Origin of the sequence: Tissierella pigra (assembly GCF_018917845.1) — a bacterium.
Taxonomy (GTDB): Bacteria; Bacillota; Clostridia; order Tissierellales; family Tissierellaceae; genus Tissierella; species Tissierella pigra.
Map to the genome: position 1 here is coordinate 1,785,132 of NZ_JAHLPJ010000001.1, position 461,373 is coordinate 2,246,504.

464 protein-coding genes, 1 pseudogene, 5 riboswitches and 2 other annotated features (2 of these 472 running past the window's edge) are annotated in these 461,373 nt (G+C 30.1%); of the genes and pseudogenes, 156 read left to right on the forward strand and 309 right to left on the reverse strand.

Features of this window, described 5'->3' with window-relative positions:
* Positions 1-5, forward strand: partial view of a bifunctional pyr operon transcriptional regulator/uracil phosphoribosyltransferase PyrR gene (gene pyrR / locus KQI41_RS08650; protein WP_154438276.1) — the end only. The gene continues 529 nt to the left of window position 1, outside the view; the window shows 5 of its 534 coding nt (coding positions 530-534); the start codon falls outside the window, past its left edge; it ends in the stop codon at positions 3-5.
* Between the two features lie 12 nt (positions 6-17).
* Here the strand turns inward: pyrR and KQI41_RS08655 are convergent, their stop codons facing one another.
* Entirely contained in the window at positions 18-1,793 is a 1,776-nt protein-coding gene (locus KQI41_RS08655; protein ID WP_154438274.1) for an Rqc2 family fibronectin-binding protein, read from the reverse strand.
* Between the two features lie 178 nt (positions 1,794-1,971).
* Here KQI41_RS08655 and KQI41_RS08660 point away from each other — a divergent pair, with 178 nt between their 5' ends.
* The 18 genes from KQI41_RS08660 (at position 1,972) to KQI41_RS08745 (ending at position 18,272) form a co-directional block, all read left to right on the forward strand.
* Positions 1,972-2,853, forward strand: coding sequence for a YicC/YloC family endoribonuclease (locus KQI41_RS08660; RefSeq protein ID WP_154438272.1), 882 nt, complete (start codon positions 1,972-1,974; stop codon positions 2,851-2,853).
* Between the two features lie 15 nt (positions 2,854-2,868).
* The gene (remA, locus tag KQI41_RS08665) at positions 2,869-3,126 is read left to right on the forward strand and encodes an extracellular matrix/biofilm regulator RemA (protein ID WP_154438270.1); all 258 of its coding nucleotides are present in this window, start codon (positions 2,869-2,871) and stop codon (positions 3,124-3,126) included.
* 20 nt (positions 3,127-3,146) lie between these two features.
* A complete protein-coding gene (gmk, locus tag KQI41_RS08670; RefSeq protein WP_154438268.1) occupies positions 3,147-3,761 on the forward strand; it encodes a guanylate kinase in 615 nt (204 codons plus the stop codon).
* Position 3,762: 1 nt separating this feature from the next.
* Complete coding sequence (rpoZ, locus tag KQI41_RS08675) at positions 3,763-3,972, forward strand: DNA-directed RNA polymerase subunit omega (protein WP_154438266.1); 210 nt, start codon at positions 3,763-3,765, stop codon at positions 3,970-3,972.
* A 10-nt stretch (positions 3,973-3,982) separates the two neighbouring features.
* Positions 3,983-5,188, forward strand: coding sequence for a bifunctional phosphopantothenoylcysteine decarboxylase/phosphopantothenate--cysteine ligase CoaBC (gene coaBC, locus KQI41_RS08680; RefSeq protein WP_154438264.1), 1,206 nt, complete (start codon positions 3,983-3,985; stop codon positions 5,186-5,188).
* Between the two features lie 39 nt (positions 5,189-5,227).
* Entirely contained in the window at positions 5,228-7,708 is a 2,481-nt protein-coding gene (gene priA / locus KQI41_RS08685; RefSeq protein WP_244971096.1) for a primosomal protein N', read from the forward strand.
* An 11-nt stretch (positions 7,709-7,719) separates the two neighbouring features.
* Entirely contained in the window at positions 7,720-8,202 is a 483-nt protein-coding gene (def, locus tag KQI41_RS08690; RefSeq protein WP_154438260.1) for a peptide deformylase, read from the forward strand.
* A 2-nt stretch (positions 8,203-8,204) separates the two neighbouring features.
* Positions 8,205-9,134, forward strand: coding sequence for a methionyl-tRNA formyltransferase (fmt, locus tag KQI41_RS08695; protein WP_154438258.1), 930 nt, complete (start codon positions 8,205-8,207; stop codon positions 9,132-9,134).
* 19 nt (positions 9,135-9,153) lie between these two features.
* Positions 9,154-9,852 (forward strand): zinc metallopeptidase, encoded by a 699-nt coding sequence (locus tag KQI41_RS08700; protein ID WP_154438256.1) that lies wholly within the window; start codon positions 9,154-9,156, stop codon positions 9,850-9,852.
* A 58-nt stretch (positions 9,853-9,910) separates the two neighbouring features.
* The gene (rsmB, locus tag KQI41_RS08705) at positions 9,911-11,257 is read left to right on the forward strand and encodes a 16S rRNA (cytosine(967)-C(5))-methyltransferase RsmB (RefSeq protein WP_154438254.1); all 1,347 of its coding nucleotides are present in this window, start codon (positions 9,911-9,913) and stop codon (positions 11,255-11,257) included.
* Positions 11,258-11,313: 56 nt separating this feature from the next.
* Positions 11,314-12,366 carry a dual-specificity RNA methyltransferase RlmN gene (gene rlmN / locus KQI41_RS08710; protein ID WP_154438252.1) on the forward strand — a complete coding sequence of 351 codons (1,053 nt, stop codon included), beginning with the start codon at positions 11,314-11,316 and terminating at the stop codon, positions 12,364-12,366.
* Positions 12,367-12,378: 12 nt separating this feature from the next.
* Entirely contained in the window at positions 12,379-13,110 is a 732-nt protein-coding gene (locus KQI41_RS08715) for a Stp1/IreP family PP2C-type Ser/Thr phosphatase (RefSeq protein WP_154438250.1), read from the forward strand.
* 13 nt (positions 13,111-13,123) lie between these two features.
* Positions 13,124-15,085 carry a Stk1 family PASTA domain-containing Ser/Thr kinase gene (pknB, locus tag KQI41_RS08720; RefSeq protein WP_154438249.1) on the forward strand — a complete coding sequence of 654 codons (1,962 nt, stop codon included), beginning with the start codon at positions 13,124-13,126 and terminating at the stop codon, positions 15,083-15,085.
* Between the two features lie 9 nt (positions 15,086-15,094).
* Positions 15,095-15,970, forward strand: a complete 876-nt coding sequence (rsgA, locus tag KQI41_RS08725; RefSeq protein WP_216585144.1) for a ribosome small subunit-dependent GTPase A — start codon at positions 15,095-15,097, stop codon at positions 15,968-15,970.
* A 1-nt stretch (position 15,971) separates the two neighbouring features.
* On the forward strand, positions 15,972-16,619 hold the full coding sequence (rpe, locus tag KQI41_RS08730) for a ribulose-phosphate 3-epimerase (protein ID WP_154438245.1): 648 nt from the start codon (positions 15,972-15,974) through the stop codon (positions 16,617-16,619).
* A 43-nt stretch (positions 16,620-16,662) separates the two neighbouring features.
* A riboswitch (TPP riboswitch) is annotated at positions 16,663-16,762 on the forward strand.
* Positions 16,763-16,818: 56 nt separating this feature from the next.
* The gene (gene thiT / locus KQI41_RS08735; protein WP_154438244.1) at positions 16,819-17,367 is read left to right on the forward strand and encodes an energy-coupled thiamine transporter ThiT; all 549 of its coding nucleotides are present in this window, start codon (positions 16,819-16,821) and stop codon (positions 17,365-17,367) included.
* 16 nt (positions 17,368-17,383) lie between these two features.
* Positions 17,384-18,019, forward strand: coding sequence for a thiamine diphosphokinase (locus KQI41_RS08740; protein WP_154438242.1), 636 nt, complete (start codon positions 17,384-17,386; stop codon positions 18,017-18,019).
* A gap of 82 nt (positions 18,020-18,101) precedes the next feature.
* Positions 18,102-18,272, forward strand: a complete 171-nt coding sequence (locus tag KQI41_RS08745) for a hypothetical protein (RefSeq protein ID WP_154438240.1) — start codon at positions 18,102-18,104, stop codon at positions 18,270-18,272.
* Between the two features lie 46 nt (positions 18,273-18,318).
* On the opposite strand, the gene rpmB is transcribed toward KQI41_RS08745, so the two are convergent.
* Entirely contained in the window at positions 18,319-18,510 is a 192-nt protein-coding gene (rpmB, locus tag KQI41_RS08750) for a 50S ribosomal protein L28 (RefSeq protein ID WP_094900042.1), read from the reverse strand.
* Between the two features lie 206 nt (positions 18,511-18,716).
* Between rpmB and KQI41_RS08755 the strand changes: the two genes are divergently transcribed.
* The 6 genes from KQI41_RS08755 (at position 18,717) to KQI41_RS08780 (ending at position 24,392) form a co-directional block, all read left to right on the forward strand.
* Complete coding sequence (locus KQI41_RS08755) at positions 18,717-19,073, forward strand: Asp23/Gls24 family envelope stress response protein (protein ID WP_154438238.1); 357 nt, start codon at positions 18,717-18,719, stop codon at positions 19,071-19,073.
* An 18-nt stretch (positions 19,074-19,091) separates the two neighbouring features.
* The gene (locus tag KQI41_RS08760; protein ID WP_154438236.1) at positions 19,092-20,711 is read left to right on the forward strand and encodes a DAK2 domain-containing protein; all 1,620 of its coding nucleotides are present in this window, start codon (positions 19,092-19,094) and stop codon (positions 20,709-20,711) included.
* 50 nt (positions 20,712-20,761) lie between these two features.
* Positions 20,762-22,822, forward strand: a complete 2,061-nt coding sequence (recG, locus tag KQI41_RS08765; protein WP_244971097.1) for an ATP-dependent DNA helicase RecG — start codon at positions 20,762-20,764, stop codon at positions 22,820-22,822.
* A gap of 66 nt (positions 22,823-22,888) precedes the next feature.
* A complete protein-coding gene (rsmD, locus tag KQI41_RS08770) occupies positions 22,889-23,446 on the forward strand; it encodes a 16S rRNA (guanine(966)-N(2))-methyltransferase RsmD (protein WP_154438234.1) in 558 nt (185 codons plus the stop codon).
* 11 nt (positions 23,447-23,457) lie between these two features.
* Positions 23,458-23,940 carry a pantetheine-phosphate adenylyltransferase gene (coaD, locus tag KQI41_RS08775; protein ID WP_154438232.1) on the forward strand — a complete coding sequence of 161 codons (483 nt, stop codon included), beginning with the start codon at positions 23,458-23,460 and terminating at the stop codon, positions 23,938-23,940.
* A 5-nt stretch (positions 23,941-23,945) separates the two neighbouring features.
* Positions 23,946-24,392, forward strand: a complete 447-nt coding sequence (locus KQI41_RS08780; protein WP_154438230.1) for an ATPase — start codon at positions 23,946-23,948, stop codon at positions 24,390-24,392.
* On the opposite strand, the gene ylbJ is transcribed toward KQI41_RS08780, so the two are convergent.
* Complete coding sequence (gene ylbJ, locus KQI41_RS08785; RefSeq protein ID WP_154438228.1) at positions 24,385-25,599, reverse strand: sporulation integral membrane protein YlbJ; 1,215 nt, start codon at positions 25,597-25,599, stop codon at positions 24,385-24,387. The genes KQI41_RS08780 and ylbJ overlap by 8 nt on opposite strands.
* A 53-nt stretch (positions 25,600-25,652) precedes the next feature.
* A complete protein-coding gene (locus tag KQI41_RS08790) occupies positions 25,653-26,897 on the reverse strand; it encodes a nucleotidyltransferase (protein ID WP_154438226.1) in 1,245 nt (414 codons plus the stop codon).
* 113 nt (positions 26,898-27,010) lie between these two features.
* Here KQI41_RS08790 and KQI41_RS08795 point away from each other — a divergent pair, with 113 nt between their 5' ends.
* From KQI41_RS08795 to KQI41_RS09305, 103 genes are all read left to right on the forward strand, one after another.
* Complete coding sequence (locus KQI41_RS08795) at positions 27,011-28,207, forward strand: acetate/propionate family kinase (RefSeq protein ID WP_154438224.1); 1,197 nt, start codon at positions 27,011-27,013, stop codon at positions 28,205-28,207.
* Positions 28,208-28,273: 66 nt separating this feature from the next.
* A complete protein-coding gene (locus KQI41_RS08800; RefSeq protein ID WP_154438223.1) occupies positions 28,274-28,792 on the forward strand; it encodes a YceD family protein in 519 nt (172 codons plus the stop codon).
* A 13-nt stretch (positions 28,793-28,805) separates the two neighbouring features.
* A complete protein-coding gene (rpmF, locus tag KQI41_RS08805) occupies positions 28,806-28,985 on the forward strand; it encodes a 50S ribosomal protein L32 (RefSeq protein ID WP_072972552.1) in 180 nt (59 codons plus the stop codon).
* A gap of 116 nt (positions 28,986-29,101) precedes the next feature.
* On the forward strand, positions 29,102-30,124 hold the full coding sequence (gene plsX, locus KQI41_RS08810) for a phosphate acyltransferase PlsX (protein ID WP_216585145.1): 1,023 nt from the start codon (positions 29,102-29,104) through the stop codon (positions 30,122-30,124).
* On the forward strand, positions 30,114-30,347 hold the full coding sequence (acpP, locus tag KQI41_RS08815; protein WP_154438219.1) for an acyl carrier protein: 234 nt from the start codon (positions 30,114-30,116) through the stop codon (positions 30,345-30,347). The genes plsX and acpP overlap by 11 nt, the downstream gene beginning before the upstream one ends.
* A gap of 48 nt (positions 30,348-30,395) precedes the next feature.
* A complete protein-coding gene (rnc, locus tag KQI41_RS08820) occupies positions 30,396-31,118 on the forward strand; it encodes a ribonuclease III (protein ID WP_326828274.1) in 723 nt (240 codons plus the stop codon).
* Positions 31,111-32,196 (forward strand): elongator complex protein 3, encoded by a 1,086-nt coding sequence (locus KQI41_RS08825; protein ID WP_154438217.1) that lies wholly within the window; start codon positions 31,111-31,113, stop codon positions 32,194-32,196. Before rnc ends, KQI41_RS08825 begins: the two co-directional genes overlap by 8 nt.
* Before the next feature lie 60 nt (positions 32,197-32,256).
* Positions 32,257-35,835: a chromosome segregation protein SMC gene (smc, locus tag KQI41_RS08830; RefSeq protein ID WP_154438215.1), complete on the forward strand. Its 3,579-nt coding sequence runs from the start codon at positions 32,257-32,259 to the stop codon at positions 35,833-35,835.
* A 10-nt stretch (positions 35,836-35,845) separates the two neighbouring features.
* The gene (gene ftsY, locus KQI41_RS08835) at positions 35,846-37,141 is read left to right on the forward strand and encodes a signal recognition particle-docking protein FtsY (protein WP_154438213.1); all 1,296 of its coding nucleotides are present in this window, start codon (positions 35,846-35,848) and stop codon (positions 37,139-37,141) included.
* Positions 37,142-37,224: 83 nt separating this feature from the next.
* Positions 37,225-37,608, forward strand: a complete 384-nt coding sequence (gene ylxM, locus KQI41_RS08840) for a YlxM family DNA-binding protein (protein WP_154438211.1) — start codon at positions 37,225-37,227, stop codon at positions 37,606-37,608.
* On the forward strand, positions 37,608-38,948 hold the full coding sequence (gene ffh / locus KQI41_RS08845) for a signal recognition particle protein (RefSeq protein ID WP_154438209.1): 1,341 nt from the start codon (positions 37,608-37,610) through the stop codon (positions 38,946-38,948). Before ylxM ends, ffh begins: the two co-directional genes overlap by 1 nt.
* A 33-nt stretch (positions 38,949-38,981) precedes the next feature.
* Positions 38,982-39,239 carry a 30S ribosomal protein S16 gene (rpsP, locus tag KQI41_RS08850; RefSeq protein WP_154438207.1) on the forward strand — a complete coding sequence of 86 codons (258 nt, stop codon included), beginning with the start codon at positions 38,982-38,984 and terminating at the stop codon, positions 39,237-39,239.
* A 33-nt stretch (positions 39,240-39,272) separates the two neighbouring features.
* Positions 39,273-39,503: a KH domain-containing protein gene (locus tag KQI41_RS08855; protein ID WP_154438205.1), complete on the forward strand. Its 231-nt coding sequence runs from the start codon at positions 39,273-39,275 to the stop codon at positions 39,501-39,503.
* 46 nt (positions 39,504-39,549) lie between these two features.
* A complete protein-coding gene (gene rimM, locus KQI41_RS08860; RefSeq protein WP_154438203.1) occupies positions 39,550-40,053 on the forward strand; it encodes a ribosome maturation factor RimM in 504 nt (167 codons plus the stop codon).
* Entirely contained in the window at positions 40,050-40,775 is a 726-nt protein-coding gene (gene trmD, locus KQI41_RS08865; protein ID WP_154438201.1) for a tRNA (guanosine(37)-N1)-methyltransferase TrmD, read from the forward strand. Before rimM ends, trmD begins: the two co-directional genes overlap by 4 nt.
* Positions 40,776-40,895: 120 nt before the next feature.
* Positions 40,896-41,243 carry a 50S ribosomal protein L19 gene (gene rplS / locus KQI41_RS08870; protein ID WP_154438199.1) on the forward strand — a complete coding sequence of 116 codons (348 nt, stop codon included), beginning with the start codon at positions 40,896-40,898 and terminating at the stop codon, positions 41,241-41,243.
* A gap of 45 nt (positions 41,244-41,288) precedes the next feature.
* Complete coding sequence (gene ylqF / locus KQI41_RS08875; RefSeq protein ID WP_154438198.1) at positions 41,289-42,137, forward strand: ribosome biogenesis GTPase YlqF; 849 nt, start codon at positions 41,289-41,291, stop codon at positions 42,135-42,137.
* Between the two features lie 11 nt (positions 42,138-42,148).
* Complete coding sequence (locus KQI41_RS08880; RefSeq protein ID WP_216585146.1) at positions 42,149-42,757, forward strand: ribonuclease HII; 609 nt, start codon at positions 42,149-42,151, stop codon at positions 42,755-42,757.
* A gap of 20 nt (positions 42,758-42,777) precedes the next feature.
* Positions 42,778-44,271 carry a hypothetical protein gene (locus KQI41_RS08885; RefSeq protein ID WP_154438196.1) on the forward strand — a complete coding sequence of 498 codons (1,494 nt, stop codon included), beginning with the start codon at positions 42,778-42,780 and terminating at the stop codon, positions 44,269-44,271.
* A 5-nt stretch (positions 44,272-44,276) separates the two neighbouring features.
* A complete protein-coding gene (locus KQI41_RS08890; RefSeq protein ID WP_154438194.1) occupies positions 44,277-44,573 on the forward strand; it encodes an EscU/YscU/HrcU family type III secretion system export apparatus switch protein in 297 nt (98 codons plus the stop codon).
* Complete coding sequence (locus KQI41_RS08895) at positions 44,554-44,907, forward strand: YraN family protein (RefSeq protein ID WP_154438192.1); 354 nt, start codon at positions 44,554-44,556, stop codon at positions 44,905-44,907. The genes KQI41_RS08890 and KQI41_RS08895 overlap by 20 nt, the downstream gene beginning before the upstream one ends.
* 77 nt (positions 44,908-44,984) lie before the next feature.
* Positions 44,985-46,514: a YifB family Mg chelatase-like AAA ATPase gene (locus KQI41_RS08900; protein ID WP_154438190.1), complete on the forward strand. Its 1,530-nt coding sequence runs from the start codon at positions 44,985-44,987 to the stop codon at positions 46,512-46,514.
* Between the two features lie 6 nt (positions 46,515-46,520).
* Positions 46,521-47,624: a DNA-processing protein DprA gene (gene dprA / locus KQI41_RS08905; RefSeq protein WP_154438188.1), complete on the forward strand. Its 1,104-nt coding sequence runs from the start codon at positions 46,521-46,523 to the stop codon at positions 47,622-47,624.
* 24 nt (positions 47,625-47,648) lie between these two features.
* Positions 47,649-49,733: a type I DNA topoisomerase gene (topA, locus tag KQI41_RS08910; protein WP_154438186.1), complete on the forward strand. Its 2,085-nt coding sequence runs from the start codon at positions 47,649-47,651 to the stop codon at positions 49,731-49,733.
* Between the two features lie 125 nt (positions 49,734-49,858).
* On the forward strand, positions 49,859-50,638 hold the full coding sequence (gene codY / locus KQI41_RS08915) for a GTP-sensing pleiotropic transcriptional regulator CodY (RefSeq protein ID WP_216585147.1): 780 nt from the start codon (positions 49,859-49,861) through the stop codon (positions 50,636-50,638).
* 216 nt (positions 50,639-50,854) lie between these two features.
* On the forward strand, positions 50,855-51,256 hold the full coding sequence (flgB, locus tag KQI41_RS08920; protein WP_154438184.1) for a flagellar basal body rod protein FlgB: 402 nt from the start codon (positions 50,855-50,857) through the stop codon (positions 51,254-51,256).
* Between the two features lie 2 nt (positions 51,257-51,258).
* Positions 51,259-51,699, forward strand: a complete 441-nt coding sequence (gene flgC / locus KQI41_RS08925) for a flagellar basal body rod protein FlgC (RefSeq protein WP_154438182.1) — start codon at positions 51,259-51,261, stop codon at positions 51,697-51,699.
* Between the two features lie 5 nt (positions 51,700-51,704).
* Positions 51,705-52,001 carry a flagellar hook-basal body complex protein FliE gene (gene fliE, locus KQI41_RS08930; RefSeq protein WP_154438180.1) on the forward strand — a complete coding sequence of 99 codons (297 nt, stop codon included), beginning with the start codon at positions 51,705-51,707 and terminating at the stop codon, positions 51,999-52,001.
* 23 nt (positions 52,002-52,024) lie between these two features.
* Positions 52,025-53,545, forward strand: coding sequence for a flagellar basal-body MS-ring/collar protein FliF (gene fliF, locus KQI41_RS08935; protein WP_195837877.1), 1,521 nt, complete (start codon positions 52,025-52,027; stop codon positions 53,543-53,545).
* Between the two features lie 11 nt (positions 53,546-53,556).
* Positions 53,557-54,561 carry a flagellar motor switch protein FliG gene (fliG, locus tag KQI41_RS08940; protein WP_154438176.1) on the forward strand — a complete coding sequence of 335 codons (1,005 nt, stop codon included), beginning with the start codon at positions 53,557-53,559 and terminating at the stop codon, positions 54,559-54,561.
* A complete protein-coding gene (locus KQI41_RS08945) occupies positions 54,554-55,327 on the forward strand; it encodes a FliH/SctL family protein (protein WP_154438174.1) in 774 nt (257 codons plus the stop codon). Before fliG ends, KQI41_RS08945 begins: the two co-directional genes overlap by 8 nt.
* Positions 55,328-55,331: 4 nt before the next feature.
* A complete protein-coding gene (gene fliI, locus KQI41_RS08950; protein ID WP_154438172.1) occupies positions 55,332-56,657 on the forward strand; it encodes a flagellar protein export ATPase FliI in 1,326 nt (441 codons plus the stop codon).
* 19 nt (positions 56,658-56,676) lie between these two features.
* Positions 56,677-57,111, forward strand: coding sequence for a flagellar export protein FliJ (gene fliJ / locus KQI41_RS08955; RefSeq protein WP_154438170.1), 435 nt, complete (start codon positions 56,677-56,679; stop codon positions 57,109-57,111).
* An 11-nt stretch (positions 57,112-57,122) separates the two neighbouring features.
* Positions 57,123-58,376: a MotE family protein gene (locus KQI41_RS08960; RefSeq protein WP_154438169.1), complete on the forward strand. Its 1,254-nt coding sequence runs from the start codon at positions 57,123-57,125 to the stop codon at positions 58,374-58,376.
* A 40-nt stretch (positions 58,377-58,416) separates the two neighbouring features.
* Positions 58,417-59,715: a flagellar hook-length control protein FliK gene (locus KQI41_RS19275; protein ID WP_154438167.1), complete on the forward strand. Its 1,299-nt coding sequence runs from the start codon at positions 58,417-58,419 to the stop codon at positions 59,713-59,715.
* A gap of 14 nt (positions 59,716-59,729) precedes the next feature.
* Entirely contained in the window at positions 59,730-60,194 is a 465-nt protein-coding gene (locus KQI41_RS08970; protein ID WP_216585149.1) for a flagellar hook assembly protein FlgD, read from the forward strand.
* A 15-nt stretch (positions 60,195-60,209) separates the two neighbouring features.
* Positions 60,210-60,590 (forward strand): TIGR02530 family flagellar biosynthesis protein, encoded by a 381-nt coding sequence (locus KQI41_RS08975; RefSeq protein WP_154438165.1) that lies wholly within the window; start codon positions 60,210-60,212, stop codon positions 60,588-60,590.
* Positions 60,591-60,665: 75 nt separating this feature from the next.
* Positions 60,666-62,030 carry a flagellar hook protein FlgE gene (locus KQI41_RS08980; protein ID WP_154438163.1) on the forward strand — a complete coding sequence of 455 codons (1,365 nt, stop codon included), beginning with the start codon at positions 60,666-60,668 and terminating at the stop codon, positions 62,028-62,030.
* Between the two features lie 59 nt (positions 62,031-62,089).
* On the forward strand, positions 62,090-62,284 hold the full coding sequence (locus KQI41_RS08985; RefSeq protein WP_154438161.1) for a flagellar FlbD family protein: 195 nt from the start codon (positions 62,090-62,092) through the stop codon (positions 62,282-62,284).
* A gap of 20 nt (positions 62,285-62,304) precedes the next feature.
* Positions 62,305-63,090: a motility protein A gene (locus tag KQI41_RS08990; RefSeq protein ID WP_154438159.1), complete on the forward strand. Its 786-nt coding sequence runs from the start codon at positions 62,305-62,307 to the stop codon at positions 63,088-63,090.
* A complete protein-coding gene (locus KQI41_RS19280; protein WP_216585151.1) occupies positions 63,090-63,809 on the forward strand; it encodes an OmpA family protein in 720 nt (239 codons plus the stop codon). Before KQI41_RS08990 ends, KQI41_RS19280 begins: the two co-directional genes overlap by 1 nt.
* Positions 63,810-63,828: 19 nt before the next feature.
* Positions 63,829-64,245, forward strand: coding sequence for a flagellar basal body-associated FliL family protein (locus KQI41_RS09000; protein ID WP_154438157.1), 417 nt, complete (start codon positions 63,829-63,831; stop codon positions 64,243-64,245).
* 13 nt (positions 64,246-64,258) lie between these two features.
* A complete protein-coding gene (gene fliM, locus KQI41_RS09005) occupies positions 64,259-65,257 on the forward strand; it encodes a flagellar motor switch protein FliM (protein WP_154438155.1) in 999 nt (332 codons plus the stop codon).
* Positions 65,247-66,437 (forward strand): flagellar motor switch phosphatase FliY, encoded by a 1,191-nt coding sequence (gene fliY / locus KQI41_RS09010; RefSeq protein WP_154438153.1) that lies wholly within the window; start codon positions 65,247-65,249, stop codon positions 66,435-66,437. Before fliM ends, fliY begins: the two co-directional genes overlap by 11 nt.
* A gap of 23 nt (positions 66,438-66,460) precedes the next feature.
* Complete coding sequence (locus KQI41_RS09015) at positions 66,461-66,823, forward strand: response regulator (RefSeq protein WP_154438151.1); 363 nt, start codon at positions 66,461-66,463, stop codon at positions 66,821-66,823.
* Positions 66,824-66,826: 3 nt separating this feature from the next.
* A complete protein-coding gene (locus KQI41_RS09020) occupies positions 66,827-67,258 on the forward strand; it encodes a hypothetical protein (RefSeq protein WP_154438149.1) in 432 nt (143 codons plus the stop codon).
* Positions 67,242-68,000, forward strand: coding sequence for a flagellar type III secretion system pore protein FliP (fliP, locus tag KQI41_RS09025; RefSeq protein ID WP_154438147.1), 759 nt, complete (start codon positions 67,242-67,244; stop codon positions 67,998-68,000). The genes KQI41_RS09020 and fliP overlap by 17 nt, the downstream gene beginning before the upstream one ends.
* Before the next feature lie 10 nt (positions 68,001-68,010).
* Complete coding sequence (fliQ, locus tag KQI41_RS09030) at positions 68,011-68,280, forward strand: flagellar biosynthesis protein FliQ (protein WP_154438145.1); 270 nt, start codon at positions 68,011-68,013, stop codon at positions 68,278-68,280.
* 11 nt (positions 68,281-68,291) lie between these two features.
* Positions 68,292-69,059 (forward strand): flagellar biosynthetic protein FliR, encoded by a 768-nt coding sequence (gene fliR / locus KQI41_RS09035; protein ID WP_154438144.1) that lies wholly within the window; start codon positions 68,292-68,294, stop codon positions 69,057-69,059.
* A 14-nt stretch (positions 69,060-69,073) separates the two neighbouring features.
* Positions 69,074-70,156, forward strand: a complete 1,083-nt coding sequence (gene flhB, locus KQI41_RS09040) for a flagellar biosynthesis protein FlhB (protein ID WP_154438142.1) — start codon at positions 69,074-69,076, stop codon at positions 70,154-70,156.
* Between the two features lie 11 nt (positions 70,157-70,167).
* Positions 70,168-72,195, forward strand: coding sequence for a flagellar biosynthesis protein FlhA (gene flhA / locus KQI41_RS09045; RefSeq protein WP_154438140.1), 2,028 nt, complete (start codon positions 70,168-70,170; stop codon positions 72,193-72,195).
* Positions 72,195-73,289, forward strand: a complete 1,095-nt coding sequence (gene flhF, locus KQI41_RS09050; RefSeq protein ID WP_154438138.1) for a flagellar biosynthesis GTPase FlhF — start codon at positions 72,195-72,197, stop codon at positions 73,287-73,289. Before flhA ends, flhF begins: the two co-directional genes overlap by 1 nt.
* Positions 73,282-74,175, forward strand: coding sequence for a MinD/ParA family protein (locus KQI41_RS09055; protein WP_195837876.1), 894 nt, complete (start codon positions 73,282-73,284; stop codon positions 74,173-74,175). Before flhF ends, KQI41_RS09055 begins: the two co-directional genes overlap by 8 nt.
* Positions 74,176-74,838 (forward strand): flagellar brake protein, encoded by a 663-nt coding sequence (locus KQI41_RS19285; protein ID WP_154438134.1) that lies wholly within the window; start codon positions 74,176-74,178, stop codon positions 74,836-74,838. It begins immediately after the preceding gene.
* Positions 74,839-75,885, forward strand: a complete 1,047-nt coding sequence (locus tag KQI41_RS09065; RefSeq protein ID WP_154438132.1) for a protein-glutamate methylesterase/protein-glutamine glutaminase — start codon at positions 74,839-74,841, stop codon at positions 75,883-75,885.
* 3 nt (positions 75,886-75,888) lie between these two features.
* The gene (locus KQI41_RS09070) at positions 75,889-77,874 is read left to right on the forward strand and encodes a chemotaxis protein CheA (RefSeq protein ID WP_216585152.1); all 1,986 of its coding nucleotides are present in this window, start codon (positions 75,889-75,891) and stop codon (positions 77,872-77,874) included.
* Positions 77,875-77,886: 12 nt separating this feature from the next.
* On the forward strand, positions 77,887-78,318 hold the full coding sequence (locus KQI41_RS09075; protein WP_154438130.1) for a chemotaxis protein CheW: 432 nt from the start codon (positions 77,887-77,889) through the stop codon (positions 78,316-78,318).
* A gap of 11 nt (positions 78,319-78,329) precedes the next feature.
* A complete protein-coding gene (locus KQI41_RS09080; protein ID WP_154438128.1) occupies positions 78,330-78,944 on the forward strand; it encodes a chemotaxis protein CheC in 615 nt (204 codons plus the stop codon).
* A 1-nt stretch (position 78,945) separates the two neighbouring features.
* Entirely contained in the window at positions 78,946-79,434 is a 489-nt protein-coding gene (locus KQI41_RS09085) for a chemotaxis protein CheD (protein WP_154438126.1), read from the forward strand.
* A gap of 20 nt (positions 79,435-79,454) precedes the next feature.
* Complete coding sequence (locus KQI41_RS09090) at positions 79,455-80,204, forward strand: sigma-70 family RNA polymerase sigma factor (protein WP_154438124.1); 750 nt, start codon at positions 79,455-79,457, stop codon at positions 80,202-80,204.
* A 10-nt stretch (positions 80,205-80,214) separates the two neighbouring features.
* Positions 80,215-81,594: a flagellar assembly protein A gene (locus KQI41_RS09095; protein WP_154438122.1), complete on the forward strand. Its 1,380-nt coding sequence runs from the start codon at positions 80,215-80,217 to the stop codon at positions 81,592-81,594.
* 11 nt (positions 81,595-81,605) lie between these two features.
* A complete protein-coding gene (locus KQI41_RS09100; RefSeq protein WP_154438120.1) occupies positions 81,606-81,932 on the forward strand; it encodes a hypothetical protein in 327 nt (108 codons plus the stop codon).
* A 12-nt stretch (positions 81,933-81,944) separates the two neighbouring features.
* Positions 81,945-82,379: a hypothetical protein gene (locus KQI41_RS09105; protein WP_154438118.1), complete on the forward strand. Its 435-nt coding sequence runs from the start codon at positions 81,945-81,947 to the stop codon at positions 82,377-82,379.
* A gap of 149 nt (positions 82,380-82,528) precedes the next feature.
* A complete protein-coding gene (rpsB, locus tag KQI41_RS09110; protein ID WP_154438116.1) occupies positions 82,529-83,236 on the forward strand; it encodes a 30S ribosomal protein S2 in 708 nt (235 codons plus the stop codon).
* A 72-nt stretch (positions 83,237-83,308) separates the two neighbouring features.
* On the forward strand, positions 83,309-83,956 hold the full coding sequence (tsf, locus tag KQI41_RS09115) for a translation elongation factor Ts (protein ID WP_154438114.1): 648 nt from the start codon (positions 83,309-83,311) through the stop codon (positions 83,954-83,956).
* 67 nt (positions 83,957-84,023) lie between these two features.
* Complete coding sequence (gene pyrH / locus KQI41_RS09120) at positions 84,024-84,737, forward strand: UMP kinase (RefSeq protein WP_154438112.1); 714 nt, start codon at positions 84,024-84,026, stop codon at positions 84,735-84,737.
* A 2-nt stretch (positions 84,738-84,739) separates the two neighbouring features.
* On the forward strand, positions 84,740-85,297 hold the full coding sequence (frr, locus tag KQI41_RS09125) for a ribosome recycling factor (RefSeq protein WP_154438110.1): 558 nt from the start codon (positions 84,740-84,742) through the stop codon (positions 85,295-85,297).
* A 50-nt stretch (positions 85,298-85,347) separates the two neighbouring features.
* The gene (locus KQI41_RS09130) at positions 85,348-86,097 is read left to right on the forward strand and encodes an undecaprenyl pyrophosphate synthase (RefSeq protein ID WP_154438108.1); all 750 of its coding nucleotides are present in this window, start codon (positions 85,348-85,350) and stop codon (positions 86,095-86,097) included.
* Entirely contained in the window at positions 86,098-86,874 is a 777-nt protein-coding gene (locus KQI41_RS09135; RefSeq protein ID WP_216585153.1) for a phosphatidate cytidylyltransferase, read from the forward strand. It begins immediately after the preceding gene.
* A gap of 16 nt (positions 86,875-86,890) precedes the next feature.
* Positions 86,891-87,895 carry an RIP metalloprotease RseP gene (gene rseP / locus KQI41_RS09140; RefSeq protein WP_154438106.1) on the forward strand — a complete coding sequence of 335 codons (1,005 nt, stop codon included), beginning with the start codon at positions 86,891-86,893 and terminating at the stop codon, positions 87,893-87,895.
* A 12-nt stretch (positions 87,896-87,907) separates the two neighbouring features.
* Positions 87,908-88,957, forward strand: a complete 1,050-nt coding sequence (gene ispG / locus KQI41_RS09145) for a flavodoxin-dependent (E)-4-hydroxy-3-methylbut-2-enyl-diphosphate synthase (protein ID WP_154438104.1) — start codon at positions 87,908-87,910, stop codon at positions 88,955-88,957.
* A gap of 42 nt (positions 88,958-88,999) precedes the next feature.
* Positions 89,000-93,274 carry a PolC-type DNA polymerase III gene (locus tag KQI41_RS09150; RefSeq protein WP_154438102.1) on the forward strand — a complete coding sequence of 1,425 codons (4,275 nt, stop codon included), beginning with the start codon at positions 89,000-89,002 and terminating at the stop codon, positions 93,272-93,274.
* 156 nt (positions 93,275-93,430) lie between these two features.
* Positions 93,431-93,895: a ribosome maturation factor RimP gene (rimP, locus tag KQI41_RS09155; RefSeq protein ID WP_154438100.1), complete on the forward strand. Its 465-nt coding sequence runs from the start codon at positions 93,431-93,433 to the stop codon at positions 93,893-93,895.
* Positions 93,896-93,909: 14 nt separating this feature from the next.
* Entirely contained in the window at positions 93,910-94,956 is a 1,047-nt protein-coding gene (gene nusA, locus KQI41_RS09160) for a transcription termination factor NusA (protein ID WP_154438098.1), read from the forward strand.
* Positions 94,957-94,967: 11 nt separating this feature from the next.
* Positions 94,968-95,231, forward strand: a complete 264-nt coding sequence (rnpM, locus tag KQI41_RS09165) for an RNase P modulator RnpM (RefSeq protein WP_154438096.1) — start codon at positions 94,968-94,970, stop codon at positions 95,229-95,231.
* A 47-nt stretch (positions 95,232-95,278) separates the two neighbouring features.
* A complete protein-coding gene (gene infB, locus KQI41_RS09170; RefSeq protein ID WP_154438094.1) occupies positions 95,279-97,375 on the forward strand; it encodes a translation initiation factor IF-2 in 2,097 nt (698 codons plus the stop codon).
* A 43-nt stretch (positions 97,376-97,418) separates the two neighbouring features.
* Positions 97,419-97,799 (forward strand): 30S ribosome-binding factor RbfA, encoded by a 381-nt coding sequence (gene rbfA, locus KQI41_RS09175; protein WP_154438092.1) that lies wholly within the window; start codon positions 97,419-97,421, stop codon positions 97,797-97,799.
* On the forward strand, positions 97,789-98,760 hold the full coding sequence (locus KQI41_RS09180) for a DHH family phosphoesterase (protein WP_154438090.1): 972 nt from the start codon (positions 97,789-97,791) through the stop codon (positions 98,758-98,760). The genes rbfA and KQI41_RS09180 overlap by 11 nt, the downstream gene beginning before the upstream one ends.
* Before the next feature lie 8 nt (positions 98,761-98,768).
* A complete protein-coding gene (gene truB / locus KQI41_RS09185) occupies positions 98,769-99,656 on the forward strand; it encodes a tRNA pseudouridine(55) synthase TruB (protein ID WP_154438088.1) in 888 nt (295 codons plus the stop codon).
* Positions 99,657-99,666: 10 nt separating this feature from the next.
* Complete coding sequence (locus KQI41_RS09190; RefSeq protein ID WP_154438086.1) at positions 99,667-100,581, forward strand: bifunctional riboflavin kinase/FAD synthetase; 915 nt, start codon at positions 99,667-99,669, stop codon at positions 100,579-100,581.
* A 124-nt stretch (positions 100,582-100,705) separates the two neighbouring features.
* Positions 100,706-100,972, forward strand: a complete 267-nt coding sequence (gene rpsO, locus KQI41_RS09195; RefSeq protein WP_154438084.1) for a 30S ribosomal protein S15 — start codon at positions 100,706-100,708, stop codon at positions 100,970-100,972.
* A 91-nt stretch (positions 100,973-101,063) separates the two neighbouring features.
* Complete coding sequence (locus tag KQI41_RS09200) at positions 101,064-103,160, forward strand: polyribonucleotide nucleotidyltransferase (RefSeq protein WP_154438082.1); 2,097 nt, start codon at positions 101,064-101,066, stop codon at positions 103,158-103,160.
* Between the two features lie 103 nt (positions 103,161-103,263).
* On the forward strand, positions 103,264-103,974 hold the full coding sequence (locus KQI41_RS09205) for a polysaccharide deacetylase family protein (protein WP_154438080.1): 711 nt from the start codon (positions 103,264-103,266) through the stop codon (positions 103,972-103,974).
* 17 nt (positions 103,975-103,991) lie between these two features.
* Positions 103,992-105,263 carry a M16 family metallopeptidase gene (locus KQI41_RS09210; protein WP_154438078.1) on the forward strand — a complete coding sequence of 424 codons (1,272 nt, stop codon included), beginning with the start codon at positions 103,992-103,994 and terminating at the stop codon, positions 105,261-105,263.
* A gap of 12 nt (positions 105,264-105,275) precedes the next feature.
* A complete protein-coding gene (gene dut / locus KQI41_RS09215; protein WP_154438076.1) occupies positions 105,276-105,707 on the forward strand; it encodes a dUTP diphosphatase in 432 nt (143 codons plus the stop codon).
* 153 nt (positions 105,708-105,860) lie between these two features.
* A complete protein-coding gene (locus tag KQI41_RS09220) occupies positions 105,861-106,100 on the forward strand; it encodes a YlmC/YmxH family sporulation protein (protein WP_154438074.1) in 240 nt (79 codons plus the stop codon).
* 123 nt (positions 106,101-106,223) lie between these two features.
* On the forward strand, positions 106,224-106,925 hold the full coding sequence (locus tag KQI41_RS09225) for a ClpP family protease (protein ID WP_154438072.1): 702 nt from the start codon (positions 106,224-106,226) through the stop codon (positions 106,923-106,925).
* 61 nt (positions 106,926-106,986) lie between these two features.
* On the forward strand, positions 106,987-109,194 hold the full coding sequence (locus tag KQI41_RS09230; RefSeq protein ID WP_154438071.1) for a DNA translocase FtsK: 2,208 nt from the start codon (positions 106,987-106,989) through the stop codon (positions 109,192-109,194).
* A 1-nt stretch (position 109,195) separates the two neighbouring features.
* Positions 109,196-110,524: a 30S ribosomal protein S12 methylthiotransferase RimO gene (rimO, locus tag KQI41_RS09235; protein WP_154438069.1), complete on the forward strand. Its 1,329-nt coding sequence runs from the start codon at positions 109,196-109,198 to the stop codon at positions 110,522-110,524.
* Positions 110,521-111,066, forward strand: a complete 546-nt coding sequence (pgsA, locus tag KQI41_RS09240; RefSeq protein WP_154438067.1) for a CDP-diacylglycerol--glycerol-3-phosphate 3-phosphatidyltransferase — start codon at positions 110,521-110,523, stop codon at positions 111,064-111,066. The genes rimO and pgsA overlap by 4 nt, the downstream gene beginning before the upstream one ends.
* A gap of 11 nt (positions 111,067-111,077) precedes the next feature.
* The gene (locus tag KQI41_RS09245) at positions 111,078-112,316 is read left to right on the forward strand and encodes a competence/damage-inducible protein A (RefSeq protein ID WP_154438065.1); all 1,239 of its coding nucleotides are present in this window, start codon (positions 111,078-111,080) and stop codon (positions 112,314-112,316) included.
* Positions 112,317-112,396: 80 nt separating this feature from the next.
* Entirely contained in the window at positions 112,397-113,455 is a 1,059-nt protein-coding gene (gene recA / locus KQI41_RS09250; RefSeq protein ID WP_154438063.1) for a recombinase RecA, read from the forward strand.
* A gap of 48 nt (positions 113,456-113,503) precedes the next feature.
* Complete coding sequence (locus tag KQI41_RS09255; RefSeq protein WP_154438061.1) at positions 113,504-114,487, forward strand: metallophosphoesterase family protein; 984 nt, start codon at positions 113,504-113,506, stop codon at positions 114,485-114,487.
* The gene (locus tag KQI41_RS09260) at positions 114,477-115,931 is read left to right on the forward strand and encodes an AAA family ATPase (protein WP_154438059.1); all 1,455 of its coding nucleotides are present in this window, start codon (positions 114,477-114,479) and stop codon (positions 115,929-115,931) included. Before KQI41_RS09255 ends, KQI41_RS09260 begins: the two co-directional genes overlap by 11 nt.
* A gap of 11 nt (positions 115,932-115,942) precedes the next feature.
* The gene (locus tag KQI41_RS09265) at positions 115,943-116,191 is read left to right on the forward strand and encodes a hypothetical protein (protein ID WP_154438057.1); all 249 of its coding nucleotides are present in this window, start codon (positions 115,943-115,945) and stop codon (positions 116,189-116,191) included.
* 4 nt (positions 116,192-116,195) lie between these two features.
* On the forward strand, positions 116,196-116,849 hold the full coding sequence (locus KQI41_RS09270; RefSeq protein WP_154438055.1) for an AAA family ATPase: 654 nt from the start codon (positions 116,196-116,198) through the stop codon (positions 116,847-116,849).
* Between the two features lie 163 nt (positions 116,850-117,012).
* Entirely contained in the window at positions 117,013-118,548 is a 1,536-nt protein-coding gene (gene rny, locus KQI41_RS09275) for a ribonuclease Y (RefSeq protein ID WP_154438053.1), read from the forward strand.
* Between the two features lie 76 nt (positions 118,549-118,624).
* On the forward strand, positions 118,625-118,885 hold the full coding sequence (locus tag KQI41_RS09280; RefSeq protein WP_154438051.1) for a stage V sporulation protein S: 261 nt from the start codon (positions 118,625-118,627) through the stop codon (positions 118,883-118,885).
* A gap of 65 nt (positions 118,886-118,950) precedes the next feature.
* Positions 118,951-119,766, forward strand: a complete 816-nt coding sequence (locus KQI41_RS09285) for a PHP domain-containing protein (RefSeq protein ID WP_154438049.1) — start codon at positions 118,951-118,953, stop codon at positions 119,764-119,766.
* A complete protein-coding gene (locus tag KQI41_RS09290) occupies positions 119,766-120,149 on the forward strand; it encodes a PadR family transcriptional regulator (protein WP_216585154.1) in 384 nt (127 codons plus the stop codon). The genes KQI41_RS09285 and KQI41_RS09290 overlap by 1 nt, the downstream gene beginning before the upstream one ends.
* A 26-nt stretch (positions 120,150-120,175) precedes the next feature.
* Positions 120,176-121,369, forward strand: a complete 1,194-nt coding sequence (locus KQI41_RS09295) for a pyridoxal phosphate-dependent aminotransferase (RefSeq protein WP_154438047.1) — start codon at positions 120,176-120,178, stop codon at positions 121,367-121,369.
* A gap of 326 nt (positions 121,370-121,695) precedes the next feature.
* Positions 121,696-122,385, forward strand: coding sequence for a WecB/TagA/CpsF family glycosyltransferase (locus KQI41_RS09300; protein ID WP_216585156.1), 690 nt, complete (start codon positions 121,696-121,698; stop codon positions 122,383-122,385).
* A gap of 615 nt (positions 122,386-123,000) precedes the next feature.
* Positions 123,001-123,972, forward strand: a complete 972-nt coding sequence (locus KQI41_RS09305) for a tyrosine recombinase XerC (protein WP_216585158.1) — start codon at positions 123,001-123,003, stop codon at positions 123,970-123,972.
* A 59-nt stretch (positions 123,973-124,031) separates the two neighbouring features.
* Here KQI41_RS09305 and ltrA (KQI41_RS09310) read toward each other — a convergent pair.
* Positions 124,032-125,069 (reverse strand): annotated as a pseudogene (ltrA, locus tag KQI41_RS09310) (group II intron reverse transcriptase/maturase); the annotation flags it as partial.
* A 112-nt stretch (positions 125,070-125,181) separates the two neighbouring features.
* Here ltrA (KQI41_RS09310) and istA (KQI41_RS09315) point away from each other — a divergent pair.
* On the forward strand, positions 125,182-126,768 hold the full coding sequence (istA, locus tag KQI41_RS09315; protein WP_216554205.1) for an IS21 family transposase: 1,587 nt from the start codon (positions 125,182-125,184) through the stop codon (positions 126,766-126,768).
* Positions 126,765-127,523 (forward strand): IS21-like element helper ATPase IstB, encoded by a 759-nt coding sequence (gene istB, locus KQI41_RS09320; protein ID WP_280634044.1) that lies wholly within the window; start codon positions 126,765-126,767, stop codon positions 127,521-127,523. The genes istA (KQI41_RS09315) and istB (KQI41_RS09320) overlap by 4 nt, the downstream gene beginning before the upstream one ends.
* Before the next feature lie 48 nt (positions 127,524-127,571).
* Here istB (KQI41_RS09320) and KQI41_RS09325 read toward each other — a convergent pair whose 3' ends face one another.
* Both KQI41_RS09325 and yneA read right to left on the reverse strand, forming a co-directional pair.
* Entirely contained in the window at positions 127,572-127,958 is a 387-nt protein-coding gene (locus tag KQI41_RS09325) for a reverse transcriptase family protein (RefSeq protein WP_216585160.1), read from the reverse strand.
* A gap of 453 nt (positions 127,959-128,411) precedes the next feature.
* Positions 128,412-128,717 (reverse strand): cell division suppressor protein YneA, encoded by a 306-nt coding sequence (gene yneA / locus KQI41_RS09330; protein WP_154438043.1) that lies wholly within the window; start codon positions 128,715-128,717, stop codon positions 128,412-128,414.
* 186 nt (positions 128,718-128,903) lie between these two features.
* Between yneA and lexA the strand changes: the two genes are divergently transcribed.
* On the forward strand, positions 128,904-129,521 hold the full coding sequence (gene lexA / locus KQI41_RS09335) for a transcriptional repressor LexA (RefSeq protein WP_154438041.1): 618 nt from the start codon (positions 128,904-128,906) through the stop codon (positions 129,519-129,521).
* Positions 129,522-129,551: 30 nt separating this feature from the next.
* Here lexA and KQI41_RS09340 read toward each other — a convergent pair whose 3' ends face one another.
* From KQI41_RS09340 to miaB, 6 genes are all read right to left on the reverse strand, one after another.
* On the reverse strand, positions 129,552-130,856 hold the full coding sequence (locus tag KQI41_RS09340; protein WP_154438039.1) for a methionine gamma-lyase family protein: 1,305 nt from the start codon (positions 130,854-130,856) through the stop codon (positions 129,552-129,554).
* 114 nt (positions 130,857-130,970) lie between these two features.
* The gene (hfq, locus tag KQI41_RS09345) at positions 130,971-131,192 is read right to left on the reverse strand and encodes an RNA chaperone Hfq (RefSeq protein ID WP_154438037.1); all 222 of its coding nucleotides are present in this window, start codon (positions 131,190-131,192) and stop codon (positions 130,971-130,973) included.
* 12 nt (positions 131,193-131,204) lie between these two features.
* The gene (gene miaA / locus KQI41_RS09350) at positions 131,205-132,152 is read right to left on the reverse strand and encodes a tRNA (adenosine(37)-N6)-dimethylallyltransferase MiaA (RefSeq protein WP_216585161.1); all 948 of its coding nucleotides are present in this window, start codon (positions 132,150-132,152) and stop codon (positions 131,205-131,207) included.
* A gap of 12 nt (positions 132,153-132,164) precedes the next feature.
* On the reverse strand, positions 132,165-133,994 hold the full coding sequence (gene mutL / locus KQI41_RS09355) for a DNA mismatch repair endonuclease MutL (RefSeq protein ID WP_216585164.1): 1,830 nt from the start codon (positions 133,992-133,994) through the stop codon (positions 132,165-132,167).
* A complete protein-coding gene (mutS, locus tag KQI41_RS09360; protein ID WP_216585165.1) occupies positions 133,987-136,608 on the reverse strand; it encodes a DNA mismatch repair protein MutS in 2,622 nt (873 codons plus the stop codon). Before mutS ends, mutL begins: the two co-directional genes overlap by 8 nt.
* A gap of 27 nt (positions 136,609-136,635) precedes the next feature.
* Positions 136,636-138,090 carry a tRNA (N6-isopentenyl adenosine(37)-C2)-methylthiotransferase MiaB gene (gene miaB, locus KQI41_RS09365; RefSeq protein WP_154438030.1) on the reverse strand — a complete coding sequence of 485 codons (1,455 nt, stop codon included), beginning with the start codon at positions 138,088-138,090 and terminating at the stop codon, positions 136,636-136,638.
* Between the two features lie 340 nt (positions 138,091-138,430).
* Between miaB and KQI41_RS09370 the strand changes: the two genes are divergently transcribed.
* On the forward strand, positions 138,431-138,637 hold the full coding sequence (locus KQI41_RS09370; protein WP_216585166.1) for a hypothetical protein: 207 nt from the start codon (positions 138,431-138,433) through the stop codon (positions 138,635-138,637).
* A gap of 138 nt (positions 138,638-138,775) precedes the next feature.
* Positions 138,776-140,092 carry a pyridoxal phosphate-dependent aminotransferase gene (locus KQI41_RS09375; protein ID WP_216585167.1) on the forward strand — a complete coding sequence of 439 codons (1,317 nt, stop codon included), beginning with the start codon at positions 138,776-138,778 and terminating at the stop codon, positions 140,090-140,092.
* Between the two features lie 35 nt (positions 140,093-140,127).
* On the opposite strand, the gene KQI41_RS09380 is transcribed toward KQI41_RS09375, so the two are convergent.
* From KQI41_RS09380 to aroE, 79 genes are all read right to left on the reverse strand, one after another.
* Positions 140,128-140,724 carry a MerR family transcriptional regulator gene (locus KQI41_RS09380; protein WP_216585168.1) on the reverse strand — a complete coding sequence of 199 codons (597 nt, stop codon included), beginning with the start codon at positions 140,722-140,724 and terminating at the stop codon, positions 140,128-140,130.
* Positions 140,725-140,949: 225 nt separating this feature from the next.
* A complete protein-coding gene (locus tag KQI41_RS09385) occupies positions 140,950-141,948 on the reverse strand; it encodes a M42 family metallopeptidase (RefSeq protein ID WP_216585169.1) in 999 nt (332 codons plus the stop codon).
* The gene (locus KQI41_RS09390; protein ID WP_154438020.1) at positions 141,948-142,967 is read right to left on the reverse strand and encodes a M42 family metallopeptidase; all 1,020 of its coding nucleotides are present in this window, start codon (positions 142,965-142,967) and stop codon (positions 141,948-141,950) included. Before KQI41_RS09390 ends, KQI41_RS09385 begins: the two co-directional genes overlap by 1 nt.
* Complete coding sequence (locus KQI41_RS09395) at positions 142,958-144,013, reverse strand: M42 family metallopeptidase (protein ID WP_216585170.1); 1,056 nt, start codon at positions 144,011-144,013, stop codon at positions 142,958-142,960. The genes KQI41_RS09390 and KQI41_RS09395 overlap by 10 nt, the downstream gene beginning before the upstream one ends.
* Before the next feature lie 34 nt (positions 144,014-144,047).
* Positions 144,048-144,824, reverse strand: coding sequence for a CheR family methyltransferase (locus KQI41_RS09400; RefSeq protein WP_154438016.1), 777 nt, complete (start codon positions 144,822-144,824; stop codon positions 144,048-144,050).
* 87 nt (positions 144,825-144,911) lie between these two features.
* A complete protein-coding gene (locus KQI41_RS09405; RefSeq protein WP_216585171.1) occupies positions 144,912-146,879 on the reverse strand; it encodes a bifunctional 4-hydroxy-3-methylbut-2-enyl diphosphate reductase/30S ribosomal protein S1 in 1,968 nt (655 codons plus the stop codon).
* Positions 146,860-147,474 carry a lysophospholipid acyltransferase family protein gene (locus tag KQI41_RS09410; RefSeq protein WP_216585172.1) on the reverse strand — a complete coding sequence of 205 codons (615 nt, stop codon included), beginning with the start codon at positions 147,472-147,474 and terminating at the stop codon, positions 146,860-146,862. The genes KQI41_RS09405 and KQI41_RS09410 overlap by 20 nt, the downstream gene beginning before the upstream one ends.
* 3 nt (positions 147,475-147,477) lie before the next feature.
* Positions 147,478-148,137: a (d)CMP kinase gene (gene cmk / locus KQI41_RS09415; protein ID WP_244971098.1), complete on the reverse strand. Its 660-nt coding sequence runs from the start codon at positions 148,135-148,137 to the stop codon at positions 147,478-147,480.
* Between the two features lie 48 nt (positions 148,138-148,185).
* A complete protein-coding gene (gene aroH / locus KQI41_RS09420) occupies positions 148,186-148,557 on the reverse strand; it encodes a chorismate mutase (RefSeq protein WP_342366213.1) in 372 nt (123 codons plus the stop codon).
* Between the two features lie 73 nt (positions 148,558-148,630).
* The gene (locus tag KQI41_RS09425; protein ID WP_216585174.1) at positions 148,631-149,857 is read right to left on the reverse strand and encodes a BaiN/RdsA family NAD(P)/FAD-dependent oxidoreductase; all 1,227 of its coding nucleotides are present in this window, start codon (positions 149,855-149,857) and stop codon (positions 148,631-148,633) included.
* Positions 149,858-150,472 (reverse strand): histidine phosphatase family protein, encoded by a 615-nt coding sequence (locus tag KQI41_RS09430; protein ID WP_216585175.1) that lies wholly within the window; start codon positions 150,470-150,472, stop codon positions 149,858-149,860.
* A 133-nt stretch (positions 150,473-150,605) separates the two neighbouring features.
* The gene (locus KQI41_RS09435; protein WP_216585176.1) at positions 150,606-151,484 is read right to left on the reverse strand and encodes a MurR/RpiR family transcriptional regulator; all 879 of its coding nucleotides are present in this window, start codon (positions 151,482-151,484) and stop codon (positions 150,606-150,608) included.
* The gene (locus KQI41_RS09440) at positions 151,468-152,031 is read right to left on the reverse strand and encodes a 2-oxoacid:acceptor oxidoreductase family protein (RefSeq protein ID WP_154438002.1); all 564 of its coding nucleotides are present in this window, start codon (positions 152,029-152,031) and stop codon (positions 151,468-151,470) included. The genes KQI41_RS09435 and KQI41_RS09440 overlap by 17 nt, the downstream gene beginning before the upstream one ends.
* Before the next feature lies 1 nt (position 152,032).
* On the reverse strand, positions 152,033-152,854 hold the full coding sequence (locus KQI41_RS09445; RefSeq protein WP_154438000.1) for a 2-oxoacid:ferredoxin oxidoreductase subunit beta: 822 nt from the start codon (positions 152,852-152,854) through the stop codon (positions 152,033-152,035).
* A gap of 1 nt (position 152,855) precedes the next feature.
* Complete coding sequence (locus tag KQI41_RS09450) at positions 152,856-153,992, reverse strand: 2-oxoacid:acceptor oxidoreductase subunit alpha (protein ID WP_154437998.1); 1,137 nt, start codon at positions 153,990-153,992, stop codon at positions 152,856-152,858.
* Between the two features lies 1 nt (position 153,993).
* Positions 153,994-154,194: a 4Fe-4S binding protein gene (locus KQI41_RS09455; RefSeq protein WP_244971099.1), complete on the reverse strand. Its 201-nt coding sequence runs from the start codon at positions 154,192-154,194 to the stop codon at positions 153,994-153,996.
* 270 nt (positions 154,195-154,464) lie between these two features.
* Entirely contained in the window at positions 154,465-155,865 is a 1,401-nt protein-coding gene (locus KQI41_RS09460; protein ID WP_216585178.1) for an oxaloacetate decarboxylase subunit alpha, read from the reverse strand.
* 1 nt (position 155,866) lies between these two features.
* Positions 155,867-156,451 (reverse strand): tRNA 5-(aminomethyl)-2-thiouridylate-methyltransferase MnmM, encoded by a 585-nt coding sequence (gene mnmM, locus KQI41_RS09465; protein WP_216585179.1) that lies wholly within the window; start codon positions 156,449-156,451, stop codon positions 155,867-155,869.
* The gene (locus KQI41_RS09470; RefSeq protein ID WP_216585180.1) at positions 156,438-156,845 is read right to left on the reverse strand and encodes a GNAT family N-acetyltransferase; all 408 of its coding nucleotides are present in this window, start codon (positions 156,843-156,845) and stop codon (positions 156,438-156,440) included. The genes mnmM and KQI41_RS09470 overlap by 14 nt, the downstream gene beginning before the upstream one ends.
* A 13-nt stretch (positions 156,846-156,858) precedes the next feature.
* Positions 156,859-157,566 carry a pseudouridine synthase gene (locus KQI41_RS09475; protein ID WP_216585181.1) on the reverse strand — a complete coding sequence of 236 codons (708 nt, stop codon included), beginning with the start codon at positions 157,564-157,566 and terminating at the stop codon, positions 156,859-156,861.
* A 69-nt stretch (positions 157,567-157,635) separates the two neighbouring features.
* Entirely contained in the window at positions 157,636-158,736 is a 1,101-nt protein-coding gene (locus KQI41_RS09480; protein WP_216585182.1) for a D-alanyl-D-alanine carboxypeptidase family protein, read from the reverse strand.
* Positions 158,737-158,816: 80 nt separating this feature from the next.
* Positions 158,817-159,245: a GerW family sporulation protein gene (gene ytfJ, locus KQI41_RS09485; protein WP_216585183.1), complete on the reverse strand. Its 429-nt coding sequence runs from the start codon at positions 159,243-159,245 to the stop codon at positions 158,817-158,819.
* Complete coding sequence (locus tag KQI41_RS09490; RefSeq protein WP_216585184.1) at positions 159,199-159,768, reverse strand: DUF2953 domain-containing protein; 570 nt, start codon at positions 159,766-159,768, stop codon at positions 159,199-159,201. The genes ytfJ and KQI41_RS09490 overlap by 47 nt, the downstream gene beginning before the upstream one ends.
* A gap of 69 nt (positions 159,769-159,837) precedes the next feature.
* A complete protein-coding gene (scpB, locus tag KQI41_RS09495) occupies positions 159,838-160,383 on the reverse strand; it encodes an SMC-Scp complex subunit ScpB (RefSeq protein WP_216585185.1) in 546 nt (181 codons plus the stop codon).
* Between the two features lie 5 nt (positions 160,384-160,388).
* Complete coding sequence (locus KQI41_RS09500) at positions 160,389-161,132, reverse strand: segregation and condensation protein A (protein ID WP_154437978.1); 744 nt, start codon at positions 161,130-161,132, stop codon at positions 160,389-160,391.
* A gap of 5 nt (positions 161,133-161,137) precedes the next feature.
* The gene (locus KQI41_RS09505) at positions 161,138-161,728 is read right to left on the reverse strand and encodes a site-2 protease family protein (protein ID WP_216585186.1); all 591 of its coding nucleotides are present in this window, start codon (positions 161,726-161,728) and stop codon (positions 161,138-161,140) included.
* A gap of 96 nt (positions 161,729-161,824) precedes the next feature.
* Positions 161,825-162,985 (reverse strand): D-alanyl-D-alanine carboxypeptidase family protein, encoded by a 1,161-nt coding sequence (locus tag KQI41_RS09510; protein WP_216585187.1) that lies wholly within the window; start codon positions 162,983-162,985, stop codon positions 161,825-161,827.
* 93 nt (positions 162,986-163,078) lie between these two features.
* Complete coding sequence (locus KQI41_RS09515) at positions 163,079-164,383, reverse strand: pyrimidine-nucleoside phosphorylase (protein ID WP_154437973.1); 1,305 nt, start codon at positions 164,381-164,383, stop codon at positions 163,079-163,081.
* Between the two features lie 14 nt (positions 164,384-164,397).
* Complete coding sequence (locus KQI41_RS09520; protein WP_154437971.1) at positions 164,398-165,216, reverse strand: purine-nucleoside phosphorylase; 819 nt, start codon at positions 165,214-165,216, stop codon at positions 164,398-164,400.
* A gap of 11 nt (positions 165,217-165,227) precedes the next feature.
* The gene (gene xerD, locus KQI41_RS09525; RefSeq protein ID WP_154437969.1) at positions 165,228-166,115 is read right to left on the reverse strand and encodes a site-specific tyrosine recombinase XerD; all 888 of its coding nucleotides are present in this window, start codon (positions 166,113-166,115) and stop codon (positions 165,228-165,230) included.
* Between the two features lie 30 nt (positions 166,116-166,145).
* Positions 166,146-166,766: a stage II sporulation protein M gene (gene spoIIM / locus KQI41_RS09530; protein WP_216585188.1), complete on the reverse strand. Its 621-nt coding sequence runs from the start codon at positions 166,764-166,766 to the stop codon at positions 166,146-166,148.
* A gap of 64 nt (positions 166,767-166,830) precedes the next feature.
* Complete coding sequence (locus KQI41_RS09535; RefSeq protein WP_154437965.1) at positions 166,831-167,373, reverse strand: NUDIX hydrolase; 543 nt, start codon at positions 167,371-167,373, stop codon at positions 166,831-166,833.
* A 15-nt stretch (positions 167,374-167,388) separates the two neighbouring features.
* Positions 167,389-168,459 carry a DUF3866 family protein gene (locus tag KQI41_RS09540; RefSeq protein WP_216585189.1) on the reverse strand — a complete coding sequence of 357 codons (1,071 nt, stop codon included), beginning with the start codon at positions 168,457-168,459 and terminating at the stop codon, positions 167,389-167,391.
* 9 nt (positions 168,460-168,468) lie between these two features.
* Positions 168,469-169,275 carry an MraY family glycosyltransferase gene (locus KQI41_RS09545; RefSeq protein ID WP_154437961.1) on the reverse strand — a complete coding sequence of 269 codons (807 nt, stop codon included), beginning with the start codon at positions 169,273-169,275 and terminating at the stop codon, positions 168,469-168,471.
* 4 nt (positions 169,276-169,279) lie between these two features.
* Complete coding sequence (locus KQI41_RS09550) at positions 169,280-169,972, reverse strand: glycosyltransferase family 2 protein (RefSeq protein ID WP_216585190.1); 693 nt, start codon at positions 169,970-169,972, stop codon at positions 169,280-169,282.
* A 14-nt stretch (positions 169,973-169,986) separates the two neighbouring features.
* On the reverse strand, positions 169,987-170,865 hold the full coding sequence (locus tag KQI41_RS09555; RefSeq protein WP_216585191.1) for a copper transporter: 879 nt from the start codon (positions 170,863-170,865) through the stop codon (positions 169,987-169,989).
* 11 nt (positions 170,866-170,876) lie between these two features.
* On the reverse strand, positions 170,877-171,998 hold the full coding sequence (gene steA / locus KQI41_RS09560; protein ID WP_154437956.1) for a putative cytokinetic ring protein SteA: 1,122 nt from the start codon (positions 171,996-171,998) through the stop codon (positions 170,877-170,879).
* A gap of 125 nt (positions 171,999-172,123) precedes the next feature.
* Positions 172,124-172,963, reverse strand: coding sequence for a sporulation transcription factor Spo0A (gene spo0A / locus KQI41_RS09565; RefSeq protein WP_216585192.1), 840 nt, complete (start codon positions 172,961-172,963; stop codon positions 172,124-172,126).
* Between the two features lie 105 nt (positions 172,964-173,068).
* The gene (gene spoIVB, locus KQI41_RS09570) at positions 173,069-174,349 is read right to left on the reverse strand and encodes a SpoIVB peptidase (RefSeq protein WP_154437952.1); all 1,281 of its coding nucleotides are present in this window, start codon (positions 174,347-174,349) and stop codon (positions 173,069-173,071) included.
* Positions 174,350-174,645: 296 nt separating this feature from the next.
* Complete coding sequence (recN, locus tag KQI41_RS09575; RefSeq protein WP_216585193.1) at positions 174,646-176,346, reverse strand: DNA repair protein RecN; 1,701 nt, start codon at positions 176,344-176,346, stop codon at positions 174,646-174,648.
* A gap of 30 nt (positions 176,347-176,376) precedes the next feature.
* Positions 176,377-177,174, reverse strand: coding sequence for a TlyA family RNA methyltransferase (locus KQI41_RS09580; RefSeq protein WP_216585194.1), 798 nt, complete (start codon positions 177,172-177,174; stop codon positions 176,377-176,379).
* 20 nt (positions 177,175-177,194) lie between these two features.
* On the reverse strand, positions 177,195-177,794 hold the full coding sequence (locus KQI41_RS09585; RefSeq protein ID WP_216585195.1) for a hypothetical protein: 600 nt from the start codon (positions 177,792-177,794) through the stop codon (positions 177,195-177,197).
* A gap of 688 nt (positions 177,795-178,482) precedes the next feature.
* Positions 178,483-179,352 (reverse strand): polyprenyl synthetase family protein, encoded by an 870-nt coding sequence (locus KQI41_RS09590; protein ID WP_154437946.1) that lies wholly within the window; start codon positions 179,350-179,352, stop codon positions 178,483-178,485.
* Positions 179,353-179,354: 2 nt separating this feature from the next.
* A complete protein-coding gene (xseB, locus tag KQI41_RS09595) occupies positions 179,355-179,588 on the reverse strand; it encodes an exodeoxyribonuclease VII small subunit (RefSeq protein ID WP_154437944.1) in 234 nt (77 codons plus the stop codon).
* Positions 179,578-180,795, reverse strand: a complete 1,218-nt coding sequence (gene xseA, locus KQI41_RS09600; protein WP_154437942.1) for an exodeoxyribonuclease VII large subunit — start codon at positions 180,793-180,795, stop codon at positions 179,578-179,580. The genes xseB and xseA overlap by 11 nt, the downstream gene beginning before the upstream one ends.
* Before the next feature lie 17 nt (positions 180,796-180,812).
* Positions 180,813-181,220, reverse strand: coding sequence for a transcription antitermination factor NusB (gene nusB, locus KQI41_RS09605; RefSeq protein WP_154437940.1), 408 nt, complete (start codon positions 181,218-181,220; stop codon positions 180,813-180,815).
* Positions 181,221-181,252: 32 nt separating this feature from the next.
* Positions 181,253-181,489, reverse strand: coding sequence for a DUF2273 domain-containing protein (locus KQI41_RS09610; RefSeq protein WP_154437938.1), 237 nt, complete (start codon positions 181,487-181,489; stop codon positions 181,253-181,255).
* A gap of 14 nt (positions 181,490-181,503) precedes the next feature.
* Positions 181,504-182,055 carry an alkaline shock response membrane anchor protein AmaP gene (amaP, locus tag KQI41_RS09615; RefSeq protein WP_154437936.1) on the reverse strand — a complete coding sequence of 184 codons (552 nt, stop codon included), beginning with the start codon at positions 182,053-182,055 and terminating at the stop codon, positions 181,504-181,506.
* 55 nt (positions 182,056-182,110) lie between these two features.
* A complete protein-coding gene (locus KQI41_RS09620; protein ID WP_229768442.1) occupies positions 182,111-182,506 on the reverse strand; it encodes an Asp23/Gls24 family envelope stress response protein in 396 nt (131 codons plus the stop codon).
* 73 nt (positions 182,507-182,579) lie between these two features.
* A complete protein-coding gene (locus KQI41_RS09625; RefSeq protein ID WP_154437932.1) occupies positions 182,580-183,245 on the reverse strand; it encodes a SpoIIIAH-like family protein in 666 nt (221 codons plus the stop codon).
* A 12-nt stretch (positions 183,246-183,257) separates the two neighbouring features.
* Positions 183,258-183,851, reverse strand: a complete 594-nt coding sequence (locus KQI41_RS09630; protein ID WP_229768441.1) for a sporulation stage III protein AG — start codon at positions 183,849-183,851, stop codon at positions 183,258-183,260.
* A complete protein-coding gene (spoIIIAF, locus tag KQI41_RS09635) occupies positions 183,844-184,458 on the reverse strand; it encodes a stage III sporulation protein AF (protein WP_154437928.1) in 615 nt (204 codons plus the stop codon). Before spoIIIAF ends, KQI41_RS09630 begins: the two co-directional genes overlap by 8 nt.
* An 8-nt stretch (positions 184,459-184,466) precedes the next feature.
* Entirely contained in the window at positions 184,467-185,624 is a 1,158-nt protein-coding gene (spoIIIAE, locus tag KQI41_RS09640) for a stage III sporulation protein AE (protein WP_154437926.1), read from the reverse strand.
* 12 nt (positions 185,625-185,636) lie between these two features.
* Complete coding sequence (gene spoIIIAD, locus KQI41_RS09645; RefSeq protein WP_154437924.1) at positions 185,637-186,023, reverse strand: stage III sporulation protein AD; 387 nt, start codon at positions 186,021-186,023, stop codon at positions 185,637-185,639.
* 14 nt (positions 186,024-186,037) lie between these two features.
* Complete coding sequence (gene spoIIIAC, locus KQI41_RS09650) at positions 186,038-186,232, reverse strand: stage III sporulation protein AC (RefSeq protein ID WP_154437922.1); 195 nt, start codon at positions 186,230-186,232, stop codon at positions 186,038-186,040.
* A gap of 12 nt (positions 186,233-186,244) precedes the next feature.
* On the reverse strand, positions 186,245-186,769 hold the full coding sequence (locus KQI41_RS09655; protein WP_154437920.1) for a stage III sporulation protein AB: 525 nt from the start codon (positions 186,767-186,769) through the stop codon (positions 186,245-186,247).
* Positions 186,756-187,754 carry a stage III sporulation protein AA gene (spoIIIAA, locus tag KQI41_RS09660; RefSeq protein WP_326828270.1) on the reverse strand — a complete coding sequence of 333 codons (999 nt, stop codon included), beginning with the start codon at positions 187,752-187,754 and terminating at the stop codon, positions 186,756-186,758. Before spoIIIAA ends, KQI41_RS09655 begins: the two co-directional genes overlap by 14 nt.
* A gap of 106 nt (positions 187,755-187,860) precedes the next feature.
* The gene (locus KQI41_RS09665) at positions 187,861-188,196 is read right to left on the reverse strand and encodes a CD1247 N-terminal domain-containing protein (RefSeq protein WP_154437918.1); all 336 of its coding nucleotides are present in this window, start codon (positions 188,194-188,196) and stop codon (positions 187,861-187,863) included.
* A 39-nt stretch (positions 188,197-188,235) separates the two neighbouring features.
* Positions 188,236-188,793 carry an elongation factor P gene (gene efp / locus KQI41_RS09670; RefSeq protein WP_154437917.1) on the reverse strand — a complete coding sequence of 186 codons (558 nt, stop codon included), beginning with the start codon at positions 188,791-188,793 and terminating at the stop codon, positions 188,236-188,238.
* 23 nt (positions 188,794-188,816) lie between these two features.
* The gene (aroQ, locus tag KQI41_RS09675; RefSeq protein ID WP_154437915.1) at positions 188,817-189,248 is read right to left on the reverse strand and encodes a type II 3-dehydroquinate dehydratase; all 432 of its coding nucleotides are present in this window, start codon (positions 189,246-189,248) and stop codon (positions 188,817-188,819) included.
* Between the two features lie 51 nt (positions 189,249-189,299).
* A complete protein-coding gene (locus KQI41_RS09680) occupies positions 189,300-189,818 on the reverse strand; it encodes a shikimate kinase (RefSeq protein WP_154437913.1) in 519 nt (172 codons plus the stop codon).
* 10 nt (positions 189,819-189,828) lie between these two features.
* A complete protein-coding gene (locus KQI41_RS09685) occupies positions 189,829-190,095 on the reverse strand; it encodes a late competence development ComFB family protein (RefSeq protein WP_154437911.1) in 267 nt (88 codons plus the stop codon).
* 20 nt (positions 190,096-190,115) lie between these two features.
* The gene (locus KQI41_RS09690) at positions 190,116-191,144 is read right to left on the reverse strand and encodes a hypothetical protein (protein ID WP_154437909.1); all 1,029 of its coding nucleotides are present in this window, start codon (positions 191,142-191,144) and stop codon (positions 190,116-190,118) included.
* A gap of 14 nt (positions 191,145-191,158) precedes the next feature.
* Positions 191,159-191,731: a prepilin-type N-terminal cleavage/methylation domain-containing protein gene (locus KQI41_RS09695; protein WP_154437907.1), complete on the reverse strand. Its 573-nt coding sequence runs from the start codon at positions 191,729-191,731 to the stop codon at positions 191,159-191,161.
* On the reverse strand, positions 191,697-192,122 hold the full coding sequence (locus KQI41_RS09700; protein ID WP_216585196.1) for a type IV pilus modification PilV family protein: 426 nt from the start codon (positions 192,120-192,122) through the stop codon (positions 191,697-191,699). The genes KQI41_RS09695 and KQI41_RS09700 overlap by 35 nt, the downstream gene beginning before the upstream one ends.
* A gap of 13 nt (positions 192,123-192,135) precedes the next feature.
* Complete coding sequence (locus KQI41_RS09705; protein WP_154437903.1) at positions 192,136-192,600, reverse strand: prepilin-type N-terminal cleavage/methylation domain-containing protein; 465 nt, start codon at positions 192,598-192,600, stop codon at positions 192,136-192,138.
* Complete coding sequence (locus KQI41_RS09710; RefSeq protein ID WP_216585197.1) at positions 192,584-194,629, reverse strand: S-layer homology domain-containing protein; 2,046 nt, start codon at positions 194,627-194,629, stop codon at positions 192,584-192,586. The genes KQI41_RS09705 and KQI41_RS09710 overlap by 17 nt, the downstream gene beginning before the upstream one ends.
* Positions 194,630-194,641: 12 nt before the next feature.
* Positions 194,642-196,039: a LysM peptidoglycan-binding domain-containing protein gene (locus tag KQI41_RS09715; protein WP_154437899.1), complete on the reverse strand. Its 1,398-nt coding sequence runs from the start codon at positions 196,037-196,039 to the stop codon at positions 194,642-194,644.
* Positions 196,005-196,586 carry a PilN domain-containing protein gene (locus KQI41_RS09720; protein WP_195837874.1) on the reverse strand — a complete coding sequence of 194 codons (582 nt, stop codon included), beginning with the start codon at positions 196,584-196,586 and terminating at the stop codon, positions 196,005-196,007. Before KQI41_RS09720 ends, KQI41_RS09715 begins: the two co-directional genes overlap by 35 nt.
* Before the next feature lies 1 nt (position 196,587).
* Positions 196,588-197,652, reverse strand: coding sequence for a pilus assembly protein PilM (gene pilM / locus KQI41_RS09725; RefSeq protein WP_195837873.1), 1,065 nt, complete (start codon positions 197,650-197,652; stop codon positions 196,588-196,590).
* A gap of 36 nt (positions 197,653-197,688) precedes the next feature.
* Complete coding sequence (locus KQI41_RS09730; RefSeq protein ID WP_154437893.1) at positions 197,689-198,225, reverse strand: PilW family protein; 537 nt, start codon at positions 198,223-198,225, stop codon at positions 197,689-197,691.
* Between the two features lie 10 nt (positions 198,226-198,235).
* Complete coding sequence (locus tag KQI41_RS09735) at positions 198,236-198,568, reverse strand: PulJ/GspJ family protein (protein ID WP_216585198.1); 333 nt, start codon at positions 198,566-198,568, stop codon at positions 198,236-198,238.
* A gap of 10 nt (positions 198,569-198,578) precedes the next feature.
* Entirely contained in the window at positions 198,579-199,862 is a 1,284-nt protein-coding gene (locus KQI41_RS09740) for a DUF7305 domain-containing protein (protein WP_216585199.1), read from the reverse strand.
* 56 nt (positions 199,863-199,918) lie between these two features.
* Positions 199,919-200,677 (reverse strand): prepilin peptidase, encoded by a 759-nt coding sequence (locus KQI41_RS09745; protein ID WP_154437887.1) that lies wholly within the window; start codon positions 200,675-200,677, stop codon positions 199,919-199,921.
* 69 nt (positions 200,678-200,746) lie between these two features.
* Positions 200,747-201,157 carry a type II secretion system protein gene (locus tag KQI41_RS19110; RefSeq protein ID WP_154437885.1) on the reverse strand — a complete coding sequence of 137 codons (411 nt, stop codon included), beginning with the start codon at positions 201,155-201,157 and terminating at the stop codon, positions 200,747-200,749.
* Positions 201,158-201,293: 136 nt separating this feature from the next.
* Positions 201,294-201,383: riboswitch (cyclic di-GMP riboswitch) on the reverse strand.
* A 116-nt stretch (positions 201,384-201,499) separates the two neighbouring features.
* The gene (locus tag KQI41_RS09755; RefSeq protein ID WP_154437883.1) at positions 201,500-202,702 is read right to left on the reverse strand and encodes a type II secretion system F family protein; all 1,203 of its coding nucleotides are present in this window, start codon (positions 202,700-202,702) and stop codon (positions 201,500-201,502) included.
* Positions 202,703-202,714: 12 nt separating this feature from the next.
* Positions 202,715-203,767: a type IV pilus twitching motility protein PilT gene (locus KQI41_RS09760; protein ID WP_154437881.1), complete on the reverse strand. Its 1,053-nt coding sequence runs from the start codon at positions 203,765-203,767 to the stop codon at positions 202,715-202,717.
* Positions 203,768-203,780: 13 nt separating this feature from the next.
* On the reverse strand, positions 203,781-205,463 hold the full coding sequence (locus tag KQI41_RS09765; protein ID WP_154437879.1) for a GspE/PulE family protein: 1,683 nt from the start codon (positions 205,461-205,463) through the stop codon (positions 203,781-203,783).
* 17 nt (positions 205,464-205,480) lie between these two features.
* Entirely contained in the window at positions 205,481-206,338 is an 858-nt protein-coding gene (gene aroE, locus KQI41_RS09770; protein WP_154437877.1) for a shikimate dehydrogenase, read from the reverse strand.
* A gap of 184 nt (positions 206,339-206,522) precedes the next feature.
* Between aroE and KQI41_RS09775 the strand changes: the two genes are divergently transcribed.
* A complete protein-coding gene (locus tag KQI41_RS09775) occupies positions 206,523-207,191 on the forward strand; it encodes a YhcN/YlaJ family sporulation lipoprotein (RefSeq protein ID WP_195837872.1) in 669 nt (222 codons plus the stop codon).
* A gap of 43 nt (positions 207,192-207,234) precedes the next feature.
* Here the strand turns inward: KQI41_RS09775 and sigK are convergent, their stop codons facing one another.
* The 21 genes from sigK to KQI41_RS09880 form a co-directional block, all read right to left on the reverse strand.
* Entirely contained in the window at positions 207,235-207,936 is a 702-nt protein-coding gene (gene sigK, locus KQI41_RS09780; protein WP_216585200.1) for an RNA polymerase sporulation sigma factor SigK, read from the reverse strand.
* A 59-nt stretch (positions 207,937-207,995) separates the two neighbouring features.
* Positions 207,996-209,648: a peptidoglycan D,D-transpeptidase FtsI family protein gene (locus KQI41_RS09785; protein ID WP_154437874.1), complete on the reverse strand. Its 1,653-nt coding sequence runs from the start codon at positions 209,646-209,648 to the stop codon at positions 207,996-207,998.
* A gap of 48 nt (positions 209,649-209,696) precedes the next feature.
* Entirely contained in the window at positions 209,697-210,317 is a 621-nt protein-coding gene (gene udk, locus KQI41_RS09790) for a uridine kinase (RefSeq protein ID WP_154437872.1), read from the reverse strand.
* A 4-nt stretch (positions 210,318-210,321) separates the two neighbouring features.
* On the reverse strand, positions 210,322-211,551 hold the full coding sequence (locus KQI41_RS09795; protein WP_154437870.1) for a peptidase U32 family protein: 1,230 nt from the start codon (positions 211,549-211,551) through the stop codon (positions 210,322-210,324).
* 4 nt (positions 211,552-211,555) lie between these two features.
* The gene (locus tag KQI41_RS09800; protein ID WP_229768440.1) at positions 211,556-212,212 is read right to left on the reverse strand and encodes an O-methyltransferase; all 657 of its coding nucleotides are present in this window, start codon (positions 212,210-212,212) and stop codon (positions 211,556-211,558) included.
* A gap of 6 nt (positions 212,213-212,218) precedes the next feature.
* Complete coding sequence (mltG, locus tag KQI41_RS09805) at positions 212,219-213,244, reverse strand: endolytic transglycosylase MltG (RefSeq protein WP_216585201.1); 1,026 nt, start codon at positions 213,242-213,244, stop codon at positions 212,219-212,221.
* Between the two features lie 89 nt (positions 213,245-213,333).
* Positions 213,334-213,825 carry a QueT transporter family protein gene (locus KQI41_RS09810; protein ID WP_154437864.1) on the reverse strand — a complete coding sequence of 164 codons (492 nt, stop codon included), beginning with the start codon at positions 213,823-213,825 and terminating at the stop codon, positions 213,334-213,336.
* A 155-nt stretch (positions 213,826-213,980) separates the two neighbouring features.
* Positions 213,981-215,642, reverse strand: coding sequence for a ribonuclease J (locus tag KQI41_RS09815; protein ID WP_216585202.1), 1,662 nt, complete (start codon positions 215,640-215,642; stop codon positions 213,981-213,983).
* Positions 215,643-215,726: 84 nt separating this feature from the next.
* On the reverse strand, positions 215,727-216,173 hold the full coding sequence (locus KQI41_RS09820; RefSeq protein ID WP_154437862.1) for a Fur family transcriptional regulator: 447 nt from the start codon (positions 216,171-216,173) through the stop codon (positions 215,727-215,729).
* A 58-nt stretch (positions 216,174-216,231) separates the two neighbouring features.
* On the reverse strand, positions 216,232-216,483 hold the full coding sequence (locus KQI41_RS09825) for a DUF1292 domain-containing protein (protein ID WP_216585203.1): 252 nt from the start codon (positions 216,481-216,483) through the stop codon (positions 216,232-216,234).
* Between the two features lies 1 nt (position 216,484).
* Positions 216,485-216,904 carry a Holliday junction resolvase RuvX gene (gene ruvX, locus KQI41_RS09830; RefSeq protein WP_154437858.1) on the reverse strand — a complete coding sequence of 140 codons (420 nt, stop codon included), beginning with the start codon at positions 216,902-216,904 and terminating at the stop codon, positions 216,485-216,487.
* Between the two features lie 14 nt (positions 216,905-216,918).
* Positions 216,919-217,866 (reverse strand): aldo/keto reductase, encoded by a 948-nt coding sequence (locus tag KQI41_RS09835; protein ID WP_216585204.1) that lies wholly within the window; start codon positions 217,864-217,866, stop codon positions 216,919-216,921.
* 10 nt (positions 217,867-217,876) lie between these two features.
* Positions 217,877-219,919 (reverse strand): alkaline phosphatase family protein, encoded by a 2,043-nt coding sequence (locus KQI41_RS09840; RefSeq protein WP_216585205.1) that lies wholly within the window; start codon positions 219,917-219,919, stop codon positions 217,877-217,879.
* Between the two features lie 22 nt (positions 219,920-219,941).
* Positions 219,942-220,196 carry an IreB family regulatory phosphoprotein gene (locus KQI41_RS09845; protein ID WP_326828268.1) on the reverse strand — a complete coding sequence of 85 codons (255 nt, stop codon included), beginning with the start codon at positions 220,194-220,196 and terminating at the stop codon, positions 219,942-219,944.
* A 163-nt stretch (positions 220,197-220,359) separates the two neighbouring features.
* Positions 220,360-222,993 (reverse strand): alanine--tRNA ligase, encoded by a 2,634-nt coding sequence (alaS, locus tag KQI41_RS09850; RefSeq protein WP_154437850.1) that lies wholly within the window; start codon positions 222,991-222,993, stop codon positions 220,360-220,362.
* A 139-nt stretch (positions 222,994-223,132) separates the two neighbouring features.
* Positions 223,133-224,332 (reverse strand): AI-2E family transporter, encoded by a 1,200-nt coding sequence (locus KQI41_RS09855; RefSeq protein WP_216585206.1) that lies wholly within the window; start codon positions 224,330-224,332, stop codon positions 223,133-223,135.
* Between the two features lie 41 nt (positions 224,333-224,373).
* Positions 224,374-224,550, reverse strand: coding sequence for a hypothetical protein (locus KQI41_RS09860; RefSeq protein ID WP_154437846.1), 177 nt, complete (start codon positions 224,548-224,550; stop codon positions 224,374-224,376).
* 86 nt (positions 224,551-224,636) lie between these two features.
* Complete coding sequence (nifU, locus tag KQI41_RS09865) at positions 224,637-225,074, reverse strand: Fe-S cluster assembly scaffold protein NifU (RefSeq protein WP_154437844.1); 438 nt, start codon at positions 225,072-225,074, stop codon at positions 224,637-224,639.
* On the reverse strand, positions 225,074-226,252 hold the full coding sequence (gene nifS, locus KQI41_RS09870) for a cysteine desulfurase NifS (protein ID WP_244971100.1): 1,179 nt from the start codon (positions 226,250-226,252) through the stop codon (positions 225,074-225,076). The genes nifU and nifS overlap by 1 nt, the downstream gene beginning before the upstream one ends.
* 17 nt (positions 226,253-226,269) lie before the next feature.
* The gene (locus KQI41_RS09875) at positions 226,270-226,698 is read right to left on the reverse strand and encodes an RrF2 family transcriptional regulator (RefSeq protein ID WP_154437840.1); all 429 of its coding nucleotides are present in this window, start codon (positions 226,696-226,698) and stop codon (positions 226,270-226,272) included.
* A gap of 125 nt (positions 226,699-226,823) precedes the next feature.
* Complete coding sequence (locus KQI41_RS09880; RefSeq protein ID WP_216585207.1) at positions 226,824-227,438, reverse strand: hypothetical protein; 615 nt, start codon at positions 227,436-227,438, stop codon at positions 226,824-226,826.
* Positions 227,439-227,534: 96 nt separating this feature from the next.
* Here KQI41_RS09880 and KQI41_RS09885 point away from each other — a divergent pair, with 96 nt between their 5' ends.
* Positions 227,535-228,851 carry a hypothetical protein gene (locus KQI41_RS09885; RefSeq protein WP_216585208.1) on the forward strand — a complete coding sequence of 439 codons (1,317 nt, stop codon included), beginning with the start codon at positions 227,535-227,537 and terminating at the stop codon, positions 228,849-228,851.
* Here the strand turns inward: KQI41_RS09885 and KQI41_RS09890 are convergent.
* The 4 genes from KQI41_RS09890 to KQI41_RS09905 all read right to left on the reverse strand — a co-directional run bounded on the left by KQI41_RS09890 (position 228,841) and on the right by KQI41_RS09905 (position 232,359).
* Complete coding sequence (locus KQI41_RS09890) at positions 228,841-229,119, reverse strand: putative Se/S carrier protein (protein ID WP_154441384.1); 279 nt, start codon at positions 229,117-229,119, stop codon at positions 228,841-228,843. The two genes, KQI41_RS09885 and KQI41_RS09890, sit on opposite strands and share 11 nt — an antisense overlap.
* 176 nt (positions 229,120-229,295) lie before the next feature.
* Entirely contained in the window at positions 229,296-230,252 is a 957-nt protein-coding gene (locus KQI41_RS09895; RefSeq protein ID WP_154441386.1) for an L-threonine 3-dehydrogenase, read from the reverse strand.
* A gap of 80 nt (positions 230,253-230,332) precedes the next feature.
* Positions 230,333-231,160 (reverse strand): DegV family protein, encoded by an 828-nt coding sequence (locus KQI41_RS09900; RefSeq protein ID WP_216585209.1) that lies wholly within the window; start codon positions 231,158-231,160, stop codon positions 230,333-230,335.
* Between the two features lie 260 nt (positions 231,161-231,420).
* On the reverse strand, positions 231,421-232,359 hold the full coding sequence (locus KQI41_RS09905; protein WP_216584566.1) for a DDE-type integrase/transposase/recombinase: 939 nt from the start codon (positions 232,357-232,359) through the stop codon (positions 231,421-231,423).
* Positions 232,360-232,788: 429 nt separating this feature from the next.
* Here KQI41_RS09905 and KQI41_RS09910 point away from each other — a divergent pair, with 429 nt between their 5' ends.
* The 3 genes from KQI41_RS09910 (at position 232,789) to KQI41_RS19115 (ending at position 234,019) form a co-directional block, all read left to right on the forward strand.
* Positions 232,789-233,019, forward strand: coding sequence for an AbrB/MazE/SpoVT family DNA-binding domain-containing protein (locus tag KQI41_RS09910; RefSeq protein WP_154441390.1), 231 nt, complete (start codon positions 232,789-232,791; stop codon positions 233,017-233,019).
* Entirely contained in the window at positions 233,009-233,665 is a 657-nt protein-coding gene (locus KQI41_RS09915; RefSeq protein WP_216585210.1) for a DUF998 domain-containing protein, read from the forward strand. Before KQI41_RS09910 ends, KQI41_RS09915 begins: the two co-directional genes overlap by 11 nt.
* A 231-nt stretch (positions 233,666-233,896) precedes the next feature.
* Positions 233,897-234,019 (forward strand): hypothetical protein, encoded by a 123-nt coding sequence (locus tag KQI41_RS19115; protein WP_268233527.1) that lies wholly within the window; start codon positions 233,897-233,899, stop codon positions 234,017-234,019.
* A gap of 43 nt (positions 234,020-234,062) precedes the next feature.
* Here KQI41_RS19115 and KQI41_RS09920 read toward each other — a convergent pair whose 3' ends face one another.
* From KQI41_RS09920 to KQI41_RS10040, 25 genes are all read right to left on the reverse strand, one after another.
* Positions 234,063-235,241, reverse strand: a complete 1,179-nt coding sequence (locus KQI41_RS09920; protein ID WP_216585211.1) for a cation:proton antiporter — start codon at positions 235,239-235,241, stop codon at positions 234,063-234,065.
* A gap of 58 nt (positions 235,242-235,299) precedes the next feature.
* Positions 235,300-235,358: riboswitch (Fluoride riboswitch) on the reverse strand.
* A 48-nt stretch (positions 235,359-235,406) separates the two neighbouring features.
* Positions 235,407-236,282: an SPL family radical SAM protein gene (locus tag KQI41_RS09925; protein WP_216585212.1), complete on the reverse strand. Its 876-nt coding sequence runs from the start codon at positions 236,280-236,282 to the stop codon at positions 235,407-235,409.
* 53 nt (positions 236,283-236,335) lie between these two features.
* Entirely contained in the window at positions 236,336-236,908 is a 573-nt protein-coding gene (locus KQI41_RS09930) for a DUF4269 domain-containing protein (RefSeq protein WP_216585213.1), read from the reverse strand.
* A 33-nt stretch (positions 236,909-236,941) separates the two neighbouring features.
* Positions 236,942-237,502, reverse strand: coding sequence for a GNAT family N-acetyltransferase (locus KQI41_RS09935; RefSeq protein WP_154441398.1), 561 nt, complete (start codon positions 237,500-237,502; stop codon positions 236,942-236,944).
* Between the two features lie 273 nt (positions 237,503-237,775).
* On the reverse strand, positions 237,776-238,786 hold the full coding sequence (gene splB, locus KQI41_RS09940) for a spore photoproduct lyase (RefSeq protein WP_216585214.1): 1,011 nt from the start codon (positions 238,784-238,786) through the stop codon (positions 237,776-237,778).
* A 51-nt stretch (positions 238,787-238,837) separates the two neighbouring features.
* Positions 238,838-239,365 carry a GNAT family N-acetyltransferase gene (locus tag KQI41_RS09945; protein ID WP_216585215.1) on the reverse strand — a complete coding sequence of 176 codons (528 nt, stop codon included), beginning with the start codon at positions 239,363-239,365 and terminating at the stop codon, positions 238,838-238,840.
* Positions 239,366-239,398: 33 nt separating this feature from the next.
* On the reverse strand, positions 239,399-240,190 hold the full coding sequence (locus KQI41_RS09950; RefSeq protein ID WP_244971151.1) for a class I SAM-dependent methyltransferase: 792 nt from the start codon (positions 240,188-240,190) through the stop codon (positions 239,399-239,401).
* A gap of 142 nt (positions 240,191-240,332) precedes the next feature.
* Positions 240,333-240,812: a hypothetical protein gene (locus KQI41_RS09955; RefSeq protein WP_216585217.1), complete on the reverse strand. Its 480-nt coding sequence runs from the start codon at positions 240,810-240,812 to the stop codon at positions 240,333-240,335.
* The gene (locus tag KQI41_RS09960; RefSeq protein WP_216585218.1) at positions 240,769-241,176 is read right to left on the reverse strand and encodes a hypothetical protein; all 408 of its coding nucleotides are present in this window, start codon (positions 241,174-241,176) and stop codon (positions 240,769-240,771) included. Before KQI41_RS09960 ends, KQI41_RS09955 begins: the two co-directional genes overlap by 44 nt.
* The gene (locus tag KQI41_RS09965) at positions 241,173-242,657 is read right to left on the reverse strand and encodes a stalk domain-containing protein (RefSeq protein WP_216585219.1); all 1,485 of its coding nucleotides are present in this window, start codon (positions 242,655-242,657) and stop codon (positions 241,173-241,175) included. Before KQI41_RS09965 ends, KQI41_RS09960 begins: the two co-directional genes overlap by 4 nt.
* Positions 242,658-242,796: 139 nt before the next feature.
* On the reverse strand, positions 242,797-243,765 hold the full coding sequence (locus tag KQI41_RS09970; protein ID WP_216585220.1) for an Rpn family recombination-promoting nuclease/putative transposase: 969 nt from the start codon (positions 243,763-243,765) through the stop codon (positions 242,797-242,799).
* Between the two features lie 603 nt (positions 243,766-244,368).
* Complete coding sequence (locus tag KQI41_RS09975) at positions 244,369-245,541, reverse strand: trans-sulfuration enzyme family protein (protein WP_216585221.1); 1,173 nt, start codon at positions 245,539-245,541, stop codon at positions 244,369-244,371.
* A 30-nt stretch (positions 245,542-245,571) separates the two neighbouring features.
* Positions 245,572-246,339, reverse strand: coding sequence for an S-methyl-5'-thioinosine phosphorylase (locus KQI41_RS09980; RefSeq protein WP_216585222.1), 768 nt, complete (start codon positions 246,337-246,339; stop codon positions 245,572-245,574).
* Between the two features lie 30 nt (positions 246,340-246,369).
* Complete coding sequence (mtnA, locus tag KQI41_RS09985) at positions 246,370-247,398, reverse strand: S-methyl-5-thioribose-1-phosphate isomerase (protein ID WP_244971101.1); 1,029 nt, start codon at positions 247,396-247,398, stop codon at positions 246,370-246,372.
* A gap of 26 nt (positions 247,399-247,424) precedes the next feature.
* Positions 247,425-248,075: an L-fuculose-phosphate aldolase gene (locus KQI41_RS09990; RefSeq protein ID WP_154441412.1), complete on the reverse strand. Its 651-nt coding sequence runs from the start codon at positions 248,073-248,075 to the stop codon at positions 247,425-247,427.
* Positions 248,076-248,093: 18 nt separating this feature from the next.
* Positions 248,094-248,603, reverse strand: coding sequence for a GNAT family N-acetyltransferase (locus KQI41_RS09995; RefSeq protein WP_216585223.1), 510 nt, complete (start codon positions 248,601-248,603; stop codon positions 248,094-248,096).
* Positions 248,604-248,731: 128 nt separating this feature from the next.
* The gene (locus KQI41_RS10000; RefSeq protein ID WP_195838008.1) at positions 248,732-249,316 is read right to left on the reverse strand and encodes a flavodoxin family protein; all 585 of its coding nucleotides are present in this window, start codon (positions 249,314-249,316) and stop codon (positions 248,732-248,734) included.
* 280 nt (positions 249,317-249,596) lie between these two features.
* Positions 249,597-249,812 carry a hypothetical protein gene (locus KQI41_RS10005; protein WP_154441418.1) on the reverse strand — a complete coding sequence of 72 codons (216 nt, stop codon included), beginning with the start codon at positions 249,810-249,812 and terminating at the stop codon, positions 249,597-249,599.
* A 203-nt stretch (positions 249,813-250,015) separates the two neighbouring features.
* The gene (locus KQI41_RS10010) at positions 250,016-250,306 is read right to left on the reverse strand and encodes a DUF2325 domain-containing protein (protein ID WP_216585224.1); all 291 of its coding nucleotides are present in this window, start codon (positions 250,304-250,306) and stop codon (positions 250,016-250,018) included.
* 299 nt (positions 250,307-250,605) lie between these two features.
* Complete coding sequence (locus tag KQI41_RS10015) at positions 250,606-251,553, reverse strand: SPFH domain-containing protein (RefSeq protein WP_216585225.1); 948 nt, start codon at positions 251,551-251,553, stop codon at positions 250,606-250,608.
* 32 nt (positions 251,554-251,585) lie between these two features.
* The gene (locus KQI41_RS10020) at positions 251,586-252,386 is read right to left on the reverse strand and encodes a TPM domain-containing protein (RefSeq protein WP_216585226.1); all 801 of its coding nucleotides are present in this window, start codon (positions 252,384-252,386) and stop codon (positions 251,586-251,588) included.
* Positions 252,383-253,411: a TFIIB-type zinc ribbon-containing protein gene (locus tag KQI41_RS10025; RefSeq protein ID WP_216585227.1), complete on the reverse strand. Its 1,029-nt coding sequence runs from the start codon at positions 253,409-253,411 to the stop codon at positions 252,383-252,385. The genes KQI41_RS10020 and KQI41_RS10025 overlap by 4 nt, the downstream gene beginning before the upstream one ends.
* Before the next feature lie 69 nt (positions 253,412-253,480).
* Positions 253,481-254,152: a PspA/IM30 family protein gene (locus KQI41_RS10030; protein ID WP_154441428.1), complete on the reverse strand. Its 672-nt coding sequence runs from the start codon at positions 254,150-254,152 to the stop codon at positions 253,481-253,483.
* A 90-nt stretch (positions 254,153-254,242) separates the two neighbouring features.
* Entirely contained in the window at positions 254,243-254,668 is a 426-nt protein-coding gene (locus KQI41_RS10035) for an N-acetyltransferase (RefSeq protein WP_216585228.1), read from the reverse strand.
* Positions 254,669-254,713: 45 nt separating this feature from the next.
* Positions 254,714-255,331 (reverse strand): DUF5052 family protein, encoded by a 618-nt coding sequence (locus KQI41_RS10040; protein ID WP_216585229.1) that lies wholly within the window; start codon positions 255,329-255,331, stop codon positions 254,714-254,716.
* A gap of 412 nt (positions 255,332-255,743) precedes the next feature.
* On the opposite strand from KQI41_RS10040, the gene KQI41_RS10045 reads away from it, so the two are divergent.
* Positions 255,744-256,805 carry an alanine/ornithine racemase family PLP-dependent enzyme gene (locus KQI41_RS10045; RefSeq protein ID WP_216585230.1) on the forward strand — a complete coding sequence of 354 codons (1,062 nt, stop codon included), beginning with the start codon at positions 255,744-255,746 and terminating at the stop codon, positions 256,803-256,805.
* Positions 256,806-256,836: 31 nt separating this feature from the next.
* On the opposite strand, the gene KQI41_RS10050 is transcribed toward KQI41_RS10045, so the two are convergent.
* From KQI41_RS10050 to KQI41_RS10070, 5 genes are all read right to left on the reverse strand, one after another.
* Positions 256,837-258,297 (reverse strand): Na+/H+ antiporter NhaC family protein, encoded by a 1,461-nt coding sequence (locus KQI41_RS10050; RefSeq protein ID WP_216585231.1) that lies wholly within the window; start codon positions 258,295-258,297, stop codon positions 256,837-256,839.
* Positions 258,298-258,421: 124 nt separating this feature from the next.
* Positions 258,422-259,540: an ATP-NAD kinase family protein gene (locus KQI41_RS10055; RefSeq protein ID WP_216585232.1), complete on the reverse strand. Its 1,119-nt coding sequence runs from the start codon at positions 259,538-259,540 to the stop codon at positions 258,422-258,424.
* A 15-nt stretch (positions 259,541-259,555) separates the two neighbouring features.
* Positions 259,556-261,118: an aminomethyl-transferring glycine dehydrogenase subunit GcvPB gene (gene gcvPB / locus KQI41_RS10060; protein WP_216585233.1), complete on the reverse strand. Its 1,563-nt coding sequence runs from the start codon at positions 261,116-261,118 to the stop codon at positions 259,556-259,558.
* Positions 261,119-261,142: 24 nt separating this feature from the next.
* Positions 261,143-262,543 (reverse strand): aminomethyl-transferring glycine dehydrogenase subunit GcvPA, encoded by a 1,401-nt coding sequence (gcvPA, locus tag KQI41_RS10065; RefSeq protein ID WP_216585234.1) that lies wholly within the window; start codon positions 262,541-262,543, stop codon positions 261,143-261,145.
* Positions 262,544-262,564: 21 nt separating this feature from the next.
* On the reverse strand, positions 262,565-263,344 hold the full coding sequence (locus KQI41_RS10070; protein WP_216585235.1) for an SDR family NAD(P)-dependent oxidoreductase: 780 nt from the start codon (positions 263,342-263,344) through the stop codon (positions 262,565-262,567).
* Between the two features lie 229 nt (positions 263,345-263,573).
* On the opposite strand from KQI41_RS10070, the gene KQI41_RS10075 reads away from it, so the two are divergent.
* Positions 263,574-265,286 carry a sigma-54 interaction domain-containing protein gene (locus KQI41_RS10075; protein ID WP_216585236.1) on the forward strand — a complete coding sequence of 571 codons (1,713 nt, stop codon included), beginning with the start codon at positions 263,574-263,576 and terminating at the stop codon, positions 265,284-265,286.
* A gap of 482 nt (positions 265,287-265,768) precedes the next feature.
* Here KQI41_RS10075 and KQI41_RS10080 read toward each other — a convergent pair whose 3' ends face one another.
* The 7 genes from KQI41_RS10080 to glpK all read right to left on the reverse strand — a co-directional run bounded on the left by KQI41_RS10080 (position 265,769) and on the right by glpK (position 275,979).
* The gene (locus KQI41_RS10080) at positions 265,769-265,909 is read right to left on the reverse strand and encodes a hypothetical protein (protein WP_154441448.1); all 141 of its coding nucleotides are present in this window, start codon (positions 265,907-265,909) and stop codon (positions 265,769-265,771) included.
* 376 nt (positions 265,910-266,285) lie between these two features.
* Positions 266,286-267,152: a CPBP family intramembrane glutamic endopeptidase gene (locus tag KQI41_RS10085; protein ID WP_216585237.1), complete on the reverse strand. Its 867-nt coding sequence runs from the start codon at positions 267,150-267,152 to the stop codon at positions 266,286-266,288.
* 177 nt (positions 267,153-267,329) lie between these two features.
* On the reverse strand, positions 267,330-268,046 hold the full coding sequence (locus KQI41_RS10090) for a DUF2786 domain-containing protein (RefSeq protein ID WP_216585238.1): 717 nt from the start codon (positions 268,044-268,046) through the stop codon (positions 267,330-267,332).
* A 330-nt stretch (positions 268,047-268,376) separates the two neighbouring features.
* Positions 268,377-269,509 (reverse strand): IS3 family transposase gene (locus KQI41_RS10095; protein ID WP_216584816.1). Its coding sequence is split into 2 segments (ribosomal slippage): positions 268,377-269,239 and positions 269,239-269,509, totalling 1,134 coding nucleotides; the frame shifts between segments, so codons are not numbered across the junction.
* Positions 269,510-269,571: 62 nt separating this feature from the next.
* Positions 269,572-270,216: a Type 1 glutamine amidotransferase-like domain-containing protein gene (locus KQI41_RS10100; protein ID WP_216585239.1), complete on the reverse strand. Its 645-nt coding sequence runs from the start codon at positions 270,214-270,216 to the stop codon at positions 269,572-269,574.
* 1,450 nt (positions 270,217-271,666) lie between these two features.
* Positions 271,667-274,078: a leucine--tRNA ligase gene (leuS, locus tag KQI41_RS10105; protein ID WP_216585240.1), complete on the reverse strand. Its 2,412-nt coding sequence runs from the start codon at positions 274,076-274,078 to the stop codon at positions 271,667-271,669.
* A 134-nt stretch (positions 274,079-274,212) separates the two neighbouring features.
* Positions 274,213-274,414 (reverse strand) — a binding site (T-box leader).
* A gap of 68 nt (positions 274,415-274,482) precedes the next feature.
* On the reverse strand, positions 274,483-275,979 hold the full coding sequence (gene glpK, locus KQI41_RS10110) for a glycerol kinase GlpK (RefSeq protein WP_154439774.1): 1,497 nt from the start codon (positions 275,977-275,979) through the stop codon (positions 274,483-274,485).
* Between the two features lie 97 nt (positions 275,980-276,076).
* Between glpK and KQI41_RS10115 the strand changes: the two genes are divergently transcribed.
* Positions 276,077-276,997 (forward strand): alpha/beta hydrolase, encoded by a 921-nt coding sequence (locus tag KQI41_RS10115; RefSeq protein WP_154439773.1) that lies wholly within the window; start codon positions 276,077-276,079, stop codon positions 276,995-276,997.
* Here the strand turns inward: KQI41_RS10115 and KQI41_RS10120 are convergent.
* The 53 genes from KQI41_RS10120 to KQI41_RS10380 all read right to left on the reverse strand — a co-directional run bounded on the left by KQI41_RS10120 (position 276,983) and on the right by KQI41_RS10380 (position 335,105).
* Positions 276,983-278,224, reverse strand: coding sequence for a hypothetical protein (locus tag KQI41_RS10120; RefSeq protein WP_216585242.1), 1,242 nt, complete (start codon positions 278,222-278,224; stop codon positions 276,983-276,985). The two genes, KQI41_RS10115 and KQI41_RS10120, sit on opposite strands and share 15 nt — an antisense overlap.
* Positions 278,221-279,672 (reverse strand): stalk domain-containing protein, encoded by a 1,452-nt coding sequence (locus tag KQI41_RS10125; RefSeq protein ID WP_154439771.1) that lies wholly within the window; start codon positions 279,670-279,672, stop codon positions 278,221-278,223. The genes KQI41_RS10120 and KQI41_RS10125 overlap by 4 nt, the downstream gene beginning before the upstream one ends.
* A 139-nt stretch (positions 279,673-279,811) precedes the next feature.
* Positions 279,812-280,792 carry an Rpn family recombination-promoting nuclease/putative transposase gene (locus tag KQI41_RS10130; protein WP_154439770.1) on the reverse strand — a complete coding sequence of 327 codons (981 nt, stop codon included), beginning with the start codon at positions 280,790-280,792 and terminating at the stop codon, positions 279,812-279,814.
* Between the two features lie 563 nt (positions 280,793-281,355).
* Positions 281,356-282,252, reverse strand: a complete 897-nt coding sequence (locus KQI41_RS10135; protein WP_216585243.1) for a DMT family transporter — start codon at positions 282,250-282,252, stop codon at positions 281,356-281,358.
* 140 nt (positions 282,253-282,392) lie between these two features.
* Positions 282,393-283,781, reverse strand: a complete 1,389-nt coding sequence (gene asnS, locus KQI41_RS10140) for an asparagine--tRNA ligase (RefSeq protein ID WP_154439768.1) — start codon at positions 283,779-283,781, stop codon at positions 282,393-282,395.
* Between the two features lie 108 nt (positions 283,782-283,889).
* Positions 283,890-284,122 (reverse strand) — a binding site (T-box leader).
* Between the two features lie 145 nt (positions 284,123-284,267).
* Positions 284,268-285,968: an Hsp70 family protein gene (locus KQI41_RS10145; protein WP_154439767.1), complete on the reverse strand. Its 1,701-nt coding sequence runs from the start codon at positions 285,966-285,968 to the stop codon at positions 284,268-284,270.
* Between the two features lie 12 nt (positions 285,969-285,980).
* Positions 285,981-289,322, reverse strand: coding sequence for a tetratricopeptide repeat protein (locus tag KQI41_RS10150; RefSeq protein ID WP_154439766.1), 3,342 nt, complete (start codon positions 289,320-289,322; stop codon positions 285,981-285,983).
* Positions 289,323-289,466: 144 nt separating this feature from the next.
* Entirely contained in the window at positions 289,467-290,789 is a 1,323-nt protein-coding gene (locus KQI41_RS10155) for a replication-associated recombination protein A (protein WP_154439765.1), read from the reverse strand.
* 111 nt (positions 290,790-290,900) lie between these two features.
* Positions 290,901-292,559 carry a M20/M25/M40 family metallo-hydrolase gene (locus KQI41_RS10160; protein ID WP_154439764.1) on the reverse strand — a complete coding sequence of 553 codons (1,659 nt, stop codon included), beginning with the start codon at positions 292,557-292,559 and terminating at the stop codon, positions 290,901-290,903.
* A gap of 63 nt (positions 292,560-292,622) precedes the next feature.
* The gene (gene orr / locus KQI41_RS10165; protein WP_154439763.1) at positions 292,623-293,687 is read right to left on the reverse strand and encodes an ornithine racemase Orr; all 1,065 of its coding nucleotides are present in this window, start codon (positions 293,685-293,687) and stop codon (positions 292,623-292,625) included.
* A 3-nt stretch (positions 293,688-293,690) separates the two neighbouring features.
* Complete coding sequence (locus KQI41_RS10170; RefSeq protein WP_154439762.1) at positions 293,691-295,055, reverse strand: GlmL-related ornithine degradation protein; 1,365 nt, start codon at positions 295,053-295,055, stop codon at positions 293,691-293,693.
* Positions 295,045-297,261: a D-ornithine 4,5-aminomutase subunit OraE gene (gene oraE / locus KQI41_RS10175; RefSeq protein ID WP_154439761.1), complete on the reverse strand. Its 2,217-nt coding sequence runs from the start codon at positions 297,259-297,261 to the stop codon at positions 295,045-295,047. Before oraE ends, KQI41_RS10170 begins: the two co-directional genes overlap by 11 nt.
* On the reverse strand, positions 297,245-297,625 hold the full coding sequence (locus KQI41_RS10180) for an ornithine aminomutase subunit alpha (RefSeq protein ID WP_154439760.1): 381 nt from the start codon (positions 297,623-297,625) through the stop codon (positions 297,245-297,247). Before KQI41_RS10180 ends, oraE begins: the two co-directional genes overlap by 17 nt.
* Before the next feature lie 13 nt (positions 297,626-297,638).
* Positions 297,639-299,057: a 2-amino-4-oxopentanoate thiolase subunit OrtB gene (gene ortB, locus KQI41_RS10185; protein ID WP_154439759.1), complete on the reverse strand. Its 1,419-nt coding sequence runs from the start codon at positions 299,055-299,057 to the stop codon at positions 297,639-297,641.
* Positions 299,057-299,365: a 2-amino-4-oxopentanoate thiolase subunit OrtA gene (ortA, locus tag KQI41_RS10190; RefSeq protein ID WP_154439758.1), complete on the reverse strand. Its 309-nt coding sequence runs from the start codon at positions 299,363-299,365 to the stop codon at positions 299,057-299,059. Before ortA ends, ortB begins: the two co-directional genes overlap by 1 nt.
* A gap of 163 nt (positions 299,366-299,528) precedes the next feature.
* Positions 299,529-300,584: a 2,4-diaminopentanoate dehydrogenase gene (gene ord, locus KQI41_RS10195; protein ID WP_154439757.1), complete on the reverse strand. Its 1,056-nt coding sequence runs from the start codon at positions 300,582-300,584 to the stop codon at positions 299,529-299,531.
* Between the two features lie 195 nt (positions 300,585-300,779).
* On the reverse strand, positions 300,780-302,192 hold the full coding sequence (locus tag KQI41_RS10200; protein WP_154439756.1) for a sigma-54 interaction domain-containing protein: 1,413 nt from the start codon (positions 302,190-302,192) through the stop codon (positions 300,780-300,782).
* 10 nt (positions 302,193-302,202) lie between these two features.
* The gene (gene pgeF, locus KQI41_RS10205; protein ID WP_154439755.1) at positions 302,203-302,937 is read right to left on the reverse strand and encodes a peptidoglycan editing factor PgeF; all 735 of its coding nucleotides are present in this window, start codon (positions 302,935-302,937) and stop codon (positions 302,203-302,205) included.
* 2 nt (positions 302,938-302,939) lie between these two features.
* Positions 302,940-303,410, reverse strand: coding sequence for a transcriptional regulator NrdR (nrdR, locus tag KQI41_RS10210; RefSeq protein WP_154439754.1), 471 nt, complete (start codon positions 303,408-303,410; stop codon positions 302,940-302,942).
* A 57-nt stretch (positions 303,411-303,467) separates the two neighbouring features.
* Complete coding sequence (locus KQI41_RS10215) at positions 303,468-303,716, reverse strand: YlmC/YmxH family sporulation protein (RefSeq protein ID WP_154439753.1); 249 nt, start codon at positions 303,714-303,716, stop codon at positions 303,468-303,470.
* A 96-nt stretch (positions 303,717-303,812) separates the two neighbouring features.
* Positions 303,813-304,586, reverse strand: coding sequence for an RNA polymerase sporulation sigma factor SigG (gene sigG / locus KQI41_RS10220; protein WP_154439752.1), 774 nt, complete (start codon positions 304,584-304,586; stop codon positions 303,813-303,815).
* Between the two features lie 97 nt (positions 304,587-304,683).
* A complete protein-coding gene (sigE, locus tag KQI41_RS10225; protein WP_216585244.1) occupies positions 304,684-305,406 on the reverse strand; it encodes an RNA polymerase sporulation sigma factor SigE in 723 nt (240 codons plus the stop codon).
* Complete coding sequence (locus tag KQI41_RS10230) at positions 305,390-306,313, reverse strand: sigma-E processing peptidase SpoIIGA (protein ID WP_154439751.1); 924 nt, start codon at positions 306,311-306,313, stop codon at positions 305,390-305,392. The genes sigE and KQI41_RS10230 overlap by 17 nt, the downstream gene beginning before the upstream one ends.
* A 326-nt stretch (positions 306,314-306,639) precedes the next feature.
* The gene (locus KQI41_RS10235; RefSeq protein WP_216585245.1) at positions 306,640-307,323 is read right to left on the reverse strand and encodes a cadmium resistance transporter; all 684 of its coding nucleotides are present in this window, start codon (positions 307,321-307,323) and stop codon (positions 306,640-306,642) included.
* A gap of 334 nt (positions 307,324-307,657) precedes the next feature.
* Positions 307,658-308,242 carry a hypothetical protein gene (locus KQI41_RS10240; RefSeq protein WP_154439750.1) on the reverse strand — a complete coding sequence of 195 codons (585 nt, stop codon included), beginning with the start codon at positions 308,240-308,242 and terminating at the stop codon, positions 307,658-307,660.
* A gap of 279 nt (positions 308,243-308,521) precedes the next feature.
* A complete protein-coding gene (ftsZ, locus tag KQI41_RS10245) occupies positions 308,522-309,619 on the reverse strand; it encodes a cell division protein FtsZ (protein ID WP_154439749.1) in 1,098 nt (365 codons plus the stop codon).
* 58 nt (positions 309,620-309,677) lie between these two features.
* Complete coding sequence (locus KQI41_RS10250; protein ID WP_326828318.1) at positions 309,678-310,031, reverse strand: small basic family protein; 354 nt, start codon at positions 310,029-310,031, stop codon at positions 309,678-309,680.
* The gene (locus KQI41_RS10255; protein ID WP_154439748.1) at positions 310,024-310,749 is read right to left on the reverse strand and encodes a DUF881 domain-containing protein; all 726 of its coding nucleotides are present in this window, start codon (positions 310,747-310,749) and stop codon (positions 310,024-310,026) included. The genes KQI41_RS10250 and KQI41_RS10255 overlap by 8 nt, the downstream gene beginning before the upstream one ends.
* Before the next feature lie 14 nt (positions 310,750-310,763).
* Positions 310,764-311,492 carry a DUF881 domain-containing protein gene (locus tag KQI41_RS10260; RefSeq protein ID WP_154439747.1) on the reverse strand — a complete coding sequence of 243 codons (729 nt, stop codon included), beginning with the start codon at positions 311,490-311,492 and terminating at the stop codon, positions 310,764-310,766.
* 12 nt (positions 311,493-311,504) lie between these two features.
* A complete protein-coding gene (locus KQI41_RS10265) occupies positions 311,505-312,254 on the reverse strand; it encodes a cell division protein FtsQ/DivIB (protein ID WP_195837949.1) in 750 nt (249 codons plus the stop codon).
* 47 nt (positions 312,255-312,301) lie between these two features.
* Positions 312,302-313,555, reverse strand: coding sequence for a UDP-N-acetylglucosamine 1-carboxyvinyltransferase (gene murA, locus KQI41_RS10270; RefSeq protein ID WP_216585246.1), 1,254 nt, complete (start codon positions 313,553-313,555; stop codon positions 312,302-312,304).
* A gap of 73 nt (positions 313,556-313,628) precedes the next feature.
* Positions 313,629-314,735 (reverse strand): undecaprenyldiphospho-muramoylpentapeptide beta-N-acetylglucosaminyltransferase, encoded by a 1,107-nt coding sequence (murG, locus tag KQI41_RS10275; protein WP_154439745.1) that lies wholly within the window; start codon positions 314,733-314,735, stop codon positions 313,629-313,631.
* Between the two features lie 5 nt (positions 314,736-314,740).
* Positions 314,741-315,868 (reverse strand): putative lipid II flippase FtsW, encoded by a 1,128-nt coding sequence (ftsW, locus tag KQI41_RS10280; protein ID WP_154439744.1) that lies wholly within the window; start codon positions 315,866-315,868, stop codon positions 314,741-314,743.
* Position 315,869: 1 nt separating this feature from the next.
* Positions 315,870-317,231, reverse strand: a complete 1,362-nt coding sequence (gene murD, locus KQI41_RS10285; protein ID WP_154439743.1) for a UDP-N-acetylmuramoyl-L-alanine--D-glutamate ligase — start codon at positions 317,229-317,231, stop codon at positions 315,870-315,872.
* Positions 317,232-317,249: 18 nt separating this feature from the next.
* On the reverse strand, positions 317,250-318,215 hold the full coding sequence (gene mraY / locus KQI41_RS10290; RefSeq protein ID WP_154439742.1) for a phospho-N-acetylmuramoyl-pentapeptide-transferase: 966 nt from the start codon (positions 318,213-318,215) through the stop codon (positions 317,250-317,252).
* 31 nt (positions 318,216-318,246) lie between these two features.
* Positions 318,247-319,707, reverse strand: a complete 1,461-nt coding sequence (locus tag KQI41_RS10295) for a UDP-N-acetylmuramoyl-L-alanyl-D-glutamate--2,6-diaminopimelate ligase (RefSeq protein ID WP_154439741.1) — start codon at positions 319,705-319,707, stop codon at positions 318,247-318,249.
* A 76-nt stretch (positions 319,708-319,783) separates the two neighbouring features.
* Positions 319,784-321,943, reverse strand: coding sequence for a PASTA domain-containing penicillin-binding protein (locus KQI41_RS10300; protein ID WP_154439740.1), 2,160 nt, complete (start codon positions 321,941-321,943; stop codon positions 319,784-319,786).
* A gap of 11 nt (positions 321,944-321,954) precedes the next feature.
* Positions 321,955-322,413 carry an FtsB/FtsL family cell division protein gene (locus KQI41_RS10305; RefSeq protein ID WP_154439739.1) on the reverse strand — a complete coding sequence of 153 codons (459 nt, stop codon included), beginning with the start codon at positions 322,411-322,413 and terminating at the stop codon, positions 321,955-321,957.
* Between the two features lies 1 nt (position 322,414).
* Entirely contained in the window at positions 322,415-323,374 is a 960-nt protein-coding gene (gene rsmH, locus KQI41_RS10310) for a 16S rRNA (cytosine(1402)-N(4))-methyltransferase RsmH (protein ID WP_154439738.1), read from the reverse strand.
* Between the two features lie 14 nt (positions 323,375-323,388).
* Positions 323,389-323,820 carry a division/cell wall cluster transcriptional repressor MraZ gene (gene mraZ / locus KQI41_RS10315; RefSeq protein WP_154439737.1) on the reverse strand — a complete coding sequence of 144 codons (432 nt, stop codon included), beginning with the start codon at positions 323,818-323,820 and terminating at the stop codon, positions 323,389-323,391.
* Positions 323,821-324,032: 212 nt separating this feature from the next.
* Positions 324,033-324,776: a prolipoprotein diacylglyceryl transferase gene (gene lgt / locus KQI41_RS10320; RefSeq protein ID WP_154439736.1), complete on the reverse strand. Its 744-nt coding sequence runs from the start codon at positions 324,774-324,776 to the stop codon at positions 324,033-324,035.
* A 63-nt stretch (positions 324,777-324,839) separates the two neighbouring features.
* Entirely contained in the window at positions 324,840-326,129 is a 1,290-nt protein-coding gene (gene yfmH / locus KQI41_RS10325) for an EF-P 5-aminopentanol modification-associated protein YfmH (RefSeq protein ID WP_216585247.1), read from the reverse strand.
* A gap of 40 nt (positions 326,130-326,169) precedes the next feature.
* Positions 326,170-327,444: an EF-P 5-aminopentanol modification-associated protein YfmF gene (gene yfmF, locus KQI41_RS10330; RefSeq protein WP_154439735.1), complete on the reverse strand. Its 1,275-nt coding sequence runs from the start codon at positions 327,442-327,444 to the stop codon at positions 326,170-326,172.
* A gap of 130 nt (positions 327,445-327,574) precedes the next feature.
* The gene (locus tag KQI41_RS10335) at positions 327,575-328,027 is read right to left on the reverse strand and encodes a YhcN/YlaJ family sporulation lipoprotein (protein WP_195837948.1); all 453 of its coding nucleotides are present in this window, start codon (positions 328,025-328,027) and stop codon (positions 327,575-327,577) included.
* 75 nt (positions 328,028-328,102) lie between these two features.
* Positions 328,103-328,753 (reverse strand): deoxyribose-phosphate aldolase, encoded by a 651-nt coding sequence (deoC, locus tag KQI41_RS10340; RefSeq protein WP_154439733.1) that lies wholly within the window; start codon positions 328,751-328,753, stop codon positions 328,103-328,105.
* Between the two features lie 12 nt (positions 328,754-328,765).
* The gene (gene pduL / locus KQI41_RS10345) at positions 328,766-329,338 is read right to left on the reverse strand and encodes a phosphate propanoyltransferase (RefSeq protein WP_154439732.1); all 573 of its coding nucleotides are present in this window, start codon (positions 329,336-329,338) and stop codon (positions 328,766-328,768) included.
* Positions 329,339-329,405: 67 nt separating this feature from the next.
* The gene (gene aroA, locus KQI41_RS10350; RefSeq protein ID WP_154439731.1) at positions 329,406-330,650 is read right to left on the reverse strand and encodes a 3-phosphoshikimate 1-carboxyvinyltransferase; all 1,245 of its coding nucleotides are present in this window, start codon (positions 330,648-330,650) and stop codon (positions 329,406-329,408) included.
* Positions 330,651-330,659: 9 nt separating this feature from the next.
* The gene (gene aroB / locus KQI41_RS10355) at positions 330,660-331,682 is read right to left on the reverse strand and encodes a 3-dehydroquinate synthase (RefSeq protein ID WP_216585248.1); all 1,023 of its coding nucleotides are present in this window, start codon (positions 331,680-331,682) and stop codon (positions 330,660-330,662) included.
* Between the two features lie 3 nt (positions 331,683-331,685).
* On the reverse strand, positions 331,686-332,807 hold the full coding sequence (gene aroC, locus KQI41_RS10360; protein ID WP_154439729.1) for a chorismate synthase: 1,122 nt from the start codon (positions 332,805-332,807) through the stop codon (positions 331,686-331,688).
* A 57-nt stretch (positions 332,808-332,864) separates the two neighbouring features.
* On the reverse strand, positions 332,865-333,401 hold the full coding sequence (locus tag KQI41_RS10365; protein WP_154439728.1) for a folate family ECF transporter S component: 537 nt from the start codon (positions 333,399-333,401) through the stop codon (positions 332,865-332,867).
* A gap of 69 nt (positions 333,402-333,470) precedes the next feature.
* Positions 333,471-333,564: riboswitch (THF riboswitch) on the reverse strand.
* 30 nt (positions 333,565-333,594) lie between these two features.
* The gene (locus tag KQI41_RS10370) at positions 333,595-334,197 is read right to left on the reverse strand and encodes a hypothetical protein (RefSeq protein ID WP_154439727.1); all 603 of its coding nucleotides are present in this window, start codon (positions 334,195-334,197) and stop codon (positions 333,595-333,597) included.
* Positions 334,181-334,840, reverse strand: coding sequence for a TIGR01906 family membrane protein (locus tag KQI41_RS10375; protein WP_154439726.1), 660 nt, complete (start codon positions 334,838-334,840; stop codon positions 334,181-334,183). The genes KQI41_RS10370 and KQI41_RS10375 overlap by 17 nt, the downstream gene beginning before the upstream one ends.
* 91 nt (positions 334,841-334,931) lie before the next feature.
* Positions 334,932-335,105, reverse strand: a complete 174-nt coding sequence (locus tag KQI41_RS10380) for a hypothetical protein (protein ID WP_195837947.1) — start codon at positions 335,103-335,105, stop codon at positions 334,932-334,934.
* 183 nt (positions 335,106-335,288) lie between these two features.
* Between KQI41_RS10380 and KQI41_RS10385 the strand changes: the two genes are divergently transcribed.
* From KQI41_RS10385 to KQI41_RS10395, 3 genes are read left to right on the forward strand one after another with little or no spacing between them, the layout of a single operon-like run.
* Positions 335,289-337,634, forward strand: a complete 2,346-nt coding sequence (locus KQI41_RS10385) for a xanthine dehydrogenase family protein molybdopterin-binding subunit (protein WP_216585249.1) — start codon at positions 335,289-335,291, stop codon at positions 337,632-337,634.
* A complete protein-coding gene (locus tag KQI41_RS10390) occupies positions 337,621-338,457 on the forward strand; it encodes an FAD binding domain-containing protein (protein ID WP_216585250.1) in 837 nt (278 codons plus the stop codon). The genes KQI41_RS10385 and KQI41_RS10390 overlap by 14 nt, the downstream gene beginning before the upstream one ends.
* Positions 338,458-338,928 (forward strand): (2Fe-2S)-binding protein, encoded by a 471-nt coding sequence (locus tag KQI41_RS10395; protein ID WP_154439723.1) that lies wholly within the window; start codon positions 338,458-338,460, stop codon positions 338,926-338,928.
* Positions 338,929-339,081: 153 nt separating this feature from the next.
* On the opposite strand, the gene KQI41_RS10400 is transcribed toward KQI41_RS10395, so the two are convergent.
* From KQI41_RS10400 to KQI41_RS10475, 16 genes are all read right to left on the reverse strand, one after another.
* The gene (locus KQI41_RS10400; RefSeq protein ID WP_154439722.1) at positions 339,082-339,516 is read right to left on the reverse strand and encodes a GNAT family N-acetyltransferase; all 435 of its coding nucleotides are present in this window, start codon (positions 339,514-339,516) and stop codon (positions 339,082-339,084) included.
* A 380-nt stretch (positions 339,517-339,896) separates the two neighbouring features.
* Entirely contained in the window at positions 339,897-340,508 is a 612-nt protein-coding gene (gene rbr / locus KQI41_RS10405) for a rubrerythrin (protein WP_154439721.1), read from the reverse strand.
* 136 nt (positions 340,509-340,644) lie between these two features.
* The gene (locus KQI41_RS10410) at positions 340,645-341,499 is read right to left on the reverse strand and encodes a GNAT family N-acetyltransferase (RefSeq protein ID WP_154439720.1); all 855 of its coding nucleotides are present in this window, start codon (positions 341,497-341,499) and stop codon (positions 340,645-340,647) included.
* A gap of 76 nt (positions 341,500-341,575) precedes the next feature.
* Entirely contained in the window at positions 341,576-342,337 is a 762-nt protein-coding gene (locus KQI41_RS10415) for a hypothetical protein (protein ID WP_154439719.1), read from the reverse strand.
* 202 nt (positions 342,338-342,539) lie between these two features.
* A complete protein-coding gene (locus tag KQI41_RS10420) occupies positions 342,540-343,418 on the reverse strand; it encodes an AraC family transcriptional regulator (protein ID WP_154439718.1) in 879 nt (292 codons plus the stop codon).
* Between the two features lie 156 nt (positions 343,419-343,574).
* Positions 343,575-344,306, reverse strand: a complete 732-nt coding sequence (locus KQI41_RS10425) for a class I SAM-dependent methyltransferase (protein ID WP_154439717.1) — start codon at positions 344,304-344,306, stop codon at positions 343,575-343,577.
* Positions 344,303-344,779 carry a flavodoxin gene (locus tag KQI41_RS10430; protein WP_154439716.1) on the reverse strand — a complete coding sequence of 159 codons (477 nt, stop codon included), beginning with the start codon at positions 344,777-344,779 and terminating at the stop codon, positions 344,303-344,305. The genes KQI41_RS10425 and KQI41_RS10430 overlap by 4 nt, the downstream gene beginning before the upstream one ends.
* A gap of 283 nt (positions 344,780-345,062) precedes the next feature.
* Complete coding sequence (locus KQI41_RS10435; protein WP_154439715.1) at positions 345,063-345,902, reverse strand: P-loop NTPase; 840 nt, start codon at positions 345,900-345,902, stop codon at positions 345,063-345,065.
* A 61-nt stretch (positions 345,903-345,963) separates the two neighbouring features.
* Positions 345,964-346,182: a hypothetical protein gene (locus tag KQI41_RS10440; protein ID WP_154439714.1), complete on the reverse strand. Its 219-nt coding sequence runs from the start codon at positions 346,180-346,182 to the stop codon at positions 345,964-345,966.
* Between the two features lie 169 nt (positions 346,183-346,351).
* Positions 346,352-346,699 carry a DUF134 domain-containing protein gene (locus KQI41_RS10445; RefSeq protein WP_154439713.1) on the reverse strand — a complete coding sequence of 116 codons (348 nt, stop codon included), beginning with the start codon at positions 346,697-346,699 and terminating at the stop codon, positions 346,352-346,354.
* A gap of 355 nt (positions 346,700-347,054) precedes the next feature.
* On the reverse strand, positions 347,055-347,780 hold the full coding sequence (locus KQI41_RS10450; RefSeq protein WP_154439712.1) for a TraX family protein: 726 nt from the start codon (positions 347,778-347,780) through the stop codon (positions 347,055-347,057).
* Between the two features lie 53 nt (positions 347,781-347,833).
* Positions 347,834-349,732, reverse strand: coding sequence for an ABC transporter permease (locus KQI41_RS10455; RefSeq protein WP_154439711.1), 1,899 nt, complete (start codon positions 349,730-349,732; stop codon positions 347,834-347,836).
* Positions 349,722-350,474: an ABC transporter ATP-binding protein gene (locus tag KQI41_RS10460; RefSeq protein WP_154439710.1), complete on the reverse strand. Its 753-nt coding sequence runs from the start codon at positions 350,472-350,474 to the stop codon at positions 349,722-349,724. The genes KQI41_RS10455 and KQI41_RS10460 overlap by 11 nt, the downstream gene beginning before the upstream one ends.
* Before the next feature lie 134 nt (positions 350,475-350,608).
* Positions 350,609-351,577, reverse strand: a complete 969-nt coding sequence (locus KQI41_RS10465; protein ID WP_154439709.1) for a sensor histidine kinase — start codon at positions 351,575-351,577, stop codon at positions 350,609-350,611.
* Positions 351,578-352,267, reverse strand: a complete 690-nt coding sequence (locus KQI41_RS10470) for a response regulator transcription factor (RefSeq protein WP_154439708.1) — start codon at positions 352,265-352,267, stop codon at positions 351,578-351,580.
* Between the two features lie 413 nt (positions 352,268-352,680).
* A complete protein-coding gene (locus KQI41_RS10475; RefSeq protein WP_154439707.1) occupies positions 352,681-353,154 on the reverse strand; it encodes a pyridoxamine 5'-phosphate oxidase family protein in 474 nt (157 codons plus the stop codon).
* Between the two features lie 202 nt (positions 353,155-353,356).
* Between KQI41_RS10475 and pdxR the strand changes: the two genes are divergently transcribed.
* Complete coding sequence (gene pdxR / locus KQI41_RS10480) at positions 353,357-354,754, forward strand: MocR-like pyridoxine biosynthesis transcription factor PdxR (protein WP_483414787.1); 1,398 nt, start codon at positions 353,357-353,359, stop codon at positions 354,752-354,754.
* 181 nt (positions 354,755-354,935) lie between these two features.
* On the opposite strand, the gene KQI41_RS19290 is transcribed toward pdxR, so the two are convergent.
* A complete protein-coding gene (locus KQI41_RS19290; RefSeq protein WP_216585960.1) occupies positions 354,936-355,097 on the reverse strand; it encodes an SDR family oxidoreductase in 162 nt (53 codons plus the stop codon).
* A gap of 713 nt (positions 355,098-355,810) precedes the next feature.
* Here KQI41_RS19290 and KQI41_RS10490 point away from each other — a divergent pair.
* From KQI41_RS10490 to KQI41_RS10505, 4 genes are all read left to right on the forward strand, one after another.
* Positions 355,811-356,977, forward strand: a complete 1,167-nt coding sequence (locus KQI41_RS10490; protein WP_154439706.1) for a bis-aminopropyl spermidine synthase family protein — start codon at positions 355,811-355,813, stop codon at positions 356,975-356,977.
* A 34-nt stretch (positions 356,978-357,011) separates the two neighbouring features.
* Entirely contained in the window at positions 357,012-357,401 is a 390-nt protein-coding gene (gene speD, locus KQI41_RS10495; protein ID WP_154439705.1) for an adenosylmethionine decarboxylase, read from the forward strand.
* A gap of 284 nt (positions 357,402-357,685) precedes the next feature.
* On the forward strand, positions 357,686-358,492 hold the full coding sequence (locus KQI41_RS10500; protein WP_154439704.1) for a DUF169 domain-containing protein: 807 nt from the start codon (positions 357,686-357,688) through the stop codon (positions 358,490-358,492).
* Positions 358,493-358,614: 122 nt separating this feature from the next.
* Positions 358,615-359,832, forward strand: a complete 1,218-nt coding sequence (locus KQI41_RS10505) for an IS256 family transposase (protein ID WP_216585251.1) — start codon at positions 358,615-358,617, stop codon at positions 359,830-359,832.
* A 411-nt stretch (positions 359,833-360,243) separates the two neighbouring features.
* On the opposite strand, the gene ribH is transcribed toward KQI41_RS10505, so the two are convergent.
* From ribH to KQI41_RS10550, 9 genes are all read right to left on the reverse strand, one after another.
* Entirely contained in the window at positions 360,244-360,705 is a 462-nt protein-coding gene (ribH, locus tag KQI41_RS10510; RefSeq protein WP_154442805.1) for a 6,7-dimethyl-8-ribityllumazine synthase, read from the reverse strand.
* A gap of 41 nt (positions 360,706-360,746) precedes the next feature.
* The gene (locus KQI41_RS10515) at positions 360,747-361,967 is read right to left on the reverse strand and encodes a bifunctional 3,4-dihydroxy-2-butanone-4-phosphate synthase/GTP cyclohydrolase II (protein WP_154442806.1); all 1,221 of its coding nucleotides are present in this window, start codon (positions 361,965-361,967) and stop codon (positions 360,747-360,749) included.
* A gap of 19 nt (positions 361,968-361,986) precedes the next feature.
* Positions 361,987-362,637, reverse strand: coding sequence for a riboflavin synthase (locus KQI41_RS10520; protein WP_154442807.1), 651 nt, complete (start codon positions 362,635-362,637; stop codon positions 361,987-361,989).
* A 6-nt stretch (positions 362,638-362,643) separates the two neighbouring features.
* Positions 362,644-363,747, reverse strand: coding sequence for a bifunctional diaminohydroxyphosphoribosylaminopyrimidine deaminase/5-amino-6-(5-phosphoribosylamino)uracil reductase RibD (gene ribD, locus KQI41_RS10525; RefSeq protein ID WP_154442808.1), 1,104 nt, complete (start codon positions 363,745-363,747; stop codon positions 362,644-362,646).
* 132 nt (positions 363,748-363,879) lie between these two features.
* Positions 363,880-363,993, reverse strand: a riboswitch (FMN riboswitch).
* Between the two features lie 360 nt (positions 363,994-364,353).
* Positions 364,354-364,821 (reverse strand): NUDIX hydrolase, encoded by a 468-nt coding sequence (locus KQI41_RS10530; protein WP_154442809.1) that lies wholly within the window; start codon positions 364,819-364,821, stop codon positions 364,354-364,356.
* A gap of 481 nt (positions 364,822-365,302) precedes the next feature.
* Positions 365,303-366,055: an iron ABC transporter ATP-binding protein gene (locus KQI41_RS10535; protein ID WP_154442810.1), complete on the reverse strand. Its 753-nt coding sequence runs from the start codon at positions 366,053-366,055 to the stop codon at positions 365,303-365,305.
* Entirely contained in the window at positions 366,052-367,116 is a 1,065-nt protein-coding gene (locus KQI41_RS10540) for an iron chelate uptake ABC transporter family permease subunit (protein ID WP_154442811.1), read from the reverse strand. The genes KQI41_RS10535 and KQI41_RS10540 overlap by 4 nt, the downstream gene beginning before the upstream one ends.
* On the reverse strand, positions 367,113-368,126 hold the full coding sequence (locus KQI41_RS10545) for an ABC transporter permease (RefSeq protein ID WP_216585252.1): 1,014 nt from the start codon (positions 368,124-368,126) through the stop codon (positions 367,113-367,115). The genes KQI41_RS10540 and KQI41_RS10545 overlap by 4 nt, the downstream gene beginning before the upstream one ends.
* A gap of 19 nt (positions 368,127-368,145) precedes the next feature.
* Complete coding sequence (locus KQI41_RS10550; RefSeq protein WP_244971103.1) at positions 368,146-369,132, reverse strand: siderophore ABC transporter substrate-binding protein; 987 nt, start codon at positions 369,130-369,132, stop codon at positions 368,146-368,148.
* 581 nt (positions 369,133-369,713) lie between these two features.
* Here KQI41_RS10550 and KQI41_RS10555 point away from each other — a divergent pair.
* On the forward strand, positions 369,714-370,691 hold the full coding sequence (locus KQI41_RS10555) for an AraC family transcriptional regulator (RefSeq protein ID WP_154442813.1): 978 nt from the start codon (positions 369,714-369,716) through the stop codon (positions 370,689-370,691).
* Between the two features lie 31 nt (positions 370,692-370,722).
* Here the strand turns inward: KQI41_RS10555 and KQI41_RS10560 are convergent, their stop codons facing one another.
* From KQI41_RS10560 to KQI41_RS10595, 8 genes are all read right to left on the reverse strand, one after another.
* Positions 370,723-372,345, reverse strand: coding sequence for an ABC transporter substrate-binding protein (locus KQI41_RS10560; RefSeq protein ID WP_154442814.1), 1,623 nt, complete (start codon positions 372,343-372,345; stop codon positions 370,723-370,725).
* Positions 372,342-373,064: an ATP-binding cassette domain-containing protein gene (locus KQI41_RS10565; RefSeq protein ID WP_154442815.1), complete on the reverse strand. Its 723-nt coding sequence runs from the start codon at positions 373,062-373,064 to the stop codon at positions 372,342-372,344. Before KQI41_RS10565 ends, KQI41_RS10560 begins: the two co-directional genes overlap by 4 nt.
* Positions 373,031-373,831, reverse strand: coding sequence for an ATP-binding cassette domain-containing protein (locus KQI41_RS10570; protein WP_154442816.1), 801 nt, complete (start codon positions 373,829-373,831; stop codon positions 373,031-373,033). The genes KQI41_RS10565 and KQI41_RS10570 overlap by 34 nt, the downstream gene beginning before the upstream one ends.
* Complete coding sequence (locus KQI41_RS10575) at positions 373,824-374,615, reverse strand: ABC transporter permease (protein ID WP_154442817.1); 792 nt, start codon at positions 374,613-374,615, stop codon at positions 373,824-373,826. The genes KQI41_RS10570 and KQI41_RS10575 overlap by 8 nt, the downstream gene beginning before the upstream one ends.
* Positions 374,616-374,617: 2 nt before the next feature.
* On the reverse strand, positions 374,618-375,553 hold the full coding sequence (locus KQI41_RS19125; protein WP_326828368.1) for an ABC transporter permease: 936 nt from the start codon (positions 375,551-375,553) through the stop codon (positions 374,618-374,620).
* 173 nt (positions 375,554-375,726) lie between these two features.
* Positions 375,727-376,074: an MATE family efflux transporter gene (locus KQI41_RS10585; protein ID WP_154442819.1), complete on the reverse strand. Its 348-nt coding sequence runs from the start codon at positions 376,072-376,074 to the stop codon at positions 375,727-375,729.
* 30 nt (positions 376,075-376,104) lie between these two features.
* Entirely contained in the window at positions 376,105-377,805 is a 1,701-nt protein-coding gene (locus tag KQI41_RS10590) for an ABC transporter ATP-binding protein (RefSeq protein WP_216585253.1), read from the reverse strand.
* Positions 377,795-379,555, reverse strand: a complete 1,761-nt coding sequence (locus tag KQI41_RS10595; RefSeq protein WP_154442820.1) for an ABC transporter ATP-binding protein — start codon at positions 379,553-379,555, stop codon at positions 377,795-377,797. The genes KQI41_RS10590 and KQI41_RS10595 overlap by 11 nt, the downstream gene beginning before the upstream one ends.
* Positions 379,556-379,702: 147 nt before the next feature.
* On the opposite strand from KQI41_RS10595, the gene KQI41_RS10600 reads away from it, so the two are divergent.
* Entirely contained in the window at positions 379,703-380,656 is a 954-nt protein-coding gene (locus KQI41_RS10600; RefSeq protein WP_154443065.1) for a helix-turn-helix transcriptional regulator, read from the forward strand.
* A gap of 252 nt (positions 380,657-380,908) precedes the next feature.
* On the opposite strand, the gene KQI41_RS10605 is transcribed toward KQI41_RS10600, so the two are convergent.
* From KQI41_RS10605 to KQI41_RS10615, 3 genes are all read right to left on the reverse strand, one after another.
* On the reverse strand, positions 380,909-381,136 hold the full coding sequence (locus KQI41_RS10605; protein WP_154443066.1) for a heavy-metal-associated domain-containing protein: 228 nt from the start codon (positions 381,134-381,136) through the stop codon (positions 380,909-380,911).
* Positions 381,137-381,253: 117 nt separating this feature from the next.
* Positions 381,254-383,110 (reverse strand): heavy metal translocating P-type ATPase, encoded by a 1,857-nt coding sequence (locus KQI41_RS10610; protein WP_154443067.1) that lies wholly within the window; start codon positions 383,108-383,110, stop codon positions 381,254-381,256.
* Between the two features lie 132 nt (positions 383,111-383,242).
* A complete protein-coding gene (locus tag KQI41_RS10615; protein ID WP_154443068.1) occupies positions 383,243-383,536 on the reverse strand; it encodes an iron-sulfur cluster repair di-iron protein, ric in 294 nt (97 codons plus the stop codon).
* Positions 383,537-383,907: 371 nt separating this feature from the next.
* Here KQI41_RS10615 and KQI41_RS10620 point away from each other — a divergent pair, with 371 nt between their 5' ends.
* On the forward strand, positions 383,908-384,117 hold the full coding sequence (locus KQI41_RS10620) for a DUF378 domain-containing protein (protein WP_154443069.1): 210 nt from the start codon (positions 383,908-383,910) through the stop codon (positions 384,115-384,117).
* Between the two features lie 247 nt (positions 384,118-384,364).
* On the opposite strand, the gene KQI41_RS10625 is transcribed toward KQI41_RS10620, so the two are convergent.
* The 8 genes from KQI41_RS10625 to KQI41_RS10660 form a co-directional block, all read right to left on the reverse strand.
* Complete coding sequence (locus KQI41_RS10625) at positions 384,365-385,801, reverse strand: AraC family transcriptional regulator (protein ID WP_195838069.1); 1,437 nt, start codon at positions 385,799-385,801, stop codon at positions 384,365-384,367.
* A 25-nt stretch (positions 385,802-385,826) separates the two neighbouring features.
* Entirely contained in the window at positions 385,827-386,579 is a 753-nt protein-coding gene (gene istB, locus KQI41_RS10630) for an IS21-like element helper ATPase IstB (RefSeq protein ID WP_154443131.1), read from the reverse strand.
* A complete protein-coding gene (gene istA, locus KQI41_RS10635) occupies positions 386,572-388,473 on the reverse strand; it encodes an IS21 family transposase (protein ID WP_216585254.1) in 1,902 nt (633 codons plus the stop codon). The genes istB (KQI41_RS10630) and istA (KQI41_RS10635) overlap by 8 nt, the downstream gene beginning before the upstream one ends.
* Positions 388,474-388,855: 382 nt before the next feature.
* Complete coding sequence (locus tag KQI41_RS10640) at positions 388,856-389,839, reverse strand: D-alanyl-D-alanine carboxypeptidase family protein (RefSeq protein WP_154442822.1); 984 nt, start codon at positions 389,837-389,839, stop codon at positions 388,856-388,858.
* Between the two features lie 207 nt (positions 389,840-390,046).
* Positions 390,047-391,195, reverse strand: coding sequence for a sensor histidine kinase (locus tag KQI41_RS10645; RefSeq protein WP_154442823.1), 1,149 nt, complete (start codon positions 391,193-391,195; stop codon positions 390,047-390,049).
* The gene (gene vanR / locus KQI41_RS10650) at positions 391,173-391,871 is read right to left on the reverse strand and encodes a VanR-ABDEGLN family response regulator transcription factor (protein WP_154442824.1); all 699 of its coding nucleotides are present in this window, start codon (positions 391,869-391,871) and stop codon (positions 391,173-391,175) included. The genes KQI41_RS10645 and vanR overlap by 23 nt, the downstream gene beginning before the upstream one ends.
* A gap of 410 nt (positions 391,872-392,281) precedes the next feature.
* On the reverse strand, positions 392,282-393,325 hold the full coding sequence (locus KQI41_RS10655) for a serine hydrolase domain-containing protein (RefSeq protein WP_154442825.1): 1,044 nt from the start codon (positions 393,323-393,325) through the stop codon (positions 392,282-392,284).
* A gap of 555 nt (positions 393,326-393,880) precedes the next feature.
* The gene (locus KQI41_RS10660) at positions 393,881-394,858 is read right to left on the reverse strand and encodes a collagen-like protein (RefSeq protein ID WP_195838048.1); all 978 of its coding nucleotides are present in this window, start codon (positions 394,856-394,858) and stop codon (positions 393,881-393,883) included.
* 1,264 nt (positions 394,859-396,122) lie between these two features.
* Between KQI41_RS10660 and KQI41_RS10665 the strand changes: the two genes are divergently transcribed.
* On the forward strand, positions 396,123-397,481 hold the full coding sequence (locus KQI41_RS10665; protein WP_154442826.1) for a catalase: 1,359 nt from the start codon (positions 396,123-396,125) through the stop codon (positions 397,479-397,481).
* A gap of 278 nt (positions 397,482-397,759) precedes the next feature.
* Here the strand turns inward: KQI41_RS10665 and KQI41_RS10670 are convergent, their stop codons facing one another.
* The 8 genes from KQI41_RS10670 to KQI41_RS10705 form a co-directional block, all read right to left on the reverse strand.
* Entirely contained in the window at positions 397,760-398,257 is a 498-nt protein-coding gene (locus tag KQI41_RS10670) for a DUF3795 domain-containing protein (RefSeq protein ID WP_229768641.1), read from the reverse strand.
* Positions 398,258-398,375: 118 nt separating this feature from the next.
* Positions 398,376-399,386 carry a GNAT family N-acetyltransferase gene (locus KQI41_RS10675; RefSeq protein ID WP_154442828.1) on the reverse strand — a complete coding sequence of 337 codons (1,011 nt, stop codon included), beginning with the start codon at positions 399,384-399,386 and terminating at the stop codon, positions 398,376-398,378.
* Positions 399,387-399,544: 158 nt separating this feature from the next.
* Complete coding sequence (locus KQI41_RS10680) at positions 399,545-400,084, reverse strand: methylated-DNA--[protein]-cysteine S-methyltransferase (RefSeq protein WP_154442829.1); 540 nt, start codon at positions 400,082-400,084, stop codon at positions 399,545-399,547.
* Positions 400,085-400,603: 519 nt separating this feature from the next.
* Entirely contained in the window at positions 400,604-401,116 is a 513-nt protein-coding gene (locus KQI41_RS10685) for a GNAT family N-acetyltransferase (protein WP_154442830.1), read from the reverse strand.
* 28 nt (positions 401,117-401,144) lie between these two features.
* Positions 401,145-402,068 (reverse strand): alpha/beta fold hydrolase, encoded by a 924-nt coding sequence (locus tag KQI41_RS10690; RefSeq protein ID WP_216585255.1) that lies wholly within the window; start codon positions 402,066-402,068, stop codon positions 401,145-401,147.
* Between the two features lie 185 nt (positions 402,069-402,253).
* Positions 402,254-404,014 carry a recombinase family protein gene (locus tag KQI41_RS10695; protein WP_154442831.1) on the reverse strand — a complete coding sequence of 587 codons (1,761 nt, stop codon included), beginning with the start codon at positions 404,012-404,014 and terminating at the stop codon, positions 402,254-402,256.
* Between the two features lie 222 nt (positions 404,015-404,236).
* Positions 404,237-404,491 carry a hypothetical protein gene (locus KQI41_RS10700; protein ID WP_154442832.1) on the reverse strand — a complete coding sequence of 85 codons (255 nt, stop codon included), beginning with the start codon at positions 404,489-404,491 and terminating at the stop codon, positions 404,237-404,239.
* A 507-nt stretch (positions 404,492-404,998) separates the two neighbouring features.
* Positions 404,999-406,003 carry an AAA family ATPase gene (locus KQI41_RS10705; protein ID WP_154442833.1) on the reverse strand — a complete coding sequence of 335 codons (1,005 nt, stop codon included), beginning with the start codon at positions 406,001-406,003 and terminating at the stop codon, positions 404,999-405,001.
* A 634-nt stretch (positions 406,004-406,637) separates the two neighbouring features.
* On the opposite strand from KQI41_RS10705, the gene KQI41_RS10710 reads away from it, so the two are divergent.
* The 3 genes from KQI41_RS10710 (at position 406,638) to KQI41_RS10720 (ending at position 408,148) form a co-directional block, all read left to right on the forward strand.
* On the forward strand, positions 406,638-407,177 hold the full coding sequence (locus tag KQI41_RS10710) for an RNA polymerase sigma factor (RefSeq protein ID WP_216585256.1): 540 nt from the start codon (positions 406,638-406,640) through the stop codon (positions 407,175-407,177).
* Positions 407,170-407,403: a BhlA/UviB family holin-like peptide gene (locus KQI41_RS10715; protein WP_154443045.1), complete on the forward strand. Its 234-nt coding sequence runs from the start codon at positions 407,170-407,172 to the stop codon at positions 407,401-407,403. Before KQI41_RS10710 ends, KQI41_RS10715 begins: the two co-directional genes overlap by 8 nt.
* A gap of 274 nt (positions 407,404-407,677) precedes the next feature.
* Positions 407,678-408,148 (forward strand): hypothetical protein, encoded by a 471-nt coding sequence (locus tag KQI41_RS10720; protein ID WP_154443044.1) that lies wholly within the window; start codon positions 407,678-407,680, stop codon positions 408,146-408,148.
* Positions 408,149-408,444: 296 nt separating this feature from the next.
* Here KQI41_RS10720 and KQI41_RS10725 read toward each other — a convergent pair whose 3' ends face one another.
* The 49 genes from KQI41_RS10725 to mobP3 form a co-directional block, all read right to left on the reverse strand.
* Positions 408,445-409,707, reverse strand: a complete 1,263-nt coding sequence (locus KQI41_RS10725; protein ID WP_195838068.1) for a leucine-rich repeat domain-containing protein — start codon at positions 409,705-409,707, stop codon at positions 408,445-408,447.
* A gap of 422 nt (positions 409,708-410,129) precedes the next feature.
* Positions 410,130-410,321, reverse strand: coding sequence for a hypothetical protein (locus tag KQI41_RS10730; protein WP_154443042.1), 192 nt, complete (start codon positions 410,319-410,321; stop codon positions 410,130-410,132).
* Between the two features lie 283 nt (positions 410,322-410,604).
* On the reverse strand, positions 410,605-410,991 hold the full coding sequence (locus KQI41_RS10735) for an LPD28 domain-containing protein (RefSeq protein ID WP_154443041.1): 387 nt from the start codon (positions 410,989-410,991) through the stop codon (positions 410,605-410,607).
* 160 nt (positions 410,992-411,151) lie between these two features.
* The gene (locus KQI41_RS10740) at positions 411,152-411,721 is read right to left on the reverse strand and encodes a hypothetical protein (RefSeq protein WP_154443040.1); all 570 of its coding nucleotides are present in this window, start codon (positions 411,719-411,721) and stop codon (positions 411,152-411,154) included.
* Positions 411,722-411,892: 171 nt separating this feature from the next.
* Positions 411,893-412,402, reverse strand: a complete 510-nt coding sequence (locus KQI41_RS10745) for a hypothetical protein (protein ID WP_154443039.1) — start codon at positions 412,400-412,402, stop codon at positions 411,893-411,895.
* Between the two features lie 121 nt (positions 412,403-412,523).
* Positions 412,524-412,736, reverse strand: coding sequence for a hypothetical protein (locus KQI41_RS10750; RefSeq protein WP_154443038.1), 213 nt, complete (start codon positions 412,734-412,736; stop codon positions 412,524-412,526).
* A 150-nt stretch (positions 412,737-412,886) separates the two neighbouring features.
* Positions 412,887-414,545: a recombinase family protein gene (locus tag KQI41_RS10755; protein ID WP_216585257.1), complete on the reverse strand. Its 1,659-nt coding sequence runs from the start codon at positions 414,543-414,545 to the stop codon at positions 412,887-412,889.
* A 2-nt stretch (positions 414,546-414,547) separates the two neighbouring features.
* Entirely contained in the window at positions 414,548-415,465 is a 918-nt protein-coding gene (locus KQI41_RS10760; protein ID WP_216585258.1) for a recombinase family protein, read from the reverse strand.
* 11 nt (positions 415,466-415,476) lie between these two features.
* A complete protein-coding gene (locus KQI41_RS10765) occupies positions 415,477-417,075 on the reverse strand; it encodes a recombinase family protein (RefSeq protein WP_216585259.1) in 1,599 nt (532 codons plus the stop codon).
* A 79-nt stretch (positions 417,076-417,154) separates the two neighbouring features.
* A complete protein-coding gene (locus KQI41_RS10770) occupies positions 417,155-417,316 on the reverse strand; it encodes an SHOCT domain-containing protein (RefSeq protein WP_216585260.1) in 162 nt (53 codons plus the stop codon).
* Between the two features lie 623 nt (positions 417,317-417,939).
* Positions 417,940-418,404, reverse strand: coding sequence for an RNA polymerase sigma factor (locus tag KQI41_RS10775; protein ID WP_216585261.1), 465 nt, complete (start codon positions 418,402-418,404; stop codon positions 417,940-417,942).
* A 751-nt stretch (positions 418,405-419,155) separates the two neighbouring features.
* Positions 419,156-420,184, reverse strand: a complete 1,029-nt coding sequence (locus KQI41_RS10780; RefSeq protein ID WP_216585262.1) for a DUF5050 domain-containing protein — start codon at positions 420,182-420,184, stop codon at positions 419,156-419,158.
* The gene (locus KQI41_RS10785; protein WP_154442852.1) at positions 420,181-421,353 is read right to left on the reverse strand and encodes a hypothetical protein; all 1,173 of its coding nucleotides are present in this window, start codon (positions 421,351-421,353) and stop codon (positions 420,181-420,183) included. Before KQI41_RS10785 ends, KQI41_RS10780 begins: the two co-directional genes overlap by 4 nt.
* Positions 421,354-422,550, reverse strand: a complete 1,197-nt coding sequence (locus KQI41_RS10790) for a hypothetical protein (RefSeq protein WP_216585263.1) — start codon at positions 422,548-422,550, stop codon at positions 421,354-421,356. It abuts the gene before it with no gap.
* Positions 422,547-423,419 carry an ABC transporter ATP-binding protein gene (locus tag KQI41_RS10795; RefSeq protein ID WP_154442850.1) on the reverse strand — a complete coding sequence of 291 codons (873 nt, stop codon included), beginning with the start codon at positions 423,417-423,419 and terminating at the stop codon, positions 422,547-422,549. Before KQI41_RS10795 ends, KQI41_RS10790 begins: the two co-directional genes overlap by 4 nt.
* Before the next feature lie 12 nt (positions 423,420-423,431).
* Positions 423,432-424,598, reverse strand: coding sequence for a hypothetical protein (locus KQI41_RS10800; RefSeq protein ID WP_216585264.1), 1,167 nt, complete (start codon positions 424,596-424,598; stop codon positions 423,432-423,434).
* A 30-nt stretch (positions 424,599-424,628) separates the two neighbouring features.
* Positions 424,629-425,669, reverse strand: a complete 1,041-nt coding sequence (locus tag KQI41_RS10805) for a hypothetical protein (RefSeq protein WP_154442848.1) — start codon at positions 425,667-425,669, stop codon at positions 424,629-424,631.
* 123 nt (positions 425,670-425,792) lie between these two features.
* Positions 425,793-426,170, reverse strand: coding sequence for a hypothetical protein (locus KQI41_RS10810; RefSeq protein ID WP_154442847.1), 378 nt, complete (start codon positions 426,168-426,170; stop codon positions 425,793-425,795).
* Positions 426,171-426,999: 829 nt separating this feature from the next.
* Positions 427,000-428,313, reverse strand: a complete 1,314-nt coding sequence (locus tag KQI41_RS10815; RefSeq protein ID WP_154442846.1) for a hypothetical protein — start codon at positions 428,311-428,313, stop codon at positions 427,000-427,002.
* Positions 428,306-428,818 (reverse strand): RNA polymerase sigma factor, encoded by a 513-nt coding sequence (locus KQI41_RS10820; protein ID WP_154442845.1) that lies wholly within the window; start codon positions 428,816-428,818, stop codon positions 428,306-428,308. The genes KQI41_RS10815 and KQI41_RS10820 overlap by 8 nt, the downstream gene beginning before the upstream one ends.
* A gap of 130 nt (positions 428,819-428,948) precedes the next feature.
* Positions 428,949-429,506 carry a hypothetical protein gene (locus KQI41_RS10825; RefSeq protein ID WP_154442844.1) on the reverse strand — a complete coding sequence of 186 codons (558 nt, stop codon included), beginning with the start codon at positions 429,504-429,506 and terminating at the stop codon, positions 428,949-428,951.
* Between the two features lie 979 nt (positions 429,507-430,485).
* The gene (locus tag KQI41_RS19295) at positions 430,486-431,769 is read right to left on the reverse strand and encodes a sensor histidine kinase (protein WP_216585265.1); all 1,284 of its coding nucleotides are present in this window, start codon (positions 431,767-431,769) and stop codon (positions 430,486-430,488) included.
* 3 nt (positions 431,770-431,772) lie between these two features.
* Positions 431,773-432,489, reverse strand: a complete 717-nt coding sequence (locus KQI41_RS10835; RefSeq protein ID WP_216585266.1) for a LytR/AlgR family response regulator transcription factor — start codon at positions 432,487-432,489, stop codon at positions 431,773-431,775.
* Positions 432,490-432,767: 278 nt separating this feature from the next.
* Positions 432,768-433,334 carry an accessory gene regulator ArgB-like protein gene (locus KQI41_RS10840; protein ID WP_216585267.1) on the reverse strand — a complete coding sequence of 189 codons (567 nt, stop codon included), beginning with the start codon at positions 433,332-433,334 and terminating at the stop codon, positions 432,768-432,770.
* A complete protein-coding gene (locus KQI41_RS10845; protein ID WP_216585268.1) occupies positions 433,334-433,486 on the reverse strand; it encodes a cyclic lactone autoinducer peptide in 153 nt (50 codons plus the stop codon). The genes KQI41_RS10840 and KQI41_RS10845 overlap by 1 nt, the downstream gene beginning before the upstream one ends.
* 151 nt (positions 433,487-433,637) lie before the next feature.
* Positions 433,638-433,877: a hypothetical protein gene (locus tag KQI41_RS10850; protein WP_216585269.1), complete on the reverse strand. Its 240-nt coding sequence runs from the start codon at positions 433,875-433,877 to the stop codon at positions 433,638-433,640.
* A gap of 267 nt (positions 433,878-434,144) precedes the next feature.
* Positions 434,145-434,666, reverse strand: coding sequence for a hypothetical protein (locus KQI41_RS10855; protein ID WP_216585270.1), 522 nt, complete (start codon positions 434,664-434,666; stop codon positions 434,145-434,147).
* A gap of 426 nt (positions 434,667-435,092) precedes the next feature.
* On the reverse strand, positions 435,093-436,382 hold the full coding sequence (locus KQI41_RS10860; RefSeq protein WP_154443134.1) for an IS110 family RNA-guided transposase: 1,290 nt from the start codon (positions 436,380-436,382) through the stop codon (positions 435,093-435,095).
* 348 nt (positions 436,383-436,730) lie between these two features.
* Positions 436,731-437,171: a hypothetical protein gene (locus tag KQI41_RS10865; protein WP_216585271.1), complete on the reverse strand. Its 441-nt coding sequence runs from the start codon at positions 437,169-437,171 to the stop codon at positions 436,731-436,733.
* 72 nt (positions 437,172-437,243) lie between these two features.
* Positions 437,244-438,389, reverse strand: coding sequence for an amidase domain-containing protein (locus tag KQI41_RS10870; RefSeq protein ID WP_216585272.1), 1,146 nt, complete (start codon positions 438,387-438,389; stop codon positions 437,244-437,246).
* A 1,642-nt stretch (positions 438,390-440,031) separates the two neighbouring features.
* Positions 440,032-440,727 (reverse strand): hypothetical protein, encoded by a 696-nt coding sequence (locus KQI41_RS10875; RefSeq protein ID WP_216585273.1) that lies wholly within the window; start codon positions 440,725-440,727, stop codon positions 440,032-440,034.
* Positions 440,728-441,452: 725 nt separating this feature from the next.
* Positions 441,453-441,695, reverse strand: coding sequence for a hypothetical protein (locus KQI41_RS10880; protein WP_216585274.1), 243 nt, complete (start codon positions 441,693-441,695; stop codon positions 441,453-441,455).
* Positions 441,696-442,515: 820 nt separating this feature from the next.
* Positions 442,516-443,778, reverse strand: a complete 1,263-nt coding sequence (locus KQI41_RS10885; RefSeq protein WP_216585275.1) for a stalk domain-containing protein — start codon at positions 443,776-443,778, stop codon at positions 442,516-442,518.
* 143 nt (positions 443,779-443,921) lie between these two features.
* Positions 443,922-444,728, reverse strand: a complete 807-nt coding sequence (locus KQI41_RS18935; RefSeq protein ID WP_216585276.1) for a M15 family metallopeptidase — start codon at positions 444,726-444,728, stop codon at positions 443,922-443,924.
* 62 nt (positions 444,729-444,790) lie between these two features.
* Positions 444,791-445,462 (reverse strand): ABC transporter ATP-binding protein, encoded by a 672-nt coding sequence (locus tag KQI41_RS10895; protein WP_154442794.1) that lies wholly within the window; start codon positions 445,460-445,462, stop codon positions 444,791-444,793.
* A gap of 9 nt (positions 445,463-445,471) precedes the next feature.
* Complete coding sequence (locus KQI41_RS10900) at positions 445,472-446,077, reverse strand: hypothetical protein (protein ID WP_216585277.1); 606 nt, start codon at positions 446,075-446,077, stop codon at positions 445,472-445,474.
* A 20-nt stretch (positions 446,078-446,097) separates the two neighbouring features.
* On the reverse strand, positions 446,098-447,306 hold the full coding sequence (locus KQI41_RS10905; RefSeq protein WP_216585278.1) for an ABC transporter permease: 1,209 nt from the start codon (positions 447,304-447,306) through the stop codon (positions 446,098-446,100).
* A 2-nt stretch (positions 447,307-447,308) separates the two neighbouring features.
* On the reverse strand, positions 447,309-448,151 hold the full coding sequence (locus KQI41_RS10910; protein ID WP_154442797.1) for an efflux RND transporter periplasmic adaptor subunit: 843 nt from the start codon (positions 448,149-448,151) through the stop codon (positions 447,309-447,311).
* A gap of 259 nt (positions 448,152-448,410) precedes the next feature.
* The gene (locus KQI41_RS10915) at positions 448,411-449,187 is read right to left on the reverse strand and encodes a hypothetical protein (RefSeq protein ID WP_154442798.1); all 777 of its coding nucleotides are present in this window, start codon (positions 449,185-449,187) and stop codon (positions 448,411-448,413) included.
* A 6-nt stretch (positions 449,188-449,193) separates the two neighbouring features.
* Positions 449,194-450,591, reverse strand: a complete 1,398-nt coding sequence (locus KQI41_RS10920; RefSeq protein WP_216585279.1) for a sensor histidine kinase — start codon at positions 450,589-450,591, stop codon at positions 449,194-449,196.
* The gene (locus KQI41_RS10925; protein WP_154442800.1) at positions 450,588-451,247 is read right to left on the reverse strand and encodes a response regulator transcription factor; all 660 of its coding nucleotides are present in this window, start codon (positions 451,245-451,247) and stop codon (positions 450,588-450,590) included. The genes KQI41_RS10920 and KQI41_RS10925 overlap by 4 nt, the downstream gene beginning before the upstream one ends.
* A 653-nt stretch (positions 451,248-451,900) precedes the next feature.
* Positions 451,901-453,142, reverse strand: coding sequence for a group II intron reverse transcriptase/maturase (gene ltrA / locus KQI41_RS10930; protein WP_216585280.1), 1,242 nt, complete (start codon positions 453,140-453,142; stop codon positions 451,901-451,903).
* Positions 453,143-453,686: 544 nt separating this feature from the next.
* Positions 453,687-454,253, reverse strand: coding sequence for a group II intron maturase-specific domain-containing protein (locus tag KQI41_RS10935; protein ID WP_216585281.1), 567 nt, complete (start codon positions 454,251-454,253; stop codon positions 453,687-453,689).
* A gap of 118 nt (positions 454,254-454,371) precedes the next feature.
* On the reverse strand, positions 454,372-455,616 hold the full coding sequence (gene ltrA, locus KQI41_RS10940) for a group II intron reverse transcriptase/maturase (protein WP_216585282.1): 1,245 nt from the start codon (positions 455,614-455,616) through the stop codon (positions 454,372-454,374).
* Between the two features lie 515 nt (positions 455,617-456,131).
* Positions 456,132-456,839 carry a group II intron reverse transcriptase/maturase gene (gene ltrA / locus KQI41_RS10945; protein ID WP_216585283.1) on the reverse strand — a complete coding sequence of 236 codons (708 nt, stop codon included), beginning with the start codon at positions 456,837-456,839 and terminating at the stop codon, positions 456,132-456,134.
* Between the two features lie 541 nt (positions 456,840-457,380).
* Positions 457,381-457,647, reverse strand: a complete 267-nt coding sequence (locus tag KQI41_RS10950; RefSeq protein ID WP_216585284.1) for a helix-turn-helix domain-containing protein — start codon at positions 457,645-457,647, stop codon at positions 457,381-457,383.
* Positions 457,648-457,659: 12 nt separating this feature from the next.
* Complete coding sequence (locus KQI41_RS10955) at positions 457,660-459,477, reverse strand: VirD4-like conjugal transfer protein, CD1115 family (RefSeq protein WP_216585285.1); 1,818 nt, start codon at positions 459,475-459,477, stop codon at positions 457,660-457,662.
* A gap of 61 nt (positions 459,478-459,538) precedes the next feature.
* The gene (locus KQI41_RS10960) at positions 459,539-460,951 is read right to left on the reverse strand and encodes a toprim domain-containing protein (RefSeq protein WP_216585286.1); all 1,413 of its coding nucleotides are present in this window, start codon (positions 460,949-460,951) and stop codon (positions 459,539-459,541) included.
* 19 nt (positions 460,952-460,970) lie between these two features.
* Positions 460,971-461,373 carry the 3' portion of a MobP3 family relaxase gene (mobP3, locus tag KQI41_RS10965; RefSeq protein WP_216585287.1) on the reverse strand. Its footprint extends 2,276 nt past the window's final position, so 403 of the gene's 2,679 nt are visible here — the last part of the coding sequence; its start codon lies beyond the right edge, outside the window — the gene reads right to left on this strand; the stop codon is at positions 460,971-460,973.

The following is a 461,373-nucleotide window of genomic DNA, read 5'->3' on the forward strand; positions in this document are numbered from 1 at the left end:
AATAAAAGGTAGAAAGTTTAACTTTCTACCTTTTTTATGTTGTCTACCAAGTTTTTAGAAGGATTGATAATTAAAGTTTTAAAGTTTTCATAAATTACCATTCCAGCCTTAGCGTTTTTAGGCTTTTTTACATTTTTTCTTTCAGTATAATCCACTGGAACATGATTAGAATTCTTTCCTTTACTAAAATATGCAGCTAGTATTCCAGCTTCTTCAAGTGTTGTTTCTGGAATATCCTGTCCACTTTTCTCTATGATGACATGACTACCTGGCATTTTTTGTACATGAAGCCATATATCATCCCTATTAGATAAACGTAAAGTAAGATAATCATTTTGCTTATTATTTTTTCCAACATAAATATTAAAACCATCTTGAGAAATATAATGAAGTGGCTTAGATAGGAGTTCATCTTTTTTCTTTTTCTTCTTTAATGACCCTTTAATATAGCCTTCACTAATTAATTCTTCTTTGATTTCATCTAGTTCTTGAACTTCTGTTGAATTTTCAATACTCATAAGAACATTTTCTAAATATCTTATTTCATTCTCAGTTTCAGGTATTTGTTCTTCTAATAATAAATGAGCATTTTTAAGTTTTGAATATTTTTTATAGTATTTTTGAGCATTGGCTACTGGAGATAGTTTAATATCTATAGGAATATTTAATTTATTCATATTCTCATCATAAAAGTTATCCAATTCCACATTATTTACTCCCCTAGGAATATTATGAAGATTTGCAGATATTAAGTCTCCATATACTTTATATTTTTCTCTATCTTGACTTTCCAGTAATTCTTCTTTTTGTTTTCCAAGTTTGTTTAAAGCCCTATCTAATTTTACTTGTATAGATTTTCTTATGGATTGTGATTTTTGCCCTATTCTATCTAGAATATCTTTTCTATGATAAAAGTTATCTAATAGTTTAGACACAGAATCTGTATAGACTCTGTTTTCCTTTCCAAATTGATTTAGTTCCAAAGCATGAAAGGCAATAATTTCTGTACCATTGTTAGATAAAATCGAAATAGGAGTAAATTCATTGTTTTTTATTTTCATAACTAATTTGTTAAATGAATTATATAAAGCATTTTTATCTTCTTCGTATAAGCTGCCAACAGTTCTATCTATGTCCAATACAGCATCAAAACAAATTTCTCTACTAATTAAAGGACTTAGTCCTAAATAGTTTAGATACAGAAATTTAAAACATGGTAAATTTTTATCCGATGACTCCATGAGATTAAAAAATGTTTCCTGTGTACCAATCAATGGGTTAACTTTATTTTGAACTGGGGGATATTCGTAGATTATACCAGGAAGGATTTGCCTTACTCTACTCATATCTTCATAGACTCTTTTAACAGAATCTATTATTTTAGATGAAGATTTATCTATTAATATAATATTACTGTGCTTTCCCATTATTTCAACTATCAGCCTTTTTTCAGTAGGCTGACCTAATTCATCTATGGCAGATATATCTATAAAAATAACTCTATCAAAACTAAACTGCTCAACATTTAAGATAATTCCTCCAATAAGATGTTTTCTAAGAAGCATACAAAAAACTGGTGGAGAAGAAGGATTAGTTTTAGAATGATTAGTTAGATATGCTCTTGGATTATTGCTGCTGGCAGATAGGATTAATTTATAGTTAGTGCCCTTACTATGAAGATGAATTAAGATTTCATCATTTTCTTGTTGATAAATTTTATCTACTCTGCCACCAATTAATTTTTCTTTCAACTCTTCGACAACTGATTTTGTTACTATACCATCAAATGACATATAAATTCCTCCAATAAAATATAACTATTAAAAGTATACCACTATATTTGAAAATAATAAACTAAAAGGAAATTTAAATAAAATATTAATAATTTGTAACATATAGTAGATTTACATTAATATAAGCTATATAATATTTTTCAAGTAGAAAGGACAAAATGAAAGAGAGGTGTCAATTATGGTTAAGAGTATGACTGGTTTTGGTAGGGGAGAATTTAATAATGAGCTGTATAACCTAAAAGTAGAAATAAAAGCTGTTAATCATAGATATAATGATATTATAATAAAAATGCCAAGACATATTTCCTATCTTGAAGAAAAAATAAAGAAAATCATAAAGTCAGAAATTCATAGGGGAAAAATAGATGTATATATTAACTTAGAGTATATAAATGAATCTGCAATAGAAATCAAAGTAGATGTTCCTTTGGCAAGAACTTATAAATCTGCTTTAGAGGAATTATCAACAGAATTAAATTTAACTGAAAATGTTAGATTATATAACTTGCTGGGATTATCCGATATAATTAAAACTGAGAGAAAAGAACTAGATGAAGATACGATATGGTTTTCCTTAAAAGAAGCTTTAAATATAGCACTTAATGATATTATGAGCATGAAGTCCGCAGAAGGAGAAGAACTAAAGGAAGATATATCATTAAAACTTCTTGCCATTCAAAATCTAGTATTAGATATTGAAGAAAGGTCTCCATTAGTAGTATTAGAATATAAAGATAAATTAAGAGAGAGAATTAGAGAATTATTAGATAAAGATATAAGTATAGATGAGGATAGGATTACTTCAGAGGTAGTTATGTTTGCAGATAAATGTAATATCAATGAAGAAATTGTTAGACTTAAATCTCATATAAAACAATTTGTTTCTATATTAAATGAAAGTAGTTCCATAGGTAAAAAGTTAGATTTCTTAATTCAAGAAATGAATAGAGAAATAAATACAATTGGTTCAAAGGCAAATGATGTATTAATTTCTCAAAGAGTAGTAGAAGCAAAGGCAGAGTTGGAGAAAATAAGAGAACAAGTCCAAAATGTTGAATAGTTAAGGAGGAAAATTATGTCAATAAAACTAATTAACATTGGTTTTGGAAATATTGTTTCAGCCAATAGAATAATTTCTGTAGTAAGTTCAGAATCAGCACCTATTAAAAGACTTATTCAAGAAGCAAGGGAGAAAGGATTACTAATAGATGCTACTTATGGTAGGAGAACTAGAGCAGTTATAATTACAGATAGTCAACATGTAATACTGACTCCAGTTCAACCAGAAACCGTGGCAAATAGATTCCACGATAAAGGAGAAAATATAGATTAATATGGAGAGATGGTGAAGAAATGGCAAAAGGTTTTTTATTAATTATTTCAGGTCCTGCTGGAACTGGAAAAGGAACAGTATGTAAATCACTTTTAGAAAGAAACAATGACATTATATATTCTATTTCAGCAACTACAAGAAAACCTAGAACTGGAGAGGCAAATGGGATAAACTATTTCTTTATAGAAGATGAAGAATTTAAAGAAAAAATATCTAAGGATGAATTTTTAGAATATGCTTATGTTCATACCAATTATTATGGAACACCTAAAGAGTTTGTTATGGATGAAGTAAAAAAAGGTGAAATAGTTTTATTGGAAATCGATGTGCAAGGTGCATTACAAATCAAGAAAAATTATTCTGAAGCAGTTTTTGTATTTTTATTACCTCCGACTATGGAAGAATTAAAAAATAGAATAGTTAAAAGAGGGACAGAAACTACAGAAGATATAAACAGAAGATTTGAAAATGCCTTTAAAGAATTAGATTTCGTAGGAGAATATGATTACTTTGTAGTAAATGAAAAAATAGAAGATGCAGTATCTGACATAGAATCAATAATAAGAGCTGAAAGATTAAGGGTAAAGAGACATTCAGATATTAAAGAAAAAGTTATTTCAAAGGGAGGTAAATAAAATGTTAAACCCATCTTTTAATGAATTGGCAGAAAGAGGAGATAGTAGATATACTTTAGTTATACTAACTGCTAAAAGAGCAAGACAAATTATTGATGGTGCTGAACCATTAATTGAAGGAACATCTAAAAAACCTGTTAGTATAGCCCTAGGTGAAGTTATAGAAGGAAAGATAACCTATACCAGACCAGCCATTAGTAGTATAAAATAGGAGGCATATTATGCTTAAAGGTAAAAATATTGTTTTAGGTGTTACAGGTGGAATTGCAGTATATAAAGCTTGTGAAGTTGTTAGTAGATTAAAAAAGCTTAATGCCAATGTAGATGTAATCATGACAGAAGGAGCAGAAGAATTTGTTACACCTCTAACTTTTCAAACTATGTCAAAAAATGTGGTTCATAGAAAGATGTTTAATGAAATTACAAGTTATGATGTAGAACATATATCCTTGGCACAAAAAGCAGATATTATTTTAATTGCTCCTGCTACTGCAAATACCATAGGTAAAATAGCCAATGGAATAGCAGACAATTTATTGACTACAGTTGTGATGGCATCAACAGCTAAGGTAATATTTGCCCCTGCAATGAATACCTTTATGTATCGTAACCCCATAGTAAAGTCTAATATAGATAAATTAAAAAACTTAGGATATGAGTTTATTAGTCCAGGAACAGGATTACTTGCTTGCGGAGATTATGGAGAAGGAAAAATGCCAGAACCATCTGATATTATAGAGTATGTATTGAATAGTTTTATAGAAAAGGATTTAGTAGGAAAGAAAATAGTAATAACTGCTGGTCCTACTATAGAACCTTTAGACCCAGTTAGATATATGACTAATCATTCCAGTGGTAAAATGGGATATAATATAGCAAAAGAGGCTGTTGAAAGAGGTGCTGAAGTAATACTAGTCAGTGGTCCTACATCTCTTGTACCACCTAAAGGAGTAAATCTTATTAATATAAAAACCACTGAAGATATGTTAAATGCTATTGATGCTCGTTTTGATACCTGTAATGTGTTGATTAAAGCTGCTGCACCAGCAGATTATAGGCCAGAGACAGTCAGTGAAGAAAAAATAAAGAAAAAAGACAATGATAATGAGTTGATTATAAAATATATAAAAAATCCAGATATAGTAGCTCACTTTGGCAATAAAAAGGAAGATCAAATTATAGTTGGATTTGCAGCTGAAACCAATAATATATATGAACATGCAGTAGAAAAAATAAAGAAAAAGAACTTGGATTTTATAGTTGCTAATGATGTGACAAAAGAAGGTGCAGGATTTAATGTAGATACTAATATTGTATCTATAATAGATAAGGAAGGTATAAAAACAGATTACCCTATAATGGATAAAAGACAAGTTGCAAAACTTATATTAGATAAGGTAAAATCTATATTAGAATATAAAAGCTAGATAATATAATCTAGCTTTTGATTTTCATCTATAAAAGGAATGATAAGTTTGAATATAAAATACGCACAAATAATAGTAAATAATAGGTCATCACAAGTAGACAGACCATATACATATATTATTGATGAAGAATTGAAAGATATTGTAAAAGAAGGTATGAGAGTTGTGATCCCTTTTGGAAGGGGAAACAAGCTAATAAAGGGTATAGTAATTAAAATTATAGGCAATACCCCTTATAAAAATGGATTAAAGAAAGTAGTAGATGTTTTAGATGATAAACCTTTAATATCAAAGAAATTAATTGATTTAAGTATTTGGATGAAGGAATACTATTTATCATCTTATTTAGATGCCTTTCAACCAGTTTTACCTCCGGGAGATTTTAAAGAAATAAATACCTTTATTGAATTAGTAGATAAAAAGAATCATGATAATGTAAATGAAGAAGAAGCTAAAATTATCTCTTATTTAGGAAATAAGGAAAAGACTCTTTTAGAGTATTGTAAAAAAGATTTGAGAATAAACAATATTAATAAAATATTAAATGATTTAGAATTTAAAGGTATTATAGAAACTACAATAGATGTGAAAACAACTGTAGAAAAAAGAACGGAAAAATGGATTCAAATATTGGATACGAATCTTTCTCTATTGGATATATATAATAATATTGGGACAAGAGCTACTAAACAAAGAGAAATAATGGAATATATTTTTGACACACAAGATATTTCATTTAAAGAACTTTCAAAAAAGCTGAATACCACTTTATCTACAGTAAGAGAAGTTGAAAAAAAAGGTTTGGTTAAAATATATGATAAAGAAATAAATAGAGAACCTATAAAAAAAGATATTAAATACTATAAAAAACATGATTTATCATTGTCTCAAAAAAATATATTTAATAAAATCATGAATTCTATTGAAAAGCAATCAGAAAGAAATAAATTTTTACTTCACGGAGTAACTGGAAGTGGCAAAACAGAAATTTATTTGCAGCTAGTGGAAGAAATGCTAAAATCAGGTAAAGATTCAATTATTCTTGTGCCGGAAATTTCTCTTACACCTCAAACCATTGATAGATTTGTAGGTAGATTTGGTGATTTAGTAGCAGTATTACATAGCAGATTATCCTATGGAGAGAGATTTGATGAATGGAGAAAAATAAGGGAAGGCAAGGTAAAAATAGTTGTAGGTGCTAGGTCCGCAGTATTTGCTCCTTTTAAAAATCTAGGAATTATAATTATTGATGAAGAGCATGAAGCAACTTATAAATCTTCCCAAAGTCCTAAGTATAATACTATTGAAGTTGCAGAAAAAAGAGTTGAATTAGAAAATGGTATTTTAGTTCTAGGATCAGCAACTCCTTCCTTAGAAACTTATTATGAAAGTTTAAATGGTAGGTTCACTCTTTTAGAATTAAATGAAAGGGTAAACAATTATAAACTACCAGAAGTAGTTGTAGTAGATATGAGAGATGAGTTAAATAAAGGAAACAAATCTATATTTAGTACAGAACTACATAACGCTATAGATGAAAACTTAAAAAAAGGAAAACAGACTATTCTTTTTTTAAATAGAAGAGGATTTTCCACCTTTATATCCTGTAGAAATTGCGGATATGTGGTTAAATGCAATAATTGTGATATATCAATGACATATCATAGAAATATTCACAAACTAAGATGTCATTATTGTGGTTTATCTATTAATCCACCTAATATTTGTCCTGTATGTAAAAGTGAGTATATTAGATATTTTGGAATAGGAACTGAAAAAGTAGAAGAAATTACCAGAGAATTTTTTCCACAAGCAAGAATAGAAAGAATGGATATGGATACTACAAGTAAAAAAGGAAGTCATGAGAAAATCTTAGGAAACATGAAAGATGGAAATATAGATATTTTAATAGGAACTCAAATGATTTCAAAAGGTTTAGATTTTAAAAATGTAACTTTAGTAGGTATAATAGCAGCAGATGTTACTTTAAATTTACCAGACTTTAGAGCCCCAGAAAAGACATTTCAACTGGTGACTCAAGTAGCAGGAAGAGCAGGAAGAGGAGAAGAAAGTGGAAAAGTCATACTTCAAACTTATGATCCAGAGCATTATAGTATAAACTTTTCAAAAGCCCATGATTATAAAAGATTTTATACTACTGAAATAAGTTTAAGGAAAGAATTTTTATATCCTCCTTTTCTAAGTCTTATTAGTTTACTAATATATGGAGAGAATAATAACAAAGTTGCAACTGCAGCAAATGAAGTATATAATTTAATTATTAAGGATATAAATTGGATTGAAAAAGACAATATAGATAAATATATTATTGGACCATATCCTGCACCATTAGAAAAAATAAAAAATAATTATAGATGGCAAATACTGATTAAATCTAAGGAAGAAAACTTAAATATTTTAAAATCTTTATTAAAAAGGGTGTGTATAGAAAATCAATATAAATTAAAAATAGATGATGTGAAAATTAGCATCGATATTGACCCAAATTCAATACTATAGGAGGAATATAAATGGCATTACGAGAAATAAGACTATCAGATGATCCAATCTTAAGGAAAAAATCAAAGGAAATAACAGAGATAACTGATAGAATAAAAATCTTATTAGATGATATGGTAGATACAATGAATGAAGCAGATGGAGTAGGACTTGCTGCACCACAGGTAGGTATCCTTAGACGTGCTGTAGTAATAGATATAGGTGAAGGACCTATTAAGCTAATAAATCCTGAGATATTAGATGTAGAAGGTGAAGTCATAGATATAGAAGGATGTTTATCAGTTCCGGGGAAATCAGGTACAGTATGTAGGCCAGAGTGGGTAAAAATAAAATATATAGATATAGATGGAGAAGAAAAAACTTTGGAAGGAAAAAATCTTTTAGCAAGAGCAATTTGTCATGAAATTGATCATCTTGACGGAATTTTATATACAGATAAGATGATCGAAGAAGTGGAATTAGAAGATGAAGAAGATATAAATAACGAGGTGTAATTATGAAGATAATTTTTATGGGAACTCCAGATTTTGCCATACCTTCATTAGAATCATTATATAAAAATGGACATTCTGTGGAGTTGGTTATAACTCAAAAAGATAGACCTAAAGGAAGAGGAAAAAAAGTTCAATATACTCCCGTTAAGGAAAAAGCATTGGAATTAGGAATAGAAGTTTTTCAGCCTGATTCAATTAATGATATAGAATCAGTTAATAAAATTAAAAACATAAACCCAGATTTTATTGTTGTAGTTGCCTATGGTCAAATATTAAAAAAAGATATACTTCAAATTCCTAAATATGGTTGTTATAATGTACACGCATCTTTATTGCCTAAATATAGGGGTGCGGCTCCCATAAATTGGTCTATAATAAATGGTGAGAAAGAAACAGGAGTTACTATTATGGAAATGGCAAAAGGATTAGATTCAGGAGATATGATAATGTGGGACTCTATTCCAATAAGCTTAGATGATGATGCCATCACTGTACATGACAAGTTATCTATACTAGGAGGAGAATTAATAGTAAAAGCATTAGATGATATTAAAAATGGAGTGGCAAATAAGATACCCCAAGACCATAATATTTCAACTTATGCAGCTATGTTAGATAAAAACTTAGGAAAAATTAACTGGAATGATAGTGGTGAAAATATAATAAACTTAATTAGAGGTTTAAAGCCATGGCCATCAGCTTATATACAATATAAAGATGATATTGTTAAAATACACAAAGCTACATTAATAGAAAAATTTAAAGAAGGAAATAATGGACAAATAATAAAAGTAGATAAACAAGGTATATATGTAAACTCTAAAGATAAAACTATTATATTGGAAGAAATACAGTTTCCAGGAAAGAAAAAACTTAAAGTAGAAGAATATTTAAGGGGTAATTCCATAGAGGAAAATATTATTTTAAATTAGAGTTGAGAGGAGAATAAAAATGTATGGAAATATTTATGGTGGTGGATACTATAGTTCATGGATGATATTTGTTCTTCCTGCTATGTTGTTTGCTTCCTATGCTCAATTAAAAATTAATTCCGCATTTAACAAATATTCAAGGGTATCTAGTGACACAGCATATACTGGCTCTCAAATAGCAAGAATGATTTTAGATAGAAATGGGCTTTATGATGTAAGAGTAGAACAAATAAGTGGAAAATTGACAGACCACTATGATCCTAGGGCAAAAGTTGTACGTTTATCAAGTGGCATTTATAGTGGAAATAGTATTGCATCTATGAGTGTGGCTGCCCATGAGGTAGGTCATGCTATACAACATGCAGAAGGATACTTCCCTCTTATTCTTAGGAACAATATAGCTCCAATAGCTAATTTCAGTTCAAGATTAGTATGGTTATTTATTATTATTGGGTTTGCTATTTCTCCGTTTTTCATTGAACTTGGTATTGCATTATTTTTATCTGTAGTGCTTTTTCAAATAATAACTTTACCAGTAGAATTTAATGCCAGCAGTAGGGCCTTAATTCAACTGGAAAATGGAATAATGGCAAGAGATAAGATTAAACCAGCAAAAGAAGTGTTAAGAGCTGCAGCATTGACTTATGTAGCTGCTACTTTAGTAGCTATTGGGGAGCTTCTTAGATTGTTGGCAATGACAAATAGAAGAAGAGATTAATATTATGGGGGACTTTCCCCCATTTTTTTGAATAATAATATAAACAAGAGGTGTTAATATGGGGTTATCAGCTAGAGAAGTGTCATTGAATATACTATATGATATTTTAATAAATGAGGCATTTTCAAATATATCTATAAAAAAATATTTAGATGAAGAAAATCTAATACATATGGAAGAAAACTTAGTTAGAGAAATTGTATATGGGGTGTTGGAAAATGATATATATATAGAATATATTATTTCAAAAGCATCTAAGATTAAATTAAAGAAAATTCATCCAAAGATTCTTATTATACTTAAAATGGGAATATACCAACTTATATTCATGGATAGAATACCAGAAAGTGCAGCAGTTAATGAATCAGTCAATCTAGCCAAAAAACATGGTCATAAAGGTACTATTAGCTTTGTAAATGGGATTTTAAGAAACATAATAAGAAACAAAGAGGAATTTATAAAAATTGAAAAGAAAAATAAAGCTGATTACATTTCAATTAAATATTCCCATCCAAAATGGATGGTAGAAAGATGGATAAAAGAATTTGGAGAAGATTTCACTGAAGATTTATGTAAGAAAAATAATGAATCACCAGAATTAAATATAAGAGTGAATACATTGAAAACCAATAAAGAGAAACTAAAGAATAGTTTAAATAATTATGGATTTAAAGTTAGAGATTCCATATATGCTTTTGATTCTTTGATTGTTGAAAATCCAACTAAAATAACTGAAGTTTTAGAGTTTAAACAAGGTCATTTCTTTATTCAAGATGAAAGCAGTACCTTAGTTGGACAAATTATGAATCCAAATCAAGGAAGTACTATTATAGATATTTGTAGTGCTCCAGGAGGAAAATCCACACATTTAGGGCAAATTATGAATAATAAAGGAAAAATTTTAAGTATGGACATATACCAACATAAATTAAGACTTGTTGAAGAAAATGCAGAAAGACTAGGAATTAATATTATTCAAACTGCCATATCTGATGGAACTAAAATGGAAGAATCCTTAATAAATGTAGGAGATTATGTATTGGTAGATGCTCCATGTTCTGGACTAGGACTAATTAGAAGGAAACCAGAAATTAAAAGAAATAGAAAAGAAGAAGATATAAAAGAGTTAGTAAATATTCAATATAAGATTTTAAGCAATGCAAAGGAATACCTTAAAGTAGGTGGGATTTTAATCTATAGCACTTGTACTATAGAGAAAGATGAGAACAGCAATATAATAAATAGATTTTTGGAGGAAAATAAAAATTTTAGATTAGTTAGTATTGAAAACAGACTTCATAATAAAGAAAATATTGAAACTTTAAAAGATGGATATATACAGTTGTTCTCTCATATTCATAATACAGATGGATTTTATATAGCAAAATTGACAAAAGAAAGATAGATATATATTAAGGAATTATGTATAATATTATATTAGGATAAGATTGAGGTGATTGCTTGGATAAAATTGAAATTAATAGTTTGACTTTAGATGAACTAAAGAACTATATGGTTAGTATAGGAGAAAGAGCATTTAGAGGAGAACAGATATTTTCATATTTTCATAGAAATAAAAAAATAAAAATTGAAGATTTAAATCTTTTACCAGAAAAACTTAGGAATTATCTTGAGACCAATGTAAAAGTCAATGAGTTAGAAATATATAAAAAATTTACTTCTCAGATTGATAATACTAAAAAATATTTATTTTTATTAGAAGATATGAATATAATAGAGTCAGTTGCTATGGAATATAACCATGGATTAACAGCTTGTATATCAACTCAAGTAGGCTGCAAAATGGGATGTGCATTTTGTGCATCTACTAAGGAAGGGTTAATAAGAAATTTAACACCAGCCGAAATGATAAATCAAATTTACATGATGGAAGAAGACTTGGGAAAAAATATTTCAAATATTGTATTAATGGGCAGTGGAGAGCCTTTGGATAATTATGAGAGTGTCATGAAGTTTTTAAATATTATTCATAGTGAGAAAGGGCATAATATCAGTCTTAGAAATATTACTCTATCAACTTGTGGAGTGGTTCCTAAAATATATGATCTTGCTAAGGAGGACATACCAATTACTTTATCTATATCATTACATTCTCCTTTTGATGAAGATAGAAAAAAGATTATGCCTATAGCTAAGAAGTATTCCATGGAGGAATTGATAAAAGCTTGCAGGGATTATTCAGAAACTACTAATAGAAGAATTACTTTTGAATATACATTGATTCAAAATATAAACGATAGAGATGAAGATATAAGTGAGTTAAAAAGAATTTTAAAAGGATTAAAATGTCATATTAATCTGATTCCTTTAAACCCAATTAAAGAGTTTAGAAAGGATAGATCAAATAGAGATAATATAGAGAGAGTTAAGAAAGAGTTAAATAAAGCTAATATTAATGTAACTATTAGAAGGGAAATGGGTGGAGATATTAGTGCCTCTTGTGGGCAGTTGAGACGTGCTGTTACTGAGGATATTAACAATAAAAGAGTTTAATGGGGTGGTATTATGGTCATTGGAGCTATTTCCGATGTGGGAAGAGTAAGAGAAAACAATCAAGATGCTTATTATGTTTCAGGAGATTTATCATTTCCTTTATACATGGTAGCAGATGGCATGGGTGGACATAACGCTGGAGAAGTTGCAAGTGGTATGGCAATGAATATTATTGAAAAAAGATTTTTAGAGTCTAAAGACGAATTAAAAGATGAAAATATGGTAATTAAATTAATAAAAAAACTTATAGAAGAGGCAAATACGAAGATATATCTTAAATCTTTGGAAAATGAAAAATATAAAGGAATGGGGACAACCATAACTTTATCATATATATTTAATGAAAAGATATGTATAGGTCATGTTGGTGACAGCAGAGCTTATTTAATAAGAGACAGAGAGATGCTACAAATAACAGAAGACCATTCTTTTGTAAATGAACTTTTAAAAACTGGAAGTATAACAAAAGAAGAAGCAAAGACACATCCTAAGAGAAATATGATAACTAGAGCTGTTGGGACTAGCAGTATTATAGAGATGGATTTAATAATTAAAGAATATACTAAAGACGATATTTTAATATTATGCAGTGATGGACTTTTCAATATGTTAAAAGAATTTGAAATAAAAGATGTTTTTATAGAAGAGAAAGATATTCAAAAAGCCTGTGATACTTTAGCAACTATGGCTAATAACAGAGGTGGTCTTGACAATATCACTGTGTTAGCTATTAAATTTAATTAGATGAGGTGAAAAGATGATAGGCAAGATTTTAAGTGGTAGATATGAAATATTGGAGCAAATTGGAGGCGGAGGAATGGCCTTAGTATATAAGGCAAAATGTCAGCTTCTAGATAGATTTGTAGCCATAAAAGTTTTAAAAGATGAATTTGTAAATGATGATGAATTTGTAAGAAAGTTTAGAAGAGAGTCTCAGGCGGCTGCTAGTCTCTCTCATCCTAATATAGTAAATATCTATGATGTAGGAGTAGAGAATGACGGAAATAATCAAATTTATTATATAGTCATGGAATATATAAAAGGTAAGACATTGAAGGAAATTATAAAAGAGAAAAACAAACTATCCATTGAAAATACATTAGAATATTCATATCAGATTGCAGGAGCTTTAGAAAATGCTCATAAAAATGGGATAGTCCATAGAGATATAAAACCTCATAATATTATGATTACAGAAGATAATAGGGTTAAAGTTACAGACTTTGGTATAGCAAGAGCGGTGACAAATTCTACAGTAACAACTACATCTAATGTATTGGGTTCGGTTCATTACTTTTCTCCAGAACAGGCAAGAGGCGGATATACAGATGAAAAGTCAGATATATACTCTCTTGGAATAGTTATGTATGAAATGGTTACAGGTCAACTTCCATATCAAGGAGAAAGTCCAATTACAGTTGCTTTAAAGCACGTTCAAGAGGACATTAAGCCGCCTAGAGAATTAAATAGCAGTATACCAGTAACCTTTGAAAATATAATCTTAAAATGTGTTCAAAAAAGACAAGCCGATAGGTATAGTAATATTACAGAGTTAATAAAAGATATTAAAAGAGTAGAAGATAATATTGGAGATTTTAGCATGGAAGATACAAATAATTATGATTCTCATACTAAAATAATTCCAGCAATTAATGTAGAGGATGTTGATACTATGAAAAAAACCAAAGATATAAAACAAGTAAAAAAACCTAAGAAAAAAGACAGTGGTGGTAAAATGGTATTCTTAGGTATATTGTTGGCATTTTTATTGGCTACATCTATATTTTTTGGTTACTTCAGATTAAAGAATTTCTTTGTTGCAGGGGATTTAATTACTGTTCCAGATTTACGAGGTAAACAAGAAGAAGTTGCTAAAAAAGAAGTTGAAGACTTAGGATTACAGTTTAAAGTAGTTGCAAGAGTTAAAAACAGTGAATTTAAAGCTGGAGAAGTAATCTCTCAAAATGAAGATCCAGATTCAAAGGTAAAAAAAGATTATCCTATAGAAGTAACCATAAGTGAAGGAGATAATTTAGTGAAGGTTCCTAATGTAGTAAATAAACCTTTAGCAGAAGCAGAATCAATGTTAAATGATGAGGGACTGAAAGTAGATTTACAATATGAGAATTCAGATACAGTGCCTGAAAATACAGTAATTAGACAAGAACCAAATAGTGGAGAAAGTGTAGAAACAGGTACTAGAATTACCTTAATAATAAGTCAAGGTGAAGAAGTCAAATCTGTAATTATGCCAAAATACACAGGAAAAAACATTGAAGAAGTAAAGAAAGATATAGTCAAGCTAGGTCTTGTAGTAGGAGAAGTAAGAGAAGAGCCAAATGATAATTTAGAAAAGGGAATAGTTATTTGGCAAAGTTACAATCAAGGAACGACTTTAGAGACTAAAACAGCTGTAGATTTATATGTAAGCAGTGGTCCAATTGGTGATACAGATAATGATAATGGTGATAATGATGATAACAATGAATCAGGAAATAAAGAAAGTCCAATAACATTTACCTTGACTCTCCATCAAGATAGAGAGGAAACTAGGATAAAAATCATAAGAATTCAAGAAGGAATTAGTAAAATTGTTCATGAAAAAACATATAAAGCAGATGAAGGTATAGTTACTCTAACCCTTCAAGGGAAAAAAGGTTCTCAGTTTGAAGTATACTATGATGATATGTATCAAGATACCATTCCTAAAAATGAATAGGAGGAGTTTATGCTAAAGGGAATAATAGTAAAAGGTGTCGGTGGTTTTTACTATGTAAAAACAGAAGATAATATAATTGAATGTAGAGCGAGAGGAGTATTCAGAGAAGAAAATCTAACTCCTTTAATTGGAGATAAAGTAAGGATTAGAATAAGTGATGAAGATAAGACAGGATATATAGAAGAAATCTATCCAAGGAATTCGCAACTACTAAGACCTCCAGTAGCAAATATTACTCAAGCCATTATAGTTATGAGTATAAAAAAACCAGATATTAATACATGGCTTTTAGACAGATTTCTTTTAATGGCAGAATATGAAAATCTGGAAGTCACCATATGTCTAAATAAATCTGATTTAGATTTAGATAAGGGATCCAGGCTTAAAAACATATATGAGACAGCTGGATATAAAGTGATTATGACAAGCGCAATAAATCATATTGGTATAGAAGAATTAAAAGATACACTAAATAACAATATTTCAGTTTTTGCAGGTCCTTCAGGAGCAGGCAAATCTTCACTTTTAAATGAAGTAAACAAAAATTTCAAACTAGAAACTGGAGATGTAAGTGCTAAAACTAAAAGAGGTAAACATACTACTAGACATGTGGAGCTATTAGAGTTAGATGATAATACCTTTGTTTTAGATTCACCTGGATTTAGCTCTTTAAATGTGGATTTTATTGAAGAAGAATCTGAACTTAGGGAATATTTTAGAGAAATAAGAGAATATGGACAAAAGTGTAGATTTATTAGTTGCCTACATGGAAATGAGCCAGATTGTGAAGTAAAAAATCAAGTAGAAAAAGGAAATATTTCAAAAGATAGATATGAAAATTATTTGCTTTTTTTAGAAGAGATAAAAAATATAAGGAGGTACTAAAATGGCTAAAATCGCACCTTCGTTACTTTCAGCAGATTTTGCTAATTTAAAAGAAGATATAGAAAAAGTAGAAAATGGTGGTGCAGACTATCTTCACCTAGATGTAATGGATGGAATCTATGTTCCCAATATTACCTTTGGACCTCCAGTTATAAAAAGCTTGAGAAAGGTAACTAAACTTCCCTTTGATGTACATTTAATGATAGATAGACCTGAAAGATATATTAAAGACTTTGTAGATGCAGGAGCAGATTTAATTACAGTGCATGAAGAGGCAACTATTCATCTTCATAGAACTATACAGGAGATAAAATCTTATGGTGTTATGGCAGGTGTTTCGTTGAATCCTGCTACTCCATTAGAGAATATAGAGTATATTTTAGATGATATAGACTTAGTACTTATTATGACTGTAAATCCTGGATTTGGTGGTCAATCTTTTATTGAAGCAATGAAAGATAAAATAAGAAAACTAAGACAAATTATTGATAATAAAGGTCTAGATATTATAATTCAAGTTGACGGGGGAGTAAAGCTTGGCAATGCCAGGGAAATCCTAGATTGTGGAGCTGACTTATTAGTAGCTGGTTCTGACATATTTGGAGCTGAAGACGTAGAAAAGCGAACTAAAGAATTTAAAGAGTTGTAAAAATTATATTCTATGATATAATGTAATCAATTGAATAGAAAAATTTTAGCACTAGGGGAGCCAAAAGGCTGAGAGCGGATTTATCCCGACCCTTATGACCTGACCTGGATAATGCCAGCGTAGGGAAGTGTGTATTAGCCTTTAAATACCCATTACCTATTGTTGGCAATGGGTCTATTTATTTAAAGGAGGAATTTTAATGCAAAAAAGATGGAGTGTAAAGATGTTGACAGAAGGTGGTATGATGATTGCATTAGCAACCATACTAAGTTATATTAAGGTATATGAAGCACCGATGGGTGGTTCAGTAACTGCTGGGAGTATGATTCCAATAATGTTATTTGCAATTCGTTGGGGTATATTACCAGGAGTAACCGTAGGTGGTGTTTATGGAATATTACAATTTATACTAAAACCTTATTTTTATCATCCTTTACAATTTATTTTAGACTATCCTTTAGCTTTTGGGTTATTAGGATTAGCAGGAATTGCATATTATATAAATGAGAAGGAATCATTTAAAGGGTATATATGGGTTTTTCTAGGTGTCCTTATGGGAATATTGGGTAGAATGTTATCCCATGTTTTATCAGGTGTAATATTCTTTGCTGAATATGCAGGTGACTTAAACCCTTGGATTTATTCAATACAGTATAACGCTTACTATCTTTTACCTGAGTTAATTATTTCTTATATAGTAATTGCGATTATATGGAAACCTTTAGAAAAAGCAATAAAAGCAAAATAACAAAAGGAAGTGCAGTATGAAGGGATTAATAGTTTCAAGTGGAACCATTACTAATTATAATAGGTTAAAAGAAATAATAAATGAAGTGGATTATATTATATGTGCAGATGGAGGCATGGAACATCTGATGAAAATAAATAAGCTGCCAAATGTGATTTTAGGAGACTTGGACTCAATAAGTAAGTTAACTTTAGAATATATAGTAAATAAAAACATTCCCATTGAAAAGTATTCATCTATTAAGGATTCAACAGATACAGAATTAGCTATGGAGTATTTAATAGATAGAGGATGTGATGAAATCGTACTTATGGGAGTAACAGGAACGAGACAAGACCATACAATGGCAAGTATATTGTTACTTGATACCTTATATAATAGAGGAATTAAGGCAAATATAGTAGATGATAACAATATAATTTATTTAACAGATAACTATCTGGAAATAGAACACTTAGAAGGCCATTATACTTCTGTTATACCTATATCAAATACTGGAATAATCGTATCTTTAAAAGGATTTTTCTATAACTTGGATAATAAACTTATTCCTTTTGGTTCCACCCTTGGGATTAGCAATAAAATCGTTGAAGATATTGGGATAGTTAAAATCCATAAGGGAAAAGCGCTAATATTTATATCAAAAGATTAAACATAGGATGTATCCTTGAAGTTTTTGTAACTATTTATTAAGTACATGAATAGAATATATCAAAGTACTTAGGGGTGTTCTTATGAAATGGTTTTGTTATAAATATATTAGAAGAATGAAAAAAATAGTAGGCATAACTTTGGCGGTTTTAGGACTATTGATTATTATAAAATTTATACCCATAGAGGTTCTACTAATATTCATAGGAATAGGGCTGCTTGTTATGGGAGGATTGATTCTAAAAATAAAATAAGGCTTTCCTTTATAATAATGGAAGCCTTGTTTTATTTTTTACATAATTATAATGCTCTTTCAACATATCCAGATCTTAAACATCTAGTACAAACATTAACTTTTTTTGTTCCACCATTAACAACAGCTCTTACAGATCTAATGTTAGGTGACCAACTTCTTGAACTCTTTTTATTTGAGAAAGTAACTTTGTTACCAAATACTTTTCCCTTTCCACATACTTCACAAACTTTCGCCATTCCAAACACCTCCTTAACTATATGAAAATACTTATAAGTATTTTTATACTTCAATAATAACACATTATATTCTAACACAATAATCGGTAAAAATGCAACTAAAATGTATTATTATATTATTATAATCATATGATTTAGTTGAACTATTTTAAAATTTGGGGTAAAATATAAAATATGGCATATTTAAAATAAGGAGGCGATTATTTATGTCAGCCAAAACTAATACCGAATATGGAGTAATTAGTATAGATGATAATGTCATAGCTACTCTTGCAGGAATATCAGCAATGGAAAGTTATGGTATAGTAGGTATGGCTTCTAAGAATGCGACAGATGGATTGTTTGAACTGTTAAAATCAGATTATTTAGCTAAAGGCATTAAGGTCTATACAAAAGATGAAAAATTGACAATTGATTTGCATGTTATATTAGAGTACGGAGTAAGAATTTCTGTAGTTGCTGAAAACATAATAGAAAGAGTTAAATTTAATATTGAAAATTTAACAGGTCTAAAAATAGACCAAATAAACGTACATGTACAAGGCATTAGAGTTGGAAAGTAGTCTAAGGAGGTACTATAATTGAGGATAGAAATTCTAGATGGAGCAATGCTAAAAAAAGCATTAGCAGGTGCAGCAAAGTTCCTAGAAGATAATAAAGAGGAGGTAAACTCCTTAAATGTTTTTCCTGTTCCTGATGGAGATACAGGTACAAATATGTCGCTTACAGTAAATTCTGCTATTAAACAAGGAATTAATTTAGATGAAGATAGTGTTAGCAAAATAGCATTGTCCACATCCCATGGATCACTTATGGGAGCTAGAGGTAACTCAGGTGTTATTTTATCACAACTTTTTCGTGGATTTGCAAATGGATTGAATGGAAAAGATACTGCAGATATTAAAACAATTGCAGAAGCATTTAAACAAGCATCTGATACTGCATATAAAGCTGTTATGAAACCAACAGAGGGTACTATTTTAACAGTAGCTAGAGAGTGTGGAGAATATGCAATATCCATTAGCAAACAGGAAAAGGATATTTTAATTTTTCTAAAGAAAGTAATAGAACATGGGGAAAAAGCCCTTGCTAGAACTCCTGAAATGCTTCCAGTTTTGAAACGAGCGGGAGTTGTAGATGCTGGAGGTAAAGGTTTAATATATGTCTTAACAGGGGCCTATAACGCCTTAGCAGGAATAGAAAATATTGAAATTAAACCTGAAGTGAAAAATATAGAGAAACAAGACCGTACTCATCATGAACATATAGATACTGATGATATTAAATATGGATATTGTACTGAATTTATAATCAATACCAACTATAAAGATATTGAAACTTTTAGAGAGGAATTATCTGTTCAAGGAGACTCCTTACTAGTAGTAGGAGGAGAAGGTCTAATAAAAGTTCATGTTCATACAAATAATCCAGGGACAGTACTACAAAAGGCTTTAAGTCTTGGAGAATTAAATGACATAAAAATCGACAACATGAGATATCAGCATGAAGAAATTCTTCTAAAGTCAGAGTTGTCGAAGCCAAAGAAACCATATTCTTTTGTTGCTATATCAATAGGAGAAGGAATAGATGAAGTATTTAAGGGACTTAATGTAGATACTTTAGTTTCTGGTGGTCAAACTATGAATCCTAGTACAGAAGACATTCTAAAGGCTATTGAAAATACTACAGGAGAAAATGTCTTTATTCTTCCTAATAATAGTAATATTATTTTAACTGCAGAACAAACTAAGGAACTTAGCGATAGAAATGTTGTTGTAATTCCTTCTAAGACAATACCACAAGGAATAGCGGCTTTACTTGCCTTTGATGAATCAAAATCCTTGGAAGAAAATACAGACACTATGAAAGAAGCAATAACCTATATAAAAACAGGTCAAGTTACTTATTCTGTTAGAGACACAGAATTTAATAATACAAAAATCCAAAAGGATGATATTATAGGGATTGCTGAAGGAGATATAGTAGCCAGTGGGAAAGAGATAAATGAGGTTTCCATTAAGCTACTGGAAAATATGGTTGATGAAGATACTTCGTTGATTACAATCCTATATGGGAGTGATTTAAGTGAAGAAATGGCGGAAGATTTAGAAAAGCACTTATCTGATTTATATGATGATTTAGATATTGAATTAATATGTGGAGGTCAACCAATATATTATTATATATTTTCCGTAGAATAAACCCCTGCCTTTGGCAGGGTTTTATTAATATTATAAACTTGGAGGAATTTATGGAATTATTATCAATGAATATCCAGTATATAAAGGGTGTAGGACCAAAAAGAGCTTCAAGATTTAAAAAACTAAATATAAATACAGTGGAAGACTTGTTATATTTTGTTCCTAGAGACTATGATGATAGGTCTCAGGTTGGAGATTTAAGAGAATTTAAGACAAATGAAAAGGCAACCTTGGAAGTTGAGATAATAGGTAAAGGAAATATAATAAGACCTAGAAAGAATTTATCGATTTTAAAAATTCCTGTGAGAAATAATATGTCTGATGGATATTTAACTTGGTTTAATCAAGATTACTTAAAAGACAAGTTTCTTATAGGTGAAAAAATAATTGTTAATGGAAAAATAAATAGAGTTGGGCGAGAAATTCAAATAATGAATCCTGTTTTTGAAAAGGTTGGTAAAATGGATAAAGTAGGAAGAATAATACCTATATATCCACTAACAGAAGGATTAACAAATAATGAAGTAATAAAGGTTATTAAATATACTATTAGTGAATATTTACATGGTATTGAAGAATTTCTACCTTTAGAAATAATAAATAAATATAAATTAATGGGAATTAAAGATGCTATTATAAATATTCATTTTCCAGGAAGTAAAACATTACTTGAAAACGCTAGAAAAAGATTGGCATTTCAAGAGTTGCTGACTTTACAAATAGGTCTTTTCACTATTAAGAATAAGACTGTAGGCAATAATAAAGGAATAAAATTTAAAGAAACCATTGAAGTAACTGAGTTCATTGAAAAACTGCCTTTTAAACTTACAAATGCTCAAATTAAGGTATTCAAAGAGATTGAAAAGAATATGGAATCTAATGTTCAAATGAATAGATTGGTACAAGGAGATGTAGGTTCAGGAAAGACCATAGTGGCTATTCTTGCTATATTTAAATCTATATTGTCAGGTTACCAAGCTGTAATGATGGCACCTACAGAAATATTAGCAAGTCAGCATTATGAATCCTTTAAAAATTTTTTTAAATCCTATGATATAGAAATTGAATTACTAGTAGGAAGCCTATCTCCAAAAAGGAAAGAGGAGATATTGGTAAATTTGAAACAAGGAAAAATAGATATATTAATAGGAACCCATGCTCTTATTCAGGAAAATGTGGAGTTCAACAAACTTGGACTTGTAATTACAGATGAACAACATAGATTTGGTGTAAAACAAAGAGCCATTTTATCTCAAAAAGGTCACAACCCAGATACCATAGTAATGACTGCAACTCCAATTCCAAGAACTTTAGCACTTATTTTATATGGGGACTTAGACATTTCAATTATTGATGAGCTGCCACCAGGACGAAAAGAAATTGAGACCTATGCTGTGGGTAAAGAGATGATTGAAAGGGTTAATAATTTTATTAGAAAACAAATTATGGACGGAAGGCAAGCATATATAGTATGTCCATTAATAGAGGAATCTGAAACACTAGAAATAAATGCAGCGGAAGAATTGTATATAAATTTTAAAGACAATGTATTTAAAGAATTTAAGGTTGGATTATTACATGGAAAAATGAAGTCTAAAGAGAAAGATGCTGTAATGGAAGAATTTAAAAATCATAGATTGGATATATTAGTTTCCACTACAGTTATTGAGGTAGGAGTCAATGTACCGAATTCAAATATTATGGTTATTTACAATGCTGAAAGATTTGGTCTTGCTCAATTACATCAATTAAGGGGAAGAGTTGGCAGAGGAGAGTATCAATCCTACTGTATACTTATAAATGAAAGTAAAAACCCCATATCCAGGGAGAGAATGAGAATACTACAAAGTTCTAATGATGGTTTTAAAATCTCTGAAAAGGATTTAGAACTACGAGGTCCTGGAGAATTTTTTGGAACTAAACAACATGGATTACCAGAATTAAAAGTTGCAAATTTGTTTAAAGATATGGATATTTTAAAAGCTGCACAAAAAGAAGCAATAAATATTATTAATCAAGATAGTAGATTAAATGCAGAAAAATATAGAGAATTAAAGAAAACAATACAAAATCTCTTTTCAAATTCAGGTGAAAATTTAACATTTAATTAATTTATGTTTTAAAATAGAAAATATATGATAAAATATTAATGACATTGGTTTTAAGGAGGAAATTATTTGAGAGTAATATCAGGACTAAGAAAAGGACATAGACTAAAATCTCCTAAGGGAATGAATGTTAGACCAACAGAAGATAAAACCAAAGAATCATTGTTTAATATATTAGGACATATAGATGAGGATAGCATTATACTAGATGGATTTGGAGGTTCTGGTTCCATGGGAATAGAGTTTCTAAGCAGAGGAGCCAAGTTATGTTACTTTGTAGATAATTCTATGGATAGTATAAATATTATTAAAGAAAATTTAGCTCATACTAAATTTACAGATCGAAGCTTTGTGATAAAGTCAGATATTATAGTATCCATAAGAAATTTTAGGGATAAAAAACTTGAATTTAATTATATCTATCTAGACCCACCTTTTTTTAAAGAAGGATTTATTCAAAATATTTTAGAAAAAGTTAATGAAGCTAATATACTGGCAGAAAATGGTCTAATAATAATTGAACATGAGAAAGAATTAGAATTAGAAGAAATATTATATAGCTTTGAGAAAACAGATTTAAGAAGATATGGAAGTAAATCCTTATCATTTTATAGAAAAAGACAATAAGGAGGAAATATATGAATGCTATATACCCAGGTAGCTTTGATCCAGTTACTTATGGTCACTTAGATATTATAGAGAGAGCTGCAAAAAAAGTAGACAACCTAATAGTAGCTGTATTAAATAATCCATCGAAAAAGAATACATTTTCATTGGAGGAAAGAATTGATTTACTAAAAGAGGTTACAAAGGGATTTCACAATGTTACAATAGATTCATTTTCAGGACTTCTCACAGACTATGCTGTAGAAATGAACTGCACTACTATGATTAGAGGTCTGAGAGCTGTTTCAGATTTTGAATATGAAATGCAAATGGCCTTAGTAAATAAAAAAGTCAATGATGATGTTGAAACAATGTTTATGGTTTCTAGTAGTCAATATGCCTATTTAAGCTCAAGTATTGTAAAGGAAGTAGCCATGTTTGGCGGTAAAATTTCATGTTTTGTTCCTGAAGTAGTAGAATTAGCCTTGAAAAATAAATTTGAAGGAGGATTATAATACATATGGAAGTATTAAAATTAATTGATGAAATTGAAGATATTGTAGAATCTGGAACAAGTGTACCCTTTTCTGGAAAGGTAATGGTAGATAAATTTGAAATTTTAGAGATATTAAAAGAAATAAGAATAAAATTGCCAGATGAAATAAAACAAGCAGCATGGATAAAAGATGAAAGACAAAGAATTTTAGCAGAAGCACAGAAAGACGCAGATACTTTACTGAAAGAAACAGAGTATAGATTAGAAGGATTAGTTGATCAAGATGAAATTACAAAAAAGGCAAACTCCAGAGCAGAAGAAATAATTACAAAGGCCCAGTCAAATGCTAAAGAAATTAGAATAGGAGCACTGGAGTATGCAGATAGCTTAATGGAAGAAACTCAAGAAAACTTAAAAGAGTTAATTCAATTAATAAATGAAAATAGAAAAGAGCTAAGGGGACCTAATTAAATCTTTTAGGTTTCCTGAATATTAATGATATAAGTACAGATAGTATAAAAATATATATACTAATAGTTAAAGCCAGTTTAGCAGAGCTAGTTAATAAATAGACCCAATCTAGTAATTCAAACTGCCCATAGGAGGTTGAAAAATTTGAAAATGTAGGTTGTATATAGTTTTTATATTTTACAATATATATTATATAACCCAAAATACTTGCAAGTATTCCATGAAGAAATTTTGAAAATATATAAAGCTTACTATTTATATCTGTTCTATTAATAAAACTAAGAGCTTGACTATGAATAGAAAGACCACTCCAGCCAATTATAAAGTTTATCAATGATATTTTATAAATAAAATCTATATTTGCAGCTGCAATATTTTTGCATCCCATAGTAACCTCAAAGATTCCTGCAACAAAACCTTTGACTATTTGCAAATCTATTGACAACATATTACTTAATAAATATAAAAAATTATTTATGAACTTCATATTAAATAGTACTTCTACTAGAACAGAATAAAATATTACTAAGCCACCAATTAATATTATGGTATCCATACTTTCTTTGACCGCTTCCGTTATCAAAGAACCTATGGATTTTTTTGTTTTTATCCAAGAATCATAAGAATCTTGAATTTCTTCAAAAATATTTTTATTTTTCTTATTAAATTCTATATCATGTGATTTATAAGATCTAAATAATAACCCTAGACATAGGACTGCTAGATAATGTGGAATTATAATAAGAGGTCCTATACTAGAATCATTTAACATTCCAATACTAACAGTTCCCAGCATAAAAAGAGGACCAGAGGTACTGGTAAAGCATATTAGTTTATTACCTTGATTTTTTGTTATTAAACCTTCTTCCCTCAATCTAGATGTTAATTTAGCTCCAACAGGATATCCTGATAATATGGACATTGTTAAAGGGAATACTCCTTTACCTGGTATATTGAATAAAGGTCCGATTAAAGGCTCTAATAGCTTTCCTATAAGGTCAACAAACCCTAAGCCTATAAGTATCTCGGATATAATAAAAAATGGTAAAAGAGAAGGCAATATAATATTAAACCATATTGATACTCCTGATGTAGCACTACTTAATGAAAGTTTGGGATTAGCAATAATTCCAAACAGCGTGAAAATAATAATTATTAAAAATAATAAAGTAGAGTAGTTTTTTTGATTTTTACTTTCTGCTCTCATATGTACACCTCCTATAAATCATATTATGAATTATAGGAGGACAATATGATGAGTTATTTAATATAAGGTGAATTATAATAATCCATATTTGATAAGACTATTGAAGATTCTAATCCCATGAAAAATATATCCGTAGCCCTTTTATCAAACATAAGAATTTTTTCTAGAGAATTATCTTTGAAATGTTTATAATCAGCGAATTTAGTTATAATAGGTAAAGAAGAATTTTTTTTAATTTTATTAATAAGAGTTAGACCGTTTTTTCCAGCACCTAAAACACGGACATAGGAGGGGTAAATATTATAAAGTTCCCAAAAAGTTTTTTTATCAAGCTGATTTAGCAAATGAATAAATAATCTTTGAATACGGGTTCGAGGATAACGTTTAGTGACTATACTATTGATTATTTCCTTAATATTGTTATTTTTATTTCCATAGTTCACTATTCTATTTTCAAGACCAGGTTCTATATCCAGTAAAGATTTAAGTTTTTCTATTTCTATAGTTCTAATTAAATAAAGTAATATTTGATTATAGTTTTCAAGAAGATTAAATTTATGATATTTTTGTAAATATTCTTCTAAATGATAGTATGTTTCAAAAGGTACTAGATTCTTAATGGAAGGTAATCCATTGTTTATAATAGAATTCCTTATTCCTGTTGCACTGGCAAAATCATTAGATAAGTTTAAGTCATTGTAGTCTTTACCAGACCTTTTGATTGTAACTGGCTTTATTTTAGAATTTAGGTTTATTAAGCTTTTTAGATATTCTATGCCTAATATATTATTGGACCTATTAAGTATTTCTTGATAATTATATGTATTATTAATATGGTATTTATTTATATAATTATTGAGAGCATTGCTTCTTGAAACTGAGTAAGATAAACCTAACGATAGATTATATCTTAGTATTTCCTTATAAAAATCTGGTTCAACTGCTAATATAGAAGCTAAAGTATTTAATGGTTCTAAATCTCCGATTTCACTGCCGAAAGATATATAATCTACAATATTTAAACTATCTAAAAGCTTTATACCTCCATAGGCAAACAATTCTGCACTTTGGGTTGAAAAAATAAATGGTAGTTCCAATACTAAATCTACACCATTGTCTACTGCCATTTTAGCCTTAGTCCATTTATCAATAAAAGAAGGTTCTCCCCTTTGTAAAAATGAACCACTCATTATTGCTATGGAGTAATCAGCTTTAGCTTTTCCCATAGATTCTTCTAGGTGGTATTTGTGACCAAAATGAAAAGGATTGTATTCAGTAATAAATCCAACTACTGTCATAATAACCTCCAAAAATATATTTTCTTTTATTATACCATATCATGTTGATTTTTTAACACAAATGTAATATTATGAAATATAGATAAAAACAATTAATAGGAGGAATAAAAAATATGAAGATTCTTGTAATCAACTGTGGAAGCTCTTCATTAAAATATCAACTTATAGATATGAATGGAGAAGAAGTACTTTGTAAAGGACTTGTAGAAAGAATAGGAATTGAAGGTTCTAGAATTAAACATGATACCACAGGTAAAGAAAGAGTAATAATTGAAGAGCCAATGGCTAACCATAAAATTGCTTTAGGTTTAGTACTTAATGCTATTATTGATGAAAATCATGGAGCTATAAAATCCATGGATGAAATAGGAGCAGTAGGACATAGAGTTGTACATGGTGGAGAAACATTTGCATCATCTGTTATAATAGACGATGAGGTTATGAAGGTTCTTGATGAATGTATTGAGTTAGCACCTTTACATAATCCACCAAATATTACTGGAATAGAAGCTTGTAAAGAATTAATGCCAAATACACCAATGGTTGCAGTATTTGATACAGCATTCCATCAAACAATGGAGGCCGATAATTATATATATCCTATTCCTTATGAATATTATGAAAAATATAAAATAAGAAGATATGGTTTCCACGGAACTTCTCATAAATATGTAGCATTAAGAGCTGCTGAAATATTAGGTAAAGATATTAAAGATTTAAATATTGTTACTTGTCACTTAGGAAATGGTTCCAGCGTATGTGCAGTACAAGGTGGAAAATCTATGGATACAAGTATGGGATTCACACCATTAGAAGGATTAGCAATGGGAACTAGATCAGGAGATATTGACCCTGCTATAATTCCATTTATTATGGGTAAAGAAAATATGACTTTTGATGAAGTGAATAATATGCTAAACAAACAATCAGGTGTATTAGGAATATCTGGAATCAGTAGTGACTTTAGAGATTTAGAAATTGCTATGGAAGAAGGAAATACAAGAGCAAAACTTGCTTTAGATGTATTCGTTAATAGAGTTAAAAAATATGTAGGTGCTTATGTAGCTACTATGTGTAGAATAGACGCCTTAGTATTTACTGCAGGTATTGGTGAAAATTCAAGCTACATTAGAGAAAAAGTATGTGAAGGCTTAGAATGTTTAGGACTTAAAATTGATAGTGAATTAAATGATGTAAGAGGCGAGGAAGCTCAGCTTAACAAGGATTTAACTTCTGCTACAATACTTGTTATTCCTACAAATGAGGAGTTAATGATAGCTAGAGATACTTTAGAATTAGTATCTAAATAATATTATTCTTGACAAATTGACGCCTCCTTTATATAATTATCTTTGTTAGTCTAAGAGGTGAAAAGTATGATAATTGATTTATCAAGTTTTCTTGATGGAACTAATGATTTTTTGCATTTTGATGGACAATTGGAATTAAAAAGTTTCAAATTAGGTGCAAGAAACATTGAGATAGTTGGACCCGTAAAATATGAAGGTGAAGTATTTAAGGTAGATGGGGAAAAGACAATAGATATTAAAGTGGATTATTCCTATAGTGAAAATTGTCATAGATGTTTAAAGCCTGCTACTAATCAAATAAAAACTAGAGTATCTGGAAAACTTGCAAAAGGAAAAGAAATATCTGATGATGAATATGATGGCTATGATGAAGTGTTCTCTTATGAGAATGATTCTATAGAAATTGATGAGTATATTCTAAATCAAGTGGTTGTTTCTTTACCGATGAAGTCCTTATGCGATTCTGATTGCAAAGGATTATGTTCTATATGTGGAGCAGATTTAAATAATACAAAATGTAATTGTATTCAGGAAAATATCGATCCAAGATTTGAAAAATTAAAGAATTTTTTTCCTAAGAATTAAGGAGGTGTTTTAAATGGCAGTACCAAAGCGTAAAACTTCTAAAGCTAGAAGGGATAAAAGAAGAGCTTCTTCTTATAGACTAAACAAAGCTACGGTTGTTGAGTGTCCACAATGTCATGAACCAAAACAACCACATAGAGTTTGTAGATCATGTGGCTATTACAAAAACAGAGAAGTTATAGCAGTAGAATAAATAAAAAAAGATAGTGATTGCCACTATCTTTTTTTATTTCACTCTTGCATTTTATTTTAGTCTAATATATATTAAATATCAATGGCTTAAAAATACCTGGCATTGGAGGAGAGAAAATGAAAATTATTGTTGATACTATGGGTGGAGATAATGCGCCAATTGAAGCAGTTAAAGGGACTATAGATGCTGTAAATGAATATGGTATCAATGCTATATTGGTAGGTAAAAGTAGTATAATAGAAAATGAGTTAAAAAAATATGATTACAAAAAAGAAAAAATTGAAATTATAAATGCTGAGGATATAATAACTAACGATGATGACCCAGCCATGGCAATTAGAAGAAAGAAAGATTCCTCTATGGTAGTAGGTGCTAAAGCATTAGTAGATGGACTAGGAGATGGTTTTTTATCTGCTGGAAGTACAGGAGCTTTACTGGCTGCTGGAATATTCATAGTAAAAAGAATAGATGGCATAGATAGAGCAGCTTTATCAGTAATGTATCCTACATTAAAAGGATTCTCTTTGTTGTTAGATGCAGGTGCCAATGTAGATTGTAAGCCTGAGTATTTACATCAGTTTGCCCTAATGGGTTCCATCTATATGGAAAATGTTATGGGAATAAAATCGCCAACAGTAGGACTTGCAAACATAGGTACAGAAAAAGGAAAAGGCAATTTATTATCTAAAGAGACATATGAACTACTAGAGAAATCAAATCTGAATTTTAAAGGGAATATTGAAGCTAGAGAATTGCCAAGTGGAGATGTGGATATTATTGTAGCTGATGGATTTGTAGGCAATGTAGTATTGAAACTAACAGAAGGAATGGCTGCATCTATTTTTTCTATATTAAAAGAGGAGTTTACTAAGGATTTTAAAACTAAAATAGGAGCAGGTTTATTAAAACCAGCATTAAAGAATATAAAAGGTAGAATGGACTATAGAGAATATGGTGGAGCTCCTTTACTTGGACTAAAGAAACCAATAGTAAAGGCCCATGGCAGTTCAGATGCTTTTGCAATTAAAAATGCAATTAAACAATTAATAAAATTTATTGATAAAGATGTAATAAAAATAATTGAATCTAATAATCATGTACTAATTAATAATTTGGAGGTTGATAATAATGATTTATAAAAAAATAAAGGAGATAATAGCAACACAATTTAACATTGATGAAGAAGAAATTACAAAAGATACTTCATTTAAAGACACTTTAAATGCTGATTCCCTAGATTTAGTGGAGTTAGTTATGGCATTGGAAGATGAGTTTGGACTTGAAGTTGAAGATGAAGATATGGAAAATATAAAAACTGTAGGGGATGCAGTTGAGCATATTACAAATGCTTTAGAAGAATAATTGGGCTATATGCCCAATTATTCTTCTAAAAAATTGGAGGTAATTATAGTGAAGGAAAATAATAAAGGATTCAAAGGATTAGATTCTTTGGAAGAAATTTTACATTATAAATTTAAAGACATTAAATTATTAAAAAAGGCCTTGACTCATAGCTCCTACGCAAATGAAAATAAATTAAAAGTTACAGATAACAATGAGAGGTTAGAATTTTTAGGTGATACAATTATAAGTTTAATAGTAAGTCAATATTTATATAAAAAGTATCCAAATTATCCAGAAGGAGAACTGACAAAAATTAGGGCAAAAGTAGTATGCGAGTCATCCTTAGCATTTGCTGCCCATAAAATGGAGTTGGGGAAATATCTTTTATTGGGTAAAGGAGAAGAAAGCACTGGTGGCAGAGAGAGAGAATCTATTTTAGCAGATGCAACAGAGGCTTTAGTGGGTGCTATTTATATGGATAGTGACTTTGAAGCTGTAAATAAATTACTACTTAAAAACTTTGAAGCAGATATTGTACATGCAGTGGCTAAGGGTGCTTTATTTATTGACTATAAAACTGAATTACAGGAAAACCTTCAAAAAATAACTAGGGGAAAGATAGAATATAAAGTTGTAAAAGAGGAAGGTCCAGATCATAATAAGATATTTTATATGGATTTAATTGTAGATGACAAAATAGTAGGAACAGGCACAGGAAGAAGTAAAAAAGAAGCAGAACAAATGGCGGCTAAGGAAGCTCTTTTAGTAATGGGTGAAATAAATGAGTAGACATTATATAATTCCAATATTTGTACCTCATTATGGATGCCCCCATGACTGTGTATTTTGTAATCAAAAAAAGATTACAGGTCTCTCTACAGATACTACTCCAGAAGAAGTTGAAAAAATAATAGAAGATCATCTAATGACATTTAAGCCAGATTCCACCATAGAAGTAGCTTTTTATGGAGGTAGCTTTACAGCAATAGATATAGAAATACAAAAAAAATTACTATCTATTCCATATAGATATAAAAAAGAAGGAAGAATAAACGGCATAAGACTATCTACTAGACCAGACTCCATAGATGAAGTTATACTAACTAACTTAAGAAATTACTCAGTAGACACTATAGAATTAGGTGTTCAATCCCTAGATGAATGTGTATTATATGAAAGTGGTAGGGGGCATGATTCTAATGATGTATACAGAGCTTCCAAACTGATTAAAGACTTTGGATTTAATCTTGGTTTACAAATGATGATAGGACTACCTTCTGATACCATTGAAAAATCTATAAATACTTGTAAAGAGTTTATTAAATTAAACCCATATTGTGTAAGAATCTATCCAACTTTAATAATAAAAGAAACTTATTTAGAAGAACTTTTTTTAGATAAAAGATATAAACCATTATCTATTGAGGAAGCCATAGATATTTCTTCAGTCTTACTTATGATTTTTCAAATAAATAATATTGATGTAATTAGAATAGGGCTACAGCCAACTGAAAATATTCAATTGGGAAAGGATGTTGTAGCAGGACCATTTCATCCTGCATTCAGACAGTTAGTAGAATCCAATATATTCAGACTATTATTAGGTTACTATTTTAAAACTAAAAAGATAGATAAAGATAATAAAACTTTAGTAATTGAATCTAATAATAAGAAAATATCATCAATAGCAGGACAACAGTCTACAAATATAAAGTATCTAAAGCATAAGTATAAATTTAATAAAATAAAGATATACGGAAAAGATTTGGATATAGATTATATTGGTATTACAATTAATGAATTTTATGATAAAATAAATATGAAATCACTAATGGAGTCTTATTTAAAGGAGAATTCTATTATTTAGATTAAGATAAAGGTTTCCTAGAAATGGAAACCTTTAGTTATAACAGAAGAGGTGGTATGATTGCAGCTAAAAAAAGTAGAAATTCAAGGATTTAAATCATTTGCTGATAAGACTGAAATTGAGATTAAAGATGGTATTACAGCTATTGTAGGACCAAATGGAAGTGGAAAAAGTAATATATCTGATGCTATAAGATGGGTTTTAGGAGAACAAAGTGTAAAGAATCTTAGGGGAAGTAAAATGGAAGATGTGATTTTTGCAGGTACAAGCAAAAGAAAACCTTTAGGATACGCAGAAGTTACTATTACTTTTGATAATAAAAGTGGACTAATACCCATTGATTATGGAGAAATAGCTGTTACTAGAAGAATGTTTAGGTCAGGGGAATCTGAATATTATATAAATAAAAACTCTTGTAGGTTAAAAGATATTCGTGAACTATTTATGGATACTGGAATAGGAAAAGATGGATATTCCATAATAGGACAAGGGAGAATAGAAGAAATATTAAGCAATAGACCTGAAGATAGAAGACATATTTTTGAAGAAGCGGCAGGAATTGTAAAATATAAATCAAAAAAAGAAGAAGCTGAAAGAAAGTTGGATAAGACAGAAAGCAATCTAATGAGAATTAAGGATTTGATATTTGAATTATCCAATCAGTTAGAAGTATTAGAAATTCAGGCTCAAAAAGCTAATTATTTTACTGAACTATACAATAAATTAAAAAGTTTAGAAATAAATTTATCTATAAAAGATATAAGAAAGTTGAATTCCCAAATAGATGAAATAAATCAAGAAAAACTTATATTAGAAAAAGAATTAGAACAGAAATTATTAGATAGAGAATTATTCGAAAACAACTTTAACTCACTTAAAGAAACAATAAAAGAATTAGAATCCAATATAGAAGACTATAGAAATAAGAATTCAAATATTATGAATCAATTGGATAAGGATCAAAATCAAGTTGCAATAATTGAAGAAAAGGAAAAGTTTTACAATAAGGACTTAGCTAGATTAAAGGAAGAAAAAATAAATTTAAACAATAGATTAGAGGAGTTAAATATAGTTAATGAGAAACTGATTGAAGAAAAATTACTAGCAGAGAAAGAATATAATAAGCTTCTAGAAATCTACAATGAAAAAAATATAGAGCTAGAAAAAGAGTTTGAAAATTTACAAGAGAAAGAAAGAAATATAGAACTAGAAAAAAATAATATGATAAGAATATACAATAGTTCCTCAGAAAAAAAATCCGAATTAAATGGTATTAATTCTTTTAATGAAAATATTGAAAAAAGAATACTACAATTAAAAAAAGAAATCCACATAATGGATAGTGACAAAAACGTAAACATAAGCAACTATAATGAAGTAGGGGAAAAAGAAAAAAATCTACAAGAACAGCTTTTAAAATTAAATGAAAGATTACAATCTGTAAAAGAAAAGGAAAGAGATATTAGTAGCATATTAGAAACTATAAATAAAAGTATAAACACTAACAATGTGGAAATACAATCAAAGACATCTAGTTACAAATTGCTTAAAAACATGGAAGAAGATTATGAAGGATATTATAAAGGTGTAAAATCTCTACTGAAATCTGCCAAAAGAGAACCCAAATTAAAGGAAGGACTCATAGGTGTAGTAGCGGAGCTTATAAAAGTAAATGAAAAATTTGAAAGGGCAATAGATATTAGTTTAGGCTCAAATATTCAGAATATGGTTACTGAAACACAAGAAGATGCAAAAAGAATTATAGAATATTTAAAACACAATAAATTAGGACGAGTAACCTTTTTGCCTCTTAATGTTATAAAGGGAAATATCTTAGATATAAGTATTCAAGATAGAAAAGAGTTTAAAATATACGGTCTAGGTTATGAATTAATAGATTTTAATAAAAAATATGAAAATATATTTAAGTTTTTACTGGGACGAACTATAATAATTGAGAATATAGATTGTGGAATAAGGCTTGCAAATAAATATAATCATTCCTATAGAATAGTTACACTTGATGGAGAGATTTTAAACCCAGGTGGTTCTATGACGGGAGGAAGTCAAGGTAATAGTGGTACTAGTATAATAAGCAGAAAAGGAAGAATTGAAAATCTAACTAAAGACATAGAACGGTTAAATAAAATACAAGAAAAATTAAATCAAGAAAGTATTACTTATATAAATAGTTTGAAAGAATCCAAAGAAGAAATAGTTGAATTAGATAAATCCATTAAGGAAACAGAACATTCAATAATAAACATTGTAAACCAAAAAGAAAAATATATAAATGAAATCAATAGATTAAAAGAATCCATGTATAAAGCAGAAAAAGAGATAGATAATTTAGGAGTTGAAGTAAAAGATTATAAAGATAAAGAAATAGAAATACTTTCTTTATTAGAAAAATTAGATAAGGAGATTACGAATAAAAAAGAGGAAATTAAAAATCTAACTATTACTTATAATGAAGAGAAATCCATTAGGGAAGAAAAGTTAAAAAATATTACTGATACTAAAATAAACCTTAATCTCATTAACAGTAATATAAGCAATTTGCAGGAAAAGTGGAATAAGAATAAATTTGAAATTAATAGTATTAAGGACTCCATTAAAGAAAAAGAAGAAATGATAACATTAAATATTGAAAATATAGAGGAAATCACCAAAAGTAAAATAAGTTTAAATGCTAAAATAAAAGAATTAAATTTAATTGCTCAGGATACAAAGGAAGAATTGGAAAAGTTAATATCTAATAAGACTAAATTTATGGAAGAATTTTATTCTGAACAGAATAAATTAAATGAAATTAATAAAGTAATAGGAGAAGTTGAAAAGAATATTAATTCTAATGAAGTCAAGTTGGCTAGAATAACTGTGCAACTAGAAAACCATCATAAGAAGCTAAAGGATGACTATGATCTATGTTATGAAGAGGCTTTGGGTCAAGAAGTGGAAATAAAGAATATTCAAGAAGCAATAGTAGAGTCCAGGAAGTTGAAAGTTGAAATAAAAGAATTAGGCACAGTAAATTTAAGTTCAATTGAGGAATATAAAAATTTAAAGGAAAGATTGGATTTTATTCTTAATCAACAAAAGGATTTATTGAGTGCTAAGGAAAACTTAAAAGAAGTTATAAAGGATATGGAAAACAACATGAAAACCCAATTCCTTATGAATTTTAATAAGATAAATGACAATTTTCAAGAGATATTTAAAAATCTATTTGATGGTGGACAAGCAGAGTTGGTTTTAGAAGAAGATGAAAATATACTTGATTCTGGAATTGAGATTAAAGCACAGCCACCTGGTAAGAAACTTCAAAGTTTAACTTTATTATCTGGAGGAGAAAAATCTTTAACAGCAGTAGCATTATTATTTGCAATTCTAACATTAAAACCTTCACCATTTTGTATACTGGACGAAATAGATGCAGCTCTTGACGAAGCTAATATTAGTAGGTATACTAGTTATCTGAAAACTTTTTATGAAAACACTCAATTTGTGTTGATTACTCATAGAAAAACTACTATGGAGATAGCAGATATATTATATGGAGTAGCCATGGAAGAAGAAGGAATATCAAAATTAATATCGGTTAAACTAAAAGATAATATTGATGAAATAGCAAGTTAGGGGGAGAAAAATGTTTAAGTGGTTAAAAGGCTTGGGGAAGAAGAAAGAAGAAGTAACTGAAAAAGATGAAGAAATTGAGATTAATGATGAAGAATTAGAGCAGCAGATGGAAGAAATAGAACAAATAGAAGAAATAGAAGAAAAGGAAGAGGCAACAGAAGATTCAAAGGAAATAATAGAGGAAGAAGATATAGAACAACTGGCTGAAGAATTAGAAGATGTCAGTGAGGAATTGGAAGATGTAGTAGAAGAAGCAGTAGAGGCAGTTGAAGAAATAAAAGAAGAATTACAAGATATAGAAGAAGACATACAAGAGGAAATTGTAGACGAATTACCAGAGCCAGAAGAAATAGAAGTAGAAGAAGAAGTAGAAGAAACAAGTCCTAAGAAAACTGGTTTCTTTCAAAAACTTATGGGTGGTTTAACTAAAACTAGAAATGATATTACAAATAAAATAGATAGTGTACTAAAATCCTATAAAAAAATTGATGAGGAACTATTTGACGATTTAGAAGAAGTCTTAGTTACAGCAGATGTTGGCGTAAATACAACAATGGAACTAATTGATAGGTTAAGAAATAGAGTGAAAGAAGAAAAAGTCACGGATCCAGATAATGTAAAGGAACTTCTAAAGGATGAAATCAAAAAGATCATGTTGGAATCCGTATCAGACAATAAATTAAATATAGAACCTTCTCCAGCTTTGATTCTAGTTGTTGGAGTAAATGGAGTTGGTAAAACCACTACCATCGGAAAGTTATCTAATAACTTTAAAAAACAAGGAAAGAAAGTTTTAATAGCTGCAGGGGATACTTTTAGAGCAGCGGCAATTGAACAATTAGAGGAATGGGGAAATAGGGCTAACGTTGATGTAATTTCACATAGTGAAGGTGCAGACCCAGCAGCTGTTATTTATGACGGTATTCAGGCGGCTAAGGCAAGGAAAACAGATATATTAATTTGTGATACTGCTGGTAGACTTCACAATAAATCTAATCTTATGAATGAGTTAAATAAAATATTTAGAGTTGCAGAAAGAGAATACGGTGATGCTACAAAAGAGGTATTACTAGTATTGGATGCAACAACAGGACAAAATGCTATTAATCAAGCTAAAGTATTTAAAGAAGTTGCAAATATAACAGGAGTAGCTCTTACTAAACTTGATGGAACGGCAAAGGGTGGAGTAATTATAGCATTACAAGCAGAGCTAAATATACCTGTTAAATTAGTAGGTGTAGGAGAAGGCATAGAAGATTTACAACCATTTATTGTTGAAGATTTTGTAGAAGCAATATTTGATTAATAGTTGTTGACAAAAGAGGAATCTTATACTAAAATAATACTGTCAAGTAAAACACTTGACAGTATTATTTTGTTGGTGATATAATGGTTGAGAAACTTGTTGAAATAGGAATTTTATTTGATTTTTATGGAAAGTTACTTAGTGAAAAACAATATTTAGTAATAGAATTATATTATATTCATGACTTATCCTTAGGTGAAATAGGTGATGAACTTAATGTTACTAGGCAAGGTGTATTTGATCTTTTAAAAAGAGCAGAACAAAAACTTTATCAATATGAAGAAAGTTTAAAATTAGTAGAAAAGTTTTACTCAAGCCATAAAGAGATTAAGAATATAGTTCAAATCGCTGAAGACATTATAAAAATTGCAAAAGACAGAAATGATAATATAATTGAAAATAAGGCAATAAATATTAATGAGATTTGTAAAAAGATACTCCATAATAGCCGGGAGGTGGTAGAGTAATGGTATTTGAATCTTTGTCAGAAAAGCTTCAAAATGCTTTGGGGAAATTAAAAGGGAAAGGTAAACTTTCAGAAAAAGATGTTGATGTAGCCATGAGAGAAGTAAGACTTGCTCTTTTAGAAGCTGATGTAAACTTTAAGGTAGTAAAAGATTTTATCAAAAAGGTAAAAGAAAGAGCAATTGGCTATGAGGTAATGGAGAGTTTAACACCTGGTCAACAGGTTATAAAAATAGTAAATGAAGAATTAACTAACTTAATGGGTGAAAAAGAAGCTAAACTAAACTTTGCTTCAACCCCGCCAACAGTAATTCTTATGTGTGGTCTACAAGGTGCTGGTAAAACTACTACTACTGGTAAATTAGCATTTAACTTAAAAAAACAGAATAAAAGACCTTTATTAGTTGCATGTGATGTTTATAGACCAGCAGCTATTAAACAGCTTGAAGTAGTAGGAGAGAAGGTGAATGTCCCAGTATTTTCCATGGGGGATAAAATAAATCCAGTAGATATAGCTAAAGCTGCCTTAGAACATGGGAAAAGAAATGGAAATGATGTAATAATAGTGGATACTGCTGGAAGACTTCATATTGATGAAGAATTAATGGATGAAATAAGGAATATCCATGATGCAGTTAATCCAAATGAGGTTCTATTAGTACTTGATGCCATGACAGGACAGGATGCAGTTAATGTAGCTGAAACATTTAATGAAAAATTAGGAATTACAGGAGTTATACTTACTAAACTTGATGGAGATGCTAGAGGTGGAGCTGCATTGTCCATTAGAGCTGTAACAGAAAAACCTATAAAGTTTGCTGGTATGGGAGAAAAATTTGATCAATTAGAACCTTTTCATCCAGATAGAATGGCTTCAAGAATATTGGGTATGGGTGATGTACTTAGTTTAATTGAAAAGGCTCAAGCTAGTATAGATGCTAAGAAAGCAATGGAACTAGAACAAAAAATTAGAAATCAGGAATTTTCTTTTGATGATTTCTTAGACCAGTTGGAACAGATGAAAAGCTTAGGACCTATTGATCAATTAATAGGAATGATTCCAGGAATGAATTCTAAAGCATTGAAAGGTTTAGATGTAAATGAAAAAGATATAAATCGAATCAAGGCAATAATTCAATCTATGACTAAGAAAGAAAGAGATAATCCTGATATTATAGATAGCAGTAGAAGAAAAAGAATAGCTCAAGGTAGTGGCACTTCAGTCCAAGAGGTAAACAAAATTTTAAAACAGTTTAAAGAAACTAAAAAAATGATGAAAAGGTTTACTGATATGGAAAAAACAATGAAGAAAAAAGGGAAATTTGGATTCCCCTTTTTCTAAATAGATAGTTTGATTTTTAAGGAGGTGAAATAAATGGCAGTTAAAATTAGATTAAGAAGAATGGGAGCTAAGAAAAGTCCTTTCTATAGAATAGTTGTTGCTGATTCTCGTGCTTCTAGAGATGGAAGATTTATTGAAGAGATAGGCTATTATAATCCATTAACTGAACCTAAAACAGTTAAAATAGATAATGAAAAAGCAATTAACTGGATTAAAAATGGAGCAAAACCAACTGATACTGTAGATAGATTATTTAAACAAAATGGTCTATATGAAAATCAAGCTGAATAATCCTTAAGGAAAAGTATCTAGGAGGTGCTAAAAATGGGAGAGTTAGTAGAATTTATTGCAAAGTCTCTTGTAGATAATCCAGATGATGTAGTAGTCAATGAAATAGAAGGCAATCAATCTGTTATCATTGAACTTAAGGTTCACCCTGAAGATATGGGTAAAGTAATAGGAAAACAAGGTAGAATTGCTAAGGCCATAAGAACAGTAGTTAAGGCAGCGGCAATTAAAGACAATAAAAGAGTTGTTGTAGAAATTATTCAGTAAGGGATTAGAATGCCTAATCCCTTTAAATATTGGAGATAGGTGGAAAATGGAATATACAATAGTTGGTAAAATAATAAATTCTCATGGAATAAAAGGTGAAGTAAAGATATACCCACTAACTGATAACATTAATAGATTTGATTATCTAAAAACCGCATATATTGGTGATAAAAAAATCAAAGTAGAGTTAGAGCGGGTAAAGTATCATAAAAACCTAGCAATATTAAAGTTTAAGGAGTTTAATGACATAAACGAAATCATTTTTTTAAAAGATAGCTTTATATATGTGGATGAAACTGAGAAAGTTGTTTTACCAGAAAATCATTTTTTTATCTATGATTTAGTAGGCTCTAAAGTTTTTGATACTAAAAATAATCTAATAGGCATACTATCAGATGTAATACAAGGGCCTAGTAACGATGTGTATATAATAAAGGATGTGGAAAAAGATAAAGAATATCTTATTCCAGCTGTAAACCAATTTATTATCAATATTAATATAGATAATAAAGAAATAGTAGTTAACCCTATAGAGGGAATGATAGAATGAAGATAGATATATTGACTTTATTTCCTGAATTTTTTTCACCTTTACTAAATTGGAGTATAATAGGTAGAGCTTATGAAGAAAATAAAGTGGAAATAAATAGTATAAATATTAGAGACTTTTCCCAAAATAAGCACAAAAAGGTAGATGACTATCCTTTTGGAGGTGGCTCAGGTATGGTTATGAAACCAGAGCCAATTTTTGATGCCATAAATAGTGTTAAAAAACAAAATTCTAGAATAATATACCTATCACCTCAAGGACAAAAGTTTAATCAGAAACTTGCAAATGAATTATCTAAGGAAGAACATTTAATTCTTCTATGTGGTCATTATGAAGGTATAGATAATAGAATAATTGACAATTATGTAGATGAGGAAATATCTATTGGCGATTTTGTGTTAACTGGTGGAGAGATACCAGCAATGATAATAGTTGATGCTGTTGTAAGGTTGCTACCAGGTGTACTTAGGTGTGACGAATCTTATATAGAAGAGTCACATTATAAAGGTCTATTGGAATATCCTCAATATACAAGACCTAGAGAATTTAATGGACATTTTGTACCAGAAATATTACTTTCAGGAAATCATCAGAAAATAGAACAATGGAGAAAAGAAGAATCCATAAAGTCTACTTTTATAAAAAGACCTGATTTATTGGACAAAAAGGCTTTGACTGAAGAGGAAAAAGTTATTCTATCAAAACTAAAGAAAGATTTATAATTACAAAACTAGTTGTAATTGAATTATACATATGCTATAATACCTAGCGTATGGAATTACAGATGGTCCTCTGCCATTGCTACAGGGTAAGAACATCTAAGGAGAAGGGAGGTCTATACAATGGATATAATTAAAATGTTAGAAGACGAACAATTAAGAAATGATTTACCTAGTTTTAATGTAGGAGATACTGTTCAAGTTCATTACAAAGTTGTTGAAGGAACTCGTGAGAGAATCCAAGTATATGAAGGTACAGTAATTAAAATTCAAGGTGGCGGAGCAAGAGAAACTTTTACAGTAAGAAGATTATCTTATGGAGTAGGTGTTGAAAGAACTTTCCCTATTCATTCTCCAAGAATTGAAAAACTAGTTGTAACTAGAAGAGGTAAGGTAAGAAGAGCTAAACTTTACTATCTAAGAGATAGACAAGGTAAAGCTGCTAAAGTTAAAGAAAAGAGAAATTACTAATTTATTGGGACTTTATAGTCCCAATTTTGTTTAGGTGGTGAATTTATGAATATTAATTGGTATCCAGGACATATGAAGAAAACAAAAGAATCCATACAGAAATCTCTTACAATGGTTGATGTTGTTTTTGAATTAATAGATGCTAGAATACCATTCAGTAGTCAAAACCCTATTATTGATTCCATAGTTGGAGAAAAACCTAGAATAATTATTTTAAATAAGGCAGATTTAGCCAGCAATAATGGAAATAAACTATGGCAAGAATATTTTTTAAATAAGGGGATTAAATCACTTACTATGGATGCTTTAGAAGGAAAAGGAATAGATAAATTACAGCAACTTTCCTATGAAGCAACAGAAAAAAGAAGATTAGCCTATGAAAAACGGGGAGTAATTAATAGACCTACTAGGGCTATGATACTTGGTATTCCAAATGTAGGTAAATCTACATTAATTAACTCTTTATCAGGAAGAAAAGGTGCTAAAACAGGAAATAGGCCTGGAGTCACAAAGTCAAATCAATGGATTAAGACAAAGGCTAATTTGGAGTTGTTGGATACTCCAGGAATACTATGGCCTAAGTTTGAAGATAAAGAAGTGGCCTTAAATCTTGCTTTCACAGGGGCAATTAAAGATGAAATATTAGATACAGAAACTCTAGCCCTGAAACTCGTAGAAAGGCTTGCAAAATATTTTCCCAATCTTTTAAATAATCGTTATAATGTAGAATTAGAGGGTAAATCATATTTAGAGGTAATGGAAAATATTGGCAGAAAGAGAGGGTGTATCATAAAAGGTGGAGAGATAGATTATACTAAAGTGAGTAGTATCTTACTAGATGAGTTTAGAAAAGGTATAATAGGAAAAATTACCCTTGAATTTCCTGAAGAGTAGGAGAGGTGCTTGTGCTAGAAATTGAATATAAAGTTGAGTCATTAGGATATAGAAAGATTGCTTGTATAGATGAAGTAGGAAGAGGTTGTTTGGCTGGAGATGTGGTGGCTTGTGCAATAATAATGCCACAGGGACTAATCATTAATGGAGTAAAGGATTCTAAGAAGCTTTCCGAAAAGAAACGTGAGGCTTTATATGACGAAATACTTTTAAAATCTATAGCTTGTGGTATAGGAAGAGTAAATTCTAATATAATAGATGAAATCAATATAAAAGAAGCTACTCGTCTGGCTATGAAATATGCAGTAGAAAATCTAAAAGATAGAGAAGAAAATAAGGTAGAGCCAGATTTTTTACTTATAGATGCAGAAAAAGTTAGTTTAAATATTCCTCAAGAATCTATTATAAAGGGGGATGACAAGTCTCATGGAATAGCATGTGCATCTATTATTGCTAAAGTATTTAGAGACAGATTATGTATAAAATGGGATAAAGAGTTTGAAGGATATAACTTGAAAAAGCATAAAGGATATGGTACAAAGGAACATAGAGAAGCTATACAAAAATTAGGACCATCATCTATTCACAGATTAACGTTTTTAAAAAACATATTAAAGTAGATTTTAAAAGGGTGATGTAATTGAGAATCCACAGTCTTTTACTAAATAATATAATTTTAAATAATAGAGAGAATCTTTTCAAAGAAGGAAATATCTTAGAAGGAAAAATTATAGAGATATTAAATAAAACTGCGATTATTGACGTTAAAAATCATGGTATGTTTGAAGCTAGTTTAGATACAGACTTTAATATAGAAGTAAATGATGAAATTTCATTTTTAGTGAAATCTTTTGAAGATAATAAGATTCACTTAAAGCCTTTACCTCAAGAACAAGAAAAAAACATATCAATTAAAACAAATGAAAAAGCAGAAGATTATCCTATTGTAAAAGTCTTGAAAGATTTAAATATAAAAGAGACTAAAGAATCAATTGAGCTGGTGAAAAGTTTGATGAAATATAATATACCTATAACTGAAAAAAACTTAAACTATTGTTTGAAAACATTGGAAAAGCTATATCAATTATCTAATTTAGAAGATAATCAGAAGGTAATTCTATTGAATCCAGACAATGGAGAAAAAGAAGATAATAAGTTATTAATGGAAAAAGCTGACATAAGATCTTTTTTAATTACAGACAAAAATGAATATGCAGAACATAAAGATATAAGTCAGCAAATTAAAGATTTCATAAGAACAGAAATAAAATCTTCCATGAGAAATCAAGAAAAAATAAGTACATTAGAAGAGGTTAAAGAAAGTATAATAAAAGAAGACATAACAAAAGAAAATTCTATAAAAGAAAATATGTTAAGAAAAAATGAAACTGGTAATACTAAGTCAGATACTATTGATACAGATATTAAGATAATCAGTTTTTTTCTAAAGAACAGTATAAAACCTTCCTTAAATAATATAAAAAATATAAAAGCATTTAACGAAGACCCTATAGAATTTTCAAAAGACTTTAAAGAAATAGACAATATACTAGGTAAGTTAAAACCCTTCGAACTTACTAAAGGTGAATTTAAGCTCATTGAGGAAAATTTAATCAAAAATATTAATTTGAATAAGGATGAAAGAATAGCAGAACTACAAAAAATTATTAGCAATCAAAATAATAATTTAGATAAAGAAGTAAAGGAAGAAATAAGTAGACTTGAAACTAAAATTGATTTTTTAAGAGAAATCAATAAAGATTTATCATTTGTATTTTTTCCTATTAAACATGAAAAAAGTCCTCTAGATGGAATAATAACCTTAATAAAAAAAGATAAAAGAAAAAAATCATATAATGATAAAGTCAATGTATTTATAAATCTTCAAACTCATAATCTAGGAAATATTAAGGTATCTTGTGAATTGTTATCTAAAAATCTTTACATAAAGATAAATGTAAAGAATGAAGATTTAGAATTATTTAAGTCAAAAGAAGAACATTTGATTGAAAAAATTCGATTAATAGGTTATAGTCTAGACAGGATTGAATTTATAGTAGATAATAATATAGAAATATTAGATTCCATAGCTCCTAATCCAAACCCAACTTATATATTAGATTTAAAGGTGTAAATATTATGAAAAAAGAGAAAAAAGCCCAAAATAAAGCTGTAGCATTGTCATATAATAAGGAAGAAATAGCACCTAGGGTTATAGCCAAAGGTGAAAATATTGTTGCAGAGAAAATAATAGAAAAAGCAATAGAAGAAGATATTATTATTTATCAAGACGAAAACTTAGTTGAAAGTCTTATGGGACTTGAACTAAATGAAATGATTCCTGAAGAGTTGTATGATGCTGTGGCAGAAATAATTTTCTATATATATAATTTAGATACTGAAAGAGGTAAAATGTATGGAAAACAATATAGATAAGGGTAGAAAAGGAGAATTGATAGCTAAAGAATATCTTGTTTCAAATGGATATAATATTTTAGATATAAATTATAGAAATAAAATTGGAGAAATTGATTTGATTGCTTTAGATAAAGATATATTGGTTTTTATTGAAGTTAAAACAAGAACAAATACAAAATTTGGTTACGCATATGAAGCAGTTAATAGAAAAAAGCAAGAAAAAATTATTTATTGTTCTCAATTATATATAAAACAAAACAGATTATTAGACTATCAGATGAGATATGACATAATAGAAGTATATCTGACACCAAATTTAAAAATAAATCATATTCAGAATTCTTTTTGTTGATAAAACTTGATATAAAGCATATTTTCACTATTACCCAGGTAATAAGATAATAATTACATATAAAAGAGGGGTTTATTATGTATTCAAAAATCAATACTTGTGTATTGCAGGGACTAAATGGAAATATTATAGAAGTTGAAACAGATTTATCAAGAGGACTTCCTGTTTTTAACATAGTTGGACTTGCAGATACTTCTATAAAAGAATCTAAGGAGCGTGTCAGAGCAGCTATAAAGAATAGTGGATATGAATTTCCTTTAAGTAGAATTACTATTAACTTAGCACCGGCTAATTTAAAAAAAGAAGGCTCACAGATAGATTTAGCCATTGCAATAGGTATTTTAAAATCATCTGGAATTATATCGGGATTTGATATAGATAATACTGTTTTTCTTGGAGAACTTTCTTTAGATGGGAAATTAAATCCAATCCAAGGTGCATTGCCTATGGTAATTGCCATGAGACAATTAAATATTTCAAGGTGTATAGTTCCCTATGAAAATAAAGATGAGTGTAATGTCATGGAAGATATGGAGATAATACCCATAAGAGATTTAAAGGAAGTAGTAGATTTTCTGAACAATGAAATACGCATAACCCCCTATATAAGACAGAAAAAATTAATAGATTTAAATACTGAGGAACATCTTTTAGATTTTTCTGACATCAAAGGTCAAGCAAGTCTTAAAAGAGCCTTGGAAGTATCTGCTGCTGGAGCACATAATATTATTATAATAGGTCCACCAGGTGCTGGAAAAACCATGGCAGCCAAAAGACTACCTACTATAATGCCACAGTTATCATTTGAAGAGTCTATAGAAGTTACTAAAATATATAGTATATCAGGACTATTACCTTCTAATTCTTTAGTTAAAAATCCACCATTTAGGTCCCCGCATCATACAGCATCAGCTACGTCTCTAATAGGTGGAGGAAGAATTCCAAAGCCTGGTGAAGTATCATTGGCCCATAATGGAGTTTTATTTTTAGATGAATTGCCTGAATTTCCTAAAAATGTATTGGAAGTATTGCGTCAGCCATTAGAAGATGGGGTTGTTACTATTTCGAGAACAAGTGCCAGTTTAACATATCCAGCTAAGTTTATGTTCATCGCCAGCATGAATTTGTGTCCATGTGGATACTATGGATCTTCCTTGCATGAATGTACCTGCTCTCAAAATCAAATAGATAGATATTTAGGGAAAATTAGTAATCCCTTACTAGATAGAATTGATATTCATATAGAAGTCTCACCAGTTAAATATGATGATTTACAAAAAGATAATAATGAAGAAAGATCTTCAATTATTAGGAGTAGAGTTAAAAAAGCCAGAGATATTCAATTGGAAAGATTTAAAGGTAATAGAATTTTTACTAATTCTCAAATGCCTACTAGAGATATAAAGAAATATTGTAATTTAACAAATTCCTCAGAGAACATAATGAACCTGGCTTTTGAAAGATATAAATTTAGTGGAAGAACATATAATAAACTACTTAAATTATCTAGAACAATTGCCGATTTAGATGGTGAAGAAAAAATACAAGATAAACATATATTAGAAGCCATAAGATATAGAACGTTAGATAATAAATATTGGGGGTAGGCCAATATGGATATTACTGAAAGGGAAGTTCTTATTTGGTTAAATAGTTTGGGCATAGGAAATAGTAATATAAATAAAATAATTGATGATTTTAATGATTTAAGAGAAATATTAGAGGTTCATAATGAACAAATTTATTCCATAGAAAATATAAGAAAAGAAGTAAAAGAAAAAATAATATATAATAAAAATAAAGATAATATAAAAAGAATGCTTTATAATATAGAAAAACATGATATTAATATAATAACAATATATGATGAAAATTATCCAAAAAGGTTAAGATATATAGATGATAATCCCAAAGTACTTTATACAAAAGGTACTATTTTACCAGAAGATAGTTTAGGAATAGCCATAGTTGGCTCTAGAAAAGCCACTTCTTATGGAAAATGGGCTTGTGAAAAATTCACAAAGGAATTGCTGGATTTAGGAATTACAATTATCAGTGGTTTAGCTTTAGGTATAGACACCATTGCTCATAAAACTGCTTTAGATAATGGAGGAAGAACAATAGGAGTTATTGGAAATGGAATAGATGTTATCTATCCAAAGAAAAACTTATCTTTATATAAAGAAGTAGGAGAAAAGGGATGTATAATTTCTGAATTTCCACTGGGAACTCCACCTTTAGCCTATAACTTTCCTCAAAGAAACAGAATAATATCAGGACTGTCTTTGGGAGTAGTAGTAATTGAAGCTCAAGAAAAATCAGGGTCTTTGATTACGGCTCATCATGGAATAGATCAAGGTAGGGATGTGTTTGCTTTGCCAGGTAATATTAATAGCATATTTAGTGTTGGAACAAATAAGCTAATTAAAGATGGTGCAAAGCCACTTCTAGAAATAGACGATATTATTGAGGAAATTTATGAGCTTCAAGAAAAACTATCTTTAAATAAAATGCAAAAAAAGACTGAAATTGATTATTCAAATTATAGTGAAACAGAGATAAATATAATCAGGATTTTAGAAGAAGAACCCATGCACTTAGATGCTATTTCATATAAATTGGGAATAGATATAGCTGAATTAAATAGTATACTAACAATACTAGAACTAAAAGGTATAGTTAAGGAATTATCTAGTAGAGTATTTACTATTTGCTAGATTTACTTAATGGAGGTGTAAATATTGCAAAAAAACTTAGTAATAGTCGAGTCACCAGCTAAAGCAAAGACTATTGAAAGATTTTTAGGGAAAAACTATAAAGTAGTAGCTTCAGTAGGGCATATACGAGATCTACCAAAGAGTACATTGGGAATTGACATCGATAAACAGTTTGAACCTAAATATATAACCATAAGGGGTAAAGGACCTGTCATAAAAGAATTAAAAAATGAAGCTAAAAAATCAAAAAAAATATTTCTTGCAACAGACCCTGATAGAGAAGGTGAAGCAATATCATGGCATTTAGCTTATATTTTAGGTATAGATGAAAAGGATAAAGTTAGAGTAGAGTTCAATGAAATAACTAAAGATGCTATAAAAAATGCCATTAAGAAACCAAGAGAACTAGATTTATCTTTAGTTGATGCTCAACAAGCTAGAAGGGTACTGGATAGACTTGTAGGATATAAAATAAGTCCTTTATTATGGAGAAAAATAAGGAAAGGATTAAGTGCAGGTAGAGTACAATCTGTAGCAGTTAAGTTAATTTGTGATAGAGAAAATGAAATTCAAAACTTTATACCTGAAGAATATTGGAGCATAAAAGCAAATTTAGAAAAAGATAAAGAAAAATTTGATGCTACTTTCTATGGTGAAAATATAGAAAATAAAGAAAAGAAAATTGATTTAAAGAATAAGTCAGAAGTAGATAGAATTTTAGACAAAATAGATTTAGACAACTTCGTTGTAACTAATGTAAAAAAAGGAAATAAAAGAAGAAATCCATATCCCCCATATACTACAAGTACTTTACAGCAAGATGCCTCAAAAAAACTAGGATTTACCACAAAAAAGACTATGATTGTTGCTCAACAATTATATGAGGGAATTGATATAAAAGGAGAAGGATCTGTAGGATTAATTACTTATATGAGAACTGACTCCACAAGAGTGTCAAAAGAAGCAATACAATCAGCAATTTCATTTATTAAAGAAAATTATGGAGATAAGTATACAAACAATGGTAATGATTATACAAATAAATCTAAGAAGGATTCTCAAGATGCCCATGAAGGTATAAGACCTACTGATATACTTAAAACTCCCACTTTAATTAGGGATTCTTTAACTCAAGATCAATTTAAACTTTATAAAATGATTTGGGAAAGATTCTTAGGGTCACAGATGACTCCGGCAGTTTATAATACTATTTCTGTTACTATAAATAGTAATGATGTTTTATTTAAATCTAATGGTTCAAAACTTACGTTTGATGGATTCTTAAGAATTTATGTTACCAGTGATGAAGAAGAAAAGGATATGAAAATACCTTTATTGGATATAGGAGATAGACTATTAGTAAATAAAATCATACCAAATCAACATTTTACTCAGCCACCTGGCAGATATACAGAAGCTTCTCTGATTAAAATATTAGAGGAACTGGGAATTGGTAGACCAAGTACCTTTGCACCTACAATTGCCACTATTTTATCTAGGGACTATGTTAACTTAGATAAAAAATCTTTTGTGCCTACAGAGTTAGGATTTTTAGTAAATGAGTTATTAATAGAGTACTTCAAGGATATTGTAAATGAAGAATTTACAGCAGAATTAGAAGAAAAACTTGATGAAATTGCAGAAGGAAATTTGCCATGGGTTAAAGTTGTTGAAGATTTTTATAAAGATTTTGCAATAGTATTAAAAAAGGCTGAAGAAGAAATTGAGGAAATTGAAATTAAAGATGAAGTATCTGATGTAATATGTGAAAAATGTGGTAAAAACATGGTAGTAAAACATGGTAGATTTGGTAAATTTTTAGCATGTCCTGGATATCCAGAATGTAAAAATACTAAAGCTATAGTAGATGAGTTAGACATAAAGTGTCCTAAATGTAATGGAAATCTTGTAAAAAGAAGATCAAAAAAAGGTAGAATCTTCTATGGATGCAGTAATTATCCAGAGTGTGACTTTGTCTCATGGGATGAACCAGTTAAAGAAAGATGTCCACAGTGTAAAGGGATTATGGTTATAAAAAGAACTAAGAAAGAAAACAAACTTAATTGTATGGATAAAGATTGTGGTTATAGTGAAATCAAAAAAGTATAAATAATTAAAATTTTCTGTACAATATTATATTTTTGTAGTAAAATCATAGTATGATAATTTAAATATTACAATAAGTGATAGAAATTATAGACAATAAATTATATTTTTAAAAGGAGGATTAATTAGTGGAAAGTTTATTACAGAAGACTAGAAGATTAAATAAGACATTACAAGGGTATGGTACAAAACCAGTTTCCTTTTCAGAATTAAGCGAGATACTTAGTGATATACTTAAAGCCAATGTCTATATAGCCAGTACTAGTGGTAAGGTATTAGGATATGAGTTGGCATCAGGCTTTGATTGTGATATAGTTCAAGCAGAAATAGTTAAGGAAAAAAGATTCCCTAAAAAATACAATGAGGAACTATTAAGATACAATGAAACAAACGAGAATATGAGAGAAGTTACTGATTGTGTCTTTGACCAAATATCAGAATGCCCTTATCCAGATAAAATAGCAACTGTAATCCCGATAAATAGTAGTGGAAAAAGATTGGGTACATTAGTTCTAGCTAGATTTGGAGTAGAATTTACTGAAGAGGATCTTATTTTAGCAGAATATAGTGCCACTATTGTAGGAATGGAAATATTAAGAGCAAAATCTGAAGAAATAGAAGAAGATGCAAGAAAAAAATCTATTGTTCAGATGGCAATAGGAACTCTTTCTTATTCAGAACTAGAAGCTATGGAACATATATTTAGAGAACTAGAAGGTAATGAAGGACTACTGGTTGCAAGTAAAATAGCTGATAGAGTAGGAATAACCAGATCTGTTATAGTAAATGCACTAAGAAAGTTTGAAAGTGCAGGAGTTATAGAATCAAGATCCTTAGGTATGAAGGGAACTCATATTAAAATATTAAATGATAAGTTAATAGACGAACTTTTAAAGTCAAAAGAATAGTAAATTTACTATTCTTTTTTTTAGGACTTTAGTAATGATTTAAATATTTAATTCATTTAAAGCTTGAATTAACCATGTGAAAATTGTAAAATATTAGTATCAAAGGCGAAAAAGGGAATAATAGGCAGAAAAAGGATGTAATATGTCATATAACTATAATTTGATATATTATTTCAATTAAGATATGATTATATTATAAAATTGTGGGGTGATTTAATGTTTAAGGGTATGTATAATAATGTCAACTTTTATCAAAAAGCTTTAGATGGAACTTGGGAAAGACATAAAGCGATATCTCATAATATGGCTAATGAAAATACTCCGAATTATAAAAGAAAAATAGTAACTTTTGAAGATCAATTAAAGCAAAGTATAAATAGTAGAAAAATAGATCTAACAAAGACTCATAAAAATCACATTGATGTAGGTAGAAGTTCATTTTCTCCTATGGTTGTAGAAGATAAATCTACATCTTATAGAATAGATGGAAACAATGTAAATATAGATATAGAGTCTGGGGATTTAGCTAAAAATACTATTATGTACGATGCTTTGGTACGACAAATAACTGGTGAATTCGATAAAATTAAAAATGTTATTACTGAAGGGAGTAAATAATTATGAGTCTTTTTAATCCAATTAATATATCAGCCAGTGCTTTAACAGCTGAAAAAACTAGAATAGATATAATTACAAAGAATATGGCCAATGTAAATACTACAAGGGCAACAGGAGGAATGCCTTATAGAAGACAAATAGCTATATTTGAAGAAAATAAATCCACATCATTTGAAGAACAGCTAAGTAAATATAGCAATAAAATAAGTGGTAAGGGCGTTAAGATTAGTAAAATAGTTGAAGATGAATCTCCTTTTAAACTTATATATGAACCAGGACATCCAGATGCTGATGAAAATGGATATGTTCAGAAACCAAATGTAGACACTGTAAAAGAAATGGTGGATTTAATCAGTGCTCAGCGTTCATATGACGCTAACATAACAGCTATGAACGCATCTAAGTCTATGTTAATGAAAGCTTTAGATATTGGTAGGAGGTAAGAATATTGTATATAAATAAAATTAATAATTATAATAGTTTACTATCTACAAAAAATGACAAAATAACAAACACTAAAACAGCAGACAGCTTTGGTAGCTTATTAAATAATGCCTTGGATAAAGTCAATGAAATGCAATTAGAAAGTCAAGAGTATAAAAAAATGTTAGCCATAGGAGAAGTGGACAACCTTCATGATGTTACAATAGCTGCTGATAAGGCAGATACTGCTCTACAAGTTGTTATGGCCATAAGAGGTAAAGTTGTAGAAGCATATAAAGAAATTATGAGAATTCAAATTTAACAATGATAGAGAGAGGTGCAACAGTGCAAGAATCGATACATAAGTTAAAAACACAGGTAATAGAACATTGGAAGGAAATGGATAAGAAAAAGAAAATTAAATTGGCATTTATTAGCTTATTTGTTATTTTTGCTGTAACTGCACTTATTCTTATGTTAACACGTAAGCCCTATGAAGTTCTATATGGAGACTTAAGTTTAAAAGATATGGGACAAATTACTACTAAGCTAGATGAAATGGGCGTCGCCTGGAAAACAGGGGAAGATCAAAAAAGTATTTTAGTACCAGCGGAAAACAAAAATCGTATAAAAATAGAATTGGCTACATACGGATTACCCAAAGAAGGCTATACATATATGGATGCTTTTAACGATAGTAGCTGGACTATGACTGATTATGATAAAAAACAGAGAATGAAAAAGGCTGATGAAAGTGAATTAGCATCTACAATATCAGAGATAGATGGAATACATAGTGCTGAAGTATTTATAGAGCAAAAAGAAGCTACTAACTTTGTGTTAGACAATGATGATAATAAAACTACAGCATCCGTTTTTATTGTAAAATCGGATAATAGGCCAATATCACCAGAAAAAGTAAAAGCAATAAAGCATTTAGTAGCAAGTTCTATAAATATGATTCCAGAAGATGTTAAAGTAGTAGATAATGAGGGAAGATTACTGGGTGAAGAAGATGAAGAAAACATTTTTTCAGTGGATCAGTTTGAGGTAAAAAACGGAATAGAAGCTAAAATAAATGAAAGTATAAAAAAATTCTTAGGAAACGTTGTTGGATTTAACAATGTAGATGTAATGTCAAGTGTAAAAATAAATATGGATATGGAGAAAACCACCATAACTGAGTTTGCTACTCCTTTAGAAGGAAGTGAAGAAGGACTAATTCGTTCTTTAGAAGAGGTAGAGGAACATATGGTAGGAGGAGCAATAGGAGGAGCACCAGGAACAGAAACCAATGTAGAAGACTATAATACATTAGATGATGGTTCAAGTAGATACGATAAAGTAAGTAGAATAATAAACAATGAATTAAATGAAATAAATAAAGAAATCAACAAAGCTCCAGGACAAGTTGAGAGTGTTACTGTGGCAGTATTAATAAATAAAGATGCTCTAATAGATGGAGAGATGACTCCTGAAATGGAAAAAGAATTCACTGATCTAATATATGCGGCAACAGGCTTAGATACTAAGCAAGTTCAAGTAAAAGCAGCAAGCTTCAATACTAAGCAGGTAGCAGACAGTAATGTTATTCAAGAAGGAACTAATAGATGGTTATATATTGGAATTTTATTGGCACTAATTATATTAATAATAGGTATAGTTTTATATAGAAGAAAGAAATCTAAGGAACTTGCTGAAAAAGAATTAGAAAGAATTCTTGGGGAAAAATCTACAATAGAACTAGAAGTTGCAGATTTGGATTTTGAAGCAGAGGAATCAAAAATGAAGGCTCAAATTGATAAGTTTATTGAGAAAAAACCTGATGCAGTTGCTCAGTTGCTTAGAAATTGGTTAAATGAATAGGAGAATTTAATATGTCTAAGAGACAATTTAACGGGAAAGAAAAGGTGGCAATACTACTTATTGCTCTAGGACCTCAGAAATCTGCTGAGATATTTAAACATTTAAATGAGGAAGAAATGGAAGAACTTACTTTGCAAATTGCAAATATGAGGATGGTTTCTCCAGAAGAAAAACAAGTTGTTATTGAAGAGTTTTATCAAATATGTCTTGCACAGGAGTATATTTCTGAAGGTGGAATAAATTATGCTAAAGATGTACTGGAAAGAGCTTTAGGGTCTGATAAAGCTATTGATATAATTAGTAAGCTTACATCTTCATTACATGTAAGACCTTTTGAATTCATAAGAAAGGCTGACCCTAACCAACTTTTAAACTATATACAGAATGAACATCCTCAAACAATTGCTTTGATATTGTCTTACTTAGGGTCAGCGCAGGCAGCACAACTTCTTTCAAGTTTGCCTCCTGAAAAGCAATCAGATGTTACAAGGAGAATAGCAATAATGGATAGGACTTCACCAGAAGTAGTAAAAGAAATTGAATCAATTTTAGAGAATAAATTCTCAAATATACTGGCTCAAGATTATACAACTACTGGCGGAATAGGTGCAGTTGTAGATATACTTAACTCTGTAGACAGAAGTACAGAAAAGAATATTATGGAAGAATTGGATGTCAGAGATGCGGAATTAAGTGAAGAAATCAGAAGAAGAATGTTTGTATTTGAAGATATTATTACCCTTGATAACAGAAGCATCCAAAGAGTTATAAGAGAAATTGATAATGCTCAATGGGCTATTGCACTTAAAGGAGCTAGTGAGGAAGTTAAAAATCTTATATTTAATAATATGTCAAAACGTTTAGTTGAAATGATTAAAGAGGACATAGAATTTATGGGACCTGTACGTATTAGAGATATGGAAGATGCACAACAAAATATAGTAAACATCATTAGAAAATTAGAAGATGATGGAGAGATAATTACTCCTAGAGGGGGAGATGAGATAATTGTCTAATATTATTAAATCCTTTAGAGTAATACAGACAGAGTCAAAAAGAATAATAGACGATACTAAGGCTGAAGATGAAAGTAGAAAAGCAATAGAACAGATTTTTGAAGAAGAAAAAGAAAAAGCAGAAAAAGAATATAAAATAATTGTAGATAAAGCAAAAGAAAAAGCAGCTAAAATAGTAGAAGATGCTGAAGAACAGAAAGAATCTATAATAGAAGAAGCATATATAAAAGCTAAAGAGATTTTAGATGAACATAAAGAAATAGGATATAAAGAGGGACATGAACTAGGATATAAAAAAGGTCATGAAAAAGGTTATGAAGAAGGAAAAGTTAAGTCTGATGAACTAATAAAAGAAGCACTAAATATAAAAGAGTCATATATAAGCACTAGAAACAATCTTCTTAAAGAATTAGAAGAAGATATAGTGGAGTTAGTAATAAGTATTTATGAAAAGGTTATAAATAAAAAAACAGAAGAAGACGACGAACTTATAGTCTCTTTAGTGTTAAATGGAATTAGCAATTTAGATTTAACAGATAAGCTAACCATAGTAGTGTCTAAGGAGGATTATAATATATTAGAGATAGCTAAAGAAGAAATACTAGCCAAAGCTAGTATGATAACAGAACTAGATATTAAATATGATATTTCCCTAAAAAAAGGTGATTGTATTTTAGAGACTTCTAAGGGAAATATAGACGCAAGTCTTAAAAATCAACTAGAAGAAGTAAAAGAACTTTTAACAACAATACTAAATAATGAGTGATGATATGGAAGATACAATTAATATTAAAAAATATACAGCAGCAGTAAAAGAAAAAAGGTTCATGAAATATACTGGAAAGATAACAAAAGTAACTGGACTGACTATTGAGTCAAATGGTCCAATGGCAACTATTGGTGAACTTTGTTATATCTATCCATATAAAAGTAATATACCTATTCTTTCCGAAGTAGTTGGATTTAAAGAGGATAAGATTCTTCTAATGCCATTAGGAGAAATGGAAGGTATAGCCAGTGGAAGTATAGTGGTAGGCAGTGGAAAGACGCTTAGGGTCAATGTAGGAGATGAACTAATAGGAAGGGTACTTGATGGATTAGGAAATCCCATGGATAATTTAGGACCTATTAAGTCTAATAAATATTATCCAGTTTCCAGTTCACCTCCAAGTCCTTTAGATAGAATGGTTATAAAAGAGCCTTTATCAGTAGGTGTCCGAGCAATAGATGGTTTACTAACCTGTGGAAAGGGTCAAAGAGTAGGGATTTTTGCAGGATCTGGAGTAGGTAAAAGTACATTAATGGGTATGATTTCTAGGAATAGTACTGCTGATGTAAATGTTATAGGTTTAATAGGAGAACGTGGAAGAGAAGTTAATGAGTTTATTCAAAATGATTTAAGGGAAGATGGTCTAAAAAAATCTGTGGTAGTGGTTGTAACGTCAGACCAGCCCGCCCTAATAAGAGTTAAAGGTGCAATGGTAACTACTGCAATAGCAGAATATTTTAGAGATCAAGGTTTAAATGTAATGTTGCTTATGGATTCTCTAACTAGATTTTCCATGGCACAACGAGAAATAGGACTAGCTATAGGAGAGCCACCTGTAACTAGAGGCTATACTCCTTCTGTTTTTGCTACTATGCCAAGATTACTTGAAAGAACAGGAGCATCTGATAAAGGCACCATTACAGGTCTTTATACAGTATTAGTAGATGGAGACGATTTAACTGAACCTATAACAGACACTGCAAGAGGAATATTAGATGGACATATTGTCTTATCTAGAAAACTTGCAAATGCAAATCATTATCCAGCAATAGATGTTCTTGCTAGTATAAGTAGGGTAATGCCCAACATAGCAAGTAGAGAACATATACAAACTGCAGGCTCTATAAAAGATATTATGGCTGTTTACCAAGAAGCTGAGGACTTAATAAACATTGGAGCATATAAACGAGGTTCAAATAAAAAAATTGACACAGCTATTGAGTTAATCGATGATATAGAAAGCTTTTTAAAGCAAGAAACTCAAAAAACATCAACCTTTGAAGAAACAATAAAGTTAATGAACGAGATTTCTGAAAAATTAAACTAAAACTTATGGAGGTACATTGATGAACTATAGCTTTAGGTTAGAAAAGGTACTAAACTATAAAGAAAATATTGAAGATTTAAAAAAAGCTAAATATGGAGATATAAATTCAAGGTTAAATAATGAGGAAGAAATATTAGTAAGTTTTAACCAGCATAAAGCGAATTTAGTTGTAGAAAAAAACAACTCAGCTAAAAGAACCAATATTGGCAATTTGAAACTATATAATAGTTATTTACAGGATATATCTGTAACCATTCAAAAGCAAGAAATAAAAATAGAAGAAATGAAAGTTGAGTTAGAAGAAGCGAAAGAAGAACTTTTAGTTGCAATGCAAGAAAAAAAAGCTTTTGAAAAGTTAAAAGAAAATGATTATAAAGAATTTATCATAGAATCTAAAAGACAAGAGGAAAAGTTAGTTGATGGTATAGTTACATTTAACACTAGCCAACAATAGGGGGCAAGAAGATGGAAACAATAAATGTTGAAAATAGAAATGAGAATGAAAAATCAAAGAAAAAATATAAAATATCTAAAATTATAACTATTATAATCATTAGTATAGTTCTTGTACCCTTAGGAATAATGAGCCTTATGTATAGTACAAATAAAAAATTTAAGAACAATGCAAATAAAATATTAAGAAAAATGCCAGGGGTAGTGGGAGAACATTTTAGAAATTATCCTACAGAATTAGAAAAAGACGAAAAAATAATTTATCTTTCCAAACACTATATAGATTTAGATCCAAATGTAGCAGCAGATAAAATGTATATAATAAAAAAGGATGACGAAAAGCTCTATATAGATGTGCTAAAGGAAATGAATAATATTTCTAACTCTAAAACTGAGGAAATAGTATTAAAAGTTAGAAATATGGAACTAAGGAAGGATTTATTATTTTCAATATATGAAGAGGCTCAAGAGGAAGAAATGGAACAGTTTCGATTAGAAGTAAGTAGAATTGAAAAACAAGATACATTGGCTTCTTTGTTGGAAATAGAAAAGAAGTTTGCAGATAGAGATTTTTTAAAGGTTTTAAGCGAAGTAAAGACAGATAAATTAGGAGAAGTTTTATATTATATAGACTCTGATGTAAGAAATTATATTTTAAATACTTTTGAAGAAAGCAAAAAAACGTCAATTGAAGTAATAATCAACGAAAAGACAAATGAAGTAAATACCTTGATTGATTTAGCAAAGGTATATGAAACTAAACCTTTAGATGTAACGATAGAAACCATTGGCAATACAAACAGTTATTCTCTAAATAAACTAGCAGTTATATATAGCCATTTATCTGCATTAAAATCAGCTGAATTATTAGCAGGGATAAAAGATGAAAATTTTATAGAGGATTTGTTTTCTGCAATAATCCGTGAAGAACAATTAACAAAATCAGAAACTAATATAACCAGTAACGTAAGTAAGACTATGGAATTTTTAAATGAATATTCTAGTAAAGTAAATGACCTTGTTGTAATATATGAAAAAATGGCTCCTGATAAAGTAGCTAAAATTGTTGAAAAAATGATGCAAAATACAAATACAATAACCTCTTTGGAAATAAGTTCAGAAAAAGTTTATGAACTTTCAGATAGGACTATTATTGTAGATGTATTATCAAAAATGAAAAATCAAACCTTATCTAAGGTTTTAGATTATATGGAGTCTGATAAGGCTTCACAGGTTACTAGACTCTTAGCACAACCTAAAAACTAAGAAAAAAGTAATCATTATTAATTAAAAGGAGGTGAAATAAGTGAAAGCTATATTTTTTGATTTAAAACAATCTATAAATACTAATGTTGAAGTAAGTAAAGAAAATAGTATTGAAAAAAGTAAAGACTTTTTTTCTACCTTAGAATCAGTAAATAATAAAAATCATAAAGAAGACACTAAGAATAATATAGATTCAACTAAGCCTAAAAAATCTAATACAAAAAACAAAGTAGAAGACATAGAAGAAACAGATATGGTAGAGGATTCAGATAAAGTAGAAAAAGAAGAAAATAAGAAAAAAATAGTATATGAAAATCTATTGTTTTTATCTAATAACATAACAACTTTAGAGGAAGCGAATGTGACAGAATTACCTAAGGAACAAGATGTTTCCATTGCAATTGAACCAAAAGAATTGGCTTTAAAAACTGAGGAAATTTATGTTGAAAGCTTAGGAACAAATCAAGATATTAAAGATATAGTTGATAGTAAGATTGATTTGGAAAACTTAAATAATATTACTGTCAATAAAGAAAATCAGGAAAAACCTAAATTAAGCTTGGAAAATAATGAAATTCCAGAAGAAAATTTAAATTTTAATTCTGAGGAAATAAAGCCAAAAGTTGAGATGAAGGAAAATATTGAAAATATGAATGAAGATACTTCAGATAATGAATTGAATCTAAAACCAATTGCTCCACCAGTAAAAGAAGAACCAACAAATGGTTTAGAGGAAAACAATTCTAAAGAATTATCTAAAGAAGATGTAGAGTCTAACTCAGTAAAATTAAGTAGTGAAGAAGATAAAATCAACAGTGAATCTGCTTTTTCAATACAGAAACAAGATATAGAATATACTAGAAATATTTCAACAGAAGCAGAAAAAACAGAACCAATAAATCCTAAAGAAGTTATAGATCAAATAGTGGAAAAGGTAAGGGTTGATTTAACTAATGAAAAGAATGAAATTAGGATTAGGCTAAAACCAGAGATTTTAGGTGAAATGTTGATGAATATTGAAGTTACAAAAAACACAGTAGTAGCAAAGGTAATGGTAGATAATCAAAGAACTAAAGAGATTATAGAGAATAATTTAATCCAGTTAAGAGAAGAGCTAAAGGATAGTGGATTAGAAATTAAGACTTTTGAAGTATTTGTAGGAAATAGTAGTGATTTTAATAAACATAATCCTAATCAATTCAACTTCAATAAAAACAATAAAAGGCTAAAAATCAAGGCAGAAAATAAACAGGTAGCATCAAATTATGAGGAAACATTAGGTGTACAAAATAAAGCAAATGACATATACTCAGAAAGTACTCTCAATTTACTTGCTTAAATAGGAGGTTTAATATGGAAGTAAATAATAAATACGAAGAATATATTTATAAGTTTGGAGAAAAAAATAATAATTCGGCTGAAAAGAAAAAAGGCAATGATTTAGATAAAGATGCCTTTTTAAGACTACTGACTACACAGTTATCTCACCAAGACCCTCTTAATCCTATGGAAGATAGAGAATTCATTGCTCAATTGGCACAATTTAGTTCATTAGAGCAAATGCAAAACTTGAACAATCAGATGACAGACCTAAATAAAAATATGGTTAGTGCATCAGAGGAAATGTTGGATTTATTGGAGATAACAAATCTAAATCAAATCAAAGCTAATGTTGAAATATTAAAAGAAATTACTAACATTAGAAAAGGAATGGAAGCATATCTAGGTGAACCACCTGAGGTAGAAGAGCCACCAGTTGATGGACCAGAGGGAGAAGAAGGCGACAAACCAGCAGACGATAACACAATAGATGATTAATATGGAGCTGTTCTTATGAGTAAAATAGATATTAGACAACTTGAAAACCGATTGATTACTTCATCAAAACCTATTGAAAGAAAACAAATCGATTCTAATAAAAATTTTGATCAAATATTGGAGAAAATTCAAAATAAAGAAACGGAAATTAAGTTTTCAAAACATGCTGCAGAAAGACTTAGCAGTAGAGATATGGGTTTAACTTCAGATGAAATGGCAAGGTTAAAATCAGCTTTCTCCAAAGCTGAAAAAAAGGGAGTAAAAGATGCTTTAATATTAATAGATGATAAGGCTTTTATAGCTAATATTAATAATAAAGTAATCATTACAACTGTAAATAAAGAACAATTAAAAGATAATATATTCACTAATATTGATGGGGCAGTAATAATATAACTGGACCAGTCGGAAGTTATATAGGCCTGATTGATAGAGGGTCTATGGCTGCTCAAAAAATGGAGGAATGAAAATATGATGAGATCAATGTACTCAGCTGTATCAGGCTTGAGGGTACACCAAAGTAAAATGGATACCATAGGTAATAATATAGCCAACGTAAATACTGTTGGATTTAAAAGAGGACAAGTTACTTTCCAAGAGGTATTTAGCCAAGTCGTAAGAGGGGCTTCTGCACCACAAGGGGGAAAAGGAGGTACAAACCCTCAGCAAATAGGTATGGGTGTAGCTACAGGTTCAATCAACACCATACACACTAAAGGACCTGGACAAAGAACAGACAACCCAACAGACCTTATGATAGATGGTGATGGTTTTTTTGTAATATCTTCAGACCCTAATTTTAACAATAGATATTATACTAGAGCTGGAAACTTTACTTTAGATAGAGATGGAAATTTAGTTACAGCAGAAGGAGATAAGGTGTTAGGATATGGAGTAGATGGTGAAGGGAATATAACTTCAGATGTAACTAATATTAGAATAAATATGTCTGAAACTAAAGCGCCTACGGCTACTCAAAAGATAATGTTTAAGGGAAATTTAGACAGTAGAGAAGATGTTGGCCATAAAGAATCTGTAGATACAGTGATTTATGATAGCCTTGGAAATTCATATAAGATAACATTTGAACTTGAAAAGGAAACAACTACTGCCCCTGACAGTGCATGGAAATACAGTGTTAAGAGAATAACCGATTTAGCTACAGGTAACTATACAGAGACCGATATAACAGATACTAGTGCTCCTGGATCTGGAAATTTAATTTTTGATGGTAAAGGTAAATTAAAAGTAGATGATTCTATTCCAGATGCTGGAATAAATCTTAAAATTAATAACGGTATTAAGTTTACACACAGTAAAGATGGAACAGCTTTTACTACTCCCATACCAAAGTCTTCTGGTGAATTTTCGGACAGTATTAGTATCTTGGATAAAGAGGATGATTTAACTTTTAAAGATATACATCAATATGCAAATGATATGGGCTTTAAACCAGAGGGGAAAATTGGAAATACTTCAGGTACAATAGAAGGATTTACTATAGATGCTACAGGTACAGTTGTAGGAGTCTTTACTAATGGTGAGAGGAAAGCTTTGGGACAATTGATGTTGGCTAAGTTTGATAACCCTATGGGATTACAAAAACTAGGTGGCAACAACTTTATAGATACTAGAAACTCAGGTGAGCCACAATTAGGTAAAGCTAGTACAATTGGACTTGGAGCCATAAGTCCAGGCAATCTTGAAATGTCTAATGTAGATATTTCTCTTGAGTTTACTGAAATGATAACTACTCAAAGAGGATTTCAAGCGAATTCAAGAATTATTACAACTTCAGATGAAATGTTACAAGAGCTTGTTAATATGAAGAGATAATATAATACTATAGGGTAGATTTTATTATCTACCCTAATCCTTTAAAAGGTGGGATAAATATGATAAAAGTAAAGAGATTAAATGATAAGGAGTTTGTAGTAAATAGTGAACTTATATTATTTGTTGAAGAGACACCTGATACTGTTATTACTCTTACTAATGGACAGAAAATTGTAGTAGTAGATTCTGTAGATGAAATAATAAAAAAGGTAATTAGATACAAAGCAGAGATACATAATTTTGAAAGAAGATAAATTGAAACGAGGTGTAAAGATTGGATATAGCAACAATAATAGGGTTGGTTCTGGGAATTGGTTTTACAATATGGGGAATTATGTCATCAGGAAGTTTAATTGACTACTATGATTTCCCTTCTATTGTAATTACATTAGGAGGTACTGTGGCTTCTGTATTTATAAGTTATTCATTATCAGACATAGCTAAAATGGGAAAGGTATTTCAAAAGACTGTCTTATATAAAATAGATTCAGCTAATGAAATAATTGCAGATATTATAAATTTAGCTAATGTTGCAAGAAAAGAAGGATTACTATCATTGGAAGAATATGCTTCGAAGTTAGATGATGAATTTTTAAAAAAGGGAATTATGTTAATAGTAGATGGAACTGATCCAGAGCTTGTAAGAAATATTCTTGAAACAGAGCTTGTATTCTTAGAAGAGAGACACTCGCAAGGTCAAGGAATATTAGAATCCATGGGATCGGCGGCACCGGCCTTTGGTATGCTTGGTACTTTAATAGGACTAGTAAATATGCTTCAAAAAATGGATGACCCTAAGGCTATAGGTCCAAATATGTCTGTAGCTTTAATAACTACGTTTTACGGTTCATTTTTAGCCAACGTTATATTTATACCATTAGCACTAAAATTAAAATTAAAAAGTAAATCAGAAGTTCTAATTAAAGAATTGATGATAGAAGGTCTGCTTTCAATTCAAGCAGGTGAAAACCCTAGAATAATTGAAGAAAAACTAAAAACCTTTATTCCACCTGAAATGAGAACTAAAGTTAAAAATCAAGGAGAGAAGGAGGTAGCATAGTGGCTAGAGAGAGAAAACAAGAAGAGGCAAAAGGGGGGGCACCTGAATGGCTGACTACTTATAGTGATTTAGTTACATTGTTATTGTGTTTCTTTGTTCTTCTATTTTCCTTTTCAAATGTGGACGCTGAAAAGTTTCGAAGCCTAATGGCTGGTTTTCAAGGGGGAGCTGGAGTATTAAGTGGTGGAACCACTTTGGATTTTCCAATAGATTCGCTTGAAGATGGTCTTGATGAGGAACTTGTCAAACTTCTAAAAAACTTAGAAGAATATGCTGATACCTTAAATCTGGGAGAAGCGATTACTATTAAACCTGAAGAAAGAGGGATTGTTATTAGATTTATGGATAATGTATTATTTGATTCAGGAAGTGCAGAAATCAAAGGTGAATCTATGGAAATTTTAAAAACAGTAGCAGAACTTTTAAAACAAGAAGAATTTTCAAACAGGCAAATTAAAGTGGAAGGTCATACAGACTCTGACCAAATTGTAAAAGTATCAAAATACCCTACTAACTGGGAACTATCCTCTGCTAGAGCAACTAATGTCCTAAGATATTTAGTGGAGGTTGAAAACATAGAGGGAAATAGAATATCTTCTTCTGGATATAGTTTTTATAGAGGAGTTGCTCCCAATGATACTCCAGAGAATAAGGCTAGAAATAGAAGAGTAGATATTGTTATACTAAATGATATTTCTACAGAACAAGAACCGCAGTAAAATAGAATGAGGTGATATTATGTCGAAAAACAATACTTTAATGATTATTATTATTTTACTTTTATCATTAATTGCTGGTATTGGCGTAGGTATATTTTTCTTTTCAAATAAGACTATTGAGAAGTCTCCAAAGGATATGAAAACTTATTCTCTAACTTTAGAGGATATGTATTGTAATATTAAAGAAAGCAAGAAAATATTAAAAATAAAGTTCACAATAGAAATCACTAATGAAAAAACCCTTGAGACTTTAACAGCGAAACAATTTCTTATTAGAGATGAAGCTAATAAAATCATAAGGAATTTAACAGAAGAAGATTTAAAAGGAAAAGAAGGGCAAACTAGTTTGCAAAATCAATTAAAGGAAAGCATTATAGAATTGTTTAATGATGAAAGTATAACTAACATATATTTTGATGATTTTATAATGCAATAAAGGGGGAATTCAATTGTCTGAAATACTGTCACAATCTGAAATTGATGCCCTACTTAATGCTCTTAGTACTGGGGAAGTTGACGTTAAAGAAATTCAAGAAGTTGATAATACTAAAAAACTAAAAAAATATGATTTTAAAAATCCCCAAAAAATATCTAAAGAACAATTAAGAACTTTAGAGGTTATCCACGAAAATTTCGGAAGATATCTACAAACTTTTTTAACAGGATATTTGAGAGCTTCCACAAAAACAGATATTTTAACTGTAGATCAGTTTGCTTATAGTGAGTATAGTAATTCATTATCCAATCCAGCATTTTTAAATATAATAGACTTTCAACCTTTAAAAGGACAAATACTTATAGATATTTCACCTAATATAATCTATACAATAATTGATAGACTATTAGGTGGAGATGGATCTGAAAATCAAGAGGTTAGATCCTTTACTGAGATTGAATTATCTCTTTTAAAAAAAATGATGCAAAAAATAGTGAATGATATTAAGGAAGCATGGAGTAATGTAATAGAGCTAAATCCAATACTGGAAAAAATTGAAACAAATCCGCAATTTGCACAAATTGTTCCGCATAATGAAACAATTGCCTTAATAACTATGAGTATAGAGATTGGTTCCATAGAAGGAATGATGAATATATGTATTCCTTATATATTATTAGAACCAATATTAGATAAACTAAATACTAGATTCTGGTTTACAACCTCTACTAAACAACATTCAACTGAAGAAGTAGACGTTATAAAAACAAGAATACTCCATACTGTTATTCCGGTGGTAGCAGAATTGGGAAATACAACTATATCAGTAAAGGATATATTAAATTTATCTCAAGGAGATGTTATTAAATTACCAGATACTGAAAACAATGTAGCATCCATAAGGATAGGAAGTAATATAAAGTTTAAAGGCGAAATAGGTGTAATAAATAAAAAAATGGCTGTGAAAATAACTGAAGTTGTAAAGGATGGTGAAATGGTAAATGACCAGTGATATGTTATCTCAAGAAGAAATAGATGCTCTTTTAAAGGGTGATTCAAGTGGCGAATCTACAGTTGAATTTGAAGATCATGAAGAATTTTTATCAGAAATGGAAATGGATGCCTTAGGAGAAATAGGCAATATAAGTATGGGCACTGCAGCTACAACTTTATCTACATTGTTAAATAAAAAGGTGAATATTACCACCCCTAGAGTAACTATAACAACCGCAGATGAATTAGCAGATGACTACAAATTACCTTTCGTGGCCATAGATGTCAGCTATAAGGCAGGCTTAGAAGGTTCCAATATTTTAATTTTAAATACAGATGATGCTAAGATTATTACCGATCTTATGATGGGGAAAGAAGAGTTTGATAAAGAAAGAGAATTAACAGACTTGGATCTAAGCGCTGTTAGTGAAGCTATGAATCAAATGATGGGTTCCGCTTCAACTTCATTATCTGAAATGTTTATGAAAAAAATAGATATAGAACCTCCAAAATCTATAGAAATTACTTTTAGTGAAGGAAAAAATAAACTTGAATTACTGAATACGTCTAATCCAATAATTAAAATATCTTTTAAAATTGTTATAGGAGATTTAATAGATAGCAATATTATGCAATTGGTTCCATTAGAATTTGGAAAAGATATGGTTAATAATTTATTAGGTTCTTCTAGTATTGAACAAGAAACCAAAATTGAAGAAATCTATCCTATAGAACAAAAGGAGTCCATAGAGAAAATAGTGGAAGCTTCAAAAGAAGTTATAGAACAAAATAGTCATAATATACTTAATAATCAACAAAACCAGCAAAATAATATTGATAGAACTGATAATATGAATTATAATAATGTAAGTAAGGTAAATGAAGAGAGAGTTGTAGTAAAAAAACCAGAATTTCAAAGCTTTGATATTTCTTCAAGTGCAACTCATAACAGCTCCATCGATTTAGTAGGAGATATTCCAATAGAAATAACTGTAGAATTAGGTAGAGCAAATAAAAGAATTAGTGAAATACTGGAATTTGGTCAAGGAACTGTTATAGAGTTAGACAAATTAGTTGGTGAAGCTTTGAATATATACGCAAATGGAAAGTATATTGCAAAGGGAGAAGTTGTGGTTATTGATGATAACTTTGGTATAAGAGTAACAGAAATTGAAAGCTCGAATAAAAGAATATTTTAATGGTGAAATAGGAGGTCTTTGAAATGTCAAATGGTATATTAATTGTAGATGATGCATCTTTTATGAGAATGATGATAAAAGATATTCTTACTAAGAATGGTTTTAATATATTAGGAGAAGCAGATAATGGATTAAAAGCAGTAGAAAAGTATAAGGAATTAGATCCAGATTTAGTTATTATGGATATTACTATGCCTGAAATGGATGGAATCAACGCAGTAAAAGAAATTAAAAAGATAAATAGCAATGCAAGAATAATTATGTGTTCTGCTATGGGTCAACAAGCTATGGTAATAGAAGCAATACAAGCTGGAGCAAAGGATTTTATTGTAAAACCATTTCAGCCTGATAGAGTTGTTGAAGCCGTAAAAAAAGTTTTAAGTTAAGCAATGGGATATGAAGATATTAGTTTAACGAAAACAATTCTACAGTTAGTTTTTTATATTATAATTTTTGTTTTAGTTATATTTTTTAGCCTATATGGAACTAAACTTGTTGCAAAAAATCTTAAAGGATTTGCTAAAAGTAGATATATATCTTTAATAGATGTAATGAATATTCCTGGTGGTTCTAAAATTATCATAACTAAAATAAATAACAAAGTATATATTATGTCTATAACTAATAATGCCACAACTGTTATAGACATAATAGAGGAAGATGAATTTCCTGTGTTAGAAGAAGAGTTTAATAATTATTTAGATAAATATTTAAAACAAAGTAATACTGAATCAAAACTAAGTACAAATATAACAACTTTATTTAGGAAATTTAATATTAATAAGGATAAGGAAGGCAAGGATAATGAAAAAAGGTATTAAAATAATCATAATATCACTTATTTTAGTGGTTATATTTTCAAACTTTAGTTGGGCTGAGCCTACTATATCCTTATTTGGGAAAGATGTTACTTTACAAGATAATAATAACCCACAGAATTATGTATTTTCCCTTCAATTACTTTTTATTTTAACGATTCTTACTTTAGCACCATCGTTATTAATAATGATGACTGGATTTACTAGAATTCTCATTGTATTGTCTTTTATTAGAAATGCACTGGGGCTTCAACAAACTCCTCCCAATCAAGTAATTATTGGACTAGCTATGTTTTTGACTTTTTTTATAATGGCGCCTATAGCTACTGAAGTTAATAGTGAGGCTATTCAACCTTATATTAGAGAGGAAATTACTCAGGATGTTGCCATTGAAAGAGGTATGGAGCCCATTAGAAGTTTTATGTTTAAGGAAACTAGAGATAAGGATTTAGGATTATTTCTAAATATGAAAAATATTAGTAAAGTAAATTCTTTAGATGAAATACCAACTCATGTATTAATTCCTGCTTTTATAATTTCAGAATTAAAAACGGCGTTTCAAATAGGATTTATAATATATATTCCTTTTTTAGTTATTGATATGGTAGTTGCCAGTACATTAATGGCTATGGGAATGATGATGTTACCACCAGTAATAATATCTTTACCCTTTAAAATATTATTATTTGTATTAGTTGATGGATGGAACTTAATTGTTAAATCTTTAGTATTAGGATTTAAATAGGGGTGATAGAATGAATAATGTAGATATGTTAAAATTAGCTCAAGATGCAGTACGAACAGTACTTTTTGCCTCAGCCCCTATGTTAATAATTAGTTTGGTTGTAGGTCTAATAGTTAGTATTATTCAAGCTGTTACCCAGATACAAGAAGCTACTCTTGCTTTTGTACCTAAAATTGTTGCTGTATTTTTATCTTTACTTTTATTTGGACCTTGGATAATAAAACTAATGACTCAGCTTGCATCTGAATTACTTACTAATATTAATTTATACATATATTAAAGGTGATTAATATGGATATGATTTTAGATTTACTTCTTAGTAAGTATCAACTATTTTTACTTGTTATGGTTAGAACATCAGGAATTTTCATTTTTTCACCTTTTTTTAGTGCTCAAAATATACCAAATACAATGAAAGTGGGATTAACTTTTTTTATATCTTTATTGATAACGTCCTATTTACCAATAACTCCTGATTTTAATAATGAAATAATTTTATTTGTTATATTAAAGGAGTTGATGATAGGGATAATAATTGGATTCATCTCCTATAGCTTTTTTTCGATTTTCTATATAATGGGTCAAATTATGGATATGAAAATTGGATTCGGTATGGCAAATGTAATAGATCCCCTAAACAGAACTCAAGTTCCTCTAATGGGAAACTTTTATTACATACTTTCATTTCTATTACTAATGAGAATAAATGGACATCATTTGATCATATCAGCCTTAGTTAATAGTTATGATTTTTTACCAATAGGAAGTTTTAAGTATACGGGAGATATAGTAAATATACTTATAAATTCTCTGGCTAAATCCTTTGAAATAGGATTTAAATTAAGTGCACCAGTGGTAGCTATAATATTTATTACGGATATAGTTTTAGGAATTATATCCAAGACTATTCCCCAGATGAATGTATTTGTTGTAGGTATGCCTCTAAAAGTAATAATAGGACTATTAATTATTATAATTAGTATGCCCATTTTTTTTACTACAATAGATAGTATTTTAGATTTAATTGTCAATGATATTTATAAGTTTATAAAAATGTGATTAAGGTTGATATTATGATATTAAAATTAGATTTACAATTATTTTCTGAAAAGACTGAAAAGCCTACACCGAAAAAGAGAAGAGATGCCAGGGAAGAGGGACAAATTCTTCAAAGTAAAGAAATAAATACTGTTGTAATTCTTTTTAGTTGTTTTATAGGGCTGAAGGTATTTGGCGGTTTTATGAGTGAACAGTTAAAAAAGTTTATGATTGATATTTTTAGTGAAATAAATAATACAGATGTATTCCTAAATTATAATAATTTAATGATTAACTTTTTAAAAATATTAACTGTTTTTATAATAGTATCGGCTCCTATTTTAGCGGTTGCTTTTTTATCTTCTTTGATTATTAATTATTTTCAAGTGGGGTTTTTATTTACTAATAAAACATTAAAAATAAAATTAAACAGATTAAACCCCATAGAAGGCTTCAAAAAGATATTTTCTAAACGTGCTTTAATGGAACTAGTTAAATCTGTTTTAAAGCTATGGTTAGTAGGATACGTTACTATAAATTATGGAAAAGATCAAATAGCGAGAATAGTAGAGTTATCAAGTATGGAACCTATTGAGTCCTTTATAAACTTCTCTAATCTACTCTATGGTTTTATTATCAGGATTTTAAGTGTTCTTTTTGTTTTAGCAATTATGGATTATATTTTTCAATGGCGTCAACATGAAAAGAATCTTATGATGAGTAAACAAGAAATAAAGGAAGAGTACAAACAGACTGAAGGGGATCCATTTATTAAGGGAAAAATCAAAGAGAGACAAAGAAGAATGGCTATGAGTCGAATGATGCAAGATATACCTAAAGCAGATGTAATAATCACAAACCCTACACACTATGCAATTGCAATAAAATATGATAAGGATAAATTTCTTGCTCCTTACATATTGGGAAAGGGTGTTGATTTAATAGCTGAAAATATAAAGAAAATAGCTAAAGAAAATATGATACCCATAGTGGAAAATAAGCCTTTGGCAAGAGCTATTTATGATTCAATAGATATTGGTGATATAATTACTGAAGACCTATACGAAGCAGTTGCTGAAGTATTGGCATATGTTTATAGTTTAAAAGATGAAAATTAGGAGGATAGTAAATGAAGAGAGGAGATACATTTGTAGCTTTAGCAATAATTGGAATAATTCTTATGATCATAATCCCAGTACCGAAGGGGATACTGGACTTTTTATTAAGTCTAAATATTTCACTATCCTTATTGATTTTGTTATTATCCATGTATGCAGAGGACGCATTACAGATAACCATATTTCCATCACTACTACTTTTAACTACTTTATTTAGACTAACATTAAATGTCTCAACCACAAGAGGTATTCTTAAAGATGCAGATGCAGGAGGAGTAGTAGAAGCCTTTGGAAACTTTGTAATTGGAAATGATGCAGTTGTTGGTTTTATAATATTCCTTATAATCGTGCTTATAAACTTTCTAGTAATTACAAAAGGTGCTGAAAGAGTATCTGAAGTTGCAGCTAGATTTACATTAGATGCAATGCCAGGTAAGCAAATGGCTATAGATGCTGATTTAAATGCTGGATTAATTACAGAAGATGAAGCAAGGCAAAGAAGAAAAGATGTACAGAAGTATGCAGATTTTTATGGTGCAATGGATGGGGCCAGTAAATTCGTAAAAGGTGATGCTATTGCAGGTATAATCATTACTATAATTAACATTGGGGCTGGATTTCTTATTGGAATTATAGGTAAAGGTATGCCATTTCAACAAGCTCTACAGAGATATACTGTATTAACGGTAGGGGATGGACTAGTGGGACAAATTCCAGCTTTACTTATTTCCACGGCAACAGGTCTAGTAGTTACCAGAGCGGCATCTGAAGCAAATTTAGGACAAGATTTGATTAAGCAGTTATTCTCCAACAGAATGATATTACTTATTATAGGTGGAGTAATGATCGCATTAGGTATACTAACACCACTACCAAAATTTGCAAACATTCTTTTAGGTGCTATATTTATATTCCTGGGGTTAAGAGCTAAAGTTTCAGATAAGCTGGAAATGGCAGAACCAGAAATTGCATCAACATCAGAAGCAGAAGAATTAAGAAGACCAGAAAATGTACTAGGATTATTAAAAGTAGATGATATTGAATTGGAATTTGGATATGGTTTGCTACCTTTAGCGGATATAGATCAAGGTGGAGATTTACTAGATAGAATAGTAATGATTAGACGTCAAATTGCTATGGAACTGGGTTTAGTAGTGCCCATAGTAAGACTTAGAGATAATATTCAATTAAACCCTAATGAATACATAATAAAAGTTAAAGGTGTCAAGGTTTCAAAAGGAGAAGTATATTTTGATCATTATTTAGCTATGGATTCAGGAGTAGGTGAAGGGAGTATTGAAGGTATAGAGACCATAGAACCAGCTTTTGGTCTACCAGCAAAATGGATTACGGAAAAGGAAAGAGAAAAAGCTGAAATTTTCGGATATACTGTAGTAGACCCACCTTCTGTAATAGCCACTCATTTAACTGAGGTAATTAAAGAAAAAGCCTATGAACTTATTGGCAGACAAGATGTAAAGACATTGATTGAAAATGTTAGAGAAGAATATCCAGCAGTCGTTGAAGAAGTAGTTCCAAAAGTATTATCTCTTGGAGAAGTTCAAAAGGTTTTATCTAATTTACTTAGAGAGCAGATTAGTATAAGAGATATGGTCAGCATTTTGGAGACCTTGGCAGATTATGGAAGCATTACAAGTGATACTGATTTACTTACAGAATATGTTAGACAAAGAATGTCAGGATATATTACAAATAAATATGTGGAGAACAATAGTTTAAATGTTGTAACTTTAGATAATGGAATAGAAGAATTAATCATGAATTCCATTAATAAAACTGAGACAGGCTCATATTTATCTATAGATCCTAGTAAGGTACAACTAATACTTAATAATACATTGAAAATTATTCAGAAGCTTACATCAATAGGCGAACAACCCATAATACTTACAGCACCTATCGTTAGAATATATTTTAAAAAATTAACAGAACAGATGACTCGTGATATAATTGTCATATCTTATAATGAACTTGAATCCTCTGTTGAGGTTCAATCAGTCGGGGTGGTAGTTATATAATGAAGATTAAAAAATATATAGGTAAAACAACCCATGAAGCGATGTTAAAGTTAAAGATGGAATTAGGCCCTGATGCAGTAGTACTGAGTACTAAAACTATCAGGGCTAAAGGTATATTCAGTTATTTTAAAAAACCTTTAGTAGAAATTACAGCTGCCTTTGAAGAAAAAGATTTACTAAGAAGCAAAAGTGCTGTTCATCCATATGCAAAAGAGTTAAATAATATCAATAAAGAATTAGCTCAATTGAAAAATATGATAATGAATAGTTCTTTAAGCAAAATGGAAGATAGAAAAGAAGAAATTCCACCAATTTTAGAGGAGTTTTACAAAATCATGGTTGAAAATGGAGTGAACTCTGAAATAGCAATAAATCTATTAAAAAAGATGGAGGAAGAAGTCAATCTAAGTGGAAAAGATAGAAATACAATTAAAAAAATATTGAAATTTAGTTTAGTTGAAGTTCTAGGAAAACCCCAACCAATTGAAGTGGATGAATCGCAAAAGATTGTTTTTTTCGTTGGACCTACAGGTGTTGGTAAGACAACTACCTTGGCTAAAGTAGCAGCAAGTTTTGTACTTAAAGATGAGTATAAAATTGGATTGATAACATCTGATACTTATAGAATTGCTGCTGTAGAACAATTAAAAACCTATAGTGACATTTTACAGTTACCCTTGGAGATTGCATATGATAAAACTGACATGGAAAAAGCGATTTATAATTTTAAGGATAAAGATATTATTTTTATAGATACTGCTGGAAGAAATCATAACGATATAGAACAAATACAAGAGTTAAAACATACTATAGATACAACTAAAGTTAAGGATATATTTTTATTGATTAATGCAAATATAGATTGGAATGTATTAAATACCTTAATATCAAAGTATAACTTTTTAGATAATTATAGATTAATAATTACTAAAATTGATGAGGCAGAAAATTATGGTAATATATTTAATATAAGGTATATTACCAATAAAGAACTTTCATATTTAACAACAGGACAAAATGTACCAGATGACATCCAAATAATAGATGTTGATCATATTGCTGATAAGCTTATTGAGGAGAAAGACAATGAATGATCAAGCAAAAAACTTAAGGAAAATCATGGAATTTAAGTCTGTGAATCAAGAGGAAATAACAGTAGTAAATAATAAGGCTAAGGTTATTTCCATATCAAGTGGTAAAGGTGGAGTAGGTAAGACTAATTTTGCTATAAACTTTGCTATAACTTTAAAAAGGTTAGGATATGAAGTTGCTATAATTGATGCAGATATAGGACTAAGTAATATCGAAATATTAGCTGGAGTTAATATGAATTTTACCATATCTGATATAATATTTTCCAATAAAGATATATTTGAAATAATGTCTATTGGTCCTGAAGGTATAAAGATTATTTCTGGTGGTTCTGGTTTAAAAGAGTTAAGTCTATTGAAAGACGATAATTTTCCAAAACTATTAAAGGAAATTGAAAAGTTACAGTCTTCCACAGATTATATTATAATAGATACAGGGGCTGGAATTTCAAAAGCTGTAACAGATTTTATAATGACCTCCGATGAAACTATTATAATTTGTACTCCAGATCCAACATCTCTTATGGATTCTTATACATTAATAAAATCTATATTTTATACGGGATTCCCAGGACCTATAAACATAGTTTGTAATTTGGTAAATAGTAAGAGTGAAGGGACTGAAATATTTAATAAACTGTATAATACTACAAATAAATTTTTGCAGAGAGATATTAATTATTTAGGGTATATAGAAAAAAGTGATTTAGTGAATAATGCTGTAAGAAATCAAATACCATTTACAATATCTAATCCAAATAATTCTATTTCTAGAAAAATAAATGTAATGGCAATGAACTTTCTGGGTACTAAATCTGTAAAGGATGAAAATACGAAGAAAAGCTTTAGTAAAAGGATATTAGATATTTTTTTAGGAAGGGGTGAATAAGTGAGTTCTGGAGCTGATTATTTAACCATAGGTACAAAGGTAGATATTATTAAACCCTATGATGAAAGTTTAATATATCCATCACAAGTTTTAGATATACTGGAATCAAGTGAAATAATAATTAGTGGACCAATTAAACAAAATAATTTAATTTTGTTACATAAAAATGATAAAATATATGTTTCTTATAATGTTGAGAATAAAGGAAAATACTTTTTTACAGCTCAAATACTAGATAGGGCTATTTCTCCTATGTATACTTTGACAATAACAAGGGCATCTAAAGTAGGAAAAATTCAACTTAGAAATTACTATAGGCTTCTAGCAACTCTTGAAGTTTCAAAAGAACATTTAATAGTTCAAGGTGATGATGTAGAGAAGTATTCTGAGCCCTGTGAAACTAAGGACATCTCAGGCGGTGGAATGAAACTTAACTGCAATTATAAGCATAAAGAAGGGGATGAAATAACATGCTTCTTTAAATTAAATATAAGGCATATAAATGTCAAATGTAAAGTTGTGCGTATAGAGGAGTCAAATAGTCTTAACTATAAGTATAGTATAGGTGTCAAATTCTTAGAAATTGAAAATGAGATGAGAGATGAAATTATTAGGTATATTTTTGAGCAACAGAGAATTTTAAGGTTAAAAGGGCTGATATAGATGATTAAAGTTTTAATAGTGGATGATTCTGCTTTAATTAGAAAAATATTAACAGATATTTTGAAATTAGATAGTGAAATATCTGTAGTAGGTACTGCAAAAAATGGAAAAGAAGCTTTGGAAAAAATAGAGATATTAAAGCCGGATATAATAACCTTAGACATTGAAATGCCTTTAATGGATGGATTGACAACATTGAAGCATATTATATCTAAGTATGATTTGCCTGTTATTATGATTAGTTCTTTAACAATAGAAGGTGCAGAATTAACACTGAAAGCATTAGATGAAGGAGCAATTGACTTTTTATCTAAACCTACTAATATATTTAGTTTAAGTCAAAATGAAATCAAAAATGAAATTATTGAAAAAATTAAAGCAGGTGCAAAATCGAAGGTTCACATTGAGCAATCAGTTAAAATTAAGAGTATTCCAAAGCCATCTTTTGAGAATTCAATTCTAGAAAGTAAAAAATTTAGTAATATAATAGCTATTGGGACATCAACGGGAGGACCTAGAGCATTACAGTCATTACTTCCAGAAATTCCTAAAGATATTAATGCTAGTATTGTCATAGTGCAGCATATGCCGCCTAAATTTACTAAATCTTTAGCAGAAAGATTAAATTCTATTTCAAATATTAAGATAAAGGAAGCGGAAGATGGTGATATACTTTTAAGAGGACATGGATATATTGCACCAGGAGATTATCATATGGAAGTAGTAAAGGTGGGTGATAGTCTTGTAATAAAATTAAATCAAGAGCCTAAGGTAATGGGACTAAGACCTACAGTTGATAGAATGATGGAATCAGTATCTAGAATAAAAGGTTATTCTAAAATAGGAGTTATTTTAACAGGAATGGGTTCTGATGGAACAAAAGGTATAATAGAAATGAAAAAAAACAACAGCTATACCATAGCTCAAGATGAATCTACATCAGTTGTCTTTGGTATGCCTAAATCTGCCATTGCTACAAAATCTATAGATAAGGTTTTGCCTTTGGAAGACATAGGAAGAGAAATAATCAATAAATTGGAGGTGTAAAAGATGGATTTGGATATTGGTCAATATATAAATATATTCGTTGAAGAAGCAAAAGAGCATTTACAAAATATGAATGATGTTTTACTGGAGTTAGAAAAGGATTTTTCTCATATAGAAAGTATAAATGAAATTTTTAGAGTAGCTCATACTCTAAAAGGAATGTCAGGTACAATGGGATTTCATAATATGGCTAATTTAACTCATGAAATGGAAAATGTTTTACAAGCAGTAAGGAGTAATGAAGTAAAAATTTCAGAGAATATAATTGATATTTTATTTGAATGTTTTGATGCTTTAGATTCCTCAGTAGGTACAATTATCAATACTGGAGTAGAAAGTAGTGATACAAATGAACCCCTAATAAGTAAATTAAGAAATATTTTAAATGATGAAAATGAAATTGAAAGAAATACTGAAGTAGAAACAAAAGATAAAATTGATGGATTTATTATGGAGGCTGTAAATAAAGCTAAAAATGAAGGTCTGTTTATATATAAAATAGATTTTACTTTAAGTGAGTCTTGTATGTTAAAGTCAGCACGAGCTTTTATTGTATTCAGTACTTTAGAAACTTTTGGAGAAATTATCTATTCTAATCCTTCTGTAGAAGATATTGAAGACGAGAAATTTGACTTTAGATTTTCTGTTATTATAGTAAGTGCTAATAAAAAATCTGATATATTAAAGGAGCTAAATCAAATTTCAGAGGTGGAAAAAATTGATTTATCAGACTTTGAAATTGAAGATTATAGAGAAGAAATCATTGTAAATGAAACAAAAACCATTGATACGAAATTACCCAAAAATGATAAAAGTGAAAAGGCTTCCCAAGGTAATCAAGGAAAAGTTGGAAAAACTGTTAGGGTAGATATTGAAAGATTAGATAATTTGATGAATTTAGTCAGCGAGTTAATAATAATTAAAACTCGAATGGATGATTTAAGTGAAAAAACTACTGGTGAAGGTATATCAGAGACCATAGAATATTTAGAAAGAATAACCACTAGTTTACATGATGCTGTAATGAAAGTTAGAATGGTTCCTATAGAAAGAGTATTTAATAGATTTCCAAGGTTAGTAAGAGATTTGTCTAAAGAGCTTGGCAAAGAAATATCATTGGAGATGAGTGGAGAAGAGACTGAAGTTGATAGAACTGTAATAGATGAAATAGGAGATCCATTGATTCACTTAATTAGGAATTCTATTGACCATGGAATTGAATTACCTGCTGATAGACTAAAAAACGGAAAAGAAGAAAAAGGTATTGTTGTTCTTAAATCTTATCCTGATGGAAATAATGTCGTGATTGAGGTTGAAGATGATGGTAAAGGTCTAGATCATAATGCTATTAGAAAAAAAGCTATTGAAAAAGGAATTTTAGATGAAAAAGAAGCTGAAAATTTATCAGTGGAGGATAGTATTAATCTATTATTTGAAGCAGGTTTCAGTACATCAGAAGTTATATCAGATGTTTCAGGAAGAGGAGTAGGGCTTGATGTTGTTAGAAGTAAAATTGAAGCAATAAATGGTAATATAGAAGTTGTCAGTGTTCAAGGTAAAGGTACAAAGTTTATAATTCGAATTCCTTTAACATTAGCGATAATTCAAGCGTTGCTTATAAAATTAAGTCATGAGATATATGCTATTCCATTAAGTTCTATTACTGAAATAGTAAATATATCAAAGAGCCAAATTAGAGATGTACAAGGTCAAGAAATCGTACTTTATAGAGGTATGACTTTACCAATCATAAGATTAAAAGATGTACTTGATATTTCAGATAATGATGAAAAAGAAGATTTAATAGTTGTAGTAGTTAAAAAAGGTGAAAAACAAGCTGGGTTAATAGTAGATAATTTAATCGGACAACAAGAAATTGTTATTAAAAGCTTAGGTAAATATTTAAGTGGTGTAAAATACTTATCTGGTGCTACAATCTTGGGTAATGGAAAAATTTCATTAATATTAGATGTTAATTCACTAATATAGGAGGGAGACAATATGACTGATACAATAGATAATAAATATGTAGTATTTAAATTAGAAAAGGAATATTATGGAATCCCTATTAGTAAAGTTATTTCTATAGAAAAAATGGAAGAATCCACTAGAATTCCCAATGCTCCAAGTCATGTTAAGGGAGTTATTAATCTAAGAGGAGAAGTTATTTCGTTAATAGATTTAAGATTAAAACTTAATCTTAAGCCAAAGGAGATAAACAATAATACTCGTATAATTATAGTTTCAGATGATGAAGTATTAGCAGGACTAATAGTTGATTCATCTTCTGAAGTTATAGAGATAGACAAGGAAGTCATCGACAATACCCCTGTTTCTTCTGATAATGAATATTTATCTTATGTATATGGAATTGGTAAATTAACTGATAGATTAATAATATTATTAGAGTTATCAAAAATACTAGAGTATTAGGGGTGTCTAATATGACTATTAATGTAGAAAATTTGAATAATTTTATGATAGATGTGCTTAAAGAGTTAGGAAATATAGGTGCAGGAAATGCTGCTACTGCTTTGGCAAGTATGATAGCTAAAAAAATAGATATGAGAGTTCCTAATGTACGTATTATGGAGTTTAAAGAGGTTGCGGAAATATTAGGAGGAGAAGAGAATCTAGTAATTGGAATTTATTTTGAACTTCAAGAAGATGTAGTAGGCAATATGATGTTTGCATTAGATTTAAATTCTGCCATCAACTTAACAAATTTACTTTATAATAGAGAAAAAGAAGGTCAGGAGCTTGATGATATGGATATATCAGCTTTATCAGAAGTAGGAAATATTATAGCATCATCTTATGCTAACTCCTTATCTTCTCTTACGGGGCTAAAGGTCTTTATATCTGTTCCATCAATTTCTATAGATATGGCAGGCGCTATTCTTAGTGTGCCAGCTATTCAATACGGACATGTATCAGATCATGCCTTGATGGTAGAGACTGTTTTTGAAGAAGAAAGAAACCTAGTGTCTGGAAATCTATTCTTCCTTCCAGACTTAGAATCTTTTGATAAAATATTAGTTGCACTGGGAGTAAAATAGAATGGATATAAAAACTATAAAAGTTGGAATGGCTGATTTGAATGTGACTAAATGCCCTAATAATTTGACTACACTAGGCTTGGGCTCTTGTGTAGGAATTGTATTATATGACAAAACAAATAAGATTGCTGGACTAGCTCATATTATGCTACCTTCCAGTAGGGACATAAAAAATAATGAAAATAAAGCTAAGTTTGCAGACACAGGTATTGAAGAATTATTAGACTCAATGATTAGAATAGGTGCCAATAAAAACAATTTAATAGCTAAAATAGCTGGTGGGTCTCAGATGTTTAATTTTAATTCTAATAATGATATCTTAAAAATTGGCGAAAGAAATGTACTTGCTACTAAGACAAAGCTAAAAGAATTGAATATTAAAATAGTTTCAGAGGATACAGGAGGAAATTTTGGTAGAACTATAATATTAAATTCCACAGATGGTTCATTACAAGTTAAGACTATTGGCCATGGAGAAAAAACAATATAATTTCCATGGGGGGAAATAAGATGGATATAAACAATTTATGGATAAAATACAATGATACCAAAGATAAAGAAGTAAAAAAAATCCTAATAGAAAATTATGTATCTTTAGTGAAAATTGTTGCAGGAAGAATGTATAATTTTTATGGCAGTAAGATAGAGTATGATGACTTATTAGGATATGGTATATTAGGATTAATAGATAGTATTGATAAATTTGATATAACTAAAAACATTAAGTTTGAAACCTATGCACAAATTAGAATAAAAGGATCTATTATTGATAATATTAGAAAATTAGACTGGATACCGAGGTCCTTGAGAAAAAAGTCAAAGGATGTTCAAAACTCAATTTCATATCTTGAAAATGAACTAGGAAGAAGTCCGACTAATGATGAAATTGCCCAACATTTACAAATTTCCTTAAATGAATTAGAATTGTTATTATCTGACATAGCTACATTTAATATTTCTTCCTTAGAAGAAATATTATTAACAAAAGAAGGTTATCCTTTAGAAATTGAACATGATACGGTAACGCCAGAATTAGTCTATGAAACAAAAGAGTTAAAGGAAATATTGGCAAACTCCATAGATTCCTTAAATGAGAGTGAAAAAACGGTAATTTCTTTATATTACTATGAGGAATTAACTTATAAAGAAATAGGACATATTATGGAGCTTTCAGAATCTAGAATTTCCCAAATACACAGTAAAGCTATTTTGAAAATTAAGAGTTCATTGGAAAAAAGAGGTATAGTTAGAGGTCTATAGGAGGTGGAGTATGTATAATATATATAACAACATAATTCTAGAGATTAGCAGGGACGGATTACTTGGTTATATTACTTTAAAAGAAGAAAATGATCAGGAAGATATAAAATTAAATTATATTGAAATATTAAATAATATAAAACAATATATTAAACATGGTTTAAATGAAGAAGACTTAAAAAGAGCATTAAAAAGCAATATAGTTAATGAGAAAGTTTGTATTGCTGAGGGTACACCACCTATTAGTGGTCAAGATGGTAGTATAAAATATTATTTTGACTTAGAAAAACCCTTATTACCTAAACTAAATCCGGATGGCACTGTAAATTACAAAGAATTAGATTCTGTAAATACTGTATCTAAGGATGATATTTTAGCTGAAATTATATCACCAGTAGAGGGAGTAGATGGAATAAGGGTAGATGGTGATTCAATCCCACATGTTAAGGGAAAGGTACCTAAATTTAAATATGGTAAAAATGTAGGTGTTTCTTTTGATGGTCTCTTTTTAAAATCGGAATCAGATGGATTAGTAGAATTAAATGATGGTAGAGTTATGGTGTCTTCTGTATTAAGTATAGATAATATAGACAGTAGCACAGGTAATATAAACTTTAATGGTAATGTAATTGTAAACAAGGATATACTAAATGGATTTATTTTAAAATCTACTGGTTCTGTTGAAGTAAAAGGAGCATTAGAGGGTGGTTATATTGAATCAGAAGGTGATATTCTAATACGTCAAGGAATCCAAGGTTATAGTAGATTAACTATAAATACCAAGGGAAATATCTCTACTAAATTTATTGAAAATGCTGTAATTAGTTGTGGAAAAAATATAACAGCTGAAGCTATTATGCATAGTACTGTTACATCAAAATCTAATATCCTTGTTTTAGGGAAAAAAGGTTTAATTGTAGGTGGAACCTGTAAAGCGAAAAATGAAATCAGAGCTAGAATTATAGGATCATCTATGGCTACTACTACTGTGTTAGAAGTAGGTGTTGATCCTGATATTAAATATAGGTATGAAGAGTTAAGCAGCAAACTAAAAGTATCTAAGGAAAATTTGGAAAAAATAAATCAATCTTTAAAAGTCTTAGAAACCTTAAAGCGTTCCAATAAACTAGATGATAGTAAAGCTCAATTATATAATAACCTTATAAAAGGACAGCTTACTTTAAGTATGGAAACTAGTAAGATAGAAAGGGAATTAAATCAGCTTAAGGACCAAGTAAATGACTTATCTAGAGGACAAATTATGGTTGCAGACACTGTTTATCCTGGAGTTAAAATTATAATAGGAAACAGTTATATGTACATAAGGGATGAAATGAAAAGGTGTAGATTTTATAGAGAGAATGGTGATATAAGAGTAGGAACATATTAAGGAGTGATAGTATGTCTATTAAACCTATTGATCATAATGTAATGCTTCCAAGAACTCAAGAGTTATCAAGTAATAAGCATATAGAAAATATGAAAAATCGAAACATTGTAGAAAGTGGATTCATACAACAAGAAAAGAATATAAAAAAAAATCAAAAGAAGATTATAGATACAAATAAAAGCAGTAATACGAGAATTACAGATGAGAAACGAGACAAAAATCAAGAAACTCCACATAATAAAAAAAACAGATCACAATCCATGTCTGAATCTACAGAAGAAGAAAAAGAACAAATTAAATATAAAAATATAGGAAGTAATATTGATATACGTATATAATAGGGGTGCCAGATGTTAAACATTATTTTAAATATAATTGGGTTAATTTTAGTTATTTTTTCAATTTACCTTATATTCAAGGATATTAGAAAACAAAATAAATTAGTAAATAATTTAGACTCAATAGAAAATAAGCTAAAAGAATATTATAAACTTACAGAAGAAATTGCTGGAAACTTTGATGATATAATTGAATATAAACTGGACGCAATAGATAATAAAATAAACAATAAAATTTTAAAAGATATAAAGAATAAAGATATAGAAGATAAAAATATAAAAGTTGAAGATAATGAATCAAATGAAATTTCAAATATAATACCTATTCATAAAAAAGTAATTGAATTGAAGGAAATTGGATTAACAAAAGAAGAAATAGCAAAAAAGCTAAATAAGGGAATTAGAGAAATTGAGATTATACTAAAAATTTACGAAATAAAAAAATAGACATATTTATACAAAAAACATTGCTTTACAATTTACCATATGTTATACTACTATAGTGATTACACACATTCCATGATAATAAAGGTAGTGCCTAAGGGTTCCTTTATTATATGAAAGGAATGGAGGAAAAAAACTTGGAGGTGAATAGTATGTCAGTAATTACAATGAAAGGTTTACTAGAAGCAGGAGTTCATTTTGGACATCAAACTAGAAGATGGAATCCTAAAATGGCGCAGTATATTTTTACTGAAAGAAATGGAATCTACATTATTGACTTACAAAAAACAGTTAAGAAGGTAGAAGAATCTTATGATTTCGTTAAAGAAATCGTGGCTAATGGTGGGGAAGTATTATTTGTAGGTACTAAGAAACAAGCCCAAGAAGCAATTGAAAGTGAAGCACAAAGATGTAATATGCACTTTGTTAATCAAAGATGGCTTGGTGGTATGCTAACAAACTATAAAACTATTAGAAATAGAGTGGATAGACTTCATGAACTAGGTAAGATGGAAGAAGAAGGAATATTTGACTTATTACCTAAAAAAGAAGTTATCAAATTAAAACATGAAGAAGAAAGATTAGAAAAGTTCCTTGGTGGAATTAAAAATATGAATAGAATACCAGATGTTCTATTTGTTGTTGATCCAAGAAAAGAAAGAATAGCAGTAAAAGAAGCTCATATTCTTGGAATACCTGTTGTTGCTATAGTAGATACTAACTGTGATCCAGATGAAGTGGATTATGTTATTCCTGGTAATGATGATGCTATAAGAGCAGTTAAATTATTAACTGAAACCATAGCAAATGCAGTTTTAGAGGCTAAACAAGGAGAACAAATAGAAATAGTAGAAGAGTAAAAGTGGGGTAAGAGTTAAAAGGGGTAAATCCTCTTATGCTCTTACCATTTTTAACAATATAGGAGGGATAAAATGAATATTAGTGCTTCAACAGTAAAAGAGTTAAGAGAAAGAACAGGCGCTGGAATGATGGATTGTAAAAAGGCTTTGGTAGAAACCAACGGCGATATAGAGAAAGCTATAGATTTACTAAGAGAAAAAGGACTATCTAAAGCTGCGAAAAAATCAGGTAGAATAGCAGCAGAAGGATTAGTAGAATCATATATCCATGGTGGAAGAATAGGTGTTTTAGTTGAGATAAACTCTGAAACAGATTTCGTTTCTAAAACTGAGGAATTCCAACAATTTGTTAAAGATATAGCTATGCAAATTGCAGCTTCAAATCCAAAATATGTATCAAGGGAAGAAGTTAGTGAAGAAGAGATTGAAAGAGAAAGAGAAGTACTTACTCAGCAAGCTATGAATGAAGGTAAACCAGAACATGTTGCAGCTAAAATGGTTGAAGGTAGATTAGAAAAATTCTTTGAGCAAATATGCTTATTAGATCAAAACTTTATTAAAGATTCAGATGTTAAGATTAAAGATTTATTAAATGAGAAAATTGCTAAAATAGGTGAAAATATAAAAATAAGAAGATTTGTTAGATTTGAAGTTGGAGAAGGAATCGAGAAAAAAGAAGAAAACTTTGCTGATGAAGTTGCAAAACAAATGAATATGTAATTAAATGGAGAACAGATAATTGTTCTCCATTTAAATAACAATATACTTAACATTAGGAGTGAGTGCAATGGACCCGATATTTAAAAGGGTAGTCTTAAAAATAAGTGGCGAGGCCTTAGCGGGTCATAAGGGAGCTGGAATTGACGTAGATACTATTAATCAAATTTCTAAAGAGGTTAAAGAATTACACAACCTAGGTGTACAAGTATCTATAGTAGTAGGTGGCGGAAATTTTTGGCGAGGTAGGTCAACTAATGATATGGACAGAACCACCTCTGATTATATAGGCATGTTGGGGACAGTAATGAATTCTCTTGCTCTGCAAGACTCTCTTGAAAATATAGGAGTTGATACTAGAGTTCAATCTGCTATAGAAATGAGACAAATTTCCGAACCTTACATAAGAAGAAAAGCTGTTAGACATTTAGAAAAGGGTAGGGTTGTTATTTTTGCTGCAGGAACTGGTAATCCTTACTTTTCAACAGATACCACTGCAGCTTTAAGGGCTGCTGAAATAGAGGCAGAAGTAATATTATTGGCAAAAAAAGGTGTAGATGGTGTGTATGATTCAGACCCTAAAATAAATAATAATGCGAAAAAGTTTGATACTTTAAAGTATATAGATATATTAAACTTAGGTCTTGGTATAATGGATTCTACTGCAACTTCTCTATGTATGGATAATAAGATTCCCTTAATTGTATTTGGCATTGATGAACCAAATAATATTATTAATGTTGTTTTAGGAAAAAAAATTGGAACACATGTAAAGGAGGATTAATTATGTATACTAAACTTTACACAGAAGCTGAAGAAAGAATGAACAAAACTATTTCAGTTTACAAAGAAGAATTACAAAGCATTAGAGCTGGAAGAGCAAATCCTGCATTACTTGACAAGATTACGGTGGATTACTATGGACAAATTACACCACTAAAACAAGTAGGAAGCGTTTCTGCTCCAGAACCAAGATTGTTGGTTATTCAACCTTGGGATGTAAAATTAATTCCTGTAATTGAAAAGGAGATACAAAAATCTGATTTAGGAATAACTCCTACAAATGATGGAAAATTAATAAGATTAGTTATTCCTACTTTAACTGAAGAAAGAAGAAAAGACTTAACTAAGGTTGTTAAGAAAAATGGTGAAAATGCTAAAATTGCAATTAGAAACATAAGAAGAGATTTAAACGAACAGCTAAAGAAAATGGAAAAAAACAAGGAAATCAGTGAAGATGATAAGAAATTAGCTGAAGATGAAATTCAAAAGATAACAGATAAATTCATTGAAGAACTTGATCTTATTACAAAGAAAAAAGAAGATGAATTAATGGAAATATAGTAAAAAACCCCTTCTCAATAGGAAGGGGTTTTTGGTAATGAGGTGATATTATGAATGTTATAAATCAAACTATAGAGGAATTAAAAAGCCAAATTAATATAGAAAAACTTCCTAAACATATTGCGATAATAATGGATGGAAATGGTAGATGGGCAAAAAAAAGATTTTTACCGAGAAATTTTGGACATCAGGAAGGAATGGAAAGAGTAATTGAGATTGTTAGTGCAGCTTCTAATTTAGGGATAAAGTATTTATCTCTTTATGCCTTTTCTACTGAAAATTGGAAAAGACCAATGGAAGAAGTTCAAGGATTGATGAAAATTTTAGTTCAATACATAGCAAAAGAATTAGATAAACTGCATAAAAATAATGTTAAGGTACAAATAATGGGTGACATTAATAAATTGCCTGAATTTGCAAGAAAAGAAGTAATAAAAACCATAGAAAAAACCTCCCTAAATACTGGAATGATTTTAAATATTGCTTTAAATTATGGTGGCAGAGATGAAATTATATTTGGAATTAAAAATCTTTTAAATGATGTAGAAATGGGTAAAATAGATATAAATGATTTAAATGCAGATAAATTTTCCGATTATCTTTATACTAAAGGGCAACCAGATCCTGATTTGCTTATTCGACCAAGTGGAGAACTAAGAATTAGTAATTTTATGCTATATCAAATAGCTTATACAGAATTTTGGTTATCTGATGTACTATGGCCCGATTTTACAGAAAAACATTTACTGTTATCAATTATTGATTATCAAAAGAGAAATAGACGATTTGGAGGAATATAAGTGAAAGATTTAAGTAAGAGGTTTGTTAGTGGTTTAATTGGTTTAATCCTATTGATCTTTATTGTCTCAAAAGGTGAAAATTTATTATCTTTTGCTATTTACATAGTTTCAATCGTTGGTTTAAGGGAATTATATAAAGCCTTAGAAAAGATTGATATTATGCCTGTCTATATTGTAGGTTATTTAGGAGCAACAGGATTATTTATAAATGCGATTTTATTGAACAAATATTTGGGTCTTGTATTTACTTTTATTATTATTATCTTACTTATTTTGATTATGATGAATAAGAATATATCAATAAAAGACATATCTGTAACTTTTTTAGGGATATTATATATTCCTTTTCTAATGTTTCATATTGCATATTTAGATAAAACAAAGTATATTTGGTTGATTTTTATTATAGCTTTTGGAACAGATACATTCGCATATATTGCAGGAAATCTATTTGGAAAAATGAAATTATGTCCTAAAATTAGTCCAAATAAAACTGTAGAAGGATCTATAGGTGGAATCATTGGAAGTATTATTTTAACAATAATATATTCTATATCCTTTAGATTAGCTCCTATGTGGAAATTAATATTACTTGCAGTACTTGGTTCTATAATAGCACAAATAGGTGATTTAGTTGCTTCAAGGATAAAAAGATTATGCGGAATCAAAGATTATGGATTTATTATGCCAGGTCATGGTGGTGTATTAGATAGATTTGATAGTATAATATTAACAGCTCCTGTAATATACTATTATATTAGTATTTTTTTAATTTAATATAGGTGGTGGTCAAATGTTAACGGCAGTATCAGCCATATTCGTCTTTTTAGTAGTAATATTAGTACATGAATTTGGTCATTTTGCTGTGGCTAAAATGGTAGGAATCAAAGTAAATGAATTTTCCATAGGTATGGGACCAAAGCTGATTCAAAAGAAAAAAGGAGAAACAGAATATACACTAAGGGCTTTACCAATTGGTGGATATGTAAAAATGGAAGGTGAAGATGAAGAGTCTAACGATCCTAGAGGATTCAATAAAGTACCAGCACTATCAAGGATAGCTGTTGTAGTAGCTGGAGCCATTATGAACTTTGTTCTTTCCATTGTAATATTAGCCATTGTATCGTATGGTCAAGGTACTCCTACGACTACAATAGAAGATACAATAGCAAACTCACCAGCAGAAAAAAGTGGTTTATTATCAGGAGATACTATTATTAGGATAAATAATAAATCTACCCCGAATTGGGATAGCGTTGTTAACTCCATAAATTCTGCTGACTCCAATGAGGAAATGGAAATAGAAGTACAAAGAGACAATGAAACTAAAATAATCGAAGTCAAGCCTACTGTAGAAGATGATAGAACTATAATAGGTATAGTTCCAAGGTCAGAAAAATCCATAGGATCTGCAATAAAAGGTGGATTTGAAAAAACAGGTATGTTTTTAAAACTAATGTTTACTACTGTTTCTATGATTTTTAAAGGAGAAGTAGGGCTGAAGCATTTATCCGGCCCTGTAGGTGTAATACACGAGGTGGGAGTTGTTGCGAAACAAGGAATTTACAATTTATTATATTTTCTGGGATTTATTAGTATAAACTTAGGGTTCTTTAACCTATTACCAATACCAGCTTTAGATGGTAGCAGAGTAGTATTTTTATTAATAGAACTAGTTAGAGGTAAACCTATAGATCCACAGAAAGAAGGCTTTATCCATTTTATTGGCTTTGTTTTATTGATTTCCTTAATGATATTAGTAACTTACAAAGATATAATTAAATTCAATATTTTTTAATAGGTGATAAAAATGAATAGAAAAAAGACTAAAGTAATAAAAGTTGGAGATATATTGATTGGTGGAGATAATCCTATTTCCATTCAATCAATGACAAATACTTTAACAAAAGATATAACTTCAACTGTGGCACAAATAAAGAGACTAGAAAATGCAGGTTGCGATATTATCAGATCTGCCATTACAGACTTAGAAGATGCTAAGGCAATAGCAGAAATAAAAAAACAGATTAATATCCCTATGATTGCAGATATTCAATATGATTATAGACTAGCTTTAGAATCCATAAAATATGGAATTGATGGTCTTAGATTGAATCCAGGTAATATAGGTTCATTAGATAGAGTTAGAGAAGTAGTGAAAGCTTGTAAAGAAAAAGATATATCCATAAGAGTAGGAGTAAATGCAGGTTCACTTAAACAAGAGTTCTTAGACAAATACCAGGGAGTAAATGAAAACTCTATGGTCTATAGTGCATTGGAACAAATTAGATTATTAGAAGAAATGGACTTTTATGATATAAAAATTTCATTAAAAGCAAGTAACGTGCCGTTAACTGTTAGGGCCTATGAAAAGATGTCTAATATAGTCGATTATCCACTTCATTTAGGAATTACTGAGGCAGGTCCGTTGTGGAGAGGAACTATTAAATCATCTGTTGGAATAGGCACATTACTGTCTATGGGTATAGGTGATACCATAAGAATCTCTCTAACTGGAGATCCTGTAGAAGAGGTGAAAGTAGGGAGAGAAATTCTTAAATCACTTAATTTGCTAAATGAAGGTTTGGAGATAATTTCTTGTCCAACTTGTGGTAGAACAAATATAGACTTAATAAATATAGTTGAAGAAGCAGAAAAGAGACTTGAAGGAATCAATAAACATATAAAAGTTGCTATAATGGGCTGTGCTGTAAATGGTCCTGGTGAAGCTAGAGAAGCGGATATAGGTATAGCTGGTGGAAAAGGTGAAGGATTGATATTTAGAAAAGGTGAGATAATAAAAAAAGTTAAGGAAGAAGAATTGTTAAATGAATTATTGAAAGAAATAGAAAAGCTATAATATTCAAATATCCCAATAAGGATAAGGGGGTATAAATTACAAATGGAAAAAAATAAAATATATATTTCTCAATTAATAAAAAAAGAGGAAGTAAATGAAATAGATTCTATAGGTATAACTATTAATAAAGTAGAAATAATTAAATCCACCATGGATTTAATTATTTCTATGGAATCTTCTAGTTTAGTTAATGATAATTTATTTCATAAACTTCAAAGTATAATTAGTAAAAAATTTGTTGATTTTAATACTACATTAAAATTCAATTATAATATTACAGGTAGCATTACAGATAAAATAAAATTTTATGAAGAAAATCTTTTAGAAATTATAAAAAAAGAAATTCAATCCAGTAGTTCTTGGATTGATGATTTAAAATGGGAGATCAGTAATGACTCCCTTACAATTTGTCCACCAAATAAAATGGCAGGTTATTCTATGGAGAAAAATGGTTTAGTTGAAAATATAAAGACTAAACTTAAAGAAGAATTAAATCTAGATATATCTATAAGAATTTTAGATAATAGTTTTATAGAAGAAGAGGATTTTATGGATACGATAATTGCTGAAGAAAAAGAAATGGCTATTAGTATAATTAGTAATACTATTGAATCTCCCAAAAATAGTTCCCCAAATAAAGCAGCAGTTGTTTCCAATAAGTATTATATATACGGTAAACAAATAAAAGATTTACCTATGAAAATAAAATCTATAAATATGCAGACAGGTTCATGTACTATAGAAGGTCAAATTTTTCATATAGAAAGTAGAGATATAAAAGGTAATAAAACATTAGTCACATTTCATATATCTGATTCAACAGATTCCATTACTGCCAAAGTATTTTTATCAGAAGATCAGGCTGGAGATTTTCTTGGCAACGTAAATAGTAACTCCTATGTAAGACTATCAGGAGATGTGATATTTGATAATTACTCTAAAAGTATAGTTATAATGTTAAAATCACTTAATAAAGTTGACAAGGAAGAAAGAAAAGATATTTCTGATGAAAAAAGAGTAGAACTACATCTTCACACTCAAATGAGTTCAATGGATGGAATTTCCTCTTTAAAGAAACTTGCTACTCGTGCTAAGGAGTGGGGTCACAAAGCATTGGCCATAACTGACCATGGAGTAGTCCAAGGATTTCCAGAGGCCATGAGTTTAAGTAAGTCTTTAGGAATAAAGATGATTTATGGTATGGAAGGTTATTTAATAAATGATAAAAAAGGAATAGTGACTAACTATGATGAAAGTAAGGAATATTCCACATATATAGTATTTGATATAGAGACCACAGGTTTGTCTCCTATAAATGATATGATAACTGAAATTGGTGCTGTTAAAATTATAAATGGAGAAATTATAGATACTTATAGTCAGTTAATAAATCCTGAAAGACCTATACCAGAGTTTATTACAAATCTTACTGGAATTACAGATGATATGGTAAGAGATAAACCAACTATAGGTGAAGTAATTAAAGATTTTAAAAACTTTATAGGAGAAGATGTTTTAGTTGCTCATAATGCGTCTTTTGATATTGGATTTATTAGAGAAAAAATGAAGAAATATAATATTGATTTAGATAATCCAGTACTAGATACACTGGAATTATCTAGGGCTGTTTTTCCTTCTTTAAGAAGTCACAAGCTAAATATCATAGCTAAACATCTAGATGTAAGTTTGTTAAATCACCATAGAGCTGTAGATGATGCTACTGCTACTGCAGAAATATTTCTTAAAATTTTAAATATGTTGGAAGAAAAAAATATAATAAATTTTAATCAAATTAATAGCTTAGGTTCCAATAAGGATATATCTAAAGAAGAGACATTTCATATAATAATAATTGCTAAAAATTTAATTGGACTTAAAAATTTATATAAATTAGTTTCCGAATCACATATAAATTATTTTCATAGGAGACCTAGAATTCCAAAATCTCTTATAGAAGCCAATAGAGATGGACTAATAATAGGAAGTGCTTGTGAAGCAGGAGAATTATATAAGGCAATAATAAAAAATAGAAGTAACAATGAGATAATAGATATTGTAAAGTTTTATGACTATTTGGAAATTCAACCTATAGAAAATAATATGTACCTAGTCAGAGAAGGAATTTTAAAAGATAAAGAACAATTAAGAGATATAAATAAAAGGATATATAAACTAGGTAAAGAAAATAATAAGCCTGTAGTTGCTACAGGAGATGTTCACTTTTTAGATCCAGAAGATGAAATATATAGAAGGATAATAATGTCAGGACAAAAATTTCAAGATGCTGACATTCAACCCCCTTTATATTTTAAATCAACAGATGAAATGTTAGAAGAATTTTCATATTTGGGATCAGATATTGCAAAAGAAGTTGTTATAGATAATACAAATTTAATAAATGATATGGTAGAAGAAATAATTCCTATACCAGAAGGTACTTTTCCACCTATTATAGATGGTGCAGAAGAAGAATTAAGAAAAATCACATATGAAAAAGCAATAGAAGTATATGGAGAACCTTTACCAGATATTGTAGAGAAAAGACTGGAAAGAGAATTAGGCTCTATAATTAAGAATGGATATGCAGTTATGTATATAATTGCTCAAAAACTTGTTTGGAAGTCATTAGAGGATGGATATTTAGTTGGTTCTAGAGGGTCTGTAGGTTCGTCTTTTGTAGCTACTATGAGTGGAATTACAGAAGTAAATCCATTGGCACCTCATTATGTGTGTCCAAAATGTAAATATAACGAGTTCTTTGATGATGGGTCTATAGCTTCAGGGGCTGATCTTCCAGATAAAATATGTCCACAATGTGATAATGAGTTAAATAAAGATGGACAATATATTCCATTTGAGGTTTTTTTAGGATTTGAAGGAGATAAAGAGCCAGATATTGACTTAAACTTTGCTGGAGAATATCAAGCTGTAGCCCATAAATACACAGAGGAGTTATTTGGGGAAGGCTATGTTTTTAGGGCAGGAACTATTGGAACTATAGCGGATAAAACAGCCTATGGATTTGTCAAAAAGTATTTTGAGGAAAGAGATATAAATGTTAATCCAATTGAAATTAATAGGTTAGTTCAAGGCTGTACTGGAATAAAGAGAACTTCAGGACAACATCCTGGTGGAGTAATGATTGTTCCAAAATATAAAGATATTTTAGACTTTACACCAATACAATATCCAGCTGACGATAAAAAGTCAGGAGTAATAACTACTCATTTTGACTATAATGCAATTAGTGGTCGAATACTAAAACTAGATATTCTAGGACACGATGTTCCTACTATTATACGTATGCTTGAAGATATTACTGGAGTAGATCCTACAAATATCCCATTGGATGAACCTAATACCATGAAGTTGTTTACTAGTACTGAATCTTTAGGAATAACTAAGGAAGATATAAATTGTGAAGTAGGTACATTAGGTATTCCAGAGTTTGGTACTAAATTTGTAAGACAAATGCTCATTGAAACTCAGCCAAAAACATTTTCAGAACTAGTAAGAATTAGTGGTCTGTCTCATGGAACAGATGTATGGATTAATAATGCTCAAGACCTTGTTAAAAATAATATTGCTCCTCTTAGTAAAGTAATCTCTACAAGAGAAGATATCATGTTAAATTTAATTAATTGGGGAATGGATAACAAGAAATCATTTAAAATTATGGAGAATGTAAGAAAAGGAAAAGGTTTAACTCAGGAAGAAGAAGACCAAATGAGAGAGTTAAAAGTTCCAGAATGGTATATAGACTCTTGTAAAAAAATAAAATATATGTTTCCTAAAGCTCACGCTGCAGCATATGTAATGATGTCCTTTAGAATAGCATATTTTAAAGTCTATTATCCAGAAGCATTCTATGCAACTTATTTTACAATTAAAGCAAGTGATTTTGATGCAGATTTAGTTATAAAAGGTAAGGAAACGGTTAAGACTAAGATTGAGGAACTAGAAAAACTAGGTAATGATATGACAGCAAAGGAGAAGAATCTTTTGACTGTCTTGGAAGTAGTACTGGAAATGTATGCTAGAGGTTATAAGATTCAAAATGTAGATCTTTATAAATCTGATAGTGATAAATTCACTATTGATGAAAATGGAATTTTACCACCACTTAAAAGTTTAGAAGGGTTAGGAGAAAATGTTGCCAGAAAAATTGTAGAAGAAAGAAATATATCTAGATTTATCTCTAGAGAAGATTTGATTAACCGTGGTAAAGTAAGTAAACCTGTTTTAGAAGTCTTAAATAACCATGGTTGTCTAGGAGATTTGCCACTAAGTAATCAAATAAGTCTTTTTAATATTTGATTTTTCCTTAAACTATGATATAATTAATTTGGCAAAAGTAAATTTTTTTTCTGAAAAAGAGTGGGGTAGCCCACTCTTGATTTTTTATAAAGAATAAGAAAGTTCTACTTTTAAAATTGTTTTAGATTACTCTAAATATCTATGGAGGTGAATTAATTGAATAAAAAAGGTGTTTTAGGAATTATTAAGGAAATATGCGAACCATTAGTAGAAGAATTAAAGTATGAATTAGTGGATATAGAGTTTGTAAAAGAAGGTCCGAGCTATTTTCTTAGAGTATATTTAGATAAACCAGGTGGAATAAATTTAGACGATTGTCAAAAAATGAGTCAGTTATTAAGTGATATATTAGATGAAAAAGATCCAATTAAAGTAGCATATTATTTAGAGGTTTCATCTCCAGGATTAGACAGACCTTTAAAAACTGATAAAGACTTAAAAAGAAATATAGGAAAAGATATTGAAGTAAAGCTTTATGAAGCATTAGATGGTAAAAAACTAATAGAGGGAACTTTGGATAATTATAATGAAAGTTCAATTATACTAAAAACAGAAACTAATACTATTATAGAGATACCTAGAGAATTAGTCGCTGTAATTAAATTATCTGTTAAATTTTAAGGGAGGTTTAATGAATGAATGGAGATTTTATCAATGCTCTTCGTGAAATTCAAAAAGAAAAGGGTATTTCAGAAGAAGTAATATTTGATGCCCTTGAGTCTGCACTAATCTCTAGTTATAAAAAAAATTTTGGTGCATCACAGAATGTCGAAGTAGAAATGGATAGAACTACTGGAAAAGTTAAAGTAATAGCTTTGAAAGAAGTGGTAGAAGAAATAGATAACGAATATTTAGAAATAAGTTTAGATGAAGCAAAACAAATAGATGATAAATTCCAAATTGGAGATTTCATCAAAATAGAAATTACACCGAAGGATTTTGGCAGAATAGCTGCTCAAACTGCTAAGCAAGTAGTTATACAAAGAATAAGAGATGCAGAAAGAGATGTTATTTTCGATGAATTTATAAACAGAGAAAATGAAATAATAACTGGTCAAGTTCAAAGAATTAGTAAAAGCAATGTATATATAGATTTAGGTAAAACAGAGGCTATATTACCACCTGTGGAACAAATAGATGGAGAAGAATATAATCAAGGTGATAGATTTAAATTACTTATCTTGGAAGTTAAGAAAACTACAAAGGGTCCCCAAATAATACTATCAAGATCTCATCCCAATCTAGTTAAAAGATTATTTGAACTAGAAGTTCCAGAAATAAACGATGGTATAGTAGAAATATTTTCAATATCGAGAGAAGCTGGTTCTAGAACAAAAATTGCAGTTTTTTCTAAAGATCCTAATGTAGATCCTCTTGGATCATGTGTAGGATTTAAAGGTAGTAGGGTAAAAGTAATAGTAGATGAATTAAAAGGCGAAAAAATAGATATTGTAATATGGAGTAAAGATATAGAAGAATTTATAGCAAATAGTTTGAGTCCATCTAAGGTACTAAAAGTAATGGCTAATGAAAAAGAAAAGTCTGCCGTTGTAGTCGTACCAGATTATCAGCTTTCATTAGCTATAGGAAAAGAAGGGCAAAATGCTCGATTAGCAGCTAAATTAACAAATTGGAAAATAGACATTAAATCAGAATCTCAATATAAAGAAGAATGTGAATAAGAGGTGATTATTTGAAAAAGAAAAAGATTCCTCTAAGAAAATGTATTGCTTGTGCTGAAGGTAAACCTAAAAAAGAATTAATAAGAGTAGTAAGAAATGGTGAACAAGAGGCAGTTATTGACTTAACAGGAAAGGCAAATGGCCGTGGAGCATATATTTGTTCAAATATTGAGTGTATTGAAATTGCACAAAAAAGCAAGAAATTATCTAGAGCTTTAGAGGTAGAAGTATCAAATGATATATATGAAGATTTAAAAAACATGGTTAAATCTTAAGAAGAAGTAGGAAATATCACCTTCAAAGATAATAGGGGGTATATAATATGAAAAAAATTAGAGTATATGAATTAGCTAGGGAATTAGGAATTAGCAGTAAAGACTTAATTGAAAAAATTGTAGATCTACAGATAACAGTAGGTAATCATATGAGTACTTTAGAAGATGAAGAAGCGAATATAATAAGATCATTATTAACTGAGGAAGATGAAAGAGAAAATCCTCATATGGAAGAGGAACGAGAAGAATTTGAAGATGATAAAAACAGTGAACACATTAAAAGTAATAAAAATAACAAAAAACAGAAAAATAACAAACATAAAGAAAAGAATAATAGTATAGATAAAGAAAATACTATAATTAGCACAGAAAGGAATGAGGTTGTTATAGAAATAGGAAATAATATAATCGTAAAAGACTTAGCAGATAAAATAGGAGTAAGCCCTTCACAAATCATTTCTAAATTAATAGGTTTAGGAGTAATGGTTAATCAAAATCAATCTATAGATTCAGACATGGCAGTAATAGTTGCAGAAGAATTTGGTGTAGAACTTACAATACAAGAAACTGTAGAAGAAAGTGTTGAATCAATAGAAGAAAAATTTAGTTTGGATTATGAAGATGATCCTAAAGATTTAAAAGCAAGAGCACCTATAGTAACTGTAATGGGCCACGTTGACCATGGTAAAACATCTCTATTAGATGCAATTAAAGAAACTAGCGTAACTAAATCAGAAGCAGGAGGAATCACTCAACACATAGGAGCTTATGCTGTTAATATCAATAATAAAAAGATATGCTTTTTAGATACTCCAGGCCATGAGGCTTTCACATCGATGCGTGCTAGAGGAGCACAGATAACAGATATTGCAATATTAGTAGTTGCAGCTGACGATGGAGTTATGCCACAAACCATTGAAGCTATAAATCACGCAAAAGCTGCCAATGTTCCAATAATCGTAGCTATAAATAAAATGGATAAACCTACAGCCAATGTAGATAGAATTAAACAGGAATTAGTAGAAAATGGCTTAGTACCTGAGGACTGGGGTGGAGAAACCATAACAGTACCTGTGTCAGCTAAAAATCGTGAAGGAATAGAAGATATACTAGAAATGATTTTACTTGTTGCAGAAATACAGGAATTAAAAGCAAATCCAAATAGAAATGCTGTAGGAACAATAATAGAAGCTCAGCTTGATAAAGGTAAAGGCCCATTGGCTACTGTATTGGTTCAAAAAGGAACACTACAAGTAGGAGATATGGTTGTTTCAGGGTCTTCTTTTGGTAGAGTTAGAGCCATGCTTGATGACAAAGGTAAAAGAGTTAAAAAGGCAGGCCCATCTACTCCAGTAGTTATTCTAGGATTATCTGAAGTACCAAATGCAGGAGAATTATTGTATGCAGTGGATGATGAAAAAACTGCTAGAATCATAGGTGAAAAAAATAAGGAAATTATTAGAGCTGAACAAATGAGATCAGATCAAAAAATATCATTAGATGATTTGTTTGAAAGAATAAAGCTTGGTGAAATTAAAGATTTAAATATTATTATAAAAGGTGATGTAAGAGGTTCTATTGAGGCTTTAAAACAATCGCTGGAAAAGCTTGATACAGATGAAGTTAAAACCAATATTATACACGGTGGTGTAGGTGGAATTACTGAATCAGATGTAATATTAGCTTCAGCATCTAATGCTATAGTTGTAGGATTTAATGTTAGACCAAATCTAAATGCTATTGAAGTAGCTAAAAGAGAGAAAGTTGACATAAGAACTTATAGAGTAATATATGAGGCTATAGAAGATATTCAGGCAGCAATTAAAGGTATGCATGCACCTAAAATAGTTGAGGAAGTAATAGGAAGAGCTGAAGTAAGAGCTACCTTTAGATTACCAAATGGAAATACTATAGCTGGTATATATATATTAGATGGAAAAATAACTAGAAATTCAAAAATAAGACTTCTAAGAGATGATATTGTTATATTTGAAGGTAATGTTTCATCATTAAAAAGATTTAAAGATGATGTTAGAGAAGTATTATCTGGATATGAAGGTGGACTAGGATTAGAAAACTATAATAATATTAAAGATGGAGATTTATTAGAATCATATATTCTTAAAGAGGTTCAAGATAAATAAACATTTTGAAAGGTTAAGGAAATTGAGAAATAGAGGTGACTAAATGAACGAGAAAAGAGTTAGTAGAATTTCAGAAGAAGTAAAAAAGGTTGTTTCTGAATTGATATATAATGGTCTTAAAGATCCAAGGGTTAATTCCCTTACTACTGTAACAAAAGTAGAAGTAACTAGAGATTTGCGTTATGCGAAAATATATATATCTGTATTTGGAAATAAAGAAGAAAAAGAAAATACAATTAAAGGCTTAGAAAGTGCTAAGGGATTCATAAGAAAAGAAATCAGCGGTAAAATAGATTTAAGATATACTCCTGAACCAATATTTGTTTTAGATGAGTCTATAGAACATGGTATTTATATGTCTAAATTAATTGATGATGTTAATAAAGATTCAAAAAATTCTGGAGATAATAGTGATGAAAAATAGTATTGAAAGTCAATTTGATTTAGCAATTGATTTAATTAAAAATAGCAAAAATATTGGAATTGCTTCTCATGTTAGTCCTGATGGAGATAATATAGGATCTATTCTTGCCTTGGGGAATGCACTTGAAAAAATCAATAAGAAAGTTTTTATACTTAAAACTGATGATATACCTAAAGATTTTTTATTTCTTCCAGGTATAAGCAAAATAATAGACTATGAAGATAATATGGAAATAGATTTATTTATAACTTTAGACACAAGTGATGAAGATAGACTTGGGAAAAATAGAATACTTTTAGATAAAATAGAAAATGTTGTTAATATAGACCATCATATTAGCAATACTAACTTTGGAGATATCAATATAGTAAATAGTAATGCAGCCGCTACTGGAGAATTAGTATATGAATTAATAAAGAAGATAGGAATTATTATTGATAAGGATATTGCTTCTTGTATATATACTTCAATAAGTTCAGATACTGGAAGTTTTATGTATGATAATACCACATCTGAAACTCATGAAATAGCAGCTGAGTTAATAAAAACAGGTATTGATAAAAGTAATATTAATATCAATCTATATCAAAGTAGAAGTATTGAGAAAACAAAACTATTTATAAAAATATTAGAGACTTTGAAATTTCACTATGATAATCAAGTAGGAATAATAAAAGTAACTCAAGAAATGCTAAATAATTCAAATGCTAAAATGGAGGATACGGAAGGAATAATTTCCTTTATAAGAGAAATATCCTCAATAGAAGTAGCAATTTTACTAAAGGAAATTGAAGAAGAAGAAATAAAAGTCAGTATGAGAAGCAAAAGATATGCAGATGTTGCTGAAATTTGTGCTAATTTCAATGGCGGAGGACATATTAGAGCAGCAGGCTGTACTATTAATGAGCCAATAGCCACAGCTGAACATTTAGTATTAGAACAAATGAAAAAGGTATTTTAGGTGGTACTATGAATGGTGTAATTAATTTTTTTAAACCAAGGGGAATGACTTCCCACGATGCAGTAAATTTATTGAGGAGAACACTTAAAACAAAAAAAATAGGACATACTGGAACATTAGATCCTAATGCATCTGGAGTATTACCATTATGTATAGGTAAAGGTACTAGAATTGCAGAATATCTTTTAGATAGTAATAAAGAATATATAGGTGAGCTAACTTTAGGTTATAGAACTGATACTCAAGATGGAGATGGAAAAGTAATATCTTCCTCTAACAAGTTAGTAACAGAAAACGAGATAATATCTGCTATGTCAAAATATATAGGTGATATATCTCAATTGCCACCTATGTATTCTGCCTTAAAGCATAAGGGAAAGAAACTTTATGAGTTAGCCAGAGAAGGAAAAACTGTAGAACGTACTCCTAGAAATATAAAAATATATAGTCAAAATATATTGAATATAGAAGATTGTACTAAGATTATATTTCATACTAGTTGTTCTAGAGGAACTTATATTAGAACTTTATGTGATGATATAGGAATGGATTTAGGAACTTATGGATATATGTCATATCTACTAAGAGTAGCTGCAGGAAATTTTAAGATTGAAAATTCCTATAGTATTGAATATATTCAAAAGTTAAATTATGATGAAATTCTACAAATAATTACCCCTATGGATAAAGCATTGGAACATATAGATAGATTTGTTATATCAGACGATTTATATTTTAAATTAATTAATGGCGTTGTTTTACATGTTGATGTTGATGAGAATATGGTCAATAAGTTATATCGAGTCTACTGTAAAGAAACATTTATAGGAATAGGAAAAATAATGCTTAGTGATTCCAAATTCTATTTGAAAATGGAGAAAGTTTTAATGATATAAGGTGATATATATGGAAATAATTGATTTATCCAATTATAAAGAGACAAGATTTGATACTGCCATTGCCTTAGGAAACTTTGATGGTATTCATATTGGACATCAACAGTTAATTAATGCTATGATTTCTAAGGCTAAGGAATTGGGCATTAAGTCTTCTCTTTTATTATTTAAAAATCATACAAAGACTATTATAGACAATAATAAACCCAATATAATAACAAGTAACGAACAAAAGTTTAAAATATGTGAAGAATTAGGAATTGATATTATTTATCTTTTAGACTTTGATGATAGCTTAATGAAATTGTCAGGAGAAGATTTTATTAAAAATATCATTATGAATAAGATGAATGGTAAACTATTAGTAGTTGGATTTGACTATAAATTTGGATATAAAGCTTCAGGTGACTCAAGTTATTTATTAGAACTTGGAGAAAAGTATAATATAGATGTAATAGTATTAGATCCAGTTTATAAAAATAATGAAATTATAAGCAGTTCTGCCATAAGAAAATTAATAGTATTTGGACATATAAATGAAGTTACTAAAATGTTAGGACATCCATATTCTATTTTAGGCAAGGTAGTTACAGGAAAAAACAGAGGTAATAAATTAGGTTTTCCTACTGCTAATACTGAACCTATAGATAACTATGTAATCCCTAAAAATGGAGTATATATTACAAATACTATAATAAATAATAAACGATATTTATCTGCTACAAATATAGGATTTAATCCTACTTTTGATGAAAATATATTAAAGATTGAAACTTATATATTAGATTTCAGTGAAGATATATATGGTCAAATAATAGAAGTAGAATTTATAGATTTTTTAAGAGAAGATATTAAATTCCAGAGTAAAGAAGAGCTAATAAATCAAATGAATTTAGATATAGAAATGGTTAAATTGAAACATTAATATTTACATTTGCTATTTATTATGATAATATTATATTGCAAGGTTACCAAAAGCTTCGTTTAGCGTATCCTCAGCGTTTTACGCAGCTTCTGGAGTATTTAAAAATTTTGGAGGTGTATTAATTATGTTAACAAAAGAAATTAAAGAACAGATTATTAATGAGTACAAATTACACGAAGGTGATACAGGTTCACCAGAGGTACAAATTGCGATTTTGACTCATAGGATAAATTCTGTAAACGAGCATTTAAAAGCTCACAAGAAAGATCACCATTCAAGAAGAGGATTACTTAAAATGGTAGGTCAAAGAAGAGGTCTTTTAAAATATCTGCAAAACAATGATATTGAAAGATATCGTTCTTTAATTGAAAAACTAGGAATCAGAGGTTAATAAGAGCGGGATTTCCCGCTCTATTGATTTATATTAGATATTTTTTATGAATATGGATATAATAAATATAATAAAATTAAGGAGGTATTGCATGGAAAGGAAATTCCAGTATAATTTGGCTGGCAGAGACCTAATTGTAACTATTGGCAAAGTAGCAGAACAGGCTAATGGTGCTTGTATGGTTCAATATGGAGATACAGTAATCTTAGCAACTGCCACAGCATCTAAAGAGCCAAGAGAAGGAATAGATTTTTTCCCTCTTAGTGTAGATTATGAGGAAAAATTATATTCAGTAGGGAAGATACCAGGTGGATTTATTAAAAGAGAAGGTAGACCAAGTGAAAAGGCTATTTTAACATCAAGACTTATAGATAGACCACTTAGACCATTATTCCCGGAAGGATACAGAAATGATGTACAAGTTATAGCCACTGTTTTATCAGCAGATCAAGATAATTCTCCAGAGATTGTAGCAATGATTGGATCATCTATTGCACTATCTATATCAGATATTCCATTTGATGGACCTACAGGGTCAGTTATTATTGGATTAATAGATGGTAAATTTATCGTAAACCCAAATAGTGAAGAAAGAGAAAAATCAGAAATTCACTTAGTGGTAGCTGGAACTAAAAGTGCTGTAATGATGGTTGAAGCAGGAGCAAATGAAGTAACAGAAAAAGTTATGTTAGATGGAATTCTAAAAGCTCATGATGAAATTAAAAATCTATGTGGCTTTATTGAAGAAATCAAAAATGAAATGGGCAAAGAAAAAAAGGAATATAATCTATTTAAACCTAATGAAGAAATAAAAGAAAAGATAGTTGCTTTTGGTAGACAAAAACTAATAGAAGCTATAAATACTTTTGAGAAACAAGAAAGATTAGATAATATAGATAAAGTAAACAAAGAAATAAAAGATACTTTTATTGAAGAATATCCAGAATCAGAGCAAGATATAAATGTAGTAATTGAAGATATGCTAAAAGAAGAAGTTAGAAGATTGATTGTAGAAGAAGGGATAAGACCAGATAATAGGAAAGTAGATGAAATTCGTCCTATTACTACAGATGTAGGTTTGTTGCCTAGAACTCATGGTTCAGGATTATTTAAGAGAGGTCAGACTCAAGTTCTTACAATAGCTACATTAGGTGCAATTAGTGATGCACAAGTTATTGATGGATTAGGAGAAGAAGAATCTAAAAGATATATGCATCATTATAATTTTCCACCATATTCTGTAGGAGATGCTAGACCACTAAGAGGACCAGGAAGAAGAGAAATAGGTCATGGAGCATTGGCTGAAAGGGCTCTTGAACCTGTTATACCATCTGAAGACAAATTCCCATATACAATAAGATTAGTATCAGAAGTTCTTAGTTCTAATGGTTCTTCATCTCAGGGAAGTGTATGTGGAAGTACTTTAGCATTATTAGATGCAGGTGTTCCTATAAAATCGCCAGTTGCAGGTATTGCCATGGGACTTATAAAAGAAAAAGGCAATGTAGCCATTTTATCTGATATTCAAGGTATGGAAGATCATCTAGGAGATATGGATTTTAAGGTAGCAGGAACTAAGGATGGAATTACTGCTATACAAATGGATATAAAAATAGCAGGTATAGATAAACCAATATTAGAAGAAGCGTTAGAAAAAGCAAGACTAGGTAGGTTATATATATTAGGTAAGATGATGGAAACTATTTCTACTCCTAGAGAAAACTTATCTAAGTATGCTCCTAAAATATATACTATGCAAATAAATCCAGATAAAATAAGAGATATAATTGGACCTGGCGGAAAAGTAATTAATAAAATAATAGATGAAACAGGTGTAAAAATAGATATTGATGACACTGGTAAGATTTTCATTGCTTCAGTAACACAAGAAGGTGGCGAAACAGCCATAGATATGATTAATAAAATCGTTAAAGAAGTAGAGCCAGGAGAAATCTATTTAGGAAAAGTTACTAGAATTACTAACTTTGGAGCTTTTATAGATGTTCTAAATGGTAAAGAAGGTTTACTTCATATATCCAATATAGCTAGAGAAAGAGTCAATAAGGTAGAAGATGTATTAGCAGTTGGAGATGAAGTATTAGTTAAGGTAATGGAAATAGATAATCAAGGAAGAATAAATCTTTCTAGAAAAGTTTTATTACCTGAAGAACCAAAAACTGAAGAATAATATATTAATTGCATGAACCATATTAAGGTTCATGTTTTTATTTTTTAGTATATTAAATTATCCTTTGAATATATATATTATAAAGTATATTGGAGGGATGTAGATGAGATTATTTATTATAAGTAAAAAAAGTTTATTAACTATTTCAATCCTATTATTAGTAGTAATTATAAGTTTAATTATATTCAAAGTTTATAACAAATCAGAGGAAACGTTTAATAGTGATGTGTATTATCAGGGAAATGTAGATGATAAAGTAGTAGCATTTGCTTGTAATGTAGATTGGGGAAATGAATATATTCCTGAAATGTTAAAAATCTTTGAGGAAAATAATATTAAAATTACATATTTTGTAACAGGTAAATGGGCAGAAAAAAACAAAGAGATACTAAAAGATATTTATAATGCTAAACATGAAATCGGAAATCATGGATATAGTCATATAGATTATGATAAATTAAATTATGATAGAAATAGAGAAGAAATTCAAAAGGCTCATGATATAATAAAAGATATACTAGGAATTGATTCAAAGTATTTTGGACCACCATCAGGAGCATATAATGATAATACAGTAAAGGCAGTAAAAGATTTAGGTTATGAACTTATAATGTGGAGTGTAGATACAATAGACTGGAGAGAAGATAGTACTAAAGATATAATTTTTAAAAGAGTAACTCAAAAAATTCATAATTCTGCCATAGTTTTAATGCACCCTACTTCAGAAACCGTTAAAGCATTACCAGATATAATAAATTACCTATATGAAAATGGCTATAATATTGGTACAATAAGTGATGTAATAAAAAACTAGTAATATTGGAGGAAAGTATGTACTTAATAGATAAATTAGATAATGGTATAAGAGTTGTTATGGAGAATATACCTCATGTCAACTCTGTTTCTATTGGAATTATTATTAATAATGGTTCAGTAAAAGAGAATAAAGAAAATAATGGTGTATCTCATTTTATAGAGCATATGCTATTTAAGGGAACTCAGAAGAGAACAGCGAAAGATATAGCAGAATCAATAGATAATATAGGAGGACATCTAAATGCCTTTACTGGTAAGGATAGCACCTGTTATTATGCAAAGGTATTATATAATCATATAGATATTGCTATTGATGTACTTGGAGATATGTTATTTAATTCTCAGTTTCTAGAATCAGATATTGAAAAGGAAAAAACAGTAGTAGTAGAAGAAATAAATATGTATTTAGATTCGCCAGAGGATATGGTTAGTGAACTTCTTAATGAAATAATATTTAAGAATACATCTTATGCTTATCCAATACTTGGTACAGAAAGAAACATTAAATGTTTCAATAGAGAAAAGATTATATATTATTTTGAGAATAACTATAGGCCTGAGGATATAGTTATATCACTGGCAGGGAATATAGATGCTAAAGAAGTCTTAAAAATGTTGAACCATCATTTTGGATATTATAATAAATTTGGACAAAGAGATAAAAATGATGGAACTATATATAACTTTACAAATGATTTACAAGGAATTGATAAAGATACAGAGCAATTACATCTTTCAATTGGAATGGAAGGACTGCCTGTAACACATAGTGAAATAGAATCATTATTAGTATTAAATAATGTATTTGGTGGAAGCATGAGTTCAAGACTATTTCAAAAAATACGCGAAGATTTAGGGTTAGCCTATGCTATTGAATCATTTCCTTCATCATATAAAGACACAGGAATATTTAATATTTATGCAGGATTACATCCATCTCAGCTATTAAAAGCAATTAATTGTATTGATAAAGAAATAGAAGATATTAAGAAGAATTTAATATCAAAAGATGAATTAAATAAATCTAAAGAGCAGCTTAAAGGAAGCTATGTCCTTGGAATGGAAGGAACTTTTAGCAGAATGTATGAAATTGGTAAATCCGTATCTATTTTTAATAGAATTCAATCACAAGATGAAATATTAAATAAAATTGATAATGTGAATATGGATAGTATAGAAAATGTTGCTAATATAATATTTAACAATAAAAAAGTCAATATAGCCTATGTTGGAAATATGAAAAATAAAGATAAAACTGAAGACGAAATTAAAAATATACTATTTTAGAGGAGATGAACTATGAATATCAATATAATAAACAAAAGTAATTTTAAATTACCTAAATATGAAACGGAAGGTGCAGCAGGTCTAGATTTACAAGCTAACATTATAGAACCTATAGTATTAGAACCATTAGATAGAGCCTTGATTCCCACAGGCTTATTTATATCTATACCTCTGGGATATGAAGGACAAATCAGAGGTAGATCTGGATTAGCATTAAAGCATGGGATAACATTGGCCAATGGCATAGGAACTATTGATAGTGACTATAGAGGTGAAATAAAAATAATCTTAATTAATCTTGGAAAAGAAACTTATACTATTAACCCAGGAGATAGAATTGCACAAATTGTATTTCTTAAATATGAGAAAGTTGAACTTAAAATAGTTTCTGAACTAGATGAAACATATAGAGATGATGGCGGATTTGGTCATTCAGGATACTAGTGTCTAATAAGATGTTATCATAATTGATAACTCATATTTTTTTTTCTTATGAATATTATTTAATATAAGGAAAACTTCTACTAAAATACAAACAATAAAATTTTTTTTAAAATCATAAATAAAAAGTTCTATAAATAACTAGGAGGAGATTATATGAGATTATCAGAACTGGGTGAAAAAGAAATAGTTAACCTAAATAATGGCGGTAGGCTAGGTTTAATATTAGATAGTGATTTTTTAATTGATGAAGATACAGGCAAGATCATATCTTTATTAGTTCCCGAAAAAAGATTAGGTTTTAGATTATTTGGTCTTGATACAAATGGATTTGAAATACCTTGGGATACCATTAGAAAAATAGGCTATGATATGATTATTATAGAATTAGATTAAAGCTAAAATACTTATATATTTAAATACATATATCTATCAAGATATATGTATTTTTTTGCTTTTGAATATTATTGATTTTAAAGTAAATCCTATAGATATATATTATTTAATAGGAGGAAAAAAATGATAAATAAAAATAAGGAAAATAAAGAAAACAATACACAAGAGCAAAAGGACAATATAGATAATATTAAGGAAATTGGAGTATCAAACGTTCCAGAAGCAAAAAATAATATTCAATTCATATCTATAATAGGAGAAATAGAAGGCCACTCTATTGCTCCTAATGATAAGAAGGCAACAAAATATGAACATATTATTCCATTATTAATAGCAGCACAACAGGATCCTAAAATTGAAGGCATTTTCATTATTTTAAATACTGTAGGCGGAGATGTAGAAGCTGGATTAGCTTTATCAGAATTAATCAATTCAGTAGATAAGCCAAAAGTATCCTTAGTACTAGGTGGTGGTCATAGTATAGGGGTTCCTTTAGCTACATCGACTGATTATTCTTTTATTGTTCCTACGGCGACAATGACTATACATCCCATTAGAACTACAGGTTTAGTCATAGGTGTTCCACAAACATTCAGATACTTTCAAAAGATGCAGCAAAGAATAATAAATTTTGTTCTAAGAACTTCTAATATAACTGATGAAATTTTAAATGAACTAATGTATTCTACAGATGAAATAGCAAATGATGTTGGCACTATATTAGTTGGAGAAGAAGCTGTTAAATATAATTTAATAGATGAAGTAGGAGGATTTTCACAAGCTTTAAAAAAGCTAGAGGAGTTAATAGAAGGGAAAAATAAATAGAATAGAATTCCAAATTATGCTATAATAGCTACAGTATGTAGTTTAAAAGGGGGAATTTTATTTGGAAAGAAATAAGAAAAAAAAGAATAATAAAACTACAAAAAAAATACAAGAAAAAAAGGAATTTAACAGAGACATTATAGGTATAATTATTATTGGATTTGGAATAGTTGCTATAGTAAGTTTGTTTAGTTCGAAAATGGGAATTATAGGATCCATAATTCAAAGTACTACATTTTCACTTATGGGATTTGGTAGCTACTTTTTTCCTCTAGTTATAATAATGGCAGGTATAATCTTTATTTTGGACAATTTGAATTTTAAAGAGAACAAAATTATTTTATCTATGGGATTTATTTTTCTAAGTATGTTAATATTACTTGATGGAATAAATCCCTTTGATTACTCTTTCCTTGATAGAATGAATAATGCAATAGAATTAAGTAAAGTTGGAAAAGGTGGTGGATTATTCGGAAGTTTCTTTGGTTTTTTCTTTTATAGACTTTTTGGAGCTATTGGTTCTTATTTAGTTTTAATGATTGTAGTAATAATAAACTTATTGATAATTACAAACATTAAAGTTAAAGATATAATAACCTTAATTGATAAGGAATCTAAAAATCACAGGAATAAAAAACGCAAACCTAAGATAATTAACGATATAGAGCTAAAACAAATCAAAAAAGATATTCACATTAAAGAATCTCTGGAAAATGCTTCTATGGAAGAGAAGAAAAACTTAATTAAAGAAATCAAAGAAATAAGTTTTAAAGATGATTCAAATAATACAGTATTAAATACTATAAATGAAGAAATAGAAAGTAAAAAGGAAAAAACTCAAGTTTCTACATATAATATCCCATCATTATCATTACTAAATTCACCTACAAATAACCAAGATGGAAATGATAAAAAGGAGATATTAAATAATGCTAAGATAATTGAAGAAACTATGAAAAACTTTGGTATTGATGCTACTATTAATCAAATTAATAAAGGACCTACTATAACTTGCTATGAATTACAGCCATCTCCTGGTATAAAGTTGAGTAAAATTGTTTCCTTATCTGATAATATAGCATTAAGCTTGGCATCATCAGATATAAGAATTGAAGCACCAATACCAGGTAAATCAGCTGTAGGAATTGAAGTTCCAAATAAAACTAAAAGTAGTGTATTATTAAAAGAAATTCTTATGTCTGAAGCTTATAATAATATAGGCTCTCATATACCTTTAGCTCTTGGCAAAGATGTATCTGGAAACTCTATAGTTTCTACAATTGATAAAATGCCGCACTTACTTATTGCTGGTGCTACTGGCTCAGGAAAATCTGTTTGTATCAATACCATTATTATGAGTATTTTATATAAATCTTCACCTGCAGATGTTAAGCTGTTATTAATTGATCCTAAGGTAGTAGAGTTAAATATTTATAATGGTATACCACATTTACTGATTCCAGTTGTAACTGATGCTAAAAAGGCTTCTTTTGCATTGAATTGGGCTGTAGAAGAAATGGAAAAAAGATATAAATTATTTGCACAAAATAATGTAAGAGATATTAACTCCTATAATAATAAACTCAAAGAAAACAATGAAGAAAAGCTGCCTATGATAGTTATAATCATTGATGAACTAGCGGATTTAATGATGGTTGCAGCACAAGAAATTGAAGACTATATATGTAGATTAGCCCAAATGGCTAGAGCAGCAGGAATGTACTTAATTGTAGCTACTCAAAGACCTTCTGTAGATGTTATAACTGGGACAATAAAGGCTAATATACCTTCCAGAATATCTTTTGCTGTATCCTCACAAGTTGACTCTAGGACTATACTTGATATGTCTGGAGCTGAAAAGCTATTAGGTAAGGGTGATATGTTATTCTACCCCTCTTTTTATTCTAAACCTGCTAGACTTCAAGGAGCTTTTATATCTGATGAAGAGGTAGAAGCCGTAGTAAATTCCCTAAAATCCCAGGATATTACAGAATATAATGAAGATATAATTGAAATAATAGAAAATCCCAAAGAAATAGAACTTAATGATAGTGACGATTTGTTGCCTAAAGCAATAGAATTAGTAGTAGCAGAAGGACAGGCCTCTATATCATTACTACAAAGGAAATTAAAAATAGGATATGCTAGAGCTGCCAGAATAGTAGATGAAATGGAAGAAAGAGGAGTCATAGGAGGATATGAAGGAAGTAAACCGAGAAAAGTATTATTAACACCAGATGATTTAGACTTAAAACTTAAGGAGAGATAAAATGAAGTTAAAAAGGATTTCTATAGTTACTTTAGGATGTTCCAAAAACGAAATTGATTCAGAATTAATGATGAGCATATTAAAGGATAATAATTATATAAAAGCTGAGTCTTTAGATGAAGCAGAAATTATTATTGTAAATACTTGTGGATTTATAGATAAAGCTAAAGAAGAATCCATAGAAACTATTTGGGAGATGACTAAGTATAAAGATGAGGGTAATTGTAAATATTTAATATTAGCAGGATGTTTAGCAGAAAGATATTCTCAAGAATTGATGGATGAAATTACAGATATTGATGCAATAATAGGAACTGGAAATATAAAAGAAATATCCTCTATTATTGATGAAATAGAAATTAAAAAAGAAAGAATTAAAAAGATAGGAAGTATTAATACTAATTATTTAGAAGAAGTAACTAGAATTAACTTTAATACTACTGAATACGTTAGAATTTCTGAAGGATGTGACAATTTCTGTACTTATTGTATCATTCCCAAATTAAGAGGAAAACATCGTAGTAGAAAAATAGAAGATATAGTGAAAGAAGTAAAAAGCCTTGCCAATAATGGAACTAAAGAAATAATTTTAATTGGGCAAAATACTTCTGATTATGGAATAGACTTATATGGTGAATACTCTCTATATAAATTGTTGAATCAGCTAAATAATATAAATGGTATCTCATGGATTAGAGTATTATATTTATATCCTGATAATTTTAATGATAAATTAATTCAATCTATGAAGGATAATGAGAAAGTACTTAAGTATGTAGATATTCCATTACAGCATATAAATAATAATGTTTTAAAAAGAATGAATAGAAGAACTTGTAAAGAAGACATTGGAATTTTAATTAATAAATTAAGACATGAAATACCAGATATAGTAATTAGAACAACTTTTATTGTGGGATTCCCTGGAGAAACTGAGGAAGAATTCGATGAACTTTATAATTTTATTAAAGATATAGAGTTTGATAGACTGGGAGTGTTTACTTATTCAAAAGAAGAAGATACTCCTGCATATAATCTTCCAAATCAAATAGAAGATGAAATAAAAGAAATCAGAAAAGATAAAATTATGATACTCCAACAAGAGTTATCAGAAAAAATTATGACAAATAAAGTTGGAAAGATATTTGATGTTTTAATAGAAGAGCTTTCAGAAGAGAACCTTTATATAGGCAGAACATATATGGATAGTCCTGATATTGATGGAGTTGTATATGTTAATTCTTCTCAAGATATAGAGTTAGGTAGTTTTATTAAAGTTAAAATTACTGATTCTTTAGAATATGACTTAATAGGGGAGGCAATCAAATGAATTTAGCAAATAAAATAACCATTTTTAGAGTATTTTTAGTTCCTATTTTTATGTTAGTACTATACTCTGACATTAAGTATAGTACTTATATAGCTGCTGGAGTTTTTATTTTTGCATCTTTAACTGATACATTAGATGGATATATTGCTAGAAGCAGAAATATGATCACTAACTTTGGAAAATTTATCGATCCTTTAGCAGACAAGGTTTTAGTTTCTGCTGCTCTTATCTCTCTTGTTGATCTAGGTGCCATTCCTGGTTGGGTAGTAGTCACTATTATCGCCAGAGAATTTACTATTACTGGATTTAGAGTAATTGCAGCTTCAGAAGGAATAACTATAGCAGCAAGCCCCTTGGGGAAAATTAAGACTATTACTCAATTAATAGCAATAATATTTTTATTGATTAATAATTTTCCTTTTAATTTAATTAATTTTCCTTTTGATATGATTATGTTATATATTTCCTTGTTTTTTACCATAGTATCTGGAGTAGACTATATATATAGAAATAAATCAGCCCTAAAAATGGGTATAAAGTAAAAGGTGATAAAATGATAGCAGAGATTATTACAATAGGAACTGAAATTACTACAGGTAGTACTTTAAATACCCATAGTAAATATATTTCTAGTAAATTATTAGATATAGGAATTGAAACCTATTATCATACTTCTGTTGATGACCATAGAGAAAGAGTCAAAAATATTATGAACATCGCATTACAAAGATCAGATATTATAATTACTACTGGCGGATTAGGACCTACAGATGATGATATGACAAAAGAAGTCATTGCTGAGTCTTTAAATTTAAAGTTAGTAAGAGATAAAGATATGGAACAATCTATTGAAGGCATATTCAATAGACTAGATAAATCCATGCCATCAAATAATATTAAACAAGCTTTTAAATTAGAAGGCAGTGAGTTTTTAAACAATTCTATAGGTACAGCTCCTGGAATTTTTTTATCTAAAGATAATAAAAAAATAATAATGCTTCCAGGACCTCCTAATGAAATGGAGTTAATGTTTAATAATGAAGTAATACCTCGTATTCATGAAGATTCTATTATTATAAAAAAGTCTATTAACTTAATTGGAATAGGTGAATCGCAATTAGAGATGGATATTAAAGATTTAATAAACAGTGAACCTTCTGTTATGATTGCTACCTTCGCTAAAGAAGGTGAAACAGAAATAAAAATAATCGGTAAAGGAAACAATGAGGAATTAATAAAAGACAAAGTCTATAATATAATCAACATATTACAAAATAGATTCCATAAATACATCTATGGTTTCGATAATATTCCTATAGAAGTCGTAGTATTTAATATACTAAGAGAAAGAAAGCTTAAAATCGGTTTTTGTGAATCTTGTACTAGTGGGTTAATAAGTAGTCGTTTTGGTCGAATACCAGGAGTGTCTGAAGTGTTTGATAGGGCAATTGTTTCATATAGTAATAATTCTAAAATAGAGGAATTAAGTGTAGAATCTAGTACATTGGAAGAGTTTGGAGCTGTAAGTGAAAAAACAGCTATAGAAATGGCCAATGGACTTAGAATTAAGTCCAACTTAGATATAACTTTATCTGTAACAGGCATTGCCGGTCCAAATGGTGCTACTGAAAATAAGCCTATTGGATTAGTATATTTAGGTATTTCTAGTAAAGAAAAAACTATATCTATTAAGTGCAATTTCAGTGGAAATAGGGAAACTATACAAAATAAAACTACCACTAGAGCCTTTGCTGAATTAAGAAATTTTTTATTAAATAAATCATTGACTTAAATCTGATTATGTTATAATATATAGTTGGAACTAATGTTCGAAAAGTGAAAGGGGTGAATCCAGTTTAACTGGGTATTAATATGGATAATAGCGAAAAGAAAAAAGCTTTAGACTTGGCCTTAAATCAAATTGAAAAACAATTTGGAAAAGGATCAATTATGCGTTTAGGAGAGGATGCAAAATTAAATATTGATGTAATACCAACTGGTTCTTTAGATCTTGATATTGCTTTAGGAATTGGTGGAATTCCTCGAGGAAGAATTATTGAGATTTTTGGTCCTGAATCTTCAGGTAAAACTACAGTTTCTCTTCATATAGTTGCAGAAGCTCAAAAACTTGGTGGTATAGCTGCCTTTATAGATGCAGAACACGCTTTAGACCCTGCATATGCCAAGAGATTAGGAGTAGATATTGAAAATTTAATAATATCTCAACCTGATACTGGAGAACAAGGTTTAGAAATAGCAGAAGCTCTAGTTCGAAGTGGAGCTGTAGATATAGTAATTATTGACTCTGTTGCCGCCTTAGTTCCTAAGGCAGAAATAGATGGAGAAATGGGAGACAGTCATATAGGCCTTCAAGCCAGACTTATGTCCCAAGCTCTTAGAAAATTAGCAGGTACAATAAATAAATCTAATTCTACTGTAATGTTTATTAACCAACTTAGAGAAAAAGTTGGAGTTATGTTTGGTAGTCCTGAAACCACTACGGGAGGTAGAGCTCTGAAGTTCTATGCAAGTATAAGATTAGATATAAGAAGAATAGAATCTCTAAAACAAGGTGATGATATTATTGGAAATAGAACTAGGGTAAAAGTAGTAAAAAACAAATTAGCACCACCTTTTAAACAAGCTGAGTTTGATATTATGTATGGTACTGGTATATCTAAAGAAGGTAATATTTTGGATTCCGGTGTGGCTGCTAATATTATAAATAAATCTGGCTCTTGGTATAGTTATAATGAGCATAAGCTCGGACAAGGAAGGGAAAATGCTAAAGACTTCTTAAGAGATAATCCTGAGGTAGCTTTAGAGGTTGAAAATAGAATTCGTGCTGAATTTGATTTAGATAAAAATAATGACAACAATACAAGTTCTATACATGAGACTAACAATTCAGAGAATGAAAAAGATAAATAAACCTAAACCTCCTAATGTTATAGGAGGTTTATTTGTGAGGTGTTATATTTGAATTTATTATTTTTTACTGATACTCATATAAGAGGGAATACTCCTAAAAACAGAAAAGATATATTTGTAGATACCTTGGAAAAGAAGTTAATTGAAATCAATGATATAATTAAGAAAAATAAAATAGACTTTGTATTACACGGTGGAGATTTATTTGACAGACCAGATGTATCTATATCAATAGCTAGTAAATTTGCAATGATTTTGGATAAAATACAAGTCCCATTTTATCTAATTAGTGGAAATCACGATATATACGGTCATAACCCTGATACTGTTAATAGAACTATGTTGGGATTATTAGATGCACTTGGAGTAATTAATTTAATTAGATCTAATGAAAAAATCATTCTGGAAAAAGATAATGTAAAAGTTCAACTAACAGGTCAGCCCTATGTATATGATATTGATTCCTTAGATAAAAGAGATTACTATATATTAAAAGATGTAAAAGATGATGTAAACTTTTCTATCCATATGGTACATGGTATGCTTCTCGATAAGCCTTTTATAAAAGGAATACCTTATACTTTAATTGATGATATAAAGGATACTTTAGCAGATATTACTCTTTGTGGTCATTATCATTCTGGTTTTAAAACCAGTAAAATCAATAATAAATACTTTATCAATCCAGGAAGTTTAGTTAGAGTAACAAATAGTCTAAGAGAAATAGAAAGAATCCCAAAAGTAGTAATAATAGAATTAAAGGAAGATATTATAATAAGAGAAGTTCCTCTACAAACTGCTTTTCCAGGTGCAAATGTGCTGGATAGACAAGAAATAGAAAAAAACTTATTTAAAAATGAAAGAATTACAGAGTTTAAACAAACTATAGATGCAGCTTTAGATTTTGAAAAAATGGATATAAATGAAGTATTAATAGAAGTTTCTACTGCGGAAGATGTAGAAGAAGATGTAAAGATTGAAGCGCTTAAAAGAATTGCTCTTATTCAAATGAAGGGTTTAAATGGTGATTAGTATGATATATATTCAAAAAGTAATTTTAGAAAACTTTCAATCTCATAAATACTCAGTTTTAGAATTCGATAATCAGCTAAATGTTATCCTTGGGCCATCAGATAGTGGTAAGACTGCAATTCTTAGGGGAATTAGGTGGGCTCTTTATAATGAACCTTCTGGAGATTATTTTATTAGGGAAGGTGAAAGTGAATGTAGTGTTACAGTTATATTCAATGATGGAACTAAGATAAAGAGATATAGGAGTAAAAGTAAAAATATCTACTTTCTTTATGATATATATAATAATGAAACTAAATTTGAGGGATTTGGCACTTCTGTTCCCTATGAGATTATAGAAAAAACAGGAATAAAAAAAATATTATTAGATAGTGATCTTTCTAAGGCAATAAATTTAAGTGATCAGTTAGAAGGAGCTTTCTTATTATCGGAAAAGACTTCAACTAGAGCAAGTTCCATTGGTAGACTTGTAGGTGTTAATATTATTGATGATGCCTTAAGAGAAGCCTTAAAGGATACTCGTAATTTATCTAATACTAAAAGAAATGTAGAGGATAATATAAATCAATTAGAGAAGGAATTACTTGAGTATAATTATTTAGAAGAATTAAGTAATACTATTTTCTATATTGATAATATCAAAAAGCAAATAGAGGATAAAAATATATCTCTTAATAGATATAAAGTTTTACTAACAAAACATTTATCTATTTACCAAGAAAAAAATAAAGTAAATTATTATATAAAAGAACTTAGTGGTATAGAATCCTTAGATAAGATATTAAATAATATTTCGTTAAATGCTAGTAAGTATAAGGAATTAAAAAAACAAAAAGATAACTTAAATAGATTATTATTAAATAAGTCTAATACTAAATTAGTTTTAAAATCTTTGAAGGATATTGAAGTAGCGGAAAATCATATGGTAAATATAGCCTCATCATGTAACCTAAGAATTAATTTAGTTAACTATAATCTCAAATTTAAAAACTTAAATTCAGAAATCAAAGATATAAAAATAATTTGGAATAAGCTAGACTCTATTGATATTTTACAAGATAATATTCGTAGGATTGATAATGATATTAAAGAATTAACTAGGCTAGTATCATTTCAAAAACAGACTTCTTCTCTCAATAAAAGTTTAGCCATTGGAATAAAATATGTTGAAAGATTACAGGAAGTAGATAGAATCTCTGTAGTTTATGAAAAACTACAAAAACAAATTAAACTTCTTCTTACCTTAAATAAATTACAGGATAGATATACTTCCAATAGAAAAGATATTATCCAAACAAAAATCTTACAAGATAAGTATAAAAATCAAGTTGAAACTCAAATTATGCGATATAGAGAAATATTATTGAAGCAAGAAGTTTGTCCTTTATGCTTTAGTGTTATTGATGATGAAAAAATAAATCATATTATAGATCATTATAATTAGGAGGTATTGTGATGGATTATGAAAAAGAACTTAATGACTTAAAAGAAAATTTGGAAAAAGCCAAAAACCTAAAATATAAAGCCGAGGCAAGACTAGAACAACTAAATCAGCAAGAAGAGGAAATCATCAAAGAATTAAATGCTTTGGGTATAAAGCCAGAAGAGTTAGAAGATGAAATAAATAAACTAACTTTAGATATAGATAAATTATTTCAAGAAGCAAATAAATTATTACCTAAAGATTTATTGGAAAAGAAGTGATTAAATGACAGCTAATATAGATGAATTGAATAATTCTTTAATTAAGCTCAAGGAACATTTAGCTAGAGAATCTGGAAAAAAAGATAAAGTTAAAGAGCAATTAGAATTAGCAAATTATTCCCTTGCTGAAATAGAAAAAAATCTAGACTTATTATCTAAAGTTTGTATCTTATTTCAAAAAACATCTGAATTTGCTAGGGAACAATCTAAAAATCAGATTGAATCCTTAGTAACTAAATGCCTACAGTTTATATTTGAATCTGACATTAAATTTTTAATTGAAATAGAAGAACAAAGAGGAAAGTCAAATGCAGAATTTTATGTTGTTAATGAAGTTGAAGATATTTTAATCAAAACTAAACCTGAATTATCTAGAGGTGGGGGAGTTGTGGATATTGTTTCTTTAGCCCTTAGAATAGCATTTTTACAAACTCATAAACCTAAGATAGAGGGACCTTTAATTTTAGACGAACCTGCTAAACATGTTAGTGATGAATATATTTTCAATGTTGCAGATTTTTTAAAACAAACATCAGAACTATTCAACAGACAAATTATTATGGTAACTCACAATGACCATTTAGCCTCTATTGGGAATGATGCTTATAGAGTTGAGTTAAAAGGCTCTGAAAGCACTGTAACAAGGATTACATCTTAATTGTCTTGACATTGTCTTATAAAAGTAATAGAATTAAACTATATGTATATCCTATACATATTTACTATTTCAATTTATTAAGCTTTTATTATGCTTATAATCAATGAAATTTGAAATGTAGTTTGAAACTTGAAAATTTAATACAATAGGAGGTGTTTAGTTATTGATAATTGACATTTTAAAAGGACTTCTCGGAGCAATTATTGGAATTATCGCTGGTTATTTAATAAGAAAAAATATTGGCGAAGGTAAAATAAATAATGCTGAAGAGTTAGCTAAAAGAATTGTTGAAGATGCTGAAAGAGATGGAGAAGCTCGTAAAAAAGAACTTCTATTAGAAGTTAAAGAAGAAATTCATAAGCTTAGAAGTGAAGCTGAAAAGGAAAATCGTGAGCGTAGAAATGAACTTCAAAAACTTGAACGAAGAATCATTAATAAGGAAGAAAGCATAGATAGAAAATCTGATGCTATTGAAAGAAAAGAAGAATTACTATCTAAGAAGATTAAAGAAGTAGAAGATAAAGAAACTCAAATTGATGATATTTATAAAAGTCAAGTTTTAGAATTAGAAAGACTTTCTAGTTTAACCTCAGATGAAGCAAGAGAATTATTACTAGATGAAATTCGAAAAGAAGTAGTACATGAATCTGCTATTATGATTAAAGAAACCGAGAATAAAGCCAAAGAAGAGGCTGATAAGAAAGCAAGAGAAATTATATCTACTGCAATACAAAAATGTGCAGCTGATCATGTAGCTGAGACTACAGTAACAGTTGTGGCCCTTCCAAATGATGAAATGAAGGGTAGAATTATTGGTAGAGAAGGTAGAAATATTAGGACTTTAGAAACATTAACTGGAATTGATTTAATTATTGATGATACTCCAGAAGCCGTAGTTTTATCAGGATTTGATCCTGTAAGAAGAGAAATAGCTAGAATTGCTTTAGAAAAACTCATAGTTGATGGCAGAATCCATCCTGCTAGAATTGAAGAGATGGTCGAGAAAGCTAAGAAAGAAGTAGATAATATAATTAGAGAAGAAGGTGAACAAGCTGCTTTTGATGCAGGTGTTCATGGCATTCATCCAGAATTAATTAAACTTCTAGGCAGACTTAAATATAGAACGAGCTATGGACAGAATGTATTGAAACACTCCATAGAAGTTGCTCATCTTGCTGGAATAATGGCAGCAGAGTTAGGAGCAGATATAAAAATTGCAAAAAGAGCAGGTTTACTTCATGACTTAGGTAAAGCAGTGGATCATGAGGTAGAAGGTCCTCATGTTGATATAGGAGTAGACTTAGCTAGAAGATATAAAGAATCTAAAGAAGTTTTACATGGAATTGCTGCTCACCATGGAGATTGTGAGCCTGAAACTGTTGAAGCAGTTTTAGTACAAGCAGCTGACGCTATATCAGCTGCAAGACCAGGTGCAAGAAGGGAAACTCTTGAAACATATATAAAAAGATTACAGAAGCTTGAAGAGATAGCAAATTCTTTTGAAGGAATAGAAAGATCCTATGCAATCCAGGCTGGTCGTGAAATTAGGATTTTAGTAAAGCCTGAAGAAGTTTCTGAAAGCCAAATGATTCATACAGCAAGGGAAATTGTAAAGAAAATTGAAGCTGAATTAGATTATCCAGGCCAAATTAAAGTAAATGTAATACGTGAGACTAGGTCTATTGAATATGCTAAATAATGATTTTTTAAATAAATGTAAAATTAAATATTGTAAAAATTATATTTAAAAAATTTAGTTAGAGGGGGATATTTTAATGGATGTATTAAAAGTATCAGCAAAATCAAGTCCAAATTCTGTTGCAGGAGCATTAGCAGGTGTTTTAAGAGAAAAAGGAGCTGCTGAAATCCAAGCAATAGGGGCAGGAGCTTTAAATCAAGCTATAAAAGCAGTGGCTATTGCAAGAGGTTTTGTTGCTCCAAGTGGAATCGATCTTATTTGTGTACCAGCCTTCACGGATATTATAATAGATGGTGAAGAAAGAACAGCTATTAAACTAATTATTGAACCAAGATAATACAAAAACCTGCCAATATGGCGGGTTTTTTGTATTAAGTATAATTTGATTAAAGGAGGATAACTATGTTTTTCGATTTACATATTCATACAAACCATTCAGATGGTTTGTATTCTCCAAATGAAGTTGTGGATTTAGCTATTGAAAAGAATCTAAAGGGCATAGCAATTACAGACCATGATACAGTAACTGGAATAGAAATAGCATTGGAATATGGTAAAAAACATAATGATTTCATAATAATACCTGGTATTGAATTTAGTTGTATATTTGAGGATGAAGAAGTACATATACTAGGGTATTTTATAGATTATAAAAATAAAGAACTCATAGATTTGACAAATACTTTGAGAAAATCTAGGTGGAATCGTGGAATAGATATGATTAAAAAAGTAAATGAACTAGGTATGACACTTACACTAGAAGATGTTATGGAGTTTTCAGGAAAAGGGTATATAGGCAGACCACATATTGCAAGAGCCATGATTAAGAAAGGCTATATCTCCAATGTATCAGAAGGATTTGATAAATTCTTAGATAGAGGTAAACCAGCTTATGTAGATAGATATAAAATAAGTGTTGGTGAAATAATAAGCTTAATTAAAAATATTGGTGGAATTTCTATTTTAGCTCATCCTGGTCTATTGAAGAATAAAGAAATTATAGATTATTGTATTTCATTAGATATAAATGGACTAGAATGTATACATTCTAAACATAGTGAAGAAGATACTAATCTTTTGATGAACATTGCAAAAAGAAATAATCTTATTATTACAGGAGGTTCTGATTTTCATGGAGACTCTAAGGATGGAAAAGAATTGTTAGGTAACTACTTCATCAATATTGATGATAATCCTAAATTTAAGGAGAGGATATAGTGAGTATATATAAAGGTGAAAGACAAAGACAATTTCCAACCAAAATAAGTACTACTTCCTTTGTAAAACTTTATATACTACATTTGTTAAATGAAAAATCTTATTATGGTAATAAAATTAAAGATGAAATAAAAAAAAGATTAGACAACAAATGGGAGCCAAGTCCTGGGATGATATACCCACTACTTAGGGAGTTGGAAAGTGAGGGATATATTGAAGGTTCATGGGATGAGCCTGAAAAAAGATCCATAAGAAGATATAGGATAACAGATGAAGGAATAAAACATTATAAAATATTATTGCTACAAAACAAATCTTCTTTCGAAGATTCTTTACTTATTGTTAAAAATGTGTTAAAAGATATATATAAGGAAAAAATATAAATATAATTATGGAGGTATGATTATTCATGGATTTTATTTTATCAACTAAAGGTTTAAGAATTGAACCTTCTATTACTTTGGAAATTACTGCAAAGGCAAAAGCTATGAAAGACTCTGGAATAGATGTTGTAAGTTTTGGTGCAGGAGAGCCAGACTTCAATACACCTGAGAATATTCAAAATGAAGGAATTAGAGCAATAAAAGAGGGTTTGACTAGATATACTCCAGCTTCTGGAATAGTTGAACTTAAAAATGCTATATGCGAAAAATTTAAAGAAGATAATAACCTAGATTATAAACCAAGTAATATTATAATATCAAGTGGTGCAAAGCATTCTATACATAATGCTTTGTTGGCAATACTTAATCCTGGAGATGAAGTTATATTTGGTACTCCATACTGGGTTAGCTATCCAGACTTAGTAAAATTAGCTGATGGAGTTCCTGTTTATATTGAAACAAAAGAAGAAAATGATTTCAAATTTAACGTAGAGGATTTAAATAGAGTTTTAACTGACAAAACTAAAGCTATTATCTTAAATAGTCCAAGCAATCCAACAGGATCTATTTATACTGAAGAAGAATTAAGAGCAATCGCTGATTGGGCAGTAAAAAACAAAGTGTTTATTATTTCTGATGAGATTTATGAAAAATTAATTTATGATAATAATAAGCATATCAGTATAGCTTCTTTAAATGAAGATATAAAAAATTTAACAATAGTAATCAATGGTATGTCAAAATCCCATGCTATGACAGGTTGGAGAATTGGATATGCAGCAGCCCATGAAAAGATAGTTAAGATAATGAGCAATATCCAAAGTCATGCAACATCTAATCCATGTTCTATATCTCAATATGCAAGTGTTGAAGGTCTTAAAGGTGATCAAGCTAGTGTAGAAGAGATGAAAAGACATTTTGTTGAGAGAAGAGATTATATGGCAGAAACAATAAATTCCATTAAGGGATTAAGTTGTAGAAAACCTGAAGGTGCTTTTTATATAATGATAAACTTCACACAATTATTAGGCAAAACTATTAAAGGTAAAGAAATAAACTCTTCTATGGATTTTGCTAACTTATTATTAGATGAAGCTAAGGTAGCAGTAGTTCCTGGAGTAGCTTTTGGTGATGATAAATATATAAGACTTTCTTATGCTACATCTATGGATAATATTAAAGAAGGATTAAGAAGAATTAAAGAAATAGTAGAAGAATAAAAAATAATTTACAAAAGAAGAATGGTTGACATAAATATAATATGTCAACCATTCTTCTTTTGTAAAACCATTTGATTATTATTAGTATATATAGTATATTGTGTATATGAATTGTTCGGTTTGTGTCAAAAAACAAGCATATTAAGAAATTAGAGAAAGAAGTAAAATGACTAAAGAGCATTCTGGAATATTTTTATGTTCAAGATTATGATAAAGGTAAATAGTTTTTTTACAATTTTGTAATTTATTTAAATCGTAAAAGGTGGAGATGAAACATGAATAATTATGTAAATATTTTAGGAATTTGATTTTCAAAATTAACTTTATTGGATACTGTTGATTTAATTGATAATAAGATTAAGGAATACAGAGATAAAACGTTTCACATCATCACTGTGAATCCAGAAATTGCAATAGATATTCAGGAGGACCCTGAATTAAAGAAAATATCACTCGAATCTGACTTAATTACTCCTGATGGAGTTGGCATTGTTTTAGCATCAAAATTAAAAAGAAATCCAATACCTGAACGTGTTACTGGTTTTGATTTACTTTTAGAATTACTAAGATTGGGAAACCAAAGAAGATGGTCTTTTTATTTCTTTGGATCAGAGGAATCAGTAAACAAAAAGATGGAGGAATATGTAGTTGAAAATTATCCTAATGTTAAAGTTGCGGGTAGGCATAATGGTTTCTTCAATAAGCAAGAAGAGACACAGATAATTGAAGATATTGAAAACTCAAAACCAGATATCCTTATTGTTGCATTAGGATCACCATTGGCAGACAAATGGATATATACATATAAAGATAGAATTCCTGCGAAAGTTACTTTTGGTGTAGGTGGAAGTTTAGATGTTATTACAGGAAAAGTTAAACGTACACCAGAGATTTGGAAAAAAATGAAGTTAGAATGGTTACACCGTAGAATCATCACTCCTTCACGAAAGGAACGACAGAAACGGTTAAAGATTTTTGCATATAGAGTATTTGGTGAAGTAATTAGTAAAAATTAAAATAGGATATACCTAGTAAAATCTGACACTTATCATTGAACTTAAGTAGTTCACATAAATATAATATGTCAACTACTTTCATTTTAAAGCACAACTTCATAAATGTATACATAATATAATTATGTTAATTATTTTGGTGGAACTGAGTTTTAAAAAAATATTTTACATCACTTTAAAAAAATGGAATAGAGCAACAGTATGACCAATGGATACTAGGTTTCTTATAACAGAATTGATAATAACTTCATTTTAGGATTTTAAATTTATAAATCTAAAGAGTAGTTTATAGATTATATAAAATAATAATATTACAAGTCTATTTAAGAGCTTACTTATTATATAATGGATAAATGCTTAAATTTTGACCTTTTAAAATGGGCTTTAAGGACTTCAAATTCTCACAGGAATATATTTGTATGGATAGTCTTTAAAGTTTAATTATGGGCTTGTTATATTAGTTAAATTCGATTTTGCTATTAAAGTAAGATTTTATACTATTTGATGTTAAATAAATCTATTTTGAATATTGCTTTTTGGATAATTTTAGTATAAAATAACATTAGTCACAAAATAGTTATTTTGTGACTAATGTTATAAAGAAAATGGAGGGCTATAATGACTGATATACCAATGCTTCTAGAGGATTACTTAAATTATATGGAAACAATCAAAGGTGTGTCTCCTAACACTGTAAAAGAATACTTTTTAGACTTGCGAACTTTTTTTAGATTCATTAAGCAAAGATATAAATTAGTTGAACAAGATTTAAAGTTTGACGACATCAATATTTCAGATGTAGATTTAGATTTAATAAGTAAATTAGGAATTCAGGACCTTCACGCATATATATCTTATGCTGATAAAAAAAGAGAAAATAACAATTATACTAAATCTAGAAAAGTTGCCTCCCTTAGGTCTTTTTTCGACTATCTATATTCCAAAGTTAATCTAATAGATAAGAATCCTGCTGAAGCTTTAGAATTTCCCAAAAAAGAAAATAGACACCCTGTTTATCTCACTTTAGAACAATCGGAATCACTTCTAAACAATGTATTAGAAAATAAAAATGAAGAATATAGAAAAAGAGATTATGCAATTATTATGTTGTTTTTAAATTGTGGACTTCGTCTTTCAGAATTAGCAAGTATAGACATTGATAAAATCAAGGATAATGATACCCTCTCCGTTATTGGAAAAGGAAATAAAGAAAGAACAATTTTCTTAAATGAAGCCTGTGTATCTGCAATTAAAGATTACCTTGAAATACGACCTCAAAATTCAAAAGACAGCAAAGCTATGTTTATAAGTAAAAGAAAAAATAGAATGAGTAATCGCGCTATTCAACACATGATTGATCGATATTTAGAGAAATCGGGTTTAGATCCATCTATATACTCTACTCATAAGTTAAGACATACTGCAGCTACCTTAATGTATAAATATGGAAATGTAGACATACGCGCTTTACAGGAAATATTAGGACATGAATCTGTATCCACTACTCAAATTTACACTCATATAGACGACGATAGACTTAGAGATGCAATTAAAAGCAATCCTTTATCAAATCGAGTAGGAGGTAACTAATTATTTTAGTTACCGTCCTCTCACACCACCAAGCATACCGTTCGGTACTTGGCGGTTCATTAAGACAGTCTGAATTTTTCATACTGCGAAGATAAACTTTTAAAACCGTGATTAATCAACTTTTGATTAGTTACGGTTTTATTTAATATTGGACTCTTAGAAATTCTCCAGTAGCCTTTCCTTGTGTTTGCAAATTCCCATGCCTTATTCCTTGGGATTCCCATTTTCATCAAGTTTTGAAAACGTGTTTTTATTTTCTTCCATGTCTTCCATACACAGGCTCTTAGTCGTCTTCGAATCCATTGGTCTAAATCTTCTAATTTACTCTTCATATCTGCTAATTTAAAATAATTCACCCAACCTACGATGATTTCATTTAGTTTCTTAATTCTATGATTAAAATTCATGCTAACATTTCTATTAGTGATATCTTTAATCTTTTTCTTAAGTCTTTCATAACTTTTGTTATGAACTCTAAACTTAATCCCGCCTTTACCATAGTAGAAGCTATATCCTAAGAACTTTCTTTTAGTTGGTAGGGATACAGCAGATTTTTCAGTGTTTACTTTCAGTTTTAGTCTTTGTTCTAGAAATCTTGTTATACTCTCAAGGATTCTTGTCCCTGCTCTTTTGCTTTTGACGTAAACATTACAATCATCAGCATAACGGCAGAATCTATGCCCTCTTCTTTCTAGTTCCTTATCTAATTCATCAAGTAATATATTGCTGAGTAATGGACTTAATGGTCCGCCTTGAGGTGCTCCATCTTCTGATTTAACCAACATTCCCTTTACCATTATTCCTGAATTAAGATACTTTCGTATTAGTTTCAGTACTCTTTTATCCTCTATTTTATTGGATATTAAGTGCATTAAAAGGTCATGGTTTACGTTGTCGAAGAATTTTTCTAAATCCATATCTACTGCATATCTATATCCTTCATTGATGTGTTTTTGTGCTTGAATTAGAGCCATATGACAGCTTCTGCCTGGTCTGAATCCATAGCTACTATTTGAAAATCCCCTATCGAATATCGGATTGATTACTTGGTTTATTGCTTGTTGTATTAATCTATCTACTACTGTTGGTATTCCAAGTAGTCTTACTCCTGTTTATGTTAATCTAAAAGTAGACCACCATAATAATTGAAAACTGGTCCACCTTAAAATATAATACCCCTTGAAGATATCTTTTGAGGGGGGACAAGAGGTGATAAAGCTGGATCAGAAAGCAGAAATACTAATGAAATATTTTAGAGAAAATATGTCTCAAAGAGCAATAGCTAGAGAGATGAAGGTTTCTAGAACTACAGTAAGAAAATATATTAATAATTATGAATCTAAGTGTGAAGAAATAGAAGAACTAGCTAAGGATAATAATATTACTAATAGTGATACTTTAAATCTTGTTTCAGAAATGGTATCAGCACCTAAATATGATACTAGTAAAAGGACTAGAATTAAATTAACAGATGAAATAATAGAAAAGATAAATGAATTAATAAAAGAAAATGAGAGAAACCGGTTACTCGGTAGACATAAGCAATTAATGAAGAAAATTGACATACATGAAAAATTGATTGAACTAGGATTTGATATTAGCTATCCTACAGTTTGTAATTACATAAGGGATAATCATGAGAAAAAGGAAGCTTTTATCAGACAGGAATATGATTTAGGGGAAACACTAGAATTTGATTGGGGTGAAGTTAAAATTACAATAGGTGGTAAGCCTACAACTTTTCAAATGGGTCTTTTAACTACAGCCTGTGGTTCACATCACTATGCAAGACTTTACCAAAATCAGAAGATGGAAAACTTTTTAGATATTCATGTTAGGGCCTTTAATCGTATGGGTGGGGTCCATAGAGAATTAGTTTATGATAATCTAAAGCAGGCCGTAAGAAGGTTTGTTGGAAGAAATGAGAAAGAAGCTACAGAGGATTTAATTAAAATATCAATTTACTATGGGTTTAAATACAGGTTCTGCAATGTGGCTAAAGGAAATGAAAAAGGTCATGTAGAAAAAGGGATTGAATATGTTAGAAGAAAAGCATTTTCAAGTCAAACTGACTTTGAGTCTATAGAAGAAGCAAATACTTACCTTGGTGAGAAACTATTAGAACTTAATTCTAAAAAAAGAAACTGGTTACAAAATCAAAGTCCCTTAGATATATTAAATCAAGAAATGGCTTATCTAATACCGTTAAAGCCACCCTATGATGCCTCTAGAAGAGTTGAAGCAAGGGTTAATAAGTATAGTGTAATAACCATAGATCAAAATAAATACTCAGTACCAGATTATCTAGTAGGTAAATTTGTAAATGTAAAAATATATCCAGAGATAATAGAAATATATTACAAAGATAATAAGATAGCTGAACATAAGAGGTCATATCAAGCCCATTATTGGAGTATAGATATAAATCATTTTATTCATACATTAAAAAAGAAGCCTGGAGCATTACACGCAAGTGTTGGTAGACACCAGCTTAGCCCAGAGCTTCAAGAAACATATCAAGAATATTATACCAGTAATCCAAGAGATTTCATAGAACTTTTGGAATTAATAAAGGAAAAAGATTTAGACAGCGTATTAAAAGCAGTAGAAGAATTAAGGAAAATAAAGAAAGAATTAGTAACAACAGATAATATTAAAAATATAATTTTCAAACTTCCAATGGATAAAGAATCCTTAGAAACTAAGGATATATCAATACAAAATGCATCATTAAAGCAAATCTCAATATTAAATGATTTGTTTAACTTAAAACCAATAGGGAGGTATGAAAATTGAATGAAATATTACAAGAAATTAAAAAATATGTATCAGAACTGAAGATTCCAGGTGTGAATCAAGGGTTAAAGATGAGCATTGAAGAAGCATACAAATTTGATAAACCCTATGAAGAATTCTTAAGAGATATCTTAATAGAAGCCTATGATATGAGAAAGGAAAATGGCAAGAAAAACAGAATTAAGAATGCTAGATTTCCCTACAAAAAGTATCTAGATGAACTAAGGGTAGAATATTTACCAGAAGACTGTAGAAAGAGGCTTAAAGAGCTTAAAACACTTAATTTCATAGAGGAAGGTAGGAATATAATACTAGCAGGAAATCCAGGAACGGGTAAGACCCATCTTTCAATAGGACTGGGCATAGAAGCCTGCAATACGGGCTATAAAGTGTACTTTACAACAGTAGCATCCCTAATAAATGAATTGAAAGAATCCAGAAGTGACAAGAAATTATATACTTTTGAAAAAAGATTTGAAAAGTATGATTTAATCGTGGCAGATGAATTAGGATATATTTCTTTTGACAAAGAAGGAAGTGAATTACTTTTTACATTTCTCTCCCTCCGGGCAGAGAGAAAGTCTACAATAATAACTACTAATTTATCATTTGATAGATGGAATGAGATATTCAATGACCCAGTTTTGACAGCTGCATTAATTGATAGATTAACCCATAAATCTTATGTAATAAATATGAATGGTGATTCTTATAGGATTAAAGAAACTAGGGAATGGTTAGAAGAAACCAATTAGTTTACATTACCAAGTGGTACAGTTTTCGATTATTATATGGTACACTTTTCAGTTGACAAATACAACTCCTCCGTTTGTTTTAGGTATTTCTACTCGTCTTACTGGTTGTGGTTTGTATTTCCCACTTAGCAAATCTACCTTCAAGGTTTCATAATGTTCTTGTAGGAAAGGAAGAAGTTCATCTACCTTCGTTCCATCAATTCCATGACTTCCCTTGTTGGCGACTACCGTCTTATATGCTTCAAAGATATTTCTCTTATCCACTATACTTTCCAGTAGATTTTCAGTATTAAACTCCGACTTGGCTTTCAGATTTGACATCGCCGACAAATCACTGTACACTCCTTGCTTACCTTGAGTTTCCAACTCTACTTCCACAATCCAGTCCAAGTCTTTGGTTTTCTGTATTCTTTTCATGTCTGTTGAGACTGCCAAACTTACTCACCTCCCTAATGTTCAGCCCTTCCAAGTCTATTCATGACTAGTCTTGTATTATGGCTTCTGCTGACTTCTGATAGTTCAGCCATACATCACTGCATGGGTTATCATCTAGATATTTCATCTTTTAATGATGTATCTATCAGACCTCCCCAGGTAAGAGCGTAAACTTTCACCCCATATATCTGCTACATTTACTTTCCCTGTTTCGGATAGTTTTGGACTTTGGTTTGTAATGCAACCTCATCCACAGAGCCAAGCCTCGAATGTAGTTCGTGTACCTCAGACCAGAGTTTTGCCGCCGACTTCCTTCAGATTCCACCTCACGATGGACACCCTTGTCTTAAGCTAACGGTTGGCACTATCAACCCCCGTATCAGACTTTCACCGACTAGTTTACGCCCATGCTGGGCGCACATAGAAAAAATAAGAAGAGCTAAATGGCTCTTCTTATTTTATAACAGGAACTTTTATTATATTCCCAGGATATATGTAGCCACTATCCATATCATTAAATTCTTTAATCTCATATACCATTCTTCTTATATCCATATTGCTTGGTAAATGATTCATTGCAATAGTCCAAAGAGTATCACCTTCAGCTACTTTTACTTCTTTATAATCAATTTTATAAATGGAACTATGAACTTTATTAGTTGTTAATAGACTAAATATCACTAAAGATAGTATGATAAAACTTGAAGTAATAAATGAATAAAATCTGTTTTTGTTAATTATTTTATACCTTTTCTTCATAATAGCACCTCGCACATTAGTTCTGAACAATCGTTCTAAATATATTCTACTCAAACATAGGTTCCGTGTCAATAGATTTTTGCAAAAAAATCGAACCTTTGTTTGAATTTAATTAATTAATATGTTATAATTAATTAATTAAAAGTATTTGTGTTGATATATTATATGATATGAGAGGTGTATTTTATGTATGAAGAATTAACTCAGAAACAAATTGAAATACTATTATATATAAAATCTGAGGTTCAAAGACAAGGCTATCCTCCATCAGTTAGGGATATTTGTAAAGGTGTTGATTTAAAGTCAACTTCTACAGTTCATAGTCATTTAGAAAAACTTGAATCTAAAGGTTATATTAGGAAAGACCCTACAAAACCAAGAGCTATTGAAATCCTCGACAAGAATGACGATTTTTTACTTGTTTCTAAAAAAACAGTAGATGTGCCTATTGTAGGAAGAGTAACCGCTGGTGCTCCTATATTAGCTGTAGAAAATATTGAAGATACTTATCCCATTCCAGTAGAATTTGTAAAAGATTATGATGTATTTATGTTAAAAGTTCAAGGTGAAAGTATGATTGATGCAGGTATATTAGATGGAGATTTAGTTTTAGTTAAAGAGCAGAAATCTGCATTAAACGGAGATATAGTAGTTGCATTACTAGGAGAAGAAGCAACTGTGAAGAGATTTTTCAAAGAAAAAGATAAAGTGAGATTACAGCCTGAAAATCAATTTATGGAACCAATATATAGTACAGATGTATCTATATTGGGCAAAGTAATAGGCTTATTTAGAAGAATGTAAAACGGTAGGATTTATCCTACCGTTTTACATTTAATTTTTGTTTTGATTTATATCCACTAATTTATTTTCATATAAATTGTTTAAAGATTTCATAACTCCTAATTTACAATGTTCATATGTCAAACCACCTTGATAATATGCAAAATAAGGTTCTCTTATGGGACCATCTGCACTAAGTTCAATAGATGAACCTTCTATAAAGCCACCAGCTGCCATTATAACCTTATCTTCATACCCAGGCATATCCCATGCTTCTGGCACAACATAGGAATCTACTACTGAAGCTGCTTGAATTCCTCTACAAAATTCTATGACTCTTTCTGGACTTTTCAACTCTACCCCTTGAATTATATCTGATCTTATGTCATCTATATTTGGGACTATTTTAAATCCAAGTTCCTTATATACAATCCCAACCAGCAATGCACCTTTAACAGCCTCAGACACTATATGGGGAGCTAAAAACAATCCTTGTAAGGTACTTCTAGTTGTTCCAAACGTCAGCCCACATTCCTTTCCTAGTCCTGGCGCTGTCAATCTATTTGAAACTTGTTCGATTAAGTTGGATTTTCCTACAATATATCCACCAGATAAGGCAATTCCTCCACCAGGATTTTTTATTAATGATCCTGCCATAACATCGGCTCCTACATCTGTAGGCTCTTGAAACTCTAAAAATTCACCATAGCAGTTATCGACCATAATAATTACATCTTTATTGTATTTTCTAATAGCATTGATTGCATTTTCTATTTCTTCAATTGTCAGTGCTCTCCTATCGCTATATCCAGTGGACCTTTGAATCATAAGCATTTTAGTATTTTCTGATATGGATTCCCTTACTTTATCTGTATCAATAGTATTTTCTTTTAAAGGAATTTCTCTATATTTTACTCCATAGTCCATTAAAGTACCAGACATATTCCCCTTTACACCTATTACTTTCTGTAAGGTATCATAAGGCGCACCTGTTATGGCTATGAGTTCATCTCCAGGTCTTAATATACCAGATAGAGCTAATGTAATGGCATGAGTGCCTGAAGCAATTGCAGGTCTTACTAGAGCATCTTCAGTATTAAACACATTGGCATATATCTCCTCTACTTTCTCCCTTCCTACATCACCATATCCATACCCTGTAGTCCAGTTAAAGTCTGTAGAAGCCAATCTACATTGTTGCATAGCCTTTATAACCTTATATTGATTGTACTCTTTAATTTCATCAATATCTTTAAATTTATCTAAAATTAGTTTTTCTTTTTGTATTACAAATTTAACGACTTCCTCTTTTATTCCAAATTGTTTACATAATATATTTTCCGTCAACCTATTCATTTATATCACCCTTTTCTTTAAAATAACAGAAGCTTCTATAGAAGCTTCTGTTTAATTAGAAAAAGCCTCTGATTATATCAGAGACTTTTTCTAATTAAATTATTTAAGTAAAAATTAATTATCTAAGTTTATCTGCTTTGTAGGTATTATTGTGGAAATAGCGTGTTTATAAATTAACTGCTGCTTATCTTCACTTTCTAATATTAAAGTATAATTATCAAATCCCTTTACCTGTCCCTTTATCTGATAACCATTAACTAAGAATATTATAATACTAATATTGTCCTTACGTGCTCTGTTTAAAAAAACATCTTGTAAGTTTATATTCTGTTTCATTTTGTCCCCTCCTTATTTATTAATTATAAACTTATCTTTAGAATAGTCAATTATACATTGACTTAAATCTTCTAAATTATTAAACTCATCTATATCAATCCATTTAATTCTATTATCTCTTCTAAACCATGTCAACTGTCTTTTGGCATAATTTCTCGAACCTTGTTTTATCTTTTCCATAGACTCATCTAAAGAAATTTCACCTTCTAAATACATTACTATTTCTTTATAACCTATTCCCTGCATAGATACAAGTTCCTTCTTATAACCCATTTCTAAAAGTTTTTTTACTTCTTCAATTAAACCCTCTTCTACCATTATATCTACTCTACGATTGATTCTGTTATATAATTTCTCTCTATTCATATTTAACCCAATCATAACTAAATTATACTCTTCAATGGGTTCTCTAAAATTCTTATTAAATTCAGTCATAGTTTTACCAGTTATTTCAAATATCTCTATAGCTCTAATTATTCTCTTTCTATCATTAATACTTATTCTCTCAGCACTTTCTATATCTATGTTTTTCAACATTTCATGTAAATATTTATTGCCATACCTTTCTCCTAATAATTCCAACTTAGTTCTAGTTTCATTATTTGGTGGCACTTCTGCGAAATTTAGCTTATATACCAAAGAGTTTATATATAATCCAGTCCCCCCTACAATCATTGGAAGCTTATGATTTTTATTAATATCCTTGATTAATACTTCAGCGTTTTTTTTATAGTCTGAAACTGTAAATTCTTGATCAGGATAAATTACATCGATTAAATGATGCTGAATACCCTGCATTTCTTCCTTAGACACTTTCGCAGATCCTATATTCATATACTTATATATTTGCATGGAATCTGCTGAAATTATTTCACCATTCATTTTCTTAGCTAATTCAATAGATATAGATGTTTTTCCTATGGCTGTAGGTCCTATTAAAATAAATAAATTATCTTTCATATTATCATCCTTCTAAACAATCCTTAAAAATGACTTTTCTATATCTCTTTTAGTCATTTCTAAAACAGTAGGTCTTCCATGAGGGCAACTATGTGGGCTATCACATAGTTTTAGTTGTTGTATCAAAGCATAAATTTCAATCTTTCCCATATGATCACCACCTTTAACTGCTTTAGTACAGGCTATTTTCATTATTTTTTCTAATTTAGCATCATAATTACTTTTAACACTATCAATATTATCAAGTATTTCATAAAATAAATCTTTAATTCTAGGTATTCCAAATACAAGAGGAATAGCTCTTATAGCTATACTATTATTTCCAAATTCTTCAACATCGAAACCTAAATCTTTAAATATATTTATATTCTCCATTAGCTTTATTTTTTCCATATTGGTTAATTCTATAATCTCTGGTGCCAAAAGATTTTGAGTAACTATACTTTCTGTACGAAATTCTTTTAGATATTTTTCATACATAATTCTCTCATGAGCAGCATGCTGATCTATAAAATATAAACTTTGATTTAATTCATCTTCTCCAAGTATATAAGTATTAAAAATTATACCCATAGGTCTAATTCTAGAAAGTACGTTCCTAATATTCTTGGTTTTTTCATCGTATATATCTTCTTCACATATAAATTCTTCTTTTATCATTTTACTTTCTTCAAATAAATCGGTTTCTATAATCTTAGGCTCATCTTTTTCTTTATATAGTATTGTATCAGTAAAATCCCTAACTATTATGTCCTTATGAATGTCCATATCATTATCTGTCACCAACAAAGGTGTGAATTCTTGTTGTTTATCTTTTATACTATTAATTTTGAAATCCATACTAGGTATAGATAAAGATGGATATAGTACTTCCTTTATACCTTTATTCATTACTTCCATTACTTGAGTCTCATTAGCAAATTTAATTTCTTGTTTTGTTGGGTGAATATTTACATCTATATTACTAGGATCTAAATCAAGAAATATAATAAAGCAGGGAAATCTATTTAATGGAATAGTAGATTTATAGTGGTTCTCAATAACACTAGATAGACTTTTATCAACTACATATCTTCCATTAATATATATATATTGATGACTCCTATTGCTCCTATATAATTTATTATTAGATATATATCCATATACATGAACTCCATTTTCTTCAAAATTAATTTCAGTAAGATTTTTAGAGAAATCCTTTCCTAATATACTATAAATATGAGATTTCATATTATTATTTTTTGAAGTGTTTAAGATAATTTTATTATCTTTTATAAATTTAAATGAAGTTTTGAGACTTCCTAACGCTACCTTATATACTATATCAGAGACTTGATTAGACTCCGTTAAGTCGGATTTTAAAAAGTCCTTTCTAACTGGTATATTGTAAAATAGATCCCTTACTATCATAGTAGTACCTTTTGGACACCCAATTGACTCCTGTGATAAAATTTTACCTTCTTCAATTAAGGCATTAACTCCTCCCAAAGCATCTTTTGTTTTCGTCATAACCTCTACTCTAGAAACATGAGATATACTGGCTAAGGCTTCTCCTCTGAAGCCTAAAGACTTAATTTTATATAAGTCTTCAGCTTTAGATAATTTAGAAGTTGAATGTCTCATAAACGCTAGGCTTAAATCATCACCATCAATACCATCTCCATTATCAGTAACCCTAATATAACTCTTACCACCATCTTTTATTTCTATAGTTATACTATCTGCACCAGCATCTAAAGAGTTCTCAACCAATTCTTTCACTATAGATGATGGCCTTTCTATAACCTCTCCAGCTGCTATTTTTTGTATAGTGATATTATCTAAAATCCTGATTTTACTCATTATTATCTCTCCTTAGATTTTTAGCACCTTCTTTTAAACTGTAAAGAATATTTAATGCTTCTTTAGGTGTCATATTGTCTATATCTAAGTTTAAAATCTTATCTACATAGTAATCTTTTTTATAATCTATTAAATTCAATTGTTTTGGTTCTTCTTTTACTTTGCTATTTATATTAATCTGATGATTTCCTTCAATAAGGGATAGTATTTCATTTGCTCTATTAATCACTGATTCATCTATACCTGCTAGTTTTGCAACTTCTATTCCATAAGATTTATTTGTACTTCCTTCAACGATTTTTCTCAAGAATACAATTTGATCCCCACTTTCTTCAGCAACAATAGTTAAGTTTTTTATATTATTATTTCCATTCTGTAATTGAGTTAGCTCATGATAATGAGTAGCAAATAGTGTTTTAGCTTTTATATTTGTGGTAATATGCTCTACAATTGCCCAAGCTATGCTTAAACCATCATAGGTACTAGTACCTCTTCCTACCTCATCTAAAATAATCAAACTATCTTTAGTAGCTGATTTTATGATATTGGATACTTCATTCATTTCCACCATAAAAGTACTCTCACCTTGAGAAAGGTTATCTTGTGCACCTATTCTAGTAAATATTCTATCAACTATAGATATATTTGCCTTACTTGCCGGTACAAAGGAACCTATATGAGCTAATAAAGTTATAATAGCCACTTGTCTCATATAAGTAGATTTACCAGCCATATTGGGTCCAGTAATAATTTGAACCATCCTGTCCTTTGTATTCAAATAAGTATCATTTGGTATAAATAAATTGTTTTGAATATTATTTTCTACAACAGGATGCCTTCCTTCTATAATTTCAATGACTCCTTTTGTATTAAGACTAGGTTTTACAAAATTTAATTTATATGCTACTTGTGCAAAAGCATTTAATACATCAAGCTGGGATATTATTTTACTTGTAGTTTGAATTCTATCTATATGTTTTTTTATTTCATCTCTTATTCTTGTAAATATTTCATACTCTAATATTAAAGATTTTTCTTCTGAACCTAGTATCTTATCTTCCATATTTTTTAATTCTTCAGTATAATATCTTTCTGAATTAGCCAATGTCTGTTTCCTAATAAAATAATCTGGAACTAATGATATATTAGATTTAGTTACTTCTAAATAGTATCCGTAAACCCTATTGAATCCAATCTTTAAATTTCTAATACCTGTTTTTTCTTTTTCTCTAGCCTCCAATGTACTAAGCCATTCTTTTCCTTTTAAACAAGCCTCTTTAACTTGGTCTAAATCTTTATCATAACCTTCTTTTATAATTCCTCCATCTTTCAAAGTTATAGGAGGATTTTCACTTATGGATTTGCATAATAATGAGTAAATATCATCAAGACTATCTAAATTTATACTCATATTGACTAACTCAAGGTTTTGTAAATTCTTTAATAGTTTCTTTATATCTGGTAAGACAGAAATAGAATTTCTTAAAGATAATAAGTCTCTTGCGTTACAGTTACCATTAGAAATTTTACTAGCTAGTCTTTCAATATCATAAATTTGTTTTAGATATGTTTTTATATCATCCATAATTACAATATTATTTAAAAAGTATTCTACAACATTATTTCTTTTTTCAATTTCTTTAATATTAATTAACGGTTGTTCCAGCCATTTTTTTAAAAGTCTTCCACCCATGGAAGTTGAAGTTTTATCTAATAGACCAATTAATGCTCCTTTTCTATCTCTTTTTATAATAGTTTCATGTATCTCTAAGTTGGCCCTAGTATTTATGTCTAAAACCATATAATTATTCGGCTTATAATAAGACAAGTTATTGATATGTTCTAAGGATGATTTCTGTGTCTTATATAAATAGTCTATAAGCTTACTAGTAGCAATAATAGAGTATATTTTGTTGTTGATTTCCAATTCATCTAATGATTTTCCATTAAAATGTTCTGTTACTAAAGATGCTAGATTATCTTTCTCTATATCGGATTCTTTATAAGAATTTATATAAGGGTTAATAGTCCCTTCTAAAATCTTTAAAAGCTTTGTATTATTATTGATTTTATCATTACATATAATTTCTGATGGAAGTATTTTCCCAAGTTCATCTATTAAAAATATATTGTTTTCACTTAATTCCCCTAAAAATTCAGTTGTATACATTTCTCCTGTAGAATTATCGACATATGAAATTCCTACACCTGAATCATCTAAATATATAGATACTAGATAATTATTAGTTTTTTCATCTAGTACTGTTTGATCTGTTATAGTACCAGGGGTAACAACTCTTATTACATCCCGCTGTACAATACCTTTAGCAAACTTAGGATCCTCTACTTGTTCACATATAGCAACTTTATATCCTTTTTCTACTAATCTAGATATATAGGTTTCAGAAACATGATGGGGTATTCCACACATTGGTGCCTTCTCAGCCATACCACAATCTCTTTGTGTTAAGGTAATTTCTAATTCCTTTGAAGCTTTCAGTGCATCTTCAAAGAACATTTCATAAAAATCTCCTAATCTAAAAAATAGAATACAATCATCATATTGTTTTTTTATACTTAGATATTGTTTCATCATCGGTGTTAAATTTTCCAAATTATTTCTCCTCCTAACAGAGAAGTATTAGATTAATTCTCCTTCTAATGTAAATGTTTTAACATTTTCTATTTTAACATTAACAATGGAACCTATAAGACTTTTATCGCCTTTAAAATGTATAAGTTTATTTGTTCTTGATCTTCCTGTTAAAACATCAGGATTATTCTTGCTCACTTCTTCTACTAATACTTCTAAGGTCTCTCCTACTAATTTTTGATTTAGTTCTAATGCAATTTCGTTTAATGTGTTTGTTAACTTTTGAAATCTATCATGCTTAATTTTATCATCTATTTGATTTTCCATATTGGCTGCCTTAGTACCTTCTCTAATGGAATATAAGAAAGTAAAAGCCGAATCATATTTTACTTCTTTTACTAATTCAAGTGTTTGATTGAAGTCATCATCTGATTCACCAGGAAACCCTACTATTATATCTGTAGTAATTGATATGTTTGGAACTGCCTTTTTTAGTTTATTAATAGTTCCTAAATAATCTTCTTTAGAATATTTCCTATTCATCTCTTTTAAAATCCTATTACTACCTGATTGCACAGGTAAATGTAAGTGTTCACATAGTTTATCTAAAGTAGCATAACATTCTATTAGATCCTCTGATAAATCCTTTGGATGTGATGTCATAAATCTTATTCTTTCTATTCCATCTATTTTATTTATATCCTTCAATAAATCTGTAAAGCTATAATTTGTTCTTAAAGACTTTCCATAAGAATTTACATTTTGACCTAGTAAAGTTATCTCTTTACATCCACTCTTTGCTAAATCTTGAATTTCTTTAATTATGTTTTCAGGTTCTCTGCTCATTTCTCTACCGCGAGTATAAGGCACTATACAATAAGTACAAAAATTATTGCAACCATACATAATATTCACAAATGCTTTATATGAATATTTTCTATTTGAATTTATATTCTCAACTATTTCTCTTCCATCTTCAAATATATCTACAACTGTCTCATTATTCTGTATATTATTATTTATTAATTGAGGTAGTTTGTGGATATTATGAGTACCGAATATTATATCAACATGTTTATGTTTAGATAATATAACATTTCTCACGTCTTCTCTCTGCATCATACATCCGCATACTGCAATCATCAAATCTGGCTTTTGTCTTTTTAATTGTTTCAATGCTCCCAAGTTGCCATATACTTTTAATTCTGCATTTTCTCTTACTAAACAAGTATTATATATTATAAAATCAGCTTCATTTATATCTTCAGTTTCAACATAATCCATATTTCCTAAAATCCAAGAAATCTTCTCAGAATCATGCTCATTCATTTGACAACCATAGGTTTTAGTTATAAAAGTTCTTTTCCTACCATGTACACGTTCAAATTCCTGATTCATAGTTTTAATTTTGTCTGCATAGTTTAAAAAGTTTTCTTGATCATATTTATATTCATTATCATATATTTCCAAAATATCATTACTATCATTAATGTTATTTTTCATTTGTGCAACCTCCAAAATTTTATAAGTACTTTATATTATATCAAATTTATATAATTATAAAAAGACTAGGCTATGACTAAAGCCTAGTCTTTTTATAATTATAGTTTAATAGCCATATTGATTACACATAATAGTATATCAATTATTGAAGTAATATCAAAGTATTTTATCTTATTTATATTATATTTTTTCACCTAATCTATTTAAAATTTTATTTAATATTACCTTTATTTAAAAATAACTTCATAACATATTAATAGTACTTTTGCACTATATCTATATATTTGCATTTTGGCTATAATTATTTGGATTTTAATTATTTATATTTGGAGGTGTTCTTATGTTTTTATCTGTTGTATTTATTATAGTTGGTATATTTGCAGTAATTTGTACTATATTTAAACCATCATTTTATTGGAAAAGTCGTAAAGCAATAAGACTTAGAAGATTAATAGGTGATAAGGCTACTACAATATTATATATATTTATTGGTATACTGATAATATTTCTTGGAGTTGCTAACCTAACGGGAATGATTACATTATAAAACCACGTAAATATAAATAAGTTTTTAAATTTAAGATTATTAAGGTGAAATAATCTTAAATTAGTGTATAATAAAGATATGTAGCTAATTAAAGTTATTGGCACAATCTTCTATAAATCAAAAGAGGGGGAGACTGTAATGAGTAAACCAATATTATCAGCACATTTTGAATCAAGAACACCTTCAGATGTTCGTTTAGCTCAAATGAAATATGATGAGCGTCCAGTAAAACCGGAAGCAGTAATAAACGTGGGAATAGGAAATGTATCTTTACCAACAAATCCAGCTATGCAAAAAAGGATGTTTGAACTTAATGCACCGGAAAGTCCATTTGCAAATGGAATAATTAGATATTCAGGGACAGCAGGTACTATTGAAGCACAAAATGCTTTTAAAAACATTTTAGAAAGTGAAGGTTTTGATACAAGTAACCTTCATGTTCAAATAACAGATGGTGGTTCATCTGGTATGGAGTTATTAATTTTAGGGGTTTGTGGTCCAGCTGGAACTGAGGAAAAACCTCTTATGATGATTGACCCTGCTTATACAAACTATATTTCATTTGCAGAAAGATTAGGACGTAAAACTGTAACTATTAAACGTCATATGGGTGAAGATGGTAAATTCAATTTACCCGACATGGCCGAAGTTGAAGAAATGATAAAAGCAAATAATCCAGGAGCACTTTTAGTTATACCTTATGATAATCCAACAGGTCAATATTATACCTATGACATTTTAAAAAACCTTGCAAAGCTATGTGTTAAATATAATATGTGGATGGTAAGTGACGAAGCTTATCGTGAATTATATTATGATGACAATGAAAAACTTGTAAGTATTTGGGGATTAACAGATACAGATGTTCCAGGAATTGAAGGAAGAAGAATTAGTATTGAAACAGCTTCAAAAGTATGGAATGCTTGTGGATTAAGAATAGGTGCAGTGATTACAGATAATGCAGATTTTAATAACCGTTCAATTGCAGAATATACAGCAAATCTGTGTGCAAATGTAATTGGTCAATATATCTTTGGAGCCTTAGCACATGAAAGTAAAGAAAATATACTTGGATGGTGCAAAAAGCAAAGAGATTACTATAAAGACCAAATAATAAAAGTTTATAATGGACTTAAAGAACAAGAACCAAAACTGATCGTATCAAGTCCAGATGCATCAATTTATTCAGTAATTGATGTAAGAAATGTAGTAAAACCAGGATTTGATTCAATTGAATTTGTTCTATACTGTGCAGGAGAAGGTTCTGCTGTAATAGATGGAGTAGAAACTACCCTTCTTGTTGCACCAATGAAGGGATTCTATGATGTTAAAAATGATAAAGACAATCCAGGTAAAACTCAATTTAGAATTTCTTTTGTAGAATCACCTGAAAATATGGCTAAAATACCTGAGCTTTTTGTTAAGCTTTTAAAACAATATGAAGCACAAAGATAATATAATACAAAGGTCTGCTAAAATTAGTAGACCTTTTATTTTTTCATAAATATTCGCTTGAAAAATCCTATTTGTTTTTCCTCTATTTCTTTTAATTTATTTTTTAGTTCAATGTTTTCAAAATCCTTTTCCTTAACCTGCATTTTTAATTTTGCATTTTCACATATTAATACATCTCTTTCCTTTGAATTCAACTCATTCCTAAGCATGGCTACTTCATTTTTTAATTCTTCTATTACTTTGATATTTTTTTCAGATCCTTCATTGATATGGCTAAATAATTTTTCGAAAAACTCTTCTTCTAAAGTCATACTTATTTCTTTAGCTAATTGATATGTATCAAAGTACATATTATCACTAGTTGATACTATTCCAGCTTCTTCTTGATTGCTCATAATAACTTCTGGAGATTGTATAATTAGCTTTATTTGTTTATTGGTAAAACCTTTTTCCTGTAGAGTTTTTATATATTGTATCAACTCAATCTCTTTATATGTAAAATATCTGTGATTTGAATTATTTCTAGGAACGTCAATTTCAAATTCTTTTTCATAGTATCTTAGAACGTGCGGAGCATATCCAGTAATTTCAGATACTTCAGATATAGTGTATTCGTGATTTAAATCCAACATAGTATATTCCCCTTCCAAATCCAGTCTACTATTATATAGTTCTCCATATAATAGTAAAATCCTCTATTTTAAGGAAAAAATTTTCATACAATTTACATTATAATAATACAAAATATACTATATTATTACATAAATAGTCAAACTATAATAATTTTATACATTATATTAGTTATAAATAAAAAATCCAGTTTCTATTCTAAACTGGATTTTTCTATTTATATAAATCTAGATTTCTAGTTTATCTTCCAAAAATTCTACTAAAAGTTTAGTACAGTTAATTATATCATTTTTAGAAGCCATTTCTACAGTAGAATGTACATATCTAGTTGGTATAGAGATTACACCTGATGGAACCCCTTCTTTATTCAAATGAATAGCACCTGAGTCTGTACCACCAAACTCTAATACTTCCATTTGATAAGGTATATTATTATCTTTAGCTAATTTAACAAGTAAACTCTTTACATTTGGATGACAAATTATAGAATTGTCTTTTACTTTTATTGCAGCACCTTTATTTAATCCAATAGCAAATCTCTTTGCCTTAGGAGTGTCACCATGAGACGTCACATCTAGAGCCATACCAACATCGGGGTTAATCCTATATGCAGCAGTCTTAGCTCCCCTAAGTCCTACTTCTTCTTGCACTGAAAATACAAAATATAAATCATTAACTGGATTTTTTATAGATTTTAAAGCCTCAATTGCTACAAAGCATCCTACTCTATCATCTAAATAAGGAGTGAATACTACATTTTCATTTTCTACATAGTCTGATTTATATATGCAAATGTCACCTATACTTATTTTTTTCTCAGCTTCTTCTTTACTAAATGCTCCAATATCTATATACATATTTTCTAATTTTAATTTAGATATATCATCAACAGGTTCAGCATAGATAATTCCAATAGTTCCATTTTCAAAAATGACATTTTGACTTAAAGAAATTATAGGAGATATTCCACCAACATTTGTAAATCTTAAAAATCCTTTTTCATCTATATCAATTACCATAAGTCCTATTTGATCCATATGAGCAGAGATCATAACTTTTTTTCCAGTACCTTTCTTTCTAGCAATTAGATTTCCTAGAGCATCTACTTCTATCTCATCTACAAAATCTTTAATTTCATTTGTAATATAATCTCTTATTAAATCTTCATTACTTGCTGGTCCATATACGCTAACTATGTCCTTTAATAGGTTAAAGTTTATATTCATTATAATTCCTCCCTTTTAAATTCAGATAAAATAGCCTTTAGTAAATCATAAGTATGATTGTAATCGTCTTTACTCATTACTGATGTTGGTGAATGTATATATCTGCAAGGTACAGAAATAGTAGTGGTTACTGAACCTTCTTTAGTAGTATGGATTCTTCCAGAATCATTTCCGCCCATAGAAGTTTTTCTATACTGATATGGAATATTATTCTTTTGAGCAATGCTAGTAATCTTTTCTCTAAATTTACGATCAAATACTGTAGTTCTATCTATTAGAGATATGGCAGGACCTTTATTTAGGTAAGTAGGTATTAAATGTGTATCAAGTTTTGGCATATCATAACATAATGTTCCTTCCAATACCAATGAAATATCTGGATCAACTTCATAAGCCGCAGGACCAGCTCCTATTAAACCTACCTCTTCCATTACAGTAAATACACCATAGAAGCTTACATCTGTCACTTCTTTAATTAAGTTAATTAAAATTGAACATCCCACTCTATTATCGAGGGCCTTTGCCTTAACTAAATTATCTCCAAATTCAATATAATCTGATTTGAAAATTACATAGTCACCTATTTGAACTAACTTTTCAGCTTCCTCTTTAGATTTAGCACCTATATCTATATATAATTCATCTATACCAAGAGCTCTAGTCCATTCCTGTCTTTTTTGTAAATGAATCGGTTTTGCCCCTATTACCCCATCAATTTTTTCTTTTCCAACTAAAACAGGCTTTGATACTAAAATTCTTTTATCAACTCCACCTACTGTAGTGAATTTAAGTAATCCTAATTTATCAATATCTGTAACTAATAATCCTACCTCGTCCATATGGGCTGTTATCATTAATTTTTTATTAGTATCTTTACCTTTTTTATATGCAATAATATTACCTATTCTATCTATTTTAAAAGAATCCACATGATCTTTTATTTCAGCTATTATCAAATCTCTAACTTCTTTTTCATTTCCAGATACTCCTGAAGCCTCTGTTAATTGTTTTAATAGCATAATAATCCCTCCAAATTCTCATTAGAAATAGAAGCAATAAAGAATGCCAACAATTTAGCACTATGCTTTATATCAACCATATCAACTACCTCTACTGATGTGTGCATATATCTCAATGGTATAGATAATACTAAAGAAGGAATACCTTCTTTTGTCATTATCATTGCTCTAGCATCTGTTCCAGTTAAACCTGGAGTAATTTCCATCTGGAAAGGAATATTATATTCAGCAGCTACCTCTGTAAGTTTTTTTCTAAGTCCTGGGTGAATGTTTCCTCCTAAAGTAATTCCAGGTCCTTTTCCCAATTCCAAAGAATCAGACTTAGATAGTTCTGGAGTTGCTCCAAATCCAACATCAACAGCTATACCAATATCAGGATTAATTCCAAAAGTACTGACTATAGCTCCTGCCATTCCTACTTCCTCTTGAACTGTAGACACAAAATATACATCAGCTTCATGTTTCATTTTATTTAGCTCTTTCATAGTTTCATAAATAACAGCTACTCCTGCTCTGTCATCTAATGCTTTTGCTGTTACTCTACTACCTTGAAGATTTGTTAAAGACCTTCTAATTGTTATAGTATCTCCTATGTTTATAAGACTATGGACTTTTTCCTTTGAGTAACCAATATCTATAATCATATCTTCCATTTTTATGGCCTTATCATGTTCAGATGCTTCTTGTAAATGAGGTGGCTTAGAACCTATAACGCCAAATAAATCCTCTTTACCATGTACTATAACTTCTTGACCTAATATAGTTCTAGAATCAATCCCACCTATATTAGTAAACCTAATGAAACCATTTTCTTCAATATCCTTTACCATTAGACCTATTTCGTCTATATGGGCAGCAAGCATTATTCTAATATTATCTGAGTTTGATACTCCCTTCTTAAAGGCTATAATATTTCCTAGCTTGTCTACTTTAATATCATTAGTATACCTGTTAAATGCTGATTTTATTGCATCTTGTAAATTATGCTCATACCCTGAAACACCATTACCATTACATAGTAACTCTAAAAGTACTTTTGTATCCAAATTTATACCTCCTCATTTTATAAATTTAAAAGAATTAAACTATCTTTTCATAGAAAAAAGTTTTAGCTGCCTTTAATTTATGTTTTTCAGGCATAATTATTTGTTCGGTACTTCCTACGAATAATATTCCTTTATCATTTAGCGAATTATAAAACTTTGAATATAAGAGTTCTTTTGCTTCTTCAGTAAAATAAATCATCACATTTCTACAGGTTATTAAATCAATATTTGTAGGAAACCGATCCTTAAGTAAGTCCATTTTCTTATACTCAACACATTTTTTTATTTCGTCTGAAATTTTATAGGATCCTTCAATTCTAGTGAAGTATTTTTCCTTAAATCCTTTAGGTAAGTTGGCCAATGACTTTTCACTATAAAGTCCTACTTTAGCTTTATTCATAGCTTCTTCATCTATATCTGTTGCCAAGACTTTAATATCTTTTAAAGGGAAAAAATTGGATAACATCATAACTAGAGAATAGGGTTCTTCTCCTGTAGAACAGGCAGAACTCCAAATCTTTAATCCTCTTTTATTATTATCTATTAAAGCAGGAATAATGTTATTTTCTAAAACTGTCCACTGAGAAGGATTACGGTAAAATTCAGATACATTGATTGTTAAATAGTTTATAAATTGCTCTAAAAGAAGTTTATCTTCTTTTAATCCAAGAAAATAATCATCAAAATCTTTAAAGTTATTTCTTGTTAAAAGAGATGATATTCTTCTTTTCATTTGCTTTTCTTTATAATAATCCAAATCAATATTAATCAATCTATTTACATCTTTTTTAAATATTTCATATTTATCCATATCTATCCTCCATGAAATTATTTAAACAAAAATACAATATAGGGCTTCAATGTATTTCTGTACATCAAAACCCTTAATTATCCAATATTAGTTTTTATCTATCATATCCCCAATTGTTATTTCTGGTTCTTCATTTATTACATTACTTACTGATTCTTCAGATTCAGTTGATTCTAAAGCTTCTTTTATGCTTAAACCTATTTTCTTTTCTTCTGTATCTATATCAATAACCTTTACATTAATTTTCTGTCCAACTTTTAATACATCAGATGGCTTATTTATATGATCTTTAGATATCTGAGAAACATGTAACAAGCCGTCTACGCCTTCATTTAATCTAACAAAAGCACCAAAGTCCAGTAAATTTACTACAGTTCCTTCAACAATATCCCCTACATTTACATTTTTAGAGAATAAAGACCATGGCTCCTCAACAGTTTGCTTTAATCCTAAAGAGATTCTATTTTTATCTTTGTCAAGAGCTAATACTTTAACTAAAACTTTCTGTCCTTCTTTAACTACATTTGAAGGATGTTTAACTCTATTCCATGATAAATCCGAGATATGAATCAACCCATCAACTCCACCTAAATCAACAAATGCACCAAAGTCAGTAAGTCTTTGTACTACGCCTTCTATTACTTGATCTAGTTCTATATTCGCCCATAATTCTTTTTTCTTATTGTTTAATTCTTCTTTCTCTACTTCTTTCCTTGATAATATAATTCTTCTTTTCTCTTTATCGAAATCAATGATTTTGGATATTAAGGCTTTACCTTTATATACATTTAAATCACTTACAAAATTAGTAGAAACCTGAGATGCTGGCATAAATCCATTTACTCCATTTACAAGTACAGAAAGACCACCTTTGATGTTATTTAATACCTTACATTCAACTCTTTCTTTATTGTTAAATATTGCTTCAATTTCATCCCAATTTTTGAAATCATTAGCTCTTTTTGCAGAAAGCACAACATTTCCTTCACCATCATCTAGTTTAACTACAAAAACATTTATTTCATCTCCAACTTTATATAAATCCTTAGGTTTTACCTCCGGATCATTAGATAATTCTTCTCTAGTAACTATACCATCTGATCTATAGTTTATATTAACCATAACTTCGTTATTAGTAACATAAATTACTTCTCCTTTTAATACATCTCCTCTACGAATTTTTGTAAAAGAACTTTCGATTGCCTCCATCATTTCATTGTTGTTGATATTGTCCATTGTTTCAACTACCTCCTTAATTATCCAATCAGGTGTAGAAGCACCTGCTGTTATTCCTATTTTATTAAATTTTGATAGTGTTTGTAAAGGTAATTCTTTTGAAGTTTCTATATGATATACATTTTTACAATATTTTTTACTAACTTCCACTAATTTTTTTGTATTTGAACTATGATACCCACCTATTATTATCATTGCATCAACCTGTGATGATAATTTTTTACATGATTCTTGTCTTAAATTTGTTGCATTGCAAATTGTATTAAATATTTTAACTTCATTACCTTTTTCTTTAATAATTTCACATAAAGTTTCAAACTTTTCTTGTGTATTTGTAGTTTGGGAAACTACGCATATTTTATCCATCATAGGTAACTTTTCTGCATCTTCTAAAGAACTTACAATAAATGCCTTATTATTACACCAACCATTTATACCTATTATTTCAGGATGATTTGAATCCCCAATTATTATTATATTATATCCTTGATTTTCATATTCTTCAACCCTCTTATGTACAGATTTTACATAAGGACAAGTACTATCAACAATCTCTAAGTCTTTTTGGTTAATTTCATTAATAATATTTTTACTTACTCCATGGGATCTTATAATTACTTTGCTATTGTTAATTTCTTTTATATCATCAACTGTTTTTAATCCTGACTTCTCAAACCTTTCTACAGCTTGTTGATTATGAATTAAGGGTCCAAGAGAATAGATGTTTTTATTAGCATTTATCAATTCGGTATTTGTCATATCTACAGCTCTTTTTACACCAAAACAAAAACCAGCATTATCAGCTATGATTATCTCCAATTTTGCCTTCCTCCTTATATTTATTTGAATATATTGACTGCAAAATTTCCTGACTTAATAGACGATATTCATCTGTACTTAGTTTTCCATTATAATATTTTGAAAAATCAATAGGTTTGCCAAAATAGACTTTTATTTTGCTAAAAATTCTATAATCTCCCTCAATATAAACTGGTAAAACCATAGAATGTGCTTTTATACTTATTAAGGAGATTCCTGGTTTAGCATTTTTTAAATTGAATTCTTTAACTCGAGTACCTTCTGGAAATATGCCCAATACCCCTTCCTTTTTTAAAACCTTTAAAGAATTTTTAATGGCTGATAAATCAGATTCTTCCCTATCTACAGGAAATGCACCTAGATTTTTAAACAAATATGATAATATCTTATTTTCAAATATTTGTTTTTTTGCCATCCAGAAAATCTGTCTTGGAAACACTATGGATAAAATGATTGGATCAAAATTATGTATATGATTTGAACATAATACTAATTTGCCATCAGTAGGGATATTTTCTTTTCCATGGACTTCTATTCTATATATTAGCCTAAATACTAATCCTGCTGCCGCTTTTACTACTGTATAAAAGCTCATATCTTACCTCCTATTGATTATAGAGATCATTTCTTCTATACATTCATCTATGGTTTTATTAGTAGTATCTATTTTATATGAATCCCTACTCTGTGTTAAAGGAGCAATTTCCCTAGTACTATCTATTTTATCTCTATTTTCTATTTCTCTCTTTATATCTTCATATGATATGTTATTTTCACCTTTTTCAATAAGCTCTTTATGTCTTCTATTGGCTCTTTCTTCAACACTTGCAGTTATAAAGAACTTAAAATCTGCATTGGGAAGAACTACTGTAGTTATATCCCTACCATCCATAATCACTGATTTAGTTTTAGCTAATTCCTGCTGAATTCTTACCATTCCTTCTCTAACTTCTTTAATTTTAGCAATGTAAGAAACATTTTGACTTATAATATTTTCTCTTATTTCCTTATCTACTTGAATGTTGTCTAGATAAATATGATTATCTTTAAAATCAATTGAAGTACTATTCATAGTATTCACAACATCCTCAACAGACATCGGATCTAATCCTAATTTTAATATTTTAAGAGTTAAAGCTCTATACATTGCACCTGTATCTATATATTCAAAAGATAACATCTCTGCCATTTTCTTTGCAACTGTACTTTTACCTGCACCTGCTGGACCATCTATGGCCACTGTAATATTTTTATTCATTATAACTGTCATCCTTTCACTACAAAATAATAACCACCTTTGGGTGGCTTAAGGATTGTTTAATAAATCAGGTCTTAAAACTTTTGCATCCCGCAAATAAATATGTTTAACATCTTTTTGAGATATATCGGAATTATATATAATCATTACTCTGATACATTTTCTGAGACTTCCTTCTACATTCATTTCATTAAAACACATCAGTCCAGCATAAATATAGCCTAAATCTCTGGCTGCCTTGGCAGGATATACTTTATCCAAATCATTTGTACAAGAAAATACTATACTAATGACCTTTTCCCTATCCAAATTATTTTGTTTTTCTATTTCAGTTAATAATTCCTTAGTACCATCTAATATACTTTCTATTGAATTTTCCTGTACTGTAATAGCACCTCGAATAGATATAGTCTTTATAATATCACTTCCTTAATTATTATATATTAAATCCTCCTTGTAGACAAGCAATTTTAGTTTTATTGCATTCTATTTTCTATACATTCATTCCAGCTAAATAGCCTGTAGAATAAGCAATTTGTAAATTATACCCTCCTGTTAAAGCATCTACATCAATAACTTCTCCTGCAAAGTATAATCCTTCTATTAATTTCGACTCCATAGTAGATGGATTTATTTCTTTAGTAGATACTCCACCTGATGTAATTATAGCTTCTTCTATTGGTCTAAAAGACTTAAATGTAAAAGTAAGCCCTTTTATATTATTTAATAATCTTATTCTTTCTTCTTTTGTAACTTGATTTACTGTTTTTTCTGGGTCAATATCTGATAAAAATATTATAATTGGTATCAGTCTTTGAGGCAATAAATCATCTAAGGCATTTCGTATATATTTGTTATTGTATATCTGAAAATCACGTAATATTCTTTCATCTAATGTTTTTTCATCTAAAGCTGGTTTTAAATCTATTTGTAAGTTAATTTTTCCATTAGTATAATTATGCAAATAATTACTCATGGATAAGACAATAGGACCCGAAATACCATAATGGGTAAAAACCATTTCCCCAAACTCATTATATAAAGGTTTATTCTTTGTATATGCTGATATATTTACATTTTTAAGAGATAAACCTTGTAAGTCCTTTACCCAATCTTCATTGACTTCAATAGGAACTAAAGATGGTTTTAATTCAGTAATGTTATGTCCTAGTCTTTTTGAAAGCTTATATCCATCTCCTGTTGATCCAGTTCCTGGATAAGATGCTCCACCTGTAGCAATTATTAATTTATCAAAAACCATTTTATCTTCATTTGCTATTACAACAAACTTAGAATCATCATAATAAATTGATGTTATATTTGTATTTAAAATTAGATTAACATTATTAGAATTTAGGAACTTCTGTAAAGTCTTTATTACATCAGAGGACTTGTCACTTTCTGGAAATACCCTATTCCCTCTTTCCACCTTTGTTTTTAATCCATAACTGTGGAGTAAATCTAATATATCTATATTGCTAAAGCTATAAAAACTACTATATAAGAAATTTTTATTTTTCATTACATTATCAAAAAAATCTTCAATTGGAGAATTATTAGTAATATTACATCTACCTTTTCCTGTAATAAAAAGCTTCTTACCTATTCTTTCATTTTTTTCAATTAAAGTAACGTCTTTTCCCCTAGATCCTGCTATTCCTGCTGCAATTATTCCTGCTGGGCCTGCCCCTATGATTCCTATTTTCTCTTTTTCATCCATTTATCTTATCTCCTTTAAATGTGAAGTATCATTTAATAATGTTAATACATTGTTATAATCTCTACATTCTATGATACTAAGAGATACATTATTTAACGAAATATTTTTATAATATGACATTTCCATACCCAATAATCCTAGAAGAATAACCTTTAACATGGCTCCATGTGATACAATTGCAATATTTTTATTTTGATTTTCTTTAATTATATTATTTATATATTTCATACCTCTATTCTTTAAATCCTCTAGAGTTTCTACCCCATCCATATTTAATTTATCTGGTTCTTTATTCCATGTGAGATACTCATCTTTATATTTATCTAATAATTCTTCTGTATTTAAACCTTCCCATGGTCCAAAATTTATTTCCCTAATGGCATCACTTGATATCAAAGGCTTATTTATTTCATTGGATATAATTTTTGCTGTATCATAAGCTCTTTTTAAATCACTAGTATATATTATATCTATCTTTTCATTAATTAATCTATTTCCCATATATAGAGCTTGTTTTTCCCCAAGTTCTGTTAATATAGTATTTTTTTGTCCTTGTATTTTATTTAATTTATTCCATTCAGATTGTCCATGTCTGATTAAAAATATTTTTATCAATTATATCACCTCTATGTTTTTTTGCTTATATTTATATTATAACAAATTTAATTTATAAACAAATATATCATTTATGATAAGATTTATTTTGATAGTATGGAAACAAATAAAAACGATATATAGAATATCGTTTTTATTTGTTGTTTTCTTTATCATTTATATTGTATACATTAAATTTGTTCCATATACTTTCTAAATCCTCAAATGACGATTTAATATCATCCTTTCTCTCCATTGCAATAGATACTATTAAAGCATTTATTAAGCTCATTGGAGCAACTAATGAGTCAACAAGCGACAGCATATCGCTACCAGCAATTAAGGCAATATCTGAGTATTTCGAAGCAGGAGAAATTAAACTGTCTGTTATACTTATAATTTTACATCCCTTATCTTTACAAAACTCCAATGCTTCAAGAGTCCTCTTAGAATATCTAGGATAACTAATGCCGATAATAACATCTTTGGAATCTGCTTTTAGTAACTGTTCAAATACATCATTAGGCCCAGAAGCAATTACTGTAACTCTTTTAATTAGGAAATTAAGATAAAAACCTAAATATCCTGATAAAAATGAGGATGATCTTAATCCAAGGATATAAACATTTTCTGCATTCAATATTAAATCTATAGCCTCTTGAAATGCACCATATTCCATTTCATGTATGGTTTTACCTATATTCTCTATATCCTTTTCCATAACTGCTTTTAATGCGTTCTCTTTACTTGAGTATTTATTTACCATTGTAAGTCTTTGAACAGTAGTAAGTTTGTTTTTCACTAGTTCCTGAAGTTCTTTCTGAAGTTCTCTATACCCATTATATCCTAATGTATTAGCAAATCGTACAACTGTAGACTCACTTACATTAACAGTTTCTCCAAGAGATGCAGCGGTCATAAAAGCAGCTTTATCATAATTATTTATAATGAACTCTGCTATGAGTCTTTGACCTTTACTCAGGTTATTAAAGCTATTTTGAATATTCTTTAGAAGATCAACATACTTCTCCATAGCAATCTTCCTTATGTTCCCTTATTAGATTAAATCCTTCTTCTAAGGCTTTTTTATTAAGTTCCTCTGTTCCCCTTGGTACTCTCCCAAGTACAGCTCTTTCAAGAGAATCTTTTGATACTATTTTAGTCAACTCATATATGCTTCCTAAGGCTATTATATTAGCCACCATTGGCTTACCTAGCTTATCTATAGCAGTTTCTAATATAGGAACTCTATATATTTTAATATCGTCTCTTTCTGGCAATTTTTCTATAGATTTATCTACTATTAATATTCCACCTGATTTTAATGAGTTTATATATTTATCACAGGCAACTTGTGTTAAAGTAAGCATTATATCACATTCATTAACTTTTGGATAATTTATTTTTTCCTTACTTATTATTACTTCTGCTTTACTTGCCCCACCTCTAGCTTCAGGGCCATAAGATTGAGATTGAACTACGTTCATGCCATCATACAAAGCTGCTTCCGCCAATATAATTCCTGCCAGTATAAGTCCTTGACCTCCTGAACCAGTTAATCTTAATTCTTGACGTATCATATTATCGCTCCTTTTGAAAAGATTCAATTATTTTTTGATATTCTTCTGTGTATTCCGCCCTATTATTTTTATATAATTCTCCAACAACAAATTTGCCTAATCTCTGTTCTTCAGTTAATTTATCATATGCGGCAATATTTATAGCATTTTCCTTTAAATAAGTCATCATATCCACAGCTTCGCCTTTTTTATTTTTTCTACCATAATAAGTAGGGCAAATTGTAATTGCTTCTACAAAAGAAAATCCTTTATTTTTTATTCCCTCTTCTACTTGTTTGATTAACATATTTGCAGTAAATATAGTACCTCTGCTTACATAAGTAGCACCTGCTGCTTTAGCAAGTTCACATAGGTCAAAATTCATATCAATATTTCCATAAGGCGCAGTAGTTCCTTTATCTCCAGTAGGAGTCGTAGGAGAATATTGCCCTCCTGTCATTCCATAAGTATTATTGTTGAATACAACAGTTGTTATATCTATATTTCTTCTAGCAGCATGAATTAAATGATTTCCGCCTATGGCAGAGCAATCTCCGTCTCCTGTTATAACTATTACTGTTAGTTCTGGCTTTGCAAGTTTAATTCCAGTAGCAAAAGCAAGAGCTCTACCATGAGTGGTATGTATAGTATTAAAATCCAAATATCCTGATGCTCTAGAAGAACATCCTATTCCAGATACTACACATACATTATCTTTATCTAATCCTAAATTATCAATTGCCTTAACTATCGCTCTTGTAACTATACCATTACCACAGCCTGGACACCATATATGTGGTAAATTTTCCGTTCTAAAATATTCATTAACTAGTTGACTAGGCATATTAACCCTCCTTAACAAAAGAAATAATCTCTTCTGGAGTTATTAGTTCTCCATTTAGACGTCCGTATTTCTCTACTTTAGTAAACTTACCAGCTATTCTATCAACTTCTAAGAAATATTGTCCCATATTCATCTCTACAACTACTATACGTTTTACTTTCTTTGCTAATTCAAGTAATTCTTTTTCGGCAAGAGGCCAAATAGTTATAGGTCTAAATAGTCCTGCTTTTATACCAGATTCTCTCAAAGTATCTACAGCTGACTTAGCGGAACGTGATGTAGCACCAAAAGCTACTATGGCAATATCTGCATCATCAGTAAGATATTCATTTACTTCAACTATATCATCTTTGTTATCTTCTATTTTATCTATTAATCTATTAATTAATGTTTCTGCCACTTTTTCATTTCCAGATGGGAATCCTGATTCACTATGTACTAACCCCGTTACATGGAATCTATATCCTTCACCAAATCCAGCCATTTCTGGAACTAAATCACCTTCTTTAACTTCATAAGGCTTATAGTTTTCTGGTGAACAAGTTGGTTTTTTTCTATTATAAATTTCTACTTTATTATCATTAGATAGTTCAATTTTCTCTCTCATATGAGCAATTACTTCATCCATTAAGAGAATAACTGGAGTTCTATACTTTTCTGCTAAATTAAAAGCTCTAATAGTAGTATTATATATTTCTTTAACTGACCAAGGATATAAGACAATAATGGAATGATCTCCATGTGTTCCCCATCTTGCTTGCATAATCTCGCCTTGAGCTGGCGCAGTAGGTAGACCTGTACTTGGTCCTCCTCTTTGTACGTTAACTATTACACAAGGAGTTTCAGTTATAACTGCATATCCTAAGCCTTCTTGCTTTAAAGAAAATCCTGGACCACTAGTGGCCGTCATAGCTTTTTCTCCAGCGATTGCAGCACCTATAGTAGCAGAAATTCCAGCTATCTCATCTTCCATTTGAATAAATCTACCACCTACTTGCGGTAGTTTTTCTGCAGATAGTTCTGCAATTTCAGTAGAGGGGGTAATAGGGTATCCTGCATAAAATCTCATACCAGCAGCTATAGCACCTTCTACACAAGCCTCATTTCCCTGCATTAATTTGATTATTTTATCAGCCATATTACTTACCTCCCAAATAAATAGCAAAATCAGGACATCTAAGTTCACACTGTCCACATTGTATACATGCTTCTAAATCTTTAATATTAACCTTGCCATCTTTTATCTCGAGTACATTTTTCGGACAAAATGCAACACATATTCCACAACCCTTACACCATTTTTTGTCTACTGTGAGAGTCTTATCAGTTTTGGTTGGCAATTCTATTTCCCCCTTATACATTATTTGTTAATATAATAATATCAAAATAAAATATTCATTGCAAGATTTATTTCATTTTTATAACAATTAATATTTTTTTGCAAGTTTCACTTCATATTGATAATATTTATAACAATCTATAATAAAAAATATTTCTAAAGAATTATTAATTTTCTTCATCAAAAAATACCTCCAAGTAGATAATCTATTAAAAATTAATTAAACTATCTACTTTGGAAGTATCCTATGAATAAGCTTACTTTTTATTTTTTATATTGGATGAGTTTTATACTCTTCATTTAATAAATCATTTTCTATTTTATACTTTTCTGCCTGTCTTTGCTTAAAAAATTCTATAGCAATCTGTGGGAATAAGGCATAAGTTAATATATCTTCATCTTGTTCAATATATTGTTTTATTTCATCTTTAAATTGATTTAATTGCGGTTCCATTAAATCGGCAGGCCTCCCTGTAAATACTTCCTCATCTCCTATGATTTTCTTTCTAATTTCTTCAGAAATAGGTAGAGTAGATTTTCCATATAAACCTTTTACATAGTTTTTAGCTTCTGTTGGAACCATTTTATATCTTTCTCCAAGTATAACATTAAATACTGCTTGAGTTCCTACCATTTGACTCATTGGAGTTACTAAAGGAGGATAACCAAAATCTTCTCTTACTCTAGGTACCTCTTGTAATACTTCATCAAATTTATCTTCTTTTCCTTGAGTTTTTAATTGAGATACTAAATTTGAAAGCATTCCACCTGGTACTTGATATATTAATGTATTTACATCTACGTTTAATACCTTAGTATTAAGGAGACCTTCCTCTAAATATCTATCTCTAAGTTTTTTAAAGTATTCTGAAACCTCTAGTAATAACTCCATATTAATATCCTTTGGATAATATGGTGAACCTTCTAAAGATGCAATCATTGGCTCAGTAGCTGGTTGAGAAGTTCCGTTTCCAAGTGGAGATATTGCTGTGTCTATTATATCTGCTCCTGCCTCTATAGCCTTCATATATGTTTGATTTGCTAATCCACTAGTAAAATGTGAGTGAATTTCTATAGGAACTTTAACACTCTTTTTCATTTCTCTAACTAAATTTTCAGCTACATATGGCAGTAAAATACCTGACATATCTTTAATACATATTGAATCAACACCCATTTTTTCCATATCTTTAGCTAATTCTACATAATATTCGATATTGTGTATAGGACTAGTAGTATATGAAATAGCAGCCTGTGCATGTCCGCCATATTTTTTTGTAGCTTCTATAGACGTCTTTATATTTCTCAAATCATTTAACGCGTCAAAAACTCTAATAATATCTATACCATTTTCTATAGATTTTTTAACAAATTCCTCTACAACATCATCAGGATAATGTCTGTAGCCTAAAAGATTTTGTCCCCTTAACAGCATTTGAAGCTTAGTATTTTTAAAAGCCTTTCTTAAAGCCCTTAATCTTTCCCAAGGGTCTTCATTTAAAAATCTTAAACAGGAATCAAAAGTAGCTCCTCCCCATACTTCAAGTGCATAAAACCCAACATTATCAAGTTTTTCTGCTATAGGAAGCATATCCTCCAGTCTCATTCTTGTTGCTATTAAAGACTGATGAGCATCTCTTAAAATTGTATCTGTAATTTTTACACCTGCCATTTTACTCCCTCCTAGTTTTGGATTTCTCTACGCCATATAAAATAGGCGGATGATTTATTTGATTAATAAAATCATATTTTATTACATTGAATTGTTTCTGGTTTAAAGTTTTTAAAAATTCTTCTACTTCTTCTTTTTCCTCTAAACCACCTTCATGCCCAACATAACAAGTAATCAATATTATACCACTATCATTTAGTATATTTATTGCTTTTTGCAAAGATTTAAGAGTAGTATCCTTATTAGTCTTTATACTTTTATTACCCTTTGGTAGATACCCTAAATTATAAATAATAAAATCAACTTTTTCTTTAATATATAAATCAATATTTTCATGACCGTCATGTATTAATCTTACATCATTGTCTATGTTTTCACAAGCTAAATTTTCTTTTGTTATTTCTAAAGCTGTTTTTTGAATATCAAAACCATATACTATTCCAGTTTTTCCTACTAATTTTGCTAATAATATAGTGTCATTTCCATTGCCTACAGTGCAGTCTACTACAACTTGTCCATCTTTTACGCAATTTAAAATTATATCTTTAGCTATTTTTAAAGTATTTACTATTTCATTGTACTTCATTACATCCTCCGCAACTATTACATCCTTTACTGAAGAAATCAGGTATATTTAACTCCAATTCATCATTATTATTTACAGAAAAACCTTTTTTAAGAAAATAGGTTTCCTTAGATTTGAAATAAATCCTATGAACTCCTTGGCTGTAAAGATAATTAAGTATTGATCTCAGAAGTGCATCCCCTAAGTTTTGTCCCCTTTTATCATCAATAATTACTAAATATTTTAATATCCATTTATTCTCTTCTTTTTCTGCCTTTATTACTCCAAATAATTCTTCATTCTCTAGCCCTACATATACAATATCTTTTAAACATAAGTCTGTGATATTTTCCTTAGTTAGAATTTCTTGTATTTTATGTTTTTCCTCTTCTAAACATTTTCTTAATGATAACATATTTCCTCCACTACTATATTCCTCTTAAATATTTAACTTCCTCATCATTTAAATATCTCCAATTTCCAATATCTAAACCACCTAGTTCAATTTCCCCTATGGAAACTCTTTTAAGTTTTTTAACAGGGTGATTTATTGCTTCACACATTTTTTTTACTTGCCTATTTCTACCTTCATGGATTACAATCTCAAGAATAGATTCAGTCTCATATCTTTTGGCTATTTTAATATATGCTTTAGATGTTTTTTTTCCATCTATTATTAATCCACGTCTAAATTTTTCTAGTTCCATTTTGTTAGGAACTCCTTCTACTATTGCTATATATTTTTTCATTATTTCATTACTTGGATGAGTAAGTTTATATGCCATATCTCCATCATTTGTCAATAATAGTAATCCAGTAGTATCAGCATCTAATCTTCCTACTGGATAGATTCTCTCCTTAACTCCATCTATTAAATCTGTAACTATTTTTCTGTCCTTTTCATCTTTTAAAGTAGTTACAAATCCTATGGGTTTATTTAACATAATATAAACTTTATTTTTTTCTTCCTTTATTTTTTTATCGTTTACCTTAACTACGTCTTTACTAGGATCTATTGTAGTTCCTAATTCTGTAATTATTTTATTATTTACCATTACCTTACCTTCTATTATTAATTGTTCTGCTTTTCTTCTTGAGCTTATTCCACATAATGCAATATATTTCTGCAGTCTCATTTCAATACCCCTCTCACCATCTTGTACTACTATATTACCTTTTTTCCATTAAAAAGTAAAATCAAATATTTATTTGAATTTAAACTTATTAATTATACTTTCAAATTTATTGATTCTTTTTATAGTGGATTTTGCTATTAAACTACCTTCGTGTATTAATTTCCCATCAAGATAAGTATAAATATAACCTATTTTATCTCCCTTTTCTATAGGTGCTTCTATAGTATCAGGTACGTCAATACTAAGTTTTATATTTTCTCTTTCTCCCTCTTTAAAAGGATAAAACAAACTGTTTTCAGTTACTAAGTTGAGATATTCCTTATTTCCATTTAAAACATAAATTTTTTTAATGAATTGATTGCTATCATATACAAATTGTCTGTTATAATTATTGAATCCATAATCTAATAGTTTATAATTATCATTAAACCAATTACTTGCATTTAGAGATACAGCTATAAGATGCATACCATTTCTCGTGGCAGATGAAACTAAACACCTACCTGATCTCATGGTATATCCAGTTTTTACTCCATCCCCCCCATTATATTCCCAAAGAGTTTTATTCTTATTGTAAAAATAATTGTTCTCCTCCCTATCTGCAGTATAGGATTTAGACTTTACTATATTACCAAATTCTTCATAAGAAAATGCTTCTTTTGTTATTAATGCCAAATCATATGCTGTGGAATAATGTGAATCATCATGTAAACCATGTGGGTTAGCAAAATTAGTATTTACTGCTCCTATGGATTGTGCTTTTTTATTCATTAAAGATACAAATCCTTCTAAAGAACCTCCAATATAATTAGCAATTGCCACAGATGAATCATTGCCTGATCTTAACATTAGACCATAAAGCATGTCTTTTAATGAAAGAACTTCCCCTTCTCTTAAATATATACTGGATCCTTCTACTCCAATACATTCGCCTTTAGCTGCTATTTTATCGTCTAGCTTTCCATTTTCTAAGGCAACTAAAGCAGTCATTATCTTTGTAGTACTTGCCATGGGCATCTTTTTATGTGCATTTCTTTCATATAAAACTCTTCCTGTTTCAGCATCTATTAAAATATATGATTCTCCACTTAAATTTAGGTCCTCACCATAGGCTATATTCCAGCTTAAAATAATCATTACAATTATAATAAGATATATTCTTTTCTTCATATAATACCCTCCTTAAATATAAATAATTTAAAAGAAGCAAGATATTCATCCTGCTCCTATGGAAAATTATTTATAAACCTTTACTTCATTTCAGTAGTATTGGCAGTTCCCTCTGTATTCATAGTATCATTTTTACTAGTAAATGATTTCTGTAAGTTATCAGTCATTTTTTCAACAAATCCAAATAGATTTGTTAAAGCGCTACTACCTTCATCTACTGTCAATAACTTTATTTGTTCATTGCCAACTACAATAAATCCTACAGGGGATACTGCAACTCCTGCTCCACTTCCACCACCAAAGGGCAGTTTTTCTTCCTGTCCATTATTTTTTCCTCTATTAAACTCACTACCACCCGATGCGAATCCAAAGGAAATTTTAGATACAGGTATTATTACAGACCCATCTGCTGCATGGACTGCTTCACCTACTATAGTATTTACATCTACCATTTCTTTTAGATTATTCATTGTAGTTTTCATTAAGCCTTCTATTGGATGTTCTGGCAACACTATCTCCACCTTCTTTTCTTTCTTTTAAAATTCTAATGTATGCAATAATAATATAAACCAATTTTACATTAATTATACATAAAAAAAATATTTCAAATACATCTGCATCAAAAATAGGATTTACCTGTATACTTTTTTCTTTAATTTTATCTATATTTTTATTTCTGAAGATATAAGCAAAACATCCATTGACTATCGCCCAAATAATTCCAATAGACATACCTAGTAAACTGGGATCTTTAAATCCAATATTCATCTTAAAATGTATTTTTTTTACATTACCACTATGAATCATATAATATATATAATCTTTAGGATTTATTTTAAATTTGATTTTTCTATTTTTATATTTAGTTTCCTCCTTTTTAGTTGAATCAATTTCTTTTTTTATAAGTCCGAATAAATATGTAATAATTATTTTATATTTTGATTCATCAGTAAACTCATAGTATATATTAACTTTTAATGGCATAATAAATAAAATTACAAATAAAAACAATAAAAATATAACATATAGCATTTAATCACATCCTTTTAAGGTCACTATGTAATATTTCCCAAAAAAGAAAAATAATACTAAGTTTTAGTATTATTTTTCACCTTCTCTACTATCAAAATCATCAATAAGTTCATTTAATGGTGGTAAGTTTTCCAAACCTTCCAATCCAAAAGTTCTTAAAAAAACATCTGTAGTTCCATATAATATTGGACGTCCTACTCGTTCAAGTCTTCCAATTTCTTCTATTAATTCCCTGTCCGTCAATGTTTCTATTGCCTTATCACATCTTACACCTCTTATGGCTTCTATATCGGATTTAATAATGGGCTGTCTATAAGCTATAATAGATAATGTTTCTAAGGCAGCGTTAGATAAATTTTTTACTACCTTAGGACTAGATAATTTTTTTATCCATGAAAAATGTTCAGGTCTTGTTCCCAACTGATAGGAATCATTTACTTTTATTATTTTCAACCCTCTCATATTATAATCGAATTCATCTATCATTTCACTCATAATAGTACCCACTTCTTCTTTATCTAATTCTAAAATTGAAGCTATGTCTTTAATCTCCAGAGGATCACCCCAAGTAAATAATAATGCCTCAATAATTGATTTAAGCTCTTTAGAATCCATACATATTACTCCTTTTCTATTCTTCTACTAATGACTAAGTCAGAAAAATCCTCCTCTTGAAATACATTTATATACTTAAGTCTAATTAATTCAAGTACAGATAAAAAATAAGTTATTATTTGATTTTTAGTACTATCTTCATCAATTAAAGAACTAAATTTTAATACTCCTCCTACTACTATATTACTTTTTATACTTTCCATACACTCTTCTAATGTATATTCTTCCCTTTGAATCTCTCCAATGTCTAGACTTAATGTAGTCTTATTTCTTTTCTTAATAATATTATTTATGGATTTTAGTAATACTTCTATATTTAAACCTTCCAGTTGAAAGTCTTCACTTTCCAACTCTATTAAATCTTCTTTTGGCTTATAATAAACTTTAGAATATATATTTTCTAAAGTTTTTAATTCATTTGCTGCATTTTTATATTTTTTATATTCTACTAGCTTTCTGACTAACTCTACCCTAGGATCTACTTCTTCAAGTTCTAACTGCATATCTTCCGAAGTAGTTTTGTTTGGAAGTAATAATTTAGATTTTATTTCTAAAAGCGTAGCTGCCATTACTAAAAATTCGCCTGTTACTTCTAAATTCAATTCTTCCATTTGACGAATATATTCTACAAATTGTTCTGCTATGAGACTAATAGGTATATCGTATATATCTATTTCCGCCTTATCAATAAGATGAATTAATAAATCCATAGGACCTTCAAAAGCATCTATTACTATTTTGTAATCCATCTACTTTACCATCCTACTATAAAGATTAATAAATTTAATACTGCATCTATAATAGGTCTCATTAACTTATCTACAGTATTAGTAGCTATTAAAATAATAAGAATTAAATAGAAATATCTCTCATATTTATAGAAATAATATTCTAATTTTTTAGGAAGTAAAGATGCAACTATCTTTGAGCCGTCTAAAGGTGGAAAAGGAAGTAAATTAAACACACCTAGCATAATATTATACCATAGAGTTATAAATAATATTTCAAATACTATGGCATTGGTAATCAAATCTAAAGATAAAATAAATCCAACAATAAAAGCTATTATAAAATTAGATATAGGACCCGCTAAAGAAACCATTATAGTACCTAGTTTTCTATTCTTAAAATTAAAAGAATTTATAGGAACAGGCTTGGCCCATCCAAATCTAAATAAAAGTAGAAAAATGAATCCTGTTAAATCAAGATGTTTTAAAGGATTTAAGGTTAATCTCCCTGCATCCTTTGCTGTAGAATCCCCTAATTTATAAGCCATCAATCCATGAGCTAGTTCATGGAATATAATAGCAGTAAAAAGACCTGGTAAATTATAAATCATATCCATTATTAACACCTTTCTTTCTATTAATCTATATTATAACATTATACAACCTCGACTCAATAAAGTCGAGGTTGTATAAAAAATCTTTATATCAAATAATTATCTTCCCTTTAAATAATTATTTATAAATTTATTTAAAATATTAACTAAATTTGCCTTTTCTACATCAGATTTAGAAACTAATTTTATCCTATCCATTTCTTTTCCATCTATTTTGATTATTAATTCTCCTATTTCATCCCCTGCTAATATAGGTGCATGTAGTATATCTGGTAAGACAGTCTCCTTTTCAATATTACCTTTCTTACCTTTTGGTAATAGTACATAAGAATCTTTGGAAAGCATTATATCCACTTCTTGTAACTTACCTTTTTCTACAGGTATTGTGGCCAAAATATCTCCCTTCTTACCAATCTCAGCAGAATCATAGTTTGCAAATCCATAATCTAACATTCTTTTAGCTTCATTAAATCTAGTCTTTGAATCAGTAGCTCCCATAACTACTGCTACTAATTCTAAATTACCTTTCTTTGCAGATCCAGATACACAGAAACCTGCTTCATTTGTAGAACCAGTTTTTACACCAGTAGTTCCATCGTATTCTTTAATTAATCTATTGGTATTTACCATGGTCTGTATACTGTTTTTATTTTTTCCTACAGTTAAATCTTCCATATAAATAGTCAACCATTCGTGAACTTTTTCGTACTTTAACAATTCCTTAGACATTAAAGCTACATCATATGCAGAAGTATGATGCTCATTATGAGGTAATCCACTACAATTATAAAATTGAGTATTTCGCATACCTAATTCATTAGCTTTTTGGTTCATCATCTTTACAAATATATCTTCTGAACCCGATATATGTTCAGCTAAAGCTACTGAAGCATCATTTGCAGACCTTATTACAATAGCCTTAAATAAATTTTCCACAGTTTGAGTTTCTCCTGCTTCTAGAAATACTTGAGAACCACCCATTCCTGCTGCATACTCACTTACCATTACTTTATCGTCCAGAGTAATTTTACCTTTGCTTAAAGCTTCCATACCCAGTACCATAGTCATTATTTTAGTTATACTAGCTGGAGCCAATTTTTCATCTTCATTTAATTTATAAAGAACAGCACCAGTATTAATGTCCATAAGTACTGCTGATTTAGCATTAATCTTTAAATCCTCTACTGCATATATTTCTGATGGAATAGAAGTGATTAAAATTAAAAGCAATAATATGGCGGATATAAGTTTCTTTTTCAAGCTATTACCTCCATTTCATATGTTTGCTTTTATATTAACCACAAAATCTTTACTTATGCAATGTCTAAGTTCTTTACATTAATTGGAAATAATCTATTCTATTTCTTTATAAATTAATTGTTTTTTAGCATTATTTTTATCACCAATCAAATATATTTCATGTAGCCTCCTCTCTACTTCTTCGGCTTTCTCCATATTATTTAAATGAATATAAGCTAAGACTTCACCTAACTCTACCTTATCATCTACCTTTTTATTTAAAACAATACCTACAGCTAAATCCAGTTTAGATTCTATGGTTTCCCTTCCTGCTCCTAAATATAAGGCAGCTTTGCCAATTTCTTCTGCATCAATAGATTTAACATATCCTTCCACCTTCGATTTAACTTCGACTATATACTTAGCCTTTGGAAGCAAATCAGTATCTTTCACATAGGAAATGTCCCCTCCTTGATGTTGTACTAGCTCTATTAATTTCTCATAGGCTTTACCTGATTTTATAACATTTATTAACATATTTCTTCCATCTTCTTCTTTGTCCACTTTTTTAGCAAGAAGCAGGAGTTTAGAACCTAATTTTAAGCAAAGCTCGTACAAATCATTTGGTCCATTACCCTGTAAAGTTTCTATTGCCTCTTTTACTTCCAAAGCATTTCCTATGGCTTTACCTAAAGGCTCATCCATATTTGTAACTATGGCTATGGTCTTTCTACCATAAGAATTCCCAATATCAACCATTTCATTTGCTAGAGAAATAGCATCATCTATATTTTTCATAAATGCTCCAGAACCAACTTTTACATCTAAGATTATGGCATCTGACTCTATAGCAAGTTTTTTACTCATAATACTTCCAGCTATTAAAGACAGATTTTCAACTGTAGCCGTAACATCTCTTAAAGCATATAATTTTTTATCTGCTGGAGTAATATTTCCCGTCTGGCTACAAATAGAAATATTAATATCATTGGTGTTTCTCACAAATTCATCATTACTTAATTCAACTTTAAAATTCTTAATAGACTCTAATTTATCTAAAGTACCACCAGTATGCCCCAATCCTCTACCAGACATTTTTACAAAGGGAACACCACAGGCTGCAATCATAGGCCCTAATATCAATGTTACACTATCTCCTACTCCTCCAGTAGAATGCTTATCTACCTTTATACCATTTATATTAGATAAATCAAATGTGTCTCCTGAATTAATCATAGCCTTTGTTAAATCTAAAGTTTCTCTTTTATCCATTTTGTTAAAATAAATAGCCATTAATAAAGCTGACGCCTGATAATCTGGAATATTTCCATTTGTATAATTTTCAACAAAATAATTAATTTCTTCAGTACTTAAAGAGTAACCATCTCTTTTTTTCTTAATAATATCATAGATTCTCATAAGCTCAACTCCTATTATATATTATTAATTATTTCTATTAATAGTCTTTCAAAATTGTTCTTTACTTTATTGGAAGTCTCTACTACTTCTTCATGATTAAGGGGCTGGTCTAATATTCCAGATGCCATATTAGTTATACAGGATATTCCTAAAACTTTAATATTCTCGTGATTAGCAATTATTACTTCTGGAACAGTGGACATACCAACTGCATCAGCACCTACAATTCTAGCCAGTTTTACTTCTGCCGGTGTTTCATATGTAGGCCCTGTAAACCACATATAAACCCCTTCCTTTAAGTTTAATCCTAGTTTTTCTCCTATTTCTTTAGTCATTTTAATATATTCTCTATTATATGGTTTCGACATATCAACAAATCTAGGACCTAAATCATTTAAATTTTCACCGATTAATGGATTTTGTCCTGTAAAATTAATATGGTCTGTAATTATCATCAAGTCTCCTGGAGTAAACTCTGTATTTACACCACCTGCTGCATTAGTTACTATAAGACTTTCTACACCTAAGCTAGTCATTACTCTAATGGGAAAAGTAACATCTTTTAGTGGATATCCTTCATAATAGTGAAACCTACCCTGCATGGCAACAACTACTTTACCTGATAGTTTTCCTATTACTAACTGTCCAGCATGGCCTTCTACAGTTGACTTAGGAAAATTAGGTATATCTGTATATTTAATTATAGTAGGATTTTCGATTTTATCTGCCAGACTTCCTAGTCCTGAGCCTAACACTAATCCAACTTTAGGTAAATCTGTAGTTTTTGATGCTATAAACGTAACTGCCTCTTTTATTTTATTTATGTATTCCATTTCTTTTCCTCCTATGCTCTTGGATGTGATTTTTTATATACTTCTCTTAACTCTTCATCATTAGATGCAAATGAATATATATGTGTTGTAGATATATCAGAGTGTCCTAAAATTTCCTGAACCGTCTTAATATCTGCGCCGTTCTCTATTAAATGTACTGCAAAGGAATGTCTCAAGGTATGAGGAGTTATGATCTTATCTATATTAGCTTTTTTAGTATATTGTTTTATTATTTTCCAAAATCCTTGTCTACTCAATCTATTACCGCTATAATTTATAAAAAGTGGTTCTTCATCACTTTTATCTTTAGGTCTATATATGGAAATGTAGCTATTTAATGCCTCCAATGCCAAAGTACCAATAGGTATTACTCTATGATTATCATCATTTTCTTTTACAGCAAGTAGTCCTAACTCTAAATCTATATCATTAATATTAATTGAAATTATCTCTGAAACCCTAAGACCAGTAGCATATAACAATTCAAGCATTGCCTTGTCCCTAGTTTCTTTAAAATTCTTTGACTTAGGCTGAGATAATAAAAGATTGACTTCATCAATAGTTAAAATAGAAGGTATTTTTTTTTCTGTCTTTGGTGATTTTAAATTTAATGTTGGATCCTCTTTGACTATATTATTATTTAATAAAAATTGAAAGAAACATCTAATGGAAGCTAAACTTCTGGATATTGTAGATGTAGCTTTACCTTCTTTCTGTAAACTCATTAGATATGTAATAATAATGGTTTTGTTTGTATCTTCATATCCTTTGATTTCATGTTCTAATAGATACTCCCTGAATTGTAAAATATCTCTGCTATATGCTTCTAATGTATTTTTTCTCAATTTCTTTTCTTCTTTTATATAATCTAAATAATCTATCATAATCCTGTCTGACATTTTACTTCTCCTTTGTAGTGATTTTAAAAGCTATAATTTAAATTGAATTAAATTCAATAAATAAGGAGTAAAGAATCCTTCTATTAAAACTCCCAATATAATAATTATAAAAAACAATAAAATTAAAATTGAATAGTCTATCATATTATTATTGACTTTACCTTTTTTATTTTTTGTACTATAGAGTGAATGAGTTATTCCTAATGCACCTATTGCCAAAAATCCAGGTATAATTATTAAATAATGAGGCAAAAGACCTGATGATGCAAATATAAAACCTTTCATTCCAAATTTTTTAACTAGAAAACCAACTGTCACTCCTATGGTTATACCTTTTAAAGAAACAATTAATGGTATAATTAATACTCCTATGCTAATTAGACTTGAAAACCAAATGATTAATATCATCTTTGTATTGGAGAATAAAGATGATTTAAATATATTTATTGATTTAGAGTTTCCTACTTGTATATACTCAAAAATCCAGCTAAAATAGTTAGCAAACTTTAAACTTTCTTCATAATTCAGTCTGTTAATTAAAAATGCCCCAGCAATTATACCTAATATAAAACAAATAGTTAAAATAAAATATACACTAAAATTAGATTGAAAATGTCTTTTGCTTAAATTTCTAATTCTTACAGATAACAATTTATTTTCCCCCTTTGTATACAAGCCTTATACATTATTATGCTAAAAGGGAGAATAATATCACTTATTGTTTTTTGTCTAAATATTTTTTTGCAAAGTTAATACCTATTATGGTTTTACTATCTATTATTTCACCTCTATCAACCATCTTAACAACTTCATCCATACTATACTTTACAATTTCAATAAATTCACCAGTATCTGGATTAGGTTCTCCTTCCATTAAATCTGTAGCTAAAAATAAATATATTTTTTCATTACAAAACCCAGGAGATGTATAGAATTCTGTTATATATTCTATTTTTTGAGCCTCTAATCCTGTTTCTTCTTTTAGTTCTCTTACGGCTGTTTCCCTTGGTTCTTCATTTACTTCTAATTTACCAGCAGGAATTTCAAGCAAGAATTTCTCAACTGCTTTTCTATATTGTTTTACAAGAATAATAGAGTTATCATCAGTTAAAGTTACTATTGCTACTCCCCCTGGATGCTCAATAATCTCTCTTTTAGAATATTTTTTATCTGGTATTTCTACGGTATCTACTCTTAAATTAAGTATTTTCCCCTCATATAATTTGTCTGATTTCATAGTTTTTTCTTCAAATATCATAAATATCCTCCTCTATTAAAATAGACTTGTTACATATTGTCCTACAGAACCTAAACTAATAAAATAATCTTTATCATCTTCTATTGTTCTTCCCATAGAACTTGTTTTTAAATTAAACTTATCCATTGCTTTCTGAATCTTTTCCCCATTTTGGAATATGATATTATGTTTTTCCTGAATTTTTGCTTTGCTTATTTGATTTATAATATAATCTTCTTTTTCTTTTTCTAAATAAGGTAAAACTATATTTGCTCTAGTATTAGTAATCTGAGACAAAACTGTAATAGTATGATGACTAATACCTTTATGTCTTTCTCTTAAATCTTTAAAGCTTATTCTAGGTACAGCAACCGCTAATCCTCCTAGATTATTTATAGCATCAACTATATAACCTTGCTCCATACCTGTAAATCCATATTTCGTACCACTTCCTACAATTCCAGGACCCATAGATATTATTGTTATATCTCCTTTTAGTATTTCCTTAGCAGCTATTAAACCTGTATATATATTTATAGTCTCTAAATCTCCACCAAATGCGTGTCCTACAGTTATTGTCTTATTCAGTATTTCCTTATGCTTTAAATCACGGATAGTGTTGCTAAATGCTATTGGTAATGCTCCACCATCTGTCATAATGTAGTTAATATTCAAATCTTTATTTATATATTTAATCATAGCAGCAATAGGTGCAACCATGCTATGTAGAGTGGATACAACAAATACATGATTATCTAACGATTTAAAGTCATTAAATATATTATGATAGGGACTATCTTCCTCCTCTGTTACTAAACAACTCATTTGATAAGGAGTATATCTTAATTTCATTATATGTCCTGGCCCTTTAGATTCCATTACTTTATTTCTATGATTATATATAATAAAGTGGCACCCCCCTGTACCTAGACATAGATCGACTGCTGTAGTATTTAATACAACTTCATCTTCTACATTAACTTCACCTGTAAAATCCTTGTAATTTACAGCTTTACATACTTTACCCTCAACATTAACATTAACTATGGTTATATCTTTTTCATCATTAATTATGGATTTTACAATTCCACTTCTATAATTAATCAAACTATTTCACTACCTTCCTATATTGTCTAAAAACTTCAGAAATCTATTGCTGTCAATAACTTTAGAGAAAGATACCTTTTCAGCCATAATATGAAAAATAATCAGTATCAATAAAATTATTCCTCTAGTCATAGTATTGAAATATGATGCAGTATATATACCTAATGTAAATCCTAAAGCATTAGAACCTACATCGCCCATCATTGCTTTAGCTTTTAAATCTAATCCTATATAAGGTATAAGTATGCCCCAAAATGAAAATAAAATATATGTATTCTCATTTTTAAAGCTAGTTAAAAATAATAATATGGAAATAATTAAAAAAACCTTAGTTGCCCTGCCAGGACGTAAATCAAATAAATTAATAAAATTAGTAAATAAACCAATTAATAATGAATTAATAATAAAGTCAACTAATGTATGAGAAATAGAAGAACTGACTACCAAGGCAATAAAAAATCCTAAAAAAGCTTTAATTGCCCCTGTTGTAAGAACTCCTTTAAAAAAAGATTTTATATGTCCTTTTAATCCCTTTATTTTTTTTTCTCCTATTAAATCATCTAATAGTCCTATTAATCCAATAAAGCTTATTCCTAAAAGATACACTAAATTAAAATTACTATTAAAATCAAATAATATTTCCATAGTTCCCAATGTGGCTACTTGAACAAATATAAATAAAAGACCCATGGATATTGGTATAGTTTTTGATTCATAGTTTTCACAAACCACATTTGCATTCAATAGCAAATCCTTAATCATTGGCAGTCCAATACAAGATAAAATAATAGATATAGCAAAACTAATTATCATCATATTATCACCCTCTAAAATACATTACTATAAATGTCTTTAATATATCCATAAATTGTTTTCCCCTATGAATAAAGCCCTGTAAATTTCTTTGACTATACCTATGATTCATAGTTACTGGTACTTCCATTATTGAAAAACCGTTATTTATAGCTTGAATAGTCATTGCCACTTCTATACCATATCTATCTGGTATATAGTTCATTTTCTCTATAACTTGCTTTTTATATACTCTTTGTCCAGATAAAGATGTATCTATTTCTTTTTTAGTAAAAAAATAAATTCCACTTTTTGCAAATCTCTTTACTATACCAAATCCACCTTTAGTATTAGTCATTGTACTTCTATCTGAAAATTTAGCTATAGATACATCCGCCTCCCCATTTATTACGGGTAAAATTAATTTTTCTGTTTGAATACTAGATTCCCCTAAATCTCCATCAATAAATGCAATATAATCATATTTTAAAGTCTCTATTGCTTTTCTCATTGCATAGCCTTTGCCACAATTTTTTTCTAAGTTAATTACAGATACATCAAGAGAATTGATTACTTCTAATGTATTGTCTTGTGAACCATCATTTACCACAATAATTTCATCAATTAAGTCTATTTTCTTTAAGCTTTCTATTGTATTTACAATTAAATCTGACTCATTATAAACAGGAACTACACATACGAGTCTACCTTTTTCCTCCATATTATCTCTCCTATTCATTCTTCAACTGCATCACGAAAATGAGGAATTATACTTTCTGAAATGTTTTTAATTCCATAATGTCCACCCATTCCATCTATGGCAAATATCATTGCTACTTTGCCTATGGTCATATCTACATTATCTACTGTAGAAATTCCCAAGTCTTTGTATCCAGGCATATAGGAATAATTAACATTAGATTTTTCTACACCTAATATTGGTATATTGTATTTTTTAGCTGTTTCAACAATATATCTGTCTAGCTGATTTATCCTCTTAGGGGATTCAATTAAACTTCCTCCACATATAATAATATAATCTACACTTTCTTCATAATTACCAATAGTTTCTATGAACCCCCATCTCTCCAAGTCATCAAATATATGATTTGTTTTTCCTGTTATTATGGATTCTGCTATTATAGTTGCTGTAGATTCAACTGGATTCTTAGATATATTTAGTTCTAAACTCTTATATAAATCATTTAAATCCTCTTTATTGGTCATAATATTATTTAATGTAGTAACATTTATTACTTTAGCACCTGCTAATTCCAAATCCCGACCTATTCCAGACGTAACGTAATCTTCATTGGTTCCTATGATTCCTATATTTAATCCTTTTAATTTATCTTTTATTAAATATCCATAACTAGAATCAATATATTCATCTTTATATCCAATTTCTAATTCTAATTGTTCTTCATTTAATTTAAGTTCTTTGTTTTCTGTAATTAAAGTTTCAAATTGTGATTCTACTATTTCTCCTATTATATCCTTTTGCTCAGTTATAAAATCTTGAGTATCAATGGTAAATCCAATAAATATTCCTATACCCAGTGCTATAAAAATAGAAACAATAGAGATTATATAAAATCGCATACTAGGTAACATATCTTACCTCCTTAGTGACCTAAAAATAGTCTTAGTTTAATTTTCAGTAATGTTAAAAAGCTTCTAGTAATAGGATTTATAAGAATTAAGATAGATATAGGAATGAGAGCTGCCACTACAATGAACCATAGATACTTAGGTTTAAATGTAGAAGTATAAAGTTTATTTACACCTCTGGCGTCTACCAACTTTCCACCAACTTTAAGCCTTACTAAAAACGTACTAGACATACCTTTTCTTCCTTTTTCTAAAAAATCAATCATATTTGTATGAGTTCCTACTGCTACAATTAAATCAGCACCTTTTTCATATGCTAAAAGCAAAGCTATATCCTCACTGGTTCCTGGTAATGTAAAGATTTTAGGTTCTATGCCTATGGACCTTACTCTATCTAAACCTGGAGCCTTTCCATTGGCATAGGCATGTACTACCACATCTTTGGCCATCAATAAGGCTTTATCTGATACACTATCCATATCACCAATTATAATGTCTGGAGTAAATCCAAATTCAAGTAAAGCATCTCCTCCACCATCTACACCAATTAAAACTGGTTTTACATCCTCTATATAAGATTTTATCGTAATTAGATCTACCTTATAATCCTTGCCTCTTACTACAACTAATGCATGTCTTTCATTTATATCAGTATTAACTTCAGGGATTTTAATATTACCAGTAACTAAGCTTTTCTCCTTTTTTGCATATTCTAATGTATTTTCAATAAAAGCATCTAATTCTCTTTCTATATTATCATAACCTAATTTTGTTAATTCTTCAATCATACTAGGACTAATATATGTGCACTTTCCTATTTCTTTTCCCATAAAAATTATGGATTCATCAATGATTTCAATAAAATCTCCTTCTTTAACTTTTTCAAATATATATTCATTTTCAACTTCAAATATTGGTATTTCTTTTTCCATTAAAATTGCTGGTCCCCTATTTGGATATTTTCCACTTATGGTTTTCTCTGTATTAATTATACAGGAAACTTTCTTATCTACTAAAGATAAAGCGGCTATTTCGTCTAAATCTTTATGAGATATAACTGCAATGTCTTTACTTTCTAATCTATTTACTAGATTTTTCGTTTTCTTATCTTTTTTTATAATTCCTTTTATATACATAAACTACCTCCGAACAATGTATATACTATTATTGACAAAATACAATATATTATATCATATTATTAGCTTAATTATAATTAATTTTAAAGACACTCTTCTAAAGAAAATTTGAAGAGTGTCTTTAATTAAAAGCTTGAGGATAATCCTTCTTGTTCTAATCTTAACTTATCGGCGATGAGTGCTATAAACTCACTATTTGTTGGTTTCCCTTTGTTATTGCTTACAGTATAACCAAATAGCCTATTTATAGTATCTATTTTCCCTCTAGTCCAAGCTACTTCAATAGCGTGTCTAATTGCCCTTTCTACCCTAGAAGGAGTTGTATTAAATTTAATTGCAATGTTAGGATACAATTCCTTGGTTATAGCACCTAAAAAGTCCATATCCTCTATTACCATAAAAATAGCCTCTCTCAAATATAAATATCCCTTTATATGTGCAGGAATTCCTATTTCATGTATTATTTTAGTTATTTTTGCTTCTAAGTTTTTTTCACCAGCAATATTAATTTTACTAGGTATATTAGGTACATTGCTCATATAGGATTCAGTTGTTTCTTTAGAATATATAATAGTATTGTCAATTCCTACAACTTGTTTTAATCTCTTTATAAATACCTGAAAATCAAAAGGCTTTACTACATAATAGTGTGCCCCTAATTCTATAGCCCTTTGAGTTATTTTATCTTGTCCTACTGCTGATAATACGATTACCTTTGGTTGTCTATTAGAATTAAATGAACTGGACTCTCTTAATCTCTCTAGTACCTCTAACCCATCTAAATGAGGCATAATTATATCTAATATTAATACCTCTGGATTTTCTCTCTCTATAACCTCTAAAGCTTCTATTCCATCCTTTGCCGTACCCACTACTTGAAAATCATCATATGATGATATAAAGCGAGTTAAAATGTCACTAAACTCCCTATTATCATCTGCTATTACAACTTTTATTTTGCTCATATTTTATCCCCCTGTTTCGTGAAATTTATAGCAACATAATATACTAATTCGACAAATTTACAAAAACTCCTTCTTTTTTTCAAAAAAATTTAAACAAATAAGCCTTTAAGGCTTATTTGTTTGTTCTAACATCCATTCAATATATATTCCATAACCTTTAGTGGGATCATTTACAAAAACATGAGTAATAGCTCCAATTAGTTTATCATCTTGAATTATAGGACTTCCACTCATTCCCTGTACTATTCCACCAGTTTTATCTAAAAGTCTTGAATCAGTAATCTTAACAATCATGCTTTTTTGATCAGCTTTTGATTGCTGCTGTATTTTAGTTATTTCAATTTCAAATTTTTCTACTTTATTATCATCAACTGTACTTAATATATATGCTTTTCCTTCTTTTACTTCTTCTTTAAATCCAATTGGTATAGGTTCACTAAGATTGAAATTTAAGTTTTCTTCATTTATAGTTCCATATATACCATAAGGACTATTTATTGATATATCTCCTAACAGGTTTTTGGTTTCATAAAATACTCCTCTAATTTCCCCAGGAGTTCCTTTTTTACCCTGTTCAATCTTCGATATTTTAGCATTCATTATTTTACCTTTTTCTACAGATAGCAAACCTCCTGTATCTGTGTCTACAATTCCATGACCTAATGCTCCAAATTCATTAGTTTCTTTGTTATAGTAAGTCAATGTTCCTATACCTGAAGTTTTATCTCTTACCCAAATTCCTAATCTATAACAATTATCTTGGATACTTTTAACAGGTATTGATTTTGTCAAAAACTCTGCTTTATTTCTTTGTACAAGTATTTCTACTGTAGTATCTTTTAAATCATTTAGAACATTAACTACATGCTGTGCATCTGTAACTTTTGTTCCATTTATCTCTAAAATACTGTCTCCTACTTTTAAACCTGCATCTTTAGCTGGACTCTTTCTTTCTCCATTAACATCAATTACATCAGTTACAGCCACTACTAATACACCTTTTGTATTTAGTCTGACACCAATAGCATTTCCTCCAGGTATTAGATGAGGCCTATTAATTACATTTATATTATAGTTTTTTATAGGTATAAAACCTAAAAGTTTTAATTGAATTTCTGCTTCTCCTGAATCTAAGCCATTTAATTTATAGGACTTTTTCAATCCAATATTTTCAGCTGCACTTAAACTAGCCTCTACTACATTTTCTTTTTCATGGTTAATACTTAAAAAAAATGGAAATGATATATCTAGGCTTTTATTTTCTCCTTTTACCACATTTATATTAGAAGGATAAAATAAAATTTTGTTAGTTTTTACACTTAAACTTAGAATAAATAATATTAGAATCGAAATTAGAATTTTATGGCCAAATTTTAATCTCCCCAAGAACTATCACTCTCCTATTTTGCTTAGTCGTCTTCACCTCCAACTTTTAAATTCATATATAATTTAGCCTTTTTTCAAACTAATTATTCTCTAATAAAAAATTTTTAAATGTCAACTAACTTAAGTTTTTCCATATAAAAAAGACTACCTTGAAAATATTATAAGGAAGTCTTTAGAGAATCTTATTTGTATATTTTTTTTATAATGAATAAGAAATTCTACCTTTTATCTTTTATAAAAACATACTTTCTGTAAATAAATTTTATATAGAAGCTTGTGTTATAAAATTTAATGAATTAATTAGATCTTTTAATTTTTTTAGACATTTCTATCATTTCATACGCATGTTTAAGAGTAGTATCTGTTAAATCAATGCCACCTAATAATCTAGCCATTTCTTTTACTCTATCCTCATCTGAAAGTTTATTTACTATGGTTCTAGTTTTGTTTTCTAAAGTAATTTTATTTATAACAAAATGGCTATCTGCTAATGCAGTAATTTGTGGCAAATGTGATATACATATTACTTGATGATTATTTGAAATTTGATGAATTTTTTCTCCTACAATTTGAGCAGTTCTTCCTGAAATTCCCGTATCTATTTCATCAAATATCATAGTAGGTATCTTATCAGAAAAAGCTAAAATGCTTTTAAAAGCTAACATTATTCTAGACATTTCTCCACCAGATACAATTTTTGATAAAGGTTTTAAATCTTCTCCTAAATTTGTAGATATAAGAAATTCTATTTTATCTTCTCCCTCAGAAGTAAATGTAGAAGTTTTTTCAAAATTTACTTTAAAATCTATTTTTGTCATTCCTAAAAAGCTTAATTCATCTTTTATATCTGTTTCCAATTTTCTAGATATTATTTTTCTTTTTTCTGTTAAGTTTTCAGAAATAAGTTTTAGTTTTTTTTCTAGTTCAATTATTTTAGCATTTGTTTGTTCGAATTCTTTTTCAAAGTTTAAAAGTTCGTCTAACCTTTCTTGAGACTTATCTTTAAAAGCTAAAATTTCATCTAGGGTATTTCCGTATTTTTTTTTCAATTTATTTACCATATTGATTCTTTCATATAAAAAACTTAATCTTTCTGAGTCTATAAAAATATTCTCAAAATATTTTTGCATCTCCCTATATAAATCTTGAAATTCATAATTTATATCTACAAGTCTTTTATGAAAATCTATGATTTCCTCATCTAACTTTTTTGCACTATTCATAGCGGAAATACTTCTATTTATTAAAGTGGATATATTGGGAGAATCAAAGTTTTCATTGTCTATACAAAGTAATGTTTCTTCCATAAGCTTAGTTATCTCTTCGATATTTGATAGTTTTTTATATTCTATTTCTATATTACTTTCATCATCTGGAGTTAATCCAATATCAAGTATTTCTTCTATTTGAAACTTTAATATATCTATTTCTCTATCTCTTTCACTTCCACTTATGGAAAGATTTTTTAATTTATTTTTTTCATTTAACCATTCTTCATAATAATTTTTAATTTGGAATTTTAATTCAAATAATTCTTTATCTCCGAAAGAATCAACTAATAATTGATGATTAGATGAATCTAAAAGAGATTGATGTTCGTGTTGTCCAAAAATATCTACTAATTTTGTTGTTATATTTTTTAACATAGTTAAAGTAATATTTCTTCCATTTACTCTAGATAAACTGGGTCCATTCAAATAGATTTCTTTAGAGATAATCAATATATTGTCCTCATCCATATCTATGGAGTATTCGTTTAATATAGGTCTTATAACAGATGGATTCTCTATATGGAATACTCCTTCTAGTAATGCTTTCTCCTTCCCAGATTGAATAAAATCTCGACTGGACCTTGAACCTAAAATTATACCTATGGCTTCAATTAAAATTGATTTTCCCGATCCTGTTTCTCCTGTAATAATATTTAAACCCTTAGTAAAATTTATTTTTAAGTCCTCAATAATTGCAAAATTTTTAATACTTAATTCAACTAACATATAAAAACCCCCAAATGATTAAAATCATATTTAACTAAGAGTATTGTGAGCTTCTTCAATAACTTTGGCAATTAATTCTTCCTTAATAGCATCATTTATATTATTTTTTAAATATATTAGAAATTCAATATTTCCAGTAGCTCCAGTTATAGGTGAATAAGTAAGACATGAAACTCCTAACCCAAGTTCATTAGAAAATTCAGCTACAGTTTTTATCACCTCAAAGTGAATATCCTTATCTCTAATTATTCCTTTTTTACCTACCTTATCTCTACCAGCTTCAAATTGTGGTTTTATCAATGCAATAATTTCTCCATTTTCGCTTAATAAACTCTTAGCTACAGGTAAAACCAAGCGTAAAGAAATAAAAGATACATCAATGGATATAAAGTCAATTTCCTCTTTAATATCTTCCTTAGTTACATTTCTTATATTAGTTCTTTCCATAACTATTACTCTTGAGTCATTTCTTAGTTTCCAATCTAACTGTCCATATCCTACATCAACAGCAAAGCTTTTAGATGCTCCGCTTTTTAACATACAGTCCGTAAATCCTCCAGTAGAAGCCCCTATATCCATGCAAACCTTGTTTTCCAAATTCAAGTCAAATAATTCTATAGCCTTTTCTAGTTTCAATCCTCCACGACTTACATATATATTCGGATTTTCTTTAATAGTAATTTCTGTATTTTCATCTATTTTTTCCCCTGGTTTATCTATACGCTGATTCCCAACAAAAACCGAACCTTCCATTATTACTCTTTTACCCTTTTCTCGTGAATCTACTAAACCCTTTTCATAAAGAATTATATCTGCTCTTTTTTTCACTTATCATCTCTCCATATTAGTCACTTTTTATTTTTTCTTTTATTAGGTAATATATCTATGCCTAAGTGTTTATTGATAAAATTTAATATCTTAGCTATACCATAAATAATCTTTTCATAATTAAGCAAGGCTATAGACTTACCAAACGCCTTACCACCTACAGTTAGTGATGCAACTAATGATGTAATAATTATACTAAAAACTGTTCCATTTATTAAATCATATCTTGACATTAATTTGTATATTATTGTAGTACCAGCAGCTCCAGAGACTATACCACAAATATCTCCTATAACATCATTGCAAAAGTTAGAAACTTGTCCTGCACTTCTTACAAGCTTTATACAAAATTTAGCTTCTTCTACTTTATTCGCTGCCATAGCATGAAAAGGTTTCTCTTCGGCTGTTGTTACGGCTATACCAATAATATCAAATATAATACCTATTAGCATTATTATAATTAGAACAAAAAAGGCCATTAAAATATCTAAATTATTTACTAGATTTTCAGTAATTATTGAAATAGTACCAGACATGAAAAAAGTCCATATACTTATAAGAAAAACCCATTTTATATTATATCTACTACTAAAGGTTTTTTCATCTTCTTTTTTATTCATATGCTACCTCCAATTACTTATATGTAAATACATTTGTATATACAAAAAGCTGATAGCCATAAGCTATCAGCTTTAAGAGTGGTAGTAAACTGTGTAAATCTTACGGCTTTAGGTCCAGCAGGATTTCCCTAATAAAAACTGTCTGTCGCCATAACAGCGGTTTCCCTTTAATTCTATTACAATCTTGTCACCAAAGATAGAACTGGATTGCCACTTAGTCCGCACTGTAATCCACAGCTTACTTCTTTTGGAACAGTCTAGGAGTTTTCCTCTACAGCCATTCTATTCCTTAGCCTCTTTTGCAAAATAGGTTTCGATAACAGAATTTAAAATGTATCGGGCCCTTCAACAATTTAAATTGAACTTATCATCCGCCATACTTCACTCAAGGCAGGCTACTCTGCTATTTGTCCCAAGACATAGCAGGTTTATCATGATTATTTATTCTAAATTATCATGTCTCCACGAGAGTAGGGTCAACGCCTGCATGCCATTGCAGATCGCCCCATCCCTCTTACTCCCAGCAACAGCCCACGACTGGGCGTCGCAAGCCGAAACAAGGAACTTCATCGATATGCCCTTCGACGGATTTTTAGCCCCGCCCTCTAGAATAGTTGTACTGACTAGAATACTGTACCACTCAAGCTAAAAATATTATAGCATAAATAATATTCAAATTCAACAAATCTTATTTATCACGACTTATTAGTTCTTCAGTTAAAGCCACAAAGAAGTCAGTATTTCTATTGTTTAATCCTTTTAAAGAATTCATTGCCTTATTACTATATTCCTCCACTGCTATTTTTGCTCTATCTAAATCATGAAATGATAAATAGGTCAATTTTTTTATAATTTTATCCTGATTTATATCTAGAATATCATCTCTAATCTGATATGCTAACCCAAGGTTTAATCCAAATTCCCTCATAGCTTCTACCTCAATATCTGAAGCCTCACCAATAATAGCACCTGTTACTAAAGCGGACTGGATTAAGGCAGCAGTCTTAGTCTTATACATAAATAGAAGTTTTTCTTCAGACATAGTATTATGAGTTGCTAGAAGATCAACTACTTGTCCTCCTATCATACCGTATATTCCGGAATACCCGCTTATTTCCTTAAAAGCTTTAGTATATTTTTTATAATCTTCAATAGTCTTAGCTTTTTTATCTATATGATCTGCCATGGTTTCAAAAGCTAAATTCAAAAGACCGTCTCCTGCTAAAATTGCCATAGCTTCACCAAATACTTTATGACTAGTAGGTTTCCCTCTTCTAAAATCATCATCATCCATTGATGGTAGGTCATCATGTATCAAAGAATATGTATGTATCATTTCGATAGCTACTGCATAAGGCAATATTTCCTCTATATCATCTTTAAAAAGTTCATAGCTTTTAATAGCCATTATAGGTCTTAGTCTTTTACCACCAGTAAATAAACTATAATCTATTGTCTCGATAATCCTTTTTTGATAAACATCTTTGTCTTTAAATATATTTTTAAATTCCATGTCAATTACAGAATTAATTCTTTTTAGCTCATTATTTAAATCCATAACTATCCCTCCATAGGGAATTCAATATCTAACATATTGCCTTCCTTATCTTCTAGTAAAATCTTTACTTCTCCTTCTGCCTTATATAATAAATTATTACAGTAATTATATAATTCTATACCTTTTTTAAATTTATCAATGGATTCATCTAAGGTACAGCCATCTTCTTCTAATTCTTCTAAAATAGATTCTAATTTTGAAATAGCATCTTCATAAGCTAAATTTTTATTCTTCATCTGCTAATCCTCCTTTATCAATAGCTTTTACTATTGTATTTATTTGTCCATCCTTTAGCAATATATCGATTTCTTCATTTAATACGATATTTTCAACGGATTTAATAAGTTTTCCATCTTTATTCATTAAAATACCGTAACCCCTATCTAAAGCTAATAATGGATTTAATAAATCTAGGCTATTTTTTAAGGTTCCTAGTTGACTTTTCCTGTTCATAAAGTTCTTTTCCACTAGATAATTTAAGTCTTTAAATAAATTGTCTAATTCCTGTCTTTTATCTTTTAACTGATTCACTGGATTAAAAAACTTTAAATTTTTATTTAAATGATTTATCCTTACTTTATGCTGTCCAAGAATTTGTAAAATCCCTTTGATTAATCTATTATATTTATTTTGTAGATCATTATTTAAACTACATATATTGGGTACAGCAAGTTCTGCAGCAGCTGAAGGTGTGGGAGCTCTTAAATCTGCAACAAAATCTGCTATGGTGAAATCCGTTTCATGACCTACGGCAGATATAATAGGGGTTTCTAGATCGTAGATAGTTCTAGCTACATATTCATCGTTAAAGGCAAATAACTCTTCTATGGAACCACCACCTCTTCCTGTAATTATTAAATCTATATCTTGCCTGCTATCTAAATATTTAAGACCTTTACAAATCTCCTTGGGAGCTTGTGGTCCTTGGACTAAGGATGGATATATTAATATGTTACAAGGTGGAAATCTTCTCTTGATTACCGTAATAATATCTCTAATGGCAGCACCAGTAGATGATGTTACTATACCTATCTTTTTAGGCATAGTAGGTATTTTCTTTTTATTGCTTTCTGAAAATAGCCCTTCAGATTCTAGCTTCTTTTTTAATTCTTCAAACTCCCTATAAAGATCTCCTAAACCACTTTCTTTAATATGTCTAATGTAAAATTGATAATCTCCCTCTTTTTCATATAGGGAGATATATCCTGTTGCTATTATCTTCATGCCTTCTTCTAATTTAACCTTTAAATTCTCATTATCACTTTTGAACATAACTGATTTAATCTTTCCCTTTTCATCTTTAAGATTAAAATACATATGTCCGCTATAATGATGTTTAAAGTTAGAAATTTCTCCTTCTATACTTAAAGAAGATAAAATCATATCAGATAAAAATACTCTTTTAATATAGTTATTAACTTCACTTACCTTTAGAGGTCCCATGACCTACCTCCTAAGAATTATTCTTTATTAATAGAACGAACTAGCCCTCCCAGAACTCCATTTATAAATTTAAAAGATTCTTCAGTACTGTATCTTTTTACTGTTTCAATGGCTTCATTAATGGATACCTGAACTGGAATATCTTTTCTATATATAATTTCATATACAGCTATTCTTAAAACTGCCAAATCAACTTTGGCTATTCTATGGATATTCCAGCCTTCCAAATGTTTTTCAATATAATTATCAATGGAATCTACATTTTGTTTTATCTGATTTATAGCATCTAGTATATACTCTTTTTCTGATTCATCAAAAGTATATTCCGTAAAATAAACATCCAAAGCCTCATCAGAAAAATCTTCATTTACTGACATTTGATAAAGCAATTTCATAGTTCCTTCTCTTGCTTGTTTTCTTCCCATGTTTTCCTCCTAATTAATTCAAACTATAATTATTAACTTCTACCACCTAGAGGAAGTATCTTTTCTAGTATTTCCCTAAAGTCTATTTTTTTATATGATTTGCTTCCTAGAATATATCCTATACAAGTACATAGAAAAATAAACAAGGTTTTAAAAAAACCAATAATAAGAATTGAAACAGCTACTAAGAATCCTGCCAAGGCTCCAAAAAATTTTCCTCTATTATTATTGATAATCTCTAGAAGTTCTCTTAATATTTGTTTAATCATATCACACCTCATTTTTATCGTATTGCTCTAGTAGGTACTGATACATTATTTGTTTTTACATTTATCTCACTTACTTTAGCTCCTGTTGCATTTTCAATATATCCCTTAACTACAGATTGTAACTCTTTAGTTACCTCTGGAATACTAACTCCCGGAGATACATCTCCTGTAAGATTAATTCCAACTTGTCCTTCTATAAGTTCTACATCAATCTTTATATTACTTACACCTGAAAATTTTTCAACTGCAGTTTCCACAAGAGAAACTATTGTAGCAGAATAAATCATTATCTCACCTAAATCATTTCTAGTAATTAAATATGAACCACCTTTACTTTCCACACCTTTTCTAGAAAATCCTGAAAATATAATTCTTATACTGGCAATAAATAAAAGAATTCCAAACAAAGTATAATAATAGTTTCTGTGCATACTCAAAATAAAATAATTCATATTTTGAATTGAAAAAAAACCATTTATATTGAATGGAATTATGATTAAAAATACAGATAATGCTAATACAAATAAAGAAAATAAAGCAATAATAAACCTATCAATTATCTTCATTGGTATCTCCTTTCTAGTATTTAAAATTACCCTCTGATAATCAGAGGGTAAAATACTACTTTACTCTTGCTTCTGCTTCTATCTTAGGCTCTTTTGGAAAGTTTACACCTAAAATATTTACATTTACTTCTATGATATTTAACCCCGTCATAGTTTCCAATGTATTCTTAACATTTTCTTGCACTTTCTTTCCTAGTTCTGAAATATTTGAGCCATATTCTACTATGATATATAAATCTATGGCTGCTTCTTCATCTCCAACTTCTACTTTAACACCCTTAGATAAATTTTTCATTCCTAACATTTCAGTAATGCCACCAGTAATACCGCCACTCATACCTGCTACACCTTCTACTTCTGTAGCTGCTATTCCAGCAATAATTGCAACTACGTCATCTGCGATTTTTACTGTTCCATTTTCAATACTTTCATTATTTGAAAACTCATTCAAAACAAACACCTCCATTGCTACTATAGTTCTTAAAGTTATTATATCAAAGGATTATCCTATTTACAAACATTTCCTATTGCTTTTTCATTATTTTAATATTATTAGCATTATATTCTGTCTCCGATTTTACTATGTCTAAGATCTTTACCATATCTTGTTCATTTAGATCATCTTTTGATACAACTATTTTAATATCTTTATCTGTTAAAAATACTATTGCATCTTCAAAACCTTTCCCTTTTATTAATCCTTCAATTTGAAGTTCCTGCTCTGAATTGTTTCCTAATTTAATTATTTCTTTTTGAGCATCCGTTCTTATATTTTCTGCTGTTTTTTCATTATTTACAATTTGATCTAATCTATCTACTAAAGTAGCCCTTAATTTATCTCTAGATAATCTATATTCAACAAAGTAGTTCTTAATCCCTTTACTTCCTTCTGTATACATGGTTTCTAAAGCTTCATTTTCATCATTTTTAGCTGAATCTATTACATCAACACTATCACTAGATACTTCAGCTGAATCAACTGTATCTAGGTTCTCTAAATCCACTTCTGTCGTATCTTCTTCTAAATCATTTTCTTTGTTCATCTTGGCCATTTCTGCTAACTCATGGTTTTGATAATCTCTTGATGATTTACGTTGAGCTTGTTGTGTCAATTCGTGATTTAAGTATCCTGTAAATACCAATAATACTACTAATAAACCGATAATTGCTGGTCTTTTAATTTTAAACATAGCTATTCCCCCTTATTTACTTGAGTATACTTGAACTTTATTTCCCTTTATGCCTAAGACAGTCTTTACAGCCTCATAGAGCATCTCTTTTAATATAGGATCATCTGCCCCCTCTGCAACTACAATAACTCCTTGTACAGTAGGTTTTATTTCTTTTACTACTAATAACGATCCATCACTGCCTCTAGTCATTACTTGAGTGGTTATATCTTCCCTGTGTATTTCCCTTGTCCCTCCTTCTGAATCATTCTCTATGGTTTCTTCTGTAGTCTTTGTTGTATTTGAAGCGGCGACCTTTTCAATACTGTTCTCCAAAGTTACCATAACACTTACTTTGCCTACTCCATTTAATTTGGTAAGAATATTAGTTAATTTTTTTTCTAAATAACTGCTATAATCTTCTTCAGATTCATATTTATATACCTCCTTAGTATTTTCTTTTGGATTTTCAATACCTTCTTCTTTAGGTCTTAAAAAATTATTGGTTACAATTAAAAATATGACAGATACCAGTAATATTATGAATAAATTATTAATAAATTTTTTATTATTATTTTTTTCTAGATATTCCTTGATCTTATTGAGAATTTCTTTCATCCTACTCATCCTTCCTCTTTTCATTATTTTTTATGTTTATCTTGTCCTTATTAACTGAATAACTGTTTCCTATTAATTCTTTTAAACTTTCAAAATCATCTTCTGATGTCTTTTTATGGTTTTGATTTTTATTTATCTCAACAGGAACTATATTATCTATGGAAATCTTATCCTTAGATGAGTTTTCTTTATTTCCTAGAATAATATTTAAATTGTCTATTTCCCCATAATGTTCTTCTGTATTCAGTATATCAACTTTAATATCTAGGACTTTATGGTCTGTATTATCCTCAATTAGTGCTGTAACTTCTCTACATATTTTTTCTTTATAAACTTTTTCTATTTGCTTTTCCTGTTCAGCATAGAAATTATTTTTAGGTTCTCCATTTGAGTTACTTGACCGTGAATAATTAAATACCGCCTTATCTAAATTAAAATCCATTTTAATTAGTTTTGCAAAAGGACTTACTATGGTAAATATAATAAGTAAACCGATTACCATATTGATATACTTTTTCATATTTCCATTAGGCATTGCAAGTTCTGCAATAGATATAAGTATAAAAAGTATTACAATATCCTTTAGCCAAGAGGATAAAAAAGTTATTATATTCATCCTTTCACCTACCTTAACATTAGTAAACTATTACCTGCTTCCACAATAATAGTTATAGTAATAAAAAACATTGTTCCTGTTGAAATTAAACTAACTAAAATAAGCAACAGTGATTTTCCAACTTGATTAAAAAACTCAACTAAGTTTGGTGAACCAATAGGCTGAATAACAACTGTAATTATTTTATAGGTAAACAAAAGCACTATAATCTTAATTACAGGTAGTATACATATAAACAATAGGACTAAAAGTCCAATAAATCCAAGTCCATTTTTAAGAATAGCAGAACATCCTACCACTGCATCAACAGCATCTGATAGAAATCCTCCCACTATGGGAATAAATTTATCTATAGCAAACTTAGCTGTCCTTATGGTTATTCCATCTATTTTGGTACCTAATCCATATATAGTAATGATTCCTATGAACAAAGTTAAGGCACCAGTTATTATTAAAGTTATTACTTGTCTACCTAATTCAGATAATTTACTAAACTCTGCTCTGCTAGATATATTGCTTATAATACTTATAATAAACGAAAAAAATATTAAAGGTAAAATTATAGTTTTTATCAAAATACCGATAAGATTTACTGTCATTATTATCATAGGATGAAATAAAATCTTGGTATTAGGTCCAGAAGCCGCTGTAAGTAATGTAAGTAAAACTGGAAGAATAGCTTGCATAAATCCAACCATCTTATCAATAGTACCCTTTGCTAAGTCCATAACTTGATTGAAACTACTAATTACTAAAATCGCTATTAGAACATAGGATATATAGTTAGCCAACTCAGAAACAGAAGTATTTTCAAAAGTAGATTGGAGATTTGTAAGTATTGAAGAAATAAGTGTAATCACTAAAATTTTAGCCAATAATATCAAAGATGTTCTTATTTCTTTAAAGAATATTTGATAAAGCCCTTTTCCTATATCCTTAAGACTTAAAGATACATTTCCTTTTACGAGATTTATTAAAAATTCTCTTACATTAAATTGAGGTAGTATTTCATTTTCTTTTATGGTATCTTCTACTATTTTTTCTAGTTCTCCAATATTTAAAGCGTCTATTTGTTCGTCTATAATAAATAAATCTAACTCTTCTGCATATACATTGCTTCCAAACATCAACATACATAAAATAAATAAAATATAAATTTTTTTCATAAGTTTCACCTTTTAAGGAAGTATTTTTATAATCAATTCCATAAGTGCAAGAAGAATGGGTATCGCTAGAACCATAATCATGACTTTACCACCTAATTCTATCTTCATAGCTATACCTTCTTCTCCTGCATCTCTAGATAGTTGTGCTCCAAATTCTACTATATAAGCCATTCCAATTATTCTGAGAATTGTAGAAAAATATGCAAATTCTATATTTACTCTTCTAGCTAAAGTATTTAAGGTCTCTATTACATAGGACAATTCACCTAAAATCATGGTAAATATAATAACACCAGTAATTAAACTTATATATAAGGCAAATTCCGATTTTACATTTTTAAGTATTACTATTGCAATGGTAGCTATTATACCAATACCAACTACTTTGAAAATATCCATAACGATTCTCCTCACTATAATCTAAACAATATTTTTAGATTGTCGAAAAGTTTACTTACTAAATTAACTACCATGCCAAAAGCAAATACCAATCCTACTAAAGTTACAATATATGCATATTCTTCTTTACCAAACTTATCAAGTAAAGTATGTATTATTGCTACTAGAATTCCCAATCCTGCTATTTTAAAGATTAAATCCACATCCATGATTATCCTCCTCTATATCAGTAAAATTATTATTGCTGTACCAGTTATGACTCCTAAATTTCTATATAACTTTTCATTCTTATTTTTTTCTTCTCTTGCCTCAAATATTTGAGTGGCTATTTGATTTGATACTAATATAAAATTTTTCTGTTGATCTGTCCTATCGGATGTACCTAAAACCCTGCCTAATGATAAAAAAGTTTCTACATCTTCTTTCTTAAAATTAAGATTGTTATATAATTTGTCTTCAACAGATAAAAAACTATCGTATACGCCTCCTCTCTTGTTTTGAATTAAATCGTTTTTAATTTCCGAAAATATATAAGATACTTTAACTTTTCCCTTTTTATGAACATTGGACAGCGCCTCTGGAAGAGGGGTCAATCCATATACCACCTCAGTTTCTAAAATCTTAATACATTGCTCCAGAATTATTAGGTTTTCCAGCCTTAATGAGAAGCTCTTTCCATAAAGATAGCCTATAATACTGCAAGTCAAAAAAATTAACAATAATAATATTGATTTAAGAACTCCCATTTAAATCACTCTTTCTAAAAAAAATAGGCTTATAGCTATATCCATCTACTATTTCCTTTATAGTTCCAACTCCATCAGACCTATCTAGTATAATAAATCGTTCAAATATATTTTCTGTAAATAATTCCCTTATACTAGATTTGTTTCTTACTTCTTCTAAACTACTTCCATGAACAGTTGCCATAAGTTTTATTCCTGCCCTTAGAGCCTCATGAATTGCTTCTGCATCTTTTTTTCCACCAATTTCATCAACAGCTATTATATCTGGAGATAAGGCTCTGATGGCCATTATAATTCCATCTGACTTTAAACATCCATCTAATATATCTGTTCTCATTCCCACATCTTTTTGAGCCATGCCATTATACATTCCTGCTAACTCTGATCTTTCGTCTACAAGACTTACTTTAAAGCCTTTAAAATTCCCTTCAGTTCCATTACTTAAATTTCTAACTATATCTCTAAGTAAGGTTGTCTTACCGCATTGAGGAGGAGATATAATTAAGGTATTATAAAAACCATTAGTGTTTTTGATTATATATGAAAGAATATTATTTGAAACTCCTAGAACCTCTCTGCCTATTCTTATATTTAGAGATGAAATGTTTCTTATATTTTCAACTCCATTTAATCCATAAATAACCTTCCCTCCGATCCCTACCCTATGACCTCCTCTAATGGTTATATAACCGTTTCTTATTTCTTCTGTATAGGCATATACAGAGTAGTTGCTTATTAGCTGAAAGGTATCCATAATATGCCTTTCATTGACTATTACGGCATTAGATGGATTAGAACTTAGATTCCCATTTATGTTTACAAAATAATCTTTTCCTCCATATGAAATGCTTAAAGGTCTGCCATTTCTTAATCTTATTTCTTCAGTTTTTAATTTATGGTTATGAGGTATTTTTATCAATATTTTATTTAATTCATCACATAAATTTTCAATTACAGAATCATATAAATTTATATTATTTAGCACAACCTGTCCCTCCCTTATATAAATTCTATGATTGTACAAACTATATATGACAAAAATAAAAAAAAGCTCTAAGGCTTTTTTCAGCCTTAGAGCTTTTTTAATTTTATTATTCTTCTTCAAAATCTTCTTCACAATGACAACAACAGTCATCATCGTCACAAAAATCATCAAAGTCAAATTCTTCATCGTCATAATAATAGTCATCATCTTCATCATCTTCTCCATAGATATCATCTTCAACATCTGCTAAGTCTTCATCTATGAATGTTACATATTCTTCTAAATCTTCTTGGTTTTCGATTGTTTCATCTAGTACGTCTGCAAACTCTTCTAGTATATCTACTATATGAAGAAGTAGTTTTCCTTCTTTAGAGCTTTCATCAATACCTAAACCATCAGCTAAACCTCTTAAGTAAGATACTTTTTGAATTAAATAATCCATTTTTATCCCTCCATAATTTATATTTTAAAACATTATTACCTATTTTCTTGATAAATAATCACCAGTTCTTGTATCTATCTTTAGTATATCACCAACATTGACAAATAAAGGCACTTGAATAATTGCCCCAGTCTCAACTGTAGCTGGTTTAGTTGCACCTGAAGCAGTATCACCTTTTACTCCTGGTTCAGTAGCAGTTACTTCTAGTTCAACAAAGTTTGGCGGTAATACTTCAAAAGCTTTACCATGGAAAAATCTAATTGTAGCATTGTCATTTTCTTTTAAATATACTATTGCATCCTCTACAGCTTCCTTATCTAATGGAAGTTGTTCATAGGTGTCAGTATCCATAAAGTAAAATAATTCACCATCATTATATAAGTATTGCATTTCCTTAGTTTCAATTTGAGCCTTAGGGAACTTTTCAGTTGGGTTAAATGTAACTTCTTTAGTTCCACCAGACATTACAGATTTAATCTTTGTTCTAACAAAAGCTGCTCCTTTTCCAGGTTTAACGTGTTGAAAATCAATTACTTGAAAAACATCTCCATCCATTTCAAATGTGATGCCTTTTCTAAAATCACCTGCTGATATCATATTCTTACCCTCCTATAATCTACTTACTCAATAATTTTTAAAGCATCTATAGCTACTAAATAACCGTTATATCCTAAACCTGAAATTTGTCCTGTACATACAGGTACAATAACAGATTCTTTTCTAAAATTTTCCCTTTTATAAATATTAGATAGATGGACTTCTATAACGGGTACATCTAAGATTTCTATGGCATCTCTAATAGCTATACTATAATGTGTAAAGGCAGCTGGATTAATAATAAGTCCTTTATAGTCCTTACTTACAATATCCTGAATTTTATCTACAATCTGTCCTTCATGGTTCGATTGAAATATTTCAACTTCCATATCTAACTGGGAAGCTCTAGATTTAATGAGATTATTAATTTCTTCCAAAGTTTTTTCCCCATATATAGAACTGTCTCTTTTCCCTAAAAGATTCAAATTTGGACCATGAATAATAAGTACTTTCATGAGAATTCTCCTCTACTTTCAATCTTATTATATCAGCCTCTATTATTTACCTCAAGAATTAATTTTAACACATTTCTCCAATATTTCATAGACAATTAAATCTATTGACTTATTATCTACAAAAATTGTGAAATCTGCAAGAAATTTATATGTTTTTTTTCTGTTGTTATATAATGTATTTATTCTTTCATAAAGATTTTCTTGATTATTTAACAATGGCCTAACAGTAGTGGAGTTTTTAATATTATTTACTATATTATCTATTGAAGATTCCAAAAGTATTGCTATTCCTTTTTCTTTTAATTTAATAAATTTATCACTTAGTATCATACCACCACCTGTAGATATTATTATATTTTCTTTTTCATATAATTTATCTATGGCACAAGATTCTAATCTTCTAAAATATGCTTCTCCATATAAAGAAAAAATATCTTCTATTTTATTTTTTTCCATTTGCTCAATAAAAATATCAGTATCTAAGAACTCCATTCCCAATTTTGAAGATAAGTTCTTTCCAACAGTTGTCTTTCCCGTACCACTCATACCAATTAATATAATATTTTTCAAAGTTATCACCTTATTTATGTCTAGGATTTTTACCTACAATCCCAATAGCTTTTGTTATGGCTGTTAATATATCTGTGTTAAATTGAGTATTAAAATTATTTGCTTTAGCATATACATATCCCGTATCTGTAACAACATATTTTGGACTTAGGTTATTTAACGCAATGGCAGCCATATCCAATTTGCATTTATCACAATAACATATATCAGGTATATCATTTTTCATACTTTCTATAACCTTAATTACTTCATCTTCCATTAAATTATAAAGTTCCATTTTTATTATTACCCCCTTAGCTAATTACTCTTTATTATAGTCATATTTAAGTCTAAAAATCTAGGTATATAAGTACCATATTTATAAATATTCTCCCTATTATAAACTATATCGGCTTTTTCTATAAAATTATAATTAACCAAGTTATCAGTTATCATTATTCCCTTTATTTTAGGTTTTATAATGGGATCTATGTTTATTTCTCCATTTTTTATTATAATTATTCCTTTAAACTCAAAATCACTAGATATAAGTATATTTCCTTCAACATATATAACTCCTGAAAGATTTATAGTATCTTTATTTTCATCACTATTTTGAATAAAAAAATTTATAGGATCTTCCCCTGTATGTTTTAATATAATTATTACATTTTTATTCGTAAATCTTTCAATATATGGCTCTGTCATATTCTTTCTGAAAGAGGATATTTGAAAATTATTGCCACTCTTTTCCAAAACAATATCACTAAAAATTGATGAATTCATTTGGTACAGTGTATTTGGAATATCTCCATTACTTATAACAATATTTTTTTCTATATTTAGCAATAAATCCTCTAACTGCTTTTCATAAATATCATCTATTAATTTTCTATCTAAAACAGGTATCTCTAAATCAAATAGATGATTTACCATATTTAAGTACGAAGTTACAGTGACTTTAAGTCCATTAAAATCACTTTCTGCAATGAGTTTAAGTTGTTTTTTATTATCCTTGTCTACTATACGTACTTTGACAATGTCTTTAGTATCTCCAAGAATCAAATCTTCTTTGGAGATTTTAATATGAGTTGGATATTTTACAATAGGAAAACTTCTAAAGTATTCATTTATCATGGGTAATAACTGATTTTTATAATATCTATTTTCATTAAGGACCATAAGTATTTTTCCTTCTGCCAGATAATAGGATTGAATATTATTTTTAGTTGAATTTAGAATAAGATGTTCGTATCTTGTAGTACTTTCAAAGTATAATATCACTGTCATAAGTACAGACATTACAATTAAAGCAATAACAGATATAAAACCCCTTCTATTTTTCATATATCCTCCTACTATTAATATTCTATAGGACATCTAATATAAATATCAGATTTTAGCCTTAGTCTTTCTCCACTATTATGCTTGAAATCCAACTCTAAGTAAATTATAGAATTTTCTATATCAATTTTAGTATTATTTATACAGTCTGCAAACTCACAAAGTTCATTACTTCCGTAATTGAAACTTGCCGTAGGATACTTTTCATTTACTAAATTATAGGCTATCCTGATTATACTACTATTTTTTTTGTAGTATAATATATATGTATACTTATCAGAAATACTCTCCTCATTGATTTTTAAAATAACAAATCCTATATTATTAGGGAATTTTTTGTCTAGTCCTTCTATTTTATCAACGGAAACAATTTTATCTGCAGACTTTATATCATTTTTAATATATTCAATAGCATATCTGCCATTCATCATTACTTGATCTTTTTCATCACCTTTTGCACAGGATTTAATAGAAAAACCTAGAATACTAAAAATAGGAATTATAATTATAGACGAAATAAATAAAACTAAAATTACTTCTATTAAAGTAAATCCATCACTTTTTCGGTATATATCCCTTAAATTCAACATAATCTAAAATCTCTCCCTCTTTATTATGATATACATAAACCGATAAAAGCCATAAATTATTGAATTTTTCATCTTTAATTATCTTTAAAGAATATCTTTCACTACTTTTATCTTCTGGTAAAATTATTTCTACGATTTTGTCTTTTTTAAATTCTTCTATTAAATCCTCCACATTTACATCATATATAGTTATAGATTCAGAACTTTCCTCTTTAAAGGCTTTTATCCTTTCCACAACCATTTCTCCCAAATGGATCATTTCTATTCTCATTTTTTGATTATTTAATCTAAGAAAAGAAGTACTCATTATAGGCAAAATAGTTGCAAAAATTAAACCCAATAAAAACAATCCCATTATGACTTCTACTAAGGTAAAACCCTTTCTTTTCATAATGCTTCTCCTTTTATTTACTATTAATATAAAGATTTACTTTTCCAGTAGCTACATTAATGGTAATATCAATTTTTTGTTTTTTTCTATTTAAAAGCGAGATAGTTCCAGCTTTGCTTGGAGCTCCAGTGGGTGTGAAATAAATAGAAGTACCAAAGTTACTTGACTTTAATACTATGCCCTTGGAAAATTCAATATTTTTTATGGTTTTATTTTCTTGTTTTATTATGTAACTATTCTTTTCAATATTTAGGAGTAAAGTGTAGTTACAATTCTCTACAATTGCACTATTCCTAGCATATATAATATCCCTTTTAAACTCCATAAGTTCTTTTTTCTCATTTGTATTAAATATAATCCTTATGCTAGGTATTCCTATGGATAAAACAACGGCAAATATAGCTAGTACAACTAGTAATTCCACTAGAGTATATCCATATTTGCTACTATATTCTTTATTATTAATATTGCCACTCATTTAATTGATACAGCAAGAATGTGAATTCTGCTCTAGTTATTTTATTATTCATACTATCTTTACTCCTTGAGCGAACCTTTTTCTCATATATCATTTTATTAGCAAAATAATCCCATTTGAAATCTTTATTTTTTAATACCCTCGACATTATAATCTCAACCTCTTTATAAGTAATTGAATCATGTGGCTTAAAAGTATTATCAATATATCCATTTACTATTTTATAGTAAGTTGCATAGGATATAGCCTTTTCTGCATAGCCAAATTCTTTATAGTCCTTAAACTTAATAATATTTGTAGAGTCATATGGGGGATACCAATCATATAATCTACTTAGCATCGTCACAAACTCTCCTCTTGAAATTTCCTTATCTGGCTTAAAAGATTTATCAGGGTATCCATATATGATTTCTCTCTTAACATAAGTATTGATTTCATCTCTAGCCCAATGTCCTCTAGATTCATGAAATATTGGCAGTTCATTATCAACTCTTACAGAATAAATATTTCCAGTTAAGTCTATATTATTTAAGTTTATATCTGCAACTAAGTAATCTCCTTCTTGTTTTGATGGTATGTAAATCCATTTATTATAATGATATTTGTATATACCATATTTAATATCATTACCATAGGACTTAAATTTAATGGTAATCCTTTTATTTCTATCAAATGTGTTTGCTAGATTCATAACCTTTAATCCATAGACTCCTGAAGCTTGTGTATGTCTTGTAGAATTAGGATTTACATAGGTGATCGGTATACTATCTATGGTTACAATAGCATCATTATAATAAGTTCCAGCCTCAATATCTACTAAAAATTTATCATCATCTGGTATACCAATATTATCCTTGCCATCAATTGAAATCTTTTCAGTATGGGTTTTCACTCTATTTCTATCCTGTTGAAGTTTCTTGTACGTCTCATTATAAGATTTCATAAATTCATTCCAATATCCAATTATAAAAGCCAATCTATAATTTTCAGATTGAAACTGAAGTCCATATTCATTTATAATAATTTCATCATTTACCTTATGACTACTCCATAAATTGGTCTTATCCATGGTAATATCCATAATTGCTGCATATTCGCCCTTCATTTTACCTATGGTTCTTCCGCCTTCTTCACCATTTAAATCAGGTGTTTCTGTAGTTTCTCTATTGGCTTTTCTATAGGCATCGTTATAATAAAGTATATATCCACCTTCAGTTTTACCTCCAGATGTACTTCTACCAAATTCAAATCCTGCTAAAAAAGCATCTCTATATTCACCGGATTCTTTATTTAGATTAAACATAGTAATTATTTCTTTATTGGAAGGCATATTTCTTTTATAATCATTCCTAAGACCTAGTAAATAATCTTTTCTAGCATTTAAATCAGCTAAATTTCTAGCATATTCATCTCCATCTTTTAGCCCCTCCTCATATGAATAATCTCTTTCTCCCAATTTAGCCACTTGGAATGCAGCTTCAAAGGATATTCTATAAGATTTTTTAAAGTCATCTATAAAACTATTTCTATGTTCTCTAGATTCCCTATTAAGCTCAAACATATTAATTAATTCCCTATCACTAGGAATATATCTTTCCCAATTATTCCTGCTTCCTGATTTGTATGCAATATACCCATCTATTCTACCCATTATAGTACCAAAGTCTTCCGAACCATAAATTATTGTAGTTCCATCATCATTTGATTTTATGTTTTCTTTATAACCTTTCTCATGTCCTTCTAAATAGCCATTTATGAAACTATCTATAAATTCTTCTTCCTTACCTTTTAAATAATCATTATTTTCTACCTTTACATCATATCTAGTAGGTTTAATCTCATTATAGAAAGGAAATTTATTATCTATATTATTTTTTAGTGCTTGGTTTTTGCCAATTTTCTCTCCTATTTTAAAACCTTCTTCAAATGCTTTTTTAATATCTTCAGAATTAGTATCCGCAAATACATTTATAGAACTAAATAATATGACAAATACTAATGTATAGATTATTAGACTATATTTTCTCATGGTTTCACCTTCTTATCTCTTTTTTAGTACCAGAACTTTTCCAGTGGGTAATGTATCAGTTGATTTTAATTCATTTAATTTTAATATTTCACTTTTATAGTTACTAGTTCCATAATATAATTGGCTTATTTTCTCTGGAGTATCTCCTTCTTTTACCACATGGAATATATAATCACCAACACTTACATCTTTGCCATTTTCATCAAGATTTCTTTCATATACAGCCTGTAACTTATCTATTAAAATCACGCCATAATCTTCCCTATTTTTAGGTATTTCCAGATATAGACTTTCTAATTTTAATGGATATAAACTTAAATCTTCTGGTGGATTAGTTTCTATATACTTCCATCCAGTCCAACTGATTCCTTCAGTAATAGAAACTAATATCTCCTCTCCCATTTGTCCTCTAAAAGCTAACCCAACAGTGGCAGGAGAATAATCATAAGAATAAACCCATAACCCTATGGTCTGTGGTGGATATTTAATATTTATATTATTTCTAGTAAGATCTATATATCCACGATTTTCTTCTTCTACTGCCACAATATTATATTCAAATCTTAGGGAATATTTTTTAGACTTTGATTTTGTAGATTGTTCTACATTTCCTTTAACCAACTCTTGAGAAGGTAAGAAAAACATATTTCTATTTTCAAAATCCAATAGAGTTTCTTCAATATAATGATTGACTTCTTTTATTTCTACTATCTCCTCTAATGGAGTATCAACTTCTATAATACTATCAGTATAATCTTTGTAAGGTGAAAAAGGAGTAATCTTTTGTTCCAATTTTTCAGTATCTATATATACCACATCATTATCTGTATTAGTTATTCCATCTAAACTATATACCTTTAAAGACATATTTCCGTTTAGTTTGCCCTCATTATCTCTATCCATAGTTACACTGTCTAATAATATTTTTCTAGGGCTGGTTTTCAATGCTCTTATAACATCTACAATTCCATCATAAGTACCTTTATATGGAATAGATATATCCATATTTTTCACTTGAAATTCTCCAATATCTTCATAATTTGGTCTATTGAAATTCATATCTACAACAGATACAGTTTCTTTCTCCACTAAATCATTTAATAAGTAAATTATCTGAGCTTGGTCTAATTTTGGAAAGTATTTAGATATAATATTTTCTTTTTCTTTATGTAAAATATCCCAATTATTGTTAATAGTCTCTTCATTTCTTAGAATAGTGTTTATTTCATCAATTTTTTCTTCATATCTTATTCTTTGTGCATTAAGGCTTGATAACTTATGGTCCAGTGGTGTAATAACAAATCTGTAACTTCCCCAAACTACTAAAATAGTGACTAAAATACTTAAAAGAAATTTTTCATTCTTAGTTAGTTCTCTAGTTTTCAGTTTCTTCTTCCCCAATTTCTCCATTATCAACACTCCCTAATGTAATGTTCAGACTAAAATTATAATAATCATTTTGCAATGAAATATTAGATACAAATATCTCTTCATAATCATCTAGAGATTCCAATCCTTTTTGAAACTCTGCTATAGACCATTTATCTCTGGATATACCAACTATATAAATTTCTCCATTTTGAATACTAAGGGAAGTAAGAAACAAATCCTCTGGTATATTATCATTGATCTTATTTAAAAGGACTTCATCAATTTTATCTCTTTCTTGAATGATTTTATCTAATACTTTAATTTTATCAACTGACATTTTAAATTCATTTACTTCTATTTCTTTTTCCTTGATTTCCTCTACTTTTTTTAAAATATTAGGGTCTTCTACAGTAAGTTTAAGAGTATTTACTATTTTAGTTTCTTTGCTAATCATTATTGAATAATAAACTGTATATACTATTAAAGAAAAGAAAAAAAGGCTTAATAAAGAAAAATATATTAGCTTTTTATCTAGTTTGAATTCTCTTTTTTCTATATAACTTTCAAAAAAGTTTAAGTCTCTCATCTTACACCTCATCAATCCTAATTAATCCACCAATGGCATTGGCATATTTAGATAAATTTTCACTCCAATTAATCTTATCTAAAGTGGATAACTGCATAGTTGGAATATTAAAGTAGGTGGAAAACAAATTGTCTATCTCCTTAATGTTTGAAAATCCCCCTTGAAGTAAAATATAATTTATCATATTTCCTGTTTCTCTAGTATTATAATATCTAAATACTACTTCTATTTTTTCACAAAGGTCAATCAAGCTTGTCCTTACAATGTTTGATAATCTATAATTATCTGAAAACTCATCTTGAAAATTATTTAAACTTTTTATCTCAACTAATTTCTCTTCTACATCTTCTATGGAGTAATCAAAAAATGAAAATATATTGTCATACATTGCTTTACCTCCAGTATCAATAACCCTAGTTACTTCTATTTTCCCATTTTTTATTATGGTAAGTTTAGAGTTACTATATCCTATATCTACTGAAGCTATTACTAAATCCCTAGTGTTATAGTCACTATTTACTAAGTCATTATAGTTTAATAATTTTGCTATGGCATTACCTTGATAGTCTAGAATTTCTGGCTTAAGACCAGAATCTTTCAATAGCTCTAAATGACTTAGAACAATATTGTTTGGTATAGCTAGTAAAAGAATCTTTATCTTTTCCATATCTCCTTCATGTATATTTCCTAGATTTAAATATTTAACCACATAATCATCTATATTAATCGGAAGATAATCAGCTACCTGATAACTAACAACAGATTTAAGCTCCTTAAGAGAAACCTTTGGGATGATTATTTCCCTAGTAATTACTTTCGAACTATTGATAATACCATATGTAATAGTAGTAGATATTTTATTTTCCTTTAATTTATTTTTTATGCTTGTGGCCAATACATCTTTATTTAATATTTCTCCATTTAGATAAAAATGAGGTTCTACTGATATTGTGAAAGCTTTTAATATTTGTACGTTATCTTTTGTATATTTCCCTTCTATAACTTTGATTTCTTTAGAACCAAAGTCCATAGATAGAGTTTTTCTACTTATTGATGGTAACTTCAATGGCATTACCTCCTTAGTTCCTTAATGGAAAGATTTTTAATTGTATTTTGAGTAGTAAATTTTATTTTGAATATTATTTTCTTTATAATTTAATATATTCTCTAAGAGAATATTGAAATTCACACTATATATTTCATTAACTTTATTTCCTTCTTCCACTACCTTAATAGTTATATTTATTATACCATTTCCATTTGTGTCTTGGGAATTAAATTCTATACTTTCTAAAAAATCTGTAAATAAGGTTTTTCTTTTTTCTACATCTTCTGTTCCAATACTATCATAAGTCTTTTTTATTAAATTTTCATTATCTACTTCCAATGAAAAATGTTCTTCTTTTATTGTTCCTTCATTAAACCTTATATCCTTTGCAGTTCTAAGCTCATTTATAAGTAATTCTGATACTGTCCTTGCATTTTGCTGTGCAAATCCCTTGTTTTTTCCAAAGTTAAATGATTTATTTCCCACAAAAAATAGGGAATAAATCATCTGTAAAGCAATACCCATAATCGCTATTGTGACAATTAATTCTATTAACGTAAGTCCTTTATTGTCAAATTTAATATTTTTCATTATAACACCTCTATTTTGTCGACTTAGGTTTATTTGGAACAAAGGTCGTTATTTTAATGTCCGAATCTTTAATTTCTATTATCTTGCCATCTACCTCTCTATCTTTAATAATACCATCTATAGTAACTTTAACTTTATCTGTATTTGTTGTTTTTTCTTTATTATTTATTATTTCTTCATCTACTTCTTCCTTAATTCTTAAAACCCTTTCTGTTTTATTCCCCGATTTAGATATATTTGTAATACTAATATTGAACATAGTTAATACAGCAATAGCCATTATTGAAGTTATGGCTATTGTGATTACTATTTCTATTAATGTTAGTCCTTTGTTATTTTTCATATAATCGCCTTTATTTGTAGTGGCTTGGTTTAAAAAGTATTTTTTCAGTAGATTCTCCTCCTATTATTGAATTATCTACATAATTTGGATCATATACTACTTTCCCCCCACCAGATATATTTACAGTCTTTCCAATAACAGCACCATATGCCTTTCCGCTACCAGTAAAGTTAATATCAGTCTTAGGAGCGTATATTAATCCCTTAGTTATGTCAGAATTACCAGATAAAAAAATATTACCTCCATTAGAATATACATTTCCAACTATACTTCCACTGCCACCTAATTCCAACTCGGAATTATTAATATATAAATTAGCGAAAAGCTTCTGATTCCCACTAATTATCAATCTAGAGGCTCCATAATAAAACACATTTGTATTTTTCTGATTACCTTCATAGTTGATGGTGGAACCTGAACCTATAACCATATTTTCAACATATATCGTTAATTTATTATTTCCTAATAAAATTATATGACCATTATTTAAATTAAACTGTTTAATTTTTAATATTATATCTTCTTTTGTGTTATCAATATATATTTTTGTATTTGCATTTACTTCAAACTTATTATAATCTTTACTTGTAGATATTGTGGTTTGATTGCTTCCACCCTGAATAAGATCAATATTTGAATTATTTATTGGAAAACTCGGAAACTTAATTGATTCATAATGTATTTCCTTCCCACTTTTAATGTAATGGGTTTTAACCCAAGACTTTTCCCACCAATCGGGGGCTGAAAGATTACCTTTCTCTGTAAGATAAATATCCCCATTTAAATTTGGATTCCCATTTGCTACAATCACAGAATGATTTGTACCAATATTACCCTCTATAGTTCCATTGCCTAGTTTTATATCGCCAGATGAAAAAATTGCATAATCTATCTTAGTCTTACCTTTTCGAAGTTCTTCTTTCATTATTTTACTTAAAATATTTTTTACTCCTTTAACCTCTCCTATGGATTTTATAGTCAGAACATTATCTTCTTTAATTAATTCTACTTTAGCCTTACCTTCTCCGATTAATATTTCTTCAACATCTACCTTATTATTATCTTCAAGCTTTTCATTTAATTTCTCAAGTTCTTCCTCATCCATCTCCAATATTGCAGCCTCAACGGCTTCTGCTCCGGCCCTAGCTATGTAATATGCTTGAGTTTTATACTGGTGATATAATGACATTTTGTTTTCATTTACCATAAGATTTAAAATAGATATACCAAATATCATCAATACTGTAAATACAATTAATGTCATTACTATAGTTGAACCTTTTCTATTTCTCAAAATAATCTTACCTCCTAGGTTTGATTATAAATATAATTATTGCTCTTTTGGATTAATTAGAAAAATAAATTCCAATACCAACCTATCAACCCTTCTCCCCAAAATACTGTTATAAAAAATCCCAATATAATAAAAGGTCCAAAAGGAATAGGGTCCTTTCTTCCCTTAATTTTAGTAATTAATAAAAGAACTGATATAATTGCTCCTAATATAAAGGATAGAAATATAGTTAGAAATATTTTCTTGGTTCCTAAGATAAAACCTAGTGAACCAATTAAAGTAAGATCTCCTCCACCCATTCCACCCTGTGAAACTAAAATAATTATGCTAAATAGTAAAGAAGATAAAACTAGGCCTCCTATACTATTTAAAAACTGTGGTGATTTATTATATAATATGTATGAAAATATTTTATAGACAATAGTAATTACTAAGATCAATATTACTAAAATATCTGGAATAATCATTTCCTTTAAGTCTATTAAGGTAATTATAATAAGTATAGAAAAAATAACTGCATAAAAGAAAAATTCTAATGTTAAACCATACTTTGTATAGATAAATAAATATGTAATAGTATTTAATAGTTCAACTATAGGATACTGAAAGGAGATTTCCTCCCTGCAGTATCCACATTTCCCCCTTTGAACTATAAAACTAAATATTGGTATTAAATTGTACCATTTCAAGTTTGTATTGCAATTAGGACAATGAGATGCTGGATAAGCAATATTCTCCTCTCTTGGTATCCTGTATATACACACATTTAGAAATGAACCTATTAATAATCCATATAGGAAAATTAGTATAACCATTTTTATTGCTCCTTTTGTTGATATATTACTTCAACTTATATAAATCTCAAGGTATATTATATACCTTTATTAGTCACCTGAATTGGTTTCTTCTTTTGGTGTAATTTCCTTTGGTTCAATAATTATATTTCCTTTTTCATCTATTGTAATTGTATATTTTTCATCTATAGGCTTATCTTCATCATTTTTTAATCCACTTGGAACTTTTGGAAATTTTTCTCCATCAAGATAGTCTTTTAAGTCTTCCTCTGTTAATTCTGTCTTCTCTGTATTAGGATAATCTGCTAAATACATAGCTGCTGTACTTTTTAATATCCTAATATTAGTATTATGAGCAGCTATCTTGGCAGTATTTTTTGATGATCCTAATTTTGGTACAGCAATTCCTGCTAAAATCCCCAATATCGCAATAACCACTACTAATTCCACTAAAGTAAAACCTTTTCTTTTCTTCATTTTCCTACTTAACCATTGCAACATTTTCTTTTCCCCCTTAATTTTAAATTTTAGTATTTTATATGATCCCTTCCTTTTTTAAATCACCACCTTTGACACAACTAATAATTATAATGAACTTTTTATACAAAAAAACTGCATAAATAATATTACTATTAATTTATGCAGCCGAACGATCATTATTATCTCTTGATAACTTTAGACTCAGGCTTTGCGTCACTAGGTTTCCCTAGCTTTGCCCTGGAAATACAGAGATTTCGCTAATTTCATTTAATTTTTTTATTGTTTTCTCTTATAATGTCATTCTATGGTGAAATATAAGATTCTTCTATTACTTTATAAGTACATCATACCCCTAATTTAGAATCAAATGGTATTTACCATGTCAAACATTGGCATCGTCATAGCTATTACTATAAAACCTATTATTATAGCCATGATTACTAACATCATGGGTTCCATTAAGGTCGTCATCCTTTGTAAGGCTACTTCTACTTCATCATCATAGAAATCTGCTGTCTTATATAAGATATCATCTAAGGCTCCAGATTCCTCACCTACTTTTATCATGGAATCTACCATTGGTGGAAATAGTTTCATTTCATTTACTGCTCTTGACAAAGTTACTCCTTTTCTTATATCTTCTATGGATTTTTCCAATTTATTTTCTACTACTTTATTCCCCACTACTCTACCTACTACTTCTATGGACTCCAATAGTGGTATACCACTGGACATAAGAGTTGACAATGTTCTTGTAAATCTAGATGTTATTATTTTTACATTAGTATCCTTTACTATTGGTATCTTTAGCTTTATATTATCTAATGTTGTTTTTCCAGATGGAGTTTCTTTATATAACATAAATCCAGTTATAGATAAAATTACTACTCCTAAGAACAAATACCAAAACTCCGTAAGCCAATTACTTATATTCAATAGTATCTGTGTAGGTACTGGCAAGACCTCTCCACTACTTTCAAACATTCCTATAAATGTAGGCATTACTGCCACAAGTAAAAATATAACTACTGCTATAGATACTATACTAAGTATTATTGGATATATCATGGCTGATTTAATTTTTTGTTCCAATTTATTTTCCTTTTCAAAATGAACTGCCATTCTTTCCATTATAGTATCTAAATTTCCACTTACTTCTCCTGCTTGAACCATATTTATAAGGAGTGGAGGAAATATTTTTTTATGTTTTCTCATGCTTTCTGATAATGTAAATCCTTTTTGCACATCCTCATAAATTCCACCTAAAGATTTTACTAAGGTTTTATTTTCAGATTGTTTTTCCAATATTTCCAAACATTTTATTATACCTATTCCAGCATCTAACATTGTATAAAACTGCCTGCAAAATACTGCTAAATCTCTCTTTTTTACTTTTTTAGAGAATAAATCTATTTTCCCATCTAATTCTATATCTTTTTCAATAAATATAGGCACATAATTATTACCTTTTATCATAGCCAACACATCAGATTCTTCTTCCCCTTCAAAAAACCCTTCTACGATTTGTCCTGTATCTTGAGATACTGCTTTATATTTATATATCATAGATACCACATCCTAAATAATATATTTTTTAATATTATCTTGATTAATGGCCTGCATCAAAGCTATTTCCTTAGTTATTAATCCTTTCTTATATAAATCTAATAAAGAATTATCCATGGTTTGCATTTGAAATTTTGCTCCCGTTTGGATTGCTGTATCTATTTGATGTATTTTTTCCTCTCTAATTAAGTTTCTTATGGCAGAGGTTGCTACCATGACTTCAAAAGCAGCTGTTCTACCACTACCGTCTGCCTTAGGCAGTAGTTGTTGTGATATTATAGCTTGAACTACTGATGCAAACTGTACCCTCACTTGTTGCTGCTGGTGAGGAGGAAATACATCTATTATCCTATCTATGGTTTTAGCAGAACCTATTGTGTGTAAAGTGGACAATACTAAATGTCCTGTTTCCGCTGCTGTAATGGCTATGGATATAGTCTCTAAATCTCTCATTTCTCCCACTAGTATAACATCAGGGTCTTGACGAAGTGCAGCTCTTAGGCTGTTGGCAAAGGAGTTAGAGTCTATTCCTATTTCCCTCTGATTTACTATACTTTTATTGTGTTTATGAAGATATTCTATTGGGTCTTCCAATGTTAGTATATGACATTTTTTTTCTTTATTGATTAAATCTATCATAGAAGCTAAGGTTGTTGACTTTCCACTTCCTGTAGGTCCTGTAACTAAAATAAGTCCACGAGGAAGTCTAGCTAAATCTTTGACTACACCTGGAAGTCCCAGTTCGTCAATGGTAGGAACCTCTAAAGGAATTATCCTAAGTGCCATACCATAAGAGCCTCTTTGCTTATATGCGTTCACTCTATATCGTCCTACTCCCGGACTGGAAAAAGATGTGTCTACTTCTCCATTTTCTTCTAATTCCTCTATTGTCCTTTCATCTAAAGTTTCATAAACTAAGGCTTTGGTATCTTGTGGCATCAATTTTTCACCTTCAAGGACTAATAATTCTCCATTGATCCTTAAAACAGGTGGAGTACCAACTGTTATATGAATATCCGATGCTTTTTTTTCTGTTGCTATATTTACTAATTCTACTACGTTCATTTTATTATCTCTCCTATCCCAATGTAAATCCTACTCTTAGTACTTCTTCATAGGAAGTATCGCCATTTATGACTAAATTAGCTGCTGATTGTAAAAGTGTAGCCATACCATTTTCTATGGCTTTATTTCTCAATTCGTCTATATTAGTATTATTATCTATTAAATATCTGATTTCTTCATTTACTGGCATCAATTCATGTATTGCTCTTCTTCCTTTATATCCATTGTTACAAGAACTACATCCTACAGCTTCATTCAATATTAGCTTTTCATTCATATTTACTCCTAAAACTGTTTTTTCTATATGACTTGCCTCATATGATCTTTTACACTTTGGACAAAGTAATTTAATTAGTCTTTGAGATACTACACCTATAATTGCTGATGATGCTAAATATGGTTCTATTCCCATATCTAGCAGTCTTAAAATAGTAGATGGACTATCATTAGTATGTAGTGTAGAAAGTACAAGATGTCCTGTAATTGCAGCCCTAATAGCTATTTCTGCTGTTTCAGAATCTCTAATTTCTCCTACCATTACTATATCAGGGTCTTGTCTAAGAACAGATCTAAGACCTGATGCAAATGTAAGACCTGTTTTTTGATTTATTTGTACTTGATTTATGCCACTTAGCTTATATTCTACGGGGTCCTCTATAGTAATTATATTTTTTTCTATTTTATTTAACTGTTGTAATATTGTATATAGAGTCGTAGTCTTGCCACTACCAGTCGGTCCTGTAACTAAAATCATTCCATATGGTTGAGTTAGTATCTTATCAAAAATTTCTAAATCTCTTTTACTAAATCCTATATTTTCCTTTGTAAACATAAAATTGGTTCTATCAAGAAGCCTAATTACAATTTTTTCTCCATATACTGTAGGCAATGTAGATATTCTCATATCTATTTCTTTTCCATTTATTTTAGCCTCTACTCTACCATCTTGAGGTATTCTTTTTTCTGCTATATTCATTTTTCCAATAATCTTTATTCTTGTAATTATTCCTGAATGACTAGTTTTATTCAATGTAGTTATTTCTCTTAAATCTCCATCTATCCGAAATCTTACCCTTACATCATTGGCATAGGGTTCTATATGTATATCACTTGCTTTTTCTCTCACTGCTTGTTCAATAAGTGAGTTTAAAAGTCTGACTATTGGTGCAGCAGTTACCTCTAATAGTTCTGAATCCTCCAAATCATCTGTATTAATAGGTAGAAAACTTTCTTCAAATTCTTCAACCACTTTTTTCGTAGACTCTTTACTATAAAACCTATCTATTGCTTTTAAAATGTTATCTCTAGTGGATATAACTGGTTGAATCTCTGATTTCACAAAGATCTTTACATCGTCTAATGCAAATATATTTAATGGATCTACCATGGCTACTATTATTGTATTATCCTTTTTATCTATTGCTATAAGCTCATATCTCCTTACTACAGATTCCGGGATTAATGTAACTACTGATTTATTTATATCATATTTGTTCAAATCTATATGAGGAATTCCCAATTGAAATTCTAATATTTCAATAATTTCATCTTCTGTAATAAACTTTTCCTCTACTAGAATTTCTCCTAACTTTTTTCCTGACTTATTTTGAATATCTAAGGAGTCTTTCAATTGTTTTTCAGTTATTTTTCCAGAGTATAGTAAAAGTTCGCCCAGCTTTAATCTTTTTTTTACCATTTTATCACCTTTGGATTTTATATATTTAATTTTTTTTCTATTTCTTCTAATTCTTTATGTCCTATTTCTAAATTTCCGTTACTCCAAATTTTCTGACTTAGTATAGCTTGATTTAAGAGCATAGATAAACCATTAAAGGTTATCATTCCCTTACTTTCAGCTTCTTTTATTAGTTTAGTTTCTTTAGGCTTATATATTATGTCATAGACTATAGTATTTTTAGAAAATCCATTTAATTCCACTGGCGCCATATTTTCTAAAGGATACATTCCAATATTTGTGGTATTAATAATAATATGAATATTTTCTTTATGTAAACCTTGTAGGTTTAGGTCAAATATTTGTGTGAAAATACTCTTATCTATATTTTTTATATTTTTTTCCAATTTAATAGCACTTTCTAAAGTTCTATTTGCAATATATATACTCTTTACTTTATGCATAGCCAGTGTGCTTCCTATACCATAGGCTGCACCGCCTGCACCTAAAATCAAACAGTTTTTATCTTTTATAGATATATTGTTATTATAAAAAGTTTGTAGAAATCCTTCTCCGTCTGTATTATATCCTATAAACTTTCCATTTTTATTTTTTACAGTATTAATAGCCCCTATTATTTTAGCTTCAGTAGATAAATCATCTAAATATTTAATAATTGATTTTTTATAAGGAATAGTTACATTGAACCCTCCAACATTCATAGCTTTAAATCCCTCGATTGTAGATTTTAAATTTTCCTGATTTATGTTAAAAGCTAAATATATATTATTTTGTTTTAAATTTTTAAAAATATTATTGTGTATGATGGGAGATAAAGATTTATCAATTGGATTTCCTATTAGTGAATATAATTTGGTATTATAAGTGATTTCCATATTCGCCTCCTATTAATTTGATTTATTATATCATAGTTTTTTCCTTTGTTCTACTTTAATTGTCTGTTTATTCAGTAAAAAAAGTACTAATATCTAATTATGGTGACATTTTACAAATTGTATAAAAACTAGCCTAAATAAAAATTTGTTTATGGTTCAAACTATTCTTAGGAGGTGGATGAATTTGAAAAATAATAAATTCAAATTATTAGGATTAAGTTTAATTATAGCAATAACAGTAGCTGGTTGTGGTGCTAAGAATACAAATTATAGAAACATGTCTACCCAAGCTAGATTAAATGGAAATGTTAATAATCGTTGGATGGATAACACTGGATTAAACACTAAAGGTAGATTAAATACTAATGTAAATGATGGTGTAGTTAGAAATAACAACTTAAGTAATGGTATGGTAAGAAACAATACTGGTTTAAATAATAACAATCTTGCTAATACTCCAATGAATTATGATAGTTTAAGAAATCAAACTATGATAACAGATACAAATACTAATAATATGTCCAGTAGAGCTAATGCTATAGCTAAAAGAGTAGCTGCATTACCAGAAGTAAATGATGCTTCTGTAATAATACATGATAACACTGCTATAGTCGGCTGTGATGTAAGTAACAGTGCTACCAATGCTATAAGTAATAATTTAAGGCAAAAAGTAGAAGCTGCTGTTAAAGTAGCTGATAAAAATATAAAAACTGTATCTGTAACATCTGACCCTATTCTTTATGGTAGAATAAGAACTATGAGTACAGATATTTATGACAATGGACACCCTATAACTGGTTTTACTAATGAAATAAAAGATATAATTAACAGAATAACTGCTCCTGTAAGATAACAAGATAATAAATTAATCCAGGCATAAAATTACCTGGATTAATTTATTTATCTACTAAAGCTTTATTCAATTTATTTAAAGCTCTTGTTTCGATTCTTGATACATAGGATCTAGATATTCCTAATATTACTGCAATTTCTCTTTGTGTCTTACATACACCATCTATTAAACCATATCTTAGTTCTATAATTGCCTTTTCTCTATCTTTTAAAACTTCATTTATGGCTTTATATAATTTTTTAACTTGTAGTTTTAAATGTACTTCATCTAATATTTCATCAGGATCTGAACCAAGAATGTCTAATAGATTAATTTCATTTCCTTCTTTATCTGTACCTATTGGACCATGCATAGATATTTCTGCCTTTGTTTTTTTAGTTGATCTTATGGTCATTAATATTTCATTTTCGATACATCTGGCAGAATATGTAGCTAATCGTACACCTTTCGATGGATCGTAGGTTGATATTCCTTTTATTAAACCTATAGTACCAATTGAAATTAGATCCTCTGTATCCTTTCCAGTATTATTGTATTTTTTCACTATATGTGCTACCAATCTTAAATTTCTTTCTATTAATATATTTCTTGCATTCTCATCACCTTTAGCATAAAGATCTAAATATTTTTCCTCTTCTTCTCTAGATAATGGCTTTGGAAAAGAATTGGAATTAATCATATATCCACAAAGTATTACAAAGGGTTTTGATATTATGCTAAGAATTAATAGAATCCAATTTTTCACTTATTACACCCCCATTTCATATATAATTATATGATTGGAAGTATAATTTCTTGCTAGTCCTATCTATTTAGATCTACAATCTCTTTAGAAATCTTTTCAAATATGGGCAATGCAGATTTAGAACCTGAATTGGCTTCTTCTACTAATACAGTAATTATATACTCTGGATTATCTGTAGGAAAATATCCTGAAAACCAACCATATATAGTAGCTTTACCATTTAGGGTTCCTTCTGCTGAACCAGTTTTACCTGCTACACCACCTAAGTATTCTGAATCAATATTTTTTGCTGTACCTGTATTTACTACTTCTTCTAACAGAGTTTTAACTGTCTTAGATGATTTACTACTTATTATTTTTAAATCGTCTATGGTATTATATGCCTTTATAATTCTACCATCTTTATTTGTTACACCTTGAATTATAGTCATATCCTTTTGAAGTCCATTATTGGCAATAGTTGCCATCATATTAGTAATCTGTAAAGGTGTGGTTTCTATCTTGCCTTGGCCTATGGAAATATTCCCTATAACTGGACCTAGTAATTCTTCTCCTTCTGGTAGTATTCCTTTTACCTCTTCTATAAGTCCTATTCCCACCTTTTCACCAAATCCCAAAGTTTTTGCCATATCCATGATTTTTTTAGCACCAATTTTCTTTCCTATTTGAATAAAAACTGAATTACATGATTTTGCAAATCCATCCTTCAATGATATATTTCCATGACCTCCAAGATTATTACAATTTATAACCAATTTACCTAACTCTTCACGTCCGTTACAATAAAATTCTCTGTTTATAAAGTTAGGATCTTCTTCTAAAGCTGCCAATAATACTACTATTTTAAAAATAGACCCTGGGGGATAAGATACTTGAATTGCCTTATTATATAAAGCCATATCATCTCTGGAGAAATACTCTTCCATATAGTTTGGGTTGAAATTTGGTCGACTTCCCATTGCTAATATTTCAGAAGTTTTAGCATCTGCCACTATTACAGATCCCTTTATGGAACTTGATTCTAATATTTCTTCCAATTTCTTTTGAATATTATAATCTATAGTCAATCTTACTGCTGAAGGCTCTTCTGAAGATATAGCATTATCTGCATAGTGAGAACCACCTAATATTAGAGATCTAAATTTATCGTATTCTACAAATAAAGATTCTTTATTATTTTTATTTAAAAACTCATCATATACCTTTTCTATACCAGACTCTCCTCTATTTTCTGCTTTATTAACGTATCCAATTACATGGGATAATATATTATCTTTAGAATATCTATCTGTAATATCTACTATAAACATATTATGATTATTTGATATATCTATTTCTCTTTTCAAAGGAATTTGAATCAACTTGTTTTTACTATTCAATATTTCTTCTATTTCCATTAAGGATAATAAGGTATTTTTCCTTACTTTTTCATATATTTCTTTGTTGCTTTTAATTTCCTCTCTGGGTGCTACTAATGTTTTGGTACTCTCTCTATTGGTTATAGGAATGCCATTTCTATCATAAATAGTTCCTCTTTTAGATATTAGGCTTATCTCTGTGCTTCTTTGTTTTAAGCTTTGAAATTTAAGCTCTTCATTATCATATACCTGAATGTAATATAGTCGTCCTATAAGCCCTAAAAATATTATAAATGAAATAAAATAAAAACCTTTTACTCTTGAACTAATCATATTTCTAATTTCCCTAGCCATAAAAAAACCTCCCTAAAATAGTGTTTCCACTTTTAGGAAGATTATTTATTAATTATTTAATATGGATTCAATTTTTCCCACTATTATATCTATAGCAACTTTATTGTACCCACCTTCTGGTATTATAATATCGGCATATCTTTTAGTTGGTTCTATAAACTGTAAGTGAGCTGGTCTTACTGTCTCCATATATTGCAGAATTACTGAATCTAAAGTACGTCCTCTATCTTTAATATCCCTTAATATTCTTCTAATAACTCGTACATCTGAGTCTGTATCTACAAAAATTTTAATATCCAAAAGATTTCTTATCTCTTCTTCAGATAGTATTAAAATACCCTCTAAGATAATTATATCCTTTGGTTCTACTATTTCAGTTTCTTTTTTTCTTGTATGTCTCTCGAAATCATAAATAGGTTTTTCAATAGCCTTATTGTTTAATAAATCTTTTAATTGCTTGATAAGTAGTTGATTGTCAAAAGCAAAAGGATGATCGTAATTTGTATTTACTCTTTCTTCAAAGGTTAAGTGAGATTGATCCTTATAGTAAGAATCTTGTTCTATTATGGCAATTTTCTTTTCGTGGATAGATTTAAATATCTCCTTGGACACAGTAGATTTTCCAGAGCCTGTCCCTCCAGTGATTCCTATAAGTAATGGTCTTTTCAAAGCCTTAATCCTCCTTCTCTTTTCTAATCATATCCATGGCCTCTACTGGATTTTTCATTAGAATTTTAACTATTTGTTGTGGATGAGGAGCTACTTCTATTTCATTCATATTCTCATCCCACATCTTTTCAATAGTTTGAGTGAAAAATTCTTTATAAGGACCAAAAATTTCTATTTCTTCACCTTTAAATATTCTATTTCTTTGTTCTATTGTAGCAATCTTAGTTTCCTCATTATAATCTAATATCATTCCTATAAAATCATATCCTCTTACATAAGAAGATGTTGAATATACTTGTGCTTCATGGGTCGGTTTACCAAAATAAAATCCTGTTGTAAAATCTCTATGACTTGCTTTTTTAATTTCTTTAAGCCATTTATTATCAAATATATAATTTTCAGGGTCTTTATAGTATTCATCTATTACTATTCTATAAGCTCTAATAACTGTAGCTACATAATATGCAGATTTAACTCTTCCTTCTATTTTAAAACTTTTAATTCCTGAGTTCACTACTTTATCTATATGTTCTATCATACAAAGATCTTTAGAGTTCATTATAAATGTTCCATCTTCATCTTCAAATACTGGGAAATATTCTCCAGGTCTTTTTTCTTCCACAAGGGCATATTTATACCTGCATGGATGAGCACAATCTCCTCTATTAGCATCTCTTCCTGTCATGTAATTGCTAATTAAACATCTTCCTGAATATGACATACACATAGCCCCATGAACAAATGCCTCTATTTCTAAATCCTCTGGAATCCTGTTAGTTAAACTTTTTATTTCTTCGAAAGATAATTCACGTGCCAGAACAACTCTTCTTACTCCTAAATTATACCAAAACATTATAGTTTCATAGTTTGTTACTGATGCTTGAGTACTTATGTGAATAGGCAGTTCTGGTACTGTTCTTTTAATTACTGAGTACATACCTACATCAGATACTATAACTGCATCTGCCTTTATTTCATAAAGCTTTGTAACGTATTCTTCCAGCCCTTCCATATCTTTATCGTGGGGTACTATATTTAAAGTAATATATACTTTTTTTCCTCTTTCATGGGCAAATTTTATACCTTCTTCAATTTGTTCAATGGAAAAGTTTTTAGATGCCCTTCTTAGTCCAAAACTTTCTCCCCCTAGATATACTGCATCTGCCCCATATCTAATAGCCATTTTTAATTTTTCTAAATCTCCTGCTGGTGCCAGTAATTCAATTTTATCCAAAATATTACTCCTCTCTATATGTTATGGCTACTCCATCTCCTATAGGTATAGTACTTGATGTATAGCCTTCTATCTGATTTATATATTGCAGAAATGCTCTAAGCCTTTTTACTATGGTTTTCTTTCTTCTAACAACTAAAGTATCTGTTGCAACCATACCTTTATAGAGTACATTATCTGATACAATAATTCCATCACTATTTAAGTATTTAATACATTTATTAAAAAAATCCATATATTGACCTTTAGCAGCATCTAGAAAAATAAAGTCATATTTTTTATCTAATGTAAGCAATACATCTTCTGCATTTCCCTCTAGTATTTCAATATTATCTTTATAGATGGTATTGGATATATTTTCTATAGCCAATTCTATCATGTCTTTTCTTCTTTCTATTGTAGTTATATTTGCTTTACCTTCCGTTGCTTCTGCCATTATAAGGGTAGAATAGCCTATGGCTGTACCTACCTCTAGTATATTTTTTGGTTTTTTCATTTTTAATAGAAGTTTTAGTAACTGAGCCACTTCTGGTTGTACTATGGGAACATGATAATCAGATGCATACTTCTCCATTATCTGCAAGTTTTGATTGTTCTTAGGTAATAGGCTTCTTATATAATCTTCTATATATTCTTCATTAATTTGATTCAATTTAACCATCCTCTTTTATTTCTTTGGTTTAGCTTGTAAATGTTCTTCATAAGTCTTTGTAAAAGTATGGGTTCCATTACCTGTCAGCACAAAAAATAAATAATCTACATCTGCTGGATTTACTGCTGCTACAAGGGATTCTTCCCCTGGAGAAGCTATTGGTCCTGGAGGTAATCCTTCGTTGATATAAGTGTTATAAGGTGAGTCTATTCTTGTATCTGCATTACTTAACACTTCTTTTCTTTCTCCTAAAACATATTGTACTGTGGCACAGGACTGTAACATCATGCCTTTCTCTATTCTATTAAGAAATACTGCTGACATCAATGGTCTTTCTTCATCGACTTTACCTTCTCTTTCTACTATGGAAGCCAATGTAACGGCTTCATTCAAAGTCATATTCAGCTCTGTAAGCTTTGATTCTAAGTCCTTTTCATATATCTTTTCAAATTCATGAAGCATTTTCCCTATAATCTCTTCTTCTTTTGTACCTGTAAATATTTCATAAGTTGATGGAAATAAGAACCCCTCCAAGCTTTGGCCTTTTTCCAATTGCTTCAGAAATGAAAATTCTTCTTCAAAATTCTTTTTATCACTGGATAGCTGTATAAATCTATCTTTATCTATTATTCCTTCTTTGGCCAATTTCTCAGCCATTTGTTCTAATTCATAACCTTCTGGTATAGTAAATCTTACTGTATTTCTATCCTTACCACCTTTTACTAGTTTACTTATTATAGTATCTAAATCCATATCTGTAGATAGGTTGTACTCTCCTGCTTTAAGAGTACTAGCTGTATTGCTTGTCTTTACTTTAATCTTAAATATAATCGGATTTTTTATAAGCTTATTTTCATACAATATATTACTTATAGTATTAACTGAACTAGAAGATGGAATAACCACTAATACATCTGAAGGGTCGTCTGGATTCATTGCCTTTAGCCCTTCCTTATAATAATTGTTCATAAAAACTCCACTTACTAATAAAACTATAAATAATATAAATATAGAAAATCTTCGTTTCCTTGATTTCCTCATTTTAGCCTTCTCCATTTCTATAACAACTCCCTTTTTTGGTCAGTAATAGCTCTAAAATCTTCTAATAAAATTGAACCTATTAACTATCTTTAATATTCTTTCAAATTAGCTGCCTTCTTGTATACCGATAAAATTAAAGTTCCAAAAATTGCTACTGATAATAACTCTCCTCCCCCTATACCTAATGCTGTAACTAAATATGGTACGCTTGTATAGTATGATACCCAAATTGATACAATTAATCCATTTAATACTATTGGAGGAACCATTGCCATTACTTTGTTTTTCATTTTAGAGGTTATATAAGCTGCAATAAGTGTAACTAAACTACCCCCCAATATATCTACTAATCCAAATCCTGTATAGGGTGCCAGAAGTAAATTAGCCAATAAACATCCAACAAATACTCCTGGAATGGCTGCTGATTCTACTAATGGCAACAAGGTCAATCCTTCTGCTATTCTAAGCTGTATTGCACCAAAAGTTAAATTAACTAAAGGCATTGGTAGCATTTGAATTAGAACTAGCACTATATATATTGCCGCAATTAAACTTGCTTTGGTTAAAAATCTTGTATTCATATTTCCTCCTTCTTTATATAATGAATATATACACTTCTATTTCATGGTTAATATAATAGAAAATTTAATTAAAGATTTACAATTTATAATTGGGAACTTTGTTCGCATATTATTATATCAAAAACCCTGGCATAAATCTATACCAGGGTTTTTTATTATACTTCCATTATAATCGGCAATATCATAGGATTTCTTTTAATCTTTCCATATAAATGATTTCTTAAAGTATCACGGATATTTGATTTTAATGTTGCCCAATCTGTTATTTTTTTCTTTTCACAATCTTCAAGGACTGCTCTCACTACTGTTCTAGCTTCTTCCATTAAATCTTCTGATTCTCTTACATATACAAATCCACGAGAGATAATATCTGGGCCCGCCAGTATAGTACCTTCTTTCTTGCTAATAGTAACTACAACTACTATTAAACCATCTTCTGATAAATGTTTTCTATCTCTAAGAACGATATTCCCTACATCGCCAACTCCTAGTCCATCTACTAAAATATTTCCTGATTGTACATTCCCACCTATTTCTGCTGTATCTTTAGTGAATTCCATTATTTCACCATTACTTAAAATAAATATATTTTCTGGTGGAGTCCCTAATGTTTCAGCTATTTCTGCATGCTTTTTAAGATGCCTAAATTCACCATGTACAGGTATAAAATATTTTGGTTTAACTAAAGTCTGCATTAGTTTTAACTCTTCTTGACAAGCATGACCCGATACGTGAACATCTGCTAAGGATTCAAATATGACTTCTGTCCCTTTTTCCACCAAATTATTTATTACTCTAGAAACTGTTTTTTCATTTCCTGGTATAGGTGTAGCAGAGATTATAACCAAGTCTTCAGGCTGAATTTGAACTTTTTTATGTTCTCCTGATGCTATTCTAGATAATGCTGACATAGGTTCTCCTTGGCTGCCTGTAGTAATTATGGTAATTTCATTACTTGGATATTTATTCATATCATTTATATCTATTAAAGTACCTTCCTTCATATGAAGATAGCCTAGCTCCAATGCTACTCCTATGGTATTTATCATGGATCTACCAGATAAAACTACCTTTCTGCTATTCTCTTCAGAGGCATGTATTATCTGTTGTATTCTATGAACATTGGAGGCAAAAGTAGCAACTAAGATTCTATGTTTATGATTTAAAAATATTTCTCTAAAAGTATTACCTACTGTTCTTTCACTCATAGTATAGCCTGGTCTTTCTGCGTTAGTACTATCTGACATAAGCAGTAGTACTCCTTGATTTCCCAACTCTGCAAAACGATTTAGGTCTATTACATCACCATCTATTGGAGTATAGTCTATTTTAAAGTCTCCAGTATGAACCACTACTCCTATTGGAGTATGAATAGCTAAAGCCGCACTATCTGGTATACTATGACCTGTTTTTATGAATTCAACATCGAATACTCCTAACTTTATGGTTTCACCATGCTTCACTATATTCATATTTACATTATCTAGCTTATGTTCTTTCAGTTTAGTTTCAACTAGTCCTAAAGTCAATTTGGTTCCATAAATAGGTATATTTATTTTATTTAGAACATATGGTAAAGCACCAATATGATCCTCATGACCGTGAGTTAAAACTATAGCTCTTATTTTTTCTTTGTTCTTCAAGATATAAGTTATATCAGGAATAACAACATCAATTCCCAACATTTCATCTTCTGGGAAGGTCATTCCACAATCTATTAGAATTATATCTTCTTTATATTCAATTGCAGTAATGTTTTTTCCAACTTCCCCTAGTCCTCCTAAGGGAATAACTTTTAATTTATTTGGTTTTCGCACCGAATCACTCCTCTTCTATCTTTATTTTTTCCATTTTTCTAATTTATAGTCTCATAAAATAAGATTTTCCGAAAAAATAAATCCCTATAGGGATTTATTTTTACACTCACTACAATGTCCATAAAATTTTACATTATGATCTACTATAGTAAACTGCCCTTCTTTCTCTATTTCCTCCTCTAAAGCTTCTAAAAGATCAAGCTTTACCTCTATAACTTTACCGCAACTTAAACATATTAAATGATGGTGATGATGTCCTTCAGAATCTGTACTTAATTCATATCTACTGCATCCATCATCAAAATTTAATTTACAAATTATATTTAATTTTTCAAACAACTGTAAAGTTCTATATACAGTGGCAATACCTAAATCCGGATATTCCTTTTTGACAATATTATATACTTCCTCAGGACTCAAATGTTCTTCGGAATTGTCTATCATTACGTTCAATATAGCTCTTCTTTGAGTTGTAAGTTTATATCCTTCATTTTGAAGTTTTCCTTTTATAGCATTTATATTAATATCCATTTTATTCACCCGACTATAATCTTAAATTAACAATACTATTATTTCCCATATTTGTCAACTATTGAAGATTTTCTTTCTGCATATCTTCATAAGCTTCTATTGCATCTTCTAATTCTTCATCATCATCTATTCCAACCAAGATTAAATCCCCATCATCATCTCTTTCCATTCTTAAAATATAAGTTGGACTATCTATATTATCAGCTGGCATTAAAGCTGCATAATCGTCATCGTCTAGTCCAAAAGTTGCTAATATAACGAACTCCTGTGGCTCTCCAACCTCATCTAATAACACTATTTTTTCTTGCATATTATATCCTCCCTTGTCTATCTAAGTAAGTCTGTAATATAAAGTTTGCTGCAACTTTATCTATTACACCTTTTCTTTTTTCACGTCTTACGTCTCCTTCAATTAAAAGCTTTTCGGCTGCCATAGTAGTTAATCTTTCATCTTCATATATGATTTGAATATGAAATTTATTTTTAAGTTTTTCAGCAAACTTCATAGTCTTTTCGCCTTGTGGCCCTAAAGTTCCATTCATATTCTTAGGCAGACCTACTACGACTTTTTTAATATTATATTCCTTTATTAAATCCTCTAAAGCTTTAAAATCCTTTTCTTTGCTTTCTCTTCTAATGGTAGTTACACCTTGAGCTGTTATCTGCAATAAATCCGATACTGAAACCCCTATAGTCTTATCTCCAACATCTAAACCCATTATTCTTTCCATTACTCTCTCCTATATTAAATTACTTTTATACAAAACTCAGGACATACATTTGCACAATATCCGCATAGAATACAATTTCCATTTGGAGTCGCTACTCCATCTATTATCTCTATACCATTTTGATTACATCTTTTAACACAATTACCGCAGCCTAAGCAATAGTCTGCAATTATTAACTTTCTTTTCTTGGTTCTTAGGTTAGCCTTTAAATCTTCAGGAATAAATCCATTTTCCAACAGATAAATATTAGCATCTATTTCATCTATTGACTGCATTCCTATAGCTATGGAATCTATATATGGAATATCTTTAACAAAGTTAAAGGCATTTTCCACATCCTTTATTAAATGTCCCCCACCTAAAGGCTTCATTCCATAAATTCCTTTACCCATATTATGAATTATCTCTAATTCTCTTAACATATCCTCTACAGTACCATCCTGTATGCCAATACCATATTTATTAATTATTGGGTGGATAATTTCTAATTCCTTTACTTCCCTTACTGCTTGTGCACCTGCTACCCTATGAGTTGATATTCCTATAGCTCTAATTTTCCCTTTTTCTTTTTGTCTTAAGAAATATTCTATAGCTTCAAAATGACCTTTTACAGTATGAATACTTTCTTGTTCATGTAATAAAAAAACATCTATATAATCAGTTCCTAATTCATTTAAAGCCAGTTCCAAACTTTCTTGTGCAAGTTCTTTTGTATAAGCATAAGTTTTTGTTGCTATATGATAATCCTCTCTATTTATATTCTTTAAAGCTTCTTTTATATATTTATAATTCTCATAGATTTCCGCCGTATCAATAAAGTTAATCCCTTTATTATAAGCATATTCTATTAAGTAAGCTCCTTCCTTTATTGTTAAATTAGCTTGAAAAGGAGTCATAGTAAGAGAACCAAAGCATAGCTTTGATACTTCAATACCTGTATTTCCTAAATTTACTTTTTTCAATTGTTTCACCTTACTCTATATAATCTAAATATAACTCTGTGCTGATTAAATTCATACATATGGCAGTTAAAATTAGTCCTGAGTCATTTAATAAAAAACCACCTATAGCTCCTGCTATTCCTGCTACTCTAGCCATCCAATCAGTATTATCTTTTCTGCTGCCAAATATAACACTATGAAAAATCATATTTATTAACAATAAATACGTCCAAAAAGAATTACCTACTAATTTTATATTCATAAGAATTTTTCTAAAGATTACATTCCTTAAATAATATAATCCATTTTTTCTAACAAGTAACAATGTATTTCCTAAATGAGTGGTATTTGAGTTAATCTTAATATCTATATAACCCATTACGAAAACTAAAAATACTATTAACAGTAAAGAAATTAATAACCTTTTTATATTTAATTCCTTATTGAATATTTCCATAATATAAAAAACTAAAGTCACTATAAATGCCATAGTTCCACCAACATTGGCACCGTATCTTGGATGTCCAACTAATATGGTACCTAAAATCAATAATATCAGTGGTATTATCTTTCTCTTATATTTTCTCAATATATTTATGGAAAAGATAGTTATAGATCCTAAAAAAAAGCCCACCATTTCATTTCCTATACCATAGTACCTAGCCCCTATTGTTGGATCATAGGATAAAACTGAATATTTGATTATATTTCCCTTAAAAATCAAATCAGAAATTATTATAAAAATAGAAACTCCGCTAATATACATAATTTGATTACTGCTTTTTTTAGTTAACCATAAAATAAATATAGAAACCAATATAAATAATAATAAAAACAAAGTAAAACTATAAACACTTTCTAGTCTAAGTATAGAGAGAAAATTAAAAACGGTAGGTAAAATAATTACCATTCCAAATAATACCTTAATATATTTTTTAGCCACCTCTGAAAGCTTGACCTTGACAAGAATCAAAATAATTACTATTCCCAGAGATATCATGGAAAATAACCCATAATAATATAATGTATTATATCTTACCTTAGATACAGTATTAATTTGATTGTTTTCTTTCATAAGATCTATTAATTTTATATTTTTCCTAATTGAGTTAATTTTATTTCCAGACATATTGTCTGTAGATGCTCCGAAAAAATCCATAATAGTTGGACCAATATCTATATTAGAAACTATATTGTCCTTTTTAGTTGTTTGAGATGTTAACGTTCCATTTTCTACTCCATTTCCCCAAAGTATAATCGGAGACAATTTACTATTACTATCAATTGTCATATCCCCACTATTAGGACTTGTAATTATAACAAAAGAATTTTCTTTACTTAAACCTTTAATTAAGCTTTCAATAAACCTATCTATATCTAATAAGATCTCTTTTCGTATCATTTTAAATTCTTCATTAGATACATAATCTTTATATCTATAAATTCTCTCTATATCTCCTGTATCTACGACAATTAAATCTCCAAGGCTATTTTCAACTTCCTTTAACATTTTGCTATAATCTGTTTTTATAAGAAATGGATAGTCCTCAGTTTCAATAGTTATATTATCTATATTTCCATAATCAATCAAACCTCTAGAATCCATGGGGATTAAGGCTGAAGTGTTTAATTGCATATCTTCTAAATTGCTATTTCCATATATGGCTGTTTTAAGCCCTTTACTATGTAAATTATCGCCAATTGCACCTAAATAAGGTGTATATTTATTATTTTCATTTAAATTAATCAATCTACTAAAAGAACGATTTACTATTTTATCATCGTCCATAGTTTTAAAATCAATACTACTATAGTTTGCATAAGACTTTTCTGAAGAATTAATTGTAAGAAAGCTTTCGGCACCGCTATATCCTGAAGTACCTCTAGTATTCATTAGTCCAATACTTCCTTCTTTTATTATATCCTTTAATTTTTCCATAGTTTCTATATCTTTTAAGGTAAGTTTATTTACTACTATTAAATATACTTTTTTATTATCCTTAGCCCCAAAAGCTATACTCGGTATTATAATTATAAGCAATATAAAAAATAATAAAAGCTTTCTTACTTTCACATTAATTCTCCCTTAGAAATCCTTAATTCTTCAAGTAAGTTCTCAACAATTCTTCTAATAATTCATCTCTTTCTATACTACATATGGTGGATCTGGCATTGTTGTGACTAGTAATATAGGATGGATCTCCTGATAGCATATAGCCAATTATCTGATTAACTGGATCATATCCTTTTTCCTCCAAAGATGAAAATACAGATAAAATTATATTTCTTACTGAGCTTTGTTTATCCTTTGGTACTTCAAACTTCATAGTTTCATTTAAATTATTATTCACACAAACACCCCCTATTATACTATTATTATACCACATATTATACTTTGGTAATAAAGAAAGTTTCTATTACAGTACTATATTAAAAATTATATATAAATCCAAAGTTTTTCTATATCTTTATAAGAAATAAATATTAGTCTATGACTAATATTTATTTCTTTCATTATTTTATTTGAGAACGAATTAAATCAGGAACTATGGCTAAAGCTTCCCCTATTTTAGTAATATCCTTACCACCAGCTTGGGCCATATCTGGTTTGCCTCCGCCACCGCCTCCAGTTCTACCTGCAACTTCTTTTATTATGTTTCCAGCATGGATTCCCTTATTTGTTAAATCTTTTGTTACCATTGCTATAAAAGAAAGTTTATCATTTTTCACACTTCCAAGAACTACTACGCCTGTTCCTAAGCGATTTCTTATTTCATCGCCTAAGTTTCTTAAACCGTTCATATCTAAATTATCTACTTTTTCAGCAATTAATGATATTCCCTCTATTTCCACCTTCATTGATAATATTTTATCTGCAATAGATGATGCCATTTTACCTTTAAGAGATTCTATTTCTTTTTCTTTATCTTTTATATCTTCAGTTAGGACTTTAACTTTGTCCAATAGATTATTTTTATTAGCCTTTAACATAATAGCTATTTCATCTATTTCATTTTCTACTTGGTTTAAATAATTATATACAGCTTCGCCAGTTATGGCCTCTATTCTTCTTACTCCTGAAGCAATACTTGATTCTGAAACTATTTTGAACATCCCTATATTTGCAGTATTAAATACATGAGTTCCCCCACATAACTCTTGTGAATAGTTCCCAATTTTTAAAACTCTTACTTCATCTTTATATTTATCTTCAAATAATCCTACAACTCCCATTTCTTGAGCCTTAGTTAAAGATGTCTCTATAGTAACTACTTCTAGGCTATCTAAGATTTTAGAGTTGACTATTTTTTCAATTTCTTTCAGTTCTTCTTGTGTTACTCCTTCAAAGTGAGTAAAGTCAAACCTTAATCTATTGGGCATTACAATAGAACCTGCTTGATTAACATGTTCACCTAGTACATCTTTTAATGCTCTATGAAGAAGATGGGTTGCTGAGTGGTTTCTTCTAATGGAGTTCCTTCTATTTTCATCTACGTTGGCTATTACTTTATCTCCTACTCTTGCTTCTCCCTCTATTATCTTTATTATATGAATTAAATGCTCTCCTGAATGTTTAGTATCTAATACTTTAGCTTTAAAGTTAGAACTTTCTATAATTCCTGTGTCTCCCAATTGTCCTCCAGACTCTCCATAGAAAGGGGATTCGTTTAATATGATTATCCCTTCTTCATCGACAGTCAGACTTTCTACTTTTTCATTATTAGAAAATAATCCAGTTACTTCCGATACAATATTTATTTTTTCATAACCTCTAAATATGGTTTTTAAATTTCCAAATATATCTTCTTCACTGTTACTTGACCATCCACTATCTCCTTCTTCTCTAGCACGTCTTGCTCTATTTCTTTGTTCTTCCATATTCCTATTGAATTCTTCTTCGTCTACCTCTAATGATTTTTCCTCAAGAATTTCTTTTGTTAAATCCAACGGGAAACCATAAGTATCATATAATTTAAATGCTTTTTCTCCACTTAACACTTTCGCATCTTTATTTTTTATTTCTTCAATATAACCTTCCAATATTGATAATCCTTGATGAATAGTCTCTTGGAATTTGTCTTCTTCTGCCTTAATTATCTTCTTAATCTGTTCTTCTCTTGTTTTTAAATCTGGATACTCTATTTGCCATGAGTTGATTAAAACCTCTACTACAGAACTCAAGAAAGCTTTTTCTATACCTAAAAGTTTACCATGTCTTGCTGCCCTACGAATCAGTCTTCTAAGTACATAACCTCTTCCTTCATTACTAGGCAGTACTCCATCCGATACTAGAAAAGTCATAGCTCTTGTATGATCTGTAATTACTCTTATGGATTCATCTTTTTTAGGATCCTTCCCATAATCAACTTCCGCAACTTCTTCTACTTTTCTTAATATTTCTCTAATGGCTTCAATATCAAATATAGTCTTTGCACCTTCCATTACACAGGTAATCCTCTCAAGTCCCATACCTGTATCTATATTTGGCTTAGGTAATGGATGGTACACTCCCTTTTCATCCTTATCGAATTGAGTAAATACTAAATTCCATACCTCAATAAATCTATCACATTCACATCCTGGTTTACAGTCTGGACATCCACAGCCATGCTTTTGTCCTCTATCTACATATATTTCTGAACAAGGTCCTGATGGTCCTACTTCCAATTCCCAAAAGTTATCTTCTTTTCCCAATCTAACTATTCTTTCAGCTGAAACGCCAACATCTTTATTCCATATTTCAAAAGCCTCATCATCATCTTCATATATTGTTACCCATAAATTTTCTTCTGGAATTTCCATTCTTTTGTTTAAAAATTCCCACGCCCATGCAGTAGCTTCTTTTTTGAAATAGTCTCCAAAGGAAAAGTTACCTAGCATTTCAAAGAAAGTTGCATGTCTATCAGTTTTACCTACATTATCTATATCACCTGTTCTAATACATTTTTGACAAGTGGCCATTCTTTTATTAGGTGGTGTTTGTTCTCCTGTAAAATATTTTTTTAATGGAGCCATACCAGCTCCAATTAATAGTAAAGATTTATCATTTTTAGGTACAAGGGAAAAACTAGGTGCAACTAAATGTTCTTTTTCCCTAAAAAAGTCTAAAAATTCTTTTCTTATTTCATGTAGTCCAATTTTTTTCATTATATACACCTCTTTATAGAATTTTGAAATAGAACTTTCTATATTCATTATAAAAAATCGCCCCTGTAGAGGGACGATATTCTCTCTTTGATATATTTGGATTATAATTTAATATCTTGTCTTTGTCAATAAATACTATCTATTTCTGAACCCTTGGAGATTTTTTAAACTTTTCTCTTATAAAGGTAATTAGAATAAACAATATTGCAACAAAAGGAACTGCTAAAATCATTCCAAGTACTCCAAATACCCCTCCTCCAATTATTATGGAAACTAGTATTATCAAAGGATGTATTCCTGTTGATTCTCCTATTATCTTAGGAGCTAATATATTATTTTCTGCCCATTGAATAAATAAGAAAAACAATCCTACCCATAAAGCTTTTATTGGATTATCCAGGTAAGCAAAGAATACTGCTGGAGCAAAACCTAGGAATGGTCCTATATAAGGAATTATATCTGCTACCCCCGTAATAAATCCAATAACTAAAGCAAAGTCAATCCTCATAAAAAGCAAAACTATAGATGTGGCAACTCCCACATAAATTGCCATAATTATTTTTCCTCTAACGAATTTAGATAAAGAATCGTCTATTTGAATAAATAATTTAGTACATTCTTTTCTGTGTTTTTTTGGGATAAACAACATAAGTTTTTCTTTAAAATAGTTTTTATCTACTAAAAAGTAGAATGTAAGTATTGGAGTCAATATTAAACTAACAATTTTTGAAAAGGTATTTGCTACTCCCCCAATAAAGCTCTTAATAGTACCTGTAATCATATGTTCCAATCCAACTATGTTTTCCATAACTACTTGTTGAATTCCTTGGAATAAAGGTGGCAAATCTCCTAAAGTTGAATAATATTTATTATAAATTTCATCCATTAAAAATGAAGCCTTTTCTAAATATATAGGCATATTTGTAACTAATTTTTTAAGTTCAGTACCAGATCTTGGAACTACTAAAAAAGCTACAATTAAAAACATACATATTATCATTATGTATAGTATTAGAACACCTAGACCTCTGTTTATTTTTTTCTTTTCTAGGTAATTAATTATTGGATTAAATAGATATGCTAATATTGCAGAAAAAATTATAGTATAAAAAGTATCTGATAATATTTGATATTTGTTAATTAAATTAAAAAATAAAAATAAAAATATAATTCCTAATAATATAGGAAGAATTTTTTTATCATTTATGCTAATCTTTTTTCTATCTGGCACAAATTTATTTCCTATATTGATTAAATAATAGATAACTAACATAAGTAATATTACCAATAGACTCCAAAATATTTTAGTAAAAAAACCAGGCTGATAATAATCTAACATAATATACACCCCTTTGAGTGGTAAAAGGCAGCAATAGCCGCCTATTTCCACAAGTTATTCATTCCATCTATTAAATTGGAACTCATTTTTTTAGTAGATCTCATCATCTTTTTTCTATTCATTGGAGTCATTTGATTACTTATTATTATACCTATAGATGTTCCTATAATAGTTCCCCAAAAAGCTCCATTATTATATTTATTTCTACTGTTAAACATTATATCATCTCCTTTATAGTCATTTACATATTATATCTTTCCACTAAAAGGAGATAATAATTCTATCAAATTTATCCAATATTATTTTATAGTTCTTCTAACTCATGTGCATGATGGTCATCATCAAAATTTATATCTTCTAATCCATCAATATGAATATTATTTTTTTTCGAATAATCTAACAAAGCAGATTTAATAGCTTGTTCTGCTAAAACCGAACAGTGCATTTTAACTGGTGGTAGTCCATCTAGGGCTTCTGCCACTGCTTTATTTGTTAAATTCATAGCTTCTTCTATAGTTTTTCCTTTAATCAACTCTGTAGCCATACTGGAAGATGCTATGGCAGAGCCACAACCAAAGGTTTTAAATTTAACATCTTCAATTACACCATCTTCTATTTTAAGATACATTTTCATTATATCTCCACATTTTGCATTTCCTACTTCTCCTACTCCATCTGCATTTAATATTTCTCCTACATTTCGTGGATTTTGAAAATGTTCCATTACTTTTTCTGAATACATTATTGTTCCTCCTTTATCTTCTCGTATAATGGTGACATTTGTCTTAGTCTATCTACTATTTTTACAAGCTTCTCTACTACAAAATCAATTTCTTCTTCAGTATTGAAGTCACCTAAACTTAATCTCAAAGAACCATGAGCGATTTCATGAGGAAGTCCAATAGCTAAAAGTACATGAGATGGATCTAAAGATCCAGAAGTACAAGCTGAACCACTAGAACCAGCTATTTTTTCCATATCTAAACTAAGAAGTAACGATTCTCCTTCAATAAATCTAAAACAAATATTTACATTTCCAGGTAATCTTTTAGTTGGATGACCATTTAATCTTACATAAGGAATATTATCTTCTATTTTTTTGATTAAACTATCTCTTAGTTTAGTTAACCTGTCATTATGCTCTTCTAAATCTTCATATGCTAGTTCTATAGCTTTACCCATTCCTACTATAGCTGCTACATTTTCTGTACCTGCTCTTCTATTTCTTTCCTGTCCTCCACCAGATATAAGAGGATCGATTTTTACTCCTTGCTTAATGTATAATGCTCCTATGCCTTTTGGTCCATAGAATTTGTGAGCTGATATGGACATTAAATCTATATTTAATTCTTTTACATCTATTTTTATATTTCCAATGGCTTGAACAGCATCAGTGTGGAAATATATTTTTCTTTCTTTAGCTATTTCTCCTATTTCTTTAATAGGTTGAATAGTTCCTATTTCATTGTTTGCAAACATAATAGATATAAGTATTGTTCTATCTGTTATTGCCTCTTTTAGTTCATCTAAACTTATCATACCATATTCGTCTACATCTAGATAAGTTATGTCAAATCCATTTTTTTGTAAATAATCGCAAGTATGTAATACTGCATGATGTTCAATTTTAGTAGTTATTATATGGTTTCCTTTTTGTTTGTTTCCATAAGCAATACCTTTTATTGCCCAGTTGTCAGCTTCAGATCCACCACCTGTAAAAAACATTTCTCTTTTATCTGAATTTATTATTTTCGCAATCTTCTCTCTTGAATCTTCCATAGCTCTTTTTGATATGGAACCTAGAGAATATACTGATGACGGGTTACCATATTTCTCAGTAAAATATGGTATCATTTCATCTAAGACTTCTTTCTTTACTGGAGTAGTAGCTGCATTATCCATATATATATATTTATCCATCTGTTTTCCTCCTATACCTATTCTTTTCCATTTAGTTTATTTTCATCATCTATCATATCTTGCAAAGTAATAGAGTCTATGACTTCATCTATACTATCTTTTATCCTTACCCACACCTGTTTAGTCACACATCTATCTTCTCTAGAACATTCATGTTCATCACCCATTACACAATCTGATGGTGCCATATTCCCTTCTAATACTCTTAATATTTGCCCTACGGTAATCTCTTTAGGCTCCTTTGATAACATGTACCCACCTTGTGCACCCCTAACACTATTTATTAATCCTTCTTTTTTAAGAGTGGAGAAAAGTTGTTCTAAATAGTTTTCAGATAGATTTTGTTCATCAGCAATTTGTTTCAAAGCTATGGGTCCATTACCATAGTATAAAGATAACTGAAACATTGACTTTAGCCCATATCTTCCTCTTGTAGAAAGCTTCATCTTTTCACCTCTTTTTAATCCCCACTAGTTCACTTGGTATTTATTATAAGTATATTATAACCTAGTATTTTTGTCAACATTCATATATCATAAAAAAAGAAGAGAATTAACTCTTCTTTTTTCATTTAACATAGTCCTCCACTATTTAATTGTGGTGGGAAAAATTCAGGAAAGTCTGCATAGTCAAAAGCTTCACATATATCTGTTGGATTAAACTCTGTACATTCAGGCGGTGTTGGACAATATCCTAATGTTGGAATTAGTAGTTGTACAGTTCCTACTACTTTTATTATAATAAATGTTCCTACTACTAAGCTTAAAGTTTTTCCTGTTTGTACTGGAGGTGCTAAAACTTCTGACATTGTTTCAACAACTATTCTGAATTCAAATTCATCTCTAGAATCTGGAAGATATAATATTATATCCTTTAATATGTCTGGTAAAAATCCTTCAGCTACTACATTTCCGTTACAATCTAACACCTGGAATGGAATTCTTACAGTAAATCTTACCCTCCTAAAATTAGGGGTATCAGTGTCTGTAACTACTAATGTATTAGGTACTATAAATCCAGGTCTAAATCTTACGCTTCCAAATGTCTTATCGCATAATTCTACTTCTACCTGTGGGAAACATTCTCTTTGCTGACAGGATGCAAATACCTTATCTGTAATTATGCAATCAAATTCCAAACATCGAAGAGCCTCAACTGTTCTTTCATTAATATTTAATTCAGCCACGCTATTCACTCCTTTTAATTTAATATTTCTATTTTCATTATCATATTATGTATATATAGACTAATGTGCTACTAAATTAATCGCGAGGTGAAAAAAATGTTTAATCAAAATATTAGTATTATATTCAACTCCAATGAAGAGACTTTTTTATTTGATTTATCAGCAAATAAGGAAATAGTTTACACAATTTATGATTCATTTTTTAACGAATTAGAATCTAAAAATATACTAGATGAAAATATAATGAAATATTCCGTACTTATTGATAAGAATAATGTTATACATCTTATTGCCTTAACAAATACAGGAGAATTAAATTATTATAAATATATAAAAGATAAGTGGATAAAAAACAATGTTGCTAAATTTGATTTAGCATCAAATTTATATAATCAAATGGAAATTCTAATGGTTAAAGATAAACTTCATATTATATACAATTATTCCAATATAATTAATTCTAATATATGGACTATTCAACATGTAATCTTAAACGATAAAAACGGTGAAAGACATAATGCCATAAGATATATATCAAAACGAATTCCAGATCCATTCTTTGTGAATGCAGATAGTTTAGGTAATATTCATATAGTATATAAAACATATATAAATAATGATTCCCAAATCTATCATGGATTTTATAACCCATTTACTAAATCTTGGAGCTCTGTATCTAAACTTATTTCTTCCAAAGACTTTAATAATATTTTTCCGTTTTTATTTATAGATTCAAAGGACAATATTCATATTCTATGGATAGCAGAATCAAAAGATAATCTAAACCTAAAATATCTACGAATGAAAGGTAGCGGAAAAGAAAAATACATATGGAAAGAAATAGCCTTGCCTTATATGGGATTATCCAAAAATCATCCAATTATATTTGAAGAAAACAATGAGTTGAAACTCATACATTTTTCCAAGGACTCCATGATACTTTCATCTTCCAAAGATTATGGAGATAGTTGGGTAAAGAAAGAAAACATTCCTTTACCACAGAATATCTCCATGGTTAAGTTTAACTCAAATATATTACTTTCAAAAAATCACATAAATTATGGTTATTTAAATACTTTAGAAGAACCTACGCTTTGTTTTTTAGAATTGTATCATAAAACTTCTCCCATACTAACTAACGATGAATCTACTTTGGAATCAGAAGTTATTCATGAAGAGAATAATATAGAAGTAGACGAAAAAGCATCTCCTGAAGCAACAATTCTAGATTCTACATTTTTATATGAGTTGAAGAAGTTAGATGAAAAATTAGAAAAAATAATAGATAATCAATATATTTTAACTAAAATATTAGATAATCAACTTAATATTGAGAATAGGCTAGATGATCTCCAAAGAACTATAGATTCTAATAAAAAAAAAACATTTTTAAATAAGTTTTTTAATTCTTGATGATTACTTTTGAATACTTGTATTTACCTTGCAGTTTTTCACAAAAATATATCTCAGGAATCTCCATGTTTAACGCCTTGGCCTCATTAACTATAATATCTATATATCTTTCATCTTTAAATTTTATTCCATAATTGCATCCAGCCTTTATACTGCAAGGCAAAGATACTAGCTGAAATACCCTATATCCTACAGTTTCAAGTGTAGAATAAAGAAATATGGCTTGATTTTTAGTTTCAAATACAGTTATATAATAATCATTGACCATAATACTCCCCCCTATATATTAAGGTATTTACTTTACCATATATTGGTTACAATTTTTACATGAAATTTTATTAATAATGAGAGTAGGTTATATCATTTATGATAAGATTATATATGATAACTATGCTATGGATAGACAAAATAAAACAGGGAGCTAAAGCTCCCTGTTTTATAATATTATAAACCTAATTTAATTTTTAATTTATCTAACATATCTTTAGTCATAGCGTCTAAATCATATTTTGGATTCCAGCCCCATTCTTCTCTAGCAGCTGAATCGTCTAAAGAGTTTGGCCAAGTATCAGCAATAGCCTGTCTTACTGGGTCTACTTCATAGTCTAATTCAAATTCTGGAATAACTTTTTTAATTGATGCCGCTAACATTTCTGGGTCAAAGCTCATTGCAGTTACGTTAAAAGCATTTCTGTGGATTAGTTTAGCTGGGTCTGCTTCCATTAAATCCACTATGGCATCAAGAGCATCTGGCATATACATCATATCCATCTTTGTATCTTTACCTATAAAGCTAGTATACTTTTTATTCTTTAAGGCATCGTAATAAATATGAACTGCATAATCTGTAGTTCCTCCTCCTGGTAATGTTTCATAAGAAATAAGACCTGGGAAACGAACTCCTCTAGTATCTACTCCAAATCTTTTAAAGTAGTAATCACATAATAATTCTCCAGCTACTTTAGTAACACCATACATTGTAGTTGGTCTTTGAATTGTGTCTTGTGGAGTATTATCTGGTGGAGTAGTTGGTCCAAAAGCAGCAATTGAAGATGGAGTATATACCATACAGTTTTCTTCTCTAGCAACTTCAAGAATATTATATAATCCATTCATATTTATATCCCAACACTGTTCTGGATACTTTTCACCAACAGCTGAAAGAATAGCAGCAAGGTTTATAATAGTATTTACATTATGTTTTTTAACTATTTCAGATACATCTTTACCTTTAGTTATATCAACTATTTCAAAAGGACCAGATTCTATTAACTTCTCATGACCTTCCTTTATTCTTCTACCACTGGCAATTACATTGTTCTCTCCATAAACTCTTCTTAGTTCAGTTGTAAGCTCTGAACCAATTTGTCCTAATGCACCTGTTACTAATATTTTTCTCATTATATGCACCTCCGCAGTATTTAATATCCTTAGCTCGTTATAATTATATCATGAATTGTAAATTTTGGATATGCTTTTTATTAATAAAAACAAATTCCTATACCTTTAGGACCCAAATGAGCTCCAATTACTGGACCTAACTCATCTATAGTAACTAAAGCTTTTGGAAACCTTTCCTCTAACATACTTTTAAATTTTACAGCAGAATCAATATCCATTACATGACAGATTCCTATTTTTTCTACATTTTTTGGCACTTTATCTATTATTGAAGCTATGGCTTTATTTTTACCCCTTATTTTTTCTAATAACTGAAGTTCCCCATCTTTTAGTTGAATTATAGGTTTGATATTCAGTAAATTTCCCATAGTGGCTTGAACTGATGAAAGCCTTCCTCCCCTACCTAAATATTCTAAGGTTTCAGTAGTTAAATACACTTTCATCTTTAGTTTTTTAGAGTTTATATGAGCTTCAATTTCCTCTGAGTTTTTTCCTTTCTTAGCCATTTCCACTGCATCCTCAACTAAAAATCTTATATTTGCTGCAGCATTTCTGGAATCTATAATAGTAATTTTTTTACCCTCTAGCATATTCTTTGCAAGTGTTGCACTGTTATAAGTACCACTTAAACTAGAAGACAAAAGAATGGCTATTATCTCATCATATCCCTCTTCAAAAGACTTTATAAATACATTTAAAAAATCCCCTGCTGCTGGTTGTGAAGTAGATGGAAATAACTTTGTACTACTTAGTTTGTTGTAAAAATTTTTAAATTCACCCGGAAAAGGTTCTTTACCTATTTCCTCTCCAAATATATAGTTCAGAGGTACTACTGTTATATTCTCTTTGTTCACATATTCTTTCGAGATATATCCTGTACTATCAACGATTATCTTTATTTTTGACATTTGCATTCCTCCTAACATGTAAATAATTCCACAATTAAATAATAGCAGAATTATTATATTATTTCATACTTTAATTTATTTTACAACTATTATCTGATTCTTATTACTTGATTTTTCTAGAGAAGTCAAACATATGTGACACAGACCTCTGAAAAATTTTCTCTGAATAATGCTGTGGTTTTCTTAAATTGCTAGTAATTATTTTGTCAAGGAGGAAAGCGATAGCGATCCTTGATTAAATAATTATTAGTAATACCATCTTAAGCAGCATTTTTAGAGAAGTACTCCTCAACTATTTCATTTGGCGTCTTAAAGTTAAGAATTTTCCTTGCTATGTTATTGTATTTGTTACTATATCTTCTAAATGACTTCTCCATTTCTTTATAGCTACTAAACCGTCTTCTGCTGTAGAATAATTCATTATCTATCCTATGACTACGCTCTACTATACCATTTTGCCATGGTGAATATGGACGAATACGTTTGTGTTTTATATCTAGCTTTTCTAAATACTTTTCAAATCTAGTTTTCTTATTTGTAATATCTTGATCATTAACAAATTCGATTCCATTATCAGTTTGAACCAATTCAACTTTAAATCCTAATTTATCTTCTAATCGTGTTAAAAAGTTAGATGTACTATATGTGCTAAGTTCATTAACTAATTCTAAATATCTCTTTCTTGAATATTCATCAATAGCTGTTATTTGGTAGTATCTGCTATGATTACTTGCAAAGCCAATACATTCATTTGGAACATACTTTACATCTATTTGTACTCTTTCCCCTGGATAAGTAGCAAGGTTTTTATGATAGTTAGATTTAGGATAGCTCACTCTTTTCTTTGCTACATTTAATTTCATTTTTCTTATCTGTCTACACATAGAATCATAGGTTCTTTTATACCCTGCATCTCTTAACTTACGATATATCTGTGCATAACCTTCATGCTGATGGTATCGATGCTTATATCTTATTAAATCTAACTCTTCTTGAGTATGTTGATTAGGATGTGACTTTGGTCTTGTACTTCTATTGGCCAAGGATTTTACATCACCATCATATCTTTTTCTCCAGCGTTGAACTTGCTGACGGCTGGTATGGTATTTTCTAGCTGCCTTAGCATTATTATCATGTTTAATTGCATATTTAACTACCCTTTGACGAAATCTCATCTCTTCTGTTATAATTGTTTTCATAAGGAAAGATCCCTCCGATTTTTGTTTGTTATGGTAAACAACATTATATCAGAGGTCTTTCCTTTTTTCATATTTACTTGTCACAAATGTATTGTCTCATATCATATCTGATTCTTATTACTTGATTTTTAAAAATATTGTACTTAGTTCTTAATTCTTTTAATAATCTTATCTTTTTTATGCTTCATATTCCGTAATTCATTTTTTTGCTAAACCGTTTTTTATATTTTCTTCTTCTATAAAAAACACTGATAACCCACCTAATCGTACACGAGTACCTACTGCTGACATATGAGTGCATATATTCTAGTATTGGCTGAAATAAAGCATATAATACGATTTGTGACGGGTGTTTTCTCGACTTACTATTTGATTAATGGTATACTTTTCACATTGGTATGAAAAGTATGAATATGGAGGGGATTGAAAATGTCATTACCAAAAGGTAAACATATTTTTGGAACAGTCAAGGTAGGAGAACGAGGACAAATTGTAATTCCTAAAGAAGCAAGAGATTTGTTTGATATAAAACCAGGAGACACTTTATTGGTTTTAGGAGATGAGGAACAAGGAATTGCTATTGCAAAAGCCGATGTTATGCAAGAAGTTGCAATAAAAATCCTTAAAGGTTTAGGAGGGTTTAAGCCAGATGATAAATAATATGGCAAAATTCTTTAGTATGTCAAATGTAGGCTTTATTCTCTTACTCATTGCAACGATTGGGGATTTGGTTATACCTTTTTTTCTTGCACCATTTTGTAAAAAATATAATCATTTGACAATGGTAATGAGTTTGTTAGGTAATCATAATTCCCCAATACATTTAATATATAACTTGTGGCTCATTGCTGCAGGAATTATGCTTATTCTTGGTAGTTTAAAATTGTATGCAATATATTTACCTACTTCAAATATACTTTCAAAAGTATTGCTATTTTGTGTAGTATTTTATGCTATTGGAGCCTGTATATTATCTGGTATATTTTCAGTTGGAGAAACAAAGACACTTACAACTCTACCCGAAAAAATACATGGATATGGCTCTGTTTTAGGATTTTTTGTTTTAACCTTTATTCCCTTAATTATTGGGATTGTATCTATACACTCAAACGATATAGTTTGTAGTGTTATGTCATTTATATTTTTTGCTTTAGCTATAATGTTTTTTGCTTTGTTTATAATGGCTGATAAGGCAAGGTTTGAAAATACTATAATTTCTAATGAGGGAATATGGCAAAGATTAACTTTGCTTTGTATGTATGCGCCAATCATTATAGTTTCATTCAAAAATATATTTATGAAATGAGATGCTGCAATGATACTATAAAATTGTAAATGCACAAAATCAAATAATGAGGGTTGTTAAGTCACCATTTGAAGTCATATATACTAAGGATTCAGTAACAAAATTAGCTAATAAAATACTTGACTTAATGGAAACTATTATATTTTTATTAACACTTTACCATTACTTTACATATTCTATAATGAGTGCTTTCACTCGTTTATAAATATTAATAATATAGGGGGTGTCTTCATGGGTGGCTTATTTGGAGGAAGAGGCTGTGATAATGATGATTCTTTATTATTCTTCTTTTTACTATTAGTGGTTCTTTTTACTAATAGTGGTTGCTTTGGCGGCGGAGGTCGTAGATGCTAATATAATATAAATGCCCTAGATTTTTTCTAGGGCATTTATTTGTTTATTTACTTAATAAGTGCTTCGCAGAAATATTTATTCCTATTGCTCCCAGTGGTGCTGTAATTAATATGGATAATACTGCGATAGCCAATATAATATCTCCTGATTCTACTCCTAGTGACAGTGGTACTGCTCCCATTGCAGCCTGAACTGTTGCCTTCGGTATATAGGCAATAACACAAAATATCCTCTCTTTCCAATTTAAATCTGTGTTCAATAAAGAAAACATTACTCCTATACTTCTACCTATAAGACCAATTAATAATACTATGATTCCTATTTTACCTGCATTAAGTGCAACTCCAATATTTACCTCATCTCCTACTAATACAAATAGCATTATTTCAGCAAAAATCCATATTTCATTAAACTTTCCTGCTAGTTTTTTACCTACCTTTGGTATCTTTTCAATTATAATAACGCCTATAGTCATAACTCCTAATAATGAAGCTAAGGATACCTTTGTCTTTAGTAGTTCTTCTAATTCAGTAAATAAAATACATAGTCCTAGTATTAATAAAACTTTCTTTGTATCTTTTATATTATATTTATTAAATATCTTCACTACTATGATTCCAACAATAGCACCTATCAAAACTCCCAATAATATTGATATTGGAATATTTAATAACTGCATACCTATATTGATATTGGACCCACTATATAAACCTAAAAATCCACTGAATATAGTAATTGCAATTACATCGTCAATAGAGGCTCCTGCCAATATTAATGTTGGTATTCCTTTATCTGTTCCAATATTATTTTCCATCAGTTTTAACATAGAGGGAACTACAACAGCAGGAGAAACTGCGGCAATAATAAATCCTAACATTCCTCCCTCAACAAAAGAAAAATCCAAGAACTTAACTGATGCAAATGCAATGAAAAATCCTTCTACCAAGCCTGGTATACAGCTCATTTTAAGTGCAATTTTTCCGACTTTCTTTAAATCACTTTTATTTATACCAAATCCTGCCCTAAGCAAAATTACGATTAATGCAATTTTTCTTAAATCAGCAGAGGAAGTTAACATATCCTTTCCAATTAAATTAAATCCATAAGGTCCTATTATTATTCCCAATATTATCATTCCTAGAAGTCCTGGTAATTTTATTTTTTCAAATAACTTGTTTACCAACAACCCTAATAATAAAATAATTCCTAAACTCTTAGCCATAAAATTCTCTCCTTTCATGTGACTATAAACAAAAAAACTCCTACAGAAATACTATAGTATTTCTGTAGGAGTCATTAGCTTTAAGCAATTTCGGTGAACTCCATCACCCTCTATTATATTATCAGTATAGTACTAAACTTTAATTGTATCAAGAAGCTTTTTAATCTATAAATCAAACAAACTGATTTGTTTAGATTTATCTTTATTTTCAAATGTATAAAGATAAGTAAATATCTCATTTATATTATATATAATTCCACTTCTCTTACATCTTTCTTGAAATAAATCCATCAATTTGTCATTATTTTTACTTTTTATATCATATACATTTCCAAAAGATTTTATATATTGTTGTTTGAGTCCGGGAAACCTTTTATCTAAAGCATTATAAAAATACTCTCTATTACCTTCTCTAAGTGTTAATCCCATACTAAAACAAATAATCCCCTTTACCTTGGCTTCCTCACAATAGTCTAAAATTCCATTTATATTTTCTTCAGTATCATTTATAAAAGGTAGAATTGGACACAGCCAAACTATAGTAGGAATGTTGTTGTCTCTCATTATGTTTAAAACCTCAACCCGTTCTTTTGTAGTAGATACATTTGGCTCTATTAAGGAACAAAGTTTTTCATCAAATGTAGTTAAGGTAATTTGAACAACAGATTTAGCCTTTTCATTTATACTTTTTAATATATCTAAATCCCTAAGGATTCTATTGGATTTAGTCTGTATAGCTACTCCAAAACCATATTTATCAATAAGTTCTAAAGAGCTTCTTGTGTGCTGTAACTGAATTTCAATTGGAATATATGGATCAGTCATGGCACCTGTACCAATCATACATTTTTTCCGTTTTCTCTTTAAGGCATCTTCTAGTAATTCAACAGCATTAATCTTTACTTCTATATCTTCAAAATCATGATGCATTTGATAACACTTACTTCGGGAATCACAGTATATACACCCGTGAGAACAACCACGATATAAATTCATTCCATTTTTAGAAGATAAAATTCCCTTTACCTTTACTTCGTGCATATTTTACACCCTTACTTTCTTTTCCATATATAATCAAATTAATTTTAATCATATCATCTGATTTTCTTATATTTAGAAATCAACTCCATATCACTATACCTTTCGAGTTTTAGTAATTCATCATAAGGATTACCCTTTAAATTTAGTATCTTTGCAAATGACGGTTCTGTTTTTAATCCATTTATCTTTAAATTAATTACCTCTTTTCTAAAATCATCACCATATAAATTTAAAAGTCTGTCTTCTATAATCATATGTCTATATCCATTTGATTTTTCTGTATCAATTTTGGAGCCATATATTTCTATTTCAATATTATTTACTATGAAATTACACACTAATATATCATATTCATAATTTATAATCTTAAAACAATCGTATCTTTCAAAATTACTTTTTAATATATTTTCAAACATATTAAAATCTTCTACTTTACAAACTATATCTAAATCACTATTTTCAACATCTATATCTATTGGAATTGTTCCTACTATTATTGGAGTATAATTCTTTAAAACATCTAAAATTTGTGTATTTATAAGGATTTCATATGTTTTTCTTTGTTTAGAATTACCTTCTTTTAGATATGATATATCCTTCCAATTTCTTTTGCTAGTATTAATCATTTTTAATCTCCACCAATTTATATATTTACTAAATTACTTAACTTTTTGATGTAATCTAAAAAAATCTTCCTTTGTTATTTCATAGTCAACTGCGCTTCGTAAGTTTCCTAGCTGATCTTTCCAAGTATTTTCTCTAATACCAATTTTCTTTGCTCCGATTTTGTTTTCATAAACATACTGTGCTCTTTTATTTTCAAGCATAGTATCCCAAACAACCTTTTCTATTAGAAACCTGGAATTAATTGCTTCATCTGTAAAAAGAAATTCCAATAACATTATAATGATTTTAGACCCGTATCCTTGATTTTGATAGTTAAAGTCGCATATTTTCCATCCCGGCTCTACTGTATTATTATCTTTGATTCTATAGCATAGTTCCCCTACAAGCTTTCCATCTATTTCTATTATACAACGTTGGCTTAGTTTTCCTTCACGGCTTTTAATACCAGCTATGGTAGTTTCTAAAGATTCTCCCAATCCATTGGGAAAACCTGCGTGTTCCATGACTTTACCATCATTCCACCATTGATTCAATTGTTCCGCATCATATATCGTTACACTTCTAATAACTATATTTTCTTTCTCTATTCTCATCCTATCCTCCAAGATTATAATTTTATTTGTATATTTAATAATAATATTATTTCAGCATTATGTATTTATTTCTAATATAATCCCTATTATACCACCTATAATAATATAAATGGTATATATAAAATGATAAATCAAAATAAAACATAATATGCTGAGACATTATGTTTTATTTTGATTTATGTGTGCTTTTAAGACCTTAACTATTATATTCATTAAAATCAGAAAATTTTCCATATGGTAAAGGTTAATCTTTCATTTATTTTTTCATAATACTTAAGTAAAATATTCAATTCTAGAATTAATAAAATTATCTTGGATTAGTTCTGAAATATATTCTTTTATTTCCGTACTTTGTTCTTTAGGGTAAACGTATTTAAATTTTCCATAGGGTCCCCACTTAAGTTGCCTATTTTCTTCATTGAGATCTAATTCAGTATTTGGAAATCTAGTAAGAATTAATTCCTTTGCAGTAGCCGTAAATCTATGCTGTATAAGTTCAAAGGTAATCTCTTTATTATAGTCCACAAGTTGAGATTTCAAACTTGTTAGCAGTTCCCTATAATCCTCTTTCCAGTTTTCATATATCATAATCGGAGCAATAATAAAACCTATGGGATATCCTGCCTTTGCAATTTTTGTTGCAGCTTCTATTCTTTCTTCAAAACTAGAAGTACTGTGTTCAAATTTTCCTATTATATATTTAGTATTTATGCTAAACCTAAACTTAGTATGATCATTATGTTTTATATCTAAAAATGAGTCTACATTATTAAATTTAGTGATTATCCTAAGTCTTCCATTTTCACTATTAGAGAAGAATTCTATGCACTTTTTTAGACTTCCTGTTAAATGCTCAAGGGCAACTGGATCTGTAATACTTCCACATTCAAAAGTAGTTATATTAGGTAAATTCTCATCTATATGTTCCTGAATTACCTTCAATATTTCATCTACATTTACAAACACTTTCATAAAGGGTTTTTCACCTTGCGTTGTTTGTAAATAACAATATTCGCAATGTCCAGGACATGAACTTGATAAAGCAAATTGATAATCTGCCGATGGCTTACACTTTCTTAGTTTTTTTTCCCTATTAACAGTTAGATAAATAGTCTTTTTAGCTTTAGCATAATTTTCAGAAGGTGATTTACCTTCTATTTCAACTTTTTTTGTTTGTATTATGGGAATATTTAACGTTTCTAATTTTTCCTTTACCATTATTCCAGTATCATATTCTAAACTTTTAGGATCAATATATACTCTATCTGGCATGAACAATTTCATTTTTTCACCTCAGAAATATTATTTCCTTATTAGCAAATATTAATTCAGTAACTATATATTTAGATAATAGTCCTTACTTAAAAATTGTTTTTCACCACTTAGACTATTATAGGAACTATCTGAATGATATTGAAATCCTAATTTCTCCATTACTTTTTTTGAACCAATATTATCGATGGCATGTCTACAAAAGAACTTTTTCTCTCCCAAAGTATCTATGGCAAAATCTAATATGATTTTTCCAGCTTCTGTAGTCAGTCCTTGTCCCCAATATTTTTTCATAATGTTATATCCAAGTTCATAACAATTAAGATGTTCCTTGTAGTATATGCCACCTGAACCAAATAATTCTCCAGTTTCTTTTAACACCAATCCCCAATTATAAAGACCTTCTTTATGAACATTTTCTACTTCTATTTTTAACCATTCAATAGTATCATCAATAGATTTATGTGTATCCCACATCATGAATTTTGCGACTTCTGGGTCAGATGTCCAACTTCTATAAATATTTTCAGCATCATCTATAGTAAGAGGTCGAAGGATTATCCTTTTGCTTTCTAATATAGGCGTTTTCATAATCTTTCCTCCTTATATTCTTTTTAATGAACGTTATTTACTAGTTATAAACAAAAGATGATTACTTGTCCCTAAGAATTCTGGTTTTTCGCAACAATAATAGTGATAATTTAGCCATTTATCATAACTTTCATCATTCATATTATTTATTTTATCTGCTAACAACTCACTTAGTCCATCTGTAGCAACCTCATTATTAATTATCAAATCTGAATTTCTCAATATTTGTCTACAATCATCTACTGTATGAAAAACAAATGGAAAATCTTTAACTTTAAAGGTATGATGATTATATGTATCTCCAGTTAGAAAGGTAGGATTGTAACACATGGTCTCAGTGGTAATCACCATATCATTGGAAATAAAGGCAAAGAACATTTTACCATTATCTTTACAAACCCTTTTTACTTCTTCTATACATTTCATTCTATCTTCTATCTTTTCCAAATGATATAACGGTCCGAAACATAATACTATATCGTAGGTTTTATCTTCAATCATAGATATATTCATTGCATTTCCCTGAAAAACTTTAAGTGACATTTCATCATTAATTTTTTCTTTAATCTGAGAAACATGTTTTTCCACTAATTCAACTGCTGTTACTTTGAAGCCATTTTGGGCAAAATATAAACTATATTCTCCAGTACCGGCACCTAAATCCAATATTTTCATACCTGGTTTAAGATATTTTTCAATCTGTCTTATGGTAGTTAAAAATTCAACTCTAGTTGCCTTAGTAGATAATCGTGTACTTTCATCAAAAATATTATAAATTGCTGACACTCTTTCTTCTTCATTTTTTATCTCAAATATATCTTCCATTCTCAAGTTTAATCACTCCCATTTTAATAGATTTAATTATAAAGATAAATATGATAATAATAAGTTTATTTTTATATATTATAAAACAGTAAGATTTCACTCTTACTGTTTTTAAATTAGTTTTAATCCCTCTTCTAAATCTTCAATTCTTTATCTCATACCCGTCTCTTGTTGGGTGTGAGTTATCTACCCAAGTGTAGTCTATTTTACCTACAGGTTCTGCTAAGAATGTTTCATATTTAGCATCTGAAAGAGGTGTCCATTGTGTAGTTTCTACTGGTCTACCATTTAATATATTTGCTGGGTTTGTAGCCCCGGGAACTACTCCTCTTGTTTCATAGTGGATACTCTTATTGTATCCCTTATTTACATTCGTTGAGTTCCAGTATTTCCAATGCTCTCCATCACCTGCTTTAGGGAAATAGTTTTCTCCCCATGCACTATCCCACTCCTTGAAACCCACATTATCATATGCGGGACAAGGTCCATGGTTTCTAGTAGGTGGTGTTGGCAGGTCTGTTGTTGTGGTGTAGGAGTACAGGAATACTTCTCTATAGGAATCTAAGCATATATAAGGGTTAGAAGCTACGCATGTTGTAGGTCCTTTGCCCTCTGATGGCATCTGAGCCTAACAACCTATCTCCAAAGGTATCTATAACTTGTTGACCATTGGTGACGTCATGTCCATTGGAATTAAAATTTCCTTCTTTACCTGCACCTTGTAATGCTTCTTGTCCCCAATTTATATTTACTTGTGTTGTTCCATTTGGCACTGGTGTCATATTAGTTATTGTTTGTGTATAGGTATTGTTCCCATTATCCCTAGTCCTAGTGTCATTGGGTTTTCCATCCGGGTTTAGGTAAAATCCTACTCCTGGGACAGATAGGGTTTGGTCTCCAACTTCAGCATTATCTGCAAATACTGTTGATGTTAGTAACATTACTACACATACCAGTAGAGTTATCTTTCGTTTGTTTGTTATCATTTTAAATCACCTATCTTTATCAATTGTACGGTTTCACCATACTTCACACCTTTTCTATTTGAAGGTTTATCTCTTTTCATATTCTTTATTTTAACAGGTTTATTTAAATTGATTTCAATTATTGTACCGTTGTCATAAAAGTATAATGTCTTTAATGTTTTACCTTCTAGGGTTTCACCTTTGTTAGCAAATATTGTTCCACCTGATGCTCTTGTTGTATATATGGTTCCTTCTGTATCTGCTATGGCGTAGGTACTCATTGTTCTAGGGCTTACAGGGCTTCTGACTGATAAGTTAAGGGCTACCCCTATTTCTCCATTATCATTCTCTTGTATACCATATTGAGGTATTATTATATCTTTGTAATAACTAGTTGCATCATACAATTTACTTCTACTAAAACTTAATTCCTGTTTTACATCTCCCAGACCTACTAACTTTTTATATTTATTCTCTACGTATTTTCCATCTTTATTTGGTATTTCTTTTATAGTGGATAGGTCTACTGCTGTGTACCTAGGGGACATAAAGTACCCAAAATCCTTATAGAATGATATTACATCTTCTAAATCCTCAATAGTTGCCTTATTACTACTTTGGCTTGGCTTTTCAATTGGTTTCTCTACGGGCTTTTCTACTGGTTTCTCTACTGGCTTTTCTATTGGTTTCTCCACAGGTTTTTCCACTGGCTTTTCTACTGGTTTAGGTGGAGTAGTTGGTTTCTCTTCTTTTGGTTTCTCCACAGGTTTCTCTACTGGTTTTTCCACTGGTTTAGGTGGAGTAGTTGGTTTCTCAACTGGTTTCTCAACTGGTTTGGTAGGTTGTGTAGGTGTAGTTGGTTTCTCTACTGGTTTCTCCACTGGTGTAGTTGGTTTCTCTACTACATGTTCTTGCTTAGGTGCACCTTCTTCTCTAATGTCTATTGCCTTTGCTTCATGGTAATAGTCTACTGTATATCCTAGGCTTTCCATTATACTTCTAAATGGTAGGTAGGTTCTGCTAACAGCAGGGTCTACTGTTGCTGAAGTATCTAGTTCTACTAGTTCTCCATTTGAGGACATTACCCTTTTATTTATTGGGTACTTTAATTCTTTACCATTCCCTTTGGCTATGGCTAATGAATTAGCTTGGTCCCATGTTAGGTCTAATCCTTCTATATTGTCTGCAATGTCTCTTATGGCTACAGATGTTCTTCCATTTACCATTTTAATTCCATAGGCAAACTTGTTATCCAATCTTATTTTCGTACCATCTTTTTGTATTAGGGTTACCTTGTAGTCATATGTAGCGTCTTCCATTTTCTCAACATTGGTCTTGTATTGGGAGAATTGGTCTTTATTATTCTCCATGTTATTTAATACTGCTGCTTGTGTAGTATTTTGTGTATTCTCCACAGCATTACAACCTACTGGTCCTAATAGTGTAATCGCAACTAATGTAGCTACTCCTGTTTTCTTTAAAATATCTGCTTTCTTGTTCATTTATATTTTCCCCCTATTTCTTATAATGTTTTCCTTGATCCAAGCTTTACTAATTTATGTAACTTAAAAATAAATTTATCCGATTTTACTCTATAAAATACGACAGGAACTCATTATACCTGTCGCATTTATATTATTTTCAGTTATTAAGCTGTTCCCTTAATTCTTCCACTTCAGATTTAGAAAGACCTGTTGTTTTTACTATTAAGTCTACTTCTAACCCTTCCTTTATTAGATTCTTAGCTATCTCAATATTTCTTTTCTGCATTCCTTCCTGTAATCCTTTTTCTATTCCTTCTTGTAGTCCTTTTTCCATTCCTAATAACTCTCTTCTTTCTAATATACTCATAGTAACAGCCCCCTTCCCATCTAATTTTATTATTTCATTTCTTATATCTTCTTCCATCACATCACCATTCGTTAATTCTATATATCTTAAATATATTTCCCCATAATATATTATTGTCTCAAATGATTCTTCTTTTTGTACCTCTTCTAATGCTAATAGAAAATTTTTCAAAACCACTTCTAAATCCTCTTCAAAGGAATATTTAAACGCTTTTAGCATCATTGCTGTTAATCTAGTTAGTTTCTGAAAGTCATTTTCTTCATATTCTCCTATATTGAAAAAATCATGTTTAAATACTGGTACTCTTTCTCTAAAAAATTCTGGTAACTGACAAAAACCTGGTATCATATCTCTTATGTCAGTCCTAATATTCCATTTTTCTTTTCCATGATAAATAAGCATTGGAACAATAATTGGCAGTTCTTCTTTGTTCTCTTTTTGTATTATTGTCATCCATGATTCTAGGATATATTTATTTAATTGAAATATTGCCAATTTATCTTTATAGGACTTATGCTCTATTAGAAAAGATATATAAGCATCTTTATTGTTTATTTTTACCCTATAAATTAGATCTGAAAAGTTTTCTTGTAATTCTTTGTTTATAAAGGTATCCTTCTGTAACTCCAAAGTATCCATATCCATTATATCTAAAGCTTCTTTAGGTATATTATTTTCTATAAAATCTTTTGCTATTCTTTTCTGACTAAATACTTCCTTAAATGTGGCATCATGTTTATTTACTATTTCATTTTTCATCCTATCACCAACTTTTTAGTCTTATTGAATTTATTATATCATTTATATAATTATTCTTCCATATATTCTAGTGGTATACTCTTATTCTATTATATCTACTTTAATATTGATGATTCTAAAAAATCCATATATATACATTGTATAAGCCTTTTGTATAACTTATACAACTGCTGTTCATTTAAAAATATATTAGTTTTATACCTTTTTTATTGATTTATAGCCACTTTATATAGTTAACATTATATATTTTCTATATATTATTATATAAATACTTTGTGTAGTTTGTCAAAAGAGCACTACTTTTGAAAACATAAAAACTTTATGATTTTTTAGCTTATTTGTAGTTAGTACTTGTAATTTTTGTTTATCATTTTCTATAATATAAAAATTAGCTAAAGTTTTGGCTTTAAATTTAAGTGTGATGCGGGATTAATTTTCCCAAATTACCCCTTTTTTTTCCAACCAATATTATCAATTATTTGCTAGTTATGAATAAAAGGTAATTACTAGCCCCTAAAAATTCTGATTTTTCACAGCAATAGTAGTGGTAATCTAACTATTTTCTATTTATTATAAAACAGTAAGATTTTATTCTTACTGTTTTTAAATTAGTTTTAGTCCTTCTTCTAAATCTTCAATTATATCTTTGCTATCTTCCAATCCAACAGATATTCTCACCATACTTTCTGTAAGACCAAATTCAGCTAATCTTTTCTCTGGGTATCCTCTGTGAGTAATGGCAGCCGGTATCTGAACTAAGGTTTCACAATCTCCTAAACTAACTGCCAACTGAGCCAATTTTAATCCATCTACAAATTTTATTGCAGATTCTAACCCACCCTTTACTTCAAAGCTTATCATAGCTCCAAAGCCTCTCATCTGTTCCTTTGCTATATTATGACCTTTAAAATCCTCTAAACCTGGATATAGTACTGAATCTATCTTTGTATGATTTTTTAGGAAATCAACTACTTCCTTTGCATTTTTTTCATGCTGTCTCATTCTAATTCCTAAGGTTTTTAATCCCCTAAGAAGCAGCCAAGCATTAAAAGGACTCATGGCTCCTCCAAATTCACACATATAGCCAAATTTTAAATAATTTATATATTCTATATCCTTAGATATGGCAACTCCTGCCACTACGTCACCATGACCACAGATATATTTTGTAGCACTATGAACTACTATATCTGCTCCTAATAATAATGGATTTTGAAAATATGGTGAAGCGAAGGTATTATCAACTACTATTTTTATATTATTTTTCTTTCCTATTTCTGCAACCTTTCTTATATCTATAATAGATAAATCAGGATTTGATGGAGTTTCAAAATATATAACTTTAGTAGATTCATCTATTGTGTTTTCAAGCTCATTCAAATCTGTTAAATCTACAATTTTATAATTTATATTATATTTTGGCAGCAATTCTGTAACTACACTATAAGATGAACCATATAGAGTTCTATGAACTATAATGGTATCTTTGGGTTTTAATAAAGAAAATATAGTAGAGCTAATGGCTGCCATTCCTGAAGAAAAAGCTACTGCTCCTACTCCATGTTCTAATTCTGCCATTCGATTTTCAAATAATCTAATGGTAGGGTTGTTTCCTCTTGTATAAACATAATCATCTGATTCAAAAGACATTATTTTATTTGCGTGTTCTATATTATCAAATACAAATGTGGAAGTTTGAAATATAGGTGGGTTTAAGGCATTACTTGGATTTTGGCCTTTAGCCCCTCCATGAATAGTCCTTGTATCAAATCTCATTTTATCCCTCCAAATCTTATTTTAGATTACTTACAGTTCTATAATTGAATTATTACATTTACAATTCTCTTGATTTAAGTCACTTGAAAATACTTTAATAAATCCTTCTGTAATCTTTGCTTTGCTTTTTTCCAAAGCTCCCTGAATGTCATGTATGGCAATTTCCCCTTTGATTCCCGTACACCAATTCGTAATGATTCCCACTACTCCATAACATATACCTAACTCTTTCGCCAGTACTACTTCTGGCACATTGGTCATTCCTACTACATCTCCCTCTAGATTCTTGTACATCTTTATTTCATACTGTGTTTCAAATCTCGGACCTTCAGTACATACATATACTGCCTCACCTTTTATATCTAATCCTATATCTCTAGCAGTTAGATAAAATTTCTCTCTTAATTTTTTACAATAGGGTTCACTCATATCCACATGCTTCACTGGCTCATCTTTTCCTTCAAAAAAAGTCATAGGTCTTAGTTTTGTAAAATCTATGAAATCTTTTATTATAACAATATCTCCCGGTTCATAGTTTTTATTACAAGATCCCACTGCAGCTGTTGCATATATATATTTGATTCCCAATTGTTTTAGAGCCATTATATTTGCTCTATAGTTTATTAAATGAGGTGGTACAGAATGTTCCTTGCCATGTCTTGCCAAAAATACGATTTCTTCTCCATTTATATTCAAAATATCTACTTCAACTTTACCGTATTTTGTATTTACTAATCTTTTTTCACTTATACTTCCTGCATCATATACTCCCGTTCCTCCAATTATAGCCTTTCCCATATTTTCACCTCTATAATTTATATTTAGTCCTTATTTTAATTTCATAATATTCTCTTTATATGGAAGTCTAATAATTCCTTTTTCAGTTATTATTCCAGTTATATTCTCCCAAGGTGTAACATCAAATGCAGGATTATATACATCTATTCCTTCTGGAGCAATTCTTATTCCATCTATATGAGTTACTTCAGATATGTCTCTTTCTTCAATTTCAATTTCTTTACCTGTTTCTATATCAAAATCTATAGTGGTTGTAGGTGCTACTATATAAAATGGAACATTATATGTTTTGGCTATTACTGATAACATAAAAGTTCCTATTTTATTTGCAGTATCTCCATTAGTAGCAATTCTATCAGCTCCAACTAAGATTACATCTATTTTTCCATCTCTTATTAAGGTTGCAGCCACATTGTCAGCTATTAACTTTGATGGAATTCCTTCCTGTACCAGTTCCCAAGCTGTTAATCTGCCTCCTTGAAGTCTAGGTCTTGTCTCATCTGCGTATACAAATATATTCTTTCCAGTATAGTGAGCTTCTCTAATTACTCCAAGGGCTGTTCCATAACCTGCTGTTGCCAATGCTCCTGTATTACAATGAGTTAAAATAGTAGCATTTTCTTTTATCACTTCATTTCCATACTTTGCCATGGTCTTATTTGTTTCTATATCTTCAACAAGTATGGCGTCTGCTTCCTTCTCTATCCTTTTATATAATTCATCTAAAGGTAGATTCTTGTTGCTTTCTATTAAATCTCCCATTCTTTTAATTGCCCACATTAAATTTACTGCTGTAGGTCTGGAGTTACCTAGAAAAATTAAAGCTTCTTCCATCTTTTTAAAGAATTCATCTTCTTTTAAGAACTCCTTAGCTGCTAATACTACTCCATAGGCTACTGTAGCTCCTATGGCTGGTGCTCCCCTGACCACCATATCTCTAATGGCAAATTCTACTTCTTTATAATCATTACACTGAAATATTTCATAAATTCCTGGCAACTTTCTTTGATCTATTAAATATAATATATCATCTTTAAACTCTATGGTTTTTATCTCCATTATTCTTCTCTCCCTCTAAATCTAGTTTAATCTTTTTTCACCTGTCCATAGGTCTTAAATTTTTCAATCATTAAAGTCATCTCTTTTTCAGACAATATTACTGGCTCTCCTATGGCTTTAGTTCTATAATATAATTCTGCTACATATTCAATTTCTTCAGTGATATTAAAAGCATTGGCTAAATCCTTTGAGCCTACTAAAAGTCCATGGTTGGCTAAAAGGACTGCATATCTATCCTTCATAGCTTCAAAGGCATTTTCTGCTAACTCTTTAGTTCCATAGGTAGCATAATTTGCACATCTCACATCAGGCCCTGCTAAGGCTAACATATAATGTACTGGAGGCAATGACCAATTCAAACAAGCTAATGTAGTTGCATACATAGTATGAGTGTGAATTATGGCATCTATGTCATCTCTATTCTCATAGAAAATCCTGTGCATATGATATTCACTGGAAGGCTCTCTATGACCATCTACTATATTTCCTTTTAAATCCAGAACTACAATATCTTCCACATCTATTTTAAAATAATCTATACCTGATGGAGAAATAGCCATTAAGTTCTTCTCTCTATTATAAATACTTAAATTTCCACCTGTTCCTTTAGTAAGATTGGATGTAACTAACTTTTTCCCATATTCAACAATTAGCTTTCTCTCTTCTAACATTATCATTAAATCCACTCCTATTCACTAGTTTAATAACAATTTCTCAAAAGCAACTCTTTCATTTCCATCTTCTAAATATATTATTCCACAATATTTATATCCATTTTTTTCTAAAGACCTTTGCATTGAAAGGTTTTCACTATGGGTATCTACTTTTATGCTGTGAATATTCTTACTTAAGCAAATATCTTCCACATATTTCATCATAAGGGTGGCAAGTCCCAATCCTTTATATTCTAAATCAACAGCCATTCTATGTATCACTGCATATTGTTCATTACTTAGCCATTGTCCTTTATAAATCTCTTTATAAGTTGGTTCTTCATCAAAGCTTAGATATACAGTTCCAATAATAACGCCATCTTTTAGTAACACATAACTATTTTTATTTTTTATATCTTCTCTTATAATATCATGATTAGGATAGTTGTTTTGCCACTGATCTATTTTTTTGTTTCTAAAGTTTTCTTGAGCCTTAAATATTATATTCATTATATCATCTATGTCCTTATAATCTGCCATTCTAAATTCCATTCCATCACTCCTACTTAAAATATAAGATATTTTTAAAATTAAACCAATTAAAGCTAAATATAATCTTAGTTAACGGATAGCTTGTCCTAATTATATATAACCTTAAATATTTTTATGAAATCATTATACTAATTTATAAAAGTATGATTAAAACTATTATTAAATTTTCTTGTAATAATATTCTTAATATCTTTATTAATTTCTACTGGATTTCTCTTTGTTCCAAAATACCTTTCCTCTATGATTATTTCTACTCCATGGTCCTTCATTACTCTTTTCATTGCTTCCATTGTAAAACCCATACTTAATTCATCTGGACCAGCACATACACCTATTATAATTGACTTTATGTTTTTAGAATCTAATTGGCTGCTCCAGCTACCTTTATGGAAAGTAAATAATGAAAAAAGCCTATCAAGAAATACCTTCATATATGAAGTCACATTGTAATTATAAGAAGGTGACCCTAAGATTATACCTTCTACAGTTTTAATTTTTTCAATTATTTCAGACATTTCATCATTGTAATAACATTTTTTATTCTTAATACAATATTCACATCCACTACAGATATTTTGTTCTATTTGGCTTAATACAACCTTATCTACTTTTCTTCCTCTTTTACTCAACTCTTCTATATAATGATTAATTAATGTATCAGTGTTTTTCCCTATTCTTGGACTGCCCAATACTGCAAGCCATCTTTTTTCCATTGGTTTTCCCCCTAAATATATCTTTTCCATAAATATTATCTTTAAAAAAATCAAACAAAAAACCTCTTAATCTTAAAATAATTCTGGAAATTTAAAGTTGATTTTCTTACTTAATGTTAAAGTATAATATTAACATCAAAGAAATAAAGTCGTATTTTTCAATCCTTGGGCTTTAAAGTTAAAGTTAAACTTTAACTTTAACTATTATATTTTCTAATATTATAACAAACTTTCCATTAAATTGTAACTGCTAACTCACAAACATCAACTATTAATGCTTTTAGAAAAAAATACTTATAATCATTATAATCCCTAAAATCAAAACTGGAATACCAACAACAATACCAATAACAGTTAAACTTAGTATAATACCAGTGATAGTGAAAAATAAACCTAATAATCCAACTAGTAATCTACCGGTTACTTTTAATACGCTCCCTATCAATGCAAATATTAATGTGAATAATATAATAAAAGGCAATAATAAAATCTTCATAACCTTCCCCCTTGAAATTTATTTTAATTTATCTCTTTACATTGTTCTCTCATACTAATATTCTATAAATCTTACTCCCATATGTTCCTAAGAAGTTAAGAATATTAAAATATAATAAAAAACCTTTTTATTCATCATAAAAAAATTCCTATGGATAATATTATCCATAGGAATTTTACATAAAAACTTTTATATGTATCTTTTTAAGATACCTTTATCTTTAACTGTGACAATGTTTCTTCTAAAGAATTCTTGCTACTATTATGACATCTTAATAAAGGTATGTTTTTTCGTTTCGCTTCTTTTGCCGCTGTTAAAGCCATCTTATGAGAAACTGTATTGGTAAATAATACAATAGCATCTGGATCACCAATACTTTTATTAAGTTTCGATGGCATCTGTGTAAAAACTTTCATTTTACAACCATATCTATTACCTACCTCTTTATATTCTCCATGCATTCTATCGTGTCCACCTACTAAAACTATACACATTTTATTTTCCTATTTAATTTAAAATTAAATAGGCTATCCCCCTTTCACTAAGTAAATTTTACTTTTATGTAGATATTGATAATCATTATCAATTGAATGTTCTAAAAAAACTACTTTTTTTTAAGTAGCATTTATTTATCTATCTATTTATAACAATTACGTTTCTTATTTTTATAATATCAAAACAAGCCCTGATTGTCAATATATTTTTTAGAATTTTCTAGTTACTTTACCACTAATATCAAAAAATTAAACAGTCTTTTATTTTACTATAACAAAAGACTGTTCTTATATAAAAATTATATCAATTTTTCTCCGCAATTTCCACAGAAATTTCCTGCTCCAGTTTTTTCTCCACAATTAGGACAAAAGTTAGGCTTTGCTTCATTGGAGGTTTCTTTAGTTTTATTTACATTCTCTATCATTTCTTTGGCTATATTCATTCCCATCATCATTCCAGCCATATCCGATGCAGCACCTCCTCCTTTAACTTTTCCTGAAGCTATTCCATCTACCATAGACACTTGTTGATACTTACTTACATCTCCTATCATACTGTGGGAAGCATTTTTATTTATCATTTCTTGAATTTCCTCAGGGTAATTAAAGCTCATTACATTAAATCCAGTAATATTTATTCCATCATTTAAAACCATCATATCTAAATCCTCTTTAATCCCTTTAGATATATCAAAAGCATTGGCCTGAAGATTAAACATATCCTTTCCTTCTTTAGTGATCCATTTCATCAGTAATTGATCAAGTATAGATGTTATCCTAAGTTTTACATCATCTACTAAATAGGTATTTTTTATACCAGCTACTTTATCTATTAATGTAATATAATCTCCCACCTTAAAATTAAAAGTACCATTTGCTCTAATAGGCAGACCACCAGGAAGTCCTAAAGTAGGAATGTTTATTGCATTTTTAGTACCCCATTTTACAGTAAATTCCTTTGTATTTATAAATAGAACTTCTGCTCTCATACCTGTATTGAATCCAAATTTAAATCCTTTTAGTGTAGATAAAAAAGGTATTATCTGAGACTCGATATCATATTCTCCCTCGTCTCTAAATATGCCTTCTATTTTTCCATTAAATAAAAATATAGCATCTTGACCGGGGCGAATAATCAATTTACTTCCTTTTTTAATTTCTCTATTGGTCCACTTCCAAAAAATCATATCATCTCTAAATTCTTCCCATTCTACTACATTAGCAAATTGTCCTTTAAAAAAACTCATCTATATCATCCTTTCATTTCTCAAATAGTATATTAAAATTTACCTCTGCTGCCACTATGAGAGTGACCTCCCCTTGACACTCCTCCGCTACTTCCTCCTCTTGAACTTCCGCCACCAGAATTATTATTATTTGATGGTTTTTTACGTTTAGTTACATCAGTTCGCAAATAAGCATCTCGTCTGCTAATAATCTTAGAGTTAGTATGATCTTTATAAGTACCTGCATTTACCGTTGTTCTTCCGCCAGTATTATAGGTCATAATCCCTACTGCTATACCTGCTATTCCAAGAGAAACCATTACTTGAAACCAAAATTTAAATAATATATTTTCAGGATTTACTCCAGGTCTTATTCCCATATATTTGTAGGAGGTTTTAATAAAGGAATAAAAAGCATCATAATAATTTCCTTTAGATAAATCAGGAGCAATTTTATCTCTAATAATATCTAACCTATAATCATCTAAGTATTTTTCTGCCTTATAATAACCTGCTAAATATATATCTCCGTTTTTCATATCAATAGTTAATATGGCAGTATTTCCATGGGATTTATCATATCCTAAACCCTTTTCATCATAGAAATCTTCCGTATAATCTATAATATCCTTTCCCATTGAGTCTGAAATAGTGAGTATTATAAGATCTGTTTCCCTTTTAGAACTATATTTATTTGCTATATTTTCAAGTTCCATTTTTTCCTCTTTAGTCAATAGATTGGCAAAATCGTATATTCTCTCTTTAGGACTTAATTCTCCTAAAGCCACACTGGATACTACAGTAAATATAATCACTAAGGACAAAATCCATTTCAAGTATATTTTATATTTCAATATAGACCACCTCCCATAAGTAAGGATATAAGCTTAAGACCTATAAATGTACCTACTGAAATTCCTCCAAACCAAGCTGCAACTTTTCCTTGGCTAATAGGTGGTTTCCCTACAACTTTTCCTGTTTGCCCATTCATAGCAAATATATATTCTGACCCTTTATAATCATAATAAACCATCCAAATTGGCAAAAGAGTATAATAAGCCTGTTTTTTATTTGTATCTATATCTTTTCTGCTATAGTTAACCATTGTATATCCAGATATAGTAGAACCAATAAATGATTCTATATATCTTTCTATTTTTGATGCAGCCCTTGGAAGCAATTCTTGATGATTATAATTATATTTTTCAGCAATATATCCTGCTAAATAAGGAGTATTAAAGTCTTTTAATTCTCCATAATTGAAAGGCTCTAATTTATCCATAAGCTTATCATCCATTTTCTCTGAGGCGTCTATGGGAACTTTTATATAATCAATATTTATATTTCTATATACATCATAATAACTAGTTTCAGTATATATATATTCACCTTTAGTATAGGTTCTTACTTTAGTACATATGGCATTTACCTCTACCTTGCTGTTTAAATCATATAACCAAAATGGCACATACATTCCAGTTATTCCCTTAACTCTATCTGCAGTCATAAAACCTTTTGGAGTCAGCAATCCATTTTTACACCAAGTTCTAAAGGTTTTCATGGCCTTATCCTTATTTATTGTAAATGGAATTACTTTAGATGGAGCTAAATCTCCACTTAATCTATCCAGCAATACTACTCCTGCCCCACAAAAACTACAGTTTGTAGCTGTAGTATCCTTATGGGTAATTAACATGGCACCACAATTTTTACAATGATATTCTTTAGCATCATTTTCTCCAAAGGTAGTCTCAATATTTTCTTTGGGAAAGCTATCTATATTGTCCTTCCTTCCACAGCTTCCACAGCTAAGCATCCCTGATTCACTGTCAAATACCATATCAGAACCACAATTAGGACATTTATAATGTATTACCATATCCTCACCTCTACAAACTAATCTATATACTTCAATAGGAAAGCCGTAGACTATGCTACAGCTTTTTTATTATTTATTTAATCTTTTCTTCAGTTCTTCTAATTCATCATCTATATCTGTATTCGTATCATATTTAGCGGTTAAATCCTTTATATCATCTTTTGGTCCTCTATTAAGTTCTGCCATTGCATTTGCTTCATCTAAAACTTTGTTTGCTTTTTCCTCCATTCTCTCAAAAGCAGAAATAGATCTATTAGCAGAATTTACAGATGATCCAATTTGATTAATCCTATCTTGAGTTTTGGCTACTGCCATCTTACCCTTTATCATTGTCTTTCTTGATTCTAACTCCCCAATATCAGCAACTAATTTGTCGTGCATTTCTCTCATTCTTGTGGCATTACTTTGACTTAAATTATAAGATTCCTGTAATTCAGATTGCTTTGCTGTAAGAGCTACTTTTCTCTCTAGGAATTTTCTAGCATCATCTTCATTATTTGCTTCCAATGCTTTTACCGCATATCTTTCCATTTTATTAACTTCTTCTATACATTCATCTAATTCTCTTTTTGCTCTTTGTTCTTGTGCCATTATAGATGCAGTTTCAGCTTTTACAGCACCTAAATCCTTATTTAAATTTCTTAAAACTTGATCTATCATTTTCTCTGGGTTTTCCGCCTTATCTAATAATGCGTTAATATTACTAGACATAATATCCTTAAATCTTGTTAAAATAGTCATAGTACCCATCTCCTTTAAAATATATGGTTTTATTTTTAATCTATGTATCGTATTTGATTAATATCCAATTCTATGAAAATTAATCAAATATTATTTATTCCACATCATGGAGTATTCAATTTCCTTAGTCTCATTATTTACTCTTTCTTCTATTATTTTAAATCCACATTTCTTATAAAAATTTATGGCTTTCAAATTTTTACCATAAACATCTAATTTTAAAGTAGAATTATATTCCTTACACTTGTTAATTAATTTACTACCTATTCCTCTATGCTGATATTCCTCTGCAATAAATAGTCCTGCAATATAAGAATCTTCTACAATACCAACAAATCCTTTTACCTCATTTTCTTCTTCATAAACAAATACAGTAGATTCCGGTAAGACTTTCTTTACAAAATCATAGTTATCTCTCCAATAATTTTCAGAAATAAAATCATGGGCAGTAATATTTGTTTCAAGCCAAATTTTCATTATATCATCCATTTTAGATATATCTAAAATTTTTATCATTTTCTTTACTCCTTTAAAACTCGCTAATCTATTAATTTAGAAAGTTTATTTTATTAAATTAGAATCTATAATAATATAATTTGCTCTATGAATATATAAGCTTTTTCCATCTATATTTAATCTTGTCATCTTAGGCAAATTATCTGGCACTGTTACATATACACTTTTACCTTGATATACTCCTATTGGAATCCCCATTTGACTTGATATAATAACAGTCTTTTCTTTACCAATCTTATTCTTGAAGTCATTTATATACCTATCTAATGGTACAAATCCACCTCCTGATTTTACATTTATATCAGTTGGAACTTGAAATCCCTCTACCATATCTAATCCATCTTCTGCAAAGATAACTGTATTCCCAACTTGTAACATCTCATCTCCATTAATTGTTATTTCCAATACACTAGACCCAAATCCTGTAGACTCTAAATCTTTATTAGCATCATTTTCAAACAATCCTACTGTTATTTTACTTCCCTCTAATGATAGAGTTTTATTAGCATAATGGTCATATGTTGATATATTAAAATGCACTCCTATTAAATCTCCTCTTATTGTGGCAAGCTTATCTCTAATTATGGCACATCCAGACAAACTTATAACAAGAGTTCCTAAAACAACTAATAAAATCAATTTAATATTTCTTTTATTTTTCATTGCGGTCTCCTTTTATATTATTTTAGAATATTATATCATAATTTAATCATATAAGATTAATATAATATTAATATAAAGATATATGAAATTAAAATTATTGATGGGATGATGCTAATATTTTTATTTATTGTTTCATCTGCATTTACCTATAGCTATCTAGTAAATAAATTTCTTCATCCTATCTCTATTATTTATTTGACATAGTCAATTGATATATTGACAATTATGGCAAAGTAAAAATATAATTCCAATTAATATTATATACTCTATCTTCTATAATCTTTTATAATACCATAGATTGCTATTTTATGGGCTTTTTATTATAGCTTATTAAGTTCGCCAGATTACTTCCATTGGCATAAACATTGCATCTAGTTGAATATATCAAATAAATATGTAATGGAGTGATTCTATGAACTTGCCTTCAATCTATGTAGATACTAAGAAAATTCAAAAGAATGCAGAGTTAGTTGTAAATATTTGCAAAAAATCTGGAATTGAAGTAATGGGTATTACCAAAGGAATTTGTGCATTTATCCCAGCAGTTAAAGCTATGTTAGATGGTGGTGTGCCAAAGCTTGGGGACTCTCGAATGATCAATATTATAAGTATGCGAGATGCTGGAATAGATGTACCTATATACCTTATTCGAATTCCCATGATGGCAGAAATCGAAAATGTAATTAAATTTACTTATGGCAGTCTAAATTCCGAATTAGCAGTAATAAAGGCATTATCGGAGAAAGCTGTTATCCTTAATAAAGTTCATAAGGTAATTTTGATGGTTGATGTAGGAGATTTAAGGGAAGGTGTACTTCCAGAAAATGTATTGGATATTGTTGAAAAGATATTAGAACTCCCTAATATTGAGTTAGAAGGTCTTGGAGCAAATGTAGGTTGTTATGGTGGTGTATTACCAAGTTATGAAAACACCAAAACATTAGTAGATCTGGCTATGAAAATTGAAAGCAAATATAAAATTCAATTAAAAACTCTTTCTGGGGGCAGTACCGTTAATTTGGATTTACTAGATAATGGAGAAATGGCTTTAGGTATAAACCAACTACGTATAGGTGAAGCAACTTTACTTGGGACTGATATTAAAACTCTTAAGTCTATTCCGGGAGCTGAAGTAAATACAATAGTTCTTAAGACTCAAGTAATAGAACTAAAAGTAAAACCATCTCGTCCTATTGGGAAAATCGGAAGGGATGCTTTTGGTAAAATAGTAGATTTTCAAGATAGAGGCAATAGAAAGCGAGCAATTGTAGCCTTAGGTAAACAGGATTGTGGATTAGATGGTATTTCACCTATGGACAGTTCTATCAAGATATTAGGCGCTAGCAGCGACCATATGATTTTGGATGTAACGGATTGTGAACTAGAAATTCAAGTAGGTTCAATAATTGAGTTCAATATGGACTATGGTGGCATGCTAGACCTTACAACATCAAAGTATGTAGAAAAAAACTAAAAGGCAAGATCTTGCCTTTTAGTTTTTTCAATTATTCTGATACAGCTATATTTTTTTTGCCTTTTAGTTTTACTTGTGGTTCCCTTGGTGTGCCGAATAATGGTATAAACTTATCAGCTCCTGTTAATGTAAGTAGAAGTATAGATACAACTGCTATTATACTCATGTAGTTATATTTTATAATATCACCAAAAGTAAATGTATGAAGTGGGTATATAGAACTAGCTATAGAGAGAAAATATACAACATAACAATGCCATGGTACAAATTGAGCAGAATAAACACCCATTGCGTCAGACAAGGTAGCATTTCTAAGGCGCAATTTATACATATCTTCTTCACTAGCTTCCACATTATTATCAGTCATACCTTTAAGTATTGGGCCGATAGTGACAATTTGCGCCATCTCATCTGCTAATGCTGCATTACCAAATATACATAGTATACCATTGTAGAACATTAATTGTTTTACACTTCTGGATATTTTCAATATAAATCTTGATAATGGCTCAAATGCATTCATCATACCCATAACAGCTCCAAAACCAACGGCCCATAGCATCATTGATATAGAGTTATTACCTGCATCTGAGAATCCTATATATAATAGATCACTTAAAGTTCTAAAATCAATAGTCTTAGCCACACTGCCCAGTATAAAAGCTCCAATCATTCCTATAAGTAAACATACAATTGTGGGAAGTCCTTTAAATGCAGCAACAAGAACAATGACTAAAGGTATGGCCATATACAGTGGCACACCATCTTTAACTTGATTCAAAAGAGCAACTGCTGATGGTCTTTCTGCCTCTAAAGTTAACCAAGCTTCCTCCGGTATTTGGTTGATTGCTTCTGCTGCACTAATGGTGTTATCTGGAAGCCGCATTCCAATAGCTGTTACATATATTAATATTGCTGCTAGAATTAAACATAATATGGACCATATCCCCTGATGCCTTATTCTATCCACAATTCCTACTTCCTGAATTCCTGAACTCACTATTGTGGTATCGGAAATTAATCCTATATTATCTCCAAAACAAGATCCTCCAACTATGGAAGCTAGTGTAAGTGCAACACTTCCTCCCACAATATGGTTTGCCCAGAGAAAAATCGGTGCACATGCGGCAAAAGTTCCCCATGAAGTACCAGTTGCAACTGATAAAACGCATGTAACTAAGAACCCGACAAGTGCAACTGTTTTACTTGATAATCCCAATTGTAGAGAAATTCTTATTATTGATGCTCCTACACCAGTAGCCATAAATACCTCAGCCATAGCGTATGAAAACATCAATATGAAATAGACTTCCATTACAGAACCTGCACCATCATAAACTACTTTAGTTACATCCTTAAAATTACGTTTTTCAACTAGCATAGCTATTATAATACCATATATAGTTGCATAACTAGCAGCAACCTTTACATCTATACCTAATAATAAAGCAGTTACCATCACGATTATTGGTGAAAATTTAATAAAAATCATTTTTCTCCCCCTATCTTATAGAATAATGATAATATTTTTTAAAAATATGGCTCGTATTCTATTTGTTAACTTCTTGATTTTCTTCTTAATATTCTGAGAATTACAGATGGAAAAATAGGTTTCATTAGTGACCTCCTGAAACCTTATACATTATGTCCATTCCATATCCAATTTTAATTCTATAATATCCTTCCAAATTCTTATCAAGAGCTTCATCACCTGTATATATTAAAAGTGGATTTCCTTTTAATTCAACTATCTTTGAGTTTGGAGAAATTACTATGATATTGTCTTTTTTTATTTTTTCAATAACTTTTGGACTAATTTGTTGATTACCTCTTCCTAGAAGATAACCTTGCCCTCCTGTAGGAGTAATGATTAATTTTCCTACACTATTTCCTAATATATCTAATATATCTTTTTCATTACAGTCCAATTTAACTATGGTTTTATTTTTAATAATATCTACACCTAATAATGAATTAGGCAAGTTAAGTTGATCCATAATGGCCTTTGTAGTAGTACCAGGACCTATTAGATAATATATATCTTCCAGCATATTATCTATTATGTCTAATCCAATTGCCTTTTGACTCTCTTCTTCCCCTAAAGGAGTAGGTGCCTTTTTGTTTTGTAACCATTCTTTTTTATAAGGTACCTTCAAATATCCAAAAAGTTTTGTCCTAACTTGATTATTTCTAAAGGCCTCTTCATCTATATCTACGACTTCCTCTTCCTTTATGTGAAGATTACCATCTTTTAAATACATTAAAGCTAATTCCCCTGCTAACTCCGGTGTATTTCCATAGACAGGAGATTGAATTTTCACCCCTGCAGGAATTCCCACTGTAACAACTCTATTTTCCACAGCATTATAAATATCCCTTGCAGTGCCATCACCGCCTACAAAAATAATTAAGTCTGCACCCCTTTTTTCCATTATTTTAGCCGCATTTAAAGTATCTAAAAAAACAGTTATTTTATTTGGTTTGTATACTACTTCATGATTAAAACCTAAAGTTTTACATTGATTTTCACCCATATCTGAGGAAGAAGTTAAAATCAATAACTCTTTCTTTATCGATTCTAATTTTCTTAATGCTTTTATGGCTTTGTTGGGGGCTTCTTTAATAGCCCCCAGTTGTATGGCTTTATTTAAAGTTTCTATACCATCTGTACCTTTTAGTCCAACTCTACCACCCATTCCAGCTATGGGATTAATTATTAGACCTATGATTTTCATGCTATCACTTCCATATTAATCTTCTTTTGTCTTTCTAAGATAAACTCTCCAAGTTGGACACCATTTTTCCGGATCATCTAGGCTTGTTTCATCTACTTGATGAATAGTACTATTATGTGGTGCATTATGGATTATTTCAGGATTCTCATATGCCTCATCAAATATGTGATGAATTGTCTTTATATATTCATCTAAATCATCTTTAGATGGTGTTTCAGTAGGTTCCAAAGTAAGTGGTTCTGGGATATAGTAGGGATGGTGACTTGACCAAATATGCATACCGAAATCCATTACCCTCCTAGCTAAGTCCCCTGATGTAATACCTGTATCCTTAGTTATTTCTTCCATAGTATATCTAGCTTGTTCAATCCTTTGTGTGTCTACTTTATATGGCACTGTTAACCCTTTGTACTCTAATAATTTCTTTATTAGATAAATATTATTAAGAGATGCAATCTTAGCCACTTCATAGAGCCCTTCAGCTCCTAAACTCATAATCCAAGAATATGCCTTAAGCACAACTTGAGGACTGCCTTGGAATGATTTTACCTTTCCAATACTGTTTTTCAAATCATAGTCTAAGAAATATTTATCTCCATCAAATTCTACTAAGGGTTTTGGTAAATAATCTCTCAATTCTTCAATTACCCCTAATGCACCGGAACCTGGACCACCGCATCCATGAGGTGTTCCAAAAGATTTGTGAAGATTGAAGTAACACATATGAAAACCTGCTTCCCTAGCTCTTGCTATGCCAAAGAGTCCATTGGCATTAGCTTGATCATAACAATTTAACCCACCAGCTTTGGTGATTAAATCCGTGAACTCCTTGATTCGAGGATTAAAAATTCCAGTATCCTCAGGATTAGCTACTACGAAAGCAGCTGTTCTTTCACTAACTGCAGCTTTGAATGCTTCGTAATCAGGTTGACCATTTTCATCTGTCATAATTGTAATTATTTTATATCCCTTTAAAGCTGGTGCAGCAGCATCTGAAGGGTGAGAGTATACAGTTGTTATTATTTCATCTCTCTTGTCTTCTTCTCCCCTCAATCTATGATACATTCTAACAATGGACGCCATAGACATAGTTGCTTGGGATCCTCCACCTGGTTGAAAACTGAAATAATTCATGCCTGATATTTCTCTCATCATTAAATCTGTTTTATATATTATCTCCAATATCCCTTGGACAGTGCTTTTATCTTGTAATGGATGTAAAGCTGTCATCTTTTCAGTATTTGCTATTTTATCGTTAATCTTAGGATTATATTTAACCGTACAGGTCCCTTGTCCGATTTCAATATTAACATCTCCACCTAATGTTTCTTGTGATAGTCTCAAATAGTGCATTAATACCCTTTTTTGATTTATCTCTGGCAAGTTAGGTAATCCATTTCTTCTCATTTTGGAAGGAATTTTAGATAATCCATCTCCAACTTGCTTTACTATATCTGCTTCTGTTTTTGGCACTAAGACCCCTCTCTCACCCTTACGACTTAATTCAAATATTATTGGCTCATTCCATCTTGCTTGGTGAAAATCTCTAACCTTAGAATTTCTAACTATTCGCTTCATTCAATCAATCCTTTCTATAGATTATCATTCTATGATTTCTCTAATAGCCTTCACTAGATTATCTATATCTTTCTTTAAGTGAATTTCAGTAACACAATATAAAGCACATTGCCCTAATTCAGGAAATTCCTCAGATAAGTCTTTTCCACCAAATATGCCTTTAACTAATAGTTCCTCATTTATTTCTTCGACAGTTTTCCCCGTGTCATTAAAATCTACAACAAATTCCTTAAATCCAATATTGTTAAATCTAGAACCTTTTACACTCTTTAATTTAGATAGTTCTTCAATAGCATATAAAGATTTTTGTACAATATTTTCTCCTAATTCATACATTCCTTTAGGCCCCATCAGAGATAAATAAACTCCAGCAGTAATACCCAGTAAAGCTGTTTGAGTACCTACATATTCCTTTCCCTTTTCCCTTAAGTTACCAAAGGAAGTTCTTTCATATGCTATATCTCCAAATCCATATTCTCCTTCTTTAATGGTAGGAGCTATACCAAATAATCTAGATGGAAACTCCATTACAAATCTTTCTTCGTCCTTAGTGGATATAAACCCTGACTGATTACCACCATAATTCATATGCATACCTAAAGGTTGAAGATCTCCACAGATTATATCGGCACCATAATGGGATGGAGGAGCTAACACGCCAAGGCTAGTTGGATCAACACCTACTACCAAAATTGCACCTTTATCATGGGTTATTTTTGAGATTTCTTCCCCCTGATCTTCCAAAAATCCTAAATATGATGGATTTTCAAAATATACTGCAGCGGTATTATTTGAAATGTTTTTCTTTAAATCCTCTAAGTCCATTCTTCCTGTTTCTTTATTGAAATTAATTAATTTAATTTCAACTCCTGGATCACAATAATTTTGTATTATCATTAGCCTATCAGGGCAAATAGTTCCTACTACTAAGGCTTCTGATCTCCTAGTAATTCTTGAAGCCATTCTAAGGGATGTAGCAGCAGCTTGAGCCCAATCAAATGTCGGAACATTAACCACATCCATATCTAATAGTTCTGCTACTAAAGATTCGTATTCGAATAGTGTTTGAAATCTTCCATGGTCATTATAGGGCTCACCTGCATACCCTGTTAAAAATTCAGCTCTACTATTTATTTCATCACATACGGCGGGTACATAATGTTGCCAACATCCTGCTCCTAAAAAGTTTATATATTCATTACTTGAAATATTTTTATTCATTATTTTATTTATAGATCTTTTAAGTTCATATTCTGACTCAAAAGCCTTTGGTAAATTCAAAGCCTTCTTTAATTTTAATTCTTCTGGTATTTCTACATGCAAATCGTCTAAAGATTCCAATCCTATTTCCCTTAACATTTCTTGCTGAACTTCTAAATTAGAGTTTGGAATATAAGGATGATTTTTAAATCCACGAATTGTCATACTTCTACCTCCTAATTTTTATTATGCAATCCCTCCACCATCAACAACTAAAGCTGTACCAGTAATCCATGTGGATAAATCACTACATAAGAATAGTACTGCTTTAGCTATATCTAGTGGCTCTCCTAACCTTTCTAAAGGTCTTCCCTTAGCTGAATCAACTAAAAATTTATCTATTTCTGATTTAAAACCTAATTGTTCTCCTTCACTTCTAAGCATAGCAGTATCTGTGTCTCCTGGATTAATTGAATTAACCCTAATATTTTGCCCCCCATGATCTATTGCCATAGCACGAGTTAAGTTTACAATCCCACCCTTTACTGCACAGTATGCTGCTGCCTTATCTCCACCTTTTAAACCCCAGCCTGACCCAGTATTTACTATGCTTCCTCCATCACCTCTTGCCATTACAGGTATGGTGTACTTGGAGAGTAGATATGTTCCCTTAAGTCCTACATCAAGGACAAAATCCCACTCAGCTTCAGTCAAATCTACCACTGTCTTTCTTACTGTAACACCTGCATTATTAAACAATATATCAATTCTACCAAATTCCCTTTCTATTGATTCAATAGTAGTTTTACACTCTTCATTATTGGTTACATTACATTTTTTAAAGATGGCAAAATTACCTTCATTTATTATTTCCATAACTGCATTTTCTCCACTTTCCTGATTTACATCAAGTAGCACAACTTTTGCACCATATTCTGCTAACAATTTTCCAGTGGCTAATCCTATTCCAGAAGCCCCACCTGAAACAATAGCTACCTTACCTTTTAAATCTAATGGATTATTCATCTTCTTCCTCCTTTTTTAATCTTCCTTTACATCCAATGATATATACTTGCATAAAGTATGCCATTAAATTAATAAAATAATTTTTTTCATAAAAACCCCATGATTACAGGAAATATTCAGAATATTGTATATTATCCATTGCTTTGTCAAGCTAATATGATATAATTTAATTGTCTTTAAAGGCAAATATTAACATATTATTGCCAACTATGACAAAGAGGTGATAGATATGAATCTGAAAAATATTAAACCTAGTTTGGAAAACATAATATCTACTATGGCTAATCTAACAAATATGGAGTATGCCGTATTTAATACCAACTCAGAATTAGTAAGTAGCACACAAATTTATTTGCAAAGAAAAGGAAGAAATGTTCACTCAGCTTCAATAGAAGAAGTTTTGAACCTAGGAAATGTAATAGTAAATAAGCCTGGCTTAATGAACTCCTGTATAGGATGCAGATTTGTAAATAACTGTCCTTCCACTATAGAAGTTTTGTCTTGTATTAAATTAAATGGAATTCCTGTAGGTGTTTTAAGCCTTACTTCCTTTTCCCAAGAAGGACATACTTTGATTGAAGAAAATATACATAACTATATGAATGTTTTAGAAAATACTTCACAACTGATTTCTATGTTTGCTCAAAATGAAATTTCAAATAATAATATTCAAATGTTACATAAAGTAATTCACGAGATAACTAAAGAAAACAATTCTAGTTATATAATAATAGACAAAAATGGCCTTCTGGTACACTGGGATCAAGAATTTGAAGACCTACTTTCCTATTGTAATTTATACACTCAAACTATAGATATTATTTTCCCTGAAAGCATTTGTAATTGGATATTGGATACTAGTAAACCTAGGAAGAAATATTCTGTTAGTGAAAGTTTTCAAGGAATTATTCATATTACACCTTTAATAATAGAATTTGATATCATTGGCTATTTTCTTAAATTAGAAAAAGATGTTGGTCCATCTAAACAATATTTACATCAAGATTATTTAAATTCAATCATTACTAATGATTGCAAAATCAATAATATAAAGAATAGAATTAGAAAATTATCAACATCATCTTCTTCAGTTTTAATTACTGGAAAAACTGGTACTGGCAAGGAGTTGATAGCCAAGGCTATTCATTATACAAGTAATAGATCTGATAGTCCTTTTGTCTCAATAAACTGTGCAAATATACCTGACTCTCTATTTGAATCTGAGCTTTTTGGGTACGAAGAAGGAGCTTTTACCGGTGCTAAGAAAGGTGGTAAATTGGGAATTTTTGAGATGGCTAACGGTGGAACAGTATTCTTAGATGAAATAGGAGAATTACAAGAACATCTACAGGCTAAACTCCTAAGAGTACTTCAGGAAAGTACTATACAAAGATTAGGAAGTGTTACCCCTATATCTGTGGACATTAGAGTTATTGCTGCAACTAATCAAGATTTAGAATCTATGATGGAAGAAAATAGGTTTAGAGAGGATTTGTTCTATAGACTAAATGTTATACCTATTTGCTTACCTCCACTAAATGAAAGGATAGATGATATAGAGCTGCTTACTAGACATTTTATAGATAAATACAATAAAAAGCTTTTTAAAAATGTCAAAGATATTTCAAAAGAAGCCTTAGATATTTTAAAATCCTATCCATGGCCCGGAAATATAAGAGAACTTGAAAATGCCATAGAATACGCAATTAATATGGAAGAAGCTGATATGATTGGAATTGATAATCTTCCTGATAGAATAGCTAAATTCACTGCAAAAGAGAGATTTGATTTTAAAGAATCTATAGCACAAAAGGAAATGGACTTGATTGTTAGTACATTAAATAAGTATGGTTGGAATTTAAGTGGAAAGGAAAAAGCATCAGAAGAACTAGGGATTAGTATTAGAACCCTATATAGAAAAATAGCCGGCTTAGAAAAATAGAATACTCCTTACCTCATTAGGTCATAAGGGTAGTGTGAAACAATATAATATTAATTAACACTTCTTTCTTTCATTACATATTATATCATGAGTGGAAACCACTTAATATAATTATTAATTGGAGGTGCCCTTATGACCGAAATATTAAATAGAAGAGAGGAATGTTCTGATACAGATAGTTCTTTATTGTTTTTCTTTTTACTATTAGTAGTAATCTTCTGTAATTGTGATATGTTTGGAAGAAGATTCTAGGCTCAAGACAGATAAGGCTGCCAATGGCAGCCCTATTCTACTTAACAACTAAATATTCGCAGATACACTTTATTTAATAAATTAAATTCACTTTATTTAAAACTATGTAAATTGCACATTTTTATAGAATAGGATAGAATTAAACAAATTAATTCTAATCAAGTTTAATAAAATATTTCTGCATTTTTCTGACAGCAAAATAATAAGGACAATATGGTCCTAATTATTCCTCACTTATTTATTTCTATTAACGATACATCTATAACTTTTTTCAATACACTAGTTATGTAGCTTCTTTCATTTTCTGTAAATTTCATAGTATCTAAAGAATACAATAAATCCTTAGATATAAGCAATAAATCTTCTAACATAATTTATCACCCCTTATATAGATTTACCTATATACTTCTACATAAGTTTTAAAACTCCTTCAAAAAATAAAAAACTTGAGATTTCTTCCTAAATTTCCTGCACTAATTCTAAATATCTTTCATAAAATCTATGCTTGACTAATGTCTAGCATCTTATTTTTACGTTCAATATAGTTCTATTAAATCATACTATTAATTCTTAAGCTTTTAGCATTATTGATTTATCCTTAAAATTATAATAACATTTATTTTAACCTCTCTTTTGTTACACACAAATATCACAAGATGTATTAATTCTGGAAACACTACATAAGAATACCGTAAAATTCATTTCTGAATAATAAGGTACATAAAAAAGCACTTTACTTTATAGTTATTAAATATAATGTTTATTTTTTGATGTACATTGATTCCTTTTCCACAAATAAAATGCCAATAATGAAAATAAGATGTATCCAACAATTGAAACAATAGATGCTTCTATTCCAAAATCACCACCAGTAATAATTATTGATTTTGATTTGAGAACATATGAGAAAATTGCTTCACTATCATATGTTGGTCCAATGTTTAAAACACCACCAATCATAATACAATTCCATATACCATGTATGATTGCACTATACCAAACGGAACCACTTTCATAAGTAATAAGAGAGAACATGATTCCAACACTGGTGCCAGCTACAAAGAGAAGTAAAATACTAACGAAGTTCATCTCTCTCCCTATTAAATGCAATAATCCAAATGCCATGGATGGTATAAGAATAGCAACCACCTTATTCCATCTCCTTTCCAATGTATGCATGACAATACCACGAAAAACCATTTCTTCAACGACACCAGCACCAATTCCATAATAGAATAATGCTGCTGTGATGATATTCGTCCCTTTAGACAAAGAAACAGAATTACTTATTAACTCTCCAGGCATACATAGTAATGCTACTGAAACTATTGATGGGAGCAAAACAGCACTGATTAACCATACCAGTTTTAATTTTGGCCTTCCCATACCATAATTCTCTAAAAAACTTTTCAAAAATTTAGTACATAAAATCCTTAATAAAAAATATGTCAATAAAACATAAACAATACCAAATATAATGTTACCAATCCAATCTGGAATTGCAGTAACATAGGCAATACTACCTATTAGGTTGGCTACTATTTGCGATACAATCAAAATTAAAATACTTAACATAGCAATCATTACTTCTTTAATTGAAACTTTATTCTCCATTACAACCTCCTATAAATCATTTTTATTCTACATAAACATACTTATACAATTTATCTAATGAGAAAATTATACCATATTATTCCATATCGTCTTATATTTTCAATACTGTACTCTTCAGTTTTCAAGGTTTAATTACACACAAATAGCATTCTATTCTATATATAATGCTTGTGACAGTTATTTAGAAACAACTAATTCCAAATTTTTTTCTTCTTCTGCAATCCTATCTAATATACTAAAGTTTTCTCCATCTTCTATGCCCTGATAATATACATCTCTAAAACCTTCAAATTTTGTATTAGTATTAATAGTACCTTTGAATTCTTTATTATTGTATTCATCTATGACAGCTTTATCTTTAACTAATACTAACCCCCATTCTTGATTTGCTTCTTTTTGTTTTTCAAAAGCCTTATTTAATCCTTCTATAAATCCTAAGGCATAGTCGTTCTCCAAGCCTTTTGTTGAATATCCATCTTTTATATATTCATATCTGAGTTTCTTTATAACACTATTTATACAATCAATTGCATATTCTAATACTATAGTACATACAGTAACATCTTCATCTCTCCCCATAAAAGTTATGGTATGAGTTCTATTAGTTCTAAAAAAAGAATAGCATCCAAAATTCTCTGCAATTACATATGCTAATCTACCTTTCCATTTGGCTTTAGTAAATGTTATATTTGTTTTACTCTCTATTACATTTATTTTTAAATCATTGCAGTCTTCAACCTCTCTTATTGAAAGCTTATGTTTTATTAGCAATTCTTGAGCTTTTAGCATTGCTGATTTGGCTTCATATTCATTTGAGCTTTCACTAAGCGCTAATAATTTTTTTATCCTCACAATTATAGTAGTATTTATTTTAACCACTCCTTTATTACACATAAACAACACAAGATGTATTAATGCTTGAAGTACAACACAAAAATACCGCAGAATTCATTTTTGAATAATACGGTATCTTTACTAAATATTTAATATTAATAATTATAACGTTTAATATAAATATTGTATAAGAAACTTACTGTAGGTTATGCTTATACTATATGTGACCATGACCTTGACTGTTGCCGAAGTTTTGCATAAAGAATTTAATTCAGTTAAGCCATAACCACTCAACACAACTAAAGCGTCTCATTCAACTTCTGAATCTGGAAAGGCAACCCTTTTTTAGACAAATTTATTCCGAACAAGAATATACTTTCTAAATACTGCCTAAGCTGCTAAATCAAAGCTAGCTCTATTTCTATATTCAATTGGTGATATGTATCCTAAAGATCCATGAATTCTTATGTGATTATACCAGTAAATATATTCTGCAAGCTCTAATTTAAGCACTTCCAGACTTTCAAATCTATTTTGATATATAAACTCTACTTTTAGGATTTTATTGGTAGCTTCACTTACAGCATTGTCATAGGGATTCCCCTTCCTACTTAGAGAACGTTCTATGTTAAAGGCTTCTAGGATATTATCTATTTTTATATTATCATATTCCTTACCACGGTCTGAATGAAATATCTTTATATCTTTTAAAGGATAACGGCAGCTTAAAAGTGCTTTTTCTATAAGAGAAGCATCTTTATTGGGACCAGCTGAATAGCCTATTATTTCCCTATTAGATAGATCTACCAAGGTACATAAATAGTTCCACTTACTACCTACTCTGACATAGGTAAGGTCGCTTACTGCAACCTCTAATTTAGCCCTATTATCGAACTGTCTATCAACTACATTAGAGACTTTAGATTCATTACAGCCCCTGCTATGGACCTTATATTGAGCTACAGTGTAGTTAGATACTAAGGCATTTTCTTTCATAATCCTAGCTATCCTTCTTCGTGAAACTTGATAACCTAGCTTTTGAAGCTCTACTTTAATTTTCCTAGTACCATAATTATTTTTACTTCTATGGAAAATTTTCATTATATGTTTCTCTATCTCCGAATCTTTGTTAGAAGAACTAGCTTCCCTATTATTTAGATGATAATATACTAGGCTTCTTGAGACCTTTAAAAGCTTACACATAGCACTAATACTATATTTCCCTCTATTAGAAATAATCAGGTCTACTTTTTGCCTAGTAGTAGTGCTGCCTGCTTTAAAATATCATTCTCCATCTCAAGTTGTTTATTTCTTTTTCTTAGTTCAATTAATTCCTTCTCCTGGTCCGTCATATTATCTTTAGCATTGAAGGATTCAGTTTTATTGTACCTCACTACCCATTGTCTTAGAGTAGATGGAGAGACCCCATATTGCTCATGTAGATCCCTATAGGTATGGTTACCTTGGTTATATATGTTAACTAATTGCTTCTTGAAATTTTCCTCATAATATTTTCTTGACATGATTTTCTCCTCCTAGTTTTATTATATCATGTTCGGAGAAAAACTGTCCTATCTAGTGTAACCTATCCAATCTTTGAGTGAGAAATTAAATATACATTGCCTAAAATGTCGATTTTGTCTCCTTTTACGCGTACAGCACAATCTTTGTTCGACGCATAAATATTTATTTCTTCCGATAAAGAAGACAGTTCACATTGAATCTTCTCAATGTTATTTTCAAGATCAAAATGAGACAGGACAGAAAAATTGTCAAGACCTATACCATGGCAAATAGAGCTTATTTCACCTTTATTACCAGTGTATTTCGAGCATAACCATTTAGCGGACATGTTTATTGCACCAGCACTTGTTCCCATTACAACGGCTCTGCTTTTTTTAATCAAATCTGACAATTCATATTCAATTAAAATACCGTTCTGTTCAATGGTATTTCCACCTAACAAGAAAATGACCGAAGCATTTTGAATTAATTTTTGAGCATCTTCCTTCTGTACACCATAATCAATTAAATGATATTCATCAAACATAATATTAGCCTGGTCAAGCCACGAGCGTTCAGTGGCACCAACTTCCTCGTCTTCATGAAGAAATGGATTTGCACTAATCATAACAAGTGATTTTCTATCAGTTATATCTTCATGTAATAACTTAACTAGCTTCTCAGGAAAAATATCGTTAAACCAACCTAAATAATAGTGAGTTCTCATAAGTACCTCCGTAGTAAAGTTTATATAATATAAATAATCTGTAGTTCACCTTAATATACGACTACAATCTACTTATATAATATATTGTAGCATACATATCATGTAACACCAATAAATTTTGGAAATATCTTACTTTTTAATATCGTATTGTTCAGTTTCCAGTTTCCAATTTTCTATTTCATGTAAATGATTAGCTGTTTTTTTGTGCCAATTTTATTTTTTTGTCTTACATCTATTGCAAATTATCTCTGCCTTTCCTTCAAGTTCAAGAAGTAATTTACTATATTTTTTACATCTTATTTTATTCATTGCTTCACTCTCCAGCTGTCTACTGAATACACTATTTTTAAGCTCGTCTATACTCTCAACAATCTATCTTTATTTAGTTCCTGTTTAAGTAATGTCCCTCTAATTAGTTTTTCCATCTTCTTAATAATCTTTCGACTTCTTCTATGGCAGTTGTTATTTGTTTCTTAGTCATATTCATTCACCTTCTTTTAATTTATTTATTAATAAATTAACTCTTTATTACTATCTCTCATATTCTATTATAAGAGTACTTAATCTAAACTAGATCGGAGGTGTCTTTATGGATGAATTATTAGGTGGCAGAAGAGGATGCGAAAAAGAACGTGGTATGGATACTTCTTTACTATTCTTCTTTTTACTTTTAGTAGTTATTTTCTGTAATTGTGATTTGTTCTAACTTAGAATAATTGAGTCGGGGTTTGTCCCCGATTCTTTTATATCTATAAAGTTTCATTCAATTTTCTGTTTTTTTAAATAGATTCTTATTCCTTCGTTTCCACCTCATAAAACATATTTACTATACTCTAAGTTCCTTGGCCATAGCTTTTAAACTTTTGAAAATGCTACCACTTTTATACAGAGAACCTAACACCGTTATAGCACATGAAATTGATCTAAAAACATTTTTTGTTCTAAATCATAAGTTTATGATAGACATTGAGTTTTTAGACATAAAAAAGGATGATTTCCATTATTGCTTCTAAATACAGATTGATAGCTGGAGAAATTGCAGGGTTAACTTGGGATAATATAGACAAAACAATGATATAATTATAAACAAGCAATTGAAAGAAGATAAGGAGTACAAAAAGATATGAGTAAGAGAATTAAAACACAATAGATTGTTTTCTGAAAAAATTACATCTAGTATGTGTACTAGATTCAATTACAAATTTAAAAGATTAGGCTTTAATATTTTCATACATGACTTAAGGTATACCTATGCACTAATTTAATTGAGATAGGATTAGATTTTAAAACCATGGCTGAATTTATGGGCGATACCCTAGAAATTGCTATAAAGGCATATGCTAATTTCAATAGGGATATGTATAAGGCAGGAAGGAGGCAGTAAATAAATATTTATGTACTGCCGTTTACCTAATCAGTGTTGAATTTAGCCGTTTTTTAGGGATAATTATTACTTAACAACTATATTATATATTTTCCCTGGAACAAATATTTCCTTTACTATATTCTTTCCTTCTAGGAATCTATTAATATTTTCATCAGCTTTTGCTTTTTCTCTTGCTATATCTTGGGATTCGTCAACACTAATTTGTATTGTACCTCTTACTTTGCCGTTTACTTGAACTGGTAGGTCTATTACTTTATCTCTTGTTTTTTCTTCATCATATTTTGGCCAAGCAGTTTCATGAAGATAGCCTTCCAACCCTAATATCTCCCACATTTCCTCTGTTATATGAGGAGCCACAGGGTTTAGTAGTATTATAAATGTCTTTAAATCTTCTTTCTTTATGCTACCATGGTCATTGAATTCATTTAATAGACTCATTAAAGCTGCAATACCTGTATTAAATTTAAGGGTTTCAAAATCTTCAGATACTTTTTTAATAGTCTTGTGAATACTTGATTCTAATTCCTTAGTATAATCTTCACCATCTACTAAAATATCTTGAAGTTTCCATACTCTTTCAAGGAATCGTCTACATCCTTTTACTCCATTTTCTGACCAAGGTACACTTTTTTCAAAGTCACCTATAAACATTTCATAAGTTCTAAGAGTATCTGCACCATAGTCTCTTACTATATCATCAGGATTTATTACATTTCCACGTGATTTTGACATCTTCTCATTATTATCTCCTAGAATCATTCCATGAGAAGTTCTCTTTGCATATGGTTCAGGTATAGGAACTACTCCAATATCATATAAGAATTTATGCCAGAATCTTGAATATAGTAGGTGAAGGGTCGTATGTTCCATTCCACCATTATACCAATCTACTGGTAACCAATAATTTAAAGCTTCTTGAGAAGCAAATTTTTCTTCATTAAAAGGATCGATATATCTTAGGAAGTACCAAGAAGAGCCTGCCCATTGAGGCATTGTATCTGTTTCTCTTTTTCCTTTTCTACCACATTTTGGACAAGTAGTTTCTACCCAATCTGTAATATTTGCCAATGGTGATTCACCATTATCCGCTGGTTCATAGTTTTCTACATCTGGTAACATAACTGGCAGTTCTTTTTCTGGTACTGGGACCCATCCACATTCATCACAGTGTATTAGAGGAATTGGTTCTCCCCAATATCTTTGTCTAGAAAATACCCAGTCTCTTAACTTAAAGTTTACTTTTCTAGTACCAAGATTCTTGTCTTCTAGCCATTTAATCATATATTCCTTAGCCTCTTTTACTTCCATTCCATTGATGAAATCAGAATTTATAGCTATACCTTCTTCTGTATCTGTAAAGGCTTCTTTTTCTACATCTCCACCTTTGATTACTTCAATTATAGGAAGGTTAAATTTCTTAGCAAATTCCCAGTCACGAGTATCATGTCCCGGTACTGCCATTATTGCTCCTGTACCATAACTCATTAAAACATAGTCAGAAATCCAAATAGGAATTTCTCCTCCAGTAGCAGGATTAATAGCTGTTAATCCTTTTATTTCTATACCTGTTTTATCTTTAGATAATTCTGTTCTTTCAAAATCAGATTTCTTACCTACTTCATGTTGATATTCATGAATTTCATCTAAGTTTGTTATTTCTTCCTTATATTTTTCTATTAAAGGATGCTCTGCTGCAATAACCATATATGTTGAACCAAATAATGTATCTGGTCTTGTAGTAAATACTCTTAGCTTATCTTCTTTTCCTGCAATTTGAAAGTCTACCTCTGCTCCCTCAGATTTACCAATCCAGTTAGTTTGCTGAGCCTTTACTCTCTCAATATAATCCACCTTATCTAAATCACTAATTAGTCTATCTGCATATTCTGTTATTTTTAGCATCCATTGGTTTTTAACTTTTCTAACTACTTCTCCACTACATCTTTCGCAGGTTCCTTGAATAACTTCTTCGTTTGCTAAGCCTACTTTACAAGATGGACACCAGTTAATAGGCATTTCTTGTTTATATGCCAATCCTTTTTCATATAGTTTTAGGAATATCCATTGAGTCCATTTATAATAATGTGGATCTGTAGTATTTATTTCCCTTGCCCAATCAAAGGAAAATCCTATGGATTTTAACTGTGATTTAAATCTTGCTACGTTTCTTTCTGTAACTGTTTCTGGATGGATTTTATGTTTAATTGCATAGTTCTCTGTTGGTAATCCAAAGGCATCCCATCCCATTGGATATAATACATTATATCCTTCAAGTCTTCTCTTTCTAGACACAATGTCTAATGCAGTATATGGTCTTGGGTGACCTACATGCAGCCCTTCTCCTGATGGATAAGGGAATTCTACTAAAGCATAAAACTTCGGTTTATTACTTTCATTAGATGCCTTAAAGGGTTGTCTTTCATCCCAAATATCATGCCACTTTTTTTCAATTTCATTTGGTCTATATTCTCTCATAATTATCCTCCTCTTATTTAATCGACAATTAATTTCCTAATTACACTCGTATAGATTTGGTTCTCGTTACGTTTGACCTACATCAGCTCACTGTCGTTCGCTGTGTTAGGTCATAAAAAAGCCCTCCATCTCTAAATAGAGACGAAAGGCAAATTCCGCGGTACCACTCTTATTGATATTTCTATCCACTCAAAATATAACGGCATTTAACCGACTATGACTAATTTCATCATAGTAACTCCTGGACGAGTTCAGTCTTTATCAATACTGTCTTTCACCAACCGACAGCTCTCTATAATTGATATAAGACCTACTACTTCCATTCACAGTATTTATTGATTTAAGCTATATTCTAGCAGAGAAATCCAATAAAATCAAGACTATTTTAAAATATTATAATTATATCATTCTTCCCAAGCAAAAGATCTTTCTACTGCCTTTTTCCATCCTTTATATAATTTATTTATTTTTTCAGTATCCATATTAGGAACAAACTTTCTATCTATTTGCCAATTGTCTAAAACTTCTTCTTTATCTTTCCAAAATCCTACTGCAAGACCAGCTAAATAAGCCACTCCCAAAGCAGTAGTTTCTATGATTCTAGGTCTTTCAACTATGGAAGATAATATATCTGCTTGAAACTGCATTAAAAAATCGTTTCCTACAGCTCCACCATCTACCTTAAGTGATTGAAGTTTAATATTTGAATCTTCTTCCATGGCTTCTAATACATCTCTAGTTTGATAGGCTATAGATTCTAAGGTTGCTCTAATTATATGCTCGGATTTAGCTCCCCTAGTAAGACCTAATATTGCTCCTCTTGCGTACATATCCCAATATGGTGCACCTATACCTACAAAGGCAGGCACTACATATACTCCATTTGTATCTTCAACTTTTGCTGCGTAGTATTCAGATTCTTCTGCTGACCTAATGAGTTTTAGCTCATCCCTTAGCCATTGAATAGAAGCTCCTGCCACAAATATACTTCCCTCTAAAGCATATTCTATTTTACCATCTATCCCCCAGGCTATTGTAGTCAATAATCCCTTTTTGGATAGCACCATGTTTTCCCCTGTATTCATTAGTAAAAAACATCCTGTTCCATAAGTATTTTTAGCCATGCCAGGTTCAAAACAGTTCTGACCAAAAAGTGCTGCCTGTTGATCTCCAGCAATACCAGCTATGGGTATTTTAATGCCATCAAATATATACTCCTCTGTATAACCATATATCTCAGATGAAGGTTTCACTTCTGGTAGCATAGATTTTGGTATATCTAGTACTTCTATTAATTTTTCGTCCCACTTCAATTCTTTTATATTATATAACATAGTTCTAGATGCGTTGGAGTAATCAGTTACATGAACTTTTCCTCTAGTTAAATTCCAGATAATCCAAGTGTCCACAGTTCCAAATAAAAGCTCTCCTTCTTCTGCTAAGTTTCTAGCCCCCTTTACATTATCTAATATCCATTTAATTTTAGTGGCAGAAAAATATGCGTCAATGATTAAGCCAGTATTCTCTCTAATATATTCTTCTAATCCCATTTCTCGAAGTTCACTACATATATCTGCCGTTCGTCTACACTGCCATACTATCCCATTATAAATAGGCTTACCTGTGTTCTTATTCCAAACTATAGTAGTCTCCCTTTGGTTAGTAATACCTATAGCTGCTATTTCATCTCCCCTTATACCTCCCATTTCTAGAGCCTCTCTTGCTACCCCTGATTGTGTGGCCCATATTTCAATAGGGTCATGTTCTACATACCCAGCTTTTGGATATATTTGCTTAAATTCTTTTTGTGCCTTACCTACTATATTACCTGATTTATCAAATATTATAGCTCTAGAGCTTGTTGTCCCCTGATCAAAAGCCATTATATATTTTTTCACCATAGTACCTCCAATGATTTATATCTTTTATTATAATTATATCATATTGCCCTATTGTTCTTCTATTTTTAATTAGATATAATTAGTTGAGGTGATTAAATTGGGATTAAGTATAGAAACCTTTGTTAAGGGAAAAGATGAAATGGAAATATTTTTAAGAATTTGGGATGATGTTTTAAATCCAAAAGGAGTAGTACAAATCTTCCATGGAATGGCTGAACATACAGCTAGATATGATGACTTTGCAAGATTTTTAAATGAAAAGGGATATATAGTTTATGCCGATGATCATAGGGGACATGGTTATTCTGCAAATAAAAATAATATCTTAGGCTATGTTGGAGACAATGGTTTTTATAATATCGTTGAAGATGAAAAAATAATATCTAATCTAATTAAGGAAAAGTATCAAGACCTTCCTTTATATATATTTGCCCATAGCTTTGGATCATTTATTGGTCAAGAATATATAATCAAGTATTCAAAAGATATTAGTGGTATAATCTTATCAGGGTCTGCAAAACAAAATGGTTTAGATATTAAGGCAGGTAATATACTGTCAAATATACAAAATAAATTCTTTGATAATACTTTAGAGGCAAAACTAATTGATAAATTATCCTTTGGTTCTTTTAATAATAAGGTTGAAAATAAAAGAACTGAATTTGATTGGCTAAGTAGAGATAATAAAGAAGTAGATAAATATATAAAAGATGAACTCTGCGGATATATATCTCCAATAAATTTTTATTATAATCTCTTTGAAGGTTTTAAAGGATTATATAAAAAAGAAAGGTTAAATAATATAGTAAAAACTTTACCTATACTAGTCTTATCAGGTGATATGGATCCTGTAGGTAAGTATGGTAAATCTGTAAAGCGATTATATAATCAATACAATGATTTAGATATTCAAGATATTTCTCTGAAATTATATCCTGGTGGAAGACACGAACTTTTAAATGAAGAAAATAAAGAGGAAGTTTATGATTATATATATAGCTGGTTAAAAGGAAGGTAATAATGAGGAGTTATCTACCCATGTGTAGTCTATTTTACCTACAGGTTCTGCTAAGAATGTTTCATATTTAGCATCTGAAAGAGGTGTCCATTGTGTAGTTTCTACTGGTCTACCATTTATTATATTTGCTGGGTTTGTAGCCCCGGGAACTACTCCTCTTGTTTCATAGTGGATACTCTTATTGTAACCCTTATTTACATTCGTTGAGTTCCAGTATTTCCAATGTTCTCCATCTCCTGCTTTAGGGAAATAGTTTTCTCCCCATGCACTGTCCCACTCCTTGAACCCCACATTATCATATGCGGGGCAAGGTCCATGGTTTCTAGTAGGTGGTGTTGGCAGGTCTGTTGTTGTGGTGTAGGAGTACAAGAATACTTCTCTGTAGGAGTCTAAGCATATATAAGGGTTGGAAGCTACGCATGTTGTAGGTCCTTTGCCCTCCGGGGGCATTTGGTTTTTCTTCTCTTCTTTTGCCTTTGTACTAGATGTCTTATGGGTTTCGGTTGTTTCAAATATTAATCCTATAGGGAACATTGCCATTGATTGTCTGTCAAACCAGTCTACATCCAACATTATAGTCCTCAAAGCCTTTTCGTAATCATAATTAGGGTTAGTTGTGGGGTAGTCTCTTTTGAATATTGCCACCATATCTTCAATGAACTTAGGGTCGTGTAAGTTTCCTCCAGTATCACTATGTCGTTTTGCCATTTCCTGAACTGACTTTGGAACCTGAGGCCAATCCTTAATCATCTTCTCAGATACTGTAATATCTGCTGACCACTGAACATAAGTTTGACCATTCTTTGTAACATATCCTTCTATTTTAAAATTTGATAAGGAGTCTGAGTCTAACATTCTATCTCCAAATGTATCTGTAACTTGTTGCCCGTTAGTGATGACTTGCCCGTTAGGGGTGGTATGTCCATTGGAATTGAAGTTTGCCCCTTTACCTGCCCCCTGCAATGCTTCCTTCCCCCAGCTTACGTTTACCTGTGTGGTTCCATTTGGTACTGGTGTCATGTTCACTATTTTCTGCGTGTAGGTGTTGTCCCCATTATCCCTAGTTCTAGTATCATTGGGTTTCCCATCCGGGTTTAGGTAAAATCCTACTCCTGGGACAGATAGGGTTTGATCCCCAACTTCAGCATCATCTGCGAATACCGTAAATGTTGTTAATATCGTTATTAAACAAAGTAGTAATGTTAACCTTCGTTTGTTTATTTTCATTTTAAATCACCTATCTTTATCAGTTGTACAGATTCACTATGTTTCACACCTTTTCTACTTGAAGGTTTATCCCTTTTCATATTCTTTATTTTAACAGGTTTATTTAAATTGATTTCAATTATTGTACCGTTATCATAAAAGTATAATGTCTTTAATGTTTTACCTTCTAGGGTTTCACCTTTATTAGCAAATATTGTACCACTTGATGCTCTTGTTGTATATATGGTTCCCTCTGTATCTGCGATGGCGTAGGTGTGCATGGTTCTAGGGCTTACGGGACTTCTTACGGATAGGCTAAGGTATACACCTATTTCTCCATTATCATATTCGTCGATTCCATATTGAGGTATTATTATATCTTTGTAATAACTAGTTGCATCATATAATTTATTTCCTCTAAAACTTAAATCCAGATTTACATTTCCTAAACCTACTAACTTTTTATATTTATTCTCTACATATTTTCCATCTTTATTTGGTATTTCTTTTATGGTGGATAGGTCTACTGCTGTGTAGCATGGGGGTTTGAAGTACCCCCATCTATCATAATATGATTTCACAACCTCTAAATCCTCAATGGTTGCCTTATTACTACTTTGGCTTGGCTTTTCTACTGGCTTTTCTACTGGTTTTTCAACGGGTTTTTCCACTGGCTTTTCTACCGGTTTAGGTGGAGTAGTTGGTTTCTCTTCTTTTGGTTTCTCTACGGGTTTCTCAACTGGCTTTTCAATCGGCTTCTCAACAGGTTTCTCTACGGGTTTTTCAACAGGTTTCTCTATTGGTTTCTCCACCGGCTTTTCTACTGGTTTTTCAACTGGTTTCTCCACTGGTGTAGTTGGTTTCTCTACTACATGTTCTTGCTTAGGTGCACCTTCTTCTCTTATGTCTATTGCCTTTGCTTCATGATAATAGTCTACTGTATATCCTAGGCTTTCCATTATACTTCTAAATGGTAGGTAGGTTCTGCTTACAGCAGGGTCTACTGTTGCTGAAGTATCTAGTTCTACTAGTTCTCCATTTGAGGACATTACCCTTTTATTTATTGGGTACTTTAATTCTTTACCATTCCCTTTGGCTATAGCTAATGAATTGGCTTGGTCCCATGTTAGGTTTACACCTTCTATATTGTCTGCAATATCCCTTATTGCTACAGATGTTCTTCCATTTACCATTTTAATTCCATAGGCAAACTTGTTATCCAATCTTATTTTTGTGCCATCTTTTTGTATTAGGGTTACTTTGTAGTTGTAGGCTGCATCTTCCATCTTTTCAACATTGGTCTTGTATTGGGTGAATGGGTTTCCATTATTCTCCATGTTATTTAATAATGCTACTTGTGTAGTATTTGATATATTCTCCACAGCATTACAACCTACTGGTCCTAATAGTGTAATCGCAACTAATGTACCTACTCCTGTTTTCTTTAAAATATCTGCTTTCTTATTCATTTATATTTTCCCCCTATTTTTTATAATTGTTCTTTAATTCAAGTTTTTACTAACTTATGTAATTTAAAAATAAATTCATCCAATTTTACTCTATAAAATACGACAGGAATTTGGTATACCTGTCGTATTTATATTATTTTTAGTTATCAAGTTGTTCCTTTAATTCTTCCACCTCAGATTTAGAAAGACCTGTTGCTTTTACTACTAATGCTATTTCTACACCTTCTTTTAATAAGTTTTTAGCTATCTCAATATTTCTTTTCTGCATTCCTTCTTGTCTTCCTTCGAGTAATCCTTTCTGCATTCCTTCTTGTAGTCCTTTTTCCATTCCTAATAACTCTCTTCTTTCTAAGATACTCATAGTAACAGCCCCCTTTCCATCTAATCTCCTTATTTCCTCTTTTATATCTTCCTCTGTAGCATCACTATTGGTTAATTCTATATATCTTAAATATATTTCCCCATAATATATTATTGTCTCCAATGACTCTTCTTTTTGTACCTCATCCAATGCTAATAGAAAATTTTCCAGAACCACTTCCAAATCCTCTTCAAAGGAATATTTAAACGCCTTTAGCATCATTGCTGTTAATCTAGTTAGTTTCTGAAAGTCATTTTCTTTATATTCCCCTATATTGAAAAAATCATATTTGAATACTGGTACTCTTTCTTTAAAGTATTCTGGTAACTGATAAAAATCTGGTATCATATCTCTTATATCGGTTCTAATATTCCATTTTTCTTTTCCATGATAAATAAGCATTGGAATTATAATTGGCAGTTCTTCTTTGTTTTCTTTTTGTATTATTGTCATCCACGATTCTAACATATATTTATTTAATTGAAATATTGCTAATTTATCTTTATAGGACTTATGCTCTATTAGAAAAGATATATAAGCATCTTTATTGTTTATTTTTACCCTATAAATTAAATCTGAAAAGTTTTCTTGTAATTCTTTGTTTATAAAGGTATCCTTTTGAAGTTCTAAACTCTCCATATCTATTATATCTAAAGCTTCTTTAGGTATATTATTTTCTATAAAATCTTTTGCTATTCTTTTCTGACTAAATACTTCCTTAAATGTGACATCATGCTTATTTACTACTTCATTTTTCATCTTATCACCAACTTTTTTTAGTCTTCCCAAATTTATTATATCATTTATATAATTATTCTTCTACATATTCTAGTGGTATAATCTTATTCTATTATATCTACTTTAATATTGATGATTCTAAAAAATCCATATTAAGTATAGGCTTTTGTATAATTTCTACAACTGCTGTTTATTCAAAATCATATTAATCCTATACATTTTATATTGATTTATAGCCACTTTGCATAGCTAACATTATACGTTTTCTAAATATTATTATATAAACACTTTGTGTAGTTTATCAAAGAACACTACTTTTGAAAACATAAAAACTTTATGATTTTTTAGCTTGTTTATAGTTAGAACCTATAATTTTTAATTATCATTTTCTATAATATAAAATTTAGTTAAAATTTCGGCTTTAAATTTCAACGTGATTGATGAATAATCTTAGAATATTAACATATATTCCAAACTTCTTCATATAATTAGATAATTTAAAAAACCTCTGTAAATAATATTATCTACAGAGGTTTTTTAATATTGTTATATTTACATATCCCTAAACTATTACTGTCTCTACTTTACTCAAAGAATCCTAAAATAAATACTCCTATGGTTATCATTATAATAGTAAAATATTGATTTTTACTCAATTTTTCTTTCAGCCATATTCTTCCAAAGATTACAGCTACAATACTATCTATGGACATTAATGGTGCTGCAACTACTGAGTTTCCAGTTAATGCATAGACATAGAAAAATTGTCCTGCAGTTTCACAAATTCCACCTATTATATTGAATTTCTCATCTTTAATATTATATCTTTCCTTCTTAATAACTACTAGGTAAAATAAAGATATTAAAGCTACAATAAAAAAAGTAAGTTCAAATGAAATCAATGCTTCTTCTGGTGTAAGGATATTACTTAAATACACATCATCTAAAAATGTTGCAAAGGCATCAACTACAGCATAGATTATAGGAAATATAAGGGCTACTGCTCCAAGATTAAGCTTTTTTTCCTCCAAACTTAAATCTTTTTTCCTAGCTTCTTTGCCTTCTAATACTGCCAACAAAATAAGACCAATTGTTATAAGACTTACTGCTAAAAATTGAATACCTGTCATTGTTTTACCTAGTACCATAAAAGACAATATACCTGCCATTGCTCCTGAGGTACTGGCTACAGGTGAACCTACTGATATTTGAAGGTATCTATATCCATAAAAATCTACTGCCATAGATAATATGTATAAAAAGGATACTGGAAAGTATATAAAGTTAGTCTTTATACTATAATTAAAATCCAATTTATATAATTCTACAAAAGCTTGTAATCCCATAATAATACCAATCATAATTAAAATTCTTAAATGACTATATTTGTCGTTAGGATCAGTCCCCCTCTTAAAAGATACATCTGATAATCCCCAAAATAATGTGGCTAATAATGCTAAACTAAACCATGTTAATTCCATATGTTTTCTCCTTTGTTTTATAATATGAATAATTATTATAGCATAGTCTACTATTCCTTTAAAGAAGATTATAACTATAAAAGCAATAAAAAAGCTAACTATATTTAAAAAACTAGTTAGCTTTTTTATTATAATTTTTTCTAAAATTCTGCTGATTTTACTGTTCTTGGGAATGGGATTACGTCTCTTATATTTGTCATTCCTGTTATATACATAACAGCTCTCTCAAATCCAAGTCCATATCCTGCATGTTTTGTACCACCAAATTTTCTTAGTTCTAGATACCACCAGTAATCCTCTGGGTCCATTCCGTTTTCTATTATTTTTTGTTCTAGTAGTTCAAGTCTTTCTTCTCTTTGAGAACCTCCTATGATTTCTCCAACGCCTGGAACTAAAAGGTCCATGGCTGCTACGGTTTTTCCATCATCGTTTAATCTCATATAAAATGCCTTTATTTCCTTTGGATAATCTACGACAAATACTGGCTTTTTAAATACTTTCTCTGATAAATATCTTTCATGTTCAGTTTGCAAGTCCATACCCCATTCTACTGGATATTGGAATTCTTCACCTGATTTTTGAAGTAATTCCACTGCTTCAGTATATGTTATACGTCCAAAATCTGAATTAACTACATTTTCAAGTCTTTCAATTAAACCTTTATCTACAAAACTGTTGAAAAACTCCACTTCTTCCTTAGCATTTTCCATTACATATTTAATTATATATTTCATCATATCTTCAGCTAATTGCATATCATCATTAATATCAGCAAAAGCAATTTCTGGTTCTATCATCCAAAACTCTGCTGCATGTCTTGCAGTATTAGAGTTTTCAGCTCTAAATGTTGGACCAAAAGTATAAATGTCTTTATATGCTAAAGCAAAAGCTTCTCCCTCTAATTGACCTGATACTGTAAGACTAGTTTCTTTACCAAAAAAATCCTTTGTAAAGTCAATTTCTTTCTTATCATTCATAGGAATATTGTGAAAATCTAAGGTAGATACTCTAAACATTTCTCCTGCACCTTCAGCATCTGAAGCTGTAACAATTGGAGTATGAACATATACAAATCCTCTTTCTTGGAAGAATTTGTGTATTGCATAAGCAAGAATAGATCTTACTCTAAATACAGCATTAAATGTATTAGCTCTAGGTCTTAAATGGGCTATGGTTCTCATATATTCAAAAGTATGCCTTTTCTTTTGTAGCGGATAATCTGCTGTAGAATATCCTTCTATTTCTATTTCACTTGCCTTAATTTCAAAGGGCTGTTTTGCCTCTGGTGTAGGTACTAATATACCTTTAACCATTATTGATGAACTAAGGGGCAATTTTTCCACTTCTTTAAAGTTTTCTAAACTTTCCTCAAATACTATTTGAATGTTTTTAAAAAATGTACCATCATTTAACTCTAGGAATCCAAAGGTCTTTGAACTTCTTGATGTTCTTATCCAGCCTTCAAGTACAACTTCATTATTTAAATACTTCTCAGTCTCTTTATAAATTTCCCTAATTGTAGTTTTCATTTTTATTCTCCTCTCTATTATGATTTAATTTTTGGTACGTTTGACCTACATCAGCTCACTATCGTTCACTAAGTTAGGTCATAAAAAAACCTTTCATCTCTTTTTGATTATAGAGACGAAAGGTAAATTTCGCGGTACCACCCTAATTGCTAATAGCCACTTTAACACACATCTTAATGTGCTTCACATATAACGGTGTGATTCCGTCTAAGTCTACTCTCTTAATGATTTCAATTAGAAACTCAAGGATGTTCTTCAATATAAGTCTCGTACCTATGTCTCACTATCATAGGCTCCCTTTGACTACCTCTTATATTTACTCTTCCTATCAAAGTTTTTTCCTTACTTTTATATAATTATAGTTATTTTACCTAAAGTTGTCAATGAATTTAGCTAATCTTTATTTTATTTCTTTATTATATCCATTTTACTAAATTTATACTATGAAAAAATTCCTTATAAAGCTGCATTTACAAGAAATACTATTTATCTTAGCTTTTGGTCTTCATCGATATAGTCCAACTCTTCTTTGAATATTTCTCTTGCATTTTCTATTTTTATAGGATCCTGAGTTTTTAGTGCAGATTCAAATTTTGTAATTATATAATCTAACTGCTTCCTAGCTTCTCCTACACTTTCTTCATACATTCTCTCACTCCTAAATAAAAGAAGTTTATTTTTTTCCTGCTCTCTAGGAGGAATCTTCAAGTAACTTATTTCTTCCATTCGTTTTTCTATCATTTCATCAGTCATATCATTATTTTTATTTTTGATAATTTGTTTAACTTTATTTCCTGTGGAATTTACTTTAACTTCTACTTCCAGTATAGAATTAATATCATAAGTATATGTTACATCTATACTTTCTTCACCTGCCAAAGCCAATGGAACTTCCACAAATAGTTCTCCCAAAGATATATTATTCTTTGCGAATCTGCTCTCCCCTTGAAGTATATTTATTCTTATTTTACTTTGATTATCATATACCGTATATAGTGTCTGAGTTCTACTTGCAGGAATTACAGTATTTCTATCTATTATTGGACAGAAATAACCTGCCTCTATCCTATTATTTTCTCTTTCCATAACAACTTCTGTCCCTAAAGTATATGGACAAACATCTGTTAAAATTACTTCTTTTATATATTGATTTCTTTCTTTTAAAGCAGCTTGAATTGCTGCACCTAGGGATACGGCTTCATCAGGATTAATTGATGTATTTGGAAATCTGCCAAAAAGCTTATTTACAAATTTTCTTACAATAGGAAGCTTTGTAGAACCTCCTACAAGTATTACATCATCTATTTGAGATAATCTCAGATTTGTATCACTTAAACTTCTCTTTATGGGATTTCTTATTTTTTCTAAAAGAAGTTCACAAGCCTCCTCGTAATCATCAATATCTATTTGAAATTCAATTCGTTCATCATTTATAATACAGTTCATAGAAGATATTTTACTATCTGAAAATCCTCTTTTGCATTTCTCTGCTTGGTCCAATATATGTGATAAAGTTTTTGAATCTAAAGATTCTCTATCGATTTTATTTTTTTTAATAAATAGTTCAACTAAAATTTGAGTAAAATCTTCTCCTCCTAAATAGTTGTCACCAGCCACTGCTCTAACTTCAAGTATATTATTAAAAAGCTCTAAAATAGAGACGTCAAATGTACCTCCACCTAAATCAAATACTAAAATTTTAGCATCTGCTTTTTTTTGATACAATCCATAAGCTATGGCTGCGGCTGTAGGCTCACTTATAATACGCTCTACTTTGAATCCAGCCATTTCTCCCGCTTTTTTAGTTGCTTTTCTCTGTTCATCATTGAAATATGCAGGAACGCTTATTACTGCTTCTTCTACTTTTTCACCAAGAAAATGTTCTGCATCTTCTTTTAAATATTTCAATATAAATGAAGATAACTCTTCGGCATTAAATTCATTTTTCCCCAGCTTAAAAACTTTTTGACTTCCCATATCTCTTTTAAAAACCTGTGCTGTACTGTCATAGTAAACTGCACTTCTTTCTAGGGCTGTTTCACCTACGTATATATTAGAGTTTTCATCTATACCAACAACAGATGGTGTTAGACTTTTCCCTAAACGATTGGGAATTATTTTTGCACCATCTTCTGTAAAATATGATACCGAACTGTTTGTTGTACCTAAATCTATTCCTATTATCATGCTATTCTCCCCTTACTCTTTAGATGCCAATCTTTTAACTGCAATACACACATCAAGACATTCTGGCTCATATTCCAACACTATATTATAATTCTTCAATGCTTCTTCTATATCTCCTTTTGCCTCTGCTAACATACCTACCAAAGCAAACTTTTCATAACATTTTCCATATGGACAACCTTTGCATTTTTTATATTTATCCATTTCAGCAATATAATATTCAGCTTTTTCAATATCTCCCATATATATATATGCTCTTGTTATGCCATATAATCTAGCAGGAATATATCCAGTATCTGTAAAAAACTCTTTTTCATCACCTATATCTTTAATATAATACTCAATTGATTTTTTGAAATAATCTTCTTTTTTAAATCCTAAAAATTTATATGACATTCCCATATTCAAATATATCTCGTACAAATTCTCATAATCTGTTTTATCCACGTCTTTTAATGCTTTTTTATAATAATGAAGGGCTTTCATATATTTATTTTGGTATAAATACAAATCACCTAAATCAAGATAAACCTCTGTATTATTCTTACCTTTACAAATTGCATCCTTATAAGAGGATTTTGCCTTGGATAAATCACCTTTAAGTTTATATAAGTCTCCCTTTCTACGTTTGATTTTATTTATATCTGCATTTTCTACATTTTCCATATGTTTGCTACATATTTTAATTCCTTCATCATATTTGCCCATTATTATATACAGACTTCTTAAACTCTCGTAAAAAACATCTTTATTAGGAAACCTTTCCAATCCTTTTTTTAAATATTCCTCAGCTTTGTCATATTGTTCCAATACCCTATAAGTCTTTGCTATATTATTAAATGGCAAGTGTGTTTCTTCATAATCCAGACATTCCATAGATTTAAGATAGTACTCTAGAGCTTTCTCATACTCTCCTAAATTGTGATAATTAAATCCTAAATTATTGTATGGAAACGGATTTGCAGAATCTAGCTCAATTGATTTCAAATAGTTATCTATACCTTCTTCAGTTCTTCCAAGTCTTGAAAGCGTAAGCCCTTTTGAAAGATAGTTGTATCCCGTCTCCTTCATTTCAATTAGTTTATCCCTATATTTTAAAGCTTCATTATAATAGTTTCTTTCTTCATCTCCCGTTGCGTATTGTGCTTTTTCCTCTAACATACTGGCAATTGAAGAATATGCTTCTGTACGTTCTGGATTAATATCTAGAAGCTTATTATAATATGCTATAGCTTCATCTAAATTACCCTTTCCCTCATGAGCTGATGCTAAACGGTAAATAACTTTTTCGTCATTAGGATATTCTTTATCAAGCTCTGTAAATATACTTATTGCTTCATGGTATTCTTCTAGTTCATGATGTATATATCCTTTATAAAATACAAATTCAATATTTTGAGTTAATTTAACAGCTTCATTTATAGCATTAAGTGCGTCTTCAAATTCATACATAGCCACACACACATCTGCTTCTGTATATAAAATATCCAAATAGAACTCTTCATCATAATTATTTTTTACATGGTCATCTTTTAAGTCCAATACTAATTTATATGCCTGCTCTTTTACTTCTCCTATGGTTTCAAGAGTTTGCCTTAAAGCTTTAATTTTATAAAGCTTTATTTCTTCATTGTTTATATCATTGTCTTCGGCTCTTTGTATAATATCTAAACAATCTTCGTACTTGCCAAACAGATGGAATGTCTTTATTGCTAGAAGATATGGCATGTAATATCCTGGTTCTATATTTACAGCATTATAATAATCATCAATTACATCCTGATACCTCTCCATATTGTAATATGCTTCTTGTCTGCATAAATATGCTGGATAATAATCTGATGCTTTACTGATTATTTCATCACATATATCTATACATTCCTCATTATTTTCATATTTTAAAAATGTTTGCGCTTTATAATTCATATATAGTAGCTTGTTATTTTCAACTTTTTCATTTTGAATAGCCTTTTCTAAATAATTTAAAACTTCTTTGAAATTTTCTTCGCTTTGTTCTTTTAAGTTTGAAAGAGCTATTGCAATTGTATAATAAGAGTATCCAAAGTTTCTTAATCTCTTTTCTGCATCTTCGCTTCCATCATCTTCTATTTTTTCTAAATCATCTACCCAAGCTAGTAAAAGAGGATATGCCTTTTCATAATTGTTCACAGATAAATATGTTCTTCCCATTAAATTATTATATAATGGTTTTTTATCTTCTGGAATATTTGAATCTTCTAGAAGATTTATGGTATCATCAAATCTATGATTTTGATAGAAACACCATCCTAATTCTACTAATGTTTCAAAATCATCGGGATTTTCGTCAAGTTGTTCTTTATAACTTTCCATTAAATATTCATTTGCTCTCATCATTTCATTTAAAGCATTTTGGTCACCAGAATAGACATATAGCATATCAATAAACCATTCTTTTGCTTCAAGATATTCCTTCTCTGCTAAAAAACATCTACCTAATCCTAGTTTGGCACTGTAATGAGTGGGAATTTTTTCAATAAGTTTTTCATAGTATTTTTTTGCTCTAGAGATTTCATTTAACTGAAAAGAAGCTTCTGCCACATATAAAGTAATATAATCACAATCAGGATACTTATTTCCCAATTCTATTATAATTTCTTCTGCATATTTATCCTTCCCCAATTTTAAATAATGTCGAACAACTTCTACATCTTCATATGGATGATAAATTGCATTGTTTTTCATTATTTCGATTTCTTTCTCTATACCATCTAAATCATTATAATCTAGCATATCTTTTACTTTAAAATAATGCCTTATATAATCATCATATTCTCCAAATTCGGGACCTTCAAATAAATAAAAATCCAAAAAATCCTCATAAATTATAGAATTACATACAAAATCTATGAAATTTTTAGGGAATTTCTCATAAAGCTTTTCTCTATCATCTGTAATATCAAATCGTTCATCTATTAATGTCCACACTTTATGAGGCAGATAGTAATTATCCATAAAAAAAGCAAGTAACTTTTCTTGAGCAATCCCTACTGTATCTAAAGCTACACAAATATCATCATCTAAAAGTTCTTTCCATTTATTAGTAGATACTCGGTCTGGAAAATTAAAGTATATTTCTTCTACTTTTTTCATCCACTTTCCAACATCATCTAAATCATCAAATTCTATAAACGTCTGTTCCTTCTTTAATTCTTGTATATGTATAATAGCATCTTCATATGCTTTTCTAAGTTCCTTAAATCCTTCTGGATCATCTTCTGGGTTTACATTAACAAGTTTTTCTCTATATGCAGATTTAATTAAATCTTCATCCTTAGTTTTATCGATTCCTAGTACATTCCAAAATTTTTCCATTGTTCTTTTCGCCCCTTTTTAAAGTTTTATATTTCTATTATATTTGATGAGGATTTTCATATGATTTGTCACAGGGAAATTCTTCACATAACATATATCGGAAAATTTTAACAGAAAATAAAGGGGTAAAATAGTCCTTTTTATTTATAATTCCCTACCATAAGATAAGAATCTTTTCTTTATTTCTTTTTCATACCCATTTTCTGTGGGTTCATAGTATTTCTTTCCTATGAATTCAGTGGGCAAATATTGTTGTGGAATAAAAGCATTTTCATAATCATGAGGATATTTATATCCCATACCATGACCTAATTTCTTAGCTCCAGGATAACTTCCATCTCGCAGATGTGAAGGCACCTTTCCTATTTCTTTATTTCTTATGTCCTCTAAAGCTTTATCTATACCCATATATGCTGCATTACTCTTTGGTGCTGTTGCTATATAGACTGCCGCTTGAGCTAATGGGATTCTTCCTTCTGGCATACCTATTACATTTACTGCATTAAAGGCAGATACGGCAATATTTAAAGCATTTGGATCAGCATTACCTACATCTTCTGATGCACAGATTATAATTCTTCTGGCAATGAATTTAGGGTCTTCCCCTGCATTTATCATTTTAGCTAACCAATATAAAGTAGCATCTGGGTCTGAACCTCTCATGCTTTTTATAAAAGCTGATATGGTGTCATAATGCTCGTCTCCATCTTTATCATATCTTGCTGTTTTTATTTGTATAGATGATCTTATTGTGTCTAAATCAATTTGAATTACTTCTTCTTCATTGGCAGAAGTAGAAAGAACCCCTATTTCTAAAGAATTAAGTATGGTTCGTCCATCTCCCTCTGCAATAGTTATAAGATAATTTATAGCATCTTCCGTTATATCTACTTTATATTCTCCTAGTCCCTTTTCTTTATTGGATAGAGCATTTTTTATAAGATTTCTTAAATCATCTTTAGTCAAAGATTCTAATTTTAAAACCATAACTCTAGATAATAAAGCCTTATTCACTTCAAAATAAGGATTTTCAGTAGTGGCACCTATAAGTATTATAATTCCTTTTTCTACAAATGGAAGCAATGCGTCTTGTTGAGATTTATTAAATCTATGTATCTCATCTACAAATAATATAGTTCTTCTATTATACAATTTTAAATTTTCTTCTGCTCTGTCCATTACTTCCCGAATATCTTTTACTCCAGATGTTACAGCAGATAATTTTTCAAATATCATATTGGTAGTATTGGCTATTATCATAGCCAAAGTGGTCTTACCTGTACCTGGAGGTCCAAAGAATATCATTGAAGTTATTCTATCTGCCTTTATAGACCTATTTAAAAACTGTCCTTCTCCTAATAAATGCTTCTGCCCTACAAATTCACTTATTTTCTCTGGTCTCATTCTGTCAGCCAAAGGTGCATTCTTTTTTAATTTTTCTTCCATATTTAACGTAAACAAATCCATTTCATCACCTAATTAATATTATTATTTCCATTATAATACAATAACTCCGATTTTTAAAGCAAGGCTTTAGAAATCGAAGTTATTGTTCTTTATTTTATTATATACTACAACTTACTCATGATTCAATAAGTTCATAATAGTTTTATATACTAATTCTGGTGCTACTTCAAAGGAATATTTCTTTTCTATTCTTTCAGTAAATTTATGGGCATCCTTCCCAAATGGACCTATATCTAATACTGGTAGACCTAGTTTTTGCATATCCTCCAGTGGTAAATCATATTTAGTACCAAATCCCGGCATATTATCTTTTAAGGCTGCTATAATTTTAGGATCTTTTGGTGCTGCTCCATAGCTTAAATCTGATATATATGGAAAGAATTTCTTATAAACTAATTTATAATCTGTTTCTGTAGTCTCTACAGCATCCTTTACTGCATCTAGTAGCGCCTTTTCTTTTGGTATGTTTCCTTCTACATGAATATGTGGATAATATGGAGGTGTAAAATATACTATAACAACAGGTTCTCTATTTGACCATAAGTTATGGACTTCTTCTACTAATTTCAATGAAAAATCTCTTTGATCTATGGACTCATCCTTTAACATTTCCTTTGTGATTTTAGCAATTTTTTCATCAAGCTCATTACCAATTTCTAATTTTACTTCTTTATATAATTCCTCATAAGTTAACACTTTTGTTTTCCATGGTAGTTTTTTATATTCTCTCCCTGCTAATTTACAAAATTCTTTATATTGTTGATTTAGATTATCAATAGTTAGCTGAAAAGCTTCTGTAGCAGCATCTTTCATCCTCATTAGTACCTGATCTGGTGTACTGCAATGGGTTGCGTAGTTAAAAAACAAGGTAGATGTTTTTGCTATTTGAACTGAATATTCTGGCTTTAGATCTCTTTGTTTTAAGGTAATAGGTGGAAGTGAAACCTCACCTTCAGCTATATCACAAAAATCCACATTTAAATTAATTCTATTTGTAATAGAGGAGGATATTTGGTTTGGATCTAATCCTTTAAAGGATTCGCCAACATGAGTTTCTTTCCCTACTATATAAAAAGATGGCATTAATTTTCCTACTGTTCCTATATAAACATATTTATTTTCATCACCTTCAAATTCACTGGTCATATAATCTGTATCTAAAAGTGCTAGATATTCAAAGCCTTCTTCCTCTTGCATCTTAGTTAATTCTGGTATTATAGATAACATTCCACCTGAATTTCCCTCTTCATCACATACAGCAGCAAATACTAAATTCCCTTCAAAATTTTCAATATCCTTTGCTATTTCCTCCATTAATGCAATTATAATAGCATCACCAGTTTTCATATCAAAAATTCCACGACCAAATAAATACTCTCCTGATTCCAAATCTTTTCTTACTTCCTCTGGTAATGTATCTGATATTTCCTTAAATTTTTCGGTTAACTCATAAGGCTTATTTGCATACTGCCTTAAACTACCATAATCAGATATGCCAACAGTATCTGTATGACCTATCATTATTATCGTTTTTTTACTATTTTCTTTTTTACCTCTTAAAATTGCCATTACAGATTTTCTACCAAGTTTATCATTTTCTACATCTACAAATCTTAAATCTTGTGGATTTTCCTTATAATACTGCATCTCCGAAAAGATATCATAGACTTTTTGTACAGAATCTAATTCTCCTAGGGTTTCAACTACACTAAGTTGATTTGTTAATTCCACAGTAATTTCTTCTATTCTTCTCGCAATATTCTTGTTCATTCTTTACCCCCTTATCAATAACTCCGATTTTTTGAATCTGGCTTTAAAAATCGGAGTTATTATTTATTTTATTATTTCTTTTTCTATATATTCTGATGTCATTGCCCTTAAAATTCCAACATAGGACAGTTTAAACTCTATTATATCTCCTACTTTATAGTTTATCTCACTATCTGATGAATCCAGTATCAAATGGTCTGAACTTCCACCTAATATTGTTATTCCACTATCTAAAGGATATAATCCATCAAAATCTATATCTTGTTTACCTATTGCACAAAGAATTCTTTTCCTAATTCCTCTATCTATAAAAGTAGGTACGTTTCCGAAAGCATCTTTACCTATTTCTCCTATGGGAACTGAAGGTTTTTCTTTTACTTCAATAATCTCTGCTTGTAATCTAAATCCACCATCATCTGTATCTTTTATTTGCTCACCATAGGCTGTTTCTATTCCTAAGATTAGGGATTCTCCTAATCTTAAATTGTTTAATCCATTTATTTTGCAATTTTCTACTAAATGAACTGTACTTGAATTTCCTCCAGATAGTATTTCTAGTTCTATATTGTATTTTTCTTCTATTTGCCTTTCTAACTTAACCAATCTATTTAGAACTTCTTCTGTAGGTATTACCCCACCATAGCAGGTTAGATTAGTACCAAGTCCTATTATTTCAATTCCTTTTAGTGAGATTATATTTTCGATACAATCCAACAGAGAGTCTTCCTCATAAAATCCTTCCCTTAGATCTCCTAAATCCACCATTAAAATAATCTTGTGAATCTTATTTTTCTCCATAGCTTTTTCTGATAATAACTTTATTGTTTCCAGTTCTGAATTTAAGGATATATCTACATATTCTACTATATATTCTGCTTCAGATTTCATAGGCAGTCTTAACATAATCTTAGGTATATCTAAATCTTTCATTCTAATTAAGTTCTCTATTCTTGAATCTGCTAAATAACTTACTCCTCCATCTATATAGGCTTTAGCAATTTCAGGATTTCCGCAAAATACCTTAGTTACTCCTGCTATTTTTATATCTTGTTTATTGCATAATTCTACTATTGTTTTTACATTATTTCTTATGATTGATAAATCAATAGTCATTCTTGGATATTTCATAAGCTATTCTCCTTTAAGGCTATTTTCCAATAACTTTAATGCCACTTCTGGATATTTCTTAGACATTACTCCAAGGGAGGCCAATATATAATGATTATCTATTAATATTTCTGCTTCAGTATTTGGTAAAAGATCATTTCCCTTATTACATAAAGCAATTTCTTTTAAAATTTCTTTTCTGTGAGGTAGCCTTGTTAAAGCTCCACCTGTACCTATTATATATTTTACCTTTGTTAAATCTTTGCCTTCTGCTATGGTTTTCTTTCCTGATGGTCCATATAGATGTTTTAATCTTCCTCCATGGCGTCTCACTGACATTGTTGCAGCATGAAGAGTTAATTTTTCTACAAATTCTTTTTCTGACGCTGTAGTTGGAATCGGTTTATGATTTTCAATTAAATCTTCTAGCTCTTCTATTGAAATCTTAAGTTCTTTTATTAATTCTTCTTTACCTACTATTTCAACTATATTTCTCATATTTACATAGACACCAAGATCACCTTCTACTGTTCTTTTAGCTTTTGGTTCTGGATTGATTAAAATTCTTGATATTTCGTCACTATCTTCTGTAACAGAGTGAATATCAGTAGTAGCACCACCTACATCTATGGTAATTAAATCTCCTATATTTTCATAAAGTAGTTCTGACGCCTTCATAACTGCTCCTGGAGTTGGCATTATAGAACCTGTAACCATATTTCTTACTTTTTCCATACCTGGTGCGTGAATTATATGAGTTTCAAATACATCTTGAATTACTTTTCTAGTAGGTTCTACATTTAATTCATCTATTTTAGGATAAACATTTTCTACTATATATAGTTCTGTTTCATTATTTTCAAATAAATCCTTTATATCCTCATGATTTTCTATATTTCCTGCATATATAACTGGAATATTTAAATTCATTTCAGATATTAACTCTGCATTATAAAGGGCAGTATCTCTTTCACCATAATCTACTCCTCCTGCTATTAAGATTATATTAGGATTTATTTCTTCAATCTTTCTTAAATCTGATTTTCTGAGCTTTCCAGCTGTTATATATTTTATATTTGCCCCTGCACCTAATGCCGCTTCCTTAGCTGCCTTTACTGTCATATCATAGACAAGTCCATGAACTGTCATTCTAAGTCCACCTGCTGCTGAACTGGTGGCTATAAGCTCTTTATATTCTATGAAAGGTTCATTAAGATTTTCAGCTAAATTGTCTATAGCATTTTTCAGGCCAATGTTTACATCTCCTTCTAATACAGTTGTAGCAGATTGTCCTTGTCCAATAAATACTGGACAGGTCTCTAAGTTGTGAAATCCATTGACTACTGTAGTAGTACTGCCTATTTCTGCAACTAATAAATCAATTTTCATGGCTCATTGCCCTTCTCTTTTCTACTAAGAATGTAGCAACGTGCTGTCCTTTAGTGCCCCTACCAAATCCTTGATCCATACCTGATTCTATTGCCAGTTCATTAGATACTTGAGTTCCTCCTGCTGCAAGAATTATTTTATCTCTTATACCTTTCTCAATACACAAATCATGTAGCTTTTTCATATTTTTATAGTGAATATCATCATGAGAAATAATAGTTGAGGCAAGAATAGCATCTGCATTTAACTCAATGGCTGCATCAACTAATTTTTCTATGGATATTGATGTACCTAGTATATGGCTTTCAATACCATACCTTTCTATTCCACCATGTTTAATATCTATGATTTCACGAAGTCCAACCGAGTGTTCATCTTCTCCTACAGTTGCAGCTACAATCTTCATTGGTTTCTTTTCTATGTCTTCTCTAATTTCATCATCTGTCATTATTTTTGGCTTAGGTGGTATAACTAAATCATTTATGTCTATGGTATGAACAAACCTGCCTTTTAATTCTATACGAGTACCTTCAGCCTCCTGCATTATTTCCTTGTGAATTACTTCTACATCTTCTAAGCCCATTTTCTTTCCTATTTCTATGGCAGCAAATTCTGCTGTTCTTTCATCAGTAGGAAGGAATAATGTTGTATGGATTATACCGTCTCCCAGCCATTCCATTTCAGGCTTTATTTTAGATGTTTTTCTCAATTCTTTTACTTCTTCAAGTCTTACATTTACATTATCATTTTCATCTAATTCATCTATAAATATAATCTTAGACGGATCTTCAAAAGTCCCCCCACCTATTAATTCTGATGGATTATGGATAAAACTTTCACTATATTGCCCAATATTGTTATAGCCAAAATGTGCTGTAACTGGTGCCATATAGTCTTTGTCTCTCTCAAATACAGTTCCCTCTCCAACTCCTTTATCAGATTTTCTAACTATACCGTCTCCGTTTCTTTCTGGATAATATCCTGAATCTACAAAAAATCCTTCTTCTACAGCATTAAAATATCCTCCAACCTCAAGGATTTCTTCCATAAATAATATGGCTCTTTCCTTTAATTCCCTTACTTTATCTGCTAACTCTCCTTCATTTCTCTTTATTTCAACCATACTTCCAAGTCCATCCATTCCTGTAAAGGCTTGTTTTGCAGTATCTACTGCTTCTATATTATATATATGCCAAGGTACGTTTCTTCCTTCATCTGGAGTTATTGTAGACTGTATGTCTGCTCTAGTTAATTGAGAAATAAGTAAGTTCAGTACATGGGTTACAGTTGCTTCTCTAGTGGAAGATTCCATGTATTTTGTATTCATTTGAGCTCTCATTTTATATTCTTTAAATAATTCTCTTAAAGCAACTGCGTAAGGTAAGTCTAACCTCATACAAGGTGCTGGAGGTGCTGTTGGAGGTACTGTTGAAAGGCATATATTCTCTTTTTTCATCCCAACTTTCACTGAAAATATGGAGTTTATAGCATGTTGTACCATAAGCTCAGGCATTACTTTCCAAGCTTCCCTGGCAGTAGCATTGGCATTATGTGCTCCATCTATTTGAGCAATATCTGCCCAAGTCATTACTCTTTTAGCTTCTGCCGCGTCTACAAAGGACCTTACCATATTTATATTTCTATATAAAACATTGTATTGTGGGTCCTGATGTGCTCCATTCACTCCTTCTTCTGCAAACATTACGGCTATTTCTGGACCTGCTACACCAGATACATAAGAGTGATAATTTATGGGTCTGCCTACTTCATCTTCTATGAAATCCAAAGCTTTTCTTTGGGCCCTAACTTGTTTTCTTGAAATAGGAATCCCCCCTACTCCCTGTGGAGTTCCCTCTATAAGACTTTCAAAGTGAGATTGTCCAGCAGTTCTTATGACCATTATATGGTCTGCTCCATGCCACGCTGCCATTCTCATTCTTCTTATATCATCTTCAAATCTTCCAGATGCTATTTCCGTTGTAATTACAGGTTTTGGCTGCGGATCTATGGAATCAAAGTATTTAGCTGCTGGAAGTGGTTGGCTATTTTCTAAGGACTCAGACATATCATAGTATTCAAATTTACCTATTTGTCTATTCTCTTCAGTTCCTTCTCTCCAATGCCATCCTCTTCTTCTAGGTCTATATTTCTCTATATCTTTTAGTATAAAATCTATATCTAGTTTTTCATTATGATCTAATTTCATTGTTAGTACCTCCTTTAAACAAAGATACTGCCTCATCCCATATTTCACCTTGAGCTAACTTTAATCCCGTTTCTCTTATTTCCATATTTTTTTCTTTAGCTAATTTATATATAATATGACCTGCACCTTTGCCTATTAATCCTCTATCTATGGCTCCATCCACTATTGCCTTAGCTTCTAAACTTGAGAAACCCATTCTTAAAAGTACTGATCTTTCTATGGATGGAGATGTATTTTTATATGCTAAATCAATTATTGGTTCTACTACCTTTTCTGCTAATTCCCAAAACCTAGCTTCCAATTCTTCTTCTGACAGATTTGCTAAGTGTTTTCTTCTTTCCTGAAAATCATCTGCTCTTTTCATACTCAACCTCCTATTAATATTCTATCTCTAATTCATCTAAAACTTCTTTTACAAATTCAATGTTGGACTTTGTATCTTTTACTAAAAAGTCTATATCATCTTTTGTAACTTTAGTTGCTTTTATATTATTTACTGCATTTCTTATATAGGATTTTCTAGTCTTATTTAGGTCCAATTCAGTTAATGTAATATAAGATGGATCCCTTGGAAGTATAATATTTTTTCCTGGCACTTCATCTTTAGGTTCTCCTATTATAATTTCTATTCCATTTTCCCTAGCAAATGTAAGCTGTGGATTTATATGTTTTCCTGCTCCTGTATACTCAGTTTCTTGGACTACAATTATTTGATCTTCATCCATCTCCTGCGAAAGTTTAAAGGCTGCTACTAAAGATGTATTCCCTGCTGGTCCTCTTTCTAGACCTTCTATTTGAGCCAATAACTCTGTCATATAAAATACTGAACCCTGGTTCATAGTTACATATCTATCTATATATCTAAGAGGTCTTGCAGCGGATCTAGGTACATCTGATCTATCTGGCCAAGTAGCAAAAGGTATACCAAATCCAGTATGACCTGTAGTGAAGGATTTTTTATTAAATTCAGTATCCGATGCCATATGTAATCCCTGTAAACTAACACTAGCACCTACTATTTTTGTGTTAATTGCACCTGCCTTAATTAGTCCTCTAGCAGTACCAGTTAAATTTCCTCCGCCAGCATTAGTCACAACCACTACATCTGGGTCTCTTCCTTCTTTTTCTCTAAATTCCATAGATATTTCATATCCTAAAGTTTCTACTCCTGCTATACCAAAAGGTGAATATAATGAAGCATTGAAATAGCCTGTTTCCTCTAACATAATTAAAAAGGTATAAAATAATTCTGGTCCTACTGTAAGTTGAACCACTTCTGCTCCATAAGCCTCACAGGCTCTAGCTTTTTCTATTATCTCTGGCTGTCCAACTCCCCTTGAATCATAGCATTCCTGTACTATAATACATTTTAATCCATACATTGCAGCTTGAGATGCAACTGCTGCACCATAGTTTCCAGATGTGGCTGCAATAACCCCTTTATATCCTAGTTTTTTAGCATGATAACAAGCTGTAGCTGCCCTTCTTGCCTTAAAGCTTCCTGAAGGATTACTAGCTTCGTCTTTTATAAATATCCTTGCTCCTTTTCCCATTGGGGCAAATTTCCTAGCTAATTTAGTTAAGTTTCTCAGTTCAAGAATCGGAGTATTTCCTACTCCTGTTCTACTCTGAATTTCTTCTATCTCTTGTAAACTATAGCCAGTTTCTCTCATCATTCTTTCATAGTCAAAGGATATACTACCAGATTCAAACTCACTATAGTCTATACCAACAGCCTTTTTCATTATCTCTGCTCTTCTTGACATAACTCCTTCATAGCTCATGTCTCTAGTCATTATTGTTCACCGTCCTCTTTTAATAATTCTCTAGCTTGACGCCCTATATATAAAAGTTCAGGAACTGCTTTTCCAAAGTCATGTTTATAATATGGGTTAACTTCTACTAAATCACCTTCTATTATCCTTCCAATATAAGTTTCTATTTTTACTTTATCTCCAATATTTGCACTATCGTCTAATAAAAATCCTTTATCCCACATTTCTAGAGGTACATTTTGCGTATCTTCTGGAACACCTGCTGCCCTTTTCTTTGGCTCAAGTACAACAGAGTGAATCCTCACCCAATCACCACGTCTAGCATCCATATAAAAAACCCCCTTTTAGTTAATAATTAATAACTAATAGTTAATAATTTTGGAAGTTTCCAATTCATTAAAACTATTAATTAATATAAAGATCAAACCAAAGATTCTTCACTATACTCAGAATGACAAACATTCTCCTTCTTACTATGTTATTCACTATTAACTAATCTTCAATAAACTCTCTCATATCTCCCATTATTGCTCTTGGTACTGGTAAATCTATCATTGTTTTTAATCCAGGTCTTGCATTGATTACGTTTGGAATCATATTAACAGTCATTGCTATTGTTCCAATTCCTCCAGGAACTTCAGGTGTGATTTTCATACTAATATCTGGTGTACCTTTTATAGTTATATAATCTCCTGTTTTTATATTTTCTAAATGAGGTTCTACTTGCTGAGGATGTAACATTTCTATTTTTAATTCTCCATCTACATATCCATATCCTTTCATATTGCACCCTGCTACATTTCCTGGTTCAACTTCTGCATAAGGAGCTTTTCTATATACTGATGATACAATTGGTGCTTTCGTTAACTTGATTTCATCACTTAATTTCCATCCTAAGGCATCTGTAATCATATTTATAGATTCTGGGAATCCTACATGACCTGCCAAATCATTTTCTTCCACTCTTCTATTAAACTCATCTTCTGTTATACCTACACCTTGCTCCTCCATTACTGCTGGTCCAAAGGGTGAAAGATCATTTACTCTTTCTGCTATGATATTTTCCACATCAATACAAGCTCCGGTTAAAGTAACAACAAGTAAGTCCATAATAAGCCCTGGATTTATTCCTGTTCCTAAAACAGTAACTCCATTTTCTTTGGCAATTCTATCTAATTCCTTAGTTAACTCTGGCTCTTGAGCCTTAGGATATGCCATTTCCTCTGCTGTAGTTATTACATTGATGCCTTTTTTTAAACAATATACTATTTTATCATATGCTCCTTTTACAAAAGAATCTGTTGCAAGAAGTACAATATCAGCTGCCTTATCTGTTATAATATCTTCTACCTTATCACTAACTGTTACTTCCTTTCTACCACCCTTTTCAACTCCTAAGACTTCAAAAATACTTTTATTAACTTTATCTGGGTGAGTATCACAAACCCCTACTATTTCTACACCTTTTTTATTTAACAGCATTTCTGCTATTCCACTTCCCATAGCTCCAAAACCCCATAATATTACCTTTACATTATCATTTCTCATCTTAATTAACCTCCTAAATTAAATTTACTTTATTAAAATATGCAATTTTCTTGCCAATGATCTTTTCTATTTATTATTTAAAATCCTATGATTTTCCATATAATTTCTTATAAATTTATATGAATCTTCTATTATTCAGAATATAACAATTAAAAAATGCAATAATTTTTGCACCAATAGGCAAATATTATTGCATCAGACAATATACTTCTTTAATTTATGTTGTAAGGTCTGTCTTTTTATTCCTAGTTCCTTTGCAGTCCTTGTTATATTGTTTTCATTTCTTTCTAATGCATTTAATATAATGTCTTTTTCCATTTCTTCTAAAATATCTGGGAGAGATTTATTCTTTTCTTCTACAACAATTGCTTTTTTTAAAGGTTTATCTTCCATTATATAAATTGAAGAAATGAAATCCTCTTGTTTTAGTATTGTTTCTTTATCAGATACTATATTCATAGCTCCTTCTATAACATTTCCTAACTCCCTTACATTTCCTGGCCATGTATACTTCATAAATTGCTCTAATACTTCTTTAGATATTTTCTTTATATTTTTTTCAAATAAAAGATTATATTTTCTTACAAAATGTTCAGATAATATAATAATATCATCTCTTCTTTCTGCTAAAGATGGTATCTTAATAAAAATAACATTTAGCCTATAGTATAAATCTTTTCTAATAGTTCCATTTTTTAAACTCTCTAAAGGATCTTCATTTGTTGTAGCTATAATTCTCACATCTACAGGAATATCTTTTTTCCCGCCGACTCTCCTTATATATCCTTCCTGCAAAACCCTTAAAATCTTAGCTTGTAGTGATAAAGACATGGAGTTTATCTCATCCAACATTAAGGTTCCCCCATGGGCTTGTTCAAATATGCCTTCCCTTTCAGTGGCCCCTGTAAATCCACCTTTATCTGTCCCAAATAAAATCCCTTCTAATAAGGCTTCTGGTATGGCAGCACAATTTTGAGCTATAAAAGCCTTCTTTCTTCTTATACCACCATAATGAATACTTTGAGCAAATAATTCCTTTCCAGTACCAGTATCACCATAGATTAAAACACTAGACCCTGAATCTTTAGCCTTCTTGGCTATTTTCTTAGCCACTTCCAGTGATTTATGATTTCCTATAATATCATGAAAATTATATCTTTTTATCTGACTTTTAAAATCTTTTTTATCTACCTGGGTTAAATTTAATTTATTTTGTAATTCTATTAATTGGTCAGATAAGTTTTTAATATGAGTTATATTATTAGCTATTTCTAAAGCACCTATTATTTCATCATTATCATAAAGAGGTATAGTGGAGTTTATGGTAGTTATCCTTTGACCTTTAAAATTGAAATAGGATTGTGTGCTATTAAGTATCCCCTCACCTGTATGAAGGACTTTTATTAAGGTAGAGGTCTCTTCATTTAAACTAGGAAATATCTCTAAAATATCTTTTTCAAGAACTTGATTTTTATCTAGTCCTTCTAATCTTGCCATAAATTCATTATAGACAACAGTTTTCCTTTTATTATCTATTACATGTACACCTATATCTGCATGATGCAAAATATTTTGCATTATTATTTTATTTAAATCTGTTTTTCTCATTATATCATCCTTAATTTAAGGTAATAGCTGCTATCATTCTATTTTTTGTGCCATTTTCCTTTCTATAGGAATATAAAGTGTCTAAATTGCATCCAGTACAAAGGTTACTTTCAAATATGTTTTCTTCTTTTATTCCAAGGGATAATAAATTTAATTTATTTACTTTCCATAGATCTAAGTAAATATTATTGTCTTTTTTTATGATTATGTCTAAATAGTTTGGATATTTATTTTTAAAAAGATTTTCCACATCAGAACCTATTTCATAACATAATATAGATATAGATGGTCCTATGGCTACTTTTATATCTTTTATACTGCTATTAAATTCATTGTTCATATTTTCTATCATTACTTTATTTATATTATTTAAGGTACCTTTCCATCCAGCATGAGCTATTCCTATTATCTCTTTCACATTATCATAAAAGTAAATAGGTACACAGTCTGCATGATATGTACATAAGGCTATGCCTTTTTCTCCAGTAATAAGTCCATCTACTTTTTCCATTTCTATATCTCTGTTATCTTGATTTTTTATAATTAATATATCAGTTCCATGGACTTGTTTTGCTCTATATATCTTTTCTTCTGGAATATCTAATACATATGATAAATTATGAAATATCTTATCTTGTTCCCAACCTATTCTAGTTGAAAAAATATGTTTCATTTTTTTGTCTTCATTGAATCCGTTTATTTCATAATATAAAATATTATCTTTATACTTTTTTATAGCACCCATATCTATCTCCTATTCTCATTTCCTTCATCTAAAATCTTTTTCAATTCTTCCATAAACGAGTTTAAATCTTTAAACTGTCTGTATACAGAGGCAAACCTTACATAGGACACCTCATCTACATCTTTTAATAGATTCATGACCATTTCTCCAATTTCTTCAGACTTTACTTCTCGTTCCAGAGAATTATAAAGATACTTTTCTATTTCATCCACTATATTTTCAATGGTTACTATGGATACTGGTCTTTTTTCACAGGATTTTATAATTCCATTTAATAGTTTGTTTCTATTGTAAGATTGCCTATTACCATCTTTTTTTACTACTATAAGAGGTATCTCTTCTATTTTTTCATAGGTTGTAAATCTTTTACCACATTTTATACATTCTCTTCTTCTACGAATTGCTTGTCCTTCATCAGTAGGTCTGGAATCTATTACCTTTGACTCAAAATATGCACAAAATGGACATTTCATATTTTCACCTCTTCTTAGATTGTACATTATTATTATATTATAATTGCTATTAAATGTCTATTCTAGTAGTTGACCTTTATAATTTACTAAAATAATATCGGTACCTATTCTCACTATATCACTCCAAGGAATAATGGTTTCAGTATTCTTCCCAAACAGACCTAAAACCTTACCCATTCCACCTATAACTATTCCATCAATACATCCTTCTTCTAGATTTAGTTCAAAATCATCAGCATATCCTATTCTTTCTCCATTATTTATATTGATTATTTCCTTCTCCCTTATCTCTGATAATTTAAACATATTATCACCTCTTATATATATTTACCCCTTATTATATATAAACAAAATAAGGGGTAAATATGACTAAATTTATAGAATTTTATATTGATTTACTTATTATACATATTTTCTCATTTGCCTTAGGGCATTTTTTTCAAGTCTTGATACTTGGGCTTGTGAAATACCTATTTCATCTGCAACCTCCATTTGTGTCTTTCCTTCATAAAATCTTAAACTTAAGATCTGCTTTTCCCTAGAATTTAACTTTGTCATAGCCTCTCTTAAAGCTATTTCTCTTAACCAAACTTCATCCTCAGCTTTATCATCCTTTACTTGATCCATAACAAATATAGCATCTCCGCTATCGTGAAATATTGGTTCAAATAAGGAAACTGGTTCCTGAATTGCTTCTAAAGCAAATACTACGTCTTCCTTAGGCAATCCTAATTCCTCTGCTATTTCATATACAGTAGGTTCCTTAGAATTTTTGTTAATTAACTGTTCTCTAGCATTTAAAGCTTTGTAGGCAATATCTCTTAAAGACCTAGAAACTCTAATTGAATTATTATCCCTCAAGTATCTTCTTATTTCTCCTATAATCATAGGTACAGCATAGGTAGAGAAACGTACATTTTGGCTCAAATCAAAATTATCTATTGCCTTTATTAAGCCAATACATCCCACTTGAAATAAATCATCAACATGCTCCCCTCTTCTATTAAACCTTTGAATTATACTAAGTACTAGCCTTAGATTTCCTTGAATGAATTCCTCTCTTGCCTGTAAATCTCCTGCTTTTATTTTTATAAATAATTTTTGCATTTCTTCATTAGTAAGTACTGGCAGCTTTGCAGTATTTACCCCGCATATTTCAACTTTAGATATATGCATTTAATTTCATCCTTTCATGCTGTATTGCCCCTTTCGTATAAAATTATTGCCTCTAAAATTATTTTTATTCAAAAAATAATTTTAGAGGCAAACCATTTTACATCAATTTTACCATTTCTTTCTTTAATCTTTTTATTATTCTTTTTTCCAATCTAGATATATAAGATTGAGAAATCCCCAGCATATCAGCTACTTCCTTTTGAGTCTTTTCTTTTCCATTGGGATTTTGTAGTCCAAATCGTAATTCTATTATGGTTTTTTCTCTATTGGACAATTTATTTATTGATTGCCTCAATAGAGTTTTATCTACTTCCATCTCTATATCTTTAAATATAATATCTCCTTCAGTACCCATAATGTCAGATAATAAAAGCTCATTACCATCCCAATCGGTATTTAAAGGTTCATCTAAAGATATTTCCGATTTCATCTTACTAGTTCGTCTTAAATACATTAAAATTTCATTTTCTATACATTTAGAGGCATAAGTAGCTAGTTTAATGTTCTTATCTGGATCAAAAGTATTTACAGCCTTTATTAGCCCAATTGTCCCTATGGATATAAGGTCTTCTATGGATATTTTAGTATTTTCAAATTTTCTTGCTATATATACTACAAGTCTTAAATTTCTTTCGATTAAAATACTTTTTACACTTTCATCTGTTTTAAGAATAGATAGATAGTATTCTTCTTCTTCTGGATTCAATGGTGGTGGCAGCACCTCTCCACTACCTATATAATAAACACCTTTAACTAATTTTAATTTATGTAATACATTATATATAAACCTATGCAGTTTTATTTTAATTTTCTTTAACACTTAAATCCCCTCCATTTAATATATTTACATTTAATAATCCTTGATACTGATCATCATGAGACAATTTATCATTAAATATCCCTATTAATAAATCATTATATATCTTTTCATAACTGTCCTCTGTAACAGTAATATAATCCGGTCTAAAACCTAATAAAATACCATTTTTAGCACCTACTGCCTTAAATGGAATAAGCCGAAGGATAATTTCATCACCTACGTCCTCTATGGCTCCCTGTAAGGCTGTAAAATCCTCTTCCCTATTATTATCATATATATTTTTTAGTCTTTCTGGTAATAATCCCTTTATTACCTTATATTCTACAACAAATACTGGAGATTTAGATATTGGTTCTATTAAAGAGTTCCCTGTATCTGTAAGTGCTGTAAAACATACTTTTTGGTCATTCAAATATATAGTTGTATCTAATAATTCCTTTTCTTTAGATACTTTCTCTTGATAATAGTGAAATATACCTTTAATCATAATCCCACCTAAAATCACTCCTAAAAATATATATTTCATGGGTATAGAATGATTCACCCCATTGTATTTAAATAATATATCCTCATAACTATTTGTGAAATAATAAGTTCCTATACTTGCTCCTGCAAATACAAAAGATATTACATAAAATGCAGATAACTGTTTCAAATATAAACTTAAAGATTTAGAATTATATGCTAATTTAACTATAACTATAGATATTATTATTTTCATAAAAAAGTTTGTAAGAAAACTCAGCATTGGAAAAAATAAGACGAATGGATATAAAGCTGATATAGTTGAAGTAATAAAAATCCTACTTTTTTTCGTCTTTGTTCTAGTAATTATTTTGGTGCTTTGTAAAATAGCATAGTTTATGAGGAAATTTTCAATAAACAAATATTCTGCTACTACATACAAAGAAATACCCCCTCTGTCTATTTTATTCTCTATTAATTATTATAGGACATATAATCCAAATTTTTTGTCATTTTATAGGTAATAAAAAAAACGTATCTCGGCAATAAGATACGAGATACGACAATTAATAGTTTTCACTTCAAGTCACGACTTGAATAAATGTTGTAAAATGCACATTTTAGTAATTTGTCGAAAAATAATAAAAATCAAATTTAATCAATTAAAATTTTATTTTTCTGCTGAATTAAAATCTCATACTACACTTAGTACTTCTGATTATCTTTCAATTCATGGGATTTATTCATTTTATATGATGAAATAAATTTTTAAAAGAATAACCCACTTTCAATAATTATAAAGATACCAAGTCCAATAAAAACAATAGGAATAATAATACGTTTATATTTTTGCAGTATTTCTTTGACTTGAGGGAAACTTGAAATTTTTTCGCCTAAAAAACACCACAATGCAATCATTACCGAAAAGATGATTATAGTGATTATTAGTTGTCCGAAAGTGTAACTGCGGAATAAAGGAATATATATACCAATATTGTCAGCTCCATTTGCAATAGTAATAAGCATAACACTTAATATTTCTGGCTTAATTATCTTCCCTAGAAAACTTTTTATTTTTTCAATTTTGTTAAAGTGAGTTTCCTTTTCTCTTTTTCCATATATCCCATTGTTGTCTATATCTTCTTCAATGAAACTGTAGTTTTTGGTGTGAAGTTCTTGTATTTCTTTTTTGGAATCAAACCATGCTTTTATTCCTAATATTATTGGTATGATACCTAAAATACCAACATATTTTTCTGGCAATATAAGTAGACCAAATGCACCTAAAAGACTAAGCATAACTAATATGCTAATGCCAAGATATTGTCCAGTCACAATATAACTTTTTTTCATCTTATCATTGACTTGTGAATATAGAATCATTAATACAAATATATCATCAATATTAGTGCTTATGAAAGAAATAATTGATGTCACCATTGAACCAATCACTGATATTCCTCCCTAAAATATTTTAAACCTATGTACACAAAATTGTATATATAGGTTTGCTAATCCAGTTCTACCTCCTCCATGATTGGGAACATAATCATCATGACCTTGTAACAGATACACTCATCATACCATTTTTCATGATTGACCTCCAAATTCTAATTTATGAAGTACAATTTAGTGAAGTTGTAACTTAATTTATACATTTAATTGTACCATAATTTTCAACGATTTATAATTGTTTATATATCTCATTGTATCATTGCCTTTTTCATGTTTTTAAGCATAATAAAAACACTTACAATTCAGTAAGTGTTTTGTTTATTGTTCATCATTAATCCAATGACAAATCAAAAGTAATGTCTTCCCCTAATTTATTTCCATCTGAATCAATCGGTCCTGGAATTACATATTTAAAACTAGTTATTTCTTCTGCTTCTGAATCTAATACGAAGTATACATTGCCTTCGCTAATTATTTCTCCTATATATGCTCCGTCTGGCATTACCGAAAAAACTTCATGTGCATCCTTTTGTTCTTTTGTATTTGTAACTATCATTCCTTGATCTGGAATTATGTTAGTTTCTGTGCTTTTGTTTTCAGCCTCTACTTCTAACGTTATAATAGTAACAACATCTTTATTGTCGAAGAACGTCCTTTTGTATTTCTCACCAACTTCTAATTCTGAAACTTGCATTTTGTTAATTTTTACAGTAAATGGTCCTGATTCTTGAATTGCTTCAACTTCATCATTTTTCTTAAATACTGTAAGTTTCCCCATTTCACTTTCTCCTTCTGCTAGAAAAGATTCAGTCCCATCTTCATACATATCTTGATTATTGCTTGATTTACTCAGAGTACTACTGCAACCAGATATGAATAATGAAATAATTATTAGTACTACTAATATCTTTTTCAATAATATCCCTCCCCTGTTAGTATTATATGATAGCTTAAGCATACTATACAAATGGTAGGAGTTCAAGCCTTTTTGATGTTGATGTGTTATTGTCATCCAAATTTCAATAGTAAAAATAAAAAAAGACTCTAGATTTTACTCTAGAGCCTTGTCATATCTATATAATATTGTTATAAATCTTTCTAATGCAATAGGTTCCTTAGGATTAGTTCCATCAGTAAGATTATTTTTAATTCCCACTCCATCTAGATATTATACTCTCCTGTTTTTACTTATTTTTTAAGAATCTCGTCTATCTCTTCTTCTAAGGAAAATTGGAATATCTAACTCATCTACATCATTGGTTGCTGCTACTTCTTCTTTTACTTCTCCAGATGTATCTGCATTATTTATCTCTTCTTTTAATGTGCTTTTTTCTGGTATAACTTGGTCGAATCCTGTTGCAATTACAGTTATTTTTATTTCCTCTTTTAATGTTTCATCTATACCTGCACCAAATATTATATTAGCATCTTTATCTACAGCTGCTCTAATTAAATCTGCAGCCTCATTAACTTCAAATATACCTAAATCTTCTCCACCAGTTATATTTAATAATACAGACTTTGCTCCTTCTATTGATGTCTCCAATAGTGGGGATTTAATAGCTTGTTTAGCTGCTTCTGTTGCCCTATTGTCACCAGCAGCCATACCAATTCCCATATGTGCTATACCCTTGGCATACATTATTGTTTTAACATCTGCAAAATCTAGATTTATAAGATTTGGTACAGCTATTAAATCTGATATACCTTGTATGCCTTGTTTAAGTACTTCGTCTGCCATCATAAAGGCTTCTACCATAGTAGTTTTTTTATCTGAAATTTGAAGTAATCTATCATTTGGAATAGTAACTAAAGTATCCACTTTAGACTTTAACGCTTCAATTCCTTGTTCAGCATGTTTTAATCTTCTAGGTCCTTCAAATGTAAATGGTTTAGTAACTACACCAACTGTAAGTATGCCTAATTCTTTAGCGATTTCTGCCACCACAGGTGCAGCACCAGTTCCAGTTCCTCCACCCATTCCAGCTGTAATGAAGATCATATCAGCTCCTTTTATAGCCTCCATTATCTCATTCCTATTTTCTTCTGCAGCCTTTGCTCCAATATCTGGATTTGCGCCAGCACCTAAACCTCTTGTTAGTTTCTCTCCTAATTGTAGTTTTACTTCTGCTTTTGAAGAAAACAATGCTTGTCTATCTGTATTTAAGGCAATAAAATCAATACCCCTAACACCATGTTCTACCATTCTATTTACAGCATTATTTCCACCACCACCTACGCCTATAACCTTTATTTTAGCAAATTGATCAACATCAACATCAAAATCAAACATCTTTTTTCCTCCTTCTCTTATAGTAGATAATCCTATGTTTTATATAATTGTTTAAAGATTAATTAGATTCTTTTCTTTTGACTAGAAGTTTTCTTCTAATTTGTGCAAAATTTTCAAAAAGTCGTCCTCCAAAAGTAAATATAGCTGCATAATATAGAGGCACCCCTAACCTATCACCTAAGTAAGCTAAAAATGCTGCCAAAGCTGCATTTCCAAAAAAACCTGAAATAAATATATTTATATTAAAGTTTTTTTCTAGATTAGCTCTTATACCACCGAATACAGAATCTAAGCAAGCTAATATTGCTACAGATATGTAGAGTGAATAGGCTGTATTATAGGTATAAGGCAAAATAAAACCTATTACTGCCCCTATTAAAATTCCAATTAGTGCAAAAAACAATTTAATCACCCTTTCCTACTGGTTTCGCATATTTAAAATTTGTAATTCCTCTAAATCCAGGAACTTCAATGGAGTCCTCAGATTCAACTTCAAAGCCTATATTATATAAGTTTTTTAATATGTCCCCATAAGTATTAGGTGCACTAACTGACGCATATAATAGTTTAGGATCACCTATGGCTTTAATGACAAAAGGAGTTGCAGAACTTCTTCCATTTATTCTAATGGTAGGTCCTCCGCATTTTATTTCTGATGTGGACAGAACTCTTTCTCCATTTATGCTTATGGCTTCAGCACCTGCTATTTTTAAATCATTTAAAATGTGTAATATATCTATATCATGAATTACATCATCATTAATATCAAATCCTGGCATTCTTTCTTCAGGATTATCATACATAGTGATAATAATTCCTGGACCCTTTAAATCTGTTCTTCCTGAGTGAAATTTATTATGTTTAATATCTTCTATTAAAATATCTATAATATTATTATCACCTTGAGCAATATTTTCTAGTAATTTTAATTCCTCTTCTTTTTGTTTTATTACTTTATTCATCTCTGAGATTTCATTATTAACAGATAAAACTTCAGCCTTTGTCATTTGTAACGATTTTACTGTAACTGGTACATACATTTCTAATTTCATCTTTATCTGTGTAGCTATGAAAATACCTACTATAATACTAAAAAACATAAGGACGATTTTAGGATTGTCTTTTTTCATATTAATCACCCCTATTAATTAGCCGTTTGTTCCAGTGGACTAGAGTAGATAAATTCCTTTATCTTTCTATACTTAGATATATTTATACTAGGTTCTTGACGTACATGAACAAGATAGTCATAGTCCCTAAGCTGCGTTACTATTCCACCTTTAAGATTCAAAGCTGATTCCAATGTCTCTGGTTTTCCAATTGCCTTAATGACTATTGGTGTACTAGTGGATACACCATTTATTTCAATATGATTTCCTGCCTTTTCTATTTCAGTAAAAGCAGTATATCTTTGATCATTAATAGATATTGCTTCGGCATCAGCTGCATTTAAAATAGATATTACTTGAAGAACCAATCCTAATTCATCTGAAATGCTATAACCATCTCCAAATTCTAAATCTACGGGAGGATCATTAATTTCCATAATTATTCCCGGTCCTTCTACATCTAAATATCCAGCTAACATCCTATATTTCATTGTATCATTGTATAAAGTTTCAGCATATACATTTTTATCTATTTCACCTTTTTCATATTGTTTTATCTTAGTTTCCAGTTCTTCAATTATCTTTCCCTGAGCTTCCCTTTCATTTTGGGCTTTTTTAAGTTCTATAGCCAATTGCTGGGCTCTCTGTGCTGGCATAACACCTTCTCCAACAGTTTTATTTATGGTTTTAAACTGGATGGATAAAATAATTCCCAAAAAAATTGATACTATAACTAACGCAATATATTCTTTAACTCTTTTCATTTTACCCCCCCCTTAATCATCAACAACAATAAATGGATTATCTCCTTTATTCATTACAATCATAGTACAAGGCCTTTGGTTTTCTTCTACATCTTTTAAAATTGTATTTAATAGTCCTAGTTTATATTTTACATTATCTAGTGTACCAAAGGCAACAGTAATACCATTAAATAATACTATATTCACATTGCCATCATCTTCCATATTGATTTCTTTAATTTTTGGCAGAAGCTTAATGGCATGTCCTTCTTTGATTAATTCAATACCCTCATTATCCTTTTCCAAAGAAAAAACATTATCTCCAGGCTTTTTATCTTTTATATTCAATCCTACTAGCTGTGGTAAATTATGATCTTCACTATCTACTATATCCAATACATATCCTTCTATATCTATTAAAAGAAAAGCAGAAATTTCTTTTATTTGAATAATTTCTTTCCGTTCTATAATATTTATAATAATTCCTTTTGGAAGTTTTCTCTTTATCTTTACATCCTTTACATAAGAAAGTCTATTTAAGTGTTCCTTACCATCCTTTATACTTACTTTAAATATGTTTTCACCTAGCTTTATAGATGATTCACTGATTATATTTTCTTTTGTTAGTTTGCTGTTTCCTATTACGTCTATATTCTTTATAACAAAAAAATCAGAATTAAGAGCTAGTACACTTATGGAAAAAGTTAATATAATTAATAGTAAAAAACGAAAAAAGAATCTTCTTCTTCTCATCTTTCTCTCTACCCGTGAAAGTTTTTTCATCTTCTCACCTCTAGCTTGTCCTCCCATATAACTAGCAGCAAAAGCTGCTAATTAACTTTTGTAATATCTGCACCTAATTTTTGTAAAATTAAATGTAGATTCTCATACCCTCTTTCAATATGATAAATATCATAAACTTCAGTAGTACCTCTAGCAATTAGCCCTGCTAAAACCAAAGCAGCTCCACCCCTTAAATCTTTTGCTGTAGTCTTAGCACCTGTTAACTCTTTTACTCCCTTAATTACTGCTACTTTACCAAAAGTTTTAATATTTGCCCCCATTCTTGCTAATTCCTCAGCGTGTTTAAATCTATTTTCAAACACTGTTTCAGAAATTATACTGGTTCCACTTGCTACAGTTAAAAGTGTCATCATTTGAGCCTGCATATCAGTTGGAAAACCTGGATAAGGAAGGGTCTGTAACATTTCGATAGAATTGATTTTCCTAGGTCCCATTACCTTCATTGAATTGCCATTTGTATATATAATTACTCCTGCTTCTCTTAACTTTGCTATAATACTTAATACATGATCTATAACAATATTATTGATTATTATATCCCCACCAGTTATTGCTGCAGCAGTCATAATAGTTCCAGCTACAATTCTATCAGATATTATACTATGATTTACATCTCTAAACTCATCTACACCTTCTATTACTATAACAGATGTCCCTGCTCCAGAAACTTTTGCCCCAGCCTTGTTTAAGTAATTTTGCAAATCAATTATTTCTGGCTCTCTAGCTGCATTTCTAATAATTGTTGTTCCCTCAGCTTTTACTCCTGCCAAAATTATATTTTCTGTTGCCCCTACGGAAGGATAATCCAACTGTATCTCTGCACCTTTTAGCCTTGTGACTTTACAATGAAGATGCCCATGGGACTCTTCAATTTCTGCCCCCATATCTCTTATTGCCTTTAGATGCAGGTCTATAGGTCTTGGACCTATTTCACAACCACCAGGATAAGATAAAATAACTTCACCTGTTCTAGAAAGCATTGCACCCATTAATATAATCGAAGATCTCATTTCTCTGACTAATTCTTCTGGCACTACTATTTGATTTAGTGGTTTGGAATCAACAATCATGGTACTTCCATCATATTCTACAGTACACCCTAAAGTTAGTAATATCTCCTTCATTATTTGAACATCTCTAAGATTAGGAATGTTTGTTATCGTACTTTTATTTCCACCTATAACTGTAGCTGCTAATATTGGCAATACTGCATTTTTAGCTCCTGAAATTGAAAGTTCTCCAGTTAATCTGCTACCACCATTTATAATATACTTTTCCACCTAACCACCTCCGCATAGTTGATAATAAGTGTATATCACCATATTATGCAGCGGTCTATAGGTGGTTACAATTTTATTTTTTAGCTACTTCCATTATTATGTCGACTATTCTTTCAGCAGCATTAATCTTTCCAAGAGCTTTACTAGCCTTTGTCATTTTAGCTAATACACCTTTATCTTTAATCAATCTATTTATGGTATTGCTAAACTCACTATTGTTTAAGTCCTTTTCAAGTAACAACACTGACGCTCCCCTGTCACTAAAAGCTCTTGCATTGTATTCTTGATGATTTTCTGCCGTATATGACTTTGGTATAAGAATACTTGGAACTCCCACAGCAGATATTTCAGCTAATGTAATTGCTCCTGAGCTTGTAATTACAAGAGATGATATATTAAGAGCTTCTGGTATCTCATAAAAATATGAATAAACTCTAATATTCTTAGGTAATTTGATATTATCATTTTTAAATTTATTTACAAATTCATCGTAAAACCTTTTACCCGTTACATGAATCACTTGAATGTCTTTTCTATCTATAGATTCCTTAATAAAATAGTACATTGCATCGTTTAGTTTTTTCTGTCCACCACTACCACCAAATGATAAGATTAATGGAATATCTTTATCTATATCTAAAGTTTTATATGCTTCTTCTTTGTTGATATTTATAATTTCCTTACGAATTGGATTGCCTACATTTATTACTCTATCTGGATACTTAAAGTATTTCTTTGCCTCATCAAAGGTTACTAATACCTTGTCTACGTATCTAGAAAGTATTTTATTTGTAATTCCTGGAAAAGCATTTTGCTCATGTATTAAGGCAGGTATTTTTTTCTTCTTTGCCATATATACCACTGGTCCACATACATATCCTCCTGTACCAATTACCACATCTGGCTTAAAATCATTTATAATCTTTTTGGCATCGTTTATACCATGTAGAAGCTCTTTTAGAGCTATAAATGATTCCTTATTTATTCTTCTTGGCATCCCCTTGACCCTTATGGTCTTAAATGGAAACCCCTCCTTAGGCACTAACTCACTTTCAAGCCCCTTTTCAGTACCAACATAAAGAATATTGGCGGTTTTATCTTTATCTCTTATTTCATTTGCTATGGAAAGTGCTGGATAGATATGTCCTCCTGTACCTCCTCCTGTGATTAAATACTTCATTATTTTCAACTCCTATCTAAATTTGCATGTCTTGAAATGTTTAGAAGTATACCTATGGCAGACATATAAACCATTAAAGAAGTACCTCCATATGAAATCAAAGGTAATGTTATACCTGTAGTTGGTATAGATGATGTAACTACCGCTATATGAATTATAGTTTGTATAGTTATAAGGGCTGTAATACCAGTTGCTAAATAACAACCAAAGGTATCATTTATACTAAGAGCTATACGAATTCCTCTCCAAACCAATAATAAGAACAATAATATTACAGTAAGAGTTCCTAGAAATCCCAATTCCTCCCCTATAATGGAGAAAATAAAGTCATTATAGGACTCTGGTATATAGAAAAACTTCTGTCTGCTTTTCCCAAGTCCTAATCCAAATAACCCACCAGATCCTAAAGCATATAGAGATTGTACTGCTTGCCAACCAATATCTAACTTATATGCAAATGGGTCTCTAAATGCAGTTATTCTATTACGTCTATAGGCATTATGTTCACCACTTAAAGCTAAAACTCCTAAACCTACTGCACCTATTGCCATGAAAATTAGATGATATAGATTCATTCCTGCTATGAAAAACATACTCATCATTGTACCAGCTAATGTAAGTGTAGTACCTAAGTCTTTTTGTACATATATTGCACCACATGATATTCCTATGACTATTAAAGCTGGTATAGTTCCTTGACGGATAGTTGATATGTCCTTCTTTTTATTTGCTAGAAAATTAGCAAAGAAAATAATAGAACCTATTTTTATGGCGTCAGAGGGCATAAAAGTAGTGAATCCTAAATTAATCCATCTTCTAGCTCCTTTTAAAGTAATCCCTAAAGGTGTAAAAATTAAAGCCCCTAAAATTAAAGCTACTATATAAATTAAAGTAGAATATTTTCTCCAAACCTTATAATCGATATTCATACAAACTAACATTCCAAACAAACCTATAGTCGCAGCTATTATCTGTTTCTTTAGAAAATAATATCCATTGCCAAAATCCTGCATTGCTTCTGGCCATGATGAACTGAATACCATGATTATACCTATAAAAACTAAAATTAAGGTAGTCATTAATAAGCTGAAATCAACAGCTTTCTTTTTTTCTACAGACTTCTTCTTTGCCATTTTAATCCTCCTTTAGACCATAAACGGCATCTTTAAAATCTTGACCTCTTTCTTCAAAATTATTATACATTCCCCAAGAAGCACAAGCGGGAGATAGTAATATATTGTCATTGTCTTCTCCTAATTCATAGGCTAAATTTACTGCTTCTTTCATATTTTCTACTAGATGAATATTCTCAATTCCATTTTTAATTGCAGTTTCTTTAATTACTTCTCTAGTTTCTCCCATGAGTATTAATTCTTTTACTTTTCCATTAAAGGAAAGAATTAACTCATTGAAATCTGAACCCTTATTGTGTCCACCAGCGATTAAAATTATTGGTGAATCCAAAGCTTCTATAGCTTTTATAGTTGAATCAGGATTTGTTCCTTTGGAATCATTATAAAATTTCCTTTGACCTATAGTTGTTACATATTCTATTCTATGTTCTACTCCTGGGAATTTTTTTAATGTCTTGGCTATTATGTCTGTATTTATTCCAAAAGAAAAAGCTACAGCTACAGCTCCCAAAACGTTTTCTAGATTATGCTTTCCTAATATTTGTAGTTCTTTATATGACAATACTTTTATAGTGGTTATTCCTTCTTTTATAACTATATTTTCCCCATCTATGAATACCCCATTATCTAATTTTTCATTAACACTAAACCAAATAATATTGGATTTTAGTTCTTTTCTCATTTCCCTAATGGTTTTATCATCATAGTTTAATATAGTATAATCACCAGTATCTTGATTTTTAAATACTTTTTTCTTAGCATTAATATAATTTGTTAAATTTCCATGCCAATTTAAATGATCTGGTGTAATATTGGTTATAAGGCTTATTTTTGGTTTAAAAGATACTGTATTTTCTAGCTGAAAACTACTAGACTCTATTACAAATATATCTTCTTTCTTGGCATTTGCCATATCCCATAATATACCAACACCTATATTTCCTGCTACATATGTATTGTAGCTAGCATCTTTAAAAATTTCTCCTATTAAGGTTGTAGTTGTTGTTTTTCCATTTGTACCTGTTATGGCTATTATATTATCTGTAGGAGAAATTCTATATGCCAATTCTATATCGGTTATTACTTCAATATTTCTTCTATTTGCATCTTCAATAAGCAAAGTATTAGGTTCAATACCAGGACTTTTTATTATTAAATCAATATCCTCCAAAGGTACATCATTTGTATTTAAATATTTTTCAAATTCTATATCTTGAGTTTTTTGGAAAAAGTCCTTTAATTCTTCTTCCTTTTTAGAATCAGATACTACTATTTTAGCACCTAATTGATTAAGGGCTTTTACTGTAGATAATCCAGAAATTCCAAGGCCTAAAACTAAGACTTTTTTACTTTGTAAATACATAAAACCAACTCGCTTTCCTTAAATTAAACTAAAAATTCCAATTAAGCAAAGAATAACTGTGACACTCCAAAACACCGCAACAACTTTTGTTTCTTTCCAGCCTTTTTGTTCAAAATGATGATGTAATGGTGCCATTAAAAATACTCTTTTTCCTGTTAATTTATATGAAAGTACCTGTATAATTACAGATAATGTTTCAATAAAGTAAATTCCACCTACTATTGGTATTATCAAAGGAATATTTAGTAGTATTGCTATGGCTGCTACTGCTCCTCCTAAAGCAAGAGACCCAGTATCTCCCATAAAAACCTTTGCCGGATGTGCATTATGTATCAAGAATCCTAAACAAGCTCCTGCTAAAGCTGTTGAGAATATAGAGATACTATTCATTCCCCAGTTTAATGCTATAAGTCCAAAGAATGATAAAACTATTAATGTAACTCCTGATGCTAATCCATCTAAACCATCAGTTAAATTTACAGCATTTACAGTACTTACTACTACAAAAGCAATAAATGGAATATAAAAAATTCCTAAGTCTAAGTATTGATTTTTTAGAAAAGGTACTATAAGCTTTGTTCCTAAAACTGATGTAGATGACTGATAAACAGCTAACATTGTGGCTAATATTATTTGTCCTATTAACTTTTGATATGCTCTCAGTCCTAAAGATCTTCTCTTTACTACTTTAATATAATCATCAATAAACCCTATTAGTCCAAATCCAAAGGTAGCTATTAAAAGTACATATGTGTCCTTATTTAACATTCCTGAAGTCAGTACAGTAAGTATTAAAGCCATGAATATAATAATTCCACCCATAGTGGGGGTTCCTGATTTTTTAAGATGGGTTTGAGGTCCATCATCTCTAACACTTTGACCTATTTTAAGTTTTCTAAGCATAGGAATTATTATTGGTCCCAGTATAAGTGTAATTAAAAATGAAATAGAAATAGTTCTAAAAATATCTATATATTCAATCATTAGGTTTTCTCCTCTCAAGTATCTAATCTTTTTAAATATTCTTTGAGTTTAAATACTCAAGTACTATTTGTCTTTCATCACAAGGATAGGTTTCTCCTTTAATGATAGTATAAGTCTCATGACCTTTTCCTGCTAGAAGAATTATATCCTTAGGTTTAGCATTGTCAATTGCATATTTTATTGCTTCTATTCTATCTACAATTTTTACATATTTACCATTTACTTTCTTTGTACCTATTAAAACATCTTCTATAATTGCTTCAGGGTCTTCATATCTTGGGTTATCCGATGTCACTATGGATAAATCTGCATGACTTGCTACAGTTTCACCCATTACTGGTCTCTTTGTCTTATCTCTATTTCCTCCAGCTCCAAATACAACTATTTTTCTTCCTTCTGCAAATTCATCAATTACAGTAAGTACTTTTTCAAGTCCATCAGCAGTATGGGCAAAATCAATAATAACTGTATAATCTGTATTTGTAGGTACTACTTCAAATCGTCCTTTTATTCCTTGAACTTTTTCTAAACCTTTTTTAATTATATCCAACGGAACATCATAAGCATAGGCCACAGTTGCAGCAGCTAAAGCGTTATATACACTAAATTCTCCTGGAATATTAAGTAATATATCTGTACTACCCTTTGGAGTATTTAGAGTAAATTTTACCTTTGATAGTGTAAATTCTACATTGGTTGCAAATATATCTGCTCCATCTTTTATCCCATAAGTAATCAAAGGAATTCTTTCCCCTACTGATTGAACTATTTTTTTTCCATATTCGTCATCTATATTTATTATATTGAACTTATTGGTTTTATAGAAAAGTTTTAGTTTGCTATTAAAATAATTTTCCATAGTTTCATGATAATCTAAATGATCTTTAGTAAGATTGGTAAATAGCCCAATTTGAAATTCTATGTTGTCTACTCTTTTTAATTCTAGAGAATGGGATGAGACTTCCATTATAGAGAACTCAGTATTTTTATTTACCATATCTTTCAATAGTTTATGAATAACTAAAGAGTTTGGAGTAGTATTTTCTAATTTTATATTTTCCCCATCTATCACTGCACCTATAGTTCCTATTATACCTATTTTATTATTATTTTCTTCTAATATAGATTTAATAAAATAAGTTATAGATGTCTTTCCGTTAGTTCCAGTAATGCCTATGATCTCTAAATCATTCCATGGACTATTAAAGAAATTTCCTGAAAATTTGCCTAGAGCATCTATTGTATCTTCTACCTTAATTATTGTAATATCTTCTTTAATAGATATTTCTTTTTCCGTTACTATGGCTATTGCACCATTATCTATTGCATTTTGGATATAATCATGTCCGTCTACTGTAAAACCTTTTTCTGCAATAAATAAATCTCCTTCTTCTACACATCTTGAATTATTTCTAACATTTTTTATATCTACCTCTAAATTTCCTTTTATTAAATCCATTTTGTAGTCTTTTACTATATCTTTCAGTTTCATATTGCACCTCTATTCTTTCCTTCTATAACATTAACTAAAAGGCAACTTAAATAAGTTGCCTCTACTTATATTACTCTTATGTGTCTCCAAATTCAACCTCTATTTTTTCATCAGTAGAAATTTGTAATCCAGAGGCTGGAGTTTGATTTATGACTGTACCTTCTCCCTTTAACTCATAGTTTAAGTTCAAATCATCAAGAATCCCCATTACTTCAGCTTTAGTTTTACTTGTTAAATCAGGCATTATAATTTTTTCTACTGGTTTTATATTTAAATATAAGTCTATTATAGAACCTTTTTGTACTTCTGTATTTGGCAATGGGAATTGATCTATAATAGTAGATTCTGAGGTTAAATCTGAATATTCAGTTGTATATTTCAAACCTAGATCTGTTAGATATTTTCCTGCTTCTCCTATTTTCTTACCTACTACATCTGGTACTATTACTTTTTCTGCAACCATTTTCTTTTCATCTTCAGTAAATTTAGGCGCAACTTCTAAGTAGTTTAAAGTATCCTCAAGGACAGACTTTGCTGCTGGTGCTGCTACAGTTCCACCATAGTATTGGCCCACAGGTTCGTCAACTACGACTAAAATAGCCACTTGTGGATCATCAGCAGGAGCTACTGCAACAAAGGAACCTATATATTTACCTGGTGCATATCTGCCATCTATAATTTTTTGAGCAGTTCCAGTTTTTCCACCTACTCTAAATCCAGGTATATATGCACTGGTTCCAGTACCATCTCTAACTACGTTTTCTAACAATTCTAACATTGTCTTAGAAGTAGATTCTGATATAACTTTTCTTTTTAATTCTGGTGGAAAACTTTCTACCACTTTCCCATCATCATCTATTAATTCCTTTACCAGTCGTGGTGTCATTAGATTTCCACCATTTGCCACAGCTGATACTGCATTTATCAACTGTAAAGGAGTAATAGCAATACCATGACCATAAGACATAGTAGCTAAGTTGACTTCTTTTATATTATCTATATTACCTGGTATAATTCCAGCCTGTTCTCCATTTAGCTCTATTTCTGTTTTTTCCCCAAAACCAAATGCTTTTATGTATTTCATAAAGGTTTCTTTTCCAACTTTTCTACCTACATCTACAAAGACTACGTTGCAAGATGTATTCATTCCTTCTCTGAAGTTTAAACTTCCATGAGGATTATACCACCTTGAACATTTAAGCACTGCACCTTTTATATCTCTTACAAATCCATTACAATAAAAGTGAGTTTCAGGTTTAATTATATTTTCTTCTAAAGCAGTTGCAGCAGTAATTATTTTAAATGTGGAACCTGGTTCATAGGCATCACTAATTGCAAAATTTCTCCACATATCATACCAACGTTTTTGAAGTTCTTCTGAAGATAAATTTTCCCACTGCTTCTTAGTTGCTTCATTTAAAGGAACTCTTGGTTCATTCGGGTCATAATCAGGCTTAGTAGTTAAAGCCAATATATCACCTGTTTTTGGTTCCATAACTATGATTGAAACATTTTTAGCTTGAGTCAATGTATGAGTTTCTTCTGCAGCCTTTTCAGCAAAATGTTGAATAGTTTCATCTATAGTCAATACAACTGATAATCCATCTGAAGCTTCATATATTTTTTCTCCATCAAAAGGCAATTGTCTACTGGCAGCATCTGTGGTTTTAACCCATTTCCCTGGGGTACCAGTTAAGTATTTATCATAAGTATTTTCAATTCCCTCTAATCCATTATTGTCAATATTGGTAAATCCTAAAACATAAGATGCGAAATTACCATAGGGATAATATCTTCTATTGTCATCTACAATTTCAATTCCTGATAGCTTTAATTTTCTAAGTTCTTGGGCTTCTTCTCTGGTTATCCATTGTTTTAATTTTTCTGTTCCAATTTTCTTTGTAATCTTAGAATATACCTGTTCTTCATCTAAATTTAAAATCCTTGCTACTTCTTTAGCAGTTTTATCAGGGTCTTTTATATCCGCTGGACTTGCCCATACAGTAGATGCACTAACGCTTACGGCTAGTTTTTTGCCCTTTCTATCATAAATAATTCCTCTTTTAGATTTTATGGTTATTCCCTTGGTCCATTGCTCTAATGCACCTTTCTTCAGCTCTTCACCTTTCACAACCTGCAAATATCCTAGTCTTCCTATTAGAAAAGTGGATATAAATATTACAACGCCTAAAACAAATAATAATCTTTTCTTAGATGAATAACTGGGTCTTGCCAAAATATTACCTCCTAAAATAAGTTTGCAACTATACTAAATATCTTCTTCAAAGGACTCTGTTTATTGGTATTTTCTAAATCATCTATTGTACTTTGATTTACTGCAATATATACTATCTGTCCTTCATCTGGATAGTTCATTCCTAGTTTTGTTATTGCATCTTCTGCTATCTTTGTTGAAGATTTTATTCCTTCTAAATCTCCTATTAGATCTTGTTTAAGTACTTCAAGTTCCGCCTTTTCTCTTTCTAATTTTGTTATTTCCTGTCTTACAGCAGTTATATTGGCATATCTAAATAATATTAATAAGGCTATTCCTAAGAAAAACAATGGAATACTTAAAATCATTAATTTTGCAAGGCTATTATTTCTTTTCTTTTTTTGTTGTACCTTTTTTGGCTTTCTCTTTGGTTTCTTTTGTATATCTACTTCCTCTGTAGGATAATACTTTAGTTCCCTTGCTACTAACAATTTATTCTCCCCCTTTTCCATTTAGAACACTAAGTTTCTCTGCTATTCTAAGCTTTGCCGACCTAGATCTAGGGTTTAAATTGATTTCCTCTTTACTAGGTCCTATGGGCTTTCTAGTTATTATTTCAATTTCTCTTTCTTTATTACAAATACACTGTGGTAAATGTGGAGGACAAATACAGTCCTTATATAACTCTCTAAATCCTTCTTTAACAATTCTATCTTCTAAAGAGTGAAATGTAATAATAGCCAATCTTCCCTGAGGATTTAACCTATTTATCATTTTTGGAATAGAATCTATTAGTACATCTAACTCTCTATTTACCTCTATTCTGATTGCCTGAAAAGTCTTTTTAGCAGGATGATGACCATCTTTACGAACCTCTTTTGGTATTGCCTTTTTAATAACAGTTACTAGTTGAAATGTAGTATCTATTGTATGAGACTTTCTTTCCTCCACTATAAACTTCGCTATTCTTTTAGCCCATCGTTCTTCACCATAATCCCATATTATCCTTTCTAATTCTTGTTCTGAATATTTATTAACCACATCCCAAGCAGAAAAGGATTTTGTATTATCCATTCTCATATCTAGTTCTGCGTCTTTATTATGGGAAAACCCTCTTGTTTCTTCGTCTAGCTGGTGAGAGGAAACCCCTAAGTCTAAGAGAATACCATCTACCTTTTTAATTTCTAGTTTATCTAATACATCATCTATATTTTCATAATTATTGTGAACTAATACTACTTTGTCCATATATTCAGCTAAAACTTCTTCTGCTTTTTTAAGAGCATTTAAGTCTTGATCTATACCTATTAATTTTCCCGTAGTCAGCCTTTTGACTATATGAGATGAATGGCCAGCACCACCTAATGTACCATCTACATATATACCATCTTCTTTTATATTTAATCCTTCTAATACTTCATTTAGTAAAACCGATATATGTTCAAAATTCATTTTATCTCCCCCAGTTATATCCCAAGTTCAGCCATGGTTTCAGCAATGCTTTCATAGCTTAAATTATCATCATTATTGTATGACTCCCACTCTTCTTTACTCCAAATCTCTATTCTTGTAGATACTCCTATAACTACAGCTTCTTTATCTAGTTTAGAATGTTCTCTAAGATTTGACGGTATCAGCACTCTTCCTTGCTTGTCCAAGTTTCCTTCACTGGCACCTGAAAAGAAAAATCTAATAAAGGCCCTTGCATCACGATTGGTTAGTGGTAGTGTTTTAAGTTTTTCTTCCAGAATAGTCCATTCATTTTTAGGATAAACAAAAAGACAGTTATCAAGACCTTTAGTCATAACAAATTCGTCCCCTAAAGATTCTCTAAATTTAGAGGGCATAATTATTCTTCCCTTAGTATCTAAAGTATGTTGATATTCACCAATAAACATATGAACCACTCACTTAGTATATATTCTCCACCACTTTCTACCACTTTCCACCACTACATATACTATTCTATACTAAATTGAGAAAACCTTCCACCTTTTTTTATCAAAAATATAATAGTACTTTTGTCACATTTTTGCATTTTTCGACTTTTCAACAAGGTATTAGATAGAAAAATGACATAAAAAAAGCTATTGGTATTTTCTACCAATAGCTAAGATTTTATTTCTGCATTCTTTTTTCTTCTTATATATAAAATACACAAGGGAATTATAAATCCTATTACACTTACAAGTTGAGCTACTCTAATACTTCCAAACATTAAACTATCTGTTCTTAACCCTTCAACAAAGAATCTAATAAAGGAGTATAGGGATAGATATAAGAGAAATACTTCCCCTCTAATTTTTTGCTTGTTTCTTCCATACCAAAGAAGAAATATAAATACTAGAAAGTTCCAAACTGATTCATAAAGAAAAGTAGGATGAACTTTTACTCCATCTATGATTATTCCCCAAGGTAAATCTGTAGGTCTTCCATAGGCTTCTTGATTTATAAAATTGCCCCATCTCCCTATAGATTGACCTAATATTAAACTTGGTCCGCAAGCATCTGCTATGGTCCAAAAATCTATTTTTCTAATTCTAGTAAATACAATTGCCACAATAATAGCCATAATCACGGCACCATGAATTGCTAAGCCACCATTTCTGATATTTAATGCTTCTATTGGGTTATTTCTATACATATCCCAACTAAAGATTACATAATAAGCTCTTGCACCTACTAAACTTAAAGGAATTGCCCAAATCAATAAATCTATTAATGGTTCTTCTCCAACTCCCAACCTTTTAGATTCTTTAAGTGCAATTATAGTACCTATAAGCACTCCCATGGCAATTAAAATTCCATACCATCTTACTTCAAGTCCAAATATTTGAAATGCAACTGGATCCATATTAAAACCACCTCTCATAATATATCATTTGCTTAGTATATCACAAATGATGTTAATTTTCCATTATGATAAGGGATTTATTATAGATAGCACTACATTTTCTTTTACAAAGTGTTTTTTCAATCTTTCAATAAGATTCTTATATTCAATGGATTCTAAAATTTCAAGATAATCTATTAAAAGGACTTCTTCAAAATAAAGGTCAATAAAATTGTTGGCAATGGACTCTACTGAATTAAAAGACATTAAAAATCCACCAATATTTTTTCTTTTAATACGATTAAAATCATCTTCATTTAAAATAGACTGTGGATCCTTTTCAAATAAATTCATTACCCTTTCATAAACTTCCTTTGGTTTTTTAGATTCTCCTACTATTAAAGAATGTCCATATGATTTTTTACCTGTAAAATATGCTCCAAAGCTACTATCTATAATCCCTTCTTCATAAAGCTCATTGTAAAATATAGAACTGGAGCCAAAAAGCATATCTAGGATAAAGTTGGTCATTAAATCCTTTTTCACTCTTTCTTTTCCAGATAGATTTATATCTTCATCTTTGAAACCTATATAGAATAAAGGTGTTGAAGTCATCATACTTTCTTCTATGAAGTTTTCTCTTACTCCCTTTGGTTCTTCTTTAAACACTCTATTTACTTCTTCTATTTTCTTGGAATCTTTTCTTTCTGTTTTATCTATTACCCTTAGTATTTCGTCAAATGAAAGATCTCCTGCAATAAATAAAACCATATTGTTTGGATTATAAAAAGTATTATAGCATTTGTAGAGTAATTCTTTGCTTATATCTTGAATACTCTCTACAGTACCTGCTATATCTATTTTAACTGGATGTTCACCATACATAGCTCTTAAACAATTAAAAAACACTCTCCAATTTGGATTGTCTCTATACATATTTATTTCTTGGGCGATAATTCCCTTTTCTTTTTCTACATTTTCATCAGTAAAGTATGGATGCTGTACAAAATGTACTAATAGCTCTAAATTCTCATAAAAATTCTCAGTAGATGAAAATAGATAAGCTGTTTGCGTAAAGTTAGTATAAGCATTGACATTTGCACCTAACTTAGAAAATTTATCAAATATATTTTCCTCTGGCTCTTCAAAGAGTTTATGTTCTAAAAAATGTGCTATACCTTCTGGGACTTCTATGGCTTTTTTTTCTCCTATAGGTACAAATATATTATCTATACTGCCATAATTAGTAGAAAATATTGCATATTGTTTCGTATAGCCTTCTTTTGGCATAAAATAAATCTTTAATCCTGAAGCTAGCTCTTTAAAGAAAAGTTTTTCTTTTATTTTATCATTTTCGTATATTTTTATATCCAATTTCTTACCTCCCAAATTTATTCCATTAATATCTAATTGGTTATTGGTTCTTAGAACTTTTCATAAAATATATAGTATCTAGAACTACATGGGATATAGCTTCTACTATTTCCTCTTTAGTTACACTATCAATATCCTCTAAGATTTCTTCCAAAGAACGATTATCCATAGATAATATTTGACTAAAGAAGTATTCTGATATAAGAAAGGCACTATCTCGAATGGATTCTGTAGAGGACTTTATGGATTTTTTTGATATTTCTATATCCTCTTCTGTAAAGTTTCCTTTCTTCATCTCTTCTAATTGTTCATTGATAATATCTATAGTTTTCTCAAAGTTCTGAAACTCGATTCCACCATCTATTAACATTATAGATTTATATTTATAAATAGTAGATGTAATATAGTAAGCTAAACTTTCCTTTTCCCTTACATTTCTAAAAAGTTTAGAATTTGGACCTCCACCTAATATATCACTGGCTACTATAAGCCCATTATATAATCTGTCCTCATAAGGTATTCCTGTTCTGAAACCAAGAACTAATTTACCTTGAGTTACATCTAAATCCTCGCTTACCATATTTTTAGTTTGAACTCCAGATATGATCTGTTCTCTTGGTATATTTAGAAGTTCTTTTCTTTCTATTTTACCTATATCTTTAATATATTCTATTAGTTTTGCATCATATTCTCCTACATAAAATATCTCCATAGGACTGGTGATAATTACATTTTTATAATGTTCATATAATATATTTTCGTCTATACCATCTAGATCTTCTACTTTTCCCAATGGATATATGCTAAACTTTTCATTTTTACACATTTCTTCTATACATCTATCTAGTGCATAGGACCTCTTATCATTGATTCTACCTTCAATTCTGTTTTTTAAATTTTCTTTTTCCTGATTTACATAATCCTTTCTGAAATATCCCTTCTCTAAAGTTGGATTATATATAATATCTTTTAAAAGGTCGATTACTTCATAGATATTATCTTTATCTCCTACATAATCTCCATTTATAGATTCAACAGTAAATCTTAATACTTGTTTTTCTCCTCTTTTATTTATAGATATACTAAAGTTAGCACCATAAGTTTCTTCTAATTTTTTTTGAATTTTTAAGTTTGTATCATATTCTTCTGTACCTCTTTTAAGTACCAACGGAAGTAGTGCATTTTTAGTAACTTCATCTTTAGATAGTGGTCTTAGGAAATAATAGCTAAGTAAGTTTGATTTAAATTTATCTGTATAGATTAGATTTAAATGGATTCCATTATCAATTTGTATTCTTTCTGATTTTAAGTTCAATTTCTATTCCTCCCTCTTATTTGCATTACCTTATTTTACTATACCCAAATTTTAATTTGTTACTTATATTAATATTATGAAATAAGTAAAAAAATACAAAAACCCACTCCTTAGAATGGGTTTTTGTTGTCTATTTATTTTTTTCAACAAGTTTGCTAATTTGACCAACGTATTTGTCATAGGATGAGCCATTCATTAAATCTCCCATAATCTCTACAATTTGAAAAAATGTTTTTTCATCATTTGATATGACTACCTGTGATATTTCCTGATCCTTTTCCAATACCAAGTTGTTGATCATTTCCTTAGTATCATCTGTAAGTTCAGTATCATAAGCCATAATGACAGAAACCAGTGCTACATCGTTGAAAATAATCGTAGCTGCATCATCTACACCAAATAATTCAACTACATAGTCTGATAAATCTTCTGATCTATCGATTATTAGCTTATCTTCAACTGCTACTTCTATAGAACTATGTTCTGGTTCTTCTACTTCTACTATTTCCTTACGAACTACATCCTTACATCCAACTTGAAAAGCCACCACCACAGTTAAAATAAATAATAAATATCTTTTCAATCTATCCCTCCTCTTATTATAGTCTTTCATAATTTCCAAATTTTATAACAAGAAAAAGGATTTTTTTATATTTTTTTATATTTCTTTTGCTATTTTTACACCTGAACTAGTTCCAAGTCTTGTAGCCCCTGCTTCAATCATTTGTTTTGCAGAGTCTAAGTCTCTGACTCCTCCAGAGGCTTTGACTTCTAGTTTTTCACCAACTATAGATTTCATAAGTTTTACATCTTCCATAGTTGCTCCACCAGTTGAAAATCCTGTTGAAGTCTTTACAAAATCAGCTTCTGCTTCCATAGAAAGTTCACAAGCCTTAACTTTTTCTTCCTCTGTTAATAGGCAGGTTTCTATAATTACTTTAACTATGGCTTTTCCTTTTGCAGCACCTACTACAGCTTTTATATCTTCCTTAACTAATTCATAGTCTTTATGTTTCAATGCTCCAATATTAATTACCATATCAATTTCATCTGCACCATTTTTTATAGCATCTATAGTTTCAAATGCTTTAACTTCTTTTGTATTGGCTCCCAAAGGAAAACCAATTACTGTAGCTACCTTAACCTTTGAATCTTTTAATATTTCCTTACATAATCTTACATAGTAAGGATTAACACAAACAGCAGCAAAATTATATTCCATAGCCTCTTTGCATAAAGTTTCAATCATATTAATTGTAGCTTCTGGCTTTAAAACTGTATGGTCTATCATTCCTAATATATTTTTCATTAAATACCTCCACTATTTAATTAATTCAACTAAATCTCCATTTTTAACTCCTGCAGCATTTCCTTCTTCTATATCTATGTGCATTTCAAGAGCAAAGCTTTCTGCTACTCTAACTAATACATTATTAAATACTAAACCTCTTTCACCATTTACTTTTATACTTACTATATCTTTATCAGCTACACCAAAGTCTTTTCCATCTTCAGTGTGCATATGAATATGTCTTGCTGCTACTATTATTCCTTCTTCTATTTCAATTTCACCTTTTGGACCAATTATTTTTGCTCCTGGAGTACCAGCTATATCTCCAGAGTTTCTAACTATTGGTTTTACACCAAGAGAAAACGCATCTGATATAGATAATTCAAATTGAGTCTGCGACCTAGTAGGTCCTAATATTCTTACTCCCTTTAATGTACCTTTTGACCCTACTACATCTACTTTTTCCTCACAAGCATATTGTCCTGGTTGAGATAAATCCTTCATTTTAGTCAATTCATATCCTTCACCAAACAAAGTATCTAAGTCCTTTCGGCTTATGTGTATATGACGATTTGAAAGTGCTATTGGTAATTGTGTTTTCATTTATATTCCTCCTATATTTTATGTACCATAGGTTTATTATAAGACTTTGTATATAAAAAATCAAAGTTTATTCCATTATTATCTTCTGAAGAGACTCATAGAATTGAGGATAAGAGATGTTTATACATCTATCATCATTAATTTTTGACTTTCCGTCTATATTTAATGCTGCTATAGATAAAGCCATAGCAATTCTATGGTCATTATATGAATCTAATACTCCTGGATAAAAAGTACTTGTACCTTTTATAATCAAACCATCTTCTAAGGCTTCTATATCTCCTCCTACTTTTCTTAGTTCAGTAACTATAGCATGAATCCTATCGGTTTCCTTGTACTTTAGCTCCTCTGCATTTCTAATTATAGTACTCCCTTGTGCAAACATAGCGCCTACAGCTATTATAGGGATTTCATCTATTAATCTTCCTATAATAGCTGAATCTAATTCTATTCCCATAAGTGGTGAATAAGAAACATATATATCTCCTATAGGCTCTTTATTTATATTTCTTATATTTTTTACTCCTATATTTCCACCCATGGATTGTAAAACATCTATAATTCCAGTCCTTGTAGGATTTATCCCAACATCTTTTAAAACTATGGAGGAGTCTTTCATTATACTAGCTCCTATTATGAAAAATGCGGCAGATGAAATGTCCCCAGGCACATAAATATTCTTTCCCTTAAAATCATCTTCATCAAAATACTCCATCATTCTTTCAGTATGGTCTCTAGTAGTCTTTTTTTCTATGACTTTAGTCTCTCCTTTAGCGTAAAGAGAGGCTAATAGAATTGCAGACTTTACTTGTGCACTTGCCATAGGTAGAGTATATTCTATACCATATAGTTCTTTAGAAGGACAAATACTTATAGGTGGATACTTATTATCTACACCATGAATATTTACATTCATTTTCCTTAAAGGATTAATTATTCTATCCATTGGTCTTTTACTTAAAGAACTATCACCTATAAGTGTAGATTCAAAGTTTTGCCCTGCTAATACTCCTGCTAATAATCTCATGGAAGTTCCTGAGTTTCCGCAATCCAAGGACTTTTTCGGCTTTTTTAATCCATATAGACCATTACCTATTATTCTCAGCTTATTTTCTTCCTTATTTATTTCTATATCTACACCCATTTCTCTAAAACATTCAATTGTATTTAAAACATCTTCTGACAATAAAATGTTTTCTACAACAGTTTCACCTTCACTAATGGAACCAAAGATTACTGCTCTATGAGAAATAGACTTATCTCCAGGAACCTTTATTTCACCTTTTAAACTTTTTTTCCCTATAATCTCCATATTTCACCTCTATATCATCATCAATATTTTTTTTATAGTCAATTCATCTATATCATAGAATATATCTACCTTTCCTTTATCTACTGGTAGAACAAATCCTATTTTATCATTCTTATTTTTTTTATCTTTTTTCATATAATTTAACAGTATATTTACTTCATTTTCATTAAATCCAACTGGCTCTACTAAAGGTATCAGTATATTTCTAATCTCATTATAATATTCTTCAGATATAAGGCCTTTTTCATAGGCAATAGTTGTTTCATATATCATGCCAAGTATAACAGCTTCACCATGATTATATCTTTCATAATTAAATAAAGATTCTATACTATGTCCTACTGTATGTCCAAAATTCAACTTTTGTCTAAGTCCTAAATCCAGCTTATCTTTATTTACTATTGACGATTTAATCTCTACAGATTTTTCAATTATATATGTCAATATATTTTTATCTTTGTTATATATATTTCCAATATTCTCTCCAATATATTTGAAAAAATCATAGTCTTCTATTAGACCATATTTTATAATTTCTCCTAAACCACAGGTAATTTCTTTTTTATTTAAAGTATTTATAAATAATGGATTTATCAGAGTCATGGAAGGAAAGTAAAATGTTCCTATTATATTTTTATACCCTAAAAAATCTATACCAGTCTTTCCTCCTATACTACTATCTACCTGTGACAATAAAGTTGTAGGGATTTGAATATAATCTATTCCTCGTTTATATGTAGAAGCAGCAAATCCTGATATATCTCCTACAACCCCTCCGCCAAGACTTAAAATTATTCCATTCCGATCTAAATTCTTCTCAATTAAGACTTTATAAATATTCATCAATTCTTCTAAGCTCTTACTATTTTCTCCTGGTTCTAATATTAAAATATCATCTTCATCATTTATTAGCTTTTCTATATGTCCTTTATATATATTATAAATATTTCTATCTGTTATAAGAAGAAATTTATGTCTATTTATATAATCTTTTAATTCTGACCATATATTGTCTATTATTTTATATCTCATTTTTTACCTGCTTTCTAAATATTTAAGATAATTATTATAGTTTGCTTTGGTTTCCTCTAAAAAATTTCCACCAAATTTTTTCAAGAATTCATCAGCTATTATATAAGCAACTACATTTTCCATAACTATACTTGCAGATGGCACTGCACATACATCTGATCTTTCAAATTGAGCTATTGCCTTTTCTTTACTTATTATATTTATAGTATCTAAAGGTTTTTTCAAAGTGGGTATTGGCTTCATAGTTCCACGTATTACTATATCTTCCCCATTGGATATTCCAGCTTCTATTCCTCCTGCATTATTGGTTTTTCTCCTAAACTTACTATCATAAATAATCTCATCATGAAATTCTGAGCCTTTAGTCGTAGACGCTTTACCTCCAAGTCCAAATTCAACTGCCTTAATCCCTTGTATGCTAATTATGGCAGCAGCTAGTTTTCCATCTAATTTCATATCCCAACTAGAATGACTTCCTAATCCTACTGGTGGATTTTTAACTATAACTTCTATAATTCCTCCTAAAGTATCTCCCTCCTCCATGGCTTCTTGAATTTTACCTATCATCTTTTCTTCTATTTTTTCATCAATTACTTGTATATTTGACTTATCAGCTTCTGCAAGTCTTTCTATTTCAACTCCTGTATAGTATGTTGTTTTTGACTCTATTCCTCCAATATTTATAACATGGCTGTATATCTCTATATCAAACTCTTTTAAAAAAAGTTTACAAATGCTTCCTAAGGCTACACGCATGGCTGTTTCTCTCGCAGATGCTCTTTCTAAAATATTTCTGCCACCTTTTTGATTATATTTTAAAGCACCTACTAAATCCCCATGACCTGGTCTTGGTTTAATGACCTCCACTAATTCTATATTTCTGCCCTTATTTTCAATGGATATGGTTATGGGATTTCCAGTTGTAAATCCATTTCCTACTCCAGACAATATATTTACTTCATCAATTTCTATTTTCATTCTCGAAGATCTGCCAAATCCTTTCTGTCTTCTCCTTAACTCTTTATTTATAAAATCTATATCTATATATAAATTAGCAGGAATACCCTCTATTATTCCTGTTAAAGATTCTCCATGAGATTCTCCTGCTGTTAAAAATCTTATCATTTTTACCTCCTTATGGAAAAGACTTCCACCATAAGGTAGAAGTCTTTTTCTTGTCTATTATCTTGATGCTATATTTTTAAGATATCGTCCTAAATACGTGATTATAATAACTTGAATTGGTATATTAATAGCCGCCGATAAAATTCTACTAGGTAAAATTACAATAACACCTTTATTGTATAACTGAGATAACCAATAGGTGTTTAATCCAATAGAAATTACTAAATAGCAAGTAATTACCATGATAGCAACCTTAACTGTAGAAAATACATTTGTCTTTATATCCTTCTTTTTAAAATACATTACATAAAGACCAGATATAACACCCCATAATGATGAACTCAATGTAAATCCTAAATGTGGTGGACCTTGAGGATTAATCATAATACCCAATAAGTCAGCAGCAATACCAGATACTCCTCCAATTATTGGTCCAAACAACATTCCGCTTAACATTATTGGAGTCTCACCAAATCCTATTCTCAATGTAGGAAGTATCATGATGGATCCAAATCTTGTTAAAGCAATGGAAAGTGCTACTAAAAATGCTGCTTGAGTTAGAGTTCTTGTCTTAACCTTTTTGCTTATATTCATTTTATATCCTCCTTTCTTTTGTTAGTGACAGGCAACTGCCACACTAAAGTTAAGGAGTCTCTTTAATGTTTCAGCGGACGCGGTTAAAGAATCGCAGATTTTGTCTTTCGTTTAAGGGCAACTTCCCATCCCTTAACACTTGACGCTCTTTACCTACTCTGTCTAACTAACTAACTTATTATAACTTATAATACTAATTAAGTAAATCCTTATTATTACTTTTTTTAATATATTCTGTTATGTTATATGAACCAATAAATGTTGCCATAATAAATGAGATTATTCCCATGATTTTATAATACATAGGATAGGCTGATAAATATCCAGTTATATAAAATATAACTGCTAAAAAATACAATTTAACTATCTTATCTTTACTGAGAAAGTTGAAGTTCTTTTTTGCTTCTTCTTTCTTCTCATAATATCTATTTATAATATAATCTTCTATATCTTCGTCAGGTGAAATTCCTTTTTCTTCTTCAAGCTTTACTCTATATTCATTTTGAATCTCCTTTATCTTCTTATTTTTTGATTCTAAAAATAATTTTCTCAGATAGATTGTCATAAATATTCCAAATATTAAACTTATAAAAACCGATACGAAGAAATTCTTTATCAATTTATTTATTAATATAACTAGTCCAATCCATATAATAATACCTAAAGCTATTTTATCCATAGCATCTGCTCTTATGGTCTTTCCATTTTTCATTTGTTTTGTATAGAAATTGTCCAAAACTTTTTGTCTTTCATTTTTTTTACTTATTTCCCTTAAATGTTTAAATATCCTTTTCATCCTTTCCTCTTCCTTTCCTAGTTATGACATAACCTATAATCTGTATTATTGCCACAAAAGATAAAAAGGATAACCCAATATTTATAGCCATAGAGCTAAAAAACTCCTCTGGTAACATTTGAATAAGTAAGTCTGTATTAGGATCCAGTAACCAAAGATCATTGGTAAAGAATATATAATGAAAATAAGTAAAATATTTATTGAAATCAAAAAGTATCATAATACCTAATAAACCTAAAGCAATCCAGTTTATAAATAAACCTTTATAAATAAAATTTCCTAATATTTTTCTTTCTTTATTTATTATAAAATACATAATTATAGTAAAGGATATTATGAGGAATATATATTTTAATGTAAATCCATTCTTAAAAAGAATTTTTACATCCTTCATATGCAGAATTTCTCGTTCATTAAAATCAAGTTCTAAAACTTCCTCTTCTGATTTTCCATTTAAATAATCCAATAAATTCTCTGTAATATTATGTAATTCTTGAATACTTTTTCCCGTTGTCTCCGTAATATTATATTTATTATAAGAATTAATATAATATTTTGTATTAAAAGCATTTATTTCAACTGCCGTTAAAAGACAAAATAAAGATAAAGTACATACTAAAATAATTAAAGCTATTTTTTTCAAATCTATTCCCCCCTAAATAAACTTTACTATATATTACCACATATTCTCTGAAAAATATAAGGATTGAGAAAATTTTCTCAATCCTTATATTCTACCCCATTGCCTTTTCTAATTTATCTAAATATTTAATTGGAAAAACCCTTAAAAGTTCTTTATACTGTTCCACTGATAATCCCTGAACAGTTGTATATATTTCAATTTTGGTATCTAAGTCTGCTGCTATAAATCTGTCCCTTATTTCTTGAAAAGTTTCATTTGTTTCCATTTCAATGCCTCCTTTTTATCCTCTATGTTTATTATGTTTAATACTTAATCTTTTATACTAATAACTATTTAATTGTTGCCTACTTTCTAGCTTAATTTAAACTCTAATTTGAATATTTAAACTAATATATGGAAACAATATTTCAATATCATATAAGTTCTATGAGATTCTTGGAGGTGTTTTATGGAAAATATTTCTCAAATTGGTGTTACAACCATTAGAAAAGAAGCTTGGGATAAAGTAACAGGTAATGCTAAATATAATTCTGATGATATACGACCTAATACATTACAAGCAAAAATTCTTACAAGTACTATTGCACATGGATTAATTAAATCTATTAATATAGAAAAAGCATTGAATTCTAAAGGTGTTCAAGCTGTAATAACTGGAGATTATTATCCTGCCTTAACAGGAAGTATTATTAATGATAGACCTCCTATTGCCAAAGACAAGGTTAGATACTTTGGAGAACCAGTAGCAGTAGTTATTGCAAATAGTGAAGAAGAAGCAATGGCAGGAGTCAATCTTATTGAAGTAGAATATACACCACTACCAGTAGTTGCATCAGTTACTGAGGCATTGAAACCTAATGCTACTCTTATACATGAAAATCTAGGTTATTATTATTGTCCTGATTATACTGTATATCCTGTGGCACATACAAATATAGCAGACCATGTAAAAATAAGAAAAGGAAATATGGATTTAGGTTGGAGTGAAAGTGATGTAATAGTTGAGTCAACCTTATATCTTCCCAAATCTGACCATTTAGCAATGGAAACTAGAAATACCATGGCTGAAATTACACCAAGCGGTATAGTAAATATATATACATCATCTCAATCACCTTTTGCAGTTAAAGAAGAATTAAATAAAATCTATAAGATTCCTGAAGGTAATATAATTGTCCATACTCCTTTAGTTGGCGGAGCTTTTGGAGGAAAGGCTGCAATTCATTTAGAATATCTTGCATATTTGGCTTCTTCTGCTGTAGATGGTAGAATGGTTAGAATAACAAATACAAGAGAAGATGATATAACTATATCACCATCTAAAATAGCTGCCGAAGGCAAATTAAAAATAGGTGCAACAAAGGATGGTATAATAAAAGCCTTAGAATGTACTTACTATATTGATTGTGGAGCATATGCAGATACAGGTCCTCGTATGGCTAAATCCATTGCCATTGATTGCAGTGGTCCATATAATATAGAAAATATTCACTGTGACTCCATTAGTGTATATACAAATCATGGCTATGTTACTTCCCTTAGAGGATTTGGTCATGGAGTATGTACTTTTGGTATAGAAAGACTATTAGATAAACTAGCATCAAAATTAAATATGGATCCATTTGATATAAGAATTAAAAATGCAATAGCTGAGGGGAATAAGTCTCCAACACAGGATATAATTACACTTAGCAATACTGGAAATATAACAGCTTGCCTTCTTAAACTAAAACAAGTTATGAATTGGAATGAAGGCAACATAATAAAAACTGATAAAGGAACTATTATCACTAAAGGAATTGCCTCTCTTTGGAAAACTTCCAACTCACCTACTAATGCCAGTTCTGGTGTTGTACTTACATTAAATGATGATGGAAGTATAAACTTAAATTTTGGTGCATCGGAAATTGGTCCTGGAATGAAAACCACAATAGCTCAAATATTAGCCGAAAGAATGAAAATGGATGTTGAAAATATTCATGTTTTTATGGATGTAAATACTCAAATTACTCCAAAACATTGGAAAACTGTGGCTAGTATGACAACTTTTATGGTAGGAAATGCAGTTTTAAATGCAGCAAAAGACTTAATCAATCAATTAAAGGAAATAGGTGGTATAGCTCTTAAATGTTCTCAAGATGATTTAGAAATTGCTAATCAAAAAATATATGTAGTTCATAGACCTGATATTTTTATAAGTTTTAAGGATTTAGTCAATGGATACCAATATTCCAGTGGCAAATCTATATATGGACAAATAATTGCTAAAGGAAGTTATATTACAAGTGGTCTAACTCCATTGGATAAAGAAACTGGTAAAGGAAAACCTGCTAATTCTTGGACTGTAGCTGCACAGGCTGTAGAAATAGAATATAATCCAGAAAATTATTCCTATAGACTTTTAAAGGCTGCTACAGTAATAGATGCTGGTAAAGTAATTAACCCTAAGGCGGCACGAGGAGTAGTAATGGGTGGTATGAGTATGGGACTAGGTTTATCCACTAGAGAAGATCTTATATATGATAAAGAAGCAATACTTCAAAATTCATCTTTAAGAACATATAAACTTCTAAGATTTGGGGAAAATCCTGAATATATAGTAGACTTCATAGAAACTCCACAGATAGATGCCCCTTATGGTGCTAGAGGAATTGCTGAACATGGTACTATTGGAATACCTGCTGCTTTTGCCAATGCCATGTCCCTAGCAGTGGGAGTTGAATTTGATACATTACCAATTTCTAATGAAGTAATATGGAAAACTAAAACTGGAGGTAAATATGATAGCTTTTGATTTTGAGTATTATAAACCAGATACAGTTGAAGATGCTGTAAAACTATATAATAAACTTAATTCCAATGGTAAAAAGCCTATTTATTACGGTGGTGGAACAGAATTTATATCCATGGCAAGAATGAATAATAGATATACTGAAGCAGTAATTGATATAAAAGGAATTCCAGAATGTAATGTCCATGAAATTAAAAACAATAAACTTATAATGGGCTCAGCCATAACTCTTACAGACATTTCAGAAGCAAATTATTTCCCACTTTTAGGATATATAGTTAGAAGAATTGCAGACCATACTATACAGGATAAGATTACACTAGGAGGCAATTTAATGGGTACAATTATATATAGAGAATCTATCTTAGCCCTTCTTTTGTCCAATTGTGATATTATACTTCAAGGTAGTAAGGGAAAGAGAGTAGTTCCTATATCTGATATATGTGATAAAAAGATAGGTATAGAAGATGATGAAATATTAATTCAAGTAATAGTAGATGAAAGATTCCTTAGTCTTCCATACCTTCATGTAAAAAGAACAAAACATGAAAAAATAGATTATCCTTTAATTACAATGGCAGCAATTAAAGATAAAAATAGAACTTTAATAAGTTTTAGTGGCTTATGTGAATATCCTTTTAGATCTTTAAAAATTGAGGAAATATTAAACGATTCCTCCCTATCTAAAAAAGAAAAAATAAAAAAAGTGATTGAAAGTATTCCTGATAAAATATTGCATGATATTGGAGGGTCTTCAGAATATAGAAAGTTTATGTTAGGGGACATTTTATCTAGAGCTTTTGATAAATTTCAGGAGGTCGGCTAAATGTTTGAAATATTAAATCCTACTATAATAACTCTAAATATCAATGGTGAAGATAGAGATGTAATGGTAAAGCCTTCCCATACATTATTATATACCTTAAGAAATGAACTTGGATTAACAGGTGCAAAGCCAGGATGTGAAAATGGAGACTGTGGTGCCTGTACAGTTTTAGTCGACGATTGGCCTATAAAATCTTGCCTTATGCTTACTGTGGAAGCCATTGGAAAGAAAGTATTAACAGTGGAAGGACTAAAAAATGCTCCAATCCAAAAAGCCTTTGTTGAAAACTTTGGATTTCAATGTGGTTATTGTACATCAGGATTTTTAATGGTATGTCATTCCCTATCTAAGATTCGGCCCAATGCAGATGATGCAGAAATACAAGACTGGCTTCAATCAAATCTATGTAGATGTACGGGATATGAAGAAATTGAAGATGCTGTAAAATCTATTTTAGTTAAGGATATTTAAAAATACTAGATGAGTTTTCATCTAGTATTTTTTCTATATTGATATTGAAACAATCCAATGCTCTATTCCCAATTCTCTAATGCTTATATTTATAGATATGTCTTTAAGTACAATTAGACTTACTCTTTAAAGTAAGTCTAATTTATATTACAACTAATATTCTAACTTATAAACAATCTCGCCTTCAACAATTCTACCATCTGGTGTAAATCCCATGCTTTCATACATTGATTTTGCCCATTGGTTTTCAGGTTCAAAACTAATATAAATGATATGATGTTCCTTATCTTCTTTAATTCTATTTACAAGTAATTCCATTGCCTGTCGCCCATATCCCTTTGATTGATATTTGATATCTATCATAACTCTATATATCCAGTATTCATTATCAATGCTGTCCATACAATACATAAGAAATCCTATAGGAGTTTTATCTTTATATATAGCAAGGGGAATACATTCTGGCTGTACTTTAGACTGAGCAATTGAAAAAGTATTAGATGCTACAAATTCCTCTTGTTCTTTTGTTACCTTAAGCTTTGTAATTTCCCAAAAATTTTCTGAGTCAATATCTATTAGTTTTAACATACATACTATCTCCCTTTAGGTAATAGATCTTATAAAACTATACTCAGTTCACATGGTTAATTGAAAAGAATATAATTTATAAAACAATCACCTCATAATTTTTTTCTATAATTTTGGCTATCATAAAATTACCTCCTTTCGTAATATTAACCAGTATTTTCATAATAACAAAAACTGGATCTACAGTCAATTATTAACTAACACTTCAACTTTAAAGAACATTTTTTAGATAATTTGTTAAAAACTCATTGACCTGTTTAATCATACTAAAAATTATTTATTTCTTCTCTTTATTTTGCTTTTTTGTTATTACATAACTAACCATATGAATTCTAGAATTCATATGGTTAGTTATGTAATTATTCAATTTAACTTTTAAACTATAGAGTTAAAATCTTTTCTTTTCCAAATGGTGAGTCTTCTAATCGAACAAAGAAACCTTGATTATGTTTACAAACTGGACAAATCTGTGGTGCTCCAGTAGCATTATGAATATGTCCACAGCTCAAACAGATATATTCAATAGGTGTTTCATTTTCAAATAGTTTATTGTTTTGCACTAGTTCTGCATACCTTTCAAAACGCTGACTGTGTACTTTTTCAATTTTGGCTATCATATGAAAAGATGCTGCTATATCTGGGAATCCTTCTTCTTTAGCCTTATCACCGAAGGATTTGTAAATTGTGTCATGTTCGGCTGCTTCATGCTTCGCAGCAAGTTGTAAAAGTTCTAGAATATTATTTGAATTATCAATTGGATAATCAGCAGTTATGGAAATTTCCTGTCCATTGAACTCCTTTAAGTGATTATAGAATACTTCAGCATGTTCTTTTTCTTGATTAGCAGTATAATGAAAAAGCCAATATAGAACTTCTAGATTTTGCATTCTTGCTTGAGTAGCGGCAAGTTCATAACGTCTCCAAGCTTGACATTCTCCTGCAAAGGCTTTTAAAAGATTTTCTTTTGTAATACTGTCTTTCAATGTAATCATTTTTTATTCCTCCTAATTTTATTTACCATTAGTATTCCAAATTTTTCATTGTTTATTAAGAAAAAAGGTACGAAAGTCATTGCTTTCGTACCTTAAAATAAGCTTTATTATTTATAAATATCACGATCTCACTATACTATCTCTTAATAATATAATAGCTTATAGCATGGTCTACTTCAAATCCACATGATTTATATAAATTAAGGGCATTATCATTATCAGTATCCACTTGAAGAATGACTTTTTCAGCACCCATTTTTATTAACCTTTCAACAGACCACATAAGCAATTCTTTTCCATATCCTTTTCCTCTATATTGTGAAAGCACTCCTAAGCCATATATACCTCCTACTCCATCAATTAATTCTATTCTAACACTTCCTATTCCTATATTGTTTAATTCCGCAATAAAAAGACTGCCATTTTCTATGCTCTCTGTAATAACCATATCTTCTTTTATTTCTATGTCAAAAAAATCTTTCGTCATAATAGCTATTTCTCCAGCATCATTTTTTGATGCATTTCTAATATTAAGACTATGCTCTAATGACTTTGGAAACAAATCCTTATTTAGAATCATATCATATTCAGAATGATGGTATTCTTTACTGACTTTCTTTATAAAATTAATTCCCAAAGATGAATTATTATCACAAAGCACAAGTATTTTATGATTATTTCTTTTTTTAAGCTCGGCTTCAACTAAATTATGCAATTGAGTAAAAATTCCTCTATTTCTATACTCTGGATGAACTAATCCGCTTATTTCTAGAACCCCTTGCTCAAACTCACTTATTCCTATATATCCTATGAGTTCATTACTATTATAGTACATAAATTCATTAATACTAATTATTCCTATATTACTCTGTTTAACGTTTCTCAACTTATAATCCAGCTCTAGCTTAAATGAAATTTTATCATGTTCAATGCAAATCTTCTCCAATTTCTTTATATCATGATATTCAGCCTCATCAAAGTTGTTTTTCAAAACAATTCTTGGAATCTCTATTATACTAATTTTAACTCATCTCCTTAATAAATCATATTAAACTCTATAAATATCCCTATGCCATTTGACTTCTTATTTCTTCTTCATTCTCTAGCATAAATTGATAACTCTTATCCATAAATTTATCTATAGAATTATTTTTATATATGTCATCTAGATAATCATACAATAGCCTACCTTTAATAGACATTTTATAAAAATAGGGATAAGCATTTCCACTTTCATAATAAGGATTAATTCTATTAAATTCCTTATCATTTAGAATCTGTTCTACTACAGCCTCACTTAAAACCCAAATTAAACTTGGAGATTCATATTGCTCATATGTATCCTTGTACTTACGATTCCATAAGTAAAACCATAGATAATGAACAATCTCATGCAAAGCAGACCCTATTGACCCCTTATCACTATTCATATAAAATACATCAAAAATACATTCCTTTAAGTGTCTAGGGCTTATGGGATTTAATGTTATATTACATACTAGATTGTTAAAAACCTCCCCAGTATCAAATTCAAATATGGAAGAAAAACGATCATTAATTAATTTTTCATAATGATTCCAACTTTCTTGATATGAAACAACCTTACTTTGTATTTCCTTTTCCCTACATTGGTACAATTCAATAACTGTTCCCAAAATTTCTTCCATAATATCCTTATTATTGTCATTTTTATTAAATGAGTCTTTGAACTTCAACAATTCTGGGAAAAAATGAAATATTGGTTCACTCCAATATCCATCCTGTTTTATAAATTCCGAAATCGATTCTGCAGAATATTTATATCCTGGGTCTTTATATACCAGCTTCATTGTAACAGCCCCCTTGTGATGTATTATAATATTTCATATTTAATTCCTTTTAAATTTCCATTTATCTCTCAGTTAAATGATCTTTACTTTATAATATCATACTTTCACTCATTAAATAACCATAAAATGCACCTTCAAAAGTTAAAATCATTTTCTAGCTTTTGAGGTGCATTTTAAAAATAGATGATCATATTATTGATAATTATATTAGATTAGATTTTCTCACTGGAATCCATATTTCACTTTTATAGTCATGTTTGCTAGTATCCGAACTTTCATTCCAAAGGATCTCAGGACCACCAGTCAGTTCATAACCAGAAGTAGGAAACCACTCCCCATAAATACGTGCCCATGTATCCTGCAATGCTTTAGGAAACTCGCCAACAACAGAAAAGACTGCCCAACTAGTGGCATCTACCTCTAATACTTCCCAATGACCAGATACTTGTTTTGTAGTTGCAATTCCTATATACTGGTCAAGTTCACTACCTTCAACTGATCTTTCAGAAAAATTTGCTGATACACTTAATATACCACTAGGTTCAATATTACAAAGACTTTTTAAATATTTAATCCTTTCATCAGTTAAACTTTCTACTAGAGAATCCATCTGATGATTTACTCCTTCAAATATTAAGGTTATCCTCTTTTTAAGTCCTACAATTTTGAATGGGTCTTTTTCTACAATTCGATAGTCCATCTCATTGCCTCCTTTAATAGTTAATTGGAAAGTCATAGGAGGAAATGCTTTTAAAGTAGTGTTTCCTTTTTTTACATTAGATGGTGCTATACCATGCATTGCTTGAAAAGCTTTAGTAAAAGCATCAGGAGAGTTATAACCAAGCTGTAATGCCACATCAATAATTTTATTATCTTGGTTATTTAGCAAAACTGCAGCTAGTGATAATTTCCTGCGACGAATATACTCACCTAAGGACATTCCTGCAAGAAATGAAAACATACGTCGAAAATGATATTCTGAACAGCAAGCTATTCTAGACATTTCCTCAAAATCTATCTCTCCCATAAGATTTTCTTCAATATATGTCATTGCCTTATTCATTTGTAATATTATATTCATACCTATGACCTCCATTAAACTTATCATAGCAAAACTAAGAAGTAAGTACCCGACAATTCTGGTGCAACTATTGACTGTTTATATAAAAAACATATTCCTATAAATTAAAAGTTTAATTATATGTTAACAGATGGTTTTACTATATAGAGTTTATCACTATCCTTGTTTAATAGACTTAATCATTAACATCATTGGACGACGCATTTCATCTAACATACCCGAAATATCCATCATGTCATTACTTGGCATGGCTTCTTCCACTACTTCTAGCTGAAATCCAGCATTTATTAATCCCATCAATATCTGAGTCAATGTGTGATGCTGTTTTTTAACATTCTGCCCAAGAAAATTAGTCTCTCGCTCTCCAGAATAGAAGTAATCGTCTACAGGCCAATATTTTGGACTTCCATCAGAATTATAAATCCAATCTTGTTTTACACCTGCTGTAAAAACAGGATGTTCAATGTTAAGAAGAAAAACTCCATTGGATTTTAACGTCCTATATACATTTTTGAAAATTATTTCAACGTCTTCAATATAATGAAGCACCAAATTAGAAATCACACAGTCATATGAATCATTAGGATAATGATAATCATCTAGCCCACAGACTTGATATGTAATTTTCAAATCACCATTTTTTTCTTTTGCTTCATGTATCATTTTTTCACTTAAATCTATTCCCAATACTTGATTAGCACCACATTCCACAGCATATTTACAATGCCATCCATAGCCACATCCCAAATCCAGTACACTTTTATCCTTTAAATCTGGAAACAAAAGTTTAAACTGATACCACTCACCTGCTCCAGATAAGCCCTGTTGGCTTCGTGACATTTTACTATATTGTTCAAAGAATTGTTTATCATCATAAATGTTATTCATATAATTTCCTCCATGATTTTATCAATCCAATCTTTCACTTTCTTGTCATCAAAATCACTTGTTGCTTGAAATCCCGATAATATCTTTGAATTAGGACATTCTTTTGATATGTTGACTTCTATCTGACCAAATCCACCTCCACCATGGGTACAAAAGGGGATAACTTTCTTTCCATATAAGTCAACGCTACGCAAAAAGCTAAGTATTGGTGGTGCAAAAGATTTGAACCAATTAGGAGTTCCTACAAAAATATATTCATAATCATCTATTGATTCATTTCCAGAAATCAGCTTAGGGCAATATCCTCTTTCAATTTCATTTCTTACTTCTTTTGTAGCACCATTGTAAGTAAATGAATAAGGATTTTCTGGAATTATTTCTCTAATATCTCCATCTGTAATGATAGCTATATCTTCTGCTAAACTCTTTGTTGTATCTGAATAAGAGTAGTATACAACTAATATTTTACTCATAAAAGTACCTCCGAAATCCTACTATATATTTTATGTTTATTTTTCTCCATTATAAGCTGTAATATAGCATAACTGTCAAGTCTTTTAAAAAAATAATCATAGATATTCCTTCATAGTAATAGCAATGCTTATTTTAGTTAAATCAGTAAAACTAAACCGCCCTATAAGAGCGGTTTAGATGTATGCTGTAATTTTTCATTTTTCCTTATGGTTGCACTACCTGTCCTACCTAAGAACATTACGTTTATACCCATATAATTTAGAAAGTTAAGTCTATAATCATTTATTTCTCTTCCATTCTTTCTAATTTCTGAGCAATTGATTCAAGCCAATTACCCTCAAAAAATTCTATCATACCCCTATCACATGCAGCTGAAACTTTTGAATCAATGGGTAATTTTGCAAGAACCTTCAGATTATGTTTATCTGCTATTTCTTCAATATGACTATCTCCAAAAATCTGATAGTCTTTACCATTATCAGGACATTTGAAATAAGACATGTTTTCTACTAAACCAATAATGGGGATATTCATCATTTCTGCCATCTTAACGGCTTTTGATACTATCATAGATACCAGCTCTTGTGGAGAGGTTACGACAATAATCCCATCAACAGCAATGGACTGAAATACAGTAAGAGGGACATCTCCAGTACCTGGAGGCATATCTATAAACATGAAATCTATATCACTCCAGATAACATCAGTCCAAAATTGCTTTACTGTGCCAGCAATAATAGGCCCTCTCCATAGGACTGGGTCCGTATCGTTTTCTAAAATTAAATTAATAGACATAATGTCAATACCAGTCTTGGTTTTAACAGGAAATAACCCGAATTCACTACCTTTGGCTTTCTCTATGATACCAAATGCTTTAGGAATAGAAGGTCCAGTAATATCTGCATCAAGAATTGCAGTATGATAACCCATTCTGTTCATAGTAACTGCAAGCATAGAGGTAACAAGTGATTTACCAACTCCTCCTTTGCCACTAACAATACCAATGACCTTTTTAATACTGCTCATCTCGTGGGGTTTTTCGAAAAAATCAACTTTTTGTTCTTTTCTTTCTGCACAGTCCTCAGAGCAACTGCTACAGCTCTGGTTACAATTTTCGCTCATAATTTTATCTCCTTTATTTTATATTATTATTTCATTATCTACTGCCAAATAGTTAATGTTATTAACTATAAATGCTTCCAATTGATTGTTTTGCTACATTAGTAACTTTCACTGCCGTGGATAATTCACAGTATATATCTACAGTAGTCTTCCCGTTATTAATCACTTTTACTACGTTCAATTCAAAGGGGACTTTACCAATAAAAACTAATTGTCGTTTTTTATATAGTTTTTTTATCTTTTCTGTATTTTCCATATTAATATCGAATTCTTTATACATATTACTGTCTCAGCTCTACATTTCGCTTCTATTCTTGGAATTTTTTCCACATCAGTAATAATCCATATAGAACGTTTAACTACTTACTATTAAAATCATATTCATACTGTTAAGTCATACTAAAACTGATACCATGTTGAGATTATAAGCACCAAACAAGGTGTGTAAATCATCTGCTACGTCTCAGTCTACGACAATCTCGGATACATCCATTTCCTAATCCATCACAAAGCCGATATTCGCCTCCTTCAATCAACAGTACCTTTCCATTTACCAATGATTCAGCCAACTTTTTTCTGGCTTCCACATAGATGCCCTGAACTGTAGTCCGTGCAATATTCATCTGCTTGGCACACTCTTCTTGTGTAAAGCCTTCCAAATCAATAAGCCTTATTGTTTCGTACTGGTCAACTGTCATATTCACATAATTTCTTGTATCTGCAAGTGAATCAAGAGGACCAAATTTATTACTTTCTGGTAGGTAGCATACTTTTCTCCATTTCATTGGTCTTGGCATAATTTTATCACCTCATTTATAATTGAAATTAACTGGAGTATCCTCAAGTTATCTATAATCCTTTTATAGTTTCTAACATATGTATTTTCAATTTTTATTATACTCGGTTTATGACATATGTCAATAACTATTTATTTTTAACTTTCAATTTACAAAGGATATTATAAAAATGACTACTAATGAAGGAATGGCGTTCCTCTAACTAGCAGTCATTTTTCTTTACATTTTTATATATATTTCAACTCTGATTTAAACTCAACAGCCAATCAAATAACTTGCCATTCTATCTAACCCTGTCTGGCAAAATACTTGTTTTCCACTGTATCTTCAGACATTTGTCAATAGAAACCTTTTTTTATTTTAATGCAAACTCAATTATTGCTAATAACCATAAATGTAGTGGATAAAACACATAGAATAAATACTTGTTAAACTTATTATTTGATCCCCTTTCCCCATTATATAACATTATAAATGGAACAACAAATATAAGTAAGAAATCAGAATTAAACATTAACATCCTTATTGTCATTTCTAAAGTATCAAGTTGAACATAAGATATTGAGAATAATAACACAGACAATATCCAATATCCTATGACTGTCCTTTTCATATTCCCCCTAAAAAAATAAGTTATTAATACAAATGGTATCAAGGATATACCACCCTCTGTAAACAAACCTAATGGTATCAAGGCAATGGCTAAAATCCTCAATCCTAGTTTTATATTTCCCTTACTGTTCTTACTAAGTTCAAATATATTAATTATTGTAAATCCCAATGCTAGAGTCATAAAAATATTAAGATTAATATTAATATCTTTAGAACCTAGAACTTTATTTATTACAAAATTTCCTACTTCCATAAATATGGCCCAACCAAATAATCTGATATTATATTTAAGCTTATTTTTAGTATGAAATAATCCTTCTACCAGAAAGTAACCAAATAATGGAGCTACAAATCTTGAAAATGGATGAAACCATAAAGGAAAAATATCACTAAATGCAAAGTACAGATGATCCATTAACATTACCATAAGTGCAAAGCTTTTTAATTGAAACGCATTTAATCTTTTCAATTTCTTCCTCCTATTAAACTTGATTTTCAAACGCTGTTAATATGATAATATCTTTACTTAATTAAATGTAATATAGACTTCTTATAGTTTTCTACCGTCATAAGATATCCTATAGTTTGAATTACCAAAAATATTATAAAACCTCCAACGGTTGCTTTAGAATAATTTAAATTCAGCTTTGAGGCCAGAATCCATTTTTGTATAAATAAAAATATTGTAGCTATTATAAAAGGTATATACATTAGTAACCCTATATTTTTATAAATTATTGTTGAAAATTCTTTTTTTGACAATCCAGTCTTCATTAAATTCTTATATTTTATAGCTTCGCTTTCCTTTTCTGTGATTAATCGGAAATATATGATACTAGCAACAGCTAATATAAATATTATACTTAATGCACTACCAATATATAACATCAGATTTTTTGTCATCTTTTCTGTTTCATAAAGGCTACCAGCACTAAAGAAACCTACAAGATTTTCTCCATTATCTGTTACTATCTGTCTTAAACTATTAGCTGTAGCTAAATCCTCCTTCCAATTATGGACATTAAAAACATTTACTTCATTTATACTAAATTCTCTTTTATCTAGACTATTATAAAATTCATCCTCTATTACTAAAAGATTTGTAAAATAACCCTCAGGTGTAATCAGTCGTTCACCTTGTCCTATAATCTTTAAATCATCAATTGATTTTCCTTCTAAGATTTTTAAACTACTATTATCATTTAGATTAAAATTCCTCATCTTCTTTCCTGGTACTATGAATATTTCATTGCTGTTTAAATCCATTTGTTTTAAGTTCAATTTTTGGGCTGCCTTATTATATTCCCTCTCAGAAATAATACCTATATTTGTATAAGCTATATCTTTTAAAGACAAAATATCAAATTTTGATTTTACATATCCATCTTTTGTAGATAATGTATTTTCTAAAGCTTTTAATTTTTCTCTTATATTTACCGTATTTTCATTAACAATATATATATAATTGAATGGATAGCTTTCTAAGGTTTTAACCTCTACATCCTTTCTCATTCCATATAAAAGCGTAGTTACGGAGAAAGCAACAATTAATAAAATTGTTACCATGAATATCATATTTATATTAGTTCTAAATTTAGATTTAAACTCAGCTATTAAAAGCATATTAGTCTTCTTATAATAGTGTTTACTTTTAATAATTAATTCTAATACTAGCTTACTAATCACTATTATTAAAAAGTATAGGCTCACTAATCCAAGTAAAAAGATACCAAATATTCCTATGGTACTACTTAAAATTAATTCTATTTTTTTAAGAATAATTAAAATTATTAAAGCAAAGATTGATATAATACCTAGTGTCATAAAAAATGGCGATATCTTTATGTCCTTTTCATCTTTCTTATCTGATCTTAATAAGTTTAAAACTTTTTCTTTTCTTACGAATCTAGGTGATATAATAGATATTAAGAAAAATAATCCCAAAAACAGTCCAGATGTTAATATAATAGCTTTTATTGGAAGATACATATTGAAACCCTCTATTCCTAGGGTATAACTAGAAACCATAAGAGCAAGGGGGGTAAGGGCTAAACCTAAAATAATTGCTACAATAATTGCAACGACACCAACTAACATATTCTCTATAAATATCATTTTATTTATTTGTTTTTTGCTTGCACCGTTTAATATGAAAACCCCTAATATCTTTTGCTTATTTTTTAAAAAAGAACCTATAGAATAGGAGATAAAGAAAAAAGAAAACAAATAGATTAATATATTCCCTGCTCCCATAGCCATAGATAAAGATGAACCAGATTGAATCTTATCTAAATCTGGGTGAAACATGGAAACTGAAAATAAGAAAAACAATAGTACCGAAAATATACTACTTAAAAAATATGCTAAATATGTCCATTTATCTCTCCATACATTATTAAAAGCTAATCTTTTAAATGTCATCTATATTTCCCCCTAAGAAACTCAACATGTCTATTATTTTCTTATAAAATATAGATTTATTATCTCCTTTATGAATTTCATTATATAAATTTCCATCTTTTATAAAAATAACTCGATTGCAAAAACTTGCTATATAAGGATCATGAGTAACCATTAAAATAGATGTATTCAATTCTTCATTAATAGCAGTGAATATTTTCATAACATCTTTTGCGGCTTTAGTGTCTAAATTACCAGTAGGTTCATCAGCTAATAATAAAGATGGATTATGGATTAATGCCCTTGCTATGGCAATTCTCTGAGCTTGTCCTCCTGAGATTTCAAAGGTTCTTTTATTTAATATTTCTTTGATTCCTAAAAGTTTACTAATCTTATTAAGTCTTTCTTCTATAATCTCTAAACCTATATTATCTAGTACTAATGGTAAGATTATGTTTTCTTTTACTGTCAAAGTATTTACTAAATTAAAATCTTGAAAAACAAAACCTAGTTCACTCCTGCGAAATTTAGATAACTCTTCTTCTCCTAGTTTATGTGGATTTTTTCCATTTACTAAAACTTCACCAGTTGAAGGTTCATCTATAGTTGAAACACAATTTAATAAGGTAGTTTTACCACTACCAGAAGGGCCCATGACTCCTACAAATTCACCTTTCTTTAAGTTAAATTCGATTCTTTCTAATGCTGTATAATTAATCTTTCCTAGATAAATTTTAGAAAGATTTTTAACTTGTAAAACCATATGTTTTTCCTCCTTCTTGTTGTCCTAAACTATAAATCAATTATAGTTTATCTTTTGAGATCTTACTATTCAAATAAATTACAACCTCATTACATATTTGTAATAAAACAAAAAACCATGAATAATCATGATTTTTAAAAGTAAATACTAAATGTAGTTTTTCCATTTAGAACAGATTTTACTGTAATATTATGCGATAATAAGTCTAAAATTTTCTTTGTTATATAAAGTCCTACACCACTAGATTCTCCATATATCCTTCCATTTTCTCCTGTATAAAAAATATCAAATATCCTGTCTATATCACTAGAGGGTATTCCTATTCCTTCATTTGTTATATTTAAAATAGTATATTTAGTATTAATTTCAATATCAAATATTAATTTGCTATTTTTCTTACTATACTTTATTCCATTGGTTGTAATTTGATAAATAACATTTTTAATTTGCTTTTTATCTGTAAAAACAAATATATTTTCATTAATATTTACAGAAGGATAGATTGAATTCAAAATAAAAAAATCCTTTAATCCATTAATAACTTCTACCACTACAGTTCTTAAATTTATCTTTTCAATTTGCATATCTTTTTCAATGTCACTTAGTCTTAAAAAATTTAAAGTCTGAGATAGATAATAATTTAAGCTATTTACTTGAATTAAGACCTTTTTGAAATCTTCATTTTCTCCATTGTTTTGGGAAATCATGCTGATTACAGATAAAGGTGTTTTCATTTGATGAATGCTCTGATCTATAAATGTTTTATATTCTTTTTGAATACTTTCTAGCTCTAATACTTTGTTATTAAATATTTTAAAATATTCTCTTTGATTTAGTGAAAATTCTTCTTCTAAGCTTGATTTCGGATTGTTTAATAACATATCTTCAAGTTCCTTAGGTTTATTACATAAAATATTATAAATTCTATAATTTCTAAAATATTTAATAAATAAAAAAATAAATAGCTGAAAAAAACTTAAAAAAACAAAGTATTTAAAATTGTTTTCAATTCCTCCTAAAACCTCAATGATAACCCCTAAGCATATAAACACCGATATAAATAAAATTATAAAGGAAATATGATGTTTTATAAATAATTTCATTTACTGAACCTCCACAAGCCTATACCCTATCCCTCTTACAGACTCAATAAAGAATCTTGCATCTACCTCTGTCAATCTTTTTCTAATCCTTGTAATGTTTACATTTAGAGTATTTTCTTCTACGAACATTTCATCATCCCATAAAGCCCTTAGTAATTCTTCCCTAGAAATAACTTTAGGATAATTTTCTATAAATAAAGATAATAGTTCAACTTCCTTTTTAGTTAATCTTACTTCTTCATTGATATTCTTCAATGTTAGGGATTCACAATGTAGAGTTACATCCTTTAGGCTTAAGATTCTCTCCTTATTCATATGACTATAATCTCCATAAGCCCTTCTAATGTTTGCATTTATTTTTGCTATAACTATGTCTAATGAAAATGGTTTAATAATATAGTCATCAGCACCATTATCCATTGCATATACTTGCTCTAAATCTCCCGTTCTAGCAGATATAAATATTATAGGTAGATTGGATATATTCCTAATTTCTCTACACCAGAAAAAACCATCATATACAGGTAAATTTACATCTAAAAGGATTAAATCAGGTTCATATTTATTAAACTCATCTATTATATTTTCAAACTGTTTTATTATAAATACTTCGTAATTATATTTTTCAATATAAATTTTTAAACTCTCAGCTATAGAAATATCGTCTTCTATAATCATAATTTTATACATAATATTCCTCCTAGATTTATAATAAATTCCATATAAAACTATAACCTATGTAATTTACTATATAACTTACTTGATCAGTATGTTTCTTTCTAAAATCACTAAATTTTTCAGAGTAAAACTGACTCTTAATTTAATTATGCTACTTATCTGTATTATTATTAACTTCATTTATAAAGAACATATATCTAATTCGATAATTTTTCTTTTTAAAAGTAATGTGTACGATAAAGAATTCATATACATTATATAAACTCTAAACTAACAAATCAAGCTATCATTCCATTTGTACAATGCTGATTATCATATTTGGTTTCTATATTTAGTTTTTAATTATAAAGTACAATACTTTTCATTTAGAATACAAAAGACTATGATAAATTGATAATCCATCATAGTCTTTTTTAGTAAGTCCTTTATTTATAATATTTACCTGTACATTCTTTGATTTCCACCTCAATAACCCCTGTTCCCTTTACCATATTCTTAGGCAGAACTTCCCCAGAAAATTGAGGAGTATATTTATTTACTACTCTATTTAATATTTCTCTTTTTATATTGATATCCGTAAGAAGCCTTGCATGTCCTAATATAATAACACTATTATACTTAACATTTACATCACAGGCTACATCAATATCTTCACATAATAATCCTAACATTTCATGAACCTCAACACATACTTTAGAATTTAGCTTAATATTGTCGGTTTTCTTTCCCTTTGGCAATCCATGCATGTAAATTTTATCATTATAGTATACAAAATTCATTGGGACAGCATATGGAAATCCATCACTATTTTGAGTCACAAGGACACAGTCCAGTGATCTTTCCAATAAGTCATTTACTTGCTCTTTTGTTAACTGATGATTTTTCATTCTAAATTGCATAAAATTCCCCCTATTTTTTAACTCTATTCATTGTTAATCTGTAAATAAAACACCCATTTACTAATCATAAACCTTATAGTAAAATTGTATCATATACTGGATATGTTTAAAGTGCCAGTTTGATACTAAATGATGGATACAGTTTTCAAATATATTGTGAGGTGATTTTATAATTTATATTGATGAGAAATCTGAAATACCGATTTATCAACAAATCTATGAACAGATTAAGGAAGATATTATTAAGGGAATCCTGGTTGAAGGAGATAGACTTACTTCTACAAGAATATTAGCAAAGGAATTATATGTTTCTAGAAATACCATAGAGAATTCATATTCCCAACTTTCACTTGAGGGATATATTGAAAGTATTCCTGGATCAGGCTTTATTGTAAAAAATATAAATGAAGAATTTCCATTTTATCCAAATCAAGTCCTGGATGAATTACATGAAAATATAGAAAAAGATAATAATGAATCATCTTCATTTAATGATGATCCTTTATTATATAAATATAATTTTCAATATGGAATTTTTGATGATTCAATATTTCCATATTCACTATGGCGACGTTTGACTGCTAAGGCTCTTTCATCAATTGATTCTAAAAAAATCAACTTTTATAATCATAAACAAGGTGAGTTAGATTTACGAATGGAAATTATGAATTACCTTAAAGTCTTTAGGGCAGTCTCTTGTACTGCTGAACAAATAATTATTTGTTCAGGAAATCAGCATTCACTAGATTTAATATGCAAGATTTTTTCTAAACATAGCCCTAAAATTGCATTTGAAGAGCCTGGATATGATGGTGCTAGAATTGTATTTGAAAACAATAATTTTGAAGTTAATCCTATTCCTGTAAAAGCCCATGGAATAGACATGTTAGAATTAAAAAACACTTCAGCAAAACTTGTATATATTACACCTTCCCATCAGTTTCCCACTGGTGTTATTATGCCTATTCAAAATAGAATACATCTACTTCATTGGGCAACTCAGAATGATGGTGTTATTATAGAAGATGACTATGACAGTGAATTTAGATATCACTCTAGACCTATTCCTTCTCTCCAATCAATCGATAACAATGAAAGAGTCATTTATTTAGGTACCTTTTCAAAGGCATTATCACCAGGACTTCGCATGAGTTATATGATTTTACCTAAATGGCTATTACCTAAATACAATGAATTATTTAATGGATATTATCCAACAGTTCCATGGTTGCAACAAAAAATACTAAGTCTATATATGTCTGGTGGACACTGGGAAAGACACTTAAGAAAAGCACGACTTTCTTATAAAAAGAAACATGATACCTTAATACAAACACTCACTAATTTAATGGGCAATAAGGTTATAATACATGGTAATAATGCAGGTTTACACATAGTTTTAGAATTTATTAATGGAGAGAATCAAGATTGGTTGATTGAAAAAGCAAAAGCACATAAAATAAAAATTTATCCAATCTCACCATTTTGGTATATAAAAGAAAATTACTCAAACAATATGATACTTATGGGATTTAGCATGTTAAGTGAAGAAGAGATCATTGAAGCTATTACTATCTTGAAAAAGGTATGGTTTAGTTGAATGATATAAATTGTATCTCATAAATAAATCATTTATAGAACTACTGTTCCAGATGGATATGTTAATTCTGGTGTTGTAGGAGAAGATTTTTCTATTAAAAATATTAAAAGGTTTTAATCTTATTACAAGTTAAATATAACTATGTAAATTTTGCTAGATATAGAGGAGAATTTAATTTCTATTACTGGTGTTTCAGATTCATTGGATTACCAGCTTGTGTGACTACATCGGCAGAGAAACTTGACGGAATTAATGGAGTCCATATACGGCCAGGTGCAACTGCATTTACCCTAATGCCTTTACTTACTAAATTATTTGCTAATGCACGTGTAAAACCAACTATGGTAGCTTTAGTAGCAGAACCATATTAACTTATGGTCCTATTATTATATTTTATATAGTTTGCACTCCCAATTAACATTCCACTTTTTGAGAATTATTGGCGTTCTTTATTAAATCCTCTTCTATAATGTTATTTCTTGGCCAAAAGCATTTTTAATTAAAATATGCGTTTTTATATTTGAAGAAAATATTTTTATATGCTATAATCAGCTTGTAAAGGACTAAATATTAGAGGAATATAAGGGAGAGAATTTGATGTCCGAATTTGTTTTTAACTAAACCAACTAAATAGTTGTATCCTAAAAAGTATTTAAACCTATATTGTCTAGGTTTATTTGTTTATAACTTTTTTAGGATAAGTTAGAAACATGGATATCATTAAACCATACAATATATTAGAATAATTAGTGTTTATTAGAATTATTTTATATCAAATATGAATTTTTACATACCTTATATAATGTTATATTTTTTGTAGTTTAAATATTTTAATATGACTTTTAGCATATTACTTATTGGAATTCAATATAAGGTAGTATTTGACATATAATGTAAATGGTAAAAGGTTATAGTGACTTCGTGTTACTATAACCTTTTTTGTTTTTTGTTCATGTTTCTTTTTACTTTCAATATTGGCATAAATATAAACAATATTTTGTTTTTTATAAGCTATGTAATGAAATTTAAAATGATAAATATGGAGGACAACAAACAATGCTTAATTATATAGATGAAGTAAACAAGAATATAAATATTGAAGAAGGTAAGAAAGCTATAGAGAACATATTAATAACAATATACTTTAAAGAAGGGATTTCTACTAAAGAATTAGCAAGAGATAGTCTCTTACCTGTTCCTATAGTTGCAGCTATAAAAAAAGAATTTATTAAAAAAGAATTGGTTATTCAAGACCGTGGAACAAGACTTACAATAAAGGGTAGACATTTTATAGAGGAACAATTAGGGTTCAAAAAAATAAATATTGATTTATATATGAAACTATTAATAGAACCTTGGAAGGAACACAAAGAAATTATGGAAATAAGAGATGAACTACAGGAGCTCTTTGACAATCGTCCTCAGGCAGATGTCACTATAGATCAGTCAAAGTCCAGTATAGATACATCTTTAAAAAGGGCAATATTGTCTCTTAAAAATCATAACCTGGTAGGAAAAAAAATTTTGTGTTTGGGAGATGATGACCTAGTAAGTATAGCTTTAGGTTTTCTCCTAAAAAAACTTTTTAATAATATTCATCATACTACTAAAATTACTGTAATGGATATTGATAAAAGAATTATAGACTATATAAATGATATATCTATAAGAGAATCCCTCCCAATTAAGTGTGAATATGTAGATTTTAGGACTCCATTAGCGGATAATTTTAGAAATCAATTTGATTGTTTTTTTACAGATCCACCTTATACTCTTGAAGGAATGAATTTGTTTCTTTCAAGAGGGATAGAAGCCTTAAAAGACCATAGTGGGCTTACTATTTATTTTTCTTATGCTCACAAGTCTCCAGATTTTCAATTAACTATGCAAAAGTGTTTCTTTAGTATGGGACTTATAGTTTCAGAGGTAATGGCTAGGTTTAATACCTATGAAGGGGCTAGTATAATTGGGAACACAGGACAAATGATTGTTCTTAAGACTACTAATATAACTAAATCCTTAATAAAAACCTATTATAAAGGAGTTTTATATACTGGGGAACTGAAGGAAACAGTACGTTCCTATAGATGTAAACAATGTGATGAAATTATAAAGGTGGGATGTTCTGAAAAGTTTAATAATATAGAAACATTAAAATCAAAAGGTTGTTATAAATGTAATAGCCAAGTATTTGAGTTAATCCAGAGAAAAAATATGAATTAGTTAAATATAAAATAACCATAGAAAAGGAGAAGTTATGATTAAACAAAAACAATTAGGAAACCATCTTTTAATTGAATACTATGATTGTGATAGCGAAGTATTAAAAAATACATCACTAATAGAGAAACATATGATAGAAGCCGCTAAAATAGCTCAAGCTACAATTGTGGAAAGTGTATTTCACACATTTAGTCCTTGGGGAGTTAGTGGGGTTGTGGTTATTGAAGAATCACACCTAACTATTCATACTTGGCCTGAATATAAATATGCAGCCGTAGATTTGTTTACTTGTGGGAATACAATAAAGCCTTGGGTTGCTTTTAAGTTTTTAGAAGGAAAGTTAAAAGCAAAAAGAGCTGATTTAACAGAGATCTCTAGAGGAATAGTAGATCGGATTTTAGAAGATAACAAAAATCTTTTATAAATATCTTATATAACATCTTTATCATCCTCTTAAGATATGCTGGAGAATCTATCTACAAAATTTATTTGTTTAGGTTGTTTTCAAGGGTTAATTTTACTTTTGAAACAAAAGGTAATATCATAATTATTAAGTTATATAACAAGCATCACACCCGGATTTCATTAATTAATTTTATCAATATTAAATTATTTTATATAAAGATTTTTTATTATTCTTTTTTAGACCATGATGATATAATCAAAATTAATTGGAATAGCTAATTAATTTAATATGGAGGAAAAAAGATGAATATTAAACATAGTGTAGATCTAATCGAATCATATTTAGATTTAGATCGAAAACCAGTAGGAATTAAGTTTTTCTTTGATAAAGATGAATTTGATAATTTTGAAGTTCCTCAAAGAGATCGTAAAGTAACCTATTGCAATTCCGTACAGCTTGCAAGTAAAGGTAACTCTATGAAACTTACTAAAGAAAATCAAGGATGTCCTAATGGAGCAATGGCTTTAAAAATGAAAGAAGTGCCTGAGCCAATGGCAAGTGGAAAAGCAAGGTTTAGTAAAAATATTTATCATGATGTGGAAACATCAAAAAGCATCAGTGATGAAATGTTGTTCTTAAAAGAAGAGCCTGCGGGCATAGCAGTTATGCCTCTTGAAAATTATAAAGAGAATCCAGATGTTGTAGTTGTGGTGAGCAGTCCCTATAATGTTATGAGAATGATACAAGGACATGGCTATTTTAACGGTTACACGTCTAACTTAAGAACTGTTGGGCTACAAGCAGTTTGTCAAGATTTAACAACCTATCCTTATAACACTAAAGACATTAATATCACTTTATTATGTCCAGGAACTCGCCTAGTTGCAGATTGGCAAGCTGACGAAATAGGCATTGGTATTCCTTTTGAAAAGTGGTATGAAATTGTAGAAGGCGTTAAAGAAACAGCTAATCCTTTTGAAAGAGATAAAAAGAAGGAAGGTATTGAAAAAAGATTAGAAGAACGTGGATTAGATACTAGTGGTATCAAATTTAATGAGAATTATGATGATGGATCTTATACTGGCGGAAAAATTGAAATTAATAAATAGGTTTATCAAATAAAATACTTAATACTAAGAGGTAGTGTAAAATAATCTGTGCTTTTACGAAATGAAATTCTCTTTTCTGGCAAGAATCAAAATATGATTTGAACCAGAAAGGAGAATTTTTTATGTCAACATTACCAAAAGAAGTTTTAAGAAATATGATTAGTGATGGAAATTTAACAACACCAGGAGATCTTCATTCATATCTAAAGGATATGTTTAAAGATGTACTTCAAGAGATGTTAGAGGCAGAACTTGAGGCAGAATTAGGGTACTCTAAAGGAGATAAAAAGAATAAACAAACAGATAATAGGCGAAATGGCTATACCCAAAAGACTGTAAAAACTCAATTTGGTGAAATTCCACTAGAAGTACCAAGGGATAGAAATGGTGAGTTTGAGCCAATTGTAATACCTAAAAATAAAAGAGATATTTCTGGTATTGAAGAAAAGGTAATAGCTCTTTATGGAAGGGGTATGTCAACTAGAGATATACACGAACAGATAAAAGATATATATGGAATAGAAATATCAGCCGAAATGGTAAGCAAAATGACTGATGGAATAATTCCACATATAAAAGAATGGCAGAATAGACCCCTAAATCCAATATATCCATTTGTATTTATGGATGCAATACATTATAAAGTAAGAGAAGATGGACAGATAAAAAGCAAAGCAGCTTATGTAGTTTTATGTGTTAATTTAGACGGATTTAAAGATGTTTTAGGGATTTGGATAGGTGAAAATGAATCAGCTAAGTTCTGGCTTGGAGTTTTGAATGATTTGAAAAATAGAGGTCTACAAGATGTATTAATATTTAGCGTAGATGGATTAACAGGGCTTAAAGAGGCAATAAATGCAGCATATCCTAATGCAGAAATACAAAGATGTGTAATTCATCAGCTTAGAAATTCTTTTAAATATGTTAGTTACAAGCATTCAAAGGAGTTTGCTAATGATTTTAAATCAGTATATAAGGCGATAAATGAAGAAGAAGCTCTTGAAAACCTTGGGGAACTTGAAAAGAAATGGGGAGATAAATACCCACATGCAGTTAAGAGTTGGGAGTCAAATTGGGATGTACTATCTCCATTTTTCAAGTATCCTCAGGAGATTCGAACCATAATGTACACTACAAATATAATAGAAGGTTTTCATAGACAGCTAAGAAAAGTAACCAAGACTAAAACTATGTTCCCATCTGATCAAGCTCTAGAAAAGATACTTTACTTAGCTAGTCAAAATACCATAAAGAAATGGACCCAAAGATATAAAAGCTGGGATTTAATTATAAATCAACTATCCATCTTCTTTGAAGAACGAGTAAATGTCCATCTTTAATGTAATTATACTGAGTGGCATATAAAAACCTTCTAAATCTGGAATTATGGGCGTTTAAATAGCTTGTAATACTAATTTAAAGCCTATAACTCCTTAAAAAACAAAAGAGTTTTTTATAAAAGTAAAGCTAAAATCCATTTGTAAAAAGTCATAGCATCACTTATATAAAATTATTGCCAAAACTATTCATTTTAATGCATAAAATAAAATAGTCTTGGCAAAGATAAAATCAAGATATTTAGTTGTAAGTTTTATCCAGTTTAATATTTCTTGTCAGATTAGAGATGAACGATTCTCTCTAAAGCACAAAGTTATTTACATTCTCTACTAAGAATCTTATTATCTAGGAATCAAATATATATGCCTCCAGAATCTGGAGGCATATAGTTTTCATAAATTGATTTTATCATCTTAAAACTGATTAAGTAGATTTGCCATTTCAATGGCTGTAACAGCTGCATCATAACCCTTATTTCCAGCCTTTGTTCCTGCTCTCTCTATTGCCTGTTCAATTGTATCAGTCGTTAATACTCCAAATATTATGGGAATTTCTGTTTCTAATGATACACTAGCGACTCCCTTTGTTACTTCAGTAGATACATACTCAAAATGAGGTGTAGTTCCTCTTATAACTGCACCAAGACAGATAACCCCATGGTATTTATTTAATTTAGCCATTTTTTTGGCTACAAGTGGAATTTCAAAAGCACCTGGAACCCATGCTATTTCAATCTCATTTTCCTCTACTCCATGTCTCTTTAACGCATCCAAAGCTCCATCTAAAAGTTTACCTCCTATAAACTCGTTAAATCTTCCTACTATAATACCAAACTTTAACCCCTGTGCTACTAATTTCCCCTCATATATTTTCATTCCAATTCCTCCATTTTAATAAATATTATTTATGTTTAAATTCATTTAATTATATTATTTTCACTAAAACTAAGTATATGTCCTAGTTTTTGCTTCTTTGTCTTCAGATAATACTCATTTTTTTCATTGTGATTCATCTGAATTGGCTCTCTGTCTACAATTTCTATACCATAACCAGTAAGACCTGCTATTTTCTTTGGATTATTAGTCATAAGCTTTGCCTTTTTCACCCCTAAGTCTGATAGAATCTGAGCTCCAATTCCATAATCCCTTAAGTCAGCTGGAAAACCTAAAGCTAAATTAGCTTCAACTGTATCCATACCTTGATCCTGTAACTCATAAGCTTTAATTTTATTTATAAGACCTATTCCTCTGCCTTCTTGCCTCATATAAAGAAGAATTCCTCTACCTTCCTCTTCTATCTTTTGCATGGCAGCTGCAAATTGTTCTCCACAGTCACATCTTAATGAACCAAAAGCATCTCCTGTAAGACATTCTGAATGAACTCTTATAAGAACTGATTCACCGTCTGAAATCTCTCCCTTTACAAGAGCTACATGATGTTCTCCATTTAAGATATTTGCATATCCAATCATTTTGAACTCACCATATTTTGTAGGTAGCTTTGCTTCAGTTATCCTTTCTATAAAAGTTTCATTCTTTCTTCTATAGGCAATCAGGTCTGCTATGGTAATTATCTTTAAATCATGTTCCCTTACAAATTCCATAAGCTGAGGAACTCTAGACATAGTTCCGTCTTCGTTCATTATTTCACATATAACACCAGCAGGATATAAACCTGCCATCTTACACAAATCCACTGCAGCTTCTGTATGTCCTGCTCTTTTCAATACTCCACCATCTTTAGCTTCCAACGGAAACATATGCCCAGGCTTTTTAAAATCTGCCTCTGTTGAATTAGAATCAAGAACTTTTCGTACGGTAACAGCCCTCTCATAAGCCGATATTCCTGTTGTTGTTTCAACAGCATCAATTGAAACAGTGAAGGCAGTCTGATGTGAGTCTGTATTTCTCTCTACCATTGAGAGAATATTTAATTCAACTAGTCGCTCCCTTGTAGCTGGCATACATATCAAACCTCTACCGTACTTTGCCATGAAATTAATAGATTCTGGAGTTACCTTCTCAGCGGCCATTAGAAGGTCTCCCTCATTCTCTCTATCTTCATCGTCTACTACAACTATAATCTTTCCTACCCTGATATCTGCTATTGCTTCCTCAATTGTATTAAACTTATTCATTTTCTTCCCCCATTTATTTTTATGAAAATCCATGTTTACTTAAAAAATCAAAATCTATGTGGTTTTTAACTGAAGTTTGATCTTTAGCCCCAATGAACCTTTCGATATATTTTCCTATCATGTCACATTCTAAATTTACCCTATCTCCAACTTTCTTACGAATCAGAGTAGTCATATGTTTAGTGTGAGGAACAATGGAAACCTTGAATACCGAATCATCTATATAAGCTACTGTAAGACTAACACCATCTATAGCTATTGAACCTCTCTGAACTATATATTTTAAAATTTCAGATGAGGTTGCAACTGTAATCCATACTGCATTATCTTCCTGTTGAAAATTTACAATGGTTCCAGTACCATCAATATGACCACTGACAATATGTCCACCCAACCTATCACCTAATCTTAGAGCTCTTTCAAGATTAACTTCATCTCCAAGTGAGAAGTTTCTCAGATTACTTCGTCTTATTGTTTCTGCCATTACATCTACACTAAATCTTCCACTATCAAAGAAATTTATAGTAAGACATACACCATTGGTACATATGCTATCACCTAACTTTACTCCTTCCAGCACCTTATTTGCCTTAATTGTTATTCTAGATGACTTTGTAGATTTAATAATAGATTCAACTTTACCAATTTCCTCTACTAATCCTGTAAACATCAATTTCTAACCTCCTTTTTTTCTTATATATGCTTCTACCATTATGTCCTCACCAAAACGGTGAAAATCTAAACGTTCAAGTTCTATTGCCTCTCTTATATATGCTTTCCCTTGTCCACCAATAGGAGTTTTAGCAGTATTTCCACCGATGATTTTTGGAGCTATAAATACATTTACCTTATCAACAATGCCTTCCTCTAGGGCAGCATAATTTAGTTCACTTCCCCCTTCCAGCAGAATGCTGTCAATGTTTCTTTTACCAAGCTTCTTCATAAGCAAACTCAAATCAACTCTTCCTTCTTTAGAAGGCGTTACAATAACTTCAGCACCTTTTTTTTCAAGCATCTTTATTTTTTCCTTATTAGCTTTTTCAGTAACTGCTATAATAGTTCCTGCATCTGATTCAAGATTTAAAACTTTTGCTTCAAGAGGAATTTGGGCACTGCTATCTACAATTATTCTTATTGGATCACAACACTTGCTATCTTCAAGTCTGGTTGTTAAAGATGGATCATCTGCAAGTACTGTACCTATTCCAACCATAATTCCAGTCACTCTATGTCTAAGCTCATGTACATACTTTCTGGAAAGTTCTCCTGTAATCCACTTTGACTCATTTGTATAGGTGGCAATTTTACCATCAAGAGTCATTGCTGTTTTCATTATAACGAAGGGAAACTTTGTAGTTATATACTTAATAAATATTTCGTTTAACTTTTTTCCTTCTTCTTCAAGAATCCCTATAACTACTTCTATACCTGCCTCTTCAAGGGTTTGTACTCCTCTCCCTGAGACTATAGGATTAGGATCCTTTAGTCCAATAATTACTTTCTTTATTCCTTTTTCAATGATGGTCTTTGTGCAAGGTGGAGTTTTACCATGGTGAGAGCAAGGTTCTAAATTAATATACATAGTTGCATCTTTAACATCTTCATTTGCATTTAAGAAGGCATTAATCTCTGCATGATGACTGCCATAAACTTTATGATAACCTTCTCCAATAATTCTATTATCTTTAACTATAACTGCACCTACCAGTGGATTAGGATTTGTATAACCTATTCCTTCTTTTGCCAACTCAAGTGCTCTACTCATATAATCAATATTCATCCCACCACTCCAATCTGCTTATACATAAAAAACCCTGAGAATATATTCTCAGGGCATGTAAGTTCTAAAAGTTCTCTTGATTATAAATTATATGGTCAAATAACCATAGACTTATACATCAAGACTATATCCACACATCTTCTTCCATCCAGACTTTACTGTCGGCCTCGGAGTTTCACCGAATCAACCTTACGGCTCGCGGGCTATACCGCCGGTAGGGAATTACACCCTGCCCTGAAGATTTATTTACTTTTTACATGATAACTTTATCACAATGGAATAAGTATGTCAATATTAATTATTCTTGTGATTGTGTCAAGTTACTGTAGGAAAATAAATTTTATATAATATTAATTAATAATACTTCTTTAAACAAATCATTATCTCTAATATAGATCTTCGCAGTTAGAATGCTATAACAATAATCATTGTTTCATATTTCTGCATACTACCTCCTATGATAATCTTATATGTATTACATTATATAATTCATATATAGCTTATTAAGCTAACTTTTCCACTTTTCAGTTTTTCAGTTGTAGGTTCATATTGCACTCTTAAATCGTGATAAATATTAATAACGTTTTTTTCAAATGATGTAGTATATTATTTCTTTTCACCAAGTAGTCCTTTTTTAATTCTAGTATTCAATTCGCCAAGGGCAATTTTATTACTATCATATTTCAGCAATTTTTTTGCTGATTTATAATCAAGCCATTTATATTGAACATGTTCATGTGATAGCTTTAAATCTGTTACATTTACATCCACTGCAAACGAATATTCTGGAATAACAAAACAATTCTCTCCCCATCTCTGTCTATCAACTTCATTAAAACATTCAACAGGAATACTACAACAAGTATCCAACATATAATATGAAGTTGTATACGCAATATCTGCCTCTTCATTAGCCTCTCTTTTAGCAGCTTCTATGGGAGTTTCATCATCTTCACCACCACCTGCAATAAATTGCCAAATATTCATGTCTTCTCTTAGAAATGTACAATACTTAATTTGTTTATCTTGTATAACATATGGTATTACTAATACTTGAAACTTTGCTCTTGGCATTATATCACCCCTATTTTATTAATATAATTTAAATATCGGATGTAAGGTCATATCTAGAGAATTAATATAATCTTGTAGCCTCAGTAAAGATATTTAACTTCAATATCTATTGAGGTTAAATATCTCTCCATTAATATTTATTGATTCCATCATTGTAGTATTAATAAATTAGATTGTCAACACTTAACTGTTCTAAGCTTTCAACATAATAGTTATTAGAAAATTCAATTTTAAAAATCTTGAATGTAACGTCAACTACAGAATTATCATGGAGACAGCCTTTCATACTTAGAGAACTCCTGATTTTTAATTCTAATAAGTAGGAATCATAAGTTTTATGACTACAAATTTTAATATATACTATTTTTATCAAAAAATATGCTCCAATTCTGGTAGATAGTTAAAATAATAAAAACCATTTACCAAAAGTGGAGCATCCAATTCTACTGAAAACACCTTATTATTAGGAGTAATTTTATAACTAATAAATCGCTACTGGTCCATGAGGTCCATCAATAATTTCTATTTTCGTTTCAAAAATATCTGTTAATGATTCTGCATCCATAACTTCTTCTACTGTTCCAAAAGCAGCAATTCGTCCATTTTTCATAGCACAGATTCTATCAGAATATTTGGCTGCAAAATTTATATCGTGCATAACAGTAAGAATTGTTCTTCCAAATTCATTAGCAGCATGTCTCAAATGCTCCATCATTTGAACAGAACGAGCAACATCAAGATTATTAAGTGGCTCATCCAAAAGTACATATTCAGTCTCTTGGCACAAAACCATTGCCACATATGCCCTTTGTCTTTGACCACCAGAAAGCTCATCTAAATATCTATTTTCTAAATCAGTCAAGCCTAAGAAATCGATATATTTAGAAATAATAACCTCATCTTCTTTAGTTAATCTTCCCTTTGAATAAGGAAAACGCCCAAATCCAACTAATTGTCTAACTGTAAGCCTAGTTACAAAATGATTTTCCTGTCGCAAAATAGTTAAAATTTTTGCTAAGTCTTCCGATTTAGATTCAGAAACATCCATATTTGCCACATTAATTTGGCCTTCATCCATATCCAAAAGTCTTCCAATCATCAAAAGTGTCGTGGACTTTCCAGCACCATTTGGTCCAATTAAAGAAGTAAGACCAGCTTTTGGTATTTCAATATTCAAAGGTCCTATTTTTACCTCATCAGTATACACCTTATTAACATTATCAATCTTTATCATAAAGTCCCCTTCCTTAAAATTACAATTAAAAATGTTATTCCGCCAAACATTTCGATAATAACTGAAACTACACCTTGTGCATTAAATACATGATACATAAAAAAGTATGCACCTGTTATTATCAAAAATCCTATAGCAAGAGCCATTGGAAAAATATATCTGTGATCATAAGTTGGTGCCGCTTGATAACTCAAAGTCGCAACTAAAAATCCATAAAAAGTAAGTGGTCCAACTAAAGCCGTTGAAATTGACATCAAAATAGAAACTAATACAAGAGTATAAATTACACTAAATTGATTATTAACTCCCAAAGAAGTACAGACATCCTTTCCAAGTGACAATACATTTAGCTTCTTAGAATAAGCAAGAATAAGTAATGCTACAATTATTACGATTGGAATGGCAACGGAAAAATATGCTGAATCTGCATTATTTACAGAACCAAACAATCTTGCCTGTAGAATATCAAATTCAGAAGGTGCTAGAAGTCTTCTCATAAAAGATGACAAAGACCTTAACCCAGTTCCAATAATAACTCCGACTAAAAGCATAAGTTGTAAATCTCCATATTTTCCAGAAAGCAGCCATCCATAAAGCATCAAACACATTAAAACCATAACAACAACTTGAAATATAAATGATCCAATACCGCTAAAATTTATAAATGTACTAGCACCAAAGAAAAATATTGTACTAGTATGAATTGTTGAGTAAAGTGCTTCAAAACCTAAAAGTGAAGGAGTTATAACCCTATTATTAGTAATTGATTGAAAAGCAACAGTGGACAAACTTTGACAAATTGCAGCAATAATCATCGCAACAAGAGCTACCATTCTTCTTCTAACTACTGGAATAAAAGACGGGGAACCTACTGGAACTGGGTTATTGTAGACCAAAAGTCCATATGAAGAAAGAGCACCTAAAGCAAATAATGTTATCAAGAAAATCCAATAACGTTTTTCCTCTTTCTTAGAACGGAAGGCCCTAGCTGATCTATTTTCATTATGTATGCTAGAATCGATTTCGATATTTCTTTTATTACTATATTCTAATACGTTCATCTTAGCCTCCTTTGTCTCAATAAAATAACAATAAATACAACTGACCCTACTGTTCCAAGTATCAAAGATACAGGTACTTCAAAAGGCATTATGATTGTTCGAGAAATTATGTCACAAACAGTTATAGTACCCATTCCTAATACACATACCCAAGGCAAATTACTCCTAAGATCATCTCCTCTATACATTGAAACAATATTTGGTACAATTAAACCTAAAAAAGGTAAGTTTCCAATAACAGCTGCAACAATTCCAACTGCAAAAGAAATAAGACCAGTGCCTAGAAGAACTATTTTATTATAGTTTACTCCAAGACTTGTTGCAACATCTTCCCCAAGTCCTGCTAAAGTCAGTCTATCAGCATAGATAAAAATAAAAAAAGTAACCATAACAATTAGCCATAAATATTCATATCTGCCAATTTGAACCGATGCAAAAGAACCTACAAACCAAGATTCAATATTTTGTGTCATTTGAAAAACCAATCCTATAAAAGTGGATATTGCAGAAATAACTGCTCCAAGCATCATCCCAATAATCGGGACTATTAAAGACGAACGAAGTTTGATTCTTCTTAAAAACAAAAAGAAAATCATCGTTCCTATGAAAGAAAAAAGAATTGCACCAGTCATTCGTTGTACCAAAGTTGGAGCAGGAAATATTAAGTAAACAAAAACAAGTCCCAAACCTGCCCATTCAATAGTTCCCGTTGTTGTAGATTCAACTAAACGATTCTGTGTAATAAGCTGCATTACCAAACCTGACATTGACATGGCGGCTCCAGTAAGCATTAGTGAAACTGTTCTTGGAACACGAGTTATGAAAAACATATTCATTCCATCCTCTTGTCCTAGTATGTCATAAACACCAGTAAACAATGATATAATACCTAAAATAATAACAACTATAATTGTTATTATAAAAGGTTTTGTCCATATTTTATTGTGATTATAACGCTGGGGCTGAGAATTCTCAACCCCAGTTATTTTCTGTATTGTATTTTTTTGCACTATGTTACACTCCTTTATGCTACTTAGCTAAGGCCTTTGCAATATCTCCAAATAACTCTAGGTAAGTTTGTATTGATTCGTTGGTGTAAGTGTCTGCTGGTGCATAAACTATTCGTCCTTCAGAAACAGCAGTTGTATTTTTAAGAGCAGGTGAATTATCAATAACATCTTGAGCAGGAACTGCATCCTCTGTGGAAGATATTGCTGCATCACGATCTAGTACGAAAATCCAATCTGGGTTACTTTGTGCAATAGCCTCAACAGAAATATCATCACCTTGGTGATCTGAAGAAGTACCATCAATTTCTAGTGCAGAAATCCATCCAAAGATTTCATACATTGGTCCCCAAACACGTCCAGAATGAGGAGCTGAAAAACCAATATCTCCACCAGAAACTATAACACTCATAACTGTATCCGTTCCATTATATGCAGACTTAGCGTCTTCAATAGCTTTATCAAAATCAGCTACCAATTGTTTAGCCTCTTCATTTTTATCAAAAATTTGTCCCAAAGCCATTGTAGAATTCTTAAGTCCATTTACTAAGTTTTCCCCAGGTGTGTCAGTTGCCTCAGAAACATCAAAATTAAGATCAATAACAGCTGCATTTGGCACTATTTTTTTTATATCTTCATAAAAACTAGCAAATCTTTGACCAACAATTACAAGTTCAGGGTCTAGAGCTGCTATAATTTCAAGATTCGGTTCACGATGATTTCCAATATCTTGAATTGACTCATCAGCTACATATGGTGAATCCGCAGGCATTACACCCTTTGGAACGGCTACTAATTCAATTCCCCAATCAGATAAAGTTTCAAAAGTTCTATTATCCAAAGCAACTACATTCTTTGGATTTACAGGAACAGTAACAGTTCCATGAACATCAGTGATTTCAACTGTTGAAACTTCAACAGGTTCATTTACTTGCCCATTAGTTTCAGTGTCATTAGGTTTATTACCTGAATTCGTACAAGCTGTCAACATTAAAACAAAAGCTGCCATAATAACGGTTACTTTAAAAATTTTAGATTTTTTCATATATATCTCTCCTTATGTATAAATATAATAGACAAAATTATTGAATTGACGAAACCAATATCTATGCTATATTTTTATACGTGATTTAAGTAATAATTTTCTTTATTTCACTATAGTGCAAAGCAACAATACAAATATCACAACAATGATAATGATTATCAACTTCAATATTCTATTAAATTATACCAAATAAAAAGATATTGTCAACCATTTTAATAGCTTTAATTTTTTTGGGTCTTATTCTTAAAATGAAAATCCAAGATTAATCCATATCCTTCAACACTATGATCCATAGTGATAAAATATAACGGAATTTATAAAGTATGAGAGTAATGCTTAGCATAAGAAAATAGATGATGGTTTGATATATACAAGGCTAGTAAGTAATTGTTACCACAAATTTTTCACATTAACAAAACCTTATTCTCTCTTATCAATATTCATTTTCAATACTAATTCATAGTATAAGATTTACTATCAATGAACTTTATTATACAATATAATTAATTGATATATTTTTACTTAGTAAGTAAAGGGGTGCTACATTGGATATAATATACTACTATCCTGATGATGTTAAAAGGAATATAAATGAAGATAATTCAATTACATATATACTCTCTAATAATACAGGGGAAGGTTTTGTTAAACAATATAATGTGTTTTCAGGAATTGAGATTTTCTATCATAGTATGCATTTAGAAAAATGTGATTATGATAAGATTCCTATAAAAGATACTATTGAGATTAATTTTTGTACAGAAGGAAGAATTGAATCTGAACTTAATGATAGAAAATACATATATATTGGGAAAGGCGATTTGTCTATTTTTGAACTATTTCATGAAGCTATTAATTCTACTTTTCCATTAAATCATTATCACGGAATATCTATTTTAATAAATATTCCAAAGGCAAATATAAGTTTAAATAATATTGCTAAATCTATGGACCTCCCCAATATAAATTTATATAAAATTAGAAACAATTTAAAGAATGATAATTCACAGATTAGATTTATTATAAGAAATGCTAAAGAAATAAATCATATTTTTGAAGAACTAAATTCTGCTCCTAAAGAGCTTTTAGAATACTATTTTAAATTAAAGGTACTAGAAATTATATTGTTCTTAAGTAAAATTGACGGCAAATCTATTTTTGATACTCCTAAATACTATTATAAAAATCAAGTTAACACTATTAAAAATATAAAAGAGTTTTTAACAGAAAATATCTCTAAGAATTACACTATTAAAGAATTATCATCTATTTTTAATATTTCAGAATCCTCTTTAAAGGAATGTTTTAAAGATGTGTATGGAACTACTATCTATAGTTTTACTAGGTCTTATAGAATGGATTTAGCTGCAAAATTACTATCAACTACAAATGATACAATTTTAGATATTGCTCTAAAATCTGGATATAAAAGTCCAGGTAAATTTTCATCAAATTTTAAAACAGAGTTTAATCTACTACCTTCTGATTATAGAAAAATTAAAAAACAAAATAATCAAAAATAGCTTTAAACCATATGGTTTAAAGCTATTTTTTTTAGTTATTTGGAACTACTCCAAAAATATCAAAAAATTGTGGTACATTTGAGAAATTATAAGATTTTATCTTATTTCCATTATATACTACTAAATCTTTTGCATAAGTAATAGGTAAATCTATTACATTATTGTTATTTTCATTTAATAATACTTTAAATATTTCTTTAACTCTTTCTTCATCTTTTATATTGGAGAATTCTTCTATTTGTCCTTTTATATATTGGTAGTTATCTAGACCTTGGTATGATATATTATGAGGGTCTGCTCCCATAGATTCTGTAAAAAATTTATTTGGTTCAGTATAAGAACCTTCTGTATTCCAAGTAGTTATATCATATTTTCCTTCTACCCCATCTACCCACCAAGTCATTTGATCCTTTCCTTCAGTTATAACCTCTATACCTATTTTTCCTAAATCTGCTTTCACAGCTTGAGCTATTTCATTTGATAATGATAAATCTGTCCAATAAGTATATAAAATGCTAAGTTTTTTACCATTCTTTTCATAAATATTTGTGCTTTCGTTTAAAGTCCATCCTGACTTTTCAATATACTCTTTGGCTTTATCTACATTATAATCATATACTTCATCTATTTCTACATCAGTATAAGGTGTTCCTTCTCTAAAAAGTCTTTCAGCAACTTTTTCATTTCCTAAAGTTAATCCTTCTGCAATAGCTTTTTTATTTACTCCATGAGCTATGGCTTTTCTAATATTTATATCTGATAAAGTTTCAGAAGATGTATTTAATATTAAATTTCTTGTAAGGGTTGGATTTTCATTAACTTGTCCTTTTATATCTTTTAATGATGTGGCTTGAGTAAAATCGTCGTATGTTATTAAATCTGCTCCATATACTAAATCTACTTCTCCAGAATTTAAAGCTTGTATTCTAGATAAATTTTCCGGTATATATTTTACTATGATTTTTTCATAATATGGCTTTTCTCCCCAATAGTTTTCATTTCTAACAAATACAGTTGAATCGCCAGATATAAAACTTTCTCTTACATAAGGACCTGTTCCAATTACATCAGTAAAAGTTTGATAATTTCCTTCTTCTATAACATTAGGACTCATCATAGACATAACATTTTGGAAACAAAAATCATTTATATAAAATAAAGATGGTCGAGGAAAAGTTATAGCAACTGTATATTCATCTATAACCTCTACGTTTTCTAATTCTGCTACTGCTTTTATACCACTGAAATTAGGGTTTAAGTGATTAAAATCTAAAGCCTTTTTTACGGATTCAGCGTTAAAGTCTTCTCTATCATGATATTTTATTCCTTCTTGTAATTTAAAAGTTAAAACTGTTCCTTCATCATTCCATTCCCATTCTTTAGCTAAATTTGGAACAATTTTATCATTTTCATATTTAACTAATGACTCATATATAAGTCCACAAGCTATATTGTTTTCTTTATTCATAGTCAATGTAGTTAAATTAGTAAGTTCTTTTGCAGTACATATTACTAATTCTTTAGATTCTTCTTTTGTAACTTCCTCTTTCAAAACTTCTTCTACTTCTACCTCTTCTTTTTTGCTACATCCAGTTAATATATTTACTAATAACATTAGAGTTAAAGCAAGTATACCTATTTTTTTAATTTTCATATTATCATCCTTTCTGCTTTTATAGCTTTTTCATACATTATTTTTCCCTTATCCATATATAAAAGCCTATTGGAAATCCTTTTAGCACTTTCTTCATCATGAGTTACAAATATTACTGTCATGTTAAAAGCCCTTATAGAATCACTTATCATATCTAAAACCATATCTTCAGAGATCAAATCTAATCCACTAGTGATTTCATCCAATACTAAAAAACTAGGGTTTGTTCCTAAGGCTCTAATTAAAGATACTCTTCTAGCTTCTCCGCCAGATAATTTTCTAACAGGGGTATTTAAAATCTCTTCTTTCATATTTAACTTTTTCATAAGCTCTAAAATGATTTCTTTTCTTTCATTTTTATTATAATTAGTTAGATTTACTAAGCCTTCTTCCATATTTCTTAAAACACTTAATTTAGGATTTAATGTGCCTGATGTATCTTGAAAAACTATTTGAATGTCTTTTCTAAAATTTAGTAGTTTTTTTCCTTTTAAATTTGTAATATTTTCTTTATCGAAAAACATTTTCCCAGATGTAGGATTTTCTATTTTAGAAATTATTTTAGCAAGTGTACTTTTTCCAGAGCCACTTTCACCTAATATAGATATACTTTCTCCAGACCTTATTTTTAAATCTATATTATCTAAAGCATGAAATTCACCTTTATTAGTCATATAGGTTTTATTTATGCCTTGAAGCAATATTTCTCTGTATTCCATGTTCTATCATCCTTTAACTTTCTCATCTTCTTAATCTGTTTCATAAACTCACTTTTGGGTTCTGACAATATAGAACTTATAGACCCATTTCCTATTATTTCTCCATCTTCCATTACATAAACCTGTTCACATATTTCTTCAAGAACATCTATATCGTGAGATATTAATAAAATCCCTGAAGATTCTTTGAACTTTTTTAATTCATTGACCAATATTTTAGTATTTTCAAAATCTAATGCAGAAGTAGGCTCATCAGCCAATATATAATCTGTATTTAAACCAGTTAATATTGCACAAGTTATTCTCTGCAACTGTCCTCCTGATAATTCATTGGAATTTGAACTTAAAATTCTATCTGTATCATTTAGTCCTAGTTGTTTTAGCTTTTCTACTGCTATGGATTTCGCATCTCTTTTAGATACATTTAATCTATCTGTAAAAATTTCAATCATTAATTTTTCAGTAGTATATCTAGTATCAAAAGCTGACATTGGATTTTGTGGAATATAACCTATTTTTCTTCCGCTTATTTTTCGTATTTCTCTATTAGACAAATCAGTTGTATTTAAACTGTCTATAAAAATATCTCCATTATATTTTTTGAAATTAGAATTATTTATTCCAAAAATAGTTTTTAAAAGAGTACTCTTTCCCGAACCACTTTTACCTGTTAATCCTACTATTTCTCCTTTAGATATATTTAAATTTATCTCTTTAATAATCTTCTTTTGATTTGTTCCCACTGTTAGATTTTTAATTTCAATCATTGCTATTCAATCCTCCTATACTACTTCCCATAATATTAAAAGTTAAGGAGGATATTATTACAGCAAGTATTGGATATATAATTAGTTTAGGATTTACTAGTCCATAATTTCTAGCTTCTAAAATCATAGTTCCCCAGTCCACCACATTATCCCCAAGATTCAATCCTATAAAGGAAAATCCTGTTATTGTAAGTATCATGTCTGCTGAAGATAATGAGATAAACTCAATCATATCATTAAATATATTTGGCAGAATATGAACAAATAGTATTCTAATTTTTGAAGCTCCTGATGACCTAATACATAATACATATGCTTTTTTTAGTTCTAAATCTGTCTTTGTCTTTATAAGTTTCATATATCTTAGAGAATAAGAAACTGTCATAGCTAAAATCATAGTTTTAATTCCATTTCCCCAAGCACCTATAAAAACTATTAAATATGCAATTGGCGGAATAGAAGTTATTGCATTTATAGCCCCATCTACTATTGAGTAAGTTCCTATTATAGATTTAGAAAGTATCATTCCTAATAAAGTTCCTACTATAAATATAATTAATCCACTAAATAAAATAATTCCTAATGTAGTTTTTCCTCCATATAATAATCTAGATAAAAAGCATCTTCCTAAATGATCTGTACCTAGTAGATATTTATCAGAAGAACTTTGAAATCTATTCATAAGATCTGCTTCTTGCGGGTCATTTGGTGCAAATAAAAAACTCATAAATATTAAAATAATTAATATTATAGAAATTCCTATAGTTATATAGTTCTTATTCATAGCTAACTCCTTTCTCCTTCTATTCTTTCATTTATAATATCTGCTATAATATTCATTAAAGCTATGAAAAAAGCCAAGAAAAATACTGTTGAATGTATCATAGGAGCATCTCTTTCTATAACACTATTTACAATTAAATATCCAAAACCTGGTACTGAAAACACTCTCTCTATTACAGTAGCCCCTGCTATGGATAAACCTATACTCTGTAGAAAACTTGGAATAATTCCTAGTATTCCATTTGGAATTAAATGATTTATAAGTATTTTAAACTCAGACAAACCTTGACATCTTAAGTACATAGAATAATCTTCATTACTCTCTTTAATTAGCCCGTTATAAAATAATGGTACATAAAAACATATTATAAAAACTGCTAAACATATAGCTGGAGGAATTGAACCTTTAAACCCAATATTATTAGTAACAGAAATTAAATTATATTTAACACCAAAAATATCTAAAAATAAAGTAGATATATAAAATGATGGTACTGATATTCCAACTATACATAATACTTTAAACAATCTTCTTATGAGTTTGTTTTTTAAAATAAACATAAGTGAACCAATAACTATAATTGATATAAATTGTATAATTGATGATATTCCTACAATTAATAATGTTTTAGGAAAGGCTTTCCATATTTCATCCCAAACACTATATCCACTTACTAAGGATTTTCCTAAATCCATTTGAAATAATCCTTTTAGCCAAGAAAAATATTGTACAAGTAATGGTTTATCAAAACCCATACTACTTCTAATATTTTCTATTTGAAGTTCTGTTGGATTTCCTATTGCTCTTTTAGCATAAGCCGTTGCAGGATCAACTTTTGAAACTCTCATGAGTATAAATGAAAGTAAAGTTACAAATAATAAAGTGAAGAAAAGTTCACTTAATCTTTTTATAATCTTTTTTACATCTAATTTTATAATACATCACCTACTTTCTTAATTGATTTTCATAAGAATAAATATACACCAACTGATAATGATTATCTTTCCTGTTTGGACTTTTCTTTTCCCTTTTAGATATTTTTGTGAATTAATAGTAATCCAGTAGGAGATAATTAGCTACCTCCTACTCAATTAATCTTATATTCTATTTTTTATAATTCTATCTTTATAACTTTTAATCTTTTATATTCTTTTTTCTGTAATGCTAGTCCTACTATAATCATGATGAAGTCTACGATTGATTGGGCAAACCAAACTCCATTGATTCCAAATATTTTTGAAAACAATAGTAAGCTAGGAACAAATAATATTAGTTGTCTTAATAAAACTATTCTACTGGCAATGCTACCTTTACCTATGGATTGGAAAAATGTTATGTTCATTATCATTATTCCATAAAGAATGAATACGGTATACAAACTTCTAAAATATCCTATGCCTAAAGCTATTATTTCACTATTTACATTAAAAAGACTTAAAATAAAATTTGGTTTTAACATCTCATCTTTTATAGTCTTTTCTCTCTCCTTTTAATTACTTTTATCTGCTAAATACATTGAATAGTATTTTCCTTTTAGTTTCATTAAATCTTCATGTGTTCCACTTTCTATTATTTTTCCATTGTTCATTACCAAAATTCTGTCTGCATTTTTTACAATTGGTAAAGTATGTGCAACCATAAATATAGTTTTGTTTTTGGATATTAAATTCATTATTGCTTCTTTAACTAATAATTCATTCTCTATATCTAAAGATGCTGTAGCTTCGTCTAAAAGTACAATTGGATTATCCTTTAAAAGAGTACGAGCAATACTTATCCTTTGCCTTTGCCCACCTGATAGTCTATTGCCATTTTCTCCTACCAATCTGTTGTAGCCATCTTTTTCTTCCATAATAAAATCATGACAATTTGAAAGTTTTGAGACTTCTATAATTTCTTGGTCTGTTGCAGTTGGCTTTGCTATTTTTATATTATTTTTTATGGTGTCATTGAACAAAAATGTATTTTGATCCACCATGGATATTTTATCTAATATCTTTTCACTAGATATGCCCTCTATATCTATTCCACCAATTTTAATTGAACCGCTATCTGGTACATGTAGCTTTGAAATCAAGTTTAGTATAGTTGATTTCCCTGCACCTGAACTACCTACAATTGCGGTTAGTTTCCCATGTTCTCCTTTAAAGCTCAATTTATCACATACTTTTTTAGAATCATCATATGAAAAATTAACATTTTCAAATTCTAGATCAAACACTTTTGGATTAAATGATTTGTTGTTTTTAAATTCTTCTTTTTCATTAAATATACTTTCTATATTGTTTCTTGATATTTTCAAGTTTTTATATCCTGTCAGTGAAATATAAAGTGTGTTTAAAAGTTTATTTAAAAATATAGGCAGTGTAGATATCATAATAGCCATTTTTATATCTATTTCTCTATTTATATAGCTAAGTCCTACTATATATATGGAAACTGGTATGCACAGACCTATTAAAATATTGAATATTCCTGCCATAGGCAGTATGTTTATCTCATACTTAAATGATACATCACTATAATTTTTCATAGAATTTATTATCATGTTGTTGTTTACTCCATCTTGTCCATATATTCTTAAAGTCTTGATTCCAGTTATATATTCCACTATATTGTCGGTGTTATCTGATTGAGCTAAGTTTTTGTTTTTTCCATGTTTATTTACTATCTTAAATGAAATATATAGTGATGGAATTAAGAGTAATCCCCCTACCAAAGATACAATACCTACATCTTTGTTAAATTTAAACATGTAGATTAAAAGCATGATTACTAAGACTAAGTTTTTCAAAATGTCTCCATACTTATGAGTTAAAATATTTTCATAGCTATCTACATCATTTGTAACTGTATTTATATATTTTCCTGTCTTTCGCTTTGTAAAGTTAAAAAGAGGAATTTCTTTAAACTTGTTTCCTAAATTTAACCTTATATTTCTAGATATATCTGAACCTGCATATTGACCATAGGTATAAGCTCTTCTATATAAAAAGTTTCTTATAAGATATACCAGTGCTAATATAGATGAATATTTTAGGATTTGATTATAGTTAAAGTTCAAATCCAATACATCCTTTATAATAAAAAATATTATGGTAAAATTAATACCAGACAATAGTCCTTCTAGGATAAATAAAGCCATGGACTTGTAAAATGTTTTATTTTTCTCTATTCCTTTATTCTTCAACTATATCACCCTTTCCGTATGAAAAATCTCTTGAAAGTTTATATTTATCCCATACCTGGCTATAATATTTATTTTTTGAAATTAGTTCATGATGTTTTCCAACTCCTGTAACTTCTCCATTTTCTAACACTATTATCTTGTCACAGTCAACAATTGTTGAAAGTCTATGTGCTACTATAATTACAGTCTTTCCTATGAACAAGTTATTAAGAGCTATATTAATTTTTTCTTGATTTTCAGGATCTGTATTCGATGTAGCTTCATCTAATATTAAAATTGGTGCATCTTTCAAAAATGCCCTAGCTATACTTATTCTCTGTTGTTCTCCGCCAGAAAATCTAGTGTCGTGTCCTCCTACTAAAGTGTCATATTGATCAGGTAATTTCATTATGACATCATCTATCTGAGCTTTTTTACAAGCTTCCCTTACTTCTTCTAATGTATAATCTTTTCCCATAGTTATATTTTTAAATACTGATTCTTTTGTTAAAAAGTTTTTTTGAAATACTATAGCTATATTTTCTAATAGTGTTGTATAATCAATGGATTTTATATTTTCTTTTCCTATTAATATTTCTCCTGAGTCAACATCATAAAATCTTGCTACTAAACCAAGTATCGTTGACTTACCAGAACCAGATGGTCCTACAATCGCTGTCCTCTGACCTTCATTTATGGAAATATTTATGTTTTTCAAAATCTTTTCTTCACCTGTGTATGAAAAATTAACTTTATTAAATTCTATTGTATTGTTTTGGGGAAAATTATTACTTCCTCCAACAAAGACTTCTAAGTTTAAAATTTCCTCTATTTTATCAACACTAGATAGCACTTGTGAAAAATGCCCCCCTATTTCTAAAAGTGGTCTTATTTCTGTTAAATAAAGAGAACCTACTAATAAAAATAATATAAAAATACTTGGTGATATAACTTCTTTTAAAAATAATGTTCCTGCAATTGGTATCAAAATAAGTAATCCAAATTCTATAAAAATTGTAAAGGATGCAAAATTAGGCCCCATAATGGAAGATATTTTTTTCCACAATCTTGACTTCTCATGACAAGCTTCTTTGTACTTACTAAAAGATGAACTAGTCATATTATAAGACTTAATAAGTCTCATTCCTGTAATATACTCAATCATAGTAGAGTTTAAATTATTACTTACATCATTTATTTCTAAAATATAATTTCCTGTATCTTTAAACATCTTTACCTGAAAATAAAATGCTATTGGTAAAGGTATAAGTGTTATAAGAGCTAATCCCATGTTTACATTGAACAAATAAACAAAAACTGCTAATGGCCCTGTCAAATACATCACCACTTCTGGTAAATGATGAGCTAAGAATAATTCCAATTTCTCTATATCCTCATTTAATATTTTCTTTATCTCACCTCTGTTTTTACTATTTAGTTCTCCTAAAGGTACTTCTGACATATGACTTATCAATTTTTTTCTAATTTTAAAAAGTGTATTATACGCTCCTTTATGAGAAAGTATTTCTGCAATGGTAAATAAAGTATATCTAACTAAAATAGATACTGAGACAGATATACTCAATTTAAGTAATATATCTTTTGTAAGTGTTCCTGTATATATGGTGTTTATTAGATTGTAAATTCCCATATAAGGAACCATTATTAAAAGACCTGCCAAAAATCCCAATAAGATAGAAAGATATATATACTTTTTATCTTCCTTAGCCCAATTTAACAAAATCTTAAGTCTTCTGTTAATCTCTTTCATATTATCCTCCTTGTAAAAGTATTTATATTATGTTATATTGTTGATAGTCATTATCAATAATATAATTTTTCAATTTCTAAAACAATAGTTTAAGAGTTAGTACGACTTAAATAGATAATTAAAAGTTCAAAATGTATAGGTGATATTATGGATTGTAGTGAAATTAGAAAAGAACAATTAAAAGGTTTTGGATTTATAAAAAAAGAAAATCCATGTTATAGAAATGGGGAATATTTTAATTTAAATAAAAAGATAGGGCAGGGTGGTTATTGGCTATATGATTATAAGGGCCTTTTTGCCATAAGTATTCATGATTTTTATTTCTTTAATGACTTTTATTTTTCAACAGATATGTATGTAGACGAAGATCCTAAATATTTGAGTATCTCATATAATATAGATATTACAGGTGATTTTTTAGATTCTAAGTTAAATATAAGAAACAATTCCATAAATGGATTTTTATATGGAGAAAATAGAATATGTGCACTTATAAAAAATAATACTCCTGTATATTCTATTTCTATAGAAATCTATCCCAAATATTATGAAGAACTTACTAAGAGATTTGGTTTGGAAAAAAACTATTTAAAAAATGCCCTTTTAACTTTTAAGAGTGATACAGATTTCTATGAAATGATGATACTTCTTCAAGAAATAACAAGTTTTAAGGGAATTGGACTTTCTGCAGAACTTTTCTACGAAAGTAAAGTTACTGAAGCCGTAGCACTTCTTTTAGCTAAAGTAGAAGAAGAAAACATATATGTATCTAATAAAGAATATCAAGAAATTAAAGACATAAATAAATATATATTAAACAATTTAGATAGAAATATATCCCAAAAGGAACTCTGTGAAAAGTTCTTTATGGGAAAAACTAAGCTACAAACACAGTTTAAAAAAGTAAATAATCTAACTATTTCCGAATTTATTAAATTAAATAAAATAGAAAAATCTAAAACATTATTAAAAGATAATACTATGAGTATCAAGGATATATCAAAACAACTAGGATATCCTAGTCAAAGTAGATTTACAGAAGTCTTTAAGGAAAGTACAAATATATTACCTAGTGAATATAGAAATATACATTGCTTATAATAAAGATATGACTTAATCCACATTCAAAAGATTAAATCATACTGATAATAGAAACCCTACTGCTTTAATTAGCAATAGGGTTTCTATTATTTACTTATATATTACTTACAATAAAATTACCTTCAATAATCATCTCTCTTAATACTTCTTTTGATAATGTACCCATAAAAACTCTCTTTCTAGCTTAAATCTTATTTTGATTTGTGCGAGAAAGAGAATTTTTTCGCTAAATCACATATTAATTTATATTATCTATTTAACTTTTGATTTAATTACTTCGTAACCAACTCTATTAATAGAATCTTCGATTTCATCTATTGAGATTTTTTCTTCGTCAAAATCTAATTTTGCTTTGCTTGAATTAAATGATACCTTTACTGTATCTTGATCTATACCATCTAAACCTTTAAGTGCACCTTCAATCTTTTGCATACATGATGGACATGTTAAGGTTTCTAATTGTATTGTTGCTGATTTCATAATATTATCTCCCTTCATTATTTTATTATTGGTTTCCTTTAACTTCTATCCTATAATTTAATATTACCATATTTTATTAATTAAATCTTTGACCTAAGTCAATTTTTTTCTTTTATTTTAATATCTTAGTTTATATTTTAATAATCTCATACCATTCAGAATAACTACTAAGATACTGCCTTCATGTACTAACATTCCTATGGACATATTCATCCATTCACTGAATAATACACTGGCTAATAATATTAATACAACTCCTACAGCAATGACAATGTTTTGTTTCATATTTCTAGCTGTTGCTTTTACTAATCCTAAGGCATGTGGTAAACGACTAAAATCTGAATTCATTAAAACAACATCTGATGTTTCGATAGCTACATCTGTACCATTTCCCATAGCTATACCGATATTTGCTAGGGCCAGTGAAGGACTATCATTAACACCATCTCCAACAAAAGCAACTATTTGCCCCTCTTCTTCAATTAATTTCTTAACATATGCTGATTTCTCTTCTGGCAACATATTTCCATGGGCTTCAGTTAACCCTAGCTCATGGCTAACCACATCAACAGTTCCCTGGTTATCACCTGATAGCATAATAAGGTTTTTTACACCTAACTTCTTTAGCTTTAATAATTCTCCCTTAACTCCTGGACGTATCTGGTCACGAACCCCCATCAATACTTTCAGTTTCCCATCAACAGAAGTTAATACAAGTGAATTTCCCTTTTTTTCGAAACCAGCTACATCAGCTTTGGCTTTTTCATTTAGTTCAACATTTTCTCTTTCCATTAAAGCAACATTGCCAACAGCAATTCTATGGCCATTAACACTGGCTACAATGCCACCACCTTTTACAACTTCTGTATTTTCAACTACCCCTAATGGGGTTTCACCAATTTCCTCTAATACTGCTTTTGCCAATGGATGATCAGATTCACGTTCAACACTTGCAAGATATCCTAAAGCCTCATCAATATTATCCCCATAGTATTCTTTTTCTGCTACAGATGGGTTTCCTACAGTTAGTGTGCCTGTTTTATCGAATACAATTGTATCCAATCTACTGAAATCTCTAATTACTTCACTACCTTTTAGCAATACTCCATGGCGTGCTCCATTTCCTATACCTGCAACATTAGATACTGGTACACCAATAACTAAAGCTCCTGGACAACCTAGAACTAGAATAGTAATAGCCAATTCAACATTTCGAGAGAATAGCCATACTATAAATGCTATTACAAGAACTGCTGGTGTATAATATTTGGAGAAACGGTCTATAAAACGTTCTGCTTCTGATTTTGAGTCTTGTGCTTCCTCTACCAATTCAATGATTTTACCAAAGGTTGTGTCTTCTCCTACACGATCGGCAATAATTTGAATAGTTCCATTATCTAAAATTGTACCTGCAAATACATTTGAGCCTTTTTCCTTTCCAACTGGAATAGATTCTCCCGTAATACTTGATTCATTAATACTACCTTCACCAGTTAAAACTGTACCATCAACAGGAACCTTTGCACCAGTTTTTACTAGCAAAACATCACCTACGTCCACATCATCCACTTCAACTTCTTCAAACTCCCCATTTTCCATTTGTTTTAGTGCACTTTCTGGTGCCATTTCTGTTAATTCTTTTATGGCTGAACGAGTTTTATTTAATGTGCGTTGCTCTAAATAAGCACCGAATAAGAATAGAAATGTAACAATTGCTGATTCTTCAAAGTTTTGTATCAAAAATGCCCCTGCTATTGCTATTGTAACTAAAACATCTATGCTTACTACTTTTACCCTCAATGCTTGATATGCTTGAATAACTATTGGCACTGCACCTAAAATGGAAGCTATGACCAATGACCAAATAAATATATCCGTAGTTCCTGTTGTCCATTTACTAGTAAAAGCAATGGCTATTAGAATCCCACTTATTAAAGTGATTAGATTCTTCTTTTTTAAAATGTTTTTTTGCATCTTTATCCCTCCCGATTTAACAATTTTTATTTATTATTTTTTGACTTTACGTTAATAGAACAATTCTATTTTATTTAATTATATAATTTATTGCTAATAATGGAAGATAGAGCTTTTAATAAACCTCTCTTTTTAAGCCTTATATGATTTATCTAATTCTTCTAACATATTGTATACTGATTCATAACTTTCACATACATCATCTGGAACTGTATAGTTTTTTGTAATTTCACGTAATTGTTTCAATTCATTATCTAAATTTGGCTTTTCTGATTTTATATTTTTAATTTTTTCGCTGATTTTATCAAACAATTTTTTTACATCATGGAATTCTGGATGAGTTCCACCATGAACCTTTGCTACTACTGGTACATATTGTTCTAATCTTCCTAGATTTTGGTCTACAACTTCGCTAAATTTTTTCATAATATAATCTCCCCTTAAAATTTTATAGTTTCATTTCTTTTAAATCTTTTTTATAGCTATATATTATCCCATTCCATTCTATTAAACCTTGATTTAGATCAAAACTTTTTATTTTATTTGTATTTTTAAAATAATTTTTTCCCGCATTTTTATCTTAACTTTATGAATACATTCTAACATAATTTCCTTAATAAGTATTTGATCTAGGTCAATAAAAAATTGGTTTTATATTTGATGAGATGTAATAAAGGCCCCAATATGTAAAATTACATTATAACTTTGTAATTTATATTGTTTATTTTTTTAAAAATAGGAGATATTAAGATTATAGCAATATTTACAAATTAATAAAAATTGAAAGGAGAAACATAATGGATACACTAGGCTTAGTTTTAGTAATAATAGGAGCATTAAACTGGGGATTGATTGCATTATTCCAATTTGATTTAGTTGCTACAATTTTCGGAGGACAAGACGCATTTTTAAGCAGAATTGTATATGGATTAGTAGGATTAGCAGGATTGTACTGTATAAAATTCTTAATGGAAAGAGATAAAAATAAACCAGTAATAAAAGAATAGGGATGTAATCAGAACTACTGAAAAAATCTCTAATTAAATTAATTAATATAGAGCCTGAAAACATAGTACTTAACTGTAATTTCAGGCTCTTTTTTATATAATTAATGAAAATTCATCATAGAAACCCATAGCAAGTGCAACCTCACAGAGAGTATATTTTCCACCCATCAGATAAGTGTCTAACATAGATCCTGTAATTCATAAGGTATTCATGCTAATTTATCTCTATTCTATACTTACACATGAATTATTCGATTTCTAATATAGCATTAAGAATTAAATCAATCTGGGCATTCATGGATATAATATCATTAAACCAAAACATATTACTGGGAGCTGAAATTACTCTATCTCCCTTCACTGCCGGAACACTATTCCATACATTATTGTTTCCAAAATCACCCAGAGCACCATTTACAAGAATAAAATCACCTGCATATTCATTTATTACTTCATATGATAACTTGACACCACCTGCATGGGCATTTTTGCTATCCTTCATTGCTTCTTGCAGTTTTTCAGGAATATTAAAACCTAACAAATCGTACATTAGCGGTGCCCCTCGTCCCAGCCAAGATGCCGACAGAACATCCTCTCGCTTTTCAATGCACAATACGCTTTTATCACTCAATCCTTCGTTTGCAAGTTTTTGTTTTGCATCCTTAATCTTGCTTTCGAATGCCTGAATCAGTTCCTCTGCTTTTTCAGAACAATTGAATATTTCTCCTAAAAAACGAAGTCTTTCTTGGTAGTTCATTGCAAAATAGTTACACGCTATTGTAGGCGCAATCTTTGAAAGAGATTGATAGATTGACTCATCTTGTGTATCCCATAAAATCAAATCAGGATCTAATGCCATAATTTCTTCTTCGTTAATAGAAAACGCATCTATCACACTAATCTCTTGTGCTTCATTTTCGAAGGCGGCACCAGTATTAAATGATGTTGCCACAGGTGTTATGCCAAGTGCTAACAAATCACCTTGAACAAAGATTACGACTACCCTCTTCGGACTCACTGGCACCTCCACATCACCCATAGCCGTGCTGATAGTTCTCGTTCCTTCTTCTATAGGCTCTGTATCTTCCATTTCTGATGCTTGTGTTGTCACCTCTGAATTTGGTATATAATTCGTTACGCCACTATCCGTTGGTATAGTGCTACAAGCCGAAAGTAGTAATATCAGCGATAAAGCTGCTGCTACAACCCCTTTGCTTCTCATCTGTTTAAACATATTAGTTACTCCTTTCCCTTTGAGTTCGCCAAGACTAACTTGACATTTCTCATTATAGGGAAAAATAATGAGATTTTCAAGGACACCATCTCTCATATCGTACGACATCTTCTCTCTAAAGGCATTAGGCGTTATGCCGATATTCTTTGAAAACATCCGTTGTAGATTGCGTTCATCTTGAAAACCACAGTAATCGGCAATTTTCCGAATAGATGTCCGGCTGTTTTGGAGTAACTCCATGGCTGCTGTCAATCGGGTATTAATCAGATATTCCTGTGGGCTTTTACCAATCTTTTGCTTGAAACTTCTGTGGAAATGGCTATAACTGACCCCCAGCATTTCACACATTTCCTGAATAACAATAGGCTCTGAATAGCACTTGTCCAGGTATCGAATAGCCATCTTCACAACATCCGATTCAAAAATGCGAATATCTCCTATAAATGTCAAGTTAAAATTCCTCATTTCTGTGCAATTAAGACTCCTCACTTTTATTCATTTTTAATTTATCTTTAATTCTATAGGATGGTCCTGTAATATTAAATAAATATGAGTAATGCAATATTCTATCTAGGATAGCTTTAGTTATCATTTCATCTTGCCCTAATATGCTTGGCCACTTATCAAATGTAATATTGCTTGTAAATATTGTAGATCTCTTTGTATATCTCATGTCTATTAGTTGAAAGAATATCTTAGATTCTAAAGGTGATATTTCATTGAACCCTACTTCGTCTATAATTAGTAGCTTATATTTAAAATATAATTTTAGTTTTTTCTCTAAAGCACCTTCATTGTAGGCTTGTTTTAGATTTTGAATTAATCTTGAAAACTTTATAAAGTAAACACTATTTCTCTTAACTGCTACTTCATATCCGATAGCTACTGCTAAATGTGTTTTTCCCACACCAGGGTTCCCTATAAAGACTACATTAGTTGCGTCTAAATAGAAATTAGATGCAACTAATTCCTTTATTTTATCTTCGCTGACTGTTGGTTGAAAAGAGAAGTCATAGTCTTCAATTTTCCTTATAAATGGGAATGCTGCTACTTTCACATTATATAGTCGGTTGTTTTCTTCTTTTGCCTCAACTTCTTTTCTAAGCACTTTATTTAAACCTTTTATTTCACTCGAAGATATATTATCATTTATGTGCAGTTCTTTTAAATAAGCATGTGCAGACTTTAGTTTAAGATATGTTAGCTGATCTAAAACTTCATTAATCATATATAATATTCCTCATTTCTTCTATCATAATTTCTTTGCTATTTGTCTCTTTGTAATCTTTATTTTCTCTTTTAGGATAGTGTAAGTCATGACATTCCTTTATATATAGTTTATTTTTAGATATTTGATGTACAGTGACAATTTTATTGTTATAATATATATGGAGTTGACTGTTTTTTACTATTAGATTTACTTTGAATCCTATTAATCTTTTAGGTACTGAGTATTTATTAGATTTATATGAGATTAACGAATCTTTAGTTACAGCGACTGGATTTAAGGAAAGGTGATATTTTTCTCGGATTCTTCGTGGTGGAAGGGGCGAAAAGTCACCTTTCTCTTGATTTAATAAAACTATTCTAGGCATATTTGTTGCTTGAGAAATACTTTTATTATCTTCATCATTTATTATTTTCAATTTTTCATGAACATCAAGTAAATCATTATATACTCCATTGTAATTTTCAAGTTGAGATGGTTTCTTGTTTTGAGTTTCTGTTTTTCCTTTCGTTTCAGGACGATATGGCATACAAGGTTTACATTTAATATTATAATCTCTTAAGAATTCTTCAAACTTTACATTTAAAATAGCTTCTGTATCTTTTGTTCTAGGCTTATCTACTAAGCACTTTATATTATCAATAACCAGTTCTTCTGGAACACCTCCTATAGTTTCAAAAGCACCTGCCAGGAAACTTTCTATTGTCTCATATTTAGTATCTACTACAATTTCTCGCACATTAAATCTTGAAAATCCAAGTGTTAAAGTTGCAACATTTACTCTTTCTACTTCACCTGTTTTGTATATTATTTTTACTTTTTCTTTTAAATCAAACTGTGCTTGTACTCCTGGCTTTGTTTCAAATCTTTCATAAAATTTTTGTGTCTTCTTTTTATTAAATAGTGAATTTATTTCCTCATCATTTCTTACATATCTATTTAGAGTTGATCTGCTACATGTAATTTGGTGTTCTCTAACCAAATAATTATATAAATGATCTATATAGTCAAAACTTCTATACTTATCAGTTAATAACTTGATTATAAGTTCTCTGTATTTATCTAGATACTTAACTCTTACTCTTTTGCCTGAAGGTACTTTTCCTTCTAGATACTTCTTAATCGTTTTTCGATCCTTATTTAATTCTTTAGCAAGTTTAGATATATTCAACTTTAAAAATCCTTTCTTATATGATTCAGCAAACATAGCCAAGTCACTAATATTTTCAATATTGTTTATTATTATTTCTGTCATTATAATCACCTCAAAATGATTATAACAAAAAGAATACCTATAGAGTTTATAACTTGGGAAAGTTACGTGCACAATATTGGGTATTCTTATCTTAACATTTATATCTCCTTGCTCCAGTTCCTCATAGATCTCGTAAACAAATCGAAAAAAGACGGATTTGCTATACAATAGATTAAGGTGTGAAGGAACTTTCCACTTCTCATACATTTTTCGCAGTTCTTCCGCAAAAAAAATGGGATTGCCTGGCACAAATCCATATTGTTGTTGGAAAGGGTTGGCTTGTTCTAGTAGCTGCACATATTCTACTTTATGAAAAGGCGGTTCTCCAGCTTTGTACATCACCAGATAGTATTCCAACCAATCGCATCGAGGATGGATGGTCAGTTCTGTTCCTTTCCCTCCATGGAACAGACCGAATCGCTCTACACTATATGAGGTATCACCTAGCGACACCTCCGCTTTTCCGCCAATGGTATAGACAAATGTACTTACTGGCAGTTGGTAGCCATACAAATCTTCCTCTGAAGAGATTAAGTTATGGCGAATATCCAAAAGGGAAATTGCAGACTGATTCCAAACTTGGATGGCAGCCACAATTTCCCTCTTTGAAAAGTTTGCTGTTTTTTTATTTGTGTACATATCACACCTCCACGGTAAATAGGATAGTTAGACATAGCTAACTTTAATTATATCATCTATTATACCGATTGTATATCATTTGTCATCAAAATATTCTGAGCAATACTATTTAGCTAAATCCGTCAAAACATCGTACACTAAATCCAGAAAGTAATTCTTAGTATTATCAATAACTTATATAGGCTGATAACTTTTTTATATGCCAAATTTTGTGCATCTTTCCCCATTCTTGAGAGCAAATACCAATGAAATCCATAGTCTGTTTTGTACGATAACTGAGATTAGTAAATTGAATATAAAATTTTAACATAACATTTAGCAAAACTTTATATACATTTACTTATTAATATCTTAAAAATTAATCATGAAACACTTGATGTTTCTAATAATCATTAGTTTTGGAAACCTGATTGTAAACAGTAAATGCATCTAAAATATTGAATTGTTCTGTATAAGGACTTCCATCAGCATTAGCAGTTACTAAAATATATTCCTTGCCGTCTATTTTTGCCAAACTGGCAAGACATAATTTTGCCTCTCCCGTATAACCAGTCTTTCCACCCTTAATAGTGCCATTATTTATATCTTCTGTATCCATTTTTTTGAACATGGTACTTTGAAAAGTAATTCCGTCGGAATGAAGATTTGTTGCTTTTGTAGTATATCGTTTCGAGGTGTATACTTCTCGAAATATATTGTTTTGTAATGCATATTTCAGTAATTTTGCAATATCATTTACAGTAGTATAATGATTCCTGTGATGTAACCCTGTAGAGTTAATAAAATGAGTGTCATTCATCTCCAATTCTTCAGCTTTTTCATTCATTAATTTTACATAACTTTTCTCTGAACCCGCAATTGCATCCGCTAATCCAATACAACTTTCTGCCCCAGATGGTAATAATACTCCATAAATCAAGTCAATTGCTGGTACCTTTTCATTTGGCAAAAATCCTGCCATAGAAGCATTTTCAGAATATAATTTCTCAAACATATCCTCTGACAGATAAATTTCTTCATCTAAATCCGGTAGATTTTCAATTGCTACTATTGCTGTCATAATTTTTGTAAGAGATGCTGGGTAAATTCTTTCATCAGATGATTTATCTAATAATATCTCATTATCATCTAAAGAAATGAGAATAGCATTCGAACTATACAAGTCATCAACTATAATCTGATTGGATTCTTCGTAAATCCTTGTTTCTTGGTTTTTTATAGGTGATTCTATTTGTTGATTATTTTTACCTATTATATGATCTTGCAAAAATAAGGCTATAACAAATACCGCACCTACACACAGCATTGAAAAAATATATTTTATCTTCCTCTTCTTTCTTTTGTACCTTTGCCTATTCACTGTCATTTTGAAATTCCTCCTTAAATGTGAGATATGATCTCGTCTTATAATATAATTCTAATAAAATTTAATATTTTTTGTATAAACAACAGCTTATAGACTTATTAAGATTCTCTTATGAATTGCTTAATATTTGCGGCATTTAAAAATATAATAAAAATAAAAAAACACTACTCCTTTATGAATTGTTATATCATAAAGAAATAATGTTTCTTAGTTATTGATTACGCCTGGTATCTTTATATGAAATATTGTATAATTATCGTTGCTTTCTGCATAAATTTCACCCTCATGTAAGACTACAATTTCTTTGGCAATAGCAAGACCTAGCCCAGAATTGCCGGTATCCGTTCCTCTAGATTCATCTAGTCTATAAAACTTTTCAAATATACTATCCAGTTTTTGCGGCGGAATACTTTTTCCATAATTTTTAAAGGTTACAACTGCATTCTGTGATTGTTTATAAATGTCTATTATAATTTTACTATTTTTATCACCATATGCAATTGCATTTTTAAATACATTATTAAATACTCGCGCCAGTTTATCTGAATCGCCACAAAGCATAATATCGTCTTCTGCATTTACTATAACCTCTTGCTTTTTTTCAGAAAGCATTGGATAAAACTCATCTGCCATTTGAAATAACATATAGGATAGATTAAAGTCTTTTTTATCTAATACAATGGTTTGAAGATTATATCTAGTAATTTCAAAAAATTCATTGATAAGTTTTTCAAGGCGATTTGCTTTTTCTAAAGTAATTTCCATATATTTTGCCCTTTGTTCAGTTGGCATATCTGGTATTTCTGACATTAAATCTAAATATCCGATAACTGAAGTAAGTGGAGTCTTTATATCATGTGCAAGATAAACAACTAAATCATTCTTTCTTTGTTCCGCTTGTTTTGCATCTCTTTCTCTCTTTTCTAGAATATGTCTGCACATATTTAGTTTGGTTTCCAAAAAACTCATTTCTGGAGATAGTTCAATTTCCTTATCTGAACCTTTCATTAAGTCATCCATACCTTCAGCGATTTCATCAAAATATCTTGTAATCCGAGAAATAGCAAATCGGAAAATGATTAATGAAAAAATAACCATTAAAACTAGCATAATAATATCCATGTTATTACGGAATGTATATTGGTGGATAGTCAATGCATCATAATAAGACAAGTTAAATGTCTTTTGTAAAAAACCGACAATCCAATTACCAAATTTTCCTCGAAATATTGCACTTAATAATATTAAAAATCCAATACTAACTAAAATAAATATGAATACTTTAAAAAATAATTTTCGTTTGAATACTGAATAATCATTTTTTCTGGTTTTATTAACTTTCAATTTTATAGCCAACTCCCCATACAGTTTTGATATATTTTGGATTTTCAGCTGAATCATTCATTTTTTCTCTTAAGTGTCTAATGTGAACCATAATAGTGTTGTTACTGCTGCTAAAATATTTATCCCCCCAAACTTCGTGGAATAACTTGTCAGAGCTTACGACCTGACCTTTGTTCTCACATAAAACCCATAGAATTGAAAACTCTGTAGGAGTCAAAGACAATGGTTTTTCATTTAAAAAACACTCATGATTATCTTTGTCCACCACTAGACCTCCTATAGAAATTATGTTTTCTTTTTGAAATTTGTCTAATTGGTTGTATTTCGTGAACCTCCTTAATTGAGCCTTTACCCGGGCTACTAGCTCGAGTGGTCGAAATGGCTTTGTAATATAATCATCTGCACCTAATGTCAAACCTGTGATTTTATCTATTTCTTCATCTTTTGCAGTCAACATAATGATTGGAAAATTATAAGAGTCCCGTATTTTTTGGCAAATGGAAAATCCATCTATATCTGGAAGCATGATGTCTAAAATAGCCATATCCAATTGTTCAGTTTCTATAACTTTCATTGCTTCTGCTCCTGTATAACATTTGAACACTATAAAATTTTCATTTTTTAGATACAATTCGATTAAGTTAGCAATTTCTTTTTCATCTTCAACTACTAAAATTTTTGTCTGCATATATCCCCCTTCTTTCTATATCTAATAATCAGAGTTTTTGAACCCCTATACTTCTTATCAATCTTATCTATCAAACTTATTTCAAGTATTTTAAGACTTATAGTTATATCTTTTCCTTAATCAGCTCAGTAATACCTCCTACTTGTCTAACATTTTAATGTCTACTAAATTCATTAAATATATTGTAACTGCTTTTATAGGACTTCCATTATCCGAGTGTAATACCAATGACCTACCTACTATTCTTTGTGATAAAGTATCCTCATTCTCAGAAGATCTCCGGCAGAACTCATATTTATCAAGATTTATGCTAGTTTCAACAGGCAAACTGTTTCTATATGCCTCGAGGTGACAATAAAGATACTGTACGACCTAGTATATCCTTGGTTGAGATAAGATATTATATGTATTTATTTTGCTGCCATAGCAAGCTGCATTGATATCCTAATTGGAAGTGACGGATTAGCCATCTGATTTAAATCCCCTACAAAGAATAGATCTCTCATAGGATAATAAAAAGCAAATGAACCTGTTGATCCAGAATGACCAACCAATTCACCTTTTCCCATAAAAAAATTGTTCACTCCATTTAAGGGAATTTGCATATACCCCCCTCCATAATAAATTGGTCCCATGGAGAACTGCAACTTATTATAAATTGATAAGCTATTGAAAATATTTTTATTAAACAATTTTCCTCCAAAGAATGCTTTTATAAATATCATTAATTCATAAGCATTAGTAATACATCCTCCACTTGCACCGCTGCTAATCACGAGTTTAGGACGATGGATGACTTGATTCATATAATAGACTTGAGGTATCCTATTATTTTCATTTTCTGAAAGATATGTATGAGATAGCCCAAGAGGCTCAAAAATATATTTTTTATATGCCTGTGATAATTTGAAACCACTTACCATTACAATTATTTCACCTAGTATATCAAAGTTAATATCTGCATAATAAGCTTTGCCTTTCTTTCTTGCTTCAAAATGAGGTTTTAAATTCTTAACCCTATCTATCATATCACTGAAAGTAATATAAAAGTCCTCTAGAAGGACTTTATTCTTCAAACTGTCTTTTCCTTCTAAATATACATCTGGCAATCCACTTGTTTGAAACAGTAAATCCGATATTGTTAGTTCCAAAGAGTAATCCTTACCATTATAAACATGAATTCCCTTTATAATATTTTCATCAAAATACTCAGATATTTTATCATTTAAGGATAATTTCCCCTGTTCCAATAATATTAAAATACAAGTAGTGGTAAATAACTTTGTGATACTTGCCATAAGAAATGGTGAGTTTAATCCCTTCCCACCATACCCTTTGCAAAGTGAGAACTCTCCATTTGTGTTTTCTATCAGCAAAATTCCTTCATTAATTTTCTTTGAGTTTGTAAATTTATTAAAAATCTTTTCAAATCTCTTAGTCTCAATATTTGTCATACCCATGCCTCCTAGTATTTAATGATACTACTTTTCCATTCCTCTCATCTCACATTCTCTCATTTTATTATATAATAAAGTTTTACTAACTTTCGCAATTGTAACATATTTCTTTTACTTATTTCTACAATAATTTAGCTATTTTTCTTTTATAATGAGATTATGGATCCCACAACGGGTATCCTAGGAAACATACCCATTAACTTTACCTTATAGTTAAAAGTAATTGTTATTTTAATCTATCTTAAATGTGTTAACATGAAAAAAGCATAGTTTCACAGACTAATCATAGTCAGAAACCTATGCTTTTTCATTTCCTTGACTGATGGTACTCTATAAATCCTTAAATATATATTATCTAATATCTATATCGAAAGCAACTTAATAGGATCGTGAAACTAATTAATATTTATATTAGTACTTATTTACATTCATAGTTTCAGAGAGAAGTAATAAAGCAAAAAAGATACTAATAACTGTTCTCGAATTCTATGATTGATAATATACTTAACAATTTTATTTTAGTTTTACCCCATTAATATTGATGATAATCATTTAATTACTTAATTGAACAATAGTTAAAGAGCGATTCATATAACCTAAAACAGGAAAATCCGTGCTAATACTTACTCCTACTTCATCTCCTACTGTTAAAGAGGCTTGAACAATAAACGTTGAACTACTTCTATTAGATATTTTAAAAAAAGTAGTAGTATCACCAAAAATTGGTGTACCATTGACAGTAATAATAGCCTCTAGATATGGTTGATCTGAATCTGGATTAACAGTGGCTTCAGCATTAACAGATATCGTTATTTGATAAATTCCACTTTCTCCTACAACTAATTCATTGCCTGATAGACTTACTGTAATAGTATCTGATAAAGGTCCAACCACACTAAATGGTACTGGTTCAAAAGTTTCTCCAGGTGTCTCTACACTACTTCCTCTTAAAGATCCAAAGGCCAAAACGACTTCTCCAGTAGGACCTGGTGGTCCCTGTGGACCTGCCGGACCTTGTGCTCCTGCTGGACCTGCTGGACCCATTGGACCTTCTGGACCTATATCACCTGCTGAACCTTGTGGACCTGCCGGACCTGCCGGACCTTGTGCTCCTGCTGGACCTGCTGGACCCATTGGACCTTCTGGACCTATATCACCTGCTGAACCTTGTGGACCTGTCGGACCTGCTGGACCTTGTGCTCCTGCTGGACCTGCTGGACCCATTGAACCTTCTGGACCTATATCACCTGCTGAACCTTGTGGACCTGCCGGACCTATATCACCTGCTGAACCTTGTGGACCTGCCGGACCTGCTGGACCTTGTGCTCCTGCTGGACCTGCTGGGCCTATGGGACCTGGTGGACCGGCAGGGCATGGTATGCAAGTCGGTGGACATGGATTACACCGTGGACATAGATTACACCATTGATTCCATGAATTATTAAAATTAGTTGCTCTTATTTTAACTCTATTGGCATCATCATTATTAATAGATGAAATTGAATCAGATAAATTTTTATTATTATTCATGCAAAAACTCCTTTCAGTTAAACAGAATTTTACAATCTATACTTTATACTTATGAGATTATTCCAATTTTGTGCAATGAAATTTCCTATGGCAAAACCAAATATTTCATATTGAAATTGGTCTAGCTAATTATACTAATAGACAGCGTTAAAGGAGATAAAAATCCTATAATAGCGAGTTATTTAACTTTTTATTTTTCTAAATATTTTAAATGTATACTAGTGTTTATTTTAGTAGACGACCAATTTAAATTTGTTATACATATTAAATTATCATCTCATAATTTTGTTAGTAGTGATGATCGATTTTTTTAATCTTTTCACTACCTCACAAGTCATTTTACGGCTTCAACATGCTTTGGAAGAATAATAAATATGACGTGGTAATAGAAGAATTACACTTACAGAAGAAAAAGTGTTGCTTCGTAAACTGGTACAGGAAATTATGGAGCTTGTAGAAAACCGAATAAGAAATTAGTAATACGATGAAGTAATCAGTGGAGATGCCTACATTGGCGGAGGCAAAACAGATTCAATGCGCCTCATTGCAAAGGTCGTAAATAAACTCAAGAGAAGCTCCTCACATTCAATATCATTTGTACAGTAGAAATGTAGATGATGTAACTTAACGTTTAGATAAAGGCTTACTGGACTTTGGAGTTCTTATTGAGACAGCTAATATCCAAAATTATGACTATCTGCATCTCCTCTCCCTACAACTGATACATGGGATCTGCTAATGAAAAAAGATAGCCCACTGTCTAATTTGGACAGCATTAGACCAGAGAATCTATATGATATACCACTGATCTGCTCTAGACAAGCTCTTTCTGGAAATGAAATATCAGGATAGTTTGGTAATGATTTTGAAAAACTTAATATTGTAGCTACCTATAACCTAATTTATAATGCTACACTTATTGGAAGGTATCGGTTACGCTTTATGTTTGGATAAGCTAGTATACACCACCAGTGCCAGTAATCTCTGTTTTAAATCTCTGGAAGCACATTTGAATATTGCATGGAAGAAGTATCAAGTATTTTCTAATGCTGAAAAACAATTCTTGAAAAAACATTTTTCTCGAAAATGACCTTCCCTGCTGTCTTCTTGCTTTCAACAAATAAATACCTGACATCTGATGTGTCGGTATGTGGAAAATTGAAGCATACAAGTACAAAATGGCATAATACATGAAAATTAAGAATACACTTTATTATATTATTTTATTATTTTCGTGTTTTTAACACACTTGGAGGGATTATAAATGTACAACAATCACAACCAATCTCAATCATCTTTTCCAAACGCATCCCATTCCCAGACGGTAGGTGTGCGAGGTCCTGTTCTTGTTCAAGACACTGCTCTACATGAAACCTTGGAAACCTTTGTATTCTCAACTACACTGCCAAGACGTATTCATACAAAAGGATATGGTGCTTTTGGATATTTTTACACTACTCACTCAATGAAAGAATATACAAAAGCTGGATTTTTGCAAATGCCTAATCAACAGGTACCAGTAGCGGTGCGCTTCTCTCTTGCTGCAAGCAATCAGGGAACGCCTGACACCTTAAGAAATGTGCGGGGATTCAGCACTAGGTTTTATACAGATGAAGGAATTTTTGATTTACTCTGTAATCATCTCCCTGTCTTTTTTGTACGGGATGCTATTCGTGTACCAGATATAATTAGTCATCTTTCGCCTTCACCAGTGAATAATCTCCCTGACCCTGAAAGGCTTTGGAGCTTGTTTGCGAAATACCCAGAGGCAACAAATATGCTGATATGGTTTTTCTCAGATTTAGGAACTGTAAAGAGTCTTCGTCATATCAAGGGATATAGTGTGAGTACCTATGTCTGGCGAAATGCACAAGGTGTTCGCAACTATGTGAAATACCACTGGCTCCCTATGGCAGGAACAGAATATATTGACCAGCAGGAGGCTCAACGACTGGCATGCCAAGACCCTGATATCGCTGGACGCGACCTATATGACAGTATAGCAAAAGGAAAGGCTGTGGAGTACGAGTTGTATGTGCAGCTTATGAATCCTGAAGATGCAAAGCTACTTCCCTTTGACCCTTTGGATGATACTAAAGTATGGGATGAAGCCCAATATCCCCTTTTACCCGTTGGACGAATGGTTTTAAATTACAATCCAGAAAATTATGCTGAGCAGGTAGAAAAATTAGCCTTTAATCCAGCAAATTTACTTCCTGGTCTTGAATTTTCAGATGACAAGGTGTTACAGGGACGTACTTTTATTTATTCAGATGCACAGCGTCACAGACTGGGCCCTGATTATCGTAATATCCCTGTCAACAAACAGCCAAACTGGTCTCCTGCATCTATGGTATCCAGTGGAAATGGCAGATATGTCGCTGGTGAAATTATGCGTGCCGAAATCCCAAACCCAGACAATTTTACACAAGCGACGCAAAGATATGAGTCCTTTTCTGCAGTAGAGAAAAAGAACCTTGCAAATAATATTGCATCGGGACTTGTGAATGCCCAGCCTAATACCCAGTGTACCGTCTTATGGCATTTGGAGCAAGTTTCCCCTACCCTTGCAGAAATGGTCAGAAATCAAATGCTTTTATATACGGATACAGTGAGAAGATAAACTCCACTGCTTCAATTGCAGATCTGATTTTTCATGCTAATAGCAAAAATGACCAAAATTCAAATGGAAACATAAAAAGAATCATGCTAATAAGCATGAATCCTTTTTATGTTTCAATATTCAGTTTGCATTTCTTAAATTGTCCTTATGATACCATGAACTTGTAATATACCATTTCATCTTCTGTATGTTTCACACTATCATGAATCATTTATTTGCTTCGGCATTACTTCCAGTATTACATATCTAACTCCTGCCCTCAACAAAAACAGAACGATTTAGCATGACTTCTTTGCATGCTTTTTATTAAGCTTTAAGACAATATTTTTCTGTCCTGCAACAGTTTGAAAAACTGTTACTGCAACATTTGCTCGTTCTTTTAGGGTTAAGTTTTCATATGCAGTCTTGGAATTGATTTGTTCTATAATATTTTTTAGACCATGCAAATCTAAAAGGTTTACAGCTATACCAAAAAAGCTTTTTCGACGTCCATCGTTATAGTTTGCGAGCAAATGTTTTAGTATCTCGGATTTTTCTATTAATTCAGCATTGTATTGTTCTGTACCTATTTTCTGTGATTTTTTCATATCTTTAAGTTGATTACGATGGGTAATAAAAGAATCAAACTCATCTATGCCTTTGTACTTTTCACAAGGATATTCACTGCATAGATAACAATATTCAATGTCTCCGTGCTGTAAACTGCACTTGGCAATAGCACAACCCTGATTACCTGCACCTCCACCACAACCTGGACAGTAACTATCCAATTTCATAGTGCAAAGTTCACAATTCAAACCACATAACGAAAACATCAGATCTTTTCTTTGAAAGTTTTTCATGCTTATCCTCCTTACATAGAATATAAGTTCTCTTTAATATAGAGAAAGAATTTCATTTGTTTGTCACCTTAATATCCTTAATTTTTTCCCATACAAAATTATGGTCGATGTATCTAACCATTCTATAAGCTATTGGCCTAAATCCACACTTGAACCAAAATGTTGAAGAGGCGAGATTAGTTATTCTCCAATCTATTGTTATGTTATTATATCCCTTTTCTTTCACAATTCTGATGCCTTCATTCATTAATTTTTTACCAACACCACTTCTCATTTGAGAAGGGTAAATACCTGCAATACTTAACTCTACTCCATCGTCAGGTGCCATGAAGTCTGAAGTAATGGGCTCATATACTTGAAACCCTAATTCCTTCATATCTTTTTCCGCAATAATAATAATTGCTTCATCATCCTCTACTATCCTTCTATACCCCTCCTTTATCTTTAATAAATTGTCAGGTAAGACAGGTTCAAATACAGGTGCTGAATTTTGATATGAGTAGATTATGCTAGACATTCTACCCATTGCTTCACTATCCATTTTATTGGCAAGTCTAATATCTGCATCAGATACATTTTCAAAAGGCTTATAATCTGCAATATTCATTATCCCATGTACTTGCTGGATAAAAAAGCTTAATTGCAGAAAGGCATCATAGTACACCTGATTTCCAATAGGTATTAAAGTATAATGACTAAAGCAGCCTTGTTCGAGCCACAGAATGGAAACCTTTGCATATAGATTCCTTATGAGTTCTGAGGGTTGGTCCTTTCTTATTGCAATCCCTTCATAGGGTACCCAGATATGCTTGCCTCTTCCATTATCAATCTTTATTTTTCCTATTATATAACCTACTAGTTCATCATTAACAAATGCACCTATCCCAATTACTTTATTATTAATGAACAATTTTTTAAGTAAATCCGTGATATGTTTTGTATTGAGGCAGCTGTTTTTCAGGAATGGGAATATCTTACTCTCAAGACTTTGTCTGCATATTAACAGCTCAACCATTGCAGGTACATCATAAATATCAATTGGCCTGAATTCAAATATTTTCATTTCTACTCCCCCATACTAAATTTGCGTTATATTGTGTAGGAAATTCATCTATCTCGTAAATAATCTCTTTCAGATATTTCACAAACACAATTATTCCTATTTCCAAATCACCTCTAACGTCCTTTGACAATTCAAACAAAAATCATAGTCAAATTATTTTAGAGTGCAGTTCCCTTTGTGGGAACAAACAAATGGGACATATCGACACCTTCTAGTTCAAGTAATTTCACTTTCTTGTTAATGCCACCAGCATAACCTATCAAACTACCATTTGTCCCTACAACTCTATGACAGGGGATAATAATAGATATAGGATTGTGTCCAACAGCACCTCCTACCGCTTGACTCGACATAGTTTTCTTGTTCATTTTAGATGCTACTATTTTCGCAATCTCACCATAAGTAGTTACCTCTCCATATGGTATTTGACATAAAATCGTCCATACAATTTGCCGAAATTCTCCACCAATAGGAGCTAACGGTAATTGAGAAATAGCAGGATTTTTACCTGTAAAATATCTATCCAGCCATTTTTTTGCTACTTCTAATACTGGTATATCGTCCTTTACTGTCATTTCTGTGGATATATTAGAACCATGATATTTTTGTCCTTCATTCCATACACCAATAATATTATCTCCGTCACACGCAAGTGTAATTAAACCCACAGGTGATGTATAAGTTGTCTTATAGTACATTTTAATACTCCTTTCGTCGGTTCATTTTATAAGGTATTCAAAAGATTAATCGTATGTCTTTTTTTGAGCTTTCGTAAATATTATCTTATTAAATTTTTGAGTATTTATCTTTTCTTTGTAACAGGATTATGAATTCTACATGTCTTGAAGCGATGATAATGATGTCACAAGTAGATAGTCCTCCCTTAGTGGAAAGGTATTAAATCCTTTCTATCATAAAAATCATTTTCTATTACACCAAGTCCACCTATTATTTTATCCCCCAACATTACTACATACCATTGTGAGATAGCCTTTTCATTTTTTGAACACTTGTCAATGCTTTCAAGATATGCTTCAACTGGAACATTCTATCTACTGTGAAACCAGTTAGCTACATGGTTTCTTACTTCTGATTCTTCCTGTATTTTAACAATTTTATAATTACCCACATTTGCATTCCCCCTGTAATTCTTCTATACGTTCTTATCCATTCTGGGGTACTCCTATTTATACTTTACTTCTCATTCCAACTTTATATCATATTGATATTTTTATTTCAAATCCCAATTCATGTAATATGAGGTCATCGTCAATTATTTCATTATAGACACCATCAACTCTTTTAAAGCCATTTTTTATATAAAGATTTATAGCGGGTTTATTTGTATCGACAACAAAAAGTCTTAGGTATTTAGCCTCCATATCTCTTGCAAGGGCAATCGCCTTATTAATCATTATACTGCCAATTCCTTTTCGTGAATAGTTGATGTTGACCCCAAACCTGTCAATATATAATGCTTTGTCATGATTGCTCTCCCATTTTACATATTCTGCTCCTGCATTTGAATGGCATAAAGCAAAAGCAGAAACTATTTCTTTATTATCCTCTAAAACATAAAGATAATTATTTTCAATATCATCATAAAAAAACTCACACGGATAAATTTCATCCCAAATTTGAATATTATTTTCATTCATGCTGTAGATTATTTTTTCATATACCATTTTTAGCTGTGGTAAATCACCAATATTAGCCATTCTAAAGTTCATATTATCACCCCTTCCCCTTGTATACATCTCATTTCTCAATAAAATTATATAGTGCTTTGTCTATTTCCTCCGAATGCCCTGTCATCAAATGCCCACCTGTTTCAAATGTTACAAAGGTGCAATTTGGAAATCGGACTGCCGCTTTTTTCATATCATAATAATTTGACATTTTATCATCCTTAGCGTGCAATATTAACGTTGGAACCTGTAACTCTTCAATAGGATACTTTACATAGTTTTTAGCCATATCAGGATTGGTAATTGAAGCATCAATTTCAACTCCAATATTTCGCATATTGATGGGGAGCATACTATAAATTGTGCTTGACTCCATTCCCATAATCGGTTCAAATAAGGGGCTAATTAAAAACATAGCATAATTATTACACAGAAAGGCTGGTGGCCCTTGATATTTAAGATATGTATCAGGCTTCTGAATAAGAGGTGGTGCAGAACAATACAGAATCAAACCTTCCGTCCTTTCTGGATAATCTAATGCAAACCTAATTGCCACAGTACCCCCAGCAGAAGTTGCCAATAGATATACTTTGTCAACACCAAGATTATCCAAAAGCTCTACATATGCAGTAGCTTGCTCCGCTGGGGTACCATTACCTAAAACTTCACTTCCCAAATAGCCAAAACGTGATGGTGCAATAATTCTATAGGTATCCACCTTATCTTTGCAAGTATCAAATGCCTGGTCATATCCTCCAAAAATACCATGGATAGATAATATGGTATCGCCACTACCCTGGTCTACATAGGTCATATTTCCATAGCTTAATCGTGCTGTTTGAGCATCATAAATTTCAAGCCGACTTCTTGCATTTTTAACAGCAAAACCACACCGCACTCGTTGAACAATTAAGTATAGTAGCAATAAACAAGCTATCATCAGTACTATCGTTTTTAACATTCTTATCACCTTGGTTTTATTCAATTTATTCACCTCAAGTCCTCCTATTATATAATTAGTCTATACTTTACATTATTCTAATTATGTTCATCTACAGTATATAAATCATCAATCCATTTATCAACCTAATATTCTTAATTTCTATCTATCATCACTCAAATTAACCTATGTCATCTATAAAATACCCTATTTTTGACCCATTTTCTATCTTCAAACCATTATATGTTGTGGTCAAACTCTATAATTTCCCCCTTAAGCCACAATACGTCATCAGAATTGTACCCCCAATGTGGCTCGTCCTCTTGATAGGTGCATTTTTGTAAAACTGCATTTTGCTCACTTTTAGAAATTTGTTTATGTCCATCAATTTTGCTAGTTAAGCCTGTCTTAAATATAAAGGTCAGCATATAAGGATCTATACTTCCATCTTCTTTATACCCACCTATGATAACTTCCCCCACTACAGTTTTAAATACTTCCCTATCAAATTCTACTAGTGGTTCTTTGCTTTCGAATAATTTCCTGAAGGATGCTATTCTTTCTTTAATAGTTATTTCTTCATCTTCTACTATATCTAATTCTTTCTTTTCTGTTTTTAGTTCTAGGAGTTCTTTCTTTAGTTCAGTATATTTTTCCTCATAGTTTTCTTTATCTATTTTATCTTCTAGATGTAAATCTAGGAGTTTACTTATTTTATTATCTACATTCCTTATATCCCCATCTATTTGCTTTAATAGTTTTTTATTATCCTTTGACTGTAGTTCCTTCTCTATATTCTCAAGAAATTCCTCTACTATTGTTGTATTATCTCTACATAGGATATTAAAGGCTTTTACAAAGGCATTTTCTATTATCTTTTCTTCTATTGCCTTACATTCAGGACAGGATTTCTTTCCTTTTCTTATTGCAGTTGTGCAGAACCAGACATCCTTTTGTTTATCAGTTCCACTATGCCATCTTCTCCTGCTAATATTCCCACCACAGTAGGCACATTTCATCATACTGGAAAAGGCATATTTTAAGCTATGTTTTTTCATTCTTCCTTGATTATGATTCCTACTTCTTTTTTCTAATATTTCTTTTGCTTTATTAAATTGTTCCCTTGATATAATAGGTTCGTGGTTGTTTTTTATATAATACTTTTCTTCTTCACCAAAATTATCTAATCTTCTTTTGCTTATGGGATCTAGAGTAAAGGTCTTTCCCATTAGGATATCCCCTACATACTTTTCATTTTTAATAATTCCTCTGACAGATGAATCTGACCAAGTTGTATTGCCCTTCTTTGTTTTTGCTCCCATTCCTGTAAGTTCTCTTGCTAGTACAAAACATCCAATTCCACTGGTATATCTATTAAATATATATTTTACTATCTTTGCTTCTTCTTCATTTATAATTAACTTTTTCTTTTCCTTGTCATAATCATAACCTAAACAGGAAGCTTGTCCTACTAATTCTCCTCTTTTCATCTTCATTTTAAGACCCATTTTAGTATTGGCAGAAAGTGATTCACTTTCCTGTTGTGCTAAGGAACTTAGGATAGTTAGAAGCATTTCTCCATTCATTGTTAAGGTATTTATATTTTCTTTTTCAAAGATTATTGCTATATTTTCATCTTTTAACATTCTAACATACTTTAAAGTGTCCATGGTATTGCGAGCAAATCTAGATATGGATTTAGTAATTATAATATCTATTAAGCCATTATTGGCATCAGATATCATTCTTTGAAACTCATCTCTATTATCTGACTGAGTACCTGATATTCCTGAATCAGCATAGATATCTACAAATTCCCATTCCTCATTCTTCTTAATTAATTCTGTATAATGATGTACTTGGGCTTGGTAGCTATTCATTTGTTCATCTGAATCTGTACTTACCCTACAGTAGGCTGCTACACGTAATTTGTTTAATATCTTTCCTGTATTTCTATCAATTTTCTCTTTCTGTGCTTGAATTACTTGTACCTTACTCATTTTCTCACCAACCTTTCTTTTAATCTATAATCCTTGTATTCCTATCAGGGATTACAAGGATTATAGATAGAAGATTCTTCTTAGTCAAGCTAATTATCATTGTTTCAGAGTTTTTATCTCTGTACTTATTCTAGAAATTTAAAAGAATAAATACAGAAAATAAAATAGTAAAGATAAGCCTGTCCTAATATATTTTATTGTTTTTCCATTTTCTTATTTTTCCTACTCTTTTATTTCATATTTTCTCTTTATACTATTCCTTATAGTTAAATGTTCTTTTTCTGAAATTAATTCCTCTTTTAATAATCGATTTAACATTCCTATTTGGAGACTATATTTTTCTATATTATTCTTTAGAAACTTATATCCTATTGGAGTAAATAGAATATTTGCTACTGTTTCTATATCTCCTTCACCTTTTATATCTTTTAAAATTATCTTTATTTTCTTCCATAGTGATCTTAACTTCTTCTTCATTAAAAACCTCCAATCTTATCTATAACTTTTATATAATTTCCCCTAAACTTTCTTTGACCACCTATAGGTGACACCAACAAATGCCTATTTAACGGGATTTCCATCATTTCTGACCACCTAAGCTGACACAAAACCTTAATTCCGACCACCTATCTTTATCCTTTCAACCCACGGCACTGCCGGGGGATGTAGCTGGAAGGTGGAATCTTTTGACCACCTTCCTTTATCCTGCACTAAAATCGATATGGGGGTCCAGTTACTATTTCGGTAAAATAATACAATATTTATTTGTTTTTATTCTCTTTATTTCAATTGTTGTAAGCATAATTTGTGCCCGCATCTGCCCAATAAATCACTTTACTGGTCATTAGGTGTTACTACTCGATTCCTCTAGTTTCAATGCCACACAGGGCGACACTGGGGCAGACGACGTTAAAAATTGTGCTACTTCATTTGTAATTAGTTTTTCAGGGTCTTATGGGTCAACAGGGTCATCATTTTGAGGACTTAGGGGGTACTCATTTTATCGTCCCTAATGACCCTATTTCTAAAGATTTCAATTAATCTTTTCCCATTGCTCTTACGGATAACAACAGAGATTGAACGTTCTTCAAGTTCCCTTGTATTTTGTAATATCTTTTTACTAAGGGTCTTTGGAGATATTTTATCGTCCCTATTTTTGGATAAAATTTCTGCTAATTCTGTTGGTGTAGATTTATGATATTCTTTATCTTCCATAAAGTCAGAAAGAAGAATAACAATATCATCTAATAGAACATCCTTATTTATAAAACTATCTGTTACTACTTGCCAAATATTATCTTCATTCCTTTTTAACTTAATTTCTCTGTAGTCTATATCTCTACCTACGCAAGATAAAGTTGCCACTTTACTTCCTCTTGTATCTTCTACCAGTATAAAACTACTATCTACCGCTCCCTGTATTCCAGTAGTACCAGAGATACGATTAAAGGGATCCTTGTCATATTCTTTTCTTAAGTGATGAATTAGCAAAATAGCTATGCCATATTTATCAGCTAGATTTTTTAGTATAGTTAAATCACTATAGTCATTGGCATAATTATTATCCTTTGATGTGTTTCTTATCATTTGTAAAGTGTCAATAATGATTAAAACTGTATCTGGATGTTCTTTTATGAAGTTTATTATCCTTTCTTCTAGTTCACCACCTAGCATTGCGTTTTCTGTACAGAAGTTTACTGCATCTGTTGCTTCATCTGTAATATCAAATAGTCTATTTTGAATTCTTATTTGACTATCTTCAAAACAAAGATAAAGGGTAGTCCCTTCCTTAACCTTATTTCCCCAAACCTCCTCTCCTTTAGCTATTGCTACGGATAACCATAAAGCAAGCCAAGACTTTCCTACCTTTGGTGATCCTGCCAGAATATGAAGTCCTTCTGATAACAGGTCTTCAATAATGAAATTAATTGGTTTAAGTGGCATGGTCATTAATGTTTCTCCATCAATGGTATTAAATCTTTTTGTCATTTATTTTCACCCCCTTACTTGTTTCCACATTTGAAGTCGATTTTTTAAGCCTGAGATATAAAATAATTTAAATTAATTTTATCCCCTCATATGTTTCCACATTTAAACCTCAATTTTGAAGTCAAATTTCAGAAATAGTTAAAATAAAAAATACCCTCTATATGTTTCCACATTTAGAAGGTGATTTACGAAGTCTAGTTTTGAAAATAGACGGAAAAAATCAACCCTGATGCTTTTTTTAAAATTAACTAACCTATTCATCATAAAATCCTCGTTCCATTTTTTCAAATATATTTTAAATGACTCACTTTAATAATTATCTTTACTACATTGTAGCCACATTATTATCTATATTTGGGATGTATGAAAATACTGATATTCTAGATTTATCAAAGTATATAATACTTCATCTGTATCCTGTTACATCCTTTAATTAGGTAGATTAAAGAGAGTATAATATATCGTTCTAAAAATTTACCCCAATTCCCAACATTATCTATCCAGTCTTAAAACGATATAACCTATTCTTTCTTGTTACCCTTTTACAAAACTAGACAAAATTCTCTAGTTTACAAATTCAAACACAACTGTGCTTGATATTAGTACAGGAGGGGTTGCAAAAGGGGGAATTAATATGGAATTGTATGATTTATTAAACAGAGCTAGAAACAATGATAAAGATGCTCTCTATGAAATTATAAAAGATTTCGAAGGTACTCTAAAAAAACTTAGCAATAATTTGTATTACGAGGAGGCAGAGACTGATTTAATTATCGAGTTATTGAGTTTAATAAGAAATATAGATATTAGAAAATTTAAAGATTCAAGTCATAGGCAAATAGCTAAATATATCCACATACACTTGAGAAAACGAGCCTTAAATTTGCTTAGAAATAGAAAAAGAGAATTAAGTTTCATGGAAATTAACTACTATATATTAGCGGATACAAGCAAAGCTAATGTAGAAGATACAGTCTTAATCTCAATATTAATTAAATCATTACCTAAAAAGCAACGAGATATTATTATAATGAAATATATTTATGAGTTATCGGATATGGATATAGCTAAAATACTAGGTATTAGTAGACAAGCTGTTAATAGACTCAAAAATAGAGCTTTAAATAATTTAAGGAAGTTTTTCTTAGAAGAAGGGGGTCATTCAATTGGATGAAAAAATAATTGAAATCGCCGCGAAGGAGAGTATATGGGTAGTATTAACTGTGGCTCTTATATTTTATATCCTAAAAAGTCAAGAAAAAAGAGATCTTCGACAAGAAGAAAGAGAAGTAAAATATCAAAATATTATATCTAACTTAAGTGATAAGTTGAATTTGATAGAAGATATCAAAGATGATATATGTAAAATCAAAAATTTTGTTTTTCAAAAGCAACCTTAACATATACATTTAATTACATCATATTTTATTAAAGGTAAAACAAATAATTTAATCAAGAATGTTTACATTTTACTCAAAAATGTGCTTGTATATAGTGAGAAGCAAATAACCGGTTATAAAATTCTCAAGGTATAAATCAATGTATGATTAGAATAAAAATCATAGAAATAAATCTAGTATACAAGACTATAAATGATTCAATACCACTTCTATGGTAATAGTTCAGCATGCTGAGTAGTAATAAAAATTAATTTAGAACAAAGGAGAGATTATGATGTCAAGTAAATATTTTGCTTATCCAACAACATATGAAGGTGAACGTGCTGTGCTGTATTATACAGGAGGTCCAATATACTATCATGTAGGTGGATCTATGGCTTGGAGAAATAATAATCCAGGAAATTGCTATTCTGGAAACTCTAGTGCACGATTTAATGAAATTGGTCAAAATGGCTCATTTGCTATATTCCCAACTTACTCTGATGGATACAACTGTATGGAATATGTAATATTCAATAACTACGGGTCACTTTCAATTGCAGATATGATGTATAATTATGCCCCACCTCATGAAAATGATACTGAAGCATACATTAGAATGATTGTAAATGAAACTGGTCTAAGTAGAGATACCATTCTTAATACTTTGAGCTCCAGTAACAAAACAAAGCTATTGGGAGTTATAATGAAAAAAGAGGGACAGCAAAAGGGAAGAATAGTAACTACAAATATATGGCCTGACTAAACCAATTAATTTTTTAATAGATTCTTAGTTATAATCGTGGTGGGATTGCTAAAAATCCTACCACGATTATTTCAGTACCTTTCAATTTAACATATGTTTGATACTTTTTTAGATGAAAACCATCTAAATTTTTAGTATAAAGTTCAAGCTTACAAGCCACATGTTGCCCTTAATAAATTATTACTACTAGTAATTATTCTGATAAATCTTTCTAAATATCTTTGACCCTTCATTATTGATTATTTATAGTTTTCTTGTCTTAAAGTCACTGTTGTTTTCGTCAACTTAATGTTCAATTAAAAATCTTTAAAATTAAGCTTTAGATAATACTCCTCTACAGGACTATAATCATGTATATGATTTTCATTAAGTAGCAGTATTTTTAATTTGCTAAGTCTTTTAAGAGGATTTATATCAGATATTTTATTATTATTTAATTTTAGCTCTGTTAGATTTACTAACCCACTCAGGACTCTTATATCTGCAATCTGATTATTAGACAAATCTAATTCTGTTAAACCCTCTAGATTACTAAGGGCACCTATGTCCGATATCTTGTTATAAGCTAAATTTAATTTGGTTAAGTTCTTTAGGTTTTGTAAGGAACTTATATCACTTATTTCTGCATCGAATAAAATTAACTCAGTTAAATTCTCTAGATTGGTTAAAATACTTATATCTCTTAGATTGCTTTTACCTCGGAAAAAATGGCTAGATAATTGTAGTTTTTGAAGATTGGATAAGTTGCTCAGATGACTTATATCTGCATCTCCATCATAGTCCAAATATAATTCAGTCAGATTAGTTAAAGTCTCAAAAAAGCTCAAATCGATAGACTTATAGAACCCTAAATTTAGCCAATTTAATTTTGTTAATTTATTTAAGCTATCTAAATCAGTGACATTGTTTAGATATAAACTAAGGTTCGTCAAGTTTGTTAAATTATTCAGGAAATTTATATCACTTAATTCGTAATTATAGAAGTATAATTCGGTTAAATTATTTAACTTTCCTAATACATGGGTATTTTCCAAATCAATATTTTCGCAATGTGAAATATTAAGTATCTTTAATTTAGATAAATTTCCTATAGGTCTTATATCCTTAACCAAAGTATTTCGTATATTCAATTGAGTTAAATTCTTCAAGTCATTTAGAGCACTTATATCACTAATATAGTTATTAGATAGATTTAACTTAACTAAAGTGGTTAAATTACTTATATTGCTTATATCGTTGATATCATTGAATGATAAGTTTAATTCTTCTAAATTGGTTAAATTTTCAATTCCGCTTAATTCTTTTATATTAGCCGAAACAACCTCCAGCTCAGTAATATTCTCCAAATCAACTTTATAAATTTGACCTGATGGTTTTGATATCTTTTCTCTAATTGCTTTCTCTAAAGAAGAATCAGAAAAAGCTATCGAATCATTACCGTAGTTTTCTGTTGTACTATCAAGACTTTGAATTAATTCCCTAGATTTACCTTGATTATAATGCATACCTACCCATGCTATACAAATACAGACTATAATAATAGCAAGGTATCTTTTCATTAAAATCCCCCCCTTACACATTAAAAATCTTATAATGTATATTTATTTTATTAGAATTAAAAATAACTTTATCTTATAAATATTGTTTATATATGCCTAGATATTTTTTAAAAAAAGCAGTACCCTTCTGATTATAGGTTATTATTATTTTATAATAAATTTCAATACTTTTCAATACAATCAGTTAATTTATGGCAAATCTCAAGTCTTTCAGATGCTTTGGTACTACAATCCTTATAAGACATTTTATTTTCATCATAGACAGTTATTGGGGCTGAATATTCTATGTATTTTTATACTCTCTTTAGTTCTTTCCCACTAAAATAATTTAACTATAGAATAAGGTTATTTAAAAAATATTATTCTATCGTAAATTAACACAGTGATAAAGAGTAGAAGTAAATAACCCCTACTCCTTTCTCCTACGTAGCTAGCCTAATAACAACCTCAACCCCATTAAAAACTTCTTTTCTTCTTTTACCCTTCCCTATATCTTTAAAAACGATATGTTTTTCGTCATGAATAAATTTCATAACAACATATCGTTTTCGTTGATAATTAGCCATCTCATGTTCTAATTCTACTATTGAATCTTCTGTATTCTTACTACGCACTCCACATGCCTTGAAGCGATGATTATGATGCCAAAGGTAGATATTATCCCCTTGGCGTCAGTTTACATCTTCAACAATTCTATGATTTATTCATTATTCTTTAATTAATTACACATAGATTATATCACGGCAACTATTATTTTTGATATCTAATTTACTTAAATAAAATCTGCCAACAATAAAACCCTCAGCTTACTGAAAGTCTTAGTCTTAGCAGGTTTTTAACAGAAACCTATTCACAAATTTTATAGGAGAGTTATAGCAAAATCCTAATAGGATTTTGCTATTTCATCTCCATGCCATGTTCAGGTATATTTTGTTCTACAATATCCATATCTTGAATGTCAGACTGTAGGACAATATCATATTTCTTACAGAATTCTTCCATCGTAAGTTCTTCTCCAAGAAAATTCAATCCATTCTCAAGTTTAAGAAACCCCTGTTTTTCAGGAATATCTATTTTACTTAGGACAAGAACTGTGCCAGCATAATTGACCATTACCTTGGGTTCAATGGTAAGAGGATTACTGGCATCATAATCCGAACCACGAAGATCATAGCAGTATAATGCCTCTGGTACACTACCATAAATACGAAGATTTGTAAACAGTGCCGATTTTCCGAATATCTCAATATGTTCATAACGTCTTTCTCTTGCATCTACAATCATTAAAAAACTCCTTTCATTTGGTAGCCACATATAATTCAATGAATTATATTTAGCATAGTTCTTTTTTCTGAAAACAAAAGAGCCGGAGAATTAGAATGCTAAAAACGCACTTTAACTCTCTGACTCTATCTATTTTTATTTCATCATCATAAATACTATACTACTCTATCATCATTGTTGGGTTATTATTCAAAGATTGTTCTCTATTTTCCTCCATCTTTTCAATTGCAGCTTTATAGATTTCTTTTGAAATAAGTGGTTCTGTCTTACATGGTCTATAGTCTTCCTTAGATAAAGATTCGATATTTTTTAAATATCTACCCTTTTTATTTTCGGAGAGAATACTAGTACCATAAGCATCCTCATAATTATCCTTATATCTTTCTTCTATTATATCAAGAAGTTCTCCTTCTAAAGGCATTTCTAGAAAATTTTCTATTTCACTTGATGTATCTCCTTGCCTATTTTTTTCATATTCCTCCATTCTCAGATTTAATTCTGCAACCATATATTTCTTAACCATGGTAAGTGAAACCCGTTCTTTTGCTTCTTCGTAGGGAATTTCTTCCCCTTCACATTCATCTATAATCTGCCTTATTAGAATATCCGGTGGATTATCCTGATATTCTATGACCATCTGATAAATCCATTTTACAATTTTTGATTCAGTTTCATTTACTTGAAGTTTCCCGTCTTTCCAATCATATCCTCTTGGCACATTCCTCTCCATAAAATACTCCTTTCCCGATTGATTGTAGTATAGATTTTTCAATATATTTTTAATTACATTATATCCATACCAATAATTACTATCAACTTTCTTTTGTAATATTAATATTAATTTTACTCCTTTAATGTAGGATCATGATTTAAGGTGATATTACCTAATATATAATGTTATCTATTCCATCTTCATTCCTAACTGATCTGTGTGGCATGCATTAAGCATATCCCCTATTTTCTCTGGTACATTGTCAAAATCTACATGATAGTCACGTTCTAAAGATACTGTATACCAATAATCATAAGGGATATAAGTTTGATTCACATATTCCCTTTCATAGGCAAATAGTTTTTCAGATCCTTGTTCAATTACACCTTTTGGAGTTAAAAAGAAAGTTCCCCAATGTTCACCAAAAGATTGAATATCAAGTGACACAATCCCAAGTCCAATATGTCCAGTATTTTTTCCCTTTATTATGGCGGGAACCTCTACAAATTCATAAGTACAACTATCAAGGTAATCTGTTTTATAAACTTCTATAAAAATGTCATGCATCTTTTTTAATGTATCCTTAGCATAGCTATCATCTTCTGAGTTACAAGATATGTCAAGTTTCTTTAAGTCCAATGTGAATAGTAAACCATTTAGCCGCATAATAAAGTCTCTTTGTAAATCTCTATCTTCCATAGTTCCACCTCTATTTTTATTTTATCTTGCTTTATTCTCTAATTAATTCCATTAAATATGGACTCCAACGACAGTAAAATATTGTCTAGAAAACCTTAAACTAAGACTTTTCTCTCCAACTTTATATTTTTGAAAGAGTAGTATATCCTACACCTCTTTCTTTTTTATAACTACTATCTACATTACATATTTCTTTCTTGAAATTTTCCAACTTTGCATTAAGAAGTCTTTGCCTTGCTTCATCGCTTAATTGTTCCATGCCCCCAACTCTTATATAAATTGCAACCTTTGGAGTTCTGTTTTCTTTATCTATATTTTTATAATTATTTTTCATAATCCCATCCTTTCTTAGTTTCAATATTTTGCTGTTACAATTGATCCTGTGATAAATTCAAAATGATTAAAAATATTAGTTCATTAATAGATTCCCCTTATTATGCGAGCAGTAACCACTTCTCATATTCTAGTTACTGCTCCTATATTTCTAGTCATAATAATCTACTATCTGTTCCATAACTATTCCTGATTCAAACTGTATCTTTAGTCTTTCACCTTTACTCACTTTAATGGTTTCAATTAACCTCCGTACCAAGTCCTCGTCAAATTCCCTTACCTGTGGACTTACAGTCTTTAAGGTACTATCCGCATCCATTAATCGCTGCTCGTACATCTCATCCCGTTTCTTCTCTTGTACAAGCCTTATTTTTGCCTTTTTAAGCTCATTTATCTCTTCGGATATCCTTTTGTATTCATCATCAAAATCTCCTGCTACAGCTCCTTGTTTTGCGTTTTCTTCGATTAATAATAGCATTTCTTTTTGCAGATATTCTATCTTTTCATCATATTCTGTTGAGATATTTTTTGTAGAATAGTTGCCTATGACTCTGATAATATTTTCTCTGAATGCTCCTATAAACTCTCCATTGTTTTCTACCACATTATTAATGGCTGTCATTATTGTATGATGTAGTGGTTCTTCTTTAAGAGTAGGCGAGTTTTTACAAGTTGACTTTACACCATTTTTTAGTCTGTTTTCACATCTCCACACTGCACTTTTTTGCCCATATTTTGACCAAGTTTGTCTTCGATAGGGATGTCCACATTCGGCACATACTAATATTTCTGTTAGTGCATATTTAGAACTAAATTTACTTTTTTCCTTTTTTAGCTTGTTTGCTTTTCTTGTTACCGCCGATTTATTCAGGCTGGCACGTCTTGCTTTTTCCTCCTGCACCTTATAAAATATTTCCTTTGGTATAATGGCCTCATGGTTATCTTCGATATAGTATTGAGGTACGATTCCATTATTTTTTACTCGTTTTTTTGTAAGAAAGTCTACAGTATAGGTCTTCTGCATCAAGACATCTCCCATATACTTTTCATTAATTAACATTCTTTCAATTACACCAGGATGCCATGTGTCTTTTCCTGTTACCGTTTTAATTTTATCTGCTTCTAAGACCCTAGTAATCTCTAGAATACTAGAACCTTCTAAATACATTCTAAAAATACGTCTTACTATCTCTGCTTGCTCAGGCACTATGACCAGCTCACCAGTTTTTTTATCCTTGGTATATCCCATAAATTTTTTATGATTAACTGTGATGATTCCATTTTCATATCTTCTAACGATTCCCCATCTTGTATTTTCACTTATATTTCTGCTTTCTTCTTGTGCCTGACTGCTTAAAATGGTGATTAGTAACTCTCCTGATCCTTCTAAGGTATTTACCCCTTCTTTTTCAAATAATATGGCAATGTTTTTTTCCTTTAGCTTTCTTATTGTTTGTAAGGAATCTACGGTATTCCTTGCAAATCTGCTGACTGACTTAGTAATTATCATATCTATTTTTCCTGCCATACAGTCTTCTATCATAGCATTAAAATCGTCTCTTTTTTTCGTATTAGTTGCAGATATACCATCATCTGCATAGATACCCGCCAGTTTCCAATTAGGATTACTATTTATCTTCTCCGTATAATAAGCAATCTGGGCTTCATAACTGCCCTCTTGTTGTTCTAACTTTGTACTGACCCTGCAGTAAGCTGCTACTCTTAGGACTTTTAATTCTGGCCTGATACCTTTATTATAAATATTCTGTGCAGGAATAATTGACACTTTCTTCTTTACTGGTACTGCCATTGTTATTCATCCTTTCTTATGTCCTCATAATCTTCCTCCATAGTAATTTCATTTATAAATTCCACTACGACTTTTCCATCCTTATGGATGATTATCTGTTTTATTATGGTCTTAAATAACTCCTCATCAAATTCCATCAGTTGTTCTTTCTCAGCAAGTGCTTGTCTCATTTTTTCTGTGCTATAGGCATAATCATCTATTTTAGTGATACTATAATAGGCTTTTGCTCTTTTAAAGATTAGTTCTGATAGCTCCTTTGAAGAAAATTGTTCTTCTTCCTCCAGCTCTTTGATTCTTTCTTCTATGTTTCTGATTTCCATAGTTATTTTTGGGGCTTCTTTTTTCTTTTCTTCATCTAGAAGCCACATTTTTGATAGGATTTTATTTGTTGCTGATATAAATATGTTTTCTATCTCTTCACCCGTTAAAAATGGATTTCTGCAACATACTTTTCTCTGATAAATATATCTTTTGCATTTCCAATTTCTACTTTCTGATGCTTTACCGACATTTTCAATATACTCTCGGTAAATTTCCCCACATTCTCCACATATTATTTTCCCGCTATATACGGCTTGATTTTTTATTTTATTTACCTGGGTAGTTTTCCCAAACCTAGTTGCAATTTCTTTTCTGCGATTCTGCACAGATTCAAAGGTTTTTTCATCTATAATCTGAGGATGCATTGTATCTCCTAAGTATTTAATGTTGACCAATATTCTTCTTACAGATCCATAACTCCAGCTAATCTTGTTATTTGCATTAGGTATTCCTTTGGCTTTAAGATATTCTGCTATTTTATCGGTGGATACTCCGTTCAAATAGTCCTTAAAAATCTTTTTAACTAATTCTGCTTTTTTATTATCTAAGACGATTCTTCCATCTACCATCGTATAGCCTATTGGTACATTTCTCCTCATACACCTTCACCTCACTTTCCTACATACACTGTTAGCTCTAATGTATTAATCAATCTGAAAGCAATTTCAGGATCTTTTCCTATGAAAATTTTATCTACTGTATCTATAAATAAGTTTTTATCGTAGTCTTCCAGTATCTCTGGATTGCATCTAATAATGTCAAGTAATCGCAAAGTTCCTTCTATCTCCTTTTCAAAACCGTTATTAACTAGTAATTGGTTTCTTCTCTTCTTAGTTTCTTCAATCTCTATAGTCAGTGCATTTTGCCTTTCTATAAAAATAGCAGGGTCAATATATCCTTTCGATACTACTCGATTTAGGATTTGACCCTGCTCTGTTAATTCCATTATTTTATTATTTAATTCTGTTATTTCTTTCTCCTGCTCTTCATTAGTTCTTAGGTTCTTTAAGGACTCAAGTAGTGGATACAGGATATCTGTGTAATTAGTCACTAGTTTATTCCACATGGTTAAGAAGGCTTCCTTTATAATTTCATCTCTCGTGGCTTTTATGCTACATTTTTTCTTATCTCTCATATGTTGAGCACAGGACCACTGGACTCTTTCATTTGGCTTTCCTATACTGACTTTTTGTCTGTGGTATGTACTTCCACATTCACTGCATATAATCTTACTGCTAAAATCATATCTGTTTTGATATTTGCCACTATCATCTAATCCCATCTGTTCTCTTCTATATTCAAGAATTTCACGTATCATCTGTCCTTCTAGCCTTGTGATAATAGGTTCATGATTATTTTCAATAAAATACTGAGGTACTTCCCCTTTATTTATTCTTTGCCTAAAAGGAAGTACCTCAGTGCTATATGTTTTTTGCAATAATAAATCCCCTTGATAGACAGGATTTTGTAATATTTCGTTTATTACACTATGTTTCCATTCTTCTGCTGATCTAATAGTCGGTATATTATCTTTATTTAGCCCTCTAGCAATTATATAAGTACCTTTGCCATTTAGATATTCTGTGAAAATTCTTCTAATAATTTTAGCTTCATCTTCTTTAATTATCAACTGTCCATTCTCATCTTTCATATATCCATAGGCTGGGGTATTTATTTTATATGTTCCATCTTCAAACTGTTTTCTAATTCCCCACTTAGTATTAGCTGAGGTATTTTCTGACTCAGTTTGTGCAACTGAACTTAGTATTGTAGGCATTTGTTCACTTTTTTCTGATAAGGTATTAATCTTTTCCTTTTCAAAGTATACTCCTATTCCTAGCAGTTTCAATTTCCTTATTGCCTTAATGCTGTCTACCGTATTTCTGGCAAATCTTGTGAATGATTTAGTAACAATCATGTCAATCTTACCATCTTCACAATCTTGCATCATTCGTGAAAAGTCATCTCTTTTTTCTACCTGAGTACCACTTCTACCCTCATCAGAATAGATTCCTGCATATTCCCAGTCATCCCTTTTTCCTATATAATTTTTATAATACTCCACTTGATAATAAAAGGAATCCTGTTGCTCTATAGAATCTGTACTGACTCTTACATAAGCACATACCCTTTTTTTAGGCTTTAATTCCAACATAACTTTCTGATGTATAGGTTCTATTTTCTTGACTTTCTTCACTTTATTTATCATGGCTTTTCCTCCTTCCTTTGATATTTACTTCTTCTCAGCAACATACACTACCACATAAAATCATATATAGCTATTGTTATTAGACATATACTCCAGAAAGTTCTGGTAAAAAGGTCTGACGGTTGAGTTCATCAATTTTTACATATTCATCCTCTGTTATAATTCCTCTGGTAAGGAGTATATTTAAGAGTTTTAAAGCCATCTTATATTCTACTTCCTTAATTGACTGCTCCTTTGTCATGTGATTTCCCCCATTCTATGTAATTTGTATTTTAATTCTAATATCTATTTTCTTAATATCACAAAAATAGGGACCACTATATTTGTAAAACAAAATATATAATCTCTTGCCTTAAATAAGTGATCCCATTGCTTCTAATATTAAAAATTAATAGATACTTAAAAGTATGTGTTGTACTTAGACACTACTATCCCCAACACATAAAGCCTTGTAAAAGGCTTATAGGGCGATTTCATAAACTGAAGCTGGTTATTCTTCATCATAGGAGTTTCACCTCCACCGGGATCTCCGCTGGCTGCCCCCATTGGGATATCTGTGGCTGGGCAGAAGTATCATTATAGGCCGATAAGATTATGGCGAACAATCTACCATAGATTGTTTTTAGGAACAGATGGGTACCGCTCTTTACCTTAGAAAGCCGACTTTTATATAAAATAAATCTTTTATACAGGTGGTCTTGGCGCATCTTCCTTTGTCGCTTTTCCATCTCTGGCTTATCAGCTAATGTATTTATAAAATCGGATATTTGATTTTCAAAGTACAACCTGTAAAATAAAAACAGGGAAGAGAAAAATATCCCTTCACCTGTTTCCACATTTGAAGCCTGTTTTTGAAGTCTAAATTTAAAACTTTTTTATTTTTTCTTTTAATTTCTTTTTTGCAATGTCTATACTATACTTAACTGCACGTATAGAGCAGTTTTCCATTTTTGCAATTTCTTTTAGTGAAAATCCATAATCATAATATAAAAGTAATCTTTTTCTTTGAACATCAGGTAATTCCCCTATTGCTTTCCAAAACTCAGTTTTCATTTCTTTTTCTAGTATAATTTCTTCTATACCTTTTGACTTTTCAAAGATTCTTCTGCTAAGAGTTTCATCAGTAAGCTCTGAATGTTCTAGATTTCTTTCATCTGAACGAGTAAGATTCCTATCTCTTTTATTTAATTCAAATAAAGCAGAATAAATATCAAAGTTAATCTCTATCCTATGAAGTACATAATTTCCGTCAAAAAATGAAACATAATATTGTTCTTTATCTATACCTCCAGTCTTTTCAAGAATGTAAGCATTCATAAAGTTTGCCATTCGTTTTCCTCCAATTTTTTCATTTTTGTTTAATTAGAAAAAATCAGAAGATCACGGATATCTAGCAATATAAGTTTCCCAACGCTTCATACTTCCCCCTTATCTTTTGATAAATAAAAAGCCGAGAATAACAAAATCGTTATTCTCGGCTTTTAAATTCCTTATTATTTGAAAAAGTATAAAAATAGCCCCAACACTTTATTTAAAATGTCAGAGCGCTTATTTTGTTTTATTCAATTTTTTATCTCATTTTTTCATTGTATTATATATAATCTAGGTAGGTACTTGTCTAAAATAAATATGAGATTATATATATCATAATAAAGTTAAAGCAGATATCTAAAATTAGAATCTATTTTTAAATATATTTAAGGCTTCCCTCCACTTTAGTAAGTGTATATTTCTTTTCTAAGAAGTAGGGTCCAATACACTTTTTACTGTATTGTTGTAGAATGCTAATGTTATTTTTTCTACACAACATTTCATCATTTCCAACCATTCGATCATGAAGTCTGTAGAAAGTCAGACACTTCATCTGTTGTTGGTTAATGTCTTTTGCAGGGTTACTATCAATCAATTCAAGTTCGACTGTATAATCAAGAGCTATTGTAATTACTTTATATAATTTCAAGATAGCCGTTTTAGCCGCCTGATTTTTCTGCATCTGATAATCGCTGTATTTTATCCATAATCAAAATAACCCATGTCCAAGTTAGCTATATTAAAAACATCTAGTGCTAAAAATCATAAATCATTCCAAGATATTGACTTCAAAAGTTTCTTTATCAACAACAAAAGTGCCCTTATCGGATAGCACATGAAGCTCCTTATGATTTTGGAATACTGCAATCCTATTGGAAACAACTTCCGCTACCTTTTGATTGCTTTTCGCTTTAAAATCAATCCTGTAAAGATATTTATTATCATCTTCATTAGAATAATAGATGTATCTATCGTCATAATGAAAAGTATAGGCTGCATCCTCCGTTATTTTCCGTAGGCTGAAATCATTTAAATCCATGGCATAAATCCTACCGTTATCCCGTGGATTTAAAAAGAGCAGCTGATTATCCTTAAGCATCATATTCCTTGTTACCACATCGGGAATTATGAAATTCTCCTTCGTTTCCACATCCAATCTTACCACCTGAAACCTGAGGTTAACATAGTAAATATACTTCCCGTAAAAAGCAATCTGTTCAATATTTCTGGGGAATTCCAGGATGGTTTCTGCTTTCCTAGTTTGCCGGTCCACTTTGTTTATTTTACTCCCTGATGTGGTACCCTCTACTAGGTATATATATTTATTATCCAGGAAAAAGCTTATGATTCTGCTGAAAGATCCACTATCGGACTTTATAGTGCCCAGAAATGCCTCTTTTTTTATTCTTGTATCCAACTCATAGATGATTCTTTCATCATAAGTATCCCAATCAATTTCTACAATGGAGGTGCTCTCCTGTAACGCACCCGCCTGCGTATAGGTTTCTTTGTTCCTAATATAATACAAGTTATTGTCATATATATAAAATACAGTTCCAACATCAAAAAAACTTGCGAAAGGATTTTTAATAGCATCATATCTGCTCCCGCTTTCCTTGTCCTGGGCTATAATCTTATTTCTCCCCTGTATATAAAAAACAGCATCCTGATTTTCTGAGAATATGCGATTAATTTGCATATTGAAAACACGTGAATTTTCATTCATCTCATCGCTTTTTCCGCATCCGGACAAGAGGGTGGATACAATTATGATAAACAGTGTTATTGCTCGATTCATTGTTTTTCACCTGCTTCTCTTTTTGTAAATTGAACTTCCCTTCTTATAGGTTGGAAATTGATGTATTTTTTTATCATCACCAAGATCATCGTCAGGACTATGAAGATTAAAAGAATAGCTATTATTTTAAATTCTGTATCATTAATAGCCCTAAATTCCACTTTAGGCTCTATTGCATCTACACTGTCCGTTATTTTATCCCCTCTGAAGAAACCGCTGCCCAACATGAAGCCCAGGGGCAGAGGAAGTAAATACTGAATCCATTGGGCAGTTAACCCAAAATAAGGCAATAAAATGGCTGACGTACTGATGAACAAGGTTAAAATTGTTTTTTTGGTGCAGATGGACACGAACATAATTAGAACAGAAAAGCATAAATAGCCAAAAAGCTTGTAACCGGAGACCCTTATAAATGCCCCAAGAAGGCTCATGTTTTTTAAGGAGCTGTGAAAATATTCAAGGCTTTGAATAGGATAATCCCCGTCACTTAACCCATATCGAAAGTTAAAATAAGTATATTCAACCAAGCTAAAAAGCAAGCTCAGTAAAGTTACCATGCCGAAAGCCAACAATATTTTTTTCAGCACTAAAGTTACTCTGCCTTTTTTGCTGCTGAGTAAAATGATATCCATTTTGCTTTCATATTCATTGCAGAACATGGGAGCAATAAGGAGCAGCAGTAGGAAAAACATGGGCAAATCTAAGCGCTCATGGGCAAGAAGGGCATTCCAACCGTTGGTATATAAAAAATAACGGTTATCAGGGTTTTCCCTTATATACATGTATTGATCATAGATTAACTGAAAACCCTTTTCCTTTTCTATCTGTTCTTCAAAGGGTTTTGACAGGGAATCAAGTTCTTCTTCCGGCATTACCTGATTATAAATGACGCCGTCATAATAGTCCGAGTATAGGTTTTCAAGCTTTACTTTGGCAGATGCAATTTTTCCCGATTCATCCCGTAAAAAGCTCTGGGTTTCCTCTGTCAAGGCTCCCTTGACCTGTTCCAGATAGAATAAATAATCTTCCTTATCCGCTTCCAGTCTTATGTCTGAGCCGTTATCTAAAATTATTAGACTCAAAATTTTAAGAAGCACCAATAAAAGAATAAACCATGCCCCTTTTTGGTAAATAAATACTTTTTTTATCTCAAATAAAAAATCCCTCATTTATTTTCTCTCCTTCATCCTGCCGAGGCTTGCATTCTTTTTGCTTGTCATTTTAGTTGCCAAAACAAAAGCCCCTGCGAGAAATATCACAGATAAAATCACCCCTATAAACTTATGAACCGGAAAGTCCAGTATTTTAATAAATCCAGTATTTTTAAATAGCTCCCTGTTCGCAATGAGTTCAATGGGATTGATAAATTTCATTTTTGCGAACTCATTGAAAAGCATTAACAAAAATACCGTGGCCAAGCTTAAAATATAGGGTAGCAGGGCTCTCCTGAAAATTGATGATAGAAAAAGAATCATTGAGGAAACAGCCATTAGGCCGATTATTTTCACCACAGCCGACAGTATTATAAATTCCCACATTCTAACATTCAAAGGTGTCAGCATGAAATCCTTCAGTGCATATAGCTGATTGTTGAGACCTGTAAGTCCGTAAAAATAAGAGAAAGCAAGAAAATCAAATATATAAAACCATGCGCTGATTATAATCACATACAAAAAAGAACTAAGTATTTTAGCGTTGATTGTCTCTTTCCCTCCCTTTTTGCTTGTAGACAGAATAAGATTCATTTCGGTTTCCTTCTCCGCCACAAATACAGGCACCAGAGCCAATATGCTCATTAACAGAATAAGAAAGGATGAAAAATCATAACGAAACAGATTTTCATACATCTCCGTATGGTAAAAATCTGTAACCTGTCTGTCGCCGAACAGGGAAGCAATTTTTAAATTGCTTCTGTATTGATAATTGTTGTCCACGGACCGGAAAAATTCGAGGTTTTCCATTGCTTTATCCGCAATTTCCAAGGCATGGTTTCTATACATATATGAATATTCCATGGGGCGCACAAAACCCAGGTCCAGCATTCGGTAATCTCCAAAAGTATAGCCTGTATAGGTCTCGGGATCATATTCCATACTATAGCTTCTTTCAACAGCGCAAATCTGATAGAGGGGAGTATATATCTCCATCAAAGCATTGATTTTTTCATTGGTGATTTTGCCTTTGAATTTTCCCTTATATAAATTCCAGAATGCTTCACTCCTATTTGTTTGTTCGGTTGAAAAAACATGATTTTCTTTATAATAGTCATAAATCATAAAGATATTTATCAATGTAAGCAAACATAACGTGACAAAAAGGTAACGTTTTAAAAAATTTTTCCGTATTTCAAAGATTAGAATTTTCATTTGCCATCACCTGTTTCGCAATAATGCAGAAAAACGTCCTCTAGGTTAGGGCTGATAGAAGATGCTCCTTCTACTGGCTTTTGCTCACTAACCACCCTTATTGAGTAATGGCCTTCATTAAATACAATATTGCTGATACTGAATTTATCTAAAAATTCCTGATTGTTTGCTGTGTCAACCTTTACCTCCCATACCTTCCCTCTCATTTCGTCTATTAAGGACATTGGCTTATCTTGTTTAATAAGTATGCCTTTCTGAAGCAAAATGACTTCATTGGCAATATACTCCACATCTGAGACGATATGGGTGGCAAGCAACACAATCCTATCCTTTGAAAATTTGGATATAAGATTCCTAAACCTGATTCTTTCTTTGGGATCAAGACCTGCGGTAGGCTCGTCCAAAATTAAAATTTCTGGATCATTGACCATGGCTTGAGCAATGCCTAAACGCTGCCTCATGCCACCAGAAAAGGTACCTATTTTTTTGTCGGCTACATCAGATAAATTAACCATTTCCAACAATTCTTTAATCCGTTTTTCACCTGTTTTCTCCGGAACGTCCTTAATTGCACAGATATATCTCAAAAATTCTAGAGCTTCAAAGTTTTTATAAAATTGAGGAAATTGAGGCAGATATCCAATTTTGGAAACAAAGTCCACCCCCATTTTCTTTACATCCACATCATTGAAAAACACCTTCCCCTCATCCGGGTTTAAGATTCCTGTTATAACATTAATCAATGTTGTTTTTCCTGCTCCGTTCTGTCCTAGTAAGCCATAGACACCTTCTTTCAAGGTTGCAGAAAAATCCCTTAAAGCCTCTTTGTCTTTGTAGCTTTTTGATATGGCGTCCAATTTCAGTATCATATATTCACCCTCTTAAAATTCATGGATTGTTACCACCGGTTCAGAATTATAAAAAGCGGAAACAGCAATAAAAGTATTCGTATCATCAAAAGTTTGGACATAGGTTTTAATGTATTTTTCATCGGTTTTTCCATCAAATTCCTGTTTCGTTTCCTTGAATAGCTTACCTGTTTTACTGTCGTATATTCTATAAATTACTTCCTTGTCATCGTTTTGGAGGCATGTTATAAAATACTTCCCTTTTCCCAAAAGGAATACATTTTGACCCTCATGCTTATTCTGTAAGGTATGCCTGTGAATTTGCCCTGTTGCATTATCAATTATAATTACTTTCCCCACAGGTTCCCCGGTATTAATGGGATAGGCATCTTCACTAAAAGCAACATAATAGTCAGTTGCTTCCATATTTCTGAGACGGGGCAACTCCGCTTTTTCATTGACCATCTCGGTACCATCTACAGAAATAGTTCCGAACGTTGGTTGTTTCTTTGAATTTCCACCTATCTTTTCATAACATGAGCCAATAAAGGCAATCTTGGTATCTTTGTCAAAGAAAGCAAGATCGCTGAGGTATGTAAGCCCGTTATTGGCTTCCGTATTTTCTAAACCCAGATTTAATAGGGTTTGTTTTGTTCCCTTAACCAGATCATAAAGAAATAATCCGGTATCTGTAGCGAAGGCTATCTTCTTACCGGTTTTGTCCACAGCTATGAATTTTGGGGATTCTCCCAGTACTTCATTCAGGTTTACTTCCTGTACAATATCTAAATTTTCATTGTAATAACAAGCCTTAGTGATTTTTTGGCTTTCTGTATGTTCATTACCTACAACACAGTAGCCTTCCTCTGTAGTAAAATATCTTTCAGGGGGATTAAAGTCTTTTAATGGTCCCTCAGCTACTACTTTTTGGCCTTTCACGTCAAACAAGTAGAGCTTATCTGATTTAACAAGGATTTTACCCTCGCCTGCCTCAAAGATGAAATTTCCTCTCCGAGCGTTGATTCCTTCAAAAGGATTTGCACCTTCAAAATTGATTCTCTCTGTGGAAGGAGCAACATAAGCCTGATTATATGATCCGCCGGGGCTGTTCTCATCTTTTTGTTCATTGGTAAGCGTATTGTAGCATCCTGCCAGGATAGCGATACTTAATATTACAGTTATTACAATTGCCTTTTTCATTTTCTTCCTCTTCTTCCTCGATTTTCTTCATTAATTGTCTGTCATCAATAACATGGATTCTGTTTTCTCAATAAAATCATCACTCCCAATGGGTACGGATATGCTGTACAAGGTATTCTTTCCTTTTATTTGGCTTACATCCAAGTACATTTTATACTCCGCAATACTGCCTTTGACTGTATTCCATTCCAAATAATCATGTCCCTGAATGCCTATGGGCTGGTGATTGAGGTAAAATGTAGTTCTGTAAGTTACCCCTTCCTTTCCAAAGCCCCGGAATATGAGCGGAACAGTTTCTCTCCCGCCGGATACGATTTTATTATTATTATACAGCGCGTAATTTCCTTCTTCAAATAATTCCACGAAGATGCTTTTATCCAGCCGATTCTCATCCTTATTTTTATTATTTTCGTATTCCTTTCTCATATCCGTTGAAATTTCCTCTTCTGAATAACTTACATTTTTCAGGATTTCATCCTTAGACAATTTATCTTGCCCCATATATACGGTATTTTCATGAAAGGTCATTTCAACTGGGTTATGAGTGGACATTTTGTGGTTCATACCATATATTTTTTCTGAATCTGGTATAAAACTAGGATTATATATACCTGCGAAGTTTATTTCCAGTGTTTCGCCTACTTTTCCCATGATTGGAGTAAAGATAATTTTAAATTCTTTATATTCATTTTCATCCAGCTTAAAGACATGGAAAAAATCTCCATCCTCATTAGGATAATCAATTTTGAAAGGTTGTGGGATACCTTCTAGGAATAGAAGTAAGCCATATTCTAAAGTAGCAACACCCTCATTTTCTATAAAATAATCAATCTCCAATTCTCCGCCGTTATAGTTACAGACTACAGGACCGTTATTTAAGCGAGCATCTACCGGTCCGGATCCAAATTGCGCTATAACTGTCCTTGATCCGCCATCATCCCTCCCATTGTTAGCATCGAAGGGATTATCTTTCGGTATTTCACCCTTTGCATAATCATCTGGAATCTCATTGGAGCAACCTGCAAAGACTACTAAACTGATGACTATCATAATAATAAAAAACCTTTTCAATTTTCTTCACCCCTCGGTTTCAGTTTATGAAAACAGTTAATCTATAAAAAATCTTATTTTAACAATTTTAAAATTTAGGAACCACCGCCCTCCTAGAAGGTGGTTCCTAAATTTACGTGATAATTAATATAGTGTCACTGTATACGCTACCGCTGATCTGCTCCCTCGAACTTCATGAGAGCCATAAACTGCGGAACCATAATAAAAGTCTCCATCAGTCAAGGTTTGCAGGAATCCCTCACCATAGCTGCTACGCTCTGATCCTTGCGCATAAAGCCTACCTGTATCATTATCCCGCACCTCGTAGCCGTTTACTAATCTTCCAGTTCCATCATTATAGTCTATCGTGGTTTCTATTATCCAACCATAATTGTAGCCCCATAGTGTTCCATACTTTCCTGCATCCACACTATCCTCATCGTATGCTGCCATGGCAGAAATAGGTGCAAAAACCGTAATTACCAGAGCTACAATTAATAAAGCTGTTAATTTCTTTTTCATAGCTTTTAACCTCCTAAGTTTAATTTTTATTTTTTTCTTCCTTTATGTAATAACTTAGCTGTCGCTGTTGTACCAAGCTTCATTATTGAGTTCAACAAAGCTTGCATCAATACTTTGGCGGACCTTTACCATGTAACATGACACGACCTCCTTTCTTAAGAATTTGATACTAATGTATCTTTATCAACAGAAACACCAATTTTGAATATATTTTTATAATCTAAGTTATCTAATCACCTTTAGAATTTTAAGTGTTCCCGTGATAATTCAACGAAACACAATGTTTATATGTGTTTGTCTCATTTTCATACTCTTAAGCTTATAAATAATAAATACTAGTAAAATCCATTGTGCTTGTCCGTTTTCTAGTACATGAATATTAGGATAATTGCTTCTGAACACTTACTATATACAATGAAACAACTACATTGAATTAATTATAACATTATTGTTTTTTTGTGCGAGAAATTGCTACGAACTATACATTTTAATGTCATGAACTAAGATTTTAATGCTGTAGTTCCTTTCTATTTTTGTTAATAAAAATTCTAAATATCAAATTTTATAAAATCTGAGTTCTTCTAAAAATTCAAATGTGACCCATTCTAATTCTTTCTCTTACATTACTCAAACAATAAAAACTGAGAATAATAATTATTTTGTTCTCAGCTTTTAAATGGATTCTCTATAAATATGTGTCATACAATATTATGGCCAAAATTTCATGCTATGCACTTCAAAAAATGCAAATCTACATAGCCAATATGAAAGACCAAGACATACAATCAAACCTATCCTCATACAGATTTATTTTTCATATCTATTGATTTCAAGGTCTTAATGGAATAATTACTTTGTCACATGTACTATAAACAGGAGCATAAAAAGTTATGTCAACTTTATCTTGTATATTTTTTATATTAGAAAGAATTATTTTTATATCCTCTTCTTCAGAAATTTGTGAATCTGCATCTCTATAAGGATCATCCCATATAACTCTTACATCTTCCACCATATATTCATTTAATTGATCTTTATTTACATCAGCTGAAATATTTTGTAATTTTAATTCATTAGTACCTACTAAGCTTTTACTGATAGCAAGGTTTATCTTTTGTGCTTTCTCTTCCATTCTATAATTGCTGTTCTCAGGAGTTCTATAATTAAATTTTTCATTATATTCATCCCATTCGGCGTTATTAATTACTAGTTCATTATCACCAAGGCTGAATTTAACAGGCAAAGAATCGTATTTACTTATACTCACATTAGAGCGTACATCGTTATCTGTAATAAAGATATGTGGAATAACTAATTTAATCCCATTCTCCAATTTTTTATCAAAGTAAAGTATATTTTCATTGTTATTATCTATACTATAAAATTTATTTCCTTTTGAATCTAAAAGATAAATTTCCTTAAGTGGGAAAGATATGGATTTTACCTCATCAGAAGACTGTGATAATATATTGACTTCTAATTTATTTTCCACATAGCCTGTTACTACAGCAATATCTGCATTAATATTTTTGATGGAAATATAGTTATGATTCTCAAGAGGAATTTCTGGCAGTTCAGTCATAATAACAGGTATATTAAATTTATCATAAATAATATTAAAATTATTTGTAACTTTTCGGAATTCATAAGTACATCGGGCGCTCCATTGATAGTCATCAAGGTTTATAATGATGTCGCTTGATTTAAGCTTTGCTTTATTATTTTCCTCATCTACTATAGTTATATATCTTTCTATTTCTTTTTCAATTGTAACATTGCCTTCCATTGTCAGTGTGACAGTCTTATCCTCATTGTAAGCAGCATTTACCTTTATGTATTTTTCTTTATCAGACACTTCTACTGAACCTAACAACCCATATACCTTATTTTCTCCATCGTTGTAAAATATTTTATTTATACCTGGAAGATAACTGAATAGCTTTTGGGCAGCATAACTTATCTGCTCATTAAAAGCTAACAAAGACAGTATCATGATAGGTAAGATAATAACTGCTGCTGGTTTTAAGCGATTATGCTTGTTTTTTCTGATTTTATACTGTATATTCCTTTTAGTGTTATCTGTAATTCTTATGCTTTTCATATTATTGTCTATGTAATCTTTTAGATTTTCAAGATTATTCATAAATGATTCCTCCTAATTCATCCTTTAATAATTGTCTTGCTCTCGAGAGACGAGTAAAAGCATTTGACTCCGAAATATCCAGAATTTGTGATATTTCATTAACTGATAATTGTTGATAATAATACATTAAAATAATTTCCTTATATTTCTTTCTTAAGTTCATTATAGAGTTGAACAACTCACTTTTTTCTAATTCGGCAAATATTTCTTTGTCGGAAACCTCCTCTTGAATAAACTCCTTATTTTCTAGCGTAACCTTTCTTTTCCATGGATTTCTCAGATAATTTTTACATGTATTAATACATATCTTTGTAATCCAAGTTTTCTCCGTTGAAAGCCCGTTGAAGCTATGAAAACTCTTATAAACTTTTAAAAATGTGTCCTGACAAGCATCCTCCGCAAGTTGATAGTCTTTTAGATAAAGATAACATAGTCTCAGAATTTCCGTACCATATTCATCAATTAAGCTATTGAAGTGCTCTTCAGTTAGTATTTTTCTTCCCATTTCTACCCCTCCTTACTATATTAGACACTTCATTACCCGTAAACCTTACATTATTATTATAGAATTGAATATAAATGTAAAAATATCGTCAACAAAAGCGTTGACGATATTTTTGAGTAAACTTTTACCATTAATACACTTCACCTGAACCGCTTATTCTTGTTCCTTGTGTACTTGTATACTTAATATAATAAGCTTTATTTTTTACAGCAGTGCCATAAGCTGTTACATCATCCAAATCGAGTATCGGCGAATTAAATTCAAAATCCCCATTACTGCTGTAGAATGAAAGTCGCATTTTTTGCCTTGCATCAGGTTCAAAATAATGATATATTCCATATCCTGTTGATCCGAGAGAATCTGGACAAGGCAGATATTTATAGTCGGAGTATATATAGGAGCTGAAAGAATAACTAAAGTATCTTGATGAATCGTTTAGATCCCAAGTCTTAGTAGGTACACTAGTTCCCATAGTACCTATCTCTGGCAATTTTAGAAATTCGTATCTTTCGGGAGATGGTTTTATAATACCTGCTTCCTCATATGCTTTTATATTTTCTTCTCCTTTAACTATTATGAATGTTGGATATGATTGATCCTCAAATTTTTCCTTATCTTCATCCGCATAAGCAATTACAGAAGTCAAACATAACATAACACATAGACTCAATATAAATATTTTTTTCATTTTATTACCTCCTGACTTTATTTTTTAAGTCCGTTTCTAACAACTTTCTGTTTTAATCTCTAACTAAATAACTATTTTAGATTAAAAAACCTTTCTTAAATTCTATTTCCTTCAACAATAAGACTTCAGAATATCCTTTCACATACTTATTGCTAAGTATTATTTAAGTTATAGGATATCTAATTGGTCTTAATTTTATTTGGTGACCTGATATTTAACATCATAACAATGCCACCTTTCTTTTTGGTCTCTCATTAATATGTAGATATAGTATCTATATATTAATAAAACCATTTACTATTTTATGAACGTTCAAAGTGCTAGCTTTATATTAATTAGAAATCGTCATTTCTAATACTAGCCATGTTTTACTTCAAACTCAAAATTAATCCTTCATAATACTAAATCTCTTTTATATGCCTGTACATTTTTACACTACAATAGCAACAATCTTGTATTAATTATAACAATTTTATTTTTCTGTGCCGGAGATTGTCATGAACTATATATATTAATGTAGTGAACTAAGATTTTTAACAGAATTTAATGCTATAAACCCTATTATTGTTACTAAAAGTTCCTGAGTTCAAAGTCAGATACTCAATTTGTTAAATACGAATCATACTTGATAAATTGACCCACTACATATCCTGAACCTTCCCTGAAAAAATAGACCTTCAAGTATCTACACTTAACGGTACTTGAAGGTCTTAGTCATTTGATGAAAGTAATAGCTTATAATACAAATATGCTCCTTCCTATTAATTCTTTATCTCCTCCTACTTGTCAGTCTTTCCTAATATTTTTACTATTCTCTTGAATAATTAAATCTATTACATTTCCAATTTTACTATACTCTTCAATAACGCTTAATGCACAATGTAGTATATTATAAAATAGTCCACTCCTTAAAATAAACCATTATGCCTCATGGAAAATATTTGCCTGCCCAGCTATTAGCTGAACAATTTTTTTGTTCTCATTCAACAAACATTAACAGTGCTGTATGGAATATATTGCTATCATATTTAAATTCTATAAGTCCATTGTATTTATTTAAAACTGTTTTTACACTTTCTAACCCTAAACCATGATTGGTTTTATCCCTATGTGAAGTAATAATTTTACCTTTTTCTTTTATGATTATTCCATCAAAGGAGTTATCTATCTTTACAATTAGTCGTCCTCTTGTATATTTGATTTTAATATTAATATACCTATCTTTTTCTAATTTTTTTACTGCATTTAATGCATTATCTAATAAGTTTCCTAGAATGATGGTTATGTCAAATGAAGGAATATTTAGTTCTCTAGGAATATTTAAATCTATATTTACAGTAATCTTCTCCTTTTCCGCTTCTCGTAATTTAAAGTTAATTATGCTGTCTATAACAGTATTTCCTGTAGATGCTAAACCTTCTTTATTATTAAACACTTTTATCACTCCCGATAGATACTCTAATACCTCTTCTTTTTTATCCTCTTCTACTAATGCATATAAAGATGTCATATGGTTCTTTAAATCATGCTTTATTGTTTTTATAGATTTCAAAGATGCTCTCATTAGTTCAAGCTGCTTTTCATAATACTTATTTTGCTGCTGCATAAGTATCTTATCTTTTTCCTCTGATAATATCCTTGAAATTTCGTCATACAGGTAAAATGTTGCAAAATTAATCAATAATATCAATGTTGTAGCCATAAATATCGTTACAGATTTAAGTCCACTTGTCATAAATGTTGTAATTAGTAAATACAATGTTCCTATTGGTATAATAAGTATACATAACCAGTAGGTATTCGGAACAATATCTCCTTGACGAATATTTTTGTAGCTTCCTATAATCAGTACAATAAAATATGATACTATTCTTATAATAATAATTCCTAAAATCGATTCATACTCATTTCTTATTAAAAGATCTAATTTAAAATATCCTGTAGATAAAACAATTATCATTTCAATGCACATTAAAGTAAGGTATATTAAAAAAGTTGTCAAAAACCTCTTTTTAAAACTACCCTTATAATTTAATGTTAGCATTAGGAAAAGTCCCAGATTTGAAATCAAGAGTATAATAGGGATCTTAACAAAAATATGCAATATAGTAATAGCTATAAAATATATAATATAAGACCCTATTTCCATTGCCTTTTTATTTGTATTTTCCTTTACATAAAATATCTTCATAAACTTATATATTGTATAAGTCATAAAAATATTGCTAAAAATATAAATGGAATTATATATATCGATGCTCACTACTTATTCCTCCTGCTCTATACTCAACTGTATATCTTTAACTTCTTTTCTTCTCGCTTGACTTATGGGTAATATAATCTCATTTGACATAATAACTTCCTCATATCTAAAAATAGATATATGATTATAATTAACTATGTAGGATCTATGAATTTTAATAAATTGATATTTCCTAACTATCTCAAATATATTCTGCATTACCCCATAAAAAATATCTTCACCTTTTACAGTAACAATTCTTGTTTCTCTGCCAAGGCTCTCAAAATATATGATATCCTTTATTGGTACTTTATGTGATTCATTTCCTTTTTTATATGCAAATATTCCCCCTAGTTTGTCTGCTCTAGTCATAGCTAGCCTTAGATCTTCTATCACTTTATTCGGATCAATAGGTTTTGGAATAAAGTGCAAGGGCTGTACATCAAACAGCTGACGATCATAACTATCTTTACCTGAGATATAAACAATGTCCGTTTTATGATTCTGCATTGTATTTCTTATCTTCTTTCCAACTTCAAGTCCATTCATACATTCCATTTCAATATCTAAATATATTAGGTCAAAGGTATGACTCGATTCCATATATTTGTACAATTCTTCCCCTGAAGAAAATACTATAATATCTATTTCCAAACTGGTTCTTTCCGAATAATCCAATAATATATTCTCAATTTGTGAACCTATTATCTGTTCATCATCACAAATCGCTATTCTAAACATAATTCATACCCCCTTAGCAACATGATAACTTACAGTAACTATATCACATCTATACCCTCTTTTGATGAATTATAAAGAATTAGATATATGAATATTAGGCAAAAAGACCACTATCCTAACAGGTAGCGGTCTTTCATTATCCGTAATCCTACATAAAGTAAACTAGAGAATTATTAAATACTTATAATCCTTTCAGTTTAGAATTACTAGCATTTTACTAATCCATATATGCAGATCAAGAATATATATTGGATAGTTTCAAGATTAACTATTGATATTTATTCTTTGATATCTTTAATTTTTCCAAGTACAAGCATAACAGAAATCAGACATATACCCATAATTATACATATCGAAATTTGTTTCTCACCTGTAAACCAAAAGAGTAAAGCAAATCCAATTAAAACGCCTAAAATAATATTTGTCCGTTTTTTGAAAATCCTCTTTTCCTCTTGATTTAAGGGCTTGTTTGCATCCTCTACTGGTGCCATTAGTAATATGATTATACCTGATACTGTTGTAATAATAAAGCAGATAAAACCATTCCAAGGAATCAGCTTTATCAACCAAAGTACTGCTGTTATCATCACAACAGAAAATAAGTAACATCTGAACGGAGTACTAGCATGATATCCTCCTGCATAAACCCTAAGAATACTGTAAGCAACCATAAAGATTACGCTTTGCCAAATCATATTAAAGAAAAAGCCAATCATTATTATGGTTATCATATTTAAAAGCAACAATAAGCCCTGTTTAAAACCATAGGAATAAATATCTTTTTCCTCTGCATTAATGATTTGCATACTTATTAATTTGTCCGTAAGTATTTCTGATAAATCCATTAAAACTTACGAAGCTTTTTAGCTCCTTCTGGCAATTCAGGTTGGTGAGCAATAAGCATACAAGTTGTATTAACGTTTAATGATGTTACCATTAAAGCTAAGCTCGCCAATGTCATACCGACTTTTAATCCCAAACTCCTTAAGTTTCTCAAAGCTAGTCCCCCTTTCTTTGTTAAATAATTGTTTACTTTTATTATAACAATTTAATATTTCTGTGCCATGATTTGTCATGAACTATATATTTTAATGTCATGAACTAAGATTTTTATAAGTTTTAATACTAAAAATGTTATGTAATTATTACTAAAAGCTACTAAATCTATTTTTTGAAATATCTTTAACCTCTATATTTCCAAATTTATTTGTGAAGTAAATAATTAAATTATCGCTGTTTTGAGAAACAATCCAGCCCTGCGACCCATTGATTGCACCGTCTATTGCACTTTTTCCTCCCTCTGCTGCAGTTGCAAGCAGACAAATATCAGAAAAGAAGGGGAACGGGATCTCAAACTTAATCCCGCCCTTGACTTTTTCATGTTTCACCCCGGTTTTTGGGTAAAGAAAAAGCCAGAAACAACAAAGTTTTGTTATTCCTGGCTCTTACTCGCCGAAATTAGAAAAATGGGTAAAAAATAACCCCGACACTCAATGTCGAGGTTATCTTTCATATTTAATTTTTGTCCATTACCTGTCCACAGTAAGCAGTGTATACTATGGATAATTCAAAGTTAGTACACAGATTTTCCATATATAATAATAGTTCCTTTTTATCTAAATCCTTGACTCAATCTTAACTCATTTGATATTTCATTAGTATGGGCAATTCGCACGTGGGTGAGAATATGAATTTTTATACTCCCTATAGGATGCATCACAATTATCACAAATAAAAAAATCATATACATCTACATAGCAAGTGGGACTTGTCCTTGAATGTACTTCCATTAAATAACGTTTCCAACTTGTTCTATCACAACAAGTAATTATTCTAGCACTTTCATTATTATCTAATTGATGGTTAGAATCCTGATAATTACCTTTTTCTAACTTTTCAGAAATCATTTTTCCTACTATTTCTGGTATAGACTTTTCTTTGAAATCTGGAACGTCAATAATAAGCTCAAGAACTGTTTCACCTTCCTCAGAAAAAACTACTATACCTAATCCATTTTCCTCATGTACATCATTTTTATGTTCATTTCCATCTGCATAGTCACTAATTATAGAGATATTATCCTTATCAGCTACATTCTGAGCAAATATTTGCGAACTGGAAAAGGATAATAATAAAGCAAATATGAACATTATAGAAAATACTCTCTTCGATTTCATTAAATAACCTCCTCTTTAAATCAAGTAGTATTTTTCAATACTTCTGATTAATTTTTTATTATTTTAGTAGATCATTTTAAGCAAAATAATTTTATTTTACATGAAATGTCTATTTTAATCCTCACTTAATAAAAGTAGCATTATATTATTTTATAAACAATGGCTTTGCTCACTTTATATAGTAGTAGAACCTCTTTCTAACAGGATTTATTTCCCAAACTTCCTTCGTCCAACTTAAGCTATATGTGAGTCCCGTCATGCTCGTATGCAGGATTATATCCTAATGGAGGAATTACAGGATCGCCACTTTTGTTCTTTTTAATAATTGTAAATCTTAAATTCAAGTTCTATTTTAGCTACCATATTTAAATAGAATTTTTTAACACTATTAATTCATACGTAATGTAATCTCTGGAATAGATAAGATTAAGCAGCTGAATTTAGAAACTCCTCTGGATATTTTATTTCTGACATCATTTTACTTTCATCATAGTCAATATCTTTTAAGATTATTGTATGAATTATTCTTAATAGTTTTCTGCATAATGCTATTATAGCCTGTTTCCCAGTAAGCTGATTTTTTCGTCTTGTAGTGTAATAAATATACATTTTTTTAAATGCAGTATTAGTCCTTATCATGCCTAATATTACCTGATACAGCAACCGCCGAAGATCTTTACGTCCTCTTCTACTTATAGATGTTGTGCCTTTTACCTTACCAGAACTATTTTCTGTTAAAGAAAGTCCTGCCATTTTTATCATTTGTTTTGGTGTTTTATACCTTCCAATATCTCCTAACTCAGCAACTATACCACTTGCTGTTACAATTCCTATGCCTTTTATTTGTGTTATCTTTGCTGTTTCATCTAGATTGCTACAGATATCAGTTACATAGTTATCTATCTCTTCTATTTGTTGGAGAAAACCTTCATATTTATCTAATAGATAATTTATTTCTATTTTCGCAAATGAAAGACCCTCTTTTATTCCTATACTATTTTTGCTAGCTATTACAAGTCTTTCTATCTTCGCAAGGCCTACACCCCTTCTCATCTTTGGAGGTAGCATCTCATAGATTTCATTTGGTGATAACTTTTCAATTTCAGATGGAAAGATATACTTTTTAATTATTTTTATAAATGATTTTGATTTCCAGCTGGCATATGCTTCTTTATATTCTGGAAAATATCTGTCTAACCAATTGTGAATTTGGTTCTTTGTACGATTTAAATCCTTTATTACAACTTGCCTTAAATTCTTAGCATTCCTGAGCTCTTCATACTCACCTTCGAGTAAATTTGGGGTAGAATATCTAGCATCTTTTACCAACTGTGCGATGATTTTTGCATCTTTTTTATCTGTTTTTGTTTGAAGATTATCATCTAACTCTTTTATCTTTTTTACATGCATTGGATTTACTGTAACTACTGTATAGGCATTGTCCTTAAGATATCTTGCAATATTTAGCCAGTAATGTCCTGTTGGTTCCATTCCAATTATTACTGTAGTTTTCTTTTCGGCTAACTTAATCTCCTTTATCCAACTATCCAATTCTAAATATCCTGAAAGTGAATTGTTAAATTTAATTGATTTCCCAAATTCTATACCACGAACATCTTGTGCTCTTGCTACATGAAATTCCTTGGCAATATCAATTCCAATAATTAAAGTTTCATCTGTTAATTGATTTAACCTTTGATTTTGTTTATAATTCATAGTAGATCCTCCTTTAAATTAAGAATTGTTTTCTCTCAATTACAATTATACCTTAATTTATTTGTGAGGATTTTCTATTTTTATCGTATCACAGGAAGCTCGTATTTTAACTACAAAAAATCACTTAAACAGTTTAATTAAAATGGCGTACTCTTACATCGGGATCACCCCCTATATATGCACATCTCCTTATATATTATTTAACAAATCCATATCTTAAATTGTATCTCTTATTGAATAGAATTTTTTAATAGGATTAATTTCATAAATACAAATAACTATAATATAATTTATTTTTCTTACATTAAAATTGCTATTTATACAAAAGGTATACAGTACCTTTTTATCCTAATCAAGCCAATTGAAAATAAAGTTTTCTTCCATCAAATCAGTAGTCATTTCTTCATTTCTTTTAACAGAATCTTCATTTTCTATGTTATAGTTTACATCTCCAGGATAAATTAAAATAAAAACCACTTCTTCATTTTCACCCAAAACCTGATGTTGTACTGGTATTTCTAAACCATAATTTAAATCCTGCCATTCTTGAATTGTATACTTATGAATATAGGCAAGTGTTTCAATATCATTTACTTGAGAAGTTATAGCCAAACCATATTCATATGGAATAACTTCAAATTCACCACTCCAACTTTCAGGAAATTCTATACTAAATCCATACTCATCATTAGTATATATTAGATTTTCCTTTGTTTCAGAACATGCAGATAATGTAACAATTAATAGAAACACTAAAAAGATGATCCAAGTTAAATTATACTTTTTCATAGTTGCCCCCTAGATTACCTTCCTCCCCTGTTCCAGGGTAATTTTCTGGAACAAGGGGAAAAGGGTGCTTATTTAATTTTGTGGTGTCCAAACTCCACCATATGAATCCCATACTGGTATATAAAAAGAAACATCGCTTATGTTTTTAAAAGATGATGATTTACGGTCATTCGTATGTGCACAAAAAGTCATTGTTACAGTATCATTTTGATCTACTAAACCTACATGGGAATACGAAGTCCAATAAATAATACTACCAGCCATAGCTTTGTTCTTGTTAGATGATGCAAAGAAAAATCCCTGGTCTACCATATAATCTTTAAGCCCATAAATTGAGGAGGAATAACCTGTGTTAACCCATGTATTTGTGCCTGATTTCCAATTGCTTTCTGTTGCAATTCCACCAGCGTGAATTGCTTGAGAGACAAAATTAGCACAATCATTACCATTATAAAATGGGTAATTCTTATTTCGGCAAGCATGGGGACTTGTTGTACATTTCCCACATGAATAATCTCTTGCATACCCTCTTGCTTTAATTCTATCATAGTCTTTAGCAGAGCTTGGATTAGTTTTAGCAGCTATCTCCACATAACGTTCAATATCAGTACTTTTAAGAATTGAATCTATTTCCTCTACACCTTTGTTAAAAAGTTCACTTTCAGAAGCAGGAGCAAAGTCTGACATATTCATTTCTCCTGTTTCACTTTGAAAATAAATTTCAATATTTGTGGATTCTTCTATACTAAAACCATCTTTAGCTATAGGTATAATAACCTTAAATGTTGCATTTTCCTCTTGTTCTTTGCCTATATAATTATCGTCTAAATCTTTTTTTCTTGCATCAATCTGCTCTTTCGCAAGTAAATTAGAATTATCATCAGTGATATTAGCTAATTCACTTTCAAGACCTTTAATATAAGGTAATTCAGATGCAGACTTTGCTAAAAGTATTTTTTTAAATCCCACATCTACAGTTGCATGAATGCCATCTGATTCAGTAATTAGCGAAACTATTTGTCCAGAAATACTGGGGATTGTATAATATTCTGCATAACTTTCAATTACTTGATCACAAACATAGGTAATAATAGCTTCTTCATTTTCCCTACTAATACTGGTAAAATTATAATTATTCGCAGAAGCAAATGCAGTTGGGATAAAACTTAAAATAAGAAACATCGCTACTAAAAAAAATAATCTTCTTTTTTTAAACATATAAAGCCCTCCCGTTTTTAATTTTCCTTTTTCTTAGCAGTTTTAAATTTTAAATTATAGTTAATTTTTTAATATCTATACCGTGCAATCATAAACATCACTCCACTTCTTAAAATATTATATATTTTAAAATTGTTTAAAATAATATTTATATGATAAAAATGTTAATAATTTACTTTATTTAATATGATCCATGGTACAGAATATGCACCAATGTCCTTGTCGTACATCTGCTTTTAGATAATTGTATGGTTTTAGAACTTACTAGAGATATCTATTGTATAGTTCAAATTGCTTATGATTATTTACCAATTGATTTCTCATTGATAAGGGGGAACTCTACATATCAATCCATGAAGAAGGTAGTGTATTTATGTAACCATCCTTTCAGTCACTGGGTAGGCAAAAATCTTATGTCATAGAAAATCGATTACCTAGAGAATAGATACTTTATAATAATTACGTCAATTAACTCGACCGATACTGCTCCTTTCCTTATATATCAAACTAAATTTATTCATGTTATGTGTTTATTATAACGATTTAATATTTCTATGCCATGATTTGTCATGAACTATATATTTTAATGTCATGAACTAAGGGTTTTGTTAGGAAATAGCTCATTAAATCCTCTTATATTATTTCTTATGATGGAAACTCATAGATCTTTTATATGATAGACTAGACACCTTAGAAGGCTGGCTTTTATATTAGCAGAAATCATATCTGCGTATACAGGTGGTCTTGGGGCATCTTCCATTGTCGCTTATCCATTTCTGGCTCATCAGCTAATGTATTTATGTAATCGGATATTAATTTTTCAAAGTACAACCTGTAAAATAAAAACAGGGAAGAGAAAAATAATATTCCTTCACCTATTTCCACATTTAACCTCTATTTTGAAGTCTGCTTTTATAAATTTTTTATTCTTTCTTCTAATTTCTTTTTTGCATCATCAATGCTATGCTTGACAGCACGAATGGAACATACTACTAACAGTGCTATTTCTTTTAATGTAAAACCATAATTATAATATATAAAGTAAGGTATATTTGAGGGTTGAGATTTCTATATCCGCTTTCACCTTAGCCGTATTTCTATAAAGCAATTAGAGTAAAAAATTATATAACAAAAGAAGTTGGCAAAAAGAAAAAAGACGATTAATTAATCGTCTTTTTCATGTATCTATATTCAAGTATTAAATATGTTGTAATCATTGAGAGAATAAACAATAAAGTAAATGAGCCTTGTATTACTAATCTGTAATTAAGATAAAATTCCTTATAATCCATTAATGAGTATAGTCTTATTGGATTTTTTGAATGATATATGAATATCAATGATAGAAAGATAGTGGATACAATTTTTAATTTTAAATCTTTTTTATAGTTTTTAAAATTTTGTTTTTTTGGTTTGTCATTATATTTTAAGTAAAATATAATAAATGCTATTAAAATACTTAAGATTATTTTAAAGGAATATACTATAAAAATATTAAAATAATTATATAGATTTATTGAATTAGCAATTATTAGAAGTATTGTAAATCCAATTATAAAAAATGATAATGTTGAGATAAATATTTTTAGATTATCTTTAAATTTAATAAAATTCACCCCTTCTAATAGCTATACTTTTAAATTTAATTCCATAATTTTGTTTCCGCAAGAACAGTTATAGACCCTTTATTTCTACCATCAGTAACATCTGCAGTTGTACTTGCACTAAATCTAAATCCTTTTCTATAATAACTAAAATGATTATAGTCATCGCTTCTTGGATAAATTATTCCATCTTTATTTGCATTATCAATAAGAATTCTAAGTTCTCTATTTGATACTTTTGAATCACCAGTTGGTTTCCATCCGTAAAATACACTTTCTAGTTCATTGTCCATTCCGAAATTATCTATCCAAACTAATCCAACAAGTGCAGTAACTCCAAGTTTTGTTGCTTTATCTTCTATTTCTTTAGGTCTAGCATATGCTGTCATTGAATATACTGATTCACCATCAATTTCTCCAAGTTTTTTTACTGTATAACCTGTTTCTATTTCCGGGGTTTCTGAAGGTAATGTAGAAAAATTTCCTATTAAAGATTCTTCTGAAATAAAATCTCCTTCAATTTTTATTTGATCTATTATTTCTTTAGGAACTTCATTATCGATAACCCCATTAATTGCATTATCTAATTCTCTGTCAATGTCTATTGATGATATTAATTCTTCTAGTTTTAAATCTTTTTCAGTGATGTTATGTTCTTGTGCTAATACATTAACACTTGGGATTAACATTAGAATTGCTAAAAAAACTGGCAATACTTTTTTGATTTTAAGCATAATACCACTCCTTTTTTTAATTTTTCACTTTTTATATATTGTTTTATTTTCTTTAGTGCTGAATCTGTCCAATATCCTAATTGCCGATTTGAATACGTAGCTCCAACTGTTATATATATCTCTTTTCCATCCCTCCTTATTTGAGACTAATGACATAAATTTAAATTGCTTATGCTTTTTAGTACCGATAATACTGAAAATATTAATAACTCTTATACATAAGAAGATAAAGATACAATTGTAATGAAGATTCAAGGCATGTCCAAAAATTAAATTATTTATTTTCTTATCTTGTTATATTCAATTATATATTCTTCAAATTCTAAAATCAGCTAACTTTTGTCCACTTTCTTAATTTTTTTACTATATATCAATTCATGGTAATAGTAAAATCTACTTATTTGATTTGACAAATAATAACCGATATTTATAGCTTATAAATATCTATTAAATAATCCCCTTAACCTTATGTTTATTATAACAATTTTATATTTCTATGCCATGATTTGTCATGAACTATATATTTTAATGTTATGAACTAAGATTTTTATTAAGAAATAGTTCATTAAATCCTCTTATATTATTTCTTATAACGGAAACTCATAGATCTTTTTTATGATAGACTAGACTATTTATAATGTTCTTTTTCGGATGTTAATATAACCAATTGCACTCCAAAGTTCAGTCTTCTTTTCTTTTTCTAATATGATATCTTCCACCTTTTTCTATTTTATTAAGGAGCACTTACTTAGAGCTTCTTCAGTAAGATCTAAGTGCTCCAAATTCCTTTCACCAGAGCGAGTAAGATTTCTATCAATTTTGTTTAATTCAAATAAAGCAGAGTAAATATCAAGGTTAATCTCCATTTTGTGAAGTACATAATTTCCGTCAATAAATGAAACATAATATTGTTTTTTATTTCCACTTTCAGTCTTCTCAAGAATGTAAGCATTTATAAAGGTTGCCATCCGTATTCCTCCAATTTTTTCATTTTGTTAATTAGAAAAAATCAGAAGGCTGCGGATATCTAGCAATATACGTCTCTCAACGTTTCATACTGGTCCCCTTAATTTCGGTACATAAAAAAGGGCGTAAAATCAGCCCCGGCACTTTAATTCAAAATGTCGAATCCTGCAGCTTAAGCAATTATTTAGTTTTTATCATAAGCTTTAACGTATAATTAATATAAAGCATTGCTTAAAATTACTTTATAGAAATTACATTTTTAATTTTTAAAAATATTATATACTTTTTATCGTAGTTCCATTTTAAAAACTACATGCAAATCTTTTTTAATTTCAAGCTTACACTATACAAATATGCTAATATATCATCTTCTATTGGGCAGATTGTTAGATTATATGCTCCTTAAACTTTTATAATTTCCAAGTAAATATCTTCTGTAGGTAATTATTCGACATTTAGCATCTATCTATTCCAACTTCATTTTTTCAATTTGTCTTATTAAATGTCATATTTATACTTTACATCACATCATCAATCTCAATTCCAAGAATAAAGAAATAAGCATAATTCTCATCATATGAAATAATTTCTTCAGCATATTTCCTCATTAATATAATCTAATTTATTGGCTAAATTTATTATCTAGACTTTCTAACATCATAAAGCTTATTATGTCATATCATAAGTTGTTTTTAGATGCTCTAGTATTGTAAATAATCTTCTAAAAATTATCTTATTACACTCAATAAGTTTCTTATAACTAATTAAGCAGTCATATAATAACTATAGAGGAGTATCATTATATTTTAAACAATCAAAAGGCTATTTTCTTAGAAAATTCTCTACAATTATGGCGTACAACATATCTGTTATTTCTTTTATTTTTTGAATATCAATTCTTTCAATTTTATCACCACTTATCAATCCACCAATATTGGTAAGTAGCATTGATGGATATTGGGCTATTGTTACTGCAGGACATCCAGCATATTCAAAGGCAATATAATCGCTTGGAGGACCTTTCTTAATTTCCAAGGACTGATTATTAAGATATTCATCAAACAAATATGTCAATTCATTAGCCTTCCCATTAAATGTACCTATTATTGGATACAAATCACCTTCTTCCCCTATTGAATCAATATTGATATTATTAATTCTTTCTAATTCATCCTTTTTAAGTTTACTCACGTAATATCTTGAGCCATACATGAAATTCTCCTCACCAGAAAATAAAATAAATCTGATTTCAGTATCTAAAGATACTTCCTGTAACATATTTGCAAGTTCCATAACAGCAGCAACACCAGTCGCATTATCAATAACCCCATTAGTGATGGATTCAGAATCATAATGGGCACTGATAACTAGAATATCTGCATTACTATTTAAATTTGCTGGTTTTCTAGCTATGACATTAGTTCCTATTCCATTAAAAGTCGTATAGTTAAAATCCAGAGATTTATTCTTATTAATACTCAAAATCTCATCTATACTCAAGGTTTTGAAAGGGAAACTCTGAAGTTCAACTTCATATCCGTAAGATTTTAAAATATCAGCGTAAAAAATAGCAACTTCTCTTTCAAACTCAGAACCAACTACACGTGGCTGTGTAGTAAGGTGCTTAATAGTATTGATAATATTTTCAGAACTAGCTTCTCCGACAGTATTAACAATATTTTTATTATCATTTTCGTAAATGTTTGCATCTGTTGTTATAGTAACTGTTCTTGTACTTTGTTCCCAGTCCACCTTTGCTTTCATTTCTTCTGCTACAAAACGTATCGGTACCAACGTTCGACCATCAATAACCTTTACTGCTACATCCAGCTCGACTTCCTTTCCATTAATTTTGGCAATTTTATTATTAGGCTGTAGCTCCATTATTAAATCAGATTTTTCCCCGATAATAGTTCCCGTATCTGGTATCCAATCAACGTTTACTTCCAATGCTTCAAATATTGCACGAAATGGCACCATTATCCGGTTATCAATTATAATTGCCTCGGTCTCCGCTTTAAGTTCTACACCATTAACTATTATTTTAATTTCTTTCTCAGCATTTGCATTAACCGTGACAGTCATAAGGAAAACTAAGGCTATAGATAATGCTGTAAATATTGTCTTTTTAAACAAATTTATCACTTCCTTAAATATATTTATCTAATCAGTTCAATAAAAATTATCTCCAATATAAAAAACTGATATAAATATCTACATAGTATATTTTAATATCTTATAAGGTATTCCTCCAAACAAAGGCCATTTTCCATTATTTCTTTTGCTGCCTGTTTTCCTACATATCTAAAGTGCCATGGTTCATATATAACACCTGTTATCTCAGTTTTATCTTTAGGATATCTAAGTATAAATCCATATTCACTACAATGTTCAACCAGCCATTGTATTTCCGGGGTTGTCGCTTGTTTCTCATCAAGAATCTGATAATCTAGAGATACTATATCAACAGCTAATCCCAAATTATGCTCACTCGTCCCGGGATATGCAACAACCTTTTTCGCTTCAACCACTGCCTGATGAATACTCAATCCATTGCCCATCTGTTTCTTAACTTGATTGTCAAATAATTTTTGTTGATATTCTACTGTCCTAGATGCGGAACAAACAACAGGAGATAAACCTTGTAACCTTGCATCAGCAAGCATCTCATTAAGATAATCTATTGCTCTTTCATCAAATTCAAGTCCATTTTCTAGTTTTTTCAATTTAGGTAAATATCCATCTGGCAAAGGACTTTTTTCATTTACCAACATTAGCATCCAGTCTTTACTATTCTGCACCAAATAAGATTTTTCTTTTTCTTGTTCCAAAAAAGATTCATCCTTTTTTTCTCTTAATAAAACTTTAATTGATTCTGAAGTTTCTGCATTAACTATAACTGTAAATGACAATATAAGAAAAATAGATAAAATAGTAACTATAGATACTATTCCTCTTCCCTTTAACAATGACCTTCCCTTTACTTTCGATTCTAAACTATCTACTTCAATAACATGTTTATCTATTGTATACACAAAGAATCCCCCTTATCTCATAGTAAATATTATCTAATTATTTTGTAATACGTTTATTTCCTCTATTCTATCAACTTTCCATCCAATATAGAGATAATCCGTTTACTTTGCTTAGCTACCTGATTATTATGGCTAATCACTATTATGGTATTGCCATTATTATTCAACTTCTTAAAAAGAGCTAGTATATCCTTTCCTGTAGCAGAATCTAAAGAACCAGTTGGTTCGTCTGCTAGCAACAAAGAAGGTTCCGTTATTAAAGCACGGGCAATGGCCACTCTTTGTTGCTGTCCTCCTGAGAGTTCATTTGGCTTGTGCATTATCCTGTCGGACAAACCAACAAGACTGACGATTTTATCTGCTTTTTTCACTGCCTCATTTCTGGTTATCCCACGTATAAGTAAAGGCATAATGATATTTTGCATTGCTGTATATTGGGGTATCAGATTATATTTCTGAAAAATAAAACCAATTTTTTGGTTTCTAAACCATGACAGTTCCTTATTAGTACACTTATTCAACTCAATATCATTAAATTGATATATTCCGCTATCAGAAGTGTCCATACAGCCCAAAATATTCATTAAAGTACTCTTGCCAGAGCCTGATGGTCCAAGTATGGTTAGGTAATCACCCTTCTCAACTGTAAGACTGATATCCTTAAGCACATGCAAGCTTTCCTCTCCCATGAAGTAAGATTTATTTACATTTTCCATCCTGATCATTTCATTCATGGCATTCCCTCACTTTAAAATTGTCAGCATTTCTATGCTGGCATCCTTACCATCTACAAGCTTTGGCATAAGCATTAATACAGATCCCTTTTTAATTTCTTCCAAAGTCGCCGTTTTTCCTAAAACATTCCGTATTTCGGTCCCCGCCTGTATAGTCAAGGTTATGCTTTCACCTGTATATGTTAAGTTGATTTCTCCATTTTCTCCGTATATAGGGTTCGATGGATCTGGCGCATAATAATCTTCAACTCCTGGAGGATTTTCCTTTTCAGCAACTTTTACCGTAGAGACACCTGGTTTCTTCTTATCTTCACCATCGTCTCCATTATCTCCATCCCAATCTGGTGCTTTTCCTAACTCAATCTCAACTTCATTGCCTATGATGCTCTTTACCCTGCCATAAATATTCTTCCCTGACTCTTGAGCATTTTCATCATAATCAGCATTCTCTTCATTTGAATCCTTTTTAGATAACATCTTATCCTCAGATTCTTTTTGCTGCAAATCAATATCATTTGCTTCATTTGGTATTGTTTCATTTGAACAACCTGTAAACATTAATAGGGCAACTACCGTAATTGCTACAAATCTTTTTAATCTTTTTAATCTTTTCATATCAATCATTCTCCTTCACTTTATTCATAATTTAATGCATCGATAGGTTTCTGCTTTGATGCTCTATATGCAGGATAGTATCCGAAAGCTGTGCCTGTTAGAAGCGAAAAAAATAACGCAGCTAATTGGCCTCCTGCAGATGGAGTAACCGGAATATCAATATATCTCATAAGTGGCAATATAAAAATGCTCAAAAGCATCCCAGCCACACTTCCAAATGCACTTATGGTCATGGATTCAAGAAGAAACTGCAGAAGTATATTACCTTCGGAACAGCCTAAAGCTTTCAAGATTCCGATTTCTCTTGTGCGCTCCTTCACAGATACAAACAAAACATTCATGATTCCGATTCCGCTGACAACAAACACAATAACCGCAACAGAAATCAATATAACACTCATTATTCTTGCTGACTGGGTAGCGACTTCCATTCTGCTTCCTACATCTTCAATTGTGTACGCATCACCGTTATCAAAATAATAAGTGAGGGAGCTGCGAATCCATTTGATTGCAGAATCCACATGGGACACATCATCTGCTAAGGCAACTGCCCGAGGTATTGAACGATTACTAAATATATATTCTTTTCCTACAGAGTATGGGATAAAAATTGATGAATCTGGAACTACTAATCCGACACTATCACCTCTTCGAGGCAGAACTCCTACAACTTTTAACAGCTTATCGTTGACTGATATATATTGGCCAACAGCATATTCAGCATTACCAAAACTCTGCTCCGCCACATTAAACCCTAAAACAGCAACTAATGTTTTATTCTCCTCATCATCCTTTGTCAGATTTTCACCATAGGCTGTTGATAGATTCATAACATGTTCATATTCTGCCGTTACACCTGTGACAGTCCTAAAAAACTCCTTACCATTTATCATTACATTTACGCTGCCAAAGTCTAAAAGCATAATATTTGTCAGGTATGGATTTTCTTCTTTTATATGGTAAATCTGTTCCAGATTTAACCGTTCTATTTTGCTAAAATCCACATTTCCACTTAGGGCAGCTTTCGATTCATCTGGATTAATATAGATAGTAGCTGCCGACAGATCACCGAATTGCTTGATTATTTCTGCTTCTCCACCTTTACCTATAGCAATTACTAAAACAATTGTTGTAGCTCCTACAATAATACCTAATGAACTTAGAACAACCTTAAATTTGTTCTGCAAAATATTAATCCATATGATACGTAACATTTCAGTCAATTGCATACTTATCCCTCCACGTAGACAATTTCCCCTTCAGAAAGACCTGATAATATTTCACTGTATCGCCCATCTGAAAAGCCTGTCTGGATTTCTTGTTCAAATAGATTACCTTCTTCATCCATAAGAAGTACGATTTGTTTACCTTCTCTTAACTGAATTGCTTTGTTTGAAAGGCATAACACATCTTTTACCTGTTTCTGAATGAGCTGGGCTGAAAATGTCATCCCCTCCAACAAAAGCATATCTTCTTGTGTATCAATAGAGGCGTAAACCGTATATTCCACTGGATTCGCATTTTTAGGAGCAAACTGGACATCTGTAACGATCCCCTGCAGTGTCTGCGTCGGATACGCGTTGAGGGTAAACTGTACAGGCTGGCCGACTTCTATTTCACTAATATCTGCCTGGGATACCTGTATACTTGCAGTTATCTTCTTCGGGTCTCCAATTTGCGCAACAATTGGCTTTCCTGCAGTCATTTCACCTTCCACAGAAGGAACTGAAAGGACAACGCCATCTAACTTGGAGTAAAGATTAGGATTCTCTAATTCGGTGCCAACTGCTTTAGCAATTTTATCTCCAGCCTTTACTGTATCACCTTTTCTTACATAAACTTCTTCAATCTGAACAGGAATATCAAAATAATGATTAACGCTTGGTAGATATAAATAACCGCTAGCAGAAATCCCTGCTGTTATATCATCTCGAAAAACTTCATATTCCCTTAAGGGCATAACATCCTCTTGAGACTTATTTGCTTTAGACAGTAAATAAGTAGAAGTCAGCAGAACCGAAATGACAATGATAGATGTAACAATTTTTCTTTTTCGTGTCTTTTTTCCATTCATATCACTCTATACCTCGCTTTTTATTTAATTAATCTTGTAATATAAAGTATAAAGGGGCCGTGTATCAAAGTTGTATCATTATTGCTTAATATTTGCACAATTTTTACCTAAGACAAAGAATTTTATATAATAAGTTCCTTAAAAATCTTGCACAAAAAAATACGCCCTGCTGAATCTTAAAAGCTACTCAAGGCGTATTTTTCTGTTGAAAGTCTTATACACAGACAATTTACCATATTAATTTTTCATGTTGCTTTTGTCATGGTCGAATCTTAACAGAGGTATTATAACTTGATATAAATTTCTTTATGTAACCAAATCCATACCCATTTTCAAAATTATAAAATGTATAGGGCAAAACATGATCTTCGAATTTAAGTTCAAAATTATAAGCGTTATAGCCGCTTTCAGATATCTTTGTAGTTTTATCCTCCCAAAAAGAGTAAGTTTCCGGCTGAGATTCTATTTTTCGAGCCTCAAGCCCAAGATAATTTGCCCATGTTTCAATGCCCCTATTTTCTATAATCAATGGCATATCTAGCGTAGTTACAACAAACTGTATAATCTTTCCAGTATAATCATCCATGTAGAAATTTCCTAAAAATTCACCTTCTTGCAAAGCTAAATTCCAAAACACCCCACTAATGGTTGGTTCATCTTTTTGAACATATAAGCTGACGTCGATTTTAACAGTAGTTTTATCGCTTAGTTCTATTTCAGGTAGCAGTCCAAGTTTTGTAAGTACTGAAATTTCTTCTAAAAATTTAGAACTTGCGGAAGTCAAGTCAAATTTCGTACCCATTTCAAGTGCAATCCGATTCACATTTTGCGGATAATCTCTCAATAAGCTTATTTTCTCAACTATCGTTATTTCTTTATCTGATATAATTTTTTGCGGTTCAATTGATTCAAATTTGACCTTACCAATTATACTTTGATCTGTATGAGCAGTCATCCATTCAGGTAGGAAAAAACCTGCTGCAATAAAAGTAAATACTAAGGAAATAGTCAATATATATGTTTTATTTATCCTCATAATTTTCTACCCCCTTAAATCCAAATAAACACTGGTTCCAATATCTACTTGAGATTCAAAATTCATCTCTCCACCATGTAGTTCCACGATTTCTTTACACAAAGATAGTCCAATACCTACACCTTTATCTCTGACCCTTGATTTATCCACCATATAAAACATCTCCGTAATCCTTGAAAGCTCATTTTCTGTCATCCCCTTGCCATTATCCTTAACAATAATTATAAATCTCTCATCAGATATCCGTTTGCCTGTTAAGTTGATGATGCCGCTCCCTTGGATTGCTTTTCTTCCATTGTCTATAAGGTTTATAATAAGAGTTTTTATCAAATCTTCTTCCACCCTTATTTGAATATCTTCAGCAGAAATTTCTAGTAGAATATTACTTCCCTTAATAGTAGGTTCCATAATCCCTTTGATATTATTGAACAGCTCTTTCATATTAATTTCTTTCATCTCAAATTCATGATTTTTTACTACCAATAAATCAAGTAGTTTTAATGAAAGAACCTCTAGTCGTTTTCCCTCATTAAAAATATAATCTGCTGCCAAGATTCTATTTTCTTCGGACATCCTCTTTGAACGAAGCATATCCGCATATCCAATAATTGAAGTAAGGGGAGTTTTTACTTCATGAGCAAAACTGCCTATAAAATCTCTCTGGCTTATTGTCGTTGCTTCAAGATCCAGTATTTTGGTTTCAAGACTATCTGCCATCTTATTGAAATCCTCCGCTAATAACCCAATTTCATCTTTTGTCTGAATTACTACCCTGTCACTATATTTCCCTTTGGCTATTTCTCTTGTAGTATTGGACAGTCTTTTTAAGGGGGAGAGTGTCCATAATGTCATTAAAAAAACTAATAGTCCGTTGACAACCAGCATGCAAAAAATAAATTTTCGATAAGAAGAAAATAAATTTTGTCTGTCTGTGAAAATAGAAGATATATCATGAATGGTTTCTATATATACTTTTCCGCTAAAGGTCTGGAGAATAGAAGCTGTCTGAATATAGTATCTGCCATTATATTCTATAGTCTTATACAACAAGGAATTGTCTTCAAGTTGTTTCAGCAAATTTACATCAAATCTTACATCATCACTCTGAGCAATTATATTCTGTTCATCATCTGAAATCCTAATTGATAATTTATCATTTGTAAAATGAGATATAATAGATTCTGAGATATTTACCATTGATGCTTTACTTTGTTCTTCAGATGTTGACGTAGGAATTACTGCTCCAAAATAACTGCGGAGCATTTTGTTTTCCTCCAATGCCGAACTGCTTTCTCTATTAAGGGCAGACTGAAAAACAGCAGATATGAGAAAATAACCTCCTATACTGAATGTCAGTATCGTAATTATTAGAGTACTGAAAAATACTTTCCATGATAATTTCATTGTTTTATCTCCAACCGATATCCTACTTTATAGACCGCAGTAATCAACTGCTCCCAGCCAAGCTTTTTTCTTAAGCGCTGAACATGCAGATCAACAGTTCTACTGTCTCCCATATAATCCCCACCCCATATTTTTTCGTATATTTTATTCCTAAAAAGTGCAATATTTTTATTAGTAATAAAAAATATTAGAAGTTCATATTCCTTCGGTGTTAGAAGGATGTCTAGGTTTTCTTTCTTTACGGTTCTTGCTTTGGTATCAATGAGCAATCCACCTATTTCAATGGTAGATTGACTTAAATTATATCTTCTTAGAACAGCCTCAACTCTTGCTAAAAGCTCAATAATTTCAAATGGTTTCACAAGATAGTCATCAGCACCAAGTTTTAACCCTTTAACTCTATCATCTACACTTGCTTTTGCTGTTAAGAATATTACTGGAACATCTAGTGGCTTCACATATTCCATAACCTCATATCCGTCAACTTCTGGAAGAAGAATATCTAATAGAATTAAATCATATTTGTTTTCATCCAGCATATTTATGGCGGTCATTCCATCGAAAGCGCAATCACAAAAATACCCTGCTTCAAATAAGTTCATTCGTATTAAGTCAGAGATAGGCTTTTCATCTTCCACTATCAGAATTCGAATCAATATTATCACCCCTTAATAATGATACATCAAAGTTGTATCTTATTTGTATCATCTTTGTCTCTATTTTAAAACTTAAGTAAATCTAATAATTTTTCAATTGTATTAAGGAAAGATACTATTATTTTTAATCCGATTAGAACTTCTAATATTTTAACTATTAATCCTCATATATTTTTCAGCTTTGCTATTGTAATACATAACGAAGCATCCTAATTGTTAAAATATAGTTTAACATCAATATATACATATAACTAAGTAAAATCAAGTATTTATTTTAATTTCAATTCTCCAAGTCTAAATTTTAACTCATATAAACATATAAAGTTTCAACCTATAATTTATTGAGAACTATATTTTTTTGCAAAAAAAGACTTTTATTAGAATAAATAGTTTTAGTGAACTATTTATAAAGTTATCATTGTTGTATTTTAAGATTAATAGATTTTACTATTGTATTATCATACTGTTCTTTTTCTGCCTATAGATAATTCTTAAAGTGAGTCCTTCTGATAGGTTCATCATGAACTCCACCTCAGTCCAATCGAGTAGGGGAAAATAAATTTCCCCTCTCAGTCGAGTAAGTAAGAGGAATTTCACCTCAAACTTCTCACAGAACCGTACGTGAAAGTCTCCTTTCATACGGCTCTTATCATTCAACAATACGAATATATAGCTCCCCAATGAGCAAAAAGTTTTGGCTCTCGCTTTCTCAAAGTGTAGAGCCATTTTTCTGCTCTACGTCTTCTACCACGAAAGTGCTTATACTTACACATTGCCCATTTCACAAGCCTTCTTTCAATGCATTGTAGCGTAGCTTTCATCGCTGATGGATTAAAATTACCAAAGTAATTCATCCAGCCACGTATCATTGGATTCAGCATTTCTGCTATAATGTCTATCTTACATCCTGTTCTTTTATGAATTTCCAATTCTCTGATTTTATTTCTGAATGCTTTAGCAGACGCCTTGCTAACTGATGCTATAAAGTTGTATCTCATTTTCCCATCTCGACACTTAATGTATTTAGCTTTGAAAGTATAACCTAGAAAATCGAACTCATTAAGTTCCTCTTTCTTTGGTCTATCCTTATCTTTACAATACACAATCCTTGTCTTAATCGGATGTAGTTCCAGTTTACATTCTTCAAATCTTGTAGATAAGCACTCTTTTATATACACAGCCTCTTCTCTTGTATGACAATGGACTACTCCATCATCTGCATATCTTTCAAAAGGAGCCTGTGGAAAATGTCTTTTCATCCACATATCGAAGACATAATGAAGAAACATGTTTGCAAGAACGGGACTAATCACACCTCCTTGAGGTGTTCCAGATTTCCTTTGGATAATCATCCCACCCCTGGTTATAAACGGTGTTTCAAGCCATCTTTTAATATATAGGCATATCCACTTTTCTTTTACATGTCTTTCTACCACTTTCATCAATAGCCCATGGTCTATGTTATCAAACAGACCTTTAACATCCAGTTCAACTACATAATCATATCTCCAACAACGTTTTCTTGTTGTCGCTATAGCATCTAATGCTGACTTGCTTGGTCTGTACCCATAAGAGTCCTCGCAAAACATAGGTTCAACTGCTGGTTCCACATACATCCTTGCCACCATTTGTGCAACTCTGTCAGCTATAGTTGGAATTCCAAGCCTTCTCACACCACCGGATTTCTTAGGTATTTCTACTGCTAATACCGGTGATGGAAAGTAACTACCAGAACTCATGCGGTTCCAAATCTTATATAGATTGTTATTTAGTTTCTTTTCAAAGATTTCGAAGTCAATACCATCAATTCCTGCTCTTCCTTTGTTTGCTTTTACTCTTTTATAGGCTTCAACAACCATTCTTTTTGGTATTTCATACTGTTTGCTTTCGCTCATCAAATCCTCCTAGTCTCCTAGTTGTTATCAGTATCAAGCAGAATGACGTTACCCCTTTGCTCCATTGTCATTACAACAACTTCAACACTACTACGAGTAACTCCGCCCCTGTAGAATACTTTTCTACTTTTGACCTTGTCTTTCTGTGACTTGTATCTTTTCGATTTTCATTACTCTACAGGTTCCCATGTTTCACACAGAAGCCTAATACATGCTCATGCCACCTTGATGCCGTTCCACAGATAGTCAGCTATACAGGTTTCCACTATCCTTATCCCTATCCAGTGGTGAAAGATAGGTTTTGCAGAAGTCTTACGCTTTCGACACTTCATCAATGGTTCACTTTCGTTCATCTTCATGTATCATATCTGATTGTTTAGTACAACCTTTTCTCTAATCGCTCACTACCATGATCTGAACCACAGCAGCATTAGAGTGATTTGACAGGCTTGCCTGTTCAAATCCTGCCGAAGGGCCTTCCTTCATCTTCTGTGTGCCTTGCATGGCACACCACCACCGTACGTACGGTTCCGTATACGGCGGTTCAATTAAATCTAACATTACATCTGTGTTCATAGTAATCTAAGGGGCTAATTAGACCTCTTTGGGTCAATATATCCTTTGATATGGCTCTTGATACACAGGTTTTTGTTGCTACAAAATAATACCTATCTCCGCAATATGAGGTTAGCCTTGCTAAGTCTTTACTAATCCCTAACTTCTGTAGCCCCCACTGTCTTTTAGATGATACTTTCCACATTTTCCAGATTATCATTCTTAATCTTGTTCTTAGTCTTGAGTCTATTTCTGTTAATGCCCCTTTCATTGACCCTATCAGAAAATAGTTTACCCATCCTCTTATGACTTGGTTTAATTTCTCTAGTCGCTCTGTAAAACTTATTGACCACTTTCTCTGTGTAAGTTTCCTAAGCTTTTCTTTGAATCTTTTAATAGAATCTTGGTGTGGTCGTGCTCTCCATTGGTTAGCCTTTCCATCTTTCCAAAATCCAAAGCCTAAATATTTCAAGTTTCTTGGTCCTGTAATTTTGCTTTTGGTTACATTTACCTTTAGTCCTAATTTTCTCTCTATCCAATTTGTTACTGATTCCATAACTCTTTTTGCTGCTGCCTGACTTTTTACTGTTATTATACAGTGAGTAGACCTAAGGAACCTCCCCTTAAGTCCCTCTCAGAACCGTACGTGAACCTCTCAGCTCATACGGCTCCCATTATTCAGCCGTTGGTAGTATTCCAAATTTCCAGTGTGCAAATAATTTCACATCTCTTTTGGCAATGCTACCTAACCAATATTCTGCTTTACGCCTATGTTTCCGTTTCTTATATTTTCTACGAACCCACTTAATTAAGCAGCCATTAATATATCGTAGCACTCCATACATTTCTGATTTGTAGAAATGTGAGTAATAATTAATCCATCCCTGTATTTTCTGGTTAAACATCTTCGATATGTCCCATAGGTCTTTATCAACTTTTAGTTGTAACTTCCAACTTCTTACTTCTTTCCGAATTGCCTTCTTTGCCTTTTCAGATATAGCTGGAAGAAAGTTAGTAAAGAATTTTCCATATTTACTACTTGAATGTCTTGGTCTAAATGTATATCCTAGAAAATCAAAAGATATGTTTGAATAATTCCCTTTACGGTCGTCATCTTTACAGTATACTATCTTCGTTTTCTCTAGATTTAACTCTAACCCACATTGTTTAAATCTTTCTTCCAGCCTTCTTTGTAGGTATTTTGCTTGCTTTAATGATGTACAATGTGTTACTCCATCATCTGCATATCTCTCCCACGGTATTGTTGGAAATTGTTTTACCATAAAATCATCAAATGTATAGTGTAAGAACAGATTTGCAAGTACTGGACTTATGACACCTCCTTGAGGTGTTCCTGCTATTCTTGGTATTATTTCTCCATCTTCCATTTGAAATGGTGCTGTTAACCATCTTTCAATGTATAGGATTATCCATTTCTCTTCAGTATGTCTTTTTACTAATTCCATTAGGTAATCATGTCTGATATTATCAAATAATCCCTTGATGTCAAATTCTAATATCCAATCTTTTCTCCAGCATCTTGTTCTTGTCTTTTCTATTGCTTGTATTGCTGATTTATTTGGTCTATATCCATATGAGTCTTCGTAAAATATGGACTCTACCTTTGGCTCAAAGTATATTTTAGCTACCATTTGTGCAATCCTATCTTCAACAGTGGGTATGCCTAGTATTCTAGTACCACCATTCTTCTTAGGTATTGCTACTGCTTTTACAGGTTTGGGAAAGTAACTTCCTGATGACATTCTATTCCAGATTTTGTATAGATTGTTGTTTAAGTTTTTCTCAAAATCTTCAATTGATTGTTCATCTACTCCATATGTTCCCTTATTTGCTTTTACCTTTTCATAGGCTTCTTTCACTTTCCATTTTGAAATATTGTATGGCTTTGTTTCTTGCATAAGCTCCTCCTCCTTCCAAAGTTGACTTATTCTTGAAACTGAATAACTCGGGTTCTTCGCTCCATTCCCATTACAGGAACTTCTTCACTACTACAACCCAATCTGCCCCCATGACTGCATTGGTACTCTTATCTCACGGTTCTTCCGTTTGATATACTCCCTTAACATCAGCCCGTGGGTTCCCACGTTCCATACAGACGCCTGTATTAAGTTCATGCCACCTTTGTGCCGTCCACCATCTAGGCAGTAAACAGGTTTCCCCTAGACTTATCCCAGATTAACGACTACCCCCCGGTTTTGATGGAATCTCTACGCTTTCGACACTTTCGTAAGTGGTTCACTTGTTCGTTCATCTCCTTAACACACACTTGACAGTTTAGATACTGCCTTTTCCTTAACGCTCAATACCATGGCTTTTGACCACAGCACCTTAAGGTAGTTTGAAATCTCCACCTGTATGGCGATTTCGGTGGGCCTACCACCATCATCTGTACAGCATGGCTGTCTTCAAGTAGCTACGCTACTTGGACACGCCTTCGTGGCGCACAGTCATCTGCATAACGGACAAAGTTAAGACCACGACTTTCTAGTTCTTTATCAAGTTCATTTAGCATTATGTTACTCAAAAGTGGGGATAAATTCCCTCCTTGTGGTGTACCTGTTTCTGATGGAATAAATTCACCTTTATCCATTATTCCTGCTTGGAGAAATTTTCGGATTAGGGATTCTGTGTCTGGGTCATTTACTATGTTGTGAACTAGGCTCATTAATTTGTCTTGTGGAACTGTATCAAAGAATTTTTCTAGGTCTATATCTACTATCCATAGATATCCATCATTGAAATATTCCAATAGCTTTACTATAGCCATTTCACAGTTTCTACCTGGTCTAAATCCATAGCTACATTCTGAGAATTCTTTGTCTACTATTGGATTTAATACTTGTACTATCCCTTGTTGTATTATCCTATCCATTACCGTGGGTATTCCTAGTTGTCTAGTGCCTCCATTAGGTTTTGGAATTTCTACTCTTAATACTGGTTGTGGTTTGTAGCGTCTTTCTTTTATTTCGACTTTTATTTCCTTCCAGTTCTTTCTAATGTATCCATCTATTTCGTCAACGGTTATACCATCAACTCCAGCTACCCCCTTATTAGAATATACTCTTTTAAGGGCTTGGTACATATTTTGTCTGTCAAGAATTTTATCTAATAAATTTGTCATAATGTGCATTCTACTCCTTTTTTGCTAGTTTAGAATATGTCTTAATTTAGTGACCTTGGGTTCCTTGTACGTTTTCACCTGTATCAATCAGATTATCTAAACTACAGCCATTTTGTATTGTGCTCTTTAATTGTTCAGTCCTTTACTAAAAAAAAATTTTAGCTACTATGACTTCTGCTGACTTCTCATGATTCGTTGTTACTACTGTGTCGCTCATGAGACCTCACGGGTTAAGCCATATATCTTTCCTCGTTTACTTGCAGAATTTACGCTTTAGGGTTACGGTTACCTTTTGGACTTTGTTGTTTTCAGCCAACTTATCCACCTTTTACGCCTTATATTCTGTTTCTGTTCGTCAAGCCACGATTTCGCTATTGCTTCCTCTCTCCCACACCTCACGGTGTGAAACTTGCAAGTTGCTATTGGGTTCGTTGGTAACTACGCCCCGTAGGACTTTCACCTTAGATATATGACATGCCCGTCAAACTGAAAAAGACAAACTACCCCCTTGGTGGATAGTTTATCTTTTATCTTTACCTTATTATGATTTTAGAAAATATCTATTAGATGTATTACTTCCATTCTCCCTATACCGTGGTTCTTTTGTAAGTAAACCACACCGTATAAGATCAGCTATACCTCGCTTTACTGTACTCCGTGACATAGAAGTTTCCCTTGCAATTGTATTTATAGCTGGCCAGCATTCACCCTTTGCATCACTTCTATCTTTTAGATACATATATACTGTTTTTGCACGAGTTGGAAGCTCATCTGATGAGTAGGAATAAATTGTTCCAAAATAACTCAAACCTTATCCCTCCTATGTTCTCAATGTCGGCCTTCTCTTTTTATTAATTGAATCTATTTTCGATGATGGATTGTGTGCCATTCCACCACCTGTATTTTTTCCATCTTCTAATTCTATTTCTTCAATATTTTCATCTAGCTCTTGTTTCTCAATATTTTCTTCTAATGTTTCCTTATCTGCATAGGAAACCCTACGATGTGACTTTTCCTCCATAATATATGGTTTACCAAAAGTGATGCCCCAATCTAAAAACAAACGGAGTACAGTCCTCATTGGATGCACTCCTGTTTTCATGATAACAAAGTTTCCTTTTGGTAAAGATTTTAGTTCATCTGCTGTTAATAATGGTCTCTCCATCATCTGCAAACTTTGGGAAGGATCATTTTTACCTCTACTGATACTTCCACTCATGACAGTACGGCTTCCAAGTGATTTGGACAGAACTTGAGCAGTTTCAGAGTTAGGCGCAAAGCCTCCAAAAATAGTAAGCTGACAGTTATCAGTTATAATCTCACTACCTTCTTTTCCATAGTTTTTATCAAGCTGTGCAAAGGATTGAATGATAGGCACTAATGATATCTTTCTGGAACGACCAGCACTAAGCATCATTTCAAAGGATTCTATCTTTGGTATTGTACCTATTTCATCTGCATAAATCATTACTCGATTTGGAAGCTTACCCCCGTTTTCATCAGCTACTGTTAACATTTCACGATAGAACTGTTGTAAAAATAAGCTAACCATAAAATACTTCGTATTATCTTCTTCTGGGAGTATTAGAAAGATAGCAGATTTTTTATTACAAAAAGTTTCTGCATCAATTGCAGTGTCAAAACATAAGATCTGTTCCATTTCTGTATCTAAAAATGCATTAAGTCTTGATAGTACTGTAGATAGAACTGATGCCATTGCCTGTTCAGCTGAGTTTAAAGCTGCACCTGCAAACCACCTTGCCTTATGCTCTGAAGGAAGCTTGTCCATCAGTAACTGAAACTGACTCTTTCCTTTTACCTTACTTGGTTCCATTAAGTCCTGCACCATTTTAAATACACTAATTATATGCCTGGTATCAACTACTTCTCCATCTTCTTTCGTAGGTGGAAGATACTCTGCAATAAGTAAAATAACAGCAGTTAGAAGTCCTTCAGCTGCATCATAGAAGAAAGCATTTTGTCCATAGGCAGAACTATCGCCTGTGGAATTTATAATAGTCTTTGAAATAATCTTTGCATATTTTTCAGCCTTTGCCTTAGCAGAAATATTATTGTGATCTTCCCTATATCTATCCATATACTTATTAACTAAATGCAATAAATTATTACCATCACTTCGTGTGGGATTTCTAAGATCTATAACTGCAATATTATATCCGTAACATTCTTTAGCAATCCTTCCATAGTTTCTTGCTAAATCCCCTTTTGTGTCAGTAGTTATAAAACTCATCCCAGTTGCACAGGCATATTCCAAATTAGGATAAAGAAAAAATGCAGTCTTTCCTACACCTGCTGCACCAATCATAAGACAATGGACATCATCAGTATCTACAAGTGCTATGACATTATTTTTAGCCCCTTTGCACCCAACTATAATTCCCTGCTCTGTAGGTAGATTTTTTCCCTTCCTCCAATCTGAAACATTAAATGGTACATGCTTATAAGTTTTTAAAATTTCTTTCTTTGTAGCAAATCTAGCTGTACCATGCTGACCATCGCCAACAGTTTTTGATTTGATTCCATTTAAGGTATAATAATGTGCAATCATTGAAATTCCGCCAATTACAAAGAACATCAGAGATGCCATGCTTATAAGCAGGTATAACTGTGATTCCATAGATCAGTCCCCCTTTTCTTCTCTATATTTTTAAATCACGTCATAGTATTCATCCTTGTCCCTATTGCATAGCCATCTCTTTTATTTGTTTTTGTTCCTGCTTTAGTTCTTGTAGTTCAATCAAAATAATTGCCTTTAAACTATGTTGGGCAATTGATTCATAGGCTTTTGCAATATTTATTTTTTCATCTTCAGAAATAATCCCTTCATATCTACTGATTTTCAAAATTTCCTGTCCAATCATATCCAACCGATTATTGAGTCTACTGCGATTCTCATGTGCTTTAAATCCGTAATACAATCTGTTTTGGATAGCATCTATGCCTTGGCTAATTTCCATTTGTTTATATTCCCTCTCAGCTAAAAGCAAAGAAAAAGCAGATAGTTGTTTTAATGTTTCAACTATCTGCTCCATATTATTTGTTTTACATCTGTGGAATAATTTATTTAATTTTGATAGAGAATCATCTGTACTTTTAAATTCAGATGTTAGACTATAAATCTCTGAACAAACTTTATCCCGTAGGGGATAATGTGGATGTTCTTCTCTGGGTATTACAGGAAGATTAAGGCTTGCCTTAAGGTCTTCATTCCAATCTTTATATTTAGGCATAAGCTTATCACATCTTATTTTCCTATCAATTAATATATCATAGAATTTTTCAGTGGTTTCAATTCCAGCTATATCATAATCCAGACATAGTATTACATGATTAAGATGGGGATTTATTTCAATCATCTTCAGCATCGCCTGTTCAGACACTCCGCACAATGATATATAACTATGTGACTGCCAATCTCTCTGATATATTGTAATAAAGGATAGCATATCAATAGGTGCTTCAAACACATAAAGCTTGTTACCTTTTCCAATATAATTAAAGCTATAGCAAGGATCACTGCTTTCTATATTTCCTTTGAAGCTCCTACCTCTTGTATAAATTCCTTGCTTATGTCCATGACGAGGAGTTCCATTTTCATCTAAGCCTACAAATACAGCGTTGTGATATTCCTTTGTCTTGTCTTTAGAGAGTTCACTGCTTTCATATAGCATTTTATTTCTAGCAAAGAAACTCACTATATCTCTATTAATACACCTTTGTTTGGTCATATAAGCAAAGACCCTGCGCATATCAGAATGTTTTCGGGGTAAAACAAAGGGCTTTCTTTCCTCCTGTTCTTTTACGTCTGCTGTTTTATATATTATTTCTCCCTGTTCATCAAGTAATTTTGTTACTGCATCTGGAAAGCTAAGTCCATAAAAGTTCTGCAGAAAATCAATTGCTAGACCACCTTCTCCTGTTTCATGGTCATACCATCTATTCCCTCTAATAGTTATACTACGGTCACTTGCAAGCCTTTTATCTCTTCCTGAACGTAGTAGCTTTTCCCCCTGTCTTTCCAGAAAATCCACTAGATCAACTGAGTTTGCTTTCTTCTTTTGTTCCTCTGTAAAATGAATGTAAGTAGACATTATTACCTCCCTTTTAATTCTATAATTCAATATTCTGCTGCTCATGGTCATCTTTCTTATGTCCTTGTGCCATCTTCTTTTCTCTTAACTTTCTTAATAACTTACTATCAACCTTAATTCCAACTCCTGATGATTTTAACGGAACATTATCTTCAAATGTCTTACTCATATGATGAAATATCTTTGATACTGCAAGTGAAACAGATGTGTTATAAAACTTATCCATATTATCTAGGAAAAACTGAGCATATTCATTCCCTTGCTCGGCAGATAATGTAAACCATTTTATTGCCTCTTCTTTATTCCTTGGCACATCTTCACCCAGTAAATATATTTTTCCTAATAGATACTGTCCATATTGATTTCCTTTTTCTGCAGATAGTAGCAACCATTTTACAGCTGATGGGATGTCTTTAGGTATA

Excerpts from the sequence above, each read along its gene's own strand:
- KQI41_RS08655 (WP_154438274.1), bottom strand. The coding sequence starts at position 1,793 with ATGTCATTTGATGGTATAGTAACAAAATCAGTTGTCGAAGAGTTGAAA.
- KQI41_RS08660 (WP_154438272.1), top strand. The coding sequence starts at position 1,972 with ATGGTTAAGAGTATGACTGGTTTTGGTAGGGGAGAATTTAATAATGAG.
- remA (WP_154438270.1), top strand. The coding sequence starts at position 2,869 with ATGTCAATAAAACTAATTAACATTGGTTTTGGAAATATTGTTTCAGCC.
- gmk (WP_154438268.1), top strand. The coding sequence starts at position 3,147 with ATGGCAAAAGGTTTTTTATTAATTATTTCAGGTCCTGCTGGAACTGGA.
- rpoZ (WP_154438266.1), top strand. The coding sequence starts at position 3,763 with ATGTTAAACCCATCTTTTAATGAATTGGCAGAAAGAGGAGATAGTAGA.
- coaBC (WP_154438264.1), top strand. The coding sequence starts at position 3,983 with ATGCTTAAAGGTAAAAATATTGTTTTAGGTGTTACAGGTGGAATTGCA.
- priA (WP_244971096.1), top strand. The coding sequence starts at position 5,228 with ATGATAAGTTTGAATATAAAATACGCACAAATAATAGTAAATAATAGG.
- def (WP_154438260.1), top strand. The coding sequence starts at position 7,720 with ATGGCATTACGAGAAATAAGACTATCAGATGATCCAATCTTAAGGAAA.
- fmt (WP_154438258.1), top strand. The coding sequence starts at position 8,205 with ATGAAGATAATTTTTATGGGAACTCCAGATTTTGCCATACCTTCATTA.
- KQI41_RS08700 (WP_154438256.1), top strand. The coding sequence starts at position 9,154 with ATGTATGGAAATATTTATGGTGGTGGATACTATAGTTCATGGATGATA.
- rsmB (WP_154438254.1), top strand. The coding sequence starts at position 9,911 with ATGGGGTTATCAGCTAGAGAAGTGTCATTGAATATACTATATGATATT.
- KQI41_RS08715 (WP_154438250.1), top strand. The coding sequence starts at position 12,379 with ATGGTCATTGGAGCTATTTCCGATGTGGGAAGAGTAAGAGAAAACAAT.
- pknB (WP_154438249.1), top strand. The coding sequence starts at position 13,124 with ATGATAGGCAAGATTTTAAGTGGTAGATATGAAATATTGGAGCAAATT.
- rsgA (WP_216585144.1), top strand. The coding sequence starts at position 15,095 with ATGCTAAAGGGAATAATAGTAAAAGGTGTCGGTGGTTTTTACTATGTA.
- rpe (WP_154438245.1), top strand. The coding sequence starts at position 15,972 with ATGGCTAAAATCGCACCTTCGTTACTTTCAGCAGATTTTGCTAATTTA.
- thiT (WP_154438244.1), top strand. The coding sequence starts at position 16,819 with ATGCAAAAAAGATGGAGTGTAAAGATGTTGACAGAAGGTGGTATGATG.
- KQI41_RS08740 (WP_154438242.1), top strand. The coding sequence starts at position 17,384 with ATGAAGGGATTAATAGTTTCAAGTGGAACCATTACTAATTATAATAGG.
- KQI41_RS08745 (WP_154438240.1), top strand. The coding sequence starts at position 18,102 with ATGAAATGGTTTTGTTATAAATATATTAGAAGAATGAAAAAAATAGTA.
- rpmB (WP_094900042.1), bottom strand. The coding sequence starts at position 18,510 with ATGGCGAAAGTTTGTGAAGTATGTGGAAAGGGAAAAGTATTTGGTAAC.
- KQI41_RS08755 (WP_154438238.1), top strand. The coding sequence starts at position 18,717 with ATGTCAGCCAAAACTAATACCGAATATGGAGTAATTAGTATAGATGAT.
- recG (WP_244971097.1), top strand. The coding sequence starts at position 20,762 with ATGGAATTATTATCAATGAATATCCAGTATATAAAGGGTGTAGGACCA.
- coaD (WP_154438232.1), top strand. The coding sequence starts at position 23,458 with ATGAATGCTATATACCCAGGTAGCTTTGATCCAGTTACTTATGGTCAC.
- KQI41_RS08780 (WP_154438230.1), top strand. The coding sequence starts at position 23,946 with ATGGAAGTATTAAAATTAATTGATGAAATTGAAGATATTGTAGAATCT.
- ylbJ (WP_154438228.1), bottom strand. The coding sequence starts at position 25,599 with ATGAGAGCAGAAAGTAAAAATCAAAAAAACTACTCTACTTTATTATTT.
- KQI41_RS08790 (WP_154438226.1), bottom strand. The coding sequence starts at position 26,897 with ATGACAGTAGTTGGATTTATTACTGAATACAATCCTTTTCATTTTGGT.
- KQI41_RS08795 (WP_154438224.1), top strand. The coding sequence starts at position 27,011 with ATGAAGATTCTTGTAATCAACTGTGGAAGCTCTTCATTAAAATATCAA.
- KQI41_RS08800 (WP_154438223.1), top strand. The coding sequence starts at position 28,274 with ATGATAATTGATTTATCAAGTTTTCTTGATGGAACTAATGATTTTTTG.
- rpmF (WP_072972552.1), top strand. The coding sequence starts at position 28,806 with ATGGCAGTACCAAAGCGTAAAACTTCTAAAGCTAGAAGGGATAAAAGA.
- plsX (WP_216585145.1), top strand. The coding sequence starts at position 29,102 with ATGAAAATTATTGTTGATACTATGGGTGGAGATAATGCGCCAATTGAA.
- acpP (WP_154438219.1), top strand. The coding sequence starts at position 30,114 with ATGATTTATAAAAAAATAAAGGAGATAATAGCAACACAATTTAACATT.
- KQI41_RS08825 (WP_154438217.1), top strand. The coding sequence starts at position 31,111 with ATGAGTAGACATTATATAATTCCAATATTTGTACCTCATTATGGATGC.
- ftsY (WP_154438213.1), top strand. The coding sequence starts at position 35,846 with ATGTTTAAGTGGTTAAAAGGCTTGGGGAAGAAGAAAGAAGAAGTAACT.
- ylxM (WP_154438211.1), top strand. The coding sequence starts at position 37,225 with ATGGTTGAGAAACTTGTTGAAATAGGAATTTTATTTGATTTTTATGGA.
- ffh (WP_154438209.1), top strand. The coding sequence starts at position 37,608 with ATGGTATTTGAATCTTTGTCAGAAAAGCTTCAAAATGCTTTGGGGAAA.
- rpsP (WP_154438207.1), top strand. The coding sequence starts at position 38,982 with ATGGCAGTTAAAATTAGATTAAGAAGAATGGGAGCTAAGAAAAGTCCT.
- KQI41_RS08855 (WP_154438205.1), top strand. The coding sequence starts at position 39,273 with ATGGGAGAGTTAGTAGAATTTATTGCAAAGTCTCTTGTAGATAATCCA.
- rimM (WP_154438203.1), top strand. The coding sequence starts at position 39,550 with ATGGAATATACAATAGTTGGTAAAATAATAAATTCTCATGGAATAAAA.
- trmD (WP_154438201.1), top strand. The coding sequence starts at position 40,050 with ATGAAGATAGATATATTGACTTTATTTCCTGAATTTTTTTCACCTTTA.
- rplS (WP_154438199.1), top strand. The coding sequence starts at position 40,896 with ATGGATATAATTAAAATGTTAGAAGACGAACAATTAAGAAATGATTTA.
- ylqF (WP_154438198.1), top strand. The coding sequence starts at position 41,289 with ATGAATATTAATTGGTATCCAGGACATATGAAGAAAACAAAAGAATCC.
- KQI41_RS08890 (WP_154438194.1), top strand. The coding sequence starts at position 44,277 with ATGAAAAAAGAGAAAAAAGCCCAAAATAAAGCTGTAGCATTGTCATAT.
- KQI41_RS08895 (WP_154438192.1), top strand. The coding sequence starts at position 44,554 with ATGGAAAACAATATAGATAAGGGTAGAAAAGGAGAATTGATAGCTAAA.
- KQI41_RS08900 (WP_154438190.1), top strand. The coding sequence starts at position 44,985 with ATGTATTCAAAAATCAATACTTGTGTATTGCAGGGACTAAATGGAAAT.
- dprA (WP_154438188.1), top strand. The coding sequence starts at position 46,521 with ATGGATATTACTGAAAGGGAAGTTCTTATTTGGTTAAATAGTTTGGGC.
- flgB (WP_154438184.1), top strand. The coding sequence starts at position 50,855 with ATGTTTAAGGGTATGTATAATAATGTCAACTTTTATCAAAAAGCTTTA.
- flgC (WP_154438182.1), top strand. The coding sequence starts at position 51,259 with ATGAGTCTTTTTAATCCAATTAATATATCAGCCAGTGCTTTAACAGCT.
- fliG (WP_154438176.1), top strand. The coding sequence starts at position 53,557 with ATGTCTAAGAGACAATTTAACGGGAAAGAAAAGGTGGCAATACTACTT.
- fliI (WP_154438172.1), top strand. The coding sequence starts at position 55,332 with ATGGAAGATACAATTAATATTAAAAAATATACAGCAGCAGTAAAAGAA.
- fliJ (WP_154438170.1), top strand. The coding sequence starts at position 56,677 with ATGAACTATAGCTTTAGGTTAGAAAAGGTACTAAACTATAAAGAAAAT.
- KQI41_RS08960 (WP_154438169.1), top strand. The coding sequence starts at position 57,123 with ATGGAAACAATAAATGTTGAAAATAGAAATGAGAATGAAAAATCAAAG.
- KQI41_RS08970 (WP_216585149.1), top strand. The coding sequence starts at position 59,730 with ATGGAAGTAAATAATAAATACGAAGAATATATTTATAAGTTTGGAGAA.
- KQI41_RS08975 (WP_154438165.1), top strand. The coding sequence starts at position 60,210 with ATGAGTAAAATAGATATTAGACAACTTGAAAACCGATTGATTACTTCA.
- KQI41_RS08980 (WP_154438163.1), top strand. The coding sequence starts at position 60,666 with ATGATGAGATCAATGTACTCAGCTGTATCAGGCTTGAGGGTACACCAA.
- KQI41_RS08985 (WP_154438161.1), top strand. The coding sequence starts at position 62,090 with ATGATAAAAGTAAAGAGATTAAATGATAAGGAGTTTGTAGTAAATAGT.
- KQI41_RS09000 (WP_154438157.1), top strand. The coding sequence starts at position 63,829 with ATGTCGAAAAACAATACTTTAATGATTATTATTATTTTACTTTTATCA.
- fliY (WP_154438153.1), top strand. The coding sequence starts at position 65,247 with ATGACCAGTGATATGTTATCTCAAGAAGAAATAGATGCTCTTTTAAAG.
- KQI41_RS09015 (WP_154438151.1), top strand. The coding sequence starts at position 66,461 with ATGTCAAATGGTATATTAATTGTAGATGATGCATCTTTTATGAGAATG.
- KQI41_RS09020 (WP_154438149.1), top strand. The coding sequence starts at position 66,827 with ATGGGATATGAAGATATTAGTTTAACGAAAACAATTCTACAGTTAGTT.
- fliP (WP_154438147.1), top strand. The coding sequence starts at position 67,242 with ATGAAAAAAGGTATTAAAATAATCATAATATCACTTATTTTAGTGGTT.
- fliQ (WP_154438145.1), top strand. The coding sequence starts at position 68,011 with ATGAATAATGTAGATATGTTAAAATTAGCTCAAGATGCAGTACGAACA.
- fliR (WP_154438144.1), top strand. The coding sequence starts at position 68,292 with ATGGATATGATTTTAGATTTACTTCTTAGTAAGTATCAACTATTTTTA.
- flhB (WP_154438142.1), top strand. The coding sequence starts at position 69,074 with ATGATATTAAAATTAGATTTACAATTATTTTCTGAAAAGACTGAAAAG.
- flhA (WP_154438140.1), top strand. The coding sequence starts at position 70,168 with ATGAAGAGAGGAGATACATTTGTAGCTTTAGCAATAATTGGAATAATT.
- flhF (WP_154438138.1), top strand. The coding sequence starts at position 72,195 with ATGAAGATTAAAAAATATATAGGTAAAACAACCCATGAAGCGATGTTA.
- KQI41_RS09055 (WP_195837876.1), top strand. The coding sequence starts at position 73,282 with ATGAATGATCAAGCAAAAAACTTAAGGAAAATCATGGAATTTAAGTCT.
- KQI41_RS09065 (WP_154438132.1), top strand. The coding sequence starts at position 74,839 with ATGATTAAAGTTTTAATAGTGGATGATTCTGCTTTAATTAGAAAAATA.
- KQI41_RS09070 (WP_216585152.1), top strand. The coding sequence starts at position 75,889 with ATGGATTTGGATATTGGTCAATATATAAATATATTCGTTGAAGAAGCA.
- KQI41_RS09075 (WP_154438130.1), top strand. The coding sequence starts at position 77,887 with ATGACTGATACAATAGATAATAAATATGTAGTATTTAAATTAGAAAAG.
- KQI41_RS09080 (WP_154438128.1), top strand. The coding sequence starts at position 78,330 with ATGACTATTAATGTAGAAAATTTGAATAATTTTATGATAGATGTGCTT.
- KQI41_RS09085 (WP_154438126.1), top strand. The coding sequence starts at position 78,946 with ATGGATATAAAAACTATAAAAGTTGGAATGGCTGATTTGAATGTGACT.
- KQI41_RS09090 (WP_154438124.1), top strand. The coding sequence starts at position 79,455 with ATGGATATAAACAATTTATGGATAAAATACAATGATACCAAAGATAAA.
- KQI41_RS09095 (WP_154438122.1), top strand. The coding sequence starts at position 80,215 with ATGTATAATATATATAACAACATAATTCTAGAGATTAGCAGGGACGGA.
- KQI41_RS09100 (WP_154438120.1), top strand. The coding sequence starts at position 81,606 with ATGTCTATTAAACCTATTGATCATAATGTAATGCTTCCAAGAACTCAA.
- KQI41_RS09105 (WP_154438118.1), top strand. The coding sequence starts at position 81,945 with ATGTTAAACATTATTTTAAATATAATTGGGTTAATTTTAGTTATTTTT.
- rpsB (WP_154438116.1), top strand. The coding sequence starts at position 82,529 with ATGTCAGTAATTACAATGAAAGGTTTACTAGAAGCAGGAGTTCATTTT.
- tsf (WP_154438114.1), top strand. The coding sequence starts at position 83,309 with ATGAATATTAGTGCTTCAACAGTAAAAGAGTTAAGAGAAAGAACAGGC.
- pyrH (WP_154438112.1), top strand. The coding sequence starts at position 84,024 with ATGGACCCGATATTTAAAAGGGTAGTCTTAAAAATAAGTGGCGAGGCC.
- frr (WP_154438110.1), top strand. The coding sequence starts at position 84,740 with ATGTATACTAAACTTTACACAGAAGCTGAAGAAAGAATGAACAAAACT.
- KQI41_RS09130 (WP_154438108.1), top strand. The coding sequence starts at position 85,348 with ATGAATGTTATAAATCAAACTATAGAGGAATTAAAAAGCCAAATTAAT.
- rseP (WP_154438106.1), top strand. The coding sequence starts at position 86,891 with ATGTTAACGGCAGTATCAGCCATATTCGTCTTTTTAGTAGTAATATTA.
- ispG (WP_154438104.1), top strand. The coding sequence starts at position 87,908 with ATGAATAGAAAAAAGACTAAAGTAATAAAAGTTGGAGATATATTGATT.
- KQI41_RS09150 (WP_154438102.1), top strand. The coding sequence starts at position 89,000 with ATGGAAAAAAATAAAATATATATTTCTCAATTAATAAAAAAAGAGGAA.
- nusA (WP_154438098.1), top strand. The coding sequence starts at position 93,910 with ATGAATGGAGATTTTATCAATGCTCTTCGTGAAATTCAAAAAGAAAAG.
- infB (WP_154438094.1), top strand. The coding sequence starts at position 95,279 with ATGAAAAAAATTAGAGTATATGAATTAGCTAGGGAATTAGGAATTAGC.
- rbfA (WP_154438092.1), top strand. The coding sequence starts at position 97,419 with ATGAACGAGAAAAGAGTTAGTAGAATTTCAGAAGAAGTAAAAAAGGTT.
- KQI41_RS09180 (WP_154438090.1), top strand. The coding sequence starts at position 97,789 with ATGAAAAATAGTATTGAAAGTCAATTTGATTTAGCAATTGATTTAATT.
- truB (WP_154438088.1), top strand. The coding sequence starts at position 98,769 with ATGAATGGTGTAATTAATTTTTTTAAACCAAGGGGAATGACTTCCCAC.
- KQI41_RS09190 (WP_154438086.1), top strand. The coding sequence starts at position 99,667 with ATGGAAATAATTGATTTATCCAATTATAAAGAGACAAGATTTGATACT.
- rpsO (WP_154438084.1), top strand. The coding sequence starts at position 100,706 with ATGTTAACAAAAGAAATTAAAGAACAGATTATTAATGAGTACAAATTA.
- KQI41_RS09200 (WP_154438082.1), top strand. The coding sequence starts at position 101,064 with ATGGAAAGGAAATTCCAGTATAATTTGGCTGGCAGAGACCTAATTGTA.
- KQI41_RS09205 (WP_154438080.1), top strand. The coding sequence starts at position 103,264 with ATGAGATTATTTATTATAAGTAAAAAAAGTTTATTAACTATTTCAATC.
- KQI41_RS09210 (WP_154438078.1), top strand. The coding sequence starts at position 103,992 with ATGTACTTAATAGATAAATTAGATAATGGTATAAGAGTTGTTATGGAG.
- dut (WP_154438076.1), top strand. The coding sequence starts at position 105,276 with ATGAATATCAATATAATAAACAAAAGTAATTTTAAATTACCTAAATAT.
- KQI41_RS09220 (WP_154438074.1), top strand. The coding sequence starts at position 105,861 with ATGAGATTATCAGAACTGGGTGAAAAAGAAATAGTTAACCTAAATAAT.
- KQI41_RS09225 (WP_154438072.1), top strand. The coding sequence starts at position 106,224 with ATGATAAATAAAAATAAGGAAAATAAAGAAAACAATACACAAGAGCAA.
- rimO (WP_154438069.1), top strand. The coding sequence starts at position 109,196 with ATGAAGTTAAAAAGGATTTCTATAGTTACTTTAGGATGTTCCAAAAAC.
- pgsA (WP_154438067.1), top strand. The coding sequence starts at position 110,521 with ATGAATTTAGCAAATAAAATAACCATTTTTAGAGTATTTTTAGTTCCT.
- KQI41_RS09245 (WP_154438065.1), top strand. The coding sequence starts at position 111,078 with ATGATAGCAGAGATTATTACAATAGGAACTGAAATTACTACAGGTAGT.
- recA (WP_154438063.1), top strand. The coding sequence starts at position 112,397 with ATGGATAATAGCGAAAAGAAAAAAGCTTTAGACTTGGCCTTAAATCAA.
- KQI41_RS09260 (WP_154438059.1), top strand. The coding sequence starts at position 114,477 with ATGGTGATTAGTATGATATATATTCAAAAAGTAATTTTAGAAAACTTT.
- KQI41_RS09265 (WP_154438057.1), top strand. The coding sequence starts at position 115,943 with ATGGATTATGAAAAAGAACTTAATGACTTAAAAGAAAATTTGGAAAAA.
- KQI41_RS09270 (WP_154438055.1), top strand. The coding sequence starts at position 116,196 with ATGACAGCTAATATAGATGAATTGAATAATTCTTTAATTAAGCTCAAG.
- KQI41_RS09280 (WP_154438051.1), top strand. The coding sequence starts at position 118,625 with ATGGATGTATTAAAAGTATCAGCAAAATCAAGTCCAAATTCTGTTGCA.
- KQI41_RS09285 (WP_154438049.1), top strand. The coding sequence starts at position 118,951 with ATGTTTTTCGATTTACATATTCATACAAACCATTCAGATGGTTTGTAT.
- KQI41_RS09295 (WP_154438047.1), top strand. The coding sequence starts at position 120,176 with ATGGATTTTATTTTATCAACTAAAGGTTTAAGAATTGAACCTTCTATT.
- KQI41_RS09305 (WP_216585158.1), top strand. The coding sequence starts at position 123,001 with ATGACTGATATACCAATGCTTCTAGAGGATTACTTAAATTATATGGAA.
- yneA (WP_154438043.1), bottom strand. The coding sequence starts at position 128,717 with ATGAAGAAAAGGTATAAAATAATTAACAAAAACAGATTTTATTCATTT.
- lexA (WP_154438041.1), top strand. The coding sequence starts at position 128,904 with ATGTATGAAGAATTAACTCAGAAACAAATTGAAATACTATTATATATA.
- KQI41_RS09340 (WP_154438039.1), bottom strand. The coding sequence starts at position 130,856 with ATGAATAGGTTGACGGAAAATATATTATGTAAACAATTTGGAATAAAA.
- hfq (WP_154438037.1), bottom strand. The coding sequence starts at position 131,192 with ATGAAACAGAATATAAACTTACAAGATGTTTTTTTAAACAGAGCACGT.
- miaA (WP_216585161.1), bottom strand. The coding sequence starts at position 132,152 with ATGAAAGATAATTTATTTATTTTAATAGGACCTACAGCCATAGGAAAA.
- mutL (WP_216585164.1), bottom strand. The coding sequence starts at position 133,994 with ATGAGTAAAATCAGGATTTTAGATAATATCACTATACAAAAAATAGCA.
- miaB (WP_154438030.1), bottom strand. The coding sequence starts at position 138,090 with ATGAAAAATAACATTAATGATAGTAATGATATTTTGGAAATATATGAT.
- KQI41_RS09370 (WP_216585166.1), top strand. The coding sequence starts at position 138,431 with ATGTTTTTATCTGTTGTATTTATTATAGTTGGTATATTTGCAGTAATT.
- KQI41_RS09375 (WP_216585167.1), top strand. The coding sequence starts at position 138,776 with ATGAGTAAACCAATATTATCAGCACATTTTGAATCAAGAACACCTTCA.
- KQI41_RS09380 (WP_216585168.1), bottom strand. The coding sequence starts at position 140,724 with ATGTTGGATTTAAATCACGAATACACTATATCTGAAGTATCTGAAATT.
- KQI41_RS09385 (WP_216585169.1), bottom strand. The coding sequence starts at position 141,948 with ATGAATATAAACTTTAACCTATTAAAGGACATAGTTAGCGTATATGGA.
- KQI41_RS09390 (WP_154438020.1), bottom strand. The coding sequence starts at position 142,967 with ATGCTATTAAAACAATTAACAGAGGCTTCAGGAGTATCTGGAAATGAA.
- KQI41_RS09400 (WP_154438016.1), bottom strand. The coding sequence starts at position 144,824 with ATGGATAAATATGAAATATTTAAAAAAGATGTAAATAGATTGATTAAT.
- KQI41_RS09410 (WP_216585172.1), bottom strand. The coding sequence starts at position 147,474 with ATGAGCTTTTATACAGTAGTAAAAGCGGCAGCAGGATTAGTATTTAGG.
- cmk (WP_244971098.1), bottom strand. The coding sequence starts at position 148,137 with ATGAATAAAAATATTACAGTGGCCATAGATGGTCCAGCAGGTGCAGGT.
- KQI41_RS09425 (WP_216585174.1), bottom strand. The coding sequence starts at position 149,857 with ATGGATGAAAAAGAGAAAATAGGAATCATAGGGGCAGGCCCAGCAGGA.
- KQI41_RS09435 (WP_216585176.1), bottom strand. The coding sequence starts at position 151,484 with ATGGAGAAGTATGTTGATCTTCTAAAGAATATTCAAAATAGCTTTAAT.
- KQI41_RS09440 (WP_154438002.1), bottom strand. The coding sequence starts at position 152,031 with ATGATACGTCAAGAATTAAGATTAACTGGTTCAGGAGGTCAAGGACTT.
- KQI41_RS09445 (WP_154438000.1), bottom strand. The coding sequence starts at position 152,854 with ATGCCTAGTCAACTAGTTAATGAATATTTTAGAACGGAAAATTTACCA.
- KQI41_RS09450 (WP_154437998.1), bottom strand. The coding sequence starts at position 153,992 with ATGGCTGATAAAATAATCAAATTAATGCAGGGAAATGAGGCTTGTGTA.
- KQI41_RS09460 (WP_216585178.1), bottom strand. The coding sequence starts at position 155,865 with ATGGCAGGTGTAAAAATTACAGATACAATTTTAAGAGATGCTCATCAG.
- mnmM (WP_216585179.1), bottom strand. The coding sequence starts at position 156,451 with ATGAAGTACAATGAAATAGTAAATACTTTAAAAATAGCTAAAGATATA.
- KQI41_RS09470 (WP_216585180.1), bottom strand. The coding sequence starts at position 156,845 with ATGTTATCATTAAGAAAATGTTTAGAAGAGGAAAAACATAAAATACAA.
- KQI41_RS09475 (WP_216585181.1), bottom strand. The coding sequence starts at position 157,566 with ATGAGACTGCAGAAATATATTGCATTATGTGGAATAAGCTCAAGAAGA.
- KQI41_RS09480 (WP_216585182.1), bottom strand. The coding sequence starts at position 158,736 with ATGAAGAAAAGAATATATCTTATTATAATTGTAATGATTATTTTAAGC.
- KQI41_RS09490 (WP_216585184.1), bottom strand. The coding sequence starts at position 159,768 with ATGCTATATGTTATATTTTTATTGTTTTTATTTGTAATTTTATTTATT.
- scpB (WP_216585185.1), bottom strand. The coding sequence starts at position 160,383 with ATGGATTCTAAAGAGCTTAAATCAATTATTGAGGCATTATTATTTACT.
- KQI41_RS09500 (WP_154437978.1), bottom strand. The coding sequence starts at position 161,132 with ATGGATTACAAAATAGTAATAGATGCTTTTGAAGGTCCTATGGATTTA.
- KQI41_RS09505 (WP_216585186.1), bottom strand. The coding sequence starts at position 161,728 with ATGGATATGATTTATAATTTACCAGGTCTTTTTACTGCTATTATATTC.
- KQI41_RS09515 (WP_154437973.1), bottom strand. The coding sequence starts at position 164,383 with ATGAGAATCTATGATATTATTAAGAAAAAAAGAGATGGTTACTCTTTA.
- KQI41_RS09520 (WP_154437971.1), bottom strand. The coding sequence starts at position 165,216 with ATGGAATACATAAATAAAATAAAAGAGGCAGTTACGTTTATAGCATCA.
- xerD (WP_154437969.1), bottom strand. The coding sequence starts at position 166,115 with ATGTCAGACAGGATTATGATAGATTATTTAGATTATATAAAAGAAGAA.
- KQI41_RS09535 (WP_154437965.1), bottom strand. The coding sequence starts at position 167,373 with ATGATATTTGAAGAAAAAACTATGAAATCAGACAAATTATATGAGGGG.
- KQI41_RS09545 (WP_154437961.1), bottom strand. The coding sequence starts at position 169,275 with ATGATGATAATTAGTTTTGCTATATCTATTATTTTATCTTGTATTGGA.
- KQI41_RS09550 (WP_216585190.1), bottom strand. The coding sequence starts at position 169,972 with ATGGAGGAAAAAGGTAGACTCGTATGTGTAGTTCCTGTTTATAATGAG.
- KQI41_RS09555 (WP_216585191.1), bottom strand. The coding sequence starts at position 170,865 with ATGTTACCTAGTATGCGATTTTATATAATCTCTATTGTTTCTATTTTT.
- steA (WP_154437956.1), bottom strand. The coding sequence starts at position 171,998 with ATGTATATAAAAGGAATTATAAAAAAAGATAAGAAAACGAAAAATCTA.
- spo0A (WP_216585192.1), bottom strand. The coding sequence starts at position 172,963 with ATGAGCAAAATAAAAGTTGTAATAGCAGATGATAATAGGGAGTTTAGT.
- recN (WP_216585193.1), bottom strand. The coding sequence starts at position 176,346 with ATGTTAGTTGAATTAAGTATTAAAAATTTTGCAATTATTGAGGACTTA.
- KQI41_RS09585 (WP_216585195.1), bottom strand. The coding sequence starts at position 177,794 with ATGAATAAAAAAGAAGATGAAAAAACCTTTAGTAGTAGATATAATATA.
- KQI41_RS09590 (WP_154437946.1), bottom strand. The coding sequence starts at position 179,352 with ATGGATTTAAATAATGAGCTAAAAAGAATTAATTCTGTAATTGACATG.
- xseB (WP_154437944.1), bottom strand. The coding sequence starts at position 179,588 with ATGAAGAATAAAAATTTAGCTTATGAAGATGCTATTTCAAAATTAGAA.
- xseA (WP_154437942.1), bottom strand. The coding sequence starts at position 180,795 with ATGGGACCTCTAAAGGTAAGTGAAGTTAATAACTATATTAAAAGAGTA.
- nusB (WP_154437940.1), bottom strand. The coding sequence starts at position 181,220 with ATGGGAAGAAAACAAGCAAGAGAAGGAACTATGAAATTGCTTTATCAA.
- KQI41_RS09610 (WP_154437938.1), bottom strand. The coding sequence starts at position 181,489 with ATGATTAAACAAATATTAAGAGAACTTCTAGAGATTATCAATAATAAT.
- amaP (WP_154437936.1), bottom strand. The coding sequence starts at position 182,055 with ATGAAGATAATTGATAGGTTTATTATTGCTTTATTTTCTTTATTTGTA.
- KQI41_RS09625 (WP_154437932.1), bottom strand. The coding sequence starts at position 183,245 with ATGTTTAAAATTAAAAGACCAGCAATTATCGGTTTATTAGTAGTATTA.
- KQI41_RS09630 (WP_229768441.1), bottom strand. The coding sequence starts at position 183,851 with ATGAGTAGGATGAAAGAAATTCTCAATAAGATCAAGGAATATCTAGAA.
- spoIIIAF (WP_154437928.1), bottom strand. The coding sequence starts at position 184,458 with ATGAATATAATAACTTTTTTATCCTCTTGGCTAAAGGATATTGTAATA.
- spoIIIAE (WP_154437926.1), bottom strand. The coding sequence starts at position 185,624 with ATGAAAAAAATTTATATTTTATTTATTTTATGTATGTTGATGTTTGGA.
- spoIIIAD (WP_154437924.1), bottom strand. The coding sequence starts at position 186,023 with ATGGATATTTTCAAAGTAGTTGGTATTGGTATAATAGCTACCATTGCA.
- spoIIIAC (WP_154437922.1), bottom strand. The coding sequence starts at position 186,232 with ATGGATGTGGATTTAATCTTTAAAATAGCAGGATTGGGAATTCTAGTA.
- KQI41_RS09655 (WP_154437920.1), bottom strand. The coding sequence starts at position 186,769 with ATGGGAGTTCTTAAATCAATATTATTATTGTTAATTTTTTTGACTTGC.
- KQI41_RS09665 (WP_154437918.1), bottom strand. The coding sequence starts at position 188,196 with ATGGATTATTTAATTCAAAAAGTATCTTACTTAAGAGGTTTAGCTGAT.
- efp (WP_154437917.1), bottom strand. The coding sequence starts at position 188,793 with ATGATATCAGCAGGTGATTTTAGAAAAGGCATCACATTTGAAATGGAT.
- aroQ (WP_154437915.1), bottom strand. The coding sequence starts at position 189,248 with ATGAAAGTACTTATTATTCATGGTCCAAATTTGAATCTTTTAGGGAAA.
- KQI41_RS09685 (WP_154437911.1), bottom strand. The coding sequence starts at position 190,095 with ATGGAACTTTATAATTTAATGGAAGATGAAGTAATTAAGGTTATAGAA.
- KQI41_RS09690 (WP_154437909.1), bottom strand. The coding sequence starts at position 191,144 with ATGAAAAATAGAAGGGGTTTTATATCTGTTATTGCTTTAATTGTAATG.
- KQI41_RS09695 (WP_154437907.1), bottom strand. The coding sequence starts at position 191,731 with ATGTTGAATTTAAGGGATATATACCGAAAAAGTGATGGATTTACTTTA.
- KQI41_RS09700 (WP_216585196.1), bottom strand. The coding sequence starts at position 192,122 with ATGAAAAGAAAGGGTTTTACCTTAGTAGAAGTCATAATGGGATTGTTT.
- KQI41_RS09705 (WP_154437903.1), bottom strand. The coding sequence starts at position 192,600 with ATGAGTGGCAATATTAATAATAAAGAATATAGTAGCAAATATGGATAT.
- KQI41_RS09710 (WP_216585197.1), bottom strand. The coding sequence starts at position 194,629 with ATGAGAAAATATAGTCTAATAATCTATACATTAGTATTTGTCATATTA.
- KQI41_RS09715 (WP_154437899.1), bottom strand. The coding sequence starts at position 196,039 with ATGGAGAAATTGGGGAAGAAGAAACTGAAAACTAGAGAACTAACTAAG.
- KQI41_RS09720 (WP_195837874.1), bottom strand. The coding sequence starts at position 196,586 with ATGAGAGACTTAAACTTTTTTGAAAGTTATATAGAAAAAAGAGAATTC.
- KQI41_RS09730 (WP_154437893.1), bottom strand. The coding sequence starts at position 198,225 with ATGAAAAATATTAAATTTGACAATAAAGGACTTACGTTAATAGAATTA.
- KQI41_RS09735 (WP_216585198.1), bottom strand. The coding sequence starts at position 198,568 with ATGAAAAATAACAAAGGACTAACATTAATAGAAATAGTAATCACAATA.
- KQI41_RS09745 (WP_154437887.1), bottom strand. The coding sequence starts at position 200,677 with ATGGTTATACTAATTTTCCTATATGGATTATTAATAGGTTCATTTCTA.
- KQI41_RS19110 (WP_154437885.1), bottom strand. The coding sequence starts at position 201,157 with ATGTTGCAATGGTTAAGTAGGAAAATGAAGAAAAGAAAAGGTTTTACT.
- KQI41_RS09755 (WP_154437883.1), bottom strand. The coding sequence starts at position 202,702 with ATGATATATAAATATAAAGCAGTATCTCAAGATACAGGACAAATCGTA.
- KQI41_RS09760 (WP_154437881.1), bottom strand. The coding sequence starts at position 203,767 with ATGAACGTAGTAGAATTAGTAAATATAGCAACAGAAAAAAAAGCATCG.
- KQI41_RS09765 (WP_154437879.1), bottom strand. The coding sequence starts at position 205,463 with ATGGTAAAAAAAAGATTAAAGCTGGGCGAACTTTTACTATACTCTGGA.
- aroE (WP_154437877.1), bottom strand. The coding sequence starts at position 206,338 with ATGGAAATCACTTATAATACCAAATTATATTCACTAATAGGAAATCCA.
- KQI41_RS09785 (WP_154437874.1), bottom strand. The coding sequence starts at position 209,648 with ATGGCTAGGGAAATTAGAAATATGATTAGTTCAAGAGTAAAAGGTTTT.
- KQI41_RS09800 (WP_229768440.1), bottom strand. The coding sequence starts at position 212,212 with ATGGTTAAATTGAATCAAATTAATGAAGAATATATAGAAGATTATATA.
- mltG (WP_216585201.1), bottom strand. The coding sequence starts at position 213,244 with ATGAGGAAATCAAGGAAACGAAGATTTTCTATATTTATATTATTTATA.
- KQI41_RS09810 (WP_154437864.1), bottom strand. The coding sequence starts at position 213,825 with ATGAATACAAGATTTTTAACCAAAGCAAGTTTAATTGCGGCAATATAT.
- KQI41_RS09820 (WP_154437862.1), bottom strand. The coding sequence starts at position 216,173 with ATGGATATTAATATAAATGCTATAAAAGGAAAACTTCAAAATGAAGGA.
- KQI41_RS09825 (WP_216585203.1), bottom strand. The coding sequence starts at position 216,483 with ATGCAAGAAAAAATAGTGTTATTAGATGAGGTTGGAGAGCCACAGGAG.
- ruvX (WP_154437858.1), bottom strand. The coding sequence starts at position 216,904 with ATGGAAAGAATAATGGGTTTAGATGTTGGAGATAAGACTATAGGGGTT.
- alaS (WP_154437850.1), bottom strand. The coding sequence starts at position 222,993 with ATGAAAAAAATTGGACTACATGAAATAAGAAAAGAATTTTTAGACTTT.
- KQI41_RS09855 (WP_216585206.1), bottom strand. The coding sequence starts at position 224,332 with ATGTTAGATTATTATCAGCCTGGTTTTTTTACTAAAATATTTTGGAGT.
- KQI41_RS09860 (WP_154437846.1), bottom strand. The coding sequence starts at position 224,550 with ATGTTTAACAGTAGAAATAAATATAATAATGGAGCTTTTTGGGGAACT.
- nifU (WP_154437844.1), bottom strand. The coding sequence starts at position 225,074 with ATGTATTCAGAAAAAGTAATGGAACATTTTCAAAATCCACGAAATGTA.
- nifS (WP_244971100.1), bottom strand. The coding sequence starts at position 226,252 with ATGGATAAATATATATATATGGATAATGCAGCTACTACTCCAGTAAAG.
- KQI41_RS09875 (WP_154437840.1), bottom strand. The coding sequence starts at position 226,698 with ATGAAGCTTTCTACAAGAGGAAGATATGGGCTAAAGTCAATGTTTCAG.
- KQI41_RS09885 (WP_216585208.1), top strand. The coding sequence starts at position 227,535 with ATGTTTAATCAAAATATTAGTATTATATTCAACTCCAATGAAGAGACT.
- KQI41_RS09890 (WP_154441384.1), bottom strand. The coding sequence starts at position 229,119 with ATGGTCAATGATTATTATATAACTGTATTTGAAACTAAAAATCAAGCC.
- KQI41_RS09895 (WP_154441386.1), bottom strand. The coding sequence starts at position 230,252 with ATGAGAAAAATATTAGTAACAGGTGCATTAGGACAAATTGGTTCAGAG.
- KQI41_RS09900 (WP_216585209.1), bottom strand. The coding sequence starts at position 231,160 with ATGTCAAAAATAAAGATAATCGTTGATAGTACAGGATATATCTCGAAA.
- KQI41_RS09905 (WP_216584566.1), bottom strand. The coding sequence starts at position 232,359 with ATGAAAACAATTATAACAGAAGAGATGAGATTTCGTCAAAGGGTAGTT.
- KQI41_RS09910 (WP_154441390.1), top strand. The coding sequence starts at position 232,789 with ATGTCATTACCAAAAGGTAAACATATTTTTGGAACAGTCAAGGTAGGA.
- KQI41_RS09915 (WP_216585210.1), top strand. The coding sequence starts at position 233,009 with ATGATAAATAATATGGCAAAATTCTTTAGTATGTCAAATGTAGGCTTT.
- KQI41_RS19115 (WP_268233527.1), top strand. The coding sequence starts at position 233,897 with ATGGGTGGCTTATTTGGAGGAAGAGGCTGTGATAATGATGATTCTTTA.
- KQI41_RS09920 (WP_216585211.1), bottom strand. The coding sequence starts at position 235,241 with ATGGCTAAGAGTTTAGGAATTATTTTATTATTAGGGTTGTTGGTAAAC.
- KQI41_RS09925 (WP_216585212.1), bottom strand. The coding sequence starts at position 236,282 with ATGCACGAAGTAAAGGTAAAGGGAATTTTATCTTCTAAAAATGGAATG.
- KQI41_RS09930 (WP_216585213.1), bottom strand. The coding sequence starts at position 236,908 with ATGATTAATACTAGCAAAAGAAATTGGAAGGATATATCATATCTAAAA.
- KQI41_RS09935 (WP_154441398.1), bottom strand. The coding sequence starts at position 237,502 with ATGAGAATAGAGAAAGAAAATATAGTTATTAGAAGTGTAACGATATAT.
- splB (WP_216585214.1), bottom strand. The coding sequence starts at position 238,786 with ATGAAATTGTTCATGCCAGATAGAGTATATATTGATCCTAAAAGTTTA.
- KQI41_RS09945 (WP_216585215.1), bottom strand. The coding sequence starts at position 239,365 with ATGAAAACGCCTATATTAGAAAGCAAAAGGATAATCCTTCGACCTCTT.
- KQI41_RS09950 (WP_244971151.1), bottom strand. The coding sequence starts at position 240,190 with ATGGAAGATATATTTGAGATAAAAAATGAAGAAGAAAGAGTGTCAGCA.
- KQI41_RS09955 (WP_216585217.1), bottom strand. The coding sequence starts at position 240,812 with ATGCCATCAGAGGGCAAAGGACCTACAACATGCGTAGCTTCTAACCCT.
- KQI41_RS09960 (WP_216585218.1), bottom strand. The coding sequence starts at position 241,176 with ATGATAACAAACAAACGAAAGATAACTCTACTGGTATGTGTAGTAATG.
- KQI41_RS09965 (WP_216585219.1), bottom strand. The coding sequence starts at position 242,657 with ATGAACAAGAAAGCAGATATTTTAAAGAAAACAGGAGTAGCTACATTA.
- KQI41_RS09970 (WP_216585220.1), bottom strand. The coding sequence starts at position 243,765 with ATGAAAAATGAAATAGTAAATAAACATGATGCCACATTTAAGGAAGTA.
- KQI41_RS09975 (WP_216585221.1), bottom strand. The coding sequence starts at position 245,541 with ATGAGATTTGATACAAGGACTATTCATGGAGGGGCTAAAGGCCAAAAT.
- KQI41_RS09980 (WP_216585222.1), bottom strand. The coding sequence starts at position 246,339 with ATGGGAAAGGCTATAATTGGAGGAACGGGAGTATATGATGCAGGAAGT.
- mtnA (WP_244971101.1), bottom strand. The coding sequence starts at position 247,398 with ATGGAGATAAAAACCATAGAGTTTAAAGATGATATATTATATTTAATA.
- KQI41_RS09990 (WP_154441412.1), bottom strand. The coding sequence starts at position 248,075 with ATGATAATGTTAGAAGAGAGAAAGCTAATTGTTGAATATGGGAAAAAG.
- KQI41_RS09995 (WP_216585223.1), bottom strand. The coding sequence starts at position 248,603 with ATGGAATTTAGAATGGCAGATTATAAGGACATAGATGATATAATGAAT.
- KQI41_RS10000 (WP_195838008.1), bottom strand. The coding sequence starts at position 249,316 with ATGGAAAAAAGATGGCTTGCAGTATTGGGCAGTCCAAGAATAGGGAAA.
- KQI41_RS10005 (WP_154441418.1), bottom strand. The coding sequence starts at position 249,812 with ATGAAGATTTTATTATTGCCTTTTATTATATTATTCACATTAATATTT.
- KQI41_RS10010 (WP_216585224.1), bottom strand. The coding sequence starts at position 250,306 with ATGTGTATAGTTTTAGTAGGTGGACACGATAGAATGCATGGAGAATAT.
- KQI41_RS10015 (WP_216585225.1), bottom strand. The coding sequence starts at position 251,553 with ATGAGTTTTTTTAAAGGACAATTTGCTAATGTAGTAGAATGGGAAGAA.
- KQI41_RS10025 (WP_216585227.1), bottom strand. The coding sequence starts at position 253,411 with ATGGTAATACATTATAAATGTCCTAATTGTGGTTCTGATATGGTATTT.
- KQI41_RS10030 (WP_154441428.1), bottom strand. The coding sequence starts at position 254,152 with ATGACTATTTTAACAAGATTTAAGGATATTATGTCTAGTAATATTAAC.
- KQI41_RS10035 (WP_216585228.1), bottom strand. The coding sequence starts at position 254,668 with ATGATAAAAATTTTAGATATATCTAAAATGGATGATATAATGAAAATT.
- KQI41_RS10040 (WP_216585229.1), bottom strand. The coding sequence starts at position 255,331 with ATGAAAAATAAAAGAAATATTAAATTGATTTTATTAGTTGTTTTAGGA.
- KQI41_RS10045 (WP_216585230.1), top strand. The coding sequence starts at position 255,744 with ATGAACTTGCCTTCAATCTATGTAGATACTAAGAAAATTCAAAAGAAT.
- KQI41_RS10050 (WP_216585231.1), bottom strand. The coding sequence starts at position 258,297 with ATGATTTTTATTAAATTTTCACCAATAATCGTGATGGTAACTGCTTTA.
- KQI41_RS10055 (WP_216585232.1), bottom strand. The coding sequence starts at position 259,540 with ATGAAAATCATAGGTCTAATAATTAATCCCATAGCTGGAATGGGTGGT.
- gcvPB (WP_216585233.1), bottom strand. The coding sequence starts at position 261,118 with ATGAAGCGAATAGTTAGAAATTCTAAGGTTAGAGATTTTCACCAAGCA.
- gcvPA (WP_216585234.1), bottom strand. The coding sequence starts at position 262,543 with ATGACAATTCGTGGATTTAAAAATCATCCTTATATTCCAAACTCTAAT.
- KQI41_RS10070 (WP_216585235.1), bottom strand. The coding sequence starts at position 263,344 with ATGAATAATCCATTAGATTTAAAAGGTAAGGTAGCTATTGTTTCAGGT.
- KQI41_RS10075 (WP_216585236.1), top strand. The coding sequence starts at position 263,574 with ATGAATCTGAAAAATATTAAACCTAGTTTGGAAAACATAATATCTACT.
- KQI41_RS10080 (WP_154441448.1), bottom strand. The coding sequence starts at position 265,909 with ATGTTAGAAGATTTATTGCTTATATCTAAGGATTTATTGTATTCTTTA.
- KQI41_RS10085 (WP_216585237.1), bottom strand. The coding sequence starts at position 267,152 with ATGGAGAATAAAGTTTCAATTAAAGAAGTAATGATTGCTATGTTAAGT.
- KQI41_RS10090 (WP_216585238.1), bottom strand. The coding sequence starts at position 268,046 with ATGTGTAATAAAGGAGTGGTTAAAATAAATACTACTATAATTGTGAGG.
- KQI41_RS10100 (WP_216585239.1), bottom strand. The coding sequence starts at position 270,216 with ATGAGAACTCACTATTATTTAGGTTGGTTTAACGATATTTTTCCTGAG.
- leuS (WP_216585240.1), bottom strand. The coding sequence starts at position 274,078 with ATGAGAGAATATAGACCAAATGAAATTGAAAAAAAGTGGCATGATATT.
- glpK (WP_154439774.1), bottom strand. The coding sequence starts at position 275,979 with ATGGTGAAAAAATATATAATGGCTTTTGATCAGGGGACAACAAGCTCT.
- KQI41_RS10120 (WP_216585242.1), bottom strand. The coding sequence starts at position 278,224 with ATGAAAATAAACAAACGAAGGTTAACATTACTACTTTGTTTAATAACG.
- KQI41_RS10125 (WP_154439771.1), bottom strand. The coding sequence starts at position 279,672 with ATGAATAAGAAAGCAGATATTTTAAAGAAAACAGGAGTAGGTACATTA.
- KQI41_RS10130 (WP_154439770.1), bottom strand. The coding sequence starts at position 280,792 with ATGAAAAATGAAGTAGTAAATAAGCATGATGTCACATTTAAGGAAGTA.
- KQI41_RS10135 (WP_216585243.1), bottom strand. The coding sequence starts at position 282,252 with ATGGAATTAACATGGTTTAGTTTAGCATTATTAGCCACATTATTTTGG.
- asnS (WP_154439768.1), bottom strand. The coding sequence starts at position 283,781 with ATGAAAACTACAATTAGGGAAATTTATAAAGAGACTGAGAAGTATTTA.
- KQI41_RS10145 (WP_154439767.1), bottom strand. The coding sequence starts at position 285,968 with ATGATAATAGGAATAGATTTAGGTACAACAAACAGTTCGGTATCATAT.
- KQI41_RS10150 (WP_154439766.1), bottom strand. The coding sequence starts at position 289,322 with ATGGAAAAATTTTGGAATGTACTAGGAATCGATAAAACTAAGGATGAA.
- KQI41_RS10155 (WP_154439765.1), bottom strand. The coding sequence starts at position 290,789 with ATGGATTTGTTTACGTTAAATATGGAAGAAAAATTAAAAAAGAATGCA.
- KQI41_RS10160 (WP_154439764.1), bottom strand. The coding sequence starts at position 292,559 with ATGAACAAGAATATTGCGAGAAGAATAGAAGAAATTACTGTGGAATTA.
- orr (WP_154439763.1), bottom strand. The coding sequence starts at position 293,687 with ATGAAATATCCAAGAATGACTATTGATTTATCAATCATAAGAAATAAT.
- KQI41_RS10170 (WP_154439762.1), bottom strand. The coding sequence starts at position 295,055 with ATGAAAATTGATTTATTAGTTGCAGAAATAGGCAGTACTACTACAGTA.
- oraE (WP_154439761.1), bottom strand. The coding sequence starts at position 297,261 with ATGAAATTAGATCATAATGAAAAACTAGATATAGATTTTATACTAAAA.
- KQI41_RS10180 (WP_154439760.1), bottom strand. The coding sequence starts at position 297,625 with ATGAAAAGAGCAGATGATTTTCAGGAAAGAAGAAAACACTTAGCAAAT.
- ortB (WP_154439759.1), bottom strand. The coding sequence starts at position 299,057 with ATGACTAGAGACATGAGCTATGAAGGAGTTATGTCAAGAAGAGCAGAG.
- ortA (WP_154439758.1), bottom strand. The coding sequence starts at position 299,365 with ATGGATGCTAGACGTGGTGATTGGGTGAGGATTCACTCTGTTGTACTT.
- ord (WP_154439757.1), bottom strand. The coding sequence starts at position 300,584 with ATGAGAAATGATAATGTAAAGGTAATATTATGGGGTTTTGGAGCTATG.
- KQI41_RS10200 (WP_154439756.1), bottom strand. The coding sequence starts at position 302,192 with ATGAGAAAAACAGATTTAAATAAAATAATAATGCAAAATATTTTGCAT.
- pgeF (WP_154439755.1), bottom strand. The coding sequence starts at position 302,937 with ATGGGTGCTATAAAAAAGTATAAAGATAATATTTTATATTATGAAATA.
- nrdR (WP_154439754.1), bottom strand. The coding sequence starts at position 303,410 with ATGAAATGTCCATTTTGTGCATATTTTGAGTCAAAGGTAATAGATTCC.
- KQI41_RS10215 (WP_154439753.1), bottom strand. The coding sequence starts at position 303,716 with ATGTTTAAATTATCAGAGATAAGGGAGAAGGAAATAATCAATATAAAT.
- sigG (WP_154439752.1), bottom strand. The coding sequence starts at position 304,586 with ATGCATATATCTAAAGTTGAAATATGCGGGGTAAATACTGCAAAGCTG.
- ftsZ (WP_154439749.1), bottom strand. The coding sequence starts at position 309,619 with ATGTTTGATTTTGATGTTGATGTTGATCAATTTGCTAAAATAAAGGTT.
- KQI41_RS10255 (WP_154439748.1), bottom strand. The coding sequence starts at position 310,749 with ATGAAAAAAGACAATCCTAAAATCGTCCTTATGTTTTTTAGTATTATA.
- KQI41_RS10260 (WP_154439747.1), bottom strand. The coding sequence starts at position 311,492 with ATGAAAAGAGTTAAAGAATATATTGCGTTAGTTATAGTATCAATTTTT.
- KQI41_RS10265 (WP_195837949.1), bottom strand. The coding sequence starts at position 312,254 with ATGAAAAAACTTTCACGGGTAGAGAGAAAGATGAGAAGAAGAAGATTC.
- murG (WP_154439745.1), bottom strand. The coding sequence starts at position 314,735 with ATGAAGTATTTAATCACAGGAGGAGGTACAGGAGGACATATCTATCCA.
- ftsW (WP_154439744.1), bottom strand. The coding sequence starts at position 315,868 with ATGGCAAAGAAGAAGTCTGTAGAAAAAAAGAAAGCTGTTGATTTCAGC.
- murD (WP_154439743.1), bottom strand. The coding sequence starts at position 317,231 with ATGTATTTACAAAGTAAAAAAGTCTTAGTTTTAGGCCTTGGAATTTCT.
- mraY (WP_154439742.1), bottom strand. The coding sequence starts at position 318,215 with ATGATTGAATATATAGATATTTTTAGAACTATTTCTATTTCATTTTTA.
- KQI41_RS10295 (WP_154439741.1), bottom strand. The coding sequence starts at position 319,707 with ATGAAACTGAAAGATATAGTAAAAGACTACAAAATGGATTTAATAAAA.
- rsmH (WP_154439738.1), bottom strand. The coding sequence starts at position 323,374 with ATGAATTTTGAACATATATCGGTTTTACTAAATGAAGTATTAGAAGGA.
- mraZ (WP_154439737.1), bottom strand. The coding sequence starts at position 323,820 with ATGTTTATTGGTGAATATCAACATACTTTAGATACTAAGGGAAGAATA.
- lgt (WP_154439736.1), bottom strand. The coding sequence starts at position 324,776 with ATGGATCCAGTTGCATTTCAAATATTTGGACTTGAAGTAAGATGGTAT.
- deoC (WP_154439733.1), bottom strand. The coding sequence starts at position 328,753 with ATGAAAAATATATTAGGAATGATAGACCATACAGTTTTAAAGCCAGAA.
- pduL (WP_154439732.1), bottom strand. The coding sequence starts at position 329,338 with ATGAAAACACAATTACCAATAGCACTTTCAAATCGTCATATACACATA.
- aroA (WP_154439731.1), bottom strand. The coding sequence starts at position 330,650 with ATGGAGATTATAGGGAAAAAAAGTTTAAAAGGTGAAATAAAGGTTCCT.
- aroB (WP_216585248.1), bottom strand. The coding sequence starts at position 331,682 with ATGAGATATAAAATAATAGACAATATATGGTCAGAATTAAAAGATTAT.
- aroC (WP_154439729.1), bottom strand. The coding sequence starts at position 332,807 with ATGATAAGATTTTTAACAGCAGGAGAATCTCATGGAGAATCTTTAACA.
- KQI41_RS10365 (WP_154439728.1), bottom strand. The coding sequence starts at position 333,401 with ATGAATATAAGCAAAAAGGTTAAGACAAGAACTCTAACTCAAGCAGCA.
- KQI41_RS10370 (WP_154439727.1), bottom strand. The coding sequence starts at position 334,197 with ATGAAAAGGATATTTAAACATTTAAGGGAAATAAGTAAAAAAAATGAA.
- KQI41_RS10380 (WP_195837947.1), bottom strand. The coding sequence starts at position 335,105 with ATGGAAACAAATGAAACTTTTCAAGAAATAAGGGACAGATTTATAGCA.
- KQI41_RS10385 (WP_216585249.1), top strand. The coding sequence starts at position 335,289 with ATGGAAAATATTTCTCAAATTGGTGTTACAACCATTAGAAAAGAAGCT.
- KQI41_RS10390 (WP_216585250.1), top strand. The coding sequence starts at position 337,621 with ATGATAGCTTTTGATTTTGAGTATTATAAACCAGATACAGTTGAAGAT.
- KQI41_RS10395 (WP_154439723.1), top strand. The coding sequence starts at position 338,458 with ATGTTTGAAATATTAAATCCTACTATAATAACTCTAAATATCAATGGT.
- KQI41_RS10400 (WP_154439722.1), bottom strand. The coding sequence starts at position 339,516 with ATGTTAAAACTAATAGATATTGACTCAGAAAATTTTTGGGAAATTACA.
- rbr (WP_154439721.1), bottom strand. The coding sequence starts at position 340,508 with ATGATTACATTGAAAGACAGTATTACAAAAGAAAATCTTTTAAAAGCC.
- KQI41_RS10415 (WP_154439719.1), bottom strand. The coding sequence starts at position 342,337 with ATGAAGCTGGTATATAAAGACCCAGGATATAAATATTCTGCAGAATCG.
- KQI41_RS10420 (WP_154439718.1), bottom strand. The coding sequence starts at position 343,418 with ATGAATATAATATTACAAATGAATAAGGCAATGACATATATTGAAGAA.
- KQI41_RS10425 (WP_154439717.1), bottom strand. The coding sequence starts at position 344,306 with ATGAATAACATTTATGATGATAAACAATTCTTTGAACAATATAGTAAA.
- KQI41_RS10430 (WP_154439716.1), bottom strand. The coding sequence starts at position 344,779 with ATGAGTAAAATATTAGTTGTATACTACTCTTATTCAGATACAACAAAG.
- KQI41_RS10435 (WP_154439715.1), bottom strand. The coding sequence starts at position 345,902 with ATGAGCGAAAATTGTAACCAGAGCTGTAGCAGTTGCTCTGAGGACTGT.
- KQI41_RS10440 (WP_154439714.1), bottom strand. The coding sequence starts at position 346,182 with ATGTATAAAGAATTCGATATTAATATGGAAAATACAGAAAAGATAAAA.
- KQI41_RS10445 (WP_154439713.1), bottom strand. The coding sequence starts at position 346,699 with ATGCCAAGACCAATGAAATGGAGAAAAGTATGCTACCTACCAGAAAGT.
- KQI41_RS10455 (WP_154439711.1), bottom strand. The coding sequence starts at position 349,732 with ATGACATTTAAAAGATTAGCTTTTAATAATGTATGGAGAGATAAATGG.
- KQI41_RS10460 (WP_154439710.1), bottom strand. The coding sequence starts at position 350,474 with ATGGTTTTACAAGTTAAAAATCTTTCTAAAATTTATCTAGGAAAGATT.
- KQI41_RS10465 (WP_154439709.1), bottom strand. The coding sequence starts at position 351,577 with ATGAAATTATTTATAAAACATCATATTTCCTTTATAATTTTATTTATA.
- KQI41_RS10470 (WP_154439708.1), bottom strand. The coding sequence starts at position 352,267 with ATGTATAAAATTATGATTATAGAAGACGATATTTCTATAGCTGAGAGT.
- KQI41_RS10475 (WP_154439707.1), bottom strand. The coding sequence starts at position 353,154 with ATGCAATTTAGAATGAAAAATCATCAGTTAACAAAAGAGCAAGTAAAT.
- KQI41_RS10490 (WP_154439706.1), top strand. The coding sequence starts at position 355,811 with ATGCTTAATTATATAGATGAAGTAAACAAGAATATAAATATTGAAGAA.
- speD (WP_154439705.1), top strand. The coding sequence starts at position 357,012 with ATGATTAAACAAAAACAATTAGGAAACCATCTTTTAATTGAATACTAT.
- KQI41_RS10500 (WP_154439704.1), top strand. The coding sequence starts at position 357,686 with ATGAATATTAAACATAGTGTAGATCTAATCGAATCATATTTAGATTTA.
- KQI41_RS10505 (WP_216585251.1), top strand. The coding sequence starts at position 358,615 with ATGTCAACATTACCAAAAGAAGTTTTAAGAAATATGATTAGTGATGGA.
- ribH (WP_154442805.1), bottom strand. The coding sequence starts at position 360,705 with ATGAAAATATATGAGGGGAAATTAGTAGCACAGGGGTTAAAGTTTGGT.
- KQI41_RS10515 (WP_154442806.1), bottom strand. The coding sequence starts at position 361,967 with ATGAATAAGTTTAATACAATTGAGGAAGCAATAGCAGATATCAGGGTA.
- KQI41_RS10520 (WP_154442807.1), bottom strand. The coding sequence starts at position 362,637 with ATGTTTACAGGATTAGTAGAGGAAATTGGTAAAGTTGAATCTATTATT.
- ribD (WP_154442808.1), bottom strand. The coding sequence starts at position 363,747 with ATGAATATTGATTATATGAGTAGAGCACTTGAGTTGGCAAAAGAAGGA.
- KQI41_RS10530 (WP_154442809.1), bottom strand. The coding sequence starts at position 364,821 with ATGCCAAGAGCAAAGTTTCAAGTATTAGTAATACCATATGTTATACAA.
- KQI41_RS10535 (WP_154442810.1), bottom strand. The coding sequence starts at position 366,055 with ATGATAAAGATTGATAATGTTAATAAGGTGTATACTGATGAGGTAAAA.
- KQI41_RS10540 (WP_154442811.1), bottom strand. The coding sequence starts at position 367,116 with ATGAACGTATTAGAATATAGTAATAAAAGAAATATCGAAATCGATTCT.
- KQI41_RS10550 (WP_244971103.1), bottom strand. The coding sequence starts at position 369,132 with ATGGCAGCTTTTGTTTTAATGTTGACAGCTTGTACGAATTCAGGTAAT.
- KQI41_RS10560 (WP_154442814.1), bottom strand. The coding sequence starts at position 372,345 with ATGAAAATTAAAAAAATAGGTATACTTGCTTTAACTCTAATGTTATTA.
- KQI41_RS10565 (WP_154442815.1), bottom strand. The coding sequence starts at position 373,064 with ATGGAATACAGAGAAATATTGCTTCAAGGCATAAATAAAACCTATATG.
- KQI41_RS10570 (WP_154442816.1), bottom strand. The coding sequence starts at position 373,831 with ATGATTGAAATTAAAAATCTAACAGTGGGAACAAATCAAAAGAAGATT.
- KQI41_RS10575 (WP_154442817.1), bottom strand. The coding sequence starts at position 374,615 with ATGAATAAGAACTATATAACTATAGGAATTTCTATAATATTAATTATT.
- KQI41_RS10585 (WP_154442819.1), bottom strand. The coding sequence starts at position 376,074 with ATGTTAAAACCAAATTTTATTTTAAGTCTTTTTAATGTAAATAGTGAA.
- KQI41_RS10595 (WP_154442820.1), bottom strand. The coding sequence starts at position 379,555 with ATGAAAGAGATTAACAGAAGACTTAAGATTTTGTTAAATTGGGCTAAG.
- KQI41_RS10600 (WP_154443065.1), top strand. The coding sequence starts at position 379,703 with ATGGATTGTAGTGAAATTAGAAAAGAACAATTAAAAGGTTTTGGATTT.
- KQI41_RS10605 (WP_154443066.1), bottom strand. The coding sequence starts at position 381,136 with ATGAAATCAGCAACAATACAATTAGAAACCTTAACATGTCCATCATGT.
- KQI41_RS10610 (WP_154443067.1), bottom strand. The coding sequence starts at position 383,110 with ATGCAAAAAAACATTTTAAAAAAGAAGAATCTAATCACTTTAATAAGT.
- KQI41_RS10615 (WP_154443068.1), bottom strand. The coding sequence starts at position 383,536 with ATGAAAAAATTTAGCGAAGTTGTAGACCAAAATCTAGGAAGATTAGAA.
- KQI41_RS10620 (WP_154443069.1), top strand. The coding sequence starts at position 383,908 with ATGGATACACTAGGCTTAGTTTTAGTAATAATAGGAGCATTAAACTGG.
- istB (WP_154443131.1), bottom strand. The coding sequence starts at position 386,579 with ATGATTAATGAAGTTTTAGATCAGCTAACATATCTTAAACTAAAGTCT.
- istA (WP_216585254.1), bottom strand. The coding sequence starts at position 388,473 with ATGTACACAAATAAAAAAACAGCAAACTTTTCAAAGAGGGAAATTGTG.
- KQI41_RS10640 (WP_154442822.1), bottom strand. The coding sequence starts at position 389,839 with ATGACAGTGAATAGGCAAAGGTACAAAAGAAAGAAGAGGAAGATAAAA.
- vanR (WP_154442824.1), bottom strand. The coding sequence starts at position 391,871 with ATGCAGACAAAAATTTTAGTAGTTGAAGATGAAAAAGAAATTGCTAAC.
- KQI41_RS10655 (WP_154442825.1), bottom strand. The coding sequence starts at position 393,325 with ATGACAAATATTGAGACTAAGAGATTTGAAAAGATTTTTAATAAATTT.
- KQI41_RS10660 (WP_195838048.1), bottom strand. The coding sequence starts at position 394,858 with ATGAATAATAATAAAAATTTATCTGATTCAATTTCATCTATTAATAAT.
- KQI41_RS10665 (WP_154442826.1), top strand. The coding sequence starts at position 396,123 with ATGTACAACAATCACAACCAATCTCAATCATCTTTTCCAAACGCATCC.
- KQI41_RS10670 (WP_229768641.1), bottom strand. The coding sequence starts at position 398,257 with ATGAAATTGGATAGTTACTGTCCAGGTTGTGGTGGAGGTGCAGGTAAT.
- KQI41_RS10675 (WP_154442828.1), bottom strand. The coding sequence starts at position 399,386 with ATGAAAATATTTGAATTCAGGCCAATTGATATTTATGATGTACCTGCA.
- KQI41_RS10680 (WP_154442829.1), bottom strand. The coding sequence starts at position 400,084 with ATGTACTATAAGACAACTTATACATCACCTGTGGGTTTAATTACACTT.
- KQI41_RS10685 (WP_154442830.1), bottom strand. The coding sequence starts at position 401,116 with ATGAACTTTAGAATGGCTAATATTGGTGATTTACCACAGCTAAAAATG.
- KQI41_RS10695 (WP_154442831.1), bottom strand. The coding sequence starts at position 404,014 with ATGAGTAAGGTACAAGTAATTCAAGCACAGAAAGAGAAAATTGATAGA.
- KQI41_RS10700 (WP_154442832.1), bottom strand. The coding sequence starts at position 404,491 with ATGAAGAAGAAGTTAAGATCACTATGGAAGAAAATAAAGATAATTTTA.
- KQI41_RS10705 (WP_154442833.1), bottom strand. The coding sequence starts at position 406,003 with ATGACAAAAAGATTTAATACCATTGATGGAGAAACATTAATGACCATG.
- KQI41_RS10710 (WP_216585256.1), top strand. The coding sequence starts at position 406,638 with ATGGAATTGTATGATTTATTAAACAGAGCTAGAAACAATGATAAAGAT.
- KQI41_RS10720 (WP_154443044.1), top strand. The coding sequence starts at position 407,678 with ATGTCAAGTAAATATTTTGCTTATCCAACAACATATGAAGGTGAACGT.
- KQI41_RS10725 (WP_195838068.1), bottom strand. The coding sequence starts at position 409,707 with ATGAAAAGATACCTTGCTATTATTATAGTCTGTATTTGTATAGCATGG.
- KQI41_RS10735 (WP_154443041.1), bottom strand. The coding sequence starts at position 410,991 with ATGATTGTAGATGCAAGAGAAAGACGTTATGAACATATTGAGATATTC.
- KQI41_RS10740 (WP_154443040.1), bottom strand. The coding sequence starts at position 411,721 with ATGGAGAGGAATGTGCCAAGAGGATATGATTGGAAAGACGGGAAACTT.
- KQI41_RS10745 (WP_154443039.1), bottom strand. The coding sequence starts at position 412,402 with ATGGAAGATAGAGATTTACAAAGAGACTTTATTATGCGGCTAAATGGT.
- KQI41_RS10750 (WP_154443038.1), bottom strand. The coding sequence starts at position 412,736 with ATGAAAAATAATTATAAAAATATAGATAAAGAAAACAGAACTCCAAAG.
- KQI41_RS10755 (WP_216585257.1), bottom strand. The coding sequence starts at position 414,545 with ATGGCAGTACCAGTAAAGAAGAAAGTGTCAATTATTCCTGCACAGAAT.
- KQI41_RS10760 (WP_216585258.1), bottom strand. The coding sequence starts at position 415,465 with ATGAGGAGAAATGTACCAATAGGCTATACGATGGTAGATGGAAGAATC.
- KQI41_RS10765 (WP_216585259.1), bottom strand. The coding sequence starts at position 417,075 with ATGATAAATAAAGTGAAGAAAGTCAAGAAAATAGAACCTATACATCAG.
- KQI41_RS10770 (WP_216585260.1), bottom strand. The coding sequence starts at position 417,316 with ATGACAAAGGAGCAGTCAATTAAGGAAGTAGAATATAAGATGGCTTTA.
- KQI41_RS10775 (WP_216585261.1), bottom strand. The coding sequence starts at position 418,404 with ATGGCAAACTTTATGAATGCTTACATTCTTGAAAAGACTGGAGGTATA.
- KQI41_RS10780 (WP_216585262.1), bottom strand. The coding sequence starts at position 420,184 with ATGAATCGAGCAATAACACTGTTTATCATAATTGTATCCACCCTCTTG.
- KQI41_RS10785 (WP_154442852.1), bottom strand. The coding sequence starts at position 421,353 with ATGAGGGATTTTTTATTTGAGATAAAAAAAGTATTTATTTACCAAAAA.
- KQI41_RS10790 (WP_216585263.1), bottom strand. The coding sequence starts at position 422,550 with ATGAAAATTCTAATCTTTGAAATACGGAAAAATTTTTTAAAACGTTAC.
- KQI41_RS10795 (WP_154442850.1), bottom strand. The coding sequence starts at position 423,419 with ATGATACTGAAATTGGACGCCATATCAAAAAGCTACAAAGACAAAGAG.
- KQI41_RS10800 (WP_216585264.1), bottom strand. The coding sequence starts at position 424,598 with ATGAAAAAGGCAATTGTAATAACTGTAATATTAAGTATCGCTATCCTG.
- KQI41_RS10810 (WP_154442847.1), bottom strand. The coding sequence starts at position 426,170 with ATGAAAAAGAAATTAACAGCTTTATTAATTGTAGCTCTGGTAATTACG.
- KQI41_RS10815 (WP_154442846.1), bottom strand. The coding sequence starts at position 428,313 with ATGAATAATCTTGAAAATCTAAAAGATTACATAGACAATAATATGAAA.
- KQI41_RS10820 (WP_154442845.1), bottom strand. The coding sequence starts at position 428,818 with ATGGGAAGAAAAATACTAACTGAAGAGCACTTCAATAGCTTAATTGAT.
- KQI41_RS10825 (WP_154442844.1), bottom strand. The coding sequence starts at position 429,506 with ATGAAAAAAATATTTATATTGAGTCTATGTGTTATGTTATGTTTGACT.
- KQI41_RS10835 (WP_216585266.1), bottom strand. The coding sequence starts at position 432,489 with ATGTTTAGAATAGCGATTTGTGATGATGAACAGATAATAGGTTCACAA.
- KQI41_RS10840 (WP_216585267.1), bottom strand. The coding sequence starts at position 433,334 with ATGGATTTATCAGAAATACTTACGGACAAATTAATAAGTATGCAAATC.
- KQI41_RS10855 (WP_216585270.1), bottom strand. The coding sequence starts at position 434,666 with ATGAAATCGAAGAGAGTATTTTCTATAATGTTCATATTTGCTTTATTA.
- KQI41_RS10860 (WP_154443134.1), bottom strand. The coding sequence starts at position 436,382 with ATGAATTATAAACAAAATCAAAGGTTAAATCAATTAACAGATGAAACT.
- KQI41_RS10865 (WP_216585271.1), bottom strand. The coding sequence starts at position 437,171 with ATGAAAAAGTATAATTTAACTTGGATCATCTTTTTAGTGTTTCTATTA.
- KQI41_RS10870 (WP_216585272.1), bottom strand. The coding sequence starts at position 438,389 with ATGTTTAAAAAAAGAAGATTATTTTTTTTAGTAGCGATGTTTCTTATT.
- KQI41_RS10875 (WP_216585273.1), bottom strand. The coding sequence starts at position 440,727 with ATGCTTAAAATCAAAAAAGTATTGCCAGTTTTTTTAGCAATTCTAATG.
- KQI41_RS10880 (WP_216585274.1), bottom strand. The coding sequence starts at position 441,695 with ATGGCAACCTTTATAAATGCTTACATTCTTGAGAAGACTGAAAGTGGA.
- KQI41_RS10885 (WP_216585275.1), bottom strand. The coding sequence starts at position 443,778 with ATGACTGTCACGGTTAATGCAAATGCTGAGAAAGAAATTAAAATAATA.
- KQI41_RS10895 (WP_154442794.1), bottom strand. The coding sequence starts at position 445,462 with ATGAATGAAATGATCAGGATGGAAAATGTAAATAAATCTTACTTCATG.
- KQI41_RS10900 (WP_216585277.1), bottom strand. The coding sequence starts at position 446,077 with ATGAAAAGATTAAAAAGATTAAAAAGATTTGTAGCAATTACGGTAGTT.
- KQI41_RS10905 (WP_216585278.1), bottom strand. The coding sequence starts at position 447,306 with ATGCAATTGACTGAAATGTTACGTATCATATGGATTAATATTTTGCAG.
- KQI41_RS10910 (WP_154442797.1), bottom strand. The coding sequence starts at position 448,151 with ATGAATGGAAAAAAGACACGAAAAAGAAAAATTGTTACATCTATCATT.
- KQI41_RS10915 (WP_154442798.1), bottom strand. The coding sequence starts at position 449,187 with ATGAGGATAAATAAAACATATATATTGACTATTTCCTTAGTATTTACT.
- KQI41_RS10920 (WP_216585279.1), bottom strand. The coding sequence starts at position 450,591 with ATGAAATTATCATGGAAAGTATTTTTCAGTACTCTAATAATTACGATA.
- ltrA (WP_216585280.1), bottom strand. The coding sequence starts at position 453,142 with ATGAGCGAAAGCAAACAGTATGAAATACCAAAAAGAATGGTTGTTGAA.
- KQI41_RS10935 (WP_216585281.1), bottom strand. The coding sequence starts at position 454,253 with ATGGAATCAGTAACAAATTGGATAGAGAGAAAATTAGGACTAAAGGTA.
- ltrA (WP_216585282.1), bottom strand. The coding sequence starts at position 455,616 with ATGCAAGAAACAAAGCCATACAATATTTCAAAATGGAAAGTGAAAGAA.
- ltrA (WP_216585283.1), bottom strand. The coding sequence starts at position 456,839 with ATGACAAATTTATTAGATAAAATTCTTGACAGACAAAATATGTACCAA.
- KQI41_RS10955 (WP_216585285.1), bottom strand. The coding sequence starts at position 459,477 with ATGGAATCACAGTTATACCTGCTTATAAGCATGGCATCTCTGATGTTC.
- KQI41_RS10960 (WP_216585286.1), bottom strand. The coding sequence starts at position 460,951 with ATGTCTACTTACATTCATTTTACAGAGGAACAAAAGAAGAAAGCAAAC.